This window comes from Paenarthrobacter sp. TE4293, assembly GCF_050435325.1.
GTDB classification, from domain to species: Bacteria; Actinomycetota; Actinomycetes; order Actinomycetales; family Micrococcaceae; genus Arthrobacter; species Arthrobacter nitroguajacolicus_C.
This window is the reverse complement of sequence record NZ_JBNJRY010000001.1, coordinates 1-461,373: the sequence shown is the minus strand read 5'-3', so window position 1 is coordinate 461,373 and position 461,373 is coordinate 1. Positions and strand designations below refer to the sequence as shown.

Annotated in this window: 422 protein-coding genes, 8 tRNA genes, 1 other RNA gene, 1 pseudogene and 1 riboswitch; of the genes and pseudogenes, 193 read left to right on the top strand and 239 right to left on the bottom strand. The window is 63.0% G+C overall.

Going from position 1 to position 461,373, the window contains the following annotated elements; all coding sequences use genetic code 11:
• Nucleotides 1-49 precede the first annotated feature (49 nt).
• The gene (locus QF015_RS02160; RefSeq protein WP_429386569.1) at nucleotides 50-862 is read right to left on the bottom strand and encodes a hydrolase; all 813 of its coding nucleotides are present in this window, start codon (nucleotides 860-862) and stop codon (nucleotides 50-52) included.
• A gap of 166 nt (nucleotides 863-1,028) precedes the next feature.
• On the opposite strand from QF015_RS02160, the gene QF015_RS02155 reads away from it, so the two are divergent.
• On the top strand, nucleotides 1,029-1,235 hold the full coding sequence (locus tag QF015_RS02155; RefSeq protein WP_310205175.1) for a DUF2945 domain-containing protein: 207 nt from the start codon (nucleotides 1,029-1,031) through the stop codon (nucleotides 1,233-1,235).
• Nucleotides 1,236-1,239: 4 nt separating this feature from the next.
• Complete coding sequence (locus QF015_RS02150; protein ID WP_429386567.1) at nucleotides 1,240-2,436, top strand: NAD(P)/FAD-dependent oxidoreductase; 1,197 nt, start codon at nucleotides 1,240-1,242, stop codon at nucleotides 2,434-2,436.
• Between the two features lie 20 nt (nucleotides 2,437-2,456).
• Here the strand turns inward: QF015_RS02150 and QF015_RS02145 are convergent, their stop codons facing one another.
• The 3 genes from QF015_RS02145 to ligD (QF015_RS02135) all read right to left on the bottom strand — a co-directional run bounded on the left by QF015_RS02145 (nucleotide 2,457) and on the right by ligD (QF015_RS02135) (nucleotide 5,992).
• Nucleotides 2,457-3,350, bottom strand: a complete 894-nt coding sequence (locus QF015_RS02145; protein ID WP_310205169.1) for a glucose 1-dehydrogenase — start codon at nucleotides 3,348-3,350, stop codon at nucleotides 2,457-2,459.
• A 121-nt stretch (nucleotides 3,351-3,471) separates the two neighbouring features.
• On the bottom strand, nucleotides 3,472-4,746 hold the full coding sequence (locus tag QF015_RS02140) for a cation:proton antiporter (protein WP_429386565.1): 1,275 nt from the start codon (nucleotides 4,744-4,746) through the stop codon (nucleotides 3,472-3,474).
• Between the two features lies 1 nt (nucleotide 4,747).
• Complete coding sequence (ligD, locus tag QF015_RS02135; RefSeq protein WP_429386563.1) at nucleotides 4,748-5,992, bottom strand: non-homologous end-joining DNA ligase; 1,245 nt, start codon at nucleotides 5,990-5,992, stop codon at nucleotides 4,748-4,750.
• A gap of 268 nt (nucleotides 5,993-6,260) precedes the next feature.
• Here ligD (QF015_RS02135) and QF015_RS02130 point away from each other — a divergent pair, with 268 nt between their 5' ends.
• Nucleotides 6,261-8,009, top strand: a complete 1,749-nt coding sequence (locus QF015_RS02130; RefSeq protein ID WP_429386561.1) for a pyruvate dehydrogenase — start codon at nucleotides 6,261-6,263, stop codon at nucleotides 8,007-8,009.
• A 1-nt stretch (nucleotide 8,010) separates the two neighbouring features.
• Here the strand turns inward: QF015_RS02130 and uvrA (QF015_RS02125) are convergent, their stop codons facing one another.
• The 3 genes from uvrA (QF015_RS02125) to arfB form a co-directional block, all read right to left on the bottom strand.
• Nucleotides 8,011-10,545 carry an excinuclease ABC subunit UvrA gene (gene uvrA / locus QF015_RS02125; protein ID WP_429386560.1) on the bottom strand — a complete coding sequence of 845 codons (2,535 nt, stop codon included), beginning with the start codon at nucleotides 10,543-10,545 and terminating at the stop codon, nucleotides 8,011-8,013.
• A gap of 151 nt (nucleotides 10,546-10,696) precedes the next feature.
• On the bottom strand, nucleotides 10,697-11,098 hold the full coding sequence (locus QF015_RS02120; protein WP_310205154.1) for a RidA family protein: 402 nt from the start codon (nucleotides 11,096-11,098) through the stop codon (nucleotides 10,697-10,699).
• 53 nt (nucleotides 11,099-11,151) lie between these two features.
• The gene (gene arfB, locus QF015_RS02115) at nucleotides 11,152-11,571 is read right to left on the bottom strand and encodes an alternative ribosome rescue aminoacyl-tRNA hydrolase ArfB (RefSeq protein WP_429386557.1); all 420 of its coding nucleotides are present in this window, start codon (nucleotides 11,569-11,571) and stop codon (nucleotides 11,152-11,154) included.
• Between the two features lie 103 nt (nucleotides 11,572-11,674).
• Here arfB and QF015_RS02110 point away from each other — a divergent pair, with 103 nt between their 5' ends.
• The 5 genes from QF015_RS02110 (at nucleotide 11,675) to QF015_RS02090 (ending at nucleotide 16,827) form a co-directional block, all read left to right on the top strand.
• Nucleotides 11,675-12,499, top strand: coding sequence for an ABC transporter ATP-binding protein (locus QF015_RS02110; protein WP_429386555.1), 825 nt, complete (start codon nucleotides 11,675-11,677; stop codon nucleotides 12,497-12,499).
• 43 nt (nucleotides 12,500-12,542) lie between these two features.
• On the top strand, nucleotides 12,543-13,517 hold the full coding sequence (locus QF015_RS02105) for an ABC transporter substrate-binding protein (protein ID WP_429386553.1): 975 nt from the start codon (nucleotides 12,543-12,545) through the stop codon (nucleotides 13,515-13,517).
• A gap of 13 nt (nucleotides 13,518-13,530) precedes the next feature.
• Nucleotides 13,531-15,669 (top strand): iron ABC transporter permease, encoded by a 2,139-nt coding sequence (locus tag QF015_RS02100; protein WP_429386551.1) that lies wholly within the window; start codon nucleotides 13,531-13,533, stop codon nucleotides 15,667-15,669.
• A gap of 54 nt (nucleotides 15,670-15,723) precedes the next feature.
• Nucleotides 15,724-16,125: a hypothetical protein gene (locus tag QF015_RS02095; RefSeq protein ID WP_429386549.1), complete on the top strand. Its 402-nt coding sequence runs from the start codon at nucleotides 15,724-15,726 to the stop codon at nucleotides 16,123-16,125.
• Between the two features lie 66 nt (nucleotides 16,126-16,191).
• Entirely contained in the window at nucleotides 16,192-16,827 is a 636-nt protein-coding gene (locus QF015_RS02090) for a dihydrofolate reductase family protein (RefSeq protein WP_429386547.1), read from the top strand.
• Between the two features lie 23 nt (nucleotides 16,828-16,850).
• On the opposite strand, the gene QF015_RS02085 is transcribed toward QF015_RS02090, so the two are convergent.
• Nucleotides 16,851-17,312, bottom strand: coding sequence for a hypothetical protein (locus QF015_RS02085; RefSeq protein WP_429386545.1), 462 nt, complete (start codon nucleotides 17,310-17,312; stop codon nucleotides 16,851-16,853).
• A 232-nt stretch (nucleotides 17,313-17,544) separates the two neighbouring features.
• On the opposite strand from QF015_RS02085, the gene QF015_RS02080 reads away from it, so the two are divergent.
• Together QF015_RS02080 and QF015_RS02075 are read left to right on the top strand one after the other, a co-directional pair.
• Entirely contained in the window at nucleotides 17,545-18,027 is a 483-nt protein-coding gene (locus QF015_RS02080; protein WP_429386543.1) for a pyridoxamine 5'-phosphate oxidase family protein, read from the top strand.
• A gap of 6 nt (nucleotides 18,028-18,033) precedes the next feature.
• Complete coding sequence (locus tag QF015_RS02075; protein ID WP_310205133.1) at nucleotides 18,034-18,399, top strand: TraR/DksA family transcriptional regulator; 366 nt, start codon at nucleotides 18,034-18,036, stop codon at nucleotides 18,397-18,399.
• Here the strand turns inward: QF015_RS02075 and QF015_RS02070 are convergent.
• The 7 genes from QF015_RS02070 to QF015_RS02040 all read right to left on the bottom strand — a co-directional run bounded on the left by QF015_RS02070 (nucleotide 18,392) and on the right by QF015_RS02040 (nucleotide 24,931).
• Nucleotides 18,392-18,652 carry a hypothetical protein gene (locus tag QF015_RS02070; protein WP_429386541.1) on the bottom strand — a complete coding sequence of 87 codons (261 nt, stop codon included), beginning with the start codon at nucleotides 18,650-18,652 and terminating at the stop codon, nucleotides 18,392-18,394. The two genes, QF015_RS02075 and QF015_RS02070, sit on opposite strands and share 8 nt — an antisense overlap.
• Nucleotides 18,653-18,726: 74 nt before the next feature.
• A complete protein-coding gene (locus tag QF015_RS02065; protein ID WP_429386538.1) occupies nucleotides 18,727-19,701 on the bottom strand; it encodes a fumarylacetoacetate hydrolase family protein in 975 nt (324 codons plus the stop codon).
• A 10-nt stretch (nucleotides 19,702-19,711) separates the two neighbouring features.
• Complete coding sequence (locus QF015_RS02060) at nucleotides 19,712-20,785, bottom strand: amidohydrolase family protein (RefSeq protein WP_310205125.1); 1,074 nt, start codon at nucleotides 20,783-20,785, stop codon at nucleotides 19,712-19,714.
• Entirely contained in the window at nucleotides 20,782-21,906 is a 1,125-nt protein-coding gene (locus QF015_RS02055) for an FAD-dependent monooxygenase (RefSeq protein ID WP_429386536.1), read from the bottom strand. Before QF015_RS02055 ends, QF015_RS02060 begins: the two co-directional genes overlap by 4 nt.
• Before the next feature lie 60 nt (nucleotides 21,907-21,966).
• Entirely contained in the window at nucleotides 21,967-22,974 is a 1,008-nt protein-coding gene (locus QF015_RS02050; RefSeq protein WP_310205119.1) for a cyclase family protein, read from the bottom strand.
• On the bottom strand, nucleotides 22,971-23,912 hold the full coding sequence (locus tag QF015_RS02045; protein WP_310205116.1) for a fumarylacetoacetate hydrolase family protein: 942 nt from the start codon (nucleotides 23,910-23,912) through the stop codon (nucleotides 22,971-22,973). The genes QF015_RS02050 and QF015_RS02045 overlap by 4 nt, the downstream gene beginning before the upstream one ends.
• Nucleotides 23,912-24,931, bottom strand: coding sequence for a VOC family protein (locus tag QF015_RS02040; RefSeq protein WP_429386534.1), 1,020 nt, complete (start codon nucleotides 24,929-24,931; stop codon nucleotides 23,912-23,914). The genes QF015_RS02045 and QF015_RS02040 overlap by 1 nt, the downstream gene beginning before the upstream one ends.
• A 281-nt stretch (nucleotides 24,932-25,212) precedes the next feature.
• On the opposite strand from QF015_RS02040, the gene QF015_RS02035 reads away from it, so the two are divergent.
• From QF015_RS02035 to QF015_RS02015, 5 genes are read left to right on the top strand one after another with little or no spacing between them, the layout of a single operon-like run.
• A complete protein-coding gene (locus tag QF015_RS02035; protein WP_429386532.1) occupies nucleotides 25,213-26,427 on the top strand; it encodes an MFS transporter in 1,215 nt (404 codons plus the stop codon).
• Between the two features lie 29 nt (nucleotides 26,428-26,456).
• Entirely contained in the window at nucleotides 26,457-27,413 is a 957-nt protein-coding gene (locus QF015_RS02030; protein WP_429386530.1) for a LysR family transcriptional regulator, read from the top strand.
• A gap of 4 nt (nucleotides 27,414-27,417) precedes the next feature.
• The gene (locus tag QF015_RS02025) at nucleotides 27,418-27,807 is read left to right on the top strand and encodes a hypothetical protein (RefSeq protein ID WP_429386528.1); all 390 of its coding nucleotides are present in this window, start codon (nucleotides 27,418-27,420) and stop codon (nucleotides 27,805-27,807) included.
• A gap of 5 nt (nucleotides 27,808-27,812) precedes the next feature.
• Nucleotides 27,813-28,574 (top strand): SDR family NAD(P)-dependent oxidoreductase, encoded by a 762-nt coding sequence (locus tag QF015_RS02020; RefSeq protein WP_310205671.1) that lies wholly within the window; start codon nucleotides 27,813-27,815, stop codon nucleotides 28,572-28,574.
• 49 nt (nucleotides 28,575-28,623) lie between these two features.
• On the top strand, nucleotides 28,624-29,208 hold the full coding sequence (locus QF015_RS02015) for a carboxymuconolactone decarboxylase family protein (RefSeq protein ID WP_310205105.1): 585 nt from the start codon (nucleotides 28,624-28,626) through the stop codon (nucleotides 29,206-29,208).
• A 10-nt stretch (nucleotides 29,209-29,218) separates the two neighbouring features.
• On the opposite strand, the gene QF015_RS02010 is transcribed toward QF015_RS02015, so the two are convergent.
• The 7 genes from QF015_RS02010 to QF015_RS01980 form a co-directional block, all read right to left on the bottom strand.
• Nucleotides 29,219-30,463, bottom strand: a complete 1,245-nt coding sequence (locus tag QF015_RS02010; protein WP_310205668.1) for an MFS transporter — start codon at nucleotides 30,461-30,463, stop codon at nucleotides 29,219-29,221.
• Nucleotides 30,464-30,605: 142 nt separating this feature from the next.
• Entirely contained in the window at nucleotides 30,606-31,976 is a 1,371-nt protein-coding gene (locus QF015_RS02005) for a DUF3100 domain-containing protein (RefSeq protein WP_429386525.1), read from the bottom strand.
• Entirely contained in the window at nucleotides 31,973-33,199 is a 1,227-nt protein-coding gene (locus QF015_RS02000) for an amidohydrolase (protein WP_429386523.1), read from the bottom strand. Before QF015_RS02000 ends, QF015_RS02005 begins: the two co-directional genes overlap by 4 nt.
• Before the next feature lie 27 nt (nucleotides 33,200-33,226).
• Complete coding sequence (locus tag QF015_RS01995) at nucleotides 33,227-34,774, bottom strand: aldehyde dehydrogenase family protein (protein WP_429386522.1); 1,548 nt, start codon at nucleotides 34,772-34,774, stop codon at nucleotides 33,227-33,229.
• A 30-nt stretch (nucleotides 34,775-34,804) separates the two neighbouring features.
• The gene (locus QF015_RS01990; RefSeq protein WP_429386520.1) at nucleotides 34,805-35,710 is read right to left on the bottom strand and encodes an NAD(P)-dependent oxidoreductase; all 906 of its coding nucleotides are present in this window, start codon (nucleotides 35,708-35,710) and stop codon (nucleotides 34,805-34,807) included.
• 75 nt (nucleotides 35,711-35,785) lie between these two features.
• Nucleotides 35,786-36,673, bottom strand: coding sequence for a MurR/RpiR family transcriptional regulator (locus tag QF015_RS01985; RefSeq protein WP_429386518.1), 888 nt, complete (start codon nucleotides 36,671-36,673; stop codon nucleotides 35,786-35,788).
• Nucleotides 36,674-36,856: 183 nt separating this feature from the next.
• Nucleotides 36,857-38,767, bottom strand: coding sequence for an FAD-binding monooxygenase (locus QF015_RS01980; protein ID WP_429386516.1), 1,911 nt, complete (start codon nucleotides 38,765-38,767; stop codon nucleotides 36,857-36,859).
• Between the two features lie 185 nt (nucleotides 38,768-38,952).
• On the opposite strand from QF015_RS01980, the gene QF015_RS01975 reads away from it, so the two are divergent.
• Together QF015_RS01975 and QF015_RS01970 are read left to right on the top strand one after the other, a co-directional pair.
• Nucleotides 38,953-39,888, top strand: a complete 936-nt coding sequence (locus QF015_RS01975; protein ID WP_310205083.1) for a 5'-3' exonuclease — start codon at nucleotides 38,953-38,955, stop codon at nucleotides 39,886-39,888.
• 152 nt (nucleotides 39,889-40,040) lie between these two features.
• Complete coding sequence (locus QF015_RS01970) at nucleotides 40,041-40,598, top strand: Clp protease N-terminal domain-containing protein (protein ID WP_310205080.1); 558 nt, start codon at nucleotides 40,041-40,043, stop codon at nucleotides 40,596-40,598.
• A 115-nt stretch (nucleotides 40,599-40,713) separates the two neighbouring features.
• Here QF015_RS01970 and QF015_RS01965 read toward each other — a convergent pair whose 3' ends face one another.
• Nucleotides 40,714-41,799 (bottom strand): fatty acid desaturase family protein, encoded by a 1,086-nt coding sequence (locus QF015_RS01965; protein WP_310205078.1) that lies wholly within the window; start codon nucleotides 41,797-41,799, stop codon nucleotides 40,714-40,716.
• A 188-nt stretch (nucleotides 41,800-41,987) separates the two neighbouring features.
• Here QF015_RS01965 and QF015_RS01960 point away from each other — a divergent pair, with 188 nt between their 5' ends.
• Both QF015_RS01960 and QF015_RS01955 read left to right on the top strand, forming a co-directional pair.
• Nucleotides 41,988-42,407, top strand: coding sequence for a YciI family protein (locus QF015_RS01960; RefSeq protein WP_310205075.1), 420 nt, complete (start codon nucleotides 41,988-41,990; stop codon nucleotides 42,405-42,407).
• 39 nt (nucleotides 42,408-42,446) lie between these two features.
• Nucleotides 42,447-43,711: pseudogene (locus tag QF015_RS01955) on the top strand (RNA polymerase sigma factor).
• Between the two features lie 276 nt (nucleotides 43,712-43,987).
• Here QF015_RS01955 and QF015_RS01950 read toward each other — a convergent pair.
• The 3 genes from QF015_RS01950 to QF015_RS01940 all read right to left on the bottom strand — a co-directional run bounded on the left by QF015_RS01950 (nucleotide 43,988) and on the right by QF015_RS01940 (nucleotide 47,089).
• The gene (locus QF015_RS01950; RefSeq protein WP_429386513.1) at nucleotides 43,988-45,670 is read right to left on the bottom strand and encodes an acyltransferase; all 1,683 of its coding nucleotides are present in this window, start codon (nucleotides 45,668-45,670) and stop codon (nucleotides 43,988-43,990) included.
• A 99-nt stretch (nucleotides 45,671-45,769) separates the two neighbouring features.
• Nucleotides 45,770-46,174: a (R)-mandelonitrile lyase gene (locus tag QF015_RS01945; protein ID WP_429386511.1), complete on the bottom strand. Its 405-nt coding sequence runs from the start codon at nucleotides 46,172-46,174 to the stop codon at nucleotides 45,770-45,772.
• Nucleotides 46,175-46,192: 18 nt separating this feature from the next.
• Entirely contained in the window at nucleotides 46,193-47,089 is an 897-nt protein-coding gene (locus QF015_RS01940; RefSeq protein ID WP_429386509.1) for a helix-turn-helix transcriptional regulator, read from the bottom strand.
• Nucleotides 47,090-47,219: 130 nt separating this feature from the next.
• Between QF015_RS01940 and QF015_RS01935 the strand changes: the two genes are divergently transcribed.
• Together QF015_RS01935 and hrpB are read left to right on the top strand one after the other, a co-directional pair.
• The gene (locus QF015_RS01935; RefSeq protein ID WP_310205064.1) at nucleotides 47,220-48,263 is read left to right on the top strand and encodes an NAD(P)-dependent alcohol dehydrogenase; all 1,044 of its coding nucleotides are present in this window, start codon (nucleotides 47,220-47,222) and stop codon (nucleotides 48,261-48,263) included.
• The gene (gene hrpB / locus QF015_RS01930) at nucleotides 48,199-50,994 is read left to right on the top strand and encodes an ATP-dependent helicase HrpB (protein WP_429386507.1); all 2,796 of its coding nucleotides are present in this window, start codon (nucleotides 48,199-48,201) and stop codon (nucleotides 50,992-50,994) included. Before QF015_RS01935 ends, hrpB begins: the two co-directional genes overlap by 65 nt.
• A gap of 13 nt (nucleotides 50,995-51,007) precedes the next feature.
• Here hrpB and QF015_RS01925 read toward each other — a convergent pair whose 3' ends face one another.
• Together QF015_RS01925 and QF015_RS01920 are read right to left on the bottom strand one after the other, a co-directional pair.
• On the bottom strand, nucleotides 51,008-52,639 hold the full coding sequence (locus QF015_RS01925; RefSeq protein WP_429386505.1) for an amidohydrolase: 1,632 nt from the start codon (nucleotides 52,637-52,639) through the stop codon (nucleotides 51,008-51,010).
• Nucleotides 52,629-54,086, bottom strand: coding sequence for an APC family permease (locus tag QF015_RS01920; RefSeq protein ID WP_429386503.1), 1,458 nt, complete (start codon nucleotides 54,084-54,086; stop codon nucleotides 52,629-52,631). The genes QF015_RS01925 and QF015_RS01920 overlap by 11 nt, the downstream gene beginning before the upstream one ends.
• 159 nt (nucleotides 54,087-54,245) lie before the next feature.
• Here QF015_RS01920 and QF015_RS01915 point away from each other — a divergent pair, with 159 nt between their 5' ends.
• The 3 genes from QF015_RS01915 (at nucleotide 54,246) to QF015_RS01905 (ending at nucleotide 57,872) form a co-directional block, all read left to right on the top strand.
• The gene (locus tag QF015_RS01915) at nucleotides 54,246-54,863 is read left to right on the top strand and encodes a TetR/AcrR family transcriptional regulator C-terminal domain-containing protein (protein ID WP_310205051.1); all 618 of its coding nucleotides are present in this window, start codon (nucleotides 54,246-54,248) and stop codon (nucleotides 54,861-54,863) included.
• Nucleotides 54,860-55,612, top strand: coding sequence for a M50 family metallopeptidase (locus QF015_RS01910; protein WP_429386501.1), 753 nt, complete (start codon nucleotides 54,860-54,862; stop codon nucleotides 55,610-55,612). The genes QF015_RS01915 and QF015_RS01910 overlap by 4 nt, the downstream gene beginning before the upstream one ends.
• A gap of 160 nt (nucleotides 55,613-55,772) precedes the next feature.
• Entirely contained in the window at nucleotides 55,773-57,872 is a 2,100-nt protein-coding gene (locus tag QF015_RS01905; RefSeq protein ID WP_429386498.1) for an elongation factor G-like protein EF-G2, read from the top strand.
• A 32-nt stretch (nucleotides 57,873-57,904) separates the two neighbouring features.
• Here QF015_RS01905 and QF015_RS01900 read toward each other — a convergent pair whose 3' ends face one another.
• A complete protein-coding gene (locus QF015_RS01900; protein WP_429386497.1) occupies nucleotides 57,905-58,570 on the bottom strand; it encodes an alpha/beta hydrolase family protein in 666 nt (221 codons plus the stop codon).
• A gap of 75 nt (nucleotides 58,571-58,645) precedes the next feature.
• On the opposite strand from QF015_RS01900, the gene ligD (QF015_RS01895) reads away from it, so the two are divergent.
• Together ligD (QF015_RS01895) and QF015_RS01890 are read left to right on the top strand one after the other, a co-directional pair.
• The gene (gene ligD, locus QF015_RS01895) at nucleotides 58,646-59,671 is read left to right on the top strand and encodes a non-homologous end-joining DNA ligase (RefSeq protein WP_310205042.1); all 1,026 of its coding nucleotides are present in this window, start codon (nucleotides 58,646-58,648) and stop codon (nucleotides 59,669-59,671) included.
• A 13-nt stretch (nucleotides 59,672-59,684) separates the two neighbouring features.
• On the top strand, nucleotides 59,685-60,839 hold the full coding sequence (locus tag QF015_RS01890) for a serine hydrolase domain-containing protein (RefSeq protein WP_429386494.1): 1,155 nt from the start codon (nucleotides 59,685-59,687) through the stop codon (nucleotides 60,837-60,839).
• A 23-nt stretch (nucleotides 60,840-60,862) separates the two neighbouring features.
• On the opposite strand, the gene QF015_RS01885 is transcribed toward QF015_RS01890, so the two are convergent.
• Genes QF015_RS01885 through QF015_RS01865 form a run of 5 tightly spaced genes read right to left on the bottom strand, consistent with a single transcriptional unit; the run spans nucleotide 60,863 to nucleotide 65,457 of the window.
• Nucleotides 60,863-61,483 (bottom strand): L-threonylcarbamoyladenylate synthase, encoded by a 621-nt coding sequence (locus QF015_RS01885; RefSeq protein WP_310205037.1) that lies wholly within the window; start codon nucleotides 61,481-61,483, stop codon nucleotides 60,863-60,865.
• Between the two features lie 20 nt (nucleotides 61,484-61,503).
• Nucleotides 61,504-62,337, bottom strand: coding sequence for an ABC transporter permease (locus QF015_RS01880; RefSeq protein ID WP_429386490.1), 834 nt, complete (start codon nucleotides 62,335-62,337; stop codon nucleotides 61,504-61,506).
• Between the two features lie 22 nt (nucleotides 62,338-62,359).
• Nucleotides 62,360-63,331, bottom strand: coding sequence for an ABC transporter ATP-binding protein (locus QF015_RS01875; protein ID WP_310205032.1), 972 nt, complete (start codon nucleotides 63,329-63,331; stop codon nucleotides 62,360-62,362).
• Nucleotides 63,328-64,521 (bottom strand): LolA family protein, encoded by a 1,194-nt coding sequence (locus QF015_RS01870; protein ID WP_429386486.1) that lies wholly within the window; start codon nucleotides 64,519-64,521, stop codon nucleotides 63,328-63,330. The genes QF015_RS01875 and QF015_RS01870 overlap by 4 nt, the downstream gene beginning before the upstream one ends.
• An 18-nt stretch (nucleotides 64,522-64,539) precedes the next feature.
• Complete coding sequence (locus tag QF015_RS01865) at nucleotides 64,540-65,457, bottom strand: N-acetylglucosamine kinase (RefSeq protein WP_310205026.1); 918 nt, start codon at nucleotides 65,455-65,457, stop codon at nucleotides 64,540-64,542.
• 347 nt (nucleotides 65,458-65,804) lie between these two features.
• Here QF015_RS01865 and QF015_RS01860 point away from each other — a divergent pair, with 347 nt between their 5' ends.
• The 6 genes from QF015_RS01860 (at nucleotide 65,805) to QF015_RS01835 (ending at nucleotide 71,674) form a co-directional block, all read left to right on the top strand.
• Complete coding sequence (locus QF015_RS01860) at nucleotides 65,805-66,527, top strand: GntR family transcriptional regulator (protein ID WP_397336847.1); 723 nt, start codon at nucleotides 65,805-65,807, stop codon at nucleotides 66,525-66,527.
• A gap of 1 nt (nucleotide 66,528) precedes the next feature.
• Entirely contained in the window at nucleotides 66,529-67,323 is a 795-nt protein-coding gene (locus QF015_RS01855) for an IclR family transcriptional regulator (RefSeq protein ID WP_429386483.1), read from the top strand.
• 173 nt (nucleotides 67,324-67,496) lie between these two features.
• Nucleotides 67,497-68,282 carry an SDR family NAD(P)-dependent oxidoreductase gene (locus QF015_RS01850; protein ID WP_429386481.1) on the top strand — a complete coding sequence of 262 codons (786 nt, stop codon included), beginning with the start codon at nucleotides 67,497-67,499 and terminating at the stop codon, nucleotides 68,280-68,282.
• A 57-nt stretch (nucleotides 68,283-68,339) separates the two neighbouring features.
• Nucleotides 68,340-70,004, top strand: coding sequence for an FAD-dependent oxidoreductase (locus tag QF015_RS01845; RefSeq protein ID WP_429386478.1), 1,665 nt, complete (start codon nucleotides 68,340-68,342; stop codon nucleotides 70,002-70,004).
• Nucleotides 70,001-70,291: a Dabb family protein gene (locus QF015_RS01840; RefSeq protein WP_429386477.1), complete on the top strand. Its 291-nt coding sequence runs from the start codon at nucleotides 70,001-70,003 to the stop codon at nucleotides 70,289-70,291. The genes QF015_RS01845 and QF015_RS01840 overlap by 4 nt, the downstream gene beginning before the upstream one ends.
• A gap of 42 nt (nucleotides 70,292-70,333) precedes the next feature.
• Nucleotides 70,334-71,674, top strand: a complete 1,341-nt coding sequence (locus tag QF015_RS01835; protein WP_429386474.1) for an MFS transporter — start codon at nucleotides 70,334-70,336, stop codon at nucleotides 71,672-71,674.
• Here the strand turns inward: QF015_RS01835 and QF015_RS01830 are convergent.
• The 3 genes from QF015_RS01830 to kynA are packed head-to-tail and all read right to left on the bottom strand — an operon-like array spanning nucleotide 71,661 to nucleotide 74,696.
• Nucleotides 71,661-72,533, bottom strand: coding sequence for a PaaX family transcriptional regulator (locus tag QF015_RS01830; RefSeq protein ID WP_429386471.1), 873 nt, complete (start codon nucleotides 72,531-72,533; stop codon nucleotides 71,661-71,663). The two genes, QF015_RS01835 and QF015_RS01830, sit on opposite strands and share 14 nt — an antisense overlap.
• A gap of 7 nt (nucleotides 72,534-72,540) precedes the next feature.
• Nucleotides 72,541-73,779, bottom strand: coding sequence for a kynureninase (locus tag QF015_RS01825; protein WP_310205007.1), 1,239 nt, complete (start codon nucleotides 73,777-73,779; stop codon nucleotides 72,541-72,543).
• A 47-nt stretch (nucleotides 73,780-73,826) separates the two neighbouring features.
• The gene (gene kynA, locus QF015_RS01820) at nucleotides 73,827-74,696 is read right to left on the bottom strand and encodes a tryptophan 2,3-dioxygenase (RefSeq protein WP_429386468.1); all 870 of its coding nucleotides are present in this window, start codon (nucleotides 74,694-74,696) and stop codon (nucleotides 73,827-73,829) included.
• 87 nt (nucleotides 74,697-74,783) lie between these two features.
• Between kynA and QF015_RS01815 the strand changes: the two genes are divergently transcribed.
• The 6 genes from QF015_RS01815 (at nucleotide 74,784) to QF015_RS01790 (ending at nucleotide 79,469) form a co-directional block, all read left to right on the top strand.
• Nucleotides 74,784-75,323 (top strand): HAD domain-containing protein, encoded by a 540-nt coding sequence (locus QF015_RS01815; protein ID WP_429386465.1) that lies wholly within the window; start codon nucleotides 74,784-74,786, stop codon nucleotides 75,321-75,323.
• Nucleotides 75,324-75,504: 181 nt separating this feature from the next.
• Nucleotides 75,505-76,710 carry an inorganic phosphate transporter gene (locus QF015_RS01810; RefSeq protein ID WP_310205001.1) on the top strand — a complete coding sequence of 402 codons (1,206 nt, stop codon included), beginning with the start codon at nucleotides 75,505-75,507 and terminating at the stop codon, nucleotides 76,708-76,710.
• Nucleotides 76,707-76,928 carry a hypothetical protein gene (locus QF015_RS01805; RefSeq protein ID WP_310204998.1) on the top strand — a complete coding sequence of 74 codons (222 nt, stop codon included), beginning with the start codon at nucleotides 76,707-76,709 and terminating at the stop codon, nucleotides 76,926-76,928. Before QF015_RS01810 ends, QF015_RS01805 begins: the two co-directional genes overlap by 4 nt.
• 258 nt (nucleotides 76,929-77,186) lie before the next feature.
• The gene (locus QF015_RS01800; protein ID WP_429386461.1) at nucleotides 77,187-78,023 is read left to right on the top strand and encodes a hypothetical protein; all 837 of its coding nucleotides are present in this window, start codon (nucleotides 77,187-77,189) and stop codon (nucleotides 78,021-78,023) included.
• The gene (locus QF015_RS01795; RefSeq protein ID WP_429386459.1) at nucleotides 78,020-78,910 is read left to right on the top strand and encodes a hypothetical protein; all 891 of its coding nucleotides are present in this window, start codon (nucleotides 78,020-78,022) and stop codon (nucleotides 78,908-78,910) included. The genes QF015_RS01800 and QF015_RS01795 overlap by 4 nt, the downstream gene beginning before the upstream one ends.
• A 13-nt stretch (nucleotides 78,911-78,923) precedes the next feature.
• On the top strand, nucleotides 78,924-79,469 hold the full coding sequence (locus tag QF015_RS01790) for a dihydrofolate reductase family protein (RefSeq protein ID WP_310204989.1): 546 nt from the start codon (nucleotides 78,924-78,926) through the stop codon (nucleotides 79,467-79,469).
• A gap of 16 nt (nucleotides 79,470-79,485) precedes the next feature.
• On the opposite strand, the gene QF015_RS01785 is transcribed toward QF015_RS01790, so the two are convergent.
• Nucleotides 79,486-79,950 (bottom strand): hotdog fold thioesterase, encoded by a 465-nt coding sequence (locus tag QF015_RS01785; RefSeq protein WP_310204986.1) that lies wholly within the window; start codon nucleotides 79,948-79,950, stop codon nucleotides 79,486-79,488.
• 160 nt (nucleotides 79,951-80,110) lie between these two features.
• Here QF015_RS01785 and polA point away from each other — a divergent pair, with 160 nt between their 5' ends.
• From polA to rpsA, 4 genes are all read left to right on the top strand, one after another.
• Nucleotides 80,111-82,753: a DNA polymerase I gene (gene polA / locus QF015_RS01780; protein ID WP_310205656.1), complete on the top strand. Its 2,643-nt coding sequence runs from the start codon at nucleotides 80,111-80,113 to the stop codon at nucleotides 82,751-82,753.
• An 83-nt stretch (nucleotides 82,754-82,836) separates the two neighbouring features.
• A complete protein-coding gene (locus QF015_RS01775; RefSeq protein ID WP_429386456.1) occupies nucleotides 82,837-84,153 on the top strand; it encodes a GNAT family N-acetyltransferase in 1,317 nt (438 codons plus the stop codon).
• 51 nt (nucleotides 84,154-84,204) lie between these two features.
• Nucleotides 84,205-85,161, top strand: coding sequence for a polysaccharide deacetylase family protein (locus tag QF015_RS01770; protein ID WP_429386453.1), 957 nt, complete (start codon nucleotides 84,205-84,207; stop codon nucleotides 85,159-85,161).
• Between the two features lie 184 nt (nucleotides 85,162-85,345).
• A complete protein-coding gene (gene rpsA / locus QF015_RS01765; protein WP_011774756.1) occupies nucleotides 85,346-86,821 on the top strand; it encodes a 30S ribosomal protein S1 in 1,476 nt (491 codons plus the stop codon).
• Nucleotides 86,822-86,984: 163 nt separating this feature from the next.
• Here the strand turns inward: rpsA and QF015_RS01760 are convergent, their stop codons facing one another.
• Nucleotides 86,985-87,674 (bottom strand): IMPACT family protein, encoded by a 690-nt coding sequence (locus tag QF015_RS01760; protein ID WP_429386451.1) that lies wholly within the window; start codon nucleotides 87,672-87,674, stop codon nucleotides 86,985-86,987.
• A 22-nt stretch (nucleotides 87,675-87,696) separates the two neighbouring features.
• Here QF015_RS01760 and coaE point away from each other — a divergent pair, with 22 nt between their 5' ends.
• The 4 genes from coaE (at nucleotide 87,697) to QF015_RS01740 (ending at nucleotide 93,642) form a co-directional block, all read left to right on the top strand.
• Nucleotides 87,697-88,935 (top strand): dephospho-CoA kinase, encoded by a 1,239-nt coding sequence (gene coaE, locus QF015_RS01755; RefSeq protein WP_310204971.1) that lies wholly within the window; start codon nucleotides 87,697-87,699, stop codon nucleotides 88,933-88,935.
• 29 nt (nucleotides 88,936-88,964) lie between these two features.
• Nucleotides 88,965-91,064, top strand: a complete 2,100-nt coding sequence (gene uvrB, locus QF015_RS01750; RefSeq protein WP_310204968.1) for an excinuclease ABC subunit UvrB — start codon at nucleotides 88,965-88,967, stop codon at nucleotides 91,062-91,064.
• 167 nt (nucleotides 91,065-91,231) lie between these two features.
• Complete coding sequence (locus QF015_RS01745) at nucleotides 91,232-92,260, top strand: TerC family protein (protein ID WP_310204964.1); 1,029 nt, start codon at nucleotides 91,232-91,234, stop codon at nucleotides 92,258-92,260.
• A gap of 29 nt (nucleotides 92,261-92,289) precedes the next feature.
• Nucleotides 92,290-93,642, top strand: coding sequence for an MFS transporter (locus QF015_RS01740; protein ID WP_429386448.1), 1,353 nt, complete (start codon nucleotides 92,290-92,292; stop codon nucleotides 93,640-93,642).
• Here QF015_RS01740 and QF015_RS01735 read toward each other — a convergent pair.
• From QF015_RS01735 to QF015_RS01720, 4 genes are read right to left on the bottom strand one after another with little or no spacing between them, the layout of a single operon-like run.
• Nucleotides 93,639-94,967, bottom strand: a complete 1,329-nt coding sequence (locus QF015_RS01735; protein ID WP_429386446.1) for an alpha/beta fold hydrolase — start codon at nucleotides 94,965-94,967, stop codon at nucleotides 93,639-93,641. The genes QF015_RS01740 and QF015_RS01735 overlap by 4 nt on opposite strands.
• Nucleotides 94,960-95,472, bottom strand: a complete 513-nt coding sequence (locus QF015_RS01730) for a GNAT family N-acetyltransferase (RefSeq protein WP_310204959.1) — start codon at nucleotides 95,470-95,472, stop codon at nucleotides 94,960-94,962. Before QF015_RS01730 ends, QF015_RS01735 begins: the two co-directional genes overlap by 8 nt.
• A 28-nt stretch (nucleotides 95,473-95,500) precedes the next feature.
• Nucleotides 95,501-96,874, bottom strand: a complete 1,374-nt coding sequence (locus QF015_RS01725) for a CoA transferase (protein ID WP_429386444.1) — start codon at nucleotides 96,872-96,874, stop codon at nucleotides 95,501-95,503.
• 12 nt (nucleotides 96,875-96,886) lie between these two features.
• Complete coding sequence (locus QF015_RS01720) at nucleotides 96,887-99,421, bottom strand: DEAD/DEAH box helicase (RefSeq protein ID WP_429386443.1); 2,535 nt, start codon at nucleotides 99,419-99,421, stop codon at nucleotides 96,887-96,889.
• Nucleotides 99,422-99,491: 70 nt separating this feature from the next.
• Between QF015_RS01720 and QF015_RS01715 the strand changes: the two genes are divergently transcribed.
• The 15 genes from QF015_RS01715 to QF015_RS01645 all read left to right on the top strand — a co-directional run bounded on the left by QF015_RS01715 (nucleotide 99,492) and on the right by QF015_RS01645 (nucleotide 115,456).
• Complete coding sequence (locus QF015_RS01715) at nucleotides 99,492-100,271, top strand: trans-aconitate 2-methyltransferase (RefSeq protein WP_429386442.1); 780 nt, start codon at nucleotides 99,492-99,494, stop codon at nucleotides 100,269-100,271.
• A gap of 169 nt (nucleotides 100,272-100,440) precedes the next feature.
• Nucleotides 100,441-100,821, top strand: a complete 381-nt coding sequence (locus QF015_RS01710) for a GntR family transcriptional regulator (protein ID WP_310204949.1) — start codon at nucleotides 100,441-100,443, stop codon at nucleotides 100,819-100,821.
• Nucleotides 100,822-100,886: 65 nt separating this feature from the next.
• Nucleotides 100,887-103,814: an excinuclease ABC subunit UvrA gene (uvrA, locus tag QF015_RS01705; protein WP_429386438.1), complete on the top strand. Its 2,928-nt coding sequence runs from the start codon at nucleotides 100,887-100,889 to the stop codon at nucleotides 103,812-103,814.
• 68 nt (nucleotides 103,815-103,882) lie between these two features.
• The gene (locus QF015_RS01700; RefSeq protein WP_429386437.1) at nucleotides 103,883-104,599 is read left to right on the top strand and encodes an HAD hydrolase-like protein; all 717 of its coding nucleotides are present in this window, start codon (nucleotides 103,883-103,885) and stop codon (nucleotides 104,597-104,599) included.
• Nucleotides 104,586-105,254 (top strand): lysophospholipid acyltransferase family protein, encoded by a 669-nt coding sequence (locus tag QF015_RS01695; RefSeq protein WP_310204940.1) that lies wholly within the window; start codon nucleotides 104,586-104,588, stop codon nucleotides 105,252-105,254. Before QF015_RS01700 ends, QF015_RS01695 begins: the two co-directional genes overlap by 14 nt.
• Nucleotides 105,255-105,317: 63 nt before the next feature.
• Nucleotides 105,318-107,333 carry an excinuclease ABC subunit UvrC gene (gene uvrC, locus QF015_RS01690; RefSeq protein ID WP_310204937.1) on the top strand — a complete coding sequence of 672 codons (2,016 nt, stop codon included), beginning with the start codon at nucleotides 105,318-105,320 and terminating at the stop codon, nucleotides 107,331-107,333.
• Between the two features lie 127 nt (nucleotides 107,334-107,460).
• The gene (gene rapZ / locus QF015_RS01685) at nucleotides 107,461-108,384 is read left to right on the top strand and encodes an RNase adapter RapZ (protein WP_310204934.1); all 924 of its coding nucleotides are present in this window, start codon (nucleotides 107,461-107,463) and stop codon (nucleotides 108,382-108,384) included.
• Nucleotides 108,384-109,400, top strand: coding sequence for a gluconeogenesis factor YvcK family protein (locus QF015_RS01680; protein ID WP_310204932.1), 1,017 nt, complete (start codon nucleotides 108,384-108,386; stop codon nucleotides 109,398-109,400). Before rapZ ends, QF015_RS01680 begins: the two co-directional genes overlap by 1 nt.
• Nucleotides 109,401-109,409: 9 nt before the next feature.
• Nucleotides 109,410-110,390, top strand: coding sequence for a DNA-binding protein WhiA (whiA, locus tag QF015_RS01675; protein ID WP_018777554.1), 981 nt, complete (start codon nucleotides 109,410-109,412; stop codon nucleotides 110,388-110,390).
• A gap of 172 nt (nucleotides 110,391-110,562) precedes the next feature.
• Nucleotides 110,563-111,186, top strand: coding sequence for a superoxide dismutase (locus QF015_RS01670; RefSeq protein WP_310204929.1), 624 nt, complete (start codon nucleotides 110,563-110,565; stop codon nucleotides 111,184-111,186).
• 271 nt (nucleotides 111,187-111,457) lie between these two features.
• A complete protein-coding gene (gene gap / locus QF015_RS01665) occupies nucleotides 111,458-112,468 on the top strand; it encodes a type I glyceraldehyde-3-phosphate dehydrogenase (protein ID WP_024821016.1) in 1,011 nt (336 codons plus the stop codon).
• A gap of 9 nt (nucleotides 112,469-112,477) precedes the next feature.
• The gene (locus QF015_RS01660; protein ID WP_429386432.1) at nucleotides 112,478-113,704 is read left to right on the top strand and encodes a phosphoglycerate kinase; all 1,227 of its coding nucleotides are present in this window, start codon (nucleotides 112,478-112,480) and stop codon (nucleotides 113,702-113,704) included.
• Between the two features lie 74 nt (nucleotides 113,705-113,778).
• Entirely contained in the window at nucleotides 113,779-114,594 is an 816-nt protein-coding gene (tpiA, locus tag QF015_RS01655) for a triose-phosphate isomerase (protein WP_310204923.1), read from the top strand.
• 36 nt (nucleotides 114,595-114,630) lie between these two features.
• Nucleotides 114,631-114,888, top strand: a complete 258-nt coding sequence (secG, locus tag QF015_RS01650) for a preprotein translocase subunit SecG (RefSeq protein WP_310204920.1) — start codon at nucleotides 114,631-114,633, stop codon at nucleotides 114,886-114,888.
• 172 nt (nucleotides 114,889-115,060) lie between these two features.
• On the top strand, nucleotides 115,061-115,456 hold the full coding sequence (locus QF015_RS01645) for an RNA polymerase-binding protein RbpA (protein WP_429386429.1): 396 nt from the start codon (nucleotides 115,061-115,063) through the stop codon (nucleotides 115,454-115,456).
• On the opposite strand, the gene pgl is transcribed toward QF015_RS01645, so the two are convergent.
• The 6 genes from pgl to tkt are packed head-to-tail and all read right to left on the bottom strand — an operon-like array spanning nucleotide 115,409 to nucleotide 123,642.
• On the bottom strand, nucleotides 115,409-116,227 hold the full coding sequence (gene pgl, locus QF015_RS01640; protein WP_429386427.1) for a 6-phosphogluconolactonase: 819 nt from the start codon (nucleotides 116,225-116,227) through the stop codon (nucleotides 115,409-115,411). The genes QF015_RS01645 and pgl overlap by 48 nt on opposite strands.
• Entirely contained in the window at nucleotides 116,217-117,158 is a 942-nt protein-coding gene (locus QF015_RS01635; RefSeq protein WP_024821021.1) for a glucose-6-phosphate dehydrogenase assembly protein OpcA, read from the bottom strand. The genes pgl and QF015_RS01635 overlap by 11 nt, the downstream gene beginning before the upstream one ends.
• Entirely contained in the window at nucleotides 117,155-118,711 is a 1,557-nt protein-coding gene (zwf, locus tag QF015_RS01630; RefSeq protein WP_429386423.1) for a glucose-6-phosphate dehydrogenase, read from the bottom strand. Before zwf ends, QF015_RS01635 begins: the two co-directional genes overlap by 4 nt.
• Before the next feature lie 15 nt (nucleotides 118,712-118,726).
• On the bottom strand, nucleotides 118,727-120,358 hold the full coding sequence (locus QF015_RS01625) for a glucose-6-phosphate isomerase (RefSeq protein WP_429386420.1): 1,632 nt from the start codon (nucleotides 120,356-120,358) through the stop codon (nucleotides 118,727-118,729).
• A 6-nt stretch (nucleotides 120,359-120,364) separates the two neighbouring features.
• Nucleotides 120,365-121,483: a transaldolase gene (tal, locus tag QF015_RS01620; RefSeq protein WP_310204905.1), complete on the bottom strand. Its 1,119-nt coding sequence runs from the start codon at nucleotides 121,481-121,483 to the stop codon at nucleotides 120,365-120,367.
• Between the two features lie 32 nt (nucleotides 121,484-121,515).
• The gene (gene tkt / locus QF015_RS01615) at nucleotides 121,516-123,642 is read right to left on the bottom strand and encodes a transketolase (RefSeq protein ID WP_310204902.1); all 2,127 of its coding nucleotides are present in this window, start codon (nucleotides 123,640-123,642) and stop codon (nucleotides 121,516-121,518) included.
• 428 nt (nucleotides 123,643-124,070) lie between these two features.
• Between tkt and QF015_RS01610 the strand changes: the two genes are divergently transcribed.
• Nucleotides 124,071-125,033, top strand: a complete 963-nt coding sequence (locus QF015_RS01610) for a heme o synthase (protein ID WP_310204900.1) — start codon at nucleotides 124,071-124,073, stop codon at nucleotides 125,031-125,033.
• Nucleotides 125,034-125,133: 100 nt separating this feature from the next.
• Here QF015_RS01610 and QF015_RS01605 read toward each other — a convergent pair whose 3' ends face one another.
• Nucleotides 125,134-125,688, bottom strand: a complete 555-nt coding sequence (locus QF015_RS01605; protein WP_429386415.1) for a TOPRIM nucleotidyl transferase/hydrolase domain-containing protein — start codon at nucleotides 125,686-125,688, stop codon at nucleotides 125,134-125,136.
• A 16-nt stretch (nucleotides 125,689-125,704) separates the two neighbouring features.
• Between QF015_RS01605 and QF015_RS01600 the strand changes: the two genes are divergently transcribed.
• Nucleotides 125,705-126,022, top strand: coding sequence for a hypothetical protein (locus tag QF015_RS01600; RefSeq protein WP_429386413.1), 318 nt, complete (start codon nucleotides 125,705-125,707; stop codon nucleotides 126,020-126,022).
• 9 nt (nucleotides 126,023-126,031) lie between these two features.
• On the opposite strand, the gene QF015_RS01595 is transcribed toward QF015_RS01600, so the two are convergent.
• The 3 genes from QF015_RS01595 to QF015_RS01585 are packed head-to-tail and all read right to left on the bottom strand — an operon-like array spanning nucleotide 126,032 to nucleotide 128,751.
• Nucleotides 126,032-126,976 carry a COX15/CtaA family protein gene (locus tag QF015_RS01595; RefSeq protein WP_310204891.1) on the bottom strand — a complete coding sequence of 315 codons (945 nt, stop codon included), beginning with the start codon at nucleotides 126,974-126,976 and terminating at the stop codon, nucleotides 126,032-126,034.
• A gap of 48 nt (nucleotides 126,977-127,024) precedes the next feature.
• Entirely contained in the window at nucleotides 127,025-127,789 is a 765-nt protein-coding gene (locus tag QF015_RS01590; protein ID WP_429386411.1) for an ABC transporter permease, read from the bottom strand.
• Nucleotides 127,786-128,751 carry an ABC transporter ATP-binding protein gene (locus tag QF015_RS01585; protein ID WP_429386409.1) on the bottom strand — a complete coding sequence of 322 codons (966 nt, stop codon included), beginning with the start codon at nucleotides 128,749-128,751 and terminating at the stop codon, nucleotides 127,786-127,788. The genes QF015_RS01590 and QF015_RS01585 overlap by 4 nt, the downstream gene beginning before the upstream one ends.
• 109 nt (nucleotides 128,752-128,860) lie before the next feature.
• Here QF015_RS01585 and QF015_RS01580 point away from each other — a divergent pair, with 109 nt between their 5' ends.
• Genes QF015_RS01580 through QF015_RS01555 form a run of 6 tightly spaced genes read left to right on the top strand, consistent with a single transcriptional unit; the run spans nucleotide 128,861 to nucleotide 134,008 of the window.
• Nucleotides 128,861-129,676 carry a helix-turn-helix transcriptional regulator gene (locus QF015_RS01580; RefSeq protein ID WP_429386407.1) on the top strand — a complete coding sequence of 272 codons (816 nt, stop codon included), beginning with the start codon at nucleotides 128,861-128,863 and terminating at the stop codon, nucleotides 129,674-129,676.
• Nucleotides 129,676-131,139: a Fe-S cluster assembly protein SufB gene (gene sufB, locus QF015_RS01575; protein ID WP_011774792.1), complete on the top strand. Its 1,464-nt coding sequence runs from the start codon at nucleotides 129,676-129,678 to the stop codon at nucleotides 131,137-131,139. The genes QF015_RS01580 and sufB overlap by 1 nt, the downstream gene beginning before the upstream one ends.
• 2 nt (nucleotides 131,140-131,141) lie before the next feature.
• The gene (gene sufD / locus QF015_RS01570; protein WP_429386405.1) at nucleotides 131,142-132,455 is read left to right on the top strand and encodes a Fe-S cluster assembly protein SufD; all 1,314 of its coding nucleotides are present in this window, start codon (nucleotides 131,142-131,144) and stop codon (nucleotides 132,453-132,455) included.
• Between the two features lie 21 nt (nucleotides 132,456-132,476).
• Nucleotides 132,477-132,833 carry a non-heme iron oxygenase ferredoxin subunit gene (locus QF015_RS01565; RefSeq protein ID WP_017200887.1) on the top strand — a complete coding sequence of 119 codons (357 nt, stop codon included), beginning with the start codon at nucleotides 132,477-132,479 and terminating at the stop codon, nucleotides 132,831-132,833.
• Nucleotides 132,834-132,876: 43 nt separating this feature from the next.
• Nucleotides 132,877-133,662 carry a Fe-S cluster assembly ATPase SufC gene (gene sufC / locus QF015_RS01560; protein WP_014921882.1) on the top strand — a complete coding sequence of 262 codons (786 nt, stop codon included), beginning with the start codon at nucleotides 132,877-132,879 and terminating at the stop codon, nucleotides 133,660-133,662.
• A 13-nt stretch (nucleotides 133,663-133,675) separates the two neighbouring features.
• The gene (locus tag QF015_RS01555; protein ID WP_211712645.1) at nucleotides 133,676-134,008 is read left to right on the top strand and encodes a metal-sulfur cluster assembly factor; all 333 of its coding nucleotides are present in this window, start codon (nucleotides 133,676-133,678) and stop codon (nucleotides 134,006-134,008) included.
• Nucleotides 134,009-134,094: 86 nt separating this feature from the next.
• Here QF015_RS01555 and ypfJ read toward each other — a convergent pair whose 3' ends face one another.
• A complete protein-coding gene (gene ypfJ / locus QF015_RS01550) occupies nucleotides 134,095-135,000 on the bottom strand; it encodes a KPN_02809 family neutral zinc metallopeptidase (protein WP_310204872.1) in 906 nt (301 codons plus the stop codon).
• A gap of 61 nt (nucleotides 135,001-135,061) precedes the next feature.
• Here ypfJ and QF015_RS01545 point away from each other — a divergent pair, with 61 nt between their 5' ends.
• Entirely contained in the window at nucleotides 135,062-136,453 is a 1,392-nt protein-coding gene (locus tag QF015_RS01545; RefSeq protein WP_429386401.1) for a class I adenylate-forming enzyme family protein, read from the top strand.
• Nucleotides 136,425-137,648: a thiolase family protein gene (locus tag QF015_RS01540; RefSeq protein WP_429386399.1), complete on the top strand. Its 1,224-nt coding sequence runs from the start codon at nucleotides 136,425-136,427 to the stop codon at nucleotides 137,646-137,648. Before QF015_RS01545 ends, QF015_RS01540 begins: the two co-directional genes overlap by 29 nt.
• 10 nt (nucleotides 137,649-137,658) lie before the next feature.
• Here QF015_RS01540 and QF015_RS01535 read toward each other — a convergent pair whose 3' ends face one another.
• The 3 genes from QF015_RS01535 to QF015_RS01525 are packed head-to-tail and all read right to left on the bottom strand — an operon-like array spanning nucleotide 137,659 to nucleotide 139,684.
• Nucleotides 137,659-138,300 carry an energy-coupling factor transporter transmembrane component T family protein gene (locus QF015_RS01535; RefSeq protein WP_310204863.1) on the bottom strand — a complete coding sequence of 214 codons (642 nt, stop codon included), beginning with the start codon at nucleotides 138,298-138,300 and terminating at the stop codon, nucleotides 137,659-137,661.
• Nucleotides 138,297-139,049 carry an energy-coupling factor ABC transporter ATP-binding protein gene (locus tag QF015_RS01530; RefSeq protein ID WP_429386397.1) on the bottom strand — a complete coding sequence of 251 codons (753 nt, stop codon included), beginning with the start codon at nucleotides 139,047-139,049 and terminating at the stop codon, nucleotides 138,297-138,299. The genes QF015_RS01535 and QF015_RS01530 overlap by 4 nt, the downstream gene beginning before the upstream one ends.
• Nucleotides 139,050-139,066: 17 nt before the next feature.
• Complete coding sequence (locus QF015_RS01525; RefSeq protein WP_310204858.1) at nucleotides 139,067-139,684, bottom strand: biotin transporter BioY; 618 nt, start codon at nucleotides 139,682-139,684, stop codon at nucleotides 139,067-139,069.
• 279 nt (nucleotides 139,685-139,963) lie between these two features.
• Here QF015_RS01525 and QF015_RS01520 point away from each other — a divergent pair, with 279 nt between their 5' ends.
• Entirely contained in the window at nucleotides 139,964-141,562 is a 1,599-nt protein-coding gene (locus QF015_RS01520; RefSeq protein WP_310204855.1) for an ABC-F family ATP-binding cassette domain-containing protein, read from the top strand.
• A gap of 144 nt (nucleotides 141,563-141,706) precedes the next feature.
• Here QF015_RS01520 and QF015_RS01515 read toward each other — a convergent pair whose 3' ends face one another.
• The 4 genes from QF015_RS01515 to QF015_RS01500 are packed head-to-tail and all read right to left on the bottom strand — an operon-like array spanning nucleotide 141,707 to nucleotide 143,811.
• On the bottom strand, nucleotides 141,707-142,174 hold the full coding sequence (locus tag QF015_RS01515) for a YbaK/EbsC family protein (protein WP_310204852.1): 468 nt from the start codon (nucleotides 142,172-142,174) through the stop codon (nucleotides 141,707-141,709).
• On the bottom strand, nucleotides 142,175-143,041 hold the full coding sequence (locus QF015_RS01510) for an SURF1 family cytochrome oxidase biogenesis protein (RefSeq protein ID WP_310204849.1): 867 nt from the start codon (nucleotides 143,039-143,041) through the stop codon (nucleotides 142,175-142,177).
• Nucleotides 143,042-143,317, bottom strand: a complete 276-nt coding sequence (locus tag QF015_RS01505; RefSeq protein WP_429386393.1) for a hypothetical protein — start codon at nucleotides 143,315-143,317, stop codon at nucleotides 143,042-143,044.
• A complete protein-coding gene (locus QF015_RS01500) occupies nucleotides 143,314-143,811 on the bottom strand; it encodes a DUF3099 domain-containing protein (protein WP_429386391.1) in 498 nt (165 codons plus the stop codon). The genes QF015_RS01505 and QF015_RS01500 overlap by 4 nt, the downstream gene beginning before the upstream one ends.
• 153 nt (nucleotides 143,812-143,964) lie before the next feature.
• Between QF015_RS01500 and QF015_RS01495 the strand changes: the two genes are divergently transcribed.
• The 3 genes from QF015_RS01495 (at nucleotide 143,965) to QF015_RS01485 (ending at nucleotide 147,331) form a co-directional block, all read left to right on the top strand.
• Nucleotides 143,965-144,690, top strand: coding sequence for a beta-ketoacyl-ACP reductase (locus QF015_RS01495; RefSeq protein WP_310204842.1), 726 nt, complete (start codon nucleotides 143,965-143,967; stop codon nucleotides 144,688-144,690).
• 116 nt (nucleotides 144,691-144,806) lie between these two features.
• Nucleotides 144,807-145,559 (top strand): SDR family oxidoreductase, encoded by a 753-nt coding sequence (locus tag QF015_RS01490; protein ID WP_310204839.1) that lies wholly within the window; start codon nucleotides 144,807-144,809, stop codon nucleotides 145,557-145,559.
• A 269-nt stretch (nucleotides 145,560-145,828) separates the two neighbouring features.
• Complete coding sequence (locus tag QF015_RS01485; protein ID WP_429386389.1) at nucleotides 145,829-147,331, top strand: sugar ABC transporter ATP-binding protein; 1,503 nt, start codon at nucleotides 145,829-145,831, stop codon at nucleotides 147,329-147,331.
• A 68-nt stretch (nucleotides 147,332-147,399) separates the two neighbouring features.
• Here QF015_RS01485 and QF015_RS01480 read toward each other — a convergent pair whose 3' ends face one another.
• Nucleotides 147,400-147,768: a hypothetical protein gene (locus QF015_RS01480; RefSeq protein WP_429386388.1), complete on the bottom strand. Its 369-nt coding sequence runs from the start codon at nucleotides 147,766-147,768 to the stop codon at nucleotides 147,400-147,402.
• A 535-nt stretch (nucleotides 147,769-148,303) separates the two neighbouring features.
• Complete coding sequence (gene serB / locus QF015_RS01475) at nucleotides 148,304-149,188, bottom strand: phosphoserine phosphatase SerB (RefSeq protein ID WP_429386387.1); 885 nt, start codon at nucleotides 149,186-149,188, stop codon at nucleotides 148,304-148,306.
• Nucleotides 149,189-149,299: 111 nt separating this feature from the next.
• On the opposite strand from serB, the gene QF015_RS01470 reads away from it, so the two are divergent.
• From QF015_RS01470 to QF015_RS01450, 5 genes are all read left to right on the top strand, one after another.
• Nucleotides 149,300-150,085: an ABC transporter ATP-binding protein gene (locus QF015_RS01470; protein ID WP_310204826.1), complete on the top strand. Its 786-nt coding sequence runs from the start codon at nucleotides 149,300-149,302 to the stop codon at nucleotides 150,083-150,085.
• A 19-nt stretch (nucleotides 150,086-150,104) separates the two neighbouring features.
• Complete coding sequence (locus QF015_RS01465; protein WP_429386384.1) at nucleotides 150,105-150,890, top strand: sulfite exporter TauE/SafE family protein; 786 nt, start codon at nucleotides 150,105-150,107, stop codon at nucleotides 150,888-150,890.
• A gap of 7 nt (nucleotides 150,891-150,897) precedes the next feature.
• Nucleotides 150,898-151,707 carry a TrmH family RNA methyltransferase gene (locus QF015_RS01460; RefSeq protein ID WP_310204820.1) on the top strand — a complete coding sequence of 270 codons (810 nt, stop codon included), beginning with the start codon at nucleotides 150,898-150,900 and terminating at the stop codon, nucleotides 151,705-151,707.
• A gap of 142 nt (nucleotides 151,708-151,849) precedes the next feature.
• Nucleotides 151,850-152,107, top strand: a complete 258-nt coding sequence (locus QF015_RS01455) for a type B 50S ribosomal protein L31 (protein WP_017200906.1) — start codon at nucleotides 151,850-151,852, stop codon at nucleotides 152,105-152,107.
• 84 nt (nucleotides 152,108-152,191) lie between these two features.
• On the top strand, nucleotides 152,192-153,292 hold the full coding sequence (locus QF015_RS01450) for a lipoate--protein ligase family protein (protein ID WP_310204817.1): 1,101 nt from the start codon (nucleotides 152,192-152,194) through the stop codon (nucleotides 153,290-153,292).
• Between the two features lie 20 nt (nucleotides 153,293-153,312).
• On the opposite strand, the gene pepN (QF015_RS01445) is transcribed toward QF015_RS01450, so the two are convergent.
• Nucleotides 153,313-155,919: an aminopeptidase N gene (pepN, locus tag QF015_RS01445; protein ID WP_429386382.1), complete on the bottom strand. Its 2,607-nt coding sequence runs from the start codon at nucleotides 155,917-155,919 to the stop codon at nucleotides 153,313-153,315.
• Nucleotides 155,920-155,923: 4 nt separating this feature from the next.
• Nucleotides 155,924-156,967, bottom strand: a complete 1,044-nt coding sequence (locus tag QF015_RS01440) for a YeiH family protein (RefSeq protein WP_429386380.1) — start codon at nucleotides 156,965-156,967, stop codon at nucleotides 155,924-155,926.
• Between the two features lie 111 nt (nucleotides 156,968-157,078).
• Here QF015_RS01440 and QF015_RS01435 point away from each other — a divergent pair, with 111 nt between their 5' ends.
• The 3 genes from QF015_RS01435 to QF015_RS01425 are packed head-to-tail and all read left to right on the top strand — an operon-like array spanning nucleotide 157,079 to nucleotide 160,465.
• The gene (locus QF015_RS01435) at nucleotides 157,079-158,635 is read left to right on the top strand and encodes a circularly permuted type 2 ATP-grasp protein (protein WP_310204807.1); all 1,557 of its coding nucleotides are present in this window, start codon (nucleotides 157,079-157,081) and stop codon (nucleotides 158,633-158,635) included.
• Between the two features lie 55 nt (nucleotides 158,636-158,690).
• Entirely contained in the window at nucleotides 158,691-159,617 is a 927-nt protein-coding gene (locus QF015_RS01430; protein WP_026540668.1) for an alpha-E domain-containing protein, read from the top strand.
• The gene (locus tag QF015_RS01425) at nucleotides 159,614-160,465 is read left to right on the top strand and encodes a transglutaminase family protein (protein ID WP_310204804.1); all 852 of its coding nucleotides are present in this window, start codon (nucleotides 159,614-159,616) and stop codon (nucleotides 160,463-160,465) included. The genes QF015_RS01430 and QF015_RS01425 overlap by 4 nt, the downstream gene beginning before the upstream one ends.
• A 72-nt stretch (nucleotides 160,466-160,537) precedes the next feature.
• Here the strand turns inward: QF015_RS01425 and QF015_RS01420 are convergent, their stop codons facing one another.
• On the bottom strand, nucleotides 160,538-161,989 hold the full coding sequence (locus QF015_RS01420; protein WP_310204801.1) for an SDR family NAD(P)-dependent oxidoreductase: 1,452 nt from the start codon (nucleotides 161,987-161,989) through the stop codon (nucleotides 160,538-160,540).
• Nucleotides 161,990-162,062: 73 nt separating this feature from the next.
• Nucleotides 162,063-163,475, bottom strand: coding sequence for a glucose-1-phosphate adenylyltransferase (gene glgC, locus QF015_RS01415; RefSeq protein WP_310204798.1), 1,413 nt, complete (start codon nucleotides 163,473-163,475; stop codon nucleotides 162,063-162,065).
• A 93-nt stretch (nucleotides 163,476-163,568) separates the two neighbouring features.
• Between glgC and glgA the strand changes: the two genes are divergently transcribed.
• Nucleotides 163,569-164,765 carry a glycogen synthase gene (gene glgA / locus QF015_RS01410; protein ID WP_310204795.1) on the top strand — a complete coding sequence of 399 codons (1,197 nt, stop codon included), beginning with the start codon at nucleotides 163,569-163,571 and terminating at the stop codon, nucleotides 164,763-164,765.
• Nucleotides 164,766-164,886: 121 nt separating this feature from the next.
• Here the strand turns inward: glgA and QF015_RS01405 are convergent, their stop codons facing one another.
• On the bottom strand, nucleotides 164,887-166,989 hold the full coding sequence (locus QF015_RS01405) for an acyl-CoA dehydrogenase (protein WP_429386374.1): 2,103 nt from the start codon (nucleotides 166,987-166,989) through the stop codon (nucleotides 164,887-164,889).
• 46 nt (nucleotides 166,990-167,035) lie between these two features.
• Nucleotides 167,036-167,791, bottom strand: a complete 756-nt coding sequence (locus tag QF015_RS01400) for a TetR/AcrR family transcriptional regulator (RefSeq protein WP_310204790.1) — start codon at nucleotides 167,789-167,791, stop codon at nucleotides 167,036-167,038.
• On the opposite strand from QF015_RS01400, the gene QF015_RS01395 reads away from it, so the two are divergent.
• The 3 genes from QF015_RS01395 to QF015_RS01385 are packed head-to-tail and all read left to right on the top strand — an operon-like array spanning nucleotide 167,790 to nucleotide 171,415.
• Nucleotides 167,790-169,142: an acetyl-CoA C-acetyltransferase gene (locus QF015_RS01395; protein WP_429386372.1), complete on the top strand. Its 1,353-nt coding sequence runs from the start codon at nucleotides 167,790-167,792 to the stop codon at nucleotides 169,140-169,142. The two genes, QF015_RS01400 and QF015_RS01395, sit on opposite strands and share 2 nt — an antisense overlap.
• A gap of 9 nt (nucleotides 169,143-169,151) precedes the next feature.
• Nucleotides 169,152-170,492: a 3-oxoacyl-ACP reductase gene (locus tag QF015_RS01390; protein WP_310204783.1), complete on the top strand. Its 1,341-nt coding sequence runs from the start codon at nucleotides 169,152-169,154 to the stop codon at nucleotides 170,490-170,492.
• Nucleotides 170,489-171,415 (top strand): MaoC/PaaZ C-terminal domain-containing protein, encoded by a 927-nt coding sequence (locus QF015_RS01385; RefSeq protein WP_429386370.1) that lies wholly within the window; start codon nucleotides 170,489-170,491, stop codon nucleotides 171,413-171,415. The genes QF015_RS01390 and QF015_RS01385 overlap by 4 nt, the downstream gene beginning before the upstream one ends.
• Before the next feature lie 139 nt (nucleotides 171,416-171,554).
• On the opposite strand, the gene QF015_RS01380 is transcribed toward QF015_RS01385, so the two are convergent.
• Nucleotides 171,555-171,640 (bottom strand) — tRNA-Leu (locus tag QF015_RS01380).
• Between the two features lie 268 nt (nucleotides 171,641-171,908).
• Between QF015_RS01380 and QF015_RS01375 the strand changes: the two genes are divergently transcribed.
• A complete protein-coding gene (locus QF015_RS01375) occupies nucleotides 171,909-173,213 on the top strand; it encodes a M20/M25/M40 family metallo-hydrolase (RefSeq protein ID WP_429386368.1) in 1,305 nt (434 codons plus the stop codon).
• Between the two features lie 27 nt (nucleotides 173,214-173,240).
• Nucleotides 173,241-174,425: an acyl-CoA dehydrogenase family protein gene (locus QF015_RS01370; protein WP_310204774.1), complete on the top strand. Its 1,185-nt coding sequence runs from the start codon at nucleotides 173,241-173,243 to the stop codon at nucleotides 174,423-174,425.
• On the opposite strand, the gene QF015_RS01365 is transcribed toward QF015_RS01370, so the two are convergent.
• Entirely contained in the window at nucleotides 174,422-174,655 is a 234-nt protein-coding gene (locus QF015_RS01365) for a DUF5703 family protein (RefSeq protein ID WP_310204771.1), read from the bottom strand. The genes QF015_RS01370 and QF015_RS01365 overlap by 4 nt on opposite strands.
• Before the next feature lie 39 nt (nucleotides 174,656-174,694).
• On the opposite strand from QF015_RS01365, the gene QF015_RS01360 reads away from it, so the two are divergent.
• From QF015_RS01360 to QF015_RS01305, 12 genes are all read left to right on the top strand, one after another.
• A complete protein-coding gene (locus QF015_RS01360; RefSeq protein ID WP_310204769.1) occupies nucleotides 174,695-174,952 on the top strand; it encodes a hypothetical protein in 258 nt (85 codons plus the stop codon).
• A 253-nt stretch (nucleotides 174,953-175,205) separates the two neighbouring features.
• Complete coding sequence (locus tag QF015_RS01355) at nucleotides 175,206-176,888, top strand: sugar transferase (protein WP_310204765.1); 1,683 nt, start codon at nucleotides 175,206-175,208, stop codon at nucleotides 176,886-176,888.
• Nucleotides 176,889-176,946: 58 nt separating this feature from the next.
• Nucleotides 176,947-178,056, top strand: a complete 1,110-nt coding sequence (locus tag QF015_RS01350; protein WP_310204761.1) for a Gfo/Idh/MocA family protein — start codon at nucleotides 176,947-176,949, stop codon at nucleotides 178,054-178,056.
• The gene (locus QF015_RS01345) at nucleotides 178,053-179,072 is read left to right on the top strand and encodes an NAD-dependent epimerase/dehydratase family protein (RefSeq protein WP_429386364.1); all 1,020 of its coding nucleotides are present in this window, start codon (nucleotides 178,053-178,055) and stop codon (nucleotides 179,070-179,072) included. The genes QF015_RS01350 and QF015_RS01345 overlap by 4 nt, the downstream gene beginning before the upstream one ends.
• Nucleotides 179,069-180,226 carry a DegT/DnrJ/EryC1/StrS family aminotransferase gene (locus QF015_RS01340; RefSeq protein ID WP_429386363.1) on the top strand — a complete coding sequence of 386 codons (1,158 nt, stop codon included), beginning with the start codon at nucleotides 179,069-179,071 and terminating at the stop codon, nucleotides 180,224-180,226. The genes QF015_RS01345 and QF015_RS01340 overlap by 4 nt, the downstream gene beginning before the upstream one ends.
• Nucleotides 180,227-180,231: 5 nt before the next feature.
• The gene (locus QF015_RS01335; RefSeq protein ID WP_310204751.1) at nucleotides 180,232-180,894 is read left to right on the top strand and encodes an acetyltransferase; all 663 of its coding nucleotides are present in this window, start codon (nucleotides 180,232-180,234) and stop codon (nucleotides 180,892-180,894) included.
• A gap of 5 nt (nucleotides 180,895-180,899) precedes the next feature.
• Nucleotides 180,900-181,964 (top strand): glycosyltransferase family 2 protein, encoded by a 1,065-nt coding sequence (locus tag QF015_RS01330; protein WP_310204748.1) that lies wholly within the window; start codon nucleotides 180,900-180,902, stop codon nucleotides 181,962-181,964.
• Nucleotides 181,961-183,469, top strand: a complete 1,509-nt coding sequence (locus QF015_RS01325) for an oligosaccharide flippase family protein (protein WP_429386360.1) — start codon at nucleotides 181,961-181,963, stop codon at nucleotides 183,467-183,469. Before QF015_RS01330 ends, QF015_RS01325 begins: the two co-directional genes overlap by 4 nt.
• An 11-nt stretch (nucleotides 183,470-183,480) precedes the next feature.
• Nucleotides 183,481-184,740, top strand: coding sequence for a glycosyltransferase family 1 protein (locus QF015_RS01320; RefSeq protein ID WP_429386357.1), 1,260 nt, complete (start codon nucleotides 183,481-183,483; stop codon nucleotides 184,738-184,740).
• Nucleotides 184,737-186,194 (top strand): O-antigen ligase family protein, encoded by a 1,458-nt coding sequence (locus tag QF015_RS01315; RefSeq protein WP_310204738.1) that lies wholly within the window; start codon nucleotides 184,737-184,739, stop codon nucleotides 186,192-186,194. The genes QF015_RS01320 and QF015_RS01315 overlap by 4 nt, the downstream gene beginning before the upstream one ends.
• Nucleotides 186,182-187,045, top strand: coding sequence for a chain-length determining protein (locus QF015_RS01310; RefSeq protein WP_310204735.1), 864 nt, complete (start codon nucleotides 186,182-186,184; stop codon nucleotides 187,043-187,045). The genes QF015_RS01315 and QF015_RS01310 overlap by 13 nt, the downstream gene beginning before the upstream one ends.
• A gap of 10 nt (nucleotides 187,046-187,055) precedes the next feature.
• The gene (locus QF015_RS01305; protein WP_310204732.1) at nucleotides 187,056-188,396 is read left to right on the top strand and encodes a hypothetical protein; all 1,341 of its coding nucleotides are present in this window, start codon (nucleotides 187,056-187,058) and stop codon (nucleotides 188,394-188,396) included.
• Here QF015_RS01305 and QF015_RS01300 read toward each other — a convergent pair whose 3' ends face one another.
• The 3 genes from QF015_RS01300 to rfbB all read right to left on the bottom strand — a co-directional run bounded on the left by QF015_RS01300 (nucleotide 188,397) and on the right by rfbB (nucleotide 193,765).
• Nucleotides 188,397-191,165: a WecB/TagA/CpsF family glycosyltransferase gene (locus tag QF015_RS01300; protein ID WP_429386352.1), complete on the bottom strand. Its 2,769-nt coding sequence runs from the start codon at nucleotides 191,163-191,165 to the stop codon at nucleotides 188,397-188,399.
• A gap of 188 nt (nucleotides 191,166-191,353) precedes the next feature.
• A complete protein-coding gene (locus QF015_RS01295) occupies nucleotides 191,354-192,763 on the bottom strand; it encodes a bifunctional dTDP-4-dehydrorhamnose 3,5-epimerase family protein/NAD(P)-dependent oxidoreductase (protein ID WP_310204727.1) in 1,410 nt (469 codons plus the stop codon).
• A gap of 3 nt (nucleotides 192,764-192,766) precedes the next feature.
• Nucleotides 192,767-193,765 carry a dTDP-glucose 4,6-dehydratase gene (gene rfbB / locus QF015_RS01290; protein WP_310204724.1) on the bottom strand — a complete coding sequence of 333 codons (999 nt, stop codon included), beginning with the start codon at nucleotides 193,763-193,765 and terminating at the stop codon, nucleotides 192,767-192,769.
• 53 nt (nucleotides 193,766-193,818) lie between these two features.
• Here rfbB and rfbA point away from each other — a divergent pair, with 53 nt between their 5' ends.
• Nucleotides 193,819-194,685 carry a glucose-1-phosphate thymidylyltransferase RfbA gene (gene rfbA, locus QF015_RS01285; protein WP_310204721.1) on the top strand — a complete coding sequence of 289 codons (867 nt, stop codon included), beginning with the start codon at nucleotides 193,819-193,821 and terminating at the stop codon, nucleotides 194,683-194,685.
• A gap of 6 nt (nucleotides 194,686-194,691) precedes the next feature.
• Here the strand turns inward: rfbA and QF015_RS01280 are convergent, their stop codons facing one another.
• A complete protein-coding gene (locus QF015_RS01280) occupies nucleotides 194,692-195,624 on the bottom strand; it encodes an aldo/keto reductase (protein WP_429386349.1) in 933 nt (310 codons plus the stop codon).
• 52 nt (nucleotides 195,625-195,676) lie between these two features.
• On the opposite strand from QF015_RS01280, the gene QF015_RS01275 reads away from it, so the two are divergent.
• Nucleotides 195,677-196,510 carry an undecaprenyl-diphosphate phosphatase gene (locus tag QF015_RS01275; protein WP_310204715.1) on the top strand — a complete coding sequence of 278 codons (834 nt, stop codon included), beginning with the start codon at nucleotides 195,677-195,679 and terminating at the stop codon, nucleotides 196,508-196,510.
• A 15-nt stretch (nucleotides 196,511-196,525) separates the two neighbouring features.
• Nucleotides 196,526-197,803, top strand: coding sequence for a cysteine--1-D-myo-inosityl 2-amino-2-deoxy-alpha-D-glucopyranoside ligase (gene mshC / locus QF015_RS01270; protein ID WP_310204712.1), 1,278 nt, complete (start codon nucleotides 196,526-196,528; stop codon nucleotides 197,801-197,803).
• A 97-nt stretch (nucleotides 197,804-197,900) separates the two neighbouring features.
• On the opposite strand, the gene QF015_RS01265 is transcribed toward mshC, so the two are convergent.
• Nucleotides 197,901-198,806: a PAC2 family protein gene (locus QF015_RS01265; RefSeq protein WP_310204710.1), complete on the bottom strand. Its 906-nt coding sequence runs from the start codon at nucleotides 198,804-198,806 to the stop codon at nucleotides 197,901-197,903.
• A 30-nt stretch (nucleotides 198,807-198,836) separates the two neighbouring features.
• Between QF015_RS01265 and QF015_RS01260 the strand changes: the two genes are divergently transcribed.
• The 18 genes from QF015_RS01260 to QF015_RS01175 all read left to right on the top strand — a co-directional run bounded on the left by QF015_RS01260 (nucleotide 198,837) and on the right by QF015_RS01175 (nucleotide 219,922).
• Nucleotides 198,837-199,649 carry an HAD family hydrolase gene (locus QF015_RS01260; protein WP_310204707.1) on the top strand — a complete coding sequence of 271 codons (813 nt, stop codon included), beginning with the start codon at nucleotides 198,837-198,839 and terminating at the stop codon, nucleotides 199,647-199,649.
• Nucleotides 199,650-200,813 carry a site-2 protease family protein gene (locus tag QF015_RS01255; RefSeq protein ID WP_310204705.1) on the top strand — a complete coding sequence of 388 codons (1,164 nt, stop codon included), beginning with the start codon at nucleotides 199,650-199,652 and terminating at the stop codon, nucleotides 200,811-200,813.
• 115 nt (nucleotides 200,814-200,928) lie between these two features.
• A complete protein-coding gene (locus QF015_RS01250; protein ID WP_310204703.1) occupies nucleotides 200,929-202,008 on the top strand; it encodes a tRNA (adenine-N1)-methyltransferase in 1,080 nt (359 codons plus the stop codon).
• Nucleotides 202,009-202,105: 97 nt separating this feature from the next.
• Nucleotides 202,106-203,914, top strand: coding sequence for a proteasome ATPase (arc, locus tag QF015_RS01245; protein WP_310204701.1), 1,809 nt, complete (start codon nucleotides 202,106-202,108; stop codon nucleotides 203,912-203,914).
• A 50-nt stretch (nucleotides 203,915-203,964) separates the two neighbouring features.
• Entirely contained in the window at nucleotides 203,965-205,584 is a 1,620-nt protein-coding gene (gene dop / locus QF015_RS01240) for a depupylase/deamidase Dop (protein WP_310205651.1), read from the top strand.
• Nucleotides 205,585-205,702: 118 nt separating this feature from the next.
• Nucleotides 205,703-205,906, top strand: coding sequence for a ubiquitin-like protein Pup (locus QF015_RS01235; protein WP_024816739.1), 204 nt, complete (start codon nucleotides 205,703-205,705; stop codon nucleotides 205,904-205,906).
• An 80-nt stretch (nucleotides 205,907-205,986) separates the two neighbouring features.
• Nucleotides 205,987-206,796 (top strand): proteasome subunit beta, encoded by an 810-nt coding sequence (prcB, locus tag QF015_RS01230; protein WP_310204697.1) that lies wholly within the window; start codon nucleotides 205,987-205,989, stop codon nucleotides 206,794-206,796.
• 1 nt (nucleotide 206,797) lies between these two features.
• The gene (gene prcA / locus QF015_RS01225) at nucleotides 206,798-207,505 is read left to right on the top strand and encodes a proteasome subunit alpha (protein WP_310204696.1); all 708 of its coding nucleotides are present in this window, start codon (nucleotides 206,798-206,800) and stop codon (nucleotides 207,503-207,505) included.
• A gap of 1 nt (nucleotide 207,506) precedes the next feature.
• Nucleotides 207,507-208,871, top strand: coding sequence for a Pup--protein ligase (gene pafA / locus QF015_RS01220; RefSeq protein ID WP_310204695.1), 1,365 nt, complete (start codon nucleotides 207,507-207,509; stop codon nucleotides 208,869-208,871).
• A gap of 129 nt (nucleotides 208,872-209,000) precedes the next feature.
• The gene (locus QF015_RS01215) at nucleotides 209,001-209,927 is read left to right on the top strand and encodes an FKBP-type peptidyl-prolyl cis-trans isomerase (protein WP_310204694.1); all 927 of its coding nucleotides are present in this window, start codon (nucleotides 209,001-209,003) and stop codon (nucleotides 209,925-209,927) included.
• A gap of 88 nt (nucleotides 209,928-210,015) precedes the next feature.
• Nucleotides 210,016-210,411: an FKBP-type peptidyl-prolyl cis-trans isomerase gene (locus tag QF015_RS01210; RefSeq protein ID WP_011774867.1), complete on the top strand. Its 396-nt coding sequence runs from the start codon at nucleotides 210,016-210,018 to the stop codon at nucleotides 210,409-210,411.
• 94 nt (nucleotides 210,412-210,505) lie between these two features.
• The gene (locus QF015_RS01205; protein ID WP_429386338.1) at nucleotides 210,506-212,518 is read left to right on the top strand and encodes a helix-turn-helix transcriptional regulator; all 2,013 of its coding nucleotides are present in this window, start codon (nucleotides 210,506-210,508) and stop codon (nucleotides 212,516-212,518) included.
• A 9-nt stretch (nucleotides 212,519-212,527) separates the two neighbouring features.
• A complete protein-coding gene (locus QF015_RS01200; protein ID WP_310204672.1) occupies nucleotides 212,528-212,878 on the top strand; it encodes a hypothetical protein in 351 nt (116 codons plus the stop codon).
• Nucleotides 212,879-212,914: 36 nt separating this feature from the next.
• Complete coding sequence (gene tatA, locus QF015_RS01195) at nucleotides 212,915-213,184, top strand: Sec-independent protein translocase subunit TatA (protein ID WP_310204669.1); 270 nt, start codon at nucleotides 212,915-212,917, stop codon at nucleotides 213,182-213,184.
• Nucleotides 213,185-213,190: 6 nt separating this feature from the next.
• Nucleotides 213,191-214,027, top strand: a complete 837-nt coding sequence (gene tatC / locus QF015_RS01190) for a twin-arginine translocase subunit TatC (RefSeq protein WP_310204666.1) — start codon at nucleotides 213,191-213,193, stop codon at nucleotides 214,025-214,027.
• 24 nt (nucleotides 214,028-214,051) lie between these two features.
• Nucleotides 214,052-217,036: a DEAD/DEAH box helicase gene (locus tag QF015_RS01185; RefSeq protein ID WP_310204663.1), complete on the top strand. Its 2,985-nt coding sequence runs from the start codon at nucleotides 214,052-214,054 to the stop codon at nucleotides 217,034-217,036.
• A gap of 49 nt (nucleotides 217,037-217,085) precedes the next feature.
• A complete protein-coding gene (locus tag QF015_RS01180; RefSeq protein WP_310204660.1) occupies nucleotides 217,086-218,744 on the top strand; it encodes an amidohydrolase in 1,659 nt (552 codons plus the stop codon).
• A 428-nt stretch (nucleotides 218,745-219,172) separates the two neighbouring features.
• Nucleotides 219,173-219,922, top strand: coding sequence for a polyprenol monophosphomannose synthase (locus QF015_RS01175; protein ID WP_310204658.1), 750 nt, complete (start codon nucleotides 219,173-219,175; stop codon nucleotides 219,920-219,922).
• A gap of 81 nt (nucleotides 219,923-220,003) precedes the next feature.
• Here the strand turns inward: QF015_RS01175 and QF015_RS01170 are convergent, their stop codons facing one another.
• The 4 genes from QF015_RS01170 to QF015_RS01155 all read right to left on the bottom strand — a co-directional run bounded on the left by QF015_RS01170 (nucleotide 220,004) and on the right by QF015_RS01155 (nucleotide 223,045).
• On the bottom strand, nucleotides 220,004-220,351 hold the full coding sequence (locus QF015_RS01170) for an RNA polymerase-binding protein RbpA (protein WP_011774875.1): 348 nt from the start codon (nucleotides 220,349-220,351) through the stop codon (nucleotides 220,004-220,006).
• Nucleotides 220,352-220,607: 256 nt separating this feature from the next.
• On the bottom strand, nucleotides 220,608-221,585 hold the full coding sequence (locus QF015_RS01165; protein WP_429386333.1) for an SPFH domain-containing protein: 978 nt from the start codon (nucleotides 221,583-221,585) through the stop codon (nucleotides 220,608-220,610).
• A gap of 81 nt (nucleotides 221,586-221,666) precedes the next feature.
• Nucleotides 221,667-222,128, bottom strand: coding sequence for an NfeD family protein (locus tag QF015_RS01160; protein WP_310205648.1), 462 nt, complete (start codon nucleotides 222,126-222,128; stop codon nucleotides 221,667-221,669).
• Between the two features lie 80 nt (nucleotides 222,129-222,208).
• Complete coding sequence (locus tag QF015_RS01155) at nucleotides 222,209-223,045, bottom strand: methyltransferase domain-containing protein (protein WP_310204652.1); 837 nt, start codon at nucleotides 223,043-223,045, stop codon at nucleotides 222,209-222,211.
• A 69-nt stretch (nucleotides 223,046-223,114) separates the two neighbouring features.
• On the opposite strand from QF015_RS01155, the gene QF015_RS01150 reads away from it, so the two are divergent.
• Complete coding sequence (locus tag QF015_RS01150; protein ID WP_429386331.1) at nucleotides 223,115-225,130, top strand: S9 family peptidase; 2,016 nt, start codon at nucleotides 223,115-223,117, stop codon at nucleotides 225,128-225,130.
• A gap of 23 nt (nucleotides 225,131-225,153) precedes the next feature.
• Here QF015_RS01150 and QF015_RS01145 read toward each other — a convergent pair whose 3' ends face one another.
• Nucleotides 225,154-225,828, bottom strand: a complete 675-nt coding sequence (locus tag QF015_RS01145) for a peptide deformylase (protein ID WP_310204646.1) — start codon at nucleotides 225,826-225,828, stop codon at nucleotides 225,154-225,156.
• Between the two features lie 51 nt (nucleotides 225,829-225,879).
• Here QF015_RS01145 and QF015_RS01140 point away from each other — a divergent pair, with 51 nt between their 5' ends.
• On the top strand, nucleotides 225,880-226,287 hold the full coding sequence (locus QF015_RS01140; RefSeq protein WP_310204643.1) for a nuclear transport factor 2 family protein: 408 nt from the start codon (nucleotides 225,880-225,882) through the stop codon (nucleotides 226,285-226,287).
• Here QF015_RS01140 and QF015_RS01135 read toward each other — a convergent pair whose 3' ends face one another.
• From QF015_RS01135 to QF015_RS01125, 3 genes are read right to left on the bottom strand one after another with little or no spacing between them, the layout of a single operon-like run.
• Nucleotides 226,288-227,418: an FAD-dependent oxidoreductase gene (locus tag QF015_RS01135; RefSeq protein ID WP_429387028.1), complete on the bottom strand. Its 1,131-nt coding sequence runs from the start codon at nucleotides 227,416-227,418 to the stop codon at nucleotides 226,288-226,290.
• On the bottom strand, nucleotides 227,411-228,151 hold the full coding sequence (locus tag QF015_RS01130) for a class I SAM-dependent methyltransferase (RefSeq protein WP_310204641.1): 741 nt from the start codon (nucleotides 228,149-228,151) through the stop codon (nucleotides 227,411-227,413). Before QF015_RS01130 ends, QF015_RS01135 begins: the two co-directional genes overlap by 8 nt.
• The gene (locus QF015_RS01125; RefSeq protein WP_429386328.1) at nucleotides 228,148-229,284 is read right to left on the bottom strand and encodes a type III polyketide synthase; all 1,137 of its coding nucleotides are present in this window, start codon (nucleotides 229,282-229,284) and stop codon (nucleotides 228,148-228,150) included. The genes QF015_RS01130 and QF015_RS01125 overlap by 4 nt, the downstream gene beginning before the upstream one ends.
• Nucleotides 229,285-229,413: 129 nt before the next feature.
• On the opposite strand from QF015_RS01125, the gene QF015_RS01120 reads away from it, so the two are divergent.
• Nucleotides 229,414-231,807, top strand: a complete 2,394-nt coding sequence (locus tag QF015_RS01120) for an ATP-binding cassette domain-containing protein (RefSeq protein WP_429387026.1) — start codon at nucleotides 229,414-229,416, stop codon at nucleotides 231,805-231,807.
• A 17-nt stretch (nucleotides 231,808-231,824) separates the two neighbouring features.
• Here the strand turns inward: QF015_RS01120 and QF015_RS01115 are convergent, their stop codons facing one another.
• Nucleotides 231,825-233,045, bottom strand: a complete 1,221-nt coding sequence (locus QF015_RS01115; RefSeq protein ID WP_429386326.1) for an FAD-dependent oxidoreductase — start codon at nucleotides 233,043-233,045, stop codon at nucleotides 231,825-231,827.
• Nucleotides 233,046-233,151: 106 nt separating this feature from the next.
• Between QF015_RS01115 and QF015_RS01110 the strand changes: the two genes are divergently transcribed.
• Complete coding sequence (locus QF015_RS01110) at nucleotides 233,152-233,634, top strand: MarR family transcriptional regulator (protein WP_429386325.1); 483 nt, start codon at nucleotides 233,152-233,154, stop codon at nucleotides 233,632-233,634.
• A gap of 147 nt (nucleotides 233,635-233,781) precedes the next feature.
• On the opposite strand, the gene QF015_RS01105 is transcribed toward QF015_RS01110, so the two are convergent.
• From QF015_RS01105 to QF015_RS01095, 3 genes are all read right to left on the bottom strand, one after another.
• Nucleotides 233,782-234,210 (bottom strand): VOC family protein, encoded by a 429-nt coding sequence (locus QF015_RS01105; RefSeq protein ID WP_310204631.1) that lies wholly within the window; start codon nucleotides 234,208-234,210, stop codon nucleotides 233,782-233,784.
• Nucleotides 234,211-234,300: 90 nt separating this feature from the next.
• Nucleotides 234,301-234,756, bottom strand: a complete 456-nt coding sequence (locus QF015_RS01100) for a VOC family protein (protein WP_429386323.1) — start codon at nucleotides 234,754-234,756, stop codon at nucleotides 234,301-234,303.
• A gap of 165 nt (nucleotides 234,757-234,921) precedes the next feature.
• A complete protein-coding gene (locus QF015_RS01095) occupies nucleotides 234,922-235,299 on the bottom strand; it encodes a VOC family protein (RefSeq protein ID WP_429386321.1) in 378 nt (125 codons plus the stop codon).
• 147 nt (nucleotides 235,300-235,446) lie between these two features.
• On the opposite strand from QF015_RS01095, the gene QF015_RS01090 reads away from it, so the two are divergent.
• Together QF015_RS01090 and QF015_RS01085 are read left to right on the top strand one after the other, a co-directional pair.
• Nucleotides 235,447-235,836: a DUF3054 domain-containing protein gene (locus QF015_RS01090; protein WP_310204624.1), complete on the top strand. Its 390-nt coding sequence runs from the start codon at nucleotides 235,447-235,449 to the stop codon at nucleotides 235,834-235,836.
• A 71-nt stretch (nucleotides 235,837-235,907) separates the two neighbouring features.
• The gene (locus QF015_RS01085) at nucleotides 235,908-236,186 is read left to right on the top strand and encodes an Lrp/AsnC family transcriptional regulator (protein ID WP_310204621.1); all 279 of its coding nucleotides are present in this window, start codon (nucleotides 235,908-235,910) and stop codon (nucleotides 236,184-236,186) included.
• Nucleotides 236,187-236,198: 12 nt separating this feature from the next.
• Here QF015_RS01085 and trpD read toward each other — a convergent pair whose 3' ends face one another.
• Complete coding sequence (trpD, locus tag QF015_RS01080) at nucleotides 236,199-237,263, bottom strand: anthranilate phosphoribosyltransferase (protein WP_310204616.1); 1,065 nt, start codon at nucleotides 237,261-237,263, stop codon at nucleotides 236,199-236,201.
• A 148-nt stretch (nucleotides 237,264-237,411) separates the two neighbouring features.
• Between trpD and ctaE the strand changes: the two genes are divergently transcribed.
• The 4 genes from ctaE (at nucleotide 237,412) to qcrB (ending at nucleotide 241,746) form a co-directional block, all read left to right on the top strand.
• Nucleotides 237,412-238,050, top strand: coding sequence for an aa3-type cytochrome oxidase subunit III (ctaE, locus tag QF015_RS01075; RefSeq protein ID WP_310204613.1), 639 nt, complete (start codon nucleotides 237,412-237,414; stop codon nucleotides 238,048-238,050).
• An 88-nt stretch (nucleotides 238,051-238,138) separates the two neighbouring features.
• A complete protein-coding gene (qcrC, locus tag QF015_RS01070; RefSeq protein WP_310204610.1) occupies nucleotides 238,139-238,927 on the top strand; it encodes a cytochrome bc1 complex diheme cytochrome c subunit in 789 nt (262 codons plus the stop codon).
• Between the two features lie 97 nt (nucleotides 238,928-239,024).
• Nucleotides 239,025-240,095, top strand: a complete 1,071-nt coding sequence (gene qcrA, locus QF015_RS01065; RefSeq protein WP_310204608.1) for a cytochrome bc1 complex Rieske iron-sulfur subunit — start codon at nucleotides 239,025-239,027, stop codon at nucleotides 240,093-240,095.
• Nucleotides 240,073-241,746 carry a cytochrome bc1 complex cytochrome b subunit gene (qcrB, locus tag QF015_RS01060; protein WP_310204605.1) on the top strand — a complete coding sequence of 558 codons (1,674 nt, stop codon included), beginning with the start codon at nucleotides 240,073-240,075 and terminating at the stop codon, nucleotides 241,744-241,746. The genes qcrA and qcrB overlap by 23 nt, the downstream gene beginning before the upstream one ends.
• An 85-nt stretch (nucleotides 241,747-241,831) precedes the next feature.
• Here the strand turns inward: qcrB and QF015_RS01055 are convergent, their stop codons facing one another.
• Nucleotides 241,832-242,623: a GntR family transcriptional regulator gene (locus QF015_RS01055; RefSeq protein WP_310204603.1), complete on the bottom strand. Its 792-nt coding sequence runs from the start codon at nucleotides 242,621-242,623 to the stop codon at nucleotides 241,832-241,834.
• 158 nt (nucleotides 242,624-242,781) lie between these two features.
• Between QF015_RS01055 and QF015_RS01050 the strand changes: the two genes are divergently transcribed.
• Complete coding sequence (locus QF015_RS01050; protein ID WP_310205640.1) at nucleotides 242,782-243,075, top strand: HPr family phosphocarrier protein; 294 nt, start codon at nucleotides 242,782-242,784, stop codon at nucleotides 243,073-243,075.
• A 63-nt stretch (nucleotides 243,076-243,138) separates the two neighbouring features.
• On the opposite strand, the gene QF015_RS01045 is transcribed toward QF015_RS01050, so the two are convergent.
• The 5 genes from QF015_RS01045 to QF015_RS01025 all read right to left on the bottom strand — a co-directional run bounded on the left by QF015_RS01045 (nucleotide 243,139) and on the right by QF015_RS01025 (nucleotide 248,323).
• Nucleotides 243,139-243,540, bottom strand: a complete 402-nt coding sequence (locus QF015_RS01045; protein ID WP_310204600.1) for a cytochrome c oxidase subunit 4 — start codon at nucleotides 243,538-243,540, stop codon at nucleotides 243,139-243,141.
• The gene (gene ctaD / locus QF015_RS01040) at nucleotides 243,537-245,261 is read right to left on the bottom strand and encodes an aa3-type cytochrome oxidase subunit I (protein ID WP_310204597.1); all 1,725 of its coding nucleotides are present in this window, start codon (nucleotides 245,259-245,261) and stop codon (nucleotides 243,537-243,539) included. Before ctaD ends, QF015_RS01045 begins: the two co-directional genes overlap by 4 nt.
• A 10-nt stretch (nucleotides 245,262-245,271) precedes the next feature.
• Nucleotides 245,272-246,144 (bottom strand): aa3-type cytochrome oxidase subunit II, encoded by an 873-nt coding sequence (gene ctaC / locus QF015_RS01035; RefSeq protein ID WP_089595186.1) that lies wholly within the window; start codon nucleotides 246,142-246,144, stop codon nucleotides 245,272-245,274.
• A 183-nt stretch (nucleotides 246,145-246,327) separates the two neighbouring features.
• On the bottom strand, nucleotides 246,328-246,717 hold the full coding sequence (locus QF015_RS01030) for a HesB/IscA family protein (RefSeq protein WP_310204594.1): 390 nt from the start codon (nucleotides 246,715-246,717) through the stop codon (nucleotides 246,328-246,330).
• 172 nt (nucleotides 246,718-246,889) lie between these two features.
• Nucleotides 246,890-248,323 (bottom strand): dipeptidase, encoded by a 1,434-nt coding sequence (locus tag QF015_RS01025; RefSeq protein ID WP_310204592.1) that lies wholly within the window; start codon nucleotides 248,321-248,323, stop codon nucleotides 246,890-246,892.
• Between the two features lie 115 nt (nucleotides 248,324-248,438).
• Here QF015_RS01025 and QF015_RS01020 point away from each other — a divergent pair, with 115 nt between their 5' ends.
• Complete coding sequence (locus tag QF015_RS01020) at nucleotides 248,439-249,032, top strand: DUF3043 domain-containing protein (protein ID WP_310205638.1); 594 nt, start codon at nucleotides 248,439-248,441, stop codon at nucleotides 249,030-249,032.
• Nucleotides 249,033-249,101: 69 nt separating this feature from the next.
• Here QF015_RS01020 and QF015_RS01015 read toward each other — a convergent pair whose 3' ends face one another.
• Complete coding sequence (locus QF015_RS01015; RefSeq protein WP_310204589.1) at nucleotides 249,102-250,181, bottom strand: quinone-dependent dihydroorotate dehydrogenase; 1,080 nt, start codon at nucleotides 250,179-250,181, stop codon at nucleotides 249,102-249,104.
• A 68-nt stretch (nucleotides 250,182-250,249) separates the two neighbouring features.
• Between QF015_RS01015 and QF015_RS01010 the strand changes: the two genes are divergently transcribed.
• The 3 genes from QF015_RS01010 to QF015_RS01000 are packed head-to-tail and all read left to right on the top strand — an operon-like array spanning nucleotide 250,250 to nucleotide 254,034.
• Nucleotides 250,250-251,944 carry an FAD-binding dehydrogenase gene (locus tag QF015_RS01010; RefSeq protein WP_429386314.1) on the top strand — a complete coding sequence of 565 codons (1,695 nt, stop codon included), beginning with the start codon at nucleotides 250,250-250,252 and terminating at the stop codon, nucleotides 251,942-251,944.
• 9 nt (nucleotides 251,945-251,953) lie between these two features.
• Complete coding sequence (locus QF015_RS01005; protein ID WP_429386312.1) at nucleotides 251,954-252,964, top strand: alpha/beta hydrolase; 1,011 nt, start codon at nucleotides 251,954-251,956, stop codon at nucleotides 252,962-252,964.
• Entirely contained in the window at nucleotides 252,961-254,034 is a 1,074-nt protein-coding gene (locus tag QF015_RS01000) for an alpha/beta hydrolase (protein ID WP_310204581.1), read from the top strand. Before QF015_RS01005 ends, QF015_RS01000 begins: the two co-directional genes overlap by 4 nt.
• A gap of 15 nt (nucleotides 254,035-254,049) precedes the next feature.
• On the opposite strand, the gene QF015_RS00995 is transcribed toward QF015_RS01000, so the two are convergent.
• The 3 genes from QF015_RS00995 to leuA all read right to left on the bottom strand — a co-directional run bounded on the left by QF015_RS00995 (nucleotide 254,050) and on the right by leuA (nucleotide 257,452).
• Nucleotides 254,050-254,871, bottom strand: a complete 822-nt coding sequence (locus QF015_RS00995; protein WP_429386308.1) for an isoprenyl transferase — start codon at nucleotides 254,869-254,871, stop codon at nucleotides 254,050-254,052.
• Between the two features lie 2 nt (nucleotides 254,872-254,873).
• Nucleotides 254,874-255,626 (bottom strand): DNA repair protein RecO, encoded by a 753-nt coding sequence (gene recO, locus QF015_RS00990; RefSeq protein WP_310204575.1) that lies wholly within the window; start codon nucleotides 255,624-255,626, stop codon nucleotides 254,874-254,876.
• Nucleotides 255,627-255,712: 86 nt separating this feature from the next.
• Nucleotides 255,713-257,452 carry a 2-isopropylmalate synthase gene (gene leuA / locus QF015_RS00985; protein WP_429386304.1) on the bottom strand — a complete coding sequence of 580 codons (1,740 nt, stop codon included), beginning with the start codon at nucleotides 257,450-257,452 and terminating at the stop codon, nucleotides 255,713-255,715.
• Between the two features lie 249 nt (nucleotides 257,453-257,701).
• Between leuA and QF015_RS00980 the strand changes: the two genes are divergently transcribed.
• Complete coding sequence (locus tag QF015_RS00980; RefSeq protein WP_429386301.1) at nucleotides 257,702-259,654, top strand: M13 family metallopeptidase; 1,953 nt, start codon at nucleotides 257,702-257,704, stop codon at nucleotides 259,652-259,654.
• A gap of 75 nt (nucleotides 259,655-259,729) precedes the next feature.
• On the opposite strand, the gene QF015_RS00975 is transcribed toward QF015_RS00980, so the two are convergent.
• The 5 genes from QF015_RS00975 to QF015_RS00955 form a co-directional block, all read right to left on the bottom strand.
• Nucleotides 259,730-261,289: an LCP family protein gene (locus QF015_RS00975; protein WP_429386298.1), complete on the bottom strand. Its 1,560-nt coding sequence runs from the start codon at nucleotides 261,287-261,289 to the stop codon at nucleotides 259,730-259,732.
• Between the two features lie 105 nt (nucleotides 261,290-261,394).
• The gene (gene era, locus QF015_RS00970) at nucleotides 261,395-262,390 is read right to left on the bottom strand and encodes a GTPase Era (RefSeq protein WP_429386295.1); all 996 of its coding nucleotides are present in this window, start codon (nucleotides 262,388-262,390) and stop codon (nucleotides 261,395-261,397) included.
• On the bottom strand, nucleotides 262,341-263,672 hold the full coding sequence (locus tag QF015_RS00965) for a hemolysin family protein (RefSeq protein ID WP_310204561.1): 1,332 nt from the start codon (nucleotides 263,670-263,672) through the stop codon (nucleotides 262,341-262,343). The genes era and QF015_RS00965 overlap by 50 nt, the downstream gene beginning before the upstream one ends.
• On the bottom strand, nucleotides 263,669-264,142 hold the full coding sequence (gene ybeY, locus QF015_RS00960; protein ID WP_310204557.1) for an rRNA maturation RNase YbeY: 474 nt from the start codon (nucleotides 264,140-264,142) through the stop codon (nucleotides 263,669-263,671). Before ybeY ends, QF015_RS00965 begins: the two co-directional genes overlap by 4 nt.
• Complete coding sequence (locus QF015_RS00955) at nucleotides 264,139-265,221, bottom strand: PhoH family protein (RefSeq protein ID WP_429386291.1); 1,083 nt, start codon at nucleotides 265,219-265,221, stop codon at nucleotides 264,139-264,141. The genes ybeY and QF015_RS00955 overlap by 4 nt, the downstream gene beginning before the upstream one ends.
• A 422-nt stretch (nucleotides 265,222-265,643) precedes the next feature.
• Between QF015_RS00955 and QF015_RS00950 the strand changes: the two genes are divergently transcribed.
• Complete coding sequence (locus tag QF015_RS00950) at nucleotides 265,644-266,516, top strand: GerMN domain-containing protein (RefSeq protein WP_310205635.1); 873 nt, start codon at nucleotides 265,644-265,646, stop codon at nucleotides 266,514-266,516.
• 52 nt (nucleotides 266,517-266,568) lie between these two features.
• Here the strand turns inward: QF015_RS00950 and QF015_RS00945 are convergent, their stop codons facing one another.
• The 3 genes from QF015_RS00945 to hrcA are packed head-to-tail and all read right to left on the bottom strand — an operon-like array spanning nucleotide 266,569 to nucleotide 269,521.
• Nucleotides 266,569-267,333 carry a 16S rRNA (uracil(1498)-N(3))-methyltransferase gene (locus QF015_RS00945; RefSeq protein WP_310204551.1) on the bottom strand — a complete coding sequence of 255 codons (765 nt, stop codon included), beginning with the start codon at nucleotides 267,331-267,333 and terminating at the stop codon, nucleotides 266,569-266,571.
• Between the two features lie 2 nt (nucleotides 267,334-267,335).
• A complete protein-coding gene (gene dnaJ, locus QF015_RS00940) occupies nucleotides 267,336-268,463 on the bottom strand; it encodes a molecular chaperone DnaJ (RefSeq protein ID WP_310204547.1) in 1,128 nt (375 codons plus the stop codon).
• A 50-nt stretch (nucleotides 268,464-268,513) separates the two neighbouring features.
• Nucleotides 268,514-269,521 carry a heat-inducible transcriptional repressor HrcA gene (gene hrcA / locus QF015_RS00935; protein WP_310204541.1) on the bottom strand — a complete coding sequence of 336 codons (1,008 nt, stop codon included), beginning with the start codon at nucleotides 269,519-269,521 and terminating at the stop codon, nucleotides 268,514-268,516.
• 231 nt (nucleotides 269,522-269,752) lie between these two features.
• On the opposite strand from hrcA, the gene QF015_RS00930 reads away from it, so the two are divergent.
• Nucleotides 269,753-270,604, top strand: coding sequence for a DUF3097 domain-containing protein (locus QF015_RS00930; RefSeq protein ID WP_429386287.1), 852 nt, complete (start codon nucleotides 269,753-269,755; stop codon nucleotides 270,602-270,604).
• Between the two features lie 119 nt (nucleotides 270,605-270,723).
• Complete coding sequence (locus tag QF015_RS00925) at nucleotides 270,724-271,137, top strand: DUF4870 domain-containing protein (protein WP_159699313.1); 414 nt, start codon at nucleotides 270,724-270,726, stop codon at nucleotides 271,135-271,137.
• Here QF015_RS00925 and hemW read toward each other — a convergent pair whose 3' ends face one another.
• Complete coding sequence (hemW, locus tag QF015_RS00920; RefSeq protein WP_429386283.1) at nucleotides 271,138-272,367, bottom strand: radical SAM family heme chaperone HemW; 1,230 nt, start codon at nucleotides 272,365-272,367, stop codon at nucleotides 271,138-271,140.
• Entirely contained in the window at nucleotides 272,368-274,221 is a 1,854-nt protein-coding gene (lepA, locus tag QF015_RS00915) for a translation elongation factor 4 (RefSeq protein ID WP_026540780.1), read from the bottom strand.
• Between the two features lie 160 nt (nucleotides 274,222-274,381).
• Between lepA and QF015_RS00910 the strand changes: the two genes are divergently transcribed.
• Both QF015_RS00910 and rpsT read left to right on the top strand, forming a co-directional pair.
• Nucleotides 274,382-274,909, top strand: coding sequence for a type II toxin-antitoxin system PemK/MazF family toxin (locus QF015_RS00910; protein ID WP_429386280.1), 528 nt, complete (start codon nucleotides 274,382-274,384; stop codon nucleotides 274,907-274,909).
• Between the two features lie 178 nt (nucleotides 274,910-275,087).
• Nucleotides 275,088-275,348, top strand: coding sequence for a 30S ribosomal protein S20 (gene rpsT / locus QF015_RS00905; RefSeq protein ID WP_011774926.1), 261 nt, complete (start codon nucleotides 275,088-275,090; stop codon nucleotides 275,346-275,348).
• A 92-nt stretch (nucleotides 275,349-275,440) separates the two neighbouring features.
• Here rpsT and holA read toward each other — a convergent pair whose 3' ends face one another.
• From holA to QF015_RS00865, 8 genes are all read right to left on the bottom strand, one after another.
• Nucleotides 275,441-276,457, bottom strand: coding sequence for a DNA polymerase III subunit delta (gene holA / locus QF015_RS00900; RefSeq protein ID WP_429386276.1), 1,017 nt, complete (start codon nucleotides 276,455-276,457; stop codon nucleotides 275,441-275,443).
• The gene (locus tag QF015_RS00895) at nucleotides 276,370-278,094 is read right to left on the bottom strand and encodes a ComEC/Rec2 family competence protein (protein WP_429386273.1); all 1,725 of its coding nucleotides are present in this window, start codon (nucleotides 278,092-278,094) and stop codon (nucleotides 276,370-276,372) included. The genes holA and QF015_RS00895 overlap by 88 nt, the downstream gene beginning before the upstream one ends.
• Nucleotides 278,087-278,911 carry a helix-hairpin-helix domain-containing protein gene (locus QF015_RS00890; RefSeq protein WP_310204521.1) on the bottom strand — a complete coding sequence of 275 codons (825 nt, stop codon included), beginning with the start codon at nucleotides 278,909-278,911 and terminating at the stop codon, nucleotides 278,087-278,089. Before QF015_RS00890 ends, QF015_RS00895 begins: the two co-directional genes overlap by 8 nt.
• Nucleotides 278,912-278,983: 72 nt before the next feature.
• Nucleotides 278,984-280,021: a DegV family protein gene (locus tag QF015_RS00885; RefSeq protein WP_310204519.1), complete on the bottom strand. Its 1,038-nt coding sequence runs from the start codon at nucleotides 280,019-280,021 to the stop codon at nucleotides 278,984-278,986.
• A 5-nt stretch (nucleotides 280,022-280,026) separates the two neighbouring features.
• Nucleotides 280,027-282,555, bottom strand: a complete 2,529-nt coding sequence (gene leuS, locus QF015_RS00880) for a leucine--tRNA ligase (RefSeq protein WP_310204517.1) — start codon at nucleotides 282,553-282,555, stop codon at nucleotides 280,027-280,029.
• Nucleotides 282,556-282,847: 292 nt separating this feature from the next.
• Nucleotides 282,848-284,362: a glycerol kinase GlpK gene (glpK, locus tag QF015_RS00875; protein ID WP_429386268.1), complete on the bottom strand. Its 1,515-nt coding sequence runs from the start codon at nucleotides 284,360-284,362 to the stop codon at nucleotides 282,848-282,850.
• Nucleotides 284,363-284,444: 82 nt separating this feature from the next.
• Nucleotides 284,445-285,197 carry an MIP/aquaporin family protein gene (locus QF015_RS00870; RefSeq protein ID WP_310204511.1) on the bottom strand — a complete coding sequence of 251 codons (753 nt, stop codon included), beginning with the start codon at nucleotides 285,195-285,197 and terminating at the stop codon, nucleotides 284,445-284,447.
• A gap of 168 nt (nucleotides 285,198-285,365) precedes the next feature.
• Complete coding sequence (locus QF015_RS00865; RefSeq protein ID WP_310204508.1) at nucleotides 285,366-287,150, bottom strand: glycerol-3-phosphate dehydrogenase/oxidase; 1,785 nt, start codon at nucleotides 287,148-287,150, stop codon at nucleotides 285,366-285,368.
• 122 nt (nucleotides 287,151-287,272) lie between these two features.
• On the opposite strand from QF015_RS00865, the gene QF015_RS00860 reads away from it, so the two are divergent.
• The 4 genes from QF015_RS00860 to QF015_RS00845 are packed head-to-tail and all read left to right on the top strand — an operon-like array spanning nucleotide 287,273 to nucleotide 291,184.
• On the top strand, nucleotides 287,273-288,235 hold the full coding sequence (locus QF015_RS00860; protein WP_310204505.1) for a sugar-binding transcriptional regulator: 963 nt from the start codon (nucleotides 287,273-287,275) through the stop codon (nucleotides 288,233-288,235).
• Nucleotides 288,236-288,269: 34 nt separating this feature from the next.
• Nucleotides 288,270-289,151, top strand: coding sequence for an aldo/keto reductase (locus tag QF015_RS00855; protein WP_429386263.1), 882 nt, complete (start codon nucleotides 288,270-288,272; stop codon nucleotides 289,149-289,151).
• Between the two features lie 9 nt (nucleotides 289,152-289,160).
• The gene (locus QF015_RS00850; RefSeq protein WP_429386260.1) at nucleotides 289,161-290,105 is read left to right on the top strand and encodes an alpha/beta fold hydrolase; all 945 of its coding nucleotides are present in this window, start codon (nucleotides 289,161-289,163) and stop codon (nucleotides 290,103-290,105) included.
• Nucleotides 290,102-291,184 (top strand): glycosyltransferase family 4 protein, encoded by a 1,083-nt coding sequence (locus QF015_RS00845; RefSeq protein ID WP_310204496.1) that lies wholly within the window; start codon nucleotides 290,102-290,104, stop codon nucleotides 291,182-291,184. The genes QF015_RS00850 and QF015_RS00845 overlap by 4 nt, the downstream gene beginning before the upstream one ends.
• Nucleotides 291,185-291,191: 7 nt before the next feature.
• On the opposite strand, the gene QF015_RS00840 is transcribed toward QF015_RS00845, so the two are convergent.
• The 13 genes from QF015_RS00840 to pyrR all read right to left on the bottom strand — a co-directional run bounded on the left by QF015_RS00840 (nucleotide 291,192) and on the right by pyrR (nucleotide 306,193).
• Nucleotides 291,192-293,291, bottom strand: coding sequence for a primosomal protein N' (locus QF015_RS00840; protein ID WP_310204492.1), 2,100 nt, complete (start codon nucleotides 293,289-293,291; stop codon nucleotides 291,192-291,194).
• A gap of 163 nt (nucleotides 293,292-293,454) precedes the next feature.
• Nucleotides 293,455-294,684 carry a methionine adenosyltransferase gene (metK, locus tag QF015_RS00835; protein ID WP_429386256.1) on the bottom strand — a complete coding sequence of 410 codons (1,230 nt, stop codon included), beginning with the start codon at nucleotides 294,682-294,684 and terminating at the stop codon, nucleotides 293,455-293,457.
• A 76-nt stretch (nucleotides 294,685-294,760) separates the two neighbouring features.
• Entirely contained in the window at nucleotides 294,761-296,011 is a 1,251-nt protein-coding gene (coaBC, locus tag QF015_RS00830; RefSeq protein ID WP_429386253.1) for a bifunctional phosphopantothenoylcysteine decarboxylase/phosphopantothenate--cysteine ligase CoaBC, read from the bottom strand.
• Between the two features lie 28 nt (nucleotides 296,012-296,039).
• On the bottom strand, nucleotides 296,040-296,300 hold the full coding sequence (gene rpoZ / locus QF015_RS00825) for a DNA-directed RNA polymerase subunit omega (protein WP_017197559.1): 261 nt from the start codon (nucleotides 296,298-296,300) through the stop codon (nucleotides 296,040-296,042).
• A gap of 39 nt (nucleotides 296,301-296,339) precedes the next feature.
• Entirely contained in the window at nucleotides 296,340-296,912 is a 573-nt protein-coding gene (gene gmk, locus QF015_RS00820; RefSeq protein WP_310204481.1) for a guanylate kinase, read from the bottom strand.
• 21 nt (nucleotides 296,913-296,933) lie between these two features.
• Nucleotides 296,934-297,260, bottom strand: coding sequence for an integration host factor, actinobacterial type (gene mihF, locus QF015_RS00815; RefSeq protein ID WP_310204478.1), 327 nt, complete (start codon nucleotides 297,258-297,260; stop codon nucleotides 296,934-296,936).
• Between the two features lie 103 nt (nucleotides 297,261-297,363).
• The gene (gene pyrF, locus QF015_RS00810) at nucleotides 297,364-298,230 is read right to left on the bottom strand and encodes an orotidine-5'-phosphate decarboxylase (RefSeq protein WP_429386248.1); all 867 of its coding nucleotides are present in this window, start codon (nucleotides 298,228-298,230) and stop codon (nucleotides 297,364-297,366) included.
• Nucleotides 298,223-301,531: a carbamoyl-phosphate synthase large subunit gene (carB, locus tag QF015_RS00805; RefSeq protein ID WP_429386245.1), complete on the bottom strand. Its 3,309-nt coding sequence runs from the start codon at nucleotides 301,529-301,531 to the stop codon at nucleotides 298,223-298,225. Before carB ends, pyrF begins: the two co-directional genes overlap by 8 nt.
• A complete protein-coding gene (carA, locus tag QF015_RS00800) occupies nucleotides 301,531-302,778 on the bottom strand; it encodes a glutamine-hydrolyzing carbamoyl-phosphate synthase small subunit (protein WP_310204470.1) in 1,248 nt (415 codons plus the stop codon). The genes carB and carA overlap by 1 nt, the downstream gene beginning before the upstream one ends.
• Complete coding sequence (locus tag QF015_RS00795; RefSeq protein WP_310204467.1) at nucleotides 302,759-303,280, bottom strand: hypothetical protein; 522 nt, start codon at nucleotides 303,278-303,280, stop codon at nucleotides 302,759-302,761. The genes carA and QF015_RS00795 overlap by 20 nt, the downstream gene beginning before the upstream one ends.
• Nucleotides 303,280-304,605, bottom strand: coding sequence for a dihydroorotase (locus QF015_RS00790; RefSeq protein ID WP_310204464.1), 1,326 nt, complete (start codon nucleotides 304,603-304,605; stop codon nucleotides 303,280-303,282). The genes QF015_RS00795 and QF015_RS00790 overlap by 1 nt, the downstream gene beginning before the upstream one ends.
• Nucleotides 304,605-305,612 carry an aspartate carbamoyltransferase catalytic subunit gene (locus QF015_RS00785; RefSeq protein ID WP_310204461.1) on the bottom strand — a complete coding sequence of 336 codons (1,008 nt, stop codon included), beginning with the start codon at nucleotides 305,610-305,612 and terminating at the stop codon, nucleotides 304,605-304,607. The genes QF015_RS00790 and QF015_RS00785 overlap by 1 nt, the downstream gene beginning before the upstream one ends.
• On the bottom strand, nucleotides 305,609-306,193 hold the full coding sequence (gene pyrR / locus QF015_RS00780; RefSeq protein WP_310204459.1) for a bifunctional pyr operon transcriptional regulator/uracil phosphoribosyltransferase PyrR: 585 nt from the start codon (nucleotides 306,191-306,193) through the stop codon (nucleotides 305,609-305,611). The genes QF015_RS00785 and pyrR overlap by 4 nt, the downstream gene beginning before the upstream one ends.
• Nucleotides 306,194-306,303: 110 nt before the next feature.
• Between pyrR and QF015_RS00775 the strand changes: the two genes are divergently transcribed.
• The gene (locus QF015_RS00775; protein ID WP_429386239.1) at nucleotides 306,304-307,599 is read left to right on the top strand and encodes a PrsW family intramembrane metalloprotease; all 1,296 of its coding nucleotides are present in this window, start codon (nucleotides 306,304-306,306) and stop codon (nucleotides 307,597-307,599) included.
• A gap of 67 nt (nucleotides 307,600-307,666) precedes the next feature.
• Here QF015_RS00775 and nusB read toward each other — a convergent pair whose 3' ends face one another.
• From nusB to QF015_RS00705, 14 genes are all read right to left on the bottom strand, one after another.
• Entirely contained in the window at nucleotides 307,667-308,077 is a 411-nt protein-coding gene (nusB, locus tag QF015_RS00770) for a transcription antitermination factor NusB (protein WP_310204453.1), read from the bottom strand.
• Nucleotides 308,077-308,640, bottom strand: coding sequence for an elongation factor P (gene efp, locus QF015_RS00765; protein ID WP_011774957.1), 564 nt, complete (start codon nucleotides 308,638-308,640; stop codon nucleotides 308,077-308,079). The genes nusB and efp overlap by 1 nt, the downstream gene beginning before the upstream one ends.
• A 154-nt stretch (nucleotides 308,641-308,794) precedes the next feature.
• Complete coding sequence (locus QF015_RS00760) at nucleotides 308,795-309,316, bottom strand: tetratricopeptide repeat protein (protein WP_429386234.1); 522 nt, start codon at nucleotides 309,314-309,316, stop codon at nucleotides 308,795-308,797.
• Complete coding sequence (gene aroB, locus QF015_RS00755) at nucleotides 309,313-310,404, bottom strand: 3-dehydroquinate synthase (protein WP_310204449.1); 1,092 nt, start codon at nucleotides 310,402-310,404, stop codon at nucleotides 309,313-309,315. The genes QF015_RS00760 and aroB overlap by 4 nt, the downstream gene beginning before the upstream one ends.
• The gene (locus QF015_RS00750) at nucleotides 310,401-310,967 is read right to left on the bottom strand and encodes a shikimate kinase (protein ID WP_397336780.1); all 567 of its coding nucleotides are present in this window, start codon (nucleotides 310,965-310,967) and stop codon (nucleotides 310,401-310,403) included. Before QF015_RS00750 ends, aroB begins: the two co-directional genes overlap by 4 nt.
• Nucleotides 310,967-312,166, bottom strand: a complete 1,200-nt coding sequence (aroC, locus tag QF015_RS00745) for a chorismate synthase (RefSeq protein WP_429386229.1) — start codon at nucleotides 312,164-312,166, stop codon at nucleotides 310,967-310,969. Before aroC ends, QF015_RS00750 begins: the two co-directional genes overlap by 1 nt.
• 26 nt (nucleotides 312,167-312,192) lie before the next feature.
• Nucleotides 312,193-313,047 (bottom strand): shikimate dehydrogenase, encoded by an 855-nt coding sequence (locus tag QF015_RS00740; protein WP_310204442.1) that lies wholly within the window; start codon nucleotides 313,045-313,047, stop codon nucleotides 312,193-312,195.
• Nucleotides 313,044-314,831 (bottom strand): endolytic transglycosylase MltG, encoded by a 1,788-nt coding sequence (mltG, locus tag QF015_RS00735; protein WP_429386227.1) that lies wholly within the window; start codon nucleotides 314,829-314,831, stop codon nucleotides 313,044-313,046. Before mltG ends, QF015_RS00740 begins: the two co-directional genes overlap by 4 nt.
• Entirely contained in the window at nucleotides 314,828-315,418 is a 591-nt protein-coding gene (gene ruvX / locus QF015_RS00730; RefSeq protein ID WP_310204437.1) for a Holliday junction resolvase RuvX, read from the bottom strand. Before ruvX ends, mltG begins: the two co-directional genes overlap by 4 nt.
• 2 nt (nucleotides 315,419-315,420) lie before the next feature.
• On the bottom strand, nucleotides 315,421-318,099 hold the full coding sequence (alaS, locus tag QF015_RS00725; RefSeq protein ID WP_429386224.1) for an alanine--tRNA ligase: 2,679 nt from the start codon (nucleotides 318,097-318,099) through the stop codon (nucleotides 315,421-315,423).
• Nucleotides 318,100-318,214: 115 nt separating this feature from the next.
• Nucleotides 318,215-318,445 carry a hypothetical protein gene (locus QF015_RS00720; protein WP_310204430.1) on the bottom strand — a complete coding sequence of 77 codons (231 nt, stop codon included), beginning with the start codon at nucleotides 318,443-318,445 and terminating at the stop codon, nucleotides 318,215-318,217.
• 20 nt (nucleotides 318,446-318,465) lie between these two features.
• Nucleotides 318,466-318,840, bottom strand: a complete 375-nt coding sequence (locus tag QF015_RS00715) for a DUF948 domain-containing protein (protein WP_310204427.1) — start codon at nucleotides 318,838-318,840, stop codon at nucleotides 318,466-318,468.
• Nucleotides 318,841-318,997: 157 nt separating this feature from the next.
• Nucleotides 318,998-319,618, bottom strand: coding sequence for a 30S ribosomal protein S4 (rpsD, locus tag QF015_RS00710; RefSeq protein ID WP_310204423.1), 621 nt, complete (start codon nucleotides 319,616-319,618; stop codon nucleotides 318,998-319,000).
• A 215-nt stretch (nucleotides 319,619-319,833) separates the two neighbouring features.
• Nucleotides 319,834-321,339, bottom strand: a complete 1,506-nt coding sequence (locus QF015_RS00705; RefSeq protein ID WP_429386220.1) for a replication-associated recombination protein A — start codon at nucleotides 321,337-321,339, stop codon at nucleotides 319,834-319,836.
• Nucleotides 321,340-321,381: 42 nt separating this feature from the next.
• On the opposite strand from QF015_RS00705, the gene QF015_RS00700 reads away from it, so the two are divergent.
• On the top strand, nucleotides 321,382-321,978 hold the full coding sequence (locus QF015_RS00700) for a Vms1/Ankzf1 family peptidyl-tRNA hydrolase (protein ID WP_429386218.1): 597 nt from the start codon (nucleotides 321,382-321,384) through the stop codon (nucleotides 321,976-321,978).
• Here QF015_RS00700 and QF015_RS00695 read toward each other — a convergent pair.
• The 3 genes from QF015_RS00695 to hisS form a co-directional block, all read right to left on the bottom strand.
• Nucleotides 321,975-322,766 carry a GNAT family N-acetyltransferase gene (locus QF015_RS00695; RefSeq protein ID WP_429386217.1) on the bottom strand — a complete coding sequence of 264 codons (792 nt, stop codon included), beginning with the start codon at nucleotides 322,764-322,766 and terminating at the stop codon, nucleotides 321,975-321,977. The genes QF015_RS00700 and QF015_RS00695 overlap by 4 nt on opposite strands.
• A gap of 69 nt (nucleotides 322,767-322,835) precedes the next feature.
• A complete protein-coding gene (aspS, locus tag QF015_RS00690; RefSeq protein WP_310204412.1) occupies nucleotides 322,836-324,629 on the bottom strand; it encodes an aspartate--tRNA ligase in 1,794 nt (597 codons plus the stop codon).
• Nucleotides 324,630-324,740: 111 nt separating this feature from the next.
• Entirely contained in the window at nucleotides 324,741-326,096 is a 1,356-nt protein-coding gene (gene hisS, locus QF015_RS00685; protein ID WP_429386215.1) for a histidine--tRNA ligase, read from the bottom strand.
• Nucleotides 326,097-326,303: 207 nt separating this feature from the next.
• Here hisS and QF015_RS00680 point away from each other — a divergent pair, with 207 nt between their 5' ends.
• The 3 genes from QF015_RS00680 (at nucleotide 326,304) to QF015_RS00670 (ending at nucleotide 329,422) form a co-directional block, all read left to right on the top strand.
• Nucleotides 326,304-327,098 (top strand): peptidylprolyl isomerase, encoded by a 795-nt coding sequence (locus QF015_RS00680; RefSeq protein ID WP_310204405.1) that lies wholly within the window; start codon nucleotides 326,304-326,306, stop codon nucleotides 327,096-327,098.
• Between the two features lie 66 nt (nucleotides 327,099-327,164).
• Complete coding sequence (locus tag QF015_RS00675; RefSeq protein ID WP_310204402.1) at nucleotides 327,165-328,688, top strand: DUF349 domain-containing protein; 1,524 nt, start codon at nucleotides 327,165-327,167, stop codon at nucleotides 328,686-328,688.
• A 101-nt stretch (nucleotides 328,689-328,789) separates the two neighbouring features.
• On the top strand, nucleotides 328,790-329,422 hold the full coding sequence (locus tag QF015_RS00670) for a hypothetical protein (RefSeq protein WP_310204399.1): 633 nt from the start codon (nucleotides 328,790-328,792) through the stop codon (nucleotides 329,420-329,422).
• Here QF015_RS00670 and QF015_RS00665 read toward each other — a convergent pair whose 3' ends face one another.
• The 9 genes from QF015_RS00665 to pdxT form a co-directional block, all read right to left on the bottom strand.
• Nucleotides 329,423-331,816, bottom strand: coding sequence for a RelA/SpoT family protein (locus QF015_RS00665; RefSeq protein WP_310204396.1), 2,394 nt, complete (start codon nucleotides 331,814-331,816; stop codon nucleotides 329,423-329,425).
• A 162-nt stretch (nucleotides 331,817-331,978) separates the two neighbouring features.
• Nucleotides 331,979-332,968 carry a protein translocase subunit SecF gene (secF, locus tag QF015_RS00660; RefSeq protein WP_310204394.1) on the bottom strand — a complete coding sequence of 330 codons (990 nt, stop codon included), beginning with the start codon at nucleotides 332,966-332,968 and terminating at the stop codon, nucleotides 331,979-331,981.
• Nucleotides 332,968-334,719 (bottom strand): protein translocase subunit SecD, encoded by a 1,752-nt coding sequence (secD, locus tag QF015_RS00655; RefSeq protein ID WP_429386212.1) that lies wholly within the window; start codon nucleotides 334,717-334,719, stop codon nucleotides 332,968-332,970. Before secD ends, secF begins: the two co-directional genes overlap by 1 nt.
• A 114-nt stretch (nucleotides 334,720-334,833) precedes the next feature.
• A complete protein-coding gene (yajC, locus tag QF015_RS00650) occupies nucleotides 334,834-335,217 on the bottom strand; it encodes a preprotein translocase subunit YajC (protein WP_310204389.1) in 384 nt (127 codons plus the stop codon).
• Between the two features lie 145 nt (nucleotides 335,218-335,362).
• Nucleotides 335,363-336,439, bottom strand: a complete 1,077-nt coding sequence (gene ruvB / locus QF015_RS00645) for a Holliday junction branch migration DNA helicase RuvB (RefSeq protein WP_310204386.1) — start codon at nucleotides 336,437-336,439, stop codon at nucleotides 335,363-335,365.
• Nucleotides 336,432-337,079, bottom strand: coding sequence for a Holliday junction branch migration protein RuvA (gene ruvA / locus QF015_RS00640; protein WP_429386209.1), 648 nt, complete (start codon nucleotides 337,077-337,079; stop codon nucleotides 336,432-336,434). The genes ruvB and ruvA overlap by 8 nt, the downstream gene beginning before the upstream one ends.
• Before the next feature lie 79 nt (nucleotides 337,080-337,158).
• Complete coding sequence (gene ruvC, locus QF015_RS00635) at nucleotides 337,159-337,737, bottom strand: crossover junction endodeoxyribonuclease RuvC (RefSeq protein WP_310204379.1); 579 nt, start codon at nucleotides 337,735-337,737, stop codon at nucleotides 337,159-337,161.
• A gap of 44 nt (nucleotides 337,738-337,781) precedes the next feature.
• On the bottom strand, nucleotides 337,782-338,537 hold the full coding sequence (locus tag QF015_RS00630) for a YebC/PmpR family DNA-binding transcriptional regulator (protein WP_310204374.1): 756 nt from the start codon (nucleotides 338,535-338,537) through the stop codon (nucleotides 337,782-337,784).
• Between the two features lie 3 nt (nucleotides 338,538-338,540).
• Nucleotides 338,541-339,242: a pyridoxal 5'-phosphate synthase glutaminase subunit PdxT gene (pdxT, locus tag QF015_RS00625; RefSeq protein ID WP_310204371.1), complete on the bottom strand. Its 702-nt coding sequence runs from the start codon at nucleotides 339,240-339,242 to the stop codon at nucleotides 338,541-338,543.
• Nucleotides 339,243-339,344: 102 nt separating this feature from the next.
• Between pdxT and QF015_RS00620 the strand changes: the two genes are divergently transcribed.
• On the top strand, nucleotides 339,345-340,676 hold the full coding sequence (locus QF015_RS00620; RefSeq protein ID WP_310204368.1) for a Mur ligase family protein: 1,332 nt from the start codon (nucleotides 339,345-339,347) through the stop codon (nucleotides 340,674-340,676).
• Nucleotides 340,673-341,413 (top strand): type 1 glutamine amidotransferase, encoded by a 741-nt coding sequence (locus tag QF015_RS00615; RefSeq protein ID WP_310204365.1) that lies wholly within the window; start codon nucleotides 340,673-340,675, stop codon nucleotides 341,411-341,413. Before QF015_RS00620 ends, QF015_RS00615 begins: the two co-directional genes overlap by 4 nt.
• Nucleotides 341,414-341,416: 3 nt before the next feature.
• Here QF015_RS00615 and QF015_RS00610 read toward each other — a convergent pair whose 3' ends face one another.
• Nucleotides 341,417-342,682, bottom strand: a complete 1,266-nt coding sequence (locus QF015_RS00610; RefSeq protein WP_429386205.1) for a CapA family protein — start codon at nucleotides 342,680-342,682, stop codon at nucleotides 341,417-341,419.
• Between the two features lie 73 nt (nucleotides 342,683-342,755).
• On the opposite strand from QF015_RS00610, the gene QF015_RS00605 reads away from it, so the two are divergent.
• Nucleotides 342,756-344,768, top strand: coding sequence for a M3 family metallopeptidase (locus QF015_RS00605; protein ID WP_429386203.1), 2,013 nt, complete (start codon nucleotides 342,756-342,758; stop codon nucleotides 344,766-344,768).
• Between the two features lie 75 nt (nucleotides 344,769-344,843).
• Here QF015_RS00605 and pdxS read toward each other — a convergent pair whose 3' ends face one another.
• The 7 genes from pdxS to QF015_RS00570 all read right to left on the bottom strand — a co-directional run bounded on the left by pdxS (nucleotide 344,844) and on the right by QF015_RS00570 (nucleotide 354,382).
• Entirely contained in the window at nucleotides 344,844-345,770 is a 927-nt protein-coding gene (gene pdxS, locus QF015_RS00600; protein WP_429386201.1) for a pyridoxal 5'-phosphate synthase lyase subunit PdxS, read from the bottom strand.
• A 213-nt stretch (nucleotides 345,771-345,983) separates the two neighbouring features.
• The gene (pgsA, locus tag QF015_RS00595; protein WP_310204357.1) at nucleotides 345,984-346,610 is read right to left on the bottom strand and encodes a phosphatidylinositol phosphate synthase; all 627 of its coding nucleotides are present in this window, start codon (nucleotides 346,608-346,610) and stop codon (nucleotides 345,984-345,986) included.
• The gene (locus QF015_RS00590) at nucleotides 346,600-347,193 is read right to left on the bottom strand and encodes an HIT family protein (protein WP_310204354.1); all 594 of its coding nucleotides are present in this window, start codon (nucleotides 347,191-347,193) and stop codon (nucleotides 346,600-346,602) included. The genes pgsA and QF015_RS00590 overlap by 11 nt, the downstream gene beginning before the upstream one ends.
• A gap of 19 nt (nucleotides 347,194-347,212) precedes the next feature.
• Nucleotides 347,213-349,222 carry a threonine--tRNA ligase gene (thrS, locus tag QF015_RS00585; RefSeq protein WP_310204352.1) on the bottom strand — a complete coding sequence of 670 codons (2,010 nt, stop codon included), beginning with the start codon at nucleotides 349,220-349,222 and terminating at the stop codon, nucleotides 347,213-347,215.
• Nucleotides 349,223-349,352: 130 nt separating this feature from the next.
• Entirely contained in the window at nucleotides 349,353-352,889 is a 3,537-nt protein-coding gene (locus tag QF015_RS00580; RefSeq protein ID WP_429386199.1) for a DNA polymerase III subunit alpha, read from the bottom strand.
• 4 nt (nucleotides 352,890-352,893) lie between these two features.
• The gene (locus tag QF015_RS00575; RefSeq protein WP_310204346.1) at nucleotides 352,894-353,238 is read right to left on the bottom strand and encodes a DUF6504 family protein; all 345 of its coding nucleotides are present in this window, start codon (nucleotides 353,236-353,238) and stop codon (nucleotides 352,894-352,896) included.
• Between the two features lie 82 nt (nucleotides 353,239-353,320).
• The gene (locus tag QF015_RS00570; RefSeq protein ID WP_429386197.1) at nucleotides 353,321-354,382 is read right to left on the bottom strand and encodes an FAD-dependent monooxygenase; all 1,062 of its coding nucleotides are present in this window, start codon (nucleotides 354,380-354,382) and stop codon (nucleotides 353,321-353,323) included.
• Nucleotides 354,383-354,434: 52 nt separating this feature from the next.
• Between QF015_RS00570 and QF015_RS00565 the strand changes: the two genes are divergently transcribed.
• Both QF015_RS00565 and QF015_RS00560 read left to right on the top strand, forming a co-directional pair.
• The gene (locus tag QF015_RS00565) at nucleotides 354,435-354,971 is read left to right on the top strand and encodes a TetR/AcrR family transcriptional regulator (protein WP_310204340.1); all 537 of its coding nucleotides are present in this window, start codon (nucleotides 354,435-354,437) and stop codon (nucleotides 354,969-354,971) included.
• A 46-nt stretch (nucleotides 354,972-355,017) separates the two neighbouring features.
• The gene (locus QF015_RS00560; protein ID WP_310204337.1) at nucleotides 355,018-355,407 is read left to right on the top strand and encodes a hypothetical protein; all 390 of its coding nucleotides are present in this window, start codon (nucleotides 355,018-355,020) and stop codon (nucleotides 355,405-355,407) included.
• Nucleotides 355,408-355,409: 2 nt separating this feature from the next.
• Here QF015_RS00560 and QF015_RS00555 read toward each other — a convergent pair whose 3' ends face one another.
• The gene (locus QF015_RS00555) at nucleotides 355,410-356,156 is read right to left on the bottom strand and encodes an SOS response-associated peptidase (protein ID WP_429387023.1); all 747 of its coding nucleotides are present in this window, start codon (nucleotides 356,154-356,156) and stop codon (nucleotides 355,410-355,412) included.
• 168 nt (nucleotides 356,157-356,324) lie between these two features.
• Between QF015_RS00555 and QF015_RS00550 the strand changes: the two genes are divergently transcribed.
• The 3 genes from QF015_RS00550 (at nucleotide 356,325) to QF015_RS00540 (ending at nucleotide 358,439) form a co-directional block, all read left to right on the top strand.
• Nucleotides 356,325-356,582, top strand: a complete 258-nt coding sequence (locus QF015_RS00550) for a mycoredoxin (protein WP_017197512.1) — start codon at nucleotides 356,325-356,327, stop codon at nucleotides 356,580-356,582.
• A gap of 142 nt (nucleotides 356,583-356,724) precedes the next feature.
• A complete protein-coding gene (locus tag QF015_RS00545) occupies nucleotides 356,725-357,810 on the top strand; it encodes an S-(hydroxymethyl)mycothiol dehydrogenase (RefSeq protein WP_429386193.1) in 1,086 nt (361 codons plus the stop codon).
• Entirely contained in the window at nucleotides 357,807-358,439 is a 633-nt protein-coding gene (locus tag QF015_RS00540) for an MBL fold metallo-hydrolase (RefSeq protein ID WP_429386192.1), read from the top strand. Before QF015_RS00545 ends, QF015_RS00540 begins: the two co-directional genes overlap by 4 nt.
• A gap of 6 nt (nucleotides 358,440-358,445) precedes the next feature.
• On the opposite strand, the gene QF015_RS00535 is transcribed toward QF015_RS00540, so the two are convergent.
• The 4 genes from QF015_RS00535 to QF015_RS00520 all read right to left on the bottom strand — a co-directional run bounded on the left by QF015_RS00535 (nucleotide 358,446) and on the right by QF015_RS00520 (nucleotide 362,928).
• Nucleotides 358,446-360,773 (bottom strand): FdhF/YdeP family oxidoreductase, encoded by a 2,328-nt coding sequence (locus tag QF015_RS00535; protein WP_429386190.1) that lies wholly within the window; start codon nucleotides 360,771-360,773, stop codon nucleotides 358,446-358,448.
• A 67-nt stretch (nucleotides 360,774-360,840) separates the two neighbouring features.
• Entirely contained in the window at nucleotides 360,841-361,605 is a 765-nt protein-coding gene (locus QF015_RS00530) for a lipoate--protein ligase family protein (RefSeq protein ID WP_429386188.1), read from the bottom strand.
• Nucleotides 361,605-362,408, bottom strand: coding sequence for a thioesterase family protein (locus QF015_RS00525; protein ID WP_429386186.1), 804 nt, complete (start codon nucleotides 362,406-362,408; stop codon nucleotides 361,605-361,607). The genes QF015_RS00530 and QF015_RS00525 overlap by 1 nt, the downstream gene beginning before the upstream one ends.
• Before the next feature lie 31 nt (nucleotides 362,409-362,439).
• On the bottom strand, nucleotides 362,440-362,928 hold the full coding sequence (locus QF015_RS00520) for a DedA family protein (RefSeq protein WP_310204322.1): 489 nt from the start codon (nucleotides 362,926-362,928) through the stop codon (nucleotides 362,440-362,442).
• A gap of 88 nt (nucleotides 362,929-363,016) precedes the next feature.
• On the opposite strand from QF015_RS00520, the gene QF015_RS00515 reads away from it, so the two are divergent.
• Nucleotides 363,017-363,994, top strand: a complete 978-nt coding sequence (locus tag QF015_RS00515) for a hypothetical protein (protein ID WP_429386184.1) — start codon at nucleotides 363,017-363,019, stop codon at nucleotides 363,992-363,994.
• Here the strand turns inward: QF015_RS00515 and QF015_RS00510 are convergent.
• Both QF015_RS00510 and QF015_RS00505 read right to left on the bottom strand, forming a co-directional pair.
• A complete protein-coding gene (locus tag QF015_RS00510) occupies nucleotides 363,991-365,514 on the bottom strand; it encodes an FAD-dependent oxidoreductase (RefSeq protein ID WP_429386182.1) in 1,524 nt (507 codons plus the stop codon). The genes QF015_RS00515 and QF015_RS00510 overlap by 4 nt on opposite strands.
• Before the next feature lie 67 nt (nucleotides 365,515-365,581).
• Complete coding sequence (locus QF015_RS00505; RefSeq protein WP_429386180.1) at nucleotides 365,582-366,073, bottom strand: DNA alkylation repair protein; 492 nt, start codon at nucleotides 366,071-366,073, stop codon at nucleotides 365,582-365,584.
• 60 nt (nucleotides 366,074-366,133) lie between these two features.
• Here QF015_RS00505 and QF015_RS00500 point away from each other — a divergent pair, with 60 nt between their 5' ends.
• Complete coding sequence (locus QF015_RS00500; RefSeq protein ID WP_310204311.1) at nucleotides 366,134-367,222, top strand: PDDEXK nuclease domain-containing protein; 1,089 nt, start codon at nucleotides 366,134-366,136, stop codon at nucleotides 367,220-367,222.
• Between the two features lies 1 nt (nucleotide 367,223).
• Here QF015_RS00500 and QF015_RS00495 read toward each other — a convergent pair whose 3' ends face one another.
• Nucleotides 367,224-368,252, bottom strand: a complete 1,029-nt coding sequence (locus QF015_RS00495) for a dienelactone hydrolase family protein (RefSeq protein ID WP_429386178.1) — start codon at nucleotides 368,250-368,252, stop codon at nucleotides 367,224-367,226.
• Between the two features lie 66 nt (nucleotides 368,253-368,318).
• Between QF015_RS00495 and QF015_RS00490 the strand changes: the two genes are divergently transcribed.
• Complete coding sequence (locus tag QF015_RS00490; RefSeq protein ID WP_429386176.1) at nucleotides 368,319-369,728, top strand: HNH endonuclease; 1,410 nt, start codon at nucleotides 368,319-368,321, stop codon at nucleotides 369,726-369,728.
• 58 nt (nucleotides 369,729-369,786) lie between these two features.
• Here the strand turns inward: QF015_RS00490 and nrdF are convergent, their stop codons facing one another.
• The 4 genes from nrdF to nrdH all read right to left on the bottom strand — a co-directional run bounded on the left by nrdF (nucleotide 369,787) and on the right by nrdH (nucleotide 373,811).
• Nucleotides 369,787-370,761 (bottom strand): class 1b ribonucleoside-diphosphate reductase subunit beta, encoded by a 975-nt coding sequence (nrdF, locus tag QF015_RS00485; RefSeq protein WP_011775019.1) that lies wholly within the window; start codon nucleotides 370,759-370,761, stop codon nucleotides 369,787-369,789.
• Nucleotides 370,762-370,882: 121 nt separating this feature from the next.
• A complete protein-coding gene (gene nrdE / locus QF015_RS00480; protein ID WP_310205626.1) occupies nucleotides 370,883-373,024 on the bottom strand; it encodes a class 1b ribonucleoside-diphosphate reductase subunit alpha in 2,142 nt (713 codons plus the stop codon).
• 11 nt (nucleotides 373,025-373,035) lie between these two features.
• On the bottom strand, nucleotides 373,036-373,506 hold the full coding sequence (gene nrdI, locus QF015_RS00475; RefSeq protein ID WP_310204301.1) for a class Ib ribonucleoside-diphosphate reductase assembly flavoprotein NrdI: 471 nt from the start codon (nucleotides 373,504-373,506) through the stop codon (nucleotides 373,036-373,038).
• 62 nt (nucleotides 373,507-373,568) lie between these two features.
• Entirely contained in the window at nucleotides 373,569-373,811 is a 243-nt protein-coding gene (gene nrdH / locus QF015_RS00470; protein ID WP_011775022.1) for a glutaredoxin-like protein NrdH, read from the bottom strand.
• A 397-nt stretch (nucleotides 373,812-374,208) separates the two neighbouring features.
• Here nrdH and QF015_RS00465 point away from each other — a divergent pair, with 397 nt between their 5' ends.
• Nucleotides 374,209-375,174: a LysR family transcriptional regulator gene (locus QF015_RS00465; RefSeq protein WP_310204298.1), complete on the top strand. Its 966-nt coding sequence runs from the start codon at nucleotides 374,209-374,211 to the stop codon at nucleotides 375,172-375,174.
• Between the two features lie 50 nt (nucleotides 375,175-375,224).
• Nucleotides 375,225-375,731 carry a DUF2004 domain-containing protein gene (locus QF015_RS00460; RefSeq protein ID WP_310204295.1) on the top strand — a complete coding sequence of 169 codons (507 nt, stop codon included), beginning with the start codon at nucleotides 375,225-375,227 and terminating at the stop codon, nucleotides 375,729-375,731.
• Between the two features lie 90 nt (nucleotides 375,732-375,821).
• On the opposite strand, the gene QF015_RS00455 is transcribed toward QF015_RS00460, so the two are convergent.
• Genes QF015_RS00455 through QF015_RS00430 form a run of 6 tightly spaced genes read right to left on the bottom strand, consistent with a single transcriptional unit; the run spans nucleotide 375,822 to nucleotide 380,907 of the window.
• Nucleotides 375,822-376,526: a hypothetical protein gene (locus tag QF015_RS00455; protein WP_310204292.1), complete on the bottom strand. Its 705-nt coding sequence runs from the start codon at nucleotides 376,524-376,526 to the stop codon at nucleotides 375,822-375,824.
• The gene (locus QF015_RS00450) at nucleotides 376,523-377,539 is read right to left on the bottom strand and encodes a vWA domain-containing protein (protein WP_310204290.1); all 1,017 of its coding nucleotides are present in this window, start codon (nucleotides 377,537-377,539) and stop codon (nucleotides 376,523-376,525) included. The genes QF015_RS00455 and QF015_RS00450 overlap by 4 nt, the downstream gene beginning before the upstream one ends.
• A complete protein-coding gene (locus tag QF015_RS00445; RefSeq protein ID WP_429386172.1) occupies nucleotides 377,536-378,519 on the bottom strand; it encodes a vWA domain-containing protein in 984 nt (327 codons plus the stop codon). The genes QF015_RS00450 and QF015_RS00445 overlap by 4 nt, the downstream gene beginning before the upstream one ends.
• Complete coding sequence (locus QF015_RS00440; RefSeq protein ID WP_429386170.1) at nucleotides 378,510-378,971, bottom strand: hypothetical protein; 462 nt, start codon at nucleotides 378,969-378,971, stop codon at nucleotides 378,510-378,512. The genes QF015_RS00445 and QF015_RS00440 overlap by 10 nt, the downstream gene beginning before the upstream one ends.
• Nucleotides 378,961-379,887, bottom strand: coding sequence for a DUF58 domain-containing protein (locus tag QF015_RS00435; protein WP_429386168.1), 927 nt, complete (start codon nucleotides 379,885-379,887; stop codon nucleotides 378,961-378,963). Before QF015_RS00435 ends, QF015_RS00440 begins: the two co-directional genes overlap by 11 nt.
• A gap of 12 nt (nucleotides 379,888-379,899) precedes the next feature.
• On the bottom strand, nucleotides 379,900-380,907 hold the full coding sequence (locus QF015_RS00430) for an AAA family ATPase (protein ID WP_310204276.1): 1,008 nt from the start codon (nucleotides 380,905-380,907) through the stop codon (nucleotides 379,900-379,902).
• 164 nt (nucleotides 380,908-381,071) lie between these two features.
• On the opposite strand from QF015_RS00430, the gene QF015_RS00425 reads away from it, so the two are divergent.
• A complete protein-coding gene (locus QF015_RS00425; RefSeq protein WP_310204272.1) occupies nucleotides 381,072-381,275 on the top strand; it encodes a hypothetical protein in 204 nt (67 codons plus the stop codon).
• 7 nt (nucleotides 381,276-381,282) lie between these two features.
• On the opposite strand, the gene QF015_RS00420 is transcribed toward QF015_RS00425, so the two are convergent.
• The 5 genes from QF015_RS00420 to QF015_RS00400 all read right to left on the bottom strand — a co-directional run bounded on the left by QF015_RS00420 (nucleotide 381,283) and on the right by QF015_RS00400 (nucleotide 387,025).
• Nucleotides 381,283-382,161, bottom strand: coding sequence for a carbohydrate ABC transporter permease (locus QF015_RS00420; RefSeq protein ID WP_429386165.1), 879 nt, complete (start codon nucleotides 382,159-382,161; stop codon nucleotides 381,283-381,285).
• Entirely contained in the window at nucleotides 382,158-383,027 is an 870-nt protein-coding gene (locus QF015_RS00415; RefSeq protein WP_310204269.1) for a carbohydrate ABC transporter permease, read from the bottom strand. The genes QF015_RS00420 and QF015_RS00415 overlap by 4 nt, the downstream gene beginning before the upstream one ends.
• Entirely contained in the window at nucleotides 383,024-384,382 is a 1,359-nt protein-coding gene (locus tag QF015_RS00410) for an extracellular solute-binding protein (protein WP_310204266.1), read from the bottom strand. The genes QF015_RS00415 and QF015_RS00410 overlap by 4 nt, the downstream gene beginning before the upstream one ends.
• An 88-nt stretch (nucleotides 384,383-384,470) precedes the next feature.
• A complete protein-coding gene (locus tag QF015_RS00405; RefSeq protein WP_310204263.1) occupies nucleotides 384,471-385,670 on the bottom strand; it encodes an ROK family transcriptional regulator in 1,200 nt (399 codons plus the stop codon).
• A gap of 224 nt (nucleotides 385,671-385,894) precedes the next feature.
• Nucleotides 385,895-387,025: a class I SAM-dependent methyltransferase gene (locus tag QF015_RS00400; RefSeq protein WP_429386161.1), complete on the bottom strand. Its 1,131-nt coding sequence runs from the start codon at nucleotides 387,023-387,025 to the stop codon at nucleotides 385,895-385,897.
• Nucleotides 387,026-387,227: 202 nt separating this feature from the next.
• On the opposite strand from QF015_RS00400, the gene QF015_RS00395 reads away from it, so the two are divergent.
• A complete protein-coding gene (locus QF015_RS00395; protein WP_310204258.1) occupies nucleotides 387,228-387,605 on the top strand; it encodes a cupin domain-containing protein in 378 nt (125 codons plus the stop codon).
• Nucleotides 387,606-387,666: 61 nt separating this feature from the next.
• Here the strand turns inward: QF015_RS00395 and QF015_RS00390 are convergent.
• Nucleotides 387,667-387,739: transfer RNA gene (locus tag QF015_RS00390), tRNA-Ala, on the bottom strand.
• A gap of 384 nt (nucleotides 387,740-388,123) precedes the next feature.
• Here QF015_RS00390 and QF015_RS00385 point away from each other — a divergent pair.
• Nucleotides 388,124-388,714: a ScbR family autoregulator-binding transcription factor gene (locus QF015_RS00385; RefSeq protein ID WP_429386159.1), complete on the top strand. Its 591-nt coding sequence runs from the start codon at nucleotides 388,124-388,126 to the stop codon at nucleotides 388,712-388,714.
• Nucleotides 388,715-388,808: 94 nt separating this feature from the next.
• On the opposite strand, the gene QF015_RS00380 is transcribed toward QF015_RS00385, so the two are convergent.
• The 12 genes from QF015_RS00380 to QF015_RS00325 form a co-directional block, all read right to left on the bottom strand.
• Nucleotides 388,809-388,884 (bottom strand) — tRNA-Ala (locus QF015_RS00380).
• 115 nt (nucleotides 388,885-388,999) lie between these two features.
• Nucleotides 389,000-389,404: a ribosome silencing factor gene (rsfS, locus tag QF015_RS00375; RefSeq protein WP_310204252.1), complete on the bottom strand. Its 405-nt coding sequence runs from the start codon at nucleotides 389,402-389,404 to the stop codon at nucleotides 389,000-389,002.
• 57 nt (nucleotides 389,405-389,461) lie between these two features.
• Nucleotides 389,462-390,706, bottom strand: a complete 1,245-nt coding sequence (locus tag QF015_RS00370) for a hypothetical protein (RefSeq protein WP_429386157.1) — start codon at nucleotides 390,704-390,706, stop codon at nucleotides 389,462-389,464.
• A 7-nt stretch (nucleotides 390,707-390,713) separates the two neighbouring features.
• Entirely contained in the window at nucleotides 390,714-391,388 is a 675-nt protein-coding gene (gene nadD, locus QF015_RS00365; RefSeq protein WP_397336904.1) for a nicotinate-nucleotide adenylyltransferase, read from the bottom strand.
• Between the two features lie 4 nt (nucleotides 391,389-391,392).
• The gene (locus QF015_RS00360; RefSeq protein WP_310204247.1) at nucleotides 391,393-391,632 is read right to left on the bottom strand and encodes a hypothetical protein; all 240 of its coding nucleotides are present in this window, start codon (nucleotides 391,630-391,632) and stop codon (nucleotides 391,393-391,395) included.
• An 82-nt stretch (nucleotides 391,633-391,714) separates the two neighbouring features.
• Nucleotides 391,715-393,079 (bottom strand): glutamate-5-semialdehyde dehydrogenase, encoded by a 1,365-nt coding sequence (locus QF015_RS00355; RefSeq protein WP_310204245.1) that lies wholly within the window; start codon nucleotides 393,077-393,079, stop codon nucleotides 391,715-391,717.
• Nucleotides 393,076-394,257: a glutamate 5-kinase gene (gene proB, locus QF015_RS00350; protein ID WP_310204242.1), complete on the bottom strand. Its 1,182-nt coding sequence runs from the start codon at nucleotides 394,255-394,257 to the stop codon at nucleotides 393,076-393,078. Before proB ends, QF015_RS00355 begins: the two co-directional genes overlap by 4 nt.
• The gene (gene obgE, locus QF015_RS00345) at nucleotides 394,247-395,833 is read right to left on the bottom strand and encodes a GTPase ObgE (protein ID WP_310204239.1); all 1,587 of its coding nucleotides are present in this window, start codon (nucleotides 395,831-395,833) and stop codon (nucleotides 394,247-394,249) included. The genes proB and obgE overlap by 11 nt, the downstream gene beginning before the upstream one ends.
• Before the next feature lie 155 nt (nucleotides 395,834-395,988).
• Nucleotides 395,989-396,252, bottom strand: coding sequence for a 50S ribosomal protein L27 (gene rpmA, locus QF015_RS00340; protein ID WP_003803426.1), 264 nt, complete (start codon nucleotides 396,250-396,252; stop codon nucleotides 395,989-395,991).
• A 62-nt stretch (nucleotides 396,253-396,314) separates the two neighbouring features.
• The gene (rplU, locus tag QF015_RS00335) at nucleotides 396,315-396,623 is read right to left on the bottom strand and encodes a 50S ribosomal protein L21 (RefSeq protein ID WP_024816904.1); all 309 of its coding nucleotides are present in this window, start codon (nucleotides 396,621-396,623) and stop codon (nucleotides 396,315-396,317) included.
• Between the two features lie 376 nt (nucleotides 396,624-396,999).
• The gene (gene thiD / locus QF015_RS00330) at nucleotides 397,000-398,517 is read right to left on the bottom strand and encodes a bifunctional hydroxymethylpyrimidine kinase/phosphomethylpyrimidine kinase (protein ID WP_429386154.1); all 1,518 of its coding nucleotides are present in this window, start codon (nucleotides 398,515-398,517) and stop codon (nucleotides 397,000-397,002) included.
• A riboswitch (TPP riboswitch) is annotated at nucleotides 398,508-398,606 on the bottom strand. (Overlaps the previous gene by 10 nt.)
• Before the next feature lie 127 nt (nucleotides 398,607-398,733).
• Nucleotides 398,734-401,907, bottom strand: a complete 3,174-nt coding sequence (locus tag QF015_RS00325) for an Rne/Rng family ribonuclease (protein WP_429386152.1) — start codon at nucleotides 401,905-401,907, stop codon at nucleotides 398,734-398,736.
• 504 nt (nucleotides 401,908-402,411) lie between these two features.
• Between QF015_RS00325 and QF015_RS00320 the strand changes: the two genes are divergently transcribed.
• A complete protein-coding gene (locus QF015_RS00320) occupies nucleotides 402,412-403,092 on the top strand; it encodes a vitamin K epoxide reductase family protein (protein WP_310204232.1) in 681 nt (226 codons plus the stop codon).
• A 98-nt stretch (nucleotides 403,093-403,190) separates the two neighbouring features.
• Here QF015_RS00320 and ndk read toward each other — a convergent pair whose 3' ends face one another.
• Genes ndk through ileS form a run of 4 tightly spaced genes read right to left on the bottom strand, consistent with a single transcriptional unit; the run spans nucleotide 403,191 to nucleotide 408,757 of the window.
• The gene (gene ndk / locus QF015_RS00315; protein ID WP_018777822.1) at nucleotides 403,191-403,610 is read right to left on the bottom strand and encodes a nucleoside-diphosphate kinase; all 420 of its coding nucleotides are present in this window, start codon (nucleotides 403,608-403,610) and stop codon (nucleotides 403,191-403,193) included.
• Between the two features lie 41 nt (nucleotides 403,611-403,651).
• Entirely contained in the window at nucleotides 403,652-404,104 is a 453-nt protein-coding gene (locus QF015_RS00310) for a DUF4233 domain-containing protein (RefSeq protein ID WP_310204229.1), read from the bottom strand.
• Nucleotides 404,105-404,106: 2 nt separating this feature from the next.
• Nucleotides 404,107-405,468, bottom strand: coding sequence for a bifunctional folylpolyglutamate synthase/dihydrofolate synthase (locus QF015_RS00305; protein ID WP_310204227.1), 1,362 nt, complete (start codon nucleotides 405,466-405,468; stop codon nucleotides 404,107-404,109).
• Nucleotide 405,469: 1 nt separating this feature from the next.
• Nucleotides 405,470-408,757, bottom strand: a complete 3,288-nt coding sequence (ileS, locus tag QF015_RS00300) for an isoleucine--tRNA ligase (RefSeq protein ID WP_429386149.1) — start codon at nucleotides 408,755-408,757, stop codon at nucleotides 405,470-405,472.
• A 325-nt stretch (nucleotides 408,758-409,082) separates the two neighbouring features.
• Here ileS and QF015_RS00295 point away from each other — a divergent pair, with 325 nt between their 5' ends.
• Nucleotides 409,083-410,153, top strand: coding sequence for an endonuclease/exonuclease/phosphatase family protein (locus QF015_RS00295; protein WP_429386148.1), 1,071 nt, complete (start codon nucleotides 409,083-409,085; stop codon nucleotides 410,151-410,153).
• 23 nt (nucleotides 410,154-410,176) lie between these two features.
• Here QF015_RS00295 and QF015_RS00290 read toward each other — a convergent pair whose 3' ends face one another.
• Nucleotides 410,177-410,968, bottom strand: coding sequence for an SDR family oxidoreductase (locus QF015_RS00290; RefSeq protein WP_429386145.1), 792 nt, complete (start codon nucleotides 410,966-410,968; stop codon nucleotides 410,177-410,179).
• Nucleotides 410,969-411,040: 72 nt separating this feature from the next.
• Here QF015_RS00290 and valS point away from each other — a divergent pair, with 72 nt between their 5' ends.
• Both valS and QF015_RS00280 read left to right on the top strand, forming a co-directional pair.
• Nucleotides 411,041-413,668: a valine--tRNA ligase gene (gene valS, locus QF015_RS00285; RefSeq protein WP_429386143.1), complete on the top strand. Its 2,628-nt coding sequence runs from the start codon at nucleotides 411,041-411,043 to the stop codon at nucleotides 413,666-413,668.
• 347 nt (nucleotides 413,669-414,015) lie between these two features.
• Nucleotides 414,016-414,891: an Fpg/Nei family DNA glycosylase gene (locus QF015_RS00280; RefSeq protein ID WP_429386140.1), complete on the top strand. Its 876-nt coding sequence runs from the start codon at nucleotides 414,016-414,018 to the stop codon at nucleotides 414,889-414,891.
• Nucleotides 414,892-414,920: 29 nt separating this feature from the next.
• Here QF015_RS00280 and QF015_RS00275 read toward each other — a convergent pair whose 3' ends face one another.
• The 6 genes from QF015_RS00275 to QF015_RS00250 all read right to left on the bottom strand — a co-directional run bounded on the left by QF015_RS00275 (nucleotide 414,921) and on the right by QF015_RS00250 (nucleotide 420,179).
• Complete coding sequence (locus tag QF015_RS00275) at nucleotides 414,921-415,565, bottom strand: DsbA family protein (RefSeq protein ID WP_429386138.1); 645 nt, start codon at nucleotides 415,563-415,565, stop codon at nucleotides 414,921-414,923.
• A gap of 71 nt (nucleotides 415,566-415,636) precedes the next feature.
• Nucleotides 415,637-416,926 (bottom strand): ATP-dependent Clp protease ATP-binding subunit ClpX, encoded by a 1,290-nt coding sequence (gene clpX, locus QF015_RS00270; protein ID WP_310204208.1) that lies wholly within the window; start codon nucleotides 416,924-416,926, stop codon nucleotides 415,637-415,639.
• A 182-nt stretch (nucleotides 416,927-417,108) separates the two neighbouring features.
• Nucleotides 417,109-417,768, bottom strand: a complete 660-nt coding sequence (locus tag QF015_RS00265; RefSeq protein WP_024816918.1) for an ATP-dependent Clp protease proteolytic subunit — start codon at nucleotides 417,766-417,768, stop codon at nucleotides 417,109-417,111.
• A 40-nt stretch (nucleotides 417,769-417,808) separates the two neighbouring features.
• The gene (locus QF015_RS00260; RefSeq protein WP_429387020.1) at nucleotides 417,809-418,432 is read right to left on the bottom strand and encodes an ATP-dependent Clp protease proteolytic subunit; all 624 of its coding nucleotides are present in this window, start codon (nucleotides 418,430-418,432) and stop codon (nucleotides 417,809-417,811) included.
• 220 nt (nucleotides 418,433-418,652) lie between these two features.
• Nucleotides 418,653-420,035: a trigger factor gene (gene tig, locus QF015_RS00255; protein ID WP_310204204.1), complete on the bottom strand. Its 1,383-nt coding sequence runs from the start codon at nucleotides 420,033-420,035 to the stop codon at nucleotides 418,653-418,655.
• A 69-nt stretch (nucleotides 420,036-420,104) separates the two neighbouring features.
• A tRNA-Pro gene (locus tag QF015_RS00250) sits at nucleotides 420,105-420,179 on the bottom strand.
• A gap of 128 nt (nucleotides 420,180-420,307) precedes the next feature.
• On the opposite strand from QF015_RS00250, the gene QF015_RS00245 reads away from it, so the two are divergent.
• Nucleotides 420,308-420,381 (top strand) — tRNA-Gly (locus tag QF015_RS00245).
• A gap of 63 nt (nucleotides 420,382-420,444) precedes the next feature.
• Here the strand turns inward: QF015_RS00245 and QF015_RS00240 are convergent.
• From QF015_RS00240 to QF015_RS00230, 3 genes are all read right to left on the bottom strand, one after another.
• A complete protein-coding gene (locus QF015_RS00240) occupies nucleotides 420,445-421,332 on the bottom strand; it encodes an Fpg/Nei family DNA glycosylase (protein ID WP_429386134.1) in 888 nt (295 codons plus the stop codon).
• Nucleotides 421,332-421,814, bottom strand: coding sequence for a ribose-5-phosphate isomerase (locus QF015_RS00235; RefSeq protein ID WP_310204198.1), 483 nt, complete (start codon nucleotides 421,812-421,814; stop codon nucleotides 421,332-421,334). Before QF015_RS00235 ends, QF015_RS00240 begins: the two co-directional genes overlap by 1 nt.
• A gap of 79 nt (nucleotides 421,815-421,893) precedes the next feature.
• A complete protein-coding gene (locus QF015_RS00230) occupies nucleotides 421,894-422,898 on the bottom strand; it encodes a hypothetical protein (protein WP_310204195.1) in 1,005 nt (334 codons plus the stop codon).
• 133 nt (nucleotides 422,899-423,031) lie between these two features.
• Between QF015_RS00230 and pepN (QF015_RS00225) the strand changes: the two genes are divergently transcribed.
• Together pepN (QF015_RS00225) and QF015_RS00220 are read left to right on the top strand one after the other, a co-directional pair.
• Nucleotides 423,032-425,593 carry an aminopeptidase N gene (pepN, locus tag QF015_RS00225; RefSeq protein ID WP_429386130.1) on the top strand — a complete coding sequence of 854 codons (2,562 nt, stop codon included), beginning with the start codon at nucleotides 423,032-423,034 and terminating at the stop codon, nucleotides 425,591-425,593.
• A gap of 57 nt (nucleotides 425,594-425,650) precedes the next feature.
• On the top strand, nucleotides 425,651-426,130 hold the full coding sequence (locus tag QF015_RS00220) for an OsmC family protein (RefSeq protein WP_429386127.1): 480 nt from the start codon (nucleotides 425,651-425,653) through the stop codon (nucleotides 426,128-426,130).
• Here QF015_RS00220 and QF015_RS00215 read toward each other — a convergent pair.
• Nucleotides 426,127-427,125 carry an epimerase gene (locus tag QF015_RS00215; RefSeq protein ID WP_429386125.1) on the bottom strand — a complete coding sequence of 333 codons (999 nt, stop codon included), beginning with the start codon at nucleotides 427,123-427,125 and terminating at the stop codon, nucleotides 426,127-426,129. The genes QF015_RS00220 and QF015_RS00215 overlap by 4 nt on opposite strands.
• An 87-nt stretch (nucleotides 427,126-427,212) precedes the next feature.
• Between QF015_RS00215 and QF015_RS00210 the strand changes: the two genes are divergently transcribed.
• Nucleotides 427,213-427,911, top strand: coding sequence for a mechanosensitive ion channel family protein (locus tag QF015_RS00210; RefSeq protein WP_310204183.1), 699 nt, complete (start codon nucleotides 427,213-427,215; stop codon nucleotides 427,909-427,911).
• Nucleotides 427,904-428,380: a globin gene (locus QF015_RS00205; RefSeq protein ID WP_429386122.1), complete on the top strand. Its 477-nt coding sequence runs from the start codon at nucleotides 427,904-427,906 to the stop codon at nucleotides 428,378-428,380. Before QF015_RS00210 ends, QF015_RS00205 begins: the two co-directional genes overlap by 8 nt.
• A gap of 2 nt (nucleotides 428,381-428,382) precedes the next feature.
• Here the strand turns inward: QF015_RS00205 and QF015_RS00200 are convergent, their stop codons facing one another.
• On the bottom strand, nucleotides 428,383-429,054 hold the full coding sequence (locus QF015_RS00200; protein ID WP_310204177.1) for a hypothetical protein: 672 nt from the start codon (nucleotides 429,052-429,054) through the stop codon (nucleotides 428,383-428,385).
• Nucleotides 429,055-429,117: 63 nt separating this feature from the next.
• On the opposite strand from QF015_RS00200, the gene QF015_RS00195 reads away from it, so the two are divergent.
• Nucleotides 429,118-430,023, top strand: coding sequence for an acyl-CoA thioesterase (locus QF015_RS00195; RefSeq protein ID WP_310204175.1), 906 nt, complete (start codon nucleotides 429,118-429,120; stop codon nucleotides 430,021-430,023).
• A 67-nt stretch (nucleotides 430,024-430,090) separates the two neighbouring features.
• Here QF015_RS00195 and ettA read toward each other — a convergent pair whose 3' ends face one another.
• Both ettA and QF015_RS00185 read right to left on the bottom strand, forming a co-directional pair.
• A complete protein-coding gene (gene ettA, locus QF015_RS00190; RefSeq protein WP_310204172.1) occupies nucleotides 430,091-431,773 on the bottom strand; it encodes an energy-dependent translational throttle protein EttA in 1,683 nt (560 codons plus the stop codon).
• Between the two features lie 69 nt (nucleotides 431,774-431,842).
• Nucleotides 431,843-432,112, bottom strand: a complete 270-nt coding sequence (locus QF015_RS00185; protein WP_429386117.1) for a DUF6993 domain-containing protein — start codon at nucleotides 432,110-432,112, stop codon at nucleotides 431,843-431,845.
• Between QF015_RS00185 and QF015_RS00180 the strand changes: the two genes are divergently transcribed.
• Nucleotides 432,111-432,335, top strand: a complete 225-nt coding sequence (locus QF015_RS00180) for a hypothetical protein (RefSeq protein WP_310204166.1) — start codon at nucleotides 432,111-432,113, stop codon at nucleotides 432,333-432,335. The genes QF015_RS00185 and QF015_RS00180 overlap by 2 nt on opposite strands.
• Nucleotides 432,336-432,423: 88 nt before the next feature.
• Complete coding sequence (locus QF015_RS00175) at nucleotides 432,424-432,861, top strand: SRPBCC family protein (protein ID WP_429386114.1); 438 nt, start codon at nucleotides 432,424-432,426, stop codon at nucleotides 432,859-432,861.
• A 40-nt stretch (nucleotides 432,862-432,901) separates the two neighbouring features.
• On the opposite strand, the gene QF015_RS00170 is transcribed toward QF015_RS00175, so the two are convergent.
• Nucleotides 432,902-432,977, bottom strand: a tRNA-Arg gene (locus QF015_RS00170).
• A 222-nt stretch (nucleotides 432,978-433,199) separates the two neighbouring features.
• On the opposite strand from QF015_RS00170, the gene QF015_RS00165 reads away from it, so the two are divergent.
• The gene (locus QF015_RS00165) at nucleotides 433,200-433,781 is read left to right on the top strand and encodes a single-stranded DNA-binding protein (protein ID WP_429386111.1); all 582 of its coding nucleotides are present in this window, start codon (nucleotides 433,200-433,202) and stop codon (nucleotides 433,779-433,781) included.
• A gap of 62 nt (nucleotides 433,782-433,843) precedes the next feature.
• The gene (locus QF015_RS00160) at nucleotides 433,844-434,446 is read left to right on the top strand and encodes a GNAT family N-acetyltransferase (protein ID WP_429386108.1); all 603 of its coding nucleotides are present in this window, start codon (nucleotides 433,844-433,846) and stop codon (nucleotides 434,444-434,446) included.
• On the opposite strand, the gene map is transcribed toward QF015_RS00160, so the two are convergent.
• Nucleotides 434,443-435,210: a type I methionyl aminopeptidase gene (gene map, locus QF015_RS00155; RefSeq protein ID WP_429386105.1), complete on the bottom strand. Its 768-nt coding sequence runs from the start codon at nucleotides 435,208-435,210 to the stop codon at nucleotides 434,443-434,445. The two genes, QF015_RS00160 and map, sit on opposite strands and share 4 nt — an antisense overlap.
• 213 nt (nucleotides 435,211-435,423) lie before the next feature.
• Between map and QF015_RS00150 the strand changes: the two genes are divergently transcribed.
• Nucleotides 435,424-436,116, top strand: coding sequence for a DNA alkylation repair protein (locus QF015_RS00150; RefSeq protein ID WP_310204150.1), 693 nt, complete (start codon nucleotides 435,424-435,426; stop codon nucleotides 436,114-436,116).
• On the opposite strand, the gene mptB is transcribed toward QF015_RS00150, so the two are convergent.
• Complete coding sequence (mptB, locus tag QF015_RS00145; protein ID WP_429386102.1) at nucleotides 436,113-437,669, bottom strand: polyprenol phosphomannose-dependent alpha 1,6 mannosyltransferase MptB; 1,557 nt, start codon at nucleotides 437,667-437,669, stop codon at nucleotides 436,113-436,115. The two genes, QF015_RS00150 and mptB, sit on opposite strands and share 4 nt — an antisense overlap.
• Nucleotides 437,670-437,815: 146 nt before the next feature.
• Between mptB and orn the strand changes: the two genes are divergently transcribed.
• The 4 genes from orn (at nucleotide 437,816) to QF015_RS00125 (ending at nucleotide 440,201) form a co-directional block, all read left to right on the top strand.
• Nucleotides 437,816-438,451: an oligoribonuclease gene (gene orn / locus QF015_RS00140; RefSeq protein ID WP_310204143.1), complete on the top strand. Its 636-nt coding sequence runs from the start codon at nucleotides 437,816-437,818 to the stop codon at nucleotides 438,449-438,451.
• 132 nt (nucleotides 438,452-438,583) lie between these two features.
• Nucleotides 438,584-438,659 (top strand) — tRNA-His (locus QF015_RS00135).
• A gap of 126 nt (nucleotides 438,660-438,785) precedes the next feature.
• Nucleotides 438,786-439,358 carry a peptide deformylase gene (gene def, locus QF015_RS00130; RefSeq protein ID WP_310204140.1) on the top strand — a complete coding sequence of 191 codons (573 nt, stop codon included), beginning with the start codon at nucleotides 438,786-438,788 and terminating at the stop codon, nucleotides 439,356-439,358.
• Between the two features lie 3 nt (nucleotides 439,359-439,361).
• A complete protein-coding gene (locus tag QF015_RS00125; protein WP_310204137.1) occupies nucleotides 439,362-440,201 on the top strand; it encodes an acyltransferase domain-containing protein in 840 nt (279 codons plus the stop codon).
• On the opposite strand, the gene QF015_RS00120 is transcribed toward QF015_RS00125, so the two are convergent.
• The 4 genes from QF015_RS00120 to rnpB form a co-directional block, all read right to left on the bottom strand.
• Nucleotides 440,186-440,986, bottom strand: a complete 801-nt coding sequence (locus tag QF015_RS00120; protein WP_310204134.1) for an HNH endonuclease family protein — start codon at nucleotides 440,984-440,986, stop codon at nucleotides 440,186-440,188. The genes QF015_RS00125 and QF015_RS00120 overlap by 16 nt on opposite strands.
• 115 nt (nucleotides 440,987-441,101) lie before the next feature.
• Nucleotides 441,102-441,311: a hypothetical protein gene (locus tag QF015_RS00115; protein WP_310204132.1), complete on the bottom strand. Its 210-nt coding sequence runs from the start codon at nucleotides 441,309-441,311 to the stop codon at nucleotides 441,102-441,104.
• A gap of 73 nt (nucleotides 441,312-441,384) precedes the next feature.
• Nucleotides 441,385-442,872: a glyceraldehyde-3-phosphate dehydrogenase gene (locus QF015_RS00110; RefSeq protein ID WP_310204129.1), complete on the bottom strand. Its 1,488-nt coding sequence runs from the start codon at nucleotides 442,870-442,872 to the stop codon at nucleotides 441,385-441,387.
• Between the two features lie 263 nt (nucleotides 442,873-443,135).
• An RNA gene (rnpB, locus tag QF015_RS00105) (RNase P RNA component class A) lies at nucleotides 443,136-443,526 on the bottom strand.
• Between the two features lie 57 nt (nucleotides 443,527-443,583).
• Between rnpB and QF015_RS00100 the strand changes: the two genes are divergently transcribed.
• Nucleotides 443,584-444,348, top strand: coding sequence for a YaaA family protein (locus QF015_RS00100; protein WP_310204126.1), 765 nt, complete (start codon nucleotides 443,584-443,586; stop codon nucleotides 444,346-444,348).
• Between the two features lie 39 nt (nucleotides 444,349-444,387).
• On the opposite strand, the gene QF015_RS00095 is transcribed toward QF015_RS00100, so the two are convergent.
• A complete protein-coding gene (locus QF015_RS00095; protein ID WP_429386098.1) occupies nucleotides 444,388-445,125 on the bottom strand; it encodes a zinc ribbon domain-containing protein in 738 nt (245 codons plus the stop codon).
• An 89-nt stretch (nucleotides 445,126-445,214) separates the two neighbouring features.
• Complete coding sequence (locus QF015_RS00090) at nucleotides 445,215-446,126, bottom strand: Nif3-like dinuclear metal center hexameric protein (RefSeq protein WP_310204120.1); 912 nt, start codon at nucleotides 446,124-446,126, stop codon at nucleotides 445,215-445,217.
• A 124-nt stretch (nucleotides 446,127-446,250) separates the two neighbouring features.
• Here QF015_RS00090 and msrA point away from each other — a divergent pair, with 124 nt between their 5' ends.
• The 3 genes from msrA to epsC all read left to right on the top strand — a co-directional run bounded on the left by msrA (nucleotide 446,251) and on the right by epsC (nucleotide 448,403).
• Entirely contained in the window at nucleotides 446,251-446,775 is a 525-nt protein-coding gene (msrA, locus tag QF015_RS00085) for a peptide-methionine (S)-S-oxide reductase MsrA (RefSeq protein ID WP_429386096.1), read from the top strand.
• A gap of 66 nt (nucleotides 446,776-446,841) precedes the next feature.
• Nucleotides 446,842-447,777, top strand: coding sequence for a cysteine synthase A (cysK, locus tag QF015_RS00080; RefSeq protein ID WP_235522092.1), 936 nt, complete (start codon nucleotides 446,842-446,844; stop codon nucleotides 447,775-447,777).
• A gap of 41 nt (nucleotides 447,778-447,818) precedes the next feature.
• Nucleotides 447,819-448,403: a serine O-acetyltransferase EpsC gene (gene epsC / locus QF015_RS00075; protein WP_309075467.1), complete on the top strand. Its 585-nt coding sequence runs from the start codon at nucleotides 447,819-447,821 to the stop codon at nucleotides 448,401-448,403.
• Here the strand turns inward: epsC and QF015_RS00070 are convergent.
• Both QF015_RS00070 and gndA read right to left on the bottom strand, forming a co-directional pair.
• The gene (locus QF015_RS00070) at nucleotides 448,400-449,239 is read right to left on the bottom strand and encodes an oxidoreductase (RefSeq protein ID WP_429386093.1); all 840 of its coding nucleotides are present in this window, start codon (nucleotides 449,237-449,239) and stop codon (nucleotides 448,400-448,402) included. The two genes, epsC and QF015_RS00070, sit on opposite strands and share 4 nt — an antisense overlap.
• Nucleotides 449,240-449,324: 85 nt before the next feature.
• Nucleotides 449,325-450,761 (bottom strand): NADP-dependent phosphogluconate dehydrogenase, encoded by a 1,437-nt coding sequence (gndA, locus tag QF015_RS00065; protein WP_310204107.1) that lies wholly within the window; start codon nucleotides 450,759-450,761, stop codon nucleotides 449,325-449,327.
• A gap of 253 nt (nucleotides 450,762-451,014) precedes the next feature.
• Here gndA and QF015_RS00060 point away from each other — a divergent pair, with 253 nt between their 5' ends.
• A complete protein-coding gene (locus QF015_RS00060; RefSeq protein WP_310204104.1) occupies nucleotides 451,015-451,743 on the top strand; it encodes a FadR/GntR family transcriptional regulator in 729 nt (242 codons plus the stop codon).
• Nucleotides 451,744-451,750: 7 nt separating this feature from the next.
• Here the strand turns inward: QF015_RS00060 and QF015_RS00055 are convergent, their stop codons facing one another.
• From QF015_RS00055 to QF015_RS00045, 3 genes are read right to left on the bottom strand one after another with little or no spacing between them, the layout of a single operon-like run.
• Nucleotides 451,751-452,797, bottom strand: a complete 1,047-nt coding sequence (locus QF015_RS00055) for an L-idonate 5-dehydrogenase (protein ID WP_310204101.1) — start codon at nucleotides 452,795-452,797, stop codon at nucleotides 451,751-451,753.
• Nucleotides 452,797-453,567, bottom strand: a complete 771-nt coding sequence (locus QF015_RS00050) for an SDR family oxidoreductase (protein ID WP_310204099.1) — start codon at nucleotides 453,565-453,567, stop codon at nucleotides 452,797-452,799. Before QF015_RS00050 ends, QF015_RS00055 begins: the two co-directional genes overlap by 1 nt.
• 19 nt (nucleotides 453,568-453,586) lie before the next feature.
• Nucleotides 453,587-454,498, bottom strand: a complete 912-nt coding sequence (locus tag QF015_RS00045) for an NAD(P)-dependent oxidoreductase (RefSeq protein WP_429386090.1) — start codon at nucleotides 454,496-454,498, stop codon at nucleotides 453,587-453,589.
• 81 nt (nucleotides 454,499-454,579) lie between these two features.
• On the opposite strand from QF015_RS00045, the gene QF015_RS00040 reads away from it, so the two are divergent.
• The gene (locus QF015_RS00040; protein ID WP_429386088.1) at nucleotides 454,580-455,647 is read left to right on the top strand and encodes a D-2-hydroxyacid dehydrogenase; all 1,068 of its coding nucleotides are present in this window, start codon (nucleotides 454,580-454,582) and stop codon (nucleotides 455,645-455,647) included.
• A gap of 286 nt (nucleotides 455,648-455,933) precedes the next feature.
• Here QF015_RS00040 and QF015_RS00035 read toward each other — a convergent pair whose 3' ends face one another.
• From QF015_RS00035 to QF015_RS00005, 7 genes are all read right to left on the bottom strand, one after another.
• Entirely contained in the window at nucleotides 455,934-457,292 is a 1,359-nt protein-coding gene (locus QF015_RS00035; protein ID WP_310204091.1) for an MFS transporter, read from the bottom strand.
• A 147-nt stretch (nucleotides 457,293-457,439) separates the two neighbouring features.
• Entirely contained in the window at nucleotides 457,440-458,234 is a 795-nt protein-coding gene (locus QF015_RS00030; protein WP_310204088.1) for an IclR family transcriptional regulator, read from the bottom strand.
• Nucleotides 458,235-458,466: 232 nt separating this feature from the next.
• Nucleotides 458,467-458,757, bottom strand: coding sequence for a hypothetical protein (locus tag QF015_RS00025; RefSeq protein ID WP_310204085.1), 291 nt, complete (start codon nucleotides 458,755-458,757; stop codon nucleotides 458,467-458,469).
• Between the two features lie 117 nt (nucleotides 458,758-458,874).
• Nucleotides 458,875-458,950: transfer RNA gene (locus QF015_RS00020), tRNA-Val, on the bottom strand.
• A 55-nt stretch (nucleotides 458,951-459,005) separates the two neighbouring features.
• Nucleotides 459,006-459,962, bottom strand: a complete 957-nt coding sequence (locus QF015_RS00015) for an NAD-dependent protein deacetylase (RefSeq protein WP_429386085.1) — start codon at nucleotides 459,960-459,962, stop codon at nucleotides 459,006-459,008.
• Nucleotides 459,959-460,462, bottom strand: coding sequence for a peroxiredoxin (locus tag QF015_RS00010; RefSeq protein WP_429386083.1), 504 nt, complete (start codon nucleotides 460,460-460,462; stop codon nucleotides 459,959-459,961). The genes QF015_RS00015 and QF015_RS00010 overlap by 4 nt, the downstream gene beginning before the upstream one ends.
• Nucleotides 460,459-460,878 carry a DUF3052 domain-containing protein gene (locus QF015_RS00005; protein ID WP_026542347.1) on the bottom strand — a complete coding sequence of 140 codons (420 nt, stop codon included), beginning with the start codon at nucleotides 460,876-460,878 and terminating at the stop codon, nucleotides 460,459-460,461. The genes QF015_RS00010 and QF015_RS00005 overlap by 4 nt, the downstream gene beginning before the upstream one ends.
• Between the last annotated feature and the right edge of the window lie 495 nt (nucleotides 460,879-461,373).

Here is a 461,373-nt window from a genome sequence, read left to right as displayed (position 1 = left end):
TCCTGGCGTGCACTGTAACCGTAAGGGGTTGTCTAGCCGTCAACAGGGCTCACGTGAGGTTGTCGAAGTCACCATGGACCCATGCAGCGTGCCTTTGCGCCGATGCATGCAGTACTGCCTTGGCGCCCGTGGCGATGACGTTGTTGAAATTGCCGTAAAGACGGTCGAACGCGAGTTCGTCCAGCTGCCCTGCGATCCGTAACACCACAGTGCCCGAAAGGGGCAGGCGGTTCGGATAGCTGCGCATGAAGGAGACGGAGCGGCGGTCCGGATTGGGAAACACGCTGTCGCCGGTGAGCAGGACCCCGTTGCCGCCTGCTCCGGCCTCCCAGTGCACCACCGCGCTGCCAGGGAAATGCCCGCCGGTCTGGTGCAGGGTGAGCCCCTCGGTGACGGTCTTGCTTCCGGACCAGAAGCTGACTGACGGATCTTCGCGTCCCATCCACTGGCGGTCGGCTTCTCCCACAAGAACTGGGACGCCCCCGAGCCGTCGGGACCACTCGACCTGCACGCCAAACATATGTGGATGGCTTGCGGCGATCGCCAGGACAGGACCGTGGCTGAGCACCTCCTGGACAGCGTTGTCGTCGACGTATCCCACCGGATCCCACAGAAGGGAGCCTTGGGGCATCACGACAAGTTGGGCAGTCTGGCCGATTCCTACCTTCGGCTCCGTACTGACCGCGATAAGCCCGGGTTCGTTCTGTTTGAACGAGATTCGCCGACCGTCCTGCACCAGGTCGTCCAAGGAGAACCATTGTTGGCCTTCCTCGGGCACATACTGCCGTTCATCGGCGCAAATGGGGCAGAGATCCGGGACGGGTTCATCACGTTCAACGGCGCAGGCCGCGCAAATCAGCATCGGTGGTCCCTTCGAGGCATCTTCACTGTCCTGCTGTCGGCCGTGCACTGTCGCCCTGCGCTGCAGGCTGGTGGGCCCAGAATAGAGGGTTCCGCCAAAAAGATCACCATGCTTACTATTGGGTGGCGCTTGAAGTCAGAGCTGGACACCACACATTGGAGCGGACATGGCACTGAGCAAGGGAACCCACGTTGAGTGGAACACCTCCCAAGGCAAAACGCACGGAAGAATCGTGGAGAAGAAGACCAGCGACTTCGTCCTGGATGGCAACACCCACCGAGCCACCGAAGACGAACCACAGTATGTTGTGGAATCGGATAAAACCGGAGCCCGGGCTGCGCACAAAGCCTCCGCGTTGACTGAAAAGAAGTAGCACCATGGCCCAACGGCATGACGTAGTCATCATCGGCGGCGGCAATGCGGGCGTGTCGCTGGCAGCGCGCCTGGCGAGATACGGGGTCAAGGACATTGGCCTCATTGAACCCAAGGACCACCACCTGTACCAGCCGCTGTTTTCCCACATAGGAGGCGGCAGGGCTGAGGTCAAGGAGGCCACCCGCAGTCAAGCGTCCGTGATGCCGAAGGGGGTTGCCTGGATCAAGGACCACGCGGTGGACGTGGACACGGAGTCCAACACCGTTGTTCTCGCGGCCGGGGGCACCGTGGGCTATGGACACCTCGTGGTCTGTCCCGGGCTGCAGCATCGCTGGGATTCGGTGCCGGGATTGGCCGAGGCCGTCCACTCGCCCTACGGCGCATCGCATTATGAATTCGAGCTTGCCCCGAAACTGTGGTCACTCCTCAGCAGCGTGAGATCCGGGACTGTGGTCTTCACCATGCCTTCAGGCCCTGTCAAGTGCGGGGGCGCCAGCCAGAAGCCAATGTACTTGGCCTGTGACTACTGGAGGGAGCAAGGCGTTTTGGACAAGATCCGGGTAGTGATGGTGCAGCCGTACCCCACGGCGTTCGGCATCCCGGAAGTGGACAGGGAACTGGAGCGGAAAATTGCCGAATACGGCATTGAGCTATGGACGGACAGCGAACTGGTGGCGGTCGATCCTGTTGCACGGCAGGCCACTGTCCGCAACAACACGACGGGCACAACCGGGGCCCTGATCTACGATGTCCTCAACGCCGTCCCGCCCCAGTCAGCACCCGATTGGCTGAAAGCCACGGACTTGCCCGCTTTGGGTGCCGGGGACGGATTCGTCGAGGTAGACCCTGGGACCTTGCGCCACGTCCGCTATGACAATGTCTGGTCCTTGGGTGACGCCGCCGGCACCACCAACTCCAAGGCGGGCGGGGCCCTTCGGAAACAGACCAAAGTTTTGGCCAAGAACCTCGTGGCTGCCCGCCAAGGCCACCCGCCCACCATGAAGTACGACGGCTACTCGGTATGCCCCATTACCGTTTCCCGCTCCACAGTGGTCTTCGCCGAATTCGATGACCACTACCGGCCCAAGCCGACCATCCCCAAGCTGCGCACGTGGAAGGAGAGCCGCCTGTCGTGGTGGGTGGACCGCACCATGTTTCCGCAGGTTTACTGGCACATGATCCTCAAAGGCCGGGCCTAAGGACCGGGAAACGGTAATGCCTAGGGTGTGGGGCTGCCGCCGTTGACGTTCAAGGTCTCGCCCACCACGTAGCTGGATTCAGGCGAGGCAAGGAATACGTACGCCGGGGCGAGTTCCGCGGGCTGGCCCGCCCGGCCCAAAGGGGTGGACTGGCCGAACTCGGGCAAAGCTTCTTTGGGCTGGCCGCTGCTGACCTGCAGTGGCGTCCAGATGGGGCCGGGTGCCACGGCGTTGACCCGGATTCCCTTGGGTGCAAGCTGCTGGGCAAGCCCCTTGGTGAAGTTGTTGATGCTGGCTTTGGTGGTGGCATAGTCCACCAGTGTGGGCGAGGGGTTGTAGGCCTGGATTGAGGTGGTGTTGATAATGGTGGCACCAGCGGGCAGGTGGGGAAGGGCCGCCTTGGTCAGCCAGAACATCGCGTAAACATTGGTCTTCTGCGTGTGGTCGAACTGTTCGTCGGTGATGTCCGCGAGGTCTTCCTGTGCCACCTGCTTGCCTGCGTTGTTGACAAGGATGTCCACACCACCCAGAACGGCTACGGCCGTATCCACCACTTCCTGGCACGTTGCAGAGTCTTTAAGGTCGCCCGGTACTTTGACGGCCTTGCGTCCTGCGGCTTCGATGATACCGGCGATCCTGGCGGCGTCTTCTTCCTCTTCGGGCAAGTAGGAAAGGACAACGTCAGCCCCTTCCCGGGCGAAGGCGATGGCGGTGGCGGCGCCGATTCCCGAGTCCGCTCCGGTGACAATCGCCTTGCGGCCTTCAAGCCGGCCGGTGCCCCGATAGGTCTCTTCGCCCAGGTCCGCCTTAGGCGTCAGGTCTGCGTCCAGTCCGGGTTCGGGTTGGTGCTGCTTCGGAGGAGAAATTTGCTCGTAGGCGGTCACCGGGTTCCGGAACGTGTACTGGTCAGTCATGTGGTCCTCCTGTTGTCCTCGGGCAAATGATCACTAAAGCTAAGGAAGCTTATGATTCCACCCTAGGCGTGCTTGCCAATGTCTGCAAAGCCCGGACGTCGCCCTGCCGTGCCGGTGGGGCTTAGCCGCCGGTGGGGGCAGCATCCGACGGCGGGAGGCCGCCGTCGTGCGTTGGGCGCGGAGGGGGCGGACTGTCGTCGTGCGGCCTGGGGGCGTGGACTGTCCGTGACTCCTTGCGCTGAAGTTGCCGGAGGGCCAACAAGGGAAAGAGCAGCACGGAGAGCATCCCGGCGCCTACCAGTGCAGAGGACATTCCGCTGGTAATGAATCCGTGTTCCCGTCCAATGGTGGTCACGGCCACAATGATTGGCAGGCCCGTTGCGCCAAACAACAGGAGGGCCGTTTTGTCGGCGCGTGTGGAGCCGACGGGAGCCGCAATCAAGGACGGCAGCCCCCGGATAAAGAGCAGGAGCACCAGGAACAGCGGAACCAGGGCCAACGCGGCGACGCTCGATGTCAGCGCGCCAAGATCGAAATCGATGCCGGTATCGATGAAGAAGATGGGGACGAGGAACCCGAAGGCCACCGCATCGATCTTCGTTTCAATGACGCGGCGGTCTGCTTCCGGAGCGCGTGCGATGATGACCTGCCACAGGACTCCTGCGGCGAATGCGCCCAACAGCATGTCGAGCCCCAGCACCATGCTGAGGACAACCAGCGAGCTGAGAATCAGCATGATGGACCGCATGGCGAATTGGCTGCTCGTGTGAAGTGTCCGGGTGACTTGGGCGTGGAACAAAGTGTGCCGCGCCCGCGAGGCATAAAAGATGGCAACCCCCGTCAGGAAGACGAACCCCAACAGCACTGCCGACGCCGCCCCCACCTGCTTGCCGGTGAAGAACAGCGAGATCGCGATCAGCGGCCCGAACTCGCCCACCGCACCCAAGGCGGCAACCGCAATGCCGGTGGGTGACGTCGATTCGCCGGCGTCGCGGATGATCGGCAACAAAGTGCCCAGGGCCGTGGAGCACAGGGCAACGCCGATGATCACTGCGCCTTCGGGTGCCGGAGCAAGAAGGAAGCCGGCGCCGATGCCGGCGGCCAAGGAAATGATCCAGCCGGTGGAAGCCCGCTTGATGGGCCGGCCGCGGATAGCGGTGAAGTCGATCTCGTTCCCAGCGACGAAGAACAACATCGCCAGCCCAAAATCAGCCAAGGTATCCGTGAACGGAGTGGATTCGATCCATCCCAAAAGGCTCGGACCAAGGAGCATTCCCAGCACAATCTCGAACACGACGATGGGCACCTTGAGCACCGGATCAAGTAACCGGACCGCAAGAGGTGCGATGACCGCCAGCGCTGCGATGAGGACCAGTGATGCGGGCAAGCTTTGCATGTCAGGAACCGGGCCGCCCCGGCCATTCCTTGCCGGCCCACGGATCGTAGTCGGCGATGAGCTCCTCCTGCTGCGGCCGCTCGGCCTCGGGAACGTGCTGCAGGTTTACGCGGACCCTGTACCACAGCGAGCTCGACCCCCGCATGCCGTCAACAAGGACATCTGCAGGGTGCAGGGTGGAGACAAGTTCTGCGTGCCGCTTTTTCCACTCCTCCAGTGCGGCGAGGGCCTCGGGCTTGGTCTTGGTCCGGGCCACCTCGATCAGCGGCATCACCGACATTCGTCGCCCGGAACCATCTCCGCTCCGGGGTGCCTTTTCCGCCGGCCCCAGCTCGGCCGCGAGGGCCAGCAGCCCGTCGAGTGAGCCCACCGCAGCATCGATGCCGCTGTGGGGGTCACCCGTGTCCGCGAAACGACCGGGCACTGTGAGCACCGTGAATTGTTCCGGCCGGGCGGAACGCACTTCGTCCCAGGTAAGAGGAGTTGAGACCCTGGCGTCCGGTCTGGACCGAACAGAGTAGGCCGAGGCCACAGTGCGGTCCTTGGCATTCTGGTTGAAATCGACAAAGACGCTTTCGCCCCTTTCCTCCTTCCACCAGCGAGCGGTAGCGAGGCCAGGAGCGCGGTTCTCCACCTCACGGGCGAGGGTTTCGGCAGCAAGGCGGACGTCGCGGTAGGACCATTGCGGCGCGATGCGCACCAGGATGTGCAGGCCACGGGAGCCGCTCGTCTTCGGCCACCCCACCAGCCCGACGTCGTCCAGGACTTCCCGGGCAACATAGGCGGTGTCCACGATCTGCGACCAGTCCACGCCGGGCATCGGGTCAAGGTCCACCCGTAGCTCGTCGGGGTGGTCCAGGTCCTCGGCGCGGACGGGGTGGGGGTTGAGGTCCAGGCAGCCAAGGTTCACCACCCAGGCCAGGCCGGCCGCATCCCGGATGACTGCCTCTTCGGCCGACGTGCCGGACGAGTAATGCAGCGTTGCCGTGTCGATGAAGGGCGGGTGGTTTTCAGGCACCCGCTTTTGGAAGAACGGCTCGGCATCGATGCCCTTGGGGAAGCGCTTGAGGACCATCGGGCGGCCACCGGCTCCGCGCAGCGCACCATCTGCCACCGCGAGGTAGTAGCGGACCACGTCGAGTTTAGTCAGTCCGGGTTCAGGGAAAACCACCTTGTCCGGATTCGAGATGCGCACCTCGATGCCGCCTATGTCGAGGATCTCCGCCGGGGTCTTGGAGGGGCTCATGCGGGTCACGCTAGCAAGCAACAGCCGTCCCAACCAGAGTGGATGCCCGGAAAGTTTCTACACCCTTGGGCTGGAACTTCATGAGGCCGTGCGGGTCGAAAGGATCGGGCAATCGTGGTGTCAAACAAGACCCGGTGAAGGGAAATGGGGAAACACCAAGCGGGAGCGGTTTGCACGTAGCCGATAAGCCACCCAGCAAGCGCCAAACCAAGCCGACTATATTTGGCCTTGTCAGCCCACCACCACAAACTGAGGGAGTCGGCACACTATGGCCAAGGAACTTGCCACCCAGCTCATCGAACAACTCCAGGCTGCCGGCGTGCAGCGGATCTACGGAATCGTTGGCGACAGCCTCAACCCGATCGTTGATGCGGTTCGCCAGACCCGGGGTTCAGCGAAGGGAGGCATCGACTGGATTCACGTCCGTCACGAGGAAGCCGCTGCATTCGCCGCCGCTGCGGAGGCGCAGTTGACCGGCAAGCTCGCTGTCTGTGCCGGCTCCTGCGGTCCAGGCAATTTGCATCTGATCAACGGCCTCTACGACGCCAACCGCACGGGGGCGCCGGTGCTCGCCATCGCCTCGCACATCCCCAGCAAACAGATCGGCAGCGGCTTTTTCCAGGAGACTCATCCGGACCGGCTCTTCAATGAATGCTCTGTCTATTCGGAATTGGTCAGCACCGCGGAGCAAGCACCCCGGGTGATGCACAGTGCCATCCAGAACGCGATTGGCCTCAGGGGTGTCTCCGTCGTGACGCTGCCGGGCGATATCGCGGGCCTTGAGGCCACCGCTCCGACGCCGCTTCCGGCCACGTTCCGGCCTGCCAGTTTGGTCCCCGACCCGGCAAGCGTCCAGCACTTGGCGCAGGCCATCAACGACGCCGGAAAGGTGGCCATCTTCGCGGGCGCCGGCGTCGAAGGGGCCCACGATGAAGTCATGGCGCTTGCCGAAGTGATAAAGGCGCCGATAGGCCACTCCCTGAGGGGGAAGGATTTCGTCCAGTACGACAATCCGTTCGACATCGGCATGACCGGCCTGTTGGGATACGGTGCTGCGGCAGAGGGCATCGAAGACGCGGATTTGTTGATCCTGCTGGGCACCGATTTTCCTTACGACCAGTTCCTGCCGGAAACCCGGACCGCCCAAGTGGACCGGGCCGCGCAGCGGCTGGGGCGGCGCACCGACGTCGACATTGCCGTCCATGGAGACGTGCTGCCGACTCTCAAGGCGCTGCTGCCCCTGGTGCAGCCGAAGAAGAACCGCCGATTCCTCGATCAGATGCTCAAGAAGCACGACCGCCTGATGAACAAAGCTGTGGGCGCGTACACGCGCAAGGTGGAAAAGAAGCAGCCGATCCACCCCGAATATGCTGCCTCCCTTCTGGACCAGGTGGCAGCCGAAGACGCCATCTTCACGGCCGATACCGGCATGTGCAACGTCTGGACCGCCCGGTACATCAACCCGTTGGGTACGCGTCGGCTGATTGGTTCCTTCCTCCACGGCTCCATGGCCAATGCCCTCCCACACGCGATCGGAGCACAGGTGGCCTTTCCCGGCCGCCAGGTGGTGTCCGTCTCCGGCGATGGTGGCCTGTCCATGCTGTTGGGCGAGCTCATCACCGTTGCCGCGCACAAGTTGCCCGTGAACGTGGTGGTGTTCAACAACTCCACGCTCGGCATGGTCAAGCTGGAGATGCTGGTGGACGGCCTTCCCGACTTCGGGGTGGATGTACCGGATGCCAACTACGCCGGGGTTGCCAAGGCGCTGGGCTTCCATGCCGTGCGGGTCACGGATCCGGCGGACATCGAGGCATCCTACAGGGATGCCTTCGCGCACCCAGGCCCGTCCTTGGTGGAGCTCATCACTGATCCGAATGCATTGTCCATTCCGCCGAAGATTTCCGGATCCCAAGTCATTGGTTTTGCCACAGCCATGTCCAAAGTGGTCCTGAACAGGGGAGCCGGCGAGGCCGTGAGCATGGCGCGGAGCAATCTCCGCAACATCCCGCGGCGCTAGCTCACTGTCTGAGGGCGGCGGCGAGGTACGGAGCAGTCCGGCTCGCCGTTGAACGCGCGACGACGGCGGGCGGCCCTGTGGCGATCACCTCGCCGCCGGCGTCGCCGCCGTCGGGCCCCAGATCGATCACCCAATCCGCGCCGGCCACCACGTCCATGTCATGTTCCACCACGACCACCGTGTTGCCAGCGTCGACGAGCCTGTTGAGCTGCTTCATCAGCAGTCGGACGTCCGCGGGGTGCAAGCCCGTGGTGGGCTCGTCCAGCAGGTACAGGGTGTGGCCACGCTGGATGCGTTGCAATTCGGTGGCCAGCTTGATGCGCTGGGCCTCGCCGCCGGAAAGTTCCGTGGCTGGCTGCCCCAGCCTGAGGTAACCCAGTCCTACTTCCTGCAAGGTCTGGAGGCTCCGCGACACAGCAGGGAGGTCGGCGAGGAAGTCGGACGCCGTGGCGACAGTCATGCCCAGGACCTCGGCGATGTTCCGGCCACGGTAGGTCACTTCCAGCGTTTCCGGATTGAAGCGGGAACCGTGGCACTCCGGACAGGGGCCGTAGCTTCCTGGCAGGAACAGCAACTCCACCGCCACGAATCCTTCGCCCTGGCACGTTTCGCAACGCCCTCCAGCGACGTTGAAAGAGAACCTTCCTGCGCCGAAACCCCGGGCACGGGCACTTTCGGTGGCCGCAAATTCCTTCCGGACACCATCGAAGAGGCCGGTATAGGTGGCCAGGTTGGAGCGCGGCGTGCGGCCGATGGGCTTTTGGTCGACCTTGACGAGGCGGTCCAGCCGATGGAGTCCGGTCACGGAGCCGGCTGGGCGGACCACGCCGTTCGTTCCATCGTCGGAGGCTTCCGGATGCAGCTCTGCCCCGACCACCTCGGCAAGGACCTGGCTGACCAGGGTGGACTTGCCCGAGCCGGAAACTCCCGTCACTGCTGTGAGCACTCCCAAGGGAAACTCGACGCGCAGTTCCTGCAGGTTGTGCCTGGTCACGTCCCGCAATTCCAACGACTCGTCCCAGGACCGCGGAGCGCCGGAAGCGTCCCTGCCGCCAGGCTGCCCATCGTTCGGGAAAAGGAATGGCCTGGTCACGGAATCCTTCATGTCCGCGAGCCCGTCGACCGGACCGCTGTAAAGGATTTTCCCTCCGCCTTCACCGGCGTGCGGCCCGACATCCACCAACCAGTCGGCGGCCCGGACAAAGTCCATGTTGTGTTCCACCACGAACACGGAATTCCCGGAGGTCTTGAGCTGGTTCAGCACGTCCAGCAGGGGCTCAGCGTCAGCAGGGTGAAGCCCGGCGGATGGTTCGTCAAGGACGTAGATAACGCCGAACAGGCCTGAACGCAATTGCGTTGCGATCCGAAGCCTCTGCATCTCGCCGGGGGACAGCGTTGGCGTTGAGCGACCCAAGGCCAGGTAACCCAACCCCAGGTCAAGGAGCACCGTGACCCGGTGGAGAAGGTCCCGGGTGATGGCGACTGCAACCTCGTTGTTTTCTCCTGACGGCCGGGTGCGGGAGGCGGTCTCCGCTTTCGCCAGTTCCGTGGTTGGCCGGATCACCGCAGCCAGTTGGGTCATTGGCAGGGCATTGAGCTCAGCGATGGTCTTCCCGGCGAACGTCACTGCGAGCGCTTCGGACTTGAGTCCGCTGCCGTTGCACTGCGGGCACCGGCCGGTCTCCATGAAGCGCAGTACCCGGTCCCGCATAGTGGTGCTCTTGGAGTCCGCGAGGGTGTGGAGGACATAGCTTTTGGCGCTCCAGAACCGGCCCTTGTACGGCTTGGCGACGCGGTCGCGTTGGGGTGTCACTTCCACCACGGGCTGCTCTTCGGTGAAAAGGATCCAGTCGCGGGCCTTCTTGGGAAGCTTCTTCCAGGGCGTATCGACGTCGTAGCCGAGGTGGGTGAGGATGTCCCTGAGGTTCTTGCCCTGCCATGCCCCCGGCCATGCGGCGATGGCACCATCCCGGATGCTGAGGGATGGGTCGGGTACCAGGGATGCTTCACTGACGGTGTGCGCAACGCCCAGGCCGTGGCACTGGGGACACGCACCGGCTGCTGTGTTGGGGGAGAACGCGTCAGAGTCCAGTTGGCTGGCGCCCGCCGGATAGCTGCCTGCCCGGGAGAAAAGCATGCGCAGCGAGTTGGAGAGTGTTGTCACCGTACCGACGCTGGAGCGCGCGGTTGCCGTGCCGCGGCGTTGCTGAAGGGCGACGGCGGGTGGCAGCCCTGTGATGCTCTCTACTTTGGGATTGTGGCCTTGTTGGATGAGCCGCCGGGCGTACGGCGCCACAGATTCGAAATAGCGGCGCTGGGCCTCGGCGAAGATGGTGCCGAAGGCCAGGGACGACTTTCCTGAGCCGGAGACCCCGGTGAAGGCGACGATCGAATCCCTGGGGACATCCACGTCGACGGTGCGGAGGTTGTTTTCACGCGCTCCCCGGACTCTGACGAAACCATCGTCGGGCCCGGCGAACTGCGGCGTCGGGTGGTGGGAATCGGGCCGCTGGGAATTTGTCAGTGTGCTGTCCATTGATACGACTCTATCGGCCTTGTCGGTGGTCGACGTCGGCAAGGGAATCGGGCGTGCCTGCTGGTGCCAGGCATCGGGTTCCATGAGGCAACTCGAGGACGGGCGTGGCCCCTTCCGGAATTTCGGTGTGCAAGGGACCTTTCCGTGGGGGTTAACCTTCGACGGCGGCTACCGCGCTGATCTCGACCAAGGCGCCAGGTACACCAAGGCCGCTGACAAATGCCGCTGTCACGAGGGCCGGCTCGTCGGACGCGAGGTCGGCGGCAATGGCTCCATAGCCTGCTGCGAGGTCCGCGCCGTCCACGAAGAGAACGGTCCACTGGACCACGTCGCTGACAGTTGCACCGGCGGCGGCGAGGGCGGTTTTGGCGTTTCGGAGGGCCTTGGCGGATTGAGCGGCAGCGTCGCCCGCTCCGATGAGTCTGCCACTGGCATCGACGGCATTCTGGCCGCCGATGTAGATAGTAGTGGCGCCGGGTGGGACTACGGCGACGTGGCTGAAAGCCGGGCTGGAGACCAGCCCTTCTGGACGGATGCGCTGGATGGGTGCCATGAATGTATGGTGCCACCGCATGGCTGCCGCCAACAGGGGGCCGGGTAAACCACCTACTCGGCAAGCGGCCGGCGTCGTTGTTGTTTCGTCGCGGACCTGAGTTCCTTGGCAGCGCGGTGACGGCGGGCTGAGCCGCGGGTGGGTTTGGAGGCGCGCCGGACGGTTTCGGGCGTGAGGCCGGTCCTGACCAGCTCAGCGAGCTTTGCCATGGCGATCTCGCGGTTGCGCAGCTGTGACCGTTCTTCGGAGGCTGTGACGGTCATGACTCCGCCAACAAGCTTCCGCCCCAGGCGCCTGAGCAGCAGGTAGCGCTGCTCATCCGTGAGGGCTGCGGACGTTGCGACGTTCCACATCAGTTCGGCCCGGCTGTCGGTGGTGTTGACGTGCTGGCCACCGGGCCCCGATGAGCGTGAGAACCGCCACGACAATTCCGACGCGGGAACGGTCAACGAAGGGGAAATTTCCATGTCCATGCATCAAGCGTCGCACGCCCTGCGGCTGTCATGGAGCGAGCGCGTGGGACATCCCGGGACACGTTTTCCAGAATTAGGTAAGGCTAAGCTAATCTTTCATTTTGTGATTGAACTGAGTGAACTTTCCGGCCTCGAGGCCACTGACCTGGTCCTCCGCTACGGGGACAAGGACGTGGTGCATGGCGCAGGCCTCCGCTTGGAGCCCGGCCGCATTGTTGCGTTGGTCGGGCCGAACGGCAGTGGCAAGTCCACGCTGCTCCGTGCACTCGCCCGCCTGCACGAAGCGTCGGCCGGAAGCGTCACGGTACGGCCCGACGGCGGCGAGGCCACCGATGCGCTGATGATGAAGCGCAGTGACTTCGCACGCCATGTGACGTTGCTCTCGCAGAGCCGTCCCGTACCGCACGGCCTAAGCGTTCGCGACGTCGTCGAGTTCGGTCGGCATCCATACCGCGGACGGTGGCGCGCTGCCGACCCCGAGGGTCCAGCCGCCGTCGACCGTGCCATGGAGCTGACGGGCGTTGCCCAGCTCCGCGACAGGGGTGTCCACGGACTTTCCGGGGGGCAACTGCAGCGGGTGTGGCTTGCCAGTTGCCTGGCCCAGGACACTTCCGTGCTGCTCCTTGATGAACCGACCAATCACCTGGACCTGCGCTACAAGGTCGAAATCTTCGACCTCGTCCATGACCTCGCCCGCGTCCATGGTGTGGCCATTGGCGTAGTCCTCCACGACCTCGACGAGGCGGCCGCGCTGGCCGACCACGTGGTGGTTCTTTCCGACGGCCGGATTGCAGCCGCAGGTCCGGCCCATGAAGCACTCGATGCCGCGCTTTTGAGCGAAGTCTATTCAATCCGCATCGTGACCCATACTGATCCGCTGACCGGGCGGCTGCGCACCCGCGCTGTCGGACGGCACAGCGACAGCTGAAGATTCCCACCCCAACGTAAGAACCCACGACGAAAGGGACCCTGTGTCCATGAAGATCCACAAAGCCCTGGCCGCCACCGCCGCCCTGGCAGTCCTGCTGACCGGCTGCGGTACCACGGAAGGCCCCGCAAGCCAGGCCTCCGCCCCTGCGGGTGAAGCCATCACTGTGACGGATGCCCGCGGCACCGAGGTCAAGCTCGATGGGCCTGCCAAGCGGGTAGTCGGCACCGAGTGGAACGTGGTGGAGAACTTGACCACCCTCGGCGTCATGCCGGTGGGCGTGGCGGACGTCAAGGGTTACAGCACCTGGGTGACTGCCGGCAAGCTGGACAGCACCCCCACCGACATCGGAACGCGCAACGAGCCCAGCTTCGACACCATCGCATCCCTGGATCCGGACCTGATCGTCGCCACCACGGACCTCGCCGAGCCCGTGATCAAGCAGCTCGAAGAACTGGCACCCGTCGTCGTGGTCAAGTCTGCCGATGGCAGCCGCCAGATTGCCCAGGCCGAGGACAACCTGAAGCTGGTGGCCAAGGCAACCGGCACCGAAAAGAAGGCCGACGAGGCCATCGCAGCGTTCGATGCCGCCGTTGCCAAGGGTAAAGCCGACCTCGGGAAGGCCGGCCTGGGTGGATCCCGTGTCGCCTTCGCCGACGGCTGGGTAGCTGACGGCAAGGTCTCCATCCGTCCCTTTACCAAGGGATCCTTGCTGGCGGACATCAACACCGAACTGGGACTCGTGAACCCCTGGACGGTTGAGGGAGACCCGGCTTACGGGTTGGGCTCCACGGACGTCGAAGGACTGACCGCGGTCAATGCCGACCACTTTGTGTACATCACCAACAGCGCCGACGGCGACTTCACCGGGCAGCTGACCGACAATGCCGTGTGGAAGTCGCTTCCGTTCGTGGCCTCCGGCAACGTGCACCGCCTCGCTGACGGTATCTGGATGTTTGGTGGGCCCGCGTCGATGACCCAGTACGTCGACGCCATCGTCGCCTCCCTGACCAAGTAGCACGAGCCGTTCCATGACCGACACTGTAAAAAAGCCTGCCCTGACCGGTCCCACGGCCGTGGCGGGTGCTCCCGGACCTGTCGCGGCGATCGGACGAAGGCCCAAGCGCCGCTCCGGGACGGTTCTGGTGGCTGGTTCCGGGGCAGTCCTCCTGGCACTGTTTTCCTTGATCCACCTCACCCAGGGAACGGCCGACGTCGGCCCGCTCCAGTTGTTGGGGTTGCTCACCGGAAGCGGAACCGACCAGGAAACCGCAGTGTTGGTCGCCTCCCGCGGACCGCGGCTATTCGCCGGCCTGTTGGTCGGCGTGGCGTTGGGGGTGGCCGGTGCAGCCTTGCAGTCGGCCACCCGCAACGTCCTGGCTTCCCCGGACACCCTTGCAGTCAACGCAGGCGCCCATTTTGCCATCGTGGCGGTGGCGGCGTTCGGGGTAGCACTGCCGGCACTGCTGTCCGGCGGTATCGCCTTCATCGGTGGCTTGGCGGCCGCGATGCTGGTGCTCGCGTTGTCCGGCGGGGGAGCCAATGGCAATGGCGGCCCTATCCGGCTGGTCTTGGCCGGCTCGGCACTTGCCCTGGGCCTGCAGTCGGCTACCAGCGCATTGCTGTTGTTGTTCAGCCAGGAAACCACCGGTCTCTACGCTTGGGGCCAAGGCAGCCTTGCCCAGTCACGCACTGATGAATTGATCCAGTTCACACCCGTAATACTCCTGGCCGTCGCCGGGCTGTTTCTCCTTGCCCGCCGGATGGACCTCCTGGGATTGGGCGACGACACCTCCAGGCTGGCTGGCGCGGATCCGCGCGTGGCCCGGGTTGGCGCCGTCGTTCTTGCCGTTGTGCTGTCTGCAGCCGCAGTAACCATCGCCGGACCGATTGGTTTTGTGGGACTGTGCGCGCCCGCCATTGTCCGGCTCCTGGCCTCCCGCCTCCGTGGCCTGGGCAGGCACCGGGCGTTGCTGCCCATCTCCGGTTTGGCCGGTGCTGTGGTGGTCATCGGTGCCGATGTCCTGGTCCGGGGCATTTTCGGTGCCCAAGCGGGCGTTGAAATCCCCACCGGTGCAGTCACCACGGTTTTCGGCGCCGTCTTCCTGGTGGCGCTTGCCCTTCGAATGTCCGACGCCGGATTGAGCGTCGCCGGAGATGCCTTGGCGCGGCTGCGCTCACGGCGGTTCTTCCTGGCTGTCCTGGTCGGCCTGCTGGTCCTGCTGACCGGCCTCCTGGTAGCAGGGGCATTGCTGGGCGATGCCAAATTGCTGCTCGGTGACCTTCTCAATTGGCTGACGGGCAACGCGGGTAACCGTGTCAGCGCGGTACTGGGTACCCGTATGCCCCGGGTCCTGGCAGCGGTCCTTGCCGGGGCAGCCTTGGCACTCGCGGGCGCACTCATTCAGGCTGTCTCCCGGAACTCCCTTGCCGAGCCTGGGATTCTCGGCGTCTCCGGCGGTGGCGGGCTGGCGGCAATCATCGTCATTACCACCGTCCCTGCTGCCGGCTCATGGGTGGTTACCGGCTCTGCGCTGGGGGGAGCGGCGTTGTCGGCGTTGCTGGTCTTCGGCCTTGCGTTCCGTGGCGGACTCCAGCAGAACCGTTTGGTCCTGATAGGCATCGGCGTCTCCGCGGGATTGGCCGCGATGATCACCGTTCTCCTGGTGAGTACGGACCCGTTCAACCAAACGAAGGCTTTGACGTGGTTGTCCGGCTCTACCTATGGCCGCAATTTCGCTTCAGTCCTGCCGCCACTCCTTGCGCTCATGGTGTCATTGCCCGTCCTGGGGGGCATGCGGCGGGACCTGGACCTCATCGCCGTAGACGATGATTCGCCGCGGGTTCTGGGCATCGGCCTGTCCGGTTCCCGGTTGCTCCTGCTGTCGGTTGCCGTGCTTTTGACTGCAGGTGCTGTTTCATCAGTGGGTGTGATCGCGTTCGTGGGACTGGTGGCACCCCACGCGGCGCGCACACTGGTGGGGGCGCGCCATTCCCGGGTGCTTCCGGTGGCTGCCCTCATCGGGGCTTGCACGGTGGTATTCGCCGATGTCATCGGCCGTACGCTCATCGCTCCGGCGCAGATCCCCGCCGGCATCATGACGGCGCTTGTGGGTGCACCGTACTTCGTCTACTTGCTGTGGCGTTCACGGGTCGACCGGACTGTTTGAGCCCCGGCTCTACAATCCGCACCGCACTGGGTTCCAGCACATAGGATCGAGAGTATGGCCGGTACCGTGGACGTTCTTGGCCCCATCCTGGAAATGATGACGTGGGTGGGGTTTGTCCCCGGCGTGCCTCTCTTGATCAGTGCGTGGATCATCGCCAAGCGGTGCTGCGTGTGGGTGACAGCGGACGGTGAAAGGTTCGCGGCGGGCGGATTCATGGGACTCCATTGGGTTGACCACGCCGACGAGGAACACAAAGTCCTGCTGGATATCCCCGCCACGGAGGGCACCATTGAGCCCCGGGCGGTGGTGGTGCATTACGACGTCTGCCATCCCTCCCGCTGCTCGCTCAAACCACCGCACCACGACAACACAGTGTTGATCCTGGGCTGGATTCTCACCGGGCTGGGCATCGTCAGTACCGTGGGCGGCTTCGTTCTCTTGCTGTTCCCATCCTGAACCCCTTGAACGTCTCTTGGCCCCGGGGCTAGCATGTGCCGCACGGTACATACCAGGAGGGCAAGCATGAGTGAATCAACCGCGGGCGGATCTTCGGCAACCCTGATCGTGGACCTCATCATTTCCCTGGATGGCTACGCCTCCGCCGAGGGCTGGCCCGGCTGGTGGGGACTTGAAGGACCCGAGTATCTGGCATGGCTTGAGGAGGAGGGAAAGAAGGAGTACACCACTCTCATGGGCGCCAATACCTATCGGGTGATGTCCAGTATGTCGGAGCAGGCATCCGGGGAATCCCCGGAGTTCTCCGAAGAAGAAGGTGCCAGCTTGTCGGGGCTGGCGGCCATTCCCAAAGTCATCTTTTCCTCCACGCTCAAAGAGCCCTTGGCCTGGCCGAATTCGGAGCTGGTATCCGGCGATGCCATTGAAGCGGTGAGGGAAATGAAGCGCACGAGAACAGGTACCCTGAGCACTCTGGGCAGTCTCAGCCTGTGCCGGTCACTGCTGACGGCCGGGTTGGTGGACAGGTATCGGCTGGTGGTGTTCCCGGTGATCACCGGAAAGACCGGGCGGGAACGCATTTATGACGGCTACCCGGACGTCGCCCTGGAATTGGTGGACAGCCGGACGTTCGATAAGCGGTCCCAATTGCTGGAATACATCCCGAGGGTCATTGACGGTCCACCCGAACCCCGGCGGCCATGAGGCGTGGCCGGACCCTAACGAGCTCAGCTCAGCTCAGCTGCGGGCGCCCGGTGATCGACTGCCGGCTCATCAAAGAAGGGAGCCAGGCAGTCCGCATAGTGGTTCATTGCCTCGGCGAAGGTGAGTAGCCGGGTGTTTTCCAGGCCGGCAGTGTCAAAGGGGTTCCCGTGTACTTCCTCACCCACCTCATTAAGAAGGCACAACAGCGGTTCGACACTGATGCCGTTGGCGGTAAGGGTGGCGATACCCCAAGGATGACCGGGTTCCGTGACGGCAATCCCCGCTGCGTCAAAAGTGTCCCGCAGGACGTAGCCCGTAACGGTCCGCCATGACTGCAGGAACGGTGGCCTCAGTTGCTCAATAAGGTCTTCGTCCCCGGCCGTGTAGGCCGAACCGAGTGCCGCGGTGAGGCCGTCCCATTCCCCGGCGTCCCGAACCATGAGGTGCGCGGCCCGAAGGTGGGCAAGTGTTTCGTTCAACGTCATGGCAGTCCCCAAACTTCCCGTCGCTTTGCCTGCCCTCTCAGGCATGCCTGACCGCCGTCGGCTGTCATTACCCAAAAGAACGTTCAAGCCTGCAGCATGATTCCCGGACAGCCATCGCACTTCAGTCGAGTGATGTTGCGGCATCCCTGGACCTCCTAGTAAATCAGTAGTCTTACTATTAGGCTGGCGGCTTGGGGAAAGTCCCCGGCATACAGGGAAGTGAGGCGACGGCGTGACTGAAGAGCAGGGAATCAGCAAGGTCGTGGACATCATCAATGACTCCAGGATCGGCATGTTGACCACCATCAACGAAGAAGGCGCCCTGGTCAGCAGGCCGCTGGCGGTCCAGGATGTCAAGGACGACGGCGACTTGTGGTTCTTTACGGGTCTGGGCACGTCGCAGGTGGCACATGTGAGGCATGATCCCCGGGTCAACGTGTCGTTCGGAAAGAAGACGGAATGGGTCTCCGTAGCCGGAACTGCCGAGGTAGTCACCGATCGGCAGAAGATTCGCGACATGTGGAACCAGGTGGTGGAGGCTTGGTACCCGGATGGGCCGGAAACCCCTGACGTGTGCCTGCTCCGGGTCGACTCGGACTCGGCAGAGTACTGGAGCAGCCCTGGCGGCACCGCCGCCACGGTACTCCAGTGGGTCAAATCGAAGGTCACCCACTCACGCTTCAGCGTTGGCGAAAGTGGGACAGTGGACCTGTGACCCGTCGTGATTGACGTAGGGCGGTTTCGACTCCTCCTGGAACAAGAGCGGGACCGCAAACTCCAACTGTTGAAGGCGCTGCGAAGCGACATCACCTCGGTAAGCCATGCCCGACAGGATTCCAACGTGGATGACGAGCATGACCCAGAGGGCAGCACCATAGCGTTCGAGTTGTCCCAGGCGGCAGCCCTGCTCGACCAAAGCCAGGCTGGCTTGGAACAGGTCAGGGCTGCCCTTGAACGGATTGCCGATGGCAGTTACGGCAGGTGCCAGGTCTGCGGCACAGACATACCGGAGGCTCGGCTCGAGGCCCGGCCATGGACGCCGTTCTGTGTCGAACACGCCTCCGGCCGGAGAGGGACAGCTAGGTAGACATACCGGGCGCAACGGCAACGAAATCGATGCCCTGCTGGACCATCTTCCGGGGTCCACGGTTGAAGCCCTTGGCGTCCAGGTGGTTGCCGGCCCGGTACGCCGCCAAGGCTTGATCGTAGATTTCGTTAAGGCGTTGTCCGGTGAAAATTTCCTGGGTTCCATCGGTGAAGAGTATGGCTACCGACGCTCCAGCCGGGAAGTGGCGCTTCATTCGGACAAAGCCTTCGGGGTCCTGCTGCAGGGAGATCAAGGATGGGCCGCGCTTTCTTCAAGGGGTGGAGACAGTTTGCCGATCTCGTCGGCGTCATGTCGCATCCCCTAAAGCTACCGGGTTTCAAGCTTCCGGGGCCGGGCGCCCACACGGGTCTCCGCGTTACGGCGTTGGCCCACAGTGTTCTCGATCCAGCCGATGCCTTCCACGGTCATCCGCACGACATCGCCCGTCTGCAAGGGCGGGGGCGTCCTGGATCCATTTCGTCCCCAGAGTTCGGCAAGGCAGCCCCTGCCGCAGGTTCCTGATCCGAGGACGTCGCCAGGTCGCACCACGGAGTCCTGGGACGCGTAGGCGACGAGCTCTGCAAAGGGCCACCCCATGTTGGACAGAAGATCCCGGCCAATCGGTTCCCCGTTCACTTCCACTTCCATGGTGACGGGAAGGAAGCCTTCGTCGTCGTGGAGATGCCCGAACTCATCGGCGGTCACGATCCATGGACCGAGCGTGTTGGCGAAGTCCTTGCCCTTGCAGGGGCCGAGGCTGACTTTCATCTCGCGGCGCTGCAGGTCACGCGCTGACCAATCGTTGAGAATCGTGTAGCCGAAGATGTGCCGGTGGGCATCCGTTGATGACAGGTTCCTGCCGTCACTTCCCGGTACATGTCCGACGACGGCAGCAACTTCGGTCTCGAAGTCCAGCTCGTGGCAGCCCGCCGGAATACCGATCACCTCCCGCGTGCCCGTCACCGTGTGGGGGTTGGTGAAATAGAACGTGGGGGCTTCGTACCATTCGGGCACGACGCCGGCCACTCCATCGATACTCTTGCGCACACCCTCGACGTGTTCCTCAAAGGCAACGAAATCCCGGATGGTGGCAGGAGTCAGCGGTGCCAGCAGTTCTACGTCCCGGAAGGCGACCGGGCGTTGGCTGCGAAGAGTTTCCGCGGCGATGGCCAGGGTCTCTTCCAGTCCGGCGGCCAAGAGGGTGTTGACTGTACGTCCCCCGGACAGAGCGAAGCAGGTGCCGTCGTCGACGAAGCCTTCCTGGATTCCGCCGTCGTAATTCCAGCGGGCAATCTTTACCATGTCTGCTTCCTTAGGCGGTGGGGCGGGCGGTGAGCGCCGCCGCGGCGGAGATACCGAGTCCGGCGGCATTGCCGGCGAGAATCCTGGCCGCGGCGGCGTCGGGCAGCCCTGCTGCACGGACTTCCTCGACAGGCCGGTCCGAGCCCATGTCGAAGGGGTAGTCCGAGCCGACCAGGACCTGCCCGGCACCCGCCGCGTCCACGAGTGAACGCAATTCACGCGGGTTATGGACCAGGGAGTCGAAGTAGATCCGCTGGAGATAGGACGACGGCGGTTCGGCGCACCGGCGTGCTTCGGGGCGCACTTTCCAGGCGTGGTCCGATCGGCCGATGGTAGTGGGAAGGTAACCCCCGCCGTGGGCGGCGAGCACTTTGAGGTCAGGATGCCGGTCCAATACGCCGCTGAAAATAAGGTGGGACAACGCCACGGCATTTTCGGCGGGCTGGGAGACGGTGTTGGCCAGATAGAAACGGTCAAGGCGCTCATCCAGGGAGCAGCCGAATGGGTGCAGGAAAATGATGGCGCCCAGTTCCTCCGCCCGGCTCCAGAAGGCTTCCAGCCGGGGGTCGGAGAGTTCCACGGTACTGCGTTCCGGGTCTCCTGGAGTGGCCGCGAACGAGCCGACCTCCACGCCGAGGAGGGCACATTCAAGTACCGCGTGCTCCAGTGCTTCCACCATGAGGTGCGGATGCTGCAAGGGTGCCAGGCCTAGTCCGTTCAGGCGGTCAGGAGCCCTGCCCACGTAGCCACGGACGGCCTCGTTGGCCTGGGTGGCAAGCGTCAGCGACAGCGATTCGCCGGCAAAGTAGTAGAAGTGCGACGGTGACGGGGAGACCAGTTGAACGTCCACGCCCTGGGCATCCATGTCTGCCAGGCGCCGCTCGAGGTCGGTCAGCTGCGGCCATCGCTCTTTGATCATCAGTCCGGAGTTGGCCATGGACTCGGGCCCGTTTCGCCGGGCTTCCAGTGCCTGGAGAGCTGCAAAACCATTCGGGTCGCCCTCCGCTGCAAGCTGTTGAAGGGCCGGAAGCAGGACATGGGCGTGTACATCGACGGTGGGCAGGCCTGTGGCAGGGGGGTTCACGCGGGTTCCTTCAGCATGGTGGAGAGGGAATTCATCAGTCCGGGCACGTTGGCGTCCCGGACGCCGTCCAGCAGCCACTGGCCCAACTGGACGGAGGCCTGAACCACCGCTGTCGCCCTGTCCAAACGACGGTCCGCGAACTCTTTCCACAACGTTTCGGTGAGATGGTCGGCTGAAAGGAGGAGTTCAGCGAGCACGGCGGCGTCTTCCAAAGCCATCGCGGCACCCTGGGCCACCGTCGGCGGGCAGCTATGGGCGGCGTCGCCGATGATGACGGCGCGGCCGCGGTTCCAGGGACCTTCCACCACATGGGAGGTGAACCAGGTGTAGTTGATGTGCGCACCGTGGTCCAGGGTGGCGCGGATCTGATTCCATGGGCCGCCGTAGGCCGCGGCCAGCTCGGCCATCACGCGGGGACCGTCTACAGGCCTGCGTTCCTGCGCCTTCTCCACGAGGTAGGCGTAAATGGTGTCCGGTCCCGTGGGGCAGTAGCCCGCGATGAAGCAGGGGCCGCCGTACGTCAGGTCCGTCCGGACTACATCTTCGGGACGTTCCACGAACGCCCGCCAGATGCCCATGCCCGTGGGCTTCGGCTCCACGTCGATGCCGATGGCCCTTCGGACGGCCGAATGGAGTCCGTCCGCGCCTATCAGGAGATCGAAGCCCGAGCTGCCGCCGTCGGCCGTGCGGACGGTGACGCTGCCGCCGTCGTCGTCTATACCGGTGACCGTTTGGCCGTACCTGATCCTGGCCCCCGCCTTTTCTGCCCGCTCCCGCAGGATGGCGGTCAGGTCCGGACGGTACATGCCGAGCGTGGCGGGAAGATCGTCGCCGCCGGTGCGGATGTCCTCCAGGACCGCGATCACAGTACCGGCGGGGTCGGGGGCGCGCAGGCCAAGGGTGCTGAACGCGTACCCTTTCGCCTGCACCTGATCCCAGACATCCAGGTCCCGGAGGATGCGCAGGGCGTTGCCTTGGAGGGTGATGCCGGAACCCAGGGTTTGCGGTTCAGAGGCCTTCTCCAGGATTTCCACCTCGACGCCGGCGTCGGCCAAGAGAATGCCGCCAGTGAGCCCCGCGGCTCCGGCTCCGACGATTCCGACCTTCTGTACTGCTGCCATCTTAAGACTCCTTTGTGGTGACGGCTTTACTGCCTATGGTGTTGCGTGGGGGGGCCGGTGTCAGCGGACCGCGATGGGGTTGACCGGTGATCCCACAGCCCCGGTGATCGGAAGGGGTGCAGCGGTCAGCATGAAGTCATACTTGCCGTCGGCGGCACACGCTTCGGCAAGACCATCCGGATCCCACATTTCCCCCAAAAACAAGCCCAGGTTGGGGATGGCGATCTGGTGCAGGGGTTGGAAAGCGCCCTCAAACTCGTTCGGCCGCACCTCGAAACCCCACGTGTCGGTAGCGATTCCAGCGATTTCCGAGGCGTGCAGCCACGCAGCGGTGCTGAAGGACAACCCTGGTGCGGAGCCACCGGCGTAATCTCCCCATCCGTCGCGACGGACCCGGGTGTACTGGCCCGTGCGGATCACCACGATGTCTCCCCGGCGAACTGTCGAGCTGGGCCCCTGGCGTTCAATGGTCCGCTGCAGGTGTTCCGGAGTGATCGCGAAGCCGTCCGGCAGTTCGCCATCGGCACGTCCCAGGTCCTGGCCCAGTGCCCGTCCGACGTCCAGGAGCACGCCGCGGGTGACGATCTTGGCCGCGGCCGTTTCGATCCCGGTCACGAGGTCGCCCTCGGACGTCACCACGTCCCCGGCTGCGCGGCCGTTCCATGCCTTGCCGCGGTCGAAGATGTGACCCAGTCCGTCCCATTGCGTGGAACACTGCAAAGGCATGGCTATGACGTCGTCGGCGCCGCCGAAACCGTGCGGGAACCCTTGGTTGCCCCGCTCCGCATCCACCCCGGTGTCGGTCATGGTGTGGACCGGGTTGGTGCGGCGACGCCACCCCTTCTGCGGCCCATTGGTGTCGAAGGGCTGGGACAAGGAGAAGGCCTCTCCGGTGGTGACCAGCGCTGCAGCCTCCACCCGCTTGCCGGCATCAATGAAGTTCAACGTTCCGAGCACATCGCCCTCGCCCCAGCGGCCCCAGTTGTTGAATCTTTCTGCGGCGGCAGCGATGGTGGCCAACGGATCAGTACGCTGGATCAGGTGTGCCTCCACGGCGTCGGTGGTCACTGTTCGTCCTTGCAGTGGATGAGTTGGGTGCCCAGTCCGGTGATGGTGCCTTCCATGACGTCGCCGTCCTGCAGGAGCCTTCCCCAGTGCTGGCCATTCCCGGCCGGGCTGCCGGTCAGGACCAGGTCGCCCGCACGGAGCGGCATGATCTGCGAGGCTTCGCTGACAAGTTTGGCAACCCCGAAGATCATGTCCTGCGTGGACTCGTCCTGCATGGCCTTGCCATTGAGCTTCAGCGTGACCTGGACATCCTGCGGGTCGCCGAAGAACTTGGCGGGGACCAGCAGGGGACCGGTGGGGAGGAAGCCGGGAGCGTTCTTTGCACGGTACCAGTCCGAGCCGATGGCAGGCATGTCCTTGCGGAAGACGTACTCCCGCGTGGTGATGTCGTTAACCATGGTGTACCCGAAGACGTACTCAAGAGCTTCTTCCGGGCTGACACGGAACGCTTCTTTCCCGATGACCGCAGCCAGCTCCAACTCCCAGTCGTGGGACTTGCTGTAGGAGGGCAAGGTGAGGTCTTCGGTTGCCGAAGCAATGGCCGTCGGGAGGCCGATGAAGAAGTAGGGCGTGCCCTGACCGGCCCGCTGGTCCATCATCGCGGCGGTCTTGGCCCGCACTTCCTCGGCGTCCTCGCCGGTGTCGCGGTGTGCGACGGCCAGGTCAATGACGTGCTTGCGGTAGTTGGCGCCGGTCTGCAGGACCTGGGCGGGTTCCACCGGGGCAAGGACCTCGACGCCGGACAGCGCCAGCCCGGTTTCCCCGCCAACGGAGGCGGCAAGGGAATCCAGCTCGGCCTCCGTGGTGTCCCAGTGCTGGATCAGCGAGTTGATGTCGCTGTCCAGTGCAAGGACCCGTTCGCCGACCACGAGGCCTGCTTTTGTCTTGGTGTCGCCGGGCTCCTGGAAGCGGACCAGTGCATAGTGTGGTTGCGTCATTAGCCGCGGCCCTGCTTTGCATAGGGGTTCAGGAGGGCTTCCTTCATTTCGGCGGAGGCGCCTTCTTCAGTGGCGGTGAATCCTTCGGCGGGCGGAAAGGATTCGGTCATGGAGTGCGGCATGGCGCCGTTCTTGTAGAAGTTGTTGGAGCCTTCGGAGGGCTTCCAGGTATTGGCGTCCCAGTCAGGGACGTAGTTGCGGTAGCCGCCGGAGTTCAGTTCCACGCGCAGGCCGGACGGCTCCCGGAAGTACAGGAAGTTCTGCTCGCCTACGCCATGGATGGACGGGCCGTATTCCATGGGGGTGCCGTTTTCCATCATGACATCGGCAGTGCGGAGCAGGTCCTCAGTGGCGTCCACCCAGAAGGCGATGTGGTTGACGCGGCCAGCACGCGCGGAGGTGTCCAGGACGACGCCCAGGTCATGGGACTTCTCGTTGGTGGTCAGTACTGAGAACACCGTGATGGGTGCTTCGTCCAGGTCCACGAAGGCCATGACGCGGAAACCCAATGCCTCGTTGTACCACTTGGCAAAGCCGCGGACGTCGGAGGAAGCGACCGTGACGTGGTCCAGGAAGCGGGGAGCGGCTGCATGGCTGCTGCGGCGCTCGGGACGGTCGGGGTAGGTGGATTCAAAGCCGGGTTCGGCCACGAACTTCTCTACGTCATGGAACAGGCGCATGTGGTGTCCGTAAGGGCCGGTGAATTCGTAAGCCTTGCCGAAACCATGGCCGCCGGCGGTCCACGTGCCCTGCACGCCGGTTGCTTCGACGCGGGCTGCTGCGGCTTCCAGGGCGTCCTGGGAGTTGGTCCGCCACGCCATCCGGCCCAGCGACGCTTCCTCGCCTTGGGTGACCACCAGGCTGTAGCGGTAGTAGTCGCCCCAGCAGCGCAGGTACACGTTGCCCTCCACGCGGTCGATGATGCGCATGCCGAACTTGTCCTCGTAGAACCGCGCCGAGGCTTCGACGTCCGGCGTGGTGATCTCGAGGTGGGCAAGATGGGAGAGGGGAGTTTCCACGATGAATTCCTTCCAGGTGCTGATGGCCCGGACAGTTCTGTGCAGGTCCTGCAACCACCATGAGACACATCACGTATTTGGAGAAGGGCAAATATCTGATAGCAAGTATCCGCCGCGCGAATACCCCGGTTATCGGGTGCCGCCCCGCCATCAACGGGACAAATACCAGCTATACCGAAAGAGGTATTCTCCGCCTGCGGGTGCCCTTGTCACAGTGAGTGCAGTCCCTCCCGGCTCTTTGCCACTGTCCGGGGACAACTTCAAAGGCGAAGGAACACCCAATGAGCACCATGGATCCAACTGCGATCGAGACCCATCCGCCAGCGTCCGGGCGAACGGCCGGAAAGACCCAGGCGGTACTTCTGGTGGCCGGCAGCTGCATGCCCGTACTCGGCGCAGTCCTGCTGGCACCTGTCCTCCCCACGTTGAACCAGGTGTTCGCCGACACCGCCGGCGTCGCCATTCTGGTTCCGCTGGTCCTCACCCTCCCTGCCCTTTTCGTGGCATTGTTCTCCCCGTTGGCCGGCTACGTCGCTGATCGTGTGGGGCGCAAGCAGCTTCTGGTCTTTGCGATGTTCGCTTACGCACTCTTCGGTACGGCTCCCTTGTGGCTGGACTCCTTGGGCGCCATTGCTGTGTCAAGAGCCGGCGTTGGCATCGCGGAGGCGGCCATCATGACCTGCTGCACCACGTTGATCACCGATTACTACGACGGACCGCAGCGGAACAAGTACCTCGGGCTGCAGACCATGGTCAGCGCTCTGGCAGCCACCGCGTTCTTCGCACTTGGAGGCGCCCTGGGGAGTATCAGCTGGCGGACGCCGTTCTGGCTCTACGCGGTCAGCGCCGTCCTGGTGGTGCCGATGATCGTGAAGCTCCGGGAACCTGCAAAGACCCAGGGACAGCCTGCGACGGCGGCCAAACAGCCGGTGCCTTGGCGTCGGATTGGCGCACCAGCGGCAGTGACATTGTTCGGCGGGATCGTGTTTTACGCCCTGATTGTTCACTTGCCGTATGTCATGACCGGCTTGGGCGTGACCGATACCGGCCTCATCGGCGGTGCCGCTGCGATAGCCTCCCTGGCCACCGCAGCAGGCGCCATTTCGTTCCGGTTTCTCGCCCGGTTGGGTACCCGGAAGCTGTTGGTGGGCGCCTTCGGACTTGCTGCAGTCGGGCTTTGCCTGGTCTCCGTGGCCACCAACGTGCCTCTGGCAATCCTGGGTGCCGTTGTTGCCAGCGCCGGCACCGGCGTCCTGTTGCCAACGCTTTTGACGTGGGCGGTCAACGGCTTGGAGTTCTCCCAGCGCGGCCGTGGTACTGGCATCTGGACAGGAAGCTTGTTCATTGGACAGTTCCTAACGCCAATAGTCCTCGGTGCAGCCGCTGCCGGGTTGGGCAACCTCAGTCTTGCACTCGGTGCGTTGGGCCTCGCTTGTGCGGTTGCGCTGCTGGCCGTTGTGGTCCGTGGGCCGCGGCTGGTGCCGGTCGGCAACTAATGTTCCTGGTGGCTGGATAACCTAGGGGGATGAAGAACCTGGACCTGAACCTGTTGCCCCAACTGCAGGTTCTGTTGGAGCTGCGGAATGTTTCCCGGGCGGCAGAAAGGCTCCGGCTCAGCCAGCCTGCCACCAGCGCGGCGATGGCCAGGTTGAGGAGGCATTTCGATGACGAACTGCTGGTCCGCAATGGCCGCACCTATGATCTCACTCCCTTCGCGCAGTCGTTGGTCCCGCTGGTCGATGAAGCGATGCTCCACGTTCAGAGGGCCACCCGCGTTCGGTCAGGCTTTGATGCCGCGACGAGCGGGCGGGAGTTCGTCATTGCCGCTTCCGACTATGCTGCGGCGCTCATCGTGGGTCCTCTGCGGGGCATCCTGCAGCAGGAAGCGCCGGGCGTCGTGGTGGATTTCGTTCCCACGTCCGGACTGCAGGGCACCATGGCTGAGTACTCCCGGATGGACCTTTTGGTGGGGCCCACTGGCTACAAAATGCAGGGTGAGACGAAGCAGCTTTTCCGGGACAGTTTCGTGGCGGTGGCCGACGCCGGGAATCCACTTCTTCAGCTGCCCAGCTTGTCAGTGGCAGATCTTGTGGAGGTGCCGCATGCTGTCGGCTACTTCGGCGAGGGCATCAGCACCCCGGCTGACAAGCTGTTTGAGTCTCGCGGTGTCCGCCGTCGGGTGGCGGCCGTAGTGGCGGGCTTCCTGTCACTCCCGTTGCTGGTTGAAGGCACGGATCTGATAGCGCTGGTTCCGCGGATGCTGGCGTCGAGGGCCCAGCGCGGAGCCAACATCCAAGTGCTGGAGTTTGATGGGGAGCTGGAAGCTGCCTTGGTGGAAGCGATGTACTGGCACCCTTCCCAGACGGAGGACCCGGCCAACGTGTGGCTCCGCTCTGTGGTGCAGCGCGCCTGCTCACAGTTGCATGAGATTTTTCCGGTGACAGCGCATCCCGTCACTGTTTCGGCAGTTCCTGCCAGGTAGCCTCATGGCACGTAGCCTCATGGACTATCCACTGTATGGATGGTTCGTATGCGATACCGGCCATTCCCCAGCAGCACCATGGGCCGCAGGATGGTGGCATGCCAGTCAACGTCGCCGCACCAACGCACCGCCTTGCCGGGAGGGTCGCCATGGCCACCGGTATCGCCTCGGCGCAGGGGCGCCTGCCGCCACCCGTTTCGCCGCGTTGGAGGACATCAGTTACCAGGACTGGACGTGGAATCTCAGGCACGAGGTGGAAGTGTCCAACTGCGTGCTCTTCCTCGCCTCGGACGAGGCCTCGTACGTCACCGGCGCAACCTCATGGTCGACGGCGGCTGGTCGGCTGTTCTGCCCGGCTGAGCAATCCCACAGAACAATGGAGGCCCTGCCGTGATTGATATGCGTGAGCGAACCATTGTGGTCACCGGCGCCAATGGCGGCCAAGGCCTGGCCGGAACCCTGATGTTGGCCGCTGCGGGGGCCACGGTCATTGCCACAGACCTGACAGTGGAGCCCTCCGCAGCCATGGAGACTGCAGTCGCCGGACACCCCGATCGCATCACTTACCGTCAGCTTGATGTCACAGATGCTGAACGCTGGGCTTCCTTGGCCGGCTTCGTCCGGGAGGGGCGCGGTCGATTGGACGGCCTGGTCAACAACGCCGGCATCACCCGCCGCAGCCGCCTTCTCGAGGCCACACCGGCCGACATCGCCGCAGTGTCGGACGTGAACGTGACAGGTGCCCTGTTGGGAATTCAGGCATGCGTCCCGTTGATGGATGCCGGTGCCTCCATCGTCAACGTCGGCTCAGTAGCGGCACTCAGCGGGCACTATCCGGTGGCTTACACAGCCAGCAAATGGGCGTTGCGGGGACTCACCATCGCAGCCGCCACAGAGCTCGGGCCGCAGGGAATCCGCGTCAATTCGGTTCATCCGGGATTCATCGAGACCCCTATGACCGCTGGCGCCAAGCCTGCCTTCAGGGAAGCCACCATAGCCGAGACTCCGCTGGGCCGCACCGGAACGCCTGAGGAGGTGGCCGCCGTCGTGCTGTTCCTCCTGAGTCCCTTGGCCGCTTTCGTCACGGGAGTGGACCTTCCGGTAGATGGAGGGCAAAGCAGCCACGGTGGCGCGAAGTCAATCTCGGACGCCCTCCGCTGATTCGGAAGCCGCATTTACAAACACCCCAAGCAGGGCCACAATTGCCCCCATGTCGATCCTCAAGGTGCCATCCGAAGCCGAGGCCACCGGCTTGACGGCCGAAATCTACGATGCCGATACCCGCTCCATGGGCTACGTTCCCAGCCACACCAAAGTCATGAGCCTGAACCCGGAGGCGCACCGGATCTGGGAATCACTGACCCAGGCCATCAGCTCCTCATTGGGTCTGCGCCGCTATGAACTGGTCACGCTTGCTGCCGCCCAAGCCATCGGTTCGTCGCACTGCCGGTTGGCCCACGGCAAGAAAACCCTCACCATCATCGACGAGGAGCAACTGCTCGCCCTGGCCCGCAATTATCGCGATGCCGGTTTGCCGCCTGAAGAAGTCGCCATGATGGACTACGCCGTGAAACTGAGCACGGATGCGGTGGGAATGGACGACAACGATACGCAGCGGCTGCGCGACCTTGGCTTCAGCGACCGGGAGATCGCGGACATCACGCTGGCCGCCGCAGCAAGGAACTACTTCAGCAGGGCGCTGCTTGCCCTGGCAGTGGAACTTGACGTTCCGCCGGGCGTGGGTCCGGAATTGCAGGATGCACTGTTGGCGCCCTTGCCCCCTGCCAGTGAGTGAGCCGGGGTGGTCACCCGGCCGTGGTGGCCCGGTCTGCTGCTGAACCCTGCTTCCGGCTCGCCAACAGGAACGGCACCGCGACCAGTTCAATAATGCCTGCCATCGCCAATGACGCTGGATAGCCATAGAGGTCGGCGCCGCGGCCGAGCAGCGGCTGAATGACGACGCCACCGCTGGAGCCCATGAGCGAATCGAAGCTCAAGACGGTGGCCCGCTGCTTGGACGGGATCATGTCGTTCACATAGGCCTGCCGGACCGGTGTGGCGGCGGAACCGACGATGCTCCAGAACGCCAGCAGGACCAGTGCTACCCAAAAGACGTGGGTAAAGCCGAGGACCAGCAGGGTCACGCCGCCCACCACACCGACAAGAATCAGGACGGACGTGCGTTTGTGGAAAGCGCGCCGTGCATGCGGCGCCAGCCAGCCGCCCAGGATTTGCGAACCGGCCACGATGGCTGCGGCCAGGCCGGCAATCGAGTAGGCGCGGGGGTCGCCGAACAGATCCAGCAGATACGGCTGGAGGGCGTAAAAGACATAGATCCCGACGCCGGCGCTGAAGGGGGCGGCCAGCATGACGTAACGCACCGGTGGATTTTTCAAACCGTTCTCGATCGACGCGGAGAGCACCGCCCGGGTAGCGCGGAGGGGGTGCGTCGAGCGTTCGGGCGAGAAGCCGACGTCGTGCATTAGTCCAAACGCGACGGCAAACATCGCAACCAGAACCGCCACGCGAAGCAAGAACGGCACACCCAGATTGGTGGCTTGGGCGATCACTCCGCCAGCCACTGAGCCCACCAGCATCGCCACGCCCTGCACCATCTGTCCTCGTCCAAGGACGGTTTCAAGACCGCCCTCATAGCCGGAGAAGCGCAACGCATCCACGAGCCACGCCTCCACGGCACCGGAGAAAAAGGTGAAGCCGAGCCCCAACAACACGGAAACTACAGCCCACATCCAGAAGGGCGCCGAGATTTGCCACAGCACGAAGTACAGGTAGGTGGATGCGGCCAGCGTGACCGTTCCGAGAAGGAAGGAAGCCCTGCGGCCCCAACCGTCAGCGATCACGCCGGTGGGGACCTCGAAGAGGACCATCCCTGCGGTGAAGAAGGCATTGGCGGCGAACGCCTCAAGGTTGCTCAACCCGGCATCCAGAAGGAAAAGCGTGTTGATGCCCCAAATGAATGATGCCGCAATGGTATTGCCCAGCGTCAGGGTCAGATATACGCGCTGGATCTTACGGGCGGCAGGGTTCATCGTGTCGCCGTCCGCACTGATGCGAGGAGGGACCACCACCTCATTGTCGTCCCGATCGCCCTCCTGTGCCAGAGCGGCAGGATACGAAAAGGGTCTGTTTCCCGGGTGGGGAAACAGACCCTTCCGCAGTGTCGGAAAATGATCAGTGCCAGAGCCCCAACGCGAACTCCGCAATCACCGTCGAGAGGAGGAACGACGCGGTAATGGCCACCAGGCCCACCGGAATGATCTTCCACCCGATATTCCGGAGCAGTGGGATGTCCTTGCCCAGCGACAGGCCGGCAAGGGTCAGCATCGCTGTGGCGATGGAAAGGAAGTCCACGGTCTTGACGGCTTCGTTCAGTACCCCTGCTCCGAAGAACCACGGGCTGGAAATATAGGCGCCGATGGTGGTGATGAAGACGATCGCGGAAACCTTCCGGGTGATCTTGGCCAGCAGGAGGCTCACCAGGACAAGGGCCAGCATGATGGCGTAACCAGCCAGGATGGACAGGCTCAACCCCTTGGCTGCCACCGCCGCGGTGCCCACCCCCAGGACGGTCAACACGGACAGGGACAGCCAGAGCGGCAACTTCATTGCCGCAGAGGACTTTGCTACTTCCTCACGGAAGCGCCGGTTCTCATCGGCCTGCACTTCGTCCTGTGCAAGCTCTGCTTCCGAGCGTGCCTGCGGCGCGACGCCGGCAGCGGCTTTCTGCGGCTCCTTGTTTCGGGTCAGGACCTTGTAGAACTTATCGGCCAAGGGAAGGGCGATATAGATGCCGACATATACGCCCAGAATGGTGGTGATCAGGTTCGAGACGGCGGCCATGCCAAGAATTGCTTCCTGGTCGGCCGGGTAAGCAGCGATAATGCTCGCTGCCGAGGCTGCCATCATGGAGCCCGAGCCCACACCGGCGCCCATGGCCAGGGCCAGCGGATCGAAGATCTTCCAGTTGGCTACCAAGGACGTCAGGAGGGTGATGAAGATAGCGCCGAAAAGGGTGCCGAAGACGTACATTGCCAGGACGCCACGGTATTGGTCCGAATCCGGGCCGTACTTCTCCGAGACCATGGCGAACGACGGTTCGCGGTCCAGGGAGAACGTGGCACCGACAGTTGCCTTACCCATGCGCAATATCACCGCAAGCGGAAGTGCCAGGACGACGGTTCCCAGCAGGTGGCCCACTTCCTGCAGCAGGAGGGCAGGGCCGGCCTTAATGAGGCTGGGGAGACTCGGGCCGATGTTGAACGCCAACCTGGCCACAAGGAGCAGGACGGCCACACCGACGAGGGCAGCGGCCACCCGTTGGAGGTCCAGGCCAAGCGGCTTGAACTTCTGGATGGACACGAGGAGGCCAAGAATCAAGCCCCAAACCATCGGGAAGATGATGATCGCGCCGATGCCAAGGTCGATTTTGGCCTGGCCAATGAACTGAACCGCAAGGGCGATGACAAACGCCAGCGCGGCAATCGGAAGCGTAAGCCGTGTGCCGGCCTTCTCCGTCCGCGCGGTCTCGGTGCTGGTGCTCATGATGTTGCTTCCTGGATCAGGGCTTCGCGGCGGTAGGCCGCCTTGACGAAGCGTTCTCTCTGCTGGGGATGGGTTGCGGCACCGGCGACGGTCCAGGCCAGCGCTGTGGCTGCCTCGAACATCACCGTGTATGCCTGGGAGGTGTTCGCTAGGGCCGCGAAGCCGTGCGAATGGATGGGTACGTTTGCTCCGGGAATGCTCAGCCACGGATGCAGGGATGGAATGACCTGGGAGATGTTGCCCATGTCAGTGGAGCCGCCGCCCATGCCCGACGCCGGTGAGGTGTCCTTGCCGAAGGCGTCCATGGCTGCCGTCCAGTGACTGGCGAGGTCCGCGTCCTGGACCAACGGTTCATACAGTGGTTCGGCCGCAGTGATTTCCAGGGTGGTTCCCGTGGCCAGGGCGGCACCTTCAAAGCAGCGTTTTACACGCTCAAGCAATGCCTCATACTCCGGGAGCGTGAAAGCCCGGCACTCGAACGGCACCACGGCATGGTCGGGAATGATGTTGGTGACGTGTCCGGCCTCAGCTACGAAGCAGGCGACGCGGTGATCGCCGGGAATCTGCTGGCGCAGCAGGCCAATAGCCACTTGGCTCAGCACCGCCGCATCCGCAGCGTTCACGCCCAGATGGGGTGCAGCCGCAGCGTGGGCGGCCTTGCCGGTGAAGACGGCTTGGTACCGGCCCACGGCCTGGGCGGTGGTTCCTGCAGGGTTGTAGGTGATGCCATCCTGGACAGGGTGGACCATCAACGCCAGGCCAACGCCGTCAAAGGCGCCCCGCTCCAGCATCAGTACCTTCCCACCGCCATGCTCCTCCGCCGGTGTGCCAATGGCCTTCAAGGTCATTCCGAGCTCGTCCACATGCGGAAGCAGGGCCAGCGCTGCCGCCACGGAAGCTCCGGCAATAAGGTTGTGTCCGCACGCATGGCCCACTGATGGCAGGGCATCGTATTCGATGCACAAGGCCACCACCAGGTCCCCGGTTCCGGCGCTGGCCGTGAACGCTGTGGGAAGTTCCGCCGTTCCCGGGGTTACCTCGAAGCCGCCTTCGGCCAGCAAAGACGTAATGGCCCCGGCCGCACGCACTTCTTCAAAGGAGATCTCGGGATGGGCGTGCAGGTCCTCAGAGAGTGCCAGCACCTTTGGCTTCCAGGCGGTTACGCCGTCTTTGAGGGTTGAGCGCAGATTCTCCGTGGAGGATGGTGTGCTGGTCATTTCCATGATCATTCCTGGTAGTGGGACAAGGACTTAGTAGGACAAAGACGGGAAGGGTGAACCGGCCGCCCGTGTGGGCACCCAGACAGCCTTGGTTTGCGTGTACTCGTCCAGTACGCCCGGACCGGAAGACCGGCCGTATCCTGAATCGCCGAAGCCTCCGAAAGGGACCGCCACGTGGATGGTCTTGTACGAATTGATCCAAAAGGTGCCGGCCTTAACTTCGCGGGCAATATGGTGTGCGCGGGAAATGTCGGAAGTCCAGACGGCGCCTGCCAAGCCAAAGTTGGTGTTGTTGGCCCGGGCAATGGCTTCGGCCTCGGTGTCGAAGGCGTCGGCACCCACCACGGGACCGAAGACTTCAGTGGTTTCCAAACGGTTGGCGGGGCTCACGCCGTCCAACAAGGTTGGCATGACCCAGTGGCCCCCCGACAATGCTGAGCCGGTCAGCGCCTCCGGGAGGGCTGCGTCCGTCACCCGGCGGCCGCCGTCGTCGATTCCGGCCGTAATCAACGACGTCACGGTGGCAAACTGTGGTGCGGTAATGATCGGCCCTACCTCGGTGTCCGCGTTCAAGGGATCTCCGACACGGAGCCTGGCCGCGCGGTCGGCAACCAGTTCGACGAACCGGGCGTGGACGCTGCGTTCCACGAGCAGCCGCGAACCAGCGACGCAGGACTGGCCTGCGCCGGAGAAGATCGCTGAGATGGCGCCGTCGGCTGCCCGTTCCAGGTCGGCGTCGGCAAAGACGATGTTGGCACTCTTGCCGCCCAGTTCCAGCAGGGCCGGGATGCCGGCTTCGGCAGCTGCGACCGCCACGCGGCGTCCGGTAGGTACGGAACCGATGAAACTGATTTTGCCGACCCGCCGGTCCGTGGTCAGTGTTGCCCCCACAGTCGCGCCCAGTCCGGTGGCAACGTTGAAAACTCCGTCCGGGAGCCCGGCGTCGTGAGCCAGTTGGGCGAGGCGGACCGTGGTGGCCGGGGTGAATTCACTAGGCTTGATGATCACGGCATTGCCGGCGGCCAGCGGAGCCGCTGAATTCCAACCGGCGGTGAACAGCGGGGCGTTCCACGGGGTGATGGCGACGACGACGCCCCACGGGACGCGTTCAGTGTAGGTGTGCCAAGGACCGGGGACGGGTATGGTCTGGCCGGTCAACTTGTCCGCCCACCCTGCGTAGTACCCGAACATTTCGGCGACCTTGCCTGCTTCGACCCGGGCGTCGCGGATGGGCTTGCCGGTGGTGGCAGACTCCAGGATCGCCAGTTCCTCGATGTGGGCTTCAATGACCGCGCTGACGTTGCGCAGGATGGCCGCGCGCTCGAAACCGTTCAGCCTTCCCCAAGCCGCCGCACCACGGACGGAGCTCTCAAGAATGGCGTTGGCACCTTCCTCACCCGGATCGGCGTAACTGGCGAAGGCTTCACCTGTCGCAGCGGACGTGAGCGTGATGCCCTGGCCCGAGCCGGGAATCACCTTTCCGTCGATGAACGCGCCAAGGCCCAACGGGAAAGCCGAATTGAGGACCATGCGGGCAGTTTCCGCGGATGAAGCCGTGGGGGCTGTGGTGACACTCAAAATATTTGTCCTTCTCTGATCAGGTGGATGCTATGCACCAGGAATAGTGGTCGGTGCTCCTGCGGGCGTCACGGCAGGGGCCACAGTCCTGGCTATTTCCGTGAAATCCGCGGCCGGTCCCAGCGCGGTCAAGGCATCCTGCCACTGCATGGACGCTGCAGCCAGGAGTTCAGGTTGCTCGCCTATCCGTCGGGCGACATCGATGGCCAGAGCGGCGTCCCGCGCCATCAAGCCCAAGGAGAACCCGGAGTCATGCGTGCCGGAAAACACCCAGGCGGGGTACATCGCAGCAGAGACTTTGCTGCCGCCTGAGGCGTTGCTGATGCTTGCAGCCGCAACAGCCGGATCAATTCCATAGGCTTTCGCTACTCCCAGGGCTTCACCCACGGACACCATGTTCGCCGCGGCCAGGACGTTGTTGAGCAGTTTGACGACGTTGCCGCTGCCGGGGCCGCCGATGTGTACATACTTTCCGCCGGTCAGCGCCTCAAGGACAGGTTCCGCGGCGTCCAGGGCGTCCTCGGTGGCTCCGACGAAGGCACTGAGGCTTCCGGTGGCTGCGCCATCGCGGCCGCCGGAAACCGGGGCATCAATAAACGCTGCGCCCCTCGATGCGGCGAGGTCGGCCATGGATTTGCTGGTGTCGGGCTCGGATGTGGTGGTGTCGATGATGGCAATGGTCCCGGGTGCTGTGAGGAGCGCCGGCACTGTGGACTCCACGACTTTGGCCGAAGGCAGCGACAGTACGGCATAGGGTGTTCCTGCCAGGTCCTGGATATCAGCCGTTGTGGAAATGCCACCCTGCGCCGCAGCCCGGCGCGCGGATTCCGAGGGATCGAAGCCCGCGACGTCCCAGCCTGCGCGGTGCAGGGTGGCGGCCATTGCACCGCCCATGGATCCGAGGCCGATGACGGCCACGCGACGCTTGTTGCTCATAAAAAACTCCTTGGTGGGTGTTGCGGGGGGAGGGGATGAGGGGTGGGGATGACCCGCGGACGGCTGTGGTAGCTGTTAGTCCAGGTAGATATCCAGGTCTTTCCATAGCTGCTGGGTGCGTCGGATAGCAGCGCGGCTGCGTTCGGGGTGGGCTGCTTCCATGCCCGCAAGCAGCCCATAGACCATGGAATTTGCGGCGGTGACGGACTGGAAGAAGGAGATGCCTTCCGATGCGACGATCAGCAAGTGGTCGGCAGCGGCAGCAAGTCGCCCACGGCGCATATCGCTGATGGCTATCACTGTGGCACCTGATTGCTTGGCCGCTTCAGCGGTCACGATGATCTGCTGCACGGAGCGCCACATGTTCACTACCACCAGGACGTCGCCCGGGCCGAGGCTGTTGGCCGCGGAGGCGAGGTGGACCCCGCCGCGGTTCTCCAGCGTGATGGGGTAGCCCATGGTCGAACCGAGATGGGCCATGACGCTTGCAGGCCCGGAAAAGGAGCCGATGCCGACAGCGGTAATGGAGGCAGCCGAGGCGAGGGCGGCAATGGCGGCTTCGACGTCCTCGGCGGTGTTGGAGTCAAGGGTCAGCCGGAGGTTTTCGATGTCGTGGTTCAGGGCGTCGTGGAGGGGGCTCCGGTGCTCGCCATGTTCGATCAGGGTGTCTTCCGTGGAAATCAGCACCAGGTAGCGGGAGCGAAGTTCGCGTTGCAGGTCCGGCCAGCCGCGGTAGCCGAGCCGTTGCGCCGTCCGGACGACAGTGGAGTTGTTCACGTCGGAACGTTGGGCGATCTCCGCGATGTCTGCATAGGAAGAGAGCTGCGGATTGCGGGCGATGACTTCCACCACGCGGGCCTGCGACTTGGACAGGGCTACGTCCGGCAGGGCATCCCCGAGCCATGCGTGATCCACGGATTCCCTTGCCGCAGGGGGTGTGCCCACTACATCCTGGCTGCTCATCACTGCCCTCCTTGTAACCCACGTCACTCTGCAAACTGCATTGCAATAAAGATACTCTGCAATTTTGTTTGCTTCCAGTGCTGTGCGTTACAGGTGTGTAAAACATCGTCAGTGTGAACGAGGCCCTTAAAGGCGAAAGCTGCCGGCAGGCCTTGTCGGCCCACCGGCAGCTTCCTTGCGGCTCTACGCCTGGACAAGTCCGGCGCTTGGGTGCGCAGCCAAAAGCGGCGCAAAGAATTCGCCAAGTTCCGCTGTCGCACTCAATGGCAGCACATTGGCGACGTACTGGTCGGGGCGAACCACAACCACCGCTCCTTCGCGGCTGATGCCGCGAAGGTCGAAGATATCCGCGGCCGGATCTGCGCCGAAGACCTTTTCAAGGTAGGTCAGCTTGAACGGGCCAACGGTCGGCTTGAACGCGGCAGGAACGGCGTTGATGTCGATGTTGGTGTGGTCTTGCTGGTAGATCACCTTCACGTCGAACCAAGCGTCGCGGTCGGCGTTCGACGGCGTAGCGGCCAGCGGCGATTCCGGCGAGTTGGCAATCCACTCGGCGAAGTCCGCTACCGGTCCAGCGGCGCCTGCCTGTGCGGGGTCGGCGAAGACGTAGATGCGCCAGCGGCCGTCGGCCTTGGCGTGGTGGCCCAGGTGCATCGGGTTGGTGTCGCAGACCCGGAGAACAGGAGCTGACTTGAAGCGCTTGCCCACGGGGAAGCCGGTGGCGAGCTCTTGGTGTTGCGCCCCGGCCGTGACCAGCGATGGCGCGTACTGCGTCATGAAACCGGCCGGGAACTCGGCCGTGCTGGTGTAGAAAGTCTCCAGCTCCGCGGGGTCTTCAAACTCCTCGGGTTTCTTGGCCATCAGTGTGGACCACTGCTTGTCGAAGTCGATGAGGTTCTTCGCAACCACCTGGCGTTCGGCCGAGTAGGTGTCCAGGAGGCTTTCCGGGCTGCGGCCTTCGAGGACATGGCCAAGCTTCCAGCCGATATTGAAACCATCCTGCATGGAGACGTTCATCCCTTGGCCGGCCTTTGCGCTGTGGGTGTGGCACGCGTCGCCGGTGATGAACACCCGCGGCGTGCGCGTACCGCGGTCCTCCGGCAGAACGTCGTCGAACCTGTCCGTGAGCCGATGTCCCACCTCGTAGACGCTGTGCCACGCGACGTTGCGGACGTCCAGGGTGTAGGGGTGGAGGATGTCGTTGGCCTTCTTGATGATCTGTTCGATGGTGGTCTTCCGTACGGCGCCATGGTCGTCAGCTGCCACTTCGCCCAGATCCACGTACATCCGAAACAAGTGCCCGCCTTCGCGTGGAATCAGGAGGATGCTGCCTCCGGATCCGGACTGAATGGCGCACTTGGTGCGGATATCGGGGAAATCGGTGACGGCGAGGACGTCCATCACGCCCCAGGCGTGGTTGGCCTGGTCTCCTGCCAGATGGCAGCCGATAGACTCGCGGACCTTGCTGCGGGCGCCATCGGCGCCGACGACGTACTTTGCGCGGATGACCCTTTCCCGCCCTTCAAGGGGACCGGATGTGTGCGCCAGCGTCACCTCGACAGGGTACTCGCCATCGCCGGAGACCTGGAGGCTGTGGAACTCGTAGCCGTAGTCGGGCTTCATCCTGGCGGGGGAGTTGGCCATGAACTCCGCAAAGTAGTCCAGCACGCGCGCCTGGTTAACGATCAAGTGCGGGAATTCGCTGATTCCGGCAGGATCGTCCACGGCGCGGGCCGCGCGCACAATCCGTGAATGGTCCGCAGGGTCCGGCTTCCAGAAGGCCATCTCAGTGATGCGGTAGGCCTCGGCGATGATGCGCTCCGCAAACCCAAAAGCCTGGAAAGTCTCCACGCTGCGGGCCTGGATGCCATCGGCCTGGCCGATGGCCAGCCTGCCTGGCCGGCGTTCGACGATTCTCGTGGTGACGTCCGGGAACTGGGAAAGCTGCGCCGCGGTCAGCATGCCGGCAGGGCCGGTTCCCACAATGAGGACGTCAACTTCGTCGGGGAGCTCGGTGGGGCGGTTGATTCCGACGCCGGCGGCCGGTTCGACTCGCGGGTCACCGGATACGTAACCGTGGTGGTGGAACTGCACGGGCTTTCCTCACTTCTTTGTGGGCTGTCTTTAGCCAAGCTGTGTTCGATAATAGAACACGCTGTTCTATTATCGCTCACACAATCGTAATGCGGCTCACAGTAGTGTTCAACCCCAGGTATCGCCTCGCACCGGAACGCGCCGTGGTTCCTGCCCAAAGGTCAGCCAGCATGGCAGGATCAGGTATGCCCCGATTGATGCTGCTGGACACCGCCTCGCTGTACTTCCGTGCCTTCTACGGCATCCCTGACTCGATTCGCCGCTCCGACGGAACACCGGTCAATGCCGTGCGGGGCCTGATGGACATGATCGCCCGCCTCACCACCGACTATGAGGCGACGCACGTCGTCGCGTGCTGGGACAATGACTGGCGGCCGCAGTGGCGCGTGGACCTGATTCCCAGCTACAAGTCCCATAGGGTGGCGGAAATCGTGCAGGATGGCCCCGACATCGAGGTAGTGCCTGACCCGTTGGAGGCCCAGATTCCCCTGATCCGCCATGTGCTGGCCCTGGCGGGCATTGCCGTCGTAGGTGTGGACGAGTACGAAGCTGACGATGTCGTGGGCACGTACGCCACCCAGGCGCAGGTCCCCACAGACGTGGTCACCGGCGATCGCGACCTTTTCCAACTGGTGGATGACGACCGCGCGGTCCGGGTCATCTACACGGCCCGCGGAATGCGGAACCTGGAATTGGTCACCGACGTAGTGGTGGTGGGTAAATACAAAGTCCTGCCCCGGCAGTACGCCGATTTTGCCACCCTGCGCGGTGACGCTTCGGACGGGCTCCCCGGCGTCGCAGGCATCGGCGAAAAAACAGCGGCGTCCTTGCTCGCTACGCATGGTTCACTGGAGGGCCTGCTTGAGACAGCAGAAGACCCCGACGGCGGGTTGTCCGCTTCCACCCGGGCAAAACTCACAGCCGCAGCTGACTACCTAAAGGTGGCGCCCGCAGTCGTCAAGGTAGTTCGCGACCTCACGGTGCCCACACTGGAGGAGGCAGGTGCTCAATTGCGTCCCGTCACAGGCGCAGCACGCGATGAACTCGAACAGTTGGCCACCGACTGGAACCTCGGCGGCTCGGTCAAGCGGCTGCTTGAGGCACTGGACCGGTTCAACTAAGTGCGCCTCACAGGTTCGTGTTCACTTTCACAGCCGAATGACAGGTTCGGGACAGCGTGGGCTGGGGTTGCCCTCTCATCGTGTTAAGAGGACGGCACTACTGCCCGTCCCTCAGACACCAGCCGTCACCACGGCTCATTGAGGAGAGGTACATGTCGAAAACCACGAGAATTACGCTGAGTGTTGCGGCCGGAGCCCTGGCATTGGGCGCAGGCCTGGGGGCCACCAGCATCGCCACAGCGGCCAGCACACCGTCACCAAGTGCAACGTCCTCGGCGGATGCAAGCGCGCCATCGGAGCTCGGGGGAAAGCCCGGCGGCCACGGACACGGCCGCGACGCGGGCCGCATCGCCACCGAACTGGCCAGCAAGTTGGGTGTTGACGAGGCCAAGGTCACCGAAGCCTTGAAGGCATTCCGCGAGGCGAACAAGCCCACCACGCCGCCTGCGGAAGGAACGGAAGGCACCAGGCCGGACCCCACGGCGCAGGATGCTGCGCTGGCCAAGTCGCTGGCAGAGTCATTGGGCGTGGACGAGGCCAAGGTCACTACTGCTTTGGAGGAGATTCGCGCTGAAGGCAAGGCCGAGCGTGCCGCTGCGTTGAAGACCAAGTTGGACAAAGCAGTCACCGACGGAAAGCTCACCCAGGCCGAAGCCGACGCCGTGACCAAAGCTGTGGAAGCGGGAGTCATCGGCGGGGGCGGTCGCTGAACGTAGCCCGCCCACCCTGGGCACGGGCGACTCCGACGCAACGACGGTGACAAAAAGAGGATCCCCCGGACGGGTGTCCGGGGGATCCTCTTGCGCCTGCCTGTCGCCCCACCTGCTACCGGCGTCGGAATTGATCCACCACGGGACACTCGAACGGCTCGCCGGCGAACAAGCCCACCTCGTCCAGGTATCTCACCACTGTCACGTACGACGCCCCCAGACTGGTTTCGGTGTAGGGGATATCCAGTTCGTCGCAACACGCTTTGACGATCCCGGACGCGCGATGCAGGTGCGGGCGTGGCATGTCAGGGAAGAGATGGTGCTCAATCTGGCGGTTAAGTCCGCCCATCAGCACGTCCATGAACCGGCCACCGGAGATGTTCCGGGCCGTGAGGACCTGGCGGTTGAGGAAGTCAGCCCGGCTGGAAGTGGGCAGGATGGGCATGCCCTTATGATTCGGGGCAAAGGACGCGCCCATGTAGAAGCCGAACACGCCCAGCTGGACACCGAGGAACGCAAACGCCATGCCCAAGGGCAGCAACCAGAACACCAGAAGCGGCACAACCATCAGGCGCAGCATGATCACCGGAATTTCCACCCATCGGTGATCGACTTTTCTTTGGTGCAGCAGGTACTTCAGCGAATCAACGTGCAGGCTCACGCCCAGGAAGAACAACAGGGGAAAAAGCAGCCAGCCTTGCTTGCGCGTGATGTGTACCATGGCACCCCGGCGCCGGCTCGCTGCTTCCGGGTGAAACGCGATGGCACCCGTATGGATGTCCGGGTCCTTGTCGATCACATTGGGGAAGTTGTGATGCCGGGTGTGCTTCTGCGCCCACATCGAGTAGCTGATACCCACCAAGGCCGTACCGACCAGTCGCGCAGACCATTCATTCATACCTTTGGACTTGAACACCTGGCGGTGGGCGGCCTCGTGGGCGAAGAACGCGAACTGGGTCAGGACAACGCCCATCCCCGCTGCAATGAGAAGTTGGAACCATGTGTCCCGCAGCACGAAGAAGCCGCCCCATGTGCCTGCCCAGGCCGCCATCAGGAGCACGAAGACGGTGATGTAAAAACCTCGCCTGCGCTTCAGGAGGCCAGCGTTGCGCACGGACTTCAGGAGCGTGGCATAGGTGGTGACGGTCCGGGCGGCACCCCGATCCGGCAGAATTTCATCGGACGAACGTTCTGGTGCCATCGTGCCTCGAACCACTTCCCGGCAGACTCAACAGAATCGTTTTCCACCGTTCCTTCAGACTACGCCCGTACGTCGCGCAGGGAGCCGGAAAATTCATCTCATTTCGTTGTCGATTTCCGCTCGTGCTGTTCGACCTATGAATGAGAAGGTCGAAGGGCGACCTTCCACGACACAGGAGATTGAGTCAGATGGCAAAATACATGTTGATCATGCGGGCAGACGACGCTTCGTACGCAAAGTTCGAGAACATTGACTTCAATGAAATCCTCGAAGCCATGGGCAAATTCAATGACGAACTGATCCGCGCAGGCGTCCTCCTGGCCGCAGAGGGACTGGACGATGCAAAAGAAGGTGTCGTGGTAGATTTCACCGGCGAGACACCCGTGGTGACGGATGGTCCTTACGGCGAAACCAAGGAACTCTTCGGCGGCTTTTACATCCTTGACGTGGCGTCGCAGCAGGAAGCCATCGAATGGGCCAAACGGGCTCCCATGACGGCCGGCACCAAGACTGAAATCCGGCGCGTGACCAGCATCGACGAGTTCCCACAGGACAACGAATGGATCCGAAAGGAACGCGCATGGCGCGAGCAGACCGGCCAGTTGTAAAGCCGGGAACGGAAGCTGCCGCCGTTGGCACCGCCTGACGTGGGCAGCAACGAGGCAAGGGCCGCCGTCGAAGCGGTGTGGCGCAGTGAATCCGCCCGCATCGTCGGTGCCCTTGCGCGCTATACGGGCGACTTCACCTTGGCCGAAGACCTCGCCCAGGAAGCACTCGCAGAAGCCCTGGTCTCATGGTCCGTCAGCGGCATACCCGCGGAGCCGGTGGGCTGGCTGCTGACCGCCGGCCGCCGTCGGGCCATCGATACGTTCCGGAAGCGTGCCACCGGCGACACAAAGTACGCTCTTCTGGCGCGGGACCTCTCCGAGGAGGAACCGGGTGTGGACGCCTTGTTCAACCCTGACTCGATCGACGACGACGTGTTGGCCCTGATGTTCATCTCGTGCCATCCGGTGCTGTCCAAGGAAGCGCGGATAGCCTTGACTTTGCGGGTTGTGGGCGGACTCGGCACTGAGGACATCGCCAAAGCGTTCCTGGTACCCGTGCCAACCATCCAGGCCCGCATTACGCGCGCCAAGAAGACGCTGGCAGCCGCGCACATTCCGTTTGCCGTCCCGGAAGCAGACGAAATTCCGGAGCGTCTTGGCTCGGTGCTGCAGGTGGTCTACCTGATTTTCACTGAGGGTTCGTTCGCCACCAGCGGCGACTCATGGATGCGGATGCAACTTGCCAGTGAAGCACGCCGGCTGGCACGCGTTCTGGTCCGGCTGGCACCCGGGTCCGAAGTGTTTGGGCTGTTGGCGCTCATGGAACTGACGGCTGCGCGCTTTCCCGCGAGGCTGGACGCGGCGGGCCAGCCTGTTCTCCTTGAAGACTAGGACAGGGGCCGGTGGGACCAATCCGCCATACGCCGTGGCAGGGCAGCACTTTCGACGGCGGTCGCAGCCGGCCGCGGTCTCGGCGCCTACGGGTTGCAGGCGTCAATCGCGGAGTGCCACGCGTTGGCACCAACGGCGGGGGAGACGGATTGGCAGCGCATTGTGATCCTTTACGAGGCGCTGGGGCGTCTGACACCGTCGCCGTTGGTCGAGTTGAATCGCGCAGTCGCGGTAGCGATGGCTTCGGGGCCGGCCGCCGGTCTGGAGTTGGTGGATTCCCTGACGACCCGGGCGAGATGAACGGTTCACGCCTCCTGCCCACGGTCCGCGGGGAACTCCTCAGCAGGCTGGGCCGCTTCGGAGCGGCGAAGGCTGCTTTCGCCGAGGCCCTGGATCTGTGCTCGAACACTGCCGAGCGGATGGCGTTGGAACGGAAATTGGCTGACTTGGCACGGAAACAGCAACGTGCTTGACCCTGAAGGGTGACATCCCGCAACGCTGCCTACCGCCGTCGTGCCCTTAAGAGCCGTGCCGTTAAAAGCAGCCAGCCGGGCAGGCACGCCCAGAGACTTCGGGGACCGCCGGCGCAGCTCATCGGCGCGGGGCGAACCCGCCCGCCGCGCCATGATCTGCCCGATGACTCCCATGACTAAACCCTGTCATGGGGGTCTGACATTTCCAGCGTGTCGGCTACCGGTAGACCTGGGACGACCTTTATCGAAAGTCGGGACGTGACGGACCGCCGAGGGTTAGAGCTTGTGCAGCAACCATGCTGGTTCCGGGCGGTGGACGCCGCGGGGCCGGTATCCCAGAGCTTCCGCACTGCCGAGGAGATCGGCAAGATACCAGACGATGGCCAGCCACATCTCGGTCCCTTGAAGCTTGGCGAGATGGTGGTCTCCGCTCTCCGGTGCGGCGCTGAAGGCCATTCCCTTGCCCGTCTCCCACCGGATAAGTGCCTGCTTCAGCTGATTCCCGGCCCATGCCATCATTTCCTCCCGGCGGTGCGCGGTTTGCTTGGACACCAGCCACAACGGATGGACGACATCCAGGACATTGCAAGCGTTTTGCCGGCCCGGGGAGAAGTACCGCGCATCGTCGGCGTGCTCAAGGACAGTGTCCACGAGGCGTTCAGCATGGGGCACCGGCAAGCCAAACTGTGCGAACGTTCCACGCGTCAGTCGGTAGTACCCATTGACCACCTTGAGCCTGGTGTCCGCTGCGGGCGTTCCCCAGGTGCCGGCCGATGGATTGACATGCCCCAGCAACCAACCGAACAAGGTCTCAAGGGAACCAGCCGAATTCGGCTGGCCCTGGGACAGGTTCCAGTAGGCGGCTGTGCCCCACGCATCCACCCATGCACCGGATCCCCACGCTTCCTTACGCCAGGGGAGGGCCTCCAGTGACGCGAGCAAAGCCGCCGCATCCATGTCGGCGACGACATGGACCGGGTGCTGGAACCCGCTGTCGAGCAGGTCCAGGGCATAGCCGACGGAGAGCACATGATAGGTAGCGGGACCTACTCCAAAGAGCAACGGCGACCCCAAGCCGTCGGCTCCGAACTCCGGCACTAAACCAGACATGGGGTCCTGGAGACTCTGCAGCCGCGAAACGTGTTCCTCCCGCTGCAACTGGGGCGGCGCGGAACCCAGCAGCAAGTCGGCGATTTCAAGGGCATCGCAGTGAGCCCTGACGGTCGGCACCGAGCCCGGTCGGTCCACGTAGCGGCCACCGGCATCAGACGTCCAACTTCGCGAAAGAATGGTTGGAGCGTCGGCACGTGCTGTATCCGCGAAGGCAGCAAGGGCCGCCCGCAACCCGCCGTCGACCGCCGCCTCCCCACGGACGTCCAATGCCACTGGAGTGGCGTCCCTTCGGTCACGGATCCGGCGGGCGGGGTTCCCTCCCACGATGGACCATTCGGGCACGTCCTTGGTCACGACGGCACCGGCGGCCAGTACCGCATGTGATCCCACAGTGACTCCATCAAGGACCACGACGTTGGACCCGATCCAGACGTCGTCGCCGATGCGGATTCCCTTGCTGGTGAGCGGCTGCTTGAAGACGGGCCCGGAGGGGTCCATGGAGTGGTTGAATCCAAGGATTGACGTGTGGGCGCCGATCCGCACACCGTCGCCCATGACGACGGTGCCTCGGACTACTGTGAAGGCGTTGACGGTGCAGTCGTCGCCGATGGTGATGGTGACCGTGACATAGGCGTGTGCAGCAATGAACGAATCGGCACCCATGGAGAGCGTCTCAGGGTCGACGCTGGCCAAGGGAGACAGGAAGACCCGTTCACCCAAGGTGATCCCAGGCCGTTCGGCGAATCCCTTGTGGTGCTTATGCTGCGCCTCGCGCTCGGCTTCGGAGGCGGAACTCCAGAAGGTCCAGGGGGAGTAGTCATAGCTGAGGTCGTGCTGGGGGTTCACGTCGTGACTCCGCGATAGGAGGGATGGAAAGCGCTTCCCCCATTATTCCCACCCCCCTAAAGACGGGTCAATGAATCACCAGCAAGTGATCAGTGTCGATCACGTGGGGTAGCCATACTCCTCATCGGTGACCAAGTCGCCCCATGTGGTCTCGCAACCATCGGTCGCCCCGGCAGTTTCCCACATGGCCAGATGGCTCATGAAGTGGTCCGGGGCAGCGCCGTGCCAGTGCCATTCGCCGGGCGGCGTGTAAACCGTTTGGCCTTGCTGGACAACTCGCACTTCACCACCCCGGGACTGCACCAAGGCGACTCCGTCCGTGATGTGCAGGGTTTGTCCCGCGGCGTGGGTGTGCCACGCCGTCCGGGAGCACGGTGCGAAACGGACGATGTTCACCCGCAGCTGCGATGGTGCTTCACCCTTGGCTATGACGTCGAAGTAGACGTCGCCGGTGAAGAGCTCCGACGGGCCCTTGGTGCTGGTGGTTTTGGCGGTGATATCCATGGTCCTTCTCGTTGTGGATTATGTGATGTGTGTGTTTCGGAGGGGCTCGGAATCCGTCGGGACCGCCAGGGTGGTGGCCGCCCAGCTTGCGAGCAATTGAAGGGCGTCCGCGGTGCCGGTGCCGGGCTCGGCGTTGTAAACGGTCAGGGTCAGGCCGGCGTCGGCGGACAGGTCCAGTGCCTCATACAGCATGTTCAGGTCTCCCACGATCCTGTGCCGGAAATGCTTCTTGCCGGTGTAGTGCTGGCGCACATTGTGGGATGCCCAGCGCACCCGGAATTCCTCGCTGCGGGTGGAAAGTTCGCCCACAAGGTCGCTGAGCCCCCGATCATAGGGGTCGCGGCCTGCCTCAGTTCGCATGATGGCCACGGTGTCGTTGGCGGCGCGCTCCCAGTCGGCGTAAAAACCGTGGCTGCGTGGGTCAAGGAAGAGGAACCGGGCGTGGTTGGGTGGCCCGGCAGGGCTGTCGTACATGTCTGCATATAAGGCCCGGCCCAGGGCATTCGTTGCCAGGAGATCCAGGCGGCCGTTGCGGATGAAAGCGGGCGAGCCGGTGATGGCATCCAGGGTGAGTTGGACGCCCGGTCGGATGGCCTGCTTCCGGACGGGTCGACGGCGGGACGTGCCGCCGTCGCTCGCTGCACGGGCGAGGTCATACAGGTGGGCGCGTTCGGCGTCGTCAAGCTGCAGGGCGCTGGCCAGTGACTCCAGGACGCTTTCCGAGACCCCGGAAAGGTTGCCGCGCTCCAAACGGGTGTAGTACTCCACACTCACACCCGCGAGCATGGCTACCTCGCCGCGACGAAGTCCCGGGACGCGCCGGTTGCCGCCATACGCGGCCAGCCCTGCTTGCCCGGGCGTGATCTTCGCCCTCCGGGTTGCAAGAAAATCGCGTGTCTCAGTCCGGTTGTCCATGCTTCCAACGGTAGGGCTTTTGATCAGCTGAGGGAGTCCCTGTCATTACCCCTAACAGCAGTAACTCCTTCCTCCCAGGGAAACAGGGTTAGATGGAAACATCCAACAACGTTCACTACGCAGGAGAAACATGCCTACCGCTAACGCTTACGCTGCCCCCTCGGCTACGGGCGACCTGACCCTGACCACCATCGAACGTCGGGAGGTCGGTCCCAACGACGTCCACATTGATATCAAGTTCGCCGGAATCTGCCACTCGGATATCCACACTGTGCGCGGTGACTGGGGACCGCAGCAGTATCCCTTGGCCCCCGGCCACGAAATTGCCGGCATCGTTACCGAGGTTGGCTCGGCGGTGTCCAAGCACAAGGTGGGCGATCGCGTGGGCGTCGGCTGCATGGTCAACTCCTGTAAGGAATGCAGGAACTGCCTGGCAGGAGAAGAGCAGTACTGCCTCAAGGGAAACGTTGGCACCTATGGCTCGGTTGACCGCGACGGCACCATCACCCAGGGCGGTTACTCCAGCCATGTGGTGGTGAACGAGGACTTTGTGGTCACCATTCCCGAGGGCCTGGACCTTGACGTGGCCGCACCGCTGCTGTGCGCAGGCATCACCACCTACTCGCCGCTGCACCACTGGGGCGCCGGCCCTGGCAAGAAGGTGGCCATCGTCGGTCTCGGCGGACTCGGCCACATGGCCGTCAAGATCGCCCACGCCATGGGCGCTGAGGTCACTGTCCTTTCCCAGTCCCTGAAGAAGATGGAGGATGGGCTCAAGCTCGGCGCCGACCACTACTACGCCACCAGTGATCCCGCCACCTTCGAACAGCTTGGCGGCACGTTCGACCTCATCATCAACACCGTCAGCGCGTCCATCGACATCAGCGCATACCTGCAGTTGCTGACCCTTGACGGAAGCCTGGTCAACGTTGGCGCCCCGGCGGAGCCACTGCCGGTGAATGTTTTCTCCCTCATCACGGGTCGTCGCCGTTTCGCCGGCTCGGCCATCGGTGGCATCCGCGAAACGCAGGAGATGTTGAACTTCTGCGCCGAACACGGGCTTGGCGCGGAGATCGAGGTCATTCCGGCCAGCAAGATCAACGAGGCCTATGAGCGCGTTCTCGCCTCGGACGTCCGTTACCGCTTTGTCATCGATGCCTCCACCATCGGCTAAAAGCCACAGCACACCGAAAAGGCCACGCTCCCTCCAAAGGGGCGTGGCCTTTTTCGTGCCCATCAACAGGGAGAATGGTCTGGTGACTTTCAGAGTGGACACCATTGGCAGGGGGCTGGTCTTCGCTGAATCCCTCGGGGAACTGACCGCGGTGCTGGCACGCCAGGGCGACGGCGGCGCGGCGGTCGTCCAGGCACCGCCCGGCACCGGCAAGACCACACTCGTGCCGCCGCTGTTGGCAAACCTGGTCTCCGAACGGCACCAACCCCGGCCACGCGTCGTCGTTACCCAACCGCGGCGGATTGCGGCGCGTTCGGCTGCCCGACGGCTCGCGTCGCTGGACGGCAGCCCCTTGGGTGCCAGGGTGGGCTACACCGTCCGCGGCGAAAGCAAGACCAGCCAGGACACAGTGGTCGAGTTCGTCACGCCGGGCATTCTCCTCCGGCGCCTGCTCTCGGACCCGGGCCTCCAGGACGTTCACGCCGTTGTCCTCGATGAGGTCCACGAGCGGGGGTTGGAAACCGACCTCCTGGTCGGCATGTTGGCCGAGGTCCGCGAACTCCGCGGCGACCTTACGCTGGTGGCCATGTCAGCAACACTCGACGCAGCACGCTTCGCCGCCCTGCTCCAGCAGTGCGAACCAGGGCCGGGCGTCACAGCGCCCGACGGCGGCGGGCCGGCTCCCGTCGTCGACTGTCCCTCGGCGCTGTACCCGCTGGAGGTTCAGTGGGCGCCGGCCGGCGAGCATCGACTCAACGATCGGGGAGTGGCCCGAGCCTTCCTGGACCACGTTGCCCGCACCGCGGCCAGTGCCCACACATCAGCCCTGGCCGTAAACCCCGAGGTGGACGCACTGGTCTTCCTGCCGGGTGCCCGTGAAGTGTCCGACGTCGCCCATCGCCTTCGCGCGCAGGTTCCCCGGAGCGTTGAGGTGCTGGAGTTGCACGGCCAGATCGGACCGGAAGCCCAGGATCGCGCCGTGTCCGGCCGGGAACCCGGTGGTTTGCCGCGGATCATTGTGTCGACCTCCCTGGCCGAGTCGTCGCTCACCGTTCCCGGGGTGCGCCTGGTTGTTGACTCAGGGCTGTCCCGGGAACCGCGACGCGACTCAGGCCGCGGAATGTCCGGCCTGGTGACCGTTTCGTGTTCCCGGGCGTCGGCAGATCAACGTGCCGGACGCGCCGCCCGGCAAGGTCCCGGTCTGGTAGTTCGTTGCTATGACCAGCAGGCCTACGCAGCCGCGCCGGCACATCAGACGCCTGAAATCTCCGTGGCTGACCTGACCGGAGCGGCGCTCATCCTCGCCTGCTGGGGTGCGCCCGGAGGCCAGGGCCTGCAGTTGCCGGATGCGCCGCCCCGCGGAGCCATGGACGATGCCGTGGAAGTCCTCCGGGAGTTGGGCGCCGTCTCCAAGGACGGGAGCGTTACCGCCCTCGGTAAGACGCTGGCCCGTATACCCGCCGACCCACGCCTCGCCCGCGCCTTGTTGGACGGTTCGGCGGTGGTCGGCAAACGCGCCGCAGCGGAGACGGTCGCACTGGTGGCCGGCGACCAGCGCGCACCCGGTGCGGACCTCACCGCTTTGTTGACGGCTTTGCGCTCGGGTTCCGACCCGGCAGCGCGCCGCTTCGCCGAGGATGCCAGGCGTCTGGAGTCCATGGCTCGGCAGGAAGGGGCTGTTGGGGTGCATCCAAAGCCGCACGCCCTGGTCACGGCGAGGGAAGCGCCCGGGTTTGTGGTGGCACTGGCGTTCCCGGACCGGGTGGCCCGCCGCGTGCCCGGCGATGGATCCACCACGTACCTGCTGTCCTCCGGGACGCGCGCCGGGCTCCCAGCGGGGAGTCCGCTGTCCGCGCATGAGTGGATTGCGGTGGCCGAGGTGTCGCGAGCACAGGGTCGCGATGCGGCTGGAACGGGTGCCGTGATCCGTTCCGCCGCGCCCTTTTCGGCAGACCTGGCCGAAGCTGCGGCTCCGGATCTCCTGGCCAACACGGTGCGGGCGAAGTTTGAGCAAGGCAAGGTGTCAGCGCGGATGGAACGGCGGTTGGGCGCCATCGTGCTGTCCTCAACGCCTGTCCGCCCCGGCGCGGAGGCCGGACGGCGAGCTGTGGGCGAGGCCCTGGCAAAAACGGGCCTGACGATGATTGGCTGGTCGGCCGCTGCCGACAGCCTGCGACGACGGCTTGCGCTGCTGCACCACGAGCTCGGCGATCCCTGGCCCGACGTCCGGGAAGCCGCGCTGCTTGCCCGGTTGGAGGACTGGTTGGGCCCGGAACTGGAACAGATTGCCACCGGGGCCTCCGTCAGGTCAATCAACCTGGCGGAGCCCTTGCGGCGACTGCTGCCGTGGCCCGAGGCCTCCCGCTTGGACAGCCTCGCGCCCGAGCGGCTCGAGGTCCCCAGCGGCTCACGTATCCGCATTGACTACCCCGAGGTTTCGGAGCGCCGGGACGGCAATGACGACGGCGGCCGGCCGGTGGTCGCGGTCAAGCTTCAGGAATGCTTCGGCTGGGACCGGACGCCGCGTTTGGTGGATGGGCGCGTCCCAGTGCTGTTCCACTTGTTGTCCCCGGCGGGAAGACCCCTGGCGGTCACCGACGACCTCGCCTCCTTCTGGTCCGGCCCCTACTCCCAGGTCCGGGCCGAGATGCGTGGGCGTTATCCCAAGCATCCCTGGCCCGAAGACCCTTGGACCGCGCCGGCGACCGCCAGGACGAAGAACAGGATGTAGTCCAGGCCTTCTGTCAGGCGGTCCGGTCCAGCATGAACTGGATCTCGCCGTCCACAAAGGTTCCCAGAACAGCACTGGCAGCGAACTCGTCCGGGTCCGTGGTCAGGGGATTCAGGTCGAAGGCCGTGAAGTCTGCCCGTTTGCCCACGCTGATGGAACCGGAAACCTCCCATAGGCCTGCAGCTTTTGCCGCATGCGAGGTGTAGCCCTCAAGGGCCTGCAGTGCGGTGAGAGCTTGGGCCGGTGCGATGGGTTCCTCTCCGGGGTGCCCGGACCGCCGGCGCAACTGGGCGTCCGCGATGATCGGAAGTGGTTCAAAGGGGGCGATCGGCCAGTCCGAACCGATGCCCAGCGTCACGCCGGCCTCGCGGAGGTCCCGGCAGCGCCAGGCCCGGTCAGCACGCTCCTTGCCCAGCCGGATGGACCAGTTGTCGCTTTGGTCTGCCAGGGAGTAATGGGTGCAATGCGTCGGTTGCATGCTGGCAACTATCCCCGTTCCCTTGAAACGCTCTACGAGCCCGTCCGGAACCGTCTCGAGGTGCTCAATCCGATGGACTGTTCCGCGCAGGATGTCCGCAGGCACATCGCCTCGCAGCGACTCCAGTGCGTCCAGCACGTACTCCACTCCCGCGTCACCAATGGCGTGCGTGGCGGTGGGGATTCCGCGCGCAGCGAAGTAGCGGACGGCGGCCGCGTACTCTTCCGGCCGGGGCCAGAAAGGTGCCGTGGACTGGCCATGGGTGTCTGGCTCGTAGAGCCAGGCAGTTCCGTTGTCCACTGTTCCGTCGACGAAGAGCTTGATGGCTTCAACGGACCACCGCCGGCCACCGGTTCCCATGGTCCGGGCGAGCCTTTTCCACTCGGTTTCATCGCTTCCCGGCATGCACCACGGAGCGCTGCGCAGCCGCAGTGGAAGTTCGCCGTCGGCCTCCAGAGCCTGAAACAGCGCGGAGGACTCCTCGCTGTGGTCCATGACGTGTCCACCGGTCAGCCCTGAGCGGGCAAAGTCCCTGAGGAGGTCGGCCAGGCGGGCCTTGCGTTCGCTGAACGGCTCTTGGGGAATGTGCCGCTGGACGAGTTCCATGGCCGCGGCTTCGAGGAGGAGGCCGGTGGGAACGCCGTCGCCATCGCACACCACCTCGGCCGCTTGCTCAAACCCGCAGGGACCGTGGATTCCTGCCGCTTCCAGTGCCCGGCTGTTTGCCAGGGCTGAATGTCCGTCGAACAACCGGATCAGCGCCGGCTTGTCGCCGCTGACGTCGTCCAGCACGCTCCGGTGCAACGGAACTTCGCCAAAAGAGTTCGGATTCAGGCCCCAGCCACGCAGCCACGCGTCGTCGTTCCGTGATTCCGACGCCAACAGGGTGCGGACGTCCTCCAGGCCGGCAGCGCCGGAAAGATCAACCCCGATGGTCAGGTCCAGGCCGAACACCGGGTGCATGTGGCAGTCCACCAGGCCAGGGGTCAGCGTTGCACTGCCGAGGTCCACCACGCGCGTGCCGTCCTGCGCCCAGTCCTGGGCTTCAAGACGGCTGCCGACGGCGGCAACCACCCCGGCACGGACAGCTACGGCTTGGATCGGGTCACTGTGGCCGCCGTCCATGGTGTGAACGGTGTCGGCGAGGACAATGAGGTCAGGAATCATGGGTTTCGAAGCTTCCAATCCGTGCAAAAACGTTGGGTCGGGTGGTGCGCAGGCTGCGCGCAATCAGCAGGCCTGCAAGGAAAACGGCGGGTGCCACCAGGAGCAGGATGGTGTTCGTCAGAGCATCCGCGAAGGTGAGCAGTTCAATGTTGATGGCGATCAGCGCCGCCACCCCGAACAGGAGGATGGCCGACGCCACGCTGAGCGGAATGAGCAGGCGATGGGTCACTGCGGCAGGGTTGCGGCGCAGGTAGATGACCGCGGCTACCGACACCAGCCCTTGGAGGGCTACAATCCCGAAGATCCCGGGAGTGTTGACCCAGATCAGCAGTTGCTTGTACGGGTCGGCGCCGAGGATGGCGCAAATGATGATGATGACGGCGGCCAGGACGGTTTGGATCTGCCCGGCACGATGCGGCGATTTGTACTTGGGGTGGGTCCTGCCCAGGAACGCGGGGAACACTCCGTCCTTGGCGAGCATGTAGACGTAGCGGTTGATGGCGTTGTGGAAGGCCAGCTGCGAGGCGTAGACACTGGTGACGATCAGGATGTACATGACCACCTCAGCCCAAGGTCCTACGTACTGGTTGATGGTGGCGAAGAACATTCCATCGGCCAGCTCGCCGGCCGCGGTCACCACATTTCCGTTGCCGAAGGCCTGGATCACGGTCCACACGATGAAGGCGTAGAACACCGACATGAATCCGACGGCGATGTACGTTGCCCGTGGGACGGACTTGTCCGGATTACGGGCCTCGCGCCGGTACAGCACGGTGGATTCGAAGCCCATGAAGGCCGCGAAGCAGATGGCAAGGATGGCAAGGACGCCCGGCGTGAAGGCGTGTTCGGGGGAGAAGGAGGCAAAACTGATGCCTTCAGCGCCGCCGTGGGCAAGGATTGCGACGCCCATGATGCCCAGGATGGCGGTTTCGGCGATCAGCAGGACACCCAGGACCTTCGCGCCGACATCGATCCCGCGGTATCCGAGGAACCAGACTGCCGCGATGGCGATCAAAGCGACGACAGGCCATGGAACATCCAGCCCAAAAAGGGTGCGGAGCATGGCTTGGGTCTGAACGGCAAACAGTCCGTAGACACCAATCTGCAGGCAGTTATAGGACACGATCGCCAGGATGGCGGAAGCCAGCCCCACGGTTTTGCCCATGGCCAGCGTGATGTAGGTATAAAATCCGCCGGCAGCTTTGACGTGTTTGGTCATCGCCATGAACGAGACCGCGAAAATCAGGAGGACTGCGCCGGCAATGACATAGCCCATGGGGGCGCCGATGCCCCCGATGCCAATAGCCACAGGGGCTACGCCGGCCATGACGGTCAAAGGAGCAGCTGCGGAAATCACCAGGAAGGCGATCCCGCCGGTGCCAAGGGCATTCCGTTTGAGCCCATTTCCAGCATCCGCTGCTGGAGGTCGGGTTTCGAGGTCAGACATGGGAATCCTCTGGGTCTTATGGGGAGGGGAAGTTTCAGGGGGAGCGAATCACTAAGCGAAAGGCTTTCGTTTAGCGTACGGCCTTGTGACCGGCGGCACAATACCTTGAAGCAAAGTTCTGGCTAGAGTCGTAACAACAACCTGAATGGAGACACCCGTATGGCACGCCCGCTGGTCCCGCTGATATCCGTCGATGCACTCGTCACCGCTGCGCTCGAATTGGTTGACGAGGCAGGGGACTTCAGCCTGCCCAAACTCGCAAAGCGGATCGGGGTCAGCCAGTCATCCATCTACAACCACGTCAGTGGACGGGAAGAAATTCTCGAGCTGATGCGCGGACGGATTATCGCCGAAAGCCCGTATGTCCTGGAGGATAAGGACGATTGGGAAGCCGCACTGCGTGCAATCGTCCGCAGTTACCGTGACGCCTTTGCCCGCCATCCCCGGCTCGCACCGCTGCTGGTTCTCCAAACTGTCCAGGATGATCAGGTTCTTGCCCTGTATGAAAACCTGGCCGTGGCGCTGGAAGGCGCTGGATTCCGTGGTCGGGACGTGGTGTCAGCGATCTCCACCATTGACAGTTTCGCGCTCGGGTTCGCCCTGGACCTTGCGGCACCCGACGTTGTCTGGGCGCCGCCGGAGCAGGGATACCCCACGCTCACCGGGGCCCTTGCCCACGCCGGTCCACCAACGGAGCGCGGTGAAGCTGCCTTCGATTTCGGCCTCGAAATCCTGATCGCCGGACTGCATTCGCGCCGTCAGTCGTCGCTCCTGTGAACGTCGAAAGTGACCGAAACATAGCCCAAACCTGGTGGGACGCAGTGATCCGCGGCTTCACCGACACCCACACCACCGCCGTGCCGCTGCCGGCACTGCTCGGCATCCTCGCCTGCGCCATCGTCCTCAGCATTCCGCGCATCACGTGGCGGTGGTTCGGCCTGTACGTCACCTTCGTCCACGAGCTCGGCCACGCCTATGCGGCATTGATGACCGGCCGTTTTGTGCACAGCCTCCGCATCGGGCTCGACCATTCTGGTCGGCTTGTCAGCAGCGGACGAAGCGCCTTCGGTGCGGCGTGGTCAGGCTTTTGGGGCTACCCGGCGCCCGCGGTCGTCGGGCTGGGCCTCATTGCCGCATTTGCTGCAGGCAGGTCCGGCGCCGCCATGTCCGTCGGGGCCGTGGTCCTCCTGGTGTCGCTGATCTTCCTGCGCAACCTCACGGGAATCCTCGTTGCGGTGTTGAGTGCTGCCATCGCACAACTTCTGGTCCTTTTTGCGTCGCCTGCCACCGTCGACTATGTGGTGCTCGTCCTCGGCATTGCCCTGTCCGTGGGAGGTGTCCGCGACCTCTTCAAGGTTCTGGGCGTCCACACCCGGCGCCGGGACAGGCTCACGGCCTCCGACGCCTTCATCCTGGGCCGCACCACCGGTGTCCCGGCCCTCGTGTGGTTGACGGGGTTCACTGTGGTGATCGCTGGATGTGTGGCAGCGTCCGCATGGTTTCTGTGGGGGATCCTCGCCGTTTAGTTCCGAGGGTGTCGGGGGGCCACCGGCACGACGGCGGTCTGCCTGGTTTCGTGGCCGCCAACCCTTGCCCTGTGGTCGCCTCAGGGTGTCCAATCCTCTTTAACGTTCGAACTGCCTGGCATTCGGACTCCGTGCAGGGATACAACACCAGGAGGTGCCCATGTCCGCCAAGGGCACGCGCGAAACGGCTAAAGGAAGCGGCACGACTGAGGCCAGGCGGGGTGACAACGGAGTGGCATTTGCTGCCGCCGACCCTGCGGGAATCCGGAACGTCGCACTCGTCGGGCATTCGGGAGCCGGCAAAACGATACTGGTGGAGGCCTTGCTCGCAGCTACCGGGGCCATCAGCAGAATGGGCTCCATCAGCGAGGGCAATACCGTCAGCGATTCCGATCCGTCCGCGATTCACCAGCAACGGTCCGTGACCATGTCGGTCGCCCCGATACTGGTGGGTGACGTCAAGGTCAACCTGATCGACACTCCGGGATACACGGACTTCACCGGCGAATTGCGCGCTGGTTTGCGGGCCGCCGATGCGGCCCTTTTTGTTGTCTCCGCCGTCGACAGCATCGACGGTGCCACCATCGCCCTGTGGAAGGAATGCGGAAAAGTCCGGATGCCGCGTGCTGTTGTCCTGAGCAAACTGGACCATCCCCGCGCTGACTTCAGCGCCGCCGTCGAACGGTGCCGGGAAGCCTTCGGCGAGTCTGTGCTGCCGCTGTATCTTCCCGCGGCTGGCAACGCCGGCCTTGTCGGAGTGCTCCACGGCTCCGGAGATGGCGACCGGGTACCTGTTGCGGACCTCGAGGAGGCCCGGGGTACCTTGATCGAAGGGATCATTGCCGAGAGCGAAGACGAAACGCTGATGGACCGGTACCTGGGCGGCGAAGAGCTGCCACTGGCCGACCTCATCAAGGATCTGGAAACCGCGGTGGCCCGCGGAACCTTCTTCCCCGTCCTGCCCACCTCCGCTGAAACCGGCGTCGGCCTCCCTGAACTTCTGGCCTTGTTGACCGATGCGTTGCCGTCGCCCCTGGAACGCACCAACCCCGCGGTGATGACACTGGGCGGTACGTCGTTGAAGCCCCTGAACTGCGATCCTGCGGGGCTCCTTGCCGCCGAGGTGGTGCGGACCACCGTGGATCCGTTCCTCGGACGCGTTTGCCTGGTGCGGGTGTTCTCAGGGACCCTGCGGGAAGATACCTCGGTCCATGTGGGCGGCAGGGGACTCGCGGACAGGGGCCATGAAGACCACGATGCCGACGAACGCATCACGCATCTCTACGCGCCTGTAGGCTCCAGCTTGAAGGCCGTTCCGCAATGCATCGCCGGGGACATCTGCGCCATCAGCAAACTGGCCAGCGCCGAGACGGGCGATACAGTATCCGACAGGGAAGCACCGCTGCTGATCGAGACGTGGAACATGCCCGAGCCCCTGATGCCCATCGCCATCGAAGGAGCCTCACGCAGCGATGAAGACGCACTGGCCAGGAGCATTGGAAAAGTGGCGGCCGCCGATCCCACGCTCCGATTGGAGCGCAACCAGGACACCCACCAGCTCATCCTTTGGTGCATGGGCGAAGCCCATGCCGAGGTGGTCCTGGACAGGCTGCGCGGCCAGGGGGTCAAACTGCAAACCGTTGACGTCATCACTCCGCTCAGGGAAACCTTCGCCAGCAAATCCGCAGGACACGGACGGCACGTCAAGCAATCCGGAGGCCATGGGCAGTTTGCCATCTGCGACATCGAAGTGGAACCCCTGGCCCGGGGGGAAGGGTTCGCTTTCGCGGACAAAATCGTGGGTGGGGCAATCCCCGGCACGTTCGTCGCCTCTGTGGAGAAGGGCGTCCGTGCACAGATGCTCAAGGGAGTGTCCGAAGGATTTCCCGTGGTCGACATCAAGGTGACGTTGGTGGGCGGAAAGACCCACAGTGTGGACTCCTCTGATGCGGCCTTCCAAGCGGCCGGGGCGCTGGCACTCCGTGAGGCTGCGGCCGCCGCCAGGATCCAACTGCTGGAGCCTGTCTCGTCAGTCGTCATCAGCGTTCCCGACGATTACGTGGGTGCGGTGATGAGCGATCTCTCCGGACGGCGCGGGCGGGTCACCGGCACCACAGCCGCAGACGCCGAGGGGACAGAGATCACCGCCGAAGTGCCCGACCAGGAGCTGGTCCGATACGCCATCGAACTGCGCGCCCTCACGGCCGGTACAGGACGTTTCCGTCGGTCCTACCTTCGCCACGAACCCCTTCCCAAGTAGCCCGCAGGAAAGTAGTTACGGGAGAAGTGCGTCTACGGGTTGGCCCGCAGGAAAGCTGCCACAGCAGGAGCCAGCGACGCCCCCGTTTCGGCGGCTCCCCGTTTGACGCCCTTAACTGCGAACGAATGGTCGCCGCCCTCGCTCCACTGGAGTGTCGCCGTCGGACCGATTTTGTCCACAACGGCCTCCAGCAACTCCGGTGTTGCGAACGTGTCGCGGCTGCCTTGGAGGAAGAGCATGGGTGTGGTGACGCCGTAGAGGTGCTCATCGCGCAGTTTCTCCGGCTTGCCGGGGGCATGGAGCGGATAGCCGAGGTACACCAGGCCGCTGGCAGGCATGCCGTCGGCCACTGCCATGGATGCCATGCGTCCACCGAAAGACTTGCCCGCAGCCCAGAGTGGCTCGCCCTCGCCAAGCTCAGCGGCCTTATCCATGACGGCCCGCCAGGTGGCGATGGCCAGGGGCGGGCGCTCCGGGAAGCGCCGGCCCGCTTCGCGGTACGGAAAGTTGAAACGCAGGGTGGCCACTCCTTCGCGGGCCAGTGCCTCAGTGAAACCCTGCAGGAACGGGTGTTCCATCCCTGCTCCGGCGCCGTGCGCCACGACCACCGTGGCAACGGGACCTACGGGCCGGATGTGAAGGGCAGAGACGGTGGCTTCACCGACAGTGATGGTGACTGGTGTTTCAGTGTTTGGCATGTATCCATCATTGCCCACGACACCAAAATGCCCGGGGTGCTGACGCGCAAGGCCTTAACGGGGTAGCTTGTGGCCATGGCGAGCGAAGCAACCACTGTCTCTGTGCCCGGTCCCGACGGCCCGCGGGAGGTCCGGATTTCCAGTCCAAGCCGGGTGATGTGGCCTGTGGCGGGACTGACCAAGCTGGACCTGGCCAACTACCTGATAGATGTCGGCGATGCGTTTGTTGCCGCCAACGGCAACCGGCCCGTCAGTCTTCAGCGCTACTCCGGCACCATCGAGGGCGAGATGTTCTTCTCGAAAAATCCGCCCAAGGGTGCCCCGGAGTATGTCCGCTCGGTTCCGGTGACCTATCCCAGTGCACGGTCGCATCCGCAGCTGGTGATTGACGAGCCCGCCGCAGCCGTTTGGGCTGCGCAGATGAATACCGTGGTGTTCCACCCCTGGGCGTCGCGGGCCAATGATCCCGACAACCCGGACCAGTTGAGGATCGACCTCGACCCGCAGCCGGGCACCGACTTCGACGACGCGATTCCGGCCGCGCAGGAACTCCGGTCCGTCCTGGAGGAAGCCGGCCTGACGGCGTTCATTAAGACCTCAGGCAACCGCGGACTCCACGTCTACGCGCCGATCCATCCAAAGCACGAGTTCCTTGAGGTACGCCACGCCGTGATTGCCGCTGGACGGGAGTTGGAGCGGCGCATGCCGGACAAGGTCACAACAGCCTGGTGGAAAGAAGAACGCGGGAGCAGGATCTTCGTGGACTTCAACCAGGCGAACCGGGACAGGACCATCGCCGGGGCGTACAGCCCCCGCGCCGTCCCCACAGCCCAGGTGTCCTGTCCGCTGACGTGGGATGAGCTGGAGAACGCCGATCCCGCAAAGTACACCATCGCCACAGTCCCGGACCGCCTGGCGAAGACCGGGGATCCCTGGGCAGCCATGCATGACCACCCGGGGGATATCGACGTGCTGCTCGCCTGGTGGGAACGAGACGTCGACAACGGACAGGGTGAGATGCCCTTCCCGCCGGAATTCCCGAAGATGCCGGGCGAGCCCATGCGCGTGCAGCCGAGCCGGGCCCGCAAGCCGGAGGAGTGAGCCGGGAGCCGGCATGCCGGAACTTCCAGGGAAGGGGTTCCTGACCCTCGCATTCGTATGCGGGTTGATGGTCTGCGGTTGCACCGGCACGCCGGAACCCCTGCCCTCCCAGCCGAGCACGCAGCTGCGGCCCCCGGCAACAGCAACAGCGGTACCGTCGACGCCGGAACCTCCGCTCATTCCGACGGTCACCGAAACGCCCAGTACGCCGCCCCAGGACACGCCAACGTTTTCCCCCGCCCTCCAAGAGCTCCGGGCCACCTTGGAGCTCTTCTCCCGCGAGAAAATTGAGGAAGGCGCTTCAGCGGTGCTCATGAAGGTACGGGTCGGCCGGCAGGAGTGGACGCACGCAGCAGGGGTGAGGAGCCGCGAAGGGCGGATTGCGGCCCAACCCGGCGACCGTTTCCTTGTGGGACAGCAACTCCGGACCATGCTGGCTGTCTCGGTACTCAGACTGGCGGAGGAGGGCCGGTTGTCCTTGGACGACCCCGTCACGGCGCTGCTGCCTGGTTCCCTGGCGCCAGGCAATCAACTCACGATCCGCCAACTCCTCGGCACCCCCGGAAACCTGCCAGGTGTTCCGTCTGCCCAAGCCGACGCCTTGCTGGGCCGATTGGTGGAACAGCTCCGGGGTTCGACCCTTGACGCCGCACTGCGGGCGGACATCCTGTCACCCTTGGGCCTCCATTCCACGATGCTCCTGGTGCCGGACTCTGTGGCTCCTGACGACCTGGTCCACGGCTACCTCCAGGTGAACGGCGGGACCGAGGACATCACCTTTCCTGCGGCGCCGGGAGGAGGCGCTTCCCCGGGTGGTCTGGTGACCACCGTGCAGGACATCAGCACTTTTCACGCTGCGCTGTTGAAGGGGCAACTACTGGCGCCGGGGAACCTTATCGCCATGAAAGGTACCGTGTTCGGTGAGTACGGCCTTGGCTTGGATCACTGGGACGACCGCTGCACGAACGGCTCCTACTACGGCCATGCCGGAGATGTCCCCGGCTATGGAAGCGTTGCCATCAGCAGCGCCGACGGCAATCGCCAGGTGGCCATCTTCGTCGCCTACCCGCCTCTTCCTGCGTCGCAGCCGCCGTCCGCCTTGTCGTTGGAAATGACGGGCGTCGCCCAGGTGGCGCTGAACTCGGGGTGCCGCTTCCAGTTCCGCTGAGTTGGCCTCCGGGACCCCGCAGCTTATTCGAAACGCGAAGGATCGCCTGTTCCGCGTCGGACTACCTCGGCCACTCCACTGGAAAAGTCGATCACGGTTGTCGGTTCGGAGCCCGTGTCACCGGCATCAATGACACCGTCCACCTGGTTGTCCAACCGTTCCTTGATTTCCCACCCCTGGGTCAAGGGTTCCTCCTCGTCCGGCAACAGGAGCGTGCTGGACAGCAGAGGCTCACCGAGTTCGGCCAGGAGTGCTTGGACCACCCTGTGATCCGGGATGCGGACGCCCACAGTCTTCTTCTTGGGATGCAGGAGCCGCTTGGGAACTTCACGTGTGGCAGGGAGGATGAAGGTGTAGCTGCCGGGGGTAACTGCCTTGATGCTCCTGAAAATGTCATTGTCAAGCATCACGAACTGCCCCATCTGGGCAAAGTCCTTGCACACCAGGGTGAAGTGGTGTTTGTCGTCCAAATGCCGGATGGCCCTGATGCGGTCCAAGGCGTCCCTGTTGCCGATCTGGGCACCAAGCGCGTAGCAGGAGTCGGTGGGGTAGGCGATCAGGCCGCCTCCCTGAAGCATGTTCACCACTTGGCCGATGGCGCGTGGTTGGGGATCTTCCGGGTGCACGTCAAAGAATCTGGCCATGTACAGAGCCTACGACAAAGCTATGACAAGACGTCCTTGGTGGAGAATTTCGCGTAGGCGAGCGCGCCGCAGACCGCGATGTACCCGGCTTGCAGAATCGCGTTCGCGCCGAACGAGGTCCAGGAGATCGGTTGCCGCAAAAGATCCGCAAAACCCAACCAATGGTGGCTGAAGAGCCAGGGATGCAGCCACTCGAGTTGGGGCAGGTTGTCCAGCACCTGTGAGACCACGGAAAGCACGATGGTGGCGGCCATGGCCCCTACCGGCACATCGGTGAAGGTGGAAATCAGCAGGCCGATAGCGGAGAGCCCCAGCAGGGACACCGCGATGTAGGCGGCGATCAGCAGGGATCTCACTGCAGACTCGCCCACGCTGATGGTGTCGCCGGACAAGAGGGTTACCGGTCCCACGGGAAAAAGTACGACGCCGGCCAGCGCGCCAAAGGCTGCGACCGTCGCCGTCGCGGCGAAACAGAAGGCGACGGCCCCTGCATATTTGACGAGCAACAGGCGGATGCGACCTGCGGGAGCCAGCAAAAGATACCGCAACGTGCCAACGTTGGCCTCTCCGGCGATCGTGTCTCCTGCCACCACTCCAACGGTGAGCGGAAGGAACAACGGAACGCACACCACCAAGGCAGTCACGGCAACAAAGAGCCCGTTCTGGGTGATGCGGTCAAGGAAGAGCGGCCCCCGTCCGGGCGGCGTGGGCCGGGACGACAACTTGACCGCCACAGCAATCAGGATGGGCACGGCAGCCAGTGCAATCAGCATGGCCCACGTGCGAAGCCGGCGGAACAGCACGGACAGTTCCGAGCCCAGCAGCGCCCATCCGACGCCTGGACGGGCAGCCACCGCTGTGCGGCTCCCTCTGGTTTCAGCCGGCAACGTCGAAGCCCTCCCCGGTCAGGGACACGAACCGGTCCTCCAGGCTAGGGTTCTCGATGCTGAACCCCCGCACCCGGACCCCGTCAGCGACCAGGGCGGCCACGATGGCTTCAGGCTCCAGCCCATCGAGGCCCGCCCCCAACAGCGCCGTGGATCCCCAGCGACCTGAAGTACCTGGAGCATCGCGGGTAACCAAACCCAGCCTCGTCAGGACGAGGGCAGCACGATCGACGTCGGGGGTTTGGACCAGGACCTGTGCCTGTCCGGAGGAGCGCAGCTCGTCCAACGGACCTTGGGCCACCAAGCGGCCGGCGCTCATGACGCCCACGTGGGTGCACATCTGCTCCACCTCAGCCAGCAAATGGCTGGAAACAAACACCGTGGTCCCACCAGCAGCCAGGGAACGAACCAAGCCACGCACCTCACGGGTACCTTGCGGGTCAAGGCCGTTGGTTGGTTCGTCCAGGACAAGCAATTCCCGTGGCCTCAGCAGGGCGTTTGCCAGGCCCAGTCGCTGCTTCATGCCCAGGGAATAGGCGCGGACTTTTTTTCCTGCGGCATGGGAAAGCCCGACGCGCTCCAAAGCATCATGGACCCGTTGCCGCCTGCTGGACGAGGAAGCGTGGCGGTCCGCGGTATCCAGGCGCATGAGGTTGCCCGTACCGGAGAGGAAGGGATAGAAACCCGGCCCCTCCACCAGCGCTCCGACCTCCGGCAGGACGGAAGCCAAAGACTGCGGCATCTCCCGGCCGAGGATCCGGATGGTGCCGCTGTTCGCCGAAGCAAGGCCCAACAACACCCGGATGGTCGTTGTTTTTCCCGAACCGTTGGGACCGAGGAAACCGTAAACAGAGCCCCGGGGCACCGCAAGGTCAATTCCATCAACGGCAGAGCGGTGGCCGAAGCGTTTCACCAAGCCCTGAGTCTCGATGGCGAAGCCAGCGGGAACGGATTCGCTCACAGGGCGGCAGCGGCTGACTGAAGCCGTTCCAAAGGCACCATGCCCACGTAGATGCGGCCGTCGTCGAGCATCAGGACGCTCAGCAGCGACGTCGTCAACGCGCGGCCACCCTCGACCGGTTGCAAAACCTGGGCGAGTTGGGGGTTCGACGTGAGGTCAGCCGGAGCACTCCCTGCCGGGAAAGCAAGGACAGCGTCCCACCCCTCGCCGGTTACGGTCGGGTGGGGGAGGCCAGGCCGGTATGAGCCCTGCGGTGCGGGCATGGTGGGAGCCTGCAGGGTGGGAACCGGTTTGGCGGGGAGGGCCTTCTCCGTCACAGTGGCGCCCGGCGGAGGGGTGAACCGGAACAGGGCCGCGTCCGGGGTGGACAGGTCCAGCTCTTTGAACGCGAGCGAATACGCGGGTTCGGACTGGCCCCTGGCCCGGACTTCGATGCCCAGGGGAAGACCGGTTTCGGCATCAACGTCGATGGCCACGGACTCAACCAGGGTCTCCGTGCTGCGGGGGTGCAGGCTCAAGCGGTACGCATTGCGGCCGGCGACAGAGGAGGCCTCCCCGACGGACACCTCGGTACTGTCATCAAGGGCTGCAAGGAACCGGCGAGCCATGGTTTCGGGGGTGGGTATGTCCCGTGACGACATGTCCGGTGAAGGTGTGGGAGGAAGCGACTCCCGCGGGCCGGCCAAGGAGGGCACCTCCGCTATGGTTGGTGCCGGCGCAGACAGGTGCGTGGCGCTGTTGTCCGCCGAGTTGTAGAACCATGCGTCGCCGCCATTGACCACAATGTCACGTTCAGCCATGCGGTCCAGGATCTGGACCCGGGCTTTGGACGGACCGTCCACGTAAACCCGTGCTGTGTGAGAGCCAGTCAACAATTCCATGGCTGATGCCCCTCCGGAGGCGATACCCGGTCCCGCAGTGGGGATTTCGGGCAACCCCAGCTCAGCGGTCTGTACCAGGGTGCCGGAGAGTGCCCGAACCTCGGAGCGGGCGATCATTGCCAGGATTTCGTCAGCCGTTTTCGCCGGGAGGGACGCGGTAGCCCCGGCCTGGACCGAGCCGAAAACCACCGCGATGGCCACAGCAAGGGTGATCACGAGGGCAGGCAGCCACCGCTGCTTGGACCGCGCCAACGTCACCAACCACCCGTCGTGCAAGGCATGGATCCAGACTACTCCGGTTGCCTGCACGGATCACCTGTCCGCGCGTCAGTCCTTGATGAGTTGGCGGGCCAGTTCCACGGCACCATGAACAGGAGTTTTCGGGAGAATCCGTATGGATGACGGATCTTCGAGGGAGACCTTCCGGGCAACGGCTCCGGCCAGCTGATCGTGGTTCACCAGCAGGCTGCCGGCCATGACCAGCGGCAGGTCCAGGCCAAGTTCCCCCAGGACCTGTCGGGCCAGAGCCGCCAGGTGGTGGGCCGCGTCTGCCTGAATCCGTACCGCTGCGGAGTCGCCTTCAGCTGCGAGTTCCAGGACCAGCGGAGCCAGCATGGCCCAATGGTCCGGCTCCGGCTTCGCATAGAAGGAGTCCATGAGCTGCAAGGCGTCCACATTGGCAGTGGCCGCCATCAGGGCACGGACCAGCGTGCCGGGTTCCAGCCCGGCGTAGTACTCCCGCAGGGCTTCACGGACGGCGTCGCGAACCACGGAGTAGCCGCCGCCCTCATCACCCAGCAGGTAGCCATAGCCGCCACTGCGGGCTTCCAATCCGTCGTGGTTCCGCCCCCAGGCCACCGATCCCGTACCTGCAACCAGGACGACTCCGGCGTCGAGCCCGGCCGCAGCGAGGATGATGCGCGTGTCATGGACCACTTCCACGCGGGCGCCGGGAAAGTGTTCACTCAACAGCGCAGAGAGTACGGCACGGCTCGCGGGAGTATCGGCGCCGGCTGCTCCGGCACACACTGCCTTGACCCCTCCGCCGACCCTCGCGGCGATCCTGCGCAGCACGGCGTCCGCTCCCTGGTGACCCACCGAGGAAAGGTTGGCACTTGCTTCGGTGATCTCGAGGCCGGCTGCCGTGGCGGCGCCTCCCTGGGTTTCGTCCGGCTGCGTACTGTCCGAGAGGATGGCGTGAGTCTTGGAACCGCCGATGTGCAGGCCCAGCACCCGGGGCGTCACCGTCGTGCCTCCGTTGCGGCATCGTTGTGTGTCGAACTGACCGGAGCTGTGGTGCTGCGCCCGCGCCGCTGTCCGTCGTTCCCCCGGAACCGCTGTATTTCCTCCAACTGACGTCCCTTCGTTTCGGGTGCGGATTTTCGGACAAGCATGGTCCCGATAATAGCCAGTGCTCCGAACATGGCGAAGGGTCCTGCACCTCTGCGGGAGTGGCCATGCAGGATTGACATCATTGTCCCTTGACTAGGTGGAAACGTAGGCTCTTGCCGGGATGTGGTGGAAGCGGATGAGACCAACCCGATCAAGATTGGCATAGACCAATCAACTTGTCTACAAGTAGGATGTCCAATATGCCCACAGCTGTCCCGCCCGCCGCCCCGAAGTACTACCTTCTCAAGACCGAAGTCCTCGGGCTTATCGCGGGCCTGCAACCGGGTACCCTCATCCCTACGGAACGGGCACTGGCCGAGAAGTATGCGACGTCACGCACCACGGTCCGGCAGGCCATCAGCGAACTGGTGGCAGAGGGTCGGCTTGGGCGCGTCCAAGGACACGGCACGTTTGTAGCCCCTCCCAAGGTGACCCACGTCCGGCAACTGACGTCCTTCTCTGACGACGCCCGCAATCAGGGGCTTCGGCCAGACTCCCGACTGCTTGCGCTGGACGTTGTTAAGTCCGACGCCGGCGTCGCAGCCCATTTGGGCCTGGACCAGGGTGATCCGGTAACCCGCCTTGAACGCATCCGCCTGATTGAGGGAGAGCCACTGGCGCACGAGGTCGCCTGGCTTCCGGGCAAGTTGCCGCGCTTCAAATCCAATCTGGCCAAGGCCGGTTCGCTCTATGCAGTGCTCGCCGATGTTTACGGGCTTCAGGTTGCCGACGTTGAGGACACTGTGGAGACGGCACTGGCCGGTCCGGAGGATGTCAGGCTGCTGGGCATCGAGATGGGCGCCCCTTTGTTGGTAGTCCACCGGCTGGCCCGCAACGCCGCAGGCGCCCCGGTGGAGTGGACCCGCAGCGCCTTCCGCGGGGACAGGTTCCGGTTCGTTTCCCGCGTAAAATCCGGAGGCTGAGGTGGCCAACTCGTCCTCAGGAGAGTCCGTCATCCGCCGCGTCGTCCGCTTGGTGGGAGCGTTCGACGACGCCCATCTCACCATGAGCGTCGCCACCCTGGCCCGGCGTTCCGGGCTCCCGGTGACCACGACCTACCGCTTGGTCGATGAGCTCCTCCTGGAAGGGTTGCTGGAACGGGAAGCGAATGCGGAGGTCCGGATTGGCACCCGGCTGTGGGAGTTGGTGTCCCGGAGTTCGCGCATGGTGGGCCTCCGGGAAGCCGCCCTGCCATTCATGGAAGATGTGCAGTCCGTCGTGCAGCATTCCACGACGCTGGGGATCCTGGATTCAGACGAAGTCCTGTATATCGAACGGATCGGATCCCGGGATTCCCTGGTGGACATCACCAAAGTCGCTGGCCGCCTGCCGGTTCATGGGACCTCCTCAGGGCTCGTCCTGTTGGCGTACTCGCCGCCTGCGTACCAGGATCTCTTCCTGTCACGACCCCTCGAAAAATTCACCGAAGCCACGCTGACCAATCCCGCGGAATTACGCCGTCACCTGGCAAGCATCCGCCAACGAGGGTTCGCATCGATGCCCGGGATCATCGTCCCGGAATCGAGCGGTATCGCCGTGCCGGTTTTCAGCCGCGCAAACACCGTGGTCGCCGCCCTGAGCGTCGTGGTTCCCAGGAACGAAGAAAACGCCGGCATCCGGGTACCGGTCCTGATGACCGCCGCCCGCGGCATTTCCCGCGCCCTGGGGTGGCGGGGAGAGCTTAAAGGCGCACTCCGTCAAAGCAACGGAAACATCTGATTCCCGTTCATCGGTAACGCTGTGGCTCCACTCACAGGCCCACTGGCAGAGTGGAATCAGCAGGGCAGCTCGCCCGGTCACCACACACTTAGGCCCGTTGGGTCCTGTTCCGTGCTGCCCTGCGTCATACCCAGGGTTTCAGAGCCGCAATGCCGCGGCAGGAGGAGTTGGACATGGAGACTGCTACGCAGGCACATCGGGAGGGCACACCCCGGCGCGTGGCCGGAAAGGTTGCCGTTGTCACGGGAGGCAGGGGAGACCTGGGCGGCGCAACGGCCCGTTTGCTCGCCGATCACGGAGCCCGGGTTGCCAGCCTGGACCGCGCCGGCACCCCGGCCCCGGCCAGCCACCCAGGTATCACCGAGTACGACGTTGATGTCACTGACGAAGCAAGCGTCGCCGACGCTGTCCGACGACTCAGCGCAGAGCTCGGTGCGCCGGACATCCTGGTCAATGCGGCCGGAATCATCGGCGCTGCTGGTGCCAGCCACACCGCTACGGTGGAGGATTTCGACGTCATTTTCAACGTCAACGTCAAAGGTGTCTGGCTCCTGACCAAGCACGTGGTTCCGGCGATGATAGAGAAGCAGGCCGGCAGCATCGTCAACTTTTCCTCGATCCACGGCCTGACCGGCGGGCGCAACGTCCCGCTATACCACGCCACCAAAGGGGCCGTCCGCCTTTTGAGCAAGTGCGACGCCGCAGCCTATGGCCCCTACGGCGTAAGGGTGAATTCACTACATCCCGGTTCCATGAACACGCGGATGAGCCGCCGTTCGGCAGAGCAGTCCGACATTGGTCCGGAGGCCTACTACAAGCAGCTGGTAGGCGGGAACCCGCTTCCTCGGCAGGGTGAACCGGAGGAGATCGCCTACGGGGTGCTGTATCTCGCCTCCGACGAATCCCGCTTCACCACCGGCTCCGAGCTGGTCATCGACGGCGGCTATACCGCCGTCTGAAGCTCCGAAACGCGGACACACCACCTTCTTTTCATCAGTTACACGAGAGGTACCACCATGAAATTCCTGAACGGCACACCTTCCGACACCTACGACGTCGTCGTCGTCGGCTCCGGCGCAGGCGCCCTGACCGCAGCGGCGACCGCCGCGCGTGCCGGAAAGTCCGTCGTCGTGCTCGAAAAGACCGAGCTGCTGGGCGGTACGTCGGCCGTCTCGGGCGGCATGTTGTGGGTAGCGGACAACCACCATGCCCGTGAAGCCGGGTTGAGCGACTCCAAGGAAGCCGCTGCCAGGTATGTCAGGGCCGTGGCCCGCGGCAGGAGCCGTGAAGAACTCCTTGACGCTGCCTTGGAGTACGGGGACACCATGCTGCGGTTTACGGAAGAACAATGCGGTGTGCGGTTCATCTTCCTGGACAACTTCCCGGACTACCGCCAGGACCTGCCCGGTTCGGTGGAAGGGGGCAGGACCGTTGAACCCGCGCTGTACAACATTCGCGAGGCACTCGGCGGCCTCGCCGCGCACGTCCGCTCCGATGGCAGGGCGCCTTTCACCATGCAGGAGTACGAGACATGGGGTGCGTTCACCAAGTTCCCCTGGGCAGAGCTGAACCAGCGGCAGGAAGAAGGGCTGGTCGCCAAGGGCCAGGCGTTGGTGTCGATGCTCTTGGCCAGCCTGGTCCGTGACGACGCGGCGCTGGTGGTCGGCGCCCGCGGGCACCGGCTCCTGCTCGACGGCGGCAAGGTGGCGGGCGTCCAACTCGAGTCAGGCGGGACTTTCCACGCCAACGACGGCGTCGTCCTCGCCACGGGGGGCTTTGAATGGGACAGGGCCCTGGCTGATTCACTGCTCGCCTCGCGTTTGTACATCATGTGCTCGCCGCCGTCCAACACCGGAGACGGCCTGAGGATGGCCCAGCGGGTCGGGGCCCAAACCAGGGGAACCCGCGAAGCTTGGTGGGCTCCCATGTCCACCACAGGAGACACCCGTGACGGCGCCCCGATCGGCACGTTGCTGCGCTTTGAACGCCAAGGACCGGGCTCGCTCATGGTCAACCGCCATGGCAAGCGCTTTGCCAACGAGTCGCAGAACTACAACGACCTCGCCCGGTGCCTGCAATCATGGGACTCACCCAACAACCAGACGCTGAACACCCCGGCACATGTGGTGTTCGACCACAGCTACCTGGAGCGCTACGGCGTCCTTGCGCACCGGGCCGGACAGCCGACGCCCGCCTATCTCAGTGAGGCCCCCACGCTGGTGGAACTGGCCGCAAAGATCGGCGTCCCCGCGGAAAACCTCCAGGCCACCGTGGACCGCTTCAACCACTACGCCGTCAAGGGGGAAGACCCGGACTTTGGCCGCGGCGTAAGTGCCTACGACAAATACTGGGGCGACGACGACTGCCCCTGGCCCAACCCCTCCCTGGGCCCCCTCCAGACCGGTCCGTTCTACGCGATGGAGGTGGTCAACGGCGCCTTCGGGAGCAACGGAGGTGTGGCCACGGATGGACTCGCGCGTGTCCTGGACGTGGACGGCCTCCCCATCCCGGGACTGTTCGCGGCAGGAAACACGACGGAGAATGCCTACGCTGCGGGCTACCCGGGCGCCGGAGCAACCCTGGGCCCCATCATGACCATGGGCTACCTGGCTGGCCGCACCATCGCGGGCCAACCGGCAGAGTACGACGGCTCCGACGCCCAGGCCGGAGTCCGGGCATGATCCGCCATGCGGTGCTCTTCAAGTTCAAGCCGGACTTTCCCCCGGCAGACAAGGCCGCCTGGATAGAGGGCCTGTCCCGGATGGAGGGCAGTATTCCCGGTCTCCTGAAGCTGACGCATGGGGAGGACGTGGTCAAGAACGACCGTTCCTTCGACTACGCCATTGTGGCTGACTTCAATGCCTTGGAAGACCTTGAGGTCTATGCCACGCATCCGCTCCATGAGCCGCTCAAGAAGTACTCGTTTCCGAACAGCGAGCAGATCATCGCCGTCGATTTTCCGCTTTAGCTTCGTTGTGTTCGAACCTGCGCCATTCAAAGGAGAATTGCCATGCCCACTTCAACCCGGCAGCCCGCAAAGCTGCGTAAGACTCCCGGCAAAGCGGCCCTCGCTTCATTCCTGGGAAGCACTCTTGAGTACTACGACTTCTTCATTTACGGCTCAGCCGCAGCATTGGTCTTCGGACCCCTGTTTTTTCCCTCTGACGACCCCGCCGTCGGCTTGATCGGTGCTTTCGCCACGTTTGGGGTGGCGTACGTTGCCCGGCCTGTGGGTGGGCTGGTGATGGGCCATTTCGGTGACAAAATCGGGCGGAAGAAAATTCTGCTGATCACCCTGGGGGTCATGGGACTGGCGTCGCTTGGCATCGGATTCCTGCCGGGCTACAGCCAGATAGGTGTTTGGGCGCCCATCCTCCTGGTGGTTGGACGCCTGGCGCAGGGCTTCTCCGCAGGTGCAGAGTCGGCCGGTGCGTCCACGCTGACGCTGGAACACTCCCCGGAAGGACGGCGTGGGTTCTTTACCAGCTTCGTCATGACCGGCTACGCGTCAGGGATGGTGCTCGCGACGCTGGTTTTCATTCCTGTTGCTGCGCTGCCCACCGAAGCACTCATGAGCTGGGGCTGGCGCGTACCATTCTGGCTGTCCATCGTGGTTTTGGCGATTGCCTACTGGGTGCGGACCCACCTGGACGAGACACCGGTGTTTGAAGAAGCCAGGGACAGCAAGGCGGTTGCACCCATGCCGCTCCGGGAGGTGCTGCGCTTCCAGGCGGCAGATGTGGTCCGGGTTATCGGGATGTCCATCATGTCGGTCATGCAGACCATCTTCACGGTCTTCGGGCTGTCGTACGCCACGGGAGCCGCAGGCTTCGACAAGGCCTCGATACTCACCGTCAATGCGGTAGCCATCGGCTTGTCGATGTTCGTCATGCCGCTGGCCGCCACGTGGTCCGACCGGGTGGGCCGCCGGCCCCTTCTCCTGACGGCAGCCATCGGTTGCTCCGTGACGATCTTCGCCTACTTCGGGGCACTGTCCACCGGCAACATCCTGCTGGTCTTCGCGGCAGCCTTCGTCAACATGACCCTGCTGTACTCATGCTTCAACGGAATTTGGCCGGCGTACTTCGCCGAGCTCTTTGCCGCCCCGGTCCGCTACTCCGGTATGGCGTTGGGCAATCAACTGGGCCTGGTGGTCGCCGGCTTCGCCCCCTTGATCGCCGGCTTGCTGCTGGGGAAGGGGCACGACGGCTGGCTCCCCGTGGCCTTCTTCGCGGCCGCCTGCATGACCATAGCCGCAGTGGCAGCCTTTTTCTCACGGGAGACGGCAGCGACGCCCATCGAGGACCTGGGGGAGCCGTACTGGCGTGGCGTGGCCGTCAGGAAACCCTGACGCCACCAGAGAGGGTACTGCGCACGAACTCCGCGCTGGGCTCAGCAAAAGCGGCGACCAGCCGGCTGAACAGGGCTGTACCTTCGGCCCCGGGCCAATCCTCCGGCAGGAATGCCGAGGGCAGCCCGGGGTCGAGATAGGGGATGATGCGCCACCGGTCGATGCACTGGACATACGTGGAAAAGGCTTCGGGTGAGGCCTCCACCGCGCTGCCGGAAGGCTCCGGAACCACCGCGTCATGACCCTGGGCCCCGTGTTCGCGGATGAAGTCCTTGTGCAGGCCGGCCACCGCTTCCAGGTCCCACCACTTGGCGGCGGCCTCCCTGAGGCTGCCACCTACCAAAGGCGTTTCCGTGACGAAAATCGTTGACATATCCCGGAGCGCAAGGTCAATCAGGATCTCTTCGACCTCTGTACGCAGCGTATCGGGGCAGATCCACAAGCCGGCTGCCACCGTGCCGCAGCCGATCCAGTGGAGCCTGCGCCGCAGCTGGTGCCGCTTTTCGCGTTCCGTTTCCGGGATGGAGAAGGAGATCAGGCACCAGGGATCGGAAAGGGACATGCTCCGCGGGTTGTAGATCCGGCGGTCGCCGCGGGCCAGCATCGTGGCGGCACCGTCCGTGAGGGTGAACCCGGGAACGCCGTCACGAGTCTCCTGGAGGACCACCTCTTTCTTACGCAAGCGGCCCAAGGCCGTGCGGGTTACTGTGCCGGACGTTCCCAGAGCGTCCATGAGCGCCACGATGTCCTTGGCGGACATCCATCCACCGGCGTCGCGCAGATACAGGCCGATGACGGTGCGCAGCAGCGACGTCGTACTCCCTGGCCGGGAGTCCATGTCGTCAAGGACGGCACTCATGTCAGGCTCACAGCAGTTCGGCGAGGGCGTCGCGGATGGCGACCACTCCCAGTTCAACCTCGGCATAGCTTGTGCTCAACGGTGACAAGCCAATGCGCAAGCCGTGTGGGGGACGGAAGTCGGGGATGACGCCCTTCTCCCAGAGCCTTGCGGTGACATCTGCGAAAAGCGGGTGGTCCACAGTGATGTGGGATCCGCGTTCGGCCGGATTCCGGGGGCTCACGATGACAGCGCCGAGTGGGACCAGGAGTTCCTCAGAGAGGGCAATGGCATATTCGGTGAGCTTGATGGACTTTTCCCGGACCGCGTCCATTCCTGCGGTGGCAATCAGGTCCAGCATGTCCTTCATCGGCTGCATGGCCAGCACGGGAGGAGTTCCCGTGATGAACCTGCGGATACCTTGTGCCGGCCGGTACGAGTCCGTCATGCCGAAGGGGTTGTCGGCTCCCATCCAGCCCCAGATGGGCTGCTGCAGCTGGTCTTGCCGGGAGGCGTTGACATAGGCGAAGGCGGGGGATCCCGGGCCACCATTGAGGTACTTGTAGGTGCAGCCCACCGCGAGGTCAACGCCCCATGCGTCCAGTTCCATGGGTACTGATCCTACGGAGTGGCACAGATCCCAGAGCATGAGGGCTCCGGCCTGGTGCACCTTGGCCGTGATTCCCGCGGCATCGGCCAGGAAGCCGGAGCGGTAGGCAACGTGGCTGAGGACAACGACGGCGGTCCGCTCACCCAGCAATCCGTCCAGGTCCTCGACGCGGACGCCACTGGCCGGGTTGGAAGCGATCCATTTGATGGTCGCCCCACGCTCGGCGGCAATGCCTTCGATGATGAACCGGTCGGTGGGGAAGTTGTCGCGGTCGATGATGATCTCGTCGCGTCCGGGCTGGGCGTCCACTGCGGCACGGATCATCTTGTAGAGCATGACGGAAGTGGAGTCACCAACGGTGGTTTGTCCGGGGGCAGCGCCCAGGGTCACCTCACCGATGAGGTTGCCAACGGCAGTCGGTTCGTCCATCCATTGTTCGTCCCAACCACGGATGAGCCGGCTGCCCCAGGCATCGTGGACAAAGGAAGCAAGTTTCTCCGCGGTGACCTTCAGCGGGCGACCCAACGAGTTGCCGTCCAAGTATGAGGTGAGTTGTCCGGCGTCGGGCGCGTAGAAAGCGTCACGCTGGGCGGCGAGGGGATCAGCAGCGTCCAGTTCGGCCGACGTCGGCCGTTGGGTTTGCTGTGCTGTTGTCATGGTTCCTCCTGCGGAAATGGTGGGCCGGCGTTGGCCGGCTGGTGTGCTTAGTTGCCGATTTCGGTGCGTACGGCGTAGAGCTCGGGGAAGAAGGTCAGGTCCAGGGCCCGCTTGAGGAAGTCCACTCCGGAGGATCCGCCGGTGCCTACTTTGAACCCGATGGTTCGCTGGACCGTCCGCAGGTGGCGGAAACGCCAGGCCTGGAAGTTGTCCTCGATGTCCACCAGATCCTCACAGGCCTCGTAAAGGCCCCACGGGGTGTCGTCCGATTCGTAGATCTTCTGGAAGATGGGGACCAGGTCTTTGCGGAAGGTCCAGGGCTCGCTGGTATCGCGCTCAAGGATGTCGACGGGAATGTCATACCCGGCGCGGGAGAGCACAGCCAGGAACGCGTCATAGAGTGTGGGCTCTTCCAGGAGGTTGCTGAGCAGTGCGTGGGCCTCGGGTTCACTTTCGAAGACCCGCAGCATCCCGCGGTTCTTGTTGCCCAGCAGGAACTCAACACCCCGGTACTGGTAGGACTGGAAGCCGGACGAGCTTCCAAGGAATCCCCGGAACTGGGAGTATTCGCGCGGTGTGAGTGTTCCCAGCACCGACCATTGCTCCGTCATGGTGCGCTGGATGGCTTTCACCCGTGCGATGCATTTGAGTGCCTTGCCCAGATTGTCCACGTCAAAGAGCCTGCGGGCTTCCACCAGCTCGTGAAGGACCAGTTTGAGCCACAGCTCGCTGGTCTGGTGCTGGATGATGAACAGCAGTTCGTCGTGGTGTTCCGGCTCGCTGAGGGGATGCTGGGAGCTGAGCAGGCGGTCAAGGTCCAGGTATCCGCCGTAAGACATCGCGTGCCGGAAATCGGTACGGACTGTGTCCTCGATGGGGCGGACGCTTTGGGCGGAATGGACTTCGGGCTTTTCCATGATTTGAGATTATCACTTCCATGACGCACGTCAAGAGTTTGATTTGCCTTCCGGGAGGCCGGCGTCCCGTAGGCTGAAGTTCCACCATTGGGGAAGGGGGGAGCGACCATCGATTCCGAAGAAAGCGCCGCCGCGCGGGTGTCGATCTACTTGGACGTCGACGGCGTGGTGAACCCGTTCAGTCCGGTGGGAACCACCGATTGGGGCGGAGAATGGACCATTGCCGACGCCGGCATCCTTGAGGTGGCCTATGCGCCGGAACTCGTGGCCGGACTCAATGACCTTGCGGATCATCCTGCCGCCCGTTTTGTCTGGCTGACCACCTGGGAACGCCTTGCCCCGGAGTATCTCTGCCCGGCCATCGGCCTCAAGGGACAGGACTGGCCGGTTCTGTCCAGCCAGGGCTGGGACCAGGCGCCTGAGTGGTGGAAGCTCGTCGCCCTCCAAAAGGACCAGGCCACGGCGGGGAGCCAACGGATCGTGTGGCTTGACGACCAACTCAGCCAGGAGTCCGATGCCCGGTCCTGGGCCGAATACCAGCGGGACCGTGTGCTTTGCATCTCACCTGATCCCCGGATGGGACTGTCCCGTCGCGACCTCGCGGCGGTCCGGGCCTACCTGGGCTGAGCCCGGGGGTGGATACGTTTGTCCGCTCACGGGAAGGCACGTAGGATTCTTAAGGTTTCAAGCCCGCCGGAGTGAATCCCGCAAGCCGAGTCAGTTGAACACTTGCTGAACTATGCTGTGGATGGCAGGTATGGGGAAGTGAAACTGCTGAACGTCGACGACTCTGCAGATTGGGCAACAGGTGGATATCACCTTCATGGTCGCGCTGGTAATAGCGTTGGCCCTATTCTTTGACTTCACCAACGGGTTTCACGACACTGCCAATGCGATGGCAACGCCCATCGCAACGGGGGCGATCAAGCCCAAAACGGCTGTCGCCCTGGCCGCCGTGCTCAACCTTGTCGGCGCGTTCCTCTCCACCGAAGTGGCCAAGACCATTTCCGGCGGACTGATCCGGGAAGGCTCGGACGGAATCCACATCACCCCGGACATTATCTTCGCCGGACTCATGGGCGCGGTTCTCTGGAACATGATCACCTGGCTCAAGGGCCTGCCGTCGAGTTCCTCGCACGCCTTGTTCGGGGGCCTGATCGGCGCAGCAGTGGTGGGCATCGGATTCCATTCGATCAACTTCGAGACCGTGCTGCAGAAGGTGATCCTGCCGGCCATCTTCGCGCCGCTGATCGCCGGCTTGGTGGCGTACATCTGTACCCGCCTCGCCTATGCCCTCACCTCACGCCATGACCCCGAGACCGGTGACAAGCTCACACAGAAACGCGGCGGCTTCCGTACCGGACAGATCTTCACTTCCAGCCTCGTAGCACTCGCCCACGGAACCAATGACGCGCAGAAGACCATGGGCATCATCACCCTCGTCCTTATTGCAGCCGGCACCCAGGCGCCGGGCAGCGGCCCCCAGTTCTGGGTGATCGCTGCCTGTGCTTTCGCCATCGCGATCGGAACCTACGCCGGCGGTTGGCGCATTATCCGCACCATGGGATCCGGACTGACCGAAGTCAAGCCGGCCCAGGGTTTCTCCGCCGAGACCAGCACGGCGTCTGCCATTCTTGCCTCATCCCACCTTGGCTTCGCCCTTTCCACCACCCAGGTCGCATCGGGCTCGGTCATCGGCTCCGGACTGGGCCGCAAGGGCACCTCTGTTCGGTGGGGTACTGCGGGCAAGATCGCCTTGGGGTGGCTCTTCACCCTTCCCGCGTCCGCCATCGTGGGTGCGCTGACCGCCCTCCTGGTGAGTATCGGCGTCGTCGGCGTCATTATCGCCGCAGTGGTTGGAACAGCGGCGGTGCTGTTCATGTTCGTGGCCTCCCGTAAGTCGCACGTGGGCCACCACAACGCCGTAGAGGTTGAAGAAGCCGGCCACGCCGTGCGGTTCCGCAAAAAGAAGAAGACCCGAAAGACCACCAAGAGCGAGGACGTGCAGCGATGAAATGGTTGGAGTTGCTGCAGGTAGCCGGAGTTACCCTCGTCGCGGCCGTTACGCTGGTGGTCCTTTATTCGCTGGGAGTGCGCCTCACAGCCATTGCCGGTGATGCACAGCAGAAGTCGCCTGTCCTGGTGCGTTCCCTGGCTTTCATATGCTTCGGTGTCTGTGGCGTGGCTGTGCTGTTCGGGATTTACCTGATCATTCCCTACTTCGGAAAGTAGCAGCGTCTCTGGCAGTCAGGGGCATTCGGGAGAATAATCAGCGGTGTGGTTATACATGTAACTGCGTGGTTGTGATCCGGCAGATGCGGGGCTGTCATGAAATGCCCATCCCGAGGCCATCTCATCGGACTGGCACTGGTCCCGGTCGTGATGCTTGGCCTCAGCGCCTGCCTGCCTCCCTCTCCTGACGGAGCATCACCCACTGCGGGTTCCACTTCGTCCCCGGCCGGAACCAGCCCGACATCACCGCCGGGCGCGGTGGCTCCAACTGCGGTCCAGCCAGTGGGACCTGCCGGCCCTGGCGCACCCCGGACCGAATCTCCCGTGGTCCGCTGGGTTCCCATCGGTCCGGTCGGGCCCAATGATCCCACCTCGGGCCAGCGGTACCTGCTGCTCCAACAATTCCAATGCGACGCCCTGACCCAAAGCGTTGAGGGCGCAGATGACGCGGCGGTCTGGCTGGCAGGCGCGGCCGTGTGCAAGGCGCTGCAAAGCGGCAGCCAGCAGGACTGGCAGCGGGCTTCCCTCGCGGTTGCTGCCACGCCGCACATTCCGCAAACACAGTGCCTTGAATTCAGGGTGGCGGCCACAACGGCTTCATTGCTGGCCGAGCACCGCAGCAATCCCGGCGCTGTCTTCAAGGTGGAGCCTGGACAGGGCGAGGCGTGCCCCAGGCAGCTGGTCGGTTTGACGGTGGTCGATGAAGAGCTCAGGCCGATCCCAGGGTTTGCCCGGGCATCCGGTCCCGGCACCGGCGGCACGATTGTCCGGTTGGATGGCTACTACGTGCGGGTGGGCGACGTCCTGATCGACGGCGTTCCTTCAGACGTGGAGTTTGTCGGGTCCAAGAACGACTACCAGCCCGTCTACCTGCGGATGCCACCGTCAGGCAGCCGGGACTCCATCCGGATTTCCATCACGGACACGGTGGACATTGCCGGAACGGTGACGTTCTTCTACGACGACCCGGGGGCAGCCACCAGTTCCGCGTCGCCATCCGAACCCACTGCGACTGCGCCCGCCACGGAGGCGCCCACCAGCAGCCCGCCTGCCACGCCGCCATCTGGTGAACCCACGCCGACGGCCGCGCCGTGAGCGGTGGCCAGGAGCCCGAGGACGGCAGCATAGCCAACACCCGGTGGCAGAGGACTCTTGAGGTCCTTTCCGTCATCGGGCCGCCGTTGACGGTTGCAACGGCCCTGCTGGTCTACTTCGGTTGGGCGCGCACTGACGCCCAGGCCAAAGCGATGGGCCTGGATGTGAGCCTGTTCGGCTATACCGTCCAGGACTTCATCCTGAGGAGCATCCAATCACTGTTCCAGCCGTTGGCCTGGCTGGTGGTCATTGGTTTGCTGTGGGTCATGCTGGACCGGGCAGTGTCACGGCTCCTGGTGGCGGGCCGCCACAGGAAGCCTGTCCATCGGACCGCCACCATCGTGATGTTTCTTGGCTTTGCCTACGCAGCGGCCATGTGGATTGCCATCTCCGCGCGTCCCGGCCAGATCGTGCTCTATGCGCCGTTCCTGATCGCGGGCGGCTTGGTCGTAGGGGCGTGGGGGCTGAGTGTGCGCCGCCGGGCCATGGCGCCAACGGGGCAGCCCCTGCGCATCACGTCGCGGGCGCTCGAGAGGTCGCTGGTTTTCGTGCTCGTCACCCTGTTGCTCTTCTGGGGTTCCTCCGATTACGCCCAGGCCCTGGGGCGTGGAGCAGCCCTCGATTACCAGGAGCGGTCCAGCTTGCTGCCCACCGCCGTCGTGTACAGCAAGGAACGGCTTGCCGTGACGGCGCCCAACGTCCGGGAGGAGTCGGCGGGCTCGGAGGCAGCGCCGCTCTATCGGTATACGGGATTGCGGCTGTTGGTGGTCAGCGGCGGACGGATCTTCCTGTTGAACGATGGGTGGTCCCTGGCGAGGGGCCGTGTGGTGGTCCTGCAGGATGATGGCAGTGTCCGCGTGGAATATGGGAACCCGGCCTCGGACTGACTAGTCTGGCCCCATGTCGACCTTCCAGTACTACGTAGCTTCCACCATTGACGGCTTTATCGCTTCCCCGGACGACGACCTCGGCTGGCTCCTGCAATTCGACCAGGTCGAGGGCGTTAACCAGAGCATCGAGTCCTTCATGGCAGGCGTTGGATGCATTGCCATGGGCGGGGATACCTACCGTTGGCTCGTGGAACACGAACCCGGCACATGGCCCTACCCGGACACCCCGTGCTGGGTCTTCACCCACCATGAGTACTCTGCCCCAACAGGTGCGGACATCACCTTTGTGCGCGGCGACGTCCGCGAGTTTGCCCCGGACCTGCTCAAGGACGCCGGCGACAAGAACGTTTGGCTCGTGGGCGGAGGCGACCTCGTGGCCCAATTCGCCAACGCCGGCCTGCTCGACGAGATGATTGTCACCATCATCCCCGTGGTGCTGGGCGCAGGAAAGCGGCTGTTGCCGCTCAACGGCCCGACGGCGCCGCTTGAGTTGGTCTCGCATCAAATCCTTGGTGGGGCCGCAGCAGAGTTGCGCTACCGCCTCCCGAAGAGCTGAAACCGGGGGATTCTGCTCAGTGCCGGTTGTCCCGGATCATGTTGGTGATCCGGGCAGTCGAGAGCCGGCGGCCCTTGTCGTCGGTGATGACAATCTCGTGGGTGGCCAGGGTGCCTCCGAGGTGTATGGCCGTGCAGGTGCCCGTTACCAGGCCGCTGGCCACCGAGCGATGATGGGTGGCGCCCACCTCAATGCCCACGGCGTGACGGCCCCTCCCAGCGTGGAGCGAGGCCGCGAACGATCCCAACGTCTCGGCGAGGACCACATGGGCGCCGCCATGGAGGATGCCCGCCACCTGGGTGTTTCCTTCCACCGGCATGGTGGCCACAATCCGCTCGGCGCTCATTTCGGTAAACCGGATCCCGAGTTTTACCACGAGGGCGCCGACGCCGTGCGCCGAGAGCCAATCGTGGAACTCTTCCGGCACTCCTGCCTCGTTGAGCTCATCGACAAACGGGTTCAGCGTGAAATTGTCCATCATGCCAACTAGGCTGGCACCTGTGAGTGAAACAACCAAACCGGACCAGGTTCCAACGGCCCAAGCTGCTGCCATCGCGACAGCACCCACCCCCTCTGCCACAGCATCCGCCAGCATCACGGGGGAGGGCCGGCCCAGGTTGCTGGTCCTGGACGGCCACTCCATGGCGTTCCGGGCTTTTTACGCCCTTCCTGCAGAGAACTTCTCCACGGCCCGGGGGCAGTACACCAACGCCGTGCACGGTTTCACGTCCATGTTGATCAACCTGATCAAGGACCAGAAGCCCACCCACGTTGCCGTAGCTTTCGACGTCTCGGACGACACCACGTTCCGTAAGGCCGAATACAGCGAATACAAGGGCGGGCGCAACGCCACACCTGCGGAGTTTGCGGGGCAGATCGGTCTGATCGCCAAGGTGATGGAGGCCTGGGGCATCCGCACCATCGCCATGCCCGGATACGAAGCCGACGATGTCCTGGCCACCCTCGCAGCACAGGGTGATGCCGCGGGTTTCGAGGTCCTGCTGGTGTCCGGCGACCGGGACGCGTTCCAGCTCATCAACGACAACGTCTTTGTCCTCTACCCCAAGCAGGGCGTCAGCAACATCCCCAAGATGGACGCTGCAGCCATCGAAGAGAAGTACTTCGTGAAGCCCGCCCTGTACTCGGACCTCGCCGCCCTCGTCGGCGAGACCGCTGACAACCTTCCGGGCGTCCCTGGAGTTGGACCGAAGACGGCTGCCAAGTGGATCAATCTGTACGGCGGCCTCGAAGGCATCCTGGAAAACCTGGACTCCATCGGTGGCAAGGTGGGCGGGGCACTGAAGGAGAACCTCGACAACGTCAAGCGGAACCGCAGACTCAACCAGTTGCTGACGGATCTGGATCTCCCCATCTCCCTGGAAGACCTGCACGAACCCCGTCCGGACCGCCAGGCGATTGAGGAGCTCTTTGAGGAGCTCGAATTCCGGACCCTGCGCACCCGGCTGTTCGATCTCTATGGTGACGACACCGCGGGGGCTGCTCCGGACACCATTGATACTCCTGAGTTTTCGGTGCTGGCGGACGCTTCCGCGCTGGAATCCTTCTTCGCTGCCGGATCCGGCGTCCGCTCTGCCCTCGCCGTTCAGATGGTTCCGGGAAGGGTTGGCGACGACGCCCAGGCCCTTGCCGTGGTCCGGAACAATGGTGCCGCCTACATCGAACTCACCACGTTGGACGCTGCAGCGGAAGCGGTCCTGGCCGCCTGGCTCCGCGATCCCGAAGAAGCGAAAGTCCTGCATGAGTTCAAGTCTGCGCTCAAAGCCCTGCACAACCGTGGCCTCGGCTTGGAAGGCGTGGTGGATGACACCTCGATCTCCGGCTACCTGATCCAGCCGGACCGCCGCAGCTATGACCTGGCCGAGCTCGCCCAGGTTCACCTCAAGATCTCCATCGCCACGGCAGCTTCCCAAACCGGCCAGCTGGAACTCGACCTTTCCGGGGACACGGACCAGGCAGCGGCAGCAGCGTTGGTCCAGCATGCCGCCGTCGTACATGGCCTCAGCAAGCATTTCGAAAAAGAACTTGCCGATCGCAAGGCCGATGCCCTCCTCACGACGCTGGAACTTCCCGTGGCGCGTGTCCTTGCCCAGATGGAATTGACGGGAATCTTTGTCTCCACGGACCGCATGGACGAGCAATTGGCCGACCTCACCAAGGTGATCGACAACGCCCAGGAGCAGGCCTTCGCAGCCATCGGCCACGAGGTCAACCTGGGTTCGCCCAAGCAGCTACAGACTGTGCTCTTCGAGGAGCTGGGCCTTCCCAAGACCAAGAAGATCAAGTCCGGCTACACCACGGATGCCGCGTCCCTCAAAGCCCTTCTGGAGAAGACCGGCCACGAATTCCTGGTCCAGCTCATGGCCCACCGCGAGTCCTCCAAACTGGCCCAGATGGTGGAAACGCTGAAGAAGTCAGTGGCCGAGGACGGACGGATCCACACCACCTACGCGCAGAACATCGCCGCCACGGGGCGTATTTCGTCGAACAACCCCAACCTGCAGAACATCCCGGTCCGCAGCGAGGAAGGCCGTCGGGTCCGTGGGATCTTCGTGGTCAGCGAAGGCTACGAGTGCCTTTTGTCGGCGGACTATTCGCAGATCGAGATGCGCATCATGGCCCACCTGTCCGGTGACGAAGCGCTGATCCAGGCCTACCGCGACGGCGAGGACCTGCACCGCTTCGTGGGGTCCCGGATCTTCAATGTGGAGCCGGCCGAAGTTACCAGCGCCATGCGGTCCAAGGTAAAGGCGATGTCGTACGGCCTGGCCTACGGCCTGACGTCCTTCGGCCTGTCCAAGCAGCTGGAGATCTCCGTGGACGAAGCCCGCACGCTGATGAAGGACTACTTCGACCGCTTCGGCGGCGTACGCGATTACCTCCGCGGCGTCGTCGACCAGGCCAGGACGGACGGCTACACGGCCACCATCGAGGGCCGCCGCCGCTACCTCCCTGACCTGACCAGCACCAACCGGCAGGCCCGCGAGGCAGCCGAGCGCATCGCGCTGAACTCGCCCATCCAGGGTTCCGCAGCCGACCTCATCAAACGGGCCATGCTGGGGGTCTCGGCGGAGCTGGCCAGCCAGGGGCTGAAGTCACGCATGCTGCTTCAGGTCCACGACGAACTCGTGCTGGAAGTTGCGCCCGGGGAACGTGACGCCGTGGAGAAACTGGTGATCGAACAGATGGGCTCGGCCGCTGACTTGTCTGTGCCCCTCGACGTACAGATCGGCGTCGGTTCAAGCTGGTACGAGGCCGGACACTAGTCCCGCCGCGATTGCGATTATCGCCGCAGGGCGCGCCGCCGTGATGGTGGCGCGCCCTGCGGCGTCTGACTAGGCTCGAGGACGTGGCTGATCCCAATGAACCAACGTCCGTAAAATATTCCGTCCAGCGTTTTCCCGTTGTAGCCGACAAAGAGAACGCCGCTGGCTACAGCCGCTGCGCCACGTGGGTGCAGGCGGTTTCCCATGGATTCCACCAGCAACGGCGTGATGACGACTACGTGGCCAAGACCCTGGCTGCCTACCGGACCGACAAACGTGAGCTGACGGGCGTCTACGTCAACGGCACCGTGCCGGAGCACTCCCTGGGCGCCGATGTGCCAGTGGCAACCTACGCCACCATGCGCAAGGCTCTGAACATCGGTTTTGGACGGCAGGTGGAATCGAACCTGGTCACTGCCGTGACAGTCCGTGGAACGCACCGCCGCCAGGGAATCCTGCGTGGCATGATCAGCGCCGATCTCGAAAGCGCCAAGGACGACGGTTTGGCCATGGCAGCCCTTACGGCGTCGGAAGGCTCCATCTATGGTCGTTTTGGCTTCGGTGTTGCCACCTTCGAACGAAGCATCACAGTTGACACTGGCCCGCGGTTCCGGCTGAGGGGGAACCCGGAGGGCAGGGTCGAAGTTGCTGATCCTTCCGTGCTCCTGGACGTGGCTCCGCAGGTCTTTGAGCGGGTCCAGAGGCTGACGCCAGGCTCGGTGGACCGCCAGGAGTACTACCGGCTCATCGCTTCCGGATCCATCGGCCAGGACGGAAAGCCCGACCCGAGCGTCCGGTGCGCCCTGCACTACGACCTGTCCGGCGTGTTGGATGGCTACGTTTCCTACCGCTTCAAGGGCTGGGACCACAAGCCCTACACCATGGAAATCGTGGATCTCGTGGCTGCCACCAACGCCGCCTACCTCGACCTTTGGCGCTTTCTGGGCAGCATCGACCTCATCGACGAAGTGACATGGGCAGAAGCTCCCGTGGACGACCCCCTTGCCTGGGCTTTGGAAGACCAGCGCTGCATTGAAGCCTCCGATGTCCGCGACATGCTCTGGCTGCGGATCCTGGATGCCCGGGCCGCCTTGCAGGCACGGCGCTATTCCGCGGCTGGGCGGCTGATCCTGGAGCTCACGGATCCGCTGGGCCTGGCGGGTGGCACCTGGGTTCTTGAGTCCGACGGCGGTGCTGCCGCCGTCGTGACCGAAGCCACTGGCCAGTCGCCCGACCTCAGCATGGACGTGGCTGATCTCGCGTCCATCTACCTCGGCGCGGTGTCGCCGGTGACATTGGCGGCCGCCGGTCGCATCCACGAGAAGACGGCGGGCGCGGCGTTCCAGGCCCAGCAACTGTTCGCGGTGGAACGAAGCGCGCACTGCCTGACCCACTTCTAAGCTGCACCACTGCATGACAACCACATAGCCACACCATAAGTAAGGACATCCATGGGGGATTCCAAGCGGCGGCCACTGGCCGGCCGGCGATCAGTGCTGCTTGGAATGGCGGGCTTCGCGTCCGCGGCCCTGGCGGCTTGTACGGACACCGGAGGTCCGGCCGTCCCGGCACCCGGTAGCGGACCAGCCAGGCCCAAGGCAACGCCCACGGGTCCAGCGACCCCTCCGCCGTCCATCGCCCTGAAGTCCACGGAGCAGGCGGCGGCTGCCCTGGCTCCCTCCGCCGCGCCTCCGCCTTCAGCCCGGCCGGACAAGAAGCAGATCCTGGCTGAGTTCTCCGGGAGGCAACCCACACAATGGGGGTTGCACATCGCCGGCGTGGTGAACGGTTCGCCTTCTGCCCGCGTTGCGCTGACATTCGATGCCTGCGGCGGGCCGGGCGGTGCGGGCTGCGACCATGCCCTGCTGGCGACACTTCGCCGGCTCGCTGTCCCCGCCACGCTGTTCCTCAACAGCCGCTGGATCCATGCCAACCCGTCACTCGCTGTCGAACTGGCGGCCGATCCGCTGTTCGAACTCGCCAACCACGGCACGTTGCACCAGCCACTCTCCGTCAACGGCAGGTCGGCCTATGGGATCCCGGGAACACCCTCGGCCGGTGCTGCCTATGACGAACTCATGGGAAACCGGGCACTGATGCAGGAACTCAGCGGCACGGATCCGAAGTTCTTCAGGCCCGGAACTGCCTTCTACGATGACGTCGCGGTGGCCATGACGCGGCGCCTCGGCATGGTGCCGGTCAACTTCACGGTCAACGGCGACGGCGGCGCCACCTATTCGGCGGCTACAGTCGCCGCCGAGGTGGGCCGGGTGGTTTCCGGCGACATCGTGATTTCGCACTTCAACAGGCCGGCAGCGGGAACCGCCCAAGGCTACGCGCGGGCCTTGCCCGGGCTGCTGGACAAGGGTGTCACGTTCGGACGCTTGGGAGAGGTGCTGACGCTGTGACACTCCTTTTGACCCTGCTTTGCCAATGCGACTAGAATAAACGGGCGTGTACTACGTGCATGCATCCATTTTGTATTAATCCACAAATCAGGATGACCCGGTACTTTGCCGTGTTCTGCCGTCCGGACCCGGACGGCAGCGGTTTGCCTGACCGACTCACTATCCACAACGGAGCCCCTACTACATGACCATCACCTCCACCGAGAAGCCCGGTACCCCCGTAGTCGCCATTAACGACATCGGTACCGCTGAGGACTTCCTCGCAGCTGTCGACGCCACCATCAAGTACTTCAACGACGGAGACCTCGTCGAAGGTACCGTCGTCAAGGTCGACCGCGACGAAGTTCTGCTCGACATCGGTTACAAGACCGAAGGTGTCATCCCTTCCCGCGAGCTTTCCATCAAGCACGATGTTGATCCCGGTGACGTCGTCGCCGTTGGCGATCAGGTCGAAGCTTTGGTTCTCACCAAGGAAGACAAAGAAGGCCGTCTGATCCTCTCCAAGAAGCGTGCTCAGTACGAGCGCGCCTGGGGCGACATCGAGAAGGTCAAGGAAGAAGACGGTGTCGTTACCGGTACCGTCATCGAGGTTGTCAAGGGTGGCCTCATCCTGGACATCGGCCTGCGTGGCTTCCTGCCCGCATCCCTCGTCGAGATGCGTCGTGTCCGCGACCTCGCTCCGTACATCGGTCAGCAGATCGAAGCCAAGATCATCGAGCTGGACAAGAACCGCAACAACGTTGTTCTGTCCCGCCGTGCATGGCTCGAGCAGACCCAGTCCGAGGTTCGCTCGACGTTCCTCAACAAGCTGGAAAAGGGCCAGGTTCGTCCGGGCGTTGTTTCCTCCATCGTCAACTTCGGTGCCTTCGTGGACCTGGGCGGCGTAGACGGCCTCGTTCACGTTTCCGAGCTGTCTTGGAAGCACATCGACCACCCGTCCGAGGTTGTCGAGGTTGGCCAGGAAGTCACCGTCGAGGTCCTCGAAGTGGATCTGGACCGCGAGCGTGTCTCCCTGTCGCTCAAGGCTACGCAGGAAGATCCGTGGCAGACCTTCGCCCGCACCCACGCCCTCGGCCAGGTTGTTCCGGGTAAGGTCACCAAGCTCGTTCCGTTCGGTGCGTTCGTTCGCGTCGAAGACGGCATCGAAGGCCTCGTGCACATCTCCGAGCTGGCTGTCCGCCACGTTGAGCTCGCCGAGCAGGTTGTCTCCGTTGGTGACGAACTGTTCGTCAAGGTCATCGACATCGACCTCGAGCGTCGCCGCATCTCCCTCTCCCTCAAGCAGGCCAACGAGGGCGTTGACGCTGACAGCACCGAGTTCGATCCCGCTCTGTACGGCATGGCCGCTGAGTACGACGAAGAGGGCAACTACAAGTACCCTGAGGGCTTCGACCCCGAGTCGAACGAATGGCTCGAAGGCTACGAGACCCAGCGTGCAGCTTGGGAGCAGCAGTACGCTGACGCCCAGACCCGTTGGGAAGCCCACAAGAAGCAGGTTGCCCAGCACGCTGCTGACGACGCTGCTGCTGCAACGTCCGGCGAGAGCGATTCCGGCACCACGAGCTACTCCTCGGAGCCGGCTGCTGCTGAGTCCAACGCCGGCACCCTGGCGTCCGACGAAGCCCTCGCCGCACTGCGCGAGAAGCTGACCGGCAACTAATTCCGCCTCCCTCACGGGATGTGCTGAAGAGCCAAAGAAGAACCCCTGCCTCCGGGCGGGGGTTCTTCTTGTTTAAGGACGGTGCCGGACGTAAGGACGGTGCCGGATTTAGGGACGGTGCCGGATTTAAGGACGGTGCCGGAACTGGGGGAGCCCCGGGTCGTCAGAGCGGGACATCGATCCATTCCGTGCCGAGGGGTATAAGCCCGGCCGTTCCCGCCGTGAGGGAAGCCAACCTGGCGTGGGCCTCGGAGATGGCCCCGGCTTCATCACGCAACGCGATACGTAATCTCGTGTGCCGGGCTTCATAGCCGGTTTCAGCCATGACGTACCCGGCGCTGCGAAGGTCGTTCTCGAGACGTCCGGCGTCCGCATGGGCAACGTCAATGGCACACAACCGCAGTCTCCGCCTCTGAACCAGGGGGGCCACCTCAAGAGCCGAGGAAACCGATTCGGAGTAGGCACGCACCAGCCCGCCGGCTCCCAGGAGGATCCCACCGAAATAGCGCACGACGACGGCACTGACGTCGCTGAGGTCCGTCACCCCGGGCGTCGTTTCGCGTTTGATGAGCGCTTCCAGCATGGGGATGCCTGCGGTGCCGGACGGCTCGCCGTCGTCACTGGACCGCTGGATCATCCGATCGGGTCCGATGACGAACGCGGAACAGTGATGCCGTGCATCGTGGAATTCGCGCCGGAGGTCAGCAACCAGGGCGCGGGCAGTTTCTTCATCGGGCGAACGGCGGAGGACTGTAATGAACCGCGACCGTCGGATCTCCAGTTCGTGACGGAAATCCGGCCCCGCAGCGAGCGTCGTGTACGTTGTTGCACGGCTGTCATCCTCAATTTCCACCGCTTCAGTCTAGTGTTGAGGGGTGTTGAAGATCGGACTGACGGGCGGCATTGCCTCGGGGAAATCATTGGTGGCTGCCAGGCTGCAGGAATTGGGTGCCCTGCTCATTGACGCGGACGTGATTGCGAGGCAAGTGGTGGAACCCGGGACGCCGGGCCTTGACCGCGTCGTGGCGGCTTTCGGCCCCGGCGTACTTGATGCCGGCGGCCGGCTTGACCGCCCCAAGCTTGGATCCATTGTTTTCAACGACCCGTCCCGGCGTGAAGTGCTCAACGGGATCGTCCACCCGTTGGTACGCGAAACCGCGGCGGCCATGATGTCCGGTGCTGGACCAGCCGACATCGTAGTGCAGGACATCCCGCTGCTTGTCGAAACAGGACAGGGCAGTTCATTCCACTTGGTGGTGGTCGTTGATGCCCCTGACGAGGTGCGTCTTCAGCGGATGGTGGAGTTCCGCGGCATGGCCCCGGAGGACGCACGGGCCCGGATGGCCGCCCAGGCCACCCGTGGGGACCGCAATGCTGCTGCTGATATCGTCCTTGCCAACGCCGGAAGCCGCGACGCGCTGCTGGCCCAGGTGGACGCGCTGTGGCAGCAGAGGCTTATCCCTTTCGCGGAGAACCTCAGCCGCGGAATCAGGGCGGACCGGCATGTCGGTCCGGTCTTGACGCCATCCAATGACGACTGGGGCCGCCAAGCCAAACTCCTCGCGGCCCGTATTACCGCTTCGGCGCCCGACCACATCCTGGCGGTGGACCACATCGGTTCTACTTCAGTGCCCGGGCTGGCCGCAAAGGACGTCATCGACCTTCAGGTGGCCGTAGCCGACCTCGACGTGGCGGATCGCCTTGCAGGGCAGCTCGCCAAAGCCGGCTTCCCTGCGGTGCCGGGAGCCACCCGGGACACCCCCAAACCCACCATCCCCGAGCCCGCCCAGTGGCAGAAGCGGTTCCACGCCAACGCGGATCCGGGGCGGCCGGTGAACGTGCATGTCCGCGCGGCTGGATCTCCGGGGTGGCATTACGCGTTGCTTTTCCGCGACTGGCTGCGCTCCGACCCCACCGGCATTGCCTTGTATGAGGCGCACAAGCGCGACATTGCCGCAGCGCATGCCAGGGACCAGGGGACCGCGGCGTACGCCGATGCGAAGGAGCCGTGGTTCACCGATGTCGCCTGGCCGCTCATGGAAGAGTGGGCCCATCGCTCAGGTTGGCAGCCGCCGTCGTATATCTCTTCTGCTGAAGGCAAACGCGGACAGTAGTTGTCCGGGGCCGGGGGTAGATTTGATGTATGAGCCTTGCCCAGGAGATCAACCGTGTCGTCGCCCCCTTCGAAGTGGTCAGTGAATACAAGCCTGCCGGTGACCAGCCGGCCGCCATCGCGGAACTGACGGAACGCATCAACAACGGGGAGAAGGACGTCGTCCTCCTGGGCGCCACCGGTACGGGTAAGAGTGCCACCACGGCGTGGCTCATCGAGCAGGTCCAGCGCCCCACCCTGGTCATGGTCCAGAACAAGACCCTTGCCGCGCAGCTGGCCAATGAGTTCAGGGAGCTGCTGCCCAACAACGCGGTGGAGTATTTCGTTTCCTACTACGACTACTACCAGCCTGAAGCGTACGTGGCGCAGACAGATACCTTCATTGAGAAGGATTCCTCCATCAACGAGGAAGTGGAACGCCTCCGGCACTCTGCTACGAACGCCCTGCTGACCCGTCGTGATGTGATCGTCGTGGCTACCGTTTCCTGTATCTATGGCCTCGGTACGCCGGAAGAATACATCGCGGGCATGGTCACCCTCCGCAAGGGGGCCGAGATGAACCGGGACCACCTCCTGCGGAAGTTCGTCTCCATGCAGTACGCGCGCAACGACATGGACTTCCACCGGGGAACGTTCCGTGTCCGGGGTGACACCGTGGAGATCATCCCCATGTACGAGGAACTGGCCATCAGGATCGAATTCTTCGGCGATGAGATTGAGAACATCCAGACGTTGCATCCGTTGACAGGTGAGGTACTCCGCGACGAAGAAGAGATGTACGTGTTCCCGGCGTCGCACTATGTCGCGGGCCCGGAGCGCATGGCCCGTGCCATCAAGCGCATCGAGGACGAACTCGCTGACCGTTTGAAGGTCCTGGAAGGCCAGAACAAGCTGGTGGAGGCACAGCGGCTGCGGATGCGGACCACCTACGACCTCGAAATGATGCAACAGATGGGCTTCTGCAACGGCATCGAGAACTATTCCGTGCACATTGACGGCCGCAATCCCGGGACCGCCCCACACTGCCTCATCGATTACTTCCCGGACGACTTCCTCCTGGTGGTCGATGAATCCCACGTCACCATCCCGCAGATCGGCGCCATGTATGAAGGAGACATGTCCCGTAAGCGGAACCTCGTGGACTTTGGCTTCCGCCTGCCGTCGGCCATGGACAACCGGCCCCTGAAATGGGACGAGTTCCTGGAGCGCATCGGCCAGACGGTGTACCTGTCGGCAACGCCCGGCAAATACGAACTCGGCAAGGCGGACGGTTACGTCCAGCAGATCATCCGCCCCACCGGCCTCATCGATCCCGAGGTTGTGGTCAAGCCCACCAAGGGACAGATCGATGACCTCCTGGGAGAGATCCGGACCCGCACTGAGAAGAACGAGCGCGTTCTGGTCACCACCCTGACCAAGCGGATGGCGGAGGACCTCACTGACTACCTCGTTGGTCATGGTGTGAAGGTGGAATACCTCCACTCCGACGTCGATACCCTGCGGCGCGTGGAGCTGCTTCGGGAGCTCCGAATGGGCGTGTTCGATGTCCTGGTAGGCATCAACCTCCTCCGTGAAGGACTGGACCTGCCTGAGGTGTCCCTTGTGAGCATCCTGGACGCTGACAAGGAAGGGTTCCTGCGGTCCTCGACATCGTTGATCCAGACCATCGGCCGTGCAGCCCGAAACGTTTCGGGCCAGGTGCACATGTACGCTGACCGCATTACCGATTCCATGGCGCATGCCATCGAAGAGACCAACCGCCGCCGTGCCATCCAGGTGCAGTACAACACGGACCACGGCATCGACCCCCAGCCGCTGCGCAAGCGGATCGCGGACATCACTGATCAGCTGGCCAAGGAAGATGCCGACACGCAGGAACTGCTGAACAACAACCGGCTGGCCAAGGGCGGCAAACGGGGCAAGTCGGCCGCAAAGGGCGCCGCGACCGTCCGCCAGGACGGTCTTGCCGCGGCTCCGGCCGAGGACCTGGTGGGACTCATCGAGCAACTGACTGAGCAGATGCACGGTGCGGCTGCCGAATTGCAGTTCGAAGTCGCGGCCCGGATCCGCGACGAAGTCAAGGAGTTGAAGCGCGAATTACGCCAGATGCAGTCCGCCGGGCACGCCTAAGGTAAGGTTGAGGTCACGTAGGGGAGTATCCCAAGCGCTACGTCCGTCAGCACGCAAGGCACAGATGCCTCGCCGGATGTAGCGGGCCGCCACCATTTGCCTTCACCGCACCCTGGCAGGCCGGAGAGACTTACACCGTTTTCCCGTACCCTGCGAAAGGCCCTTAAATGGAGCTTCCTGTCTGGTTCGAGGTCGGCTCGTTTGTCGTCCTCGGAATTATCCTGCTGATTGACCTGCTCTTGGTCGTCAAGCGCCCCCACGAACCCTCAATGAAGGAAGCCGGCCTCTGGGTCGCTTTCTACGTGGCTTTGGCCATGGTGTTCGCCGGAGCCATGTTCTACTTCACGGGTCCGGAGTACGGCAGCCAGTTCATCGCCGGCTGGGTCACTGAGTACAGCCTCAGCATCGACAACCTCTTCGTCTTCATCATCATCATGGCCCGGTTCTCGGTGCCGCGTAAGTACCAGCAGGAAGTGCTGATGGTGGGTATCATCATCGCGCTGGTCCTGCGTGGCATCTTCATCGCCCTGGGTGCCGTGGTCATCGAACAGTTCAGCTGGGTCTTCTACATCTTCGGTGCGTTCCTGCTGTGGACTGCCTGGAAGCAGGCCAAGGATTCCGGTGAGGACGAGGAAGAGGGTGCAGAGAACCCCCTGATTGCCCGCCTCCGCAAAGTCCTGCCGATGTCCGAGAAATTCGACGGCAACAAGATCCGCACCGTGGTGGATGGCAAAAAGGTCTTCACCCCCATGATGATCGTTTTCATTACCATCGGCCTCACGGACCTCCTGTTCGCGGTGGACTCCATCCCCGCAATCTTCGGCCTGACCCAGAGCGCCTTTATCGTCTTCACAGCGAACATCTTCGCGCTGATGGGGCTGCGCCAGCTGTACTTCCTGCTCGGTGGCCTCATGACCCGACTGGTGTACCTGAAGCACGCCTTGTCCGTGATCCTGGCGTTCATCGGCGTCAAGCTTGTCCTGCACGCCATGCACGTGAACGAGCTTCCGTTCATCAACGGAGGCCACCACATCGAGTGGGCTCCTGAGATCCCCACGTATGTGTCATTGGCGGTCATCATTGGCACCATCATCGTGGCTGTCGTCGCCAGCCTCCTGAGCCCGCAGGCGCGCCAGGCAAAGCTGGATGCCCGGCTCGAGGACGATGCCAAGAAGAGCATGAGTGAAGCGGAGTAACTCTCCCTTGAAAGTTGTACTCTCATGAAGTGACTACCACTTCAACAACGGCGCTGGACCCGCAAAGGGTTCAGCGCCGTACTGTTTTCCTCCTGAGTTCCTCGCAGTTGCTCAGCGGCATCGGCAACGGGGCCACGCTCTCCATTGGCTCCTTGCTGGCAGTTGACCTGTCAGGTTCCGAAGCCTGGGCGGGCTCCATCACCACGGTGCTGACCCTCGCGGCCGCGATCGCCGCGCTGCCACTGGCACGGTTGGCCGAATCGCGGGGACGCCGTGTTGGGCTGGTGACCGGGCTTGTGGCAGCGATGGCCGGGGCCCTCCTGATCATCGCCTCCGTGATGGGACAGTCCTTCGTACTGCTCTTGTTGGGCGCAGCGTTCCTGGGCCTCGGCACCGCCGCGAACCTGCAGGCGAGGTTCGCCGCCGTCGACCTCGCCGAACCGGGTCACCGTGGCCGGTCACTGTCCACCGTGGTCTGGGCGATCACCATAGGTGCCGTCGCCGGGCCCAACCTGATCCAGCCGGGGGCAGCCGTGGGGTCGGCCCTGGGGCTGGCACCGATCGCAGGTCCTTTCGTGTTCTCGGCGGCCGGCCTGTTCCTGGCGGCCGTTCTGTTGTTCGCCGGGCTCCGGCCGGATCCACTGCTGCTGTCCCGAAGGCTGGCGTTGGAGGCAAAGGGCGAAGGAGACGCGGGAACGCAGACCGCCAGAGGAACTGTGCGTTCCGGCCTGCGGGCAGTCCAATCATCACCCTTGGCCATGCTGGCCCTCGCCGCCGTCGTTGCCGCCCACGGCGTCATGGTGGCGGTCATGTCCATGACACCGTTGCATCTGCAGCAGCTGGTTGGCGGATCCCATGCCGGACACCACGGGGGAACCACCGACAGCACGGATGCGCTGGTGATCATCGGGATCACCATTTCGCTCCATATCGCCGGGATGTTCGCGTTGTCTCCGCTCTGGGGTTGGCTGACTGATAAGGCGGGACGCTTGCAGACCATCGCCATGGGGCATGGTCTGCTGCTGGTGGCGGTGTTCATCGCCGGATTCGGCCAGCATGAGCCTGTCCTCGTTACCGCGGGCCTGATTCTCCTCGGCCTGGGGTGGTCCGCGGCAACCATCGCCGGATCAACGTTGCTGGCCGAAAGCGTTGCAGCCGATGCGCGGGTGACCGTCCAGGGTGTCTCGGACACCCTCATGGGCGCCGCGGGAGCCGTCGGCGGCGCCACCTCCGGCCTTCTTCTCGCATGGATCGGCTACCAAGGACTCAATGTTGCTTCCAGCGTCCTGGCAGCGGCAGTACTGGCGTTGGCTCTGGTCATGCTGGCCCGCCGACGGGCACCTGTTGCCGGGAACGGTGCGATGTCCCAGCCACCGGCCTAACGGACTGCCCGCACCATCCCCAGCAGCCGTCCGAAGATGCCTTCGCCGTCCTCGCCGATGCCGTCATGGTGGAAGTCCGCCGTGACCCATGGTTGAAGCCCGCGCACTGCGGCGGCGGTTTCAAGGGACAGATCGTGATCCACATAGATGTCGTCCCTGTAAACGGCAGCCGCCACGGGGACAGTGTTTTCCGCCAACCGTGCGGGGTCATACAGCGGCTTCCAGTCTTTCCTTGCGGCCAACTGCCCAGCTACGTCGCGAAGGGGTACCAAGGCCGGATCCTGGTCGAAGTACCACGGGTAGACCATCTCGCCGGTGAGGAGGGGCTCCTTGGCCTCGGGCTTGAACTCCGGGTAGTCCTCCAATACGCGCCAGGCCGCCCAGTTGGTTGCCTCACCTTGACCGTAGATGGATTCATGCAGGACGGCGTAGAGGGGATTGGCTGCGCGGCTCACGAGACCCCGGACTTGTTCGAGAAAGGACTCGGAGAGTCGTTCCCCGGACGGCGAGCTGATGAAGGCGTCCTCGAGGAGATAGTGCAGCGCGTCCACCCGGGTGTTGCCGCCCAGGAATGATCCGACCATCTGGAAACGCTCCGGCGTCAGCCTCTCGCCACTGGCAAGGAATTCAGGTTCCTGTTCCAGGTGACGGGCGATCCGGGTGACTTTTTCCCGGTCCTCGGGGTACCACGAGAAGTATTCGGCGTTCCGGGCGGCAACGCGCTGGAACGTGGCTTGGTACACCCGGTCGGCCGTACCGTGCAGGGGAGCCAGCCCACCGGTGATGAGAACCTCCCTCAGCCCCTTCGGCGCGAAGGAAAGATAAGTCAACGCACAGAAGCCGCCGAAACTCTGACCGAGGACGGACCAGGGTCCGGAGCCGAGTACTTGCCGGATGTACTCCGCATCAGCCACGATCGCGTCGGCGCGGAAGTGGGTCAAATATTCGGCCTGGGCTGCTGCATCACCCCGGAGTTCCAGGGACTGCTGTTCAACGGGCGTCGACAATCCCGTCCCGCGTTGGTCGAGCATCAGGATGCGGAAGTCTTTTGCTGCCGCTTTCATCCAGCCGGACAGGGACGTCACCCGGTTCCCACGGCCACCCGGGCCGCCCTGGAGGAACAACAGCCACGGTAACCTGGCAGCATCCGCCGCGGTGTGATCCGTGGACGAGTACTCCCTGGCGAAAACCGTGATTGACTCACCGGCGGCGGTTTCACCGCTGTGCACCAGAGGAACCGTGAAATAGTGTTCTGCCGTCCGCAACCCGCGGAATTCGTGGCGGGCGCGGATGGTATGCGTCCCGGCACGATCCAGGTCAGCCACGTGCAAGAGCCTCGGTGGTCTCGCCGGCGTTCGTGCCGAAGGCCTCAAGTGCGTCACCGGTCAAGCGGAACGTGGACCATTCGTCCATGGGGAAGGCGCCAAGCTTCTTGTAGAAGTTGATGGATGGTTCGTTCCAGTTCAGGACACTCCACTCCACCCGGGCGTAGCCCCGTTCGACGGCGGTTGCAGCCAGATGCTGCAACAGCGCCTTGCCGTGGCCTTCGCCGCGCGCGTCGGGAACCACGTAGAGATCTTCGAGGTAGATGCCGTGGACACCTTCCCACGTGGAGTAGTTCAGGAACCACAGGGCGAACCCTTGGACTGTGCCCGCACTGTTTTCGGCGATGGTGGCGTAGACCCGGGGGTTCTCTCCGAAAAGTACCTCGGTGAGCATGGCCGGCGTATTTTTGACGGCATCCGGTTCCTTCTCGTAGATCGCAAGATCGTGGATCATCCGGAGGATGGCATGGACATCGTCAACAGTGGCTGGGCGGATAACACTCATGTGTCCGAGCTTACTAGGGGAGTCGGGACTACCGCTGCCAGGCCAGGGACGACGTTCCGTACTGCACGGGTGCCCGCCCGTACCGGAGCGGGACAGCGTCCACCATCAAGGGCGGCCCTACGAAACGGAGTGGTCCGTAAGGGCTGTCTGTCTCCAGGTATTCCGGCTCTGGCAACTCGCTGACCCTGCTGGCGGACCCGGCCGGGGTCATGCGAAAGAGTTCCTCTGCCGTCCCCGCCAGGGAGAGTTCGGCCAGTCCACCGGTTCCGGTCCTGAGACGTTCTGCCAGGAGCGCCAGGGCAGCAGCGGCCATTCCGTACCCCGTCGCGTGGTCGAGTGCCTGGACGGGCAGTGCGCCGGGCCTCCACCCGTCGTCGTGCAGGCTCCCATACCGTTCCGCGATTCCGCAGGCTGCCTGGACCAAACTGTCGAAGCCCCGCTGCCCCTGCCACGGTCCGGCGCTTCCCCAGGCGGTCAACGTCACCACCACCAGATCCGGCCTTGCCGCCAGCATCGCCTCCGGGCCAAGGCCGAATTTTTCCAGTCCACCACGGCGATAGCCCGTCACCACGACGTCCGCAGTGTCGAACAGGTGATGCACCGTCTTCGCGGTCCCGGCATTGCCCATGTCAGCCTCGGCGCTGCGTTTATCGAAACCGGAGTCGACAAAGGCTTCGGTGAGTTCCGGGAGGCCGGGCGGATCGATGCGCAGCACGTCTGCACCCAGGGCAGCCAGGAGGCGTGTGGCCGCAGGCCCGGCGATGACACGCGTCAAGTCCAGGACCCGGAGCCCTGCCAGCGGACGAAACGGATCGGCTGAAGGAACCCACGACGACGGCCGCGACGTCCCGGCTGCCGGTGGACGGAGCAGACGGATCCAAGGACCCCTGCAGGCCGCCTCGTACATCGACGTGGAAACCCACGCCTCCCGGGTGCGGACGGCCGCAGCTGCTCCTTGCCCGGCGATGATGGCCTGTTCAGCTTCCACCGAAGTCATGGAAAGCAGGACCCGGTCCACATCATGGGCAGTGCTGGCCGAGAGCGTCTCCATCAACCGTGCGGCATGGTGTGGGTAGTTGGCGTGAAGGCGGATCCAGCCGTCTCCGGTGGGCCGGAATCCCGACATCGGAGCAAAACCCTGGGGCTTCCGGCCGGCGATCCTGAGGTGTTGCAGAGAATCGAAAGAAGCCGCTGTCCGATGGGCTGCCACAGAGTAGCGCCCTGCAGAACCCGTGAGGGCTTCAAGGGCGGTGGCTGCGGCCCGGACAGACCCCAGCGCCAGCCCTTCGACGTCCAGGCTGCCACCCCACCACCGGCGCGGACCCTCGCAAGCAGCGGGCTGCGCGTCACTGAGGGCCTTCAACGTCCGCAGCTCGCCGGTCAGGTCCGGGATGGTCTCCACAGCAGCGGGACCTTAGAGCCTGTTGACGTCTGTCACGCGGACGACAGCTGTACCGGTCTCGTCCGATGCTGCCAGGTCCACCTCGGCAGAGATGCCCCAGTCGTGGTTGCCGGCAGGATCGTCGAAGATCTGCCGTACCTTCCAGGAGCCGGGTTCCTCTGTGATGATGAGCAATCCGGGACCGCGCGCGTCAGGACCTGTGCCAATGTCGTCGTGTTCGTCGAAGTAGTCGTCCAGGACTTCCTCCCAGCGCTCCGCTTCCCAGCCGGCATCGCCGTCGAGTTCACCCAGCGCGGCCGAGTCCTCATCGGCGAAGAGTTCAACCCTGCGGAACATCTCGTTCCGGACCATCACCCGGAATGCCCGGATATTGGCCGTCAGGAGCGGCGGCGGGGGCGGGGGAGCGTCGTGCGGAGTGGGCGCAAGCCCGGATGTCAGCTCTTCCCACTCATCCAGCAGGCTGGAATCAACCTGGCGGACCAGTTCCCCCAGCCAGGCAATAAGGTCCTCAAGGTCCTCACGGAGCGAATCCTGGGGAACGGTCTGCCGCAACGCCCGGAACCCGTCCGCAAGGTAGCGCAGGACGATGCCCTCAGAGCGGGCCAAACCGTAGAACTGCACGAACTCACCAAAGTTCATGGCGCGCTCGTACATGTCCCGGATGATGGACTTTGGCGCGAGCTCAAAGTCCCCAACCCACGGTGCTGCCTTACGGTACACCTCAAAGGCTTCGCCGAGGATGCCGGCCAGGGGCATGGGGTAGGTGACTTCGTCCAGCATGGCCATTCGCTGGTCATACTCGATGCCGTCGGCTTTCATGGCGGCAACCGCCTCGCCCCGGGCTTTCTTCTGCTGCGCCGAGAGAATCTGGCGGGGTTTCTCCAGGGTTGACTCGATGACGGAGACCACGTCCAGGGCATAGGACGGCGACTCCGGGTCCAGCAACTCCAGTGCGGCCAAGGCGAAGGGGGAGAGTGGCTGGTTCAGTGCGAAGTTGGCCTGCAGGTGAACCGTCAGGCGCACCGAACGACCCTCCGCTTCCTGTTCCTCCTCCGGGATCCGTTCAACCACACCCGCAGCCAGCAGTTCGCGGTAGATTCCCAACGCCTTCTTCATGAGCTTCAGTTGGGAGGCCCGGCTCTCGTGGTTTCCCGAAAGCAGGCGCCGCGTTGCCTGGAACGGGTCACCCGGACGTTCCATCAGGTTCAGCAACATCGCGTGGGTGACGGTGAAACTGGACGTCAGGGGCTCGGGTACGGACTCGACCAGCCGTTTGAACGTCGGCTCGCCCCAGGAGACGAAACCCTCCGGAGGCTTCTTCTTCACCACCTGGCGCAGCTTCTTCTGGTCATCGCCGAACTTGGCTGTCGCTTTGGCCATCGCCTTGGTGTTCTCCACCACGTGATCCGGAGCCTGGACGACTACCGTGCCGGCGGTGTCATATCCCGCGCGGCCGGCCCGTCCGGCAATCTGGTGGAACTCACGTGAGTTAAGCGACCGGGTGCGTACGCCGTCGTACTTGCTCAAAGCAGTCAACAAAACAGTCCGGATGGGCACGTTGATGCCCACCCCCAAAGTGTCAGTGCCGCAGATGACTTTCAACAGCCCGGCTTGGGCCAGCTGCTCCACCAGGCGTCGGTATTTAGGGAGCATGCCGGCATGGTGGACGCCAATGCCGTGGCGGACCAGCCTGTTCAACGTCTTGCCGAAGCCGGCGGCGAACCGGAATCCGGCAATCAGCTCGGCAATGCGGTCCTTCTCCGCACGGCTGCACATGTTGATGCTCATGAGGTTCTGGGCACGCTCGATCGCTTCTGCCTGGCTGAAGTGAACCACGTAGACCGGCACCTGCTTGGTGGAGAGGAGTTCCTCCAGGCTCTCGTGGACCGGGGTCAGGTGGTAGTAGTAATGCAGCGGGATGGGGCGTTCCGCCGAACTTACGGTGGTGGTGGTCCGTCCCGTCAACTCAGTGAGTCCGGTTTCGAAGCGTGTGACGTCGCCGAGGGTGGCAGACATCAGGAGGAACTGTGCTTGGGGGAGCTCAAGCAGGGGTACCTGCCATGCCCAGCCCCGCTGGGGGTCGGAATAGAAATGGAACTCGTCCATGACCACCGAGCCGAGCTCCGCCGTCGAGCCCTCACGAAGGGCGATGTTGGCGAGAATCTCAGCCGTGCAGCAGATGATGGGGGCGTCCTGGTTGACGCCCGAGTCGCCGGTGATCATTCCCACATTCTCTGCGCCGAAGATGTCGCACAGGGCAAAGAACTTTTCCGACACCAACGCCTTGATGGGAGCCGTGTAATAGCTCCGCCGGCCGCGTGCCATGGCTTCGAAGTGGGCGGCGATGGCCACCAGGGATTTTCCTGAACCCGTGGGGGTGGCCAGGATGACGTTGGCTCCGGAGGCGAGCTCCATGATCGCCTCGTCCTGGGCAGGGTAGAGCTGCAGCCCGCGGCTCTCAGTCCACTCCACGAACCGTGTATAGATCTCGTCCGGGTCCAAGGGACCCGTGGCATTGGAACCGGGGAGCTGCTCAAGAAGTTTCATTGGTTTCCAGCTTAGTGCCCGGACGGTTTAGGCTCGGCCCAGCAGCGGTGTCAGGCGCAAGGAGGCTTTGATGAAGTGGGATCCATCCAAATATGTGGAATTCGGCAACCATCGGGACCGCCCCTTCCACGACCTCGTTGCGAGGGTCCAGGCCAGCGGACCCCGGAAAGTGGTCGATCTCGGCTGCGGGCCCGGCAACCTGACCGCAACCCTGACCGAACGTTGGCCGGAAGCCCATATCGTAGGCATCGACTCCTCCGGGGAGATGCTCCGCACAGCGCAATCCCTCGCGCAGCGTTTCAGCCACCTTGGGTTCGAGCAGGGTGACATCGCGGACTGGGCGCCGGACGCGGAGACGGACGTCGTCGTCACCAATGCGGCGCTCCAGTGGGTTCCCGGTCATCAGGACATGCTGGCCGGTTGGTTGCGGTCCTTGAAGCCAGGCGCATGGTTCGCCATGCAGGTACCCGGAAACTTCACCTCGCCGTCCCACACGCTCATGCGGGAACTCGCGGAATCGCCACGGTGGTCCGGCCGGCTGGCAGGCGTCCTGCGACACGACGGCGCAGTAGGTGGCCCGGCGGACTACTTGGGCATCATGCTCGACGCCGGATGTTCGGCTGACGCTTGGGAGACCACCTACCAGCAGGTGCTGCCGGGCGAGGACCCCGTGTTGCAGTGGGTCCGCGGCACAGGGCTCCGCCCTGTTCTGGCGGTGCTGTCCGCGGAAGAAGCTGCAGATTTTGAGATGGAATACGCCGCAAGGCTGCGCGAAGCCTATCCAGCCACCAGCCATGGGACGGTTTTTCCGTTCCGGCGCATTTTTGCCGTGGCAAGAAAAAACGCATGAACCGGTCGGATTACCCGTCGTGGGCGGCCGGGACTTTCCGGTCCTGTGATGGCAGGTGTCGTCATGGCTTGTCCAGCTCCGGCGTCGCTGGTCTAATTCTCGGCATGGACCAAGGACGCTTCCGACATCAAACGCCCCGCCACATGACGGCACCCGGGCGGAGGTCCTTGTGACTCCCACCGGCGATTTCCCTGGCACCTGGCGCCCCAACACCACCAGCGCCGTTGCGCTCTTTGAACAGTTGAGGCTGCGGATCATTGAACTCGCGGACTCGGGAGTCCTGGCAGTCGGGGCGAAACTACCGCCCGTGCGCAATTTGGCAGGCGTGCTGGACGTCGCGCCGCATACAGTGGCCCGGGCTTACAAAGAATTGGAAGCGGCAGGCGTCGTTGCCACCCGCGGTCGGAACGGCACCGTGGTCTGTGCACGGGACGACCGCTGGGGGGCATTGGCCGAGGTAGCGGCTCAATACGCGTCCGCCGCCAAGGCCCAAGGGGCGTCCTTCGCCGAAGCGGTCCAGCTTCTAGCCGCCGCCTACGACGCGGATTGATACCGATCGGTAGCGTGTGAGGCACGACATGGAAATTCGAAGAAGTTTTCGATTAGCATTGGTAAGTGCCCAAAGCCTTAGCTGAAGATACCGCCATCGAATCCCCGAACAGCATCCCTGCAGTTCCTGACACCAAACCGGCCCGGCCCGACCTGTCGCGGCTCGTGGTCAAGGGTGCCCGGGAACACAATCTGCGCAACGTGGACCTCGACCTTCCCCGCGACGCCATGATCGTGTTCACGGGGCTCTCGGGTTCCGGTAAATCGTCCCTGGCTTTCGACACCATCTTCGCCGAAGGGCAGCGCCGGTACGTCGAATCCCTCTCTGCCTACGCGCGTCAATTCCTCGGCCAGGTTGACAAGCCGGATGTTGACTTCATCGAGGGCTTGTCGCCTGCGGTCTCCATCGACCAAAAGTCCACCAGTAAGAACCCCCGCTCCACGGTGGGCACCATCACCGAGATTTACGACTACATGCGGTTGCTCTGGGCCCGCGTTGGCCGCCCGCACTGCCCTGTCTGCGGCGAGCCCATCGCACGCCAGACGCCGCAGCAGATCGTGGATCAGCTCCTGGAGCTGGAGACGGGCACGCGTTTCCAGGTCCTCGCTCCCGTAGTCCGCGGCCGCAAGGGTGAGTTCGTCGACCTCTTCAAGGAGCTCACTGCAAAGGGCTATTCACGTGCCCGCGTGGACGGCGAGCTGGTCCAGTTGAGCGATCCTCCCAAACTGGGCAAGCAGTTCAAGCACACCATTGAAGTCGTCGTTGACCGCTTGGTGGTCAAAGAAGGCATCAGCCAGCGGCTGACGGACTCCGTGGAAACGGCCCTTGGCCTGGCCGAAGGCCGTGTCCTGGTTGAATTCGTGGATCTCGAAGCAGGGGATCCCGCACGTATCCGGGCATTCTCCGAGAATCTGGCCTGCCCCAACGAACACCCTTTGGCGATCGATGAAATCGAGCCCCGGTCGTTCTCCTTCAACAACCCGTTTGGTGCCTGCTCGGCCTGCAGTGGCATCGGTACCAAGCTCGAAGTGGACGAGGAACTGATCGTCCCGAATCCCGAGCTCTCCCTGGGCGAAGGTGCCATTGCCCCTTGGTCCCTGGGCACCGCGACCACTGAGTACTGGAACCGGCTCCTTGAGGGCCTCGCCCATGAACTCGGTTTCTCCATGAAGACGCCGTGGGAAAAGCTGCCCAAGGAAGTCCGTAACACCGTACTGCACGGCAAGGACCACAAGGTTGTTGTCCAGTACAAGAACCGTTTCGGTCGGGAGCGCAAATACAGCACGGGCTTTGAAGGCGCCATCCAGTATGTCCACCGCAAGCACGGTGAGACCGATTCCGACTGGGCCCGTGACCGGTACGAAGAGTACATGCGCCAGATTCCCTGCCCTGAGTGCAACGGTGCACGCCTCAACCCGGCGTCGTTGTCCGTCCTGATCAACGGCAAGTCGATCGCCGCGGTCGCAGCCCTGCCGATGCGGGAATGCGCAGAGTTCCTGGGCAGCCTCACCCTCACCGACCGGGAAGCACAAATTGCCAACCAGGTGCTGAAGGAAATCCAGGCCCGCCTGACCTTCCTCCTTGACGTCGGCTTGGAGTACCTCAACCTTGAGCGGCCTTCGGGCACCCTGTCCGGCGGCGAGGCGCAGCGCATCCGCCTGGCAACCCAGATCGGCTCCGGCTTGGTGGGCGTCCTGTACGTCCTTGACGAGCCATCCATCGGCCTTCACCAACGTGACAACCGGCGGCTCATCGAAACGCTCACCCGCCTCCGGGACCTCGGCAACACGCTGATTGTGGTGGAGCACGACGAAGACACCATCCATGAGGCCGACTGGGTGGTGGACATTGGACCAGGGGCCGGCGAGCACGGCGGCCAGGTGGTGCACTCCGGTACTTACAAGGAGCTCCTGGACAATACGGACTCGCTGACGGGGGACTACCTGTCGGGGCGCCGGAAAATCGATGTCCCCGCCAAGCGCCGCAAGTACGACAAGAAACGTGAACTCAAAGTTGTCGGTGCCCGGGAGAACAACCTCAACAACGTTGACGCGACGTTCCCCCTGGGGCTCTTTACCGCGGTGACGGGCGTCAGCGGTTCCGGCAAGTCCACGCTGGTGAACGAGATCCTGTACAAGGTCCTCGCCAACAAGCTCAACGGCGCCAAGCAAGTGGCTGGACGGCATCGGACCGTGGCCGGCCTGGAACACCTGGACAAGGTGGTCCACGTCGACCAGAGCCCCATCGGCCGGACTCCCCGGTCCAACCCCGCCACCTACACCGGGGTGTTCGACAACATCCGCAAGCTCTTCGCGGAGACCACCGAGGCCAAGGTTCGCGGTTACCAGCCCGGACGGTTCTCGTTCAACGTCAAGGGCGGGCGCTGCGAGGCCTGCTCGGGGGATGGCACCTTGAAGATCGAGATGAACTTCCTTCCGGACGTCTATGTTCCTTGCGAGGTCTGCCACGGCGCCAGATACAACCGGGAAACCCTGGAGGTCCACTACAAGGGCAAGACCATCGCTGATGTTCTCAACATGCCCATCGAGGAGGGTGCGGAGTTCTTCGCCGCCTTCACCCCGATTGCCCGGCACTTGAACACCCTGGTGGACGTGGGCCTCGGCTATGTCCGCCTCGGGCAGCCGGCAACCACCTTGTCCGGTGGTGAGGCCCAGCGCGTAAAGCTTGCCGCAGAGCTCCAGAAGCGTTCCAACGGCCGCAGCATCTATGTCCTGGACGAACCCACCACGGGCCTGCACTTTGAGGACATCCGAAAGCTGCTGATGGTTCTTCAGGGCCTGGTGGACAAAGGCAATACCGTCATCACCATTGAGCACAACCTGGACGTCATCAAGTCTGCGGACTGGATTGTGGACCTCGGTCCCAACGGCGGATCAGGAGGCGGGAAGATCGTTGCTACGGGAACGCCCGAACAGGTGGCAAAATCGACCGACAGCCATACAGCGACCTTCCTGGCTGAAATTCTTGGTTAGTCTCTAGAAGTATTCCGGTAGCGGCATGCGAGTTTCAGGCATGCCGCTACTCGTGAGAAACTAACCCGGTGACTCAAACAACGGTGCCCGTAATATTCGATCTGGACGGCACCCTTGTCGATCCTGCCGGCGGAATAACCGGGGGAATTTCCGCAGCCCTCCGCGAAATGAACCTTCCCGTTCCGGATCAGGCCGTCTTGAATTCAATGGTCGGTCCCAAGCTCAGCGATTCCCTGCTGCATCTGGCCAAAGTCCCGGAAAGCCTGGTGAATGAAACCATCGAGCGATACCGGCGCCATTACAAGGAAACGGGTATCGGCCAAAGCAAGCTGTACCCCGGAATCTTCGATCTCCTGGAATACTTCGCCGAGTCCGGCCGGCCGGTAGCCGTTGCCACGCAGAAGCCGCAGTCCATTGCGCGGCTCGTCCTGGAACACCACAACATTGCCGACTTCTTCGTCTCCATCCGCGGGGCAGCGGACAACGAGTCCCTGGAGGCCAATACGGCATCAGGCAAAGTGGAGATCGTTGGTGCAGCGTTGGCTGACCTTCACTCGCAACCGGCCGTGATGGTGGGAGACAGGCATCAGGATGTCGCAGGGGCCCTGGCGAACGGCCTGGACTGCATCGGCGTCAGTTGGGGGTTCGCCCCGGATGGCGAGCTCCAGGAAGCCGGCGCGGTTGCCATCGTTGAAACTGCCCTTGAGTTGCGCACCACAATTGAAGAACTTGACGCTGTCCGTGCGGCGGCCCTGAGCGAGGTACAAAACGATGGCAGTCTTTGATGCGATCCGGTGGACCACCCGTGGACTGATTTCTTCCACGTGCCGGCCTACTGTCATTGGGCTGGAGAACGTTCCCAAGGAGGGGCCCTTCATTGTGGCGCCCAACCATCTCTCGTTCCTGGACAGTGTGATCGTTCAGGCCCTGATGCCGCGACCGGTCGCGTTCTTCGCCAAGGCCGAATACTTCACCACCAAAGGCGTCAAAGGCGCCGTCATGAAGTCCTTCTTCGAGGCCGTCGGATCGATTCCCGTAGAACGCGGCGAGCAGGCCGCCAGCGTTCAGGCGCTTAAGACGTTGCTGGACATCCTTGAGTCGGGCAAAGGTATCGGCATCTACCCTGAGGGCACCCGATCCCGGGACGGCATCCTCTATCGGGGACGCACGGGAGTGGGGTGGCTTGCCCTGACCACGGGTGCACCCGTCATTCCCGTGGGGCTGATCGGCACCGAGAAACTGCAGCCCGCAGACAAGAACGCCGTGCGTCCCCAGCACTTCACCATGAAGGTGGGCGAGCCCTTGTACTTCGAGAAGACGGGACCGGACCACTCCCTCCCGGCACGCCGGGAAGTGACCGACAAGATCATGGATGCCATCGCGGTGCTCAGCGGCCAGGAACGCTCCACGAGCTACAACCAGAGTAAATCGGTCGACTGAAACAGCGCTGTCCCCCACGGGAGGGTGGCAACGGCTGTCGTTCCGGTTCACTAGACTGGACACGTGGCAGATCCAGCAAGTTACCGGCCCCAAACGGGTGAAATTCCCACCACCCCGGGCGTCTATCGATTCCGCGACCCCCATGGCCGGGTCATTTATGTGGGGAAAGCAAAGAACCTCCGGTCGCGGCTCAATTCCTACTTCGCCAATCCGGCGGGGCTGCTGCCCAAGACCCACGCAATGGTTCATGCGGCAAGCAGCGTCGAATGGACAGTGGTGGGCAGCGAGCTGGAATCGTTGCAGCTGGAATACACCTGGATCAAGGAATTCAAGCCGCGCTTCAATGTGGTGTTCCGCGACGACAAAACCTATCCCTACCTTGCTGTCACCATGGGGGAGAAGTTCCCCCGGGTCCAGGTCATGCGTGGTGAGCGGAGAAAAGGCACCAGGTACTTCGGCCCGTACACCGCGGGGGCCATCCGTGAAACGATGGACACCCTGTTGCGGGTTTTCCCCGTGCGAAGCTGCAGCGCGGGCGTCTTCAAACGTGCCGAATCGAGCGGGCGCCCCTGCCTCCTTGGCTACATCGACAAATGCTCGGCACCTTGCGTTGGCCGCGTCACACCCGACGAACACCGGAGCCTCGCCGAAGATTTCTGTTCCTTCATGGGTGGCGAAGCCAAGCGTTTCATCAGCCGCTTGGAGAAGGACATGGCGGCCGCCGTGGCCGAACTGGACTATGAACGCGCCGCCGGGCTCCGGGACGACATCATCGCGCTGCGGAAGGTCTTCGAACGCAATGCCGTGGTCCTCGCTGAGGACACCGACGCAGACGTCTTCGCACTGCACGACGACGAACTTGAAGCCTCCGTGCAGGTCTTCCACGTCCGCGGCGGACGCGTCCGCGGGCAACGTGGCTGGGTCGTTGAGAAGGTCGAAGATGCCACCACACCCGAACTCATCGAACACTTGCTCCAGCAGGTCTACGGCGAGGACAGCGAGGTCCAGGGCCGGATCCCCCGCGAGGTACTGGTTCCGGAAACCCCCAGCAATCACGCCGAACTCACGGAATGGCTTGGTGGTCTGCGCGGCGCCAAGGTGGACATCCGCGTGCCACAGCGCGGTGACAAGGCAGCACTGATGTCCACTGTGCGCGAGAACGCGGAGCAAGCGCTCAAGCTGCACAAGACCCGCCGGGCAGGCGACATTACTGTCCGGTCCGTGGCACTCCAGGAATTGCAGGAGGCGCTGGAAATTCCCGTTCCCTTGTTGCGGATTGAGTGCTTCGATATCTCGCACGTACAGGGCACCAACGTGGTGGCTTCCATGGTGGTGGTGGAGGACGGACTGCCCAAGAAGGCCGATTACCGCAAGTTCTCCATCACCGGGGCAGCAGCGGTTGACGATACCGCGGCCATGCATGATGTCCTCACCCGCCGGTTCAGGCACTACCTGACCGACAAGGCCGCGCAAGTGCCTGTCGTCTCAGGCGAGATCGTCAACCCGACACGGGCCGGGGCCAAGAGCAATGCCGACGTGCCGCCGTCGGACCCCACCATGCCTGCCCCGAAGGCCAAGTTCGCGTACCCACCCAACCTGGTGGTGGTGGACGGCGGCCAGCCACAGGTTAATGCCGCAAAGCGGGCGTTGGCCGGGTTGGGCATCGACGACGTTTATGTGGTTGGCCTCGCCAAGCGGCTGGAGGAAGTCTGGCTGCCGGACAGCGACTTCCCGGTGATCCTGCCGCGGACATCGCAGGGACTGTACCTGCTTCAGAGGATCCGTGACGAAGCCCACCGCTTCGCCATCACCTTCCACCGCCAGAAGCGCGGGAAGGCCATGACCGTATCCGTACTGGATGGTGTGCCGGGCCTGGGCGAAGCCAAGCGTAAGGCTTTGGTGGCCCATTTCGGATCGCTCAAGAAGATCAAAGCCGCGTCCGTCGAGGAACTCACGTCCGCCAAAGGAATCGGTCCTGCCCTGGCTGCCGCAGTGGTCCAGCATCTGGGCTCCACGGACGACTCCTCTGAAGCAGCCCCGGCGATCAACATGACCACCGGCGAAATACTTGAATCTTAGCTAGGGTTAGAACCTGGCTGGCGGCCGCACCTGCGGTCACCAGCGCCTGAACCTGCCAGGCGTGCTTGCCCCTCCAGGCGTGCAGCGCAGGCAGGTACCACCACTTCCGACGAAACGGGGACATTTGATGGATGAGGCAACGGCAGGGTCCGGAACGGAGCAGGACGGCCTCACGCCCGTCAAGCCACCGGAGGCGGAGCTGCTGGTAGTCACCGGCATGTCCGGGGCAGGACGCAGTACAGCCTCGGATGCACTGGAAGATCACGGCTGGTATGTGGTGGACAACCTTCCGCCACAGATGCTGGGAACCCTGGCTGAAATTGTCTCGCATGCTCCAAAGTCGATCCCCAAGCTGGCAGTGGTGGTCGATGTCCGCAGCAAGGACCTCTTCACCGACATCCAGACTGCCTTGGGCGCACTCAGTGCCAGCGGCATCACCTTCCGGGTGCTCTTCCTGGATGCCAATGACGAGGTCCTGGTCCGCCGTTTCGAGCAGGGACGCCGGCCACATCCGTTGCAGGGCGGCGGCAGGATCCTCGATGGGATCGGCATTGAACGCGAAGTCCTGCGTGAACTGCGCGAACATTCCGATGTGGTGCTGGACACTTCCGACTTCAACGTCCATGGCCTGGCAACGGCCATTACGGAATTGTTCAGCGATACCGGCCCGGTGACCCTGCGCCTCAACGTCATGAGCTTCGGATTCAAATACGGGCTCCCGGTGGATGCCAACTTCGTCGCTGACGCCCGCTTCATTCCCAACCCGCACTGGGTACCCAAGCTTCGGCCACACACAGGGCTGGACCAGGACGTCAGCGACTACGTGCTGGCCGCCGACGGCGTCCACGAGTTCGTGGACAGGTACGTCCGGGCGTTGGAGCCGGTCCTGGACGGCTACCGGCAGGAGAACAAGCACTACGCCACCCTGGCCGTCGGCTGCACCGGTGGCAAGCACCGTTCGGTGGCGGTCGCCGTCGAGCTTTCCAAACGTTTGGCCCAATATCCCCGCGTCACCGTCACCACCACCCACCGCGACCTGGGACGCGAGTAGTGGGCGTCCTCACGGGCCCACTGCCCCTGATTCCGCCCAAAGGGGTTCCCGGCAGCCAACAGAAGAAGAGCCCATCGGTGGTGGCTCTGGGCGGCGGGCACGGCCTGGCAGCATCGCTGTCCGCACTGCGCCTGCTCACGTCCGAGTTGACGGCGATCGTTACGGTAGCGGACGACGGCGGCTCCTCGGGGCGTCTCCGCGAGGAGTACGGCGTCCTCCCGCCTGGTGACCTCAGGATGGCGCTCAGCGCCCTGTGCGACGATACCGATTGGGGCCGGACCTGGCGGGACGTCATGCAGCACCGGTTCAACGCCGGGTCCGCCAAGGGCGGCTCACTGGACCATCACGCCATGGGCAACTTGCTCATCGTGACGCTGTGGGAGCTTTTGGGCGACACGGTTGCCGGACTGAAATGGGCCGGTGCGCTCTTGGGAGCCCGGGGCCAGGTGCTTCCCATGTCAAGTGTCCCGCTCACCATTGAAGGCCGGGCCCGCGTCGAACTCCCGGGTGGAGGCCATGAACTGCAAACAGTCAGGGGGCAGGCAAAGTGTGCTGTGGCGGGCAAGCTCGAAGAAGTCAGGCTCCTGCCCGAAGACGCTCCTGCGTGCACCGAGGCACTGACGGCCATCGAGTTGGCGGACTGGGTCATTCTGGGGCCAGGCTCCTGGTACACCTCGGTGCTGCCGCATTTGTTGCTGCCTGAGCTGCGCCAGGCGCTCGGCGACACCGCTGCAAAGCGCTGCCTGACCATGAACCTTGACGTCGAAACCAAGGAAACCTCAGGCATGACGGCTGCCGACCATTTGGATGTCCTGCGCCGCTATGCACCTGAGTTCAGCGTTGATGTGGTCCTTGCCGATCCTGCCGCGATCCAGGATCTTAAGGCCTTTGAGAAGGCCGCAGGGATGATCGGCGCTGAAGTGGTGTTGGGTAGAGTAGGGGCGTCGAGGCGCCGCCCCGTCCATGATCCACTGCTGTTGGCAGCGGCGTACCACGATATTTTCGGGAACAGTTAGGAACACGCGATGGCACTTACTGCGTCGGTCAAGGACGAACTGTCCCGGCTGGACATCAAAAAATCTTCTGTCCGAAAGGCGGAAGTTTCGGCAATGCTCCGCTTCGCGGGCGGCCTGCACATTATTTCGGGCAGGATCGTGATCGAGGCCGAGGTCGACCTCGCCTCCACGGCGCGCCGCCTCCGGGCCGCGATCGCGGAGGTCTACGGGCACCAGAGCGAAATCATCGTGGTCTCCGGCGGAGGCCTACGCCGGGGGAGCCGCTACGTTGTCCGCGTGGTGCGTGACGGCGAGGCCCTTGCCCGCCAGACAGGCCTGCTCGATGGACGTGGACGCCCTGTGCGCGGCCTTCCCTCAGTGGTGGTCAACGGCTCGGCGGCAGACGCTGAGGCTGTCTGGCGGGGAGCGTTCCTTGCCCACGGTTCACTCACGGAGCCCGGACGGTCTTCCTCCCTGGAAGTAACCTGCCCCGGCCCTGAATCAGCGCTGGCACTCGTTGGAGCTGCACGCCGCCTGGGCATCCAGGCCAAGGCCCGTGAAGTGCGTGGCGTGGACCGTGTGGTGATCCGTGATGGAGACACCATCGCAGCCCTCCTGACCCGCATGGGCGCCCACGACGCCCTCATGGTCTGGGAGGAGCGGCGCATGCGCAAGGAGGTGCGGGCCACCGCCAATAGACTGGCGAACTTTGATGACGCAAACCTGCGTCGTTCGGCCCAGGCAGCCGTAGCAGCAGGTGCCCGGGTGGACCGCGCCTTGGAGATCCTGGGAGACGACGTCCCGGACCACCTCAAGTACGCCGGGGAGCTCCGCGTAGCGCACAAGCAGGCCAGCCTGGATGAACTGGGACGCCTTGCGGATCCGCCCATGACCAAGGACGCCATCGCGGGCCGGATCCGCCGCCTCCTTGCCATGGCGGATAAGCGTGCGCTTGATTTGGGAATTCCGGGCACTGAGGCAAATGTGACTCCCGAAATGATGGACGAGTAGTCCGCACCCATAGAATCGAAAATGCGTGGAGGAAATACTGCGAGGCCACCCCGGGTTGTTCCCGGTGGAGGCAAGAACAGGCTTCTTCGCCAAGGATTTCCGGCCGGCATGCTGGCCGGATGACATAACGAGTTACCAACCCGGACGTCAGTCCATTACATTGGAGGATTTCGTGACAGAGTACGTTCTGCCCGAGCTCGGCTACGACTACGCAGCTCTCGAGCCGCACATTTCGGCGAAGATCATGGAGCTGCACCACAGCAAGCACCATGCAGCTTACGTTGCAGGCGCCAACAATGCCCTTTCCCAGCTGGCAGATGCCCGCGAGAAGGGTGACTACGCCAACATCAACCGCCTCTCCAAGGACCTCGCCTTCCACACCGGTGGACACATCAACCACTCGGTCTTCTGGAACAACATCTCCCCGGACGGCGGCGACAAGCCCGAAGGTGAGCTCGCAGCTGCCATCGACGACGCTTTTGGTTCGTTCGATGCCTTCCGTGCCCAGTTCACGGCTGCCGCTCTTGGCCTGCAGGGTTCCGGCTGGGCTTTCCTGGCCTACGAGCCCATCGGTGGCAACCTGCTCATCGAACAGCTCTACGATCAGCAGGGCAACGTTGCAGTGGGCACCACCCCGTTGCTGATGTTGGACATGTGGGAACACGCCTTCTACCTGGACTACGTCAACGTCAAGGCGGACTACGTCAAGGCCTTCTGGAACATCGTCAACTGGGCGGATGTTGCCAAGCGCTTCGAAGCCGCACGCACCAACGCCACGGGACTCATCGTCCTCTAGCTGGTGAGCCGCAGTTCACGCTGGTGTAACAAAAGTCACTTTTAGGGTGAAATGCGGCTAAATGCTGGAAAGCCTGCCTCCGCAGTTGCGGGGGCAGGCTTAGTTAAACGTAAGATGGATCACGGAAGGCGGTTAGCCTTCAGCAACGTGGCTGGTCGCCCTCCGATCTGATAATCACCTCTGCCCAAAGACGTGCGGGGTCTGTTAGTTGGAAATTTCTAATCCGACTCACTAGGCGTGCTTGCAAGAGCACCAAGGAGATTGACACATAGTGACCACCCGTATTGGTATCAACGGCTTCGGCCGCATCGGCCGTAACTACTTCCGCGCAGCACTGGCCCAGGGCGCAGACCTTGAGATCGTCGCAGTCAACGACCTCACCAGCCCCGAGACCCTCGCGCACCTCCTGAAGTACGACTCCGTCGGTGGACGCCTCGCCCAGACCGTGGAAGTTGTCGATGGAAACCTGGTAGTCGACGGCAAGTCCATCAAGGTCCTGGCCGAACGCGATCCCGCAAACCTTCCCTGGGGCGAGCTCGGTGTGGACATCGTCATCGAGTCCACCGGCTTCTTCACCAAGGCCGCGGCAGCGCAGAAGCACATCGATGCCGGAGCCAAGAAGGTCCTCATCTCGGCACCCGCAAGCGACGAAGACATCACGATCGTCATGGGCGTAAACCACGAGCTCTACGACCCGGCGGCGCACAACATCATCTCCAACGCCTCCTGCACCACCAACTGCCTCGGCCCGCTGGCCAAGGTAGTCAACGACGCCTTCGGCATCGAGCGTGGCCTCATGACCACGGTCCACGCCTACACGGCCGACCAGAACCTGCAGGACGGCCCGCACGGCGACCTCCGCCGTGCACGCGCTGCCGCCATCAACATGGTTCCCACCTCCACCGGTGCGGCCAAGGCAATCGGTCTGGTCCTTCCGGAACTCAAGGGCAAGCTCGACGGCTACGCCATCCGCGTCCCGGTTCCCACCGGCTCCGCAACGGACCTTACGGTCACGGTTTCCCGCGAAGTCACGGTCGAGGAAGTCAACGCCGCCGTGAAGGCCGCAGCAGAATCCGAGCAGTGGGCCGGCATCCTCAGCTACACGGACGCCCCGATCGTGTCCTCGGACATCGTCGGAGACCCCGCTTCGTCCATCTTCGATTCCGGCCTCACCAAGGTCATCGGCAACCAGGTCAAGGTTGTTTCCTGGTATGACAACGAGTGGGGTTACTCGAACCGCCTCGTAGACCTCACGGAGCTCGTCGCATCCAAGCTGGGCTAGGGTAGACACATGACATCTCACACCCTCAACGAACTCATCGCTGAAGGTGTCCGCGGGCGGTACATTCTGGTCAGAAGTGACCTGAATGTGCCGCTCGACGGCTCTACAGTGACCGACGACGGCCGCATCAAGGCCTCCCTTCCGGTCCTCAAGAAGCTCTCGGACGCCGGTGCCCGTGTGCTCGTAACCGCCCACCTGGGACGCCCCAAGGGCGCTCCCGAAGACAAGTACTCCTTGAAGCCTGCTGCGGCCCGCCTGGCGGAACTTGCGGACTTCAAAGTAGAGCTCGCCGCCGACACGGTGGGAGACTCTGCCAGGGAACTTGCCGCTGCGCTGCAGGACGGCGAAGTACTCATCCTCGAGAATGTGCGCTTCGATGCCCGCGAAACCAGCAAGGACGACGCCGAGCGCGGCGCCTTCGCTGACGAGCTGGTGGCCCTTACGGGAAACAATGGCGCGTTCGTGGACGACGCCTTCGGCGCTGTCCACCGCAAGCACGCCAGCGTCTATGACGTCGCCACCCGGCTGCCGTCATATCTGGGTGACCTTGTCCACACCGAGGTTGAGGTTCTCCGGAAGCTCACCACGGACACCCAGCGTCCCTACGTCGTGGTTCTTGGCGGGTCCAAGGTCTCGGACAAGCTGGCAGTCATTGACAACCTGCTCGGCAAAGCCGACACCATCCTCGTTGGCGGCGGCATGCTCTTCACCTTCCTTGCTGCAGCCGGCCACAAGGTGGCGGCAAGCCTCCTTGAGGAAGACCAGATCCCCGTTGTCCAGGATTACCTGAAGCGCGCATCCGCCGCCGGTACGTCCTTCGTGATTCCTACCGACGTGGTGGTGGCGAGCCGCTTCGCAGCGGACGCCGAGCACGAGGTGGTCAAGGCAGACGCCATCGAGGAGAGCTCATTCGGAACTTCCGGCATCGGCCTGGACATTGGACCTGAATCGGCTTCCGCCTTCGCAGCACAGATCGAAGGGGCCAAGACCGTCTTCTGGAACGGACCCATGGGTGTCTTCGAGTTCGAAGCATTCTCCAGCGGCACGCGGGCCATTGCCCAGGCGCTGACGGATACGGTTGCCTTCACTGTGGTCGGGGGCGGCGATTCAGCCGCCGCTGTTCGGACCCTCGGGTTCGAGGACTCGCAGTTCGGACATATCTCCACCGGTGGTGGCGCCAGCCTGGAATACCTTGAAGGCAAGGAACTTCCCGGCCTAAGCGTCCTGGACCGCTAAGCACCAACCGGCCGGCAGGACGCCACTGCGTCCTGCCGGCCGTTCCATATCTCAACGCATTCTTTGGAGTTCACGTGACTACCTCTGCCAACGGCAACTTTGTCCGCAAGCCCTTCATCGCCGGCAACTGGAAGATGAACATGGACCACGTCCAGGGCATCACCTTGCTGCAGAAACTTGCCTGGACGCTGTCCGACGCCAAGCACGACTACAACCGTGTCGAGGTCGCTGTGTTCCCGCCGTTTACGGACCTTCGCGGCGTCCAGACGCTTGTTCAGGGCGACGACCTCGACATTGTCTACGGCGGCCAGGATCTCTCGCAGTTTGACTCCGGCGCTTACACCGGGGACATCTCCGGCCAGTTCCTCAGCAAGTTGGGCTGCACCTACGTCCTGGTTGGCCACAGTGAGCGCCGCACCATCCACAACGAGTCCGATGAGGTCCTGAACGCCAAGGTCAAGGCGGGGTTCCGTCACGGCGTCACCCCCGTCCTCTGCGTCGGCGAGGGCCTTGAAGTTCGCCAGGCCGGCACCCATGTGCAGCACACCCTGGCCCAGCTGCGCGCCGGTGTCGAAGGACTCACCGCCGAGCAGGCCGCCGAACTCGTAGTTGCCTACGAGCCGGTATGGGCCATCGGCACGGGCGAAGTTGCCGGGCCGGAGGATGCCCAGGAAATGTGCGCAGCCATCCGTGCCGAGCTCGCCGAGATCTTCGACGCGACAGTTGCGGAGAAGACCCGCCTTCTTTACGGCGGTTCCGTCAAGGCCAACAACGCTGCCGCCATCATGGCCGAAAGTGATGTTGACGGGTTGCTTGTGGGTGGCGCCAGCCTGGACCCCGCTGAGTTTGCTAACATTGTCAGGTTCGAGAGCCACCTCGTCACGGACTAGTCCGGCTCCCGTTTTCCGCTTCTTCGAAAGGCCGTCGTGGACGTTCTTCAAGTCATTCTGCAGATCCTGCTGGGAATCACCAGCCTTCTGCTGACGCTGCTCATCCTCCTGCACAAGGGACGTGGCGGCGGTTTGTCCGACATGTTCGGTGGCGGCATGAGCTCCGGATTGAGTTCGTCCGGTGTAGCCGAGCGCAACCTGAACCGCTTCACGATCATTCTTGGTATCACGTGGGGCCTTGTCATCATTGGCCTTGGCTTGATCATGCGCTTCACCTCGGGTGGCGACTCCTAGTCTCCCCATGCCGGTGTGCCAAAGGGGTGGTTCCTTACCGGAACCGCCCCTTTTTGTCCGCAATTTCGCATCCCCAGTGCCGTCATGGAGCCGCCCGCATTAGACTGGCCCTGTTGGCCGTAAGGTCCACGGGCCGTGACGGCCGACCACCGACTTCGCTAGGGGTTCGAACATGGTTCATGGCACGCCAGGATATCGGGGCACCCGCGTAGGGGTGGCCCAGGGTTCCACCCCGAGGAATCAAAGCGACCACGGAGACGGCGTGCAATTGCCCCGCATCCGCGTTCCCTACTGGTGCGCCAAGGGACACGAAACGCGGCTCGTCTTCCTCAAGCTCCCGGACGACCAGATTCCCATGAATTGGGACTGCCCAAAATGCGGCCTTCCTGCATCGCGGGATCCAGGACACCCCGCTGCGCCAAGGCCAGAGGACGAGCTCTTCAAATCCCACCTCGACTACGTTAAAGAAAGACGCTCCAGCCAAGACGCTGAGGTGGTCCTGGCTGGAGCGTTGGAGCGGTTACGCGCCCGCGGGGTCCTTCCGGACGAGCTGCTGGGGGACGCGTGACGCTGCATTCTCGTCGATAAGCCACAACGTCCTCGCACGGCCAACGGGTCCTGCAGCGGGAACCTGGACCGGGTTGGCGCCTGCCAAAGCCAAGCCAACAGCGCCGGCCTTGTCCTCGCCGGCGACAACCATCCAGATCTCCTGTGCGGTGTTGATGGCGGGCAGCGTCAATGAAATGCGCGACGACGGTGGCTTGGGGGAGTTTTCGACACCCACCACGGTGCGTTCCTTCTCGCGGATGCCTGCCTGCTCAGGAAAGAGCGACGCCACATGGGCGTCCGGACCGACGCCAAGAAGCAGGACGTCGAAGCGCGGCAGCCCGCCAGGCTGCTCGGCGCGGTCATCGGACATATCCGCTGCGTGCTCGGCTTCGGCAGCCGCTTTGAGCTCTTCAGCATAGGCCGCTGCCGCTTCGGCTGCTGTGGCAAACTGATCCGCCGAACCAGGCTCATGGATACGAGCCGGATCCACGTCCAGGTGGGCCAACAAAGCCTGGTGCGCTTGTCGGGTGTTCCGGTCCTCGCTGTCTGCGGCGACAAAACGTTCGTCACCCCACCAGAAGTTAACTTTCGACCAGTCGACGGCCGGTGCCGCGGCTGAGTCAGCCACCGCCTTCAGCGTTCCGATGCCCACGGTACCGCCGGTCAGGACCACCGTGGCCTCGCCGTGCTTGTCCTGGACATCCACAAGCTTGGTGATCAGGCGGGCCGCGATGGCGGCCATCAACACCTTGGAGTCGGGATGGATGCTAACTCTTGGCTCAGCGTGCACTGGTCTGGACTCTCCTCTGGCTGGTAAGTGGCAGTCCCATCGTAATCACTTCTCCGAAGACTTCGTCCGGGTCGAGCCGTCGGAGCTCCTCAGCGAGGCAATCCTTCAAGCTGCGACGGGGGAGCGTGATGCGCTGCGCCGGCTGTCCGGGCTGCGTCAGCTCTGCTACGGACAGGCCGGGTCGGAAGAGCTGCACGTCGCCGCTCGCCCGGGTGAGCCGCACACGCCGGATGCCAGTACCTGCAGGGTCTGCCACGATCGTGACGGGAGCTTCCAGTGCAAGGCTCAGCCATGCGGCCAACAACAGGGTGCTGGGGGAGTCGGAGGCACCCTCGACGGCGACAGCGGAGACAGGGTCACTGTCGACCTGGTCGAAGACCGCGGCCAATTGCATGCGCCAGTTGGTCAGGCGGGTCCAGGCAAGGTCGGTGTCACCGGCTTTGTACGTAGCCCTGATGTTCTCCAAGGCGCGCCGGGGATCGGGTTCGTTGGCGGAGTCCGTGATGCGTCGGTGGGCGATGCGGCCTATCGAGGTCTCGCAGGCGCTCTCCGGGGCACCGTGCGGCCACCAGGCCACGATCGGGGCATCAGGGAGGAGCAGAGCAGCTACGAGGGATTCGCTCTCGTGGGCCATATGTCCGTGCCCGCGCAGGACGATGACCTCGGAAGCACCGGCGTCACCACCTACACGGATTTGTGCATCGAGGCGGTCCGGACCCTCCACGCCGGCATCAGCCAGGACAATGATCCGGCAGGGGTGCTCCCTGCTGGCTTCATTGGCTGCCTCGATGGCCTCCTCTTCCTGCCCGGACTTGGTCACCACCACCAGGGTCAGCACACGTCCCAAAGCGATGACGCCGCCTTGTTCGCGCAGCGACATGATCTTCTTGGAGATCTTGGAGGTGGTGGTATCGGGAAGATCTACAATCATGGCCTTCTCCAGGTTCGTCCGTCACGTGCCAGCAGGGCATCGGCCGAGGCCGGACCCCAGCTGCCGGGTGCGTAAGGTTGCGGTTGTTCATCCAGCCCGGCCCAGTACTCCTCGAAGGGATCCAGGATCTTCCAGGACAGTTCCACTTCCTGGTGGCGCGGGAAGAGCGGCGGTTCGCCGAGCAGAACATCCAGGATGAGCCGCTCGTAGGCTTCGGGGCTGGATTCGGTGAACGAGTGGCCGTAGCCGAAGTCCATGGTGACATCGCGGACTTCCATCTGCGTGCCCGGGACCTTGGAACCGAAACGGATCGTGGCGCCCTCGTCCGGCTGGACCCTGATCACCACGGCGTTCTGTCCGAAGTCGTCTTCCCCGTGGTCGCGGAACAACAAGTTGGGAGCGCGCTTGAAGACCACGGCGATCTCTGTCACGCGACGGCCCAGGCGCTTACCGGCCCGCAGGTAGAAGGGAACACCGTTCCAGCGACGGGTATTGATGTCCACGCGGATCGCAGCATAGGTTTCGGTCTTGGAGTCGGCCGGGATGCCGTCCTCGTCCAGGTATCCGAGGACTTCCTCGCCACCCTGCCAGCCTCCGGTGAACTGTCCGCGGGCCGAATGGGTTGAAAGGTCCTCCGGAAGCTTGACGGCAGCGAGGACCTTTTCCTTCTCAGCCCGCAGGTCGTCGGCGTTGAAGGAAATGGGCTCCTCCATGGCCGTCAGTGCCAGCAACTGCAGCAGGTGGTTCTGGATGACGTCACGGGCAGCACCCACGCCGTCGTAGTAGCCTGCACGCCCACCGGTGCCGATGTCCTCGGCCATCGTGATCTGGACGTGGTCCACGTAGTTGGCGTTCCAGAGCGGTTCGAACAGCTGGTTCGCGAAGCGAAGCGCCAGGATGTTCTGCACCGTCTCCTTGCCCAGGTAGTGGTCGATCCGGAACACGGCATCTGCCGGGAACACGGACTCCACAATGTCGTTGAGCTGCCGCGCGGATTCGAGGTCGTGCCCGAACGGCTTCTCGATGACCACGCGGCGCCACTGACCCGGCTTCGCCTGCGCCAGGCCGTGCTTGGACAGCTGACGGCATACCTGCTCAAAGGCCTTGGGCGGAATGGACAAGTAGAAGCCATGATTACCGCGGGTGCCACGGGTCTCATCGAGCTCATCCAGGACGTCACCGAGGCGCTCGAAAGCGTCGTCGTCGTCGAACTCGCCTTGGACAAAGCGGATACCGGAAGCAAGCTGCTCCCACACCGCTTCGTCGAACTTGGTCCGTGCGTGCGCCTTGACGTTTTCCTTCACCTCAGCCGCGAAGTCGGCGTTGTCCCAGTCGCGGCGGCCGAAACCGACCAAGGCGAAGCTGGGAGGCAGCAAACCACGATTGGCGAGGTCGTAGACCGCAGGCATGAGTTTCTTACGGGCGAGGTCACCGGTGACTCCGAAGAACACCAACGACGATGGCCCTGCAATGCGGTTCAGGCGCCGGTCCCGCGGATCCCGCAAAGGATTCCGCAGACCGGCGTTCTTCCTGCCGTTTTCAGTTTCTGGCATGTTTGGTTCTGTGCCTTAGCTTTCGAGTGCGCTGGCCTGGCCGGCCAACGCAGCGACGACTTCCTGGAGTTGGGCCACGCCGGCAGCACGCTCGGTGAGGTGCAGGCGCAGGACCGGGCGTCCATGGCCTTCCAGGACCTGGGCGTCACCTGAAGCCTGGGCGGCAATGAGCTGGCCGAAGGTGAAGGGCCGCTCCGGGATGTCCAGATCGGTGGAGGATGCTGCCGTGATCTGCAGGAACACTCCGATGGCCGGCCCACCCTTGTGGAACTGGCCGGTGGAGTGAAGGAACCGCGGACCCCAGCCGAACGTCACGGGACGTCCGCTGACAGCTGCGAGTTCATCGCGGATTCCCGCAAGGGGGGCATGGGAAATGCGGTCCAAGTACGCCTGGACACTCAAGTAGCCGTCAGGCCCCAGCTGGCCAAGGAGGGCCTGTACGGCCTCTTGGACGGATGAGGCGGAAGCGAGCCACTCGCCGCCGCGGACTTCCACCACACCATCCGTAAAGGCTGCCGGAGTGGGCTCGGGGCGTGCATCAAGCAAGCCGCGGGCGGCTACCTTGGCAGCTTCGACATCCGGCTGATCGAACGGGTTGATGCCAAGGAGGCGGCCGGCCACTGCGGTGGCGAATTCCCAGACGAACATCTGCGAAGGCAACCCACCGGCGATGGCAACCTCATTGTCACGAAGTTCGACGTCGTCATCCGCGCCAACCAGACGCACCACGAGTACGTCCTCCGCTCCGTTGACGGCCTCCGGGGAATCCGGGCCCGCGACGACCGGCAGCACACCGGTGCCCAGCTTCCCGGTGGATTCGGCGATGAGCTGTTCGGCCCAGTCGGCGAAACCAACGATGCCTGAACCGTCTTCCGCGATGACGATCTTGTTGCGAAGAGGGCTGGTGCCGCCCAAGGCGATACCCAGGGCCAAGCCGATGTTGTCAGCTGAGTCTTCGTTGAGGATCTCGGCGGCTTCTTCTGCCTCGTCGAGGAAAGCCTGGATGTCCACGCCGGCCAAGCCACAGGGGACCAGTCCGAACGCGGTCAATGCCGAAAAGCGTCCACCGACGTTGGGGTCGGCGTTGAAGACCGCACGGTAGCCTGCCTCGCGGGAAGCTTTGTCCAGGGGAGAGCCCGGATCCGTAACGATGATGATGCGGCTCTTGGCATCGATACCGGCGTCGTTGAACGCCTTTTCGAAGACCCGTCGCTGCGAGTCGGTCTCCACAGTGGAGCCGGACTTGGAGGAAACGACGATCGCCGTCTCTGCCAAACGGTCCGCCAAAGCAGCGCTGACCTGTTCAGGGTCAGTGCTGTCCAGCACAGTCAGCTCGACGCCGGCGGTACCGGCAATCACCTCTGGCGCCAAGGAGGATCCACCCATGCCACACAGGACAATGCGTGAAACGCCTTCGGCCCGGAGGGCATCACGGAGTTCCAGAATGTCGCCCACCAGGGCCTGGGACACAGTGGGGGCCTCTACCCAGCCGAGCCGGATCGCCGACTCGGACTCCGCATCAGGACCCCACAGGGTATGGTCCTTGGCGAAAATCCGCGTGGCGATCCTGTCGTCGACCAAGCTGTCAATATGCTGGGCGATGGCCTGCTGTGCGGCACCGCTGGCGTCGTAGCTGATTGTGCTCATAGTGGGTTAGGAAGCCTTCCGTGCGGTGGCAAGTGCGCCTTCGACGTCGGCGAGGAGTTCCTTCCAGGAGCCCACGAACTTCTCGAGGCCTTCGGTCTCGAGCAGCGTAACGACGTCGTTGTAGGAGACACCGAGTGCTTCGAGGGCGTTGAGCGTCCCGTTCGCTTCGTCATAGGTTCCGGTGATGGTGTCACCGGTGACTACGCCGTGGTCGAACGTGGCGTCGAGCGTCTTTTCCGGCATGGTGTTGACCACGCCGGCGGCGACGAGTTCGGTCACGTAGAGGGTGTCCGGGTAGGCCGGATCCTTGACGCCGGTGGAAGCCCACAGCGGGCGCTGGGGGAGGGCGCCGGCTTCGGCCAGCACTGCCCAGCGTTCGGTGGAGAAGAGCTCTTCGTAGACCTGGTAGGCCAGGCGTGCGTTGGCGACGCCGGCCTTGCCCTTGAGTGCCTTGGCTTCATCGGTGCCGATGGCGTCCAGGCGCTTGTCGATCTCGGAATCAACGCGGGAAACGAAGAACGAAGCCACGGAGTGGATCCTGGAGAGGTCGTGGCCGTTCTCCTTGGCCTGCTCAAGCCCGGACTGGAAGGCATTGATGACCGCGCGGTAGCGCTCCAAGGAGAAGATCAGGGTCACGTTGACGCTGATGCCCTCGGCCAGGGTAGCCGTGATGGCTTCAAGGCCTTCCAAAGTGGCCGGGATCTTGATGTGGACGTTGTCCTTGTTGACCTTCGCGTAGAGGTTCTTGGCCTCGGCAATGGTTCCCGCGGTGTCCCAGGCGAGGCGGGGGTCCACCTCGATGGAGACGCGGCCGTCCACACCGTTGGTCGCGGCGGCGATCGGTGCGAACAGATCGCAGGCGTCAGCGACGTCCGTGGTGGTGATTTCGAAGATGGTCTCTTCAACGCTGGCGCCCGCGGCAGCCTGTGCTGCGATAGTGGCGTCGTAGTCCGTGCCGGAGGTGATGGCGGCGTGGAAGATGGACGGGTTGGTGGTCACACCAACGACGTTCTTTTCGTCGATGAGCTTCTGCAGGGTGCCAGTGTCCAGGCGGGTGCGGGAGAGATCATCGAGCCAGATGGAAACGCCGGCATCAGAGAGCTGCTGCGTGGGAGTGCTAGACATGTGTTTTTCTCCTGTGAGAGGGGAGCAGACTGTTATGCGTTGACGTCTGCGAGGGAGTCTTTGGCTGCGGCTGCGACGGCTTCGGCGGTGATGCCGAATTCGTTGAAGAGCCGCTTGTAGTCGGCCGAGGCACCGAAGTGCTCCAGGGAGATGGAGCGGCCGGCGTCGCCGACAAATTCGCGCCAGCCCAGTGCCAGGCCGGCTTCAACAGAAACGCGGGCTTTCACGGAAGCGGGGAGCACGGATTCGCGGTAGGCCTCGTCCTGCTTGTTGAACCACTCAACGCAGGGCATGGAGACAACGCGGGCTGCGATGCCTTCGGCCTGAAGGGCTTCGCGGGCCTGCACTGCCAGCTGGACTTCCGAGCCGGTGCCGATCAGGATCACCTGGGCGTCAACGGTTTCGCCGTCCTTGGAGGCTTCGGCCAGGACGTAACCACCCTTGGCCACACCTGCGGTGGAACCGAAGGTGTCACCGGTGGCTTCACCTTCGCCGCGGGCGTAGGTGGGGATGTTCTGGCGGGTCAGGACGATACCTGCCGGGTTCTCGTGGTTCTCCAGCATGGCCTTCCATGCCGCGGAAACCTCGTTCGCATCACCGGGACGGACAACGTCCAGGCCCGGGATGGCGCGCAGCGAAGCGAGCTGCTCCACCGGCTGGTGCGTGGGGCCGTCTTCGCCGAGGCCGATGGAGTCGTGCGTCCATACGTACAGGGACGGCACCCCCATCAGGGCACCCAGGCGGATGGCCGGGCGCTGGTAGTCCGAGAAGATCAGGAACGTACCGGAGAACGCCCGGGTCCGGCCGTGCAGCGAAATGCCGTTCACGATCGACGCCGCAGCGTGCTCACGGATGCCGAAGTGCAGGACGCGTCCGTACGGGTTGCCCTTCCAAGCGTCAGTGGAGCGGGACGTCGGGATGAACGAGGGCGAACCTTCGATGGTGGTGTTGTTGGACTCCGCGAGGTCGGCCGAACCGCCCCACAGCTCCGGGAGGACCGGTCCGATGGCATTCAGGACCTTGCCCGAAGCAGCACGGGTGGAAACGTCCTTGCCGGCTTCAAACACCGGAAGCGCAGCGTCGATGCCGACGGGGAGCTTCTTGGCTTCAACACGCTCCAGCAGGGCAGCGGCGTCCGGGTTGGCGGACTGCCACGCCTCGAAGGAGGTCTGCCAAGCGGCACGTGACTCGGCGCCGCGGTCGAGGACCTTGCGTGCGTGTGCCAGAACTTCTTCGTCAACGTCGAAGGACTTGGCCGGATCGAAACCGAGCACGGTCTTCAGCGCTGCGACCTCGTCGGCACCCAGTGCGGAACCGTGGATCTTGCCGGTGTTCTGCTTCTTCGGGGCCGGGTAACCGATGATGGTGCGCAGCGAAATGATGGACGGCTTGGTCGTCTCAGCCTTGGCTGCCTGAAGTGCGGAGTAGAGTTCCTGGACGTCTTCGACGTAGTCGCCGGTCTTGGTCCAGTCCACGCGCTGGGTGTGCCAGCCGTAAGCTTCGTAGCGCTTGAGGACATCTTCGGTGAAGGCAATGTCGGTGTCGTCTTCGATGGAGATGTGGTTCTCGTCGTAGATCACTACGAGGTTGCCCAGTTCCTGGTGGCCGGCGAGCGAGGATGCCTCGGACGTCACGCCTTCCTGCAGGTCGCCGTCGGAGGCGATCACCCAGATGGTGTGGTCGAACGGCGATTCGCCGGCGGGAGCATCGGCGTCGAACAGGCCGCGCTGGCGGCGCTGCGAGTAGGCAAAACCAACCGCTGACGCAAGACCCTGGCCCAGCGGGCCGGTGGTGATTTCCACACCGGCGGTGTGCTTGTACTCAGGGTGACCCGGGGTCAACGAACCCCAGGTACGCAATGCCTCAAGGTCCTTCAGCTCCAGCCCGTAACCGGACAGGAACAGCTGGATGTACAGGGTCAGCGAGGTGTGGCCGGGAGACAGGACAAACCGGTCACGGCCAATCCAGTCCGGGTTCTTCGGGTCATGCCGCATCAGCTTCTGGAACAGCAAGTATGCTGCCGGAGCCAAGCTCATCGCCGTACCAGGGTGGCCGTTGCCGACCTTCTCCACGGCGTCAGCGGCCAACACGCGAACGGTGTCAACTGCCTTCTTGTCCAGATCGGTCCATGACAGTTCTTGCTCTTCCAAATGTGGCACGAAAACCGAGCCCCTCTCTGTGCTGACGGCAGGCGTGTTGACACGGCACGCAGGAAGCACAGGATGGCGCCCGCTGCAATGTGTCTACCAGCCGTTCACCATTGAAACGTTGATCTCTCATCCAGACGCACGGATATCCAAGAATACGGTTTCCCGGATCGTCAACGTGTGCTGATCTGCTCAACAGCTTATCCCTAAACGTGTCATGGAACTCAGGGAATCCCACTAACTGGACAGAAATTCCCTTATATGAATCACGGCGCCCCGGCAGGGCAGTGAAGATTCGGAAACATTGACGCATTTTGCGGAACGTGGGGCACTTCCAGCCACGGTATGATATTTGGAGGCCACCAGCGGTTCATGCGCCCGTGTTTGCTTTCGACAACCGGGATGGCAGCCGCTGCGAGAACCCCAGAGCATAGAACAGAGTGACTGCCGCCGTGAGCACAACTGATACGCCCCTCAACGCGTCCCCGGCCCGGGGAAGCATCGGAATCTCCCGTAAGTTCAAGGCGTATCTGGCACTGACCAAACCCCGCGTCATCGAGCTGCTCCTGGTCAGCACCCTGCCCACCATGATCTTTGCCCAGCGGGGCTTCCCTTCCATCGGCCTGATTCTGGCCACCTTGGTCGGCGGCGCCTTTGCCGCCGGAAGCGCAGGCGTCTTCAACTGCTACATCGACCGTGACATCGACAAACTGATGCACCGTACCGAGAAGCGTCCCCTGGTCACCGGTGAAGTGACCCCGCGTGAGGCCCTGGTCTTCGCCTGGATCCTCGGTGCGGCCTCGATTGCCATTCTGTGGTTCGGCGCCAACCCATTGTCCGCCTGGCTCGGCCTCGGCGCCATCGTGTTCTACGTAGTGATCTACACCATGATCCTGAAGCGACGCACGGCCCAGAACATTGTCTGGGGTGGAGCGGCCGGCTGCTTCCCCGTCTTGATCGCGTGGGCCGCAGTCACCAACACGGTGGAATGGCCCGCCGTCGTGCTGTTCATGGTCATCTTCCTTTGGACGCCCCCGCACTACTGGCCGCTGTCCATGCGTTACGGCGAGGATTACCGCAACGCCAAGGTACCCATGCTTGGCGCCATTGCCGGAGCCAAGGTCGTTTCGGTGCAGGTCGTCCTTTACGCATGGGCCATGGTGGCTTGCTCGCTGCTGATGGTTCCGGTCGGTGGAGCCGGCTGGGTCTACACGATCGTTGCAGTAGCTGCCGGCGCCTGGTTCCTGTACGAAAGCCACGCCCTGTACAAGCGCGCACAGGGAGGCGACGTCTCCAACAAGGGAGCCATGAAGGTCTTCCATGGTTCCATCAGCTACCTCACACTGCTCTTCATCGCGCTGGCGGTGGACCCCTTCATCGGTTCCCCGATCATCGGCGGCTAGGTTCCGCAGCTCTCCCCAGGACAACATTCGACGCCGGTACTCACCTGAGTGCCGGCGTTGCCGTTTCATCGTTCTCTCACGTCCCCCGCGCTGGACAGCGTCAGATATCACCCACGAACGATTCGACGAGACGCGCCAGCGGCGGGGGCGCCTGCCCGGCAGGGAGTGAGGCGACGAGCAATGGTGCGTAACGGACCTTGTTCCCGCTTCGCCCTCCAAAGAATCGTCGCAATTGTGCTGTCACGGGCTGCTGCCGAAGGGACGGTTGGCGTTGAAGCAATCTGAAGGAGGGCAGTTCGCCTTGTGACTCAATGACATTGAGTACGGCTTCGACTCCCAGGCAGCGCACCAGCTCGTCTTCCAGATCTGTGTGGCACACCTGGAACCCGTTCTGTTCCAACGGTCCGGATCCAATACCGGCCCGGAAAAGCGCGCGGGCTACCCCTGGCGACTCCCCGGCGTCACACAGACCAAGCAACCTGTCTCCTGCTCCCTGCGGGCCGTACCTCTCGAGGAAGTGGATGATGCTCGTAGCGCCACCCATGGGGACGATTTGTACACGTTCTGCCGCCAGGTCATGGCCGTGTCGAAGGGCCAACGCCTCCACCGCCAACCTGTCGCTTTCGCCCTCAACCAACACCGTCGTCGCCTGCATGGGACAAGTATGTCGGATGAAGGCAGCGGAGCGCCTGAAGAAGTTTGGATACCTGGAAGGCCCAATGCAGCACCTGATTTCGGGCCTCCGGGCACCTAATTCCCGCCCGAAAGCCGAAGGTGCGGTGGCGGGAGTCCTGGGCGGTGGTGCAGGCGCAGCTGTCGGCATGGGGGCTGTGCTGGCCTACGCATCCACTGAAGGGTGGGCCGCTGTGATCCCCTGGTACGCGTCACTGTGGGGCATTGCTGCGGACCTCGCCAGCGGCACCTTGTCTGCTGTGCATCCGGCCGTGCTGGCCATGCGTTCCAACCCGGCGCACCCTGATCCGGGCTGAGGAGATCACTTATCGGACCGGGCTGTGCTTCGCGAGGTCGGCGGCATTGGTGGCTGCACTCATGAGGACGGCTGCCCCGAACATGTGCGCGCCAACCAGGAGTGCCGGAATGCCGTTGTAATACTGGGTGAATCCGATGACAGCCTGCAGCAGCGTCACGCCCAGCAGAAGGTACGCCGCCGTCCGGAACGGGCCTTCGATTCTGTGGCGGATGACCAGGTAGACGGCGAATACGGTTCCTGCCGTGATGAGGTAGGCGGGGACGGCATGAATGTGGGAAAAGAGGTCCCAGTCAAGGTCATTGCGGGGAGCGTCGGCGTCTCCGGCGTGCGGGCCTGCACCGGTGACCACTACACCGAGCATGACCGACAGGCCCGAGAAAACGGCAACAGCCAGCATTACGGGACGTGCCACGGCAGGGAGCGCAGCCAGGGTGCGGTTCATGAAGCGTCCGGTGCGGCCGTAAGCCCTGTTGACCAGCAGAGTAGCGAAAACCACCAGTGCCATGGAGACCAGGAAGTGCAGGCCGACTACCCAGGGGTTTAGGCCGGACAGGACCGTGATGCCACCAATGACAGCCTGCGCCGGGATGCTTGCCAGCAGGCCGACGGCGAGGAGGAACAGGTCGCGACGCTCCTTGCGGAGGTTCCACAAGTAGACCAGCATGAGTGCGGCGACGGCGGCAAGGGCGAAGGTGAGCAGGCGGTTGCCGAATTCGATGAAACCGTGAATACCCATCTCCGGCGTGTTGACCAGGGAATCGCCGGTGCACCGCGGCCAGGTGGGGCATCCGAGGCCTGAGGCAGTCAGTCGCACGGCACCGCCGGTCACTACGAGAACTGTCTGACCGATGAGTGACAGCAATGCCAGGCGACGCACGGCCTTGTTGACCTCTGTCGGTAACTTGGACGTGAACCGCTGAATGGTTTTCGGGAGGCGCGATGCCGTGCTCACAGTTTTCTCACTTCTCAGTTCTGCATTGGTGGTTGGTGCCGGATGGGTTTAGTTCCACTTGAACCAGCGGATGGCTGCAGCGCCGGCAAGTACGGTCCACAGCAGGAGGATCAGGACGGCCGGGAGCGGAACGGCGCCCAGCAGGAAGGCGTCCCGTAGCGCTTGGCCCAAGGCACCGGACGGAAGGAAGTGGACTATGCCCTGGAGAAGGCCGGGAAGGCGTTCGGACGGCACCACGATCCCACCCAGCGCCCCCAGCAGGATCCACAGCAGGTTGGTGATCGCTAGCGTAGCTTCCGGGCGAACCGTCCCCGCAACCAGAAGCCCAAGGGCGGTGAAGGCGGCGGCACCCAGGACCAACAGGCCCAGCCCGGGGAGCCAGGCCTCAGGCCGGGGCTGCCACCCCAGAATGCCGGCAATTGCACCAACCACAGCAACCTGCAGGAAAAGGATCACCAGCACAGCGAGGATTTTTCCGGCAATGAGGCCGCCCCGGCCGAGCGGAGTGGTGGACAGGAACCGGAGGACACCATAGCGCCGGTCAAATCCGGTGGCGATTCCCTGGCCGGTGAAGGCGGTGGACATCGCGCACAGGGCAAGAATTCCAGGCGTTGCGATGTCCACCCGGGAACCGCCCAGGCCATCGAGCAGGGGTGTCACGACGAGCCCGACCAATGCCATCAAGGGCAGCACGATCGCGAGGATCAGTTGCTCACCGTTCCGCAGCATGGTGATGGTCTCGTAGCGTCCCTGCTGCATGATCCGGCGTGGAAGTGAAGCCGGTCCTGCGTTGGGGGAGAGAAGCTTGCTCATCGGAGGTCCCTTCCGGAAATGTCCAGGAACACGTCTTCAAGGCTTCGGGCTTCCAGCCGCAGCGATGCGGGCATAATGTTCCGTTCCGCCCACCACGCAGTCAATGCTGCGAGGTCTTTCGGCGTGATCGCGCCCGTAATGGAGTAGCTCCCGGAGCGTGTCTCGGTCAGCTGAAGGCCGGCCCCCAGGGCGCCGGCGAAGTCGAGTCCGCCCGGCGCATCGAAATAGAGCGTTCGGTCCGTGACGGCAGTGTCCGTGGAGTGGTGGTGGCGCAGAAGTTCCGCCACGGTTCCCTCCACCACGTTATGGCCTCCGTCGATGATGTACACGTAGTCGGCAAGGCGCTCGGCATCGTCCATCAGGTGGGTGGTCAGGACGATACCCATCCCGGCGTCACGGAGCTCGGCAATCACATCGAAAACCATTTGGCGCGACTGTGGATCGAGTCCTGCGCTGGGTTCGTCCAGGAACAGGATCTCCGGGTTCCCCACCAGCGCCGCCGCCAGGGCGAGTCGTTGCTTTTGTCCGCCGGAGAGGCGTCGCACCCCGGTCCGGCTGAAATGGTTGATGCCGAGCCGCTCCACCAGGTCATCGACGTTCATGGGGTTTCGGTACATGCCGGCTACGTGCCGCAACAGCGGGATGGGACGGGCCGACGGCGGCAGCCCGCCGTCCTGGAGCATCACGCCTACGCGGGCCCTCAAGGTGGCGCCGGCAGTATCCGGGTCCTCGCCGAGGAGGGAAATTGTCCCGCCTGTTCGCTTCTGGAGTCCCTGGGCGCACTCCAGGGTGGTGGTCTTGCCGGCCCCGTTGGCACCCAACAGGGCGGTGACCTGGCCTCGCTCGGCCACTAAGGACAGTCCGCTGACCACCCGGAGCATTTTGCCGTCAAGGGAGGCCAAGGGGCCTACATCCTTAATGAGTCCGTCTATGGTGAGGACAGGGGATTCGGATGATCGCACCAGAGTATTCTACGTGAAGTAGTACGGTCACACTTGGCGGGCAGTCCAGGTCAGCCTTGCCTTACTGGATGCGTGAAACAAATTACGACATGATTGTGTTGTGTATTCCATGAGCAGTCCAGTATCCATGCCTTCAAAGCGGCATGCGGCAGGAGCCTTCCCGGCCCCGCCTGCGCTGCCGGACGCGGACGACCGCACCCGGGACCGCGTCCTGAGCGCCGTCCTGGAGAATGGCCCAGTGAGCGCCGCCGAACTTGGCGATCTCCTCGGCTTCACGCCAGCGGCAGTCCGCCGGCACCTTGACCACTTGGAACGCAGCGGCGTCATCGAAGTCAAGCGCGTGGCCAAGGCCGGTTCCGGCGCGGGCCGCCCCGCACGCCGGTACGTCCTGAGTTCCCAAGGCCAGTCCACCCTCGGCGATGACTACCTGAACATCGCCAGTTCTGCACTGAGGCGCCTTCAGGAACTCGCCGGTGAGGACGCCGTCCGCGAGTATGCGGAAGAGCGTTTCTCGGACATGGAACAGCGTTACGCCCCGGAGGTCGACGCCGCGGGGGACGACATCACCGCCCGGGCGATGGCACTTTCCCGGGCCCTGAGCCGGGACCGCTTTGTTGCTTCGGCCCATTCCATCGAGGCCAAGGCCCCGTTGCCGGCCGCACTGTCCAGTGTCCAGCTATGCCAGGGCCACTGCCCCATCCAGAGGCTCGCTGCGGAGTTCCCGGTGTTTTGCGACACCGAGACCAAGGTGTTCTCACGCTTGGTCGGCGTCGATGTCCGGCGGCTTTCCACGCTTGCGCAGGGTGGACATGTCTGCACAACCCATATACCTACCGGGCGCCCGGCTGCCACGGCATCCCAGGATGTCGCAGAGCAGTCCGGGAATCCGTACCAGGAATCAAACAACCAGCAAGAAAGGCCGTGATGACGGACCAAATAGCAGAGAAAGCGGTAGCTGACGGCACTGTGATCTCGGAGATTCTGGAGAAGAATCCCGAACTGCACGGTATCGGAAACTACGAGTACGGCTGGGCCGACAAGAACGACGTAGGCGCCAATGCCCGTCGTGGCCTCAACGAGGAGGTTGTCCGCGACATCTCCTCGAAGAAGAACGAGCCCGAATGGATGCTCGATCTGCGCCTCAAGGGCCTGAAGTACTTCGATCGCAAGCCCATGCCTACCTGGGGTGCAGACCTCTCCGGCATCGACTTCGACAACATCAAATACTTCGTGCGTTCCACGGAGAAGCAGGCTGCAACGTGGGAAGACCTCCCCGAGGACATCCGGAACACCTACGAAAAGCTGGGTATCCCGGAAGCTGAGCGCAGCCGCCTTGTCTCCGGTGTCGCAGCCCAGTACGAGTCCGAGGTTGTCTACCACCAGATCCGTGAGGACCTGGAAGCCCAGGGCGTCATCTTCCTGGACACTGACACCGCCCTGCGCGAGCACCCGGAGATCTTCCAGGAGTACTTCGGAACCATCATCCCCGTGGGTGACAACAAGTTCGCTTCGCTGAACACGGCCGTGTGGTCCGGCGGTTCCTTCGTGTACGTGCCCAAGGGCGTTCACGTGGACATCCCGCTGCAGGCCTACTTCCGCATCAACACGGAAAACATGGGCCAGTTCGAGCGCACGCTGATCATCGCCGATGAAGACTCATATGTTCACTACATTGAGGGCTGCACGGCTCCGATCTACACCTCGGACTCGCTGCACTCTGCCGTGGTGGAGATCATCGTGAAGAAGGGCGCCCGCGTCCGTTACACGACCATCCAGAACTGGTCCACCAACGTGTACAACCTCGTCACCAAGCGTGCCATCTGCGAAGAGGGCGCCACCATGGAGTGGATCGATGGCAACATCGGTTCCAAGGTGACCATGAAGTACCCGGCCGTCTACCTTGTTGGCGAGCACGCCAAGGGTGAGACCCTGTCCATCGCCTTCGCCGGCGAGGGCCAGCACCAGGACACCGGATCCAAGATGGTGCACATCGCACCGAACACCAAGAGCTCCATCATTTCCAAGTCCGTGGCCCGTGGTGGCGGCCGCGCTGCCTACCGCGGCCTGGTCCAGGTCCGGGAGGGTGCCAAGCACTCGGCCAACACGGTCCGTTGTGATGCCCTCCTGGTGGATACCATTTCCCGTTCGGATACGTACCCGTACATCGACATCCGCGAAGATGACGTCGTCATGGGCCACGAGGCCACCGTTTCACGCGTCAGCGAAGAGCAGCTCTTCTATCTGATGTCCCGCGGCATGCCCGAGGACGAGGCCATGGCCATGATCGTGCGCGGCTTCATCGAGCCGATCGCCCGCGAATTGCCCATGGAATACGCTCTTGAGCTGAACCGCCTGATTGAACTGCAGATGGAAGGGTCCGTCGGTTAACAATGACTGATATCACTACTGAAAAGGCGCGCATCGGCGCGCCCTCGGCCCAGCCGTTTATCAACGGCTTCACCGAGGAAGGCGAGAACCTTTCGCCCGTGAACACCGGAACAAACACCAGCACGACGTCGGAGCAGCCTTCTGCTGGTCCGCTGGCCGGCGCTTCCGCCAAGAGCCACTCGCATGGTGGCGGCGTAGGCATCCCGGACAGCTCCCGTGCAGGGCGCCTCACGTCATACAAGCTCGCGGACTTCACGCCCCTGAACGGCCTTGAAGAAGACTGGCGCTTCACCCCGCTGAAGCGCCTGCGCGGCCTCCACACCGAAGTCCTCAACGGGGCTGCGCCTGCCCTCAGCGTTACCGCACCGGCCGGCGTCGTCGTTGAGACCGTGGGCCGCGACGACCAGCGCATTGGTCAGGCCGCCATCCCGGAGGACCTCGTATCCGCCAACGCCTGGGAGAACTTCTCCGAAGCTACGGTCGTCACCGTCCCTGCCGAGCTGCAGGCTGAAAGCGAAGTCTCCGTCCTGATCACGGGCTCCTCAGAGGCACCGTCCGCACAGCACATCGTGATTGTGGCAGAACGCTTCTCCAAGGCCGTCGTTGTCCTGGACCACCAGGGCACCGCCGTTGTCTCCGAGAATGTGGAGATCATCGTCGAGGACGGCGCTGAGCTGACCGTTGTCTCCCTTCAGGAATGGGCCGACAACGCCGTCCACGCGTCATCGCAGCAGGCAAAAATCGGCCGCGATGCCAAGTTCAAGCACATCGTGGTCAGCCTTGGCGGCGACCTCGTTCGCGTCACGCCCTCCACGCGCTTTACCGCGCCTGGTGCCGACGTCGAGATGTTCGGCCTGTACTTTGCCGATGCCGGACAGCACCTTGAACAGCGTCTCTTCGTCGACCACGCAGTGGCCAACTGCAAGTCCCGGGTTCTCTACAAGGGCGCTCTTCAGGGCCGCAACGCACACAGCGTGTGGGTTGGCGACGTCCTGATCCGTAAGGAAGCAGAAGGCACGGACACCTACGAGGCCAACCGCAACCTGGTGCTCACGGACGGCGCCCGCGCCGACTCCGTGCCCAACCTCGAAATTGAAACCGGCTTGATTGAAGGCGCCGGCCATGCCAGCGCCACCGGCCGGTTCGATGACGAACACCTGTTCTACCTCATGGCCCGCGGCATCCCCGAAAAGGTGGCCCGCCGCCTGGTGGTCCGAGGCTTCCTCAACGAGATCATCCAGCAGATCAAGGTCCCGGCAATCGAAGATCGCCTGACCGCAGCTGTTGAGCGCGAACTCGCCGCGACCGACAACTAAGACAGGCCAGGCAGAGTAACCATGAGTGAAGAAACCAAGGGCGAACTGGTATGCAACGCCAATGACATCCAGGTCAAGCAAGCGCTGCGCGTCCTGATTGATGACTACCCCGTAGCCATCGTGAAGGACTCGATGGGCGACATCCACGCCATCGCCGATACCTGCTCGCACGCGGACATCTCCTTGTCCGAGGGTGAAGTTGAAGGCTGCGCCATCGAATGCTGGGGGCATGGCTCCCAGTTCGACCTGCGCAGCGGACAGCCGCTCCAGCTGCCTGCTTATGACCCCGTCCCCGTTTTCGCCGTCACCATCGACGGAGACGACGTTTATGTGGACGTGACCAATGTTGTGAACGGCGCCTCGGTAGACCACTACTGAGCGCCCAGTACCGCCAGACTTACGAACGGAAAGAAAGAAGAGCATGTCAACTCTTGAAATCAAGGACCTGCACGTCAGCATCGAGACGGAGCAGGGCACCAAGGAGATCCTGAAGGGCGTCAGCCTCACCATCAAGACTGGTGAAACGCACGCCATTATGGGCCCCAACGGCTCGGGCAAGTCAACCCTCGCCTCCACCATTGCCGGTCACCCTCGCTACAACGTCACCAGCGGTACCATCACGCTTGACGGCGAAGACGTCTTGGAGATGAGCGTCGACGAGCGCGCCCGCGCAGGTGTCTTCCTGGCCATGCAGTACCCGGTAGAGGTTCCCGGCGTCACCATGACCAACTTCCTGCGCACCGCCAAGACGGCAATCGACGGCGAAGCACCCGCACTTCGCACGTGGACCAAGGACGTCAAGGCTGCCATGCAGCAGCTCCGCATCGATGCCGACTTCGCACAGCGCAACGTCAACGAAGGCTTCTCCGGCGGCGAAAAGAAGCGCGTCGAAATCCTTCAGCTCGAACTCTTCAAGCCGAAGTTCGCCATCCTTGACGAGACGGACTCCGGCCTGGACGTCGACGCCTTGAAGGTTGTTTCCGAGGGCGTTAACCGTGCTCACGAAGAGGGCAACATGGGCACGCTGCTCATCACCCACTACACCCGTATCCTGCGCTACATCAAGCCGGACTTCGTCCACGTATTCGTTGACGGCAAGGTTGTTGAAGAGGGCGGCCCCGAGCTCGCCGACCGCCTTGAAGACGAGGGCTACGACCGCTACGCCCCGGGTGCCGGCGTTGCCGTTGCTCCTGCCGTGCAGGCCTAGTTAGGATCGTTCCATGACCGAAATCAACACGGCGCGCACCAGCCTCGAAGATGTCGAGGAAGCGCTCAAGGACGTGATCGACCCGGAACTCGGCGTCAACGTGGTGGACCTGGGCCTTCTTTACGGGCTCAAGTACTCTGAAGAAGACGGCGCGCTCCTGATCGATATGACGCTGACCACGGCGGCTTGCCCGCTGACGGACGTCCTCGAAGAGCAGGTTGGCAAGTCCCTCGACGGCGTCGTTGATGATTGGCGCCTCAACTGGGTTTGGATGCCGCCATGGGGTCCCGAGCGGATCACCGACGACGGCAAGGACCAGATGCGGGCCCTGGGCTTCAACATCTGATCTCTCGAAGCCCAACCAACGGGCAAACAAAAGGAGGGGTTCCGGGCTATTTGCCCGGAACCCCTCCTTTTCCCTTCGCTCAAGCTTTAAGGCGCAGCCACTCCGAACGTGTCGCACTTGTTGATGTCCCCGGTGGTGTACCCCTGGTAGAACCATTTCTGCCGCTGCTCGCTGGAGCCGTGCGTCCATGACTCGGGCGAGACCCGGCCTGTCGCGGCTTCCTGGATGCGGTCGTCTCCGACGGCGGAAGCGGCGGAGAGCGCGTCCTGCAAGTCCTGCTCGGTCAGGGGATCGAGGAACGGCTTGCCGCCCGCATCCGTCTGCGTCGTAGCGTGGCGGACCCACAATCCTGCATAGCAGTCAGCTTGAAGCTCCACCCTGACCGCACCCGACTGGGGGCCTTGGGGATCCTGCTGCGCCTGGTCCAGGTTTCCGAGGAGGTTCTGGACGTGGTGCCCGAATTCGTGAGCCACCACGTACTCCTGCGCCAAGGGACCACCGGAGGAGCCAAACCGGGTCACCAGCTCATCGAAGAAGCCGGGGTCGAAGTAGGCAGTCGTGTCGGCAGGACAGTAGAAGGGACCCACTGCGCTGGTGGCTGCACCGCAGCCTGTGTTGGTGGCCTCGGTGAAGATGACAGTCTTCGGCCGCGGGTACTGGACGTTGTAGTCAGCCAGATAGCCGGGCCAGAAAGCATTGAGGCTGTTCACCGTGCCGGTGATCCGGCAGTCCAGGCGTTTGTCCGCGTCGGCACCGGTCTGGCATTCCTGGACGCCACCGGCGCCTGCACTGCCGCCGTCGACGGCGGGTGGCTGGCTTCCGCCCCCGGTCAGGTCTCCAAGAATGTTGGGATTGATGCCGAAAAGTGCCAGCAGCAGCACCACAATGCCGCCACCAATCCCGCCGCCGATCTTTGTCCCGCGGCCCATGCCACTGCCACGTCGGTCCTCCACCTGGGAGGGGTCAAGCTGTGCGCCGTCATTGAAACTCATACAGTCAGAATATGCGTCACTTATGGTGCCTGGTGCCAGACACTGCCGTAAAATTGCTTGGATGCCTTTCCTGGACAAACTTCAGCTTTGGGCCGACGAGCGCCCCCACGACACCGCCGTCGTGGTGGGCACCAGCCGGCTCACCTGGGCGGGACTCCGCGACGCCGCAACGATGCTGCTGCAGAACACTGCGGACATTACTGTCCTCGCCGAACCAAACTCTGCCCGTTTCGTGGAGCGCTACGTGGCGGCCGTTGCCGGGGACCGACGTTGTGCGGTGCTCGACCCGGAATGGCCGCTGCCGTTGATCCAGGAAGTGGCGGCGCGGATTGGCGGAGCCGGGAAGCGCACCGACACGCAGTTGGTGGATGGGAACGCTGGCAGTACCTTCCTCATCGGCCTCACCTCGGGCACCACCTCGGTTCCCAAGGCCTTCACGCGTTCGCGCAGTTCCTGGCAGGTGTCGTTCGAGGCGTCCATTGAGTTTTTCGGCCTCTCGCAGGAGGACCGCACCTTGGCGACGGGACCTCTCTCTGCCAGCCTCAACCTCTACGCCCTCTCGGAATGCCTTTACGCCGGCGCTGCGTTCCACACCCTTGAATCATTTGATGTTGGAGCCGCACATGCGGCGATCACCCACGATGGCATCACCCGCTTGGTTTTGGTGCCCACCATGCTGCGATTGCTCAGTGAGCGGGGCTTGGCCGGGGAGGTGGACGCATCCGGCATCCGGAGTATCGTTTGCGCCGGCTCCAAGCTGGACGCCCGGACGTTGGAAGCGGCCCGGCGGTGGGCGCCACACGCGGCCATCTTCGAATATTACGGTGCTTCCGAACTGAGCTTCGTCTCAGGCACGCGACTGGCCGCCGGTGAGCCGCTGGACGCCGGCGGAACAGGAATCGGGCTGCCCTTCCCGGGAGTGGAACTGCGCATTCTCGACGACTCAGGCCGCCCCCTTCCCGAGGGAGGGCACGGCAACATCTGCGTCCGCAGCGGAATGGTCAGCAACGGTTACCTCTGGGGCGATGATGGTCAAGCCCTCAGGTGCCTCGATGGTTGGTACACGGTGGGCGACCAAGGTTACCTGGAGGAAGGTACCCTGCACATACTGGGCCGAAGATCGGACATGATCATTACCTCGGGTAAGAACGTCTACCCCCATGAGGTTGAACTTGCCCTCGCTTCGGTTCCGGGTATCGAGATTGCCGTGGCAGCCGGAGCTCCTGACGATATTCGCGGCCAGAAGGTGATTGCCGGCGTCGTGCCGTCCTACGGCGCTGTCACCGCGATACAACTCCGCAGCGGCCTGGATGGACTGTTGGCCCGTGACAAAAGGCCGTTGCAGTACTACGTGCTGTCAGAGTTGCCGGTGACGGACCGCGGCAAAGTCAGCAGGATGGTCCTTCTGGACTGGATCAAGAACCATGACGCCCGGGCCCAGCCACTTGGCTAGCGCGGACAGCCGCCCCTGGGGTGTCGACGACTCCCGCCAGCCGGTCATTGTGGGAGCCTTCCGCTCGCCGATTTGCCGAGCCAACGGCAGGTTGAAGCACCTCCGCGCCCACGACCTCCTGGCACCGGTCTTGAGGTCACTGCTGGACGCCCTGGCAGTTGATCCCGGTGACGTGGACGATGTCATCGTCGGAAATGCCGTGGGCGGGGGAGGAAATGTGGCCAGATACGCCGCGCTCCAAGCCGGACTGCCGGTTTCCGTCCCGGGCCTCACCGTGGACCGGCAATGCGGGTCCGGCCTGGACGCGATTGCACTGGCATCAAAGCTGGTGGCGGCCGGTGGCGATCCCCTGTATCTGGCCGGCGGGGTGGAAAGCATCAGCACTGCACCTGCTCGGGCCACCAGGAACGACGACGGCGGGCTGGACTTCTACACGCGCGCCACGTTCGTGCCGGAGCAGTTTGGCGATCCGGACATGGGCGTCGCCGCGGAGAACGTCGCGCGCCACGCGGGAGTGACACGGGAACAGCAGGATGAGTATGCGCTCCGAAGCCATCGCCGCGCGGCTGAAGCGGCCAGGGAAGGCAGGTTCGACGCCGAGGTCGTTCCGGTGGACAGCAACGGGACCATGGTGGTTTCCGACGACGGCCCCCGGGGCTCGCTGCGGGAGTCAACCATGGCACGGTTTCCTGCTGCCTTCGTGCCCGGCGGAACGGTAACGGCAGGGAACTCTTGCTTCGACGCCGACGCTGCGTCCGCCGTCGTCATCACCTCCCTGAAGCGTGCGCGCGCCATGGGGGCGACGGACGGACTCTTGGTCCTGGGGTGCGACACCGCAGGGGTTGATCCCCAACTCCTCGGGATCGGCGCGGCCCGCGCAGCCCAACGCCTTTTAACACAGCATGATGTGCCGGCCGGGAGGGTGGATCTCATCGAGTTCAATGAAGCCTTCGCTTCCCAGACCATTGCGTGCCTGGACCATCTGGGCATCAGCCCGGAGCGGGCAAACCTCGACGGCGGCGCGCTGGCACTGGGCCATGGTTACGGAGCTTCGGGTGCAGTTCTGGTGACACGGTTGTTGGCCCAGTCACGAAGCCGCTACTCGGAGCGGGGCGTGAGCCCGCTGGCATTGGCGATGATCAGCATCGCCGGTGGCATGGGCACGGCAGCGCTGCTGGAGTACTCCCGGCTCTAATTCTCCTCCATCAAGAGGTGGCCGTGGTGGCGTCATCGGGTTCACCCAGACCCCGTGCAGCCAAAGCATCACCGGTCTGCCGTGCATAACCCACCGTGGCAATAAAGACCGGGAGGACAAGGGCCCTCGGATTGCGTTCCAGCCCGCGGGCCCGTGCCGAGTCCCGCACGTCCGAGAAGACGCCTGCTATGAAAGGGATACTCCGCAGCATCACCGCGATGGTCAAAGCGAAGCGTTCGGGGTCTGCGCCGAAACGCCTGAAGGGCCTGGCGAGGGCAACCACCCCGTCCAGCAGTTTCTGGACGGGAGTCGTGGCGGTGAGCACCGACGCAGCTATGACGCACACCAGGACATTCAGCACGATGCGTGCGGCTGTGGGCCCACCGAGCTGCCACCACTGGAAGAGTCCGATGACGGACACTATCGGCGCGACCATCCAGACAGCCTTCATGAGCCTTCGCATCCCGGCCCCACTCAGCAGGAACAGGGCGCACATAACGAGGAGCACGGACAGTGAAACGACCCAGTCGACCATCAGGAACGATGCCGCCCCGCAGGCCGCCACCACCAGGAATTTGAGCCAAAGGGGAGTGCGGTGGATGATCGAGTTTCCACGGACGTAGTTGGCGATCAGGAATCCGTGGCCCCTCACGTCGGCGCTCCGCCCGTCACTGGCCCACTCAGCGCATCCCCGTCCACACCAACCGCGCACAGCGCACGGTACCGGGCCACGCCCTCGGCCGCACCGCCGTCGAACACGACGCGCCCGGACTCCACCACCAGAACGCGGTCCATATCAAGGGCAAGGTCCAAATCGTGGGTGGACATGATGACCTGCTGCTCCAAGCCGGCGACAGTACGCCGCAGGAGTTCGCGGTTCCGGAGGTCCAGAAGAGTGGACGGCTCGTCGAGGACCAGCACCGTGGGGTCGACAGCGAGCACAGCGGCCAAGGCCAAAAGTTGCCGCTCGCCGCCTGAAAGCTCGTAAATGCTTTGATCGGCGAGATGAAGCAGTCCAAAACGATCCAGCACGGCTTCGGCACGGGCGGACCGTTCCTTGGAATTCCTGATGGAACGGCGCAAAGACAACTCCACGTCTTCCCGCCCGGTGGGCATCACCAACTGAGACAGGGGATCGGTGAAGACGAAACCCACGGTGCTTCGAACCTTGCGGACAGCTGCCACGGTGTCGTCGCCGTGGACCGAAACCGTGCCTTCGCTCGGTTCAACCAAGCCATTGAGGAGCCGCAACAGAGTGGACTTCCCGGATCCGTTGGCACCGATCACCCCAATCCGATGCTCAGGGAGGTCCAGGGAAACAGTGTGCAGCAGGGTCTTCGAGGCATCGCTGCCATCGACCGTGACGCGTACCGAGACGTTGCTGAAGCTGATGGAATTCATTAAGTGACTGTTTCGCTTTACTTGACCCGACGTACAAGGACATCCGGGAAGGCCTTGTGGATGGCCATGGCGATGATCACAGCCAGCACATTCTTCAGGATATCGCCGGGGACGAAAGGAAGGTCGGCGAGGACGGCCTTGGAAAAGTCCAACCGTGCATTGACCATCATGCCCACAACACCCAGGCCGTGGATGATGACGATGCTGCTTGCCATTGTGGCGGCGAAGAGCCAGAGGGCGCGGAACTTGACTGTCCTGCGGATAACGATCGCTGCCAGATAACCGGTGGCCGCTGCTGCCAGGGGGAACGCGACGATGTACCCGGCAGAGGGAGTTGCCAGGATCCCCAAACCGCTCCGGCCACCGCTGAAGATCGGCAGCCCCGCGAGGCCCAGCAACACATAAAGCCCGACGGCGGCGAAACCGCGTCCGGCGCCGAGAACCAGGCCGCTCAGCATCACAGTCAGGGTCACCAGGGTGATGGGAACGCCCAGCGCGCCGACCGGAATGCCGGGGACAATCGAGGAGGCTGCCACGAGGGCCGCGAAAACCGCGATGAGGCCGATGTCGGTAGCGGTCCAGCGCTTACGGGATGACGGTGTTCGTTGCGTGACAGCAGCGTTGGTCTGGCTCATGAGGGGTCCAATCGGGTGTGGTGCGATGCGAAGTAAGTGGAGCTTCAACTCCCTGCATTTGAGACTACGGATGCCAGGCAGGACCGTTTTTGGAGCGTTTCCACAAACCGGAACGGAAGTTCTTTGACGGGTGGCACAGTTTCCTCCTTCGGGCGCCGATGTCACCCCAAGGCCAGGGTGCCGGTAGACTTGAACAGGCTGTTCCCACGGCCGCCCCCGCCGCACTTATCGGACCCGCCGGTCCCCGCGAGCGTTCCCCATTGAAAGGCATCACCCGAATTGATTACCGTCCAGGACCTTGAACTCCGCGCCGGCGCACGCCTGCTCATGGACCAGGTTAACTTCCGGGTGGACAAAGGGGACAAAATCGGACTGGTCGGACGCAACGGCGCCGGCAAGACCACTCTTACCCGCGTTCTCGCAGGGGAGGGCCTTCCGGCCGGCGGCAAAGTAACCCGCAGTGGCGAGATCGGCTACCTGCCGCAGGACCCCCGGACCCCCGACATGGAGCAGCTCGCCCGGGACCGCATCCTTTCCGCCCGCGGGCTGGACGTCGTGGTCGGCAAACTCAAAAAGGCCCACGATGAGATGGCCAGTGACGACGCCGCCATCCAGCGCAAGGCCATGAACCGCTACGACCGCCTCGAAGCCGAGTTCATCGCCGGAGGCGGTTACGCCGCAGAGGCTGAAGCCGCTGCGATCTCCTCCAACCTCGCACTGCCCGACCGCCTCCTCAACCAGCCGCTGAAGACCCTCTCAGGCGGCCAGCGCCGACGCGTCGAATTGGCCCGCATTCTGTACTCGGATGCCGAGACCCTGCTCCTTGACGAGCCCACCAACCACCTCGATGCCGACTCCATCACCTGGCTTCGGGACTTCCTGAAGAACCACCAAGGTGGTCTGATTGTCATCAGCCACGACACCGAGCTGCTCGAAGCGACGGTGAACAAGGTGTATCTGCTTGATGCCAACCGCGCCCAGATCGATTACTACAACATGGACTGGAAGCGCTACTTGCTCCAGCGTGAAACGGACGAGCGGGCCAGGAAGCGCGAACGCGCAAATGCCGAAAAGAAGGCCCAGGTCCTGATCGACCAAGCCAACAAGATGCGCGCAAAGGCCACGAAGGCCGTAGCAGCCCAGAACATGGCCAAGCGTGCCGAACGGCTCCTGAGCGGATTGGAAGCCGTGCGGGAAAACGATCGCGTAGCCGCATTGCGCTTCCCCGATCCCTCGCCCTGTGGCAAGACCCCGCTGACGGCCGAAGGCCTCAGCAAGTCGTACGGTTCGCTGGAGATCTTCACGGACGTGGATCTGGCCATTGACCGCGGCTCCAAGGTTGTCATCCTTGGCCTGAACGGTGCCGGCAAAACCACGCTGCTGCGCATGCTGGCGGGCGTCGACAAACCCGACACGGGCGACATCATCCCCGGCCACGGCCTCAAGGTGGGCTACTACGCCCAGGAACATGAAACCCTCGACGTCGACCGCACCGTCCTGGAGAACATGCGTTCATCGGCGCCGGATATGAAGGATGCGGAGGTCCGCGGCATCCTGGGCTCGTTCCTGTTCTCCGGAGACGACGTCGACAAGCCTGCAGGTGTTCTCTCCGGCGGTGAGAAGACCCGCCTGGCACTCGCCACCATCGTCGCTTCCAGCGCCAACGTCCTGCTCCTCGATGAGCCCACCAACAACCTGGACCCCGCCAGCCGTGCGGAAATCCTGGGCGCGCTCAAGAACTACAGTGGCGCCGTCGTCATGGTCAGCCACGACGAAGGTGCGGTGTCAGCGCTGAACCCGGAACGCGTCGTGCTGCTGCCGGACGGCGTGGAAGACCACTGGAACGAAGACTACCTGGACCTCATTACGCTGGCTTAAGCCCCGCTTGGCCGTCCGCTGCGCGCTACTCGTGTCCGCTGCGCGGCGCGCTTGATCTGCCGCGTGCTCGCTCGTTCCTCGTTTGGACGCGCGCTACGCAGATCAACCGCGTCGCTTCGCCCGGGCAAGTGGCCTTCGCGCGGCCTAGCGGACTTGCAGTGGTTCCGCGGAGGTGATGCGCGCCAGTTCTTCGTAGCTGATGGAGAACATGGAGTTGTGGTCTCCGGCTCCGGCCCAGAGCAGTGGGTATTCCCGCAGCGAGGTGTCCAGAATGGTCCTTATAGGCCGGGGGTGGCCCACTGGGGCTACACCTCCTACTTCCTGGCCGGTGTGTTCCAGTACGAAGTCCGGCGTTGCGCGCCGGATCTTTCCACTTCCCAGCTGATCTGCCACCAACGCCGTATCTACTCTTGCCGCGCCGCTGGCAAGGATGAGCAGGGGTGCGCCGTCGAGCTCGAAGATCAGGCTGTTGGTGATCGCGGCGACCTCGCACCCCAGGACCGACGCAGCTGCGGCCGCCGTCGGAACCTTGTCCTCGAAGATTTGCACCGTGTCCGAAACTCCGGCGGCAGTCAGGGCAGATTTCACGTTCAGTACAGGATCCGGAATCATTCAGTACCCTTGGGCGTCCAGGATAGCGTCTTCCTCTTCTTCGGACGTGGCACGCTTGTTCTTCCGCGGAGCGGGAGTCCGCTTTTTCGGCGTGCCCCCGGCTGCCATGATCTGCTCATCTTCTTCTTCCTCGGCATCGATGGCAGCATTGCGGGCTTGTTGCCGTGCTGCGTAGCCGAATCCGATGAACATCAGGACGCCGAAAGCGAACCACTGCAGGGAGTAGGAAAGGTGCGTGCCCTCTTCAGTGGCCGGCTTGGGGAAGGGGGTGGGCATCGGTTGCACCGCAGGATCTTCGCTGGCCAGCTGCCCGTAGGCACCCGTGGCAATAGGGTAGGGGAGTTCCCCGGCAAAACTGGCCAGGTCAATGGACGCCAACTGCCCGTCCACAGCCCCACGGTCCAGTTTCGGTTCGGCAGGTTTGAGCCGGGCCACCACGGTGACCTCGCCCGTGGGAGGTGCCGGCACGACGTCAGGACGGCCGGGAGTGTTGTTGCCAATGGGCAGCCATCCGCGGTCAATCACCACCGCTTCGCCGGTGGTCAGGCGGAAAGGAACGACGACGTCGTAGCCGGGCTGCCCATTCAGCGGCCGGTTACGGACAACCCGCTGGCCCTCAAGGTCGTAGCTGCCGCGCAACTGAACCTGTGTCCATTCCCTTTCAGGGTCCAAGGCGTGGAACTGGTCCTTGATCTCCGGGTAGGGGATGGGCGTGGCTGAGTAGTTACTGACTACGCGGTTGATCTCGGCCAGGGTCTCGGCGCGCCGGTCCATCTGCCAGCGGCCCAGGAAAACGCAGGCAGTGGCGAAGATGACGGCCAGGACGAAGTACCCCAGCCACTTGCTGGAGAAAAGAAAACGGTACATTCAGCCGGCCTCGTTCGTTGCAGCTTCGCTGGCCGTGAAGGGCAGGGTTTCTTTCCACAGACCCCGGGTGGACAAGTAATCCTCCAGCCACTCCCGGTGGTCTCCGCACGAAAGCCACACCTTTCGCCGTTCGGGGGTGTGGATGCGGGGGTTGTTCCACAGGAGCTGCCACTCGGCCACCGAACGGCAGCCCTTACGCGAGCACACCGCCGGCGCCGCGTCACGTCCAGGCTCCTGGCCTGCCGCACCTTGGCCGCCAAGATTAAAGATGTTCATGAAGCCGCCCGTTCGTCGCCGGGGTGTCCGGCCTCGCTTGTCCGGCCCGTCGCGGGGCCCTCTTGATTGCTTGCCGGTTCGTCATCCACCAGTTCGCCCTGGAGCACCGTGGGCGTGTCAACAGGGACTTCTTCCGGCTGGTCCGAGCGCCCCAGTTCCGGAACTGCGACGTAGTCCAGCAGGGATTCGCTGTGGTCCTCCGCCTTGTCGTTGCCGTTGGCGATCACCACGGCGATCCACGGAAGGAACACGGCCCCGGCGATCGCAATCATCTTGAACCAGCCATCAACCACAAAGATGAGGACGATGCAGACCATGCGGATGCCCATGGCTACCGCGTACTTGATCATGCGCTCACGCATGTCTTCGGAGTGGGCCGCAGCGGCGTCGGTGATGCTGTGGACCTCAGGGTCGCCGGAAGTAGCGTCCGGGTCCCCGGGCACTTGCTGCAGGGGAATGTTGTCTCGTGTCACAACTGAATCATCACGCTCCAAAGGCCTCTCTCAATTCTCTCACCAAGGCCTTGGGGGCCCAAACCGCGCGGGTTGCCGGTTACCCACGGGTTGTGCCGGCCGGCGGATAAGATCGACACAGGAAAATCCCCCTTCAAAGCGGCTGACATATGCCGCGGAACCTGGAGCGAAAGCATGTCTGAAGCAGTATCAACCGGCCGCAGTGTCCTGATAACGGGCGGCAACCGAGGGATCGGCCTCGCCATCGCGGAATCGTTCCTTGCCAACGGTGACAAGGTAGCTGTCACCTACCGAAGTGAAACAGAACTGCCTGAGGGCATCCTGGGCGTCAAGGCCGATGTCACGGACGAAGCATCTGTTGACGCTGCATTCAAGATCGTCGAAGAGGCCCACGGCCCCGTCGAAGTACTGGTGGCGAACGCCGGGATCACCAAGGACACGCTCCTCCTCCGCATGAGTGAGGACGACTTCACTTCCGTCCTGGACACCAACCTCACAGGCGCCTTCCGGGTCATCAAGCGGGCGTCAAAGGGCATGATCCGGCTTCGCAAGGGCCGCGTAGTCCTGATCTCCTCTGTCTCCGGCCTTTATGGTGCCCCCGGCCAGATCAACTACTCCGCCTCCAAGGCCGGCATGGTGGGCATTGCGCGGTCCCTGACCCGGGAACTCGGCAGCCGGGGCATCACCGCCAACGTCGTAGCGCCCGGCTTCATCAACACAGATATGACCGCTGAACTGCCGGAAGAGACCCAGAAGTCCTACTTGGCCAATGTTCCGGCAGGACGCTTCGCCGAGGCCTCCGAGGTAGCAGACGTCGTCCGCTGGATTGCCAGTGACGAAGCCGCCTACATCTCGGGCGCCGTCATCCCGGTTGACGGCGGCCTGGGCATGGGCCACTAGCCCACTAGTCGCCAGCACAGTTTTTGTCCGGGGCCGACAACGGATTTCATCCTTGCCGCTGGCATGATGGAAGGCGACGCCACGGAATTTGGATGAAGTGAACAAAAGGAGCATGAATGGGAACGCTGGATAACAAGACTGCCATCGTCACGGGTTCTTCCCGCGGAATCGGCGCCGAAGTTGCCAAGATCCTCGCAGGCGAGGGGGCCGCCGTCGTTGTTAACTACCGCCAGAAGGCGCCCCGCGCCAACAAGGTAGTGGCCGATATCCAGGCAGCAGGCGGTCGTGCAGCAGCAGTGGGGGCGGACCTCACCACCGATGAGGGCGTGCACGCCCTCGCCAGCAAAGCCATGGAAGAATTCGGCTCCCTTGACGTCCTGGTGCTCAATGCATCCGGCGGCATGGAATCGGGCATGGAAGAGGGGTACGCGCTCAAGTTGAACCGCGACGCCCAAGTCAACATGCTCAATGCGGCAGTTCCGCTCATGCCCGAGGGCTCACGCGTCGTTTTCGTCACCAGCCACCAGGCGCACTTTGTGGAAACCGTCCCCACCATGCCTGAGTACGAGCCGGTAGCCAAGAGCAAGCGCGCCGGCGAGGATGCGCTGCGGGAGCTCCTGCCGAACCTTGCGGACAAGGGCATCTCACTGGTTGTCGTCTCCGGTGACATGATCGAGGGCACTGTCACGGCAACCTTGCTGGACCGTTCCAACCCCGGAGCAATCGAAGCGCGCCGCGCCGAAGCCGGCAAGTTGTACTCCGTCGAAGAATTTGCGGCCGAGGTTGCCAAGATGGTCACCGCGGACGTCGAGAGCGGCCACACGGAATACGTCGGCGGCGCCGACTATTTCGGTAAGGCTGCCGAGTAGCAAGCATCTGAACAACAATGGCCCGGAACCTGCGTCCCGGGCCATTGTTGTTTAACTCCCGGGCTCCCGGGGACTCCACAACGTCCATTTATGACAATGTGATAAATATCCAGATTTTCGCGTCACGAAATGGGAATTGCAGTTTCGTCAATTCTGCGTTGCTTTAACGGAGTCCATCTGGTTGAATCTCCAAGGCACCCCCGCGCTTGGATGTCAGCACGTTGCATAAACCTACGGTGGGGTCGTTTATGCCGGCATTAGGAGCTTCTTTGGATCTGTTATTACAGGCTGACGATATTTACGCATCGTACGATCAACGCCGCGTCCTCAAAGGCGTCGGACTTTCGTTGCATCGTGGCGAGATCCTTGGGTTGATCGGAACAAATGGCGCCGGCAAGACCACCTTGATGGGCGTCCTGGCCGGAACCCACAAACACGATCACGGCCGTATCACTTTGGACGGAGAAAAGTTTGTGCCTGACTCCATCGCCGAAGCGCAGGCCTGCGGAGTCGGCCATATTCCCCAAAACTTCCGGATCGACCCGGAACTGACCGTTGCCGAGGCCATCTTCAGGGGGACCTTCCAGTCAGGAAAGTCCCACGGGGAACTCCGCGACCACGCGGCCAAACTCATCCGGGACATCGGTATCAGCATGGACCCTGACGTCACAGTCGGAACACTGATTCGAGCCGAACAGGCCCTGGTGGAAGTCCTCCGGATGGTTGCGGAAGAAGCCCAACTGGTGATCATGGACGAAGTGGCCGCCTCATTGCCGGACCACGATGTCGCCGTCCTGCATCAGGTCCTGAGGATGCTGATAATGCAGGGGCGCGCGATCATCTACATCACGCACCGCCTGGATGAAGTCCGCTCCATTGCCCACCGCATCGCCGTGATGCGCGATGGCCGGGTGCACACGATGGTGGAAGCCAGCCAAACCGACGTCGACGAACTTGCCTTCCTACTGCTGCAACAGGAACTGGAGAAGGTTGCCCGGCCCGTGGGGCCGGCAGATGGCGAGGAAGCCCTGCGCATCGCCAACCTCAGCGTGGCGGACAGGGTCCGGGGCGTGAGCTTCTCCGTGGCCAAAGGCGAAGTCTTCGGACTGGTGGGAACGCACAAATCCGGTGTCTACGAGCTGGTCGAAGCGCTTGCGGGAGTGAATCCATGCACCTCGGGTGGAATTTATCTTCAGGGAAGCCTCGTCCACATCCGGCGGACCCAGGATGCGGAGCGCCTGAAAATTGGCTATTCCCCGAATGTCGCCGACACCCTGGACAGCGCGTCCAGCATAGCTGCGGGTCTCCAGCAGGGAAACGATGCGCGCCGAGAGAGCCTGCAGGACGAAATAACCCAACTCCGGGGTATAGCCGACGTGGTACACCGGATGCGCATCAACACGACCAACCTCCAGGGAGCTATCTCCACGCTTTCCGGTGGTGACCGCCAGAAGGTGGAACTCGCCCGATGGATCTCCGCAGACTGCGATGTCCTGATCCTGAGCCATCCCAGCCGAGGGATCGACATTGGGGCCAAGGAGATGGTGTACAGGATGCTCACACAACTCACCCGGACAGGCGTCGCTATCATCCTCGTGTCATCGGATCTCTCCGAGATCGTGAACTGGTGTCACAGGATCGGCGTCATGCGCGACGGCGGGCTGGTGACCATCGAGGCAAACGCCAATACCAATGAGGATGTTCTGGTGCACCACATGATGGGCGTTAAATTCGAGTCCGGAAGCCGCCCGGCCCGCCGCGTGAAGAACTGAGGGAACCTTCAACACCACCATGAGGGCGGCCGCTCATGTCGCGGCCGCTCTCATCGTTTCCCGGAGCCTCAGATGGCAATGACCTTGGAGATGTTATTGAGCTTATGGCGTGCCAGGGCCAGGTTGGCATAGGTACGATCCAGAACCAGATAAACGAAAAGGCCCTTGGAGCCGGCCGAGTTCAGGACGTTGATCAGGTGGTACTGGGAATCCAGCGTGATCAGGACATCTTCGATGGTGCTGTCGAGACCGAGGTCGGCCATCGTGCGCAGCTTTGAACTGACGACATTGGAGTTTCCCGCTGCGGCAACGCCAAGGTCGAAGCCAGGGTTGCCACCTTGGGCCAATGCCATGCCGCTGGTGTAATCGACGATGGCCGCACCAGTGGCACCTTCGATGGACAGCAATTGCTTCGTTGCTTCATCAAGCGAGCTCATAATACGTTCTTCCTGTTCTGTTGTGTCATCCCGGGTAGCCATGAAGTTGTCCGACGCGATTTCCCCGTACGAGGACGTGCTGGGGGCGGAGTTCCACTGATTGGGAACCATTCCTGATGCCACCGAGTCGGGGTGCCGGTCATGGATGAATTCGTGGAGGGGCGTCGGAAGGGTTTGAAAACCCTCGCGACGTTTCCACCATTTCCACGTACGCTCCGAACGGTTCACTTACTGCCCCTGCACTTCCATTGTCCTGGACTGCCATATGCTCCACGGATTTCCTCATTGAGTTTTTCACTCTACACATCAATGGCTCATAAATGAGGAAAAAGGCAAATTGCAGGAGGATATTCGTCACGCACTTCCCAATTAATGACGATTTGATAAACAGTGAGAAAAGTGGCGTCACGAATTGAGGTTTTGCGTTTCAGCTCGTAAGCCGCGCAGCACCGGCCTTGTTTTTGGGCGCGCTGAAGCGACTCCAAGCATGGCGGTGGTTCAGCGGCATCAACGGCTGCGGCAGGGCAGCCGGACGTCAGACGTTGGCGATGTGCCTGACGGCATCGAGGTACGGCATGTTGATGGCAGCGTCGGCCACCGCGCGAACCGCCGGCTTGGCATTGAACGCGATACCGATGCCCGCGGCACCAAGCATGTCCAGGTCGTTGGCGCCGTCTCCTACTGCGATGGTGTGCTCAAGGCTGATTCCCTCGGCAGCGGCCCACTCACGCAAGTACTTCTCCTTGGCTGCACGATCGATAACGGCGCCCAGCACCTTGCCGGTGAGGACGCCGTCGACGATTTCAAGCTCATTGGCAATCCAATGGTCCAGGCCGAGATCGACGGCTATGGGACGGAGGATCTGGTTGAAGCCACCGGACACCACAGCCACAATGTGACCGGCCTCCTTGAAGGCCGCCACCAATTCCGCAGCACCAAGGCTCAGCCGCACCTCCCTCCTTACGGAGTCGACAACGTCGACCGGCAGCCCGGCGAGCACAGCAACCCGGGCATGGAGACTTTGGGCAAAGTCCAACTCACCGCGCATGGCAGCCTCGGTGACCGCGGCGACTTCCTCGCGCTTGCCTGCATGTGCAGCCAGCAACTCGATGACTTCCTGCTGAATCAAGGTTGAATCCACATCCATGATGAGGAACTTCCGGGATGCATTGCGCAGCCCTTCCGGAACGATGGCCGTATCCATACCGGGGCGGGCCGCCGCAGCAAGCTCCCGGCGGAGGGCGGCAGTGGCATCCACACCCGCATCAAGTCCGGCGGTAACGACGTCGAAGCGTTCGTTCCCACCCTGTGATTCCGATGACACTGCAACGCCGGCGTCGGCGAGGACCTTCCGAACGTTCTGGAGGGATTCGGGGGACAAATGCACGCCATAGCTGACCGCAGCCAAGTTCGAAGTCATGGCCTCAATCCTACTGAGGGCGCCGCGTCCCCCCGAATTCGTTTCACCTGATAAACGGCAGGAAGGGACCGGTTATCAGTCATGTGGATTTTTGTCCTAGTGTCTACTGCTATGAGTGATGTTCTGGAACTGGCTTCCGTCAGCGTTGTCCGAGGCAAGAAGACCCTGCTGGACAAGGTTGACTGGCAGGTCAACGAGGGCGAACGCTGGGTCATCCTGGGACCGAACGGTGCCGGCAAGACCACCCTGCTCCAAATAGCCGCGGCCCGGCTCCATCCAAGCAGCGGCAAGGCCGGGATCCTCGATGAAGTCCTGGGCCGTGTTGACGTCTTCGAACTCCGCCCACGGATTGGACTGTCGTCCGCAGCTCTTGCTACCCAGATTCCCGAGCACGAGAACGTCCTGAATGTGGTGGTCACTGCTGCCTATGGTGTCACCGGCCGCTGGCGCGAAGGCTACGAGCGCGACGACGAACGGCGCGCCTTTGGCCTGCTCAACGATTGGGGAATGGGCCCTCTGCTCAACCGGACGTTCGCCACGCTGTCCGAGGGGGAGAGGAAGCGTGTCCAGATAGCCCGCGCTCTGATGACCGACCCCGAGCTTCTGCTGCTGGATGAACCCGCCGCAGGTTTGGACCTGGGTGGCCGCGAGGAACTGGTCCACAAGCTCGGCGAGTTGGCCAGCGACGAAGCCGCACCCGCCATGGTGCTGGTCACCCACCACCTTGAAGAAGTGCCTCCAGGGTTCACCCACGCCATGCTGCTTCGCGAAGGTGGCGTGGTCGCTGCCGGCCCCATCAAGGAAGTCCTCACCGACGAACACCTGAGCAATACGTTCGGCCTTGCCCTGGACGTCTCGGAAAACAGTGGCCGTTACACTGCCACCGCCCGCCGCTAGAACGGTTCAGTAGCCAACAGTGGAAATTCTTAGCAGCATCCTGGTCTTTTTTGCTGGCTTGTGGGCCGGCACCATCAACGCGGTAGTCGGCTCCGGCACGCTGGTGACCTTCCCCGTGCTCATCGCCATCGGCATCACACCCGTGGTTGCGTCCATGAGCAACGCCATGGGCCTGGTGGCTGGCACAGCAGCAGGGGCCTGGGGTTACCGCCGCGAGTTGGCCGGCAGGGGACGGCAGCTGATGAAGCTGTTGCCGGCCTCACTGCTGGGCGGCATCACCGGTGCGTGGCTGTTGCTGCATCTGCCGGAGAAAGTCTTCCACTACGTAGCTCCCTTCCTGCTGGTCCTGGCGCTGCTGATGGTGTTGTTCCAGCCCAAGCTGCAGGCGTGGGTGCGGAGCCGGGAACAGAATCCTGAACATGCCATTCGCGACCGCAGCCACGGGCTTCTTCTGGTGGTCCTCGTCTACCTTGCCGGCGTCTATGGCGGATATTTCGTTGCTGCCCAGGGAATCCTGCTGGTGGGCATCCTCGGTGTGTTCCTGACGGGAACCATGCAAAACGCCAACGCCATGAAGAACATCCTGGTGTTGGGCGTCAACATGGTGGCCGCAATCTCCTACCTCATCTTCGCCTTTGACCGCATCAACTGGCTGGTGGTCCTCCTGATTGCCGTGAGCTCCACCATCGGCGGCCTTGTGGGATCAAGGGTGGGCCGGAGGCTGTCACCCCGGGTCCTCCGGGCCGTCATCTTCACCCTTGGCATCGTGGCCCTTGGCTTCATGATCGCCAACCTGCTGAAATAATCCCCCCGTGACCTTCCACTACCTTGAGTCCGCGGACGATCCGCGGGTGACGGACTACACCACGCTCACTGATGTGCACCTCCGGAAACTGCGTGAGCCCGAAGAAGGGATGTATATCGCTGAATCCTCGAGGGTCCTGCGCAGGGCGTTGGCTGCAGGGCACCAGCCGCGTTCATTTTTCCTGGCCGAGAAATGGCTGGACGATCTCGACGACGTTTTCCAGGCGTATCCCGACGTCCCGGTATTCATTGGCAAGGCTTCCTTGTTGGAAGAGATTACGGGCTTCCACCTGCACAGGGGAGCCATGGCGGCAATGCAGCGGCCGGCCCCTGTCCCGTTGGAGGAGCTCCTGGCCAGCGCACAGCGCGTTGCCGTGCTTGAAGACATTGTTGACCACACCAATGTCGGAGCGATCTTCCGGTCCGCTGCCGCCCTGGGCGTGGACGCAGTCCTTGTTTCTCCGCGCTGTGGAGATCCCCTTTACCGGCGCAGCGTCCGCGTCAGCATGGGAACCGTGTTCCAGGTGCCCTGGGCGCGGCTTGAAAGCTGGCCGGATGACTTGGAACGCCTGAAGGAGCAAGGCTTCACGGTCGCCGCCATGGAGTTGACCGACGACGCGTTGGATCTGGATGATCTCGCTGCCCGGGACTACCGGAAGCTCGCCCTGGTGCTCGGAACGGAAGGCGCCGGCATGAGCGCGGACACGTTGTCGGCCGTCGACCTCGCCGTCAAAATTCCCATGCGCGCTGGGGTCGATTCGCTCAATGTTGCCGCGGCCTCAGCGGTCGCCTTTTGGGAACTCCGCCCACGCGGCTGAGGTCGGTTCGTACGGCGGTGCGGTTTCCGCTATGATTGGTTGTTGGCCCGGACACTGGAATGTTCATCTTCCAGCGACCAGACCACCTCCATTCATACCTGGCAGCTGGCAAAATCCAGTTGCGCGAACAAAAGGTCCCATTATGAAGTCTGATATCCACCCGAAGTACGAAGCTGTTGTTTTCAACGACCTGGCTTCCGGTACGCAGTTCCTGACCAAGTCCACCGTGTCTTCCTCGAAGACCATCGAGTGGGAAGACGGAAACACCTACCCGGTTATCGACGTCGAAATCTCTTCGGAGTCCCACCCGTTCTACACGGGTAAGCAGCGCATCATGGACTCCGCTGGCCGCGTCGAGCGCTTCAACGCCCGCTTCAAGGGCTTCGGCGGCAAGAAGTAACCACTTCACCCCAAGGCTTTCAAGGCCCGCATTGCTGGATCTCCGGCGATGCGGGCCTTTGCGTTTTCCGGCAAGATGGAACGCATGACTTCCCTGCCTGCACATGAGACGGTAAAGCACGACGACGGCACTCGCCTCCACGGCGAATATAAAGTCCCCGGAGGCAAACTCGTGGTGGTGGACCTGGATCTGGTGGATGGCCGATTCGCGAACGTCTCACTGAGCGGGGACTTCTTCCTGGAACCGGACGAGGCCCTGCAGGACATCAACGGGGCGCTCACCGGCCTTCCCGAGACCTCCACGGCTGCAGACATCGCAGCGGCAGTGACAGAGCGCCTGCCCGAAGGAGCTGTACTGTTCGGATTCTCCGCGGAAGCCGTGGCAGTCACCGTACGACGGGCATTGTCCAAAGCCACCAGCTGGGCGGACCACCAGTGGGAGGTCATCCCGCCATCAGTCCTGCCCACGCAGGTGAACGTGGCGCTGGACGAGGTCCTCACCGAAGAAGTCGGGGCCGGCAGGCGCAACCCCACGCTCCGGTTCTGGGATTGGGAAGAGCCATCGGTGGTCATCGGCAGCTTCCAGTCGGTTCGGAACGAAGTTGATCCCGAGGGTGTGGCCCGCCACGGCATTACCGTGGTGCGACGCATCAGTGGGGGCGGCGCCATGTTCATGGAAGCGGGAAACTGCATCACGTACTCGCTCTACCTGCCGCAGACCCTGGTGGATGGCATCAGCTTTGCCGACTCCTACGCGTTCCTGGATGCCTGGGTGATGGCTGCACTGGAAAAGCTGGGTATCACTGCGTTCTACGTTCCCCTCAACGACATTGCCACCGAACAAGGCAAGATCGGTGGCGCTGCACAGAAGCGGCTCGCCAACGGTGGCATGCTGCACCACGTCACCATGAGCTATGACATCGACGCCGACAAGATGGTTGACGTCCTGCGCATCGGCAAGGAAAAGCTCTCGGACAAAGGAACACGAAGCGCCAAAAAGCGCGTGGATCCCTTGCGTCGCCAAACCGGATTGGCCCGGGCAACCATCCTTGAGGCCATGCAGGAGGTCTTCATCGAGCGCTATGGCGCCGTCGAATCGCGCCTCACCGAGGCAGAGCTCGGTGAGGCGAAGAAACGAGTCGACACGAAGTTTGGCACCGGCGAATGGTTGAACCGGGTTCCGTAACTGCGGCCTGCCCCGTCGGCCTAGCCCCGGGCGGCCTGTGCAGTGAGTGACCGAAGCAGGTGGCTCCGTTGCTCGATGATGATGCGGCGCAGCGCCCGGGGGGCATCAGCGTGGCCCTGCAGCCAATCGTCGGTCCTGGCGAGGACCGGGTGGTCGGCAGGTTGCATGCCCTCCGACAGATCCTGGGCACCGGGGAACAAGCCACGCACGATCCTGCCGGCAATTTCCATGCTGCGCTCGGCCCACACCCGTTCGAGGCAGTCGAAGTACGGCTCTTCATAAGGTTCCAGCAGGGTGCGGGGTGCAGTGGCAAAGCCGGCGATGGTTGCGCTCAGGATCTCGTTGGAGAGTCCGGTGCTGTTAACAGCTGAGTCCCATGCAGCTGCCTTCACTGAAGCATCCGGGATGGCTGCCGACGCGAGGGCATGGCCTTCCCGGCCCGACGCCGTCTTATCCGCTTCCAGTTCCCTGTCCAGGTCGGCGCGGGTCGCCTGGCCCTGGGCGGACAAGGCCTGCCAGAAGCTCCACCGCAGCTCAGCGTCGACGGCCAGCCCGTCGATGACGTTGCTGCCATCCAGGATTCCCCGCACCAGGGTAAGTTCACTGTCGCCATGCCTGGAGACGTCAGCCAGGGTCCGGGCCCAAGCCAGCTGCTGGTCGGATCCAGGAGCCGCTGCCTTGAGCTGGGCAGCCACCACAGCGAGGAAGTCGTTGCGCACCCCGCTGCGTGCCGGGGCCGGAACGTAGCGTTCGATGGCGATCGAGGCGTTGCCGAGGACATTCAGGAGGACACCAATACCGGTCTCCGAGGGCGCAAACTGCTCCACCGCGGCCACGTACTGGACAGCCGGTGTTGCGCCGTCACGGGCGGAATCCCACAAGGCAGTCCAGCAAAGCGCGCGGGCCATGGGGTCGGTGATTTTGTCGAGCAACGTCCGGACCGTCTTTTCGGAGCCGGGATCCAGCCGCACCTTGGCGTAACTAAGGTCGTCGTCGTTAACCAGAAGCAAGGCAGGACGGCGCTTCCCGTTCAGTTCGGGTACCAATGTGCTGGGCCCTGCAACGTCGATCTCGATACTTTCGGACCGCACAAGGTTTCCCGAAGCATCAGCGTCATACAGGCCCAACCGCAACCGATGGGGACGGAGTTCCTGGTGCCCGGTAAGGGGGTCGACGGCATCCTGCTGGAGCGTCACCGCACCCAGGACCCCTTCATCGTCGACAATATCGGCTTGGATCGTGGAGATACCGGACGTCTGCAGCCATTGCCGCGCCCAGCCCCCAAGGTCCCTTCCGGAAGCGGTGCTCAGTGCCTGAAGAAGATCCTGGAGGGACGTGTTGCCGAACTCGTTGTCACGGAAGTACTGCCTGGAACCGGCAATGAAAGCGTCAAAGCCGACGTAGGCCACCAGTTGCTTCAGGACCGAAGCTCCCTTGGCGTACGTGATGCCGTCGAAGTTCTGCTTGGCTGCTTCCAGGTCCGGGATGTCGGCAACAATTGGATGCGTGGTGGGAAGCTGGTCCTGGACGTAGGCCCACGCTTTGCGTTTGCTGGCAAAGTTCACCCAGGCGGTGTCCCAGTCCGTGGCCCGGTCCACGCCCAGTGTCCCCATGTAGTCGGCAAACGACTCTTTGAGCCAGAGATCGTCCCACCAGTTCATCGTCACGAGATCGCCGAACCACATATGGGCCATTTCGTGCATCAAGGTATTGGCACGGGCCTGGTACTGGGCATCGGTGGCCCGGGAGGCGTAGACGTACTTCTCTGTGAACGTGACCAGGCCGGGGTTTTCCATGGCGCCGAGGTTGTATTCGGGCACGAAGGCCTGATCGTACTTGCCCCAAGGGTAGGGGTAGTCGAAGAGCTCGTTGAAGAAGGCCAGACCACTCTTGGTTAACCGAAACAGTTCGTCGGTATCGAAGAAGTCGGCCAACGATGCGCGGCAGTAGAGTGCCAGCGGCACGTCAAGGCGGGTGCCGTCGTCGAACGTTGCTTCCCACTGATCTGTTGCCATGAAGTAGGGCCCGGCGAGCACCGTGGTGATGTACGTGGACATGCGCTTGGTGGTGGCGAAATCCCAGCGCGCAACGGCGGTATCGTCCGGGACTGCAGTGCACGCGTCCTGAACCCCGTTGGACGCGACCTTCCAACCGGCGGGGGCGAACACATGGAAGGTGAATTCGGCTTTGAGGTCGGGCTGTTCGAAATTGGCGAAGACCCGGCGGCTGTCCGCCGGTTCGTACTGGGTGTAGAGGTAGCACTGGCCGTCGGCGGGATCCACGAAGCGGTGCATGCCCTCTCCGGAGCGGCTGTAGAGTGCCGTTCCGGTCACCGTGACCGTGTTCTCGGCCGTGAGCCCTTCCAGGATGATCCTGTCGCGGTCCACCGCTGTCCCCAGGTCCAGTTCCTTCCCATTGAGCACCACTGAGTCCACGCCGCCATGGATGAAATCCAGGAAGGTGGCAGAGCCAGGCTGAGCGGAGAAAGTGATGGTGCTGGTACTCGGGTAACCGGAGACTGCGGGATCTTCCGCGTCACGGACATCGAGGGTGACGTCGTAGCTGTGGGTGGTGATCAGGGCTGAACGGGTAGCGGCTTCATCGCGCGAGAGGTTGTGATTCGACACACAGCTATCTAATCATGATCACGGCAGCGCCCAAGCCCAGCGAGGCGATGAGCAGCCAGGAGCCCAGGGCCACCACAACAGCCCGGCCTCCAGTGTGGATCAGGGTCCTGATGCGCACCGCCGAGCCCAGTCCGAACAGCGCCGTCGCCAACAGAAGATCCTGGACGGCTGCCGCGATATCCAGGCCAGTGGGCGGCACCCAACCCAGGGAACGCACCGCCACCATCGCGAGGAATCCCACGACGAACAGGGGCACGATCGGCGGGAACCTGCCGTCCGCTTCGGTGCGCGCGGCGCCGTTGGCGCGTTCCCTGACATGAAGGATTCGCTGGTGCAACCCTGCCGTGGCCGCCACCGGCGCCAGCAGGACAACCCGTGTTAACTTCACGACGACGGCGATCGCCAGGGCCGGGGTCCCGGCGGTTTGGGCGGTGGCCACCACCTGTCCGACATCGTGGACGGAGGCGCCGGTCCAGGCGCCGAACTGCTCGGGATCCAGGTTCAGCGGGTGCATGAGAAGCGGGAGCACGCCGATCGCCAAAGTGCCGCACAAAGTCACGAGTGCTACGGGAAGGACGGTGTCCTGGTGCTTGATCCGCCGCACTGCGGCCATGGCACCAATCGCGGAGGCACCGCAGATGGAGAAGCCAGTGGCAATCAGCAAAGCTGCCTCTCCGGGAAGGCGCAACAGCCTCGCCAGGCCATACGTCCCGGCGAAGCTCACCAGAACCACTCCGGCGATCAACAGCAGCGCCAGCCATCCCAGTCCGAGAACGTCGGCCATGCTGACCTTGAGACCCAGCAGGACGATGCCCGCACGCATGAGGTGTTTCCCGGCGAAGTCGAGGCCCGGGCGGGCGCGCCCCGCGGTGAGTACCGCCGTCCCCGGTATATTTGCTGAGAGCAAGCCCAAAGCAACAGCGAGCGTCATGGCGGGAACAGCCGGAAACACGGTGTGGATTGCGAAAGCAAGACCCGTAGCGGCGATGCTCAGGACCAAGCCGGGCCCCAGCCGGGAGAGCTGGGGCGCGAGACTGTTGAAGGGCATGCCTCAACCCTGCCGGATGGGGGCACGGAAAGGCGAACCGGGAGCTTCCGGAAACCGCGACACAATCAGCGCGTAATGCGCTCGACTCAAAAAGGTGATTGTCTAATTCCCATGTCTGACCTATTCCAGGATTACTCCGAGGCCGCTGCCCGCAGTGGCGCCTATGACGAGATGTTTGCCCCAGGCCACGTGGCCAGAAAATCCTACGGTCAGGTTTCCGGTGCCCTGCGGGAGCTATCCCTTGCGGATGTGACAGCCCGCGCGGACTCCATGGCACGCACGTTCCTGGACCGGGGCGTCACGTTCGATTACGCGGGGGAGGAGCGCCCCTTCCCGCTGGACATCGTTCCCCGCGTTATTCCCGCCGATGAGTGGGATGTCCTGGAACGCGGGGTTGCCCAGCGCGTCAAAGCGCTCGAAGCCTTCCTCAATGACGTCTACGGAAGGATGGCGGTGGTGACCGATGGGGTGATCCCGAGGCAACTCGTGACCACCAGCGCACACTTCCATCGGGCAGTCCACGGTTTCGAGCCGGCCGGTGGTGTCCGTGTCCACGTTTCCGGCATCGACGTCGTCCGTGATGCTGCAGGAACCTTCAGGGTGCTCGAGGACAATGTCCGCGTTCCTTCCGGAGTCAGCTACGTCCTTGAGAATCGGCGCGCCATGGCCAAGGGCCTGCCCGAGGCCTTCGGCCAGCAGCATATCCGTCCTGTCGAGGAATACCCGCGCCGGCTCCTCTCCGCACTCCGGAAGACAGCTCCGGCGGGTGTGGACGACCCCACCGTTGTTGTCCTGACACCGGGCGTCTTCAACAGCGCCTACTTTGAGCACACCCTCCTTGCAGGGCTCATGGGCGTGGAGCTGGTGGAAGGCCGGGACCTCATTTGCCGCGGCAACCGTGTGTACATGCGGACCACTGCAGGTGAGCAGCGCGTGGATGTCATCTACAAGCGCATCGACGACGACTTCCTGGATCCGCTCCAGTTCCGTTCCGATTCCATGCTGGGTTGCCCGGGTCTGGTCAATGCCGCCCGGGCCGGGGGAGTGACCATCGCCAACGCGGTGGGCAACGGCGTAGCCGACGACAAGCTCGTGTACAGTTACGTCCCTGACCTGATCCGGTACTACCTTCACGAAGAGCCGATCATCGCCAACGTGGACACTTTCCGGCTTGAGGAAAAGGAAGCCAGGGAACATGTGCTGGACCGCCTGGACGAGCTGGTGGTCAAGCCGGTTGACGGCTCCGGCGGCAAGGGCTTGGTCATTGGACCCGACGCCACCAAAGACGAGCTCGATGCCCTGCGCAAGCGCGTCATTGCCGATCCCCGCGGCTGGATCGCCCAGCCTGTCCTGCAGCTTTCGACCGTCCCGACACTCTCCGGGGACAGGTTCGGGCCCCGGCACGTTGACCTTCGGCCTTTTGCGGTCAACGACGGCGACGACGTCTGGGTCCTGCCCGGCGGCCTCACCAGGGTGGCGCTCAAGGAAGGTTCCCTGATTGTGAACTCCAGCCAGGGCGGCGGCTCCAAGGACACGTGGGTATTGGCCGACTCGCCGCAGATGCCGGCCGAGGTCATTCCACGCCAGTCCCTTACTGTCCGTGAACAGGTCTCCGTGTGGCCCGTGGAAAGCAACTGGCGTGACCGCCAAACGGAGCAACAGCAGTGACCCGGATCCACCACCACTTGAACTTCGACCTGCACCCCGCGAAGGAGGCAGTTCCATGCTGAGCCGTATTGCTGAGTCTCTTTTTTGGATCGGACGCTACGTAGAACGCGCCGACGGCACCTCCAGGATCCTGGATGTGCACTTGGAGCGGCTTAACCATCTGCCCCTTGAAGAGCAGCGAAGCGTTGCCCGCGAGCTCCTTGCCGTCATGGGCGCCAAACCCCAGAGTGAGGACTTCGGCTTGCCCGAGCTCCTGCATGCACTGGCCTACGACAAGCAGAGCGCGTCCTCCATTGCCGGTTCACTCGGTGCAGCCCGCGAGAATGCACGGCGTGCCCGGGAGACCGTCTCCCAGTCGCTCTGGGAAAGCCTCAACACCACCTACTACGGCCTCAACCAGCACCGTAAGGACGTAGTGGGAACCTACCGTTTCTGCAACTGGGTCCTGGAACGGACGGCCATGGTTCGCGGCCTGGCGGACACCACCGTCAGCCACGACGAAAGCTGGCTGTTCATGGTCCTTGGACGCTCCCTTGAACGGGCCGATATGACGGCCCGCATGCTGTCGACGCGCGATGTCCAGTCGGCGGGAATGTCGTGGGTCAACATGCTCCGCTGTGCCGGGGCCTACGAGTCCTTCATCCGCACACGCAGGGCAGCTTTCGGTGACCAACACGCCGCCGAGTTCCTCCTCCTGGACCGCCTGTTCCCACGTTCCATTGTCTATGCCTTGCGTGATGCCGATGAATGCCTTGCCAAGCTGGATCCGTCAGCCCAGCGTGTGGGCTTCATCAACGATGCCCGCCGCATTGTCGGCCAGGCGCGCACGTTCCTTGAGTTCCACCGTACGGATGACCTCATGTCCGAACTGCCTGAACACATGGAACGTGTGCAGAAGGCCGTGACGCAGGCGTCGGACGCAATTTCCCGTAAGTACTTCAATCAGGCTGATGAGCACGCCTGGGTGGGAGAAGTTTCATGACCCGGCTGAGCATCGTCCACAAGACGGCCTACAAGTACAACCGCCGAGTGACGTTGTCCTACAACGAAGCCCGGATGACTCCGTTGACGGACGGCCAGCAGGTGGTCCTGGAGTCCTCACTGAAAGTCGCACCCAACCAGGCGTCAGTCAGCACCTACCGTGACTACTGGGGAACACGCGTCACGGCATTCGATATGCAGATGCCGCATGAGAGCCTCGAGGTCCTGGCGACGGCCACAGTGGAAGTGCATCGCATCGAGCGCGTAGCCGTCGAGGACGACATCGTGGGGTGGGATGTCATTGCCTCCGACAAGGTCCAGGACGAGTTCAGCGACTGGTTGCCCCAGTCAAGGTTGAGCGGCCCCGGCGATGAAGTGCTCGATATCGTGCCTGGAATTGTCGACGGAAAGAACCCCCACGAGGCGGCTTTGGCTGTGTTCGCCTGGATGGCGGGCGAAATGACCTATATGAAGGGCACCACCGGCGTGACGACCAATGCCGAGCAGGCGTGGTCGCAGCGCCAGGGCGTGTGCCAGGACCTGGCGCACCTTGCCATTGGAGCCCTGCGCTGCAGCGGAATTCCGGCGCGTTACGTTTCCGGGTACATCCATCCGCGATCCTCCGCGGATATCGGCGAAACGGTTGCCGGACAGTCGCACGCCTGGTTGGAATGGTGGGACGGCGAATGGCGCAGCTGGGACCCCACCAACCACAAGCCCGCCGGTGATTACCACGTGACGGTGGCCAGGGGGCGGGATTACCGCGATGTACCCCCGCTGAAGGGGATTCTGTCCGGTGGCGGTGGTTCCGGACTCTCCGTGTCGGTGGAGATTACCCGCCTCGCCTAGCAGTCTTTGAACGGATAAGGCCCTTAAGAGTCGCTCTTAAGGGCCTTATCCGTACACAACGCGAGAGACTTCCTACCAGGGTGACGGCTTGTAGTCCTTGAGGAAGACACCATACTGGTCCTCGCCCTTTTCGCCCATCACGATGGGGTCGTAAACACGGGCGGCACCGTCCACCAGGTCCAGGGGAGCGTGGAACCCTTCCTCCATCAGCCGCACCTTGGTGTAGTGGGGGCGCTCATCCGTGATCCATCCGGTGTCCACCGCGGTCATGAGGATGCCATCGGAATCCAGCATTTCCTGGGCGCTGGTCCGGGTCATCATGTTCAGGGCAGCTTTGGCCATGTTGGTGTGCGGGTGTCCCGGGCCCTTATAGGCGCGGGAGAACTGCCCCTCCATGGCTGAGACATTGACGATGTATTTACGGTGCGCCGTGGATCGCCTCATGGCATCGCGCAACCGGCTGACCAGCAGGAACGGCGCGGTGACGTTGCACAGCTGCACTTCCAGCATCTCCAAGGGGTCCACTTCATCCACCATCTGGGTCCAGCTGTTGATCGTTGCGAGATCGGGAACCAGCCCGCCGGCGTCGATCGCCGTTCCTGATTCGATCCTCTCCAGCGATGCCGACCCCGTGGACAGTGCCAACGAGGTGATCGCATCACCGGCGAGCACCGGGTGCTCGGTGACACTGCTGGCCAAAGCGAGGGGGTGCTTGTCGTGCGCATGGCCGAACGTCACGAGTTCCGGACCACCGTTGGCAGGTTCCAGGGCGGCAGGCAACGGCTCGTCCTCGGCGTCCACCAGCGGTTTGTAAGCGTTGCCGGAGCGACGCACGGTCTGTGCGGCGTTGTTGATGATGATGTCCAGGGGACCGGCGTCGTTGAGGGAATCGGTCAACGCCATCACCTGTGCGGGGTCACGGAGGTCGATGCCAACGATCCGTAGTCGGTGCAGCCATTCCGCGCTGTCTTCCATGGCGGCGAAGCGTCGGGCAGCGTCCTTGGGGAAACGGGTGGTGATCGTCGTGTGCGCTCCGTCCCGCAGGAGTCGCAACGCAATGTACATGCCGATCTTGGCACGGCCGCCGGTCAGCAGTGCCCGACGCCCCGTGAGGTCGGTCCGGGCGTCGCGCTTGCTATGGCTGAACAAGGCGCATTCGGGGCACAGCTGATGGTAAAAGGCATCTACCTGGGTGTAGTGCTTCTTGCAGATATAGCAAGGACGCGATCGGATGAGATGGCCCGCGATCTCTCCTGTTGCGGAGGGAGCAAGCTTGTTGCCGCGGGTTTCGTCATCAATCCGGTCCGGCGCTGCGGTGGCAGTGAGGGCAATCACAGCCCGATCGGCCTCGGCGATGGAATCGCGCTTGGTGACGCGGCGGTGGCGTTTGACCGCCTTGAACATCTTGCCGGTGGCACGACGGACGGCAACATAATCCGGGTGCTCTTCGTCGTAGACGTGGATCGTTGTCAGAACCTTGAGGCAGGCCTGGATCTCTTCAGGCGTCAGATCGGTAGAGCTCATTGACCTGATTTTACAGCCTTGGGACCCTTTGGCCCGCCTCGGGTTCTGTCTGCGTCAGCGACGTGCCAGGTGGTTAGTTAGCTGCGCCCTGTGATGCGGCGTCCGGCACCCTGGACTGGATTCCGGCAGCGACTTTTTCTGCGGAGTCACGGATGTCGGGGTCGTGGTGCGTGGCCGCCTTGACGGCTTCCGGCAGCCCCCGGCGGTACTGTGCAGAAAGTGCGAGCTCTGCTTCACCGGGTTCGGGGACAACCTGGCCCTTCGCCAGGACCGTGATGCCCGACTCCGTGACCTTGTACCCGCGGGCCTTGTCCAGGGCCGGGTCGAGGCCAATGGCGGCCCCTGCAGGAACCTTCACGTTCTTGTCCAGAATCGCCCTCTTGATCACGGCGCCTTCGCCAACGCGGACCTTATCCATCAGCACGGAGTCCTGGACCCTGCTGCCGGCCGCCACGTAGGCATCGTTGGAGAGGACGGAGCCCTCCACGATGCCGCCGGAGACCACCACGCCGCTGGCAACAATGGAATCGAGGGCCGTTCCCACCGTGTTGTTCTCGCCACGGACAAACTTCGCAGGCGGCGAGATGCTCTGGCGGGTGTAGATCGGCCACTCCGAGTTATAGAGGTTGAAGATCGGTACGGGGGAGATGAGGTCCATATGCGCGTCGTAGAACGAGTCGATGGTACCGACGTCGCGCCAGTACGTCCGGTCCCGTTCAGTAGCACCGGGAATGTCGTTGAGCGTGAAGTCGTACACTCCTGCTTCGCCTTGGTCGACGAAGTAGGGAATGATGTCCCCGCCCATGTCGTGCTTGGTATCGAGGCGTTCGGCATCCACGTGCAAGGCCTCCACCAAGGCGTCCGCGTTGAACACGTAATTTCCCATGGAAGCAAGGAATTGCGTGGGGTCTGCTGCCAGCCCGGGGGTGCTGGCCGGCTTCTCCACGAAGGCGGCAATCTTTTGGGGATCGTTCTGGTCCACTTCGATCACGCCGAACTGGTTCGCCATGTTCAGCGGCTGGCGGACGGCCGCGACTGTAGCCTTGGCGCCACTGGCAATGTGCTGCTCCACCATTTGGGAGAAGTCCATCCGGTACACGTGGTCTGCGCCGACCACAACCACGATGTCCGGGGCGTCGTCATGGATGAGGTTAAGCGATTGGTAGATTGCGTTGGCGCTGCCAAGGAACCAGCTCTTTCCCACGCGTTGCTGCGCGGGAACAGAAGCCACATACCGGCCCAGCTGCGTGGACATGCGCCAGGTTTCCGAGATGTGCCGGTCAAGGCTGTGCGATTTGTACTGCGTCAGAACAACGATTTTCAAATATCCCGAATTAACGAGATTGGATAGTGCAAAGTCAATTAACCTGTAGCCGCCTGCGAACGGAACCGCGGGCTTGGCCCGATCCGCCGTCAGCGGCATCAGTCGGTTGCCTTCTCCGCCTGCCAATACGATTGCCAGAACTTTCTTCAACGCCATGGTCACAGCTCCCCGTACGTCTTCGTATCCCCCAAAAGTCCGATTTTCCGGACCCTTTCACACTAGAACACATACGCCGGAACGACTACGTTGGTTAGCGTGCGAATAGACATTGTGACTAAAGAATTCCCTCCGGAAATATACGGCGGTGCCGGTGTCCACGTTGCCGAGCTCAGCCGCGTGCTGGCAAAGCACGTCGACCTTCACGTCCGGGCGTTCGGTGCGCCCCGTGACGCCGACTATCATGGGGCTTCCGTGGCGTCCTACGCCACGCCCGAAGACCTCGGCGATGCCAACGCCGCCATCCAGACCCTCGGCGTGGACCTGAGGATCGTTCCGGACATTGCGGGAGCGGACGTTGTCCACTCGCACACCTGGTACGCCAACATGGCCGGCCACCTCGCCTCGCTGCTGCACGGCATTCCGCACGTGCTCAGCGCCCACAGCCTTGAGCCCCTGCGCCCGTGGAAGGCTGAGCAGCTGGGCGGCGGCTATGCGCTGTCCTCCTGGGTGGAAAAGACCGCCTACGAGGCAGCCGCAGCGATCATCGCCGTCTCCGACGGCATGCGCCAGGACATCCTCCGCAGCTACCCCACGGTGGATCCGGACAAGGTCCGCGTAGTGCACAACGGCATCGACGTTTCCCTCTGGGAACGTGATGAAAACGATGACGCGATCCGTGCCCTGGGGATCGATCCTGCCAAGCCCAGCGTGGTCTTCGTGGGACGGAACACCCGCCAGAAGGGCGTTCCGTACTTGCTCCGCGCCGCATCCAGCCTGCCCGACGACGTCCAGGTGGTCCTGTGCCTCGGGGCGGCGGATACTCCAGAGCTCGCCGCGGAAACTGCCCGCCTCATTGAGGAACTTCAGGCAAAGCGCCAGGGCGTCATTCTCATAGAACGGATGCTGCCCCGGAAGGAGCTCATCCAGGTTCTCAGCCATGCCACGGCCTTCGCCTGCCCGTCGATTTACGAGCCCCTGGGCATCGTTAACCTCGAAGCCATGGCCTGCGGCGCCGCGGTGGTGGCCAGTGCCACAGGCGGTATTCCGGAGGTCGTCCAGCATGGTGAAACCGGACTCCTCGTCCAGCTGGAGCAGGTCACCGACGGCACTGGAACGCCGTTGGATCCGGAGAAGTTCGTGAGCGACTTCGCGGCAGCCTTGAACGAGGTTGTCGCCGATCCTGCGCGGGCCCGCGAGATGGGGATTGCCGGACGACGCCGGGCGGAGGAACACTTCTCCTGGGAATCCATCACGGAAACCACGCTTGAGGTCTACCGCTCCGTCCTTCGATAAAGGCAATCCAGGCACCACCTCAGCAGGAAAGCCCGACGGCGCCGCCCCCCTTGGCGGGGACGGCGCCGTCGGGCTTTTCCAGACGTTCCGCCGATGTTCACCATCCGGCGGCGCGACGCTGCTAGCGGGTTTTGTTTGCCTTGCGGGCGAGAAGGGTCTTCTCGTCCACGGGGGCGCTGCCGCTGGCGCGCTGCTCGCGGAAATGCTTCCGCGCTTCGTCCTGGCGGGTGGATTCAGCACCGGTGGCGATGGAGGCCCTGAGATGCTCCGGCCCATAGCCAAAAGCATCAACCAGGTCCACGGCATGCGGGCGGATCTTGACCAGCAAGCGGTTGATGTACGCGCCCACTGTCCGTCCCCGCTGCATCGAGAGCCGTCCGTTCATGAGGTACCAGGACAGGTGCTTCTCAATCAGGGACAGTCCGAAGAGGTCACGCAGCCACGTCAGGACACGCTTGGTTCCCTCATCGGAGACTTGTGCCAGGGCTTCGGTGAAGGCCTCCCACTGGAGCAGTTCTGCGTGCGCCTGGGCAGCTTCGATGAGCTCGTTCTGATGCTGGTTGAAGAGGGCCGCCGCTTGGTGCTGCGGAAGCTTGTTGGCTCCCTTAAGTGCAGCACCTACCTCGGCAACCATGGACTGCACCCGGTCGGCGAGCAACGTCCGCTGGCCTTCCTCGTCCCGCAGGGCCAGGGCGGCTTTCTGGACCGACCCCGTATCGGCCACGAACTGGGCAACCTGGCGAAGCCCCGTCCGGTGGAGCGCCACTCCGGCCGCCTGGTCCACCACGTAGCGGGCAAGCACACCGAAGTCTGCGCTGCGGAATTCCTTGGCGTAGTCGGCCAGAAGACGCTTGGCCACCAACTGCAGCAGGACGGTGTTGTCGCCTTCGAAGGTGACATAGACATCGAGGTCCGCGCGCAGCGAAGCGAAACGGTTTTCGATCAGGAAACCAGCCCCGCCGCAGGCTTCGCGGCATTCCTGCAGGGTGTCCAGGGCGTGCCAGGTGCTCAGCGGCTTGAGCGCGGCTGCCAGCGTTTCCAGGTCCTGGCGGTCGGCATCGGTATCGTGGGCACCCGAGAACACGTCGTCGAACTTCTGCAGGAGCTGTTCGTGCGCGAAGCTCGCCGCATAGGTGGTGGCCAGCCGGGTGAAGAGGCGGCGCTGGTGCCGCTGGTAGTCCAGCAGGACCTCTTCGTCGGTTGCCGAAGAGGCGTTGAACTGACGGCGCTCCGTGGCGTACTGGATTGCTGTTTTCAGTGCCACCTTGCTGGCAGCAACCGCGGCGCCGTCCAAGGAAACACGTCCTTGGACGAGGGTGCCCAGCATGGTGAAGAAACGGCGCCCCGGGCTTTCGATGGTGGAGGAGTAGGCCCCGTCCGCGGCTACGTCGCCGTAACGGTTCAGCAGGTTGGCGCGGGGGATACGTACGTCTGTGAAGTGCAGCCGGCCATTGTCAATTCCGTTGAGTCCACCCTTGATGCCGTCATCTTCGCCGCCGATGCCGGGCAGGAATTCCTTGGTGGAAGGATCGCGGAGTTCAACGTAGAAGGCATGAACGCCGCGGTTGACGTCCTGGGTGATCAGTTGGGCGAAGACCACAGCGGCCAGGCCGTCATTGGCAGCATTGCCGATGTAGTCCTTCCACGCGGCGCGGAAGGGCGTGTTGATGACGAACTCCTGGCTGGCTTCGTCATAGGTGGCCGTCGTGGCGATGCTGGCGACGTCCGAGCCATGGCCGGTCTCAGTCATGGCAAAACAACCCGGGATGTCCAGGTTCATGATCCCGGGAAGCCACTTGTCGTGGTGCCCGGCAGTCCCGAGGTGCATCACGGCGGAACCGAAGAGGCCCCATTGAACACCGGCCTTGATCTGGAGGGATGGGTCAGCGGTGACCAGTTCCTCGAAGCCGGCGATATTGCCGCCGTGATCATCCGAGCCACCCAGGCGGGTAGGGAATGCGCGGTGGACGGCGTTGTTGTCCACCAGGAACTTCAGTTGTTCGAACACACGGGCACGATGCTCCGTGTGGTGCATCCCTTCAATTTTCTGCACAGCCGGGTTCCCTGCCACTTCACGCGCCTGGTGCCGGATGTCGGCCCATTTGCCGAGGAGTTGTTCTCCCAACGCGGCGACATCAACCACAGGCGTGGCGCCAGTGGTGGCGGCGTCGTTGCTGCCCGCGGGCTGCTGCCCCGATGCGGTCCGGTCCACTACTTCAGTCATGTTGCTTCCTTCTTTGGTTCCGACAACTGATGAGTCATTACTGGTGTCAGGTGGTGGTTTTGAGTGCCGGGGCGATGCCCAGGCACAACCAATCGGTGATCTGTCCGGCCATCGTTGCCTGGTCCGGTTTGCCGATGCCGGCCGGGCTTCCCAACCACATCTCACCGGCGTTCCTGACGAGTCCGATGGCGGCGGTGGGCCAATAGACGATCACCGCCTGGTTCTCGTCGCCCAGGTATTCCCGCATGGGCGTGGCGATCATGTCCGAAATTTGTTCGAAGAAGTTTCCCAGCGCTCCGGACGCTGCAATGGCATCCTGGGCCGAGGCCTCTCCGGGAGTAAGCCGCGTAATGAACGCGTACACATGGGGACTGGATTCGGCCATCTGCAAGTAGGCGGAGACCATGGCGAAGAGCCCCTCGCGGGGAGTCTGGGCCAGTTGGGCTGCTTCCTGCATGCGGCGCTGCATCTGCCCCAGGACTACCTCGCCCATGGCTTGCTGAAGGCCGGCCTTGTCGCCGAAGTAGCGGTAGAAGACCGATTTGGATGTCCCAGCGGCCCCCGCGATGTCCTCCATGGAGGCATCGCTGCCGAGTCTGTGGACCGCTTTACGGGCCGACCTGATGAGCTCCCCGCGCCGCTCCTCGCGGTGGGACTGCCACCGGGCAGCCCGGCCGTCGACGGCGGCATCCTGCGCACCCGCTGCGGCCTGGGCGGATTCTTCGTGGCGACTGTTCACGATACCCAGCGTATCAGGTACGCTGGGTATCAGTAACTGGCAATGATCGAAGGAGACAGGCATGACTGCAGCAGACGTCACCACGGGCGGAACCCGGGAACCGGCTTCCACCCCCCAAGCGCCACGCGCGGCGGTCATCGTGGGCGGCAACCGCATCCCGTTCGCCCGGACCGGGGGACCTTACGTCAAGTCCTCCAACCAGGACATGCTCACCGCAGCACTGGATGGCCTGATCGCGAGGTTCGGGTTGCAGGATGAGCGCATCGGTGAGGTAGCTGCGGGTGCTGTGCTCAAGCACTCCCGGGACTTCAACCTCACCCGGGAAGCGGTCCTGGGCTCGGCATTGTCACCGGAGACCCCGGCCTATGACCTCCAGCAGGCTTGCGCGACCGGCCTGGAAACAGTGATCGGCTTGTCCAACAAGATCAAGCTGGGCCAGATCGACTCAGGAATCGCCGGCGGAGTGGACTCGGCGTCGGATGCCCCCATCGCCGTGAGCGAGGGGCTTCGTGAGATCCTGCTGGACCTGAACCGCGCGAGAACTCCGGTGCAAAAGCTGAAGATCATCGGTCGGATCCGCCCCAAGGATCTGGCACCCGACGCTCCGAACACAGGAGAACCCCGCACCGGCCTGTCCATGGGGGAGCACCAGGCACTCACCACTGCCCAATGGAAGATCACCCGCGAGGCCCAGGACGAACTTGCCTTCAACAGCCACCGCAATCTCGCAGCAGCCTACGAGCGCGGCTTCTTCGATGACCTGATCACCCCGTACCGTGGACTCAGCCGGGACTCCAACCTCCGCGCGGACACCACCTTGGAGAAGCTGGCGGCGTTGAAGCCCGTCTTCGGCAAGAACCTGGGCTCGGAGGCCACCATGACCGCCGGCAATTCAACACCGCTGACCGATGGCGCATCGACGGTTCTTTTGGCAACGGGAGATTGGGCCGACGCCCATGGCCTCCCCAAGCTGGCAACCGTCGTCGACGGCGAAGCCGCAGCGGTCGATTTCGTGCACGGCAAGGACGGTCTGCTGATGGCGCCGGTCTTCGCCGTACCGCGCCTCCTGGCCCGTCACGGATTGACGTTCGAGGACATTGACTTCTTCGAAATCCATGAGGCCTTCGCAGGAACCGTCCTGAGCACGCTCGCTGCCTGGGAAGACGAAGACTTTGGACGCACACGCCTCGGACTCGATGGAGCGCTAGGAAAGGTGGATCGGGCCAAGCTCAACATCAATGGATCATCCCTCGCAGCGGGGCATCCGTTCGCTGCGACAGGTGGCAGGATTGTGGCATCGTTGGCGAAAATGCTGCACGAAAAGGGCTCCGTCAACGGGCGGCCGGCACGCGGCCTCATCTCCGTCTGTGCTGCCGGCGGCCAAGGCGTCGTTGCCCTTCTGGAAGCAGCGTAGGGGGATTCCATGACAGACAAGTACACACAATTGGTGAGCCACGGGCTCGGCAAAGACGTCGCGAAAAGGCTCGGATTGCCGCAGCCCGTGGTGCTCCGGCGCTACCAGGCCGGCGCCCCGCTGATCACTGGCCCGGTTCTGGTGAACGGCGACAGCGCAGGTGCCGACGATATTGCCACCACCCTCCTTGGATGGGGCCTGGACGTCCGGCGGAACGCGTTGCCCAAGGAAAAGCTGGGCGCCATCATCGTGGTGCTCGATGCTGTCCAGCATCCTGGAGACCTGGCCAAACCCGTGCTGACCGCGGGCACTTCGCTCCGGGACCTGGCACCCAACGCACGGGTTGTCACCATATCCCGGACGTCCGGGTCCGCCGATAACCCCGCCTCGGCTGCAGCACGGCAAGGTGTTGACGGTTTGTTGCGGTCCCTGGCCAAAGAACTCCGCGCCGGTGCAACAGCCAACGGCATCCTCCTGGACGACAACCTGGCGACCACCAGCCCCTCCGCCCTTGGCGCCCTGAGGTTCTTCCTTTCCGGGCGTTCGGCCTATGTTGACGGGCAGTTCCTGACCGTCAGCTCCACTGCCGGCACCTTGCCAACCACCTCGGAACAGCCGCTTGCCGGGAAAGTCGCAGTAGTGACCGGCGCGGCCCGTGGCATCGGAGCTGCCATCGCCAGGACGCTGCACCGCGACGGCGCAACGGTAGTGGCCGTGGACATCCCTGCGGCCGGGGATCACCTGGCTGCAGTGGCCAATGAAGTACGGGGTACGGCGCTCCAGCTCGACATCAGTCGTGACGACGCCGGCCACCGGATCATCGAACACGCCGTGGAACGCCACGGCCGGCTCGACATTGTGGTCCACAATGCCGGAATCACGCGCGACAGACTTCTTGCGAACATGGACGAAGGCCGCTGGCAATCGGTCATCGCAGTGAACATCGCAGCGCAATTGAACATCAATGAAGCCCTGTTGGCATCAGAGCATTTCAAGAACTCACCCCGCATCGTATCCGTGGCTTCCACCAGCGGCATTGCGGGCAACCGGGGACAGACCAACTATGGCGCTTCCAAGGGCGGCGTGATCGGCATGGTGAGGTCCACAGCCTCCTTGATGGAGCCATTCGGCGGCACCATCAACGCCGTCGCCCCGGGATTCATTGAAACCGAGATGACAGCCCGGATGCCCTTTGCCATCCGCGAGGCTGCGCGCAGGCTCAACTCGCTCAAGCAAGGCGGGCAGCCCCAGGACGTTGCCGAAGCCATTGCCTTCCTGGCCAGTGACGCCGCCGGTGGAATATCCGGTGAGGTGCTGCGCGTTTGCGGACAACAGCTGGTGGGAGCATGACGACGTCCCAGCCCGTGGTCCTTGGCGAATTGCCGTCCCTGTCCAAGCTGTACGTCAACGCGGCCACTACAGCTGCCCGTCGTCGGGTGTTGGGCGCATCAGCCGGCCAGCATACTTTGCCCACGGTCAGCCATGAGGTCCGGAACATCAGGGCCGACGTCGAGAACCTGACTGCTTACCAGCACTTGGTGGGGGAGACGGCCAGTGACATCCTGCCGGCCGGGTATGTCCACGCGCTGGCTTTCCCGGTGTCCATGAGCGTCATGAACCGGGACGACTTTCCGTTGCCGCTCCTGGGGATGATCCACCTGAAGAACTACGTGGAACAGCGGGTTCCCATTACGTTCTCCGAGGCCCTGGACATCCGGTCCTGGGCTGAAAACCTGGCGGGCCATAAGTCAGGAACCCAACTGGACATAGTGGCAGAGGTCCGTTCCAGTACCAACGGCGGGCTGCTGTGGCGTGGCATCTCCACCTATCTGGCCAAGGGAGTCTTCCTGCCGGGAATCGACAAACCCGGAGGCGCGAACGGCGCAACAGCACCCACGGACTTCTCGCCGCCGAATCCCACAGGCCTGTGGCATTTGGGCCTGGAAACGGGACGAAGCTACGCCACTGTCTCCGGCGACTTCAACCCCATCCACCTGAGCGTGCTCTCTGCCAAAGCGCTGGGGTTGCGGGGGTCGATCGCGCATGGCATGTACTTGGCCTCCCGCGCACTGGCCGACGTGGGGGCAGTCAAGGCTGATTCCTTTACGTGGAACGTCGCCTTTGAAGCTCCCGTGTTCCTCCCTGCCCGCGTCGCCGTGGATATCGCGACGGTCCAGTCCGGTTCAGGGAGTTGGGAACGCTCGGACTATGTTGCGTGGAATGCCCGCAGCGGCCGTCGGCATTTCACCGGCAGCGTGGCCGCCTTGGGCTGACTCTCCAAGACACCGTGAGCGGCGGCCACCAAAGGGTGGCCGCCGCCGTCGTTGTTGGTCCTCGTGCGGCTCCCCTTACCGGGATGAAACAACACAAAACAAAACAAGGCCTGGAATCCATGGATTCCAGGCCTTGTGCTGGTGCGCGGAGGGGGACTTGAACCCCCACCCCCTTTCGAGGACTAGCACCTCAAGCTAGCGCGTCTGCCATTCCGCCACCCGCGCAGGTGGTGTTCAGAGGAGCCTGTTTGCACCTTCCGGTGCTTCACTTTCCTCCGAAGCAGCGAGAAAAACTCTAACACGGTTTCCGATGCCTGAAAAATCGGTGCTGGTCAGGGACGCCTCCAGGGACGCCTGACGTCTTACGGCGATATGAATTCCTGACGACCGCACCTGCCGGTGAGTAGGCTGATGGGATACGGGACGGCCATGCTGCGGAATCCGCAGTGCACGTCGCCGAAACCTGCAGCCCAGCCACGCAAGGAGAATTTCCATGTCTGTCATCCGCCCCGAAGATGAAGTCGTCCGGATCTGCCAGGAACTGATCCGCATCGATTCCTCCAACTTCGGCGACGACACCGGACCGGGGGAGCGAGCAGCCGCCGAATACACGGCCGGACTCATTACCGAAGTGGGCCTCGAGGCCGAGATCTTCGAATCCGCCCCCGGCCGCGCCAACGTGGTCACACGCATGGCCGGCGAGGACCCCTCAGCGGATGCCCTGGTGGTCCATGGCCACCTGGACGTTGTTCCGGCCCTCAAGGACCAGTGGAGTGTTGATCCGTTCAGTGGCGAGCTTAAGGATGGACTGGTCTGGGGCCGTGGCGCCGTGGACATGAAGGACATGGACGCCATGATTCTCTCTGTCATGCGTGACTTCGCCCGCACAGGCCGCAAACCCAAGCGGGACATTATCTTTGCGTTCTTTGCCGACGAGGAAGCCGGCGGCACCTATGGTGCCCGCTACGCCGTGGAACACCGGCGGGAATTGTTCGATGGCGCCACGGAGGCCATCTCGGAAGTGGGCGGCTTTTCCGCAACCATCGGCGGGCAACGCACCTACCTGCTCCAGACTGCAGAAAAGGGCCTCTCCTGGCTGCGGTTGGTAGCACACGGACGCGCTGGCCACGGATCGCAGATCAACACCGACAACGCTGTCACCCGTTTGGCTGCGGCCGTCACCAGGATCGGCGAGTACAAGTGGCCGGTGGAATTGACCCCCACCACGCGCCAGTTCCTGGACGGCGTGACGGAACTGACCGGCGTCGAGTTCGATCCGGACAACCCGGACATCATCCTCAAGGAACTCGGCACGGTCGCCAGGTTTGTGGGCGCGACGCTGCAGAACACGTCCAACCCCACGCTGCTGCGTTCAGGCTACAAACACAACGTCATTCCGGAATCTGCCGAGGCCTTCGTGGACTGCCGCACCCTGCCCGGGCAGCAGGAATTGGTTTTCGAGACCATCAAAGAGCTTGCAGGCGATGGCATCGACGTCAACTACGTGAACAAGGATGTTTCACTGGAAGTACCGTTCGCGGGGAACCTGGTCGATTCCATGATCGACGCCCTGCATTCAGAGGATCCCGGCGCCAAGGTCCTTCCGTACACGCTGTCAGGCGGCACGGATAACAAGTCGTTGAGCAAGATCGGCATTACCGGCTACGGTTTTGCGCCGCTGATGCTGCCGGAGGACCTCGATTTCACCGGGATGTTCCATGGTGTTGACGAGCGCGTCCCTGCGGAATCGCTCCAGTTCGGCGCCCGCGTCTTGAACACCCTGCTGAGCAACTACTAAACGCACACCAACAGAAGGAGGCTGGCGATGGCTCCCGAGGAAATCCTTCCCGATGCGCTGCTTGAGCGCCTGCGCGGCCGTGCTGCCGGTTATGACCAGAACAACCGGTTCTTCCACGAGGACCTGGAAGAACTGGCCGCTGCCGGTTACCTCAAACTCTTCGTGCCGGAGGCCGACGGCGGATTCGGACTCGGTCTCGAAGCGGTAGCTGCCTTGCAGCAGCGTCTCGCCACGGCGGCCCCGGCCACGGCGCTGGCCGTGAATATGCACCTGGTGTGGACCGGCGTCGCGCAGGTCCTTGCCGCCAGGGGCGATGCGTCGCTGGACTTCGTCCTCAAGGAAGCAGCGCAGGGGGAAGTCTTTGCCTTCGGCATTTCCGAAGCCGGCAACGATTCCATGCTGTTCGATTCCGGCACGGTTGCCGAGCCGCTGCCCGATGGGGGCTACAAATTCACTGGCCGGAAAATTTTCACGAGCCTCTCCCGCGGTTGGACCCGGCTGGGGACGTTCGGGAAGGACGCCGATGCCAGGGACGGTGAAGGGGAACTGGTTTTCGGTTTCCTCCGCCGCGATGAACCAGGCCACGAAACGCTCAGTGACTGGGACACCATGGGCATGCGGGCCAGCGCCTCGAACACCACGCTGCTACACGGCGCAGTGGTTCCGGCGGAACGGATCTTCCGCAAGTTGCCGGTGGGGCCCAACAGAGACTTGCTGATCTTTGCGATTTTCGCCTGCTTCGAGACCCTGCTCGCCGCGGTCTATACGGGTGTGGCGGAGCGCGCTTTCACTCTTGGCGTGCAGAACGTCAAGCGCAGGGTCTCGGCCAAGTACGGCGGACGCAGCTACGCGCAGGATCCGGATATCCGGTGGAAGGTGGCCGACGCCGCCCTGGCCATGGATGGCATTTCACCACAGATATCCACCCTTGCCCGCGACGTGGACAACCTTGTTGACCACGGCGCCCAATGGTTCCCCAAACTGGTGGGCCTCAAATCCCGCGCCACGGAAAACGCCCGCTACGTGGTGGACCTGGCCGTCAGGGTCACGGGGGGCTCCAGCTACTTCAGGGGCTCGGAAATGGAACGCCTCTACCGTGATGTCCTCGCCGGGATTTTCCATCCGTCCAACGATGAATCCGCACACAACACGGTGGCCAACGCCTGGTTGGGGCCGTTGGAAGACCCACGGCCCGGGACGTCAGGATCCTAGACGGTCCGCTGTATGGAGTACACCTTGCGCCGCAGCCAGAAGCGACGACCACCGCCAAGGTAGAGCACGCTGCGCTCGAGTTCCCATTTGCCGTACTCGGAATGTTCTGCGAGCCGGCGCCTGGCTTCGGGCAGCGAATCCTCAGGTCCCACCGTCAGGACGAGGTACTCGTACTGACGTGCATAGTCTCTTTGGCGCTCCACGGAGCTACCTGGAAATTGTTCTCTCATCCCTCTCCATTTTCGTCTTTTTCCGGCTAACGTGAAGTCATGAGCATCGATCCGCGTGTCGCGCTTCAATCACTGACCGCCGCCCTCGAAGAGCACTTGGCCGCCGCATCCGCCCGGCGCGGTGAGGGCGACCCTACTGTCGAGGCCGCGTTTTTCGCCGTCGCCGATGCTTTCGAAGTCTACGAGGACGCACTCTACGAGGCGTATTCCGAAGTCACCCCGCTGCAGGTCTTCGACGACGAGGATGAAGAAGACGACGAAGTGGTCGACGAAGACCTGGAAATCGTCGAAGACTAGGAAACCGGGAACCGGCCACCTTCGGGTGGCCGGTTTTTTGTGCCCTTTTCCTTCCTGTTTGTGGCGTTTCCGGCCCGGATTTCCGGGGATTTTACGTGTGGGACCACGTAGTCCGTGAAGTGCCGGTCAGGTACTTGCACGTAGGGGTCATAGGTAATCCTGCGCAAAGTTGAGTATCGACTACTGGTGCGCCCCAAGGGAGCCACGGCTTCACTGATAGGTAGGCAACGGCAGGTCTGCGAAGAAGGCTGACATGGTGAAAGTTCCAGTCTTGCGATTGGGCAAGGCAACGGCACCGAAGGGTGTGGTCCATGCCTCCGCGGGGTCAGCGTTTTCCGGCCAGTCTGTCGCCGCCGACGTCAATCCGCCGGCGTCTCCCTGGATTGACAAGTCCGCTGCTGCACAGCGGACTGAAAAGGCGGGACTGGCGGCGCTGGGATCGGATGTCACCCTGGACCTCGTGCTGCCGCCAGTCACCCACCGCCGCCCCCGCGCCAAGGCTCCGCTGAAGGACCGCTGGACGTGGACCCGATACCTGACCAACAGCCTCCGCCTGGCAGACACCGCCTTGGTTGCAGGCGCTGTCCTGGCAGGGCTGGTGGTCAACACGAACGACATGGTGCTTGCAGACGGCAGCCCTGAGCAGGCACGACACCTGTTACTGGGTGTGATCCTCGGAGTCGTCTGGCTGGCCGCCCTTGAGGTGTACAGGACCCGGGACCCCAAAGTGCTCGGTGTAGGTCCGGAGGAGTACAAACGTGTTCTCTCGGCCAGCTTCCGGGTCTTCGGCTTTCTCGGCATCGTAGCGGTCGTCTTCCGTTTGGAGGCTGTCAGCTCGTTTGTCCTGGTCTCCTTGCCCGTGGGCTTGGTCGCCCTGACGGGGAGCCGGTGGGGTTTCCGCCGGTGGCTGAGCCACGAGAAAGCACGGGGGCGTTGCCTTTCCCGGGCCATCGTTGTTGGCGAGCCCCAGGACGTCAGGTACGTCATCAAGCAGATCAACCGAAAGTCCGGCGCGGCCTACGACATCCTGGGCGCCTGCCTTCCGGGTGCCCGCCGCGGAACTGTCCTGGCTGTGGACCATCTGCGCGTCCCGGTCCTGTCCTCGATCTACGGAGTAGCCCACACTGTCCGGACGACCGGGGCGAACGCCGTGATCGTGGCCGGTCCTGTGCCCGGTGGAAACCAATTCATCCAGGAACTTGGCTGGCAACTGGAGGAAAACGCTGCCGAGCTGGTTCTGGCCGCGACGCTGACCAACGTGGCCGGCCCCCGTATTCACTGGCGGCCTGTTGAAGGACTTCCACTGATGCACGTGGACATCCCGCACTATTCCGGGGGCAAACATACGCTCAAGCGGCTGATGGACATTGTGGTGTCCGCGGTTGCCTTGCTCGTCCTGGCACCCGTCCTGCTCATCCTGGCCGCGATTGTCCGTGCGGACAGCCCCGGGCCGGTCCTGTTCAAACAGGAACGGATCGGCAAGCAGGGCAGCACCTTCCAGATGCTGAAGTTCCGTTCCATGGTGGTGGACGCCGAAGCGAACCTGGAGGCCCTGAGCAGCCAGGACGAGGGTGCGGGGGTCTTGTTCAAGATCCGCGGCGACCCACGTGTCACCCGGTGCGGGAGGTGGATGCGGAAGTACTCCCTGGACGAACTGCCCCAATTCTGGAACGTCCTGACGGGCACCATGAGCCTGGTGGGACCCAGGCCGCCGCTCTCACGGGAAGTCAGCGGTTACGAGCGCCACACGCACCGCCGGCTCTTGATCAAGCCGGGCATTACGGGACTGTGGCAAATCAACGGACGCTCGGACCTCCCATGGGACGAGGCGGTCCGGCTGGACCTCTACTACGTGGAGAACTGGTCAATAGCGGGGGACTTAATGATCATGTGGCGGACCTTCCGGGCCATGACCCGGCCATCCGGCGCCTACTAATGAAAGTCATGCAGTACCTGACAAGATCCGCGCTATCAACACAGAAGTCGAGTGGGAAATGAGCATACGAACTATTCCATCAGGACAACTGAACGGCCAGGCACTGCGGCCAAGGCTTCGCATCGCCGTGGTAGGGGCAGGGTATTGGGGACCCAACCTCGCCAGGAACCTGAAAGCCAGCCCCGACTGGGACCTGGTGGCCATTTGCGACCTTGACGTCGAAAGGGGCCTCAGGCTGGCCGAAACGGTAGGCGGCGTGGCCGTCGTCGAATCCTTGGACGAACTGTTGGACACCTACAACCTGGACGCCGTCGCTGTAGCGACACCTGCCCATACCCATCACGGCGTGGTGATGACAGCGCTTCGGGCCGGGAAACATGTCCTGGTGGAAAAGCCACTGGCAGACAGCCGGGCGAAAGGCCTTGAAATGGTGGAGGAAGCCAAGTCCAGGGGACTGGTGCTGATGGCGGACCATACCTACTGCTTCACTCCCGCAGTCCTGAAGATCCAGGAGCTCGTGGCCAGCGGGGCCCTGGGCGACATCCTCTACGTCGACTCGGTCCGGATCAACCTGGGACTCGTCCAACCGGACGTCAACGTCTTCTGGGACCTTGCCCCACATGATCTTTCCATCCTTGACTTCGTCCTGCCGGGAGGATTGCACCCCACCGAGATCGCAGCCCATGGGGCAGACCCCTTGGGCACGGGCCGGGACTGCGTGGGACATCTGACGTTCGGCTTGCCCAACGACGCCATGGTGCACATCCACGTGAACTGGCTCAGCCCCACCAAGATCCGGCAGATGATCATCGGCGGGTCAAAGAGGACCTTGGTATGGGATGACCTCAACCCGCAGCAACGCCTGAGCGTCTACGACCGCGGGGTCAGCCTGGAACACCAGCCGAGGTCAGCGGCGGACAAACGGACATCCGCCATTTCCTACCGCCTTGGCGACACCTGGTCGCCTGCGCTGCAGGAACGCGAGCCTTTGGGCCAAGTGGTGGCAGAACTGGCAACGTCCATCCGGAACCACACCATGCCGCGCACCAGCGGCGAATCCGGGCTCCGCGTCCTGTCAGTACTGGAGGCGGTTACCCAGAGCCTGAGCACTGACGGGCAGTCCACCGTGGTGGCCGGCAACGAGGTCAATCTCCAGGTAGTGCGGTGAAAGAGCTGCTCGGCGCCAACATCCTGGTCACGGGTGGCGCCGGAACCATAGGATCCACGCTCGTTGACCAACTGCTCGACGCCGGCGCGGCGCACGTCGACGTACTGGACAACCTGGTGCGGGGACGCCTGGCGAACCTGGACAACGCCTTGGCCAGCGAACGGGTGGACCTCGTCAAAGGGGACCTTCGGGACCGCGACCTTGTACACGACCTCACCCGCGGCAAGGACCTGGTATTCCACCAGGCCGCCATCCGCATCACCCAGTGTGCCGAGGAACCCCGGCTGGCACTCGAAGTACTGGTGGACGGAACGTTCAACGTGCTCGAGGCCGCTGCCGGACACCCGCTGGAGAAACTCATCCTGGCCTCCAGTGCCTCCGTCTATGGCATGGCCGAGGAGTTCCCCACCAGCGAACGCCACCACCACCACAACAACGACACGTTCTACGGTGCCGCAAAATCGTTCAACGAAGGAATGGCCAGAAGTTTCCGGGCCATGTCCGGCCTGAACTACGTGGCCCTGAGGTACTTCAACGTTTACGGCCCACGGATGGACGTGCACGGCCTGTACACCGAAGTGCTGGTCCGTTGGATGGAGCGCATCGTCGATGGGCAACCGCCGCTGATCTTCGGCAGCGGAGAGCAGACGATGGACTTCATCCACACCGCCGATGTCGCCCGGGCCAACGTTCTGGCCGCGACCAGCGATGTCACTGAAGGGGTCTACAACATCGCCAGCGGCACCGAAACCAGCCTTGCCGGGCTGGCCCAAACCCTGCTGGATGTCATGGGTTCCCCCTTGCACCTGGACCACGGACCGGAAAGGGCCGTCAACGGTGTCGCGCGGCGCCTCGCCGACGTCTCGGCAGCACGGAAGGACCTCGGTTTCGAGGCTGCCGTCGGCCTGGAAGACGGGCTGCGCTCGCTGGTGACGTGGTGGGAGCCGCTGCGCGAGGAAATCGCAGCCGCCCGGACCGCCAACCAGCCCGGGTCTCCGGTAGTTGGTGCGCGATGACCGTGTCCGGGACGCGCTTGGGACGCATCGATGTCATGAAGCCCTGGCTGGGTGAGGAGGAAGCCCAGGCCGTGGCCGAGGTCATCGCCTCAGGGTGGGTAGCCCAAGGCCCCAAAGTCCGCGAATTCGAAGAAGCCTTCTGCACGGAGCAACAAGCAGGCTACGCTGTCGCGACCTCCAGCTGCACCACCGCCCTGCACCTCGCCCTCCTGGTGGCCGGCGTGGGCGCGGGTGACGACGTGGTGGTTCCGTCCTTCTCCTTCATCGCCACAGCGAACGCAGTAACGTACGTGGGCGCCCGTCCGGTGTTCGCCGACGTCGACGTCACGACCGGTTGCGTCACAGTTGAGACCGTGCAGGCCGCCCTGACTCCGGCAACCAAGGCAGTCATCGCCGTGGATCAGGGCGGAGTCCCTGTTGATCTCGATCCCATCCGCGCGCTCTGCGACCCCCGCGGCATTACCGTGGTGGAAGATGCTGCCTGCGCCATCGGTTCCCGCTATCACGGCCGGCCGGTAGGGGCCGGCGCGGAAGTGGCCGCCTGGTCCTTCCACCCCCGCAAGGTCCTCACCACAGGAGAGGGCGGCATGCTCACCACCTCACGGCAGGACTTCGCGGACACCTCACGGCGCCTGCGTGAACACGCCATGAGCGTTTCTGCCGCAGACCGCCACGCCAGCATTCTCGCCCCCGCGGAAGAGTACCGCGAGATCGGGTTCAACTACCGCATGACCGACCTTCAGGCCGCCGTCGGAATCGTCCAGCTGGGCAGGCTTCGCGAAGCCATCCGGCGGCGACGGGAACTGGCCGCCACGTACGCCCACGCCTTTGCCGGCGTCGAGGGCTTGCGCATGGTCACTGACCCGACCTACGGGATCAGCAATTTCCAGTCCTGCTGGCTTGAAGTAGGACCAGGTTTCCCTGTGGGACGGGACGGGTTGATGTCCCTTTTGGCCGACGACGGGATCTCCGCGCGGCGCGGCATCATGGCAGCCCACCGCCAACCGGCGTATGCGGGCAAAGATACCGGCGGCGCCGCTTTGGACGCCACCGAATGGTTGACGGACCACACCCTCATCCTGCCCCTTTACCACCAGCTCTCATTGCACGACCAGGTCCGCGTCATCGATTCCGTGCTTCGGGCAGCGGGGTGACCGGCATGAGTGAACTTCTCCTCATCGCAGCGAGCGGCTTGGCCAGGGAAGTCCTGGCCATGGTCCGCAGCAGCGGACCCTTTGACGTCATTGGCATCCTCGACGACGACGAAGACAAACTCGGGCGGGTGGTGGACGGTGCACATGTGCTCGGCCCCATCCGCGACGCACTCAAATTCCCCCATGCACTCCTGCTCGTCTGCATCGGCTCCGGAGCGGGCCGCGAAAGCGTCGTGATGCGGCTCCGGACCCTCGGACTGGATGAAAAGCGCTACGCCACCGCCATCGATCCTTCCGTCCAGGTGCCCGAGGGCTGCATGATCGGCAGGGGCAGCATCCTTTTGGCACATGTGAGCATGACCGCATCCGTGAGCGTCGGCAACCATGTTGTCGCCATGCCGGGTGTCACGTTCACCCACGACGACGAGATCAGCGATTTCGCGACGTTCGCCTCCGGCGTCTCGCTCGGAGGAAACGTCCACATCGGCAGGGCCGCCTACATCGGCATGAACGCCAGCGTCCGCGAGCGCACATCCATCGGCGCGAAGGCCACCATCGGGATGGGTGCCGCCGTTTTGACCGACGTGCCTGAGGACGAGACCTGGGCCGGAGTACCGGCACGGGTGATCAGGCGGGGAAATTCTCCTGCCCTGGAGGGCATCCTATGAAACTGATGCGGCCCATACCTCTGCTGCACCCTGCGAGCGTGTCCGTGGTGGTGCCTTGCTACAACTACGGACATTACCTCCCTGAAGCTGTGGCCAGTGCGTTGTCCCAGGACGGCGTGGATGTGGAGGTCATCGTGGTCGATGATGCCTCCACCGATGGCAGCGCCGCCGTGGCGTGGCGGCTGGCATCGGAGGACCCCCGCATCACTGTTGTCCTGCACGAAAGCAACCAGGGGCACATCGCGACGTACAACGACGGGCTGTCCAGGGCGCGGGGCCGGTATGTCACGCTCCTGTCTGCCGATGACGTGATCGCTCCCGGTGCGTTGTCCCGGGCCGCGGCCTTGATGGAGGCCAACCCGCGGGTAGGTATGGTCTACGGCCTCCCCCGGGACTTCACGGAACGACCTCCGGCCGTTCCCCTGCACGAACGCACCACGTGGACTGTCTGGGAGGGCAAAGCCTGGGTTTCGCTGGCATGCGCCCGGGGGAGGAACTTCATCCTTTCCCCCGAAGTGGTCATGAGGACCGCTGCCGTGCTCAGCGTTGGGGCTTACAGCACCATGCTTCCGCACTCCGGGGACCTGGAGTATTGGTTGCGGGCCGCAGGCTCCTGGGATGTGGGCCGGATCAACGGACCCGTCCAGGCGTTTTACCGGGTCCATGGGGCCAACATGCACCAGACCGAGTTCGCCGCAGCCGCCGTTGACCTCAAACACCGGCTGGAAGCCTTCCGGGTCCTCGAGGATCCCCGGTTTCCCACCAGCCCCAAAATCCGTGCGAGGCAGTTGCAGCGGGCCAAGTGTGCCCTGAGCAAGGAAGCCGCACACTTGGGGTTCAAGGAAATCAACGGCGGCGGATCCGTGGAAGCTGCCGTCGAGCTGCGCAAGTTCATCGAGTGCCTCCACGAGGTCCCTGGGAACGTCCACCGGGCCAACGCCTTGCAGGCCAGGATTATCCGGGCGAACCGCGGCCACAAACCCGGCGCCGTGCGGCTGGCCTCCGGGTACGTCCGCAGCCAACTGGACCGTGTCCGTTGGCGCATCTGGGCCATGACAGGAATCTCATGACGACGCTGAACGGGCAGGACCGCACGCTGGGCAACCGGGCTGCGAGCGCCACGCTGTGGGGCGGCGTCAACATGGCACTGGGCAGGGTCGTGCAGTTTGCCACCACCATCATCGTGGCCCGGCTGATGGCGCCGGAACACTTCGGAGCGCTCGCGGTAGCCATTGTGGTGCAGACCGTTGCCACGAACATGGCTGAGCTCGGCGCGACTGCCTCCTTGGCCCGCGGCACCGGGGACCCGGACAAGATCGCCCCCACGGTCTTCTCCATCGCCTTGGTGACCAGCGGAATCATGACCGCGGCCGCCATCGTGCTCGCACCCTCCTTGGCGGCTGCCTTCGATGACCCGGCCGCGACGCCGGTGATCCAGGTTCTCTCGATCACCATTCTCCTGCAGGGAATCGGCGCCGTACCCTCCACCATGGTGTGGCGGGAGTTCCTGCAAAAGCCGCGGGTCGTCGTCGACCTGTGCAGCCTGGTAACTGTGCTGGTGCTCGTGGTGCCGATGGCTTTGGACGGCTGGGGTGCCATGGCGCTCGCGTGGTCCAGGGTCGGCGGACAGCTGGTGGCGATGGCCGGGTATTGGATGATTACGCCGAAAAGGTACGCGCCCGGTTTTGACAGGGTGGCCGCTGTGGAGATCCTGCGGTTGGGCATGCCGCTGGCGATGGCCAACCTCGTGGTGTTCGTGACCCTGAATGTGGACTATCTGCTGATTGGCCGGATGCTGGATCCAACGGCCCTGGGGCTCTATCTGCTGGCATTCAACCTGGCGGGGCTGCCAAGTTCGGTCATCACAGCGGTCATCCGAGCCACTGCGGTGCCAACGTTCGGCAGGCTCTACTCCGAGGGCACCCTCGGTGCGCTGGCCAGCAAGTTCGTGACCGGTGTTTCCTACTGCGCCTTTCCGATCTCGGCGATGGTGACAGCGCTGGCGCATCCCTTGATCGTGACCGCCTACGGTGGGGCCTGGGCACCGGCGGGGATTGCACTTGCCACGTTGGGAGTATTTGGGGCCACCAGGATCCTGGTGGAACTCTTCGCCGACCTAAGCGTGGGCGCCGGCCGCACCGGATGGCTCTTTTGGGTCCAGGTGGCCTGGCTCGCGACCCTCACGCCGGCGCTGTTCCTGGGGATCACTTGGTGGGGTATTGCCGGTGCCGGGATCGCCCACGCAGCGGTGGCCTGCCTGGTGGTCATTCCCGTCTACGTCACATCCTTGACATCAGTCCTGCACACCAGCGCGTGGAAGCTCCTTCGGGGAAGCATCCGGCCACTCGTGGCGGCCTCCTTGGCTGGGGCTGCTGCCTGGCTGGCCACACAAGGGATGGCCAACCCGGCCATGGCCCTCGCTGCGGGCACACTTGTTGGTTCAGTCCTTTACGTCCTCCTGACATTCCGCCAGGGACAACAGCTTGTGGCGGAAGTCCGCGGGCTGCTCAGAGTCAAGGCCGGCACACCGGGGCCATCCATCGCGGGGCGTCCCGAAAGCGCAGGCCAGCGATGATACAGCCGGCAATGTCTACAGCGCGCTTGGTAGCGAAAAGGCTCCGCAGGGATGGCTGGCGTCCTGTGGCCCGCACGGTGGCGGCCAGGCTTGCCAGCGCAGCCGTGGAGGCCTGGCAGCTGGCCGAGCCGGGGCTTCCCTTGCGGGAGGAAGACATCATGGACTCCCGTTCCCTTGTCCGGCCCTCCCCACCGGCACCCGCTAAGAGCGGCAGCCTCAACGTGGGCTGGGTCTGCACTCCGCCGTCTCCCGGTTCGGGGGGACACACCACCTTCTTCAGGATGGTGGAGGAGATGGAACTACGGGGCCACCAGTGCACCTTGTTCCTCTACGACACCAACGATGACGACACCAGCCGCCATCAAGAGACCATCCACCGCCACTGGCCGGCGCTGCGTGCCGGGGTTCGCAGCGCCACATATGGGATGGAAGGGGTGGACGCACTGGTTGCCAGTTCCTGGCCTACGGCACACGCTGTCGCTGGACGGGCACCGCGCGGCGTCCACCTCTTCTATTTCATCCAGGACTACGAACCCTATTTCCACCCCCGAGGATTCCTCTACGCACTGGCAGAGGACAGCTATCGCCTGGGACTGACCAACGTGGCGCTGGGTGGGATGATCGCCGAGGTCATGCAGGCAGAGATCGGCCAAGGCCCGGAAACCATCATCCCTTTCGGGTGCGACACCGGCACCTACCGACTCCTGCATCCCACAAACCGGGTCCCACGGAGCGGAGTGGTCTATTACGCGAAGAAGAAGGTGGACCGGCGCGGCTACCTCCTGGCCAAGCTGGCCCTGGAACGCTTCCATACGCTCCATCCCGAACAGGAAATCCACCTGTACGGCGACACCGTCACCGGGTGGGACATTCCCGTGACGAACCACGGCAACCTCCCGCCAGAAGAACTGAACGAGCTGTACAACCAAACGATCGCCGGTTTGGCTATTTCCTTCACCAACATTTCCTTGGTCCCCGGTGAGCTCCTCGCAGCAGGAAACGTCCCGGTCATGAACCATGCGTCGTTCGCCTCAGGGCTTCTCAAAGACCCCGACGCCGTATGGGCGCCTCCGACCCCTGCCGGGCTCGCTGCCGCGCTCGCGGAAGTCGTCAGCGCGCCATGCATCGAGGAACGGGCCAAGGCCATCGCGGACAGGCAACGGCTGGACTGGGCCGATACCCGTAACTCCTTTGCCCGTTTCCTGGAAACAGCCTGTGCCCGGCTGCAACAAGAGGACCCCCGGGATGCCCTGCAAGGAGGCAGGACATGAAACGGATGAAGAAGATCCTGGCCTTCCCTCCGGCCAGGGACATCGGCCTTCGAGACCTTGAGGGGACCACGGGCACCGGTCAGATAAGCCTCCTGCTGAAATTTACGGCCTTCGCTGTGTTTTTCTTCCCCTCCAACATGGTGGTCAAACCCATAGGAGCCGTAGGGACAGTCCCCATCATGCTTGCCCTCCTGCTGCTGGTATTTTGGCTCTGCTCAGCTTTTTTCGGGCTGCACAATCCACTGCGGACCAGGAACCCGGGACGGTTGGGGTTGGGACTGCTGTGGGTGGGAACATGCGCGTCCTACGTGGCACTGTTCTCCGGCTTCACAGGCAACACCAACGTATCCGCCCAAGCGGCGGCAGACCGCTGGCTGATCCTCATCCTTGCCTGCGGCGGGATCGCATTGGTGACCAGCGAAACCATCCGCACCCTGGACAACGCCATGTCGTTGGTCCGGGCCATCCTCGCCGGTGCCTTCTTCTGCTGCGTCGTGGCACTCATCCAGTTCCTTTTCCGGATCAACCCCATGCTTTGGATCCAGGAAGTGATGCCGGGATTCACCGACAACGGCGGAAACACGGCCTTCCAAGTACGTGGCCTGATGACACGCGTCGCCGGAAGCACCTTCCACTCCATCGAGCTGGCCGTTGTATGCGCCATGCTCCTGCCCTTGTCCATCTGGCGGGCACTCTATGACCGAACCGGCTACAAATGGTTCCACTGGACCGGCACAGCCCTGCTGATCGTAGCCATTGCCTCCACCGTTTCACGGTCCGGTGTCCTCGGACTGTTCCTGGGAATGATGGTGTTTATCCCGTTCCTGCCCCGCTCAGCGCGGCGATGGGCCGTTGTCGCAGCGCCTGCTGCCATGGCGGCACTGTTCGTTGCCATCCCGGGACTGGTGGGAACCCTGACATCGTCCTTCACGGCCGGGGACAGCGACCCATCATTGACAACCCGCACCAACAACTACCCCCGCGTGGCCGAGATGTTCGGTGAGCTGCCCTTCCTGGGACTGGGGCCAGGAAACTACATGCCGGACAACGCCCTCTACATCCTGGACAACCAGTACCTCAACTCACTGGTGACCCTGGGCCTGGTCGGCTTCATCGGCATGGTGGCCTACCTGATCCTGCCGGCCACGTCCTCGATCATCGCCGCCCGCGCCTCCAGGATCCCGGCGCTCCGCTGCCTTGCCGGAGCAACAGCAGCCGCAGGCGCGGTCGCCGCCGGGTGCTCACTGACCTTCGACTCCATGGCCTTCCCCGTTTTTGCCCTGGTATATCCCTTCATCGTCGGCCTCGGAGGAGGCGCATGGATCATGATCCGCCGTGAAATCGAGCTCAGGGAGACCAAAGCTCCCGACAAGAACACCAGCGGTCCGCCGCTTAACGGCCCCACCTGTAAACCTTCCACTCCGAATGTCGAGGCGATCACATGGACCCGGTAGCAGTCATCAAGACGTTGTGGCACCACAAGTTCATCGTGCTTCCTGTCCTGCTGGTGACAGCGCTCGCAGCCATCTACGTGTACTCCTTCGCCCCACGCTCCTATGAAGCCAAGGCAACCTACGCGATCGTCAATCCAAAAATCCCGACCTCCGCGGAGCTGGAGAAAAACCCGGCACTGAACCTGCTCAACTCGGACAACCCGTACCTCCGATCAGCCGATTCCTCGCTGATTGCCCAGGTAGTTGGCACAAGGTTGAATGATGACACCACCGGCGATGCCCTTCTGCGGGAGGGACTGAGCACTGACTTCACGGTCCAACGACCACCAGCTTCATTCCTGATCGAGATTTCAGCGGCTTCAGAGAGCAAGGAAAAGGCGGTTGCCACCGTCAAGGCCCTGGGGGCCCGGCTGGAGGCTGATCTCCTGGCCATCCAGTCCATCAACGGCGCTGATGAGCGATTCCTCTACACATCCCTCATGGTTGCCGCCCCGGACAACGCCACCGAGCAGTTCTCCAGCCGTCTGCGGTCACTGATCGTGGTCCTGGTGGCCGGTGTCGTGCTCACCTTTGGAGCAGTGTCCATAGCCCGGGGCCTGGAATCCTCACGGATGCGGGCCCGTGCAGCGTCTCCGGCAGGGGAGCGGCGAAAGAAGGCCCGTCGCCGGGACGAGGACCATGAGCCTGATCCAAAGGAACCGCCAGTGGTGCCGGGCCTCGATGAGCTCACCGTCAAGGAAATCCTGGAGCCTGCAGAGGCGGACCGGCTTTTCGCAGGAAACGGCCCCCTTGGCGAATCCCTGCGGTCCCGCAGCAATGCCAAGTCTCCCGTCAAGGAAACATCTGCCTGAAAGGTAGTCCGTGAAAGCAAGGACAGCAGGCGTCGTGGGCGGGACTGTTCTGGTCAGCCTTGCCCTCGCAGTTGCGGCAGCCAGCGGGGTGCCACCCTTCCCCGGAACGGCCGCCCCGGCCGGTGGCCCACCCAGCCCCACGACGTCCGCTGCGAGCTATGACGGCGTGACACTTCGACCCGTCGATGGTGGTGCCGGCTACTACGCACAGTTCAGGGACGGCCTTCCTCCCGACCCGTCGTTCTTCCCGATCGCCGTGTGGTTCGAAAGCGTCCTGGACAAGGGCAACATTGCGCTGGATAAGGAAGCCGGACTCAACACCTACGTCGAGCTGACGGCCAACTCTGACCTGCAACTGGTCAAGGCCTCGGGCATGTACGCCATACCAACGTTCGATTCCGCAGATGCCTCCGGATTTGCCCTCAGCGACGAAGTAGACATGTGGGCCGGCCCGGGCAGTGCTCCGTGGACAGGAAAGTATCCCGGCGAAGGTCCCCTGTGCGTGCCGGAAGACAGCAAATGCGGGTACACGGTCCAGAAGGAACGGCGTGCAGCCGCACCCCGGGGAGCGATGCTCTACGCCAACTACGGCAAGGGAGTGGCGTTCTGGCTCTCGGACGAGGAGTCAGTGGAGTTCTTCAAAGGTATCCAGGACCTCGTGTCCGCCGATACCTACTGGTTCACCGACCCCAGCATCTGCGCCAAAGGCGAAGGCGGTGCGATCGTCAAATACACCCGTGACCTGACACCGGCTGAATGCCGGCTGGCCGCAAACTACGGCTGGACCATCGAAAGGATCCGGACCCTGCAAGCAGCCGGCAACCGCACCCCCATCTGGGCCTTCGTCGAAGCCGGCCACCCCTTCAAGGACTCGCCCGACGCCACCACCATCACCGCGCCCCAGATCAGGGCAGCGGTCTGGAGCAGCCTGATCCACGGAGCCCGGGGAGTCATCTACTTCAACCACAACTTCGGAGGTGACTGCATCTCCCAACACGTCCTGCGCGACTGCGGAGTGGCAGTGCGTCCCACAGTGACGGCCCTCAACCGACAAATCACAGACCTCGCCCCTGTCCTTAACGGCCCCTTCCTCGACGGCGCCACCGCAGCCACCGGCCCCGTTGACTTCACCACCAAACTCCATGACGGGAAGGTCTACATCTTCGCCGGGGCGAACAGCAACGCCGGCGGCCAGGCAGGCTTCCACATCCAATGCGGCGGCAGCACCGCCGTCGTGATTGACGAAAACCGGAGCATCCCGGTGGTGAACGGCACCTTCACCGACACCTTTGCCGACGGGAACGCCGTTCACCTCTACCGCATCGACGGAGGCGGGAGCTGCGGCTTCTGACTACCGGCTGCTGTCATCCCGTTCCCACGTTGCCGCCCGGTTGCGTCCCGCTAGCGGACGACCGCGGCCCGCACCAGCGAAGGCAGCGTAAACGACGGCGTCAACCGCGGACAGCGGACCCCTGACAGAGGACAGAAGCTCCCGGGCAGTACGCGACGTCGGGGCCTCCGCCTCAAGCCCATCCTGCTCGGCATTGCCGCGGTAGGTCCGCCGAAGAACAGCCAGCAGGGCCGCCCGCGTCCTTGGCGTCCGGACCACCACTGGCACCGTCGGCAGCACTGCCTTCTCCACTCCGCTGAAGAGCCGGTCCACGAAGTAGTCATCACCGGTCAGTGACGGAAACACTCCCAGTCGGTCGTGCCCGGCCTCACTGAGCGCATAGGCCCCCGCGCCCCAAAGCCCGTGGGCATTGGAAGGCACCCGGACCCGCGCCCGGTAATAGCACTTCACCAGCGCCGAAGCACCCCTGGTGTCATAACGGAAGGCCGGGCGGGCAGCCAGCAACGGCCCATCGGCAAGGGCCGTCAGGACCGCGCAGACGGCCTCGGAGGTGACCTCTATGTCAGCATCGAGATACAGGCGGGGCCACCGCCCCGCCGCCTGGTCTGCCGCATTCAAGGCAGCAGCCTTGGAAGCAGCATCCACGTGCAGCACACGGACCCCCGGGAAACCCGCGGCCACCCCTTCCGTCCCGTCCGTACACCCGTTGCACGCCACAATGACCTCCACGGTGCCCCAGGAGATGACACCCCCCAACGACTCCAAAGTCCTGGCAATGACCGCTTCTTCGTTGTGAGCCGGAATAATCACCGCACCCGATGGTGGCGCCGCGCCCGTCAACGGGGACACCTCTCCCCGGGTAGCGCGCGGCAACCTATCCCACCGCCTGCGGTCAACCACCGCAAGGGCAGCCTGACGGTGCCCCGGCTGATGCAGGCGGACAAGCTCAGCAGCCAGGACCACCGCAGTAAACGCCGCCAACGTCCCGCGGCCACAATACTTACCCGCATACCTCAGCCGGTTCACGGACATCAGCGCCGTCAACTGGGGCGACGTCCCTGAACCCCCACGTTCATGCCACATGCGGGCCAGCGGCTCACACCAAATGGAACGGCCCGACTCGCGCACCCGTCGGCAATAATCGGTCTCTTCGGAGTACAGGAAGAACTGCTCATCCCACTCACCCACGGCCCCTGCGGTGTCCGAACTGATCAAGAGCGCAGCACCTGTCGCCCAATCAACACGATGAGCATGCAGATAACTTTCAGGATCGAAGTCCATCTCGGACAACCATTCCGGCCGGCCCCGCACCCGGCCGCCAAAAGCGGCATCACCAAGCGCTCGCAGGACTCCCGGCTCCCGCCGCAGCGATGGGTAGACGCTGCCGTCGTCGTCCAGGAGGACCGGCACCACCATGCCTGCGCCGGACACTGCCATCCGTCGCCGCATGAGTGCTATTGCGCCCGGCTCCACCCGCAGGTCCGGGTTGAGGATGAGGTAGGCATCCGCGGTCCCGGCCACCCGCATGGCCGCATTGATTCCTCCTGCATATCCGAGGTTCCCGCCGGTACGGACGGCGATGACGTCTGGATGACGCCGCAGTTCGGCCATGGTCTGGTCGTCCGGGGAGTTATCGGCCACCACAACCCTGATGGATTGCCCGCTTGCCTCGGCGCGGAGGCTGGCCACCAACGCTTCGACGTCGTCGGCGTTGTTGTAGGTCACCACAACGACGGCGACGTCCACGGGCCCGGCCGGGATGAACTGCCCCGGAGCACGGCTGGGCCCGTCCTCCGGGGCGGTCGAAACGGCTGGTGACGGGCCACCCGGCTCCGGGTCCGGCCCTGGTTCGGCCGGGGCGCCGTTACTGGACGTTCGCAGCGTCAGGTAGGCGCCCGGACCGTCCACCAGGTACCGCCGCGCCAGCCTGCGCGGTTCCAGCATGAGTCGCCACGCCCATTCCAAACCATGAGAGCTCACCCACACCGGGGCGCGCCTGATCCGGCCCGCGAGGAAGTCAACAACCGCACCGAAGGCAAGGAGGACCTTGGCGCCCGTCAACTGCCCGTACTCGGCGATCCACAGCTCTTGCCGGGGCTTCCCCAGGCCCACCACCAGGATATCGACGTCACTGGCAGCGATATCCGCTGCCAACAGCGACGATGAGTCCACATTGGCCAGGACCGAACGTTCAGGGGCCCACCAGCCGCTGACCCGCAAACCCGGCCGCTCCACGGCAAACCTGTCTCGGATCAGTGCCTGCGCTTGTGGGCTCCCGCCCAGGAAGCCCACCCGCAGACCCCGGCGTTCGGCCTCGTCCAACAGGGGTCCCACAAGGTCGCTGCCGGCCAGGCGGGGCCAGGGCCGACCAGTGACCCGTGCGGCTTCTGAAACCAACGGCGCTCCGTCGAGCAGTGTCAGCCACTCCACCGCCGCAGGCTGGTTCAGCGTGCCATTCCAGCGGCCATGGGAGCCGAAGTGGCGGATATGGTCAAGGTTGGCGGAACAAACGCCCAGCGGCTTGGCGCCCATGGCCTCTGCACGATCGAGAATTTCGCCCACCGCGTGCTCGAAGTCGAGGAGTTTCACGGGTGCTCCGCCCAGATTCACCCACGGGTACGTGCCGGTGCCGTCCGTGGTCCCGTCGGGGATGGTCCCGGCTGACGGGGGAACGTGTGGCGTCACCGGCAGCGAACTGCGGTGTGCCTCCATGGCGGTGGAACGGTGGGGGAGGGCGGCCTTTCGGGACGCGGTCTTCGGCAGCAGCATTCTCGGCTCTCCAGGCTTCAGGGTCCAGCTCAGGGCACAACAATTGAGCCGGCGATCCCTGCTGCTGCACTGCCTGGATCGCCGTGGACAGCAACTGCTGTCCATCCAACTTGTTTACTTGAGGTGTCTCCCGGCCTTGCCTTCATGGGCTGCCGTAGGGCCACTGTAAGCCGTTTTGCCGAACTCCGCTAGGGTTTCACCGCGTGCACGTAGCGGGCAAGGCGTTGGTCCGCGGAAGGGGGGTCAAATCCGGTGGCGCGGATTTTCGACAGATCCAGGACGCTGCTTCGCGGACGCGGCGCTGTTCCGGGTTTGGCATAGTCCGCAGTGCTGACGGGCGTGATCCGGCCGGGATCGGCGCCGCAGAGCCGGAACACGTCCCGGGCAATGCCGGCCCAGCTTGCCCGTTCCCCGCCGTTGCTGATGTTGTACGTGCCGTAGGGAGGCCGGTTCTCCAGCAGATGCCGGATGCCCGCCGCGATGTCGTCGGCGAAGCTCAGCCGGCCCCATTGGTCATCGACTACCGTCGGGGATGCACCCTGGGCGGCCAACGCCGCCATGGTTCGAACAAAGTTCCGCCCCTCGCCAACCACCCAGCTGGTCCGCACGATGTAGTGCCGGGGCACGGTCGAGACGGCAATGTCCCCGGCCGCCTTGCTTTGGCCGTAGGCCCCCAGGGGTGTGGGATTTTCGTCTTCCCGATGAACGTCAGTGGTGCCGTCGAACACGTAGTCGCTGGAGACATGGACCAGAGTCAGTGAATGCTCGACGGCGGTCCTCGCCAGGCGGGCCACCGCAGTTGCGTTGATGGCCCAGGCAGCTGCGCGTCCATCCGCGGTCTCGGCAGCGTCGACCCCCGTGAACGCTGCCGCATTGATGATGGCGGAGTACTTCCGCCAGTCCCGCGCCGCATACGATGCTCCGGAGGTGAGGTCGAACCCGGACCGGCCGGCGAAGTCAACCGTCCGATCACCTGCAAACGCCGCCCGCAAGGCTTTGCCGAGCTGGCCGTCCGCTCCGAGGACCAGTATTCGGCGCGGCTCCATGGGGAGGACGTCCGCCAAGCGGGGATGGCTCCTGTCCTGTGGTGATAAGACAGCCTTGTCCAGGGGGATCGGCCACGGAATTGCTGCTTGTGCGTCGGCAACATTGAGGAAGGTGTAGTCTTTCTGCGCCTCCACACTCCAATGGTCATTGACCAGGTACGTGTACGCGGTATCATCCTCCAGCGTCTGGAAGGCATTGCCGACACCCCGTGGAACGAAAATGGCGTCCCGGGCTGACATCTCCGAGCAGAACATCGTGCCGAATCCAGGACCTTCACGCAGGTCCACCCAGGCTCCAAAGATCCTCCCCGACGCCACAGAAATGAACTTGTCCCACGGCTCGGCGTGGATACCCCGGGTAGTTCCCCGCGCAGCGTTGAACGAAATGTTGTTTTGCACCGGCCCGAAATCCGGCAGCCCCACATCCAGCATCTTTTGCCGATGCCAGTTTTCCTTGAACCATCCTCTGGCATCGCCATGAACGGGCAACTCAAACAGGACCAGCCCGGGGATCGTCGTGGTCCTTGAGCGCAACTGCTGCACCGGTTCCACGGTTCAGTGGCCTTGACCGGCGTATTTGGATTCCGTCGACGCTTTCTGTGGCCGCCACCACGCTTCGTTGTCCCGGTACCACTGGACGGTGTCGGCGAGGCCGGCGTCGAAGTCTGAATACCGGGGATGCCACCCCAGTTCCCTCCGAAGCTTGCCTGAGTCGATGGCGTAGCGGAGGTCGTGGCCCGGGCGGTCACCCACCAGGTCATAGGCGTGGCGGGGTTGGCCGGTGAGGGACAGGAGCAGTTCGACTACCTCCCGGTTGGACCGTTCGCCGTCGGCTCCAATCAAGTAGGTCTCGCCCACGCGTCCGCCCTCGAGAATGGCGAGTACCGCCGAAGAGTGGTCTTCCACGTGGATCCAATCCCTGACGTTGCGTCCTTGGCCGTAAAGCCGGGGCCGGGCACCTGCCAGGATGTTCGTGATCTGCCGCGGGATGAATTTCTCAACGTGTTGGTAGGGGCCATAGTTGTTGGAGCAGTTGCTGATGGTCGCTTTGAGGTCAAAGGACCGCACCCACGCCCGTACCAGCAGGTCCGAGCCGGCTTTGGTGGCCGAGTAGGGACTGGTGGGACGGTACACGGATTCTTCGGTGAAACGATGCGGATCATCCAGGGCCAGGTCTCCGTAGACTTCGTCCGTGGAAATGTGATGGAAGCGGGTGCCGTGCTTCCGCGCGGCCTCGATCAGCGTGAAGGTACCCAGCACGTTGGTGTCAACGAATGGCCGCGGTTCTGCCAGGGAGTTGTCGTTGTGGGACTCGGCAGCGAAATGGACCACGGCGTCGACAGCAGCAGTCAATCCGTCCACCACGGGCGCATCGCAGATGTCGCCGTGGACGAAGTCGAATCGTTCCGGCGGCAGCCCGGCGAGGGATTCGAGGTTGCCTGCGTAGGTCAATTTGTCCAGGACCGTGACATGCAGGCCGGTGTGCTCCATGATGTAGTGGACAAAGTTGCATCCAATGAATCCGGCCCCGCCGGTGACAAGGATTCTCTGCATGGCCCTAGAGTAGCCGTCCGCGGCGTCACTGGGCACAGGTGAGGACGGCAGGTTTGCGAGGAATTATTCTTGCAGGTGGGACTGGCTCCAGGCTTCATCCCATTACGCTCGGAATCAGCAAACAGTTGGTTCCCGTGTTCGACAAACCGATGATCTATTACCCCCTGTGCACCCTGATGCTCGCAGGAATCCGCGATGTCCTGATCATCACCACGCCCGGAGATGCCACGCAATTCCAGCGGCTCCTCGGCGATGGTTCACAGTTCGGCATCAACCTCACCTACGCGGAGCAGCCGACGCCGGACGGACTTGCCCAGGCGTTCATCCTGGGGGAGGAGCACATCGGGAGCGGCAAAGTGGCACTCATCCTCGGCGACAACATTTTCAATGGGCCCGGCATGGGCAACCAGCTGCGGCATTATGTGAACGTCGACGGCGGCGCCATCTTCGGGTATTGGGTCAAGGACCCGTCCGCCTACGGTGTGGTGGAGTTCGACGACGACGGCCTGGCGGTTTCCATCGAGGAGAAACCGTCCGAGCCCAAGAGCAACTACGCCGTCCCCGGCCTGTACTTCTATGACAACACCGTGGTCGCCATGGCAAAGGACCTTAAACCTTCCCCACGGGGGGAGTTGGAAATCACGGACATCAACAGGAAATACATGGAAATGGGACAATTGCACGTCCAGAAATTTCCACGTGGCACCGCCTGGTTGGACACAGGCACCTTCAGCGACCTGAACGATGCCTCCAACTATGTCCGCACCACAGAGAACCGGCAGGGTTTGAAGATCGGTGCTCCGGAAGAAGTGGCGTGGCGCATGGGTTACCTGAACGACGACGAACTTCGCCAGCAGGCCGCAAAGCTGGCCAAAAGCGGGTACGGCAGCTACCTCCTGGACATCCTGGACCGCCGCTAGGGCGCTTTAGCCGGCCGAAACGTCCTCGAGGGCCCGCCCGATTTCGGCGGGCAGGACCGTCAATTGTGCGTCCAGCAATTCCTTGAGCTGCACGGCGTTCCTCGCCCCGATGATCGCTGTCGAAACGCCGGGCCTGGACAGCAACCAGCTCAAGGCAACATCCATGGGGGAGCGCCCCAGGCCCCGGGCAGCCATTGCCAGGGCCTCCACCACGCGGGAGGCCCTTGGCTCCAGGTAGGGCTCCACATAGGCAGCCAGCCGGCTTTGGGCGGCCCGGGAATCGGCCGGGATCTGACCCCGGTATTTGCCGCTCAGGACGCCCCTGCCCAGCGGCGCCCACGCCATGAGTCCCAGTCCGGCGTCTTCGACGGCAGGGATCAGTTCGTCCTCGGCCTTTCGCTGAACCAAGGAGTACTCCGACTGGTTGGCCACCAGGGTAAAACCGGCCACGGCAGCTGCCTTGGCCGTCTGCCAGCCGTTGTAATTCGAAATACCCACATAGCGGGCACGGCCGGTCCGCTGGGCCAGTTCCAGTGCGGAGAGGGTTTCGTCAAGGGGTACGTTGGGGTCCCATTCGTGGGCGAACCATATGTCGATGTAATCGGTGCCCAGCCTGGCAAGACTGGCATCGAGGGCGGACAGCATCGCACCGCGTGAAGCGTTGATGCTGCGCCGGGAGTCCGACGACGACACGCCGGCCTTTGTGGAGATCACGACCTCCGAACGCGCCACCACGTCGCCCAGCATGGATCCCAGCATCGCTTCGGCCTGGCCCTGCGCATAGGAGGCCGCCGTATCCACCACTGTGCCGCCGGCGGCGACAAAAGCGTGGAGAACCTCGGCAGCGTCCTGTTCATCAGTCTCCTGCGCCCAGGACATGGTTCCAAGGGACAAAGAGGACACACGGAACCCACTGTTCCCGACATAACGCTGCTGCATAGCTGCTAGCTTACGGGGAGTTCCCAGTCTTCATGACGTAGGGTCTATTCACGTGAACTGGATAGAAGCAGCCTTGCTGGGCCTCGTGCAGGGCCTCACCGAATTCCTCCCGATCTCCTCAAGCGCACACCTGCGGATTGTCGGCTCATTCCTTCCGAATGCGTCCGATCCCGGTGCAGCGTTTACTGCCATCACGCAGCTGGGAACCGAAACCGCCGTCATCGTCTACTTCTGGCGGGACATCGTCCGGATCATCCGCGCATGGTTCGGGTCCCTCACCGGCAAAGTGGAACGCAACAATCCCGATGCCCGCATGGGCTGGCTCGTCATCCTCGGCAGCCTTCCGATCATTGTCCTGGGCCTGTTGTTCCAGGATCAGATCGAGTCCGTGCTTCGCAGCATGTGGATCGTGGCCACCATGCTGATCGTCTTCGGCATGATCCTGGCAGTCGCCGATGCCATAGGGCGGCAGGAGAGGGATCTCACACAACTGACCTACAAGCACGGCATCCTGTACGGCTTTGCCCAGGCCATGGCGTTGATTCCGGGTGTTTCCCGCTCCGGCGGCACCATCACTGCAGGCCTGCTCATGGGCTACACCCGCGAAGCCGCCGCCAGGTATTCGTTCCTGCTCGCCATACCGGCGGTGTTCGGCAGTGGCCTCTACCAGCTCTACAAGACGGTTTCGAATGAAGGCTTGGCCGGGCCCTACGGGCTGGCGGAGACCGCGTTGGCTACCGTCATCGCCTTTGTGGTGGGCTACATCATCATCGGCTGGTTCCTGAAGTTTGTCTCCACCCGCAGCTACCGGCTCTTTGTCTGGTACCGGATCCTTCTTGGACTGGCCTTGTATGTCCTGCTGTATTTCAATGTCATCAGTGCCTAGCACTAAGGTTGAGTCGTGAAATCGTGGACCTCCCGCCCTGTACCTGAGCTGCCCGGCAGCATGCCGCAACTACGGCTGTTCGACACAGCCCTTGGCCGTCTGGTGGAGGTCGAACGGCAACCGGAACAGTCCATGTACGTCTGCGGCATCACGCCGTATGACGCTACTCACATGGGCCACGCGGCCAGCTATGTCGCTTTCGATCTCCTGAACCGGGCCTGGCGCGACGCCGGCGTGCGTGTTTCCTACGTCCAGAACGTCACGGACGTCGACGACCCCCTGCTGGAACGGGCTACCGCCACCGGGGTGGACTGGCGCGAACTGGCCCAGAGCCAGATCGAACTGTTCCAGACCGACATGGACGCCCTCAATGTCCTGGCACCAAATCATTACATCGGCGCTGTTGAGGCCATCCCGGACATTGTCCCCGCCATCGAACGGCTCATCGCGGATGGCGTCGCCTACCGCGTTCACGGCTCCGACGGAGAGCCCGACGGTGACGTCTATTACGACGTCGAAATGGCGGGCAAGCGCTCGGACGCCACCGATGCCTGGACTCTGGGTGACGTGTCGGGACTCGGCGAAACCGAGATGCTGGCCCTGTTCGCCGAACGCGGCGGAGATCCTGGCAGGGCAGGAAAGCGCCACGCCCTGGACCCATTGCTCTGGCGGGTTGCCCGCGACGGCGAACCGAGCTGGCCCGGGGCATCCCTCGGAAACGGCCGACCCGGTTGGCACATCGAGTGTACGGTCATTGCACAGAAGTACCTTCCGGCGCCCTTCACGGTTCAGGGCGGCGGTTCCGACCTCGTTTTCCCGCACCACGAAATGGGCGCCGGCCACGCCTACTCGCTGTCCGGCGTCCCGCTGGCCAAGCACTATTCCCATGCGGGCATGGTGGGCCTGGACGGGGAGAAGATGAGCAAGTCCAAGGGCAACCTGGTGCTGGTCTCCAAGCTGCGCGCAGCTGGCGAAGAACCCGCAGCCATCCGCCTGGCCATTCTTGCCAACCACTACCGTTCAGACTGGTCGTGGACGGACGAAGGGTTCGCTGCCGCCAAGACGCGGTTGGCCCAGTGGCGTGAAGCCGCAGAACACGCTCCGGACGGTTCCGCGGGATCCCTGGTAGCGGCCATGCGCACGGAATTGGCCAACGACCTCAACGCCCCTGGAGCCCTTGCCGCCGTCGATCGGTGGGCCCGGGATTCCCTTGCCTCCGGTGCCGCAAAGTCCGCGCAGGACAGTGCCTTGGTTACCGATGCCATCGACGCTTTGCTTGGCGTGGAACTCTAGGAACAAGCAACTGCACGACAAGCAGCTGCACGAAAAAGCGACTCCACAAGCAACGGCCCTGACATATCGTCAGGGCCGTTGCTTGTTGTGGGGGTCGTTACGGCCGCTCTTTACCGCGACGCTTGAGGTAACGCTCGAATTCGCGGGCAATGGATTCGCCCGAGGCTTCCGGGAGGTCTGCCGTGTCCTTGGCCTCTTCCAGTTGCCGCACGTACGCGGCAATCTCAGGATCCTCGGTGGCGAGCTCGTCCACTCCACGCTCCCAAGCCTCGGATTCTTCGGCCAGTGCAAGGCTGTCCAACGGAACCTGGAGCAGGTCCTCAACCTTGTGCAGGATCGCGAGCTGGGCTTTGGGCGACGGCGGCTGGGCGACGTAGTGCGGAACTGCCGCCCACAAGGACACTGTCGGCAGACCCGCCAGCATGGCAAACTCCGCCAGGACGCCTACGATGCCCACCGGCCCTTCGTACTGGGAAGCCTCGAGGTTGAGCCGCTCCCTCAGGGAGCTGTCCTCGGTGGTGGTGCTGACAGGGATGGGACGGCTGTGCGGCACATCGGCCAGCAACGCACCGATCAGGATGACGGAGTCAACCTTGAGTGCTTCGGCATGGACCAACAGCTCAGTGGTGTAAGCACGCCAGCGGTAGGAAGGTTCGGTGCCGAGGACGAACACCACGTCCACGTTGCTGTCCGGTACGGACGCCTTGTAAATCCGGGTTGATGGCCATTTGACCTTCCGGGCACCGGAGGACGTTCGCCTCACGGTGGGCCGGGTGAACTGGAAGTCGTAGTACTCCTCGGCATCCACAGTGGCAACCTTCTTGCCGTCCCACAACTTGTTCAAGTAGTGCAGCGCATCGCTGGCGGCCTCACCGGCGTCGTTCCAGCCCTCAAACGCAGCGAGCATTACGGTGACTCGCCGGCCTTCCGCGGGTTCCTTGAGGAAACGCTCGGGCTCCGCGGTGATGTCCTGCCCTTCGGGGGTCCCGTCCACACTGTTCATCCACTCACCCTACGTCCAAGACCCTCGTGGATGCATGGCATTTCATGTCAATGCGTGTCACCGATTCGCCCACAGCGCAATGCACGCACAGCCGTCCGCCAGGTTCCACGTAGACTTGAAACCATGCATTCCTCACCCAGCCAGCCCCTCCTCAAAGCCGTGCTCTGGGATATGGATGGCACACTCGTGGACACCGAGCCCTACTGGATCGCGGCCGAGCGTGCGCTGGTGGAGTCCCATGGCGGAAGCTGGTCCCACCAGCAGGCCATGCAGTTGGTGGGGCAATCATTGCTGCACTCGGCTGCCGTCCTTCAAGCCGCCGGGGTCAGGCTTGAGGCACGCGACATCGTCGACACCCTGAGTGCCCAGGTCATTGAGCAGGTCCGCAACGAGGTCCCATGGCGGCCCGGTGCGCGCGAACTGTTGGACGACCTCAACGAAGCCGGCATCCGTTGTGCCTTGGTGACAATGTCCGAGGGCCCCTTGGCAGGCGTAGTTGTCGAGAGCCTGCCCAAGCCCTACTTCGAGTTCATGGTCACTGGCGATACCGTCGCCAACGGAAAGCCGCACCCGGAGGCCTACCTCACGGCGGTTGAACGACTCCGCCTGGACGACCCGTCCCTCACCATCCATCATTGTGTCGCCTTGGAAGACTCCGTTCCCGGCGCCACGGCGGCCATTGCTTCGGGGGTGGTGACGGTGGGGATTCCACACCAGGTGCCCCTGCCCGAGGACCCGCGCATGGTCAGGTGGGACACCCTGGTGGGCAGGAACACCCACGACGTCCAGAGCCTGGTGGTTGAACGCTTGGCTGCAGCAAACCTGTTGGAAGGGGCCAACTAGGTGAGCACCTCTCCCGCACCGCATCACGTTGCCAGCAAGAAGGACGGCATACCCCTCGGGAAAATTGCGGGCATTCCTGTCTTCCTCGCCTATTCGTGGTTTGTGATTGCCGGCTTCACCGTGATCGTTTATGGTCCGGCCCTGCTGGTGCGGATGCCCGATCTTGGTCTCGGAGCATACTTCGTTGCCCTGGGTTACGCCCTGCTGCTTGCTGTTTCCGTTCTGGTCCATGAGCTTGCCCACGCGCTCAGCGCCAAGGCCTTCAACTGGCCGACGGAAAAGATTGTGCTGAACCTGTGGGGCGGCCACACCCAATTTGAGAATTTCACGGCTTCGCCGGGACGTTCAGTGGTGGTGGCCCTTGCCGGCCCGGCGTCCAACTTCGTCTTGGCCGCCGGAATGTGGGCCGTGCTTTCATCCGGCTCGCTCAGCGGCGTGGCAGACATCCTTGCCAACATCCTGATGTGGGCAAACCTCTTGATCGGCTTGTTCAATATCCTCCCAGGCTTGCCGCTGGATGGCGGCCGCCTGGTGGAATCTGCTGTCTGGAAAGCAACCGGCAGCCAGGACAAGGGCACCATCGCCGCGGGCTGGTCCGGCCGCATTATCGTTGCCGCTTTGGTCATCTGGTTCATCGGCCTTCCGCTCCTGAGCGGCTCGCCCCTGGACATCAACCTGATGCTGATCACCGTCCTCGTCTGCGGTTTCCTGTGGATGGGCGCGTCAAGTTCCATCCACCACGCCAAGCTCCGCAGCCGCCTCTACCTGGTGAGCGCTGCGGGCCTGGCAGAGCGCGCCGTAGGCGTGCCGAACTCGTCCACCGTTGCCGATGTCCTGGACATTTCCCCGGCGGGGACTCCCGCCGTCGTGATCTGCGGTCCGGACGGGAAACCGCAGGGTGTGGTGGACTTCGGCGCAGCGGCAGCTGTGCCCGCGCAAGCCACGACGTCGACGCCCGTCACCGCCGTGGCACACGCCCTCGCTGCAGGGGCGTATGTGCCGGAATGGTCCAAGGGCCAGGAGCTGATCCAGTACTTGGCACGGCTGGAGGGCGGCGAATACGCTGTGGTGGATCACAACGGAGTCGTCACAGGCCTCCTCCGCCAGCAGGCCGTGGTGACGGCCATTACAGGCAAGGAAGCCCGCCGGAGCGGGCGCGCCTGACATCCTTGCCGGTAGAGTTGCATGCCGGCGGTTTTACCGAAGAACCTACATATTTTTGGCGTCCACCCGCCAGCAAGACGTTGCGGCACAGCCGTACAGGAGCGAGGAACAGTACATGAGCAGCGAAACCGCCGCCCCCGAAGCAAATGCAGGCACCGACGAGGCACCTGCCGGCCGGAACCTGGCAGGCCAGGGGATGCAGCCCACCGGCGCTGCCCGCCGCCGCGGGCCTTTCCGCGTTGGCGAGCGGGTCCAGCTCACGGATGAACGCGGCCGCATGAACACCATCACCTTGGAGGTCGGCGGCGCTTTCCATACCCACCGCGGCTTCCTGAACCACGATGAGATCATCGGCAAGGTGGATGGCTCCGTGGTCAGCAACAACGTTGGCCAGCAGTACCAGACCCTCCGTCCGCTGTTGTCCGACTTCGTCCTGTCCATGCCCCGTGGCGCCGCTGTCGTTTACCCCAAGGACGCCGGCCAGATCGTCACCATGGCGGACATCTTCCCGGGCGCACGTGTTGTGGAAGCAGGCGTGGGCTCCGGCGCCCTTTCGATCTCGTTGCTGCGGGCAGTAGGCGACGGCGGCTACCTCCACTCCTTTGAGCGTCGCGAAGAATTCGCCGACATCGCCCGCGGAAACGTGGAGACCATCTTCGGTGGACCGCACCCCGCATGGCAGATCTCCCTGGGAGACTTCCAGGAAGAAGTGGTCAAGGCCGAGGCCCCCGGCTCCGTGGACCGGGTAGTACTGGACATGCTCGCTCCGTGGGAGTGCCTGGATGCCGTTGCCACCGTCCTGGCCCCTGGCGGTGTCTGGATCAACTACGTAGCAACTGTCACCCAGCTGTCCCGCACTGCTGAGGCCATCCGCGCCGACGGCCGTTTTACCGAGCCCGACGCCTGGGAATCGATGGTCCGCGGTTGGCACCTTGAGGGCCTTGCCGTCCGCCCGGACCACCGCATGGTGGCCCACACCGGTTTCCTCCTGGTGACCCGCCGCCTGGCAGATGGCGTCACCGGAATCTCCGTCAAGCGCCGCCCGTCAAAGACCGAGTTCAGCGAAGAGGACCTCAACGCGTGGACCCCCGGAGCGGTAGGGGAGCGATCTGTTTCCGACAAGAAACTTCGTCGGGCTGCGCGGGACGCCATCGCCGGAACCAACGTTCAGGATGATCCCCCGGTCACAAACTGACAAAGGTCACAATAGGGTCCGCATTCCGGATGTCACCCAGCACCCTGAGCTTTTCGGGACTAAGGTCTTGTTAAGCGCAGGAAGGGGCTGATGAATCGTGGATACGTCAAACAACGACCTTGGACGACCGACGCCGGAAGAAGCACACGCCGCAGCGGAAGAAGCAGCAAGCCGGGGGCTTGCCGCGGTCCAACCGCCCGAGCCCTCGAGTGAACTGACTGTTGCCGAACGGCAAATCAATATCCTCAGGGACAAGCTTCGCCATATCGACCGCCAGTTGGCAGCCGCTACCCAGAACAACAGCAAGCTCGTGAGCATGCTGGAAACGGCCAAGGCTGAAATTCTCCGTTTGAAGGGCGCCCTGGAGCAGGAAGGCCAACCGCCTTACAGCTTCGGAACAGTGGTGCAGATCAACCCGAGGAAGCAGCCTGCTGCCGGCAGTTCCGGTCAAGCCGCCACTGAAGAGTCAGTGGACATCTTCAATGCCGGCCGCAAGATGCGCGTCGGGGTCAGCCCGTTGGTCAACGTGAACCAGCTCGCGGTGGGGCAGGAGGTCCTCCTCAACGAAGCATTGCTGGTGGTGGCCGGGCTCGGCTATGAGCGTGCGGGCGAACTGGTGACGCTCAAGGAAATGCTGGGCAAGGACCGCGCCCTCGTCGTGGGCCGGGCTGATGAGGAACGCGTAGTCCGGCTTTCAGGTGCGCTGCAAAGTGTCCACCTGAAGGTCGGCGACGCTTTGTCCCTGGACTCCCGCACCGGCTATGCGCTGGAGAAGGTACCCCGCGCCGAGGTGGAGAACCTCGTGCTCGAAGAAGTCCCGGACATCACCTACCAGGACATTGGCGGTCTCGGTCCCCAGATCGAACAGATCCGCGACGCCGTGGAACTGCCGTTCCTGCATCCGGACCTTTACCGTGAGCACGGGTTGAAGGCCCCCAAGGGCATTCTCCTCTACGGCCCCCCAGGCTGCGGCAAGACCCTCATCGCCAAGGCCGTCGCCAATTCGCTTGCGGCGCGGGCCGCGGAACGTGCCGGCAACACCGACCTCAAGAGCTACTTCCTGAATATCAAGGGCCCGGAGCTCCTGGACAAGTACGTGGGAGAAACCGAGCGGCACATCCGTCTCATCTTCTCGCGTGCCCGGGAAAAGGCTTCCGATGGCAGTCCGGTAGTTGTCTTCTTCGACGAAATGGACTCGCTCTTCCGCACGCGCGGAACCGGCGTGTCCTCCGACGTCGAAACCACCATCGTGCCGCAGCTGCTGAGCGAAATCGATGGTGTGGAGCGCTTGGACAACGTGATCGTCATTGGCGCCTCCAACCGTGAGGACATGATCGATCCCGCCATCCTCCGGCCGGGACGCCTAGACGTCAAAGTCAAGATCCAGCGTCCCGACGCCGAAGCGGCAGCGGACATTTTCGGGAAATACATCACCACCGACCTCCCATTCCATGCCCAGGACCTGGCTGAGTACGGGGGAGACGTGCAGGCAACCGTTGACGCCATGGTGCAGCGCACCGTGGAGGCCATGTACTCCACGGAGAAGTCCAATGAGTACCTCGAAGTCACCTACGCCAATGGCGACACGGAGATGCTGTACTTCAAGGACTTCAACTCCGGTGCCGTGGTGCAGAACGTGGTGGACCGCGCCAAGAAATACGCCATCAAGGACCTCCTGACCAACAACCAAAAAGGGCTCCGGATCGAGCACTTGCTGCGGGCAGTGGTGGACGAATTCCGTGAGCACGAGGACATGCCCAACACCACCAACCCGGATGACTGGGCACGGATCTCGGGCAAGAAGGGCGAGCGGATCACCTATATCCGCACGATCGTCCAGGGCAAGGCCGGCCAGGAGCCGGGCAAGTCCATTGAAACCACCGCCAACACGGGCCAGTACCTGTGACAGCAAGACCTGAGGGTACGACTGCTGGAAAGTTGCCCGCCGGCGGTGCCATGCGCGTCATGGGCTCGGAAACTGAATACGGAATCCACGCTCCGTCGGCTCCTGGGGCAAATGCCACGATGATGTCCGCCAGGATCATCCAGGCGTATGCCACGGTGACCCGGCAACGGGCAGCCGGGGGAGCCGAAACGCGCTGGGACTACACCGATGAGGAACCGTTGCACGATGCCCGCGGGTGGACGGTGGACAGGGCAACGGCGGATCCCAGCCAACTCACGGACCAACCGCCAGTGCTCGACGCCGAGGCAGTCGCCTTGGCGTACGGGCGCCAGGAGTTGGAACTCGACGGAGCGGACGAGTCCGGATCCTTGCTGATGAACATGGTCCTGGGCAATGGTGCACGCCTGTATGTGGACCACGCGCACCCGGAGTATTCGAGTCCTGAGGTCACCAACCCGCGCGATGCCGTGGCGTGGGACGCCGCAGGCGACCTGGTTGCCTTGGCTACCGTCCGGAAGGTCGCCGCTGACATCAGCCTTCCGCCCATCAACCTCTACAAGAACAACACCGACAACAAATCGGTGTCCTACGGTTCGCACGAGAACTACCTCATGCCCCGCTCTGTTCCCTTCGGTGACATCATCCGGGGCCTGACTCCATTCTTCGTGTCCCGGCAGGTAATCTGCGGCGCCGGCCGGGTGGGCCTGGGCCAGGACAGTTCGACTCCCGGCTACCAGATCAGCCAAAGGGCGGACTTCTTCGAGGCCGAGGTGGGGCTGGAGACAACCATCCGGCGTCCCATCATCAACACCAGGGATGAGCCCCACGCAACAGCTGACAAGTACCGCCGGCTCCACGTCATCATTGGGGACGCAAACCTCAGCCAGTCCTCGAACTACCTGAAGTTCGGCACGACGGCCATGGTCCTGAGCCTCATTGAGGCCGGGCAGGCACCCAGGATAGAGGTCCACGAGCCCGTCCAGGCACTGCAGGCCATCAGCCATGACACAACGCTGACGGCTACCGTCAGGTTGCTCGACGGCCGGCGGGTTACGGCCTTGGACGTCCAATGGATGTACTACGAAGCGGCCGCCAAACTGGCCCAGGAGACCGGGGTGGCCGATTCGGTCACCGGCGATGGCCACACGCATGATGTTTTGTCCCGTTGGGAATCCACGCTGACGACTCTGGGAAGCGACCTGGACGCAGCCGCTTCCTCCGTGGAGTGGGTGGCCAAGAAGTCGCTGCTGGAAGGTTACCGGAACCGCGACGGACTGGAATGGAACGACGCCCGGCTCGGCTTGGTGGATCTTCAGTGGTCCGACATCAGGCCGGAAAAGGGCCTGTACTACAGGCTCCTGTCCAAGGACCGTATGGTGCGGATTGTCGACGACGGTGACATTGTCCGGGCGGTGACCGAACCGCCGTCGGACACCCGCGCGTACTTCCGCGGGCGATGCGTGTCCAAATTTGGCAAAGATGTTGTCGGGGCCAGTTGGGACTCTGTGATTTTCGATGTTCCGAGCCTGGGCAAGCTGCAGAGAGTACCCACGCGCGAGCCCTTGCGGGGCACCGAGTCATTGACCGGCGCGCTCTTTGAACGCCACCAGGATGCCGGCTCGTTCCTCTCGGAGTTGATGGGCCGGAATCAACCGCCGTCGAAGAGCTGAACCGTCCCGCCACGGGAGGATTCGGGCCTGGCCAAAGCCGTACGCAGCAGCCCGCAGCGTGGCAATATGGCAGTAGGAAGTCTCCGCCATCAGGGGACTGACAGTAGGGAGAAAGAAAATGGCAGCTCAGGAGCAACAACAACCACAGTCGCGGGAAACCGAAACTGAAGTGGACGTCCCGGAAGCCCCGCCGGCAGCACCCGAGGCCCAGGCCTCGGACGCGACCCAGGGTGTGGATGACCTCCTCGATGAAATCGACGGCGTTTTGGAATCCAACGCCGAAGAATTCGTCAGGGCCTTCGTTCAAAAGGGCGGCCAGTAACCGGACCCCACCACAGGATGTACTGCCCGGCCGGCGTGAGGCCGCCGGGCATCGGAACGCAGAGTCGAAGGAGTGCAGCAATGCAGGACCCATCAACCGGCCCCCTGGCCACCCAGGCAACATCCTCTTTCACGGAGCATCTCCAACGCTCGCGTCCCGAGCTCCTTCCGTTCAACCAGTCATTACCGGCAGGCACGGTACCGTCCACGCCACACGCCACCACCATTGTCGCGTTGACGTATCCAGGCGGCGTGCTCATGGCGGGGGACCGTCGCGCCACCATGGGCAATGTCATCGCCAGCAGGCACATCGAGAAAGTGTTCCCCGCTGACGAGTTTTCCGTCCTGGGCATTGCAGGTACTGCCGGCCTCGCCATCGACATCACCCGTCTTTTCCAGGTCGAACTGGAACATTACGAGAAGATCGAGGGCACTCTGCTCAGCCTGGTGGGCAAGGCCAACCGTCTTGGAGCCATGATCCGCGGAAACCTGCCCATGGCCATGCAGGGAATGGCGGTCGTTCCGTTGTTCGCCGGCTTCGACCACGTCTCGGGCGTGGGCAGGCTGTTCTCCTACGACGTCACCGGCGGCCGCTACGAAGAGCAGGAACACCACTCCGTAGGCTCGGGATCCGTGTTTGCCCGTGGAGCCCTGAAGAAGCTGTGGAAGCCGAACCTTTCAGAGGAAGCAGCAGTTGCCGTGGCCGTTGAAGCGCTGTACGACGCCGCCGACGACGATTCAGCCACTGGCGGGCCCGACCCCGTCCGCCAGCTGTGGCCTGTGGTCTACACCGTGAACCGTGCCGGGAACCGCCGGGTCCCGGAACGGGACCTTGCGGCGATAGCAGGCGACATCGTCGAATCCCGGGCCATTGCCGGACGGGAGGCCTGACGTGACCCAGCAGTTCTATGTCTCGCCCGAACAACTGATGAAGGACCGTGCGGATTTCGCACGGAAAGGCATTGCACGTGGCAGGTCAGTGGTGGTGATCAGTTGCTCGGATGGCATCGCGTTGATTGCGGAGAACCCCTCACCGTCGCTGCACAAGATTGGTGAGATCTACGACAAGATCGCGTTCGCAGCAGTGGGCAAGTACAACGAGTTCGAAAGCCTCCGGCAGGCAGGCGTCCGTTACGCCGACGTCAGGGGCTACTCCTACGACCGTGAAGATGTCACCGCCCGAGGCCTGGCCAGCGTCTATGCCCAAAGCCTCGGCGCCGTGTTCACAGCCGAACAGAAACCCTTCGAAGTGGAACTGGCCGTCGCTGAAGTCGGTTTGGCGCAGGAACAGGACCACCTCTACCGGTTGACTTTTGACGGCTCAATCGCAGACGAGAACGGCTTCGTGGTCATGGGCGGGCTGGCTGACCAAATATCCGACGTCGTCAGCGGGGCTTGGGATCCCGAACTCAGCTTGGCCGGGGCCATGCGCCTGGCCCTGCGCGCCCTGGCCACGGACAAGGAACTTGAGGCGCTGCCGGCTACCGCCGTCGAAGCTGCAGTCCTGTATCGCGCGTCCGAAAGCCATCGCGGTTCCCGCAGGGCGTTTCGGCGGCTTTTGCCGGAGGACATGACCCGGTTGCTCACAGAGGAGGCTTGAGATGGACAAGAGAATATTTGGCATCGAAACGGAATTCGGCATCTCCTATTCCAGCCCCGATTCGCGTCCGCTGGCCCCTGAGGAAGTGGCCCGCTACCTGTTCCGCAAGGTCGTCAGCTGGGGTCGCTCCTCCAATGTGTTCCTGACCAACGGATCGCGGCTTTACCTGGACGTGGGTTCGCATCCTGAGTACGCCACTGCCGAGTGTGACGACCTTGCACAGTTGATCGCCCACGACAGGGCCGGGGAGCTCATCCTCGACGACCTCGTGGACGAAGCCCAGGCGCGGCTGGCGGCCGAAGGCTTCAATGGCACGGTGTACCTGTTCAAGAACAACACCGACTCCGCGGGGAACTCCTACGGCAGCCACGAGAACTACCTGATACCCCGGCGCGGGGAGTTCTCGCGCCTGGCCGAGATCCTCATACCCTTCCTTGTAACGCGCCAGCTGATCGCCGGCGCCGGCAAGGTGCTCAAGACGCCACACGGTGCCACCTTCGCTTTCTCACAGCGCGCCGACCACATCTGGGAAGGCGTGTCCTCGGCTACCACACGGTCCAGGCCCATCATCAATACCCGGGACGAGCCCCACGCCGACGCCGAGTTCTACCGCAGGCTCCATGTCATCGTGGGGGACTCGAACATGTCGGAAACCACCGCCTTGCTCAAGGTGGGAACAGTGGACCTTATCCTGCGCATGATCGAGTCGGGAGTGATCATGAGGGACATGCGGATGGAGAACCCCATCCGCAGCATCCGCGAGATTTCGCACGACCTCACGGGCCGGGCCCTGGTCAGGCTGGCCAACGGCAGGCAGCTCACTGCCCTTGATATCCAGCGGGAGTACCTGACGAAGGTTACTGAGTTCGTGGCCACGAACGGCGCGCACAATGCCCACGTTCCCCTCATCCTGGACTTGTGGAAGCGCACGCTGGATGCCATCGAAAGCGGTGACACCAGCACCATCGATACCGAGGTGGACTGGGCCATCAAGAAGAAATTGATGGACGGCTACATGCGCCGCCACGATCTCAGCCTGGATTCGCCGCGCATCGCCCAGCTCGACCTCACCTACCACGACATCTCCCGGCAACGGGGAATCTTCTTCCTGCTGCAAGCGCGGGGGGCAGCCCGCCGACTGGTCACGGAAACGGACGTCAAGGACGCAGTGGATGCGCCGCCGCAAACAACCCGGGCGAAACTGCGCGGGGACTTTGTCCGCCGGGCCCAGGAGCTTGGCCGCGATTACACCGTTGACTGGGTCCACCTGAAGCTGAACGACCGCGCGCACCAGACGATTCTTTGCAAAGATCCATTCCGGAGCGTCGACGAGCGCGTCGATGCCCTCCTGGACTCCATGGGCTGACCCGGCTTAAAAGCTGGCTCCCAGCTTCGCGGGCTATTCTGGATAGTGGTCTCTTCCCGAGAGACCACCGGCTTGGATGCGCAACGCGCCTTTCCGAGTGTCCCTTGCCCCGACGAAAGTGTCTTTTTTGTGCGCCGACTCCTAGCAATTCTCCTGCCCGCCCTTTTGCTCATCACCGCGTGTGGTGGCCAGAGCACTCCGGCCGCCGAGCCCACCAGCAAGTCCGTTGGCGACGTCTCCAAGCTTGACTCCGTAAAGGTGACGGACAACGGCAACGACAAAGCGCCGAGCATTGAATTCTCCAAGCCCCTCACCGTGGCCGAGCCCACGGTTGACGTCGTCAGCGAAGGCGATGGAGCCCGCGTCAAGGCGGGTCAAACAGCCGAACTGGCTTACGTCGCCGTAGACGGAAACGATGGCAAGACGCTTGAAGACGGCTACGCGAACGGACCCCAGCCGATCGAGCTGACGGACCAGATCAAGTCCAGCAACGAACTGATCTACAACGCCATTATCGGGGCCAAGGTAGGCAGCCACGTTGCCATCGCTGCTCCCGGTAATTCCTCGGGCGGTACCCCCGCGTCGACGCAACTGGTGGTCTTCAAGATCGTCTCAGCCGAAGATGCTGCACCTGTGCTGGAGAAGCCCGAAGGCGAAACCGTCACCCCTCCGGCGGGACTTCCCACTGTCAAGGAAGACGACAAGGGCATTCCCCAGATCTCCGTGGAAGGCGTCGCTGCACCCAAGGAACTCGTGGCCCAGGATCTCATCAAGGGTTCCGGAGCCGCAGTCAAGGCAACTGACACCCTGACGGTCAACTACGTCGGCGTCAACCTCGTCGGTGGCACCAAGTTCGATTCCAGCTATGACCGGGGGGAACCCACCAGCTTCCCGCTCACTGGCGTGATCAAGGGCTGGACCCAGGGGCTTGAAGGCAAGACGGTTGGGTCCCGCGTCCTCCTGGTCATCCCGCAGGACCTCGCCTACGGTGAAGCTGGCCAGGGCGAAGCCAAGGGCGACCTCGTGTTCGTCGTCGATATCCTCGGCGTCAAGTAACCACTGCCACAACTTCGACAAGACTGCCGGGCACTGCCTTAGGCTGGTTCCTGACATCAATCCGTCCCTCACATCACAAGGAGCAACCATGTCATTTGGTCAGCGTGACTTCGACCGCACCAAGCCCGAAATCGACTTCCCGGAAGGTGACGTACCCACGGACCTTGTCATCACGGACCTTATTGAGGGCACCGGCACGGAGGCCAAAGCCGGAGACACCGTGTCCACCCACTACGTTGGCGTCGCCTGGTCCACGGGCGAAGAGTTCGACGCTTCCTGGGGCCGCGGTGCACCGCTGGACTTCCGCGTTGGCGTTGGCCAGGTCATCCAGGGCTGGGACCAGGGCCTGCTGGGCATGAAGGTCGGCGGCCGTCGCCGCCTGGAGATCCCCTCGGAGCTCGCCTATGGCTCCCGCGGTGCCGGCGGAGCCATCAAGCCCAACGAAGCCTTGATCTTCGTTGTCGACCTCGTGGCTGTCCGCTAGGACCGACCGCTTTCGCAAGGCGCGTTTCCTTCCGGTTTCACCGGTCGGTGACGCGCCTTGCTGCATTCCCGCCGGTCTTTAGTAACGTAGCTACGTGTCCGCATCCCGCACTGAACGACTTCTGAACCTCCTCCTGGCCTTGCTCAACACCCGGGTGGGGCTCCCACGCTCCGTCTTGCGCGAGAAGGTGTACCACGATTCCGCCGAGAATGATGTGGCCTTTGGACGCATGTTCGAGCGTGACAAAGTGGATTTGAAGCAGTTTGGGTTTGAGATCGAGACACTCACGGACCCGCGCAGCTTCGGCGGGGACGACCCCGCATCAACGCGCTACCGGATCGGCAAGGACTCCAACAGGCTTCCTGACGTGAGCCTGACCCCGGCGGAGTGCACGGTGCTCCTGCTCGCAGCGCAGCTATGGGAACGTGCAGCCCTGGGATCGGCAGCTGCCAATGCCGTCCGCAAGCTGCAGGCCGCAGGGGGATTCACGGACGTCGACCTCCCCGCCGGGGTCCAACCCCGGATCAAGCCTGCAGGACAAGCCTTCGACGACGTCGTGGCAGCCATGCACGGAAACCATCCGGTCCGCTTCGGCTACCTAGCGGTCAGTACGGGGCGCGAAGAAGTCCGCGAGGTCGAGCCGTGGGGCCTGGGCAGCCGCTTTGGCCAGTGGTACCTTGTGGGCTTTGACCGGGGGAGGGGCGCCAAGCGGCTCTTCCGGCTCTCTCGGATGACCACCGCGGTCAGCGTCGTGCCAGGCAGCAGCTTCGAACCTCCGGTCGCCTTCAATGCCCGTGCCGAACTGGACGCACTCAACGAGTTGCCGGTGCAGCAGGCCACGCTCGCCGTCGACAAGGATCGGCTGCTCGCCCTCCGGAAAAGAATCGTTGACACGGTTTCCGGCGATGACAAGCGCGACCACATCGTCGTGGAGTTCCGTGACCCCGAGGTGTTTGCCGAAGAGCTGGCATCCTACGGCCCCTTGGTGAAGGTGGATGGCCCCGCTGAACTGCGTGCCGCCGTCGTACGCCGCCTCCAAGGTGCCGTGGATTTCGACGCTGCGCCGCCCATGCCAGTGGTGTTCCCGGAGGCTGGGCGCGCCCAACGCGCACGGAAACGCACTTCGGAGGACCAACTGGCCAGGATGCTTCAGCTGGTCCCGTTCCTGGTGCATCATCAGGGACTCCATGTCCAGCAGGTCGCAGACCATTTCGGCATTACCCGCAGGGCGTTGATTGACGATCTCAAGATCCTCATCTGTTCGGGACTCCCCGAGGGATATCCCGATGACCTCTTGGACATCCAGTGGGAGAACGACCACGTCTACATTTCCGAGCATCTGGACCTGAACCGTCCGGTGCGTTTCAGCGAGGATGAGGCCGCCGCGCTGCTGACTGGCCTGGCCATGCTGGGAGATCTCCCGGCGTTGGCGGGCATGTCCGAAGACCAGCCGGGCAGCGCCTTGGAATCCGTCACCATCAAACTGACCGGCGCCGCAGGCCAGGCGGGTCGATTGGCGGGAGCTGTGGCCGGCCAGTCGGTTGAGCCCGAACAATCGCAAGCCTTCGCCGTCATTACTCAGGCGATCAGGGACGGCCAACAACTGCACCTGAAGTATTTGTCCCGGCAAAGGGACGAGTTGTCGGAACGCGACGTGGACCCGCTGCGGCTCTACTCCTTGGACAATACGTGGTATTTCGAAGCGTATTGCCACAGCAAGGCAGGCATCAGGAACTTCCGGCTCGACAGGGTGGAACTCGTGGAACCCAACGGGCGTCCGGTGACGGGGGCCGCCACCGCAGAGCAGGACTTTCCAGCCCGCTTGTTCACCCCCAGTGACGACGACGTCCTGGTGGTCCTGCACCTGACGAGGCAGGGTTCCGGGCTGGCGGACGATTATTACGCTGAGCGCACGGCGCAACTCTCCGACGGCGGCCTCCTCGCCGAGGTAAGGTTCGGCAACGCCGACTGGCTGCCCATGTTCGTGTCGCAGCACGGAGGCTCGGTCCGGATCCTTGCTCCAGAGGCCCTCCGAAAGCAAACCCGAGTATGGCTTGACTCGGCGTTGGCCCAGTACGACTCCCTGTCCGACCGTCCGGCTCGCTAGACTACACAGATGCCTTGGTGGTTCTGGATCCTGTTGTGGATCGCGCTCATAGCCCTTTCGTTGCTGCTTCACTTGACGCTGGGGTATCGCTTGTTCAGGAAATTCATGTCAACTGTTCATGAACTGGGCGACGCGGGTAAACGTTTCAGCAACCTTTCGCCCTCCTTGGAAACCTCCGATGTTGAAACGCCGGAAGTCCGCGCCGAGCCGGGGTCGGCAATTTTTGCCTCACCGGATCAGATGCGTCATGATTACCTGACGGCCAAAGCCTTCCGCCAGGAAGTTCGTCGCCAAAGGCGCGTCAAGCGCAAAGCCGAGCGGGGTCAACCCCAGTCCCTGCACGACATTGAATTCAGTTAGACGTAGGATGTATCCAAAAGGAAAGGACCTCCCCACATGAGGCTCGAAGGCTGGCATCTCATCATCATCATCGTCCTGGCTCTGGTGCTCTTTGCAGCGCCGAAGCTGCCGTCCATGGCGCGCAGCATTGGGCAGTCGATGCGTATTTTCAAGTCTGAAGTCCGGGAGATGAAGAAGGACGGTTCTTCCGAAACGAAGGACTCCCAGGACGCTTCCGACGCCGTCGAAGGCAAGGTAGTGGGCCACCCCGACGTAAAGGCCAAGAACAGCGGCGAGACCGACGTTCCGCCCTCCAACCGCGTCTAAAGAGAAGTGGTAGAGACGAAGGGGCGCAAGGCCAACCCCGAAGCCCGGATGGCGCTCCTTGACCACCTCAAGGAGCTGAAGAACCGGCTCTTCAAGGCTGCAATCGGCGTCATCCTGGGGACCGTGGTGGGCTTCATCGTCTACCAGCCGCTCCTGGAGGCCCTGATCAAGCCGATCAAGGACCTCAATGAGAAAGAGGGCCGCGCGGCGACCCTCAACTTTGATGGCGTAGCCAGTTCGTTTGACCTGATGGTCCAGGTCTCCGTCTTCCTTGGCGTGCTCCTCGCCAGCCCAGTGTGGATCTACCAGCTGTGGGCCTTCATTGTGCCCGGGCTCCACAAGAAGGAGCGCCGCTTGGCGCTGTCCTTCGTAGCCGCGGCGGTACCCCTCTTTATTGGCGGCGTCCTCCTCGCCTGGCTGGTACTCCCCAACGCAGTCCGCGTGTTGACCGATTTCACTCCCGTGGGCGGGTCCAACTTCATCAGTGCCGAGATCTACCTGGCGTTCGTCCTCAGGCTTCTGCTGGCCTTCGGCATTGCCTTCCTGGTTCCTGTTGTCCTTGTTGGATTGAACCTCGCCGGAATCGTCAAGGGAAAGCAGCTCATCAAGAGTTGGCGCATCACCATCTTCCTGGTCTGCTTGTTCGCCGCGATGGCCGCTCCCGGCGCCGATGCCATGAGCATGTTCTACCTCGCAGCACCCATGCTCCTGCTGTTCTTCGCTGCCATCGGAGTTTGCGTCCTGAACGACAGGCGCCGTGAGCGCCGGGCCATCAGGCGCGCAGCTGAGACGGAAGCCACGGCAGACATCGCCACCCCGGCAACGGATCTGGAGAATCTCTAGACCGTGGGCCACTAGGCTTGATGCATGTCCTCCATTTCCGGGTCTCCATCACCATCAGAGAGCTACCAGGCTGCGGCGCAGCGGGCTGCTGAGTCGAAAACCTACCTCGGTGCCTTTGCCCGATCCCTGGATTTTGAGCTTGACGACTTCCAGCGGGAGGCGTGCAAGTCGCTTCAGGAGGGCCGCGGCGTCCTGGTGGCAGCACCCACAGGTGCCGGCAAGACGATCGTGGGCGAGTTCGCCATCTATCTTGCTCTGGAGCGGGGACTCAAAGCTTTCTACACCACGCCTATCAAGGCGTTGAGCAACCAGAAATTCTCCGAACTGGCATCAAAGTACGGTGCGGAAAATGTTGGGCTGCTGACAGGCGACACCACCATCAACGGCGAAGCCCCCGTCGTAGTCATGACCACCGAAGTCCTGCGGAACATGCTGTACGCGGATTCCGAAACCCTGGGTGACCTGGGTTTCGTGGTGATGGACGAAGTCCACTACCTGGCCGACCGCTTCCGGGGTGCAGTGTGGGAAGAAGTGATTATCCACCTGCCCAGTGAGGTGCAGGTGGCCTCGCTGAGTGCCACAGTCTCCAACGCTGAAGAGTTCGGTGCCTGGCTGGACACTGTCAGGGGCGATACCGACGTCATCGTCTCCGAGCACCGCCCCGTGCCATTGTGGCAGCACGTCATGGTCGGCCGGGAAATAGTAGACCTCTTCGCCGGCGACACCACTTTCGATGAGATTGCACCGCAAGCACCTGGAGTACCGGAAACCGAAGTTCCGGACCTTTCCGAGGCCGCTGAGGCAGCGGAGGTGCCGGGCGAACAGGGCGACAGGGGCCGCAGGAACGTCCACGCCAAGCGTTCGGCAGCAGCCAAGGTCAGCCAGGCCGTCATGGGGCCGGAATTTGAAGTTAATCCTGATCTTCTTGCCATGGCCCGTTCTGAAAGCCGCATGAATATGAGCGGCCGCTTTGGCCATGGTGGACGCAGCCGCCGTCGTCAGGACCGGCACCGCGACGACCGGCAGCAGTCCGAGCAGCGCAGCCCCGTCCGGAAGGCAAGCCGCCCGCAGGTCATTGAGAGCCTCAGGCGCCAGGATCTCCTTCCTGCCATTACGTTCATCTTCTCCAGGGCAGGCTGTGACGCTGCGGTGGCCCAGTGCGCAGCTTCGGGGCTGTGGCTGACAACGGAGCGGGAACAGCAGATCATTGCCCAACGCGTGGACGAGGCGAGCCACGAGATTCCGGCGGACGACCTCGATGTCCTCGGTTTCTGGGGTTGGCGCGACGGACTCGTCAGGGGCTTTGCCGCGCATCACGCAGGCATGCTTCCCACCTTCAAGGAAGTAGTGGAGAAGCTCTTTGCCGACGGCTTGGTCAAGGCCGTCTTCGCCACTGAAACGCTGGCCCTCGGCGTCAACATGCCTGCCCGCTGCGTCGTGCTGGAAAAACTGGAGAAGTTCAACGGTGAAGCCCACGTCAACATCACGGCGGGGGAGTACACCCAGCTGACTGGACGCGCAGGCCGACGAGGCATTGATGTTGAGGGTCACGCCGTGGTGCTGTGGCAACCCGGAACAGACCCCGCAGCAGTGGCCGGCCTGGCCTCCCGGCGCACGTACCCCCTGAACTCCAGCTTCAGGCCCACATACAACATGAGCATCAACCTGATTGCCCAGTTTGGACGCGTGCGGGCCCGCGAAATCCTGGAGTCCTCCTTCGCGCAATTCCAGGCAGACCGTTCCGTGGTGGGCCTCGCCCGGCAGGTTCGTGGGCGCGAAGAGTCCTTGGCAGGCTTTGCCAAATCCATGCAGTGTCATCTGGGCGATTTCACCGAGTACGCAAAACTTCGCCGCGAATTGGGCGAGGCGGAGAACTTCGCGGCTCGCGACTACCAGCGCGCCCGTAAATCCCACGTTGCCGATTCCCTGTCCCGGCTGACCCCCGGCGACGTCATCAGCATCTACAGCGGCCGGTTGACAGGGCATGCAGTGGTTCTTGAAGTGGACCGGAATGCCCGCGAACCCCGGCCCTCGGTCCTCACATCGGACAACCAACTCCGTCGCATCGGCGTGCACGACCTCGACGGGCCGGTATCTCCCGTGACGAGGATCCGGATTCCCAAGTCCTTTAATGCCAAAGTTCCCAAGGCGCGCCGCGACCTCGCCTCGTCCATGCGCCACGCCATCAGTGAGGATGCGCCGCACAGCCATCGCAACAGCCGGCATGAGGACTTCGGCCTCGGCGCCCGCCTTCCCGACCAGGAAAAGAAGATCGCCGACTTGAGGCGGGCCCTGCGGGCACACCCGTGCCACGGCTGCAGTGAGCGTGAAGACCATGCCAGGTGGTCTGAGCGTTGGTGGAAGCTTCGTAAAGAAACCGACGGTCTGGTTCGCCAGATCCAGGGCCGTACCAACACCATCGCCAAGACGTTCGACCGCGTCTGCGATGTTCTCTCCGTGTACGGATACCTGGAGTCGAACGACGCCGGACAGGTCAGCATCAGCGTGGATGGGCAGAGGCTGCGCCGGATCTACGGCGAAAAGGATCTGCTGATTTCCCAGTCGGTCCGCCGTGGTGCCCTCAACGATCTCGATGCCGCCGAGCTCGCCTCCCTGGCCAGCACCCTGGTCTACCAAGCCAAACGCGAAGACCGCGGGCTTCGCCCCAGGATGCCCTCTGTTTCGCTGGAGGCTGCCGTGGATATCGTCATCCGCGAATGGTCCCAGTTGGAGGACACCGAAGAACACCACAGGCTTCCCTTGACCGGCGAGCCGGAACTCGGGCTGATGTGGCCCATGTACAAGTGGGCCAAGGGACGCCATCTCCAGGAGGTCCTCAGCGGAACCGACCTCGCCGCCGGCGACTTTGTCCGCTGGGCCAAGCAAGTGGTGGACCTCCTGGACCAACTGGCCAAGATTCCGCAATTGGACCCCCGGGTTGCCCGCATCTGCCGCGAGTCCATTGACCTGGTTCGCCGCGGCGTCGTCGCCTACTCCACGGTGGCATGACGCATCCCGTCATTGATCGACTGATTTCAACGCTCAAGGAGCACAACGCATGAACCAGCCAGGCGTGCCCGCCGGCCAGCACCCCACCGCCAAGGACCGCAAGGTCACGATGTACCGCAACGGGTCGATCTATACGGCCGCTGATCCTTTCGCGACAGCGATGGTGGTCGACGGCGATACCGTCGCGTGGGTGGGCTCGGAACAGGCGGCCACGTCCATCGCCGATTCATCCATGGAAATCATCGACCTTCGCGGGGCCCTCCTTGCGCCGGGATTCGTGGATTCGCATGCGCACCTGACCGAAACAGGGCTGGCCTTGTCCGGCTTGGACCTTTCCCCGGTGCGTTCTGCACAGCAACTGCTCGACGCCGTTGCCACCGCCGCCGGCACCGGCACCATCGTGGGACACGGCTGGGATGAAACGGGATGGGACGACCCCACGCTGCCCACGCTTGACGGGCTCGAGCGTGCAGCGGCCGGACGGCAGGTTTATCTCTCACGCATCGACGTCCACTCGGCCTTGGTTTCCTTATCCCTTGCTGCGGCTGCGGGCCTGCAGGGCCTGGATGGTTTCAACGGCAGCGCCCAGGTGCTGCGGGCAGCACATACCGCGGCACGGCTGGCAGCCCGGCAATTCCCTGCGTCGGAGCGTCGTGGATACCAGGAGCAGGCCCTCCAGGAAGCCGCGTCCCACGGTTATGTTGCGTTGGCGGAAATGTCTGCACCCCACATCAGCGGGCCGGAGGACCTCCGGATGGCGGCTTCCTGGAATGAGCACGGAGGCTACCCGGAGGTCCTTGCTTATTGGGGTGAGCTGGCCTCGTCCGAAGAGCACGCCCAGAGCATCCTTGATGGCTTGGGAACCAATGTCCTGGGGCTCGCCGGGGACCTCAACGTGGATGGTTCCCTGGGATCCCGGACGGCGGCACTCCTGGAGGATTACTCCGACGCGCCCGGAAACCGCGGCAGCTTGTACCTCTCAGCTGAAGAGGCGGCCAAGCATCTTGCTGCCACCTCCCGACTGGGCGTCCAGGCGGGGTTCCACGTCATCGGCGACGCCGGGCTCGCCGCTGTCCTCGATGCTTTGGATGCAGCAGCGGCCGACGTGGGGGAGCAACGTATCCGGGCAGCCGGCCACCGACTGGAACACGTCGAGTTGGCTGACCAGTCTGCCATCGACAGGCTGGCCAAGTACTCCATCACCGTCAGTGTGCAGCCGGGCTTCGACGCCGCGTGGGGAACTCCGGGCGGACTCTATGAACGACGCCTCGGCGGCCGAAGCAACGCCATGAACCCTTTCGCTTCCTTCTACGCAAGTGGTGTGCCCATCGCCTTTGGCAGTGACAGCCCCGTAACCCCCTTGCGGCCGTGGTCCAGTGTCCGCGCCTGCCTGGAGCACAGCAACCCCGATCAGCGAATTTCTGCCCGGGCCGCCTTCCTCGGCCATACCCGGGCAGGCTGGCGCGCCGCAAAGCACCGAAACCCCCTGATGGGCCAGCTGGTGCCCGGGGCACCTGCCAGCTTCGCTGTGTGGGAGGTCGAAGAGCTCATGGTTCAGGTGGCTGACAGCCGCGTACAGTCCTGGAGCACGGACCCGCGGGCGCGGACGCCGCTGTTGCCAGCGCTGGACACGGGCAGCGACCCCCGTTGCCTGCAGACGGTCCGCGAAGGACGCGAACTGTTCGCCCACGAGTCGCTTCGCTCCTAGGGGGAAAAATTTCCACCAACGAGCTGGATCACTGAACTGGACCGACGCAAGGATCCGCAGGTCACAGGCCGGTTGACAGCGTGGGGGGAGCCCGTAGCATTGAGGCTCAACGGACGATCACACAGGGGCGACAGCCGCGGCATGATCATCCGGCCGTGACCGGAAGACGTTCATGGTGGCGGCACCTGGTGGCAGGTCCACAGTGACCCAGAAAACAGTTCGTCCGGGTTTGGTTTTCCCGGCGTCACTGGTCCTGGGCTTGTGGACCTGCCCGGCGCATCCTGGTTCCTGCACCCCAGGCCCCTGTGTCCCGGACCACAACCGCCCGGGGAGTACGCTCGGGCGTCCTATAATGGAGAGTTGCGCCAGAATCCCAGCCGCCAGGTTGGGCCGGCACACTGACCGCTCCATCAAGGAAAGGCCTCTTCTTGCGTGTCCTGACGATCATTCCCACCTACAACGAGCTGGAATCGCTCCCTGTGACGCTGGGACGGCTGCGCGCAGCAGTTCCCGAGTCTGATGTCCTGGTGGTTGACGATAACAGCCCTGACGGCACGGGAAGGCTTGCCGACGAGTTCGCTGCCGCGGACAGCCAGGTGCACGTCCTGCACCGGAAGGGCAAGGAAGGCCTCGGGGCCGCCTATATCGCCGGCTTCAAGTGGGGTCTGGCCGCGGGATACGACGTCCTGGTGGAAATGGACGCGGACGGTTCGCACAAGCCGGAACAATTGCCGTTACTTCTGGATGCCGTCAAGGACGGGGCCGACCTGGCGATGGGTTCGCGCTGGGTCCCCGGTGGCAGCGTTGTTAACTGGCCGCTTTACCGCCAGGCCATCTCTCGCGTTGGCAGCACCTATGCCCGCATCATGCTCGGCGTGAAGATCAAGGATGTTACCGGTGGCTACCGCGCCTTCCGGCGCAGCACACTTGAAGCACTCAACCTCGATGAAGTCGAGTCGGTTGGCTACGGCTTCCAGGTTGACCTCGCATGGCGGGTAGCCAAGCTGGGCCTGCGCATCGAAGAACGCCCCATTACGTTCGTGGAGCGTGAGCTTGGTGCCTCCAAAATGAGCGGCAACATCGTGGTGGAAGCCATGATCAACGTCACCAAGTGGGGACTGGCAGCGCGCTGGGCAAAGCTCACCCGCAAGTCACCGGCCACGGCAAAGCAGCCGTAGTCAGAGAAGTCCGCCACAAAGAAAGGCCGGGCCCGGTTCCCAAGGGAACCGGGCCCGGCCTTTTCTTGTCCGGATAAGGGACTATGCGGAGCGGCGTTCTCCACGGCGCTCACGCAGGATGTTCAGACGATCCTCAAGGATCTGTTCCAACTCAGGAAGGCTGCGGCGCTCCAGCAGCATGTCCCAGTGGGTGCGCACAGCTTTCTCGTTGGCATCCACCGGACGCTCGCCGTCAACCAAAAGAGCTTCCTTGCCGGTCTTGGAAACCCATACCGGGGGAATCTCGGCTTCGCTGGAGAAGGTCACGAAGACCTGTTCGCCGTCCTCGCAACGGTACTCGACCCGCTGGCGCGGTGCCGGTTCAACGCCGGATTCGGTTTCCATGCTTTGGGCGCCAAGACGCATACCCCGCAGGCTGCGATCGCTCATGATTACTCCCTCTGTCTGTACGCGGAGCAGGAACCCCGCGCTGGCCGTAAGCCGTTTTCACGATCCTTACGGACTACTTCTGCACACCTTGCATCACTAATTGCAACGCCTGGCCAAGCTTTAATGTTCCATCCACGCTGAGACAGCCGGACAAATATCACATTATACGCCGATCATGTCCCACTACTCAAAAGCCGGCACAAGCAACGAGCGGCCAGCCGGAAGGGCTGACCGCTCGTGACACCGCAACCCGTGGTTACTCAGCGGGCCTCGCGGGCGGTGTGGACGCTGCCGGTGTAGTTGCCTTGGCTTCATCATTGCCACCAAAGAGGCCAACGGGGGAGTCCCCGTTGTTCCCTCCAAGCGCGCCGCCGATGCCTTTAAGGGCTTCGCCGACTTCGCTGGGAATGATCCAGAGCTTGTTCGAGCTTCCTTCAGCGATCTTCGGAAGGGTCTGCAAGTACTGGTAGGCCAGGAGCTTCTGGTCAGGGTTGCCCTTGTGGATGGCATCGAAGACCTTCTGGATGGCTTGCGCTTCTCCATCAGCGCGCAGGATGGCTGCCTTGGCGTCACCTTCAGCAGCAAGGATGGCCGCCTGTCGCTGGCCTTCCGCCGTGAGGATCTGCGACTGCTTGGTTCCCTCTGCTGTCAGGATTGCAGCACGGCGGTCGCGCTCTGCGCGCATCTGCTTCTCCATCGAGTCCTGGATGGAGTGGGGCGGATCAATCGCCTTCAGTTCCACACGGGACACGCGGATTCCCCAGCGGCCTGTGGCTTCGTCAAGGACGCCACGCAGCTGGCCATTGATCTGGTCGCGGGACGTGAGGGCCTCTTCGAGGTTGAGCCCGCCCACCACGTTGCGAAGCGTCGTGGTTGTCAGCTGTTCTACTGCCTGGATGTAGTTGGCGATCTCATAGGTGGCTGCCCGGGGATCAGTGACCTGGAAATAGACCACGGTGTCGATCGAGACCACCAGGTTGTCTTCGGTGATAACCGGCTGCGGCGGGAATGAGACCACTTGTTCGCGAAGGTCAAGCAACGGCAGGAGCCGGTCGACGAACGGGATAAGGATGGTCAGGCCCGGGTTGAGTGTGCGCTGGTACTTGCCGAGCCGTTCAACGACCCCGGCACGCGCCTGCGGAATGATCCGTACCGACCGGACCAACACAATGATGACAAAAATGACGAGAACAATCAGCACAATTGCTGCTGCTGTTCCTCCTAAGCCGTCCATACATCTCCTTCGTTCCCCAATTGCGTGGTTTGATGCGGCGGTCCGGGTTGTCTTCCCAACCGCTTGAATCCCAGGCGCGCTTTAGCGCGGGCTGTTTTCGGCAGGCGAGGCGACAACCGCCGTCGCGCCGTCAATCTTGGTGACCTGCACGGTGGCGCCGGGGTCGATGACTCCGGCCGTGCTGCGGGCGCTCCAGACGTCGCCGCCAATCTTGACCAGCCCACTGGTGCCGCTCACGGCTTCGATGACGAGAGCGGACTGGCCAATCAGCCGGTCGATGTTGGATCGCTGCTCTTCAGGCCCCTTATGCAGGTGCTTCAGCGCAACGGGACGCACGAAGGCGATCATGAGGAGGGAGACCACGCAGAAAATGACGATCTGAAGCCAAAAATCCGCGCCGGCAAAGTCAGCGACCAGCCCGGCCAGGGCACCGCCGCCCAGCATGATGAAGAAGAGGTCGAGGGTCAGCATCTCGACCACCGCGAACGCGAGGAAGACCGTGAGCCAGAGGGCCCACCAATTCTCGCCGAGCCATTCGAACATCATTTCCCCCTTGGTCCCGGATCCCGCGGGCGGGATCACAGTCGCTGTTCCTCCATCCTAGCCCGATGCGCTGTCCCACGTCAGGACACGGTAAAGACACTGATCCGGAACTTCGCAGTAGCGGCAACGGTGCTGCTGGATTCAGTCAACTGCCGTTCTTGTGGACGGTGGTGCCCCGCCGGTCCCATGTAGGCAAGGTCGGCCATCTCCGCGTCCGTCAGCTCCAAGGAAACATCGAGGCTCTGGCTGGTACCGGGGCTGAAGTGCCCGCGCATGGTGTCGGCCAGACGCTCTTCCTTGCCTGTTTCAATGCCCAGCATCCCCGTCCTGGAAACGATCTCGGCCAGATGACCGGGCCTCGGTGTCACGACGATCAGTTTCCCCCCAGGGCGTATCACCCGCGCAAACTCGGCTGGGTTCCTCGGGGCGAACACCACCATGACCACGTCCACGGAATTGTCCGCCACGGGCAACGGACGCCATATGTCCCACACAAGGTTCGCAGCCTGGGGGTTGAGGCGGGCCGCCCTGCGCAGCGCGAACTTGCTGATGTCCAGGCCGATCGCAGCAGCCCCGGTCGCTTCGATGACCGCATGAAGGTAGTGTCCGGTGCCGGTCCCGGCGTCAAGGACCAACGCATCGGGGCCACGGAGCGACCCTGACGCCTCCTCAGCAACGGCCTTGGCCAGAGCGGAGTAGTGACCCGCGTCCAGAAACCTGACCCGTGCCCCCACCATGTCGGCGCTGTCCGCCTCGAAGACTGTCCCTTTGCCCGTCAGCAAGTTGAAGTAGCCCTGTTTGGCAGCGTCGAAAAAATGTCCGGACCCGCAGGCAAGCGTTCGTTGCTGACCATCCGTGAGCTGGAATGCCCCCCGGCACAGTGGACAACGGAGGGCAGCGACTGCATCGGACAACATGGCTCCAATCCTACGGTGGGACGGAGTGTCAGGTGCCGCGGGCCGGACGGCCGGGCTAGGCTCGGCCTCGTGAAACCCGAGCAATTGCCCCTGCTGAACTCCGTGTCCGCCCCGGCCATCCACCCCGATGGAACAAAGGCGGTGGTATCTGTCACGAGGCCGGATTTTGACGCCGACACCTACGTCGGCCAGCTGTGGTCCGTCCCGTTGGACACCACCAAGCACCCGCGGCGCATCACCCGTGGCTTCAGGGACAGTTCCCCTTCCTTCTCACCCGACGGGCTTGTGCTGGCCTTCCTTCGGAGTGATCCCGAGGGCAAGCCGCAATTGTTCGTGGTGGAAGCTGCTGGTGGCGAACCGCAAAGAATGACGGATCAGCACGCTGGAGTAGGTGGCTTTGCGTGGGCCCCTGATTCACATCGGATTGCTTTCGTGGCCCGGGTGCCGGAACAGGGGCGTTACGGAACGGTGGACGGCGTTGCTTCCGGCAGCGAGGATCCCCGTTTGATCACGGCCAACCAGTACAGGATGAACGGCCTGGGGTACACCGCGGATCAGCGCCAGCAAGTGTTTGTGGTTGAGGTTCCGGAGTTGGGCGGCGAACCGGCCGTTGCTCCACGCGGCCGGGCCGCCCACGAACAACCCCCTCCCGGAACCGTCGGCATCCCGGCGGCCAAGCAACTGACGTTCGGCGATTCGGACCACGAGTCCCCGTCCTTTTCTGCCGACGGTTCGCAGCTCTACTTTGTGGCGGCCCTGCATGAAGGGCACGACGACGATCTCGTCACCTCTGTTTACAGGGTGGATGCCGGCGGCGGTGAGCCGACCCTCGTCGAGCCTTCCAACCGCAGCCCCAGGACCGTCACGGGCGTGCGCGCCTCAGCGGATGGACGGTGGCTGTTCTTCACCGCCCAGGATCTTGGCGATACGGGCAAGGACTTTGTCGCCCGGAACGGTATTCTCTTCGTCATGCCAATCGGCGGGGGAGAGGCCGTGCCGCTGACCGATGCCGAGTATCTGGACGTTTCCGGTCCATTGGAACCGAGCGGCCCTGCCAGCGTGCTTGTCCTGAACACGGCATTGGGCAGCGTTGAACTACTGGAGGTTCCCGCCGAAGGCGACATCACCCCACTGGTCCACGGTTCCCGGGTTGTCATTGGAGCAACCGTGGCCGCCAACGGGGAGATAGCCGTGAGTCTTTCCGACGGCTCAACCATGGGGGACGTCGCTTCCCTGGAACGCGGGGAACTGCGCCTGCTGACAGACTTCTCGGCGGGCTTGAGGAATAACTCCCGCCTGAGTGAGCCTCTGGACTTCGAAGCCGAATCGTCTGACGGGCACCCCGTGCACGGATGGTTGGTACTGCCGGACGGGCCCGGACCACATCCGGTCCTGCTCTCGATCCATGGCGGTCCGTTTGCCCAGTACACCGGCGCCCTCTTCGATGAGGCCCAGGTCTACGCTGCCGCGGGATACGCAGTGGTGATGTGCAATCCGCGAGGTTCAGCAGGATACGGCCAAGCCCATGGTCGCGCCATTAAGGAGCGGATGGGGACACTGGACATGCAGGACGTGCTCGCGTTCCTGGATGCCGCCCTGGCCGGCCACAAGGCGCTGGACCAGGACCGAGTGGGCATCATGGGCGGTTCGTACGGAGGTTACCTGACTGCCTGGACCATCGCCCACGATCACCGGTTCAAGGCTGCGATCGTGGAACGCGGCTTCCTGGATCCGGTGAGCTTCGCCGGTTCCTCGGACATCGGCTGGTTCTTCGGAACTGAGTACACCGGAGGCACTCCTGGGCAGATGGCAGCCCAGAGCCCCATGGCCGTAGCAGAGGCCGTCAAGACTCCAACCCTCGTGGTGCACAGCGAAAACGACCTTCGATGCCCCGTCGAGCAAGGCCAGCGCTACTACTCGGCACTGAAGAACCAGGGCGTGGACACAGCGTTGTTGGTCTTTCCGGGCGAAGACCACGAACTGTCCCGGTCCGGGACTCCGCATCACCGCAGGCACCGCTTTGAGCACATTCTTCGTTGGTGGGCCAAATACCTTCCCACCGCCTCCAACAACCTGGAGCCTTAGCAGGACACCGGGCATTTCCCGTTTCAGCGAAGGAAGCCCAGGCTACGGCGCGCTTCATCGATGTCCGGGGCAGCCCAGCGGGCAGAGTGCTCCGCATTGATGGCCAACGAACGGATCTCTGCACGGTCCAAGTACAAGATGCCGTGAAGATGGTCTGTTTCGTGTTGCACAATGCGCGCTTGCCACCCCGAGAACCATTCCTCCACTGGTTCACCAGCAGGGGTAAGAAAACTCAGCTCCACGTTCCGGTGCCTTGTCACTACTGCCTGGTAGCCCTCCACTGAGAGGCATCCTTCGTAGAAGGAGGCTGTTTCCACACCCAGCGGTCGATATACCGGGTTCACTATGGCGAAGAACTCCAAGTGCTCCCGATGCCGCAGCGCTGCGGAAGCCGGGTCGACGTCGTACTTGTCCTCGAGCACGGCCAGCTGCAGGGGGATACCCAGCTGGGGAGCGGCCAAACCAACGCCCGGAGCATCGTGCATGACATCGCGCATACGATCCACCAGGGCCATGAGCTCAACGTCGTCCAACTGACCGTCATAGGGAGCGGCCAGTTGGCGCAGTACCGGGTGCCCCGCCTGGACAATGGGCGGCAGTTCATCAGCATCAAGCAGCCTGCGGACAGCATCCCGTATTTGGGTCGGGTTGAAATCCGTGGCAGGGCTTGCGGCCTCGGGATGAGGTTGATGGTTCATGTCACGAGCCTAGCGCCATGGGCCTCTGCTCCGCTGGGTTAGGCTCAACGGATGAGCAATTCACCAACTTTGGACCACGTACTCGGGTTCATCCGAACAGTTGAAGCCGGCGGCGGAGCTGCTGATATCCGCCCCTACCTTGCTGAGGACTTCAAGCTCACGGAGTGGCCGCATGCCCTGTCCAAGACGGGCTCCACGAGGGACCTGCAGGAAACCTTGGCGGGCGCCGACCACAGCAAGGAAATTGTTGCCGATCAGCGATTCGACGTGGTCCGGACTACAAGTGAAGGCAACCGGGTGGTCCTTGAAATGAACTGGTCGGCCACCCTGCTCCTCGATCTCCCGCACTGGGACCGTGGAGACACCATCCGGGCCAGGAGCACTGCGGTCTTTGAGCTGCGTGACGGTCTGATCATCAGCCAGGACACTTACGACTGCTACTACACGGCGCCTGAATAACTAGCGCATAGTGAAGCGCCGCTCCACCCACCCGGCGACGGCTGGAACCTCGAGCGCGCCCGCAAAAAGCCTGTTCCGGACGTCCATGGTCGATGGCGGCAACGGCCTGCCGAGTGCCATGTTCAGGCCGGCTTGATGAGAAGCCCGACGTGCGGCTTTTCTGCGGGCCCTTTCAAAGTCCTCCAGTCGGCGCCCTACATCGGCTCCAGCGAATGAAGCGTCCATGATGGGTGCCAGGGCTGCGGCGTCCAACCAGCCGAGGTTCATGCCCTGACCTCCGATCGGGCTGATTTCGTGGGCGGCGTCGCCCAGCAACACCACCCTGCGGTGGACCATCCGTCCCGCCAGGCGGGAGCGTACCTCGAAGGCGCTCACCATGGTGTTGCCGGCGGCATCCGGCACTTCTCCCGTTCTGGCGCCGACCAGCTCAGCCAGCCCCTCCGCCGTCGTGCCCTTGTCCGGTGACCCCAGCCTGACCACCCACCTACGGACGCCGCCCGGCAGAGGAAACGACTCCACAATTCCGGCAGGCTCCAGGTAGAGGACAGCGTCCGTCCCGTGGCCGGTAGTGTCAGCAAAGTCGCCCATGATGTAGCAGTCCGGGTAGCTCCTCGAGGGCAGGTGCGGCAGGATCCTTAGTCGGATCGCCGAATGCGCCCCGTCGGCAGCTACCACCAGCTTGGCGCGGAACTCACGCCCGCCGGACGGCGAAGTGGCCGCGACGCGCACGGACCTGAAGTCGTCCCGTACTTCATGGACGTCTGCGCCACGGACGATGGCCTGGGGGTCCAAATCCAGGACGGTCTTCTCCAGGACGGCCTCGGTGACCGTCTGCGGTACTGCGAGGATGAACGGAAAGGCGGGGTCGCCGTCGAACGCCAAGCCGGCGATTTTTCGTCGCTGGCTGTAGGCAATACCCTTCCGGATGTGGACCCCTGCGGCAATGAGCTCCCCGGCCACCCCTGCACGTGCCAGTTCCGCCAACGCCGGAGGATGGATCCCGATGGCCCGCGAAAGGTCACTCCTGGTGGTCCTGCGCTCAAGGATCCGTACGTCGTGCCCCTGCTGGAGCAACAAGGCACCCATGAAAAGCCCCACGGGGCCGGCACCAACGATCACCACGTCAAGCATGCGGCGGCCCCTCCGGGGCAACGGCTTCAGCGGGGTGTCGCTCATGGACGAGCAGATGATGCCATGGGCCGTTGGCCTCGACTTTCCAGCTTGGTGGAACAGCCGATTCCAGCTCCACCGCGGTGTAGCTGCGTTTGAGGGACACCAGGCCATCACCCCATATGTAGGAGCCCAGGCCCAGCGGCCAGAAGCCCACCATGAACAGCAGATACGCGAGGTTGCTGCGCCTGAGGTCGTTATGGAGTGCCAGGCCACGGCTGAGGGACGCCGAGTCGGCTAAAACCCCGGCGAGTTGCCCGGCGTCGAGGTGGTGAAGGATGTGGTTGGAAATCACGACGTCGAACACCAGGCCCTCTGCCACGAGCTCGGAGCTGTGCGCCTGGCGGTACGTGACACCCTCCTTGAGGGGTGTCCGGGAGGCAAAGGCATAGGCCCTGGCATCAGGATCGATCGCTGTGACCGTGAGCCGGTATCCGTCCTTGCGGGCCCAGCCTGAGAGGCTCCTGGCCACGTCCCCGCTGCCGCATCCGATGTCCAGGAGCGTGGCCGTGCCCTTCGCCGCCAGTACCGGCCGGATCCTGCGGCGGTAGGTACGGTGCCACCCCGAAAGAAGCCGGTTGACCACCGGGAACCTGGCATAGGTCCTGGTGAGGCGATCGGGGTCGCAGTCAGCCCTGTCCATCTCCTCAACTGCGTGCAGGTCCCTGCTTCGGAGGGACCCCCAAGGACTCACAGGTCGGGGGAGACCAACGTGAAGAGACCCGTCTCCACCGTCAGCCCGGGGCCGAACGCCATGGAACAAATCCGTTCCTCGCGTTCAGTGGCGGCCTGTCCAAGCATGTACTTCAGGACAAAAAGCACCGTGGCGCTGCTCATGTTGCCGTATTCCCGCAGAGTCTCCCGGGCCGGTATCAACTGTTCCTGCGTCAGTTCGAGCTTGGACTCCACCTTGTCCAGGATGCTCCGTCCGCCCGGATGAATGGCCCAATGCGTGATGTCCCGGTACGGGAGCCCTGCCAAAAGGGGTTCCTTGGCGAGGAGGGGTTCCAGGGCTCCGGTGATGTGTTCTTCGATGATGTGGGGCACATAGGAGCCGAGCACCATCTCAAAACCTTCGTCTCCGATGTTCCATGCCATGGCTTCCTCGCCGACGGGGGTGAGGACCGTTTCGAAGTGGTCCAACCTGATGACCGGCTCCGGCCCTTCCGGTTCCCGTGCGGATACGACGGCGGCCGCCGCGCCGTCGCCGAAAATGGCCGAACCCATGATGGTGTCCGGATCGTTGGACGTGCGGACATGCAGCGAGCAGAGCTCAACACAGATCACCAGGACCACGGCCGCCGGATCGGCCATGCAGAACTGCTTGGCAGCCTTGAGGGCGGGAAAGGCGGCGTAGCAGCCCATGAATCCGAGATGGTAGCGCTGCACGGCCGGGTTCAGGCCCAGGGCCCTGACAACCTTGTAATCGGGACCGGGGTTGAAGAACCCTGTGCAGGAGACGGTAATGACGTGCGTTATGTCATCAAGGTCGATACCCGGGGCCTGGGCCACCGCCGTCTTTCCCGCCTCCACAAAAAGCTTGGTGGCTTCGGTGGCGAAAATCTCGTTGCGCACCTTGGTGCTGGGGCTGAGCACCCTGTTCGTTGCCGGGTCGAAAAACTTGGGATCCTCAGGGTGGGCGTCAAGACTGAGTTCGGCAACTGCCGTGTAGCGGGTGTCGATCGCTGCTGAGTCGAAACAGGTGGTGACGAGGCGCGTTCCCAGCCGTGTCAGGCCTGGTTGGGAGGCAAAGACCTCACGGGCCTGCTGCTGGACGAGGAGGGTAGGCGGAACTGCGGTTTCTAGGGACCTCATGTATACCGGCATGCTTCATTCTTAGCGAGTAAACCTTGGAAGACAATGGCAGAATCGAACATACTGACCGAGGTTGGTCATGAAAGCCAGGCGACGCCGACGGCGGCTGTTGGACAGCGTCGCCCCACAGATGGAGAAATGATGACTATTGCCGAGAGCACTGACACCCAATCTCCCGCCTCGCACGTCGCAGACACCCACGATCTCATCAGGGTCCAGGGTGCGCGCGAGAACAACCTGAAAGACGTCAGCATCGAGATTCCCAAGCGCAGGCTGACGGTGTTCACGGGTGTTTCGGGCTCCGGGAAGAGCTCCTTGGTTTTCGCCACCATCGCTGCAGAGTCACAACGCATGATCAACGAAACCTACAGTGCTTTCGTCCAGGGCTTCATGCCCTCCCTGGCACGTCCCGATGTCGACATGCTGGAAGGCCTGACGACGGCGATCATTGTTGACCAGGAACGGATGGGTTCCAACCCGCGTTCAACGGTTGGCACCGCCACCGACGCCAATGCGATGCTTCGCATCCTCTTCAGCCGCCTCGGCCAACCTCACATCGGCTCACCCAATGCGTACTCCTTCAACGTTCCTACGGTGAAGGCCAGCGGAGCCATCACCGTGGATCGTGGTGAGGGTAAGACAAAGACGGAAAAGGCCAGCTTCAACCGCCTCGGAGGTATGTGTTCGCGGTGCGAAGGCATGGGTTCCGTCAACGACTTCGATCTCACGGCCCTCTACGACGAGACCAAGTCGCTCAACGAAGGTGCCCTCACGATTCCCGGCTACACCATGGACGGTTGGTACGGGCGGATCTTCAGCGGCTCAGGTTTCTTCAACATGGACAAGCCCATCGCCAAGTTCACCAAGAAGGAACTCCACGATCTCCTTTACCGTGAGCCCACCAAAATCAAGGTGGAAGGCATCAATCTCACCTACGAAGGCGTCATCCCCAAGATCCAGAAGTCGATGCTCAGCAAGGATGTGGACGCGTTGCAGCCCCATATCCGCGCGTTCGTTGAGCGCGCGATTACCTTCACCACCTGCCCCGAGTGTGAGGGCACCAGGCTAAGCCCCGAAGCCAGGTCATCCAAGATCAAGGGCAAGAGTATTGCTGATGTCTGCACGATGCAGATCAGTGACCTCGCCGGCTGGATCCGCGAGCTAGATGAGCCATCAGTCGCGCCGCTCCTTAAGGGACTTCAGCACCTTCTGGATTCCTTTGCGGACATTGGACTGGGATATCTCTCCCTTGACCGGCCCGCCGGAACCTTGTCCGGGGGAGAGGCCCAGCGGACCAAGATGATCCGGCACCTCGGATCATCCCTCACAGACGTGACCTATGTTTTTGACGAACCCACCATCGGCCTCCACCCGCACGATATCGAGCGCATGAACCAGTTGCTGCTGCAGCTGAGGGACAAAGGCAACACAGTGCTCGTGGTGGAGCACAAACCTGAAACGATCGCGATCGCCGATCACGTGATCGACCTTGGGCCCGGTGCCGGGACTGGCGGCGGATCTGTTTGCTTCGAGGGCGATCTGGAAGGGTTGAGGCGAAGCGGCACCATCACAGGACGCCACCTCGACGACCGTGCTTCCATTAAGGAGGGCGTACGTTCTGCGTCCGGCCAGTTGGAGGTTCGCGGAGCCTCAACCAACAACCTCAAGAACGTCGACGTCGATATTCCCCTTGGTGTCCTTTGCGTCCTGACCGGGGTGGCCGGCTCCGGAAAGAGCTCGTTGATTCACGGCTCCGTGGCCAACCGTGACGGCGTCCTGGTGATCGATCAAGGAGCCATCCGCGGGTCGCGCAGAAGCAACCCTGCCACGTACACCGGGCTCCTGGAACCGATACGCAAAGCCTTTGCCAAAGCCAACGGCGTGAAGCCTGCACTGTTCAGCTCCAATTCCGAAGGCGCCTGCCCCACGTGCAACGGCGCGGGTGTCATTTATACGGACCTTGGGGTCATGGCGACTGTGGAGTCAACGTGTGAAGAGTGCGATGGAAAGCGCTTCCAGGCTTCGGTTCTTGAGTACAAACTGGGGGACCGGAATATTGCAGAGGTTCTTGCAATGTCTGTGGATGAAGCTGAGGTCTTCTTCAACGAGGGCGAAGCCAGGACTCCGGCGGCCCACAAAATTCTGGACCGCTTGGCGGATGTGGGCCTGGGCTATCTGACCTTGGGCCAGCCGCTGACCACCTTGTCCGGCGGTGAGCGCCAACGGCTGAAGCTGGCTACCCAGATGTCTGAAAAAGGCGAAATCTACGTCCTGGACGAGCCAACTACCGGACTTCACCTGGCCGATGTCCAGAATCTGCTGGGAATGCTGGACCGCCTGGTGGAGTCGGGCAAATCCGTCATTGTCATCGAACACCATCAGGCCGTCATGGCGCACGCCGACTGGATCATCGACCTCGGACCCGGGGCCGGACACGATGGCGGCAGGATCGTTTTCGCCGGAACGCCGGCTGATCTGGTGGCAGAGAAAGGGACGCTGACGGGGCAGCACCTGGCAGCCTACGTTGGTGACTGACAGACACGTCAACCCACTCAGTGGATGGGTGAATTCGCAGCATCCCACTCAATGTGGTGCCTATACACCCAATCGAAATTGTCCGGCGACCTTCGCGCCATTCCGCGGAAGACTGCGGGCAGCACCAAGTCTTCGAAAACGCGCTTGAACTGGCCGCGGATCTTCGGCGCCGCATTTCTGCGGCCCCATTCGACGATCAACTCTGCCCTTGCCCTGCGTTCATGTTCGTAACGCTCCAGAGCCTCCGGTAGTGAACCCGGACGCAGGTCCCGGACTGAACGACCCAACGCGACTGCGTCTTCGATCGCCATGGAAGCTCCCTGCCCCGACGATGGCGACGCTGCGTGGGCGGCATCGCCCACTAGAACAAGCCTGTCCCGGTGCCATCGTGGAATGCTCGGAAAGTCCGAGGTCGTGTAAGGCCTGATGATGTCCTCCGTGGCGTTGATGATGGCCGCCATGGGCGTTCGATCCCCGGCTACGAGCCTGAGCAGCCATGCTTTGCGGGCACCGGAGTCCAAGGTGGCAGGATCTTCGGAGGACCGCTGCAGGGGATTGGCAAACCACCAGACCCTGCCATCGGGGTCCTGCATGTAGCAATAGAAGCAGCGCTTGCCGAAGACCATTTTCATCCGCCGTGTTTCCACATCAAGCAGCCCGGGCGACAGAACGCCTGCTTTGACGATGCCGCCTGTGTTCAACAGAGGAATGTTCCTGGGCGCCGGTGACGCAGGGTCGATCAGCGGCCTCACCCGTGAGTGAAGGCCATCGGCACCAACCACCAGGTCTCCTTCTGCGGTGGTTCGGTCCTGGAAGACGGCCCTCACGCCGTCGGGGCGTTCTTCCACCGTCGTCAACTGCTTGCCGTAGGCGACGGGGATGCCACGCCGTCCGGCTTCCTCCCGCAGCATGCTGTACAAGTCGGAACGGGTCATGGTGCGGGCGGTGGTGCCGTCAGGCAGGGAGCCGCCGTAGTCGAAGTCGATCAGGTGTTTGCCGTTGCTCCCCAAGTACATGGACATCAGGGGAGTGCTGAAACCCAAGCGGACTGCCGGCGCTCTGAGCCCGAGGGTGCCCAGGGCATCGAAGCCGTTAACAGCCACCGTCAGAAAGCCGCCGATGCCGTCCGACGGCGCTCCGTAGGCTTCGAAGATCACCGGCCGGTGACCTGCTTTGTGCAAAGCTATGCCGCTGGCTAAGCCGGCTATACCGGCCCCAACAACCAGGCAGTTCAACATGATGACCTCCGGCAATTATATTTCGTTCGGACAAACGAAATATATAACCGGACGCCGGGGACGTCAATCCTTTCGGAATCACGAAAGATCTTGCTAGCCTCGGTTTATGGACTCAGGTAGCGAATCTAGTGCCCGAAAGGCCCTGATGGAGGCCGTTTTCGCCTCCGGACGGGAACTGTCGACGGCGGCCGTCATGTTCCACACGAAGCTCTCGGAACTCCGCGGATTGTCCGCCACTGAAGGCAAAGCCATCGATGTCCTACTGAGATTCGGACCCATGACGGCGGGGGAATTCGGCCAGCATTCAGGCCTGGCGCCAGCATCGGTGACCGGCCTGATGCAGCGACTGGAGAGCAAGGGCATAGCCCGCCGGGTGAAGCATGACGAGGATAAGCGGAAGGTCCTGATAGAGCTGATCGGCGACCAAGTAACCGCAGCAACGCCATATTTCGTCGATTTCATGAGCGGCCTGACGAACCTGCTTGAGGGTTACGGCGACGACGAGCTGCGTGTCATTGCGGATTACTCCGCCAAAGCCGCGGAAATCCAGAAGAAGGCCGCCGCGCGTTTGGGCGAACCTGGAAGATGACCACGACAACGACGCTCCAGGCACCCCTCCCACGCAACCTCATATAACGCCGATAATCTACATTATGTAAAGTAAAAGGAATCTTCTTGCAGTTCCACCCTCTTCGGCCCGGACGGGCCGCCGGGACTTGGTGATTACCCTGTGTCGCTACTGTGCTTGTTGGGCTCCTGCGATGTTGACCAGCCATCCGATTCCGAACTTGTCGACGCACATGCCGAAGGTGTCACCCCAAGGCGCCGTTTCGAGCGGTACCGTAACGGTGCCGCCGTCGACGAGCTTCTCCCAAAAGCCACGTAGTTCCGCCTCGTCCGACGATTCGCCACTCAGTGACACGGCTATGTTGTCTCCGGGGTTGTACGGCATGCCCTGGGGGGTGTCAGCGGCCATCAGCGTCAGTCCACCGGGCGTCTCCAGCATGGCATGCATGACCTTGCCGGCCTCGGCCGGATCGTCGCTCGCCTGATAGTCGCCGAAAGTGCTGATGTTGAGTTCGCCGCCGAAAACGGATTCGTAGAAGGTGATGGCATCCCGGGCATTGTCCCGGAAAGAGATGTACGGATTGAGGCGGGTAGTCATTGGTCGGTTCTCCTCATCGTTGTTGTGGGTGCGCACGGCGACGTGCGGCTTGGTAAACAGCTCCAGGCGGCGCCTGCGTCCCGAAGGCCTTCAGCCGCCGTCGTACGCTTTTTGCAGAGCGCTGATGTCCAGCTTGCGCATCGCCAGCATGGCCTCAATGGCACGACGGGAACCTGCAGGATCCGGGCCATTCAGGAGTGCCGGCATGCCCGAGGGGACGATCTGCCAGGACAGACCGAATCTGTCCTTCAACCACCCGCACATGCTCTCCTCTCCCCCGGCCAGAAGGGCGTCCCAGTATCGGTCAACCTCCTCCTGGGACCCGCAATTCACCACGAGCGATACTGCCTCGTTGAAAACGAAAGCGGGCCCACCGTTGAGCCCCATGAACTGCCGGCCCTCGATCTCGAACCCGACCGTCAGTGCCTGCCCGTCAGGACCCGGCATAACCTGACCCATTGACGAATTATCGAAGGTTGACGTGTAGAACTCCGCTGCCTCGACAGCTTGGCCGTCGAACCATAAACAGGTGGAAATCTTTTGCATCAACCACTCCTCCAGGATTGAGGGGTTACCATGCTCCCCCGACAGAGGGGTTACCATGCTCCCCCGACAGAGGCTAGTACTGCGGGCGGCCACACACAACGCCCGACGGCGAATCGGGCCGTCCGCTCTGCGGAGCGGAAGCAACACCACCAGGGCAGCCAACGGCTACTCCCCCAGACTGCGGATTCGGCTGACCAGCCCCACGGTATTTCCCTCACTGTCCTCAAGGAAGGCCATCCATTCCTCTGAGTCCGCCGGTCCCAGGACGTCGTCCTCGTGGGTGAAAATCAGATGCGGCTCTGAGATGATCCTCACTCCCCTGCCCCGTAGGCTTGCCACGGTTCCATGAAGGTCTGCCACTTCAAAGTACAAGAGCGCAGATGGCGCGCCGCTCTCCAGGAGAAGCCGGACACCTCCTACATCAAAAAACACCAGGCCCGGCGGTTCGAATATTGCCCTGGGCTGGGCATTCAACAGGGCAGAGTAGAACGCCGCCGCCCGTTGCAGGTCCTCGGCATGCTGGGCAACCTGGACAAATCGCACGGCATCCTCCGGTGATGGTCGGGTCCTTTGCTTCGTGCCACCATCGTGGCCACTACGGCTGGTCTGTGCAAGAAGACTCCGTATATCCGGACAGGGTGCGCCTTCCCAACTTCTCACAGGACAGATACCCCCGATAGGGTCAGGAACATGCCTTCACCATCACGCCCATGGATTCCTGCAGCTATTGCGGACGTTCTGTTGATTCTTATTTTCGCGGCCATTGGCCGGGACGCCCACGCCCGCGGGGATATCATCACCGGTGCTTTCGCCACAGCATGGCCCTTCCTCGCCGGGGCTGCCATTGCGTGGGTGGTCCTGCGGGTATGGCGGGCACCCTTGGCCTTGTGGCCGTCGGGCGTCGCTGTTTGGCTCGGTGCAGTACTGGTGGGCATGCTTTTGCGGGCCTTAACCGGCCAAACAGTTGTCCTGCCTTTCGTTGTGGTGGCCTTGATCAGCCTGGGGGTTTTCCTGCTCGGATACCGGGCCCTTTCAGCTCTGTGGACGCGGACATCGCGCAAGCGGCAACACCGCGTTTGATCAAGTCCTGCCCCCAGTCAATGCACTAGGCTGGAACAGTCCGCAACGATGCTTTTCCGGAAAGGCCCCACGTGATCACCGCTTTCGTCCTGATCAAGACCGATGCCTCACGCATACCGGAGACCGCTGAGCAGATCTCAGCCATCCAGGGCATCAGTGAGGTCTATTCCGTCACGGGCGAGTGGGACCTCATTGCCGTGGCGAGGGTGACCAAGCACGAAGATCTGGCGGACGTGATAGCCGACCGTTTGTCGAAGGTCGAATCCGTGGTCCACACCACCACCCACATCGCCTTCCGCGCCTACTCCCAGCACGACCTCGACGCGGCCTTCGCGCTCGGTTTCGAGTAGGTCGAAGCCTTCCTAGGCGTCGCTTCGGCTCAGTTCCGTCCACTTCGCGAGGACTTCGGCAGCTTTTCCGGAATCCACCGATTCCGCCGCCCTGGCATACGCACTCCGCATCCGGTCGGTCAGGCTACCGTCGGAATCCAGATCGAAGGACACCAGGCCCGCCGCCGCGTTGAGGAGAACTGCGTCCCTGACTGGACCGGTCTTGCCGTCAAGAATGTCGCGGACAACTCCCGCATTCGCAGCGGCGTCTCCGCCCCTGAGATCCGCCACCGTCGATGGTCCGATGCCTAGATCGGCGGGGGCAAACACCTGTTCGGTGACTGCACCGTTCCTGATTTCCCAGACTGTGGACGGCCCGGTGGGGGTCAGCTCATCCAACCCGTCGTCACCCCGGAACACCAGGCCACGGCTCCCCCGGTGCGCCAGCACGCCGGCCACCAAGGGAGCCATCCGCACATTGGCCACACCAACGGCCGACGCTTGGACATGTGCGGGATTGGTCATGGGCCCCAGGAAGTTGAAGGCCGTGGGAACGGCCAGTTCGCGACGGGGAACAGCCGTGTGCCGGAAGGATGGGTGGAAAACCTGCGCGAAGCAGAAGGTGATTCCTGCCTCTTCCGCGTTTCGGGCCACCTGCTCGATCGACAGGTCAAGCCGAACGCCCAAAGCCTCGAGTACATCGGCTGAGCCTGAGGTGGAAGAAGCGGCCCTGTTGCCGTGCTTGACCACCTTGGCACCTGCGCCGGCGGCAACGAGGGCCGCCATGGTGGAGATGTTCACGGTGTTCAGCCGGTCTCCGCCGGTTCCGACGATGTCGAGCTTCTCTCCGGAAATTTCAATCGGATTGGCGTGCTGGACCATGGCCTCCACCAGGCCGGCCAACTCCTCCACCGTTTCACCCTTGGCCCGAAGCGCAACCAGGAACCCGGCGATCTGCGCCGGAGTCGCCTCGCCGGACATGATCGTATTCATGGCCCACTCTGTGTTGCCCACTGCAAGGTCGTCGCCGTTGATCAGTGCTGAGATGAGCCCTGGCCAGGTATTGCTGGCTGCAGGTGCCGATGCCGGAGAAGTCACCCACTGATGCTATCGAGCCAGCCACGCCGATGACCAATGTGAACGGGGCCGGGAACTTTTCCGCGCGATTTCGCGTCTTTGTAGAAAAAGTCTCCCGAATCGGTGGTTTGCATTGGGAAGTCTGGACTTTTACAGACATAATGTCCTTGTGACATCTGCGACCCATGCCCCCAGTACCCCGGCGCACCCGACGCTGAACCGCCCCAACCTGGTTTCTGTTGGAACCGTTGTTTGGCTGTCCAGTGAGTTGATGTTCTTCGCCGGCCTCTTTGCCATGTACTTCACCCTGCGCTCCACATCCGGACTGATGTGGGCCGAGGAGACGGCCAAGCTCAACTTCCCGTTTGCGCTCGTCAACACCATCGTCCTTGTGGCAAGTTCGTTTACTTGCCAGATGGGCGTCTTCGCCGCCGAGCGGCTGGAACCCCGCCGCACCGGCAGGCCGCTCCAATTTACCCGCTGGGGCATGACTGAATGGTTTGTCCTGACCTTCATCATGGGTGCCTTCTTCGTAGCCGGACAGACCACGGAATACGCCATGCTCGTCTCCGAGCACGTATCCCTGTCCTCCAACGCTTACGGCTCCGCCTTCTACATGACCACCGGCTTCCACGGCCTGCACGTCATCGGCGGTCTGATCGCGTTCCTGTTCATCATCGGCCGCGCTTTTGCAGCCAAGAAGTTCGGGCACTTTGAAGCGACGTCGGCGATCGTCACCTCGTACTACTGGCACTTTGTCGACGTTGTGTGGATCGGCCTCTTCCTGGTCATCTACGTCCTCAAGTAAGCCCGGCTTTGACTCTTTTTCTACAAGAGGCAGAATTTCAAGAAGCGGCTCGCGGAGCCGACGCAGGATCGAATAAAGGAACCACCACGTGAAGGCACTCTCGCAGAAGCGACGTCACCCACTGGCAGCCATTGCGCTGCTGTTGATGGGCCTCCTCCTCACTGGTGGGCTTTACGCCGTTGCCACAACTGTCAACCAGGCCAAGGCCGACACCACCAGCTACAGCGCCAGTGACGTAGAACAAGGCGGCAAGCTCTTTGCCGCCAACTGCGCCACCTGCCACGGCATGGGTGCGTCCGGAACCCAGGACGGCCCCTCGCTGGTCGGCGTGGGTGCTGCTGCTGTTGACTTCCAGGTTGGTACCGGTCGTATGCCCATGCAGATGAGCGGACCGCAGGCCCAGCAGAAGCCCGCCCAGTTCAACGAAGAGCAGACCAAGCAACTGGCCGCCTACGTTGCTTCCCTTGGCGCAGGTCCGGCCATCCCCGAGGAACACCTCCTTGATGGCAAGGGAGACGCCGCCAACGGTGGCGAACTCTTCCGCGTCAACTGCGCCATGTGCCACAACGCGGCCGCTGCAGGCGGCGCCCTGACCCGCGGCAAGTTTGCTCCGGCACTGGCCGGTGTCAGCGCAGAGCACATCTACGAGGCCATGGTGACTGGACCGCAGAACATGCCTGTCTTCAGTGATTCCAACGTCACGCCCGAAGACAAGCGGGACATCATCACCTTCCTGAAGACCATCGAAGCCAACGGATCACCCGGTGGCGCCGACCTCGGATCACTTGGTCCGGTATCTGAAGGTCTGTTTGTTTGGGTTGCCGGTCTGGGCGTCATCATCGCATTCACCATCTGGCTGACGTCACGCACGTCCTGATCCGGACACAACAAAAACTTCTGCTGCACGGTCAGCAGTTTGAAACTGAAAATAACTCGGCCCCGGCCGAGACAACGAGAGAAGGATGAGGCGAATTATGGGCAACCATAGTGACGGCAGTCCGAACCACTCGGGCACCGTAGCTACGGCTGGTCAGAATGAGGTGGAGAAGTTCCAGGATCCTGGGCTTCCTCCGCATCGTTTGCGCCTGGCTGACACGGACCCGGTAGCCGCAAAGCGCGCCGAGCGTCAGGTAGCCATTCTGTTTGGCACCTCCGTCATTGGCACGCTGGTCTTCCTGGTGGCGTACTTCGCCATCGACCTGGGCGACGACACCACCATTGCGACCATCCGTACCCAGAACCTCCTCCTGGGGCTCGGTACGGCGTTCGCAATGCTTGGAATCGGCACCGGCATTGTGCATTGGGCCAAGGCCCTGATGCCCGATCACGAAGTGTCGGAAGAGCGTCACGCCATCCGCACCGAAGAAGATCGCCAGGCAGCAGTCCGGATCGTCGACGACATTGTCGAAGAGACCGGCATCAAGCGCCGCCCGCTGATCCGCAACACCCTTCTTGGTGCCGTTGCGCTTGCCCCGCTGCCCGCTCTCGCCATCTTCGGCGACCTGGGTCCGCGTCCCGATGATGCCTTGGCCCATACCATGTGGGCTCCTGAGGGCGGCAAGCTCAAGCGTCTGACCCGCGACCCTGATGGCACTCCCATCAAGGCCTCTGACGTCACCATCGGTTCTGCGTTCCACGTCATTCCTGAAGGACTCAACGAGCTCCACGAAGGCAAGCTGAACGAGAAGGCCAAAGCGGTCGTCCTGCTCATGCGCCTGGATCCGAACTCCCTGCACCCCTCAGAGGGACGCGAAAACTGGAGCTACAACGGAATCGTTGCCTACTCCAAGATCTGCACGCACGTTGGCTGCCCCGTTGCTCTTTACGAGCAGCAGACACACCACCTTCTGTGCCCGTGCCACCAGTCCACGTTTGACCTTACGCAGGAATGCAAGGTCATCTTTGGACCGGCCAGCCGTCCGCTCCCCCAGCTGCCCATCGCAGTTGATGCAGAGGGCTACCTCGTCGCGACAAGCGACTTCAGAGAACCTGTAGGACCGAGTTACTGGGAGCGTGACGAGCATGAGCGCCTCATCAACAGCTGAAGCCCCCTTCGTTCCGAAGACCAAGGTTGGTAGTTTCACCAACTTCGTGGACGAGCGTGTGGGTGGCTCCGGCATCCTGCGTGAGTTCGGCCGGAAGGTCTTCCCCGACCACTGGTCGTTCATGTTCGGTGAGGTGGCGCTGTATTCCTTCGTCATCCTGCTGATGTCGGGTACCTTCCTGACCTTCTTCTTCGATCCGTCCATGGCGGAAACCCACTACCAGGGTTCGTACACACCGCTGTACAACGTCGAAATGTCCGTTGCCTACAGCTCGTCGCTGAACATCTCGTTCGATGTCCGCGGCGGTCTGTTCATGCGCCAGGTCCACCACTGGGCGGCACTGCTGTTCGTGGCCTCCCTGGGTGTCCACATGCTTCGTGTTTTCTTCACGGGTGCTTTCCGCAAGCCCCGCGAAATGAACTGGGTAGTGGGCGGCGTCCTGCTGATCCTGGCCATGGCAGCCGGCTTCACCGGCTACTCGCTCCCCGATGACCTGCTCTCCGGCAACGGCCTGCGCATCATCGACGGCGTTATCAAGTCCATCCCGGTGATCGGAACCTACACCTCGTTCTTCCTCTTCGGTGGGGAATTCCCGGGTACGGCCATCATCGGCCGGCTGTATGTCCTGCACATCCTCCTGGTTCCCGCGCTCATCCTGCTGATGATCGTGATCCACCTCTTCATGGTTGTGGTGCACAAGCACACCCAGTACCCCGGCCCGGGACGCAACGACGGCAACGTCGTCGGCTACCCTCTAGGCCCGGTCTACGCTGCAAAGGCCGGTGGATTCTTCTTCATCGTCTTCGGCGTTCTGGCGCTCATGGCGGCCGCATTCACGATCAACCCGATCTGGAACTACGGCCCCTACGACCCCTCACCGGTTTCCGCCGGTACCCAGCCTGACTGGTACATCGGCTTCGTGGATGGTGCCCTGCGCCTCATGCCGGGTGTCGTCAACGACTTCCACTTCGAATGGGTCATCTTCGGCCGGACGCTGACGCTCAACGTGTTGCTGCCGGCCCTGGTACCCGCCGGAATTATCTTCACCGTTCTGTTCATGTACCCGTGGATCGAGCGCTGGATCACCAAGGACAACCGCGAACACCATGTTCTCGACCGTCCCCGCAACATGCCAACCCGCACCGCGATCGGTGTTGCAGGCTTCACGTGGTACTGCGTGATGTGGGCAGCAGCTGGTTCCGACCTCATCGCAACGCACTTCCATGTGTCGCTGAACGATGTGACCTATTGGCTGCGGACGCTGTTCTTCATCGGCCCAATCATCGCCTTCTTCGTGACCAAGCGCATTGCACTTGCTCTCCAGCGCAAGGACCGCGAAATTGCCCTGCACGGCCGCGAAACCGGACGTATCGTGCGACTTCCGCACGGCGAGTTCATCGAGGTCCACGCTCCGCTCGACGAGTACAAGCGCTACAAGCTCGTTGGCTTCGAGTCCCCGGCTCCCCTGCCGGCAGAACCGAACGAACACGGCGTTGTCACCCGCAAGGAAAAGCGCCGTGCGGCATTGTCCAGGTGGTTCTTCGAAGACCGCGTTGCTCCGGCAACTCCGGCTGAGCTTGAAGCCGCCCACGCACATGGCCACCACGAAGCCATTGCAGCAAGCGAAGACCAGAAGAGCCTGAGCCACTAGCGCTTGGAGTTCACCTAAAGGAAGGGCCCGGTCCATTGGACCAGGCCCTTCCTTTATGCGTTCAAATTCCAACCACGGCGGGGTGCTATGGCTGCGTGCGGTATCCCGACGAGTAGTTGCGGGTGGGCCGTACGCCGGGGCGTTGGAGGGGAACCCAGAGCTTGTAGCGGTCAGCCCGGTAGTACGACACGGAGTAGTCCACCATCGCGCGGGCAACAAAAGCATGGCGTTGGATTTTCAGCAGCGGCGCTCCGACGTCAACGTTGAGCAGCCGGGCGGTGGAGGGCGAAGCTGCAGTGGCCTCAATCATGTCCTCACCCCACTCCATCACCAGCCCGAAGCGTTCGCTCAGGACGTTGTAGAGGGACGTCGGGGGCGCTTCATCCAGCAGACCTGGCACCCGATGGGCCGGGATGAAGTTCTCATCAACACTCATGGGTTCGTTGTCGGCCAGCAGCAGGCGCCTGAAGCGGACCAGCGGGGTCCCCTCCTCCAGTTGCAGCTCACGTGCGAGGAACGCACTGGCCGCGATCTGCTCGAAGCTGAGCACTTTTGCAGCCGGCACCATGCCTCGTCGCTGCATCTCCTCGCTGTAGGACGTCAGCTTCACCTGGAGATCCAGCTTCGGCTTCCTCACGAACGTCCCGAGACCAACGACACGCTCGATGACCTCCTCGCCCACCAAGGCGTCAATCGCTTGGCGTACCGTCATCCGGGCGAGGCCGAAACGGTCTGACAGATCCCGTTCCGATGGGAGTGCGGAGCCGGGTGGGCAGGATTGCGCAATGAACGCCCGCAGGATTTCACGTAGTTGAACATAGATCGGCGTACCGCTGGTGCGGTCAATCTCGCCGGCAATACTTGCTGCTTCAGGCACGACAGCTGTCCAGCGTTTGAGTCATGCTTCAAGGATAATTCAGTCCACCCGCAGGTCTAGACCACCTCCGCCCGGTGTGGAGCAGCCAAGCCTCCGGAAGCTACGCTGGTATGGACAATTTTCCGACGGGGACCCCGTCGCATAACAAGGGAGTTGGGTTGCCGGAGCAGAGGGCCTTCGTTGCCGCCGAAATCGGATTGCACGCACGGGCGGCAGCGGTATTCGTCCGCGCTGTCACCGAAACAGGATTGCCGGTCACCATCCGCAAGCAGGATGGCCGGCCAGTGGATGCGCGCTCACTTCTGGAAGTCATGACCGAGGACTTCGGACACGGCTGCGAAGTTTTCCTGGAAGTGTCGCCAGACGCTCTCAGCGACGGTCAGACAGTCTCGGGAGTACAGAGCGCGTTGACCTCTCTTTCGACCGTTCTGGAGGCCACAGGGGCCCGCTGAGAAGGTCTTAAACACAGAACGGCCCCACCATAAGGTGGGGCCGTTCTTTTGTCCAGCTATATGCTAGTGGGCGTGGTCGCCACGGCTGTATTCGAACACCCAGCCAACCAACGCGACCAGGGCGAGGCCACCGGCGACGTAGGTGACCCAGAAGCCAATGGCCAGGCCGAGGAATCCGCCGGCGCATGCCAGGCCGAGAACCAGGGGCCACCAGCTCCAGGGGCTGAAGTGGCCCTGTTCGCCTGCACCCTCGTGAACCTCTGCGTCCGGACGATCCTCGGGACGAAGGCCGATCCGCTTACCGGTGAAACCGAGGTATGCACCGATCATTCCGGCGAGGCCACCAACCAGCAGGATGCCAAGGACACCCACCCACTCGGACCACTCGGTCAGGAGTCCGTAGGCAATGGCCACGGGGACAAAGAAGAAGACTCCGGCTCCAAAGAGCCATGATTCGATTTTCACTTGCTGACGTCCTTCTGGTCGGCGTTACCCAAAACAGCTGCGGCCGGCGACGGGGCCTCGGCAGTGTGGACCTGGGCCAACTCAGGGTGGTGCAGGTCCAGTGCCGGGCGCTCCGAGCGGATGCGCGGCAAGGAGGTGAAGTTGTGACGCGGCGGCGGGCAGGATGTTGCCCATTCGAGCGAAGCACCAAAGCCCCACGGATCGTCAACCTCAACCTTCTTGTTGCTCCGCCAAGTGATGTAGACGTTCCAGAAGAACGGCAGCAGCGAAGCACCCAGGACGAAGGAAGAGATGGTGGAGAACTGGTTCATCCACGTGAAGTTATCCTGCGGCATGTAGTCGGCGTAACGACGCGGCATGCCTTCGACACCCAGCCAGTGCTGGATGAGGAACGTGCCGTGGAAGCCCAGGAAGAGCAGCCAGAAGTGAATCTTGCCGAGCCGTTCGTTGAGCATCTTGCCGGTCCACTTGGGCCACCAGAAGTAGAAGCCTGCGAACATCGCGAACACCACGGTACCGAAGACCACGTAGTGGAAGTGCGCCACCACGAAGTAGGAGTCCGAAACGTGGAAATCGAGCGGCGGAGAGGCCAGGATGATGCCGGTGAGACCACCGAAGAGGAAGGTCACCAGGAAGCCGATGCTCCAGAGCATGGGAGTTTCAAAGGTGATGGAACCCTGCCACAGCGTACCGATCCAGTTGAAGAACTTCACACCGGTTGGGACTGCGATCAACATGGTCATGAAGGCGAAGAACGGAAGCAGGACGGAGCCAGTCACGTACATGTGGTGAGCCCACACGGTGACGGACAGGGCTGCAATAGCGATCGTTGCGTAGACAAGACCCTTGTAACCGAAGATCGGCTTGCGGCTGAAGACCGGGAAGATCTCGGAGACGATACCGAAGAACGGCAGCGCGATGATGTACACCTCGGGGTGGCCGAAGAACCAGAACAGGTGCTGCCAAAGGACTGCACCGCCGTTCTCGGGGTCGAAGATGTGGGCACCAAAGCGGCGGTCGGCGCCAAGCGCGAACAGTGCAGCAGCCAGGGGCGGGAAGGCCATCAGGACCAGGATCGCCGTTACGAGCGTGTTCCAGGTGAAGATCGGCATACGCCACATGGTCATGCCCGGAGCACGCATGCAGATGATGGTGGTGATGAAGTTGACGGCACCAAGGATGGTTCCGAAACCGGAGAGCGCCAGACCGAAGACCCAGAGGTCACCACCGACGCCGGGGCTGAAGGTGGTGTTGGACAACGGCGCGTAGGCGAACCAGCCGAAGGATGCAGCACCCTGCGGGGTGATGAAGCCGGATACCGCGATGGTGGATCCGAAGAGGAAGAACCAGAAAGCCAGGGCGTTCAGACGCGGGAATGCGACGTCGGGTGCGCCGATCTGCAACGGCATGATGACGTTCGCGAAGCCGGCAAACAGCGGCGTTGCGAACATCAGAAGCATCACGGTGCCGTGCATCGTGAACATCTGGTTGTACTGCTCTTTGGTCTGCAGGATCTGCATGCCCGGTTCGAACAGTTCAGCACGGATCAACAGCGCCATGACGCCACCGAGGCAGAAGAACACGAAAGATGCGATCAGGTACATGTACCCGATGGTCTTGTGGTCGGTGGAGGTGATCCAGTTGACGACAATGCGTCCCTTGGATTTAGGAACTACGGGAGCGTCGAGGACCCCCGCGGCGGATTGAGTGTACGTAGCCACGTCGCTCCCCTTACTTGGTTTCGTTCAGGTTCGGGTTGCGGTCGTATTCCGCACCGAGGAGGCCCGTGTTGCCTTCCTGGCGAAGCTTGTCCATGTGTGCCTGGAACTCAGACTCGGAGACAACCTTGACGCGGAAAAGCATTTCGGAGTGGTATTCACCGCAGAGTTCGGCACACTTACCATCGAAGGTGCCCTCCTTCGTGGGGGTGAACCTGATGTAGTTCGTCTTGCCGGGAATCATGTCGCGCTTCTGGAGGAAGGCGGGAACCCAGAATGAGTGAATGACGTCGCGGGAGTTCAGCTCCAGGTCCACCGACTTGCCAACGGGCAAGTAGAGGGTGGGGAGCAGTTCCTTGTTGACTTCATTGCCGGTCAGGTGGGCCTGAACGCCGGCCTCGTGGAGGTCTTCATTGATGACCTCGCCCTTTTTGTAGTTGAAATCCCAAGCCCACTGCTTGCCGCGGACGTCAACAACGACGTCGGCAGGCTGCGAGCGGTCATCGATCGCGCGCTGGTCCTGGTCGGTGAAGTAGAAGAACACCAGCACCATGAACAGCGGGATGGTCAAGTAGAAGACCTCGAGCGGCAGGTTGTAGCTGAGCTGCTTCGGGAATCCCGTGGTGCCCTTACGGCGACGGTAAGCAATGATGCACCAGACCAGAAGGCCCCACGTGATGATACCGACTGCCAAGGCGGCGATCCATGAGTTGACCCAGAGGTCCATGATCCGGTCAGTGTGGTTGGTCGTGCCGCGCTCTGTAGGCAGCCAACCCTTCTCTACCTCTGGTGAACATCCGGTCAAAACCAACGCGCCGGCTAGTGCCAAGCCAGTGATCGATGTGATCTTTATGCGTCGGCTGCCGGTTCGGTTCTGCGAACTCACAGACGGCCCTTCCTCTTGTTGCTGTCTCCCGGCAGGCCGAAGGCCCACCGGGCACACTAAAAGTTTTACTACCCGATGTAGAGCTTACCGCTATCACGCGGTTTTCGCGCACATGTCAGCGCCGTGGCTCCGAACGGTTTAAAACCGGCTCGAAGTGGCGCCGACATGCGGCGATGGCTCACATCAGTGGAACGAATCGCCGCAGGCGCAAGACCCGCCGGCGTTCGGGTTGTCAATGGTGAAGCCCTGCTTCGAAATGGTGTCCTCGAAGTCGATGCTGGCGCCGCTCAGGTACGGAACGCTCATCTTGTCGACTACGACCTCGACGCCGTCGTAGTCGCGGACAGCATCTCCGTCGAGCAGTCGCTCGTCGAAGTAGAGCTGGTAGATCAGTCCGGAGCAACCGCCAGGCTGGACTGCAACGCGCAGCCGAAGGTCGGTGCGCCCTTCCTGTTCCAGGAGGCTGCGGACCTTGCCTGCGGCGACGTCGGTCAGATCGACCTCGTGCGTGGGCAGTTCGTCGTTGGTGACGAGCTGTTCTCCGGTGCTGTTTTCGTTGGTTGCAGTGCTCATTGGCCTACCTTCTTATGAAGCTCCTGGCGGCGGCGCCGGGACGCTGCCTGCCCTTACCCAATTACATACGGGTTATAGCTAATGCTACGTCGCGCAGACGCTTTGCTATAACTCCTGACGTAACTACGGAGAGCATTTGGTTGTTCCCTGCGCGCCGGGCGGCGGGCCGCTCCTAGGCGCCGGGACCTTCAGTGTTCAACCGGGCCAGCATCAACGCCTCAGCCAGGACCGCGTGCCGGAAGTCACCGATGTGCAGGGATTCGTTGGCACTGTGCGCACGGGAATCTGGATCCTCCACACCCGTGACCAGGATCTGGACGTCCGGATAGAGATCCATGAGGTCTGCAATGAACGGAATGGAACCACCGATGCCCATTTCCACGGGCTGAACGCCCCATGATTCACCCAACGCCCAGAGGGCGACCTTCGCAGCGGCCGACGACGTATCGGTGGAGAAGGCGTCACCGCGCTCCCCCGGCGTGAAGGTCACCGTCGCGCCAAATGGGGCGTGCGATTCGACGTGCGCCTTCAGGGCATCCATCGCTGCTTCCGGGTCCTGTCCGGGGGCCAGCCGCATGCTGAACTTCGCGCGGGCCGCCGGAATCAGGGTGTTGGAGGCAACGTCGACCGAAGGGACATCCATGCCGATGATGGACAGTGCCGGCTTGGTCCACAGGCGGGATGCGATGGTTCCGCTGCCGGCGAGCTTCACGCCGTCGAGCACTGATGCATCGGCCCGGTAGTCCGCCTCGGTGAGATCGACCGCCACGTCGTCGCGGGCCACCAGCCCCGCAACCGCAACGTTGCCGTCATCGTCGTGGAGGGTCGCGATAAGCCGTGACAAGAGAGTGGGAGCATCCAGGACCGGCCCACCAAACATGCCGGAGTGGACTGCGTGGTCCAGTACGCGGACCTCGAAGGTTCCGTCCACCAAGCCCCGGAGGCTGGTGGTCAGGGCGGGCACTCCCACTTTCCAGTTACTGGAGTCCGCGACGACGATGACGTCGGCCCGCAGGAGTTCCTGGTGTTCTTCAAGGAATGTGCGGAAAGTGGGTGATCCTGCTTCCTCTTCGCCTTCGAAGAAGAAGGTCACGCCCAGCCCAAGATCTTCGCCCAAGACTTTCGTGACCGCGCTGTAAGCAGCAAGGTGGGCCATGATCCCAGCTTTGTCGTCAGCAGCGCCGCGCCCGTACAGCCGGCCCTCGCGTTCCTCCGCGACGAACGGCTCCGAGTTCCACAGGTCCCTGTCCCCCGGCGGCTGGACATCGTGGTGGGCGTACAGCAGGATGGTTGGCCGGCCGGGCGCGGCAGGACGGCGCGCGACGACGGCAGGACCACCGGGCGTGCCGTCAGCTTTGTCGCAACGCAGTATCCGGACGTCCTCCATGCCCGTGGCCTTAACGAGGGCAGCGACAGCTTCGGCGCTGCGGTTGAGTTCGTTGGGGTCAAAGCTGGCCCACGCAATGCCCGGAATACTGACGAGGTCTTTCAGGGATGCCATCGTGCTGTCGAAGGAGTCATCAACCGCCGTTGTCAGCGCCTCCACAGGAGTGTTGCCGGCGTGCCCATGCTTGTTCTGCGGGATCTCCGCATGTGCTGAAGTCATGGCCACACTTTACCGCCGGGATTCGGCGTCCACGGCAGGCGCGGCCCACCCGCCGTCGAACCCGGCCGTCGGGACACGTAACGTACGCCACCTCCACGAGGGGTATTCTGTAGGGGTGTTCGGACGCAAAAAGGAAGAGCCCAGCGCTCAATCAGTAGTTGACCAGGCCTACGCCACCGCCACGGAGACAGGTGCCGGAAAGGGCACCCCCACGCCCAGGCGTAAAGACCAGGAAGCAGCCCGCAAGCGCCCGCTGGTTCCCAATGACCGCAAGGCCTCCAAGGCTGCGGAGCGGGTAGCCATCCAGGACCAGCGGCAGAAGATGCGGCAGGCCCTGGACACAGGTGACGAGAAGTACCTGCCTCTCCGTGACAAGGGTCCCCAGAAGCGTTACACGCGCGATTACGTGGATGCACGGTTCAGCCTGGGCGAATACCTCATGTTCGGTGCTTTGCTGTTCGTGGTGATCTCACTGATCATTCCGCCGACAAGTGCCGGGATCAGCTACGTCCTCATTGGATTCTGGATCATGTTCCTGGCCGTCTTCGTCGACGTCTTCATCCTGTCCCGCAAGCTCCGGAAGCGGCTCACGGAGAAGTTCGGAGAAGTGGAGCGCGGCTCTGTTTGGTACGGCTGCATGAGGGCGCTCCAGTTCCGCAAGCTCCGCCTCCCCAAGCCGCAGGTCAAGCGCGGGCAGTACCCGGCTTAAGCCACACACCCTTCATGGACAGAAAGACCCCGGACCAGTGGTCCGGGGTCTTCCTTATTGTTGGCTGTGCTAGCGCGCCGACCTTTTACGGATCCTGGCAAGGCCCTTGTTGATGCGTGACGCCCAGAAAGGGCCCTCGTAGAGGAAGGCCGTGTAACCCTGGACCAGAGTTGCACCGGCGTCCAGCCGATCCTGGACGTCCGAGGCAGTCTCCACCCCTCCTACCGCGATGAGGACAAGTCCGTCACCTACGGCATCCTTGAGCCTGCGCAGCACCTCCAGGGACCGCAGCTTGAGAGGCGCTCCCGACAAGCCTCCGGCACCCAGGGACTCCACCTTCGTGGCGTCCGAAACCAGTCCATCGCGGGAAATTGTCGTGTTGGTGGCGATGATTCCGTCCAGCTTCAGGTCCAGGGCAAGCCGTGCGACGTCGTCGATGTCCTCATTGGAGAGATCCGGCGCGATCTTGACCAACAGCGGGACGTGCCGGCCCGCTGCTTCATCAGCTGCGTCACCCACCGCCCGCAACAAGGGACGCAGGGTCTCGACGTTCTGCAGCAAACGGAGTCCGGGGGTATTGGGAGAGCTGACGTTGACCACCAAATAGTCTGCCGCGGGAGCCAAGGCACGCGCGCTCACCAGGTAGTCCTCGGTGGCATCCTCAAGCTCCACCAGCTTGGTCTTGCCGATGTTTACACCGATGACGGGACGGACCTCCGGGTGTTTCCTTTGCAAAGCAGCCCGCGCAGACTTAAGCCTGGGAGCGACGGCTGCAGCGCCGTCGTTGTTGAATCCCATGCGGTTGATCACCGCACGGTCCTCAATCAAGCGGAACAACCGCGGCTTGTCGTTGCCAGGCTGTGCCTGGCCGGTGATGGTTCCCACCTCGACGTGGCCGAAGCCCAGTTCAGCCAAGGCCTCGATGCCATGGCCTTCCTTGTCGAAACCTGCCGCCAGGCCGAACGGTGAGGGAAACGTCAGGCCCAACGCCTCCGTGCGGAGCGAAGCATCCGGAGCAGTCAGCCTGGCCAGGATTCGGCCGGCGCCTGATCGATGGGCCGCCCGGATCCCCTGGAAGCCGATCTTGTGGGCCTTCTCGGCATCCATCCAGGAGAAGGCCAGCTTGAAGAATGTGGGGTAAACACGCATGGTCCTAGTTTTCCGGTTTACGGACCAGCCACCAAACCCGTGACCACCGGTGCCGCTAGCATGTACGCATGCCGCGGACAATTGGTGACGCAGATCATGAAGAATATACGACCAGTACCGACGTCAGGGCCGACGTCCTGGTGGTGGGCGCGGGACTGTCCGGACTGGTCGCTGCGGCGACCGCCTACGCTGCGGGCAAATCGGTGGCCATTGTCGACCAAGAGCCGGAAGCCTCAGTAGGCGGCCAGGCGCAGTGGTCTTTCGGCGGCCTGTTCATGGTGGACACTCCTGAACAACGGCGCCTTGGAGTCAGGGACAGCCCCGGCCTGGCGCTATCCGACTGGATGGCCTCCGCAGCCTTCGACCGATCCCATGATGCCACGGCCCGCGAGTGGGCAGAGGCCTATGTCGACTTTGCATCCGGCGAGAAAAGAGCGTGGCTAAGGAGCCTCAACGTCGGCATCTTTCCGTTGGTCCAGTGGGCCGAACGTGGTGGCTACGGGCCGCAGGGGCATGGCAACACAGTCCCGCGCTTTCACGTCGTCTGGGGAACGGGTCCGGCACTGGTGGATCCGTTTCTCGCCAAAGTCATGGAAGGCGTCGACGCCGGCCGGGTCAGCCTGCACTTCAGGCACCGGGCACTGTCGCTGACAATGGCGGCGGGCAGGGTCACGGGCGTTTCAGGCGAAATACTTGAACCGTCGACGGCGGCGCGGGGCCAGGCATCCAACCGGCTGCCGGTGGGCGGGTTCCATGCCCAGGCGGGCGCCGTTGTGGTCACCACCGGTGGCATCGGAGGCAATCACGCAGCCGTGCGCCGGCAATGGCCTGGCAGCAGTGCCCCGGAATACATGCTCAGCGGGGTGCCCGCATCCGTGGACGGAGAGTTCCTTCCGGCGGTGGAATCCGTTGGCGCTGCACTGATCAACGGTGATCGGATGTGGCATTACCCCGAGGGGATCCACAATTACGATCCTGTGTGGCCCGCACACGGGATCCGCATCCTTCCCGGACCCTCCTCCCTGTGGCTGGATGCAGAAGGACGGCAGTTGCCCGCGCCTCTCTTTCCCGGATTTGATTCGTTGGGCGCACTGCGCCACATCACGGGGAAGGGACATGGCTATTCGTGGTTTGTCCTCAACCGGACCATCGCACTGAAGGAACTGGCCCTTTCCGGATCCGAGCAGAACCCGGACCTCACGGGCAAGGATGTCAGACTGCTGGCCACGCGCCTCCGCCCCTCTGCCGACACACCCATCCAGCGCTTCCTGGACCGTGGAGTGGACTTTATCCAGGCTTCATCACCTGCCGCACTGGCCTCCCGCATGAATCACCTCACTGGTAGACCACTGATCAATGCCAGCGCCCTTGAAGAGTTGATCCATGCGCGCGACCGCCAAGTGGAGAGCGGCCTCGGCAAGGACCCCCAATTGGCAGCCATCAGGGCAGCACGTCGCTTCGCCACGGACAAGCTGATGCGCGTAGCTCCGCCGCATCGCATCGCCGATCCAGCTCACGGCCCCATGATCGCCATCCGGCTTTCGGTGGTTACCAGGAAAAGCCTCGGCGGCCTCGCAACGGATCTGCGGTCCAGAGTCCTGGACGCTGAAGGACAGCCGATCCCCGGGCTTTATGCTGCAGGTGAAGCTGCCGGATTCGGCGGGGGCGGCATCCACGGCTACCGGGCCTTGGAAGGAACCTTCCTGGGTGGTTGCCTCTTCACTGGCAGGACAGCGGGGCGGGACGCCGCCGCCACTGTCTAAGCTAGGGCCATGGAGTGGACGACCGACATCCTGGGAGCAGACTTCCAATCCTGTGCTGTTGATGCCACAGGAACGGATGGCGTGGTCCGACGTGCCACCCTTATCCGCCATCGGGCAGAGCAAGGCCATGCCCAGGACGCTCCGCAGCGGTACGGCGCCGTCCTGTTCCTGCATGGCTGGAGCGACTACTTCTTTAACACCGAACTCGCCAGGTTCTGGGCTGCACAAGGCTATGATTTCTACGCTCTGGACATGCACAACCACGGCCGGAGCCTAACGGCCGACATGCCAGGTGGATACGTGGCGAACCTCATTGACTATGACGCCGAAATCAACCGGGCCATAGGCCTCATCCGGAATGACCGAGGGCCGACGGCGGGCGGCAGCCTGACGTTGATGGGGCACTCGACTGGTGGGCTGGTGGCCGCCCTATGGGCTAGCCGCCATCCGGGATCCCTCCAATTCCTTGTGCTGGACAGCCCTTGGCTGGAAATGCACGGGAGTTCACTGGTGCGGCGGGCCGCGCAGGCCATGGTGGCTCCCCTCGCAAGGCTGCGGCCCGAGACTGTTCTCAGGCTGCCCGAACGTGGGTTCTACTTCCGCAGCATCAGCAGCACGGCGGAAGGGGAATGGGCGCTGGACGAAAAGTATCGTCCGCCTTTGGCTTTCCCTGTCCGCGCCGGCTGGCTCAGCGCCGTTTTTGCCGGCCACTCACAGGTCGCCCGTGGCCTGAACCTCGACATACCAGTCCTCGTCCTGACGTCTTCCGCAAGCGCCAACGGCATGGTGTGGCGCGAGTCGATGCGCAGTTCGGACGCGGTGCTGGACGTTGGCGTGATAGCCCTCCGGGCCATGGCGTTGGGCCGGAGCGTCACCTTGGAGCGCATCGACGGCGGTCTCCACGACGTCTTCCTTTCGGCACCGGCGGTGCGGAAGGACGCTTATGCGAGGCTGGCGAGGTGGATCAACGGGTTCATGCATGAGGCTTTGCCGGAGGACCGGCAGGAGGGGGACGAATGAACAGCACGAAAGAGTCCGCAGCACCGTGGAAACGTGACTTCCTGGGTCACGGCTATGAGTGCATGGACCTGCCACTTAAGCCCGATGACGAGGGTCCTGTCCATGCCACACTCGTCAGATATGCTCCCCCAGAGCCACACACTGCTCCGAATGGCATTCTGGATTTTCTGGCGTCCTTCACCCAGCGCAAACGCCGGACGATCCCGGCCGATCCCGGCGGAGCCGCGAAGGTTGTCCTCTACCTGCATGGTTGGGCAGACTACTTCCTGCAGACCGAGCTGGCTGAGTACCTCACGGCGTCGGGCTTTCACTTCTATGCAGTGGACCTCCGGAAGTTCGGCCGCAGCCTGCTGCCGGGACAAACGCCCGGCTACGTCTCGGACCTCAACACCTACGACGAGGACCTGGCAGCGGCGTTGGCGGCAATTGAACGTGATGTGGCTGCTCGAACAGACAACAACACTCCGCCCACCGTCCACCTGCTTGCCCACTCGTTGGGAGGCTTGATCGCGGCGCTATGGGCCGACAGGAACCCGGGCCGGTTGGGGACTTTGGTCCTGAATTCCCCGTGGTTGGAACTCCAGGGCAGCAGCCTCGTCCGCAGCATCGCCATGCACTTGGTGGAGCCTTTTGCGCGTACGGATCCCAAGCGCCCCTTCCGGTTTCCTGAGATGCCCGCCTACTGGGAAAGCGTCAGCAACGAAGCACATGGCGAGTGGATCCTCGATCCTGCGTGGCGTCCCAGGGCTTCTTTCCCCATCCGGGCAGGGTGGACCAAGGCCGTCCTGGCTGGGCACGCCGCCGTGGAGCGCAAGCTGGCCATTGACGCGCCAGTCCTGGTCCTGTTGTCCGGGAGGACCAGGATCCAAGCAGAATGGACCGCCGACCTGATGCGTGCCGATGCGGTCATTGACGTTGAGGAAACCTCCCGGAGGGCTTTGGGCCTCTCCCGCCGCACGGCCGTCTTCCGGTATCCGGGTGCCCTTCACGACGTGTTCCTGTCACGGCGTACCGTCCGCCAGCAGGCATACCGCGACGTGGCTGTTTGGCTGGCCGCCTACCCCTATTGATTTAGCAGGGGCGTGTTAGGTGGCGGCAGCCGCGTCCACGGCACCACCGTAGCGCCGGTCGCGTTGGGCGTAAATCTCGACGGCGTCCCACAAGGTCCGCCGATCTACGTCCGGCCATAAGGTGTCCATGAAAACGAACTCTGCGTAGGCGGACTGCCACAGCAGGAAGTTCGAGAGCCGCTGCTCCCCCGAGCTCCGCAGGAACAGATCGACGTCCGGAAGATCGGGCTCATCAAGGTACTTCTGGATCGTCCTCTCAGACACCGACCCAGGCTTCAAACGCCCCGCAGCAACGTCATGGGCGATGGCCGATACAGCGTCAGCAATCTCTGCCCGCCCACCGTAATTAACACACATGGTTAACGTGCACGTGTCGTTGGCCCGCGTGTAGTCCTCGGCCTCTTCCAGTTCCTTGATCACCGAACCCCACAGCCGCGGCCGCCGGCCTGCCCAGCGGATGCGGACGCCCCATTCGTCGAGCTGGTTGCGCTGCCTTCTTAATACATCCTTGTTAAAACCCATCAGGAAACGGATTTCCTCGGGCGACCGCCGCCAGTTCTCCGTTGAAAAGGCATAGACGCTGACGTATTTGATGCCGAGTTCTATGGCCCCGGCCATCACGTCAAGCAGGGCAGGCTCGCCGGCCTTGTGCCCTTCTATGCGGGGAAGGCCCCGCTGGTTGGCCCAGCGTCCATTTCCGTCCATCACGATTGCCACGTGCTGTGGAATCAGCTCACGGGGAATACTGGGCGGCACGGCTCCGGAGGGGTGGCCGTAGGGGGCAACGACCGGCGCCGTCCGGGCAGGCGTCGGCTTACTCTTCTTTCCAAGTGCCACTGTCAGCTTCGCTCCACGTGTTTGAGTGATTTCAATGCCCGTTCCAAATGCCATTGCAGATAACTGGCCACCAAACCTGCGGCTTCCCGCCGATGCCGCGGGTCGGAAACATCAGCCACTCCCCAGTTGCCTGTCAGCAGTGCGCCGAGCAGTACCACTGTCTCCGCAGCCGGGGCAGGCGAACCGGGCGGCCGGCAGTCGTTGCACACCATACCGCCAACCGGGGCGGCAAAGGCGGTATGCGGACCCGGGCGGCCACAGCGGGCGCAATCGGTGAAACTCGGGGCCCACCCGCCAGTAGCCAAGGCCCGGAGCAGATACGAGTCCAGGATGAGTTCGGGTGGATGGTCGGAACGGCTCAAGGCGGCCAACGCACCAACCAGCAGGTTGTATTGGGCAGTCCCCGACTCCGTATCGGCATCCGTGAGCTTCTCGGCGGTTTCCGTCATCGCCGCTGCCACAGTGAACCTGCCGTAGTCCGCTGCGATACTGCTACCGTAAGCACCCTTGGCCACGGCCTGGGTGACGATATCGAGCGTGCGGCCCGAAACCAGCTGCAGATCCGCGACCATGAACGGCTCCAGTCGCGCTCCAAAGCGGCTGCTGGTCCTGCGCACTCCCTTGGCCACAGCCCGAACCTGGCCGTGGTGTTTGGTCAACAGGGTAATGATGCGATCGGCCTCGCCCAGCTTATGGGTACGGAGCACCACGGCATCGTCCCTGTAGGACCGTGCTGCAAACGACGGATTGGCCACAACTAATCTTCGCACTATGACTGGACCGGGCGGTGACTGCAGCACCGTGTGGTGACGGCTTTTCCCGTCACCACACGGCAGGCCCCTTAGTCCCGGGCGTCCCGCACAGCCCGGTTCACGGCGGAAATCAAGGCCTTCAGGGACGACGTGGTGGTGCTGGGGTCGATACCCACCCCCCACAGGACGCGTTCGCCAACGGCACATTCAACATAGGCAGCCGCGCTGGCGCTGCCGCCCTCGGACAGGGCGTGTTCGCTGTAGTCCAGAACCCGGACGTCTACGCCGTCGTGGTGCAGGATGTCCAACAGCGCGGCAATGGGACCGTTGCCGTGGCCGGTCCGTCGAACCTCGACGCCATCGATCCGCAAATTCGCGTTCATGGTCATGGCGCCGGATTCGTCCGTCTCGGTGCTCACACTGCCCAACGCGTAGCGACCCCATTGCGCTTGCTCTTCGTCCGACGGCAGGTATTCGTCCTGGAAGACCTGCCACAGCTGCGCACCGCTGACTTCGCCACCCACTGCATCCGTGCGCCGCTGGATGACTCCGGAGAATTCAATCTGGGCGCGCCGGGGCAGGTCCAGGTTGTGCTCGTTCTTCAGCAGGTAGGCGACACCGCCCTTACCCGATTGCGAGTTAACGCGGATCACGGCTTCATAGCTGCGGCCGAGGTCCTTCGGGTCGACCGGCAGGTACGGAACCTGCCAGGTGAAGTCATCCACCGGCTTACCGGCCGCCGCAGCGTCCTTCTCCAGCGCTTCAAAGCCCTTCTTGATAGCGTCCTGGTGCGACCCTGAGAACGCCGTGAAGACGAGGTCACCACCGTACGGAGAACGCTCCGGGACAGGCAGCTGGTTGCAGTACTCAACGGTGCGCCGGACTTCGTCAATGTCGGAGAAGTCAATCATGGGGTCGACGCCCTGGACGAACATGTTCAACCCCAAGGTAACGAGGTCCACGTTTCCGGTGCGCTCACCGTTGCCGAACAAGCACCCTTCGATCCGATCGGCACCGGCCAGGTAGCCGAGCTCGGCGGCAGCCACGCCTGTTCCGCGGTCATTGTGCGGGTGCAGGGAAATGATGATGCCCTCACGGGGGTGCAGGTTTCGGTGCATCCACTCAATCGAGTCGGCATAAACATTGGGGGTGGCCATTTCCACGGTTGCCGGCAGGTTGATGATGACCTGCTTGTCCGCCGAGGCCTCGAAGACGTCGGCAATGGCGTTGCAGACCCGGGCAGCGTATTCCAGCTCGGTTCCAGTGAAGGACTCCGGCGAGTATTCGTAGGTGATGTGTGTGTCTTCGAGGGTTTCTTCGTACTTCTTGCACAGTCGGGCACCCTGCAGGGCGATGTCCAGAATGCCGTCCTCGTCCTGGTTGAACACAACGCGGCGCTGCAGTACAGACGTGGAGTTGTACAAGTGGACGATAGCCTGCTTGGCGCCCACCAGTGACTCATAGGTTCTTTCGATCAGGTGTTCCCGCGCCTGGGTCAGGACCTGGATGGTGACGTCATCCGGGATATGCCCGCCCTCGATGAGCTGGCGTACGAAGTCGAAGTCGGTCTGCGATGCCGAGGGGAAGCCGACCTCAATTTCCTTGTAGCCCATCTTGACGAGCAGCTGGAACATCTTCAGCTTGCGGGCCGGGCTCATGGGGTCGATCAGCGCCTGGTTGCCATCGCGCAGGTCGACGGCGCACCAGCGCGGCGCCTTGGTGATGACTTTGTCCGGCCATGTGCGGTCAGGAACCTCGACGGTGATTTGGTCCTGAAACGGCAGGTAGCGGTGAATCGGCATACCGGAGGGCTTTTGTGCATTACGCATGACGTGTGGCCTTTTCTCTAAGAACTAAATGAAAGCTTAGCCGGACACAACGGAACTCCGCGGCGAGGATGGCCCAGCTTCAGATAGCTTTCAGGCCTCGCCGCGGCAGCTAAGAAGAAGCATCGCCGTACGCACGAATTCACCCTAACACGATGCGTATGATGACAGTGCAACACCTCATGCAACGTCCACTATGCAGACGCAGCGACGGTGGGAACGCCGGCTGCAGCGTCCACACAAGGAGCCACAGTGCCACAGTCGGGCATCACTCTTTCGAACATCGATCACAGCGTCCGGCCCCAGGACGACCTCTACCAACACGTCAACGGCGCGTGGCTCAACAGCACAACGATTCCGGACGACAGGCCTTTGGAGGGAACCTTCACCGCATTGCGGGATGGCGCCGAACTGGCCGTCAAGGCGATTATCGAGGAAGCCGCCGGCAAGGGAGAGGCGGCCACCGGCGTCGAGCAGCAGGTTGGAGGGCTCTACGCGAGCTTCATGGATGAGGCCTCGGCAGAGGCGAAAGGACTCGACCCAGTCCGCGGCCGACTTGATGAAGTCCGCGCTGTGGAATCCGTCCAGGACCTCGCTGCCTTGATCGGCCGCCTGTTCCGGTCCGACGTCTCGGGACTCTTCTCCATCTACCCGGCTCCCGACGCCGGAAATCCGGAGCGCATCCTCCTGTACATCGGGCAAGGAGGACTGGGGTTGCCGGACGAGTCCTACTATCGGGAAGAGAAGTTCGCCGGGATCGTGGCAGCCTACGGCGAGTACATCGCCAAGTTGTTCACCCTTGCAGGCATCCCCGATCCGCAAGGAGCATCGCAGCGTATCGTCGCCCTGGAAACTGCCCTTGCCTCACACCACTGGGACAACGTCACACTGCGTGACCCGCAGAAGACGTACAACCTCAAGACTGCCGATGAAGCAACTGCACTGTTTCCCCTGCTGGACACGTGGTTCCAGGCCGCCCGGGTAGACGCAGCAAAACGGACCGAAATTGTTGTCAGGACCCCGGACTTCTTCGCCGGCGCAGCTGGCTTGTTGAACTCTGAACCCTTGGAAACGTGGAAGGAGTGGCTGACGCTTCGGACACTCAGCTCCGCCGCGCCGTACCTTTCGTCCGAGTTCGTGGACACCAACTTCGACTTCTACGGCACCAAGCTCAGCGGCACGCCCCAAAACAAGGAGCGTTGGAAGCGGGGCGTGGCCGTCGTCGAAGCCGCACTGGGCGAAGCCGTGGGGCAGATCTATGTGGAGCGCCATTTCCCTGCCGGGCACAAAGCAAGGATGGAAACGCTCGTCGCCAACCTGATCGAGGCCTACCGCGACAGCATCTCTTCCTTGGAATGGATGGGCGAGGAAACAAAGAAGGAAGCGCTCAAGAAGCTGGAAGCTTTCCGCCCGAAGATTGGCTTCCCGGAACAATGGATCGACTACTCCGCCGTGAAGATCGACCCGACGGATCTACTGGGCAATGTCGAACGCGCGCACGACGCCGATGTCGACCGGCACCTGGACGAGATCGGCAAACCCGTTGACCTCAACAAATGGCTCATGACACCCCAAACGGTCAACGCCTACTACCACCCCATGCTGAATGAGATCGTCTTCCCGGCCGCAATCCTCCAGCCTCCATTCTTCAACGCGGACGCCGACGATGCCGTGAATTACGGCGGAATCGGAGCCGTCATTGGACACGAAATTGGTCACGGGTTTGACGACCAGGGATCCCAGTTCGATGGCAGCGGCGCATTGCGCAACTGGTGGACCGAAGAGGACAGGGCTGCGTTCGAAGCCCTCACGGCAAAGCTGGTGGCCCAGTACGACGCCCTCTCCCCCTATGCCGCGCCGGACCACAAAGTCAACGGCAAGCTGACTTTGGGCGAGAACATCGGCGATCTCGGCGGCCTGACCATTGCCTACAAGGCCTACCTCCTCAGCCTGGGCGGCTCCGAGCCGGAGGTCATCGACGGATTTACCGGTCAACAACGCTTCTTCATGTCATGGGCAGCGGGCTGGCGCCAAGTGATCCGCACCGAAGAAGCGATCCGACGGTTGGCTACTGACCCACACTCCCCCAACGAGTTCCGTACCAACGCCATTGCCCGCAATCTCGATGCGTTCCATGAGGCGTTCGATGTCAGTGCTGCGGATGGCATGTGGATGGAATCCGGAGACCGCGTCAGCATCTGGTAATACAGCAAGCAAAAGGCCGGACCAGTTCTTCATGAACTGGCCCGGCCTTTCTTTGCACGAGCGACGCGGCCACCGCTACTGGTCGATATACAACGGATTCACTTGCTGGCAGACAGCCTCACTGGCTGTCTGGTTCACGACATCGGATGGCACCGACGTTGCTCCGTAGGCGGTTCCGCTTGCGAAATCCGTCCCAACATAGAGTTGGACTCCCGCTACCCCGGGAGCCTGCTGAACTTGCGCCGCAGGGATGCCGTAAAGGGTGGCCACGTCAGCAGCGACGTCGGCAAAACCGGCACCGTAGTAAATCACGGTCTGGTCAACAGGGTTCGCCAGGTAGGAGACGGCCTGGGTGAATCCGTTGCCCGTCAGCACGGACAGGACCTCTTGGGCCCGGGCGGCTGATCCGCTGCCATTGGCGACGGCCACCGGCTGGAGTGCCTTGTCGTAAGCAGGGGCCGCGGGCGTTGTGGCCGTAGGCTGTGGTGCCGGACTTTCGGTGGCAGAAGGCGAGGAGGTTGCACCCGGGGTTGTCAGGTCAAGGTCGGCGCGCAGAGCGGCGAAAAGTTGAGAAGCCTGGGGCTCTATGAGCTCAAGCCTGTTCGGATCAACTGCTGCTGCCTGGGTTGGCACAGCTACGAATGCGACCTTGGAAACGTCGATGTCCTTCAAGCGCCCACCAATGGTCAACAATGACGGCACGGACGCCAGCCCTTCATCGACGGTGAGGTTCTGCGTCACGACATCTGCGATCTGGAGGAGCCTCTGTGGGTTGCCCAAGGTTCCTTCGTCTTTGAGCTTCCTCGTCAGGGACGAAAGGAAGGCTTGTTGTCCCTTGATGCGGCCGAGGTCTCCGCCATCGCCAAAAGCGTGGCGGGTGCGAAGGAAAGCCAAGGCCTGTTCACCTTCCACCAGGGAATCACCCTTGGGCAGCCGAAGACGGGAATCCGGGTCAAAGACCGGATCGCTGACACAGACATTGACGCCACCAATTGCGTGGGACAGCTCCTTGACGGCATTGAAATCCGCCATCATGAAGTGGTCGATTTCCAGTCCGGTCAATTTGTTGATGGTGTCCACAGCGCAGCCAATACCGGCCTCCGCCATGGCCTCATTGATCATCACGCCGCTGCGGGCCGGGAACGTCTGGTTGTTGGTGTGGTCAGTGCATTGGGGCACATCCACCAACAGGTCACGCGGAAAACTCATCACACTGACGCGCTTGTTGTCAGCGGAGATGTCCAGCAGCATCATGACGTCGGAATGACCGTAGCCGGTGGAGTCTTCCGTGCTTCCGTACTCGGAGTTTTTTCCATCACGCGTGTCTGATCCAAGGATAAGGATTTGCAGGCGGTCAGACTTGTCATTGGCCAGCGCTTCGCCGGAATCACGGGTTTCACCAGCACTCAGCGGAGCCTTGGTGATGTTGCTCTGCAACCGAATGAACCAAAAGGCGGCGAAAGCAACGCCTGCAACCAAGGCAACGGAGACCACGCCGGTTACGATCTTCAGCCATAGCGGAAGTCCCTTGCGTTCCTTCATGTGGCGGGGAGTGCCTTCGGCATCCTCTCCATGGCGTCCCGCAACGGGGCCAGCGGTGCCGGTGCCCTGCGGGCGGGCGTCACGACGTCGCACTATTCGGTTTACCTTTCCTCAAACACGTGGATTCCCGCCATCATAGTTGCCGATTCTGGGAAGTTCCTTATCGGACGCGAACAACGCCCGGACGTGTGTCGCCCGCTAGAAGCCGAGTTTGACCAATTGTTTGGGATCCCGCTGCCAATCCTTGGCCACCTTGACGTGGAGGTCAAGGTAGATTCGGGTGCCCAAGAGAGTCTCGATGCCCTTACGGGCGTTGGTTCCGACTTCACGCAGCCGGCTTCCGCCCTTGCCGATAATGATGGCTTTCTGCGAGGGACGTTCCACGTAGAGATTGACCCGGACATCCAGGAGTGGGTTCTCCTCGGTTCGACCTTCGCGGGGGACGATTTCCTCCACCACCACTGCCAGCGAGTGGGGCAGTTCGTCCCGGACACCCTCCAAGGCAGCCTCACGGATAAGCTCGGCAATCATCACAGCTTCGGGCTCATCAGTGAGTTCACCGTCGGGGTACAGCGGCGGCGATGACGGCATGTGGCTGATCAATACGTCAGCCACGGTGGAAACCTGGAACCCATCGGCCGCGGAAACCGGAACAATGTCCGCCCAGCCCTCTTCGCCCAGGACCTCGCGTCCCAAAGCAGCGACGGCGAGCAGCTGCTCGGTTAGCGCCTGGCGGTCCACCAGGTCCGTTTTGGTCACCAGGGCCACGATCGGCTTCCTGCCCACGGCAGCCAGCTGCGCAGCAATGTACTTGTCGCCCGGTCCGATCTTCTCGTTCGCCGGAAGGCAGAATCCGATGGCGTCCACTTCAGCCAGGGTATCGGCGACGAGTTCATTGAGTCGCTTACCCAGCAACGTGCGCGGCCTGTGCAGTCCCGGGGTGTCCACCAGGATCAGCTGCGCATCCTCGCGATGCACAATCCCCCGGATGGTGTGGCGCGTGGTCTGCGGCTTGGCCGAGGTGATGGCCACTTTCTGGCCAACCAAGGCGTTGGTCAACGTCGACTTACCGGCATTGGGCCGGCCTACCAGCACCGAGAAGCCTGCGTGGAAGCCGCCGAAATCGTCATCGGCATCGAATTTCTTATTTTGCTTGCTCACGTGGAACTCCCTGTTGGGTTGAGTCGGCGTCATCGAGTAGGTCTTCAAAGTCAGTGTCTTCCTTTGGCATGGCTGCCGCAATAATATGGCTGACCCTGTTTCGGCGACCCTCAAGCCTATCCGCCCTGAGTGATATTCCATGCACCTCCACCGAGCTTCCAACAATCGGAACCTGGCCGAGGGCCTTGGCGAGCAGACCACCAACGGTGTCGACCTCGTCGTCGTCAAGGTCGATATCGAACAGTTCGCCGAGGTCATCAATGCTCATGCGGGCACTGACACGGAACGTGCCGTCGCCGAGGTCCACGGCCTCTTCGGCGGCGGCGTCGTATTCATCGACGATTTCCCCCACGATCTCCTCGATGAGGTCTTCCAGAGTCACCAACCCAGCTGTTCCCCCGTACTCATCGATGACGATCGCTACATGGGTTGATTCCTGCTGCAGTTCCCTCAGAAGGTCGCTCACCAGCTTCGATTCGGGGACATAGCGGACTTCCCTGGCCAGCGAGTCAACATCGTGTGGCTGCAGGCCGGGTTCGCCGCGGTGCATGGCCGCCGCAACGTCCTTCAGATAGAGAATTCCGCGGATCTGGTCCGTGTTGTCGCCGATGACCGGGATCCGCGAATAGCCCGAACGCAGAAACAGCCCCATGGCCGTTTCCAAGTCGGAGCCAGTACCGATGGAGACGATGTCCGTGCGGGGAACCATGACTGAGCGCACCAAGGTGTCGCCGAAGTCGAAGACCGAGTGGATGAGTTCAGCCTCGTTGTCCTCGATCATGTCCGATTCCGCGGCGCGGTCCACGAATTCGCGGAACTCTTCTTCACTGACGAACGCGTCGTCACCGCTCGGGGCACCCGGGGCCACTGCCTGGCCAAGCGCCACGAGCCAGCCGGGAATGGGACCAAGGATCCAACAGAGAAAGCGAATCAGCGGGGCGGTGAAGCGGACGACGGGTCCGGAATGCGCCCGGCCCAATTGCCTCGGCGAAACTCCCACCAGGACGAAACCGATGACTGCCATGATTCCGGTCGCCGCAAGGCCGGCGAGCCAGACGTTGTCGAGCAGACTGTGCAGCACCACTGCCACGGCGACTGCAGAGGCCATCTCAAACCACACGCGCCAGAAGCGCAGGGCGCGCATGTGGGCGATGGGTGCTTCGAGGATGCCACTCAAGGCCTTGCCCTTGTTGCGGCCAATTGATTGCTCGGCTTCATGCCGGGGAAGAAAGTTGAAGGCGGCCTCGGCGGCGGTCAGCAAAGCGACAAAACTGAGGAAAACCAGCGCCATGCCAACCAGGATGATCCAGGTCACTGCATGGTCTCCATGGGGGCATCCTTGCCCAGGAATTCAGACAGCAGTTCGCGCTGCAAGCCAAACATTTCCTCTTTTTCCTCAGGTTCGGCATGGTCGAAACCGAGGAGGTGCAGGATGCCGTGGGTTGTCAGGAGCAACATCTCATCCTGGGTTGCGTGTCCGGCATTGCGGGCCTGGACCTCCGCAACCTGCGGGCAGATGGCTATGTCTCCCAGCATCCCCTGCGGAGTGGGCTTATCCGGGGTGCCCGGCGTCAGTTCATCCATGGGCACGGACAGGACGTCGGTGGCGCCGGGTTCGTCCATGAGTTCGATGTGCAGCTTTTCCATGGCGGGTTCATCCACCAGGAGAATCGACAGTTCGGCCTGCGGGTGGATGAAGAGCCGTTCAAAGATGAAGCGGGACAACGTCACCAGTTGGGCTTCGTCCACCGCTACACCGGACTCGTTGTTGACTTCAATGCTCATTTACGTTCTCCACGCTTGTAAGTTGTGCCTGCGGCGTCCGTGCGATGAGCGTCATCCCACGTGCTGTAGGCGGATACGATGTCGGCTACGAGACGATGCCGTACCACGTCAGCCGCCTCCAGAATGGAGAAATTGACGTCATCAATGCCGGTCAGGATTTCACGGACGATCCGCAGGCCGGATGTCGCGCCCATGGGAAGGTCGATCTGGGTGACATCGCCGGTGACCACCATCTTCGAACCGAAACCGAGGCGGGTGAGGAACATTTTCATTTGTTCCGGCGTAGTGTTCTGCGCTTCGTCAAGAATGATGAAAGCATCATTGAGCGTGCGCCCGCGCATGTACGCCAGAGGTGCTACCTCAATGGTGCCTGCTGCCATCAATCTCGGGATGGATTCCGGATCCATCATGTCGTGCAGCGCATCATAAAGGGGGCGGAGGTACGGATCGATTTTGTCGCTCAACGTACCGGGCAGGAACCCCAGCCGCTCCCCTGCCTCGACAGCAGGCCGCGTCAGGATGATCCTGCTGACTTCCTTCATCTGCAGGGCCTGGACCGCCTTGGCCATGGCAAGGTAGGTCTTTCCCGTGCCGGCTGGGCCAATACCGAAGATCACGGTGTTTGCGTCAATGGCATCCACGTAGTTCTTCTGGTTCAGTGTTTTGGGCCGGATGGTCTTGCCCCTGCTGGACAGGATGTTGTGCGTCAGCACGTCGGCAGGGTTCTGTACTGACTGGGTCCTCAAGAGGGACACGAGTTGCTGGAGGATATCCGGGGTCACCACAGTCCCTTTGGCCACCAGCCCACGGACTTCTTCAAGAAGCCTCATGATGCGCGGTATGACGGTTGAGGGGCCGGTCATGGAAAGCTCGTTGCCACGGACGTGAAAATTGACGTCCTGGAACTGTTCCTCGATGAACCGCAGGGCTTCGTCGTGGCTGCCCAGCGAGTGAACCATCTGGTCGGAGTTATCGAACGTGACAACTTCCGTGCGCGTGCCCGGTAAGGTGTGCGGGAACTCGTTGGGCGGCTGGTTGCCGTTTCCGGTCCTGAGCCGCCCGTTCAAAGATTCACTCATAGTGCTGGCCGCCAGGCCTGTTCTCCTCCAGTTAGTCGCATAACGCTATCGATTCGACATTTGCGGTGGGCTTTCAGTGCCCGCCCCGATGCCGGAATGTCTCCAATCCTACGCCAGCCGGGCCGCCGATGAACCTCAGCGGGCCACCTCATTCCCATCTCCGGAGCGACGGCCCGATTTTGTCTCAACTCGGCATCGAGCCGGTATCAATCATGTTTCAGTTGGTGCCGGTCCCCGGAATCCCGACCGACCGCCGTCGACGATGTGCCAAGCTGGCATAGCGGGTGGAACGCAACCCCGCACCCAGCCACCCCAACGGCTGCGATTTACTTGCAAGGCAGGACAGGAAACCCATCAGGACATCAGCCAGCTACGCTCATGGCGCGAAGAAGCGGACCAGGTCCGCCATTGCCGTGCCCGCGATGCTCGCTGTCCTCCTCCTGACTGGTTGCATCGCCAATGGCGGGGGCACCGAGGCGAGCCCGGGTCCGCCGTCGTTGACCGTCCAGGAAGCCCCTGCGAGCAACGCCCCCCTGGAGACAACGCAGGCCTCCACCAAAATTCCCGTTTATTGGATTGGCCGGAGCAAGGAGGAGGTGTACCTCTACCGCGAGTTCAGGGACATCTCCGGCGACGGAAACCCTGTCACCACCGCACTGCGGATCATGATGGCGGAGAAGCCCTTGGATCACGACTTCTTCACCCCGTGGCAGGAACCGGCCAGCCTCGCCACGTCCATTTCGGGCAAGAACGTCATCACCGTCGATGTTTCCCGCGATGCCTTCAATTCGAACCTTGATGCCGGCATGGCACAGCGTGCCATTCAGCAGCTGGTCTACACGGCGACAGCCGCAGCCTCGTCCTCAGGCCTCATTAACTCCGGCCAGCAAATCCAAGTGGTAATCCTCGTCGATGGTCACAAGGACTACATGGCCTTCGGGCAGATACAACTGGGAGAGCCCATGGCCCGTGACGCGTCCTTGGTCGCGCCGGTGTGGATTATCGATCCCCAGGAAGACACCACCGTGTCTACCGGGTTGGTCAAGGTCAACGGGCGCAGTACTGACAGCTCGAAGCCCATTGCCTGGCAAATCCTGCAGGACAACGGCAAGGGCGAGAGGACGAGCCTCCTCACGGGCCAAACACAACCCACCGGCGAGCCCGGACAGTACGGCGTGTTCACCTTCGGTGCCACCTTGAAGTCCGGTCAATACGAACTGCGTGTATCGCAGGTGGATGAAGCCGGAAACACCATCGCAACGAGCACCGATACCCGCCTGTTCAAGGTCGGGTAGTTCTCAAGGTTGGATAGACCGCAAGGGTTGGCCGGTTTTGCCAGGCGGCCGGCTACCAGCGGCCCAGGATGTCGCTGGCGAGCACGACGGCGGCAGGTCCCGCCGTCGAGGACCGCAGGACGTGATGTCCCAGCAGTGCCGTCACTGCGCCGGCGTCACTGAGCCGGGTGACTTCACGGGGAGAAATGCCACCCTCCGGACCTACGATCAGCAAGACCTCCCGGGGAGCCCCGCCTTTCGACGCCCCAAAATCCTCCAAGACTGCCCGCAAAGGGTTCTTGGCATCCTCATGAAGGATGATCGCCAGGTCGACGTCGGCAACGGCTTTCGCCAAGGTCCCGGTGTCCACCATCGACCGAACGTCAGGAATCCACGCCCGCCGGGCTTGCTTGGCCGCAGCGGTTACCACGGACTCCCACTTCGCATGGGCTTTGAGGGCGCGGTCGCCTTTCCAGCGCACGATCGAACGCTCAGACTGCCACGGAAGCACCGCGTCGATGCCAAGTTCCGTGGCAGTCTCGATGGCAAGTTCGTCGCGGTCACCTTTGGCCAAAGCCTGGACAAGCACCAAACGGACGTCGGGTTGGTCCTCGAACACCACGTTGGATGCCGTCACCGTCAGCGTGCCAGGCCCGGCCTCGGCGACCGTGCCCGTCAGCCGCGCGCCGGAGCCATCAGCGATATCAACTGACTCTCCTACCGCAATGCGCTTGACGGTAACGGCATGCCGGGCCTCGGGCCCCTCCAGCACAAAGGTACCGCCTGGACTGATCTGATTAAGGCTGCCGGCCGGTGTGAAGAATACGGGGTTGCTCACCGCTACAGGTTACCGAGCTTGTCCCGCAGCTTGGCGAACATGCCACCACTGGCCACGAGCTTGCCCTCGGTGAACTGCTCCCCGCGTAGTTTGGCGAGCTGTTGCAGCAACTCTTCCTGGGCGGGGTCCAGCTTGGTCGGCGTTTCAACGTGCAGGTGCACCTTGAGGTCGCCACGACCGTAGCCACGGAGGTGGGTGACACCCAAGCCGCGGAGGGTGATGACTTCGCCGGACTGGGTACCGGCTTTTACATCAATGTCCTGGGCGCCGTCGAAGGTTTCCAACTGCAGCTCCGTGCCCAACGCCGCGGCCGTCATGGGCACGCTGAGGGTCGCGTGGAGGTCGTCACCTTCGCGCATGAACATGGAATCATTGTTGACCCGGATCTCCACGTAGAGATCACCGGAGGGGCCACCAGCGGGTCCTGCTTCACCTTGGCCGGACAACTGGATACGTGTACCGGTGGCGACGCCGGCAGGAACCTTGATGGTGAGGGAACGGCGGCTGCGGATGCGGCCCTGTCCATTGCACTCGTTGCAGGGGTCCTTGATAACGGTGCCGAAACCCTCACAGGAACCGCAAGGAGCGGTGGTCATGACCTGGCCCAGGATGGATCGAACAGCCCGCTGGACCTGGCCGCTGCCACCACAAATATCGCAACGCTCCGGCTGCGTGCCCGGGCGGCAGCAACTGCCGTCACAGGTGGGGCACGTGACTGCCGTATCAACTTCCAGCTTTTTGTTGACACCGAAAACAGCGTCCTTAAGGTCTATGCGGACGCTGATGAGGGCATCCTGTCCACGACGAACGCGGGACGCGGGACCGCCGTGGCCGCCCCCACCACCAAAGAACGTGTCAAAGATGTCCTGGAAGGCAAATCCCTGGCCGGAATATCCGCCGCCGTAGCCGTTGTCGGTTCCGTTTTCGTTGCCGGTGGCGTCGTAGACGCGGCGCTTCTGGGGGTCGGACAGGACCTCATAAGCATGGGTCACGGCCTTGAACTGCTCCGCGACATCCTCACCCGGGTTTACGTCCGGGTGGAGTTTCCGCGCCAACTTGCGGTACGCCTTTTTGATCTCTTCCCCGGTGGCTTCCGGCGAGACTCCCAAAACGTCATAGTGGCTGCTCAAAGTCGGTATCTCTTCCTTGTTGTACTGCGGATGTTTCCTCGGGCCGGCGTTCAGCCGCCGAGAATGCGTGAAAGGTAACGGGCCACGGCCCGGACTGCGGCCATGGTGGTGGGATAGTCCATGCGGGTTGGTCCGAGGATCCCCACCTTGGCGCCTGAGCCGTAACCGGTGGCCACCACCGAAGCTTCGGCCAAACCGTCGTAGGGATTCTCGCGGCCAATACTTACGGTGACACCGCGGGGGTCGTCCCCCATGTCGGACAACAACCGGAGCATGACAACTTGTTCCTCGAGGGCTTCCAGCACCGGGCCAATGCTCAAGGGGAAGTCCACGTTGGACCTGGCGAGATTGGCCGTGCCGGCCATCAGGATGCGCTCTTCACGGCTGGTATCACTCAGGGCCTGGAGCCCATTGGCCAAGGTTTGGGCCACGTTGCGCAGCTCCGGCGGGCACAGGGCAACCACCGAGGGAAGCACTTGAGGCAACAGGGCCAGTTGCGTCCCTGCGATGCTGCCCAGGAACCGGGACCTCAACAGCATCAGGGCCTCGTTGCCGACGTCCGAGCCGGTTTCGATGACTTTCTGGCCGACGCTGCCGGTGTCGGCAATCAGCACCACCAAAACCTGCTTGGGGGCCAACTGGACGAACTCCACGTGGCGTACCAGGGCGCGATTCGAGTGCGGATACTGCACGACGGCGACCTGGTTGGTCAGCTGCGACAGGAGCCGTACGGTGCGCTCGAGGATGTCATCGACGTCGTCAGGGCCTTCAAGCAGCGAGTGGATGGCCCTGCGCTCGGCAGCTGAGAGCGGCTTGACCTGGGAGATGCGGTCCACGAACAGGCGGTAGCCCTTGTCCGTCGGAATACGGCCGGCACTGGTGTGGGGCGCGGCGATGAGGCCTTCTTCTTCCAGCACAGCCATGTCGTTACGGATGGTGGCACTCGAAACACCAAGGTGGTGCCGCTCAACAAGGGCCTTCGATCCAACGGGCTCCCGTGAATGCACGTAGTCTTCAACGATGGCACGCAGCACTTCCAGCTTGCGTGGCTCACTCATTGCTCCACCTCCTGACGACTGCCATGGTCACTGCGACCGGGTCACCGCGGGATCCCTCCGGATCACCGCACTTAGCACTCAACATGCCCAAGTGCTAACCAGTCTAGTATGAGCCACCCCGTTGCTAGCATTGAAACAGCCCGCAGCGAACATCAGGCGCGGGATGCGGCCACCTGTCAAGCCACGCACTTCGTTCACGGCCCAAACCCAGCACCAAAAGATAGGAATTCCTTGGCTTTCGATCAGTGGGGTCCGCAGGATCTGTCAGCTCCTGCCAAACGGCAACTGCCCGAGGTCGCCGTCCAGCGCGGCATGGTGCTCGAGGACGTCCAATCGGGCTGGGTGGGCGAAGTTACCCGGGTTGAAAAAACCGGCGGCATGCACATCGTGTCCTTGGAAGACAGGCGGGGAAAAACGAAGTCGTTCCAGCTCGGCTTCGGCTTCCTGCTTGAGGGGCAGCCCATCCGCTTGATGCCTCCGGCGCCGCGGCAGTCAACGTCGGCCGTTCAGCCGAGGCGAACAGCATCTGGATCGGTGAAGGTCCAAGGGCAACGCGCCCAAGTGGCCAAGGCCAGCCGGATCTGGGTGGAAGGAAAGCACGACGCCGAACTCGTCGAGAAGGTCTGGGGCGACGATCTCCGCGTCGAAGGTATTGTCGTGGAGCCCTTGCACGGCGTCGATGACCTCAAGTCGGCAATACTGGCCTTCAATCCCGGTCCTGGCCGGCGCCTCGGCATTTTGGTGGACCATCTTGTGTCCGGCTCAAAAGAATCCCGCATCGCGGCTGACGCCATGACCGTCCCCGGAGCCGCGGGCAACGTCCTGATTGTTGGACACCCGTATGTCGACGTCTGGCAAGCCATCAGGCCCAAAGTGCTGGGCATCGAGGCCTGGCCGTCGGTCCCCCGCGGCGTCGACTGGAAGACCGGGATCTTGAGCGCCTTCGGATGGCCTCACGAGACCGCAGAGGACATCGGCCTGGGCTGGCAGCGGCTCCTTGGCGCTGTACGCAGTTACGCCGATCTTGAGGCCTCCTTGCTGGGCCGGGTGGAGGAAGTCATTGATTTCCTCACAGTTCCCTGAGCTGCACCCCACAGCAACAGCAACCACGTGTCATCGTGGCGTTTGTCCCGGGAAGCCCGCCAGGGCCGGTATTCTGGGACAGCAACACCGCAGCATCTATACAGCAAAGGGAACACACAGTGGCAGAGAACGCTCCTGAAGAACCGGGCAGCGCCGCAGGCCAGCCCCAGTACCATGGCGCGCCTGCAAATGCGTTGCCACTGACCGCCAGCGAGGACAGGCAGTGGGCCACTTTGGCGCACTTCGGCGGCATTTTGGGGTGCCTGCCTTCACTCCTGATCTACCTGATCTTCCGTGACCGCGGACCTTTCACGGCGCAGGAGTCCAAGGAAGCGCTGAACTTCACCCTGCCTCCCACCATCGCCGCAGTTTTGGCGAACATTTTGGTTCTGCTGCCCGTCGTGGGCAACATCTTCGCGGTGATCGCCACCGGCATCTGGGTCGCACTGACGTGCTTCTCCGTCTCTGCCGGAATCCGGGTCAACCATGGCCAGCCGCACCGCTACAAGCTCAACCTGCGCTGGATTAAGTAGCTAGTCGGGAAGGATCCTGCGCACCACGGCGTCAGCCAGCAGGCGGCCCTTCAGCGTCAGGATCAGACGACCCTTGAAGGCCTGCACGGGATCCACAAGTTCGTCGGCAATCAATCCGGCCATGGCATGACGCCCAATCGCGTCCAAGGCATCCACCGACAATCCGGTACCCAGCCGCGCTTCAAGCATGATGCGCTCCACTTCCCGGGTTTCGGCGTCGAGGGTTTCCCGGCCTGCCGCCGGCGAACTTCCTGCGCCCAACCTTCCTGCATAGGCAGTGGGGTGTTTGACGTTCCACCATCGGACACCTCCCACGTGGGAGTGCGCTCCGGGGCCGATGCCCCACCAGTCATCACCACGCCAGTAGGCCAGGTTGTGCCGGCAGGCTTGGTCCGGTGTGCGGGACCAGTTGCTGACCTCGTACCAGCTCAGACCGGCTTCGGAGATCATTTTATCGGCCATTTCGTATTTGGCGGCGTGATCGTCGTCGTCAATTCCAGGCACTTCACCGCGGCGGATCTGGGCAGCCAACTTGGTGCCATCTTCGACGATCAGCGCGTAGGCGCTGATGTGGTCAGGTTCGTAGGAAAGTGCCGTCTCCAAAGACAACCGCCAATCCGCCATGGACTCCCCCGGCGTTCCGTAGATGAGATCCAGGCTGACGGCGAGTCCAGCTTCCCGCGCCCATTGCACAACGAGTGGCACGCGGCTTGGCGTATGCGTGCGGTCCAGCACTTTCAGAACATGGGGCACGGCCGACTGCATGCCGAACGAGACCCTGGTGAAGCCGGCGTCTGCCAGCACTTTCAGGGACTGGGGTGTGACGGAATCGGGATTGGCTTCGGTGGTCACCTCGGCGCCGGGTTCAAGTCCCCACTGCTTGACGGCGGCCCGCAGGATCCGTGCCAAGTCCTCCGCTGGGAGGAGCGTTGGAGTACCGCCGCCAAAGAAGACCGTGCTGAGGGGCCGCCGGGGCACACCGGACGCGTCAAGCGCCACTCCCGCGAAATCCAGCTCGGAAATGGCGGTTGAGGCATAGGCGTCCTGCGACGCACCGCCACCCAGTTCCGTGGCCGTATAGGTGTTGAAATCGCAGTAGCCGCAACGAACGGCGCAAAACGGGATGTGAACGTAGAGCCCGAACTTGCGATGCTCGACGCCGGCCAGCACCTGCGGCGGAAGTATTCCGTCCGCAGGCGCCGGGTCGCCCAAAGGTAGGACGCTTGGCATTTACTTCTTGGCCTTGTCCTTGGACTCGTCAGTGGTCAGGGCTGCAATGAATGCTTCCTGCGGCACCTCCACGCGACCCACCATCTTCATGCGCTTCTTGCCTTCCTTCTGCTTTTCAAGCAGTTTGCGCTTACGGGTGATGTCACCGCCGTAGCACTTGGCAAGAACGTCCTTGCGGATGGCCCGGATGCTCTCGCGGGCAATAATGCGCGATCCGATGGCGGCCTGGATAGGCACTTCGAACTGTTGCCTCGGAATAAGCTCGCGAAGCTTACCGGTCATCATCACACCGTAGGCGTAGGCCTTGTCGCGGTGTGTGATGGCGCTGAAAGCATCCACTTGTTCACCCTGCAGGAGGATGTCCACCTTGACCAGGTCGGCGACCTGTTCGCCGTCGGCCTTCCAGTCCAGCGAGGCGTAGCCACGCGTCTTGGACTTCAGCAGATCGAAGAAGTCGAAGACGATTTCGGCCAGCGGAATCCAGTAGCGGAGCTCCACCCGGTCTTCAGACAGGTAGTCCATGCCGCGCATCTGGCCGCGGCGGCTCTGGCAGAGTTCCATGATGGACCCAACAAACTCGTTGGGCGCCAGGATGGTTGCAGATACCATCGGCTCGCGGACCTCTGAGATCTTGCCCGTGGGGTACTCGCTGGGGTTGGTGACGTGGATGACCTTCTTGTCCTCAAGGGTCACCTCATACTCCACGTTGGGAGCGGTGGAGATGAGGTCCAGGTTGTACTCCCGCTCCAAGCGCTCACGCGTGATCTCAAGGTGAAGCAAACCAAGGAATCCAACGCGGAAACCGAAGCCCAGTGCCGCAGACGTCTCGGGTTCGTAAACCAGTGCGGCGTCGTTAAGCATCAGCTTCTCGAGAGCATCGCGGAGAACCGGGTAGTCCGTGCCGTCCAGCGGGTAAAGGCCTGAGAACACCATCGGCTTGGCGTCGGCGTAGCCGCTGAGCGACTCCGATGCCGGCTTGGCCAGGTTGGTGACTGTATCGCCGACCTTGGATTGGCGGACGTCCTTCACCCCGGTGATCAGGTAGCCCACCTCGCCAACGCCCAAGCCCTTGGACGGCGTGGGCTCTGGAGAGCTGACACCAATCTCCAGGAGCTCGTGCGTTGCCCTGGTGGACATCATTTGGATGCGTTCGCGCGGGTGGAGCATGCCGTCCACCACGCGGACGTAGGTGACCACGCCGCGGTAGGTGTCATAGACAGAGTCGAAAATCATGGCGCGGGCCGGAGCATCGGGATCGCCTACGGGGGCAGGGAGGTCGCGGACGATCTTATCCAGCAACGCCTCCACGCCGACACCGGTCTTCCCGGAAACCTTGAGGACGTCCTCGGGGTCGCCACCAATCAGGTTGGCAAGCTCGGCCGCGTATTTCTCGGGCTGGGCGGCCGGGAGATCGATCTTGTTCAGCACAGGAATGATGGTGAGGTTGTTTTCCATCGCCAAGTACAGGTTGGCGAGTGTCTGGGCCTCAATGCCCTGGGCTGCATCCACCAGCAGCACTGCGCCTTCACAGGCAGCCAGCGAGCGGGAGACCTCGTAGGTGAAGTCAACGTGGCCGGGAGTATCGATCATGTTCAGCGCGTAGCTGTTGCCATCGAGTTCCCACGGCATGCGAACCGCCTGGGACTTGATGGTGATGCCGCGCTCACGTTCGATATCCATGCGGTCCAGATACTGGGCCTTCATGTCGCGTTGCTTAACGACGCCGGTGTACTGCAGCATGCGGTCGGCCAAGGTGGACTTACCGTGGTCAATGTGGGCAATGATGCAGAAGTTCCGGATGATGGCCGGATCTGTAGCGGCGGGCACCGGTGCGGTGCGGGCCATGGGAGACACGCAGGATCCTTACTGTCGACACTCACACGGCATTTTCTGGAACTGGGCATAAGCCAGCCGGAACACGCCGCGCATCTGATCCTCTAGTCTCCCATGAACCGGCGCTTCGCCGTACATTGCCTGCCCGGGCATACGATCCAGGCGGTTGTAGCGTTATCCCATGGCTTTCGACTTGCGCCCTCTTGGCAAACTCATCCTTCGATCCCTTAAAGCCCTCGGGGGCAACAGCACCAAAGCAGCCACTCCGCCAGGTGCCCTCAGGACGCAGACCCGGCGGCCCGACGTCGCAGGTCAACCAGGTCCCTATCCAGGCGACTTCCGCGGTTCCGTCAAGGTCAACTACTCCCCGAAGCCTGACGGTGAACCGGACCCTGGCGAGATTGTCTGGAGCTGGGTCCCCTACGAAGAGGACCACACGCAAGGCAAGGACCGGCCTGTGCTCCTGGTGGGTCGGGACCGCGAATGGCTCTTGGGCCTCATGCTGACCTCCAAGGACCACGACAATGGTGCACGCGCGGACGACTACGTTGATATAGGAACCGGCTCCTGGGATCGGCAAGGCAGGCCCAGCGAGGTCAACGTGGGGCGGGTTATCCGGCTCGATCCAGGTGCGATCCGGCGCGAAGGAGCAATCCTTGGAAAGTCGCAGTTCCGGGAAGTAGCCCAGGCCCTCCAAGCACGGCAATAGCCGAACCAGGCGCACAGTTCTTTATGAGCCCGGACTTTCTGCTATCCTTTATAGCTGTGTGTCCGTGCAGGTCGACGGCCACTCATGGTTGGCTGCCATAGGCATCCCCACGCCGCTCAGTCGATGGCCAACCTGAAAACCCTCTAGACCATTTCCGCATTAAAAAGAGAGTTCATACGTGGCTAATATCAAGTCCCAGAAGAAGCGCATCCTCACCAACGAGAAGGCCCGCCTGCGCAACAACGCAGTCAAGTCCGAGCTGAAGACGGCCATCCGCGCCGTCAACACCGCCGTTGAGTCTGCTGACAAGGATGCTGCTGGAACTGCACTTGTTGCTGCCAGCCGCAAGCTGGACAAGGCTGTCAGCAAGGGCGTTATTCACAAGAACAACGCTGCAAACCGCAAGTCGGCGATCTCCAAGAAGGTCAACGCACTCTAAGGTTTTTCCAGTTCGACTGAGCTGATCAAAAGGCCGGCACCCAATGGGTGCCGGCCTTTGGGTTTAAGCGGCTGTTTCAGCGTCGATCGGCTTCAGCGGCGACTGGCTGACGTGGCAATGACGGTGACGGCATGCTCCACGGCGTAGACCGGGTCCCGCGACTCCCCCTTCACTTGGGCGTCCGCTTCTGCGATGACCTGAATGGAGCGGATCAGGCCCTCGGGGGTCCAGCGCCGGACATCCCGCTGTGCCTGCTCAACCAGCCACGGCTGCATTCCCAGGTTCTTGGCAATGGTGGCTGGGGAACCATTGGCTCCTGCAACTTTGGCCAAGGTCCGTAGCTTGGCCGCCAGTGCCGCGACCAAGGGAACAGGATCGACGCCGGTGGCCAGGGCGTGCCTCAGCGTGGACAGTGCCACGGGTCCGTTACCGGCCATGGCAGCATCCGCCACTTTGAAAGCTGTAGCTTCCACTCGGCCACCGTAGTAGCGCTCAACGGTCTCCGCGGTGACAGCGGTGGTGGCATCTGCGATCAGTTGGTTGCACGCTGCAGCGAGCTCGGACAGATTGGCACCCACTGCATTGACCAAAGCCTGGACCGCTTCACCTTCAATGCGACGCCCACCGGCCCTGAACTCGGAAACAACAAAGGCGGTCTTGTCCGAGTCCTTCTTCAACGGTTGGCAATCAATGACCGGCCAGCCGGCGGACTTCACCGCATCAAGCAGCTTTTTGCCACGAACTCCCCCGGCATGGCGCAGAACGAGGACTACGTCCTGGTCCGGATGCTGGAGATAGGCCAGCCCGTCGGCCAAGAAAGCATCATTCATGGCTTCAAGGCCTTCGACCTCAATAAGCTTGCCTTCGCCGAAGAGGGACGGCGTGACAGTCATCGCCAGGGACCCGGCCTCGTAGGAGCCTGCGTTCAGCCGACTGAGCTCGACGTCAGGGGTGGTGCTTCGCACCAGGGTACGGATGCCATCCATGGCGCGGATACCGAGATACTCTTCCGGGCCCATGATCAGGACGACGGAGGCCGGTGCGGCATCCCGCCAACTGACGGCGTTCGCCGCGACGCTCTTGGCCCGGGTGTTATGGGCAGCAGCCACAGGTGGTTCCTTCCGGACGTTTCTTTGCAGGATTCAAGTCTGCCATGTCTGCGCGACACACAGCGTTCCAAGAGCACCATCACAGCACCGTGCAGTCTCATGACGTGACGCATCACATGCGCAGGGTGCAGCGCCATCCAGACGGCCAGCAGGGTCACCAAGGATGAGAGCACCATGGCCACTATTCCAACCGGCCCCTCTGCCCACGGCAGAGCAGCGCCTGGCAAGCCGGCAAAAAGCTGCGCCACCGCCGCGACCAACCCAGCACAGGTCCCGGCAACAGCGACGGGCACCACGGCGAGCCAAGGAAGAAGTGTGGCCAGAGGCACCGCGATCGTCCCGAAAACCGTTATCGGCGCGACCAACGGACCTGCCACCACGTTGGCAATGAGCGCGAACGATGTGAACTGAGGCTGAAGTGCCACGATCACCGGGCCACACAGCAACTGCGCCGACAACGGCACGGCAACCCCTGCCGCCAACCACCGAGGGACCCAGGCAGGGATCCACGACGCCATACGGGTCGCAAGCAGCACAATTCCGAGGGTCGCCAGGACCGAGAGGAGAAACCCCACGTTGGCCGCCATGGCCGGGTCCAGCAGCAGCAGGACGGTTGTGGCAAGGCAAAGGAAGGTCAGGGACCGTCCGCGCAACCCACCCGTCAGGGCAACCAACCCCACCGTCCCCATGACCGCAGCCCGTAAGACACTTGGATCCGGCCCAACCATGATGACGAACGACACCAGCCCGCACGCTGCGAAAGCCCCAGCAGCCGGGCGCGCCCACCGGAAATACCGCGCCATCACGATGAAGCCACCCAGAATTAAGCTGCAATTGGCCCCCGAAACCGCGGTCAGGTGTGTCATTCCGGTGGTCTTCATTGCTGTTTCCAGGCTTTCCGGCAGCGCGCTGGTGTCTCCTGTCACCATTCCAGGGAGCAGCCCGGCCGCGTCCGGAGGCAGCCACTCAGCAGCCGACACGAACCTTTTCCGTATGTCGGCCGCAGTTTGTCGGACATCGAACCCTGTCCCCGTAACGATGGGATCAGAGGAGGCGCTCAGAAGCGCAGATTCAGATTGCCCATCCCGTACCTGGTTCAGCGTTCCGGTTGTTCTGACGCTCTGCCCCGCACGCACCTTCTGCCAGCCAGCGCCACCGGTCACCACGATGTCAGCACGTCCACGCACCTCGCTTCCCTTGGACGTGAGGTCGATCAGGCTCGCAGTAACAATCCATCTCTCGTCACTTGAATGCCCCGGTGCGGGCGCGGGCGTCGGACTGCCCGTGACGAGGATATGGATGACAACTCCCTCATCAGCGGCAAGCGCTTGGGACAGGGGCCCATTCTCACGGTTTCCGGCAGTGACAGCGCAGTGAACCGCAACAGCGGCCCCCAGGACACAAGCGAGGGCGAGGGTCGCGAACAGTGTCCTGGCCCTTACTCCGGACGGTCTCCGGCGGCGACCAACAACAAGGAACGCAGTGCCCATCAAGCCCAATGCGCCCGCCAACAGAGCGGACCAGACCGCGTCAATGAAGCCACCCACCAGCGCTGCGGACCACGTCACCATCACAACAGGAACGAGCCTCAGGTCCAGGCGCTTTGCCGTTTCCGGACCGCCCAGGGGCTCAGCCACCCTGCACCGTCACCAGGTCCTTCAGGGACTCCATGAGCTTGGGTCCTATTCCGTCAATGGCGTCCAGTTCATCCACCGACGCGAAGGGTCCATGCTCTTTCCTCCAGTCGAGAATGCGCTGGGCAGTCACGGGCCCCACGCGAGGCAAAGTCCCCAGCTCTTCCAGAGAAGCTGTGTTGATGTTGACCTTCGTTGCACCACCACGCGAGTTGCCGGGACCAGCACCACTGCCGGCAAGCGCGGACGGGGCGGGCTGCGGCGCCTGTCCCACGACCGGAACGAGGATTTTGACGCCGTCGCTGAGCACCTCGGCAAGGTTCAGCCCACCGAGTTCAGCATTCGGCGCTGCACCGCCGGCCGCATCAATGGCCTGAAAGACGCGGCTGCCAGGCGGCAGGGAAACGACACCGGGCTTCTGTACAGCCCCCGCTACATGGACAAGCAGGCTCCCTTCAGCCTGCGTGCCCGCCGGCTCCGGCGGGCCTGGCGAATCCGGAACCACGGGACCACCCGATGCCGCAGGATCCAACGGTTCCGACGTTGGCTGGCCCAGTGACGACTGCACCAAGTGCCAGGCAATAAGACTTGCCGCTACGACGGCGATGAGTACTGCTACCCGCCAAGGGGTCCGCCACCGAAGCCGGGCAGCGCGAACGTGGGCGCCGGTCATTTCGTCGCCGGCTGCACCAGGAGTGTCTTGCGCTGGCAACTCCAACAGCGGCACGGTCTGGGTGTCCACGGTCATTCGCGAGGCAAGACGCTGCCGGACTGCCTGCGCTGCAGCATCTGGGGACGCGTCCCGGCTCAGGCGTGGCATACAACGAGCCTAGGCTTGCCGGCACGGCAAAGACGGAGACGCGGTGCCCTATGTGGATAAGACGACCAGGGGTCAGTCCGTTGGCGTGCTGCTCTCCCCCACAATGACAGCCAGAACCCCCAGGCCGGCATGAGCCGCCAGAACGGCAGGCAAGGCACTGATTTGGGGCGGCGGGCAGTCGGGGCATTTCTCGTTCAGCCGGGCGGCCAGTGCTTCGGCCTCCATCTGGTTGCCAAAGTGGTGAACTGCCAAGCGTTGCTGTCCGGCGGGGCGGGAAGCAACATCCGCTGCAACGATCTCCTCCAAGCGAGCCACAGCGCGCACTGCCGACCTAACCTTTTCCAGCGGAACGATCCTGCCGCCGTCGACCGCAAGGATGGGCTTGATGGCGAGGACTGTACCCAACAGGGACGCTGCGGCACCGATACGCCCACCACGGCGCAGTTGCTCCAGGCTGGGCACGTAGAAGTAGACCTTGGTGCGCTCCATGCGCCGTTCGGCGAAACCGCGGACTTCTGCCGCATCCTGCCCATCGGCGGCGGCTACCACAGCGCTCTGGACTCCCATGCCCTGCGCCATGCCTACCGTGCGGGAGTCCACGACATCAACCGGGATGCTGACGCGCGCGGCAGCCAGTCGGGCGGCATCCGCGGTTCCGGACAGTTCGGACGATATGTGGATGGACACCACGGAATCGAAACCCCGGCGCTGGGCAGCAAGATACGCCTGTTCGAATTGCCCAGGCGAAGGACGGGACGTCTTCACCGCGGCTCCAGAGGCCAAAGCGAGTGACAAAGTCTGCGTGATGTCGTCTTCACCCTCACCGTAGATTTCACTACCGACCATGACAGGCATGGGAACAACAGCGAGGCGGCCGTCGGCGGTAAAAGCTGACACCCAGTCCGGCGGCAGTGCAGCGGCGGAATCGGTGACGACCGCGGTTTTTACGACGGCGGCCAGCGGCACGTCGGCGACAGGAACCGTCGCGGTGGGCTGCCTGAGACGCGCAACCCTTTCCTTGAGCCATATCCATGCGGGTGGTTCTCGCTCAGGCACGCAACCTCCAAAGATGATGGCTGGCCGCCGGCAGAGTGCCGGCGGCCGAACCATCCCTGCTAGGCAGGGACGATGTTCACCAGTTTAGGTGCCCGCACGATCACGGTGCGGATGCCGCGGCCGTCCAGGGCACGCTGGACATTTTCCGAGGCCAGGGCGAGCTCGCGCAAGGCGTCCTCAGTGATGTCGGGCGAGACTTCCAGACGATCGCGAACCTTGCCTTGGACCTGGACGACGGCGGTGACGGTGTCCTGCACCAGCAGCGCGTCGTCGTGTTTCGGCCATCCGGCGTTGGCCACGGAGGCAGGGTGGCCCAGGGCGTTCCAGAGGTCCTCTGCCGTGTAGGGGGCAAACAAGCTCAGGATGACAGCCACGGCCTCCGCTGCCTCACGAACAGCGGGATCTGCCGCACCTGCACCCGAGTCGATGGTCTTGCGGGTCGCGTTGACCAGCTCCATGAGGCGGGCCACCACGACGTTGAACTTGTTGTTGTCCAACAATTCAGCGGCGTCGGCAATGGTCTTGTGGGTGACGGTGCGCAGTGCGCGGTCGCCGCCGGACGGGTCGACGCCAGGTTCGCTGCTGACATCCTGGCCGAGGCGCCATGCGCGGGCCAGGAACTTGGCAGAACCCGACGGCGAAACGTCCGCCCAGTCGACGTCGTCTTCCGGAGGGGAGGCAAAGACCATGGTGAGGCGGACGGCGTCGACACCGAACTTGTCCAATTGCTCGCCCAGGTCCACACCGTTACCGAGGGATTTGCTCATGGCTTTGCCGCCGTTGAGCACCTGGCCCTGGTTGAGCAGCGCCGAGAACGGTTCGTTGGCTTCGATCAGGCCAATGTCCTTGATGACCTTGGTGAAGAAGCGGGCGTAGAGCAGGTGCAGGATGGCGTGCTCCACACCGCCTACATACTGGCCGACCGGCATCCAGTTGTTGATCTTCTCAGGATCGAATGGACCTTCGGTGTAGTCCGGCGACACGAAGCGCAGGAAGTACCAGGACGAGTCCACGAAGGTGTCCATGGTGTCTGTATCGCGCTGTGCGGCCCGACCACAATTGGGGCACTCAACGTTGACCCACTCGACGGCCGCTGCCAACGGGGAGGTTCCCTTCGGCGACAAGGCCTCACCGCGCAGGTTATCCGGCAGCCTGACGGGCAGCTGGTCATCGGGCACGGGCACCTCGCCGCATTCACCGCAGTGGATGATGGGGATGGGCGCACCCCAGAAACGCTGACGGCTCAGCAGCCAGTCCCGCAAACGGAAGTTGACGAATTTCTCGCCGGTTCCGAGCTTCTCGAGGATCTCGATCGCGGCAGGAATTCCCTCGGACTTTGACAGGCCGTCGAGGTCGCCGGAGTTCTTCAGTGTGCCTTCGCCGGCAGTTGCTACGCCGGTTTCTGCGGGGTCTTCGGCACCGGTTTCCAAAACTGTCCGGACGGGCAGATCGAACGCCTTTGCGAAGTCAAGGTCACGCTGGTCGTGCGCAGGCACAGCCATGATGGCACCCGTGCCGTAGTCGGCCAGCACGTAGTCAGCGGCCCATACTGGAAGCTTCTCGCCATTGAGCGGGTTGATGGCGTAGCGGCCGGTGAACACACCGGTCTTCTCACGATCGGTGGACTGGCGCTCAATTTCAGAGAGGGCCTTGACCTTCTCGCGGTACGCCATCAGTTCATCGTGCTGTTCCGGGGTCACCAGGTCCAACGCCAAATGCGCATCTGCTGCAACGACAAAGAACGTTGCACCGTAAAGGGTGTCCGGGCGCGTGGTGAACACGGTAACTTCGCGTTCGGAACGGTCCTCCGTGGCTTCGATGACGAAACGCACGTGGGCGCCTTCGGAGCGCCCGATCCAGTTGCGCTGCATAGCCAGGACACGTTCAGGCCAGTGACCTTGGAGCTGGTCCATATCGTCCAGCAGGCGGTCGGCGTAGTCGGTGATCTTGAAGTACCACTGGTTCAGGGACTTCTTGGTGACAGGCGTGCCACAGCGCTCACATGCACCGTTGACCACTTGCTCGTTCGCGAGTACGGTGAGGTCCTTTGGGCACCAGTTGACGGGCGAGTCCTTGCGGTAGGCCAGGCCACGCTCGTAGAAGCGCTTGAACAGCCACTGGGTCCACCGGTAGTACTCGGGGTCCGAGGTGTGAATGCGCCGTGACCAGTCCGCGGAAATGGCATAGCGCTTGAATGACGCAGCCTGCGTCTCGATGTTCGCGTAGGTCCACTCGCTCGGATGCGCGTTGCGCTTGATGGCGGCGTTTTCAGCGGGCAGGCCAAAGGAGTCCCAGCCGATGGGGTGCAGGACATCAAAGCCCTTTTGGCGCAGGTACCGTGCCACGACGTCGCCCATGGCAAACGCTTCGGCGTGGCCCATGTGAAGGTCGCCCGAAGGGTAGGGGAACATGTCCAGCACATAGCGGCGCTCCCGCGAACCGTCGTCGACAGGCGTGAAGACTTTAAGGTCTTCCCAGACCTGCGGCCACTTGGCTTCCATCGCAGCGAAGCTGTAGACGCCCTCTTCAGGCGCTTCGGCTGCGGCTGTCTGTGCTGTTCCGGTCTCTGTCTCCGGCTGAACGCTCACTGCTGCCCTCTTCTGTTCTTCGATGGCGGTTTTACCTCCTACTGCGGTCCCGGATAGCCCCGGACACACAAAAGCCCCTCAACAATGGAGGGGCGGCCGCTCGGCTAATAAAAGCCGGGCGGCTAGCTAAGCAGAAGGATCGCACGCATACCAATACCTTACCCCACCAAACCCGTGGGCTGGGTGCATGACGTCGGTACGCCGAAGAGGTTCCGGGGACTCCGCGCCATGGTGTGGTGGGCACCGCGAAGCGGGCGGGCGGGAGTCCCCGGAACCTCTGTCGAGGGAAGACCTACTTCACATCTTCGTCGACCCAGTCCATGGACTTTGTCACAGCCTTCTTCCAGAGCCGCAACTGACGCTCCTGCTCCTCTGCCGGCAACTGCGGTTCCCAGCGCTTGTCCTCGTTCCAGTTGGCGCTGAGCTCGCCCAGGTCCTTCCAGAATCCGACAGCCAGGCCCGCCGCGTAGGCAGCACCAAGGGCCGTGGTTTCCACGACCTTCGGACGGACCACCGGTACGCCCAGGATGTCGGCCTGGAACTGCATGAGTGCTTCGTTGGCGACCATGCCGCCGTCGACCTTCAACTCCGTGAGCGGAACTCCCGAGTCCGCGTTGACGGCGTCCAGCACCTCGCGCGTCTGGAATGCCGTGGCTTCCAGTGCCGCGCGGGCGATATGGCCCTTGTTGGCGAAGCGGGTCAGGCCGACGATGGCGCCGCGGGCGTCCGCACGCCAGTACGGTGCGAACAGGCCGGAGAAGGCCGGAACGATGTAGACGCCGCCGTTGTCCTTAACGCCGGCAGCCAGTTCCTCGACCTCCGGGGCGGAGCTGATCATGCCCAGGTTGTCACGGAGCCACTGGATCAAGGAACCCGTCACCGCGATGGAGCCCTCAAGGGCGTAGTGCGGCTTGGCGTCCCCCAACTTGTATCCCAGCGTGGTGAGGAGCCCGTTCTTGGAGTGGACAATCTCCTCGCCCGTGTTGAAGATCAGGAAGCAGCCCGTGCCATAGGTGTTCTTGGCCTCGCCGGCTTGGAACGCTGCCTGGCCAAAGGTTGCCGCCTGCTGGTCGCCCAGGATGCCGGCCACCGGAGTTTCGCGGAGAAGCTGCGATGTGTGGACCTGGCCATAGACCTCGGAGGAGGACTTGATGGTGGGCATCATCGAGGACGGAACACCGAAGACGTCCAGGATCTCCTGATCCCATTGGAGCGTTTCGAGGTCCATGAACAGGGTGCGCGAAGCGTTGGTAACGTCAGTGACGTGCACGCCGCCGTCCACTCCCCCGGTCAGGTTCCACAGAACCCAGGCGTCGGTGTTGCCGAACAGGAGGTCTCCGGCTTCCGCGCGTTCACGGGCGCCTTCGACGTTGTCCAGGATCCACTTGATCTTGGTGCCGGAGAAGTAGGTGGCCAAGGGCAGGCCGACCTTTTGCTTAAAGCGTTCGAGTCCACCGTCCTGGGCCAACTCATCGACGATCGGCTGGGTCCGGGTGTCCTGCCAGACGATGGCGTTGTAAACCGCTTCGCCGGTGTTCTTGTCCCACACCACTGCCGTTTCGCGCTGGTTGGTGATGCCGACGGCGGCGATATCGTGCCTCGTCAGGTTCGCCTTGGACAGTGCGGAGGCAATGACCTCACGGGTGTTGTTCCAGATTTCGGCGGGGTTGTGCTCGACCCACCCTGCCTGCGGGAAGATCTGCTCGTGTTCCATCTGACCGGTGGAGACGATGTTGCCGGAGTGGTCAAAAACGATGGCGCGGGAGCTGGTGGTGCCCTGGTCGATGGCGATGACGTATTGATTCATGGTGACGTCCTTGTCTGTTTGTTAACTACTCGGTTTGTTAACTACTCGGTGGTGTGGGGTTGTGCGGTTGGGTGCGTGTGGTTCAGCCGGCAAGTGCGGGCATGATGTCAGGAACCCACAGGGCCACGAGCCCTGCCAGCGCGCCGCCGACCAGTGGTCCGACGACGGGGATCCAGGAGTAGGCCCAGTCGCTGCTGCCCTTGCCCTTGATGGGGAGGACAGCGTGCGCGATGCGGGGGCCGAGGTCACGTGCGGGGTTGATGGCGTAGCCGGTAGGACCACCGAGGGACACACCGATACCAACAACAAGCAGCGCTACCGCCAGCGGGCCGAGGCCCGAAGGGGTTCCGCCGAAGGTCAGGATGACGAAAACCAGCACGAAGGTACCGATGATTTCGGTGACAAGGTTCCACGGGGTGGACCGGATGGCCGGACCGGTGGAGAAGGTTCCCAGCTTGTTCGCGGCAAGGGGCTCTTCATCGAAGTGCTGCTTGTACGCAAGCCAGCAGACCACCGCACCCAGGAAGGCACCCAGCAGCTCACCGCCAAAGTAGGTCAGGGTCGAACCAAAGGTCACGGCAACATCCGGGGCGTACTCACCCTTTCCGTTGACCAGCAGACCCAACGTCACTGCCGGGTTCAGGTGCGCACCGGACTTTGCAGCCACGAAAACGCCCGCGAAGACCGCAATACCCCAGCCCCACGTCACCATCAAGAATCCAGCGTTGTTGCCCTTGGTGCCTTTGAGCGCAACGTTTGCCACGACACCGCAACCCAGCAGGGTCAGCATCATGGTTCCGAATACTTCGGAAAGGAAAACAATTCCAAGAGACATCTTTGACTCCTCATTTTTCTGTTGTCAGCCCCCTCGCGGGTGAAGAGGCTGTTTGGGACGGTTCCGTTGCCGGAACCGTCCCGGTGTGGTGATCCCCTGACGGGCCCACCTACCCCATTCCGTCCCTGCCGCACGCCGGGACGGTCAAGCTGTTTCCGCTGCTTGGTGTCAGGCTACGAGGCTGTGCACGTCAACCTTGTGGAACCGCTGCAACACCTCTTGTGCGTGGCGGATTTCCGCTTCCCGGGCAGCAGCATCCCATCCGAGCGGCCCGGCCAGGGCGGCAGCGATTTCATTCAGCAGTTCGCCGGTCACCAGGCCGCGGAACGCCAGGGACGTCCGGCGGATGAGCACATCCACCAGGTGCCCGATCTGCTCGTGCTCAGCCATGAAGGCCAACTCGCGGACGCTGAGTTCGCGGGTGGAACGCAATGGCTGGTCCTGCCCTGCGTTGAGGTACCCGATGACGGATTCGGCCCGCGTTCCATAGCGGGTCAGCAGCCCGGCAACCCGGTCAGCGTCCAGGCCGGGACCCATGTGCTTCTTGATCCATTCCTGTTCGCCCTGTTCGGTGGCAGGGAAGCCGGCACCGCCGCCGATGGCGAGTTTCGCCGTCGAGACTTTGCGTTCCATGCCCAGCTCGCGCAGGACGTCGTTGGTCATGTGTTCGGCCAAGGCACGGAAGGTGGTCCACTTGCCGCCCACCAAGCTGAGGACGACGGCGGCCTTACCGCCCGGCGTTGCGACCGCAGCGTCGCCGGTGCGGACGCTGCGCTCGATCCGGTAGTCCCTGGAGACGAATCCCGGCTGCGTTTCATCGTGCCGGGGCAGCGGACGGACGCCGGCAAAGCTGTAGACGATCTGGTCCCGTTCCACCTTGATGGTGGGGAACACATGACCGACGAGGTCGAAGAAGTAATCGATCTCTTCTTCCGTGCACACGGCGTCTTCGGACATGTCCGCATCGACGTCGGTGGTGCCGACCAGCACCCGGTCGCCCATCGGGTAGATGAGCACGATGCGTCCGTCGGTGTGCTCGAAGAAGATTTCCCGGCCGTTGCAGGCGGCGAGGAGTTCAGGGTGGTCAAGGACGATATGGGACCCTTTGGTGCCTCCCATGAACTTGCTGACGGCCCCCATCGCCTGGTTGGTAAGGTCCACCCATGCGCCGGTGGTGTTGACGATGACGTCGGCCTGGAATTCAAACTCCTTGCCCGTCAGTTCATCGCGCAGCAGAACGCCTTCCGGGCCCATGGACACGAGAGAGACGTAGTTGCTGGCGCGGGCGGTTCCGCCGGGAAGACCGCCGCCCCGGCCTGCCTTCTCGCCATCCTGCAGGACATCGAGGGTCAAACGTTCCGGGTTGTGCACCGAGGCATCGAAGTAGGTGGCTGCGTACTTGATGCCGGAGTGCAGCTTGGGCAATTCGGCCAGGGCCTTGGTCCGGCCGCGGAACTGGTGGCGGGGAACGCTTCCGCCGTCCCGGGAGAAGAAGTCATACATGCTCAGCCCCACCTTGATGAGGAACGCGCCTCGCTCCTTGGGCTTGCCCTGCTTGTGCGTGAGGAACCGCATGGGTGCGGAGAGGATCCCGGAGAAAGTGCTGAAGATAGGGATGGTGGTTTGCAGCGGCTTGACGTAGTGCGGCGCAATCCGCAGGAGGCGGTTGCGCTCCACCACGGACTCCTGGACCAGGCGGAACTCGCCGTTTTCGAGGTAGCGGATGCCACCGTGGATCATGTGGGACGAGGCACCACTGGCACCCTGGCAGTAGTCACCGCGTTCGACCAACGCGACGTCGACGCCCTGGAGGGCGAGATCGCGGAACGTTCCGACACCGTTGATGCCACCGCCGATGATCAGCACCTTCGCCGTGGGCCGCTCCTGCAGTGCAACGACGGAGTCGCGCTGCTGTGCGTGCTGTGAGGTACCGGAAATCCTGTTGTGTCCCAAAACTGCTCCCTTGGGCTTGGTTCGTGCGCCGCGCCACTCGCTGCTGCACCGTTCACCACTAATCTTGCGAAGGTGGAAAATGGAGTCAAGCTATTTGCACAAACGTGCAGGAAGGAAATGAGATGGCACGATCACGTCACTCGGATGCGCTCCGGGCTGCACAGATGTATTACCTGCAGGACCTGACCATGGATGCGATCGCCCGTGAGCTGCGGACCTCCCGATCCACGGTCTCCAGGCTCCTGTCCTCGGCCAGGGAAACAGGCTTGGTCCAAGTCCAGATTCGCAGCCCCTTCGACACCGGCCCGGAGCTGGAAAGCCAGATCCGGAACCAGTACGGAGTGGACGTCCACGTAGTACCGGTCCTGGATACCCTCAACGAGGCAGAGACTCTGGACCGCGTAGCCATGCAGGCCGCGCGGACAATTGGCCCCTTGGTGGACTCGAACGCCATCATCGGCGTGGCCTGGGGCGCGACGCTGAGCGCGGTCAGCCGGCATCTCACGCGGAAGGTGACGCACGACAGCATCGTGGTCCAGCTCAACGGTGCTGGAAACATGCAAACCACCGGCATTACCTACGCCAGCGACATCATGCGCCGTTTCGGCAGTGCGTATGGAGCGCGGGTGGAGCAGTTCCCGGTGCCCGCATTTTTTGATCACGCCTCCACTAAAACGGCGATGTGGAATGAGCGCAGCGTTCAGCGCATCCTTGATTTACAGGCACGCATGAGCATCGCGATTTTCGGCGTTGGCTCCGTCGATTCCGACTACCCGAGCCACGTCTATGCCGGCGGTTATCTCGACGAACACGACCTCACCATGCTGGCCGAAGACGACGTCGTGGGCGACGTTGCCACCGTATTTTTCCGCAGCGACGGATCGTCGGACGGCATCACCCTCAACGAACGGTCCACGGGCCCCAGCCATGAGCAATTGCGGCAAGTCAGGCGCCGCATTTGCGTGGTGTCCGGTGCCTCCAAGATCAATGGACTCCAGGGAGCACTGGCAGCCGGGCTGGCCACGGACCTCATTCTGGACGAAGCCTCCGCACGACGCCTGGTCAGTTTCAATGGCCACTCCTGAAGCAATCGTGCAAGGAATGGGTAGAGTCATTGATATGAGATTCCCGGCCCGGCAGACATTGAACAACGGCGTACAGATGGACAGCCTGGGATACGGACTCTATAAAGTGCCCCCGAAGGACGCCGAAGCCTTGGTAGCCACAGCCCTGGGCGAGGGGTACCGGCGCTTTGATACGGCCGCAATGTACGGCAACGAAGTCGGCGTCGGACGAGCCATCGGCGGCGCAGTCGGAGATGCCGCGGAAGCCAACAGGGGAACGGGCGGTTCCGGAGAATCCGTTCACACCCTTGCACGGGAAGACCTCTTCGTCACCACCAAGGTCTGGAACGATGACCACGGCTACGACGCCACCCTTCGCGCCTTCGACACGTCCATCTCAAACCTTGGGCTCGACTACGTTGACCTCTACCTGATTCACTGGCCGTGCGCCGGGCGGGGTCTGTTCGCGGAAACCTACAAGGCCTTGGAGACGCTCTACCGCGAGGGAAAAGTGAGGGCCATCGGCGTATCCAACTTCCAGCCGGGACACCTCGAAGAGCTGATGCAAAAGGCCGAAGTTGTCCCTGCGGTCAACCAAATCGAGCTGCACCCTTGGCTGCAGCAGACCCGACTCCGGACTCTGCACGAACAACTCGGTATACGTACTGAGGCGTGGAGCCCCCTGGGCCGGGGGCAGGTCCTGGCGGATCCCGCCATTGTGGCCTTGGCAGCAAAGTACCGCCGGACCCCGGCACAGGTCATTTTGCGATGGCATCTGCAGCTGGGAAACCTGGTGATTCCGAAGGCAAGCTCAGCGGGACGCATCAAGGAAAACTTTGCCATCTTCGATTTTGAACTGGACGACGCTGACATGGACGGCATGGCCGGACTCGAACGGCACCATAGAACCGGGTCGCACCCGGACAACGTGAACTAGGGAGAGCATATGGACAACGTGGACACTGTGCACTCCCCCCGGGGAGCCAAGGCCCCCGATGACTTCTTCAGCAAGTTCCTGCCAGGGCGGACTCATGCTTCGGATGTGGAGGTTGACGGCAGCAATGTGGCCTACTGGACGTACGAACCGGTCAACGAAACGCCGGCCACCCGCACCATCCTGGTCATTCATGGCTTCCGGGGCGACCACCATGGACTGCTGCGGGTCGCAGACCAGCTTCCGGAGATGCGCATCATCATGCCGGACCTGCCGGCCTTCGGAAGCTCCGATCCGTTCGTTGATGATGAGCACACTGTTGAACGCTACGGTCAGTTCATTTCCGGCTTCATGTCGGAGCTCGGCCTTGGGCCAAAGACCGTCCTGCTGGGCCACTCCTTCGGTTCGATCGTCGCCAGCCACTTTGCAGCGAAGCACCCACACGCCGTCTACCCGCTGATCCTGATCAACCCCATTGCCGCGCCCGCGCTGGAGGGTCCAAAGGGCATCATGACCAAGCTCGCTGTGCTGTACTACCAGGCGTCGGCCAAGCTTCCGCGCCCCTTGGGACTCGCGATCCTCCGCAATCGGGCGATCGTGCGCATCATGAGCATCACCATGGCCAAAACCAAGGACAAAGCCCTGCGCCGTTTCATCCACGGCCAGCACGACGCCTACTTCAGCGCCTTCGCCGACAGGAAGAGCCTGCTGGAATCCTTCAAGGCATCCGTCTCAGGACACGTGGCTGAGGTTGCCGAACAGCTCACCCTCCCGGTGCTCCTTGTGGCCGGTGAAAAAGATGAGATCGCCACCCTTCCCAACCAGTACAAACTCATGAAGCGCCTTCCGGACGCGAGGCTGGAAGTCATTCCCGGCGTCGGGCACTTAATCCACTATGAGACGCCGGTCCCGGCGGCAGAAGCCATCCGCACCTTCCTGGAGGAACATCCCGCGTGAAAATTGTCATCGACGCCCGCTTTACCAGGACGGACCACCACGATGGCATCAGCCGCTACGGTTCAAGCCTCATAGCCGCAACATCCAAAATCGCCGACGTCACCATGCTGATCAGCGATAAGCGCCAACTTGCCCTGCTGCCGGACGTCCCCTACGTGCTGGTCAACAGCCCGTTGTCACCCGTCGAACTCTTCGTAGCACGCAAAGTCAATCCCCTCAATGCCGATGTGGTGGTGTGCCCCATGCAGACCATGGGCACCTTCGGCCGCCGGTACGGACTGGTGCTCACACTCCACGACCTCATTTACTACCAGCACCCGACACCCCCTGGCTTCCTGCCCGCACCCGTGCGTGTGCTGTGGAGGCTGTACCACAAGGCTTACTGGCCGCAGCGTCTCCTGCTGAACCGCGCGGATATCGTGGCCACCATCAGCCGAACCACCGAAGCGTTGATGGCCAAATACAAACTGACCAAACGGCCCGTCCGGATAGTCGGCAATGCCCCTCAGCCAGGTCAGTCGCCACGCGATCCGGGCTCCGGCGCAGACAAAACCCTTCTCTACATGGGTTCGTTCATGCCGTACAAGAACGTAGAGACGATGATTCGGGGGATGGCCGGACTGCACGATTACACCTTGCACTTGCTCAGCCGGATCACCCCGCAACGTCAGGCTGAGCTCGAGGCTATGGTTCCCACCGGCGCCAAGGTCCAGTTCCACAACGGTGTCACCGACGCCCAGTACGACGAACTGCTGCTCAGGGCAACTGCCCTGGTCAGCCTTTCCCGCGCTGAGGGGTACGGCTTGCCGTTGGTGGAAGCCATGGCACTGGGAACCCCTGTCATTGCCAGCGACATCCCGATCTTCCGTGAAGTGGGCGGAGACGCTGTCAGTTATGTCGACCCCGGATCACCCACGGAGTTCGCCGGTGCTGTGGCTGCGCTCGGTGACGACGCACTTTGGCAGCAGCGCTCCCGTCAGTCCGTTAAGCGGGCATCCGAATTCACCTGGGACGAGTCGGCGCGGCAACTGCTTGCTGCTGCCGAGGAAGTCGTGGCACTGCGTAAACGCCGGCCCTAGTGTTCTCCTAGAGGACGTCCACGCCGTCCAGGCGAAGTTGTACCGGACCCGACGTGCGCTTGGCGGCGCTGGCAGCCTTCACGGCCCGCAGGGCACGCGTGGCTTCGGCAGCGTCGCCGTACGGCAGGAAATACAACGTCCGGACGTCCTCATCCGCCTCGCTTGAGGCGCCCTGCGAGGCCCCTGGGTAAAGCTGGACCGGCGCAGGACCGGCCTTACGGAGCTTGCTGCCCGACGGCAACGTCGCGCTAGCTTCGAAGGCATCCGCGAAATGCCCGACGTCGGCCCTGGTACCGGTAATTGACGCCACCCGCACCGCTGGGGGCAGATGGAGTTCCTTCCTCAGAGCCAGTTCCCGTGATGCGAAACCCGGCGCGTCCCAGCGCAGCAGCGCACCCGTGGCGACCGTATCGTCAGCCGTGATCACCACGAGGCCGCCTTCACGGGCGGGTTTGACCAAGGCTGCGGCGTTGAACCACCGCCTGACAGTGTCCTCCCCCGCCCGGAGGTTTTCCCTCCGGAGCAACGAGTTGCCGTCCAACAGCAGAGCGGCAGCATAGCCCCCGGGAGCCACCGGCTCGGCTCCCACGGTTGCCACCACAAGGGCAGCAGTATCGGGAACTGTTGCCTTGATGTGTTCACCGGACGAAGTCACCACAGCCTTGCCAGGGAACGCACGGCCCAATTCCTCTGCGGTGCGCATCACGCCGGCTGCACCGCGACGCAGCCGGGTTCCGTTGCAGTGGGTGCATCTCCACTGGGGGGCCGGTGTGGAGCACCACCTGCACGCAGGTACAGCAGAGCCGCTGGACACCGCCAGAGGCCCCTGGCAGGCGTTGCAGCGGGCCAGTTCCCGGCACGTTTCGCAGACCAGCGACGGCGCATATCCGGCGCGTGCCACCTGGACCAGGACCGGCCCGCGCTCCAAGCCTTCCTTGGCCGCACGCCACGCCGAGCCCGGCAAACGGGCGATCCGCGCCAGGGGATCCCGTTCCTGCTCGAAACTGTCGGCGGTGTTCAAGACCCGCGGAACAGTCGAACGCACCACGTTTCGTGGCGCTTCAATCGGTACGGCCCACTGCATCTCGACAAGACGCTGGAGTTCGGTGCTGCGGCTGTGGGAAGCCATGAGGCACGCGGCGTTCTCCTGCTCGGCACGCAGCAGCAAAACTTCCCGAGTGTGTGCGTACGGTGCCCGTTGCTCAATATGAAGGTCGTCACCGTCATCCCAACACACCACCAAACCAAGGTCGCGTACGGGCGCATAAGCAGCTGACCGTGTGCCGATAGCAACCCCGGCGGATCCGTTCAGAAGCCGAAGGAAGTTCCGGTAGCGGGGGGTCTGCCCGTCGTCCGCAGTGAGCCTTGCGACGTCGGACTTCGGCAGGACCCTCTCCAGGGCGGCTTCCAGTTGCTCCAGGTCCCGGTAGTCGGGCACGACCACCACGGCGCCCCGCCCCGAGGACCGCACCGCAGCTACGGCGGAAGCAACAAGTGCGGGCCACCCCTCCGGACCGAAACCCTGAAGCGCCGTGAGGACAGCCTTCGGCGAACCGCCACTGGCGAGGTGCTGCAAATAGGGGGCCCCGTTGGAGTACGAAGCCCAAGCATGGGCACCACTGTCCGGCGCCGGGTCCAGCACCGCCTCATCTGAATCTCCGGACAGCAACTCCTTCTCCACCTTGGCGATGCGGGGAGGAATCGCAGTCCGAAGGACATCGCTCAGTGTTCCGGCGTACCTGGCAGCAACCCTGGCCGCGAGCTCTGCGATGGCCGGGGTAAGGACAGCTACCGGCGAGACGACTTTGTGCAGGGCAGTCAAAGGGTGTGCCGCATCGGAGGTCGTGCGCCGCTCTGTGATGTAGCCGTTCAGTTCCTGGCCGTTGAACTTGACCTTGACCCGGACCCCGGGGGCAGCCGCTTCGGCCAGCACGGCTGGAACACTGTAATCGAAAGGCCGGTCCAGGTGGGGCAGGGAGGACTCCAGAACCACGCGGGCTACGGGGTCCGTTTCTGCCAGAGGCGGGCCGTTGACGGGAAGGCGGTCCGGGAAGCCTTGCAGCAACGAGGGTTGAAGCAGGGACGGCTGGGCCTCGGGTCCTGCCATGCACTTCACCTCCAACTCATCAAGCGGAAAATCGCTGCGCGTCACCAACGCAGATGCCCGCAGCAGGATGGAACCCGCTGCGGGCATCTCACTGGCACCAGCCAATCACGGGCCACCGACAAAGTAGTAACCCCGGATGGCACCGGCTAAATCGACAAAGCGATCAGGCGTTGAAATATTCCTTCAGGTCGGCAACGCGGTCCAGACGCTCCCAGGTGAAATCGGGCTCGTCGCGGCCAAAGTGTCCGTGGGCTGCTGTCTTGGCGTAGATGGGCCGCTTGAGGTCCAGGGCATCGATGATTGCGCGGGGACGCAGGTCGAAGAGTTCGTCGATGGCCTCGCTGATGCGGGCCGGGTCCACGGTCTCCGTGCCGAACGTCTCAACGTACGTCCCGACCGGGCGGGCCTGGCCAATCGCGTAGGCAATCTGGATTTCGGCACGCTTGGCCAGTCCGGCGGCCACCACGTTCTTGGCAACCCACCGCATGGCGTAGGCAGCCGAACGGTCAACCTTGGACGGATCCTTGCCTGAGAAGGCGCCGCCGCCGTGCCGGGAGAACCCGCCATAGGTGTCGACGATGATCTTGCGTCCCGTGAGGCCGGCGTCTCCAACCGGGCCGCCAATGACGAAGGCACCGGCAGGGTTCAGGATGTTAGCCGTGCGCGAGAGGTCGAGGTTCGAGGCCGCCATCACCGGATCGATGACGTAGCTTGCGAGGTCCGCCCGAAGCTGCTCAAGGCTCGCTTCTTCGGCGTGCTGGCTCGAGATCACTACGGTTTCCACAGAAACCGGGCGGTCGCCGTCGTACCCTACCGTAACCTGGGTCTTGCCATCCGGGCGGAGGTAAGCCAGCTCGCCGTTTTTGCGCACTTCGGTAAGCCGTTCGGACAAGCGGTGGGCAAGCCAGATGGGCGTCGGCATGTATGAGGCTGTTTCATCACTGGCATAGCCGAACATGATGCCCTGGTCGCCTGCGCCCTGGAGGTCGTAGTCATCCTCCTGGCGGCCTTCGCGGGCCTCGAGGGAGTTGAAAACTCCACCGGCGATGTCGTTGGACTGCTGGCCGATGGACACCGAAACGCCACAGCGGGCGCCGTCAAAGCCGTTGGCCGAAGAGTCGTACCCGATCCCGAGGATGGTCTCACGGACGATCTGTGGAATTTCCACGTAGGCGTCGGTAGTGACTTCACCCGCCACATGCACCAGGCCAGTGGTAGCCATGGTCTCAACGGCCACGCGGGATTCAGGATCTGCGGCCAGCAGCGCATCAAGGATGGAGTCGCTGATCTGGTCGCAAATCTTGTCCGGGTGCCCTTCAGTGACCGACTCGGAGGTGAAGAGCCGGAGCTTGAACGGGGTTCCATGGTGTTCATGGTGCAGCGGTAAAGTCACTCGACCACCTTACTGGGTTGCGGGACGGCGGCATCTGCCGTGTGTCCCTATGCTAAGAATTCGGGTGTGGGCTCAGTTACAGGACGGGGAAGGCCCGCGTAAGCTCAGCGCCCACCCGGTCCACCACCGCTGCCGCAACGTCGGCCTTCGAACCGGCTGCCGATTGTGGTTCGGCGCCGTGTCCGGACAAGATGACCACGGAATTGTCGTCCTGGCCGAAGACACGGCCAACCCCAACATGGTTGACGACCAGAAGGTCACAGCCCTTGCGTTCAAGTTTCGCCGCGGCGTGCTCCAGGACATCGCCCTGGGCATCGCCCGTTTCAGCCGCGAACCCCACAATCAACTGCCGGCCGCCGTCGGCATTGCGCCGTTCGACCAGCTCATGGAGGATGTCCGGGTTCCGGACCAGGCGCACCAACGGCGCGTCCTCGCCGTCGACCTTTTTGATCTTGGTATCCGAGACCTCCGCCGGGCGGAAATCCGCAACGGCAGCAGCCATGATGACGACGTCGGAATCCACTGCCGCTTTCAGCGCCGCCTCGCGCAGTTCCAAGGCTGACTCAACGCGGACAAGCTCGACGCCGGCGGGTGGCTCCACGTCCATATGCGCGGCCAGGAACCGAACGGTTGCTCCGGCAGCCAAAGCCGCAACAGCCAAAGCGGCCCCCTGCTTTCCTGAGGAGCGGTTGCCCAGGAATCTGACCGGGTCCAGGGCTTCCCTGGTTCCGCCGGCCGAGATCGTGACGACACGTCCGGCCAGAGGCTGATCCGCCGCCGCCGGGGCTTTGGCGTCGTCCCCGGGGCCAACCAAGGCCATGGCCGCGGCGAAGATCGCCTCCGGCTCCGGCAGCCGGCCAGGACCCGAGTCGGCACCTGTGAGTCGACCGGAAGCCGGCTCCAGCACCGTCACGCCGCGGCTGCGCAAAGTCTCGACATTGGCCTGGGTTGCGGCGTGCTGCCACATTTCCGTGTGCATCGCCGGAGCAAAAAGGACGGGCCCGTGGGCCATGAGCAGCGTGTTGGTGAGGAGGTCGCCCGCTTGTCCTGTCGCCGCCTTTGCCAGCAGGTCAGCCGTCGCAGGGGCAACCACGATCAGGTCAGCTTCGTGGCCCAAACGTACGTGGTTGACCTTCTCGACGTCGTCGAAGACGCTGTTGCTGACAGGGTTGCCTGACAGGGCTTCCCACGTCGCGACACCAACAAACCTGGTGGCCGCTTCAGTGGGGATGACCGTGACCTTGTGGCCGGCTTCAGTAAAAAGCCGGAGGAGCGATGCGACCTTGTAGGCTGCAATCCCTCCCCCGACTCCGAGGACTATGCGCACGTGACCTCCGTCAACAGGCAGTCTGTACTTATTCTGCGGGCTCGATCGGCGTGGAAACCAGAAGGCCTTCGTTGATCTCGCGCAGGGCGATGGAAAGCGACTTCTCGTTCAGCTTGGTGTCAACCAGCGGGCCGACATACTCAAACAGGCCCTCGTGGAGCTGGGCGTAGTAGGCGTTGATCTGGCGGGCGCGCTTGGCGCCGAAGATGACCAGGCCGTACTTGGAATCAGCAGCCTCAAGCAGCGAATCGATCGGCGGGTTGATGATGCCTTCAAGGTTCGTGGACACGAATTCTCCAAATTATAGCGGGCCAACAAATGCAAGCGCTTAGCGCTGGTGCGGGGTAAGCCCCATGAGTGAAACAAGCTCGTCCGCTGCCCGGCGTACGTCGTCATTGATGACGGTGTGGTCAAACTCCGGTTCAGCAGCAAGTTCCAGTTTAGCGGTTTCCAGCCTGCGCTGCTGTTCCTCGGGAGTTTCGGTGCCGCGGCCCACCAGGCGGCGGACCATTTCGTCCCAGGTGGGCGGTGCCAAGAACACGAAATTCGCGTCCGGAACGGCCTGCTTGACCTGCCGTGCACCTTGGAGGTCAATCTCCAGGAGCACGGACTTTCCCTCGGCAATGGCGGCGTTGACGGTGCTGCGGAGCGTCCCGTAGCGGTTCTGCCCGTGCACCACAGCCCACTCCAGCAATTCACCGTCTGCCACCAGGGAATCGAACTCCTCGGCGGACTTGAAGAAGTAGTGAACGCCATCCTGTTCACCCGGACGCGCTGCCCGGGTTGTGGCCGAGACTGAGAGCCAGACCTCCGGATAGTTGTCCCTGATGTAGGTGGATACGGTTCCCTTGCCAACGGCAGTGGGGCCTGCAAGGACAGTCAGTCCGGGTTTCTTGCTCACGGATTCCTTCGGGGAGATGCGTCAAACGCTTTGCTGGGTATCCATAAAATCTACCAGCGCCCGGGCCTGGTGAATTCCCAGCCCCCTGATGCGCCGGGATCCGGCGATGCCTATGTCCGCCATGATCCCGGCCGCCCTGACGGGCCCAATACCCGGCAGGGCCTCCAGGAGTTCCACTACGCGCATGCGGGCAATCGCCTCGTCGGTGGCACTCGACGAAATCAACTCCGCAATGCTTACCTCGCCGCGCTTGAGCCGCTCTTTGGCGGCGGCACGCACTGCCCTCGCCTTGGCGGCCTTCTCCAACGCATCGGAACGCTCCTGTGGTGTCAGCTCTTTCAGGCCCACTGCCAAACCCCTGTCAGATCGAGATTGTGATCCAGATCACGCGGACTGATCCTGAACCTACCGGCAGGGGCGCGGTTGCGCAATGACTTGAAGCAGCGCGGACCTAAGAACGAAGCCCGTCCAGCGTCCCTTCGGTTGCCGCACGCAGGGCGGCCACCGATGGACCGGCAGCCAGGATGCCCCGGCTGGAGGTGGCCAGGACAGTGGGATAGGCAGACCCGAAGGTAGCCCGGAGGTCCGCGGGGGTTGCACCCTGGGCGCCGAGCCCGGGCGCAAGGATGGGTCCACGGACCGGCCCCAGATCGATCTTCAGGTCCTCCAGGGCAGTCCCGATCGTCGCTCCGACCACCAAGCCCACGGACCCCATCGCACCGTCATACCGTTGGTTCTCGACGGCAGCGGCGGCGGCAATCCTGCGGGCCACCGAATCGTCACCGCCCACGTGCTGGACGGACTTCCCTTCCGGATTGGATGTCAGGGCCAGGACGAACACTCCCCTGCCGTACCGGGCGGCCAGGTCCAGGGCCGGGCGCAGCGACTCAAAGCCCAGATAAGGGCTGAGCGTCACGGAGTCAGCGGCCAAGGACGAACCGTCACGCAACCAGGCATCCGCGTAAGCCGCCATGGTGGAGCCGATATCCCCACGCTTGGCATCGGCGATGCTGAGCACGCCTGCTTCGGACGATGCGGCCAGGGTGCGTTCCAGGACGGCCATACCGGCAGAACCGTGGCGTTCATACAGTGCAACTTGCGGCTTCACCGCGGCAGCGAGGGAAGCCACGGCCTCCACCACTGTCAGCGAGAAGCGCTCCAGGCCGGCGACGTCGTCGTTCAATCCCCACCCGGCCAGAAGCTGCGGGTGCGGATCAATTCCGACGCAGAGCGGGCCACGGGAATCCATGGCGGCCGCCAGCCGGGAGCCAAAGGACTCCCGGGCCGGCTGCTGCGCGTGCTGGTCCGATTCAGGCATTGGCAGCTTCCACTGCCGACGCCAGGTTGGCTGCGTGTTCCTGCAAGCTGGTCACGGACCACTCGTAAGTGCGGAGTGCCTCAATGGCCTGGACCGCTGCGTTGAATTCGGCGACGGTGGTGATGCAGGGAATACCGATGGACGTCGCCGCGGCGCGGAGTTCGTAGCCGTCGCTGCGGGCTTCGCCACCTGACGGAGTGTTGAAGACCATGTCGATCTCGCCGGCAATGACGAGGTCGGCGATGGTGCCTTCCCCTTCAGCACTGCTGCCCTCGGCCACCTTACGGACCGGAGTTGCCTGGATGCCGTTGCGGCGCAGGACGTCGGCCGTTCCACCGGTGGAGACAATTTCGAAACCGAGGTCGGAGAGTCGCTTGACGCCCATGATCACCGAACGCTTGTCGCGGTTGGCCACCGAAACGAAGATCTTGCCTTCAGTGGGCAGCGCGTTGTTCGCTGCAGCCTGGCTCTTGGCGAAAGCGGTGTCGAAGTGCTTGTCGATACCCATGACTTCACCCGTGGAGCGCATTTCAGGGCCGAGGAGGGAGTCCACAACCTTGCCTTCGGGCGTGCGGAAGCGGCTGAACGGAAGCACTGCTTCCTTGACTGCCACAGGCGCATCCAGGGGCAGCGTGGAACCATCGCCGGTTTCCGGCAGCATCTTGTAGGCACTGCGGAGCTGGTTGATGGTGACACCCGTGCCGATGAGGGCTGCCGCCTTGGCCATCTGCACGCCTGTTGCCTTGGAGACAAACGGCACCGTACGGGAAGCGCGGGGGTTGGCTTCCAGCACGTACAGGACGTCGGAGGCCAGCGCGAACTGGATGTTGATGAGGCCGCGGACGCCCACACCCTCTGCGATGGCACGTGTAGCTGTGCGGACGCGCTCGATCACGTTGTTGCCCAGGGTGATCGGGGGCAGGACACAGGCGGAGTCACCGGAGTGGATACCGGCCTCTTCGATGTGTTCCATGATGCCGCCGAGGTACATGTCGGTGCCGTCGAAGAGCGCGTCAACGTCGATCTCGACGGCGTCTTCGAGGAAGCGGTCGATCAGCACCGGATGGTCCGGCGTGATTTCCGTGGCGTTGGCAATGTAACGGGAGAGGTTGGCTTCGTCGTAGACAATCTCCATGCCACGGCCGCCCAGGACGTAGGACGGACGAACAAGCACGGGATAACCGATTTCGTCGGCGATCTTCTTGGCGTCCTCGAAGGACACAGCGGTCCCGTTCTTCGGGGAGGTCAGGCCTGCTTCGTCCAGGACGCGGGCGAAGGCGCCGCGGTGTTCGGCGAGGTCGATCGCTTCCGGCGAGGTACCCAGGATCGGCACGCCGGCGTCGGCGAGCTGCTGGGCCAGCTTCAGCGGGGTCTGGCCACCGAGCTGGACGAAGACGCCCATGACGCCGCCAGTGCGTTCTTCTGCGGCAATGACCTCCAGGACGTCCTCGAGGGTCAACGGCTCGAAGTACAAGCGCGTGGAAACGTCGTAGTCCGTGGAGACAGTCTCCGGGTTGCAGTTGACCATGACGGTCTCGTAGCCGGCCTTGCGCAGCGCCATGGAGGCGTGGACGCAGGAGTAGTCGAACTCGATGCCCTGGCCAATGCGGTTGGGTCCCGAGCCCAGGATGATGACGGAGGGCTTGGCGTGCAGGCCTACTTCATCTTCTTCGTCATAGGAGGAGTAGTGGTAGGGGGTGTAGGCGGCAAACTCCGCGGCACAGGTGTCCACGGTCTTGTAGACCGGGCGGATACCCAGGGCATGACGGACACCACGGACTACTGCCTCATTGTTGTGCGTCAAGGCGCCGATCTGCTCATCGGAGAAGCCGTGGCGCTTGGCATTGCGCAGCGTTTCCTCCGTGAGAACACCGGCTTTGCGGATCTCCTGCGCCGTCTCGTTGAGCAGCTGCAGCTGGTCCAGGAACCAGGGGTCGATCTTGGTGGCTTCGAAGAGGTCCTCGACAGATGCCCCGCCCAGGAGTGCACGCTGCACCTGGTGCAGGCGGTCCGTGGTGGGACGCTTGGCCTTCTCGATCAGTTCGGCTACTTCGTACTCCGGCACGGAGCTGAAGTCCAGCTGCGAGCCCTTCTGCTCCAGCGAACGCAGGGCCTTCTGCAGCGCCTCGGTGAAGTTGCGGCCCATGGCCATTGCTTCGCCGACGGACTTCATGGTGGTGGTCAGCGTGTTATCGGCTGCCGGGAACTTCTCGAAAGCGAAGCGCGGGACCTTGACCACGACGTAGTCCAACGTCGGCTCGAAAGAAGCCGGCGTCTTCTGCGTGATGTCGTTGGGGATCTCATCCAGCGTGTAACCGAGGGACAGCTTGGTGGCGATCTTGGCGATGGCGAAGCCTGTGGCCTTGGATGCCAGCGCGGACGAACGCGAAACGCGGGGGTTCATTTCGATGACGACCACACGGCCCGTGGCGGGGTCGATGGCGAACTGGATGTTGCAGCCACCGGTGTCCACGCCGACTTCGCGGATGACGGCGATGGAGACGTCACGCAGCTTCTGGTACTCACGGTCGGTAAGCGTCAGCGCCGGGGCAACCGTGATGGAGTCACCGGTGTGGACGCCCACGGGATCGAAGTTCTCGATGGAGCACACAACAACGACGTTGTCGTTCTTGTCGCGCATCATCTCGAGTTCGTATTCCTTCCAGCCGAGGATGCTCTCTTCGAGAAGGACCTCGGTGGTGGGGCTGTACTGGAGGCCCTGGCCTACGATGCGGCGAAGGTCGTCCTCGTTGTAGGCCAGGCCGGAGCCCAGCCCACCCATGGTGAAGGAAGGACGGACCACCATGGGGTAGCCGAGGTCCTCCGCAGCGGCAAAGGCCTCTTCCATGGTGTGGATGATGTGGCTGCGGGCCGACTCTGCACCACAGCGCTCCACGACGCCCTTGAACTTCTCGCGGTCTTCACCGAGCTCAATGGCGGCAATGTTCGCGCCAATGAGTTCCACGTTGTACTTTTCCAGCACGCCGTTCTTGTCCAGGGCGATGGCGGTGTTCAAGGCGGTCTGGCCACCCAGGGTCGGCAGGATGGCGTCCGGGCGTTCCTTGGCGATGATCTTCTCCACCACCTCCGGGGTGATGGGCTCCACGTAGGTGGCATCGGCGAACTCGGGATCCGTCATGATGGTTGCCGGGTTGGAGTTCACCAGGATGACGCGGAGGCCTTCATCCTTGAGGACGCGCAGTGCCTGGGTACCGGAGTAGTCGAATTCGGCGGCCTGGCCGATGACGATCGGGCCGGATCCAATGACGAGGACGCTCTTGAGATCTGTACGCTTGGGCATTACTTCTTGTCCTCAGTCTTGGAGTCGGTGGAGGTGGCGCCTGTGGCCTTCGATTTCGAATCGGCCATGAGGTCGATGAAGCGGTCAAACAGGTAGGCGGCATCGTGCGGGCCGGCTGCGGCTTCGGGGTGGTACTGGACCGAGAACGCCGGGATGTCGAGGCAGGCGAGTCCTTCAACGACGTCGTCGTTCAACGACACGTGGCTGACTTCGACCCGCCCATAACGCTCTTCGGGGGCAACCGTGGCGCCGTTCAAGGGGGCGTCTACGGCAAAGCCGTGGTTCTGCGAGGTGATTTCGACCTTGCCTGTGCGGCGGTCCATGACCGGCTGGTTGATGCCACGGTGGCCGTAGCGGAGCTTGTAGGTTCCAAAGCCCAGGGCGCGGCCCAGGATCTGGTTTCCGAAGCAGATGCCGAAGTACGGCAGCTTCTCGTCCAGCACGGAGCGAAGCAGGGAAACCTGGTGTTCAGCGGTGGCGGGGTCGCCCGGACCGTTGGACATGAAGAAACCGTCAGGGTTCACTGCGTTGACGTCCTCCACAGTGGACGTAGCCGGCAGGACGTGCACCCGCACGCCGCGCTCGGCGAAACGCACCGGGGTCATGGCCTTGATGCCGAGGTCCACAGCTGCGATGGAGAACCGCGGCTCGCCTTCCCAACCGTGGTCCTTGGGTTCCACCACGTAGGCCTCATCGATGGAGACTTCCTCCGCCAGGGCGGCGCCTTCCATGGGAGCGCTGGCCAGGACGGTCTCCAGCAATTCCTTGTCGGTGGCCTGCGCGGCCTCGCCCGAGAAAATACCGGCACGCATGGTTTTGTGTTCGCGGAGGTGGCGGGTGATGGCACGGGTGTCGACGCCCTGGATGCCAACAATGCCTTGCTCCACCAGTTCGTCGTCAAGGCTTCGTTCCGAGCGCCAGTTGGACGGACGGCGTGCGGCATCGCGCACGATGTATCCGGCAACCCAGATCCGGCGGGATTCAGCGTCCTCGCTGTTCACGCCGGTGTTACCGATGTGCGGGGCCGTCTGGACGACCAGTTGGCGCGCGTAGGAGGGGTCGGTGATGGTCTCCTGGTAACCGGTCATCCCGGTGGCGAACACGGCTTCACCGAGCGCGGTTCCCTGGGCGCCGTAACTGCGGCCGCGGAACATGCGGCCGTCTTCGAGCACCAGCACTGCTGCTGAGGAGGTGGGTGTGGTGGCTGCTTTACTATCCGTCACTTTATTACTTTCCACTATCGGCATCTGCCTGAGGGGCTGCGGAGATCAATTCCTGGAGGGCTTCGAGGAGGAGCTGTTTGTCGGCTGCGTGCCTGGACCTGAATCCGGTGTCCAGTTCCCGGCCGCCGAGTTTCCAACTGATGACCAGGAGCCCGTCTTTCTCGACGAATTTCCCTGCCATTCCGTTGGACTCACGACTGTCCGCCAGTGCGGCGCGCGGGATGAAGACCGGGGCGGCGCCGGGGCGGTCGAACAACACGCCTTCGGCGTGGATGCTCAGTTCCGCGTTGGTCCTGATGCCCAGGCCCTGGACCGCGATCCGGTCCAGCCAGTCACCCGCCGTCGTGGTGGCAACGTACTGCCCCTCCGCGACGACGGTGGCCGGCGTTAGTTGCTGCGGCACCTCGGGAAGGCGTTCGACGTCGGCCTGTCGCCTCAGCCTGTTACGCCACCCCAGCCAAATCATCGCCAGGACGACAACGATCAACGGCACCGTGATGAGCACGGTCAGTGTCTGGTTATCCATTAGTTGCTGCTGACTGCCGGGTACCGGTACGGCGTGTTGAGCTTGCCGTCGAGGACCGTGGGGTGGCCCTTGAAGAACGTCGCCACCACGGATCCGGGCAGTTCCTTGCCCTTGAACGGTGAATTGCGGCCCATGGTTGCCATTTTATGGGGGTCGACGGTCCAACGCGCAGCCGGGTCCACCAGGATGACATTGGCCGGTTCGCCAACCTCCAGCGGGCGGCCCTGGTCGGCAACACGGCCGATGACCGCCGGCGTGAAGGACGTCACCCTCGCGAAGTCGGCCCAGGAGATGAGGCCGGTTTCGATCATGGTCTCCTGCACCACCGACAAGGCGGTTTCCAGCCCGGTCATGCCCATCGCCGCCTGCGCCCACTCGCATTCCTTGTGTTCGCTGGGGTGCGGTGCGTGGTCCGTGCCCACGACATCGATGGTTCCGTCAGCCAGGCCTTCACGGAGGGCCTGCACGTCGGCGTCCGTGCGCAACGGAGGGTTGACCTTGTACACGGGGTCATAGCTGCGCACCAGTTCGTCGGTCAGGAGCAGGTGGTGGGGCGTGACTTCGGCTGTCACGTTGATCCCCCTCGCCTTCGCCCAGCGGACGATCTCCACGGACCCGGCGGTGGAGACGTGGCAGACGTGGAGTCGTGAACCAACATGCTGGGCGAGCAGGACGTCGCGGGCAATGATGCTCTCCTCGGCAACGGCCGGCCAGCCAGTCAATCCCAGGACCGCGGAGACGGTGCCTTCATTCATCTGTGCCCCGGCGGTCAGGCGCGGTTCCTGCGCGTGCTGGGCCACCACGCCGTCGAACGCTTTCACGTACTCCAGCGCGCGGCGCATCAGGACGGGATCGTGGACGCAGATGCCGTCGTCGGAGAACATGCGGACCTGGGCGCGGGAGTCTGCCATGGCGCCGAGTTCGGCGAGCTGCTCGCCTGCAAGGCCCACTGTGACGGCTCCTACCGGTCGGACATCCACCCAGCCGGACGCGCGGCCCAGGCTGTGGACCTGCTCCACGACGCCTGCGGTGTCGGCCACGGGGTTGCTGTTGGCCATTGCGTGGACGGCGGTGAAACCACCGAGGGCAGCGGCGCGGGTACCGGTTTCCACCGTTTCAGCGTCTTCGCGGCCGGGTTCACGCAAGTGGGTGTGAACGTCCACCATGCCGGGCAAGGCGATGAGGCCCTCAGCCTCAATGACCGTGGCGTCCTCCGCGGCGAGGTCCTTGCCACGTGCTTCGATCATGCCGTCGCGGATCAACAGGTCTTCAGCTTCGCCGCCGAGGATGGCGGCCCCACGAATCAGGTAGGTGTTCTCGGCCATCAGTTGGTCTCCTTGCTGGACTGGCTTACGGTCGGGGCGGCTTCGCGGGAGTCCCCGGAGAGCAGCAGGTAAAGGGCCGCCATGCGGACGGATACGCCGTTGCGTACCTGGGCAAGAACGGTGGAGCGAGGCGAATCGGCAGCGGCGGACGATATTTCCAGGCCACGGTTCATGGGACCCGGATGCATGATGATGGTGTCCTTCATTCCAAGGTCATCCAGTGCACGGAGCCTTGCGTCGTCGAATCCCCAGCGCCGGGAGTACTCGCGGGTGGAGGGGAAGAACGAAGCGTTCATTCGCTCACCCTGGACACGCAGCATCATCATGGCGTCGGTGCCGGCTTCAAGGGTGTCGTCCAGGTTGTAGCTGACCTTGCAGGGCCAGTGCTCGACGCCGATGGGCAGCAGCGTGGGTGGCGCCACCAGCGTGACTTCGGCGCCAAGGGTTTTCAGCAACCAGACGTTGGACCGGGCGACGCGGGAGTGCAGGACGTCGCCGGCAATGGCTACCCGCATGCCTTGGAGGTCGGCACCGGTGGACCCGGTTCCGTTGACCCGCGACCAGTGCCGGCGCATGGTGAAGGCATCCAGGAGGGCCTGCGTGGGGTGTTCGTGGGTGCCGTCGCCGGCGTTGATGACGGCAGCGTCAATCCAGTCCGTTGCAGCGAGCCGGTGGGGCGCGCCGGAAGCCCAGTGCCGGATGACGACGGCGTCCGCACCCATCGCAGCGAGGGTCTGCGCCGTGTCCTTGAGGGACTCGCCTTTGGATACCGAGGATCCCTTGGCGGCGAAGTTGATGACGTCGGCAGAGAGTCGCTTGGCGGCGGCCTCGAACGAGATCCGGGTACGGGTGGAGTCCTCGAAGAAGAGGTTCACCACGGTCCGTCCGCGCAAAGCCGGCAGCTTCTTCACTTCACGCTCGCCGACGGCAGACATTTCTTCTGCCGTATCCAGAATGCGGATGGCATCGAAAGCGCTCAGGTTTTCGGTGGAAAGGAGGTGCTTCACTTGCCGGCCTCGATAACTACCTCGTTGACGGGCCCGCCGTCCACGGAGTCGGTTTCCTCGAGGTGGACACGGACCTTTTCCGCAGAGGAGGTGGGCAGGTTCTTGCCTACATGGTCTGCGCGGATGGGGAGTTCACGGTGGCCCCTGTCCACCAACACGGCCAAGCGGACAATCCGTGGCCGGCCGAGGTCCACCAACGCGTCCAGTGCTGCGCGGATGGTTCGGCCCGAGTACAGGACGTCGTCGATCAGGACGACAACCTTGTTGTCGATGCCGGACAACGGCAGCCGTGTGTGGCGAGGGGGCCGCGTGGGCTGGTGGGAAAGATCGTCACGGAACATGGTGACGTCCAGTTGGCCGACGATTGCTGCGGCGTTGACCGAGGGGTCGGCTGCTGCGATCTTCTTGGCAAGACGCACGGCCAAGGGATAGCCGCGACTGGGAATGCCCAACAGAACCAAATCCTGGGAGCCTTTGTTTGCTTCGAGGATCTCGTGGGCGATACGAGTGAGCGCACGGTCAATGTCCGCCTGATTGAGAACAACCCGCGACGGCACGTGTGCTGAAGTGACTTCAGTCATCGCTCGTCTCCCCTTTCCCCGCCTCACGGGACGGAATTAAAAAAGGAATATTTGCTTTTCAAAACTACCACAGCGGCCCTTCCCCACCCCACCGCCAGCCAAAGCACTGCGTGAGTTTAAGCTCACACTCCGCGCCGTGGAATAGGCTCTTGCCCATGAGCACGAACCACCACGGGCACCCCGGCGGACAACCCTATCCGAGGCCGTATCTGGAACCCGGCGCCAACCCCACCTGGATCGGACGGGTGCAGCCGGGCAATTACCAGCCCGCTCCCGGCAATCCGGCCTCGCTCCCCCAACAAACCTGGGCCATGCCACCCGCGCCGCGCAGCCGGCGGTCGATGGGCACACTCCCCCTGGTCATTGTGGGCGCGGTGCTGGCACTGGCCAGTTTGATGTTGGTGCTGCCGTTCCTGCTTGGCAACACCGGCGTGACGGGCTTCGTCATCGGCTTCATTGCCTCGCTGATTCCGCTGTCCATCGTTCTGCTGACCGTACGCCTGATCGACCGCTGGGAGCCGGAGCCGAAAAGACTGCTGTGGTTCGCCTTTACGTGGGGCGCTGCAGTCTCGATTGCCGGGACGCTGCTCATCCAGCCCGTATTCGCACTCGCCGCACCCACCAGCAGCGAGGAAGCCTTCACCTACTTCATGGCTACGGTCCAGGCGCCCATCGTGGAAGAGTTCACCAAATCGCTGGGGCTGCTTGTCTTGATCCTGGCCGCGCGGAAGTACTTCGATGGTCCCGTGGATGGGGTGGTCTTCGCTTTCACCATTGCCGCCGGCTTCGCCTTCACCGAAAACATCCTGTACTTCGGACGGGAAATTGCCTCATCCACCGATCCCGGTACGGACTTTGTCCGCATCTTCATCCTCCGTGGCCTCATGTCGCCCTTCGCCCACGCGGTGTTCACCGGTACCACCGGCCTGATCATGGGCTTTGCTGCCCGGAAATGGCACAGTGGCTATGCCGTCCTGGCCTTCTTCGTTGGACTGCTCCCGGCGATGTTCCTGCACAACCGCTGGAACAGCATGGGGCAGAACTTCCTGGTGGAGTACTTCGTGGTCCAGGTCCCGATCTTCCTGGTAGCAGCAGCGGGCATCGTCCTGCTTCGTGTCGCGGAAGGAAAACTTACGCGCCAGCGGCTCCTGGAGTATGCCCGCGCCGGGTGGTTCACCCCGGCGGAAGTGGAAATGCTTGCTACCTCCCGGGGCAGGAAACAGGCTGTCCGCTGGGCAGCTGCGCGTGGCCGCGGGAGCCAGATGAAGGCCTTCATCAAGGGAGCCACGGCCTTGGCGTTTACACGCCAGCGGATACTCAGTGGCCGGGACGTCCACGTCCACCAACAGGACGAGCTGGACCATCTCCGCAGCATCCCCGGGCTGAGGGCGGCAGTACTGCAGTGAAACAAAAGGACCCGCCTCCACAGTTTTCTGTGAAGCGGGTCCTTTGGTGTTTGGTCAGGCCATGCGCCTACGCCAAAAGCGAAGGCTTGAGCTTCTGCAACCGGCCAAGAAGGCCGTTGATGAAAGCCGGGGACTCGTCCGTGGACATCGTCTTGGCGAGGGCCACGGCTTCGCTGACGGCTACTCCGTCAGGAACCTCGTCGTTGTAGAGCAGCTCCCACGCGCCGATCCGAAGGATGATGCGGTCCACGGACGGCATGCGCTCCAACGTCCAGCCCTGGGCGTAGGTCTCCAGGAATTCATCGATGGTTGTCTGCATGGACACGACACCCTCGACGATTTCCACCGTGTACGGATTGATGACCAGGTCAGTCTTCTCCCGGCGCGCTTTCATCGCGTCGAAAGCCGAAACGGAACGCTGCTCCGCCTCGAAGAGTACTTCCAGAGCCCTGCTACGGGCTTTACCGCGTGCGCTCACTAGTCGTTGACCCGGCCCAGGTAGCTGCCATCGCGGGTGTCGACCTTGACCTTCGTGCCCTGCTCAACGAACAGCGGAACCTGGATCTCGTAGCCGGTTTCCACGGTGGCAGGCTTGGTGCCCGCCGAGGAGCGGTCGCCCTGAAGGCCCGGCTCCGTGTAGGTGATCTCGAGCACAACGCTCGGGGGAAGTTCGATGTACAGCGGGGTGCCCTCGTGGATGGCAATGTTGACCATCTGGTTCTCGAGCATGAAGTTGGTGGCATCGCCAACAGTCGCGCCGGAGACAGTGATCTGGTCGTAGTCCTGGGTGTCCATGAAGACGAAGTCTTCGCCATCCTGGTACAGGTACTGGTAGTCACGGCGATCGACCGTTGCGGTTTCGATCTTCAGGCCGGCGTTGAAGGTCTTGTCGACCACCTTGCCGGACATGACGTTGCGCATCTTGGTGCGGACGAAAGCGCCGCCCTTGCCAGGCTTGACGTGCTGGAACTCAATGATGTTCCACAGCTGGCCCTCAAGCTTCAGTACGGTCCCGTTCTTGATGTCGTTTGTGGTTGCCACTCGTATCCTCTGGTTATCGCACTGGTTCTAGCTGCCAGCTATCTATGCCAAGCAGGCGTGCCAATCGGCCCGCCAGCGCGTATTTATCAAAAATCCAAGAACCATTCTACCGGCAAATACGGGTACGCCTTGCGGCAGGGATTGCCAGTGGCCCCTAAGAGGCCAGTTCCAGTACGTTCCGGGCCCGCTGCAGGGCCACTGCAGAAGAGTAGATCAAGGCTGCATCGGCTGCCATGGCCACCCTCAGGTCAAGGGCTTTTGCGAATTCCTCGGAGGCAGCCAGCGCGTTCCCGCTGACGAAATATGCCCGCCCCAAGTATTGGTGGACAATGGCCTCCTTGGAGCTGCCTTGGACATCCTGCAAAAGATGCCGGAACAACTGCACAGCCCGGTCCAAACGGTTCGTGGCGCGATGGACTTCAGCTTCGAAGATCCTCAACCTGAAGGACTCGGGATCCTTGTAGCGGGCCTCAGCCAGCAGCTCGGCCGCTTCATTGGGCTGGTTTTCCAGCAGCAAGGCCATGATGCGGTCTGCGGGGTCTTCGGAAGCCGCAAGCGCCGACTCCATGGCTTCCTCGTTGACGATCACGGGCAGCAGGGTATCGGGATTCATCCGGACACCCGGGAAACCCGCAGTCGGCCAGTCGCTGACGCCATCGCGCACGGCAACACTCATGATGCGATCTCCTGGTAGGCGGCGAACAGGAGGGACGTGTCGGGAACGTCCAGGATGCCAGGCTTGGCTATGCCGTCAAGGACAACGAAACGGAGAAGGTCGCCGCGGGACTTCTTGTCCCGGCGCATTCCGTCCAGCAGGCCCTGCCAGCGGTCCCTCCGGTAGGTGATCGGCAACCCGAGGCTTTCCAGGATGGTACGGTGACGGTCTGCGTCGGCGTCGGTCAACCGGCCGACGCTCCGCGACAACTCAGCGGCAAACATCATGCCCACGGAAACAGCGGCACCGTGGCGCCAGGAGTACCGCTCCACCAGTTCAATGGCGTGGCCCAAAGTGTGGCCATAGTTCAGGATTTCGCGAAGGCCGGATTCCTTGAGGTCCTGCGAAACAACATCGGCCTTGACCGTAATGGCACGCTCAATGAGTTCACGGACAACGTCCGAGCCCGGGTCCATCACGGCGTCGGTGTTCTTCTCGATGAGGTCCAGGATCGCGGGGTCTGCGATGAAGCCACACTTGATGACCTCCGCCATGCCCGAGATGAGCTCGTTCTTGGGCAGCGTCTGGAGGGTGTCCAAGTCTGCCAGTACGGCAGCGGGCGGGTGGAAGGACCCCACGAGGTTCTTGCCTTCAGCGGTGTTGATGCCGGTCTTCCCGCCAACCGAGGCATCCACCATGCCCAGCAGGCTGGTCGGCATGTGGATGACCTTGACCCCTCGAAGCCAGGTTGCCGCCACGAAACCGGCGAGGTCGGTGACGGCACCCCCGCCGACTGCCACAATGGCGTCGGAGCGGGTGAAGTCGTTTTGGCCCAGGACTTGCCAGCAGAAGGCGGCCACCTGGATGTGCTTGCCTTCTTCCGCATCAGGGATTTCGGCAGTCAGGGCGGTGAAACCAGCTGTTTCGAGTTCATCGCGGACGGTGTCGCCGGTCAGGCGGAGGGCCCGCGGATGGATGACCAGAACGCGTCGAACACGCTCACCGAGCTTCTCCGGCAGGGTCCCCAAAAGGCCCCGCCCCACCACGACGTCGTAGTTTTCATTAACGGACTGGCCAGTCACCTTGATGACAGTTGCTTCGTTGCTCACTTTTCAACTTCCTCTTTCAAGGCTGCATGCTGGCGCAGCCGCTCCTCCAAATGGAGGCCGATTTCCGCCACGGACCCCGAACGGACGTCCATGACGATGTCCGCGAGACGCTCATAGACAGGGCGCCTCGTGGCAAACAGCGCTTCCCACCGGGTCATTGCATCACCTTGCAGCAATGGCCTGCCTGTGTTCCGCGCAATCCGGTCAGCAACGGTTTCCGCGTCGCATTCGAGGTACACCACGGTGCACTCCCCCAGCAGTTGCTGGGTTCCGGAGTCAAGGACGGCTCCCCCGCCCAGTGAAATGACAGCTGGTTGATCCTTGGCATTTTCGATGGATTTCGCCACCGCACGCGCCTCTATCTCACGGAACGCGTGTTCCCCGCGTCCGGCAAAGATGTCCGCGATGCTGCCATGGGCAGCGACCACCACTGCGTCGGTATCCACGAACGGGAGACCGAGCTGGTGGGCCAGCTGCTGCCCAATGGCTGACTTTCCGACAGCCATCGGGCCAACCAGGACAACGGGACGGCCGGAAAGGCCATCCAGGATGGTGCGGGCCACTATCGGCCGACCGAGTCCAGGGTGGCCGGGATGCTGTCGAGGTAGCTCTGCAGGTTCCGCTGTGTTTCCGCAACGGAGTCCCCGCCGAATTTCTCGGCGACAGCCTCGGCAAGCACCAAGGCAACCATGGCTTCGGCCACAACGCCGGCCGCGGGAACTGCACAAACGTCCGAACGCTGGTGGTGGGCCTTCGCGGGCTCGCCGGTGCTGACATCGACAGTGCGCAAGGCGCGCGGAACCGTGGCGATCGGCTTCATGGCAGCACGTACGCGCAGGACCTCACCGATGCTCATTCCACCCTCGATACCACCAGCGCGGTTTGTCTGTCGAACGATCTTGCCGTTGTCATTTTTCACGATTTCATCGTGGGCGGCGGAACCACGGCGGGCAGCGGTCAGGAAGCCGTCCCCGACCTCCACGCCCTTGATCGCCTGGATGCCCATCAGAGCAGCGGCGAGGCGGGAGTCGAGGCGACGATCCCAGTGAACGTAGCTGCCCAGTCCCGGTGGAAGCCCGTAGGCGAGCACCTCGACCACGCCGCCGAGCGTTTCGCCTTCCTTGTGGGCAGCATCCACCTCGGCAACCATGGCGTCGGAGGTTTCGCGATCGAAGCAGCGCAGGGGATCAGCGTCGAGTGCCAGCACGTCGTGGGGCAACGGCAAGGGCCGGCCCTCGGGAACGGTCACGCTGGCAATGGAAACAGTGTGGCTGACCAACTCGACGCCCAGTTGCTTAAGGAATTGGGCGGCAACGGTTCCCAGAGCCACACGCGTGGCCGTCTCACGGGCACTGGCGCGTTCGAGGACCGGACGGGCTTCATCGAAGCCGTACTTCTGCATTCCTGTGAAATCCGCGTGGCCGGGTCGCGGCCGGGTCAGGGGTGCGTTACGTGCTTGGTCGGCCAAGAGCTCGGGATCAACGGGGTCAGCAGACATGATCTGCTCCCACTTGGGCCACTCGGTGTTGCCTACCTGGATGGCCACGGGACCACCCTGGGTCAGGCCGTGCCGGACGCCGCCCATGACGGTGACCTCATCCTGCTCAAACTTCATGCGGGCACCACGCCCATAGCCCAGGCGGCGACGCGCCAACGCGTCGCGGATTTGCGCGCTGGTGAGCTCAACACCGGCGGGCACGCCTTCAATAATTCCGATCAGGGCCGGACCATGGGATTCACCGGCAGTCAACCAACGCAACATATAACCAATCCTGCCATGTAAGGCTTCTAGAACACTCGTCGGGGAAGCCCGACTGAGTCGCACATCACATCTATGACGGCGGCATCCACGTCACAGCCGCTGAAGCGCCTGATCTGCTCCGCCGCCTGGTACATCAGCATCTCCAGCCCCGGGACTACAGCTCCTCCTTGGCGGTGCCACACCTCGGCGAGGCTGCTGGGCCACGGGTCGTAGGCGACATCCAGCAGGACTCCCGCTCCCGTTCCCGGCAGCGCTGCCAGCTCATCCGCCAACATATCGGCGGCACGCGGCGGGAAGGTCGAGATCACCAGGTCAGCTCCCGCCACGGCGGTGGCCGCTTCGGTCAGCGGCCTGACACTTACGGAGATTCCGACGGCGGCAGCGGCGGCTTCCGCGTCACCGGCACGTCCGGCGTCGCGGACAAAAACGTCGACGTGGCTGCCACCAAGTTCCTTCACGGCGGCAACTGCGGCAGCGGAGGTACCACCACCGCCAAGGATGGCGGCGTGGGGAGCGGAGGCAACCCCCGCATACCGGACGGCCTCAACAATGCCGGCGACGTCGGTGTTGTACCCCACACGACGCACCAATCCGCCGTCGTGCTCGAAGACGACCGTGTTGATGACTCCCAAGTCGGCACCCGCGCCCCGGACGTCGTCCACTTCCTTGACCATGGCCGACTTCAACGGCATGGTCACCGAGAGACCGCACCAGGAGTCGTCCCCACGGAGTGACTCCATGAACGCGGGAAGGCGCTCCACAGTGACATCGATCGCCGAGTATTCGATGTCCGCGCCCAGCTTGGCGTAAGCCGCAGTGTGCAGGGCCGGGGACTTCGAATGCGAGATCGGATGCCCCAGGACTGCGGCACGACGACTCACACACACCGTCCCGCGTTGGCCTGGCACCACGCGTTGTACTGCTCAACGTAGGTGTTGTGCTCGGCCAGCGTCTTGGAGAACTTGGTCTCCTTGGTATCCAGGTTGATGGTCACCCAGTAGAGGTAGTCGTTCTGTGTCGGTTTAGCCGCGGCATCAATGGCCGTCTTACCCGGTGAGCCGATGGGCCCGGCCGGGAGTCCGACGTTGGCGTAGGTGTTGTACGTGTTGGACTTGTCGGCTTTCTCTTCCTCCGTGAGGTGGAAGGATTTCTTGCCCAGACCGTACGTCACCGTGGCATCCGACTGGATCAGGCCGCTTGTCTCCACGTTGTTGGGCTTCAGCCTGTTATAGATGGCACCGGCCACGTTGCCGTAGTCCGCCTGGCCGCCTTCAGCCTGCACGATGCTGGCGATAGTGACGGTGTCGTACTGTTTGGCGGCGTCGGTGATGCCCTGGGATTTCAGTTCATCCAGGGTTGTCGTGACCAGCTTCTGGATAATGTCCTTTGCCGGCGTACCAAGCTCAAAGCGGTACTCCCCCGGAGCCAGGAAACCTTCAAGGTTCTTGGCCTTGGACGGGACCCCGAATTGCGCCGGTGCCTGGTTGAGCGCGTTAAGCTCCTGCATGGAAATACCCGAGCCCTTGGAAATGGCCTCAAGGGACTCGTTGATCCGCAGGCCGGCACTGAGGGCGAAGTACATCACCTTCGAGGCGTCCTTGTTGACCAGGACGTCCACGGCATCGGAGTTCTTCATCTCGGTCCGGAAAGTGAACTCGCCCGGAGACAGCTCACCTCCGTCGTTGAGGAATTCCTTGACGAAAGCATCGGCGTCGGCCACCACTTTGTTCTGGACAAGTTCAACGCCCACAGCTTTTGGCCCGGATCCTTCGGGCACCGTGATGGTGACCGAACCTGTTCCCGGCCCCGGATAGTCAGTGACCTTGTCCATACCCAGCAGGGGCTTGAGGAACTGGGCGCCAATGGCGATGGCGGCGACGAAGACGCCCAACGTGATCAGGAGGGCAAGGACACGACGACGACGCCGGGCCTTCTTCGCTGCTGCTTTGGAGGATGCTGTCTGCTCGACGGCCGCGATCAGGTCGTGGGGATGCTCGTCATGGTGGTGCTCGTCATGGTGGTGTTCGTCATGAAGATCATGATGCAGATCATGATGGTCATGGTGGTCATCGTGAAGATCGTGGTGGTCATCATGAAGTTCGCCGTGGGCATCGTGCCCGGCAAAGTCATGCGGGTGTTCCACATCGACATGGTCCGGCGCAACATGCCCGGGTTCGAGATGCCCGGGTTCGTGATGCTCCGGATCACCATGCCCGGGTTGTGGGGAGGATTCCTCGTCATGATGGACGTGGCCATCCCCGGGACCCAGCTCATGTTCCGGTCCTGCGGTGTGCACCTCGACAGGAGTATCGACGGAATTGGATCCGGAAGTGGATTCGACGGCAGGAACCTGTTCGGCGGAGACTGGCGCGGCTTCCGGAACGGGCGGAGTTGCAGGCTTCGCGACCGGCACGGGCGGTGCTGCAGGCTTCACAACCGGAACAGCCGGGGCAACCGAGGCACGTGGCACGGCGGGCACTGGACGGGGCAGCTCCGGCTCACCATTTGCCGGTGCGGAACCCTCCCCCGGGGTCGCTTCGGGAACGGGTACGACATTCTGGTTCTGCGTGGCGAGGAATCGTTCCCGCGCCCGCAGCTCTTTGCGGGTCAGCGGCATACCGCCGCCGGCGGTACCGCTGGAGGGGTCGTTGTTGACCGGGCTCACAGTTGCAGTCCCCTCGTAGAAGAATCGGGTTCACTGCCGGAGGCAGCCCGCAGCGTTGGGGCACTGGTGGGCTTTTCGGGTTGGGCCGGTGCCTGCACTCGGCGGCCAACGTCCGTTCCTCTGGCTTTTTGCATGTCGATTGCATGCTGCAGTATTCCAGCAGCGGCAACCTGATCAACCACTTTACGGTGGTTCTTGCTGCTCATGCCAGCTTGGTGCAGGTTGCGGTGTGCCGTCACGGTCGAAAGTCGCTCGTCCACGAGGCTCACGGGGATGTCCAAACCTGCCCGGACCAGCTCGCCCGCGAGCAGCTCGGCGTACACTGTGGCCATCTCCGCGGACGAACGTTCCTCGCCCTTCATGGTGCGGGGAAGGCCCACGAAAATTTGCACGGCAGGCAATTCCGCGGCGAGCTTGACCACGACGCGGACATCGGCGTTCTTCTTGCTGTCCCGCAACACTGTTTTGAACGGAGTGGCCAATATCCCGTCGGGGTCGCACAGGGCCAGGCCTACCCGGACGGTACCGACGTCTACCCCCAGCTTGATCCCTTGGGGGTAGACGCCACCGTTAGTACCAGCAACCACCGTCAGCGCTTGGCTATCGCATCCACCACCGCTGTGAGGGCCTCAGAGACCTTCCCAGCGTCGGCGCCGCCGCCTTGGGCGACGTCGTCCTTGCCGCCGCCGCCACCGCCAAGGATGCCTGCGGCCAGGCGAACCAGCGCACCGGCCTTCACACCGGCTTCACGGGCTGCCTCATTGGTGGCAATGAGGATCACGGGGCGGTCATTGCTGACGCCGGCAACGGCTACGGTGGCTGCTTCGGAGCCCAAGCGGCTGCGAAGGTCCAGCGCGAGGTTCCGAAGGTCGTCCGCTCCGCCGACCTGGCCGGCGTCGTGGGCTACAACCCGCACACCGGCAGCGTCCTTGGCCGTGCCGACCAGGTTGGCGGCGGCTGCGGTCAGCTGTTCCTTGCGGAGGCGGTCAAGTTCTTTCTCCGTAGCCTTGAGCTTGCTCAAGGTGCTGGAGATGCGGTCGGCAAGTTGACCTGAAGGAACCTTCAGGAGTTCGGTGAGCTCAGTCACCAAAGCCCGTTCAGCGGCAAGGTGACGGAACGCATCCAAGCCCACGAAGGCCTCCACACGACGGTTTCCCGAGCCTACGGATTGCTCCCCCAGCAGCGAAAGGCTGCCGATAAGAGAAGTGTTGGACACGTGCGTTCCACCACACAGTTCACGGGACCACGCGCCGTCGATCTCCACGACGCGGACTTCGCTGCCGTAGTTTTCGCCGAACAGGGCCATTGCCCCCAATGCCTTGGCTTCAGCGAGCCCCATCACCTTGGTGTCCACCCGGAAGTTGTTGCGGATGGCGATGTTGGAGACCTCTTCGATTTCAGACCGCGTTGCGGGGCTGAGGCCTTCGCCCCAGGCGAAGTCGAAGCGCAAGTAACCGGCCTTGTTGTACGAGCCGCGCTGGGTTGCTTCAGGGCCGAGGATCTGGTGCAGGGCGGCGTGCACGATGTGCGTGCCGGTGTGTGCCTGCTCGGCCGCGTGCCGGCGTTCACGGTCGACGGCGGCGCGCACCAACGCGTCAGAGGCAATTTCACCTTCGCGGACAATCGCCTTGTGCACGCTCAGGCCTTTGATGGGCCGCTGGACGTCCAGGACCTCCACCACGAAACCGTCACCGGTGATGAGGCCGGTGTCAGCGGACTGGCCACCGGCTTCGGCGTAGAAGGGGGTTTCGTTGAGGACCAGCTCAATTTCGTCACCCGTGGAGGCGTGCGCTACCGGCCGCCCGCCACTGACGATACCGCGGACCGTGGATTCGCCCTCAAGTTCGTCGTAGCCGGTGAAGACCGTCTCGCCCTTGCCCAGGAGTTCCTGGTAGGCGCTGAGATCCGCATGGCCGCCCTTCTTGCCCTTGGCATCGGCCTGCGCCCGCTGGCGCTGCTCAAGCATGAGCGCGCGGAAGCCTGCCTCGTCCACCTTAAGACCGGCCTCTTCCGCCATTTCCAGGGTCAGGTCGATCGGGAAGCCATAGGTGTCGTGAAGCGCAAAGGCATCGGCTCCGGACAACGGAACTCCTGCAGCCTTTGACTCCGCCACGGCGTCCTCCAAGCGCGCCGTACCGGAAGCGATGGTGCGCAGGAACGCCTTTTCTTCGGCGTAGGCAATCCGGCTGATCCGGGCGAAGTCAGTTTCCACCACGGGATAGACGCCCTTCATGGCGTCGCGGGATGCAGGAAGGAGGTCCGGAAGGCAGGCCTTTTCGACGCCGAGCAGGCGCATGGCACGAACGGCGCGTCGAATGAGGCGGCGCAGCACGTAGCCACGCCCTTCATTGGATGGCGAAACACCATCCGCGATCAGCATCAGCGCAGAGCGGATGTGGTCGCCCACGACGCGCATGCGGACATCGTCCGTGTGGTGCGGGTCCTCCGGGGACTCCGCCGAGGTGTATTCACGGCCGGACAGTTCGGCTGCCTTGTCGATGACCGGGCGGACCTGGTCGGTTTCGTACATGTTCTCGACACCCTGGAGGATCATGGCCAGACGCTCCATGCCCAGGCCGGTGTCGATGTTCTTCTGCGGCAGTTCTCCCACGATGTCGAAGTCAACCTTGGAGCGGACATTCTCGATCTGGTACTGCATGAACACAAGGTTCCAGATTTCGATGTACCGGGTCTCGTCGGCCAACGGACCGCCTTCGATGCCGTACGCCGGGCCGCGGTCGTAGTAGATCTCCGAGCAGGGTCCTGCAGGACCGGGCTGGCCGGTGGACCAGTAGTTGTCGGCCTTGCCCATGCGTTGGATGCGCTCGGCCGGGATGCCGGTGTTCTTGAGCCACAGCTCCTTGGCCTCATCGTCTTCTTCGTAGACGGTCACCCAGAGGCGCTCGGCAGGGAGTCCGTAGCCGCCGTCGTCGACGCTCGTGGTGAGCAGCTCGAAGGCGAACTTGATGGCGTCTTCTTTGAAGTAGTCGCCAAAGGAGAAGTTTCCGCACATCTGGAAGAACGTACCGTGGCGGGCCGTCTTTCCTACTTCCTCGATGTCACCGGTGCGGATGCACTTCTGGACGCTCGTGGCGCGGCTGTAGGGGGGCTCTTCGCGCGCGGTCAGATACGGAATGAAGGGAACCATTCCGGCCACAGTGAAGAGAAGTGACGGGTCGCTGGAAACGAGCGACGCGGAGGGAACGGCGGTGTGGCCCTTGCTGACAAAAAAGTCCACCCAGCGTTTGGTGATCTCCTGCGACTTCATTAGCTGATTTCTTACCCTTCTCAATTCACTGCACATGTTGTGCGCGGTACCGGCTGGTGCCGTTCCGCAGTTTTCCATTCTGCCCTGTTGGGGGCGTGGGAGCGAACCGCTCCCGCTAGCGGCGGCCTGCTCCGGCCTCGTCAATCCCCAGTGCCGCCCGCAGGTCCTCTTCACGCTGATGCATGCCGGTTCGTACGGCATCGGCAAAATCGAACAGGCCATCGGCCATCCTGCCGACGGCACGGTTCAGGCCCTCGGGACCGATGTTCGCCTGGGCTTCACTGATCTTCCGGAAGGCGATGACGCCGATGGCGACGCCAATGCCCATCCACACAATTCTTTTCATGGGTTTCTGCTCCCGTTGGTTCAGCGGCTGCGGCGGCCGGAGGAAGGTGTACGGCGGCCGGCGAAGGCTGAACGTACGCCATAGCTGAAGGCGGCCACCTTGATCAAGGGAGAACCTACCGTGGCAGCAACCAGCGACGACAACGCGGAGATGTTGGCTGACGCGTCGGAGACGTTCGACGCAATGCCGTCAACCTTCTTCAGCTGCTGGTTGGTGGTAGAGACAGTAGCTGTCACTTCATCCATCAGGGGCGTAGCGCCGTCGCTGATGGACCGGATCGACGTCCGTACCTCGTCAAAAACGCCGCCCAGCTTCAAAATGGGCACAGCCAACAACAACACAAGGAGCGCAAAGACTCCTGCTGCAATGAGGCCGGCGATGTCGCCACCAGACATAGAACTCTTCTCCTAGGGTCGTTGCGCTGCCCTGCACCAGCCGGATACCGGCTTTGGACAAGGCCTCCCCAGTACCTTACCTACTTTGGACCGGTACCTTACATACAAAGAAGCCCGCGGCAGGTGCCACGGGCTTCTGTGTATGCGCTGCTTGAATTTAGCGAGCGTAGAATTCGACGACGAGCTGCTCTTCGCAGATCACGGGGACCTCAGAGCGCTTGGGGCGACGAACCAGGCGGGCCTGCAGGGCGTCGATCTTGACATCCAGGTACGGCGGAACGTTGTTCAGAACGTGTGCGCCGGCAGCTGCCACCTGGAACGGGGGCATAACCTCGGAGCGGCTGTGAACGTGGATGAGCTGGCCTTCGCCAACGCGGAAGGACGGGCGGTCCACGCGGACGCCGTCAACCATGATGTGGCGGTGCACAACCAGCTGGCGGGCCTGTGCGATGGTGCGGGCGAAGCCTGCACGGAGCACGAGGGCGTCCAGACGCATTTCGAGCAGCTCGACCAGGTTTTCACCGGTCAGGCCCTTGGTGCGGCGTGCTTCTTCGAAGGCACGGGTCATCTGTGCTTCGCGGATGCCGTACTGGGCGCGCAGACGCTGCTTTTCGCGCAGACGTACGGCGTAGTCGGAGTCCTGCTTCTTGCGGGCACGGCCGTGCTCACCGGGGCCGTACGGACGGCGCTCCATGTACTTGGCGGCCTTGGGGGTCAGAGCAATGCCGAGTGCACGCGAAAGGCGTGCGGTACGGCGAGCACGAGTGTTGTTAGCCACTTGTGTCCTTCCAATTACTGCGGTGTGTCAGTGTTACTGGCCTCCATCAGGGAGAGCATCGGCCAACCGCTGCCTCTTGCTACTAGCCCGGGCGCACAGCACCATTGAGGAAATCTTCAAGGGGAGTGTGCGTCGGGCCATGCCAGACAAGCAACTATCCTACCATGTGCGGGGCCTCCGCCCGGCGGCATGACCTGGCGGCGCCAGTCCGCAGGCTACTCCCCCCGCACGATCCTGCGGAGCCGCTCCAACCTGGCCGTTATGTCCCGTTCGGCACCATTCATGGTGGGCTCGTAATAGTCCTTGCCCACCAAGTCGTCCGGAGGGTACTGCTGCGTTGCCACCCCATGGGGTTCATCGTGGGCGTACTTGTAGCTCTTCCCGTGGCCCAGTTGCTTCGCGCCCGGATAATGCGCGTCGCGCAAGTGCATGGGGATACCGCCACCGAATCCGGCGCGGACATCGGCTACCGCCTTGTTCAATCCCATATAGGCAGCGTTTGACTTGGGCGCGGTGGCCAGGTGGACCACAGCTTCGGCCAGCACAATGCGACCCTCCGGCATGCCGATCAGCTGCACCGCCTGCGCCGCTGCCACCGCCGTCTGCAGGGCTGTGGGATCTGCCATTCCGATATCTTCAGCCGCGGAAATCACGATGCGCCGCGCAACAAACCGTGGATCCTCCCCGGCTTCGAGCATGCGCGCCAAGTAGTGCAGCGCGGCATCCACATCCGAGCCGCGGATGGATTTGATGAAGGCGCTGGCAACGTCGTAATGCTGGTCCCCGGCACGGTCATAGCGCACTGCTGCTGTATCCACCGCACGCTCGGTGTGGCGAAGTTCCACCAGCACCGGAGCGTCAGGTGCGCCATCGTTGGCGAGTCCCGGTTCGCCGTCGTCGCCGGCTTCTTCCCCGGAGCCTGGCCCGTCCGGCCCGGACGTCGCGACGGCGGTGCTGTCACCAAACGCGACGCCGGCAGCGGCTTCCAGCGCGGTCAACGCCCTTCGCGCGTCGCCACCTGAGAGACGGACAAGATGGTCCAGGGCTTCGGGACTGAGTTCCACCCGGCCGGCCAGGCCGCGGGCATCGGCCACGGCCCGTTGCAACAGGCCTGCAATGTCATCATCGGTGAGCGGTTTCAGCGTCAACAGGAGCGACCGCGACAACAGCGGGGACACCACGGAGAACGATGGGTTCTCAGTAGTGGCTGCCACCAGCACCACCCAGCGGTTTTCCACTCCTGGCAGCAGGGCATCCTGCTGGGCCTTGTTGAAGCGGTGGATCTCGTCCAGGAACAGGACGGTGGTTTTCTTGTAGAGGTCGCGGGCCGTCAAGGCTTCGTCCATGACGCGCCGGACGTCCTTGACCCCGGCGGTGATGGCAGACAGTTCCACGAACTTCCGTCCTGGCCCCCGGGCTATCACGTGCGCCAGGGTGGTCTTGCCGGTTCCGGGCGGGCCCCACAGGATCACGGAACTCGGGCCGGCGGGGCCGGCAGCTTCGGCTCCGGCCGCCAACTGCCGCAGGGGGGAACCGTGCCCGAGCAAATGCTGCTGTCCCACGACGTCGTCCAGCGTCCGCGGACGCATTCGCACTGCCAGGGGACTGCGCTGGGACGCCATCCAGCTGGCGTCGGATGGCCCCCGGAGGGAATGCGGCGTGGCAGGCAGATCCTCCGACTCGTCGTCGCTGACTGCACCGGCACCAAAGAGATCTTCCACATGGATAGGCTACTCATAGTTCCAGCAAAGGAGGCATCGACCGTGGACCGACCAGCATCTTCCCCGCGCCGGCAGGCCAGCCGGACTGCCGTAGTGCCCGCCGGGAGGCTGCACGGTTGGGTGGACCGGTTCACTGCCAGTCATGGTCCGGTAGTGGAAGACCTCGACGACGGCGGCCTGCTCCTGCGGGCGGCCGACGGCACCACCGCACTGCTGAAATCACCGTGGCCGGCCGATGGACGTCCGGGCCGCGGAGCGACTGGGCTCGAACGGCTCGCCTCTTTGGCCGCCCAGGAACGCGGCCTCGGCATTGTGCTGGTACGCCGCGGCGGCTATGCCCTGGCCTCGGCCACCGGAACCACGATCCTCGCTTCGAAGAGCGGCAACCGCTTCATCGACGCCAAAACCACAGCGGAACACGCGGCCAGGATCTTTGCCGGACATCGCATCGAATACATCGTGTCCGGCGGCGACAGGACGCTGGTGGAGCAGGTCCTTGCGCAGCCGGCGGTGAAAGCCTTCACGGGCCGCACGCGCCTTGCGTTCCTTGGTGTCCAGGAGGTCAGGAGCGCCACCTTGCCCCACGCGGCAGCAGAGGCCTGTTCGTTGCGGATCACCGTAACGGAACCTGAAGGTTAGCAGCCGCTGGGTTGCCGCTTCAGGGGAGCCTGCCGGTAGAGGTAGCTGCCGTAGTCGGTAAACCCTGACTGCGTGTACAGGGATTGCGCGCCATGGTTGGCGGCAGTAACCAAGAGCCAGAACCCCTTGAGATCCAAGGCCGCGCCGGCCTTCACCAGCGCGGCCAGTACCGTGGCGCCGTGACCGCGCCTGCGGTGCGGAGCCGACGTCGCCATGCTGTAAATGCCGCCCCAACCGTCCACCAAGGCGAGACGTCCGACGGCGGCGGGGGCGCCGTCGTCGTCCCTCACCAAGGCGTACAGCGACGGGCAGCCGGTAAGGATCTTGTGCGCCACGGACAGTTCGGCATCACCGCCCCGGCCGTCGACGGCCCACCACAAGCGCAGCCATTCATCGGTGGGGTGGTCCAGGATTTCCACGTTCGCTGAACCGGACGGCACACCGTCCACGCCCCGGACCATGATCTTCGTTTCGGACTGCCGTGTGAACCGCTGCCGGTCCAGGACGTCATTGAGGGCAGCGTTGCGGGCATCATCGAACACCTGGAATATCAGCGGAAGCCGTCGGTGCCGGTACCAGTCGGAAGCGGAGCGGACCAGCCTCTCGAGGGCGCGGTCCGTGGTTGACACCCCGGACGTAGCGCCGGGCCACACGGAGTTCGCCCGCTGGGTGACGCCGCCTGAAGCACGGAGCACCCACTCCCCCGCACCGTCCTGTTCAAGAACTTCGCGTTCGAGCGCCGGCCAGGCCTTGTCCATGAGTGTTTCCAGGAGTGCTTGCTGAATCATGAGGGGATCCTTCTGTGGCTGGAACGCAAAAGGCCCCCCACCGGAGTGGGGAGCCTCTTGGTCACGTAGTTACTCGGACTTCGTTTCCGGCTTGGCCGCGGGCTTGGCCTCGGGCTTGAAGTCGACGCCGGCCTCTTTGCGCTGCTGCGCCGTGATCGGTGCAGGTGCCGCAGTCAGGGGGTCGTAGCCGTTGCCAGACTTCGGGAACGCAATAACGTCGCGGATGGACTCCACGCCGGCAAGCAAGGCGACAACACGGTCCCAGCCCAGGGCCATCCCGCCGTGCGGAGGTGCGCCGTACTTGAAGCCCTCCAGCAGGAAGCCGAACTTGGTTTCAGCGTCTTCCTTGTCCAGGCCCATGAGCTGGAAGACACGTTCCTGGACTTCGCGCTCGTGGATACGGATGGAACCGCCACCGATTTCGTTGCCGTTGCAGACGATGTCGTAGGCGTAGGAGAGTGCGTTCTCGGGATCCTTATCGAACGTGTCCAGGAACTCAGGCTTGGGCGAGGTGAACGCGTGGTGCACGGCCGTCCACTGGCCTCCACCGACAGCTACGTCGCCGGAAGCGACAGCCGCGGCGGCGGGCTCGAACATGGGGGCGTCCACGATCCACACAAACGCCCAGTCCTTGGGGTCGATCAGACCGGTACGGTGGCCGATTTCAACGCGGGCAGCACCGAGCAGGGCGCGGGCAGCCGACTTTTCGCCGGCCGCGAAGAAGATGCAGTCACCGGGCTTGGCGCCAACAGCATCGGCCAGGCCGGCACGCTCTTCTTCCGTGAGGTTCTTGGCCACGGGGCCGGCGAGCTCACCATCCTCCTTGAAGAGAACGTAGGCCAGGCCCTTGTGCCCGCGCTGCTTGGCGAATTCCTGCCAGCCGTCCAGGGTACGGCGGGGCTGGGAAGCGCCGCCGGGCATGACCACGGCGCCGACATACGGTGCCTTGAAGACGCCGAAGTTGGTGTCCTTGAAGAACTCGGTGAGCTCTGTCAGTTCCACGCCGAAACGCAGGTCCGGCTTGTCGGAGCCGTACTTGGCCATGGCATCCAGATACGTCATGCGGCGGATCGGGGTAGGGATCTCAACGTCGATCAACTGCCAGAGGGCTTTGACGATTGCTTCGCCGAGCTCGATCACGTCGTCCTGGTCAACGAAGCTGGCTTCGATGTCCAACTGCGTGAATTCCGGCTGCCGGTCCGCGCGGAAGTCTTCGTCACGGTAGCAGCGGGCAATCTGGTAGTACTTCTCAAAGCCGCCTACCTGCAGGAGCTGCTTGAAAAGCTGCGGCGACTGCGGCAGTGCGTACCAGGAACCCGGCGCCAGACGTGCCGGTACAACGAAGTCGCGGGCGCCCTCCGGCGTCGAACGCGTCAGCGTGGGAGTTTCGATTTCAACGTAGCCACGCTGGTGCAGCAGCTCGCGGGCCACCCGGTTTGCCTCCGAACGCAGGCGCATGTTGCGGGCGGGGCCGGGACGGCGGAGGTCCAGGTAGCGGTGCTTAAGCCGTGCTTCCTCGCCCACTTCAACGTGTTCGTCGATCTGGAACGGAAGCGGCTCGGAGGTGTTGAGGATGACTACCTTATCGGCAATAACCTCGATCTCGCCGGTCGCCAGGGCCGGGTTTTCGTTGCCTTCGGGACGCTTATTGACAGTACCCGTCACCTGCAGGACGTACTCGTTCCGCAGGCCATGGAAGACCTCTTCCTCACGGACAACCACCTGGGCGACACCGGAGGCGTCACGCAGGTCGACGAATGCAACGCCACCGTGATCACGGCGGCGGCCCACCCAGCCGGCCAGGGTAACGGTTTGTCCAATGTGCTCGGAGCGAAGAGATCCGAGGTCATGTGTGCGCAGCACAGCATTCCTTTCAGCATGAAATTTATGTGGACCACAGCAAAGGCGGTCCCGTCCGAGTTTACCCGCCCCGGCCGCGGCTCCCGCCCAACGGCGGAACAAGCGATGGAGGTATCAGGCAGTGGTCACGCGGACGTACAGGTCCTCTTCCGAGGGTGTCCACACCGCGGGGTCGGCATCCACCTGCTCGCCCGTGCGGATGTCCTTGACCTGGTGCTTGCCGTCGTCGTCGGTAAACCACACGAAGGGGATGCCACGGCGGTCAGCGAACTTAATCTGCTTGCCGAACTTCTCAGCCTTGGCCGCAACCTCGGTGGCGATGCCCCTCCCCCGCAGTTGGGCGGCGATATCCTGCGCCGCAGACCAGCTGTCGTCCGTGGTGAGGGCGACGAGTACCGCGGTCGGCACCGATCGCGAAGCAGTGGCCAGTTCCTGGCTGAGGATGCGCGAAACGAGTCGGGTGACGCCGATGGAAAGGCCGACGCCGGGGAACTTGCGGTTGCCCTTGCTGGCAAGGGCGTCGTAGCGGCCACCGGAGCAAATGGAACCAAGCTGTTCGTGGCCCACCAGGACGGTTTCGACGACGGTTCCGGTGTAGTAGTCCAAGCCACGGGCGATACTCAGGTCGGCGACCACCTTGCCCGGAGCACGCTGGACGACTGCCTCGATGACCTGCTCCAATTCGTTAAGGCCCTCTTCAAGAAGCTCGTCACTGACGCCAAGGGCGCGTACCTGCTGGACGAACGAGGTGTCTTCGGTGCGGATTCCAGCCAGCTTGAGGGCAAGGCCGGCTTGCTCTTCCGTCGCGCCGAGCTCGCTCTTCAACAGTTCGGCGACCCTACCGGCGCCAATTTTCTCCAGCTTGTCGATGCTGCGCAGGACCCCGGCAGTGTCCGAGAGGCCGATCCCGCGGTAGAAGCCTTCGGCCAGCTTCCGGTTGTTGATGCGGAGCCGGAAGTCAGGAATCGGCAGGGCACTGAGGGCCTCGGCAATGACCAGGGCGATCTCAACGTCGTAGCGGAACGGAAGCTCGCCATCGCCCACCACGTCGATGTCCGCCTGGGTGAACTCGCGGGCACGGCCTTCCTGCGGCCTCTCGCCGCGCCACACCTTCTGGATCTGGTAACGGCGGAACGGAAATGCCAGGTAACCGGCGTTTTCCACCACGTAGCGGGCAAATGGAACAGTGAGGTCGAAGTGCAGGGCCAAGGCATTGGGGTCAGCCTTGTCGGCCGGGTTCTGCTTCGCAGGGTCGCCCTCGTCGTCCTGGAGACGGCTCAGCCCGTAAACCTCTTTGTCGATCTCGCCCTTGCGGAGAAGCTGCCCCACGGTTTCAACCGCCCGTGTTTCGATGGAAGAGAACCCGTGCAACTCGAACGTCTTGCGAAGCGTATCCAGCACATGGAGCTCCACCAACCGCTCCTGGGGAAGCCACTCGGGGAATCCGGACAGGGAGGCGGTACGTGCCATGGTTGAAATGTCTCCTCGAAGAAAGCTGACGCTGGCCCTGGCACCGCAGCTTTAAACGCCCGTTCGGCGTTTACAGGGCGGGCGTCCAGCCGGTCATGCATAAACTATGTGCGGCAGCCAGTTTATGCTTTCCGCGCGTGCACATCTAATGCAGCATGCCCGGTTCCTGTCGGCAGCCTCGGAACGTGGACACAATCAGGAGGACTCTTGGCAACAAGGTCGCGGGATGACCGCGAAGCGAAACGGCGCATCAGGCAGATGGAAGCCAAGCGTGCCCTGCGGCAGGAACAGGGCAAGCGGCGTAAACGCGACAACACCATCGCCATCGGTGCCGGGGCGGCGGCAGTGGTCCTCGCCGTCGTGCTGCAATTGACGGTCTTCAGTTCGAATCCTACGGAGGCTGAGTTTGCCGCCGCGGAAGCCGGACTGAGTTCACCCTCTGCCTCGCCGGCAGCCTCCAATAGCCCTGATATTCCAAGCCCGGACACGGCCGCAGGAAAGTCGTTCGCCGGTGAGCTCTCGCTGAACGGCGGTGTGCTGGGCGTCGAGCTGAACGGCACCGCGGCCCCTCAGGCCGCCGCGGTCTTCAAGTCGCTGGCCGACGCCGGTTACTACAACGGGAAGACCTGCCACCGGCTGACGACCGGAGAAACGTTCGGTCTCCTGCAGTGCGGCGCCGCCTCCGACGACGGAGCGGACGACCCCGGATACCGGTGGGGTCCGTTGGAAAACACGCCCACCGACAACAAGTACCCGGCGGGAACCATAGCCGTTGCCCGCACCGGGAATGACGCATACGGTAACGGGCACCAGTTCTTCATCGTTTACAAGGACACCACGATTCCGGCCGATACAGCCGGCGGATACACCGTGGTGGGCAAGGTAACCAGCGGCCTGGACGTGGTGACCGCCGTTGCTGCCGCCGGCCTCAAAACCGGTGAAAGTACCAGCGACGGCGCCCCTGTGGCACCTGTCACGATAGACTCGTTTTCTCTGAAGTAACCAGCTCCAGGCCCCGGCCCGGGGTGCATTACCTTAGCAGTCCCTCCAAGCGAAAGACTTTTAGCGGTGACAGACAGTCAGAAATCCGACGAAACAGCAGTAGTGGCCAGCGAAGAGGCAGTCGAGGCCAACAGCCCAGGCAATGCCGAAACTCCCGTCGCGCCCGAACCTGCACAGGAACCAGCACCGGCACAAGAACCCGCGCCTGTTGAGGAGCCGGCAACGCCGGCCGCACCCCGCCCGGCACCGTCCGCAGCTCCATCCCCGGCGGCGTTCGCAGCCCGGCCCAAGGCTCCCGCCGCCGTCGTTCCTGCCGCCCCTGCGGTATCTGCCGCGTCGCTCGCCGAGGCAGCCAAATGGGGCCGTGCTGAAGGTGATGGCCACGTATTCCTGACGCTGGATGGCGAGGAACTTGCTGTTGGCCAGTACCCGGGCGTCACTCCCGACGAAGCCCTGGGCTACTTTGCCAGGAAGTTCGACGACATCATCGCCCAGGTTGTCCTGCTGGAACACCGTGTTGAATCCAAGGCTCCGGCCACGGACATGCAGAAGACCGTCACCCATCTCCGTGAGCAACTCGCGGAGCGCAACATGGTGGGCGATATCCGTTCCGCTGAAGCACGCCTGGACGCCCTCTCCACCCAGATCGTGGAGCTCGAAAAGTCCGAGAAGGCTGCCCACGACGCCGTACGCGCCAACGAACTCGCAGCACGCGAAGCGATCGTGGCCGAAGCAGAGTCCATTGCCGGGCAGGATCCCGCCCAAATCCAGTGGAAGACCTCCAGCGCCCGAATGAACGAGTTGTTCGAAACCTGGAAGGCGGCGCAGAAGAGCGGCGTTCGACTGGGCCGAAGCAACGAAGATGCTTTGTGGAAGCGGTTCCGTTCGGCACGCACGGTGTTCGACCGTCACCGCCGCGCCTACTTCTCGCAGCTGGACAGCAACAATTCCGCGGCCAAGTCTGCCAAGGAAGCGTTGATCGCCGAGGCCGAAGCACTCTCGTCGTCCACCGACTGGGGCTTCGCAGCCGGCGAATACCGCAGGCTGATGGACCAATGGAAGGCGACGCCCCGCGCCAGCCGCAAGGACGACGACGCCCTGTGGGGCCGTTTCCGCGCGGCACAGGACGTCTTCTTCAGCAACCGCCAGGCCGCCAACGACCAGATCGACCAGGAATACAGCGCCAACCTTGTGGTCAAGGAGCAACTGGTAGCCGAGGCACAGGCCCTGTTGCCCATCAATGACCTCAACGCAGCCAAGAAGGCCCTGCAGTCCATCCGGGACCGCTGGGAAGAAGCAGGCAAGGTCCCGCGCGGAGACATGGGTCGCATCGAGGCCGGCCTCCGCAAGGTTGAAGACGCCGTCAAGGAAGCCGAAGAAGAGAAGTGGCGCCGGAGCAACCCGGAGACCAAGGCACGGACCAACAGCGCCCTTTCGCAGCTCGAAACCGCCATCGCAGGTCTCAAGGATGACCTTGAGAAAGCGGAGAAGGCAGGCGACCAGCGGCGCATCAAGGCTGCCCGCGAAGCCCTGGAAGCCCGTCAGGCATGGCTGGACCAGATCCAGCGCTCAGCCAGCGACCTCGCCTAGCAGCTTCTGGAATCTGCAGTACCAACAGGCTCCGTTCCGGTTATCCACATAACCGGAGCGGAGCCTGTACTCGTTGACCGGCCGCGCGGAATGATCGATGAATGGATCCCGATGTCGCCGCCCCGCCCATTTCGGAACCGGTCATTCCGGAGCTCTACTCCCCCAACCGCATCTTTAGCTGGAATGAACTCCAGTGCATGGCCTTTGATGGCATCCTGCTGCCGCTGTACGGGAAGAGTTATGCCTCACCGGGCATCGCAGTCACCCATCGCCTCAGGGCCCGCGCAGCAGCCCTCACCGTCCCGGAACGGATCCGAACCAAGGTGGTCGCCGGACGGCTCACTGCCGCGTGGATCTACGGCTGCGCCAACCCGCCCGATCACCTGTCACTCCTGGTTGATGCAAAGCACCGCATTTCGAGCCTGCGCGGCAGCACGCCCTGCAGCCTCCACGAGGTCCGGCTCGGTCAGATGGACGTCGTGAGCCTGGGCGGGATGTTGGTGAGCAGCCCACTCCGCACCGCGGCAGACATCGCTTTGCACGTCGAAAGCGACCGCGCCCTGCCTACCCTGCGGCGCCTCCTGGACAAAGAGGACCTGGGCATAAGACTCCGGCTCCTCACCTTGGCCGTGGAGGCGGCGCCCCGGGTACCGCACAAGCGGCGTGCGTTGGCCACCCTGGCCCTGCTGGCCGACCCTGTGCGGCCAGCCGACGCAGGGACAGGTGGTGCCTGACTAGCTGCGGCGCCTGTTACCGGTGGTTCGGTAGACGTCAAAGACGCCATCGATGCGGCGGACGGCATTCAGAACGTGGTGCAGGTACTTGGGATCGCCCATCTCGAACGCGAACTTCGAGATCGCCACCCTGTCGCTGGATGTGTGGACGGAAGCCGCGAGGATGTTGACGTGGTTCTCGGACAAAATACGGGTCACGTCGGACAACAGGGACTTGCGGTCCAGGGCCTCCACCTGGATCTCCACCAGGAAGACACTCGACTGGGTAGGAGCCCATTCCACGTCAACGATTCTGTCCGGCTGGTCGCGCAGCCCGGAGACGTTGGTGCAGTCGGTCCTGTGCACAGAGACTCCCGATCCGCGGGTGACGAAACCAAGGATGGGGTCCGGCGGCACGGGGGTACAGCATCGGGCAAGCTTGACCCAGACGTCACCCACGCCGCGGACGATGACGCCGGAGTCGGAGAACTTGGATTTGGCAACCTGCGTGGGAATGCTGACTTCGTCGAGGTCTTCATCCGGCGTTTCATGGCCGCCCAGGTGCTCGACGAGTTTTTCCATCACTGACTGGGCAGAGGTATGCCCATCGCCGACGCCGGCATAGAGCCCGGAAATGTCGACGTAGTGGAAGTCTTCGGCCACCGCTGACAAGGCGTCATGGGTCATCAGGCGCTGCAGGGGAAGGTTCTGCTTCCGCATGGCCCGCGTCAGCATGTCCTTGCCGCGGTCGATCGCTTCTTCGCGGCGTTCCTTGGTGAACCACTGACGGATCTTGTTCCGTGCCCGGGCAGACTTGACGAAGTGCTGCCAGTCCTGGCTGGGACCGGCGCCTTCCGCTTTGGAGGTGAAGATTTCCACCCAGTCGCCGTGGTTCAGTTCACTGTTAAGCGGGACCAGCTTGCCGTTGACGCGGGCGCCGATGGTCCGGTGCCCTACTTCGGTGTGGACGGCATAGGCGAAGTCGACCGGAGTTGAACCGGCTGGAAGTGCCATGACTTCACCCTTGGGGGTAAAGACGAACACTTCGCGTGCATTGATTTCATACCGCAGGGAGTCCAGGAACTCGCCGGGATCGGATGTTTCCTGCTGCCAGTCCACCAGGGACCGCAGCCAACCCATGTCGCCGTCGCGCGGGCTGCCGGGGCCCTGCGCTGTCCGGTTTGGCTGGTCCTTGTACTTCCAGTGCGCTGCTACACCGTACTCAGCCCGGCGGTGCATTTCGTGGGTACGGATCTGGATCTCCACGGGCTTGCCGCCGGGACCGATCACCGTGGTGTGCAGCGATTGGTACATGTTGAACTTGGGCATGGCGATGTAGTCCTTGAACCGTCCCGGAAGGGGGTTCCATCGCGAATGCAGCGTACCCAGGGCTGCGTAACAGTCCCGGACCGAATCCACCAGGACGCGCACGCCCATGAGGTCGTTGATGTCGTCGAAGTCCTTGTCCCGGACGATCATCTTTTGGTAAATGGAGTAGTAGTGCTTGGGCCGGCCAGTAATGGTCGCTTTGATCCGCGCCGTACGCAGGTCGTCGGCTATCTGGTTACGGATGACACTGAGGCTCTTCTCGCGCTCCGGTGTACGGTCGCCCACCATGCGGACGATTTCCTCGTAGACCTTCGGGTACAGGGCGGCGAAGGACAGGTCTTCGAGTTCCCATTTGATGGTGTTCATGCCCAGGCGGTGTGCCAGCGGCGCGAAGATTTCCAGTGTTTCGCGGGCTTTACGTGAGGAGGACTCCGCCGAGACGAAACGCCACGTGCGTGCATTGTGCAAGCGGTCGGCCAACTTGATCATCAGGACGCGGATGTCCTTGGCCATGGCCACAACCATCTTGCGGACTGTTTCCGATTGCGCGGCTTCACCAAAGCTGACCTTGTCCAGCTTGGTCACGCCATCCACCAGCATGGCAACCTCGGGGCCAAAATCGCGGGTCAGGTCGGCCAGGGTGTACGGGGTGTCCTCCACCGTGTCGTGAAGCAACGCTGCAGCCAACGTGGTGCCCGTCATGCCAAGCTCAGCCAGGATGGTGGCGACGGCCACCGGGTGGGTGATGTAGGGATCACCGCTCTTGCGCTTTTGGCCTTGGTGGCTTCGCTCGGCAACGGCGAATGCCCGCTGGATCAAGTCAAAGTCTTCTTTGGGGTTGTTCGCCCGAACAGTCCGGAGCAGCGGCTCAAGGATCGGTGAGTACGGAGCGACGCCGCGGCCCGTGAGGCGGGCCAACCGTGAACGCGTACGCTCCCGTCGCCCAGGGAAAGTGGGACGCACGCCTGGGGTATCGACCGGAACCGTTCCCGATGTCCGTCCAGCCACGCTCGTTGCCGGAACAGCCACAGCCTTGTGGCCGTCTTCCCCGCCCGCCGGTGGTGCCGACGTCGCACGTTCTTCCACAGAAGTACCCCTCACAACCGATTTAATTCTCCCAGTCTATTCCCGCAAGTGAATGCTTCTGCAACTGGGCAGCACATGACGATCGGGCCGGCAAGTCAAAGAACCGGCACCCGCACTGGCGCGGGTGCCGGTTCCTGATCAAACAACGGCGTTGAAACAGCCCTAAACGGTGGCTTCAGCCCTGCGGTGGGCTACCTTCTTGGCTTGCTTCACGAGCTCCGGCTCCCCTTGGCGCAACCAGGCGTAGAGCGGAGCGGCAATGAAGATCGTGGCCGCCGTACCGATGAGGATGCCCACGAACAAAGCCAACGACAGGTCGCGGAGGGTGCCAGCGCCCAGGAGTCCTGCACCGATGAAGAGGATTGCTGCCACCGGCAACACGGCCACCATCATGGTGTTGATGGAGCGCACCAGGGTCTGGTTGACAGCCAGGTTGACCTCCTCACCAAACGTGCGGCGGGTGGAGGTGGAAATGTCCGAGGTGTTTTCGCGGATCTTGTCGAACACCACCACGGTGTCGTACAGCGAGTAGCTAAGGACTGTCAGGAAGCCAATAATGGCCGACGGCGTAACTTCGAAGTTGCTCAGTGCGTAAACGCCCGCCGTGGTGAACATGGTGACGAGCATGCCGACCAACGCAGACAACGACATTTTCCAGGTCCTGAAGTACAGGGCCATGAGGATGGCAGCCAAGGCAACGAAGACAACCAGGCCGATGAGTGCCTGCCTGGTGACATCCTGCCCCCAGGTGGGTCCCACGAAGTTGGAGGTCACTTCGTTTTCGGTCACGCCGTAAGCGCTGGTCAGGCCGTCCTTGATGCGGTTGGTTTCGTCATCGGTCAACTGATCGGTTTGGATCCGCATGGTGTTGCCGGCAACGTTGGCCACCCGCGGGATGGCATCAGGGACGACGTCGTGCACGGCCTTTTCGCCGAGGCTCGCGTCCGTGGTGCTGACGTTGGACACCGTGAATTCCGAGCCGCCACGGAACTCGATGCCCAGGTTGAAGCCGCCCTTGGCAACCGGAATCAGGATGGAGAGGGCCACTGCAACGGCCGCAATGATGAACCAGATCTTCTTCGAATTGACGAAGTTGTATGAGCGTTTGCCCGTGTAGAGCTCATGGCCAAAGGTTGCGAAGCTCGTAGTCATTACTTCTCCTCCTTGGTGGCCTTGGAGGAACCAGTCAGCTGGCCCTTCTCGGCGAGGCGCCGTTCGGCGATGGTCATGCGTCGTTCCGCTTCGGCGGCTGCACCGCTGTTACGCGGACGCACCGGCGTGGGCTTGTCCTCGGGCGACCGGAGCCTTCCTGCACCCCGGTAGAGGGGCATAGCGCCCAGACGGTCCGGCGAGAGGCCGGAGAACCGGTGTCCTTCGCCGAAGAACTTGGTGCGGGCCAGCACCTGGAGCATGGGGTGAGTGAACATGAACACCACCAGGAGGTCGGCCAGGGCCGTCAGGCCGAGGGTGAACGCGAAACCGCGGACGTTGCCGACTGCGACAAAGTACAGGACCAGTGCCGCCAAAAGGTTGACCGCCTTGGAGGCCAGCACAGTGCGCTTTGCGCGCTTCCAGCCGTTCTCGACGGCGGACACCAGTCCGCGTCCCTCGCGCAGCTCATCACGGATGCGTTCGAAGTAGACGATGAACGAGTCCGCGGTCTGGCCGATGGCCACGATCAGGCCTGCCACGCCGGCAAGCGAGAGACGGTAGTTCTCCGTCCATCCGAGGATGGCAATCGCGAGGTAGGTCAGGACACCGGCAACTACCAGTGATGCGATGGTAACGAAACCCAGGGCGCGGTATTGGAAGAGTGAGTAGACAACAACCAGTAACAGGCCGATGATGCCTGCCAACAAACCGAGGCGAAGCTGGTCGCCACCAAGCGTTGCAGAGATCTGCTCCTGCGACTGGATCTCGAAGCTGATGGGCAGCGCACCAAAGCGAAGCTGATCGGACAGGGCCTTGGCGGACGCCTGGGTAAAGTTACCGGTGATCTGGGGCTTGCCGTCGGTGATAACTGCAAGGGATCGTGGCGCGGAAATGACTTTGTCGTCCAGGACGATGGCGAACTGGGACTTGGGATCGTCGGTTCCCTGCGCCTGCGCCGCCACATAGAACTGGTTAAGGCGCTCGGTGACTGCCTTGAACTTGGCGGTTGCTTCACCGTTGAAGACGATGTTTACGCCCCAGGAGTTTGTCACCGACCCCTGTGCTCCCTGGACCTGGGAGTAGGAGGACGAGGCGATATCCTGCCCCTTGACTTCAACCGGGCCAAGAATGTACTTGACGGCGGGAGTCTGTGCAGTTGCTGCCTCGCAGGTGACAAGGGGTTTGGCCGGATCGGAACGGTCCCGCTTCTCAGTGGATGGATTGACGCAGTCCAGTGCCTCAAATTCCTTGACGATGTCCGCTGTCACCCAGTTGATGTCGCTGGCATTCGCAGGCTCCGCAGTGGGCTTGGGCAACTGGTCATCGGGGGTCCGGGATTCAACCGGGATGGCGGCAGGGTCAGCTGCAGCAATCACCGGCCGGAAGTTCATGTCGGCTGAGGCCTGGATCAGGTCACGCGTTTCCTTGGACGGTGTCCCCGGGAGGCTGACCACCACGTTGCGGCCGGACTGCGTGCTGATCTCGGCTTCTGCAACGCCGGAGCCATCAACACGCTGGCGGATGATGGCAACTGCCTGGTTGAGCTGCTCTTCATTGATCTCGCTGGATCCCTCTACCCTGGGTGCCAGGATCATCTGGGTTCCGCCTTCGAGGTCCAAGGCAAGCTTGGGGGCCCAACTGGCGTGGCCAGTCAGAACTCCGCCAGCCAGGACAGCGGTGAGTACAACGAATATTGCTCCAAGCCAGGTCAGCACCCTGCGGGCTGAATTTTTGGGGCCGGTCCGTGCCATTATCGATCTTCCTGTTATCGCCGGACAGCCGCCGGCCGACGCTGGTAAGCGTCTGCCGGCGGCTCTCCGCTGCCGTAGAAGTTGCCTTGCGCGGGGGTGCCGCGACTGACGATCCTAGTTGTCCTTCTTGTCCTCTTTGTTGAGGCGCGCAATGGTTTCTTCCGGCGTCTCAACGACGGCAGGAGCTTCGGTACCCGCGACTGTCAAGGAAGAAGCGTCATCCGGAACAACAGGGGCTTCTTCGGCCGGCGTTTCGACTACCTTGGTGACGGCCTGGCGGTGAACCGTGGCCTGGTTACCCGGGGACAGTTCGATGACGACCTTGTTCTCGGCTTCGTCGATGGAGACGATGCGGCCAAAGAGACCGAAGCTGGTCATGACGTCGACGCCCGGAGCGAACTTGGACTGCATCTCAGCCTGCTGCTGCTGGGTCTTCTTGTTGCGGCGGAACATCATGAAGACAAAGAGTCCAAGCATGACGAACAGCAATATGGTCATTGGATCCACAGGGAAGTTCCGTTCTGTACTTACGTTTTGGTTCACGGCAACGTCCCTGGCGTATCCGCGATGCGGGCGCATGGATCAAGGACTCGAACGTGCCGAGCGTCATACCAGTCTAGAGGGAAAAGCTGAACACGGCGTGTTAACCGATGGTATCTACGCTTTCGGCGTGGTTTTCGTCTTCGTCGAAGAGTGCCAGGGTCTCCTGGCCGAAGACTCCGGCTGGCACGGCATAGCCGAGGTGGGTCCATGCTGATGCCATGGCGATGCGGCCACGCGGCGTGCGCCCCAGAAGTCCTTCACGCACCAGGAACGGCTCAGCCACGGTCTCCACCGTCTCCGGTTCTTCCCCGACGGCGATCGCCAACGTGGACAGGCCCACGGGACCGCCATTGAACTTGGTGATCAGGGCTTCCAGCACAGAACGGTCCAGGCGGTCCAGTCCCCGCGCATCCACTTCATACATATCCAAAGCCGCCGAGGCGGATCTGGCGTCGATTTGCTCGATACCGTGAACCAAGGCCCAGTCACGGACGCGGCGAAGGAGGCGGTTCGCGATACGAGGAGTGCCACGGGACCTGCCGGCAATTTCCGTGAACCCCGCCGAGTTCACCTTCAGGTCCAGAAGTCCGGCAGAGCGTCGAAGAACGAGTTCCAGCTCAGCAACCGAGTAGAACTCCAGATGCCCGGTAAAGCCGAAGCGGTCACGTAGCGGTCCTGGCAAGAGGCCGGCCCGGGTGGTAGCCCCTACCAAGGTGAACGGGGGCAGCTCCAGCGGTATGGCGGTAGCACCTGCCCCCTTGCCCACCACGATGTCCACACGGAAGTCCTCCATCGCCATATAGAGCATTTCCTCGGCCGGCCGGGACATCCTGTGGATCTCGTCGAGGAACAGAACCTCCCCTTCCGACAACGAAGAAAGGATGGCGGCGAGGTCACCGGCGTGCTGGATGGCCGGGCCACTGCTGATCCGCAGTGGCGCGTTCATCTCGGCGGCGATGATCATGGCCAGGGTGGTCTTGCCGAGCCCGGGAGGGCCCGACATCAGCACGTGGTCAGCGCTGCGGCCACGCATGCGCGAAGCCTCCAGCACGAGGGCGAGTTGCTTGCGGACGCGGTGCTGGCCGACGAAGTCGTGGAGGTTCTTGGGGCGGAGCGCAGCCTCGATGACCCGCTCTTCCGGCTCTTCTCCCCCGGCGACGAGTGACTGCTCAGCCACGGCTGCCTACGCGGTTGCCGGCACGGGCGCCGTCCTGGCCGAGCCAGCGAAGGGTGGCGCGCAGAATCTGGGCAACATTTCCTGCATCCACCAGTTCGGGTGAATCCGCCATGGCCTTGTCGATGCTTCCGGTAGCGTCCTTCTCGGACCATCCCAGGCTGGTCATTGCGGCGACAACCTGCGGCTTCCACTCGGCATTGGTGGCGACCGCCGCAGCATTGGCTGCCGGGCCGGTGCCATGCGGTACCAGCTTGCCGGCGAGTTCCAGGACAATCCGGCCGGCAACCTTGGGCCCAATGCCCGGGACCTTGGTGAAAGCCTTGCCGTCACCGGTGTGTGCTGCCACCCGGATTGCTTCGGGCTCGTGCACGGCCAGGACGGCCAGCGCCAGCCGTGGCCCTACCCCGCTGACACTGAGCAGGACATCGAAGACTTCCCGTTCGTCGTCGCCAGCAAAACCGAACAACGTCAGCGAATCTTCCCTGACGATCATGGAGGTGAAGAGCTTGGCTTCGGTTCCAACTTTGAGGTGGCTCAGGGTCTGCGGAGTCGCGAAGACGCTCATGCCTGCGCCGTTGAGGTCGATGACGGCGGTGGACAACCCCACGTGGGCAACGGTTCCACGAAGAAAACTGATCAAGACCCGGCTCCTGAATTATTACGGCCCAAGTGGACTATCCGAACATATCTACGAATACCCTAGCAAGGACGGCCGGCAATCACCGTGCGCGGCGCGCTTTTGCTTCGGCTTCAGCCCAGGCCTTCTGCGCGGGGGTGAGTGAAGCAGCCCCCGAACCGCCACCGGCTGCGCCCATTCCGCTCCCTGCACGCCAGGCATGGGTCAGGGCCAGCGCCAGGGCGTCAGCCGCATCCGCAGGTTTGGGCGGAGCGTCGAGGCGCAGGATCTTCGTCACGAGCTTGGTGACGGCATCCTTGTTCGCCGTACCGCTGCCCGTCACTGCGGCTTTGACCTCGGACGGTGTGTGGAGGGCAACGGGAATTCCACGGCGGGCCGCCGCTGCAATCACCACGCCCGAGGCCTGGGCCACACCCATCACCGTGCTGACATTCATCTGGGAGAAGACCCGTTCGACGGCGACAACGTCCGGCTCGTGCCGGTCGAGCCACAAATCTATTGCCTCCGCGATCACCAGAAGCCTCTTGTCCAGGGTCAGATCAGCGGAGGTACCAACCACCCCGACGGCCACCATGGTGGCCCGGCGGTTCCGCTCGATGTCCACCACGCCGATGCCGCAACGGGTAAGGCCCGGATCGACTCCCAATACGCGAAGAGTCAAGTCCGGGCCTTCCTGATTGATGTGGAAATTGTGAACTGCCCTGCCTATTCGGCGTCGAGGGCAGCTTGCACTTCCTCGCTGAAGTCCGCATTGCTGTAGACGTTCTGGACGTCGTCCAGGTCTTCCAGCGCGTCAACGAGCTTCATGAACTTCTTGGCACCGTCAATATCCAGTTCCACCTGCATGGACGGCACGAACTCGGCTTCATCGGTTTCGTAGTCGATGCCGGCATCCTTAAGGGCGTCGCGGATGGCCTGGAGGTCGGAAGGCTCGGAATGGATCTCCCAGTTCTCGCCGCTGTCCTTGACTTCCTCGGCTCCGGCTTCAAGGACTGCCATCAGGATGTCGTCTTCGCTGAGGCCGTTCTTCGGCAGGACCACGACACCCTTGCGGGCGAAGAGATAGCTGACCGAACCGGGATCGGCGATGGTGCCACCGTTGCGCGAGATAGCGAGGCGAACCTCTGACGCAGCACGGTTCTTGTTGTCGGTCAGACATTCGATCAACAGCGCCGAGCCCTGCGGGCCGCGGGCCTCATACATGATTTCGGTGTAGTCCACGACCTCACCGGTGAGCCCTGCACCACGCTTGATGGCGCGGTCGATGTTGTCGTTGGGAACCGATGTCTTCTTGGCCTTGGTGACGGCGAGTTCCAAGCCCGGGTTGCCGGCGAGGTCGGGACCGCCCATGCGGGCAGCAACTTCGATGTTCTTGATCAGTTTCGCGAACGACTTTGCACGCCTGCTATCAATGATGGCTTTCTTGTGCTTGGTGGTCGCCCATTTGGAGTGGCCTGACATGCTTTACGCTTCTCCTCTGATCATTCGAATAAAGAGTTCATGCACGCGCTTCTCCCCGGTCACTTCCGGATGGAAGGAGGTGGCCAGCAGGTGGCCGGAGCGCACTGCAACAATTCTAGCCACTCCGTGCAAAGCAGCCGTGTGGCTGGCGTGGTCAGGATCAACCTGCGCCAGGATTTCGACCTCCGGGCCAACGCGTTCCACCCATGGTCCGCGGATGAAAACAGCATGAACGGGAGCTACGCCGGACTCCCCGGCGCTGAAGTCCAGACCCTTGAAATCAAGATCCGTTTCGAACGATTCGCGCTGGCGGCCAAAGGCGTTTCGACGGACAGTAATGTCCAGGCCGCCGAAGGTCTGCTGGGGATTGCCGTCAAGGTCCTTCGCGGGATCGGCGATTTCCTCGGCCAGCAGGATCATCCCCGCGCAGGAGCCGTAGACCGGGAGTCCGTCCGCTATGCGCTTGCGGATCGGGTCGCGCAGCTCGAAGATCCGCGACAACTTGTCGATGGTGGTGGATTCGCCGCCGGGAATGATCAGGCCGTCAATGTCTTCCAGCTCGGAAGGCCGGCGGATGCCCACGCCTGTGGCACCAGCGGCCTCCACGGCGTGGATATGCTCGCGGAAATCGCCCTGGAGTGCCAGTACGCCGATCCTGAGTCCTGAACCCACGCGCGATGAAGCGTCGGAAAGGGGGTTGGTCATTGATCCATCATAGTGCGCCGTGCCCGCTGCGACGTCCTCCACGACCTCCCACGACTGCCTGGGGACCGGGTTTCATGCCGTAACTGGGATATATTACAGAGCATGCTTTCCTTCAGCGTCCCCCTCGGCAAGCTGGTCCGCACACTGTCCCGGCTTCGGGGTGGAGGATCAGCTTTACCCGGCCTGGTGGTCGAGAAAATCGACCCCGGCTTCATGCAGCGAACGCTGGCCTCACTCCCCCACGGCGTGGCAGTGGTCAGCGGCACCAACGGCAAGACCACCACAACCAAGATGGTGGTGGAACTCCTCGAAAGCCAGGGCCTGAAGGTCTTCACCAACCGCACCGGCAGCAACTTCACCCGTGGCGTGGCCGCGTCGCTCCTCGGCGAGGTGGACTGGCGGGGAAGGCTCGACGCCGACATCGCCATCCTCGAACTCGATGAAGCCCATGCAGTCCACTTCGTCAATAAGGTCCAGCCCCGCTTCAGCCTGCTGTTGAACGTCCTTCGCGACCAGTTGGACCGGTTTGGCGAGATCGACAAGACCGCCCGCTTGCTGGAGCACATCGCCTCGAGGACAACGGACACCGTGGTCTTGAACCGGGAGGATCCCCGCGTTGCCAGGATCGCGAAGATCCTCACTGTTCCGGATGCGCCGTACCACCCCGACATCCGGTATTTCGGACTGGACGAATCACTGCGGAGCACCTTTCCCAACGACGACGAGATGCGGACATCCGGCTCCGGTCCATCGCCGTCCGGCACTCCTGTAGCCGCGGCCGAAGGTGACGCAGTGGACTTGCCGGCGGCCGACGTCGTGCTCCGCCGGGTAGGGGCGCAGGATGCCGACTTTGAATTCGACGGCGGGACTGTCAGTACCGCTATGAAGCTGCGTGGGGTTTACAACATCTTCAACGCCGCAGCCGCCCTGTCGCTGGCGCGCGCAGTCCTTGGAACCGGCCCCGTTGACACCCCCAAACTGGTCAAGGCGCTGGGCGAAGTAGCTCCCGCGTTCGGCCGCGGCGAAAGCCTGACGGTGGATGGACAACCCCTGGAACTCGTCCTCGTCAAGAACCCCAGCGGGTTCCGTCTCGGGTTGAAATCCTTCCCGGCCGGTGGCTATGCCACCATGATCGCCATCAACGACAACTACGCCGACGGCAGGGACATGTCGTGGCTCTGGGACGTCGAATTCGAGTCATTGCGCGGGGACGGCGTGGAAGTCCTCACCGGCGTCCGCGCCTACGATATGGCGCTGCGGCTCCAGTACGACGAGGTCCCCTTCGGCGTAGTGGAACCGGACATCACCGCTGCTCTGCGCGCCTTCATCAACGGGTCCCGCGGTAAACCCAAGCGGATCTTCTGCACCTACACCTCCATGCTCGCCATACGCCGCGAACTTGCCAAAATCACCATAGTTGAGGTGGTCTCATGACCTCGGATCCACAGCCAAGCAAGGGAACCATCCGCGTCCTCCAGCTCTACCCCCGCGAAATGAACATTTACGGGGACTGGGGCAACGCCTTGGTCCTCCAGCAGCGGATCAAGTGGCACGGTTACACGCCGGAACTGCTTGAGTACAACGTGGGCGACGAATTTCCCGACGACATCGACATCGTCGTGGGCGGCGGCGGACAGGACAGCGGTCAGCTGGTGATCCAGGACGACCTCCAGGCACGGGCCGAACAGCTGAAGCACCTGGCCGACGGCGGCGCCCCCATGCTGGTGATCTGTGGGCTCTACCAGCTTTTTGGCAAGTTCTTCAAGACCAGCGCCGGACCCGTCATTCCCGGAATCGGCATCCTGGACGTGGAAACCCACGGTACGGACGAGAGGCTCATCGGAAACGTGATCATGAAGTCCACCGAATTCGGAGACATCATGGGCTACGAGAACCACAGCGGGCAGACCACCTTGGGACCCGGCGTCGAGCCTCTCGGAACCGTTACGAAAGGGGCCGGCAACAACAGCAAGGACGGCCACGAGGGTGCCCGCTACAACAACGTGGTGGCCAGCTACCTTCACGGCTCTTTGCTGCCGAAGAACCCGGCGATTGCGGACTTCCTCATCCGCACTGCGGCCGAACGCAAGTACGGCACCTTCGTGCCCGGAACGCCCGACGACGACTATGCCCGGCTCGCGCGCGAACACGCTGCACGCCGACCGCGCTAGGGGCTATTTTTCCTTGGTGATCAGCAGTTCGTGGGCTCCGGCAGCCGCTGCGCCCATCGACTCAACCACCGCTTGGGTCCGCTGGTGCGTTTCGGCGTCGGCGGCCGGTGATGCACACACTCCCTGTGGGGCGTCGCTGGCCACCGAGCACCACCGATAGGGATCCCGGACAATCACCGACGGAGCCCAGGCAAGGTCCGACGCTGTCCAGGCACCTGCGGCATTCTGGCTGAATTGGGCCCTCACCAGCAGGCCTTCGTTGTTGACCACATACCACGGCGACAACTCCGTAATACCGTTGCCGAGTCCGTAGACAATCCAGGTGCCTTTGTAGTTCTCTATCGGCAGCACCGAGTGCGTATGGTGCCCGTAGATCATGGTGAACTGCCCACTGTCCACCAAGGCGTGGGCTACGTCCTGCTGCTGGGCGTTTGCTTCGCTGGCGTATTCGTCTCCGGCGTGCATCACACCCAGGACTATGTCCGCACCCATTGCCTTGGCCTGGGTTGCCTTGGCGATCATGGCAGCAGGATCCAGTTCGTCCACCAGCCAGGGGTACTCGGGGATCTGCCCGTTGTGTCCATAGGTTCCGATGATGACGGCAACTTTGGCAGCGTCCGTTTCAAGCATCAGAATTTCCTTGGACGCTGCCTCGGTCCGGTAGGAGCCAGTGTGTTTGAGCCCCGCAGCGTCGAGAGCATCGAGCGTTCGGAGCAGCCCGTCGGTCCCGCGGTCGATGGTGTGGTTGCTCGCCGTCGTGCAGGCTTTGTAGCCGACATCCTTGGACGCGGTGATGATCTGCGGCGGCACGTTGAACGACGGGTACGCAGAGAAGGACCCCTCGGGGGTCGCCACCGGTGTTTCCTGATGGCAAATGGCGAGATCGCTGTTGGCGATGTAGCGTCGCTGCCCTTCGAGCAGCGGAACGAACGTGTACCCAGGCAGTCCTGCCGCAGCGGCGTCCGCCCTTGCTTGTTGCCACAGCTGCGCATGGACCAGCATGTCGCCGGTCACGGTGATGGAGGTGCAGCGCAATTCCGGGCAAGCGGGTCCCCTGCCCGGAGTGGGGTTCGGCGCCGGAGTCCGTGTGGGTGCTGGGGCCTCCGCGGCGGGAGGCGAAGCTGTGGCGCTGCTGTTCCGGTCGTCGTTTTCAGCGATGACACCGCAGGCTCCCAACGAAAGGGCAAGTACCGCTGTGATGCCCAGGACCATCGCCTTCGGAGAACGGGTCCATCCTGCCGATGATGTGATATTCCCCATGTTTTTCATCCTACGGCGGAAGTCCTGTCCAACCGGGTGTGCCGCCCTTGAGGACACGATTCTTACGTGAAAGAGTCACTTCATGACCAATCCCCTCCTGAGCCCCAGCCCTTTGCCCTACGGTCTTCCTCCGTTCGCCGGCATCACCCCCAGGCACTATGCCGAGGCCATCGATGCCGGGTTGGCCACGCACTTGCAGGAAATCCAGGTGATCACGGACAACCCCGAACCGGCCTCCTTCGAGAACACGGCCGTGGCCATGGAGCGCTCCGGGCGTCTCCTGGACTCGGCGGCCGCAGCGTTCTTCACCCTGGTTTCGGCGGATGCATCTGATGAGATCAAGGCCCTGGAAACAGAACTGTCACCCAAATTCTCCGCACATCAGGATGCCGTCTATATGAACCGACCCCTGTACGAACGCTTCGCCGCCATCAACACCTCACATCTCGAGGCAGAATCCTTGCGCCTGGTGGAGGAATACCTGAGGGGGTTCCGGCAGTCCGGCGTCCAGCTCGACGACGCCGGACAGGAACGCTTGCGCGACGTCAACGCAGAACTCTCCCGGCTGGGAACCGAATTCGGGCAGCGCGTCAAGGACGGCATGAAGTCCGCCGCGTTGCTGCTGGACGACGCCGACGAACTGGCCGGACTGCCGATGGAGGACGTGACCGGCGCCGCCGAAGCGGCGAAGGCAGCCGGCCAGGACGGAAAGTATCTCCTGACGCTGATCCAACCCAGCAACCAGCCCGCCATTGCATCGCTCCAGAACCGGAGCATCCGGCGTCGTCTTTATGAAGCGTCCCTCGGGCGCGGCATCGATGGCGGGAACCTGGATGTGCGCGGCCTCGTCACCTCCACTGTCCGGCTGCGGGCGGAGAAGGCTGCGCTCCTCGGCTTCGCAAATTTTGCCGAACTCGTGGTTGACCAGCAAACAGCACCCGACTTTGGCGAGGTCCAGGCCATGCTCAGCCGGCTGGCGCCTGCCGCTGTCCGCAACGCCCAAGCCGAAGCCGATACCCTGGCAGAGTCAGCCGGACATGACGTGGAACCGTGGGACTGGGCTTACTACTCTGCCCGGGTCCGCACGGAGAAGTTTGACGTGGACGAACAGGCCCTTCGTCCGTATTTCAGTTTGGAGAACGTCCTGGTCGACGGCGTGTTCCACGCAGCCACCCAGCTCTACGGCATCACTTTCCACGAATGCGACGACCTTGATGGCTACCACCCTGATGTTCGCATCTGGGAAGTGCGCGACGAGGACGGCGAGGGTAGGGGACTCTTCCTGGGCGACTACTACACCCGCCCGTCCAAGCGTGGTGGGGCGTGGATGAATTCCCTGGTGGAACAATCCAGACTGCTGGGAACAAAGCCCGTGGTGATCAACAACCTCAACATCACCAAGCCCCCGGCCGGCGAGCCTGCACTGCTGAGCCTCGACGAGGTCCGGACCGTCTTCCACGAGTTCGGCCATGCCCTGCACGGCCTGTTCTCGGATGTCACCTACCCGCGCTTTTCCGGAACATCCGTTCCGAGGGACTTCGTCGAATACCCATCGCAAGTGAACGAAATGTGGATCATGTGGCCTGAGGTCCTGGCCAACTACGCCCGTCATCACTCCACCGGGGAAGCCCTGCCCCAAACCACGGTGGATAAGCTCCAGGACTCGCTGCTGTGGGGGGAAGGATTCGCAACTACCGAGTATCTGGGAGCTGCACTGCTGGATCTCGCCCGGCACGTGCTGTCGGAAGCGGATGTCCCACAGGATGTCCTGGCCTTTGAGGCCAAGGCCCTTGCCGACACCGGCATCGCCCACCCGCTGATTCCACCGCGATACAGGACTGGCTACTTCCAGCACATCTTTGCCGGCGCCGGTTACGCGGCTGGTTACTACTCCTATATCTGGAGTGAGGTCCTGGATGCTGACACCGTGGAATGGTTCAGGGAGAACGGTGGCCTGACGCGCGCGAATGGAGACCGGTTCAGGGCCGAGTTGCTCTCGCGGGGCAACAGCCGCGATCCCTTGGAGTCGTTTCGGTCATTCCGGGGCCGCGATGCCGACTTGGAACCGCTCCTGAAGCGTCGCGGACTGGAGTAGGAGTTTCCGGAGCAGGAGTTTAACAACGGCGGGCGCTGATCCCTAAAAGGATCAGCGCCCGCCGAAGAATGTTTCTTACCAGCCGCGCTCTGCGAGGCGGTGGGGCTGCGGGATGTCGTCGACGTTGATGCCGACCATCGCTTCGCCCAAGCCGCGGGAGACCTTGGCAATAACATCGGGGTCGTCGTGGAACGTGGTGGCCTTCACGACGGCGGCAGCGCGCTCTGCCGGGTTGCCGGACTTGAAGATGCCCGAACCGACGAACACGCCGTCCGCGCCGAGCTGCATCATCATCGCAGCATCAGCCGGGGTCGCAATGCCGCCGGCAGTGAACAACACCACGGGGAGCTTACCCGTGGCAGCAACTTCCTTGACCAGCTCGTACGGGGCCTGCAACTCCTTGGCCGCAACATACAACTCATCCTCCGGGAGGGCGGCGAGCTTGGCGATCTCGGCACGGATCTTGCGCATGTGGCCGGTGGCGTTGGAAACATCGCCGGTGCCGGCTTCACCCTTGGAACGGATCATCGCCGCGCCCTCGTTGATGCGGCGCAACGCCTCACCGAGGTTGGTGGCACCGCAGACGAAGGGGACGGTGAAGTTCCACTTGTCGATGTGGTTGATGTAGTCCGCCGGGGTCAGGACCTCGGACTCGTCGATGTAGTCAACACCGAGGGACTGCAGGACCTGGGCTTCGACGAAGTGGCCGATGCGGGCCTTGGCCATGACCGGGATGGACACGGCGGCGATGATCGCATCGATCATGTCAGGATCCGACATCCGGGACACGCCACCCTGGGCGCGGATATCGGCCGGGACGCGCTCGAGCGCCATGACGGCGACGGCACCGGCGTCCTCGGCGATGCGGGCCTGCTCGACGTTAACGACGTCCATGATGACGCCGCCCTTGAGCATCTCAGCCATGCCCCGCTTGACGCGGCTGCTGCCCGTGACGCTGTTCGCGGACGAACCGGCTTCGTTGCTTACATCTGGTGTAGACACAAAAACCCCTATGGGTAGATAAACGACCTTCTTGCCGGAGGCACGCGCAGCCACACGACCGCAATCAGCGCACACCGGGTTTCAGGTCAAGGTGACCAAGTACTAGTAATAGTAGTCGCACGTTGCAGGGTGGCAGTACATTCATTACCGCCTTGAAAGGCAACATCGGGGCTCTGGTAGGACAGCTGCACAACCGCCTTCATCGAACTCTGGTCAGTTGCCAGTTCCCTCAGTCGCGGCCATGGCTTGGCGCCGCACGGCGGACATCCGCTGAATGATGGTGACCACGCTGGCTATCGCCAGGAGGATCAATGTCGCGAACAACACCACGGGTGGGAGCCCCAATCCGGTCAGGCCCGTAATGAGCAGCACGGATGCCAAACGCTCAGCGCGCTCGGCGATGCCCACGCTGGCCTGGTATCCCAGGGACTCGGCTTTGGCCCTCGCATAGGAGACAACCATGCCAAGGACAAGGCAGACGACGGCGGCGGTCCCGATCGCGTGATCTTCACCCCGGGTGAAGAACCAGATGGTGATACCTGCAAAGATCGCCCCATCTGCCAGGCGGTCCAGGGTGGAATCCAGAAAGTTGCCCCAGCCACCGCTCCTGCCTTGGAGCCGTGCCATGATGCCGTCGACGACGTCGGAGAATGCGAAAAAGGCGACCACCACGGACCCCCACCACAGATGGCCCAGCGGATAAAGGACGAGCCCGCCCAGGATCACGCCGGCAGTACCGGCCATGGTCACCGCGTCAGGAGACACACCGATCCGGAGGAGCCAACGCGCCAGGGGGGTAAAAAGGGAAGTGAAGAAGCCGCGCGCATGCTTATTGAGCATTCGACTCCCCCGGCCAGGCTTCGGCCACCAGCGTGCGGACTTCGTCGAGCGTCTGCGTGATGGCCTTGGTCTGGGCGATGATCGGGAAGAAGTTTCCGTCGCCACCCCAGCGCGGAACGACATGCTGGTGAAGGTGCGCTGCGATTCCCGCTCCGCCGGTGACACCCTGGTTCATGCCCAGGTTGAAGCCGCTGGGGTTGGAGACCTTCCGCAACACCCGCATGGCGGTTTGCGTCAATTCGGCGAACTCAGCCGTCTCCTCCACAGTGATGTCTGTGTAGTCGGGCACATGCCGGTACGGACAGATCAGGAGGTGCCCCGGGTTGTAGGGGAAGAGGTTGAGGACCACGTAGCACGTCCTCCCCCGGTAAACGATGAGGGATTCCTCGTCGGAACGGGTTGGTCCCACACAGAACGGGCAGTCGTCCTTGTTCTTGAACTGGTCCTGCCCGCCCTTGATGTATGCCATGCGGTGCGGAGTCCACAGGCGCTGAAACGCGTCCGGTACGCCCGCCAGTCCGAAATCATCGGTTACGTCGGCGTCGCCCGGAATGTCAGCTGCCGCGCCTGTGTTCTCCTGCACCGTCTCCGTGTCCGTTCCGTCAGCTCTCGCGGTTCTTGACGGCGTCGACAATCCGCCGGACCGCCTCGGCCACAGGCACGCCGTTGTCCTGGCTGCCGTCACGGAAGCGGAACGAGACTGCGCCGGCCTCGGCGTCCTCGCCTCCCGCAATCAGGACGAACGGGATCTTGTCCTTGCTGGCGGTGCGGATCTTCTTGGGGAAGCGGTCCGAGGAGATATCTACTTCCGCCCGGATGCCCGCGGCCTTGAGTTGGCCCACGACGTCGAACATGTAGTCATTGAACGTCTCGGCCACCGGGATGCCCACTACCTGGACGGGAGCGAGCCAGGCGGGGAAAGCACCGGCATAGTGCTCGGTGAGGACGCCCATGAACCGTTCCACCGAGCCAAAGAGGGCCCGGTGGATCATCACAGGGCGCTGGCGGGTTCCGTCCGCGGCCTGGTATTCCAATTCGAAGCGTTCGGGCAGGTTGAAGTCCAGCTGGATGGTGGACATCTGCCAGGTCCTGCCCAACGCGTCCTTCGCCTGGACGGAGATCTTGGGACCGTAGAAGGCAGCTCCACCCGGGTCCGGCACCAGCTCCAGGCCGGAAGCTGCGGCCACTTCGGACAGGGTGCGGGTGGCTTCTTCCCAGGCGGCATCGTCACCAACGAATTTTTCTTCGTTCTTGGTGGAGAGCTCCAGGTAGAAGTCGTCCAGGCCGTAGTCCTTGAGCAGCCCAAGGACGAAGTTCAGCGTGGTGGTGAGCTCGTCCTTCATCTGTTCGCGGGTGCAGTAGATGTGGGCGTCGTCCTGTGTCATTCCACGCACGCGGGTGAGGCCGTGCACCACGCCGGACTTTTCGTAGCGGTACACCGAACCGAATTCGAACAGGCGCAGCGGAAGTTCGCGGTAGGAACGGCCGCGGGAGCGGAAGATCAGGTTGTGCATAGGGCAGTTCATCGGCTTCAGGTAGTAGTCCTGGGCCGGCTTGCGCACGGTACCGTCTTCGTTGAATTCGGCGTCCACCTGCATGGCCGGGAACATGCCGTCCTTGTACCAGTCAAGGTGCCCTGAGACCTCGTAGAGGTGGCCCTTGGTGATGTGGGGTGTGTAGACGAACTCGTAACCGGCATCCACATGGCGCTGGCGGGAGTAGTCCTCCATGGCCTTGCGGATGATTCCACCCTTGGGATGGAACACCGGAAGACCTGAGCCAAGCTCGTCCGGGAAGGAGAACAGGTCCAGTTCGACGCCAAGTTTGCGGTGGTCGCGCCGCTCGGCTTCGGCAATGCGTTCCTGGTAGGCCTTCAGGGCTTCCTTCGTGGGCCAGGCGGTGCCGTAGATGCGCTGAAGCTGCTGGTTGTTCTGGTTTCCCAGCCAATAGGCGGCAGAGGAGCGCGTCAAGGCAAAAGCGTTGGCGATGATTTTGGTGTTGGGCAGGTGCGGTCCGCGGCAGAGGTCGCACCAGACGCTCTCGCCGCTCTTCCTGTCAACATTGTCGTAAATAGTGATGTCGCCGGCGCCGACCTCAACGTTGACGCCTTCAGCGGCGTCGCTTGCGTCGTTCTTCTTGCCGAGCAGCTCCAGCTTGTAGGGCTCGTTGGCCATCGCTTCGCGGGCTTCATCCTCGGTGACCACGCGGCGAACGAACTTCTGGTTCTGGTTGATGATCTTCTGCATCATCTTCTCCAGGGTGCGCAGGTCTTCCGGAGTGAAGGGCTCTGCGACGTCGAAGTCAAAGTAGAAGCCGTCGGTGATGTACGGGCCGATGCCGAGCTTGGCATCGGGGCGCAGCTGCTGCACGGCCTGGGCCATGACGTGGGCTGTGGAGTGACGGAGGACGTTGAGTCCATCGGGTGATTCGATGGTGACGCCTTCGACGTTCGCACCCTCGGCGAGGGCCTGGTCAAGGTCGGTCAGCACACCGTTGACCCGGGCTACAACGACGTCGCGGCGCTCGAAGAAGAGTTCCGCGCCGGTAGTCCCTTCCGTCACCTTGGTCTCTTCGCCATCGACGATGAGGGTGATCTGTTGGGCATCTGACACGGGTGTCTCCTATTCATAGTTAAGGCTTCATAGCTTGTGGCGTACGGGGACCACAGCCAGCCACCGTCAATCGTATCCGCTTCCGCAGGGGCGGCCAAAGCAGCGCGCCGACGTCTGGTTGCGCGACCGCTCAGCTGCCCAGGCCGGTGATGGCGAGGTTCCTGGAAATGCCATGCAGGGCGCCGTGGTGGGTGTATTCATCCGGAAGACCGCCTCCGGCAGGGAGGAGTTCTGCAAATGGCAACGATTCCGGCTGGCCCAGGTCCCAGGCTTTGGTGGCGCTCAGGCTGATGCCTCTGGGACCGGTCCGTCTCGTGGTTCCCCGGATCAGCAGCAGGCGGGTGCCAAAGAGCAAGGGTCCGGACTCTTCCTGTGCTTCATGGAAGAAGACCGAGTCCACGCACCCCGTGCCATCATCGATGCTGATGAAGACAACGCGCCTGCCGCCTCGCATGGGCGGGGTTTGGGTTGCGATCCGCACCCCTGCCACCAGCACTTCAGTTCCGTTGCGAAGACCGAGCAACTTATCTGCAGTGGTAACTCCCAGCTTGTCCAGCAAGGGACGGTGACTGTCCATGAGGTGCCCGCTGACGTCGACGGCCATCAGGTCAAGCTCTGCCCTGACATTGTCCACCATGGACGGCGCGGGAAGCTCCGGAGCCAGGTTCTTGAGCTCGACATCACCCAGCGCGAAGGAGAGCTGGCCTTCAATGACCTCAGGGGCCTTCCTGGCGGTGCTGCTGTGAAGGGCCTGCAGGTGCTGAACAAGGTCTGCCCTGTTCGCTTTCCCCCCGGAGTCCCGATGCAGGGCATCAAAAGCCCCCAGTTGGGCAAGTCTCTTAATGTTCGGCTTGCTCACCCTTGCCCGTGTCCGCAGGTCTGCCAAGGAATCAAAGGGCTGACCTGCCACGATCCTTTTTAGCTCCGCCCCTGACAGGCCGTAGATGCCCGTGAGGCTCAGGCGAATACCCAGCTTGCCTTGATCAGGGCCCTCCTGGATCTTCTCCACCCGGTATTCCGCATGGCTCCTGTTGATGTCCAAAGGCAGGATGGGGATGCCAAGCCGGCGTGCTTCGGCCACCAAGAGACGCTTGGGATACATCCCGGGATCGTGTTCCCACAATCCAGCCAGAAAGGCCTCGGGATGATGGGTCTTGAGCCATGCAGACTGGTAGGTGGGCACGGCGAAGGCAGCCCCGTGGGCTTTGCAAAAGCCAAAACTACCGAAGGCCTTGAGGGTCCCCCACACTTTGTCCACCACTTCGGGAGAGTATTTCTTGATGGCTTCACGGCGGAAGTAGCTTTCCACTCCAGCTTCCTGGGCTTCGTCTCCCAAGGCGCGTCGGAACTCGTCAGCCCTGTCCAGCCCGCAGCCAGTCATGACATGGAATGTCTTGAGGATCTGTTCATGGAAGACAGTCACCCCATGGGTTTCCTCCAAGGCAGGCTTAAGGTCCGGATGGGGATACTTCTCTGGAGCAAAACCGTGCCGGTGTTCGAGGAAGGGCCGCACCATGTCTGATTTCATGGGTCCGGGCCTGAAGAGCGAAATATCGATGATGAGGTCGTTGAATTCCCGGGGAGCCATCTTTCCAATGAGTTCCCGCTGGCCAGGAGACTCGATCTGGAAGCAACCAAGCGTATGGGTGCTGCGGATCAGCTCATAGGTTGGTTCGTCGTCGAAAGGGACCGCATTAAGATCGATCCTGCCGTTGTCGGCGATGTAGTCCGGACCCGTCCCTCCCGGTTCCACGGGATGCCTTCCTGCGGCCACCACCTCCGCTTTGGACGGATGGAGGCGGATGACTTCCCGTACTGCGAATGCCATGGCACTTTGCATGCGCACGCCCAGGACATCGAGTTTGAGCATGCCCATGGGATCCATGTCGTGTTTGTCGAACTGGCTCATGGGCAAGCCCAAACCGCTGGGTTGTACGGGGGTGCGGTCCAGAAGGGTCGCGTCACCCAGAATTACTCCACAGGGATGCATGGAGATGTGCCGGGGAAGGCGGTCAAGCCGTTCGGTGAGGTCCACCAGGAGGTCAAGTTGCTGGTTTTCCTCCAGCCCTCCCTGTTCCACCCGCCCAGCGAAGGTCCGTAGTTCCGGCTTCTCAACCAACGCTTCACGGAATTTGCGGGCAGAGAACCTCCACAGTTGTTTGGCGATCTCACCTATCTCCCCGTCGTCCATTCCCAGCGCAAGCCCTGCATCCCGCACCGCCCCCCGCGCCCTGTAACCGTTCTGCATGCTCATGAGGGTGACGCGCTCGGCTCCGAAGCGGTCAAAAATCTTTCGATAGACGTTGTGCCGTTCTGCGCTTTCGACGTCGATATCGATGTCGGGAAGGGTCGACCGGCGCCCGGACAGGAATCGTTCAAAAATGAGGTCGTGGCGGATCGGATCCACTTGGCTGATATTGATCAAGTAATTGACCAGGCTGGACGCCCCGGATCCCCTTGCTGCAACCCTCACCCCCATGTCAAGGATCATGGTGGACACTTCAGCAACGGTGAGGAAGTAGGAAGCAAAGCCAAGCCGGGCGATGATGCCGAGTTCATGGTCCAACCGCGAGCGCAGCTGCTTTTCAGCTTCTCCTTTGATGCCGGGAAACCTTCGGGTAATTCCGGCCTGGCAACGCTGGGTGAGTTCCACCATGGGGTCGCGGTCAATGCCGATGATGGAGGCCTCTGGGACAACCGGCTTTTTCCATCCCATGTCCAGGACGGGGTCAATGCGGCATTTGTCGGCGAGCGCCTCTGTGTTGGCGAGCAGTTTGTGGAGGTCGGCTTTGCCTTGGCCCGCGGTGGTGATGATTTCTTTGCCTAGTTGGGACATGTGGCGGGCGTTTTTCAGCCATCCCTGGCCGGTTGGTTGGAGCTGGCCGGTTGGTTGGAGCAGGCCGGTTGGTTGGAGCGGGGGTGCTGCCGAGAGTTCCGGAAGGGATTTGAGGGTTCGTGCAGAGTCGAGTACATCTGCTGTGGCGGCGCCGTCCTGGGCGCAGTAGCGCACGGCGTTGGTCAGGACGGCGGGGATGTTGTGTTCGAGGGCGAGCTTCAGCATGCGCACGGCGTGTGCCGTGCTGAGTGGTTCTCCAGGTGCACTGAGATGGGTGACGATCTCAGCGACGATGGTGCCGGGAGGCATGGCATCGATCCATTGCTTGAAGAGTGTTCTCGGCCGCAGGTACTTTCGGCCTCCCATGGCTTGTCCAACATCCGAGTCGGGTCCGATCAGGACTGTCAGCACAGGTTTGAGGGTTTGGGGGTCAAGGGTCCTTGAGGCGAGTTCGCCCCGGGTGACTGCGGCGGGGATCGCTCCTCCGGCTTTGCCTGAGGTGCGTGCGTGGGCGTCCGAGATGAGGCGGCAAAGTGCCCGGTAGCCGGCGCCGTTGTTGTTGCCGTGGGCGAGGACTACGACGCGGCCCGCGACTTGGGTGCGGTGGTCGCCGTCGTCGTCGAAGACTGCCAGGTCCACCCCGACGATGGGGTCGATGCCTGCGTCCATGCATGCTTTGAGGTGCTTGATGGTGCCGTACAGGCCGTCGCGGTCGGTGCAGGCGAGCGCGGTGGCGCCATCTGCAGCGGCTGTTTGGGCGAGTTCCTCGGGCCAGGAGACACCGTAGTGTGCGCTGAAGGCGGTGGAGACGTGCAGGTGGGTAAAGCTCAAGGGTTCACGCTGCTTCGTCGGGCTCTACGGCTTGTGCCGGTGCTGCGTCGTGGATCCGCAGGAGACGCCATCGTCCGCTGTTGACGTGGCGGACAACGTCAAGGGTGATGGGGTCCGTGGCAGGCGGTCCTTCCTGCGAGGGCTGTAGCTGGAGACGCCAAATTTCGTGGTCCACCAGGCCTGCCCCGGTTCCTATGGGGGCACGGCTTTCTTCGAGCCACCATTGGCGTCGCTCGTACCACCGGACAGGTTCATTGGTGACGTTGTACAGCGTCCCTTTCCACTGGACGGCGCATGGCTGGCCTGTTTCCGTGCAGATGACCTCAACGGACTCGCTGAACAGCCCCATATCCACACCTCAACTCATACCGGTTACCTTATTCGAAAGTATGTTCGAATAAATCCAGTTTACGCCGAGGCCCGGACAAAACCTACTTCGAAGTTCCAGCTTTCTCCGCGGACCGCGCCAGCTGCCTGCCTACCTGCTTCAGCAACGCATCCCGCCAGGGCTGCATGCCCTGCGCGAGGGCGACGCGGCCCATCAGGGAAGAAGCCACCCGAAGTTGTTGGGTGCGCAGGAGTCGCTTCCTGCCGTAGGCGGCGAGCGCCTTTTCCACAGGCAGGTCGTTGAGGAGTCCGCCAAGGGTCACCGCATCCATCAGCGCCTCGCAGGCGCCCCTGCCCAGGTTTGGCATCATGGCGTGCGCGGCATCGCCGAGCAGCGCAACGCTGCCGCGGGCATAGTTGCGGAGTGGGGGTGTGGTCCAGATACGCTGGGCCAGCGAATTTTCCGGCGACGCGAGGGATAGGACCTTCAGGACAGCCGGCGAGTAGGACGCATACCGGTTCCGTGTCACTTCCAGGGCTTCCGCTACGTCCACCTTTTCCGGCCCAAGGTCGGAGCGGAAGGAGGCGTACCAGTTGGTCCCGCCTTTGGCGGGCGCCAAACCGAAGATCTCTCCGCGCCCCCAATACTCGCCGATGTCTTCAGTGGACGGCGCCTCCGGGATGACGCCACGGACAGCCAGGAATGGCGTGGGCTGCGCGGCGCTTCGCCTGCCCCAAAACTCCCTTCGGACAACGCTGTTGACCCCATCTGCCCCCACGGTGAGCCTGGCATCACCGTGGAGGTGATCGACCCTCCCCGTTACCCGGCGTACCGTTTCCGGCACCGCTGAGTTGAGCAGCCTCAACAGTTCAGGGCGGGACACCCCCACCAGGCCTTCCCCTTCCATCGACAGCATGGGCTCTCCGGAGGGGCTGCGCAGGGCTCCGGCCTTGATGATCGAACCCCGGCTTCGCACCGCCCCGAGGATTCCCAGTTCAGCCAACGCTCCTTGCGCCTGGGGCCACATGGCCAAAGTTGTTCCCACTGAGGGCAGCTCCGGCCTCTGCTCGTATACCGTGACCTCGAACCGGCCGGGATCGAGGCGTCCTGCGAGCGCCAGTCCGGCAATTCCGCCGCCGATGATGTCCACTTTTTCCATGGCCACACTCTACTACTACATTTGTAGTGAAGGTAGGTGTTGAGGCTAGACTTTCGCCATGCCGGACCGACGAACAGAACTTACCGACGCCGCGCTCGCCGTCGTGGCAGCGAAAGGACTCAAGGGCCTGACCCACCGGGCGGTCGACGCCCAGGCCGGAGTCGCCGTCGGAACAACCTCGAACTACTTCCGCAACCGCGCCGCCTTGGTCAGTGCCGCCGTCGACCGGGTCGAAGAACGGGACACACTCCTGCTTCAGCAGGGCGGATGGGAGACCCCGACGTCGGTGGCCGCCCTTGCGGAACAACTCACCGACGGCCTCATAGGGCTTTCGCTGGAAAACTCAGAGCTGACCCGGGCAAGGTTCGTGCTTGCCCTGGACCAGCCCGAGGTGGTCGCCGCCGGCCACGAAAGGATGCTCTCTGCACTGGCCCACATCCTGGGGTACCTCGATGTCCCCGATGCCAGGGCACGGGCCGAGGCGGTAGCTGACTACGGCGACGGACTTGCCATGCATCTCCTGACCGCCCGCAAAGGCCAGGATTTTGACAGGGCGTCGGTGACGCGGAGCATCCGGCGGCTGTTGGAAGGATGAAAGTCAAGGGGTGGACGGCAGCGGGTCCACAGAGCAGGATTGTGGCATGAGTAGCAATGACGCACTGCTGAAGCAGGTCAACATCACGGCATCCGATGACAACCTGGTGGCCAGGTTCGAAATCGACGGCAACATACCAGGCTCCGGCGCTTACGTCGTGGGCCTCGTTGCTGCCAGCGAGGATTATTCCTCACAACGCAGGCTCGGCATCGAATTCATGAACGGTGAGGCGATCTCGTTCTACTCGTTCAACCATTCCCTGAGCGCGGAGGAGAACTACGACATCAAGGGCGTGGAGCACTCCGGCAACATCATTACGGGCAACTTCCCCATGTCGGCCATCCACGGACTCAGCAAAGGCCACGTCATGACGGGCTTCAGCGAAGCGGACGGCCGGGAGTTCCAATCCGGCGTTCCGGTGACCGAAGCCCTCTGACGCTAGAAAAGGCCTTCCACGGGCTCAATGAGCTCCGGTGAGTTGTTGCGGACGTTCCCCACGGCGCTTCCCACAGGATCCAAGGTCCAGCCGGCAGCGGCATCGTGCGCCTTGGAACGGACCATGTCCACCAAACCCGCTGCGTCCTTCTCCCGCGGATCCAGCCAGGCTTCCATCGTCCCGGTGTCCATGGGCAGCGGAACACGGTCGTGAAGGGCAGTGAGCTCGTCAAATACGGAAGCACTGCGTCGCGTCCGGGCCGATTCAGCGGTCGGGGTGTCCGCGGTCAGGATGGACATGGACAGCAACCACCGCCCGGGATCGTCAGGTGACGCCGACTGGTCCCGCCACCACTCATACAGTCCCGCAAAGACCAGGCCATGACCATCCCCCGGGTGCACGTAATAGGGCTGTTTGTTCTTGCCTTCGCCTTTTTTCCACTCGTAATAGCCGTCAGCAGGCACCGCACAGCGCCGGGCAACGGCGGCCTTCTTGAACGAAGGTTTCTCCAGCAGCGTCTCGCTGCGGGCATTGATCAACCGGGCACCGCCCTTGGGATCCTTGGCCCACGATGGCACCAACCCCCACTTGGCCACGTGGAGCTGCCGTTTAAGGTGATCATCAACCAATCTCTCCAACACGATGGGCACCGCATCAGTCGGGGCAACATTCCACGACTTCTCCAAGGCAATCTCGTTCTCAAGTTCGGCGTCAAAGTCGGCGAGCAAGTCCCCCACCGCACGGGCCATCACGTAGCGTCCACACATGCGAACAGTCTGCCCTCTGAAGCGAAAACGCACCAGCGCCGGCCTGTGATGTAACCCGGCTTCGCACCGCCACGGGAATTATTCTGTAGCGGGTTACCGTTGATACCGACGAAACACCCCGTGAAAAAGACCAAATCTGAGGAGAGCTCTGTGGATTTCACTCCCGACTCCGGCACCATCACCATGTTCTCAACCACCTGGTGCGGCTACTGCAACCGCCTGAAGAAGCAGCTGGATGCCAAGGGCATCGGTTACACCGAGATCAACATCGAAGAAGTCGATGGCACTGCCGAACTCGTCGAGCAGCTTAACGGCGGCAACCGCACCGTCCCCACCGTGCTCTTCCCGGACGGAACCGCCGCAACCAACCCCTCCGCCTCCGAGGTTGAGAACCGCCTGGCCGCATAAGCAATCACCGCCTCCGGTCCGGGGCCCGCACGGAACAAACCACGCACTGTCTGCCACCTGTGATAGACAGATTGGGAAATCCGTAGCGGGCCCTGCTGCATTAACCGGGCCCGCACTCAGCAAGCCCGAAGGGAACATCTCCATGGTCCACGCAGTCAAAGGTGTCGTCGTCCGCTCCAAAGGCGCACCCGCAACCCTCGAAACCATCCTGGTGCCCGAGCCCGGTCCCGGCGAAGCACTGGTGGATATCCTCACCAGCGGCGTCTGCCACACCGACCTCCACTACAAACTCGGTGGCATCAGCGACGACTTCCCGTTCCTCCTGGGCCACGAAGCCACCGGCGTCGTCAGCGCAGTAGGCCCCGACGTCACTGACGTAGCCCCTGGCGACCGCGTGGTCCTTAACTGGCGGGCAGTCTGCGGCAACTGCCGTGCCTGTAAGCGCGGCCAGGCCCAGTACTGCTTCAACACGCACAACGCCACCCAGAAAATGACCCTCGAAGACGGCACGGAGCTCTCGCCCGCCCTGGGCATTGGGGCCTTTATCGAAAAGACACTGGTCGCTGCCGGGCAGTGCACCAAGGTAGACCCCGACGCCGATGCCGCCGCCGTCGGCCTCCTCGGCTGTGGCGTCATGGCAGGTTTGGGCGCCGCGATCAACACCGGCGGAGTCAGGCGCGGAGACTCAGTTGCCGTCATTGGCTGCGGAGGCGTCGGCGTCGCAGCCATCGCCGGAGCCGCGCTCGCAGGCGCCACCACCATCATCGCCGTGGACATTGACGCCAAAAAGCTGGAGCGCGCCAAGGACCTCGGTGCAACGCACACCGTGGATTCATCTGCCGGTGATCCGGTGGAGGAAATCCGGGCCCTCACGGGTGGCTTCGGCGCGGACGTGGTGATTGACGCCGTCGGACGTCCCGAGACCTACAAGCAGGCCTTCTACGCCCGTGACCTCGCAGGAACCGTGGTCCTGGTGGGCGTGCCCACCCCGGAGATGACTCTGGAACTGCCCTTGCTGGACGTCTTCGGCCGCGGCGGTTCGCTCAAATCATCCTGGTACGGCGACTGCCTTCCCTCCCGGGACTTCCCCATGCTGGTGGACCTCTACAAGCAGGGCAAGCTGGACCTCGATGCCTTCGTTACCGAACGCATCACCATCAACCAGGTGGAAGAAGCCTTCGACAAAATGCACCACGGCGCCGTCCTCCGATCGGTGGTTGAACTGTGAAGACCCTCACCATCGACCACGTCGTCACGTCCGGGACTTTCTCGCTCGACGGCGGAACCTGGGACGTAGACAACAACGTCTGGATCGTCGGCGACGACTCCGAATGCATCGTCATCGACCCCGCCCACAACCCCGAAGCCATCCTGGAGGCCGTCAGCGGCCGCACGGTCAAGGCCATCCTGCTCACACACGGCCACGACGACCACATCCGATCAGCTGGTGACTTCAGGGATCTCGCCAAGGCACCCATCCACCTTCACCAGGACGACTGGATGCTGTGGCGGGCAGTGTTCCCCGACGTCGAGCCCGACGAAGAAATCGTTGACGGAGCGGAATTCACCGTTGCCGGGGCCACGCTCACCGCCATCCACACCCCCGGGCACTCGCCAGGATCCGTGTCGTTCCACCTCCCCGCCGAAGGCACACTCTTCAGCGGAGACACGCTCTTCCAGGGCGGCCCCGGTGCCACAGGACGCTCCTACAGCGACTTCCCCACCATCATCGAATCCATCCAGACCAAGCTGCTCAGCCTGCCGGAGGAAACCGTGGTCCGCACAGGCCATGGGGACTCCACCACCATCGGAGCGGAAAAACCGCACGTGGATGAATGGATCGCCCGCGGACACTGACGCCCTTCAGTTCCGCTGGCCGGCTGCCGTTCCGTAAACCGGTGCGGCAGCCGGCTCAAGCCGGATGATCACGGACTTCGACGCCGGCGTGTTGCTCTCTTCCGCCGTCGAATCCAACGGCACCAGCACGTTGGCCTCCGGATAATAGGCAGCGGCACAACCACGCGCAGTGGGGTATGCGACCAAACGCAACTGGGGCAGGACGCGGTCCACGCCGTCGTCGGCCTCGCTGTGAACGTCCACGTACCCGCCGTCTGTGTATCCCAACTCAGCCAGATCCTGCGGATGGACGAACAGCACCATGCGGCCCTTCTTGATGCCCCGGTAACGATCATTCAGCGAGTAGATGGTGGTGTTGAACTGGTCATGGGATCGGAGGGTCTGCAACAGCAGCCGGCCCCGTGGAATCGCAAGGGTCTCAAGGTCACTGACTGAGAAGACCGCTTTGCCCGTTGCCGTGGGGAAGGTCCTGCTGTCCCTGGGACCGTGGGGCAGGACAAAGCCGTCCTTCTCCCGGATGCGTTTGTTGAAGTCCTCGAAACCGGGCACCACGTGGGAGATGTGGTCCCTGATGGCGTCATAATCGCGTCCGAGTCCGGCCCAATCCACCGGTACTTTGCTGCCAAGGACAGCCTGGGCGATCCTGCTGATGATCGCCACCTCGGACAAGACCTCCGAGGCTATCGGTTCCAATGGACCCGCCGAGCGGTGCACAGCACAGACCGTATCCTCCACAGTGACGAACTGCTCAACGCCGCGTTGCCTGTCGATCTCGGTCCGGCCCAACGTGGGCAGGATCAACGCCTCCTCGCCCACCACCACGTGCGAACGGTTCAGCTTGGTGGAAATCTGCACGGACAGCCTGGTTCTCCGCACGGCGGCTTCCGCCACGCCGGTATCCGACATCGCGTGGATGAGGTTGCCGCCCAACGCCACCAGGACTTTGATCCGGCCGTCGCGCATGCCCCTGATGCTGTCTACAGCATCCACACCCGGATGGCGTGGAGGGTCAAAGCCGAACTCCTGCCGGAGCGCGTCCAGGAACCCTGGCGGCATTTTCTCCCAGATGCCCATGGTGCGGTCACCTTGGACATTGCTGTGTCCGCGGATGGGGCACGGCCCCGCGCCGGGCCTGCCGATATTGCCGCGCAGCAGGAGCAGGTTGATGATCTCCTTGATGGTGGGCACGGCCTTCTTGTGCTGCGTCAACCCCATGGCCCAGGTAATGATGACCTTCCCTGCGCGGAGATACCTCCCGGCAAGTTCATCGATGTCCGCGCTGCTCAGCCCTGTGGCAGCAAGGACATCACGTTCGTCCAACGCGGCCAGGTGCGCTGCGAAACCAACGAATCCTTGACAGTGGCCATCGATGAACGCGCGGTCCAGCACCGTTCCAGGCGCGGCCCGTTCGGCGTCGAGGACGCGCTTGGAGAGCGCCTGCAGCAGGGCCATGTCTCCTGCGATGCGGATCTGCAAGAACTGGTCGGCAAGATCGGTGCCCTTGCCGATGAGCCCGCTGGGACGCTGCGGATTGCGGAAATTGATGAGGCCGGCCTCGGGCAGCGGGTTCACGGCGACGATCTCAGCGCCCGCCCGCTTGGCCTCTTCCAGGGCCGTCAGCATCCGTGGGTGGCAGGTGCCGGGGTTCTGGCCCATGATGATGATCAGATCCGCGGCGGCGAAGTCGGTGTAGGTAACCGCCGACTTCCCTACCCCGATGGTCTCCCCCATGGCCACCCCCGTGGACTCGTGGCACATATTGGAGCAGTCGGGGAGATTGTTGGACCCGAACGCCCGCACGAACAGCTGATACAGGAACGCAGCTTCGTTGCTGGTCCGGCCACTGGTGTAGAAAGTGGCCTGATCAGGGTCGTCGAGCCCGTTCAGTTCCGCCGCGACGACCTCGAAGGCACGATCCCAGCTGATGGGCGCGTAGTGGTCTGACCCCGGGGCTTTATGGACAGGCTCCACCAACCTGCCCTGCTGACCCAGCCAATATTCCGATCGATGCTCAAGGGAACTGAGGGAGTTGTCCGCCCAAAATTCCCGGGGAATCTTCAACGGTTCCGCTTCCCAGCCGATGGCCTTGGCACCGTTCTCGCAGAACTCGGCCGCCTTGCGCTCAGGCGGGTCCGGCCACGCGCAACTCATGCAGTCGAAACCGTCTTTTTGGTTGACAGCCGTCAGTGTTTTCCACGCCCGGGAGGGGCCCATGTACGCCATGGCATGCGGAAGGGTCTCGCTCAGGCTGGGCAAACCGGCCGCGGACCTCTTCGGTGGGCTGACGCTGATGTCCACATCAGAATCCTCTATTGGGTGTCTCTTCCGGCCCATGATGTCCACCGCGATCCGCGTGTTGGGTAACCTGCTTACCTCAGCCTAGACCCGGGGTCGAACACGCTCAACGGCCCGGATGCCGCTGGGTCACCAGGCTGTGGAAGTCGCCGTCGACGACGTCGGCGTACCCCCGGTACGCCTCAATGACGGCATCCTCGACAGTCTGGACATCCAGGTGCGGCAGCAAATCGTTCGCAGCGCCCGCGGTCGCTGGATCCCACTCGAGGCCAAGCGCTGAGTAACTGGCCGTCAGCACGTCACGGATGGGCTGGGAGTTCTCCACCACGATCACGGAGCTGAAAAGCCAACCCCCGGAAACCACCCGCTGGGCGGTGCCAATCAGTTTGATGCTGTGGGCGGGAAAGTCGGGATCCTCGCCATGGACACTGAACTCGCCGGGGCAGTACTCCCCCGGGATCTCGCCGACGGCGGCATGGACGCCGACGCTGCGAAGAGCGCCGGCCAGCAACTCGCCGAACTCCGAAAACCGCGCCTTCGCCCGCACGATCGCGTCCGGATGCGGCTCAATGTGGTCAATTACCAAGGTCCCTTGGTGGTAGGCGGCAGCGCGTCCACCCGCCTTGCGGATCAAGGGTTCGAACCCCAGCTTCCGGCAGGCTTCGGCCGCCGCCGGAAAACCCGGGAGGTTCGCATCCCGTTGACCGAACGCCACCGTGGGCTGCGGACGGTACAGGCGAAGCATGGGGCCCAACTGCCCGCTGCGGGCACGCTGCAACAGCTCCAATGCAAAGTCCAGGTCTTCCCCTGCCCCCATGGACTCCAGTTGGCGGTAAGCAGTGAGCTGCGCCGTGGCCGCTTCGGCCGGCATCAGCTTTTCCTCAACGTCAGGATCTGCTCGGCCCTGCCGAACGGCCCGTTGACGTCATGGAGCACAGTGGACGTCAAACCGATGCCGTCGGCGCCGAACGAGACTTTGTTGTCCAACCCCAGCCATTCACCGGACGGTTCACGGTACATGTGGATCTGGAGGTCAACATTGGGAAAGATGTAGCTGTTTTCGCCCGGAGGGACCCTGGCTGCAATGCCGTTGGCGGTGTCCACCAGGCCCATCAAACGCGCAAGGTCCGAGCTGTCCTCCCGGTCGGTCAGGGGATGGGAGGTGCGGATCCACACTTTGCCTGATCCGGGGCGGTGCCCTTCCGCCAAGCGCATCTCCAGGGAGCGGATGTAGCCACCGGGCCACACGCTTGCCCCCTCCCAGGGCTTGCATTCGTCGGGTGCCGGCATGGCCTCGTCCTCTGTGGCCGCTACGGCACTGGTATCGCTGGTGACCATGCGCCACGCAGAGGCCCGGATGGCCACCCGGCCTCCGGCGGAAAGTTCGGCCTGGATAAGCTCAATGGTCCGTCCCGGCCTCAGCGTTGAGGTGGTGACCTGAAACTCGCCACCGGGAATCAGGCCAAGAATTTCGTAGCTGATCCGTGCCATTCGGACGTCGACGCGGGGCTCGTGCCTGACAAGGGCGTCGGCCATGATGCCGGAGGCAGGAGCCATGTGTTGCTCATGTGGATTCCAGGCACCCTGGGCGTGGATCGTGGACCTGTAGCGGCCTTGGCCCAACGATTCGTAATAGAAATCGCCGTCCGCCAGTTCCGGTAATGCAGTAGTCAACCCGAGCCTTTCGCCGATCCAGCAGTAGAACTCAGACCACTGTATCCGCTGATTTGGCCGCAGAACGACGCTTGCGGGACACGACCACCCAGACGACGACGACCGCGAGGGCCACGACTCCCAGTCCGGCTCCGACGGGCGAGGCCGCCGCAACCGCAAGCCACGCTTCCAACGCAGCGAGGCCAATGGTGGCATAAAGCAGCGCCCAGACGACCGAACCGGCAATTGCTGCAGGCAGGTATCGCCGCAGCGGCATCCGGGCTGCACCTGCCGCAAGGTTGATGGCCGTCTGGAGCCCGATGGTCAGGAAAGAAAGCACGACGGCGTATGGCCCCCACCGCTGGATCAGGGCCTGTGCCCGGGCTGCTTTGGGACGCTCCAAGGATTTTCCGAAGCGTGTGTGCGCGAAACCGGCCACTGCGCCGCGTCCAATCCAATACGTGACGTTAACCCGGATCATGACGATCGCGAAGAGCGCCGCGAGGGCGACACCGAAAGGCAAGCTCATGATCTGATCCACTCGACTTAGGCTACCCTAAGCCGCCCCCTTGCGCCGACCCGCTTCCGGGGACCACAGGGACCGGCGGGCCAAACCCTAGGATGGGTCCATGGACCTCCGCGACGCCGCCCAGGAGTTGTACGCCGTGATCCCCCGTGACTTCACGGCGAAGCGCACCGCTCTGGTGCGCCAAGCCAAGGATGCCGGCGAGAAGGACTTGGCGAAGGATATCGGTGGCCTGCCCAAACCTGCTGCCGGCGCCTGGGCCATCAACATGCTGTCCGTCCACAAACCCGAGGTGATCGACGGCGTCGTGCGTTTTGGCGTTTCACTCAGGACCGCCCAGGAAGAGGGCGATGCCGAGGCCTTCCGCGAACTCGGCCAGCAGCGGCAGGGCCAGCTCTCAGCAGCCGTGCATGCGGCCAGGGACCTGGCCGCGGAGCTCGGTGCGCCCTTGAGCCCAGCCGCTGGAACGGACGTTGAGCAGACATTCAGGGCAGCCATGGCTGATGCCGGGGCGGCTGCTGCCATCGGGACAGGACGACTGGTGCGGGGGCTAAGCGGCAGCGGCTTCGAGTCCGTCGACCTCACAGGTGCCGTTGCCGTGCCCGGGCCCGGGCCCGATGACAATGCTGTACCCGGCCAAGCCGGCACGAAGCCGGCGGCCAAGGGTTCCGGCAGGAAGTCGGCCACATCCAGAGGAGAGTCGCAGCCCACGACGTCGTTGCCCAAAAAGTCGTCAAGGGAAGAAGCCACGTCCTTGGCGGATCGCCGGGCAGCCAAACAGGAGGCAGCGCTGAGGGAGGCACGAAGCGAGTTCGAGGCCGCCGACATAGAGGCCAAGGAAGCGGAGGCCGCGGCGTCCTCGGCATGGGAGGTCGTCAATAACCTGTCAGTCCGCCGAACCGGTGTGAAGTCCGACATTGAGGAGGCCAGGAAACATCTGGCCGCCCTGGAAGCGGAACTGATTGGCCTCACCAGGGACTCCGAAGCCGCGGAGTCGGACAAGAAGCTTGCGGTCAGGGAAGCGACGCTCAAACGACGTGCCGCGGACCAGGCACAACGGCGCGTGGATCGGCTGGATTAGTCCTGCTTCCTGCCGCCTGCGTTCTTTCCAACTGACTTCTGCAGGTGATGGGTCGCCGGGCCCTCCAGATACTTGCCCTCGGGTGTGAAGCGGGAGCCGTGCAGTGGACAGTCCCACGACTTCTCGGCGTCGTTCCATCCCAGGAGCCCGCCCAAGTGTGCGCAACTGGCGGACACCATGCAGACTTTGCCTTCGACAGTGGACACAGCGGCTGGTTCACCCTTGTAGAGTCCGACGACGCCCGTCCCCTCGGGCGGGCGGGTTTCTTCGGTGATTTCCGGGTTCTTTCTGACCTTCGCCTTGTCCTCGATCATTCTGCGGGCAATGTCTGCGTTGTGTCGGATGGCCTCTGCTGCACCCTTGGGCGAGGTCACGCGGTGATGGATAATAGTGGCCCAGTCGGACTGGCCACCCAGGATGTCCGAGGTGACGGACAAAGCGGCGGCGACGCCATTGCTCATCCCCCACTTGTTGTAGCCTGTGGCGAAGAAAATCCGGCCGTGTCCCCTGGGCAACTTTCCGAAGAACGGCATGAGGTTGGTTGCCTGGTAGTCCTGGGCGGACCACGTGTGGGTAACCTCGGCCCCGGGATAATGCTGATGGGCCCACCCCAACAGGTCATCCACATGCTTCTTCGACGACATGGCCCGGCCACCCGCGTGCCCGTAGCCGCCCACCAGCAAGAGTTCGCCGTCGGGAGTGGGGTAGGTTCGCTGCGAGCGGGTTGGAGCATCGATGGACAGGTACATGCCGGACGGGATGGTCGACCCGCCCGGGACGCGGAGGGCGGCGGCGTAGGAACGGTTGGGTTCGAGCTTGGCGAAGTAGAGTCCGCGGTCCAGGATCGGGATTCCTGTCGCCAGAACAACAGTGTCCGCAGTGAAGGTTCCCTTGCGGGTAGCGACCTCCAACGGTCTTTCCCCACTGACGTTCTGCACTTGTACATCCTCAACGATGAGCCCTCCGTGGTCCCTGATGTCGCCCGCCAGGTTCTCCAGGACATCCATCGGATGGATCTGCACCTGGCCCTCGAGCTCCAATGCCTCCACCACTTGGAAAGGCAGTCCGGCATCCCGGCTGAAGTGGACGTCCAGTCCTGCGTCCCGCGAAACCGCCGCCTCCTTGCGGAGCCGCTGGCCGCCGTCGTCCGTGGTTGCGAAGGTGACCGCCGTCCGGCGCTGAAACGGGATGCCTTGCTGTTCCATGTACTGGGTGAGCCAGGCCTGGCCGGTTTTGTTGGCCTCCACGTAAGCCTGCACCACTTTCAGGGAGTACTGGCTCCGAAGGGCAGAGAGCGCACCACCTTGGAGGAGGCTCAGCTTGCCGGTGGTGTTGCCCGTTGTGACCGCACCAAGGGTCCGTGCTTCGAGGACCACCACACGCTGGCCGGATCGCGACAGCAGCAAGGCCGCCACCATACCTGTGAGCCCGGCGCCTACCACTATCGTGTCAAAGTGCTTCTCGTCCGGGATGGCATCGGAGGTAAAGCGGGATTCGCGGTCCAACCATAGCGATTTCATCGAACAACCTGCCTTTCGCTTCACTGGCATGTGGTGAGGGAAACGCTAGGCGGGTCGCTGATGCTTATCAAGGGCTGGAAGCGGCGGTGGCGATGGCAGCTGCGCGGCGAAGCTCAGGGTCCGGGTCTTCGGCCCAACGTTCCAGGACGCGATGCGCGCGGTCCCCCGCCAATCCCTCCAACCGTGCCATCAATGCGCGGACCACATCCTTGGCGAGAGGATCCACCAGCTCCCTGGTTCCGGCTTGCCTGATGAACCCCTCGATGCGGGTCAGGTCCGTGTTGACCAGGAGCTTTACTTTCGTCTGCAGCAGAACCACGGCGGCGAGGCGGCGCTCGAAAACGGGCTCCTCCCACAGTTCCGAGCTCAAGGCAGTGATGTCGTCGTGGTCAAGATCCTTGAACTTTTTCAAGGCGTCCCGCACCGTTCCCCGCACCGCACCAATTGACGCTCCATACACCTTCAAGCTCCCGTTCAGGCGCTCATCGGTCTCGGCCGCTTTCTCCCAGGTCGACTCCATCTGCAGGGTGTAGTCCACGAATTCACCGGCTTCACTCACCTGCCTATTTTGTCAGTGCCTCCCCCTAGCGTGACAACAACAGCAACCGACAGGAGCACCATGCCGTCCCAAGAGCTCGCCACCGAGGCATCATTTCCGGGTGTCCCGGCCGCTTCGTCCATGCCCGACTGGTACCCCACGTTGCTCAACACCGTGACGCAGGAAGTCCGCGTGGGCCGCACCCGCGCCATGGCTGCGGCCAACAGTGAGTTGTTGAATTCCTACTGGAGCATTGGCCGGCAACTCGCAGAGCGCGAATCGGAGCAAGGCTGGGGCGCCAAGGTGGTCACCCGTTTGTCCGCTGACATTAGGACCCGCTTCCCGGAAGCGAAAGGCTTCTCCCCCAGGAACCTGAGGTACATGAAGAGCTTTGCCCAGGCCTGGCCTGACTTCCCAATGTTGCAAGAGCCGCTTGCAACATTGCCCTGGTACCACCAGATCGCACTGCTGGAAAAGCTCGACGACGCCGCCACGCGGCTCTGGTACGCAGCGGCGGCTGCCCAACATGGATGGTCACGCAACGTGCTGACGCACCAGATCTCCACCCGCTTGCACGAGCGCTCCGGGCAGGCGATCACCAACTTTGCCTCCACCATGGTCCGCGCCGACTCGGACCTCGCACAGCAGGCAACGAAAGACCCGTACGTTTTTGACTTTTTGTCCATGACTGACCGGCACACCGAACGGGACCTGGAGCTGCAGTTGGTGAAACACGTGGAGAAATTCCTGTTGGAGCTGGGGCAGGGTTTCGCGTTTGTGGGTGAACAGGTGCGCCTGGAGATTGCCGGGGATGAATTCTTCGCGGACCTGCTCTTCTACCATCTGAAGTTGCGCTGCTACATGGTGATCGAACTGAAAGCAGTGAAGTTCGAACCCGGATTCCTGGGCCAGCTTGGGATGTACATGGCAGCCGTGGACGATCTCATGGCCCATCCTGACGACAAACCGACGATCGGACTGCTGCTGTGCAAAGAAAAGAACAGCGTGGTGGCCGAATATGCGCTGCGTGGGTTCAACGCTCCCGTGGGCATTGCGGAGTGGAAGACGTCCCTTGCGGACTCACTCCCCGACGAATTGGTGGCGAGCCTGCCGAGTATCGAGACGTTGGAGGCCGAGTTGGCCAGCGAAGCGGCACGGTTGAAGGGGTGAGCTAGACGTTGTCCTTGAACCAGGCCAGGGTGTCGTTCCACGCCGCCGTTGCCTGGGCTTCCACGTAGCGGTCACTGGTGTCGTTATGGAAGGCATGGTCCACGCCGGGGTACACCGTGAGCTGGTGCTTGACTGTTGTGGCGTCCAAGGCTTCCTGAAGTTGGGGCATAGCGCCGGTGATGCGTACGTCATTCTCGGCGTAAACACCAAAAACCGCCGGTTTGATGGCGGGAACCTTGGCCAGATCCGGTGCTGGACCGTAGAAAGCTGAGGTGGCTTTGAGACCTTGGATCTCGGTGCTCGCCTGCCAGGTGATGCCGCCACCGAAGCAGAAGCCAACCATGGCGATCCTGCCCTCTTCGACGAGTTCCTGGCCGTTGAGGTAGTCGAAGGCAGCTTTGAAGTCGGCCACGTGGCGTGCGGCGCCCGCCTGGGTCAGCGCTCCCGGAACGGCGTCGGGATCCATGGCAGCCGTTCCGCCTTCCCGGCTGAGGAGGTCCAGGGCCAGCGCCACGTAGCCTTCCTTGGCAAAGCGACGGGCAACGTCCTGGATATGCGGGGTGAGGCCGCGGTTTTCGTGGCAGATCAACACGGCGGGACCAGGTTGCCCGCCCTCGGGCCTTGCGAGGTAACCGCTGATGTCGGTCCCGTTGGAGTCGAACTTCACGGTGGCCGATGTCAGGCCTGCCGCGCCCTCCGGAACGGACAGTGGGCTCTTGGCATTGGGGACGGCGGTGGTGGCTGGCCCTTGAGATCCCGCCATGGATGTTGGCGATGGCGTGGGCATCGGATCCGTGGTTCGCGGTACTTCCTCGGGCGTACAGCCCACCAAGGTCATGGCCGCTGCAGCTGCGGTCATGCTGCCCATGATGAACGCCACCCGCCGGGTGAAGGTTACCTGCGACATATCCCCCGACCGGTAGTCATCGTAGAACTCTTCAATCAAGTACTTTTCGAACTTCTCCAGCTGCACCATGACGAACCTCCCGACGATGAAGACGATCTTCCCCTGATGTGAAGACGCGGACAAGGGGTGGGATGGTTCAGAGCCACCTGGCCGAAACCGCCTAATAATGTCGGTGCCCCCTGCGAGAGTATGGACATGAAGCAGATCCGGGAGAGGAAAGCGAAGATGGCAGTGTCTGCCACACCCCTTCCTGCCGTGTCCCGGGTGCTGGCTCAGACCGGCAGTTCGGTGCGGCCCGGTGCAGTTCAGTCCGGAACTGTCAGCGGTGACCTGATCGATCAGTTGCGGGTGTTGGAGGAGATGAAGTCAGCCATCTCCGGTTTGCAGGCGCAGATTGCTGTGGCATTTGACCTGGCGCAGCGTGCCGAGCAGGCCGAAGCCGGTGTTCCCGCGGCGGAGCGTGGGAAGGGTGTGGGTGCGCAGGTGGCGTTGGCGCGTCGGGAATCACCGAACCGCGGCTCCAGGCTGCTGGGTTTGGCCAAAGCACTGGTGACGGAGATGCCACACACCTTGGCGGCGTTGAACTCCGGCCAGCTGAACGAGTGGCGGGCCACGCTGCTCGTGAAGGAAACAGCCTGCCTCAGTGTTGAAGACCGGGCCGCCGTCGATGCCGAACTCGCCCCCGACACCGGCGCTTTCGACGGGAAAGGCGACAAAGCGATTATCGCGGCCGCCAAGGCCGCCGCGTACCGGCGCGATCCTCGGTCGATGGCTCAACGGGCCAGCCATGCCGCAAGTGAGCGGATGGTGAGCCTGCGCCCGGCGCCGGACACCATGACGTACTTGACGGCGTTGTTGCCGGTCGCCCAAGGCGTGGCGGTCTATGCCGCGTTGACTCGTGGTGCTGAGTCGGCCCGTTCCAGCGGGGATGAACGGACTCGGGGGCAGGTCATGGCCGACACCCTGATCGAACGCCTCACCGGCACCCGGGCCGGGTTTACGGGCATCAACCTGGACCTCGTCATGACCGACCGCACCCTCTTCCAGGGAGACAGCGAACCGGCCAGACTCCAGGGCTACGGCATCGTCCCAGCCCAATGGGGAAGGGAACTCATCGGTCTGGGACCGGCAGTGAGCCCAGGAGCGGCGGTGAGCTCAGGGCCGGAACTGCAGGATCAGGAATTCGATGTTTGGCTTCGTCGGCTTTACACGGCGCCGGGCACGGGTGAGCTCCTCGCCACGGATTCGAAGGCCCGGCTCTTTACCGGCCGGTTGAGGCGTTTCATCGAGACCCGGGATGCGACCTGTCGGACGCCGTATTGCGATGCGCCCATCCGGCATATTGACCATGTGGTTTCGTGGCATTCCGGCGGGAAAACGAACCCCTCAAACGGGGCAGGACTGTGCGAAGCCTGCAACCACACCAAAGAACACCCAGGCTGGACCGCCACAACACTCGACGGGCAAACCAGCGGTGCCACTCCCGGGGTGCACACCCTGGAAATCAGCACCCCGACCGGCCACACGTACCAATCCAAAGCTCCGCCCCTGCCAGGCCACCACCCGATAAGAACCTGGACAGCGGCCGGCAGAACGTGACCAGACGCAAAAAGGCGGACAGCGAATCTTCGCTGCCCGCCTTCAGAGACGTGTCTTCTTAGAACTCCCAGTCCTCATCCTCAGTGTTGACAGCCTTGCCAATCACGTAGGAGGAGCCGGAGCCGGAGAAGAAGTCGTGGTTCTCGTCGGCGTTCGGGGACAGGGCCGACAGGATGGCCGGGTTCACGTCGGTGACCGAAGCCGGGAACATGGCCTCGTAGCCGAGGTTCATGAGGGCCTTGTTGGCGTTGTAGTGCAGGAACTTCTTGACGTCCTCGGCCAGGCCGACACCGTCGTAGAGGTCGTGGGTGTACTGGACTTCGTTTTCGTACAGCTCGAAGAGCAGCTCGAACGTGTAGTCCTTGATTTCCTGCTTGCGGGCCTCGGAAACCTTCTCCAGGCCCTTCTGGAACTTGTAGCCGATGTAGTAACCGTGCACGGCCTCGTCGCGGATGATGAGACGGATGAGGTCTGCCGTGTTCGTGAGCTTGGCGCGTGAGGACCAGTACATGGGCAGGTAGAAGCCCGAGTAGAACAGGAAGCTCTCCAGCAAAGTGGAGGCAACCTTGCGCTTCAGGGGATCGTCGCCCTGGTAGTAGTCCATGACGATCTGGGCTTTCTTCTGCAGGTTCTCGTTTTCGAGGGACCAGCGGAAAGCGTCGTCAATCTCCTTGGTGGAGCACAGGGTGGAGAAGATGGACGAGTAGGACTTAGCGTGCACCGACTCCATGAAAGCGATGTTGGTGTACACAGCTTCTTCGTGCGGGGTGATCGCATCCGGGATCAGCGAAACGGCGCCGACCGTGCCCTGGATGGTGTCCAGCAGGGTGAGACCAGTGAAAACGCGCATGGTGAGCTGCTGCTCATCCGGCGTCAGTGTGTGCCACGACTGGACGTCGTTGGACAGCGGCACCTTCTCCGGGAGCCAGAAGTTGTTGACCAGCCGGTTCCAGACTTCCACGTCCTTGTCGTCCTGGATCTTGTTCCAGTTGATGGCCTCGACGTGTGTCAGCAGCTTGACCTTTTCGGTCATTTCATCCCCTTTAAGCGATGGTTTTCTTGAGATAAGCCTACGACGGCGGGTGGTGGCCCGCCGTCGTGCTCTTTAGTTTGAGTGCGGCCAGAGCCGCAATTAATCAACCGATAAAGGCTGATTACAGCATGCAGCTGACGCAGCCCTCAACCTCAGTCCCTTCCAGCGCGAGCTGGCGGAGACGGATGTAGTAGAGGGTCTTGATGCCCTTGCGCCATGCGTAGATCTGCGCCTTGTTGATGTCGCGAGTGGTGGCGGTGTCCTTGAAGAACAGCGTCAGGGACAGGCCCTGGTCCACGTGCTGCGTGGCAGCGGCGTAGGTGTCGATGATCTTCTCGTAACCGATTTCGTAGGCATCCTGGTAGTACTCCAGGTTGTCGTTGGTCAGGTACGGAGCCGGGTAGTAGACGCGGCCGATCTTGCCTTCCTTGCGGATTTCGATCTTGGCGGCCACCGGGTGGATCGACGACGTGGAGTTGTTGATGTAGCTGATGGAACCGGTAGGCGGCACGGCCTGGAGGTTCTGGTTGTAGATACCGTGCTCCATGACGGAAGCCTTCAGCTCGCGCCAGTCATCCTGGGTGGGGATATGGTGGCCGGCGAAGAGCTCCTTGACGCGGTCCGTTTCCGGAACCCATGCCTGCTCGGTGTACTTGTCGAAGAACTCACCTGATGCGTAGGTGGACTTCTCGAAGCCGCCGAACTTCTGGCCGGTCTCGATGGCGAGGCGGTTGGAGGCGCGCAGGGCGTGGAACAGCACCGTGTAGAAGTAGATGTTGGTGAAGTCCAGGCCCTCTTCGGAACCGTAGTGGACGTGCTCGCGGGCCAGGTAACCGTGCAGGTTCATCTGGCCAAGCCCAATCGCGTGGCTCTGGGCGTTGCCCTGGGCGATCGACGGCACCGAGTTGATGTAGGACATATCCGACACAGCGCTGAGGGCGCGGATGGACGTTTCGATGGAGAGCCCGAAGTCCGGCGAATCCATGGTCTTGGCGATGTTCATGGAACCGAGGTTGCAGGAAATGTCCTTGCCTACGGTCTCGTAGCTGAGGTCCTCGGCGTAGATGGACGGCGAGGAAACCTGCAGGATCTCCGAGCAGAGGTTGCTCATGGTGATCTTGCCGTCGATCGGGTTGGCCCGGTTCACGGTGTCCTCGAACATGATGTACGGGTAGCCGGACTCGAACTGGATCTCGGCGAGGGTCTGGAAGAACTCGCGGGCGCTGATCTTGGTCTTCTTGATCCGGGAATCATCGACCATCTCGTAGTACTTCTCGGTCACCGAAATGTCGGAGAACGGAACACCGTAGACCTTCTCGACGTCATACGGCGAGAACAGGTACATGTCCTCGTTCTTCTTGGCGAGCTCGAACGTGATGTCCGGAACCACGACGCCCAAGGAGAGGGTCTTGATACGGATCTTCTCATCGGCGTTCTCGCGCTTGGTGTCCAGGAAGCGGTGGATGTCCGGGTGGTGGGCGTGCAGGTACACGGCACCTGCACCCTGACGGGCACCAAGCTGGTTGGCGTAGGAGAAGCTGTCTTCGAGGAGCTTCATGACGGGGATGACGCCGGAGGACTGGTTTTCGATCTGCTTGATCGGAGCACCGTGCTCGCGGATATTGGTCAGCGAGAGCGCCACACCGCCGCCACGCTTGGAGAGCTGAAGGGCGGAGTTGATGGCGCGGGCGATCGACTCCATGTTGTCTTCGATGCGGAGCAGGAAGCAGGAGACCAGCTCGCCACGCTGCGCCTTGCCGGCGTTCAGGAACGTGGGAGTGGCCGGCTGGAAGCGGCCATCGATGATCTCATCGACCAGGCGGTTGGCCAGTTCCTCATTGCCGCGGGCCAGGTGCAGGGCCACCATGCAGACGCGGTCCTCGTAGCGCTCCAGGAAGCGCTTGCCGTCGAACGTCTTCAGCGTGTAGGACGTGTAGAACTTGAAAGCGCCAAGGAAAGTCTCGAAGCGGAACTTCTTCTTGTACGCACGGTTGAAGAGGTCGCGGATGAAGTTCATCGTGTACTGGTCGAGGGTTTCGCGCTCGTAGTACTGGTTCTTCACCAGGTAGTCGAGCTTCTCTTCCAGGTCATGGAAGAACACCGTGTTGTTGTTCACGTGCTGCAGGAAGTACTGGTGCGCAGCTTCACGGTCGGCTTCGAACTGGATTTCACCGTTCGGGCCATACAGGTTCAGCATGGCGTTGAGCTCGTGATAGCCCAAGCCCTTGTAAGCCTCAGGCAGTGGCTTCTTGACCGTGTCCACAGCGCCCCCGGTTACTTCTGTTTCTGCGACAGTTGTGTCCAAAACTTTTCCAGCCCTTCGTTGACCCGCTGAACGTCTTCCGGCGTTCCCATGAGTTCAAATTTGTAAAGATGCGGCACTTTGCACTTGACGGAGATGATGTCTCCCGCCGCGCAGTAGTTGTCCGCGAAATTGGTGTTCCCTGCTCCGATAACACCGCGGATCAGTTCCCTGTTCCTGGGATCGTTAAGAAATCTGATGACCTGCTTGGGCACGGAACCTTCGCCGTTCGTTCCGCCATAAGTGGGCAGGACAAGGACGAAGGGTTCGAGGGCCCGAAGCGGGGCTTCCTGGGCATAGAGCGGGATGCGCGCTGCATCCCTGCCCAGTTTCTGGACGAATCGTTTGGTGTTCTCGGAGGTTGAGGAAAAGTAGATGAGGTGACTCTTGGTGGTCACTGCTTCCGCAGCATCGCGTACGGGTGCCGCTGCCAGCGGTGCCATGGGAGTCACCTCGACTACAGATGAATTCTTAGAGTGCTGTGATGGCGAAGTTTGAATGAAACTTAGGCCACGGAGGAAACGGCCTGGGCCAGTTCCTCGATCTTGTCCGGGCGGAAACCGGACCAGTGGTCCTGCTCGGTCACGACCACCGGAGCCTGCATGTAGCCCAGTGCCTTGAGGCGCTCAAGGGCCTCGGCATCCTGGGAGATGTCGACACTCTGGTAGGCAATGCCCTTCTTGTCGAGTGCCCGGTAGGTTGCGTTGCACTGAACACAGGCCGGCTTCGTGTAAACCGTTACGGTCATGATCCCTGTCCCCTTAATTGAAGTCTGTCGCTCTTCGTATCTGGCGGGCTCAACCGGAACTAGCTACTGAATCCGATACCGGCCCGCGGGCTGCCGTGACAGCCAACACGCTCTTATTTAGTCTTGCGCTGGTTTCCCGCCCAATCCGTAAATTGATACTACATGTAGTGCAAGCGCCTCGCCGGAACCCCAAGATGATGTATTACAAGTATGTCATTCAATCCACCGCCCGTCCACAGGCAGGGGCCTTCAAAATGTCCGTGATTCCGCCAAATTGAGAGATGTCATCCACACCCTGTGGACTACTTAGCCACATTTAATCTTCAGCGTGTCGCCCGGATACGGCGTGTCGTGACACTTTGAAAAGTGTGGCGTGGCGAACAGCTAAAATCGGCTGATGGTCAACCTTCTCCATCTCCGCACCTTGATGGAGGTCACCCGGCTGGGTTCCTTCGCCGCCGCTGCCGCCCAACTCGGCTACACAGCGTCGGCAGTCTCCCAACAGATGGCCGCGCTGGAACGCGATACCGGCGTCGAGCTTTTCCAACGGTCGGCCCGGAGCGTTGTTCCTACAGAGGCAGCGGTGACCATGACCCGCCACGCGTCCAAGGTGCTGACCGACGTCGAAGCTCTCATGGCAGCAGCGTCGAGGACCAACGACTCCCCCGCCCAGGAACTGCGGCTGGGTATCTTCCCAAGCCTTGCCACCTATGTACTGCCGGAGATCCTCCGGAATGAACGGTGGAGCGGACTCGGCATAGAACTGCGCGTCTCCGTGGCCGAGCCCGCCCAGACCATCCAAGGCCTGCGCAGCGGCGGCGAACTGGATGTCGCTCTCGTCTACCAAGTGGGGCAGTCCGGCCTGGCGTGGCCGCACTCGTTGGAACGGCAATGGATCGGCGACGACGACTTCCGGGTAGTGCTGCCGGCGTCATGGAAAATACGGGAGGATGCCGAGATTGAAGCCGCGCACCTGTCGGACATGCCGTGGATCATCCACCACCCCGGCACCAGCGACGCCTTGGTGATCGAGCGCCTGTTTGCCAGCTGCAACCTCCACCCCCGGGTGGTGGCGTACAGCGATGACTTCCATGCCAGCCTGGAGATGACCGCCGCCGGCCTGGGCGCCTCGCTGGTGCCGGAACTTGCGCTCCGGAACCGGCCATCCGGCGTCGTGGTCCTTGACGTCCCGGACATCCGGCTGGCCCGCAACGTCTTCGCCTTGCTCATCAATGAAAAACGTACGGCGCAAGTGCAGTTGTTCACCCAGCTGCTCGCCGACACCCTCCGGGAAACGTCCGGAAAGAGCGGCCTCCACCCCCTGAAAACCGCCCCTGTCAAGGGTCCGCAACGGCGCAGGTGAAATATCCCCAAGTGCTGGAACCCGCCGGTTGATGGGGTTAGATTGATCACATGGGCAAGGTAGCGAGCAAACATTTTGGGGAGATCGAGCTCAACCACGGGCGTGAACACTGCTTCGTCGCCAGACACGAACTCGCCGGCAACCAGCTGGAACTGGACCTCAACGTCACCGCACACGACCACTTCGATGAGGCCGCCATGCGCAAGGTGGATTACCGCCTGCGTTTCCTCCCCGAACTCGTGGACCAGGTCCGGGAAATGATCGCCGATGAGCTGGACCAGGACGGCACCAATCCCCAACAGTTCCTGCATTTCCACAGCTCACAGCTCAAGGACGAGCAGCTGGAATCGGTCTTTGGCGTCCGTGACAAGGGCCAGCTCACCAACGACGTCTTCCTGAAGGCCCTCAAACTGGGCCATGTCGCCATCTACCCCGGCCAGCCCGAGCGCTATTTTGTGCTGGACTTCACCCTCGGTTCGCATTTCACGGACGAGCTCCTGGTGGTCTCCGCGGACGAAGACGGCGTGGTGGACGACGAAATCCTCTGGGAGTCCTGAACGGCTTCTGGAACACACAATTCCCGGAACGCACGACGGCGGCCGGTCACCTTCTGGTGACCGGCCGGAACTTTATTCGCCAAAAGAGTTTCACCATGGCCTGTCCACCCGCGGACCATCGTCGGGCCCGTGGAGGTACTCCCCCCGCTCCTGGCCCTCGGCGCGCTCACGCTGGGCTTGTTGGGCGCTTTCCTCAAGCTTCTTGAGCTGCTCCTGCTGCGGGGCCGGCGACTCACCGGAAGGCTGCTGCGCCTCGCCATTTTGTCCTTCTCCCTTGGAGAGCTTGTCAGTGAGGCGTTCCTCAGCCGAGTCGAGGGCTGCGCCTTCCCCGGAGGCATTCGCGGAGCCCCCGGCCCGGCATTGCGGCGGCGATGCCGCGGCAGCAGCGAGGGCTTCCCGGAACAACCCGGCCGCAGCGCCCGGGTTCGCCGCAGCATCACCCAGTTTTTCGATGCTCAGGACAAGGTTGACGCGGACTTTGCACTCGTCTCCCCCGGCACCGGCCAGCAAGGCCGCCTCAAAGTCCGTCCTTGCGGCGTCAAAGTCGCCCGCCAGCACGTGCGCGTCTCCGGAGGCGAACAGCGCCTTGTGGGGTTCCACGAGGTTCGCGATCCGCAACCAGGCGGCATCCCCGGCCACACTGTTCCCGTCACCCGCGGTGTAAGACTCCACAGCTGCTCCACCCAGCACGCCCACGCTCAGGAGTTTCGCCGCAACTGCGAGCGCCAGGACGGCGGGCGGGAGTGACCACAGCGCCAGCCTGGCTCGCCGTCGTCGTGCGTGGTTGATGGTCATGGGGATCCCTCCTTCCGTGCCGGCGTGCGGAGGTTCCGGAGCGCGGTGAGGTGCCGCAACGGTTCGTGCAGGGCCAGCAGGAAAGCGGCGAAAGCCAGAAGCCAGTACAGCTCAATGCGCCCGGGGAGGTCTTGGTCGAGGATGGTCTGTGCCCCTGGCTGGGCCTTGCCGAGCATCTCGGACGTGGGGCCGGTGCCCGTCCTGTGTGCGTAGGGAACATGCAGTTGGTTGGCGATGGTCCGGAGCTGCTCTTCATCGATGCGGGACACTGCGTCCTGCGCGCTGCCGGAACTGCGGTCCTTGAGGTAGCCGGCGTCGTTGTCCGAAGTGTCTTTCATGCGCCCGCCCTGGGCGCTGCCATACCCGAGGACCGCTCCCCCGGCCACGTTGGCGTCGTCCATGGCGGCGGGCCGTTCTGCGCTGGTGTTCTCGCCGTCGCCGGCGTAGAAGACCAGTGCGGGGCGTCCCGGATGCTGTTCCTTGGCAGCGGCCAGACGCTCTTTCAGCAGCTCGGCTGCCCCGGTGACGGTGCTTCCCTTGGCGTATCGGGCGTTTTGCGGTTGGAGCGTGGTCATGGCGGTCTGCAGCGCGGTGGCGTCCCGGGTGAGGGGCATGCGGACGGTGGCCTTGGTGTCGAAGGTGATCAGCGAGAATTTGGCACCGGCGAGCTCCTTGGCAATCGCCATGACATCGGCCCTGGCACCAGCCAGCCTGGTGTCCGAGCCGTTGTAGTCTTCGGCAGCCATGCTGGTGCTGGTGTCCACGACGAAGAACACGTCCATCTCTGCGGCAGCGGTTCCGGCGTGGCCACCCGGCCAACCGGGACGGAGCATGGCTAGAAGAAGGAGAACGACGGCGGCACACCGGAAAGCGGCCGGCCTGACGGAGCGTGGCGTTTGGCTTCGTCCCCGGGGCAGGGGGTTCCATCGCGTGAAGGCGAGCGCGGTGAACGCCAGGACGGCTGCCAGAGCCAGCACCAGCAGGGGCCAGGGAATGATCGGAGCGAAGGTCATGGTTCGAGCCGCCATCCGAGCACCAGCATTCCCGCCCCGGCAAGGGCGGCTATTCCCAGTGGCCAGGCGGGAGCATCAGCTGCTGATGCCTGGGGAGCTGCGCGGTAGCTTGTGGGTTCTGTTTCCTGCACTTTCCCCACGATCCCCGGCACGGCCTCGGCGCTGTCCACGGTGTAGTAACTGCCTCCAGTGCGCTCGGCGGCGGTCCTGAGCTGGGCGCCCGGCTCGTCAGGTTGGTCGCCGTAGTCCATGTCGCTCGGGTTGAGGACATGGATTTTGACGTTCTTGCCGGCTGCCAGCGTTGCGGCTTCGTCGAGGCTGAAGATCGGTTCTCCGGAAAGAAAGTTGTCAGTGGCCAGCACTATGGACCGCGAGCGCTGGGGACCGGCGTCGGCGCCTGTGTCTTCGGGGAAGCTCTGCACGCAGGAAGCGAGGCCATCCCCGATCAGCGAGGAGCCTGCGCCGTTCCAGGTGCCGTCGAAGAAGGTTCCGGCTCCGCTGTCCAGGGCTTCCTTGGCGTGGGCCAGTTGTTCGGCGGCGTAGTCGTAGTCGTCCGTCAGCGGGAAGAGTTGCACGCTGCTGCTGTCGAAGATGACCATGCCGATCCGTTCGCCGCCGAATTCCTTGGCGAGTTCCTGGAATACCGTGGCGATGGCGGCGTCCGTGGTGGTCATGGATCCGGAGACGTCCAAGCACAGCACGATGTCCCTGTTCCGAATTTCCGGCTCCTCCGTTGTCCGGAGGATGGGCCTTGCCGCGGCCGTGGCGGTAGCGGCCAGGAACACTGCCCCCAAGGCGATGGCGAGCGCCAGTCGGCGTCGATGCCGACGCAGGGCGCGTTGGTATTCAGGGAGGGCCGTCAGGCGGTCACCATGGGCGACGGGTCGGGTTTGCGGGGGTCGACGACGGCGATACAGCCAAGCGCTGATGATGGCCGCTGCTGCCGCAAGGGGAAGAACCCACCAATAGCTCAGTTCCATCCGGTCACCACCTGCCGGGCGGCTTCCGCTGACTGCCGCACGGGGTGGACGGGCACAGCGGCAAATTCGCCGGGGTAGATTTGCGCGATTCCTCGGGCCAGTCCGTCGAGTCCTTGGCTGCGGAGGTCCGCGAGTGTCATGGAGGTGACGGGCAGGCCTGTGGCTGTCCCGGCGAATTCCCGCACGAGGAAGCTGAGTCGTTGGTGGGCGTCCCGCACAGCCATGCGCCCGGCGTCGGCGTCCTCTGCTGTGGTGTTGATCGCAGCGAGGCAGGCGGAGCGCAGCGTCTCGAGGTCAGTCATCGGTACTTGGCGTTCGGCCGTTCGTTTCTTGCGGGCGGGCCACAGCATCCAGGCGTACCAGGCGCCCACGATCCCAACGATCCCCAGGCCCAGCCAGTACCAGTGCGGCTGATACTGAAGGGGTGCGTAGAAGCCGGCGTCATCCTGCACGTTTGCCACCTCCAGCGGCACCCCGGGCGTTGGGTGTCCCCGAACGGTGTTTCTCGAGGAGGGTAAAAACGGCAGGCAGGACGTCCTCGCTGCCGGTGGTTTGTTGCTCGGCTATGCCCAGGCGACGGAAGATACCGCTGCGTTGTTCTTCGCGGTCGATCATGGCTTGTGCGTAAGCTGCACGGATCTTGCTGTCAGCGGCCAGTGCCGCTGGAATGTCTTGTCCGGTTCCCACATCGGTGCTGTGCGGGGAGCTGTCTGCCCCCGGGGCGAGGTCTGCGTCCTGGATGGTGAGCCACAGGACTTCGTGCCTCGCCCGAAGCTTACGCATCAAGGCCTCGGTGCGGGGGTCCGGCATGAAGCCGTCGGCAACAGCGACGATCAGGAGGCGGCCTTTGAGGTACCTCAAGACATAATCGATCTGCTCTGCCAGTGAGCTCGGCGGTCCGTCCAACGCGACGCTTGCTTCCACCTCCCGGAGCAACCGTTCCAGGTTCTCTTCGCCGCTGCGGGGCGGCAGGTACCGGGACGTGTCCGCGTTGCCGTGGAGGAGGCCAACATCGTCCCCGTGCCGGCAGGCCAGGTATCCCAGGACGCCGGCGGCATGAACGGCGATGTCCTTCTTCGACTCCCCGGACAGGGCTTGGGCTGCCATGGTCCTCCCGGTGTCCACCAGCAATAGGACTGAGTGCCGCCGGACGGCCACATATCGCTTGACCAGCGGGGATCCGTGCCGTGCGGTGGCTTTCCAATCAATGTCCCGGACTTCGTCGCCGGGAACGTAGGCGCGCAGTTCATCAAAGTCCAGGCTGCGGCCCTTGAAGACAGAGCCGTATTCACCGTCGAGCAGGGTGAGGGTCCTTCGGTGGGCGAAGATGAACATCTTCGACTTGACCCGTCGAAGCAGGCTGGGCACTCGTTGCCCCCGCTACGGTGTCTGGACAGACGCCACGACGGCGTCGATGACGGTTTCCACCGCGATACCTTCAACCACAGCATCGAACCCCAGGATGATGCGGTGGCGAAGAATGCGGTGCGCGAGGCGTTTGACGTCCTCGGGAATCACATGGTCACGGCCCTGGAGCAAGGCAAGTGCCCGGGCCGCCTGGCTGAAGGCGATACTGGCCCGGGGGCTGGCGCCAAATTCCACGAGGTCGGCGAGCCTGGGCTCCAGATACTGCGAAGCGTTCCGGGTGACGTAAGCGAGGCCCACGATGTACCTGACGATGGCTGGGTCGATGTAGACCCGCCGCACGAGTTCCTGGACCTGCACCACCGCGTCGAGGGAGGCGGCTGCGGGTGGCTTCCGGTCCGCATCGAACACTCCCGCATCAATCCGGCGGATCACTTCGGCTTCCTCGGCCGGGCTCGGATAGTCCAGCACATCCTTGAGCATGAAGCGGTCCATTTGGGCTTCCGGGAGGCGGTATGTTCCCTCCTGCTCGATCGGGTTCTGTGTGGCCAGCACCAAGAACGGCTGCGGCAAGGGGTAGGACTCGCCACCGATGGACGTCTGTCGTTCCTGCATGGCCTCCAGCATGGCGCTCTGCGTCTTGGCGCTGGATCGGTTGATCTCATCGAGGAGCACGATGTTGGCATGAACAGGCCCCAGTTGCGTGACGAAAGTCCCCTTGGCAGCATCGAAAATCTGCGTGCCGGCAATGTCGCTGGGCAGCAGGTCAGGGGTGCACTGGATCCGGCGGAACTCCGCACTGACCGACTCAGCGATGGCCTGGGCTGCTGTGGTTTTCGCGAGGCCGGGAACACTCTCCAGCAGCACATGGCCACCCGTCAACAACCCGATGACCAAGGTCTCACGCAACCTGCCCTGGCCCACCACCTTGTTCTCGAAACTACGGATGATGCTGCCGACGAGCTGCTGGGCACGGGCCATCTCCGGTGCGTCGATTCCGGTCGTGGCTGTGGTCTGTTGCACTCGTGGTCCCCTCACTGGCGTCATGTCTCCCGGCAGGCGACCGGCATGGAGTGCCGGCTCTCATGTACTTGCGCCTGCAGGGGCCACTCTATCCAAGTCCTCCCGGTTCCGGGCCGCAATGGGTACCCCTCCCCATGCAGCGTCCGGAGGTCTATCCTTTTGCCATGCATCAGCTACCAGCCGCCTATCAGAACTACCTCGCCACCCAGGACCAGCACGTCATCGACGCTGTGCGGCCCGTCCTCCTGCAATCAGCCGCCGACGAACGCCACGGTGTCCGTATCACTTACAACACGGGGTCAACAGGCCACCAGGCACATTTGGACGAGTCCATACCCTACGGCCAGATCATCGAAGACATCGACTGATACACCGTTATCCCTTCATTGCCCCGGACAGGGCGAAGGAGTTCCCCATGCCCCGGGACACCAGGGCGTAGAGCACCAGCACCGGAACCGAGTACAGGATCGAAAACGCAGCCAGCTGGCCGTAGGCAACCGCTCCGTGCTGGCCGAAGAAACTGAAGATTGATACCGCCGCGGGCTGCTTGCCAGGTGAGAGCAACAGGATGAACGGGACGAAGAAGTTCCCCCATGCCTGGATGAAAACGAAGATGAACACCACACCCAGCCCCTGCCTCATCAGTGGAAGGACGATGGTCCGCAACGCCGTCATGGCCGAGGCCCCGTCCATCCACGCCGCTTCCTCCAGCTCCAAGGGAACTGAGTCCATGAAGTTCTTGGTCATCCAGATCGCCATCGGCAAGGTAGTGGTTGCCATGAAGAAAACGGTTGCCGCCATGGAGTCCAACAACTGCCATTGGACGAACAACCCGTAGACCGGCACCATGATCGCCGTCACCGGCAACGACGTTCCGAACAGGACCGTGTACATGAAGGGTTTGTTGAACCGGGACTGGTATCTGGACAACGGATACGCGGCAAGGACGGCAGCGAGAAGGTTCACCACGGCCGTACCGGCAGACAACCACAAGCTGTTGGCCAACGGAACGAACAGCAGCTCAGGAGTCAGTACGGCACTGAAATTGGACATCGACGGCGCAGACGGCACCTTCGTCTGGTACCCGGCCTGGGGATCGACGGCGGCCAGCAGCAACCACAACAAAGGCGCCACGAAGCAGAGCCCGATCACGGCCAACGCGATGTCCGCAACCAGCTTGGCCCTGGAACGGGAGCTGCCACCCGCCGTCGAGCCTTTATCCCGTACCCCCGCCCGCACGCCGCTGGTCGTCACGGCCGTTGCTCCCTCAGGAGCCGGACGTAGATGGCACCGAACACCATGCCCAACAGGATCAGCACCGACGCCACCGCCGTGCCATAGCCGATGTCACCGAACTTGAATGCTTCCTGGTAGGCCAACACCGGCAGCGTGGTGCTGGCATTGGCAGGACCACCGGCCGTCATGACCCAGATCAGGGTGAAAACTGCCAGCGTCTGGAGCGTAATCAGCATCAAATTGGTGGCGATGCTGCTCCGGATCAGCGGCAAGGTGACAAACATGAGTCGCTGCCATCCCCGGGCTCCGTCCATCAGTGCGGCCTCTGAGATGTCCCGCGGCACATCGGCCAGGGCGGCCCGATACACCAGCATGGAGAAAGCCGTTCCCCGCCAGGTATTGGCCAGGATGATCGCCACCAAGGGGAAGGAATACAGCCAATCCAGGCCGTGGACTCCAAGAATGCCCACAACCTGGTTCAGCGTGCCCTCCCGGTTGAAGTAGGCATAGGCAGCAAACGCTGCCACGATTTCCGGCAGCACCCACGCCGCAACCACCGCCGTCCCTACCCATGAAGCAACTGCTTTCCGTGAACGCGTCATCAGCAGGGCAATCAGCAATCCCAGGACGTTCTGCCCCAGAACAGCGGACGCTGCGACGAAAACGAGGGTCAGCCATGCCGCAAGCGGAAACGAGTCGTCGCTGACCATCCTCACGTAATTGTCCGCACCCACCCACTGCGGATCCTTCGCCGCCTTGCCGGTCAACGCCGCATCGGTGAAGGACGCGTAAAACGACCACGCCACCGGGGCCAGCAGGAACAGCAGGAGCAGCAGAATGGAGGGAACTACCGGCAGCAGCCGCAGGACGCGGCGGGTGGTCATTTCTCCAGGACCTTGTCCTCACCCACCAGTTTCCGGACGGTGGCATCGTATTCCGCGGCGGCGTCCTCGGGACTTTGCTTGCCGGTCACGACTGATTCCGTCGCCACCTGGACCGCCGCGGAAATCCGCGGATAATCAGCAGTGGCAGGACGGTAATGCGTTACGGCCACCAAGTCTGAAACATCCTTCACGAACGGGTTGGCCGCAAGATAATCAGCGTCCGAGGCAACATCCGTCCGGACTGCGATCTGCGAATTGTTGATGTCGTAGGCCAGGGCATTCTTCTTGTTCAGCGCAGTGGTGAGGAACTGGAAAGCGAGGTCGGGGTTGTTGCTCTTTGCCCCCACAGCCAGTGTCCATCCGCCTGACATGCTGACACCGCCGGGCTCCTGGCCATTCCGGGTGGGGAACTTCGCTACGCCCATGGCTTCCTCATAGCCGGGCCATTCGTAGGCGCCGCCTTTTTGCCAGAACGACGGCGTGTAGGAACCTTCCACAGTGGCCGCAAGTTTGCCTTGCGGGAACCACTCGCCAAAAACCTTCTTCCAAACGTTCGCATCCAGCGCCTCGGCCGGAGTGACTGCGAGCTTCTCGTCGTAGAGGGTCTTCAGGAAGGCCAAGGAGTCCGTGAATCCCTGGGACCCGACCACCCATTTCCTGGCATCCTCGTCGTACAAGGTGCTGTCTGTCCCGTAGAGGAGCTCGTAAAATCCCTGCATGACCGTGCCTTCGCCGGTCCCCTTGCCCGCGTACATGTTGAAGGCGGTCACCGTGGGATCCGATGCCTTCACGGCACGGGCAGTCGTCAGGATGTCTTCCCAGGTCTTCGGCTGCCAAGGCAGGGAAATGCCGGCCTTCTGAAGCACGGCCTTGTTGTACCAAATGGCCCTGGTGTCGGTGCCCAGCGGCACCGCGTAGATGCCGCCGTCATCGGCACGGCCGGCCGCCTTGGCTGCTTCGTTGAACAGGGACCAGTCCTCCCACTTCTCAAGGTAACTGTCGAGCTTGAGGAGGTATCCGGCGTCGACATCCGACCGCACCTTGAAGGTGTCCTCGTAGAAGACGTCCGGGGCCGTGTCCGCGGAACGCTGGGCCAACGCCAGTTTTGTCCCGTAGTCGTCATCGTTGGCCTGGATGGGTTGAAGCTCCACCGTCACCCCGGAGTGGGCGGCCTCAAATTCCTTCTTGGCGTCCTGCATCACCGCATCGAGGGCCGTAAAGGCATCCGTTTTCTGGTAGACGATCTTCAGGTTCTTGTCCCCGGCCGCTTCAGGCGTGGGCGAACAGGAACTCGCTGCCAGCAGGACGGCTGCGACGGAAACAATGGCGGCAAACTTTGCTGCCACCGGTTTCATGCCGGCCGGCTTCTTTGCGGCCAACGTGACTGCGGCTAACTTCCTTGGGCGGCCCATGGTGCTCCAATCCGTCAAACGTGCTGCTGATTCAGCCTTCCAGCAGGAGCCGCTGGGCGCGCGGTGCCAGCATGTGCTCCAGGACAAGGCACGCTGCACCGATGGCGCCCACGTCCTCACCCACTCCGGTTCCTACTACTTCAAGATCGTGGATCATGCGGGCAGCATTGTTCCTGTCCAGGAGTTCCGGAACGCGATCCAGGAAGTACGGGGACATCCGGCCCCAGAAGGGACCGCCGAAGACCACACGCTCCACATCCAAGGTGTTGGTCACCACGGACACGGCACGCGCCACGAGGGTTGCCGACTTATCCAGGATGGCAATGGCCTTTTCGTCTCCTGCGTCAGCTTTGTCGCACAACTCGGCAAAACGTTCCTGGACCTCCGGACCGTCTGCGCCGTCGCGGTGGCCGTCCAAGACTCCAGCCGCTTCGGCCTCGGCCACCAGGACCTGGGGAATGCAGGAAGACTTAACGCATCCGTGCAGGCCGCAATCACAGAGCGGGCCGCCTGGATCAACCACGATGTGGCCGATTTCCCCGGCGTTGCCCGAGGTGCCCCGCACTACTTCGTCATTGAGCACAATGCCGCAACCGATACCGGTTCCCATGTACATGAACACAAAGCTGCCGGCACCGCTGGCACCACCCGCCCATGTTTCGGCAACTGCGGCGCTGGTGACATCCTTGTCCACCAGGGTCTCCAGCCCGGTGGCTTCGGTCAACGCCTCACGAATACGCACCCGGTTCCACCGCGTCAGCAACGGGGGCTCCACTACGGAGCCTTCATCAAGGTCGATGGGGCCGGGGACAGCAACGCCAAGGCCTGCGATCTTGCCCGCGTCCACGCCCGACTCCTCAACGAGGACTTTAATCTGCTCCGCGATGCTGGTGATCACTCCCGCAGGGTCCCCGCCAGGGGTTGCCATCCGCGAGTGCCTGACGACGTCGCCCAACAGGTCAAGAACCACGAAAGTGATGACGGCGGGGTCAAGGTGGACGCCCACGGCATACATTCCGGCTGGGTTCAGGCGCAGGATGGTCCGGGGCTTTCCCGGCCCTGAGCCTTCCTTGCCGGCCTCCACGATCAGCTGCTGATCCAGGAGTCGCCGGGAAATATTGGAAATCGTCTGGGGGGAAAGGCCCACGATCTGCGCCAGTTCCACACGGCTCAGTCCCATCGATGACCGCCGGATCGCCTCCAGGATGACGGTCAGATTGAAGTCCCCCATGCGGGGTAGATTCGTTCCGCGCCTCGGTGTCGGCTGCCGGATCTCAGTCACTGATGCCCCTCGTCATTCGGAAAAACTTCGTCGAATTTAGTCTGTGCCTGCATCGTACGATACCCACGCCTCCACGGATACGAGCACACGCGGGCGCCGGAGTCAGGGGTTGGTAACGATGACACTGAATTGTATGTGACGGCCATGCAGTCCGCGCTTTGATGACGGCCATCTCACGACTTGATGCTGCGCGTGACCGTAAACTTCGGGTTGCGGCCTTCCTCCGAGCTCGGCCCTATCAGCCGTTCAAGGGCGCTCCGGTACTGCAAATGACTGTTGTAGACCGTCCACAGCTCCCCTCCGGGAGCCAGTACACGGGCGGCGGCCTGGAACATCTTGAGCGCGGCACCCGCATGGACGCTGGTTCCCACATGGAAAGGCGGGTTCAGCAGGATCAGGTCCGCGCTGCCAGGCTCAAGCGTTGACATCGCATCATCGTGAATGACGGTAACCCGCTCCCCCACCCCGTTGGCTGCCACCGTCCCCCGGGCCGAGGCAACCGCAGCCGCGGACTGGTCGGTGGCAACCACCTTGGACCCCTCATGGCGCCGAGCGTACATGGTGGCCAGGATGCCGGTGCCACACCCCAGGTCCACCACATGGCCCGCCGCAGGGATCCGGTCCAGGAAGGTCAGCAGGAAACGGGTCCCGATATCCAGACGGGCTCCGGAGAAAACAGCACCGTGCGCGCACACCGTGATACCCAACTCCTGCAGTGGTTCTGCGACGGGGTACGGCGGGGCGTCGGGGACCTTCCGGGGATCCCTGGCGATCAGCACCCGTGACTTCTGCCGGGCAAGCTGCGGTTGGACCGACGAGAAGGACTTCTCCAGAACGGCGTTCATCCCCGTCGACATGTGCTTGACGCGGCCACCGGCCAGCACCACCGCCTCAGGAGTTGCGAACCGGGCAACGGCGTCGGAAATTTCCTCCAACCCGGCCAGCGATTTCGGCAGCTGGACAAGTACCAGTTCCGCCTCGCCCAGCAACTCCGGACCCAGCTCATGCTGGGTGAAGCGGCCTTCCAAGCCTGCTGCAGCGGCGTTGCGCTCCAACGCAAGCCTGCCGGTAAAAAGGTCCTGGTGGACGCGGACATGCCCGACGCCGAGCCCCGCCAACGCGCCCAGCGTCAGGGCACCATAGCGGTCACCGATAATGACGACCTCGGTATCCGCGCCCATCATGTCGGCCGCTGTTTCCAGCAGAATCCGGTCTGTCGCGTCGTAGGCTTGCAAGTTGTCCGCATCGACGTCCGGAAGCCTGCTCAGGGAGCCGAACAGTGCTTCCAGTTCCAATGCCGTCACGATGAAGGTTCTCGCTTTCGTTGCGTTGATGTCTCGACTTTGGCGGGGCTTGGGAGGAACCTTGAGGGTGCAGCACGCAAACACCTGTTTGTCCCGCCGGGTGTTAAATCCACGTCGACGGCGGCAGGCATACGTCGCGGCGGCCATGGAGCCAGGCGCCGGGACTATCCGTCATCCGGCTCCCCCTCCCTTGCGAGAAGCCATGAGTGTCAATGTTGTCACGAACCTGGAAGTAAAGTCCCACAACTCTCCCGACGAGACGCGCCGTCCTGACAAGACAGTGCTGGACCTCGTCACCGTCGGAGAGTACACGATCGGCCGTATGACCTTTGAACCGGGTTGGACCTGGGCCGACTGCATTAAGCCCGTCGTAGGTACCGACTCCTGCCAGTTGAGCCATGTGGGGTTCTGCGTCTCCGGCAGCCTCGAAGTCGAAACCGACGACGGAGGTCAGATCAGCATTTCCGCCGGTGATTCCTACACCATCCCGCCCGGCCACAACGCCCGGGTAGTCGGCGATCAGCCGTTCCAAGGCGTGGAGTTCGTCAGCGGCGCCGAATTCGCCCGACCCCCTGAGTAGGAGCACCGGTTCCTGGAAGGCAAAAAGACCCCGCTCATGTGAGCGGGGTCTTTTTCCGAAGTGGAGCTGAGGGGACTCGAACCCCTGACCCCCTGCATGCCATGCAGGTGCGCTACCAGCTGCGCCACAGCCCCGGATACCGTTGAATTCCCGGGGAAGTATTTCTCTTCCCGTCGAAGCAACTCGTCAATACTAACCACAATCCATCGAGAAGCGAAATCGACCCGATGTGAACTGTGCCACGTTGAATGGCAGGCCCGCACAGGTGGAGCAGCCGAGGCGCACTGGACGAATCCACTGCGCCTCCCCCCAAACCGGCTGCCACAGGGCAGGTGGTAAACCGGCCTCGCCCCTCATGAAGTCTAAGATCTGTCGAGCGGGAAACCAAACCGTGCAGTCGGTTTGTCCGAGCCAGGACGACAAGCCCGGTGATAGCGTTATGGGGTCCCCTCGGCGCCGTCGCAGCTCCACGCCACAGACGGGCCAGCCCCACCCGCTCGAAAGGTTCGCCACCACCGATGCAGCAACGTGCGCAAGACACCCGGCTTTCAGTCATTGAAGGCGCCGCCCGGGTCTTCGCAGAGATCGGCTACGGAAATGCCAGCCTCGCTGACATCACCAAACGCGCGGGCGTGACCAAAGGCGCGCTGTACTTCCACTTCACGTCCAAGCGGGAACTTGCCTTGGCCGTCATCGATGAACAGCACGCCATGGTGCAGGCCGCGGGCTCGGACATCGTCGCCTCCCACCGCCCAGCCCTCGAGAAGCTCATCGGACTTTGCCGGATGTTCGGGCAGCAATTGTTGGACGAGCCAATCGTCAGGGGAGGCATCCGGCTCACGTTCGAAGCCTCCGCCTTTCAGGCAGATGTTTCAGGTCCCTACCAAGACTGGATCACCACGGCCCAACAACTCCTGGCCCAGGCCCAGGCGGAGGGGGATGTCCGTAGCGATCTGGATCCGGCTGCGTTCGCCCGGTACCTCATAGCATCATTCACCGGAGTGCAAATGGTTTCCGAAGTCCTGACTGCGCGCGAAGACGTCATGGCCAGGATCGACCACATGTGGGAATTCATGCTTCCGGCCCTGACTCAGCGTCCGGCCGGCTGACGCCGCGTCGTTTGCACCGGCCTCTTGCCGGAAACTGAAACGCACGCCGGAAACGACAAAGGTCCTGCTTCCCTTGAGGAAAGCAGGACCTTCTTGGTGGAGCTGAGGGGACTCGAACCCCTGACCCCCTGCATGCCATGCAGGTGCGCTACCAGCTGCGCCACAGCCCCATATTCTTGCTGCTTCACGTTCAGCTTTTCAGCCATCCGCTCCGAAGCAACTCAAATATCTTAGAACAGCGTTTCCGAAAATTCCAAATCGGGCATATTCGGCCGCCGTCCCTTCCTAGTGCTCGGAGTCCTCCGCGGAAACAGCCTTGGCAGAGGCGTCGTCGCCAAGCTCGAGATCGACTACCGGGCAGTCCTTCCACAGGCGCTCCAGGGCATAGAACACCCGGTCCTCAGCGTGCTGGACATGGATCACGATGTCCGCGTAGTCCAGCAGGACCCAGCGGCCCTCGGAACGGCCTTCCCGGCGCACGGGACGGAGATCCTGCTTCAGCAGTTCTTCCTCGATACCGTCGACGATCGCATTGACCTGGCGTTCGGTGGGAGCGGAGGCAATCAGGAAGACGTCAGTGAGCGCCAGCCGCTCGCTGACGTCCAAGGCCACGATGTCCTCGGCGAGTTTGTCCGCCGCGGCACGCGCAGCGTGACGGGCGAGGGTAATGGATTGTTCATGTGCAGACACGGGGACTCCTTGTAGTGGCCTATGGCCTTGGTGTGGCCTAAGCCGTATTAAGCGGAACTATCCGCTGGTGATCATGATGATGCCGACGATGAGCGCAACAAGGCCCAAAGCCAGGACGCCGAACTGCACAAGCCGGTTGCGCTGCGCCCGGGCCAGTCCGGCCGTATTGGCGTCCAAAGGATCGAGCCCATAGGCCGTGCTGGCAGAGACCGGAGGGCGCTGCGTCCCTTCGCTGGGCTCCGCAGGCGCTGCCGGCTTCTTCCTGGCGGACCGGGCAACAGCTTCCGCCCGGGCGAGGACTCCGGCGCGGCCGCGCGACCCTGGCTTCTTGCCCTGGGAGGCGTCGTCAAGCTTGGGACCAGCCGAGGTGATCAGAGGCACGAAGGTGGTGCTGGGACGCTTCATGACCGGACGCTCAACGCCCGGAACCTTGACGAACTCCAGAGGAGTCACCATGGCCAGGTTGTTGGCAGTGGAAGGCCCGGAAGTGGCCGCAGGCGATGTACCGTGCTCAGCCTTGTTTTGCTCAGCCTTGTTTTGCTCAGCCAGCTTCTGCTTTGCTGCAGCGCGCTTGTTCAATACGGCTGCGCGTTCGGCAAGGGCAATTTGCTCCGCCAACACCGCCGGATCGACAGCCAACGGATCCTGCTCGGCAATATGTTCCAGTTTGGCCGTCTGGTTCTGTACCTGGGCGGCAATCAACTCACGGACAGCGAGTGCCTGCTCCACGGACATTCCGGCTTCCCCGGGTCCGTCCAGGCCTTGGGCCGCCTCCTTGGCCTGGGGGCCGCCCTTGGTGTCGGACGCGCCCTGGTTGTTGGAGCCGTCCTTGTGGTCGGACGAGTCCTGGACCGTCGCCGCGTTCTTCGTGTCCTTCGACGGGGCTCCCGGGGCGTCAGTCTTTGCAGCATTCGCAGCCGAACCCGGCGCGGGCACGATCGGGTTCATTGACGTAGCAACTTCAGCTTGGAGTTGCTGAAGGCGAAGCTGGCGACGGGTGGGAGGCCCACCACCGGAGAGCTGCTCTTCCTTGTCCGCCAGCTCCTTGATGGTCCGCAGTGCAGCACGGTCGCGGGCCCTGACCTGCGAGGACCGCTCCTGCGCAGCAGTGCCTACAGCGTCAACCGGGCCGTCAGCGACGCGGCGGTTTCGGCCGGCGGGTCGGTCGGTGCCACCCTCAGTTTCGGCTTTTGCTGCTGCCTTCTGCTCCGAGGTAGCCTCTGGCTGCGTTTCCGGGTGCTCTTCCCGGGCACGACGAAGCTCACGCCTGCTGCGGATGGGTCGCTGTTCCTGGCTGCTCATTCAAAACTCATTCAGTACGTGCTTGGTCGTCTGATCCGGACAGTACGGGCGCTAGATCCCCTGTCACAGGCTGAGGCGCGTACAGTCCATATTTTGCGATGTACTGCACCACTCCGTCCGGCACCAAGTACCAGACCGGGTTACCTGCACCGACGCGGGTCCGGCAATCCGTGGAGGAGATCGCCATGGCGGGGACTTCCAGCAAACTTACGTCGTCTGTCCGCCCCAGGTCGTTCAGTTCATGTCCTGGACGGGTTACGCCGACGAAGTGCGCGAGGGACCATAACTCGTCCACGTCTTTCCACGACAGGATCTGGGCCAACGCGTCGGCGCCCGTGATGAAGAAGAGGTCCGCGTCAGGACGCTGAGCCCTGAGATCACGCAGGGTGTCGATGGTAAACGTGGGGCCGGGACGGTCAACGTCCACGCGGCTTACGGTGAACCTCGGGTTGGAAGCCGTGGCGATCACCGTCATCAGATAACGGTGCTCCGGCTCACTGACCAGCTTGTGAGACTTCTGCCAAGGTTGGCCTGTGGGCACGAAAACCACTTCATCAAGGCCAAACTTGGCTGCGACTTCGCTTGCAGCCACAAGGTGGCCGTGATGGATCGGATCAAAGGTTCCACCCATCACGCCCAGCCGAAGCCTGCGCCCCGACTCCCCACGCGGTGTTGCGGCGATAATGTTAGTGGCCCGTCCCGTGGGTGTGCTTGTTCGGGTGCTGGCGGTGCGGGTCGGAGTGCTCTTCCACGGCCTCGTGGCGGTTGCCCAGGTTGGTGTAGGACAGGGTGACGAACATGAGGACAAGCAGGAAAGCGAACATCACAATGCCGAAGACCCACGGCTCTGCCCACAGCGGGGCGAGTTCCTCGTGACCGCCTTCAGTTTCGGCGGCAATGGACGTGGCGATCTGCTGAAACAGCATCTTCTCCCCTAGTTGGTTCTCAAAGGTTTTGCACGGCGGGACTCCCCGACGTTCCGGACTTCTGTTCTATGTTACCGCGTTGCTAGCCGCGGACTTGGCCCTCGCCCTGGACGATCCACTTGGTGGTGGTCAGCTCCGTGAGGCCCATGGGACCCCGCGCGTGCAGCTTTTGCGTCGAAATGCCTACCTCGGCACCTAGGCCCAGTTCCCCGCCGTCGGTAAACCGCGTGGAGGCGTTGACGATCACGGCAGCGGAATCAATCTCGGCAATGAACTTCTCGGCGTTGGCCAGGTCATTGGTGAGGATGGCCTCGGTGTGCCCCGTGGTCCATTTCCGGATGTGGTTCACTGCGGCATCCAGGCTGTCAACCATGGCCACGGCGAGGTCAAGGTCCATGTACTCGGTGGCCCAATCCTCGTCATCGGCAGGAACGGTTTCCACGCCGGCGCCCAGGGCGGAAGCGACCCGTTCATCGACGTGCAGCCTCACACCTGCCGCACGCAAGGCGGCGGCAACGGCCGGCAGGACCGTGGAGCCGGAGTGCACCAAAAGCGTCTCCACCGTGTTGCAGACACTGGGGCGCTGGGTCTTGGCGTTCAGCAGGATCTCTACTGCCATCTCTTCGTTGGCGGATTCATCAATGAAGATATGGACGTTGCCCTCGCCGGTCTCGATGACAGGGACGGACGAGTTGGTGACCACTGTCTGGATGAGGTCCCGTCCTCCCCGGGGAATGAGGACATCGACGCGTCCACGGGCGCGCATCAGCACGTTGGCGCCTTCGCGACCGTACTGGTCCACGGTCTGGACAGCATCGGCCGGCAGGCCCACGGAAGTCAGTGCCTCGCGGAGGATCTGCACCAGTGCCTCGTTGGTGTGGGCGGCAGCGGAACCGCCGCGAAGGATCACGGCGTTGCCGCTCTTGAGGGCCAGCCCGGCAATATCAACAGTGACGTTCGGGCGCGCTTCATAGATGGCGGCCACGACACCCATGGGCACATTGACCTGGCGAAGACGCAGTCCGTTGGGAAGCGTTTGTCCCCGGACAACGTTGCCCACGGGATCCGGCAAACCCGCCAGGTTCTCCAGGGCCGCCACCAGGCCGTCAATCCGGGCAGGAGTCAGCGTCAGCCGGTCCAGGAGTGCTGCCGATGTTCCATTGGCGCGTCCCGCGGCCACATCCTTGGCGTTGGCATCCAGGACGTGCTTGCGGTTCTCCACCAGGGCGGCACCGATGGCGCGAAGAGCACGGTCCTTCCACGCGCGGTTCGCCTGTCCCATGCGGCGGGCAGCCTTACGGGAACGATCGGCAATGGCATGAACAGCCGCCTGGACATCCTCGGTGGAGAGTGGAGCGCCGCCTGCCACAGGGTGCTCGGGCGTTTGCCCGGGGGCACCGTCAACGTCCGGAATCACGGGGGCATCAGGGGTCAGCGCTTCAGTCATGCTCCAAGTTTAGATGAGCGCGGCGCCCGCAGGAGCACCAGATCGTCAACATGAACAACTTCGCGGTCGTAACCCCGGCCCATCGCCTGGCCCAACTCCTGGGTGGTCCGGCCCAGCATGCGCGGGAGCTCGTCCGATGAGTAATTCACCAAACCACGTGCCACTACGGTTCCGTCATGGGCAACCATCTCAACGGGATCACCGGCCTCAAAGTCACCGCTGACCTCCGAAATGCCCGCAGGAAGGAGTGACCTGTGCCGTTCGCGCACGGCTTTCACGGCGCCGTCGTCGAGCATCAACCGTCCGTGGACCGTCGCCAAGTGCGCCAGCCACAAAAGGCGGACGGGCTTGCGGTTGCCGTTGACGGCAAACCAGGTCCCCACGTCCTCCCCTGCCAGGGCGGCCGCTGCGTTGGCAGTTGAGGTGACCAGGGCGTGAATACCGGAACCCGCGGCAATCGATGCGGCTTCCACCTTGGTCATCATGCCGCCGGTTCCGACGCCGGCCTTGCCGGCTTTGCCGATGGTGACGTCCTCAAGGTCCTGGGGACCACGGACCAACGGAATCCGTTGGGCACCTTGGGACGGCGGGCCATCGTAAAGGGCATCGACGTCGGAGAGCAGCACCAGCGCATCGGCGCGGACCAAGTGGGCCACCAAGGCAGCCAACCGGTCGTTGTCGCCGAAACGGATCTCGTGGGTTGCCACGGTGTCGTTCTCGTTGACCACTGGAACCACGCCGAGATTAAGCAGCCGGTCCAACGCCCTGAAGGCATTGGTGTGCTGCGTACGGCGCATGAGGTCATCGGCCGTCAACAGGACCTGGCTGACCGTGACCCCGTGGGCGCTGAAGGCCTGGGTGTAGCGGGCCATCAACAAACCCTGCCCGACACTGGCCGCAGCCTGCTGGGTTGCGAGGTCCTTGGGCCGTTTGGCCAAACCCAAGGGCGCCAGGCCGGCAGCGATGGCCCCGGACGACACCAGGATGATCTCGGTACCGGCGTTGCGTTTGTTGGCGAGGGCATCCACCAGTCCGGTCAGGGACTTCTCGGAAATACCGCCCTTGATGCTGGTCAACGAGGAAGAGCCCACCTTGACCACAATCCGCTTGGCGGTGGCGAGTGCCTGGCGTTCAAGGCCCTCTGCCATGTTCGGCGCGTCGACGGTCCTAGTCGTCATCACCGGAGTCCAGGGTGCTCTCCCTCACGGTCTGCGCACGACGCCCGCTGACGGATTCAGTCCAGATGCCCGCCTTGCGTTCGGCTTCCAGCTCGGCACGGGCTGCGGCCTTGGCTTCGCGGCGTTCAATCTGCTCATCACGCTTTTGCGAACGCGTGGGACGATCACCGATATCCGCAACGCGGATGTCGGTGCCGCGGGGAGTTGCCAGGAGTTCGGCGCCGGCCATCATGGTGGGCTCCCAATCGAATACCACGCCATCGTCCTCGCCGATGACGACGGTGTCGCCGGGCTTGGCGCCAACCTTGAAGAGCTCGGTTTCGACTCCCAGCTTGGCCAGGCGGTCTGCGAGGTAGCCGATGGCTTCTTCGTTGGTGAAGTCCGTCTGCTTGACCCAGCGGACCGGCTTTTCGCCGAGAACGCGGAACAGCGGCTCGAGGTTCTTTTCTTCGCGGCGGATCTTGAACCCGGACTCGTTGACAGCACGCGGCCGCAGGACGGGCGGGGCGACCTTGGGCGGCGCAATTGCCACGGCGTCGCGGGCAGCCTTGACGATCTCCGCCATGGCGAATCCAAGCTGTCGCAAGCCCTCATGGCTGGTTGCCGAGACTTCGAAGACACGGTAGCCCCGCGCTTCCAGGTCCGGACGAACGAACTCGGCCATGTCCTTGCCATCGGGAAGGTCAACCTTGTTGAGGACAACAAGCTTGGGTCGTTCGTTCAGCGGAACCACTTCGCCGTCTACTCCGGCGTAGCTCATGTCAACCGCGTATTTCTCAAGCTCGGCCTCAATGATGGCGAGATCGGAGAGGGGATCCCGATCCGACTCCAGGGTTCCACAGTCAAGGACGTGCACCAGTGCCGCACAGCGCTCTACGTGGCGCAGGAAGTTGTGCCCGAGGCCCTTGCCTTCGCTGGCACCCTCGATCAGGCCCGGGACGTCGGCAATGGTGAAGCGGACCTCGCCCGCCTGAACCACACCAAGGTTGGGAATGAGGGTGGTGAAGGGGTAGTCAGCGATCTTCGGCCGGGCAGCAGACATGGCAGCGATCAGGCTGGACTTGCCCGCGGAGGGGAAACCAACCAGCGCGATATCGGCAATGGACTTCAGTTCCAGGACGATGTCGCTGGATTCACCTTCGATGCCGAGAAGGGCAAAGCCCGGGGCACGGCGCTTCTGCGAGGAAAGGGATGCATTGCCAAGGCCACCTTGGCCGCCGGCGGCGGCAATGTACTCAGTACCCTCACCCACGAGGTCAGCCAGGACTTCGCCGTCCTTGGTCTTGACCACGGTGCCATCAGGGACCGGAAGAATCAGGGTCTCGCCGTTCTTGCCGCCGCGCCAGTCGCCCATGCCCGGACCACCATTGGTGGCATGGCGGTGGGGAGCGTGGTGGTAATCAAGCAGGGTGGTGGTCTGCGCGGATACCCTCAGGATGACATCGCCACCGTTTCCGCCGTTGCCGCCGTCGGGGCCGCCGAGCGGCTTGAACTTTTCCCGCTTTACAGAGACACAGCCGTGGCCGCCGGTTCCGCCGGATACGTGCAGGACTACCCGGTCTACAAAGCTCGCCACGTGGATCTCCTCAGTTGCTGTCTTACAGCGTTTGTTGCTGTTGCCAGCGTTGGTGCAAAAACCAGCGCGCCCGTGGCGCCCTAGTCGATTGTAATGCGGTTAAAAGAACGGTGGAGCGGGCCGTTTGGCCCGCTCCACCGGTTCAGAACTTGTTGTTACTCTGCAGCTGCAGCAGCAACAATGTTCACTACGCGACGGCCGCGGCGAGTACCAAACTCAACCGCACCGGCCTGCAGGGCGAACAGGGTGTCGTCGCCACCGCGACCGACGCCTGCACCCGGGTGGAAGTGGGTGCCACGCTGGCGAACGATGATTTCGCCTGCGGAAACTACCTGACCACCGAAGCGCTTGACGCCGAGGTACTGTGCGTTGGAGTCACGACCGTTGCGAGTGGAACTCGCGCCTTTTTTGTGTGCCATGTGAAATGCCTGCCTCTAAATTCCTGGGGAAACTGAAAAACCTGAACAGCGGGTAACGAAAGTTACGCGATGCTGGTGATCTTGATCTTGGTCAGTTCCTGACGGTGACCCTGACGCTTCCGGTAGCCGGTCTTGTTCTTGAACTTCTGGATGACGATCTTCGGACCACGGAGGTCCTCAAGGATCTCAGCCGTAACCTTGACGTTGGCCAGTTCCGCAGCTGCGGAGGTGACCTTCTCGCCGTCAACCAGGAGCAAGGCGGGCAGCTCAAGCGTGCTGCCGGCTCCACCGGGGACGCGGTTAAGCGTTACGTAGTCTCCAACGGAAACTTTTTCTTGGCGGCCGCCTGCGCGGACAATCGCGTACACCACTTGGGTACTCACTTCTCTCGACGTTTATAACTAAATTTGCGTGCGGAACCTTGAACCGAAATCAGGCTTGGTTCGCGCTGTGCCTCAACGCCGTGGACTTCTGATCGAAGTCCGCGAGTCATCCCATGAACAGATCCATGGGGCATAACCCAAGTGTTGGCGTAAGCACCGAAGATCAAGATTACGCTAGTTTGACCTTCAGCTGCAAATGAGGCCGGGTCCGGAGGCTACCACGTGACTTGCATCACCAGTTGTAACGGACTCTCCCGGCACCGTGCCCATACAGCCTACAGTGTTTGGGCACTATTAACGTGATTTGGCCCCCGACGCGCGGCGGCGCGTTGGAATCCGACCACGAAAGGCCGCGACCACCAGGTCAGGCAAACAGCCGCGGAGCGTCGAAGAAGGCCGTCTCATAGCCGCAGGACCGGGAAAAAGCCTCCATCATGGCCGTCCTCTCCTTTTCGGAAGCTGCCGTGGCGGCGGCATCCGTGAAGTTGATCGCATTCCTGGTGGCTGCGGCGAAATCTTCGTCGGCGTAGGTCTTCAGCCAGTCCGCATAAGGATGCTCAGCCGGGGCGCCCGCCTCCACGTAGGCCGCATGGAGCTGCTGACCCACCTCAGCATAAAGCCAGTAACACGGCAGTATCGATGCCAGCAGGACGGCGTAACTGCCCGTGGCCGATGTCGCCAGTAAATGGTCCACGTACGACTTCGTGACGGGCCCGGTCACCGGGGACGCCTCGCGGGTGCTCAGCCAGTTCCTGTGCAATTCCGATTCAACCTCGAGGCACTGCTGGGAAGCCTTGGCCCAAAAGAGCTGTTCCTCTTCGGTCGGGGCAAGGGCACCTGCCCGGGCCAGGACCCTGGAATACCCGTTGAGGTAGATGGCGTCCTGGGCAAGGTAATAGCTGAACGCCGCTTCCGGCAGGCTCCCTGACTGCAGGCCTTCAATGAAGCTGAGCTTGTAGATGGCTTCGAGCTCAGGAGTGGCTGCTTTCCACATGGCTGCAGCGAAATCCCCCGGCCTCAGGACCCTTTGGTGGTGGAAGTGATGGACCGGTCCGTTTCCTTGGCCCACGTCGAGATTGCCGGAGTGCACCAGGGCCTTGAGCAACCACGGCTTTACGATGCGCAAGGAAGCTTCCCAGTCACCGGTGCGCGCTTGGACGGTGGCCAAGGCCGAGGACAAGGAACATCCCGTGCCATGGCTGTTCTTCGTTTCGACCCTGGGACCAGCTACCTCTATGACGTCCTGGCGCAAAAGCCCGCTGGTGTTCACCAAAGCATCCGGGCATTCCGCGCCGGCCAGATGCCCGCCCTTCACCAGCACCGTGGTGCCGCACTCAGCAGCCAGGCGTTTGCCTTGATCCAACGCTGAAGGCCAGTCTGCGGCCTCGGGCTCCCCCAAGAGCACGGCGAGCTCCGGCAGGTTCGGGGTGATGAGGTCTGCCAACGGCAGGAGAGAGCGGAGCGCCTCCTCGGCAGACCCTTGCAGGAGCCGGTCGCCACTGGTGGCGATCATCACCGGGTCAAGGACCACGACGGCGGGACGCACCGCTTCGAGCCAGCTGCGGACCTCGTCGATGACCGCTGCGTCACCGAGCATTCCGATCTTGACGGCATCAATGGCGATATCGGTGCTGATGGCATCCAACTGCCGGCGCAGGAACTCCACCGGCGGAACATGGACGGCACTGACACCCAGGGTGTTTTGCGCCGTCAGGGCAGTGATGGCAGCCATGCCATAACCGCCCTGCGCGGCGATGCTCTTCAAATCAGCCTGGATTCCAGCCCCGCCGGACGGGTCTGAGCCTGCAATGCTCAGTACGCGGGGCGTTTCCCGGCCGGAAGCCATCAAGGGGTACACAGGAGAATACGACAATGACGTCATGGGGACATCCCTTCGCCGGTGCTAACCGGACAGGTTCAACGGGTCTGGATCTCAGCCTGGCCCAATGCCCGGCACCCCGTGTCAGTCCTCAAGCGTAGCCGGGAAGCTGCGGGACCCGGGAACCTCGCCACACTGAGGACCTGATATGACCGCAAAAGGACCCTGCAGTACCGGCCAAAGGCTGGTTCTGCAGGGTCCTTGAAGGTGCGTTGGGAGCTAGAGCTCCGAGGCCGGTACGCCTACCCCGAGGATGATGGGCTCCTGGGAGGCCGCCGCCTTCTTGGCAGGCTCCACAGAGGCTTTGGCCTCGTGTGCCGTCCCACGGGCAGCCGAAGCGGTCACCTCGTGGTGCTCGACGCTGGTCTCGTTGGCTGCGCCCTGGGCACGGCTGGCACTGCGGTTGCGACGACCACGGCGGGCCCGCGACGCTGAAGTCCCTTGGGGGTCCTCATCGGCAGCCCTCGCCGTGACGGCAGTTTCCTGCACGGCAGCAGCCTTGGGTGCGACCACCGTTTCGGGCTTGGCTTCCGGGGCCGCGCCAAGGTGGGAGAACGCCTCAGCCAGGAGATCCAGGCTCATGGCCGGCTTGGCAGCAGGCGGTTCCTCGTGGTGTTCACCGACCGGCAGGGCAACCTCTTCCCCACCGAAACGCAGCACCGGCGTCGACCGGCCCTCACGAACGGCTTCACTGGCCGCATCCTCTGTCTCGACCTGGGCTGCGGACCCGGCTGCTGCCTGGTGCTGCCCAGCTGCGTGAGCCTGCTCTTCCGCGCGGTGAACTTCGTCATCGTGCAGATGGGCGGCGTGGGCGGCAGCGGCAATGGTGGCAAGTGCCGCCCTGGTTGCCTCGGCCTTGGCCTGCTTGGCCGGGTCCTGCGGTTCGTTGGCTACAGGAGAGGCAGCAGGGGCCGGCGTCGTCGTGTGGACCGGCGCAGGAGCGTCGGCCACAGCCTGTCCCCCGCCCTTGCCGCGGCGGCGCTTGCGCTCCGTCCGGGCAGCGGGTTGCTGCGCCTCGGGGTGGGGGCGGTGGTGCTCGGCAGCCACGACGTTGGCGCGGCGGTGCTCCACGGGCTCGTCGTGCGTGACGACACCACGGCCGGCACAGTGCTCACACTGCTCACCGAAGACCTCCAGGAGCCCGGTGCCCATGCGCTTGCGGGTCATCTGGACGAGGCCCAGGGACGTCACTTCGGCCACCTGGTGCTTGGTACGGTCGCGGCCCAGACACTCAACCATTCGCCGGAGGACGAGATCGCGGTTGGACTCGAGGACCATGTCGATGAAGTCGATGACAATGATGCCGCCGATGTCGCGCAGGCGGAGCTGCCGGACTACTTCCTCGGCCGCCTCAAGGTTGTTCTTGGTAACCGTTTCTTCAAGGTTTCCACCGCTGCCGGTGAACTTGCCCGTGTTGACGTCCACCACAGTCATGGCTTCGGTGCGGTCGATGACCAGCGAGCCGCCGGACGGGAGGAAGACCTTGCGTTCGAGCGCCTTGTGGATCTGCTCGTCTATGCGCCAGGCAGCAAAGATGTCCTGGTCCTTGGTCCACTTTTCAAGGCGGCCCACGAGGTCGGGAGCAACGTAGGTCACGTACGCCTCAATGGTGTCCCAGGCGTCGTCGCCGGAGACGATCAGCTTGGAGAAGTCCTCGTTGAAGACGTCGCGGACAACCTTGATGGTCAGGTCAGGTTCGCCGTACAGCAGTTCAGGAGCAAGGACCTTGGTGGAGGAGGCCTGGCCTTCGATGCCTTCCCACTGTGCACGCAGGCGGTTGATGTCGTGCGTCAGTTCCTCTTCCGACGCCCCCTCAGCGGCAGTGCGGACAATAACGCCTGCATTTTCCGGCAAACGGTCCTTCAGGATGCGCTTGAGGCGGTTGCGTTCGACGTCGGGCAACTTGCGGGAGATCCCGGTCATGGAGCCACCGGGCACGTACACCAGGTAGCGGCCGGGCAGGGAAATCTGGCTGGTCAAGCGGGCGCCCTTGTGACCCACAGGGTCCTTGGTGACCTGAACCAGGACGGAGTCACCGGACTTGAGGGCGTTCTCGATCCGGCGCGGCTGGCCTTCGAGGTTGACCGCATCCCAGTTGACTTCACCGGCGTACAGCACGGCGTTGCGGCCGCGTCCGATGTCCACGAAGGCAGCTTCCATGGACGGCAGGACGTTTTGGACCTTGCCCAGGTAAACGTTGCCGATCAGGGAGTCCTGCTGGGTCTTGGAAACAAAGTGCTCGGCAAGAACGCCGTCTTCCAGGACACCGATCTGAATTCTGTCGTCGCGCTGGCGGACGATCATCTGGCGGTCCACTGACTCGCGGCGGGCCAGGAACTCGGCCTCGGTGATGACTTGGCGGCGTCGTCCGGTCTCGCGGGATTCACGACGGCGCTGCTTCTTGGCTTCAAGCCTGGTTGAACCCTTGACGCTGGCAACCCGGTTGGAGGGCGCCGTCTCCGTGACCGGCCGCGGAGCGCGGACACGGGTGACAGTGTTGGGCGGATCGTCGTCCGAGCCGCCGGTCAATTCAAGGTCCTGGTCGCCACGGCGACGGCGACGACGGCGGCGGGAGGTCACACCTTCCTCGGCGACCTCGGCGGCCGGAGCTTCCTCGTCCTCGGACTCGTTGTCTTCCCCGGCCTCGTTGTCGTCGCGGTCGGTTCCGCGGCGGCCGCGGCGTCCACGGCTCCGACGACGACGCCGGCTGCCGGCATCGTCAAGCTCAGCTTCAGCACCGGGCTCAGTGTCTTCCTCGGTTTCTTCTTCCTTCTCTTCCACAGCGACAACGCGGGGAACAGTAGTGAGGTCAGGAGCCTGGAAAATCATGGAGGTGATGGACACGGGCTCCAGGAACAGCGAGGTGGAAGCAGCGGAAGCAGCGTCCTCCTGGGTGGCTTCGCCGGAGGGAACGTCCTCGACCGGCTCTTCCGGAGCGGGAGCTGCCTCAGCAAGAGGCGGCGTTTGCTGGGAGGCGGCGTCCGGCGTCGTGGTTTCCACCACGGCTTCCCCAGCTGCGGGTTCCTCAACGGCCTCTGCTTTGGGCTTGGCAGCACGACGACGGCGGACCGGCTTTTCGGGGGCCGGCTCGGCGACGGTTTCGGGCTGGGCTTCTACTGCGGCTTCCGGCGCGGCAGCGACGTCGTCACCCAGCCCGGGCAGTGGTTCAGCGGACTCCGCCTTCTTGCGTGAGCGGGTGCGGCGCACCGGGGCTGCCGGGGCGTCCGTTGCCGCCGGCTCGGTTGCTTCTGCAGCGGCGGCTTCGTCTGCCGGCGCCTCTGCAGCAACTTTGGGCGCAGCCTTGCGCCGGGTCCGGGTGGTTTTCTTGGGCACTTCCGCGGTTTCCGCGGGAGCTGCCTCGTCATTAACGGCTACAACCTGGTCATTATCCATATGTGGCAACACTCCTGCCCCAGCGACGCCGCCACATCCGGCGCCCAGTGGGGCAAATATTGTCAAAACCCGCAGGCGTTGACAGAAGTCGGTAGTATACCTTCCGGTTCGCACCATCATTGGGGTGCGGCAGCCCTGGAAGGCCGGCGTCCTCATTCTGAAACCCGTTGTTCTGCTGCCACAACCAGGTGCCGTCCATTGTCATGGCGGGCCTACCGGGGATCACGTGATCCAGGCATGCCCAGCTCATCTTGGCGGTCTTGGGAACAAAGTCACCGGACCGGATTCCGAATGTGGATCGGATTCCGGCCATGATCATTCTCTCACACCCGTTCACCTTCCCACGGTAGGCCGCTGTGTCGCGCAGTGCCAAGGAGATCCGGCGCCAAAGAGATCCGGTGCCAGGGAGAAGCTGGGGGCACTCTCCAGCCTGCGGCGTTACAATCCTCCCAAGAGCCCATACCGGCCAGGCCGGCCCACTTGTTGAAAAGGACCACATCCGCGATGCCGAGCACAGCCAGGGAAAACCTGGCCAACCAATCCAGCAACAGTGGCGGCGACTTGACCCCACTGGCAGGCGCCCAGCAGGAGTCACTCCCCCGGGTTGTCCGTGACAAGCCTTTTGCCTGGCTCCTCCTGATCACCGGCGTCATCGGGTGGTTGGCTTCGGGAGCCCTGGTGCTGGAGAAACTTGAGGTGCTCAAGGATCCCAATCACGTGACGGTGTGCGATGTGAATCCCTGGGTGTCCTGCGGAGCCGTAATGCAGACGCCGCAGAGTTCGGTGTTCGGGTTCCCCAATATGTTCATTGGCATCGTTGCCTTTGCCGTCATCATCACCACGGCAATGGGTATCCTCGCCGGCGCAAAATTCTCACGGGGCTACTGGCTGGGACTCCAGGCAGGCGTAACACTTGGTTTTGCCTTCGTCGTCTGGCTGTGGTCCCAGGCCCTTTACGCCATCCATGTGCTCTGCCCGTTCTGCATGGTGGTGTGGGCTGCCATGATCCCGCTGTTCGTGTGGGTGACCATCCGCAATGTCACCCATGGCGTCATCAAGGCACCCCCTGCCGCAGCAAAGCTGCTGGGCGAGTCCGGCTGGATCATCGTGGCGCTGCTGTACGTCGCCGTCATCGCCACCATCTTCTTCTCGTTCCTGCATGTCTTCGTGGGATCTTCCGCCTAGGAACAACCCCTTGCCGGAACAACCCTTCGGGGGGATAACAGAAAAGGCCAATGCTCTTTACGAACATTGGCCTTTTCCGTTAATTCGGTGGGGCGTCGTCAGCCGGCGAACCAGATCTTGATCTCGCGCTCAGCAGACTCGACAGAGTCCGAGCCGTGTACGAGGTTCTGCTGGACTGCCAGGCCCCAGTCGCGGCCGAAGTCGCCACGGATGGTGCCCGGTGCCGCCGTCGTCGGATCCGTGGTGCCAGCCAGCGAGCGGAAGCCTTCGATCACACGGTGGCCTTCGAAGACCGCTGCAATGACCGGTCCGCTCAGCATGAACTCAACCAGGGGCTCGTAGAACGGCTTGCCCACGTGCTCCTCGTAGTGCTGCTCCAGCAGTTCGCGGGTCGCGTTGACCTTCTTCAGCTCCGCCAGGGTGTAGCCCTTGGCTTCGATCCGGGCAAGGATGCTTCCGCCCAGGTTGCGGGCGACGCCGTCGGGCTTGACCAGGACAAGGGTCCGTTCAATGCTCACAGTTGCTCCAATGTGGTTGGTCGGTGGTTTTCCCAGCCAGTTTACGGGGTTTGCGGGTCTGCTTCGTCACCGTGGGCAGCGTTCCATTCCGCCTGCTCACGGTCCCGCTGGACAACCTCACGGTCAATCCTCATGCCGGCCCTGATCCCGTACCACCAGCAGATGGCAAACAGGATACCCACGATGAACATCGTCGGTTCGGCGAAGCCGGTCAGGATCAGCACCAGCTGCAGGGCCCAGCCGACGGCGATGCCCCAGGGCTTGGACAGCACCGCGCAGGCGAGCACCAGCACCACGCTCAGGGCGATACCGACGCCCAAAATGATGCCCGGCGCCACTTCCCCCCGCCTCAAGCCGAAGACGGCCAACGTCCCGAAGAAGGCCACAAAGGCTTCGAGCAGGAGCACTGTGGAAGCGAACATCACCTTGGTGGACCGGCGCTTCTTGGGCATACCGGGCCGCCATTCACGTTGCGCCTTGGTCAATTTCGCCATGCTTAGGCACCGGCCTTTCCGAGCAGGATGCGTGCCTCGGCCACCACCGTGATGGAACCGGTCACCAGGACGCCGCCTGCGAGGTCGTCGTTGGACTCCGCCCGCTCAACAGCCCACTCAAGGGCGTCATCGAGCTTCTCGGCAATGTGGACGTTGTCCTCGCCGAAGCCAAGGTCGACGGCGAGTTCGGCCAGTTCCGCTGCGGGAACCGCACGTGCCGAGTTGGATTGCGTGAAGCAGAATTCCCCGGCCAATCCACCGAGGGACTCCTTAAGGGTTTTCAGGATCTCCTCGGCGTCTTTCTCCCGCAGGACCCCCACCACCACCACGAGCTTGCTGAAGCTGAAGGCCTCCTGGATCGCCTCGGATGAGACGCGGATGCCGTCGGGATTGTGCGCGGCATCAACCACCACGGTAGGCGCGGTGCGGACGACTTCCAACCGGCCGGGCGACGTTACGGTGCCAAACGCCTCCTTGAGGACTTCTCCATCGAGTTCCTTCTCTCCCCCGCCAAAGAACGCCTCCAAGGCGGCCACTGCCACAGCAGCATTCTCGGCTTGGTGGGCTCCGTGCAGTGGCAGCAGAAGGTCCTCGTACCGGCCCGCAAGTCCCTGGATGGTCAGGACCTGGCCGCCCACGGCAACGGCGCGGGACTCGACACCGAACTCAACGCCCTCAAAGCGGAACGGTACGTCCACTTCACGGGCCTTCTCCAACAGGACCTGTGCGGCATCAACCGGCTGGGCAGCGCTCACCAGGAATCCGCCGGGCTTGATGATGCCGGCTTTTTCGTAGGCGATGTCCTCGGTGGTGTCGCCCAGGAGATCCGTGTGGTCCAGGGAAATAGGGGTGATGACCGAGACCTGGCCGTCTCCGACGTTGGTGGCATCCGTGATGCCACCCAAACCGACTTCAATCACTGCGACGTCCACCGGCTGGTCAGCGAACACCGCAAAACCAAGGATGGTCAGGCACTCGAAGTACGTCAGCCGCGGCTGGTTGTCGGCGACGAGTTCGTTGTCCACGATTTCCAGGTAGGGACGGATCTCGTCCCAGATGCGTACGAAGGTTGCGTCCGGAACAGGTTCACCGTCGATGCTGATGCGCTCAGTGACTTTGGACAGGTGCGGGCTGGTGTAGCGGCCGGTGCTGAGCCCATGGGCACGAAGCCCGGCCTCAATCATCCGGGCCGTGGAGGTCTTCCCGTTGGTTCCGGTGATGTGGATAATCGGGAAGGCCTTGTTCGGCTCACCCAGCACGTCCATGGCGCGGAAGAGCGGAGCCAGTCGTGGTTCCATCTTGTTTTCCGGCGCACGGCCCAGTAGTTCGGCATAGACGCTCTCCACTGAGAATTCGTCAGTCATGTCAGGCCCCTGCCTTCGCAACGGTGACCTGGGGTTCATCCACACTCGCCAGGAGGACCTCAAGTTCCAGAGTCAGTGTTTCGGTTTTGACGAGGTCGGCGTTGGCCGCAAGGGCGTCCACCACGTCCTGTGCGGCCTCCACGGAAGTATGGATGCGGTCACTGACGTTCAATCCGGCGTCCTTGCGTGCCTGCTGGATGGCACGGACCATGTCGCGGGCCAACCCTTCCGCGGCGAGCTCCGGAGTGACTTCGGTGTTGAGGACCACGAACCCACCGCCGGGCAGAACCGCTACCGCGGAGCTTCCGCCGTCGGCCGCTTCTGCCACCACGGTCTCCAGCGTGTATTCGTGCGGCTCAAGCTCGAGGCCACCCGAGACCACGACGCCGGAATCATCGACGGACCAGTCACCGGACTTGGAGCCCTTGATGGCCTGCTGCACGTTCTTGCCAAGGCGCGGGCCGGCGGCACGGGCGTTTACTACGAGCTTCTGCTCGATGCCGAACTCCTCAGGTGAGGCAGTAGCGGCGTCCAGCAGACGAACCGAGCGCAGGTTCAGTTCATCAGCAACGACGGCGGCAAAGCCTTCCAGCGCGTCGGCACCGGGTGCCACAACAGTCAGCTCCTGCAACGGGAGACGGACACGCAGGTTGGCGCCCTTGCGCAGGCTGGAGCCGGTGGAACAGATCTGCTGGATCCGGTCCATGGCCTCAACGAGGTCAGCGTTGGCCGGGAACAGCGAAGCGTCAGGCCAGTCGGCCAGATGCACGGAACGACCTCCCGTGAGCCCGCGCCAGATCTCTTCCGAGACCAGCGGCAGCAACGACGCCGAGACCCGGCACACTGCTTCGAGGGCGGTGTAGAGCGCGTCGAAGGCGTCCACATTCTCGTCGAAGAAACGCTGGCGGCTGCGGCGGACGTACCAGTTGGTCAGCATGTCCAGATAGCTGCGCAGTTCATCGCAGGCACCGGAGATGTCATAGCTGTCCAGGCTGGCAGTGACGTTCCGGACCAGGTCCCCGGTGTTGGCCAGGAGGTACTGGTCGAGTGTGTCGGCATAGCCGTCGTAGCGCAGCTTCGCTTCGTAGCCCGCACCGCCATTGGCGGCATTGGTGTACAGCGTGAAGAAGCTGTAGACGTTCCACAACGGCAGGATGACCTGGCGGACGCCGTCACGGATGCCCTGCTCAGTCACGATCAGGTTGCCGCCTCGGAGGATGGGGCTGGACATCAGGAACCACCGCATGGCGTCTGAACCGTCACGGTCCAGGACCTCGGACACGTCCGGGTAGTTCCGCAGGCTCTTGGACATCTTCTGGCCGTCCGAGCCCAGGACGATGCCGTGGCTGATGACATTGCGGAACGCGGGCCGGTCGAACAGCGCCGTGGACAGGATGTGGAGCATGTAGAACCAGCCACGGGTCTGGCCGATGTACTCCACGATGAAGTCCGCGGGATTGTGGGTATCGAACCATTCCTCGTTCTGGAACGGATAGTGGACCTGGCCGTAGGGCATGGAGCCGGAGTCGAACCAGACGTCCAGGACATCCTCGACGCGGCGCATGGTGGATTTCCCCGTGGGGTCATCGGGGTTGGAACGGGTCAGTTCATCGATGAACGGACGGTGCAGGTCCACCTGTCCCTCGTTGTTCACCGGGAGGCGGCCGAAATCGGCCTCAAGGTCTGCCAGTGAACCGTAGACGTCGGTGCGCGGGTATTCGGGGTCGTCCGACTGCCACACCGGGATGGGCGAGCCCCAATAGCGGTTACGGCTGATGGACCAGTCGCGGGCGTTGTCCAGCCACTTGCCGAACTGTCCGTCCTTGACGTTGCCAGGGATCCAGTTGATCTCCTGGTTCAACTCGGACATGCGGTCCTTGAACTTGGTGACCTCCACGTACCAGGAAGATACGGCGCGGTAGATCAGGGGGTTCCGGCACCGCCAGCAGTGCGGGTAGCTGTGCTCGTAGCTGGCCTGCCGGACCAGGCGGCCGTCGGCACGGAGCACCTGGGTGATGGGCTTGTTGGCGTCGAATACCTGCAGCCCAACGATCGATGCCAGCTCGCCATGGGCAAACAGCGGCAGGAACCTGGCGCCCTCATCCACGGAGAGAACCACCGGGATGCCGGCGTCTTCACAGACCTTCTGGTCGTCCTCGCCGTAGGCCGGAGCCTGGTGGACGATGCCAGTACCGTCAGTGGTGGTGACGTAGTCCGCTACCAGGAAACGCCAGGCGTTCTGCGTGCCGTACTTCTCGGTGTCGGCAAAGTCGTTCCAGAGCGGTTCGTACTCCACGCCTGCCAACTCGATGCCCTTATAAGTGGAGACAACAGCGGCAGCCGCGGCAGCACCGTCGTCGTACCCCAGGTCCTTGGCGTAGGAGCCCACAAGGTCAGCGGCGAGCAGGAAGCTGCCAGTGACCGGGGCTTCAGCGGAAGCCGCCTTCACACCGTTCGGTCCTGCGGGCAGGACTGCGTAGGAGATGTCAGGCCCGACGGCGAGCGCCAGGTTGGTGGGCAGCGTCCAGGGCGTGGTGGTCCATGCGAGCGCTTGGACACCTTCCAGGACTTTGGAGAGCCCGGACTCCCCGGCCTTGATGGGGAACGTCACCGTGACCGTCTGGTCCTGCCGGTTCTTGTAGACGTCGTCGTCCATGCGAAGTTCGTGGTTGGACAGCGGTGTTTCGTCCTTCCAGCAGTACGGCAGGACGCGGTAGCCGTTGTAGGTCAGGCCCTTCTCGTGCAGCTGCTTGAAAGCCCAGAGGACGGACTCCATGTACTCGACGTTGAGGGTCTTGTAGTCGTTCTCGAAGTCCACCCAGCGGGCCTGGCGTGTGACGTAGGCCTTCCACTCGTTGGCGTACTTCATGACGGAAGCGCGGCAGGCGTCGTTGAACTTGTCGATGCCCATCGCTTCGATCTGGGTCTTGTCCGTCATGCCCAGTTGCTTCATGGCTTCGAGTTCGGCAGGAAGGCCGTGGGTGTCCCAGCCGAAGCGGCGCTCCACACGCTTGCCGCGCTGTGTCTGGTAACGGCCTACGAGGTCCTTGGCGTAGCCGGTCAGCAGGTGGCCGTAGTGCGGCAGGCCATTGGCGAACGGGGGACCATCGTAGAAGACGAATTCGTTGCTGCCGTCCTTGCCGGCATCGCGCTGGTCGATGCTTGCCTGGAAGGTGCCGTCTTCATCCCAGTATTTGAGGATGCGCTCTTCGATTTCCGGGAACTTCACGGAAGCGGACACGCCCTGCGTGCCGGACGAAGACGCTGAGGCCTTGGGGTAGTGGGTCATCTCATATCCTGTGATAGCTGGTTGACTGTCAGGATGCGAGGACGGCTTCTGTGCTGCCTGTCGGCTGCGCAGGTACCGCGGTACCACCTCACTTACCGGAACGGATATTCCGGCCTCTCATTACTGCTGTGACGGGCTTACCCGTCCGGTTCTACTGGGTGCTCCCAGCCTGGGGGCTTTCTGCACTGTTCTTCCGGAAGCTCACCGGTGATGGCCGGGTCAAAGCTGGTCCCCCAAGTCTAGCGGCAGCGTGGCGCATCGTTCTACCCGGGAGCTCATCCCCGGGATGGAGTCCGGCATCCCCGGCGATGAATAGACTCAACCCATGACCCACCCCGCTCCGGCTTTCTCCGGGACCCGCCCGCTGCGGAGGCGCGCATCCATCGCCTGGTCCGTACTGGCCCTTGTTCTGATCCTGCCGGTGGCAGGGGTATCGATGTTCCGGGCGATCCCCGCCGAATGGCCGCTCCTGGTGGTCCAACTGCTTTCCTTCACACCCTGGATGGTGCTGCCCGCGGCGTTGGCAACGATCCTCGCGGCGCTGGGGCGCCGCCTGTGGGTGATGATCCCGACGGCGGCCCTGCTGGCTCTCCAGCTGTTCTGGCTGTTTCCGCTGGACAACGGAAAACCGGAAGCGCTGCCTGCCGGCACCGCCACTGCATCGCTGAAGGTGATGAGCCTCAATTCGGAATATGGCGAGGCGGACGCCGGTACCATCGTGCAGTTGGTCCGCGGGAACGGCGTTCAACTGCTGACGCTCCAAGAGCACACCCAGCGCCTGGAGGATGCGCTCAGCGCGGCCGGCCTGAACGAGGTGCTGCCGAATGTCCTGAGCGAACCCAACGACGATGCGTCCGGCGGCGCCGTGTATTCGGTGTTTCCGCTCGAGGCTGTGGGGCTTTTGCCTGACACCCCGTTCCGGATGGATGTCACACGGGTGCTGGTGACAGATCCGGGTGCCGCTGCCACGGCGACGCTGAACCTCACCAACGTCCATACCCTTCCACCCGTTGATGAGCGGATCGGGCAATGGCGCAGTGACCTGGACAAGGTGGCCCGCCAGGCTTCCCGGCCAGGAAACCAACTGTTGGTGGGTGACTACAACTCCACCTACGACCACAGCGAATTCCGCACCCTGCTGGACACTGCCCTGGGCAATGTCCAGGGCGGCGTCCGGGGCAGTGGACAGGGCGGCAGGAAGCTCGTCGACGTCGGCACGGCCTCCGGTGGCCGCTTCTCCCCTACCTGGCCGATGGAGGGGGCCGCACTGCCGGGGATCGTGCTGGACCATATGGTGACGACCCCGCGGATCAGCAGCAGCGGGTACCAGGTCCACAAGGTTCCGGGCAGCGACCATGCAGCCATCATGGCAACACTGACCATTCCGGCCGGCTAGCACCAGCGGGCATCGTTCGGGCTTCAGCCTTCTTTGCGGATCAACTTGTGGTTGGCTGCCTGCGCCACAGGACGGACGACGATCTCGTCCAGGTTGATGTGATGCGGCAAGGAGACGGCGTACTTCACGACGTCCGCCACGTCCGCGGCCGTCAGGGGCTTCTCGACGCCGGCATACACCTTCGCGGCCGCGTCCTTGTCGCCCAGCCGGTTGAGGGCGAACTCCTCCGTCTGCACCAGTCCCGGAGCCACCTCGATGACACGGATGTTGTTGCCGACTTCTTCCAGGCGCAGCGCATTGGTCATGGCATGCTGGGCGAACTTGGCGGCGTTGTAGCCGGCACCGCCCTCGTAGGCGGACAACCCGGCAGTTGAGGTCAGGTTCAGGACGGTACCTTCCCCGTGTTCCCGCAGCATGGGCAGGAATGCGCGGGTGATCTTCATGGTGCCCAGGACGTTGACCTGGTACATCCATTCCCAATCCTCCGTATCAGCATTGGCGATGGTGTCCGCGCCCCGGGCTCCGCCGGCGATGTTGATGAGCGTGTCAGCACCTCCGGCTTTGGTGACGGCCGCGAGCAAGGCCGCAACGTCGTGGTCGTTGGTGATATCCGCCGGGAACGGCACGGCACCGGTCTCCGCACCCAGGGCTCCGAGCCTTTCGGCCCTGCGCGCAACGGCGAAAACCTGCCAGCCAGTGGAAACCAGGGCCCTGACGGTCGCCTCACCGATGCCGGTGCTTGCACCGGTAACCACGGCTGTCTTGTTCTGTGCTGGATTCTGTCCTGAAGTTCTGCTGTGCTCTGCCAAAGTCATGGCACCACCATATCGGGGGTTCGCTGCCGCCCAGCGGCGGGTTGTCACGCCGGGCCATGAAACAATTGGTCCATGGCTGAATCAACGCAGGGTACAGACACGCCCGCCACCGCCCCCATCAACGTTCCCGACAAGCCGGCCCTTGAAGGCCTCGAGGCTGCCTTGACGCAGCGCTGGCTTTCAGAAGGAACCTACAAGTTCAACCCGGACACCACCCGGGAGCAGGTCTACTCGATCGACACTCCCCCACCCACGGCCTCGGGCTCGCTCCACGTGGGCCACATGTTCTCCTTCACCCAGACCGACGTCCAGGCCCGCTACATGCGCATGACCGGCAAGAACGTCTTCTACCCCATGGGTTGGGACGACAATGGCCTGCCCACCGAGCGCCGCGTCCAGAACTACTACGGTGTGCGTTGCGATCCCGCCATCCCTTACAAGGCCGACTACACGCCCCCGGCACAGCCGGCCAAGAACCAGCGCGACTTCGACGTCGTCTCGCGCCGCAACTTCATCGAATTGTGCGAGCAACTCGCAGTTGAGGACGAGAAGGTCTTCGAGAATCTGTTCCAGACCCTTGGACTGTCCGTGGACTGGGACCTGACCTACCGCACGATTGACGACACCTCCCGTGCCGTATCGCAGCGCGCCTTCCTGGCCAACCTGTCCGCCGGCGACGCCTACATGGCTGAGGCACCCACCCTGTGGGACGTCACTTTCCGCACCGCCGTGGCCCAGGCCGAGCTCGAGGACCGCGACGTTGCCGGCGCCTATTACCGCTACCCCTTCTTCACTGAAGATGGCGGGAAGGTCTTCATCGAGACCACACGCCCGGAACTGCTCGCTGCGTGCGCCGCGTTGGTGGCGAACCCCGACGACGAACGGTACCAGCCGCTGTTCGGCAAGACCGTGAAGTCCCCGCTCTTCGACGTCGAGCTTGAAGTGAAAGCCCACCCCCTTGCCAAGGCCGACAAGGGCTCCGGCATCGCCATGGTGTGTACGTTCGGTGACCTGACCGACGTCACATGGTGGCGTGAACTCCAGTTGCCCACCCGCGCCATCATGGGTCGGGACGGCCGCATCATCGCCGAAACCCCCGAGTGGATCACCACCGAGGCCGGCAAGGAAGCCTATGCCGCGATTGCCGGTAAGACTGCCTTCTCCGCCAAGGAAGCCGTGGTGGAACTTCTCAAGGCAGCGGACCTGCTGGACGGCGAACCGAAGAAGATCACCCACCCGGTGAACTTCTTCGAAAAGGGCGACAAGCCCCTCGAAGTTGTCACGTCCCGTCAGTGGTATATCCGCAACGGTGGCCGCGATGAGGATCGTCGCGAGCGCTTGATCGGCCGGGGCCAGGAAATTACCTTCCACCCGGCCTTCATGCGGTCCCGCTACGAGAACTGGATCGCTGGCCTGAACGGCGACTGGCTGGTCTCCCGCCAGCGCTTCTTCGGCGTACCCATCCCTGTTTGGTACCCGTTGGACGCCCAGGGCAACCCGGATTACAACAACCCCATCCTGCCTTCGGACGAAATGCTGCCCGTTGACCCTGCTGCGGACGCCGCCCCCGGGTTCGAGGAAGCACAGCGTGACCAGGCCAACGGCTTCACAGGTGACGCCGACGTCCTGGATACGTGGGCAACGTCTTCACTGACTCCCCAGATTGTGGGTGGCTGGAGCCGTGACGAGGACCTGTTCTCCAAGGTCTACCCCTTCGATCTCCGTCCCCAGGGCCATGACATCATCCGCACCTGGCTGTTCTCCTCGGCCGTCCGTGCCGATGCCTTGCAGAAAAATGCACCGTGGAAGCATGCCGCCATCTCCGGCTGGATCCTGGACCCGGACCGCAAGAAAATGTCCAAGTCCAAGGGCAACGTGGTGGTGCCCACCGATGTGCTTAACGAGTTCGGTTCCGACGCCGTCCGTTACTGGGCGGCCTCGGCAAAGCTGGGTGCAGACACTGCCTATGAAATCGCCCAGATGAAGATCGGCCGCCGTCTGGCCATCAAACTCTTGAACGCTTCCAAGTTTGTGTTGAACCTGGGCGCCACGGAGAACTCGGTGGTGACCTCCGACCTCTCGGTACTGACCAACCCCTTGGACCGTGCGCTGCTGGCACAACTGTCCGACGTTGTTGCCCAGTCCACCAAGGCGTTCGAGAACTACGACTACGCCCGTGCGCTCCAGATCACCGAGTCCTTCTTCTGGCAGTTCACGGATGACTACGTGGAGCTCATCAAGGACCGCGCCTATGGGGCGGCAGGCGAGACCGAGCAGGCTTCTGTCCTGGCCGCCCTGGCGACAACGCTGGACTCCCTCCTGCGCCTGTTCGCGCCGTTCCTGCCCTTCGCCACCGAAGAGGTCTGGGGCTGGTGGCGCACAGGATCGGTTCACCGCGCGCAGTGGCCTGCCGCCTTGGACATCACCGACGGCGACACCACCATGCTGGGCACGGTGGGCATAGCGCTCAGCGGCATCCGCAAGGCCAAGTCCGAGGCGAAGGTCAAGCAGCGCACCGAGGTGCTGTCGGCATCCATCACAGCCTCGGAGGTCCTGGTTGCCCAGTTGAAGGCAGGCCTGGGCGATCTGAAGGCAGCCGCCAACGCGCAGGAAATCACCCTGCAGTCCGGCGAAGGTGAATTGACAGTCAGCGACGTTGTCCTGGCTCCGGCGGAGGAAGCAACCGCGTCCCAGCCATAGTCCCGGAAGATAACGAGCCCGGTTGATTGTGGGCAAAGGGGAAGCCCCATCAGCGTTTTGCCGTTGGTGGGGCTTCGACTTTTCGGCTGTCTGGTGATGTCTTGACAGTCTGGCGGAATCCTGGGAATTTCAGGTCTTCCTACCTCATCACTGGTAGCCTGCTTCCAACTTTGCCAAAGGCTGCGTTGGTTGCAAATCACTGAATCTTTGGTTTCCGTGTCCCTCTTCTTTCGAAGTGGGTAAGAACCATTGTTGTCCCGCTAAAAGCAATGCACAAGAGCTCCGGAAGAACTACAATCCTGTAGTTTTCCTACGCAGCGGGGGCTTCCTGTGGCAAAGTATTGACCATGCCGGAACTCCCCGAAGTGCACGGCCTGTGCATGTATCTGGACACCCAACTGCGCGGTGCCGTGCTCAACGAAGTCCGCATCAACTCCTTCTCCGCATTGAAGACCGCCGACCCGCCGTACAGCGCCCTCGAAAGCCGTACAGTGCAGGGCGTCCAACGCATCGGCAAGTTCGTGTGCATGGACATGGACGGCTTGTTTTTCATCTTCCATCTGGCCAAGGCCGGGTGGGTCCGGTACACCGAGCACCCTTCCTCCGCCGGGCTGCGCATGGGCAAAAGCAACATCTCTGCACGCCTGCTGCTCCACCGCCCTGCCGACGATACCCACATTGGTGTTGACCTCACGGAAGCGGGAACCAAGAAGAGCCTTGCCATCTACGTGGTCAAAGAACCTCAGGACGTACCTGGCATTGCGACGCTCGGCCCGGAGCCACTCAGTCCCGACTTCGACCTCGACGCCCTCGCGGCGATGCTGGGGTCCAGTTCCCAGCAGATCAAAGGACTGCTGCGGAGCCAAAGCGTCATCGCCGGCATCGGCAACGCCTACAGTGACGAAATCCTCCACGCAGCGAAAATCTCCCCCTTCACCAGCGCGAAGACCCTGGACCACGCGACGGTCTCGAGGCTCTACGAAGCCATGCAGGAGATCCTGGTGGGAGCCGTTAACGCTGCAGCGGGCAAGCCGTCCAGTGAGCTCAAGGACACCAAACGCAGCAACTTCCGGGTACACGCGCGGACTGGACTTCCATGCCCGGTATGTGGGGACACAGTAAGGGAGGTGTCCTTCGCGGACACCTCCCTGCAATACTGCGCCACCTGCCAGACCAACGGCAAGATCCTCGCCGACCGACGGACCTCACGTTTCCTGAAGTAGCGTTGACGGCCGGGGCCTTTGTTTCAGAATCAGCCGAATTCGGGGGATTCGCTGCGGCTCCGCTTCAACTCAAAGAAGTGCGGGTAGCCAGCCAGGGTCACCGTCGCGTCCCACATCTTCCCGGCTTCTTCACCACGGGGAATACGTGTCAGCACGGGACCGAAGAAGGCCGTTCCGTTGACGGCCACCACCGGTGTACCGACATCCTGGCCCACCAGCGAAATACCTGCTTCGTGGCTTGAGCGCAAGGCAGCGTCATACTCGTCGGAGTGGGCGAAGCGTGCCAGTTCAGCGGGGAGGCCGACTTCTGCCAAGGCCTTCTGAATCACCGAAGAGCGGTCCTTATTGCCCTCATGGTGGATTTGCTCTCCCATGGCGTCGTACAGGGGCTTGACGTAGCTGCTGCCGTGGAGTTCCTGGGCTGCGATGATCACGCGAACCGGCCCCCAGCTGTCGTCCATCATGGCCCTGTAATCAGCAGGAAGGTCACGGCCCTCGTTGAGGACGGAAAGACTCATGACGTGCCACTCTGTCCGGATGCCACGCACTGCTTCCACCTCGCCAATCCACCGCGACGTGATCCACGCGAACGGGCAGACCGGGTCAAACCAGAAATCGGCTTTGTTGACGGTCTCGTCGGTCACGATCGTTTCAGGCACAGTCTGTTCAGGCACAGGGAACTCCTCGGAAAGGTGGAAATCATGGCTTGGCCCGCGGTCCTCACGGTATTAGGGCCAACAGGCTATCAGGCCGACTTATTCCGCCGCTTGGCCACCACATCATGGGCGATCATGGTCGGCTGGGCTTTATGCAGCACCACATCAGCAGTGATAACAACCGTGGCGATGTCGTCCCTGCTCGGAAGATCGAACATGACCGGAAGCAACACTTCTTCCATGATGGCCCGGAGCCCACGGGCACCAGTACCGCGTTCGAGGGCCTGATCCGCAATGGAATCCAGGGCGTCGTCGTCGAACTGCAGGTCCACGCCGTCCAGCTGGAACATTTTCTGGTATTGCTTCACCAGCGCGTTCTTCGGGGTGGACAGAATCTGGATCAGGGCGGGCCGGTCCAAACTGGACACGGTGGTGATCACCGGAAGGCGGCCAATGAATTCCGGGATCAGGCCGAATTTCAGCAGATCCTCGGGCATTACCTCACCGTAGGTGTCCACATTGTCCCGGGCCTCGTTGAGCGGGGCACCGAAGCCAATACCCTTGCGGCCGGACCGCGAGCCAATGATGTCCTCAAGGCCCGCAAAGGCGCCGGCCACAATGAACAGCACGTTGGTGGTGTCAATCTGGATGAATTCCTGATGGGGGTGCTTACGCCCACCCTGAGGGGGCACGGAGGCCACAGTTCCCTCGAGAATTTTCAAGAGTGCCTGCTGCACACCCTCGCCGGAGACATCCCGCGTGATCGAAGGGTTCTCGCTCTTCCGGGAGATCTTGTCGATCTCGTCAATATAGATAATGCCTTGCTCGGCCTTCTTGACGTCATAGTCAGCGGCCTGGATGAGCTTGAGCAGGATGTTTTCGACGTCCTCGCCAACGTAGCCGGCCTCCGTCAGGGCCGTCGCATCTGCGACGGCGAACGGCACGTTGAGCCGACGGGCCAACGTCTGGGCGAGGTAGGTCTTACCGCAACCGGTGGGGCCGATCAGGAGAATGTTGGACTTGGCGATCTCCACGTCCTCGTGGTGCGATCCCTCGCCGAGACTGCCGGTCTTGGGAGCATGGCCGGCCTGGATGCGCTTGTAATGGTTGTAGACGGCTACGGCCAGCGACCGTTTCGCGGGTTCCTGGCCGATGACGTATTCCTGCAGGAAGTCAAAGATCTCACGGGGCTTCGGCAGTTCGAAACTGCCGAGATCGGAAACTTCAGCGAGTTCCTCTTCGATGATCTCGTTGCAAAGCTCGATGCACTCATCGCAGATGTAGACACCGGGCCCGGCAATCAGCTTCCGTACCTGCTTTTGGCTCTTTCCGCAGAAAGAACACTTCAGCAGGTCCGTGCTCTCGCCAATCCGAGCCATGTGGGAATCCCTTCGTTGCATGCGGGTGATGTGGCTCCGCGCCGTACTCAAGTGTGCGGCCAGGCCGCGGTTGGCACCACCGTGACAACATCCACTCTAGGTCACAATGGGCTGCTTGGGTGGAAACAGAACGCCGGTGCGGTCCATATTTCGCGAACCGCACCGGCGTCGAATTCCGTGTGCTACCGGGTGATTGCCTGCGGCTTGATCTTCCGGGAGTCCAGGACCTGGTCAATGAGACCGTAGCTCAAGGCATCTGCAGCCGTGAGGATCTTGTCACGCTCGATGTCATTGTTGACCTGCTCGGACGTACGGCCCGAGTGGTGCGCCAACGTATCCTCGAGCCAGGTGCGCATGCGCATGACTTCCGCGGCCTGGATCTCGAGGTCCGAGGCCTGTCCACCCTGGCCACCGGAGAGAGCCGGCTGGTGGATCAGGACACGTGCGTTCGGAAGTGCCAGACGCTTGCCGGGTGTACCGGCGGCGAGCAGGACAGCTGCCGCACTGGCAGCCTGTCCCAAGCACACCGTCTGGATCTCCGGGCGGATGTATTGCATGGTGTCGTAGATGGCCGTCATGGCGGTGAACGAACCACCCGGCGAGTTGATGTACAAGGTGATGTCGCGGTCCGGATCCGTGGACTCAAGGACCAGCAACTGGGCCATGATGTCGTCAGCGGATGCGTCGTCAACCTGGACACCGAGGAAGATGATGCGGTCCTCGAAGAGCTTGGTGTAGGGGTCCTGGCGCTTGAAGCCATAGGGCGTGCGCTCTTCAAACTGGGGCAGGACGTAACGGCTGGACGGGAGGTTACCGGCAGACCATCCGAAGTTGTAGTTCATGTTCTTTACTCCTGGGGTTTTCAGTGGTTCTTTGTGCCGGTTAGTTTTCGGAGTTCGACTCTGTGCCCGACTGGTTGGCCGTTCCGCCGCCGCCGGCGACAGAACCGGCGTGTGCCGAGATCTTGTCGAAGAAGCCGTACTCCAGCGCCTCAGTGGCCGTGAACCACTTATCGCGATCGTTGTCCTTGAGAATGGTCTCCACGGACTGGCCGGTCTGCTCAGCCGTGAGTTCCGCCATGACTTTCTTCATGTGCAGGATCAGTTCCGCCTGGATCTTGATGTCCGAGGCCGTGCCGCCGATACCGCCGGAGGGCTGGTGCATCAGGATACGGGCGTTGGGCGTGGCGTAACGCTTGCCCTTCGTGCCGGATGACAGCAGGAACTGACCCATGGAGGCAGCCAGGCCCGTCGCGACAGTGACGACGTCGTTCGGGATGAACTGCATGGTGTCGTAGATGGCCATGCCGGCCGTTACGGATCCACCCGGGGAGTTGATGTACAGGTAGATGTCCTTCTCAGGGTCTTCGGCCGAGAGGAGGAGGAGCTGCGAGCAGATGGCGTTGGCATTCTCGTCACGGACTTCAGAGCCGAGCCAGATAATGCGCTCTTTCAGCAGGCGGTTGTAGATGTAGTTGTCCTGGGCTGCGGGATCGACAGTTGCCATCCGGGGAGCCTCTGATTGCTGTGACATAAGTACTTACCTCTCGCTGGTGCCAGTGACCTCACTGAACTTCACTACTTGGACACTAACCGTTTTCCGGGGTGATTTGTTCGCCGGAATCGCGCTGTTCGCTGACGGCGCACGTCTGCGTTCAGCACCAATGTGCAGCCTTAAAGCAAACCGGCCCCGGATCAGGAGATCCGGGGCCGGTTGAAGTCGTTGACTAGAACTTCACTGCTGCGGGGTCGTCGCTTGCTGCAGCGTCCGCTTCCTCTGGTGCCTCAACAGCTGCAGCCTCTTCGGCTGCTGCTTCGCCGGCAGGGCGTACGAAGTCGGTGAGGTCAACCTTGTTGCCCTCGGAGTCGACAACCTCGGCCTGGCCCAGCACAACGGCCAGCGCCTTGCGGCGGCGGACCTCGGAAACCATCATGGGAACCTGACCGCTCTGGTCGATGATCTGAGCGAACTGGTTGGGGTCCATGCCGTACTGGCTTGCGGTGGTGACGATGTAGTCGATCAGCTCGTTCTGGCTGACGTCCACTTCTTCCTTGTCCGCGATGGCGTCAAGGATGATCTCGTTCTGGAACGCACGTTCCGTGTTGGCTTTGACCTCGGCGCGGTGCTCCTCGGTGTCGTGATCGCCTTCGCCGTGGGCGTTTTCCGGGTTGAAGTGGGATTCGAGCTGCTCTTCGACCACGGAATCCGGGACGGGAACCTCTACGAGCTCAACGAGCTTGTCCAGGACCTTGTCGCGGGCTTCAACGCCCTGCTCAACAACCTTGGAGTCGGCAGCCTGCTTGGCGAGGTCCTCGCGGAGCTCGGCAAGGGTGTCGAACTCGGAGGCGAGCTGGGCAAAGTCGTCGTTGGCCTCGGGGAGTTCGCGCTCCTTGACGGCCTTGACGACAACCTTCACCTGGGCAGCTTCGCCGGCGTGGTCGCCGCCGACCAGCGTGGTGTCGAAAATTGCTTCTTCATCGGCAGAGAGGCCGGTCACGGCTTCGTCCAGGCCTTCAAGCATGGTGCCGGCGCCAACCTGGTAGGACAGGCCGGACGCGGAATCGATCTCTTCGCCGTCAATGGTGGCGGTGATATCGATGGTCAGGAAGTCGTCGTTCTTGGCAGGGCGCTCAACGGACTTCAGCGTGCCGAAGCGGCCGCGCAGTTCGTCCAGTGCCTTGTCGACGTCAGCATCGGAGGACTCGGCAGCCGCGACCTCAACCTTGATGCCGGCGTAGTCCGGCAGTTCGATCTCGGGGCGGACATCGATCTCCACCTGGAACTTGAGCTCGCCATCGGTTGCGGACGGGTCCGGAACCTCGGTGATTTCAACTTCGGGACGGCTCAGGGGGCGGACACCGGTTTCCTGAACTGCAGCCTGGTACCAACCGTTGAGGCCATCGTTGATGGCGGTCTCCAGGACGTAGCCGCGGCCAACGCGCTGGTCGATCAGCTTGGAGGGAACTTTGCCCTTGCGGAATCCGGGAACCTGGATCTGCGAAGCAACGGTCTTGTACGCGGCATCGATGCTCGGCTTCAGTTCCTCAAAGGGAACCTCAACGTTGAGCTTGACCCGCGTTGCGGTGAGGTTCTCGACAGCGCTCTTCACAGTCTAAGTACTCCTGATTTTGTGGGTATGGGGTTCTGTCGCATCCCGGAAGCGGACGCAAACACAGAGTCGGGGTGACAGGATTTGAACCTGCGACTTCCTGCTCCCAAAGCAGGCGCTCTAGCCAAGCTGAGCTACACCCCGAATGCACAGGACAGTCTACGGGCAAGCGAGCCAAGAATGCACATTTGACACCGCCGCCGGAATTAGGTTTAGTTGTACCCGGCTTGAACAGCCGCCGGGAAGTTGTCCTGAATCAGGATATCCCTCCCGGGGACGTAGCTTAATGGTAAAGCCTCAGTCTTCCAAACTGATTACGCGGGTTCGATTCCCGTCGTCCCCTCCACAAAAAGGGCCCCGATCCACGGATCGGGGCCCTTTTGCGTACCTCACTGGTGCAGGAAACCAGCTACATTTGGCAGCCCGGACACCAATACAGTTTGCGGGCACCGATTTCGGTCATTCCCACAACCGTCCCGCAGGCCCGGCAGGGCAGACCGTCACGTTTGTAGACGAAGTGGGCATCGGCGTCGGGCGCTACGGCGCCGCCGTCACTCCACAGCGCGGGAGGCGTCGTAACAATCCGTCCGTCGCGAACGCCGTCGGACATGGTGGCCACCGTGTCGTCCCACAGCCGTCCGGCCGTTTCCTCGTCAATATTGCTGCCCGGTGTCCAAGGATCCACGGCTTGCCGGAACAGCACCTCGGCGCGATAAATGTTGCCCACTCCGGCCAGGACTGACTGGTCCATCAGCAGCAGGGCCACGGCAGTTTTCCGGCGGCGAAGCCGGCGGATGAATTCCTCGCGGTCACCAGGTCGGTTGTGCAACGGGTCCGGGCCCAGACGTCCCATGACGGCTGCGGCTTCCGCCGGCGTAATGGCTGCGCAGGTGGTGGCACCGCGGAGGTCGGCCCAGCCGTGGTCCGACACCAGGCGGACCCGGACGGCACCTACCGGAGCCGGTGGTCCGGTGTACTCCGTCTCAGCCGCTACCGGCCCCGCCTCACGTTCACCGATGCGGCGCGGAGCACCAATGCTGGAGGCTCCCGTAAAGGAATCGTCGCCGCCAAAGTTCCACGCACCGTAGAGCCCCAGGTGGACGTGGAGGAAGAGCTCATGGTCGAACCTGAGAAACAATTGCTTCCCATGCGCCGTTGCCTCAACCAGGCTGTGCCCGGTCAGCAATTCCGCGCCGGCGGCAAACCGGCCCTGCGGGCTGGAAACGTCCAAGCGCCGGCCGCCAAAAACGTCCTGGAATTGGCGGGCCAGCCTGTGGACCGAATGCCCTTCCGGCACTACTGGACGATTTCGCCGGTGGTTTCGTATACCGCGATCTTTCCGATCCGGCGAACATGGCGTTCGTCGTTGCTGAACGGTTCCTGGAGGAATGCCTCAATAAGCTCCGTGGCTTCTTCAACGGAGTGCTGGCGGCCTCCAACGGCGATGACGTTGGCATCGTTGTGTTCGCGGGCAAGCTTCGCGGTGGACAGGTTCCAGGCAAGCGCAGCGCGGACGCCCTTGACCTTGTTGGCGGCGATTTGCTCGCCGTTGCCGGAGCCGCCCAGGACGATGCCGAGAGCGTGCACGCCGGCTGCCTGATCCGCCACGACGGCAACACCGGCATTAATGCAGAAGGAGGGGTAATCGTCCAGGGCGTCATACTCCTTGGGCCCGTGGTCCACCACTTCATAGCCCTTGGCCGTGAGGTGGCTGACCAGGTGGGCACTCAGTTCCATGCCGGCGTGGTCAGTAGCGATGTGGACGCGGGGTGTAGTCACAGGAAGTCCGTTCTTTCTGGTGCGCAGGGCGGCATATGGCCGGGGCGCGGCGTTGAGGGATGCGCTACCTAGGGTACCGCTAGCGGGGTTGTCGGGACTGCCCCTCGCCCTGGGCGCGGTGGGCAGCCCTGTTCAGGACCCCCGCCAGCTTGTCGGCGGAGGCCTGGGAACCGGCGCTGAGCGCTACCCTGCCCCCGTTAAGTTTCCTTACGACGACGGCGGGACCGCTGCTGACCAGCATGGCCGTGGCGTCGTCGTGGTGACGCCAGCCCCACCCGCCGTAGTCTGCCGCTTTAACATCGGCCGGGGCTGCCGCGGCGATCTCGACGGCGGGTACGGTCAGGACGCGCACAATGCCACCGGCGAACACCTGCAGCCCTCCCCTGTCTGCGCGGACCCGGGCGAACAGGAATCCAGCGCCAACCAAGGCAGCGGCCGCCACCAAGGCGCCCAGCCATGGGACTGCTACCGCTATCAACGCTGCCGGGAACAGGGCGGAGACGATGATCATGATGAACACCGAACTGCGGGCATGCACCCACAGCCGGAGCGTGTCGCGGGCCAGGTCCGGGTCTTCGAGGAGGATCAATTCCTCCTGGAGTGCGACATCGTCCTCACGGGTCCACCGCGGGTCCGGCTTGAAGGCGAACATCATGACAATGCCAAGGGCCAGGGCGGCGCCACTGCCCATGGCCAGAACAATCGGGTCGACGTGGGACTGGCGCGCATCGGCGAGCCCGGATTGACCGACCAGTCCGGCCGCCAGCACCGTGGTGATGAAGAGGCTGACCATGAGGCCCACACCCATCATGACGCGCCGCATGACCACGGGCCGTGTAATTGACACCGCCTGGAGGAACACCGCCCAACCGCAGAAGATGACGAGCGCAGCCCCGCCTGTCACGTAGGCGCCGAACGGCGCGAAGGAACTGCCGCCGTCGGCGTTCCACATCACGGCAACCGGGTTCGGCAGATCGTTGCGCAGCATTTGGGCGCACACCACGAATCCGACGGCGAGGAGCAACGGAAAAGCAACCGCAAACCGTAGAGCGCGGAAATCGAGAGTGTCCCGGAACGATCCCATAATCCAACGCTACTCCGTGGGACGACACTGTGGGGTTCCCTCCTTGCCATCCCGCCACGGAGTGAAAGAATGTCTTCACACCGTCGTCCGGCCGCGCATGGCCGGGCATCCTAAAATCTTCCGGAGGCACCACTTGCCAGGCCTGAACCTCACGCGCGACGAAGCCGCGATCCGCGCCCAACTGCTCAACGTCGAGTCGTACAACGTCACTTTGGACCTGACAAGGGGTTCGGAGGTCTTCGGCTCCACCACGGTGGTGACCTTCTCTGCGGCACCGGGATCGTCCACTTTTATCGATGCCATCACCCGTACGGTCCACAGCGTGACGTTGAACGGGACCGAGCTGGATCCCGCGGAGGTCTCGGACGGTGTCCGCATCCACCTTCCCAACCTGGCCGCCGACAACGAGCTCGTCGTCGTCGCCGATGCTCCCTACATGAACACCGGAGAGGGGCTCCACCGCTTCGTCGACCCTGTGGACGGCGAGGTGTACCTGTACACGCAGTTCGAGGTTCCAGACTCCCGGCGTATGTTCGCTGTCTTTGAGCAGCCCGACCTCAAGGCAAGCTTCACGTTCACCGTTACCGCGCCATCGCACTGGGACGTCATCTCCAACTCCCCCACACCGGCACCCGTTGAAGCTCCGGCGGCGGAAGACGGAAACGCCCGTTCCGTGTGGAAGTTCTCCCCCACCCCGCGCCTGTCCTCCTACGTCACCGCCTTGATCGCCGGACCGTACCAGTCCGTCCGTTCCGAGGTCACCAGCTCGGACGGCCGCGTCATCCCGTTGGGTGTCTTTGCCCGCAAATCGCTCATGCAGTACCTCGACGCGGACAACATCTTCACCCTCACCCGCCAGGGCTTTGAGTTCTTCGAAGCCCAGTTCGGTTGCCCGTACCCGTTCGAAAAGTACGATCAGTTGTTCGTCCCGGAATTCAATGCCGGCGCCATGGAGAACGCCGGCGCGGTGACCATCCTGGAAGGCTATGTGTTCCGTGGCAAGGTCACCGGCGCCCAGATTGAACGGCGTGCCATCACCGTCCTGCACGAACTCGCGCACATGTGGTTCGGGGACCTGGTGACCATGCGCTGGTGGAACGACCTCTGGCTCAACGAGTCGTTCGCCGAATACATGTCGCACCTGGCCGCAGTGGAGAACACCGAATTCGATCGGGCCTGGACCACGTTCGCCTCCGTGGAGAAGTCCTGGGCCTACAAGCAGGACCAGCTGCCCACCACGCACCCGATCTTCGCCGAGATCAACAACCTCGAAGACGTCGAGGTGAACTTCGACGGCATCACCTACGCCAAGGGCGCTTCCGTGCTCCGCCAATTGGTGGCGTGGGTAGGTCCGGAACAGTTCATGGCCGGCGTCCGGACGTACTTCGCAAAGCATGCCTGGAAGAACACCGAACTTGCTGACCTTATGGTGGAGCTTGAAGCCGCTTCCGGCCGCGACCTGGACGTATGGGGCAAACTCTGGCTGGAAACTGCCGGCGTGAACACCCTCGCCCCGGAACTCGCGGTTGACCCCAACGGCACTATCACCAGCTTCGCCATCCTGCAGACCGCCATTGACGAACAGCCCACCCTCCGTCCGCACCGCCTCGCCGTCGGCTTCTACACGCTCTCCGGCGACGGAAAACTGGAACGTACCCACCGCGAAGAACTCGACGTCGACGGACCGCGCACCGAGGTACCTGCCCTGGCAGGGCTCGCCCGCCCGGACCTGATCCTGCTCAACGATGACGACCTCGCCTACGCCAAGGTCCGCCTCGATTCGCACTCCCTCGAAACCGCGAAGGCGCACCTCAAGGACTTCGCAGCCAGCCTGCCGCGCACGCTGGTCTGGGGCTCGGCCTGGGATGCCGCACGCGACGGCGAAACCCCCGCCCGCGGCTACGTGGACCTGATCCTGGCCAACATCGCCCACGAGACGGATTCGTCGGTCATCCTGGTCCAACTCCGACAGCTCGCCACAACCCTGACCTACTACGTTGCCGCCGACCACAAAGCCGCCACCACCATCGCGGCTGCGGACAAACTCTGGGAGCTTGCCTCCACCGTCGAAGCAGGCTCGGATGCACAGCTGCAGTTCGCCAAGTCCTACGCGCAGCTCGCTCGCAGCGAGGCCCAGCTGGACCGCATCCAGGCCCTCTTGGATGGGGTGGACACCCTGGAAGGCCTCACGGTGGATCAGGACATGCGCTGGGAGCTGCTGACAGCCCTCGTGGCCGGCGGACGCCAAGGCCAGGAACGCATCGACGCCGAACTGGCCCGCGACAACACCTCCAATGGCCAGAATGCGGCCGCCCAGGCGAAAGCAGCCATCCCCACCGCCGAAGCCAAGGCAGCGGCCTGGGACTCCATCGTGGTTACCGGAGAACTCTCCAACGCGTTGCAATCCTCGGCTGTGGCCGGCTTCATGCGCGTCCCGGACACCTCTTTGCTGGAGCCCTACGCGGAGAAGTACTTCGACGCCGTGCCCGGAATCGTCAAGGATCGCACCCACGCCCTGGCGCAGCAGATTGTGGTGGGGCTCTACCCCGCACAGCTCACTACCCAGGCCACGGTGGACCGCACGGATGAATTCCTGGCCGCTTTTCCGGAAGAGAGCGCGGCGCTGCGCCGCATGATGCTGGAAAACCGCGACGGCGTGGCACGCGCCCTGCGTGCCCGGGCCGCAGACGTCTAAGCCAAGCCCGTCGCGAGCCCGTGCGGACGGTCGGCGCAGCGTCGCTAGACTGTCCGCATGGGCCTCAACGAACACCACTACGCGCTGACAGTCCGCTGGACCGGAAACCTGGGTGAGGGCACGGCCGGTTACCGGCGATATTCGCGGGACCACGACGTGGAAATTCCCGGCCTGCCCACCCTGCAGGGGTCCGCTGATCCCACCTTCCACGGAGACCGGTCACGCTACAATCCGGAGCAACTGCTGCTCGCTGCCCTCTCCCAGTGCCACATGCTGTCCTTCCTCCATGTAGCGGTGAAGCACGGGGTAGTGGTCACAGCCTATGAGGACCACGCCGAGGGTCTCATGAAGCTCAACAGGGACGGCAGCGGCCAATTCGAGAACGTGACGCTCAAACCGCACGTCACCATTGCCGATCCCGGCCACGACCGGTTGATGGCCCAACTGCACCACGAAGCCAACCAGGTCTGCTTTATCGCCCGGAGCGTCAACTTCCCGGTCCTCCACGAACCAACAACGACGGCGGCAGCGGCCTAGCGCTGCCCTTCCCGCCAGAGTGCCACGAGCTTTTGTTCGGTGGCACGGCTGAGGCCCGCTTTGCGTTCCCTGTCCAGTCCCCGCTGCTTCTCGTCCTCGAGCGTGGCCGCGAGCGTTTCCTGCCATGGCCGCAAGCTCATGCCGGCTTCCCTGGCAGCCCGGTTGGAGCGGGCCTGGAAGCCATCGTGTCCCGGGGGCAGCCACAGGGGAAGCGAATCCGGTCCTGCCCAGTAGTCGACGCCGTGCTCCACGAGCCAGTCTTCGGTAGGGCGGACCACGTCCTCTTCCACGGTTCCGGCTACCCGTTGGGATGCGGCGATGTAGTCGGCAAACCTCACCGCATCTCCCAAGGCGTTGTACGTTCCGGTCAGCCCCCGTTCGGCGGAACGCAAAATCCACGCGGCGAGATCCCGGACGTCAATGATCTGCGTCGGGGCATCGGGAATGTCCGGGACCAGCACCGTGTCAGTATCCGCAGCGAATCGTGCCGGCCAATAACCGTTCCGGTCAGTGCCGTCCCCCGGTCCGCCGATGAGTCCTGCGCGGACGATGTGCGCCTTCTCTCCCACCAAAGCCACCGTCATCTGCTCTATTGCCGATTTGGATTCTCCATAGGTCTCCGGAGAACCGGCTTCTCCGGCCGGCAACGGCTCCAGCAGCTCGGCGTCCTCATCAGCGCCAGGGACCGAATGATCCGCATAAACGGAGCAACTGGACACGAACGTCCAATGGCTTGCGGCCCGCCCCAACCCGTCCAAGGCATCACGGGCCTGCACGGGATCCCGCGATACCTCCACGACGGTGTCCCATCCGCCGTCGAGCTTCGCATAGGCCGCGGCACCCAAGGCGCGGTCCCCCCTGACCCAGGTGGCGCCGTCGGGCGGGTCAGTCGACGTGCCGCGGGCAAAGCAGGTGAAGTCATGCCCGGCTGCGACGGCCTGCCGGGCGATTTCTGCGGACAGGAAGGCGGTACCACCGAGGACCAGGATGCGCATAACGTCACGCTACGGCGCTAGGGTTGTCAGTGGACAGAGTGTTCCGCGCCCGGCGAACACGGGCCGACGACAAGGAGCTATTCCACCTTGACCTCCATCCCCCTGGCGGAAACCATCAGCATCGAACCCGAAAAAATCGACTTCATGTCCATCCTCATCACGGTGGGCGTTGGCCTGCTCGTGTGGATCGTGGCACGGTTCATCATCCTGCGCATCACTCGTCGAGTGTCCGCAGGCAGCTCGTTCTTCAAGAAGGCGCACTTCAAGTGGGTGCAACCGGCCATCCGTGCACTGGACCACGAACGCCGCTCCCAACGGGCCGAAACCATCGGAACATTGCTCACAAGCCTCGTGAGCGTCGTCGTCGTGGTCATCGTGATTATTTACGTCCTCAAGTACATGAACGTCGACGTAGCCCCGCTCCTGACCAGCGTGGGCATTTTGGGTGTCGCCATCGGTTTCGGCGCCCAGCAGCTGATCCGCGACTTCCTCGCGGGAATCTTCATCACCATCGAAGACCAGTACGGCATCGGCGATGTGATCGTCACCAGCGAAGTGGTTGGTACCGTTGAATCAGTGGGCCTGCGTATTACGCGTGTCCGCGCTGAGGACGGAGCCATCTGGTACCTGCGCAACGGTGAAATCCTTCGCGTGGGCAACCGTTCGCAGGGTGACTACGTGCCGCTGGAGACACCTGAAACCAACGGCGAACCCGGCGCTTCAGCCGCCCCCGTGACAGCCGGCGCACCACGCGTCACCAAAGCCGAGGAGAAGTCCAATGAGTAACACTCCAAGCGGGCAATCCCCGGCACCGCAGGCGGGTCCCCGACGCCAGCTGATGCAGAACGACCCCTTCAGCCAGCCGGCCTACACGGACAGTTTCTACGCTGCGGTGGGCGGCCACGAAACGTTCGTCAAGCTCATCGACGTCTTCTATGACGGCGTGGCCACGGACCCTTTGCTGCGTCCCATGTATCCGGAAGAGGACCTCGGTCCGGCCAAACGACGCTTCCTCATGTTCCTGGAGCAGTATTGGGGCGGACCCACCACTTACGGGGAGGAAAGAGGCCACCCGCGCTTGCGGATGCGGCACATGCCGTTCCGGGTAACCCCTGAAGCGAAGGACCGGTGGCTGTTCCACATGCGCACCGCCGTGGACTCCCTGGAGCTCCCGCCGTTGCATGAAGGCACCCTCTGGGACTACATGGAACGTGCCGCGCTCACCATGGTCAACAGCCCCTCATCCGGCGCCTGACCCTAGAAGCCCAGCCCCAGGCCTGCGCCGGTACGTACGAGCACGTGGCCGCGGGGACCGCTCAAGCGGAACCAGCGGCCATTGCGGAAGACCTGCTGCTCAGCATCCCCCAGGAAACCCAGGGCAAAAGCGGCGAACGCCGCGCCGGCGGGCAGATCGCCCGCACCGGGAAGCCCACGACCCCACACAGCGGCCCGCGCACTGTTGACTACCGCGGCACCCGCCAGCGTGGGAATCACGCCGGCCACCTCGGCGATCCCGGCCTCGGCCGCCGACTTGAGGTCGGCGTCGAGCATTGTTCCTTGCGCTTCCCAACCAGAGCGGGGTGCGCCGACGCCCGCCCAGGACTCCGAAACGGTCGACGGCGGGATGGGCAGTTCCACGTCGTCGGTACCTGAACGGGCCAAACGGTCCATGACGGACGCCAAGGTGACCGTGACATCCACCTGCGCGGGCTCTGCGAGGGCCATGGTCCGGAGGCCAAGGATGGTCGGTGTGGACTCACCCAGGATGCGGGGCCTCAGGACACATACGTAGGCAGCCAGGACAGCGCCTGCGGCCTGGAGGCGGATGGCGCCGTCGTCGATGCTCTTTGCCCGGGTGACGAAGGTCCGCAAGTCGGCGAGGTCACGGGGGTCGGCGAAGCGGAGGGACTGGGTCAAGACGTCTGTCACATCATCGACTCTACCGGCATGTCTCCGGTTGAGAGGGGTCGGGGCGGCGTCTAAAGTCGAACCATGACTGAGACGAACGCTGGCCTCGAGGTGGATGCACCCGTAGAAGACCCCATGGAAGTGCTGATTGGCCTGCTGGACCTCGGTGATTTCGACGGAGCGCGGACCAACGAAGACATCTTCCTTGGCCCGTCCCAGAAGCAGCCCAGGCATCGTGTCTTTGGTGGACAAGTGCTGGCGCAGTCCATGATGGCCGGCATGCGGACCGTCGAAGCGGACCGGGTGGCGCACTCCATGCACGGCTATTTCCTGCGCCCGGGCGATGCCAACAAGCCCATCACTTTTGGCGTCGAACGCCTGCGCGATGGACGGTCCTTCTCAGCCCGACGCGTCCACGCCTACCAGGACGGCGTACCGATTCTTTCGATGATCGCTTCGTTCCAGGTGGAAGACAGCGGACTGGATCACCAGGCGACCATGCCTGAGGGCATCCCGGACCCCGAATCCTTGCCCAGCACTGCGGAACTTTTGTCCCACTTCGACCACCCGATGGCACGCCACATGTCCTCGGAACGCCCTTTCGACGTCCGCCACATTGATCCCGCATTGTATGTATCGCCGCCCGCCGAGCACGTTGCCACGAATGCGGTCTGGATGAAGACGATGGGTCCGCTCCCCGATGACCCCAACCTCCACCGGGCCGCACTGGCCTATGCCAGCGACTACACGCTGCTGGAGCCCATCCTCCGCAAGCATGGACTTGCCTGGATGACGCCGGGAATGAGTGTTGCCAGCCTTGACCACGCCATGTGGTGGCATCGCCCGGTCCGGGTGGACGAATGGATGCTCTATGTCCAGGAGTCCCCCAGCGCCCAGGGCGCCCGAGGACTGGCCACCGGCCGGATCTTCAACCGGGACGGGCAGCATGTTGCCACCGTGGCCCAGGAGGGCATGGTCCGGATTCCCTAGCCTGGTGCTGCGTTAAGACAAAGAGGCCGGTCCTTGTCGGGACCGGCCTCTTTGTCTTGCTTCAGTATTAGTCGCGGGTCAGGCGGCGGTGCGTCACGCGGTGGGGCTTGGCGGCATCGGGGCCGAGGCGCTCCACCTTGTTTTCCTCGTAGGAGTCGAAGTTGCCTTCGAACCAGTACCACTTGGAGGGGTTCTCGTCATCGCCTTCGTACGCCAGGATGTGAGTGGCCACACGGTCGAGGAACCAACGGTCGTGCGAGACAACCACTGCGCAACCCGGGAATTCCAGGAGGGCGTTTTCGAGGCTGCTCAGGGTTTCGACGTCGAGGTCGTTGGTAGGTTCGTCAAGGAGCAAAAGGTTGCCACCCTGCTTGAGCGTCAGGGCCAGGTTGAGGCGGTTGCGCTCACCACCGGAGAGGACTCCGGCTTTCTTCTGCTGGTCCGGACCCTTGAATCCGAAAGCTGAAACGTAGGCACGGGAAGGCATTTCGACCTGGCCGACCTGGATGAAGTCGTGGCCCTCCGAGACAACCTCCCAGAGCGACTTGTTGGGATCGATGCCCCCACGGGACTGATCCACGTAAGAGATCTTCACGGACTCGCCGATCTTGAGCTCGCCGTCGTCCAACGGCTCCATGCCGACGATCGTCTTGAACAGTGTGGACTTACCCACACCGTTCGGGCCGATAACGCCGACAATGCCGTTGCGGGGCAGCGAGAAGGACAAGTCTTCGATCAAGACGCGATCGTCGAAGCCCTTCTTCAGGTTCTTGGCCTCGATCACCAAGGAACCAAGACGCGGTCCCGGCGGAATCTGGATCTCTTCGAAGTCCAGCTTGCGGGTCCGCTCGGCTTCTGCGGCCATTTCCTCGTAGCGGGCCAGACGGGCCTTGGACTTGGTCTGGCGGCCCTTGGCGTTGGAGCGCACCCACTCAAGTTCCTCGGTCAGGCGCTTGGAAAGCTTCGCATCCTTCTTGCCCTGGACCTCGAGGCGGGCCTTCTTCTTCTCCAAGTACGTGGAGTAGTTGCCTTCGTACGGGTACAGGTGGCCGCGGTCGACTTCAGCGATCCACTCAGCCACGTGGTCCAGGAAGTAGCGGTCGTGGGTCACGGCAAGGACGGCACCGGGGTACTGGGAGAGGTGCTGCTCAAGCCACAGGACGCTCTCGGCATCCAAGTGGTTGGTGGGCTCATCGAGGAGCAGGAGGTCCGGCTTCTGGAGGAGCAACTTGCACAGGGCTACGCGGCGGCGCTCACCACCGGACAGGACGGTGACGTCGGCATCGGCGGGCGGGCAGCGCAACGCATCCATTGCCTGTTCGAGCTGGGAATCGATATCCCAGGCATCGGCAGCGTCAATGGCTTCCTGCAGCTTGCCCATCTCATCGAGGAGCGTGTCGTAGTCCGCGTCCGGGTTGGCCATTTCTTCGGAGATCTCGTTGAAACGCTGGATCTTGCCGTAGATCTCGCCTACACCCTCCTGGACGTTGCCCAGGACAGTCTTTTCCTCGTTCAGCGGCGGTTCCTGCAGGAGGATGCCCACGGTGTAACCGGGGCTCAGGCGGGCCTCGCCGTTTGAAGGGGTGTCCAGTCCGGCCATGATCTTCAGGATGGTGGACTTACCAGCACCGTTCGGTCCCACGACGCCGATCTTCGCGCCAGGGTAGAACGACATGCTGACATCGTCCAGAATAAGTTTGTCGCCAACGGCTTTGCGAGCCTTGGTCATCGTGTAAATGAATTCCGCCATGCCCTTAAATCTAATGGCTAGGCCTGCTTAACTCACATTCGGCCCTCACTGCGTCGCTACCGGGCGTAGCTAGCGGGCGTCTCCCACGAAGCATTTACCAGCAGCCAGGACGGGCAGCACCGTCACCACGACTCCGCCGTCACGGATCTGCCCCATGACACAGCTCTCCCCCGTCAAGGCCGCAGCCTCCATGGCATCGACGTCGAGGCCCGTGGGCGTATGGCTGACCGAGACCTCTACATTGGCCTTCGGGATCCCAGCAGAGACCAAGGCAGCACGGAGCGCTTCCTGGTCAGGTTTGGCGTTACCGGTAACAAGGTTTTTCAGTGTGGTCTCCATGGTTGTCATGGTCGCTGCCACGGCAGGGTCCACGGTGGCGCCGGCCTGGGCGCCCATGGAGGGTGCCGGAGTTGTTCCCGGTTGGGTGGAGGAGGCCGGAGTTGCCGTGCAGCCTGTCATCGTCACCGTCGCGGCTACTACCAGCGACAATGCTGCAGCGCGAAGTGTCGCTGACCTTGCTGACGTGCCGTTTGCCGGCGTCGTTCCCCTGCTCATCACTTAGACATTGTGCCATTCACGCGGCGCGTTGAGCGGCGTAGCGTTTCCGATGACGTGATGTCAAGGTCTGGACCGAGGAATGGAGCACCGCCATGAGTGGACAACCCCGTGATGCCGAAGCATCGATCACCGTTTCCGCGCCGCCCAACGAAGTGTGGGAGGCCTTGACTGATCCATCCCTCATCAAGCACTACTTCCTCGGCACCACCGTCTCAACATCCTGGCGGGTCGGAGATCCGATTACTTACTCAGGCGAGTACAACGGCAAAGCGTATGAGGACAAGGGCACCATCCTTGCCTTCGAGCCGCGGAAGCTGCTCAAGACCACGCACTACAGCCCCGCCTCGGGACGACCCGACACTCCCGACAGCTACCACACAGTGGCGTACGCCTTGGCTGCGGCCGGTGACGGCACGACAGTAACCATCACGCAGGGCAACAATTCAGGTGAGGAAGACGCTGCCCACTCCACCGAAATGTGGGGACTGGTGCTGCGGAACCTCAAGGAATTCCTTGAGGCGAAGCGTTAAAAGAACATCCCCCTTGGAACGTGATCCAAGGGGGATGTTCTGGTGCCCCAGGAGGGAATCGAACCCCCGACCGGCGGATTAGAAGGCCGCTGCTCTATCCCCTGAGCTACTGGGGCGCACGGGCACCGCCATTTAATGCAGGCGACGGGCGCCACAAAGAGTTTACAGTGCCGTCGGCGTTCAGCCCGCCATCTCCACACCGGCGGCCTCCATTCCTCCACAAGGGCCCATTCGCGCCGGTTATGCACATAGGCGTCCGAGGCACTCCCTTCCCGGTCTTTGCTCGATGAAGCTGAAAGAGCCGGACAGGCATTTTCCTACATCGACAAGGACCACCAATGAACGACATCATCACCGTCCGGGGCTTCGTGGCCTCGGAGGTCAAGAGCTCCACCACCGCCCGGGGCACGTCCACCGCTTCGTTCCGCCTGGGAACCACAGAACGCCGCTACGACCGTGCCAACAACACCTGGGTGGATGGCAATACCAATTGGTACACAGTCCAATCGTTCCGCTACCTGGCCGGGCACGTGGGGTGCAGCGTGAAAAAGGGACAGCGCGTGCTGGTTGTGGGAAAGCTCAGGCTGAGGCAATGGGAGCATGAAGGCCGTGTCTACCACGTAGCGGAAATCGATGCTGAATCCGTGGGACACGACCTCATGTGGGGCTCCGCCAATTTCACCCGCATGAATGGCACCTCAGCAGCTGCGGCGAACGACGCCCCGACCGATGAGGCACTATCCAACGTTGTCCTGTCCGCCACACCGGAAAGCCCAGGCAGCAGCGACTGGGACGCCGAAGACGCCGAACGGGTGCCCCCGGAGGACGAGTCCCTGCCATCCGGTGTGGACGATCCCGACGGCACTGGTTCACTGATGGTTAACACCAGCACGGGGGAATTGGTGGGTGTCGGCGCTTGAATTCCAAACCGGGCCGCCGGCACCTGCGGGACCAGCCTTGCCGGTGAGCCTATTCTGGGTCCATGGCACAGCACGACAAAGCGTCCAGGCTCGAGACTGCTCCTGCTTCCTGGGCAGCTGTTGAGGAGTTGTTCGGGACCAAGGGCGAACCATCCAGGTGCTGGTGCCGATGGTTCGCCCTATCCGGCAAGGACTGGAACACGACCTCTCCGGATGACCGCAAAGAGCTGTTGAGGTCCGCCTTTGAAACCGGACCAGCGCCAGGGGTTCTCGCCTTCCGGGACGGTCACCCTGTTGGTTGGTGCGCCGTGGAACCCAGGGCGAATTACCCCCGGCTCCGGAGATCCCAGGTGCTAAAGGCGGAGAATCCGAAGCTTCAAGATGACGTCAATTTGTGGGCGGTGAGTTGCTTCGTGGTCGCTCCAAGCCATCGACGTACTGGAGTGTCTTCCGGGCTGCTGGCCGCCGCGGTAAATCACGCGTTCGGTCATGGGGCGGACGTTATTGAGGCCTACCCCGTTGATACAGCCCTAAGGACCAAGGCGACGGCCGCGGACCTCTATCACGGCACACTTCCGCTGTTCATTGCCGCTGGCTTCACCCCTGTGTCCGAGTCGGTACCGGGCCGGCCCGTGGTGCAACTCCGGAAACCCGGACGGCCTTAGGGCATCGTCAGAATCAGAGGACCCTCAGCCGTGATGGCCACGGTGTGCTCGCTATGGGCAGCCCTGCGTCCGTTGGCCGAACGGAGGGTCCATTCGTCCTCGTCGTGGTAATAGTCGTCCTTGCCGCCCAAAATCAACATGGGTTCAATGGCGATGACCAGGCCTTCTTCAAGCTTCATCCCGCGCCCTGGCCGTCCGATGTTCGGAACAGGAGGCTCGGCATGCATCGTCCGGCCTATACCGTGCCCTCCGTGGTCGGCCAACAGGCCATATCCAGCGCGTTTGGCCTTCCCACCTATGGCGTAGGCAACGTCCCCCATTTTGTTGCCCACCTGGGCTGCTTCGATCCCCCGGGCCAATGCGGCCTCTGTCGCATCAATGAGTTGTTGGTCCACTGGATCGCCCTCCCCCACGGTGAAGCTGATGGCAGCGTCACCGCACCATCCCTCCAGGAAGGCACCGCAGTCAATACTGAGGAGATCGCCGTCTTCAAGGACATAACCGTTCGGGATCCCGTGCACCACAGCATCATTGACGCTGGCGCAGATCACGCCCGGAAAGGGCACCGACGCCCAGCGGGGGTGATAGTCAAGGAAGGCCGGCTTGGCGCCGGCGTCCCGTATTACCGCCGCGGCAACGTCGTCCAGCTCTTTCAGCGAAATACCCACATCGGCGTGTTCCCGTACAGCCTTGAGGGCATGGGCCACAACCCGGCCAGCCTCGCGCATCAAGGCAATTTGCCCGGGTGATTTCAGCATAGACATCAGGAGCCCTCCGTTGCCGGCATACATTCAGTGGCGGAACAGGCATTCGGTAGCGGAATGGGTTGCCTGGAACACTTGCTGCCCCCTGCCCACTCTACGACTCCCACTGTGGACTTGGGAGGGCATTGCGTCGAGGGCTGCAGCAGAGTCCATGCATTGTGGCCAGACACAGCGTCCAGCATTGTGGCCAGACAGCACCCCTACAGTTGGAGGATGACCAAAGAGTTGGTGCAGTCAATCCGGTCCTCACTCCGCTCAGCCGGTAACGCGGAACGGGCGCAGGGAGCCCAGGCCTACATGAAGTCCGATATGCCTTCACTCGGTGTACGGGTTCCCGAGGTGCGGAGCATCGCAAAAGCCGCCGTCAGGCAATTCCCGGTCTCATCGCCGGACGAACTGCGGTGTGCGGTCCTTCAGCTATGGCGTGAAGCCCAGGCACGCGAGGAGCGCTACGCCGCCATTGACCTGACGGGCTTGCGGATGGTCAAGGGAGATCTGGACATGCTGCCGGTGTATGAGGAAATCATCCGCACCGGGGCCTGGTGGGACCTCGTGGATGGTGTCGCGCACCGACTCTGCGCACTGCTGCTCGAGCATCGGCCCACCATGACGCCGTTAATGCTTGGCTGGGCCGAGGACGACGACCTGTGGATCCGCAGGGCTGCCATCACTTCCCAGCTCGGCGCAAAGTCCATGACCGACCGCAGCTTGTTGGCCGCAGTCATCAGGCCCAATCTGCCCGACAAGGAATTCTTCATCCGCAAAGCCATCGGATGGGCTCTGCGGGAATACAGCAAAACGGATCCTGAATGGGTCCGTGCTTTCGCGGCAGAGAACGCGTCCTCACTGAGTGCATTGTCCATGCGGGAAGGGACGCGCCTGTTGTCGTCTCCGGATTCCGCCTAGATGATCGGGCGCAGGCCGGGTTCGTCGCGTTTGCGGAACAGGCTCTTCGTTTTCGGATCGACGAAAATCAGGTAGACGGCGAAGAGCAGGGCGATGATGGCCGCCGCATTCCTGGCCAAGGTCAGGGCGAGGCCCAGGTCTTCGCTCTGAAGGTACGGGAACACGTCCAGCTGGTCCGAGATCGCATAGACCATGAAGAACGAGACCACGAAGTAAACAGCCTTGACCTGCCAGTCGTTGCGGATTCCTGTGACCGCAAAAAGCGGAATCAGCCACACCACGTACCACGACTGGATCATCGGAGCGAGCAGGACGATGGCCGCGAAAGCCAGCGTGAGACGGCGCATCAGGCGGTCGTAGTCCCCACGGAAGACCTGCCAGGCGATGGCACCGACCATGAGAACTTTCCCGGCGTCGTATACCCACTTGGCCATGCCCCAGCCGTCCAGTCCGAAGACATTGAAAATGGAGGCGACCACCAGACCGATCAGGCCGATCGGCGCGTACCAGATCCATACGCTTCCCGGAGCGGACAAACCATTGATCCAACCGAACCCGAATCCATTGACCATGCTCATGGCATACAGCAGCCCAAACGTCAGCCCGGCAGTGAGGAACCAGAAGACGAACTTCCGGGGCCAGGACGCTCCCTTGCCTGCCCACAAAAGTCCGATGAAAGGAAGGAACACCACGGTGATGGGCTTGACGGAGATGGAGAGCGTGACCAGGACGATTCCCAGGACCACGCGGCGGGTTGCGCAGTAGTACAGGCCTGCGAGGGCCAGTCCGATCATGAGTGCGTCATTGTGGACGCTGGCAATAAAGTTGGTCAGGAACAGCGGGTTGGCAGCTGTCAACCACAGCGCCCTGTGCGGATTCACTCCATGGAGTTCTGCCAGCTTTGGTACGTAGATGATGCAGAGAACAATGCCAACGAGGGCAACCAGCCGGAACAACATGATGCTTGCTTCGGGCTGGACGTTGGTCGCCCACACGACGAACTGCTCAATCCACAGGAACAACTGTCCATACGGAACGGGCGCCTCGGTCCACATCTTGTCTGCGCCCAGTTGGAAGTAATTGGGCAGTGCAGAGATCCCGTTCTCATAGGGATTGATGCCTTCGACCATCAAACGGCCTTGACCGATGTACGCGTACACATCCCTGCTGAAGAGGGGAACCGTGAACATCATGGGCAAACCCCAGGCCGCCACGGCTTGAAGTGTTGCCTTGCGTGCTTCCAGCCCCCACACCCGGACCCGTTGGCCCAACCGGAGCCAGGCCCTGACGAGCAGCATCCCACCGACAGCCAGCAAAACGATCGACAGGCCGACGCCGATACCCTCGGTGCGCATCCAGATGAAAAGCGGGAGCCGACGGAGTTCGGAGACCGGGGCGAGCCAGCCCACACCCAACGACCCAAACACCATGAACATTGAGCCGACGAAACCTGCGATCAGTGGCGAACGGGCGTTATCAACCTCGCTGGTTGCAGCATCCGGCGTCGGCGCTGCTGTCCCTGCCTTCTGGGCGGCGGGTACTGGCACCGTCATGTGGTCGTCATCCAATCGTTCGCCCGGGGTGTTCGGGAGAAATTCAGCGTCTTTGGGGCTTTCCACGACAGGAAGAAACGACACTGCCGCGCTCAAAAATCGTACCATCAGAGCACTTCGAACCGCCTGAAGGATAGGCTGGGCGCGTGCCTATTACTAATGAACGCATCGTCTGGATCGATTGCGAAATGACCGGCCTGGACCTTAAGAACGACGCCCTGATCGAGGTCGCGGCGCTGGTGACGGACTCCGAGCTCAACATCCTGGGTGACGGCGTCGACGTCGTCATTAAGCCGGACGATGCCGCCCTGGAACAAATGAACGACTTTGTGCGGGACATGCATACCCGCTCCAAGCTGCTGGACGAACTCCCCTTCGGCAAGACCATGGCCGAGGCCGAAGCCCAGGTCCTTGAGTACATCGAGAAGTGGGTTCCGGATCCCCGCAAGGCTCCGTTGGGTGGCAACTCGGTGGGAACCGACCGGATGTTCCTGGCCAGGGACATGCCAAACATTGTGGAGCACCTCCACTACCGCGTGATCGATGTCAGCACCATCAAGGAACTTTCGCGTCGATGGTTCCCGCGCGCTTACTTCCAGTCCCCTGCCAAGCACGGCGGTCATCGCGCCCTCGGCGACATCAAGGACTCCATCGACGAACTCCGCTACTACCGCCAAGCCGTCTTCGTGCCCGCTCCCGGACCGGACACCGCGACAGCCCAGCGGATCTCCAAGGACATCATCGCCACTGCGGAGACGTTGGGATCCAGCGAAACGGTGTGATCTGCGCCATTTTTCGAGGTTTTTTCGCCAAAACCGGCAAAAGTGGACTTTGCACCCCAAAACAGCAGGTAAGCTATTTGTCGTTGCCTTGAAGGAAAGCCGGTCAAACGGTTCAGCCCCAAAAGGCACATGGTGGGCTTAGCTCAGTTGGCAGAGCGCCTGGTTGTGGTCCAGGAGGTCGCGGGTTCAACCCCCGTAGCTCACCCCACCGAGATTGGCTCCAGAGCCGGTTTCCACAAAGGCCGCACCGGTTATCCGGTGCGGCCTTTGCTTTTAACCCAAGCGCGGACCAGCGCCGCTCCGGGCTTCAGCGATCGACGAAGGAAGAACTGACATGACCGTCCTACCAGTCACCATTTGGGGCGAACCTGTTTTGCACCGTCGGGCAAGCGAAGTCGAGGTATTCGACGACGAACTCCGCGGCTTGATCGCGGATATGTTTGAAACCAACGACGCCGCGAACGGGGTGGGCCTCGCGGCCCCCCAGATCGGCGTGGGCAAGCGCATTTTCGTGTACAAGTACGCCAATGATGACGGCGTTCCGGAACAGGGCGTGGTGGTCAACCCGGTACTGACCCTTTCCAAAGTTTCAGGAGCCCTGCCGGATCCCGACGAGCATGTGGAAGGTTGTTTGTCTTTCCCGGGCGAGTACTACCCTTTGCAGCGTGCTGAATGGACACGGGTCCAAGGCTTCGACGGCAATGGCAAGCCCGTGGACTTTGAAGCGACCGGCTGGTTCGCCAGGATCCTGCAGCACGAGTTCGACCACCTGGACGGCAAGCTCTACGTCAACCGACTGGTCGACAGGTACTCAAAGAAGGCGCTCAAACAAGCCAAAAAACACGGGTGGGGCGTGCCTGGCCTGACGTGGATGCCCGGCGTCGATCCTGATCCGTTCGGGCACTGAGCCATGGCTTCCAGCTCCCACATCGAACTTTTCACACTCCTGGACATCACTGGGGAGGACGCCGAAGAATGCGCCGGCCTCCTGGCCGGTCCGCCCGACGACGCAGTATTGCGGGCCGTGGCCGCCATGGAAGAACGGCTGGGTACCTTTCCGCTGGACAGCATCCAGGAGGACAGCGCCAGCGAAACAGCCTGGATTGAAGCACTGCTCCGGTTCGCCCCTTCGGTCCACGCCTATCACGTGAAGCTCGGCATCAGTCCGGAGGTGTCTGCGGCGTCCTTGGCTGACATGGGGCTGCAACTCCGCATCAACCGGCGGGTCCACGGCCGGTTCGGCCTCGATACCTGGGGCTGGTTGACGTTGCACATGGCAGGGAATCTATTCAGGCTGGGCCGGCTTCAGTTCCATCTGGTCCGGGGTGCGGATGAAACCGCCCAAGCCGATGCCCCCAACGGTGGCACCGAATGGGTGCTCGGCGTTCACATTCCCGAAGACGGCGGGCTCTCCCCCGCCCTGGTGGATGCCAGCCTGTCCGAGGCCCGGGCTTTCTTCCCGAGGTACTTCCCGGACAAGCCGGCACGCATAGCGACGTGCGATTCGTGGATGCTGGACCCCTACCTTGCGGAGCGCCTCCCGGGCAGCAACATCGCTTCCTTTGCCCGGCGCTTCACGGTTGACCGCTGCACTGATGCTCCAACCGATGCCGTGTACTTCACGTTCCGGCAGCGTGGACTGCACGACCTCGACAAGCTCCCCCGGGACACGTCATTGCAACGGGTCGTCTTGGAAAGAATCGACGACGGCGGCACCTGGCAGCTGGGGCACGGTCACCTCGAACTGTAGATGGTCTGCTGCCCCGGGCAGGAGGACAGGACGCCCTTCATGGCGTCCTTTTCTGCCTGCGTCACCCATAGCTTGTAGGCAGCCTTGACCGAGATCTGCCGGGCAACGTAGTGGCAGCGGAAGTTCTTATTGGCGGGCAGCCAGGTTGCGGCGTCGCCTGCCCCCTTCTTGACGTTGGCCGGACCGTCGGCAGCGATCAGGTTCAGGGGATCGTTCGCGAGAGTTTGGCGCTGCTGGACCGTTAGCTGTTGCGCACCCTTTTGCCACGCGTCAGCCAAGGCAACCACGTGGTCGATTTGGACTGCTGAACTGGTGTCCTGCCCGCGCTTGAAGGTGACGTGCGCCCCTGTGTAGGGCTCGTGAAAAGTGCCGCCGGCGACCTTGCAGGACGAGCCTTCGGTGAATTCGACCGCCGAGAGGTCACGCCGCAGGATGTCATTCCTGGTGTCACAGCCATTTCGGTCGGCATCCGCCCACGCCTGCCCGAAAGCAGCCCGGTCATAGCCGGTTTTCGCGGCCCTTCCTTTAACCGGCAGCCGTTCCAAGGCGTCAGCCGCCTTTTCGGCAACAACGGGGGCGGCGTCACGGATGGGTTTCATCCAGGCAGGGTTGTACACCGGGGCTTCGCTGGGGCCCGCTACCCACGGATCTGCCGCAGTGAATTGGCCTGCGGTGAAGAACCAGGACAGCCCGGCCACGATGCCAGCGGCGACCAAGGCCAGAATCGTCCAGGCTTGCCGGGATCTGCGGCGGGCGCGTTGGTAGGCAGACCAGGTGATACTCAAGGGACTCCATCCAGTGGGGCAGGCATGTCCTACGAGCGTAGGACAAGGCCCCGACAGAAAGAGCCGGTATCCACAGTGTGTAGGAGAAGTCACACTGTGAGGGTGATCTCCGCGTTTACTGCTCGCGCATCACGCGTTGCAGGTCCTCGGTTGCCACCGCGAGCAGTCCCCGCAGCTGCTCCACCCGCTGATCGGTGACATCGCCGGTGGCATGCGCCGCGAGAGCTTGATCCAGGAGTTTCTGGGCTTGCTTATGGTTGGCACGGGCAACGTCCAACGCGTGTTCCAGCGCGGTCTCGTGTTCCAACGTCGATTCATTTTCCATGAACCCATTTTGGTCAGGTTTCCCGGCTGATACCAGTGTCACAGCCGGGAAACCCCTGAATACTTCCGGGCTCTTAGGCGCCGGCCGTTTCAAGCACCGCGATGGGAGCCACGACGTCGCGTGCAGGGAACGACGGCGGGTTGACGCCGGCCATTTCCTCCATGACGCGGACTACCTGGCAGGAGTATCCGAACTCGTTGTCGTACCAGACGTACAGCACGAGGTTTTTGTCGTTGGAGATGGTTGCCAGGCCATCGACGATGCCGGCGCGGCGGGATCCAACGAAGTCGGTGGATACAACATCGGGAGAATCGATGTAGTCGATCTGTTTGCGCAGATCCGAGTGCAGTGACATTTCGCGGAGGAAGTCGTTAACTTCATCCCGCGTAGTGCCCTTTTCCAGGTTGAGGTTCAGGATGGCCATGGAAACATCCGGCGTGGGAACGCGGATCGCGTTGCCCGTCAGCTTGCCCTGGAGTTCCGGCAATGCCTTGGCTACTGCCTTGGCGGCGCCGGTTTCCGTGATGACCATGTTCAACGCTGCGGAACGGCCGCGGCGGTCGCCCTTGTGGAAGTTGTCGATCAGGTTCTGATCGTTCGTGAACGAGTGCACCGTCTCCACGTGGCCGTGGATGATGCCGAACTTGTCGTTGATCGCCTTCAGCACAGGCGTGATGGCGTTGGTGGTGCAGGACGCGGCGGTGACGATCTTGTCGTCATCCGAAATATCCCGGTGGTTGATGCCGTGGACGATGTTCTTGAGTTCACCCTTGCCCGGCGCTGTCAGCAGTACGCGGGCGACGCCCTTGCTCTGCAAGTGCTGGGAGAGACCGTCGGCGTCACGCCAGCGGCCCGTGTTGTCCACTACCAAGGCGTCCTTGATGCCGTAAGCCGTGTAGTCCACCGTAGCGGGGTTGTCCGAGTAGATGACCTGGACCTGCACGCCGTTGGCGGTGATCGTGTTGGCTTCCTCGTCCACGCGGATGGTGCCTTCGAAGGAACCATGCACGGAATCGCGGCGCAGCAAGCTGGCGCGCTTCACGAGATCGTTCTCTGCGCCCTTGCGCACGACGATCGCACGGAGTCGCAGACCGTGGCCTCCGCCGGCCTTTTCAATGAGGATGCGGGCCAGGAGACGGCCGATGCGGCCAAAACCATAAAGCACGACGTCGGTGCTGGTGCGGTCGTCAGCGCCGCGCTTTCCTACGATCTCAGCGAGTTCGGCACGCAGGTACTCATCCAGGGAGGCGCCGTTGCCTTCAGCCCGGAACTTTTCGGTCAGGCGAGCGATGTCAATGGCTGCTGCACCGAGTTCGAGCTCCGACAGGGCGTTCAGCAAGGGCGCGGTCTCTTCGAGCAACAGCTCATGGTTGCTCATCCGGCGGGCAAAGCGGTGCGCCTTGAGGATGTTCATGGTGGACTTGTTGATCAGGCTGCGGCCATGGATGCTGGTGACCACGTTGTTTTCACGGTACAGCCGGCCGATCACCGGAATCATGGCCTCGGCGAGAGCCTCCCGGCCCATCCACTTATCAAGACAAGAATCTGACGTCTGGCTCACAGAACTACCTTCCTTGGGTCAACCACATACGTCCTCGTATGCAGATGGCAGCGGCCGCCCGGAGTAGTCCTGCGGCACATGCGCCGGCGGGCTTCGGTCCACCCACAGCGCCTTGAACGAGAGCAAAGAAAATCCGCCGGCTGCGAACGCAGTCCCGGCGGCAGAACATCTACGTTCAGTAACCATTCTAGGGCGGAAGGCGGGGGCATAGGCAGCCCGGCGGCGTGAAATCACTCACACAGCTGTTTTGCGGCAGTCATAAATGGATGGGTCGACCGATACGCCGGGTTCTGTCATCCCCTTCCGTTACCGGAAAAGGAGTGGCGGCCATCCATCTACGAACGCCGTTGCCGACGCCCTCCAGCAGCCTACCCGGACACTCGGGCGAGCAGCCCTCAAACGTGTCCTGTCTGGCCTTGCTCCGGGTGGGGTTTACCTAGCCTCCCCGGTCACCCAGGGAGCTGGTGGTCTCTTACACCACCGTTTCACCCTTACCTGCTGCCCTGCGATGAAACATCGCACAGCGCAGGCGGTCTGTTCTCTGTGGCACTGGCCTGCGGGTTACCCCGAGTGGGCGTTACCCACCACCCTGCTCTGCGGAGCCCGGACGTTCCTCGAGCCACTCTCGTGGCGCGCGACCGCCTGGTCGACCCATCCGCCGTCCAGTCTACCGGCGTTGGGACCGGCCAAAGTCCCCGGTAATATCGACGGGTGCTGATTCTGCTGCCGCCTTCCGAAGGCAAGACCCCCGCTGCCAAAGGTTCCGCGATCGAATGGGAGTCGCTCAGCTTTCCTGAGTTGAACCCCTACCGCGCCAAAGTGCTGGAGGCCCTCGGCACGGTGAGCGCGCACGAGGACGCACTCGCCTTACTGGGCGTCGGCCCCTCCCTGCGGGACGACGTCGAACGTAACACCCGGCTCCATGATGAACCGGCAGCACCGGCCCACCAGGTCTATTCAGGTGTCCTCTACGACGCCTTGGGCTATAACACCATGACCGCTACGCAGCGCCGGAAAGCGACCGAGTCCATCCTGGTGGTGTCAGCGCTCTGGGGCGCCATCGGCTTCGGCGACCACGTACCCGCCTACCGGCTGTCCATGGGAACCGCACTGCCCGACGTCGGACGCCTCGCCTCGTACTGGAAGCCGCAACTGAACGCCACACTCGCCACGCGCAGCGAAGGCGAGCTCCTGGTGGATTGCCGCTCCAGCACCTACGCCGCGGCCTGGGCTCCCCCGGCGGCGCAGACCGTGAACGTCAACGTCTTCAATGAGGCCAACGGGAAGCGCACGGTGGTCAGCCACTTCGCCAAGCACACCCGCGGCGAGTTGGCGCGGCACCTGCTGACCAGGCGCGGCAAAGCCCCAGCAACGCCGGGCCAGCTGCTGAAGGCCGCCGGCGAAGTGTGGACGGCGGAACTTGTTGAGGGAACAGCCCGCAAGCCGCACGCGCTCAACATCATCCTGACCGACTGAACCGACTGAATGGTCCTGTCCAGCTGAGCTGAGGTCCCGTCAGTTCCACTCGGCCGAACGGACCAGGATGACCCCTGAGTCCGGGCAGAAAACGATGTCATCTTCCGCGGCCGCCTTCACTTCGGCGAGGTCGCCGGGACTGAGCATCATGCCCGAGCCTTCGGACTTGCCGTGGAACAGCCGGGCAGCACCGACGCCCCGCTTGGCGATGGTCTTCTCATAGACGCCAAGCAACCCGGCGTCCAAGGACCCGGCGAAGGCAGCACGCTGTCCTCGAACGACCGTTTCTTCGGCGGCGATTTCGGCAATGGCTTCATCAAGCTCAGCACGGATGCCTCCGAACGAGCCCTGGATGTCGTCCACGATCGCCTGTTGAGCCGCTTGGCGCTCACGCAAAGTATCCAGTCGCTCCAGGATTTCGAGTTCAACATCCTCGAGGTCCGAGCGGCGCTTGTTCAGGGAGGCGATGTCGCTTTGAAGCGCCACCAGGTCCTTGGACAGCCCCGTCCCGCTGTTGAGCCTGGCCTCGTCCCGCTCAATGCGGCTGGCCACCTGCTCCACGTCCGCCTCGGCCCGGCGCAATTCGGCCTCGGCGTCGTGCACTGCCACCTTGGCCGCGCCCAGTTCACCGTTGGCCACGGTCAGGGCATCGGTCAGGTCTGTGATCCGGGGATCCGTTTCCAGGACCTTCCGACGTCCGGCCAGCGACTTCAGCTTGGCGTCCAGCCCCTGCAGTTCAAGCAATTTCAATTGTTCTGCCGGTGCTGCTTTCGCCACGCTTACCTCCGCTTGTCGCTGCCGGTCCTGGGGATCAGTTCCGGCCGGACGGCCTCTTTCTGTTGAAGCAGTCCGTATCTTTGTAGACTCTAGTCCCCGCCGGGAGTGAGTATGAAGTCCCAGGGATCGCTGTTGGTGCTGCTGACGCGGATTTCGACGTCGTAACCCTGGTCCGCGAGGACGTTGCCCAGCGCTTCTGCGGCGGCGGGCAACCACAGCCATTCGCTGGCAAAGTGCGAAACGTCGATCAGGTACGGCCGGCCATTGCTTGCGCCCTCCCGCGCTTCCGAGGCCGGGTGGTGGCGCATGTCAGCCGTCACATAGACGTCCGCCTGACTGGCCCGCACAGCGTCGAACAGGCTGTCACCGGCACCACCGCAGACGGCAACGCGCCGTACCAGTCCGTCTTTGTCTCCGGCCACACGGACCCCGCCGGCCACCGCCGGCAGCATTTCGAAGACCCGCGCAGCGAAGTCTCCCAGCGTGACCAACTCCGGAAGATCGCCGACGCGGCCAATTCCCTCTTCAGGCAAGCCGTTGGCCGCAGCAGTCAACGGCTCCACGTTGTCCAGCCCGAAGGCGTCAGCCAGCACGTCCGACACGCCCCCCACAGCCGAGTCGCCATTGGTATGGACGGTCAGTAGTCCTGTGCCGGCCTCAATCAGCCGGTGGACGGCGAGACCTTTCGCCGAGGTTGCTGCCACGGAGTTGACGCCTTTAAGGAGCAAAGGGTGGTGGGTAATCAGCAGCTCCGCACCCCATTCGATGGCTTCATCGATGACGGCCAACGTTGGATCGACGGCAAAGAGAACTTTAGTGACAGGGACGTTGGGGCGGCCGACAACAAGGCCAACTTTGTCCCAGTCCTCGGCCAGGGACTCCGGCCAGAGTTCCTCGACGGCCAACAACACCTGGCCAAGCGTTGGATCGCCGCTGGCTTCAACCGTTTCGTCATCTTCGACGGATTCCGTATCAGAAATGCCGGTGTTTACTGCTTCCATGCTCTTATTCTTCCCTACTGGGCCGGATGAGGCAGTCTTGCCACCCGCAGTACCTGCCAGGCGCCGTAATTCTCCCGTAAGGTGAACCGGGAATCATCACGCCCTCCGATCCATTGAAGAGAACATGAAAACTTTCGTACTTGGCGGTGGCTGCTTCTGGTGCCTGGACGCCGTTTACCAGAAAACCCGCGGCGTCAGCTCGGTGGTCTCGGGTTACACCGGCGGCCACGTCCGCAATCCCGATTACTACCAGGTCTGCTCCGGAACCACGGGACATGCAGAGGTCGTTGCAGTGACCTTCGACGAATCGGTGGTCCCGGAAGAGGTCATCCTTGACATGTTCTTTGCCTTGCACGACCCCACCACGTTGAACCGGCAAGGCTACGACGTCGGGACCCAGTACAGGTCGTCGATGTTTTACACGACGACTGAAGAGAAGGTCCTCTTCGAGGAAGCCATCGAACGCGCCCAGGCCCTCTGGTCCGATCCGATTGTTACCGAGGTAAGCCGGCTGCCGGAGTTCCATGAGGCGGAGGAAGTCCACCAGAACTACTACGCCAAATTCCCTTACCAGGGGTACTGCCAGGTGATTATTAACCCGAAGCTGGCCAAGGCCCGGAAATATTACTCTGCATGGCTTACTGCTTAGCAGGGTTTCGATCCGGCTGGCTAGGCTGACCTCAGCATTCCCTCTTCAGAGATAGGCGTAATTTTCATGGCAAGGATCTACGACGACGTCACGCAGCTGGTCGGCCGCACTCCGCTGGTCCGTTTGAACCGGCTTACCGAAGGCCTCGATGCCACGGTCGCGGTCAAGCTCGAGTTCTACAACCCGGCCAACAGCGTCAAGGACCGCATTGGTGTGGCCATCATTGACGCTGCCGAAAAGTCCGGTGCCTTGAAGCCCGGCGGAACCATCGTCGAAGGAACTTCCGGCAACACGGGCATCGCCCTGGCACTGGTCGGTGCAGCACGCGGCTACAAGGTCATCCTGACCATGCCGGAGACCATGTCCACCGAACGCCGGGTGATGTTGCGCGCGTACGGCGCCGAGATCGTCCTGACGCCCGGTTCCGAAGGCATGCGCGGCGCCGTCGAGAAGGCCCAGGAAATCGTCGCCAACACGGAGAACTCCATTTGGGCGCAGCAGTTCGCCAATGAAGCCAACCCGGCCATCCACCGCGCCACCACTGCGGAGGAAGTCTGGGAAGACACCGACGGCGAAGTCGACATTTTTGTTGCGGGCGTCGGCACCGGCGGTACCATCACCGGCGTTGGCCAGGTCCTTAAGGAACGCAAGCCGGGCGTCCAGATCGTGGCTGTGGAGCCCAAGGATTCGGCAATCCTCAACGGCGGAGCCCCAGGCCCGCACAAGATCCAGGGAATCGGCGCCAACTTCGTTCCGGAGATCCTGGACACGAACGTGTACGACGAAGTCCTGGACGCCACGCTGGAAGATTCTGTCCGAGTAGCCCGTGACCTTGGTGCCCGCGAAGGCATCCTTGGTGGCATCTCGTCCGGTGCCATCGTGTGGGGTGCACTTGAGTTGGCCAAGCGTCCCGAGAACGCCGGCAAGCTGATTGTTGCCGTCGTCTGCGACTTTGGAGAGCGTTACATCTCCACTGTGCTGTTCGACGACATCCGCGGCTGACACTTAGTCTGCACGCCTTCATTTCCTGTAGAAAGGTCTTTGTGAGCTTCTTCGCAAGGCTTAAGGAAGACCTCGACGCCGCCCGGTCGCACGACCCGGCGGCTCGAGGCTCTTTTGAGAACTTCTTCGCCTACTCCGGCCTGCACGCCATTTGGGCGCACCGCGTGACGCACCGGCTCTGGCAGAACCCGGCGCTCCGGTTCCCGGCGCGCCTGATCTCCCAGTTGGCCAGGTTCCTGACGGGCATCGAGATTCATCCCGGCGCCACGATCGGCCGAAGGTTCTTCATCGACCACGGAATGGGTGTGGTGATCGGAGAAACCGCCGAGATTGGTGAGGACGTGATGATCTATCACGGTGTAACCCTCGGCGGCCGTTCGTTGGCCAAGGTCAAGCGGCACCCAACCATCGGCGACCGCGTCACCATTGGCGCAGGAGCCAAAGTCCTGGGTCCCATCACCATCGGTGCCGGCAGTGCAATCGGAGCCAATGCCGTGGTGGTCAAGGACGCACCGGCGGAATCCATCATCACAGGTATTCCCGCCACGTGGCGGCACCGCGATGCGAGGTCCGAGACCAAGCCCGCCGTGGACCCTGCCGAGTATTACATCGAGTATCGGATCTAGCCAGCAAGCCTTCGGTAGAAATTCCAGAAGACAGCATCGAACGCGCGGTCCGGAAGTATCCGCCGCATTGCCAGGACGCTCCAGGCTCCCCTACCCACCGGGTAACGGGTCCTGGGGCGTTTTGCCGTTGCAGCGCGGACAATCGCCCGTGCGACAACCCGGGCCGGGGTGGACAGCACGTGGCCTTCTCCAGAGGTTGACGCCAGCGCGGCAGCCACAATATGTGCCTGCTGCTGGTACGGTCCGTCGCCGGAGGCAGCAAGCAAACCTTCGCCCGCTATGGTGCCCCATTCGGTATTCGTTCCTGACGGCTCGATAACGACGACGTCGATGCCGTGCGGCTGCAGTTCCAGGCGCAGGGAATCACTCATTCCCTCGACGGCGAATTTGGTGCCGTGGTACCAGGCACCCAAGGGCTCATGGATCTTGCCGCCAATGGAGGTGATATTGATGATCCTGCCCGAATGCGCTGTGCGCATCCCGGGAATGACGAGTTGCATCATCCTTGCCAGGCCCATGACATTAACCTCGAACTGGCGCCTGCCCTCGTCCAACGGCACCTCTTCGAGGGAACCGTAGGAACCGTAGCCCGCATTGTTGACCAGCACGTCGACGCGCCCGTGGGCAGCTTCCACCAGTGCCACCGCAGAAGCCATGGATTCCTCCGAGGTGACATCCAAAGCCATGACCGTGATGCCGAGGCGCTTCAGGGGTTCCATCTTCTCCACCCGGCGTGCTCCGGCGTAGACAGTGAGGCCAGCTGCCCTGAGCGCGATGGCCGCCTCGAATCCGATGCCCGTGGAGGCTCCGGTGACCAGTGCGATACGGGATGCCATGGCAGTTCTCCTTCAGTCCGGCACGGCAAAGGCCGGCCCTCCCCAGCGTAACTGGGAAAGGACCGGCCTTGGCTGACAGCTGGTGCTAGTGGGTGTCGACTGCCGAGATCTCGGACTTGTCCTCGCCCCACAGCGTGTGGAACGTACCCTCTGTGTCCACGCGACCGTAGGTGTGTGCCCCGAAGAGGTCACGCTGGCCCTGGATCAGGGCAGCGGCAACACGCTTGCGGCGCAGGCCGTCGTAGTATGCCAGCGACGAGGAGAAGACAGGTACCGGGATACCCAGCTGGACCGCGGTTGCCACGACCCGGCGCCATGCCGGAAGGGCTTCTGCAATGGCCTTGGTGAAGGCCGGAGCGAACAGCAAGTTGGCGGGCTTCTCTTCGGCAGCATAGGCCTTGGTGATGTCCTTAAGCAGCTCCGCACGGATGATGCAGCCTGCGCGCCACAGCGAAGCGATCTCGTCCAGCTTGAGGTCCCAGCCGTATTCTTTGGCGGCGGAGGTCAGCATGTCCAGACCCTGCGCGTAGGACACCAGCTTGGAGGCATACAGCGCCTGGCGGACGTCCTCGACGAACGTCTCGGGGATCTCCACGGACGCTTCTTCGCCGGCCAAGAGCTCCTGGCCGAGCTTGCGCTGCTCGGTCTGGGAAGACAATGCACGGGCGAAAACGGACTCGGCAATGCCGGAGACCGGCGAGCCAAGTTCGAGGGCGGAGATGACCGTCCAGCGACCCGTGCCCTTCTGGCCTGCTGCGTCCACGACGACATCCACGAACGGCTTGCCGGTCTTGGCGTCAACGTGGCCCAGGACCTCGGCGGAGATTTCGATCAGGAAAGAGGACAGGTCGCCCTTGTTCCATTCAGCGAAGATCCTGGACTGCTCTGCGGGCTCAATACCTGCGCCGGAGCGGAGGAGATCGAATGCTTCACCGATGACCTGCATATCGGCGTACTCGATGCCGTTGTGGACCATCTTGACGAAGTGGCCTGCACCATCGGTACCGATCCAGGCGCAGCAAGGCTCGCCATCGACCTTGGCGGAAATCTTTTCCAGCAGCGGGCCGAGGGCGTCGTAGGACTCCTTGGAACCGCCGGGCATGATCGACGGGCCGTTCAGCGCGCCCTCTTCGCCGCCGGAGACACCAACGCCTACGAAGTGCAGGTCCTTCTTTGCCAGCGCAGCTTCCCGGCGGCGGGTGTCCTCGTAGTGCGAGTTGCCGGCGTCGATGATGATGTCACCGGCTTCGAGCAGTGGTTCGAGCTGCTCGATGACGTTGTCAACGGGCGCGCCGGCCTTGACCATGATGAGGACACGGCGGGGCTTTTCGAGGGAGTCGACAAGTTCCTGCAGCGTTTCCGTGCGGATGAAGTCGCCCTCCGAGCCGTGCTTTTCCAGCAGGGCGTCAGTCTTTTCCACGGAGCGGTTGTGGAGAGCCACGGTGAAGCCGTTGCGGGCGAGGTTGCGGGCCAGGTTGGCGCCCATCACCGCAAGGCCGGTGACACCGATGTGTGCTGACATCAAAACTCCAATTCGTTCGTGTACAAAACGTCCCACCCACCCCCCTTGGGGGTACGCAGGAAGCGATTTCAAAACCAGGGGCTGTAATAAACCATACGTATTAAAACCTTGGGCGGGAAAGCGGTGCCCACGTTGTGGAAGGGGCCCGCGTCATAAACAGTCTATGATGGGCGCCCGGCTCCGCCGGCGTGCGGCGGAGCATATGACATTGCTGCTGCACGCGGGCAACCCCCGCGCCACTATGCTTACCTCTATGTCAACCAGCCTCCACCACCGCGCCGTTGAGCACTTGGGTACCCGGATTGTCGGTGGCGCCCTGCCCGCCGGACATGTCATGTTGGCAGAGCATCTGGAAGACGAACTCAACGTGTCGCGCTCCGTCGTCCGGGAAGCCGTGCGCGTTCTGCAGTCGCTGGGACTCGTTGAGACCATCAAGCGGGTGGGCATCAGGGTCCTTCCTGCCCATCGCTGGAATCCCTTCGACCCCTTGGTGATCCGTTGGCGGCTGGCCGGCGAGGGACGCGGAGCCCAACTGAGGTCGCTCGCAGAGCTGCGATCCGCCGTCGAGCCTGTTGCCGCCGAACTGGCCGCGGGCAATGCGCCCGAAAGCCTCCGACAGGAGCTGGTGGGCATTTCGCTGGCCATGAAGGAAGCCGGCGATGCCGGTGACATGGCCAGGTTCCTGGAGCTCGATATCCGTTTCCACGCCTTGGTTCTGTCCGGCTCGGGCAACGAGATGTTCGCCAACCTCATTGGCCAGGTGACCGAAACCCTCACCGGCCGTACGGTCCACGGACTCATGCCGGAGCACCCCCAGAAGCAGGCCCTGCAGTGGCACATGGACGTCGCCCACGCGATCGACGCCGGCGATGGTTCCCTGGCGCGGGACGCAGCAGCCAAGATCATGCGGCAGACCATCGCGGAGCTGGCCCCCGGCTGGGACGACCAGCCCCGCGTCTTCGTCCCTGTCACCAGGAACTAGGCGGCATCTACCGGAAGTTCAACAAGACCTTTCCGGACTCGGCCGAGTTCTTCGCCACCTCAAAAGCCTCAAGGCCATGCTCGAGGTCGAATTCATGCGTGACAACAGGATCAACGAACAGCGACCCGTCCGCCAGTGCTGCGATGACTTCGTCAATTTCGTTGTTGAAGCGGAATGAACCGAGCAGTTCCAGTTCGCGGGTGATGGCAAGGGAAATGAAGACCGGCTGCGGTCCTGACGGCAGCAGCCCAACCATGACCACCTTGCCACCACGGGTGGCGCCCTTGATCGCCGAAGCCAGGCCGTAGTGACTTCCAGAGGATTCGATAACGACGTCCGCGTCCACTGACGCTATGGCCTCGGCTTGATCTCCCTTGAGGACTTCGCCGGCGCCTACGGCGCGGGCAATTTCCAGCGGCTTGTCATGCATGTCGACGGCGACGATCCTGGCCGCTCCGGCGCGCTTCAGTACCGCGACGGCGAGCGCACCGATCGGGCCGCTGCCGATCACCAGGGCCGTCTTCCCCCGCACGTCGCCTGCCCGGGCCACGGCGTGCCAGGCAACGCTGGCAGGTTCAACGAGTGCGGCCGTCCGAAGGTCCAGGTCTTCGGGCAAGGGGCGGAGCATTCTGGAGGGCAGGTTTGCGTAGCGGCTGAAGGCACCGTCCGTGTGCGGGTACCGGGCAGCGCTGCCCAAGTAGGTGCAGCCCGGGGAAAGGTTGGGCCGGTCCTCTGGGTACCTGACTTCGCCGGGAGCAGGCGTTGCCGGGTGGACGGCCACGGGCGTTCCTGCCGCCGGGCCGGTACCGTCGGCTGCTTGCTGGATCACCACTCCAACGATTTCGTGCCCCAGGACCATGGGTTCCTTGAGGATGGACTCCCCCGCTGCGCCGTGCAACCAGTAGTGGAGGTCTGAACCGCAAATGCCGCCGTAGGCGATTTCCACGATCGACTCATCCACGGCAGGCGTGGTCAGCGGGATGTCTTCAATGCGAAGGTCGCCTTTGCCATGGGCAACAACAGCGGGACCGGACGTGGGAAGCTGCATGATCATCAGACCACCACCGTCATTCCGCCGTCGACGAAGATCGTCTGGCCGTTGACGAAGTTGGACGCCTGGGATGCGAGCCACACTGTTGGTCCGGCAAGATCGGCAACAGTGCCCCATCGGTTGGCCGGAGTGCGGCCCAGGATCCAGGAGTTGAAGTCTTGGTCATCCACCAGGTTCTGTGTCATCTCTGTGTGGATGTAGCCCGGGGCGATCCCGTTGATCTGCAGGCCGGACGCGGCCCACTCTGCTGTCATGGCGCGCGTGAGGTTGCGGAGTCCGCCCTTGGCAGCGACGTACGGAGCGATGGTGGGGCGGGCGAGGTCGGTCTGGACCGAACAGATGTTGATGATCTTGCCCTGCCCCCGGGGGATCATGTGCCGGGCGGCTTCCCTGCCCACCAGGAAAGCGCTGGTGAGGTCGGTAGTGATTACCCGATCCCAATCCTTGACGTCGAGGTCCAGCATGGGCACCCGGTGCTGGATCCCGGCGTTGTTCACCAGGATGTCCAGCGGCCCGACGTTCTGCTCGATCCACGCCACACCATCAGCGGCGGCCGTCGCATCAGTGACGTCGAAGGCGCGGCTGTGAACCCTGCCCTCCGGATAGTCAGCGACCATGGCCTGGTGTGCCGACGAGAGCCGTTCCGGATTGATGCCGTTCAGCACCACCGTGGCACCGGCGTCTGCGAGGCCACGGGCCAGGGCATTGCCGATTCCCCGGCTTGAACCGGTGACCAACGCTATGCGTCCGGTCAGGTCGAAGAGTCCACTCATATTCTGTGTTCTTTCTTTCTCAGTTAGTGCCGCGGGAGCCCGCTGCTGACGGGCTCATGGTGGCGATGGTTTGGCGGACGACGGCGAGGTCCTGGTCGCCGAGGCCCTGACGTTTCAGTTCGGCATAGAGTTCGATGGCTGCCGTGGCCATGGGCACGGCAGCGCCGGCCACCTCCGCACTGTGGACCACAAAAGCCAGGTCCTTGTGCATAAACTTCGCAGGACCCGTGGGAGCGTAGTCCTTGGCGGCCAGCCGGGGACCCACTACCTCCAGCACCCTGCTTCCGGCCAGGCCGCCTGCCAGCACGTCGTAGAGTGCTGTGACGTCCATCCCCGAGAGTTCGGCGAGTTCAGCAGCTTCGGCGAGTGCCGCCGTCGTAGTTCCGACGATCAGTTGGTTGCACGCTTTGGCGAGTGACCCCGAGCCCAGCAACCCCATGCGCCGGACTGTGGTCCCCATGGTCTGGAAAAGCGGTTTGAGCGCTTCGAAGTCGGTTTCCTTTGCACCCACCATGATGGCCAAGGTCCCGTTGTGCGCTCCGGCAGTGCCGCCACTGACCGGGGCATCCACCACTACGGCGTTGCCGCCGCTGGCGTGGCGAACCGTTTCGCCGAAGTCCTGGACCGCCGTCGGGGAAACGCTGCTCATGATGACGACGGCGGTACCCGGCTGCGGCGGATCGGCCCGCCAGGATTCGAGCAGGTCTGCGGCCGCTTCCTCGATGAATGGCAGGTCGGGGAGCATGAAGATCAAGATCGGTTCGTTGCGCAGCTCCAGGACGGACCCGGCACGTGCGATACCGGGCAGCCCGTCATAGGCGGCTTCGGAGCGGTTCCAGGCGGTCACGGACCATCCCGCCGCGGCGATGTTGGCAGCCATGGGCGCTCCCATGAGTCCCAAGCCGACAAAGCCGACTCGTTTGATGGTCATGGTGGAATCCTCACTTCTTTGTGTTCACAGATGGAGACGTCATTCCTCGAAATCTGTTCAATATCCTAGCCGCTATTCAGTATGATGAACACTATGACGACTGATGAACTTACCATCGCGATCGCTGTGCCACTCGAAGCTGAGTTTGTGGGGCTGATCCGCGCCGTTGATCCTGCCATCACGGTTCTCTACGATCCTGATCTGCTTCCGCCCGAACGGTTCCCCGCCGATCATGCCGGCGACCCGGACTTCGAGCGCACGCCGGAGCAGGAGGAACGCTACTGGGCCATGCTTAACCGCGCACAGGTTCTCTACGGTTTCCCCAACGAAAGCCCGGCCGGCCTGGCGCGGATCGCCGGCAGCAACCCACACCTGCAGTGGATCCACGCCATGGCAGCCGGAGCGGGCGGAGCTGTCAAGGCATCCGGCCTGGACACTGAGACCCTTCAGAAGTTCCGTGTCACAACCTCGGCCGGCGTTCACGCCCTGCCCTTGGCGGAGTTCTCCACATTCGGCATTCTCAACGGATTCAAGCGCAGCGCTGAGATGGCGCAGGACCAAGCTGCCAAATTCTGGCCGGAACTGCGGACGCCCACCAAGCTCGTCAACGGCTCCAAGCTGGTCATTACTGGCTTGGGCGAAATCGGCATGGAAACCGCAAGGATCGCCCGCGCCCTGGGAATGAGGGTCAGCGGAACCAAACGCAACGTCGAGGAAATCGACGGCCTGGAAAACGTCACCGGGAACGACGGCCTCCCTGGATTGCTCGCCGATGCCGATGCCGTGGTCAACACGCTCCCCGGAACGCCGTACACGGAGAAACTGTTCAACAGGGACATCTTCTCTGCCATGCAGCGGGGCACCGTATTCGTCAATGTGGGACGCGGAACGGTGGTGGACGAGGAAGCACTCCTCGAAGCCTTGGACAATGGACAGGTCTCCTACGCCTGCCTGGATGTCTTCGCCGTGGAACCACTCCCCCAGGACAGCCCCCTGTGGAGCCACCCGAGGGTACTTGTGTCTCCGCACACCTCCGCGCTGAGCTCGGCAGAGAACCGGCTTATTGCCGAGCGTTTCTGCAGCAACCTGCGCACCTTCCTGGCCGGCGGCGAGCTGCCCCACCTCGTGGACCCGGTTCACTTCTACTAAACCGGCGGGAATCCCCGCCTTGGCACGCCCGGCAGCCGGATCCCGGCTGCCGGGCGTGCTGTCGTTTAAGACCTGCTGCGCAGTACGGTCCCCCGACAGACACGCCTGCGATTGTGGGCATCTTTCCGTATTACGCGGACACAGTGGTGTGGCTCCACGGACCCGTCGGCTATGACGTCGCCGGGCTGACACCGTCCTTGGTGCGGGAGATGAGGGACTGGGAACACAAGCGCGGCACCCTCCACCGGGAGGGTGCCGCGCTTGTGTTGATGAATGACCCTGAAAGCTACTTTGCGTCTTCCGTGCTGACGAGATCCCGACCGGCCGTCTCCGGAGTGAAGAAGGTGGTCACAAAGGAGATGAGTGCCAGGACCAGCGAGTAGATGGCCAGCACAAGCCACGAGTGGTTGGTTGCGGCGAGCATGAGGGCCCCGAGCAGGGGCGCCAGACCACCTGCCAGGACGGCGGAGATCTCACGGCTCATGGCTACACCCGTGAAGCGGTACTGCGAGCCGAAAAGCTCCGGCAACAGCGGGCACTGGGGCCCAAGCATGGACTGGACGCCGATGGCGATACCTACCGCCATCACCACCCACACCAGCGTGACGTTGCCCAGCGTGACCAGGTAGAAAGCGGGGACAGCGATGACGGCCTGGAACAGCGCGCCGTAGCGGTAGACCGGGACGCGGCCAAACTTATCGGACAGGGCACCAAAGGTAACCACCAGGACGGCCGCGAAGCCGGCGGCAATCAGCAGGCCCACGGGACCGATCGAGTTGTTTCCGGCAAACACACCGGCAGGCATGCTCATGAAGGATACAAGCAGAGCCGAATAGATCGAAGAGTTGCCATTCTCGCCCATCCGAAGGCCGATGCCCAGGAGCACGTTCTTCTTGGAATGCTTCCACAGTGCACCAATGGGGTTCTTGACCACATTCTTGTGCTTCTCCAACTCCTGGAATGCAGGGGTTTCCTTGAGCTTGAGGCGGATGAAGATCGCCACCGCGATAAGGATGAAGCTGGCCAGGAACGGTACGCGCCACAGCCACCCCTGCAGGACGGACTTGTCAGCCATGGCAATCAAGGCAAAGGTGCCCGCGCCCAGGAGCGTACCCAGCTGAATGCCCACGAAAGGCAAAGATGCGAAGAAACCACGACGGCGGCGCGGCGCCACCTCGGAGATGAGCGTGGTTGCACCGGCCTGTTCGGCCCCGGCGCCCAGGCCCTGGATGATCCGCAAGGTGACCAGCAGGACTGCGCCGAGCATGCCGGCTTGTTCGAACGTCGGAAGCAAACCGATGGCAAAGCTTGCTGTTCCCATCAAGGCAATGGTCATGATCAGGACCATCTTGCGGCCGAACCTGTCGCCAATGTAGCCAAAGATCAACCCACCGAAGGGGCGGGCTGCGAAGCCGACACCATAGGTGGCGAAGGACGCGATCAGGGCACCGTCCGGACCGAGGGGGGAAAAGAACAATGGGCCAAAGATCAGCGCGGAGGCCAACCCATAAATGTAAAAGTCGTAGTACTCCAAGGCTGAGCCAACAGAGCTGGCCAAAGTGGCCCGGCGCAGCTGTTCCGGCTCAACGACAGCATCATCAGCCTCGGTTGCAAGCTGTGCATTAGTACGAGTTATCACAAGCACTCCCTCAAAATCACCCCAGGCCCCCGTTGGCCCGGCGAGATAGCGATGGCATCACCGCCAAGATCACTATGATGAACAGCGTACAGCTTGTTGAACAAGCTGCCAAGATTGAAATCTGATTTATTTAAAGTTGCCGTCCGATCCCAGCTATCCCATGGGATTTCCGAGGGATCGCGCCAGTTCCTTCAGCTCCTTGACCATGAGGGCGCCCTGTTCCTCCGAGTATGTCGCCTTCAGCGCGGTCACCGAGAGGCCCAGGCTTGGGCCGTGGGCACCATGAGTGGGTACCGGCACGGCGAGACAAACCACACCCACCGTCGACTCCTCATCCTCGAAGGCGAACCCCTGCTGACGGATGGTGGCCACCTGCGCCTTGAGTTCTTCAGCAGTCCGGAGGGAGTTTGCAGTCATGACAGGAAGTTCCATGCCATCGGGGAACATGGCCTCAATATCGTGGTCATGCAGTTGCGCCAACAGGGCCTTCCCCACGCTGCACAGTGAGACGGGCATCTTGTCACCGATGTTGGATGTCAGCCTGACCGCAGGATGCCCTTCATATCGGGCCAGGTAGATGACATGGTCGCCGTCGAGCATGGCAATCCGCACCGTCTCACCGGAAAGGGTGGGCGCCTGCTCGCAGTACTTGTAAAACTCCTGCACTTCATCGAGCCGGCTCAGGTACGCGGCTCCAAGTTCCACAAGCTTCCGCCCCAACGCAAAGTCAGCGCCCTGCCGCGTGATGAGGCGCGCCTCCTCAAGAGCCAGCAAGAGGTTGGAGGTGGACGATTTGGGAATGCCAAGCTCACGGGAAAGATCACTCAGCGTCAGGCGCCCTGACGGAGATCCTGCAAGAGCCTCGAGAACCGCAGCTGCGCGGGTCACGGCTGGTGCAGGCGACGAAGCACCCAGCCCTTCGGAACGGGTGGTGCGGGAATCGGCCATGATTCTCCTTCGTCAGTGCAATCGGCGCGTTCATTCAGCTGAACACTTCCCATCATAGTGGCAGATTTAGGCCACTTGCGGGCAGGGTGGAGAAGGCTTTGCGACATGAACCTGCCGCTTGAAGGGCTCCACTTTTCAAACCCAAATGTTCGCTGTATATTCATTTTCGAGCTCTCCACCGCGGCATCCCCCAATAGTCGTGGTGGAGAGCTCATCCATTTCCGGCCAAGAGCTAAGCGGCGGCAACTTCTTCGCCCCTGAGGCACCAGCCTCCGCCGGCGCCGTCCCGCACCAACTCCCATGTAGCGATACTGGAACGGACGTTGTTTCCCAGACGAACCTGGACCTGCCAGACCTCGATATCCACGCGGCCCTGCCCCCGGGGCATGCGCCGGGATTGCTCCCACCAGGAAACACGCTCAAACCAGCGCACAGGCTCCACAACAATCTGCCATTCCCGGTTGCCCCTCACCACAGCAGCCGGCGCGCCATGCGCGCCGCTACGAATATCTACGTGCTCCATGGAAGCAGACCCTAAAAGCAGGCCCTGACATTTTTCGGTCCCGGAAAATGGGAAGGAAGCTAGACATCAAAAAACCCCGTCACTCCGAGCAAAAACACGGAATAACGGGGTTTCTCTTGGTGGGTCCTACCGGGATCGAACCGATGACATCCACGGTGTAAACGTGGCGCTCTACCAGCTGAGCTAAAGACCCAAGGTGCGGTTTCAGTGCTTCAGCGCTTCAACCAACGAACAATGACTCTACATGATCATTCGCTTGAAACACCAATCGGCGGATTCACGTCCGGCAGATCAGGCAGATTCCTGGCCAAATAATCCAGGGCGCCGCTGACTCCGAGCTCAAGTTTCACGTCGGCAAAGCCGTCACCCCGGGTCGCTCCCCTGTTGATGATCACCACCGGCTTATCAGCCTTGGCGGCGTGGCGCACAAACCTCAAACCGCTCTGGACCGTGAGGGACGATCCCGCCACCAGGAGTGCCTCCGCGTCATCGACCATGGCGTAGGCCCGCTCCACCCGGCTTTTAGGCACATTCTCGCCGAAATAGACAAAGTCGGGCTTGAGTATCCCTCCACAGATGGGGCATACAGCCACAACGAAGGAGGTGATGAGCTCTGGATCCTCAACAGTTGCATCGGCATCCGGAGCCATTTCCACAACTCCGGACTCCAAGGCAGCTTCAAGGAATCCCGGGTTGATTTCCTCAAGGATTGCCGCAATCAACCGCCGGCTGAAGGTATGGCCGTTCTCCAGGCAAACCACTTGGTCAAAGCGCCCATGCAGATCCACCACGTTGACGCTGCCGGCGTCCTCGTGGAGCCGGTCGACATTCTGGGTGATGAGGCCGGACAGAAGCCCCCGGCGCTCCATCAGCGCGACGGCGGCATGCCCGGCATTGGGGTCGGCGTGCCTCAAGTGGGACCAGCCAAGGTGATTCCTGGCCCAATACCGCCTGCGGTTGGCCTCGCTGCCAATGAACTCCTGGAAGGTCATGGGATTCCGGGGCGCGGAACCCGGACCCCGGTAATCAGGAATACCTGAATCGGTGCTGAGGCCAGCCCCCGTGAGCACAGCCAGGCGCTTGCCGGCCATGACATCAACCGCCCGCCGGACGGCACGAAGCTCATCCGGTTCAAGCGGGGGCACCGAAGCCGGAGCCATGCTGGCAAACCCAGTCATGCCCACTCCAGGCCTTCCGTTGCTCATGCCTGCTGCTGTTCCATCGCCGTAAGCGCGCGGCGGTACTCAGCAAAGTCCCTCGCTTGGCCACGTGGATTCACCACGACGTACCGGATGATCCCTGAAGCATCGATGATGAACGTTCCACGCAAAGCCATCCCGCTGACGTCATCAAAAACACCGTACGCCTGGGCTGCAGCACCATGGGGCCAGAAGTCGGCCAGCAGGTCAAAGCCATAGCCTTCCTGTTTCGAGTAGGCGCGCAGGGCGAACTTGCTGTCAACGGAGACTGCCAGCACCACGGCATTTGAATCTTCGAACTCCGCAATGTTGTCGCGAATCTCACATAGCTCCCCGGTGCAAATACCGGAGAAGGCGAAGGGATAAAAGACGACCACTACATTGCGGCCCCGGAAGTCCGACAGGCGGACGGGCTCGCCAAACTGGTTCACCAGTTCAAAGTCCGGTGCGGGTTGACCCGGCTGCGGAACTACCGCAGCAGCCGGCGCCAGTCGGACATCGGTCACTTGTTCTTCTTCGGCACCAGTCGTGTGGCGCTCCAGTCTTTCGACACCCCGGCAGAGGTGGTCAGGTGAAGTCCGGACGTGGGGGCCGCGTCCTGGATATCAGCCGGGGAAACATAGTTGTCGCGGCCGGACTTTGGCGTCAGGACCCAGACGACTCCGCCTTCCTTCAGCGTGGTGAGCGAATCCATGAGGGCATCAACAAGATCACCGTCGCCATCCCGCCACCAAAAGACGACGGCATCGACAACGTCATGGTCATCTTCATCCAGCAATTCAGAGCCCGTGACATCTTCAATGTCGTCACGCAAGTCGAAGTCGACATCGTCGTCGTAGCCGCGCTCCTGAATCAGATCCCCATCTTTGAAACCCATTCGTTCCGCCACATTTACCGATGTGGCGGCGTCGGCCTCGCTCACGTTTCCTCCTTTTGAAGTGACTTCCATTACCAACAGCCAACACCCTTTGGGCGTGTGCTTCAAGCTATTGTCCCTGCCATGGGCCACATTCCGCACTACCCGGGGGTGTTTCGAGGCTGTGACAACCACGTGCTTTCCGTCACGCACGCCGGCCAAGTGTGACATACAACGCCCCTGAGGGCCCGCGGCTACGCATCGCAGCGCCGTGAAAGCTAGAGTGGCCATGAGCGCTATGGCTGCAGGGCGATCGCCCCGCAGAATCCTACTGGGCAGCCAAGCGCTCACAAGACCTGCCCGGCGCATCCGACCGGGCTGTTGAAACCGAGATGTCGCACACGACGCGTTCACGACGGGCAGTTACCCTGCCGGACCTGAGGCGCCGATGCATGCGCCTAAAGGAAGGTTGGACGTGGCTGCAGGAGAAGAGACCTCACACATCCTCAGCGGGTTGACTGCCCAGCTGCCTGATCGTGATCCGGAAGAGACCGCGGAGTG

Bases quoted from the DNA above. Each gene is read 5' to 3' on its own strand.
- QF015_RS02160 (WP_429386569.1), bottom strand. From the start codon at position 862: ATGCTGATTTGCGCGGCCTGCGCCGTTGAACGTGATGAACCCGTCCCG.
- QF015_RS02155 (WP_310205175.1), top strand. From the start codon at position 1,029: ATGGCACTGAGCAAGGGAACCCACGTTGAGTGGAACACCTCCCAAGGC.
- QF015_RS02150 (WP_429386567.1), top strand. From the start codon at position 1,240: ATGGCCCAACGGCATGACGTAGTCATCATCGGCGGCGGCAATGCGGGC.
- QF015_RS02145 (WP_310205169.1), bottom strand. From the start codon at position 3,350: ATGACTGACCAGTACACGTTCCGGAACCCGGTGACCGCCTACGAGCAA.
- QF015_RS02140 (WP_429386565.1), bottom strand. From the start codon at position 4,746: ATGCAAAGCTTGCCCGCATCACTGGTCCTCATCGCAGCGCTGGCGGTC.
- ligD (WP_429386563.1), bottom strand. From the start codon at position 5,992: ATGAGCCCCTCCAAGACCCCGGCGGAGATCCTCGACATAGGCGGCATC.
- QF015_RS02130 (WP_429386561.1), top strand. From the start codon at position 6,261: ATGGCCAAGGAACTTGCCACCCAGCTCATCGAACAACTCCAGGCTGCC.
- uvrA (WP_429386560.1), bottom strand. From the start codon at position 10,545: ATGGACAGCACACTGACAAATTCCCAGCGGCCCGATTCCCACCACCCG.
- QF015_RS02120 (WP_310205154.1), bottom strand. From the start codon at position 11,098: ATGGCACCCATCCAGCGCATCCGTCCAGAAGGGCTGGTCTCCAGCCCG.
- arfB (WP_429386557.1), bottom strand. From the start codon at position 11,571: ATGGACATGGAAATTTCCCCTTCGTTGACCGTTCCCGCGTCGGAATTG.
- QF015_RS02100 (WP_429386551.1), top strand. From the start codon at position 13,531: ATGACCGACACTGTAAAAAAGCCTGCCCTGACCGGTCCCACGGCCGTG.
- QF015_RS02095 (WP_429386549.1), top strand. From the start codon at position 15,724: ATGGCCGGTACCGTGGACGTTCTTGGCCCCATCCTGGAAATGATGACG.
- QF015_RS02090 (WP_429386547.1), top strand. From the start codon at position 16,192: ATGAGTGAATCAACCGCGGGCGGATCTTCGGCAACCCTGATCGTGGAC.
- QF015_RS02085 (WP_429386545.1), bottom strand. From the start codon at position 17,312: ATGACGTTGAACGAAACACTTGCCCACCTTCGGGCCGCGCACCTCATG.
- QF015_RS02065 (WP_429386538.1), bottom strand. From the start codon at position 19,701: ATGGTAAAGATTGCCCGCTGGAATTACGACGGCGGAATCCAGGAAGGC.
- QF015_RS02055 (WP_429386536.1), bottom strand. From the start codon at position 21,906: ATGGCAGCAGTACAGAAGGTCGGAATCGTCGGAGCCGGAGCCGCGGGG.
- QF015_RS02045 (WP_310205116.1), bottom strand. From the start codon at position 23,912: ATGACGCAACCACACTATGCACTGGTCCGCTTCCAGGAGCCCGGCGAC.
- QF015_RS02035 (WP_429386532.1), top strand. From the start codon at position 25,213: ATGAGCACCATGGATCCAACTGCGATCGAGACCCATCCGCCAGCGTCC.
- QF015_RS02030 (WP_429386530.1), top strand. From the start codon at position 26,457: ATGAAGAACCTGGACCTGAACCTGTTGCCCCAACTGCAGGTTCTGTTG.
- QF015_RS02025 (WP_429386528.1), top strand. From the start codon at position 27,418: ATGGCACGTAGCCTCATGGACTATCCACTGTATGGATGGTTCGTATGC.
- QF015_RS02020 (WP_310205671.1), top strand. From the start codon at position 27,813: ATGCGTGAGCGAACCATTGTGGTCACCGGCGCCAATGGCGGCCAAGGC.
- QF015_RS02015 (WP_310205105.1), top strand. From the start codon at position 28,624: ATGTCGATCCTCAAGGTGCCATCCGAAGCCGAGGCCACCGGCTTGACG.
- QF015_RS02010 (WP_310205668.1), bottom strand. From the start codon at position 30,463: ATGAACCCTGCCGCCCGTAAGATCCAGCGCGTATATCTGACCCTGACG.
- QF015_RS02005 (WP_429386525.1), bottom strand. From the start codon at position 31,976: ATGAGCACCAGCACCGAGACCGCGCGGACGGAGAAGGCCGGCACACGG.
- QF015_RS02000 (WP_429386523.1), bottom strand. From the start codon at position 33,199: ATGGAAATGACCAGCACACCATCCTCCACGGAGAATCTGCGCTCAACC.
- QF015_RS01990 (WP_429386520.1), bottom strand. From the start codon at position 35,710: ATGAGCAACAAGCGTCGCGTGGCCGTCATCGGCCTCGGATCCATGGGC.
- QF015_RS01985 (WP_429386518.1), bottom strand. From the start codon at position 36,673: ATGAGCAGCCAGGATGTAGTGGGCACACCCCCTGCGGCAAGGGAATCC.
- QF015_RS01975 (WP_310205083.1), top strand. From the start codon at position 38,953: ATGCCCCGATTGATGCTGCTGGACACCGCCTCGCTGTACTTCCGTGCC.
- QF015_RS01970 (WP_310205080.1), top strand. From the start codon at position 40,041: ATGTCGAAAACCACGAGAATTACGCTGAGTGTTGCGGCCGGAGCCCTG.
- QF015_RS01965 (WP_310205078.1), bottom strand. From the start codon at position 41,799: ATGGCACCAGAACGTTCGTCCGATGAAATTCTGCCGGATCGGGGTGCC.
- QF015_RS01960 (WP_310205075.1), top strand. From the start codon at position 41,988: ATGGCAAAATACATGTTGATCATGCGGGCAGACGACGCTTCGTACGCA.
- QF015_RS01945 (WP_429386511.1), bottom strand. From the start codon at position 46,174: ATGGATATCACCGCCAAAACCACCAGCACCAAGGGCCCGTCGGAGCTC.
- QF015_RS01940 (WP_429386509.1), bottom strand. From the start codon at position 47,089: ATGGACAACCGGACTGAGACACGCGATTTTCTTGCAACCCGGAGGGCG.
- QF015_RS01935 (WP_310205064.1), top strand. From the start codon at position 47,220: ATGCCTACCGCTAACGCTTACGCTGCCCCCTCGGCTACGGGCGACCTG.
- hrpB (WP_429386507.1), top strand. From the start codon at position 48,199: ATGAGCGCGTTCTCGCCTCGGACGTCCGTTACCGCTTTGTCATCGATG.
- QF015_RS01925 (WP_429386505.1), bottom strand. From the start codon at position 52,639: ATGATTCCTGACCTCATTGTCCTCGCCGACACCGTTCACACCATGGAC.
- QF015_RS01920 (WP_429386503.1), bottom strand. From the start codon at position 54,086: ATGTCTGACCTCGAAACCCGACCTCCAGCAGCGGATGCTGGAAATGGG.
- QF015_RS01915 (WP_310205051.1), top strand. From the start codon at position 54,246: ATGGCACGCCCGCTGGTCCCGCTGATATCCGTCGATGCACTCGTCACC.
- QF015_RS01905 (WP_429386498.1), top strand. From the start codon at position 55,773: ATGTCCGCCAAGGGCACGCGCGAAACGGCTAAAGGAAGCGGCACGACT.
- QF015_RS01900 (WP_429386497.1), bottom strand. From the start codon at position 58,570: ATGCCAAACACTGAAACACCAGTCACCATCACTGTCGGTGAAGCCACC.
- ligD (WP_310205042.1), top strand. From the start codon at position 58,646: ATGGCGAGCGAAGCAACCACTGTCTCTGTGCCCGGTCCCGACGGCCCG.
- QF015_RS01890 (WP_429386494.1), top strand. From the start codon at position 59,685: ATGCCGGAACTTCCAGGGAAGGGGTTCCTGACCCTCGCATTCGTATGC.
- QF015_RS01885 (WP_310205037.1), bottom strand. From the start codon at position 61,483: ATGGCCAGATTCTTTGACGTGCACCCGGAAGATCCCCAACCACGCGCC.
- QF015_RS01860 (WP_397336847.1), top strand. From the start codon at position 65,805: ATGCCCACAGCTGTCCCGCCCGCCGCCCCGAAGTACTACCTTCTCAAG.
- QF015_RS01850 (WP_429386481.1), top strand. From the start codon at position 67,497: ATGGAGACTGCTACGCAGGCACATCGGGAGGGCACACCCCGGCGCGTG.
- QF015_RS01845 (WP_429386478.1), top strand. From the start codon at position 68,340: ATGAAATTCCTGAACGGCACACCTTCCGACACCTACGACGTCGTCGTC.
- QF015_RS01840 (WP_429386477.1), top strand. From the start codon at position 70,001: ATGATCCGCCATGCGGTGCTCTTCAAGTTCAAGCCGGACTTTCCCCCG.
- QF015_RS01835 (WP_429386474.1), top strand. From the start codon at position 70,334: ATGCCCACTTCAACCCGGCAGCCCGCAAAGCTGCGTAAGACTCCCGGC.
- QF015_RS01830 (WP_429386471.1), bottom strand. From the start codon at position 72,533: ATGAGTGCCGTCCTTGACGACATGGACTCCCGGCCAGGGAGTACGACG.
- QF015_RS01825 (WP_310205007.1), bottom strand. From the start codon at position 73,779: ATGACAACAGCACAGCAAACCCAACGGCCGACGTCGGCCGAACTGGAC.
- kynA (WP_429386468.1), bottom strand. From the start codon at position 74,696: ATGGAAAAGCCCGAAGTCCATTCCGCCCAAAGCGTCCGCCCCATCGAG.
- QF015_RS01805 (WP_310204998.1), top strand. From the start codon at position 76,707: ATGAAATGGTTGGAGTTGCTGCAGGTAGCCGGAGTTACCCTCGTCGCG.
- QF015_RS01790 (WP_310204989.1), top strand. From the start codon at position 78,924: ATGTCGACCTTCCAGTACTACGTAGCTTCCACCATTGACGGCTTTATC.
- QF015_RS01785 (WP_310204986.1), bottom strand. From the start codon at position 79,950: ATGATGGACAATTTCACGCTGAACCCGTTTGTCGATGAGCTCAACGAG.
- polA (WP_310205656.1), top strand. From the start codon at position 80,111: ATGGCGTTCCGGGCTTTTTACGCCCTTCCTGCAGAGAACTTCTCCACG.
- QF015_RS01770 (WP_429386453.1), top strand. From the start codon at position 84,205: ATGGGGGATTCCAAGCGGCGGCCACTGGCCGGCCGGCGATCAGTGCTG.
- rpsA (WP_011774756.1), top strand. From the start codon at position 85,346: ATGACCATCACCTCCACCGAGAAGCCCGGTACCCCCGTAGTCGCCATT.
- uvrB (WP_310204968.1), top strand. From the start codon at position 88,965: ATGAGCCTTGCCCAGGAGATCAACCGTGTCGTCGCCCCCTTCGAAGTG.
- QF015_RS01745 (WP_310204964.1), top strand. From the start codon at position 91,232: ATGGAGCTTCCTGTCTGGTTCGAGGTCGGCTCGTTTGTCGTCCTCGGA.
- QF015_RS01730 (WP_310204959.1), bottom strand. From the start codon at position 95,472: ATGAGTGTTATCCGCCCAGCCACTGTTGACGATGTCCATGCCATCCTC.
- QF015_RS01720 (WP_429386443.1), bottom strand. From the start codon at position 99,421: ATGAAACTTCTTGAGCAGCTCCCCGGTTCCAATGCCACGGGTCCCTTG.
- QF015_RS01715 (WP_429386442.1), top strand. From the start codon at position 99,492: ATGAAGTGGGATCCATCCAAATATGTGGAATTCGGCAACCATCGGGAC.
- QF015_RS01695 (WP_310204940.1), top strand. From the start codon at position 104,586: ATGGCAGTCTTTGATGCGATCCGGTGGACCACCCGTGGACTGATTTCT.
- rapZ (WP_310204934.1), top strand. From the start codon at position 107,461: ATGGATGAGGCAACGGCAGGGTCCGGAACGGAGCAGGACGGCCTCACG.
- whiA (WP_018777554.1), top strand. From the start codon at position 109,410: ATGGCACTTACTGCGTCGGTCAAGGACGAACTGTCCCGGCTGGACATC.
- QF015_RS01660 (WP_429386432.1), top strand. From the start codon at position 112,478: ATGACATCTCACACCCTCAACGAACTCATCGCTGAAGGTGTCCGCGGG.
- QF015_RS01645 (WP_429386429.1), top strand. From the start codon at position 115,061: ATGGTTCATGGCACGCCAGGATATCGGGGCACCCGCGTAGGGGTGGCC.
- QF015_RS01635 (WP_024821021.1), bottom strand. From the start codon at position 117,158: ATGATTGTAGATCTTCCCGATACCACCACCTCCAAGATCTCCAAGAAG.
- zwf (WP_429386423.1), bottom strand. From the start codon at position 118,711: ATGCCAGAAACTGAAAACGGCAGGAAGAACGCCGGTCTGCGGAATCCT.
- QF015_RS01625 (WP_429386420.1), bottom strand. From the start codon at position 120,358: ATGAGCACAATCAGCTACGACGCCAGCGGTGCCGCACAGCAGGCCATC.
- tal (WP_310204905.1), bottom strand. From the start codon at position 121,483: ATGTCTAGCACTCCCACGCAGCAGCTCTCTGATGCCGGCGTTTCCATC.
- QF015_RS01605 (WP_429386415.1), bottom strand. From the start codon at position 125,688: ATGCAGGCGACGACGGTGTTGGTTGAGGGCGAAAGCGACAGGTTGGCG.
- QF015_RS01600 (WP_429386413.1), top strand. From the start codon at position 125,705: ATGAAGGCAGCGGAGCGCCTGAAGAAGTTTGGATACCTGGAAGGCCCA.
- QF015_RS01590 (WP_429386411.1), bottom strand. From the start codon at position 127,789: ATGAGCAAGCTTCTCTCCCCCAACGCAGGACCGGCTTCACTTCCACGC.
- QF015_RS01580 (WP_429386407.1), top strand. From the start codon at position 128,861: ATGAGCAGTCCAGTATCCATGCCTTCAAAGCGGCATGCGGCAGGAGCC.
- sufB (WP_011774792.1), top strand. From the start codon at position 129,676: ATGACGGACCAAATAGCAGAGAAAGCGGTAGCTGACGGCACTGTGATC.
- sufD (WP_429386405.1), top strand. From the start codon at position 131,142: ATGACTGATATCACTACTGAAAAGGCGCGCATCGGCGCGCCCTCGGCC.
- QF015_RS01565 (WP_017200887.1), top strand. From the start codon at position 132,477: ATGAGTGAAGAAACCAAGGGCGAACTGGTATGCAACGCCAATGACATC.
- sufC (WP_014921882.1), top strand. From the start codon at position 132,877: ATGTCAACTCTTGAAATCAAGGACCTGCACGTCAGCATCGAGACGGAG.
- QF015_RS01555 (WP_211712645.1), top strand. From the start codon at position 133,676: ATGACCGAAATCAACACGGCGCGCACCAGCCTCGAAGATGTCGAGGAA.
- ypfJ (WP_310204872.1), bottom strand. From the start codon at position 135,000: ATGAGTTTCAATGACGGCGCACAGCTTGACCCCTCCCAGGTGGAGGAC.
- QF015_RS01545 (WP_429386401.1), top strand. From the start codon at position 135,062: ATGCCTTTCCTGGACAAACTTCAGCTTTGGGCCGACGAGCGCCCCCAC.
- QF015_RS01540 (WP_429386399.1), top strand. From the start codon at position 136,425: ATGACGCCCGGGCCCAGCCACTTGGCTAGCGCGGACAGCCGCCCCTGG.
- QF015_RS01530 (WP_429386397.1), bottom strand. From the start codon at position 139,049: ATGAATTCCATCAGCTTCAGCAACGTCTCGGTACGCGTCACGGTCGAT.
- QF015_RS01525 (WP_310204858.1), bottom strand. From the start codon at position 139,684: ATGAGCCAGACCAACGCTGCTGTCACGCAACGAACACCGTCATCCCGT.
- QF015_RS01515 (WP_310204852.1), bottom strand. From the start codon at position 142,174: ATGATTCCGGATCCTGTACTGAACGTGAAATCTGCCCTGACTGCCGCC.
- QF015_RS01510 (WP_310204849.1), bottom strand. From the start codon at position 143,041: ATGTACCGTTTTCTTTTCTCCAGCAAGTGGCTGGGGTACTTCGTCCTG.
- QF015_RS01505 (WP_429386393.1), bottom strand. From the start codon at position 143,317: ATGAACATCTTTAATCTTGGCGGCCAAGGTGCGGCAGGCCAGGAGCCT.
- QF015_RS01495 (WP_310204842.1), top strand. From the start codon at position 143,965: ATGTCTGAAGCAGTATCAACCGGCCGCAGTGTCCTGATAACGGGCGGC.
- QF015_RS01490 (WP_310204839.1), top strand. From the start codon at position 144,807: ATGGGAACGCTGGATAACAAGACTGCCATCGTCACGGGTTCTTCCCGC.
- QF015_RS01480 (WP_429386388.1), bottom strand. From the start codon at position 147,768: ATGAGCTCGCTTGATGAAGCAACGAAGCAATTGCTGTCCATCGAAGGT.
- serB (WP_429386387.1), bottom strand. From the start codon at position 149,188: ATGACTTCGAACTTGGCTGCGGTCAGCTATGGCGTGCATTTGTCCCCC.
- QF015_RS01470 (WP_310204826.1), top strand. From the start codon at position 149,300: ATGAGTGATGTTCTGGAACTGGCTTCCGTCAGCGTTGTCCGAGGCAAG.
- QF015_RS01455 (WP_017200906.1), top strand. From the start codon at position 151,850: ATGAAGTCTGATATCCACCCGAAGTACGAAGCTGTTGTTTTCAACGAC.
- QF015_RS01450 (WP_310204817.1), top strand. From the start codon at position 152,192: ATGACTTCCCTGCCTGCACATGAGACGGTAAAGCACGACGACGGCACT.
- QF015_RS01440 (WP_429386380.1), bottom strand. From the start codon at position 156,967: ATGCCCTTCAACAGTCTCGCGCCCCAGCTCTCCCGGCTGGGGCCCGGC.
- QF015_RS01435 (WP_310204807.1), top strand. From the start codon at position 157,079: ATGTCTGACCTATTCCAGGATTACTCCGAGGCCGCTGCCCGCAGTGGC.
- QF015_RS01430 (WP_026540668.1), top strand. From the start codon at position 158,691: ATGCTGAGCCGTATTGCTGAGTCTCTTTTTTGGATCGGACGCTACGTA.
- QF015_RS01425 (WP_310204804.1), top strand. From the start codon at position 159,614: ATGACCCGGCTGAGCATCGTCCACAAGACGGCCTACAAGTACAACCGC.
- QF015_RS01420 (WP_310204801.1), bottom strand. From the start codon at position 161,989: ATGAGCTCTACCGATCTGACGCCTGAAGAGATCCAGGCCTGCCTCAAG.
- QF015_RS01405 (WP_429386374.1), bottom strand. From the start codon at position 166,989: ATGACTGAAGTAGTGGACCGGACCGCATCGGGGCAGCAGCCCGCGGGC.
- QF015_RS01395 (WP_429386372.1), top strand. From the start codon at position 167,790: ATGACTGCAGCAGACGTCACCACGGGCGGAACCCGGGAACCGGCTTCC.
- QF015_RS01400 (WP_310204790.1), bottom strand. From the start codon at position 167,791: ATGCCTGTCTCCTTCGATCATTGCCAGTTACTGATACCCAGCGTACCT.
- QF015_RS01390 (WP_310204783.1), top strand. From the start codon at position 169,152: ATGACAGACAAGTACACACAATTGGTGAGCCACGGGCTCGGCAAAGAC.
- QF015_RS01385 (WP_429386370.1), top strand. From the start codon at position 170,489: ATGACGACGTCCCAGCCCGTGGTCCTTGGCGAATTGCCGTCCCTGTCC.
- QF015_RS01375 (WP_429386368.1), top strand. From the start codon at position 171,909: ATGTCTGTCATCCGCCCCGAAGATGAAGTCGTCCGGATCTGCCAGGAA.
- QF015_RS01370 (WP_310204774.1), top strand. From the start codon at position 173,241: ATGGCTCCCGAGGAAATCCTTCCCGATGCGCTGCTTGAGCGCCTGCGC.
- QF015_RS01365 (WP_310204771.1), bottom strand. From the start codon at position 174,655: ATGAGAGAACAATTTCCAGGTAGCTCCGTGGAGCGCCAAAGAGACTAT.
- QF015_RS01360 (WP_310204769.1), top strand. From the start codon at position 174,695: ATGAGCATCGATCCGCGTGTCGCGCTTCAATCACTGACCGCCGCCCTC.
- QF015_RS01355 (WP_310204765.1), top strand. From the start codon at position 175,206: ATGGTGAAAGTTCCAGTCTTGCGATTGGGCAAGGCAACGGCACCGAAG.
- QF015_RS01350 (WP_310204761.1), top strand. From the start codon at position 176,947: ATGAGCATACGAACTATTCCATCAGGACAACTGAACGGCCAGGCACTG.
- QF015_RS01340 (WP_429386363.1), top strand. From the start codon at position 179,069: ATGACCGTGTCCGGGACGCGCTTGGGACGCATCGATGTCATGAAGCCC.
- QF015_RS01335 (WP_310204751.1), top strand. From the start codon at position 180,232: ATGAGTGAACTTCTCCTCATCGCAGCGAGCGGCTTGGCCAGGGAAGTC.
- QF015_RS01330 (WP_310204748.1), top strand. From the start codon at position 180,900: ATGCGGCCCATACCTCTGCTGCACCCTGCGAGCGTGTCCGTGGTGGTG.
- QF015_RS01325 (WP_429386360.1), top strand. From the start codon at position 181,961: ATGACGACGCTGAACGGGCAGGACCGCACGCTGGGCAACCGGGCTGCG.
- QF015_RS01320 (WP_429386357.1), top strand. From the start codon at position 183,481: ATGTCTACAGCGCGCTTGGTAGCGAAAAGGCTCCGCAGGGATGGCTGG.
- QF015_RS01315 (WP_310204738.1), top strand. From the start codon at position 184,737: ATGAAACGGATGAAGAAGATCCTGGCCTTCCCTCCGGCCAGGGACATC.
- QF015_RS01310 (WP_310204735.1), top strand. From the start codon at position 186,182: ATGGACCCGGTAGCAGTCATCAAGACGTTGTGGCACCACAAGTTCATC.
- QF015_RS01300 (WP_429386352.1), bottom strand. From the start codon at position 191,165: ATGCTGCTGCCGAAGACCGCGTCCCGAAAGGCCGCCCTCCCCCACCGT.
- rfbB (WP_310204724.1), bottom strand. From the start codon at position 193,765: ATGCAGAGAATCCTTGTCACCGGCGGGGCCGGATTCATTGGATGCAAC.
- QF015_RS01280 (WP_429386349.1), bottom strand. From the start codon at position 195,624: ATGCAGCAGCGTTATGTCGGGAACAGTGGGTTCCGTGTGTCCTCTTTG.
- QF015_RS01265 (WP_310204710.1), bottom strand. From the start codon at position 198,806: ATGAACAGTGTGGACGGGACCCCCGAAGGGCAGGACATCACCGCGGAG.
- QF015_RS01260 (WP_310204707.1), top strand. From the start codon at position 198,837: ATGCATGGCATTTCATGTCAATGCGTGTCACCGATTCGCCCACAGCGC.
- QF015_RS01250 (WP_310204703.1), top strand. From the start codon at position 200,929: ATGAGCAGCGAAACCGCCGCCCCCGAAGCAAATGCAGGCACCGACGAG.
- dop (WP_310205651.1), top strand. From the start codon at position 203,965: ATGCGCGTCATGGGCTCGGAAACTGAATACGGAATCCACGCTCCGTCG.
- QF015_RS01235 (WP_024816739.1), top strand. From the start codon at position 205,703: ATGGCAGCTCAGGAGCAACAACAACCACAGTCGCGGGAAACCGAAACT.
- prcB (WP_310204697.1), top strand. From the start codon at position 205,987: ATGCAGGACCCATCAACCGGCCCCCTGGCCACCCAGGCAACATCCTCT.
- pafA (WP_310204695.1), top strand. From the start codon at position 207,507: ATGGACAAGAGAATATTTGGCATCGAAACGGAATTCGGCATCTCCTAT.
- QF015_RS01210 (WP_011774867.1), top strand. From the start codon at position 210,016: ATGTCATTTGGTCAGCGTGACTTCGACCGCACCAAGCCCGAAATCGAC.
- QF015_RS01200 (WP_310204672.1), top strand. From the start codon at position 212,528: ATGCCTTGGTGGTTCTGGATCCTGTTGTGGATCGCGCTCATAGCCCTT.
- tatA (WP_310204669.1), top strand. From the start codon at position 212,915: ATGAGGCTCGAAGGCTGGCATCTCATCATCATCATCGTCCTGGCTCTG.
- QF015_RS01185 (WP_310204663.1), top strand. From the start codon at position 214,052: ATGTCCTCCATTTCCGGGTCTCCATCACCATCAGAGAGCTACCAGGCT.
- QF015_RS01180 (WP_310204660.1), top strand. From the start codon at position 217,086: ATGAACCAGCCAGGCGTGCCCGCCGGCCAGCACCCCACCGCCAAGGAC.
- QF015_RS01170 (WP_011774875.1), bottom strand. From the start codon at position 220,351: ATGAGCGATCGCAGCCTGCGGGGTATGCGTCTTGGCGCCCAAAGCATG.
- QF015_RS01165 (WP_429386333.1), bottom strand. From the start codon at position 221,585: ATGGACGGCTTAGGAGGAACAGCAGCAGCAATTGTGCTGATTGTTCTC.
- QF015_RS01160 (WP_310205648.1), bottom strand. From the start codon at position 222,128: ATGTTCGAATGGCTCGGCGAGAATTGGTGGGCCCTCTGGCTCACGGTC.
- QF015_RS01155 (WP_310204652.1), bottom strand. From the start codon at position 223,045: ATGTTGTCCGATGCAGTCGCTGCCCTCCGTTGTCCACTGTGCCGGGGG.
- QF015_RS01145 (WP_310204646.1), bottom strand. From the start codon at position 225,828: ATGAACCATCAACCTCATCCCGAGGCCGCAAGCCCTGCCACGGATTTC.
- QF015_RS01140 (WP_310204643.1), top strand. From the start codon at position 225,880: ATGAGCAATTCACCAACTTTGGACCACGTACTCGGGTTCATCCGAACA.
- QF015_RS01135 (WP_429387028.1), bottom strand. From the start codon at position 227,418: ATGCTTGACGTGGTGATCGTTGGTGCCGGCCCCGTGGGGCTTTTCATG.
- QF015_RS01125 (WP_429386328.1), bottom strand. From the start codon at position 229,284: ATGCCGGTATACATGAGGTCCCTAGAAACCGCAGTTCCGCCTACCCTC.
- QF015_RS01120 (WP_429387026.1), top strand. From the start codon at position 229,414: ATGACTATTGCCGAGAGCACTGACACCCAATCTCCCGCCTCGCACGTC.
- QF015_RS01115 (WP_429386326.1), bottom strand. From the start codon at position 233,045: ATGTTGAACTGCCTGGTTGTTGGGGCCGGTATAGCCGGCTTAGCCAGC.
- QF015_RS01110 (WP_429386325.1), top strand. From the start codon at position 233,152: ATGGACTCAGGTAGCGAATCTAGTGCCCGAAAGGCCCTGATGGAGGCC.
- QF015_RS01105 (WP_310204631.1), bottom strand. From the start codon at position 234,210: ATGACTACCCGCCTCAATCCGTACATCTCTTTCCGGGACAATGCCCGG.
- QF015_RS01100 (WP_429386323.1), bottom strand. From the start codon at position 234,756: ATGCAAAAGATTTCCACCTGTTTATGGTTCGACGGCCAAGCTGTCGAG.
- QF015_RS01090 (WP_310204624.1), top strand. From the start codon at position 235,447: ATGCCTTCACCATCACGCCCATGGATTCCTGCAGCTATTGCGGACGTT.
- qcrA (WP_310204608.1), top strand. From the start codon at position 239,025: ATGGGCAACCATAGTGACGGCAGTCCGAACCACTCGGGCACCGTAGCT.
- qcrB (WP_310204605.1), top strand. From the start codon at position 240,073: ATGAGCGCCTCATCAACAGCTGAAGCCCCCTTCGTTCCGAAGACCAAG.
- QF015_RS01030 (WP_310204594.1), bottom strand. From the start codon at position 246,717: ATGAGCACTGCAACCAACGAAAACAGCACCGGAGAACAGCTCGTCACC.
- QF015_RS01025 (WP_310204592.1), bottom strand. From the start codon at position 248,323: ATGACTTCAGCACATGCGGAGATCCCGCAGAACAAGCATGGGCACGCC.
- QF015_RS01015 (WP_310204589.1), bottom strand. From the start codon at position 250,181: ATGCGTGTTTACCCCACATTCTTCAAGCTGGCCTTCTCCTGGATGGAT.
- QF015_RS01010 (WP_429386314.1), top strand. From the start codon at position 250,250: ATGCCGCGGACAATTGGTGACGCAGATCATGAAGAATATACGACCAGT.
- QF015_RS01005 (WP_429386312.1), top strand. From the start codon at position 251,954: ATGGAGTGGACGACCGACATCCTGGGAGCAGACTTCCAATCCTGTGCT.
- QF015_RS01000 (WP_310204581.1), top strand. From the start codon at position 252,961: ATGAACAGCACGAAAGAGTCCGCAGCACCGTGGAAACGTGACTTCCTG.
- leuA (WP_429386304.1), bottom strand. From the start codon at position 257,452: ATGCGTAATGCACAAAAGCCCTCCGGTATGCCGATTCACCGCTACCTG.
- era (WP_429386295.1), bottom strand. From the start codon at position 262,390: ATGACGCCGACTCAACCCAACAGGGAGTTCCACGTGAGCAAGCAAAAT.
- ybeY (WP_310204557.1), bottom strand. From the start codon at position 264,142: ATGAGCATTGAAGTCAACAACGAGTCCGGTGTAGCGGTGGACGAAGCC.
- QF015_RS00955 (WP_429386291.1), bottom strand. From the start codon at position 265,221: ATGAGTGAATCTTTGAACGGGCGGCTCAGGACCGGAAACGGCAACCAG.
- QF015_RS00950 (WP_310205635.1), top strand. From the start codon at position 265,644: ATGCTCGCTGTCCTCCTCCTGACTGGTTGCATCGCCAATGGCGGGGGC.
- hrcA (WP_310204541.1), bottom strand. From the start codon at position 269,521: ATGAGTGAGCCACGCAAGCTGGAAGTGCTGCGTGCCATCGTTGAAGAC.
- hemW (WP_429386283.1), bottom strand. From the start codon at position 272,367: ATGCCAAGCGTCCTACCTTTGGGCGACCCGGCGCCTGCGGACGGAATA.
- QF015_RS00910 (WP_429386280.1), top strand. From the start codon at position 274,382: ATGGCTTTCGACTTGCGCCCTCTTGGCAAACTCATCCTTCGATCCCTT.
- QF015_RS00890 (WP_310204521.1), bottom strand. From the start codon at position 278,911: ATGCCACGCCTGAGCCGGGACGCGTCCCCAGATGCTGCAGCGCAGGCA.
- QF015_RS00885 (WP_310204519.1), bottom strand. From the start codon at position 280,021: ATGGTTCGGCCGCCGGCACTCTGCCGGCGGCCAGCCATCATCTTTGGA.
- glpK (WP_429386268.1), bottom strand. From the start codon at position 284,362: ATGAATCAATACGTCATCGCCATCGACCAGGGCACCACCAGCTCCCGC.
- QF015_RS00870 (WP_310204511.1), bottom strand. From the start codon at position 285,197: ATGTCTCTTGGAATTGTTTTCCTTTCCGAAGTATTCGGAACCATGATG.
- QF015_RS00860 (WP_310204505.1), top strand. From the start codon at position 287,273: ATGGCACGATCACGTCACTCGGATGCGCTCCGGGCTGCACAGATGTAT.
- QF015_RS00855 (WP_429386263.1), top strand. From the start codon at position 288,270: ATGAGATTCCCGGCCCGGCAGACATTGAACAACGGCGTACAGATGGAC.
- QF015_RS00850 (WP_429386260.1), top strand. From the start codon at position 289,161: ATGGACAACGTGGACACTGTGCACTCCCCCCGGGGAGCCAAGGCCCCC.
- QF015_RS00840 (WP_310204492.1), bottom strand. From the start codon at position 293,291: ATGGCAGGACCCGAGGCCCAGCCGTCCCTGCTTCAACCCTCGTTGCTG.
- pyrF (WP_429386248.1), bottom strand. From the start codon at position 298,230: ATGCCTGAATCGGACCAGCACGCGCAGCAGCCGGCCCGGGAGTCCTTT.
- carB (WP_429386245.1), bottom strand. From the start codon at position 301,531: ATGCCCAAGCGTACAGATCTCAAGAGCGTCCTCGTCATTGGATCCGGC.
- carA (WP_310204470.1), bottom strand. From the start codon at position 302,778: ATGCCGATAGTGGAAAGTAATAAAGTGACGGATAGTAAAGCAGCCACC.
- QF015_RS00795 (WP_310204467.1), bottom strand. From the start codon at position 303,280: ATGGATAACCAGACACTGACCGTGCTCATCACGGTGCCGTTGATCGTT.
- QF015_RS00790 (WP_310204464.1), bottom strand. From the start codon at position 304,605: ATGGCCGAGAACACCTACCTGATTCGTGGGGCCGCCATCCTCGGCGGC.
- pyrR (WP_310204459.1), bottom strand. From the start codon at position 306,193: ATGACTGAAGTCACTTCAGCACACGTGCCGTCGCGGGTTGTTCTCAAT.
- QF015_RS00760 (WP_429386234.1), bottom strand. From the start codon at position 309,316: ATGAGTGTTGCCGTGCGCGATGGCGTCAGCGACTGGCCGACTGCGGGT.
- aroC (WP_429386229.1), bottom strand. From the start codon at position 312,166: ATGTTGCGTTGGTTGACTGCCGGTGAATCCCATGGTCCGGCCCTGATC.
- alaS (WP_429386224.1), bottom strand. From the start codon at position 318,099: ATGAAGTCGCAGGAGATCACCAAACGCTGGGTGGACTTTTTTGTCAGC.
- QF015_RS00720 (WP_310204430.1), bottom strand. From the start codon at position 318,445: ATGAAAAGAATTGTGTGGATGGGCATTGGCGTCGCCATCGGCGTCATC.
- QF015_RS00715 (WP_310204427.1), bottom strand. From the start codon at position 318,840: ATGTCTGGTGGCGACATCGCCGGCCTCATTGCAGCAGGAGTCTTTGCG.
- QF015_RS00695 (WP_429386217.1), bottom strand. From the start codon at position 322,766: ATGATTCAGCAAGCACTCCTGGAAACACTCATGGACAAGGCCTGGCCG.
- hisS (WP_429386215.1), bottom strand. From the start codon at position 326,096: ATGGCACGTACCGCCTCCCTGTCCGGATTCCCCGAGTGGCTTCCCCAG.
- QF015_RS00670 (WP_310204399.1), top strand. From the start codon at position 328,790: ATGGATCCCGATGTCGCCGCCCCGCCCATTTCGGAACCGGTCATTCCG.
- secF (WP_310204394.1), bottom strand. From the start codon at position 332,968: ATGACTACGAGCTTCGCAACCTTTGGCCATGAGCTCTACACGGGCAAA.
- secD (WP_429386212.1), bottom strand. From the start codon at position 334,719: ATGGCACGGACCGGCCCCAAAAATTCAGCCCGCAGGGTGCTGACCTGG.
- yajC (WP_310204389.1), bottom strand. From the start codon at position 335,217: ATGACCATATTGCTGTTCGTCATGCTTGGACTCTTTGTCTTCATGATG.
- QF015_RS00630 (WP_310204374.1), bottom strand. From the start codon at position 338,537: ATGTCAGGCCACTCCAAATGGGCGACCACCAAGCACAAGAAAGCCATC.
- pdxT (WP_310204371.1), bottom strand. From the start codon at position 339,242: ATGACCAACCCCCTTTCCGACGCTTCATCGCGCGTGGGTTCAGGACTC.
- QF015_RS00620 (WP_310204368.1), top strand. From the start codon at position 339,345: ATGCTTTCCTTCAGCGTCCCCCTCGGCAAGCTGGTCCGCACACTGTCC.
- QF015_RS00615 (WP_310204365.1), top strand. From the start codon at position 340,673: ATGACCTCGGATCCACAGCCAAGCAAGGGAACCATCCGCGTCCTCCAG.
- QF015_RS00610 (WP_429386205.1), bottom strand. From the start codon at position 342,682: ATGAAAAACATGGGGAATATCACATCATCGGCAGGATGGACCCGTTCT.
- QF015_RS00605 (WP_429386203.1), top strand. From the start codon at position 342,756: ATGACCAATCCCCTCCTGAGCCCCAGCCCTTTGCCCTACGGTCTTCCT.
- pgsA (WP_310204357.1), bottom strand. From the start codon at position 346,610: ATGCTCAATAAGCATGCGCGCGGCTTCTTCACTTCCCTTTTTACCCCC.
- QF015_RS00575 (WP_310204346.1), bottom strand. From the start codon at position 353,238: ATGGGGCTGTTCAGCGAGTCCGTTGAGGTCATCTGCACGGAAACAGGC.
- QF015_RS00565 (WP_310204340.1), top strand. From the start codon at position 354,435: ATGCCGGACCGACGAACAGAACTTACCGACGCCGCGCTCGCCGTCGTG.
- QF015_RS00560 (WP_310204337.1), top strand. From the start codon at position 355,018: ATGAGTAGCAATGACGCACTGCTGAAGCAGGTCAACATCACGGCATCC.
- QF015_RS00555 (WP_429387023.1), bottom strand. From the start codon at position 356,156: ATGGCCCGTGCGGTGGGGGACTTGCTCGCCGACTTTGACGCCGAACTT.
- QF015_RS00545 (WP_429386193.1), top strand. From the start codon at position 356,725: ATGGTCCACGCAGTCAAAGGTGTCGTCGTCCGCTCCAAAGGCGCACCC.
- QF015_RS00535 (WP_429386190.1), bottom strand. From the start codon at position 360,773: ATGGGCCGGAAGAGACACCCAATAGAGGATTCTGATGTGGACATCAGC.
- QF015_RS00530 (WP_429386188.1), bottom strand. From the start codon at position 361,605: ATGCCGGCCGAAGCGGCCACGGCGCAGCTCACTGCTTACCGCCAACTG.
- QF015_RS00515 (WP_429386184.1), top strand. From the start codon at position 363,017: ATGGACCTCCGCGACGCCGCCCAGGAGTTGTACGCCGTGATCCCCCGT.
- QF015_RS00510 (WP_429386182.1), bottom strand. From the start codon at position 365,514: ATGAAATCGCTATGGTTGGACCGCGAATCCCGCTTTACCTCCGATGCC.
- QF015_RS00500 (WP_310204311.1), top strand. From the start codon at position 366,134: ATGCCGTCCCAAGAGCTCGCCACCGAGGCATCATTTCCGGGTGTCCCG.
- QF015_RS00490 (WP_429386176.1), top strand. From the start codon at position 368,319: ATGGACATGAAGCAGATCCGGGAGAGGAAAGCGAAGATGGCAGTGTCT.
- nrdF (WP_011775019.1), bottom strand. From the start codon at position 370,761: ATGACCGAAAAGGTCAAGCTGCTGACACACGTCGAGGCCATCAACTGG.
- nrdI (WP_310204301.1), bottom strand. From the start codon at position 373,506: ATGGCACCGCTGGCAGCGGCACCCGTACGCGATGCTGCGGAAGCAGTG.
- nrdH (WP_011775022.1), bottom strand. From the start codon at position 373,811: ATGACCGTAACGGTTTACACGAAGCCGGCCTGTGTTCAGTGCAACGCA.
- QF015_RS00465 (WP_310204298.1), top strand. From the start codon at position 374,209: ATGGTCAACCTTCTCCATCTCCGCACCTTGATGGAGGTCACCCGGCTG.
- QF015_RS00460 (WP_310204295.1), top strand. From the start codon at position 375,225: ATGGGCAAGGTAGCGAGCAAACATTTTGGGGAGATCGAGCTCAACCAC.
- QF015_RS00455 (WP_310204292.1), bottom strand. From the start codon at position 376,526: ATGACCATCAACCACGCACGACGACGGCGAGCCAGGCTGGCGCTGTGG.
- QF015_RS00450 (WP_310204290.1), bottom strand. From the start codon at position 377,539: ATGACCTTCGCTCCGATCATTCCCTGGCCCCTGCTGGTGCTGGCTCTG.
- QF015_RS00445 (WP_429386172.1), bottom strand. From the start codon at position 378,519: ATGGAACTGAGCTATTGGTGGGTTCTTCCCCTTGCGGCAGCAGCGGCC.
- QF015_RS00425 (WP_310204272.1), top strand. From the start codon at position 381,072: ATGCATCAGCTACCAGCCGCCTATCAGAACTACCTCGCCACCCAGGAC.
- QF015_RS00415 (WP_310204269.1), bottom strand. From the start codon at position 383,027: ATGACCACCCGCCGCGTCCTGCGGCTGCTGCCGGTAGTTCCCTCCATT.
- QF015_RS00410 (WP_310204266.1), bottom strand. From the start codon at position 384,382: ATGAAACCGGTGGCAGCAAAGTTTGCCGCCATTGTTTCCGTCGCAGCC.
- QF015_RS00405 (WP_310204263.1), bottom strand. From the start codon at position 385,670: ATGGGGGACTTCAATCTGACCGTCATCCTGGAGGCGATCCGGCGGTCA.
- QF015_RS00395 (WP_310204258.1), top strand. From the start codon at position 387,228: ATGAGTGTCAATGTTGTCACGAACCTGGAAGTAAAGTCCCACAACTCT.
- QF015_RS00385 (WP_429386159.1), top strand. From the start codon at position 388,124: ATGCAGCAACGTGCGCAAGACACCCGGCTTTCAGTCATTGAAGGCGCC.
- QF015_RS00370 (WP_429386157.1), bottom strand. From the start codon at position 390,706: ATGAGCAGCCAGGAACAGCGACCCATCCGCAGCAGGCGTGAGCTTCGT.
- QF015_RS00360 (WP_310204247.1), bottom strand. From the start codon at position 391,632: ATGCTGTTTCAGCAGATCGCCACGTCCATTGCCGCCGAAACTGAAGGC.
- QF015_RS00355 (WP_310204245.1), bottom strand. From the start codon at position 393,079: ATGACTGAAGCGCTGACCCCTGATGCCCCCGTGATTCCGGACGTTGAC.
- proB (WP_310204242.1), bottom strand. From the start codon at position 394,257: ATGACGACTAGGACCGTCGACGCGCCGAACATGGCAGAGGGCCTTGAA.
- rpmA (WP_003803426.1), bottom strand. From the start codon at position 396,252: ATGGCACACAAAAAAGGCGCGAGTTCCACTCGCAACGGTCGTGACTCC.
- thiD (WP_429386154.1), bottom strand. From the start codon at position 398,517: ATGACGTCATTGTCGTATTCTCCTGTGTACCCCTTGATGGCTTCCGGC.
- QF015_RS00325 (WP_429386152.1), bottom strand. From the start codon at position 401,907: ATGGATAATGACCAGGTTGTAGCCGTTAATGACGAGGCAGCTCCCGCG.
- QF015_RS00320 (WP_310204232.1), top strand. From the start codon at position 402,412: ATGCCGAGCACAGCCAGGGAAAACCTGGCCAACCAATCCAGCAACAGT.
- QF015_RS00310 (WP_310204229.1), bottom strand. From the start codon at position 404,104: ATGGCGAAATTGACCAAGGCGCAACGTGAATGGCGGCCCGGTATGCCC.
- QF015_RS00305 (WP_310204227.1), bottom strand. From the start codon at position 405,468: ATGACTGACGAATTCTCAGTGGAGAGCGTCTATGCCGAACTACTGGGC.
- ileS (WP_429386149.1), bottom strand. From the start codon at position 408,757: ATGACCCACTACCCCAAGGCCTCAGCGTCTTCGTCCGGCACGCAGGGC.
- QF015_RS00295 (WP_429386148.1), top strand. From the start codon at position 409,083: ATGACCCACCCCGCTCCGGCTTTCTCCGGGACCCGCCCGCTGCGGAGG.
- QF015_RS00290 (WP_429386145.1), bottom strand. From the start codon at position 410,968: ATGACTTTGGCAGAGCACAGCAGAACTTCAGGACAGAATCCAGCACAG.
- valS (WP_429386143.1), top strand. From the start codon at position 411,041: ATGGCTGAATCAACGCAGGGTACAGACACGCCCGCCACCGCCCCCATC.
- QF015_RS00280 (WP_429386140.1), top strand. From the start codon at position 414,016: ATGCCGGAACTCCCCGAAGTGCACGGCCTGTGCATGTATCTGGACACC.
- clpX (WP_310204208.1), bottom strand. From the start codon at position 416,926: ATGGCTCGGATTGGCGAGAGCACGGACCTGCTGAAGTGTTCTTTCTGC.
- QF015_RS00265 (WP_024816918.1), bottom strand. From the start codon at position 417,768: ATGAACTACAACTTCGGATGGTCTGCCGGTAACCTCCCGTCCAGCCGT.
- QF015_RS00260 (WP_429387020.1), bottom strand. From the start codon at position 418,432: ATGGCAACTGTCGATCCCGCAGCCCAGGACAACTACATCTACAACCGC.
- QF015_RS00230 (WP_310204195.1), bottom strand. From the start codon at position 422,898: ATGGGATCGTTCCGGGACACTCTCGATTTCCGCGCTCTACGGTTTGCG.
- QF015_RS00220 (WP_429386127.1), top strand. From the start codon at position 425,651: ATGGGCCTCAACGAACACCACTACGCGCTGACAGTCCGCTGGACCGGA.
- QF015_RS00215 (WP_429386125.1), bottom strand. From the start codon at position 427,125: ATGCGCATCCTGGTCCTCGGTGGTACCGCCTTCCTGTCCGCAGAAATC.
- QF015_RS00205 (WP_429386122.1), top strand. From the start codon at position 427,904: ATGAGTAACACTCCAAGCGGGCAATCCCCGGCACCGCAGGCGGGTCCC.
- QF015_RS00195 (WP_310204175.1), top strand. From the start codon at position 429,118: ATGACTGAGACGAACGCTGGCCTCGAGGTGGATGCACCCGTAGAAGAC.
- ettA (WP_310204172.1), bottom strand. From the start codon at position 431,773: ATGGCGGAATTCATTTACACGATGACCAAGGCTCGCAAAGCCGTTGGC.
- QF015_RS00180 (WP_310204166.1), top strand. From the start codon at position 432,111: ATGGTTGTCATGGTCGCTGCCACGGCAGGGTCCACGGTGGCGCCGGCC.
- QF015_RS00185 (WP_429386117.1), bottom strand. From the start codon at position 432,112: ATGGAGACCACACTGAAAAACCTTGTTACCGGTAACGCCAAACCTGAC.
- QF015_RS00175 (WP_429386114.1), top strand. From the start codon at position 432,424: ATGAGTGGACAACCCCGTGATGCCGAAGCATCGATCACCGTTTCCGCG.
- QF015_RS00165 (WP_429386111.1), top strand. From the start codon at position 433,200: ATGAACGACATCATCACCGTCCGGGGCTTCGTGGCCTCGGAGGTCAAG.
- QF015_RS00160 (WP_429386108.1), top strand. From the start codon at position 433,844: ATGGCACAGCACGACAAAGCGTCCAGGCTCGAGACTGCTCCTGCTTCC.
- map (WP_429386105.1), bottom strand. From the start codon at position 435,210: ATGTCTATGCTGAAATCACCCGGGCAAATTGCCTTGATGCGCGAGGCT.
- QF015_RS00150 (WP_310204150.1), top strand. From the start codon at position 435,424: ATGACCAAAGAGTTGGTGCAGTCAATCCGGTCCTCACTCCGCTCAGCC.
- mptB (WP_429386102.1), bottom strand. From the start codon at position 437,669: ATGACGGTGCCAGTACCCGCCGCCCAGAAGGCAGGGACAGCAGCGCCG.
- def (WP_310204140.1), top strand. From the start codon at position 438,786: ATGACCGTCCTACCAGTCACCATTTGGGGCGAACCTGTTTTGCACCGT.
- QF015_RS00125 (WP_310204137.1), top strand. From the start codon at position 439,362: ATGGCTTCCAGCTCCCACATCGAACTTTTCACACTCCTGGACATCACT.
- QF015_RS00115 (WP_310204132.1), bottom strand. From the start codon at position 441,311: ATGGAAAATGAATCGACGTTGGAACACGAGACCGCGCTGGAACACGCG.
- QF015_RS00090 (WP_310204120.1), bottom strand. From the start codon at position 446,126: ATGGAAGCAGTAAACACCGGCATTTCTGATACGGAATCCGTCGAAGAT.
- msrA (WP_429386096.1), top strand. From the start codon at position 446,251: ATGAAAACTTTCGTACTTGGCGGTGGCTGCTTCTGGTGCCTGGACGCC.
- cysK (WP_235522092.1), top strand. From the start codon at position 446,842: ATGGCAAGGATCTACGACGACGTCACGCAGCTGGTCGGCCGCACTCCG.
- QF015_RS00070 (WP_429386093.1), bottom strand. From the start codon at position 449,239: ATGGCATCCCGTATCGCACTGGTCACCGGAGCCTCCACGGGCATCGGA.
- gndA (WP_310204107.1), bottom strand. From the start codon at position 450,761: ATGTCAGCACACATCGGTGTCACCGGCCTTGCGGTGATGGGCGCCAAC.
- QF015_RS00060 (WP_310204104.1), top strand. From the start codon at position 451,015: ATGTCAACCAGCCTCCACCACCGCGCCGTTGAGCACTTGGGTACCCGG.
- QF015_RS00055 (WP_310204101.1), bottom strand. From the start codon at position 452,797: ATGATCATGCAGCTTCCCACGTCCGGTCCCGCTGTTGTTGCCCATGGC.
- QF015_RS00050 (WP_310204099.1), bottom strand. From the start codon at position 453,567: ATGAGTGGACTCTTCGACCTGACCGGACGCATAGCGTTGGTCACCGGT.
- QF015_RS00045 (WP_429386090.1), bottom strand. From the start codon at position 454,498: ATGACCATCAAACGAGTCGGCTTTGTCGGCTTGGGACTCATGGGAGCG.
- QF015_RS00040 (WP_429386088.1), top strand. From the start codon at position 454,580: ATGATGAACACTATGACGACTGATGAACTTACCATCGCGATCGCTGTG.
- QF015_RS00030 (WP_310204088.1), bottom strand. From the start codon at position 458,234: ATGGCCGATTCCCGCACCACCCGTTCCGAAGGGCTGGGTGCTTCGTCG.
- QF015_RS00025 (WP_310204085.1), bottom strand. From the start codon at position 458,757: ATGGAGCACGTAGATATTCGTAGCGGCGCGCATGGCGCGCCGGCTGCT.
- QF015_RS00015 (WP_429386085.1), bottom strand. From the start codon at position 459,962: ATGAGCAACGGAAGGCCTGGAGTGGGCATGACTGGGTTTGCCAGCATG.